Source organism: Chryseolinea serpens, from assembly GCF_900129725.1.
Lineage (GTDB): Bacteria > Bacteroidota > Bacteroidia > Cytophagales > Cyclobacteriaceae > Chryseolinea > Chryseolinea serpens.
In genome coordinates this window covers 1,614,801-2,076,173 of sequence record NZ_FQWQ01000001.1, presented here as the reverse complement: position 1 = coordinate 2,076,173, position 461,373 = coordinate 1,614,801, and the positions used below count along the sequence as shown (strand labels likewise).

Below are 461,373 nucleotides of genomic sequence, written 5' to 3'. Positions count from 1 at the left end.
CACCGCGATCAAGCTGTGGGTGATTTGTGCTGGCGTTGTTGTGCGTGAACCCTTCAGTAAGCGGTGGCATAGCCCTGCGTGATGCTAGCTTCTGGTTACAAGTCACCTGATATAAAAACCCTCAAAACCCTCGTCCATGATCAAGAACTTTTTATTGATCACCGTCCGCGCGTTCCGGCGCAACGTGATCTTCTCCCTCATCAACGTTATTGGTTTGGCCATCGGCATCGCCACATCGTCACTCATCTTTATGTATGTTTTCGATGAGCTCACCTACGACACCATTCACCCCCGTCACAACGCCCTGTATTCTCTGGGCGGCTCCATCACCGACAAGAATGGGAACCGGGAATCTTTTGGTGCTGTGCCCGGTGGATATCCCCGCGAACTCAAGGCAAAATTTGGGAGCATCGAAAGCTATACGCGGCTGCTCATCACCGGCTTCCCGCACTCGCTCCACGATAAACAGACCGACAAGATCATCCTAAACCAGGACGGCGAACTGTATTGGGTAGAGCAATCGCTCGGCGACGTCCTCTATGTGAAAATGATCGATGGTGCCAATCCTTCCAAGGCGCTGGAACACATCAATAGCATGATCATTTCGCGGTCGGCCGCCAAGGCGTTGTTCGGCGACCAGCCGGCCGTGGATAAGCTGCTCACCATCAAACATCCCTTTACAACGTTCGGCAAAGACGTGGAGTACCAGGTTACGGGCGTGTTCGAGGATTATCCGGCCAACACGTTTTTCAGACCCAAATTTCTGTTGAATATGAACGGTCTGAAAACGACCTACGAAAGCAGCGGCGCAAATTTTGCCGATGCCATGGAGAGCAACGGCCTGGCCGGCAATTTTTTCTTTACCTTCCTCTATATGCCCAACGGCGCTCCCATGGACGCGATGAGCGAGGAATTGAAACGCCTGGCGCTCATCACCCAGGAGTCGGATTCCGCGTTTCGCGCGGAGGGAAATAAGATCGGGTCGGTGATCCGTCCCTTCGACGATATGCATTTCGATTCGCAGATCAACTGGGCGGTGTTCGAAGCACCGGGCAACCTGCAAACCGTCTACACGCTGTCGGTGATCGGCGTGCTCATCCTGGTGATTGCCTCCATCAACTACATGAACCTGGCCACCGCCCGTGCCGGCACGCGCGGCAAGGAAGTGGGCCTGCGCAAAACGCTGGGAAGCCGTCGCCGCGACATCGCCTTCCAGTTTATCCTTGAATCCGGGCTCAACACGGGACTGTCTTTGTTGCTGGCCCTGATCTTCATCGTCATCGCCCTGCCGTACTTCAACCAGATTGCCGACAAGCACTTCGAAGTGCTCAGTCTTTTCAATCTCCATTTTATACTCGGGCTGCTGGGCATCGTGCTGGTGGTGACCGTGCTCGGGGGGAGCTACCCGGCATTTTACCTTTCGGGATTTAGGCCCACCGAAGTGCTCAAGGGCAAAGGCGTGGGCAAGGGATCGGAACTGCTGCGAAGGGCATTGGTCACCTTTCAGTTTGCCGCTGCCGTTATTCTTTCGGTATCGTCCATTGTCATCCTGGGCCAGATGGATTTTATACAGCAATCGAAGTTGAATGAGAATGGGCAACACATTCTTTCCGTGCGCTTTGGGACGGTGGCCCCGAACGAAAAGTATCCGGCCCTGAAGAACGAGCTCTTGCAAGACAAGGACCTGGCCTACGTTACCATGAGCAACCACTTGCCGCGCCACGATTATTTCGGTGGCATGGACAATACGTTTCGTTTCACAGAAATAGACGACAAAGAATACCAGTGGGCCAGGATGAGCACCGACTTCGATTTCTGCAAAGCCTTCAACCTGCAGATCGTGGCAGGCCGCGATTTTGATAACAGTATCCCGTCCGATTCAAACACGGTGTTGCTCAACGAAAAGGCCGTTAAAGTGCTCAACAAAACCAACGAAAACATTTTGGGCATGCAGGTAGACAACGTGTTTATGAAAACCCGCAGCACAGTGATTGGCGTCGTGAAGGATTTTCCATTTCAGTCGGCCTACCATGCTATCAATCCCCTGGTGATCTCGCCACGCTTGCGCGAGCAGGACCGCATTTTATACGTACGCCTGCCGGAGAAGGGTATGGCCGGCAAAGTGCGCGCCATCGAGGAAACCTGGAAAAAAGTGATGCCCGGCGTTGGCTTCGACTACTGGTTCATCGACGACGAGTTCCGGAAATTGTATAAAAAAGAAAACCAGGTATCGGGTCTTGCAAAATGGTTTTCGCTGCTGTCGCTCTGCATCACGATCCTGGGATTATACGGCTTCTCCTCGTTCATGGCCGAACAGAAGACGCGCGAGATCGGTATCCGCAAGTCGTTGGGAGCATCGTCGCGGCAGATCGTCGTGTTGCTGATCACCACCTTTTTGAAGATGTTCGCGGTCGCCATGCTGATCGCTTTGCCGGTGACCTGGTACTTCAACCAACAATGGCTCAACACCTTTACGTTCCGCATCGGCCTTACGGCGACGCCATTCATTGCTGGAGCCGGCCTGGTATTTTTGTTGATGATCTTTACGGTAGGCTACGAGTTGCTCAAGGCGTCGAAGGCGAACCCGATAAAGGCATTGAAACATGAGTGAGTGTTTGGAAGCGGATGTTGGAATTTTCTGATGTGTGCTGTTCAACGTGGTTTACTCGCGAACACTTTCGTCCTGAAACGGACACCCACGCGTATTTTGCTTTTTGAAATCTTCCATTTCACGAGAATTGGTAGTATGCTTTGTTGGCAGGTTATTTGAGTGCCGTTATCTTCATGCAAACCACCAAATCAACCTCTTAAGCATAACCCTATGATCAAAACTACATCCCTTACCGCGTGCCTGTTATTGGCTGTGGTGACTGCCTTTGCACAGATTACATTTCCGTCGGGCGGACCGAACAGGAAAGCCTCTGTGTCACAATACATCGGAAACACAGAAGTGCGGATCGACTATAATCGGCCGATCGTCAATGGTCGTGAAGGAAAGATCTGGGGTGGCCTCGTGCACTACGGTTTTGCCGATCTGCATTATGGTACCAGCAAAGCGGCCCCGTGGCGTGCCGGAGCCAATGAGAACACCACCTTTACTTTTAGTACGGATGTCTCGATTGAAGGTCAGCCACTGAAAGCTGGTAAGTATGGATTTTTCATTGCGATGGGACCGGAAAAGGCAACGATCATTTTTTCAAATGTCAGTACGGCCTGGGGAAGTTTTTATTATGATAGCAAAGACGATGCCCTCCGCGTGGAAGTGCCGGTGGCCAAGCTCAACGAAAGTGTAGAGCGACTCCAATACGTCTTCAGCGACGAGACCGACGACGCAGCCATTGTCTCTTTGCAGTGGGAGAAAGTGAAGGTCCCCTTTAAAATTTCTGTGGACCTCGAAAAGGAGCAGATCGCTGCGTTCAGAAGAGAATTCAATTCCGGTATTTTTTATCGCTACTGGCAAAACATGCAGATGGCTGCTAACTATTGCCTGATGCACAACATCAATATCGATGAAGCGATTGGCTGGGCCGAGCGATCCATCAATACCTATTTTGGTGAAAAGAACTTTGTCACGCTTTCCACTTATGCCGGTCTGCTGGAGAAAAAGGGTATGAAGCAAAAAGCTGATTCCGTCATGAAGAAGGCCTATCCCTTGGCGACCACACTGCAACTCTATTCGTACGGCAGAACCCTTGAAAATCAGAAGCGCACTGCGGAAGCGATCGCTATCTATAAAATGAATTACGAAAAGACTCCAGACGATCTTTATGCCTGCATGGGCATAACGCGCGGTTATGCGTTGCAAGGCAATACTAAAGAAGCATTGAAATATGCCAACAAGACATTGCCGCTCGCGAAGGATACGTATTATAAAGGTTATTCCGAGGAAATAGTGGCGAAGCTTCAGGCGGGGAAACCGCTTTGAGAAATCAAAGTCCCTGAGACGGGAGACTTTGATTTGGACAGTGACAGGCCTTAAGGATACGAAAGTAGCCGCAACACCTTCTCCCATGGCTCGTCACGCCATAGCAAAGTCTCCCGCCTCGGGGACTTTGCTATTTCGAATATGCCTTAGTCGCTAATAATCCCGACTTTGAATATGCCTAGACGCTAATAATCCCCACTCACGACAAATCTGACTTCACCCGCAGCGTACTCTCGTTTCGCAGTCCATTCACCTTCAGCAACCGGTTCACAGTTTCCAGCAGTTCAAGCGATGCGTCGACTTCTTCCTTACGAACCGCGACACTTTCGATGTTAAATCCAAACGGGATCGATCGCTCCTGGCAATAGTGGATAAGGTCTTTTGCAATTTCGGTGGCGATCTCTACGGAACGTCCCGCCGGGTTGCTGCATACTTTCAATTCTTGTTTGATATCCTCGGGAACGTGTATGCCTAACCACTCCATAAAATCAAGCGTCTTCAGCGAGCCGCAAATCGTTAGTGTAAAAATGATGGTGGGCAGCTCCTGTTTCCGGGCCTGGCATGTGTTCACCAGGGCATCGAGCGTCTGCTTGGCGTATTGGACGTTAAAGATGCATTGGGAAATGAAATAAGAGACACCACAGTTTACTTTGTCCATCATCCTTACGTCTTCGTCCTTGAGAATCGCATGACGTTCGGGAATGGTGACGGCGCCAATCACGGAGTGCGCTTCATGATTGTGTCGCCAGATCTCGTAAGCTTCCGCGAGCGTGGTCTTGGGTACAAAGTCTGGCGAAGGCAAGCCGACAAATACGGGATAGAAACCATTACTTTTCAGTCGATCCAGCCAATCGGCCAACTCCTCTTTGCTGAACATACTCGCCGGCCGGTAGATGATTTTGGGAATGGTGAGCGCATGTAGATACTGGCTTGTGTAGGTAAAGGGGTCTAGTGCGCTGGAGAACGGGAACGGTCGTTCTTCATTTGTGCGTGTCGACTCGTCCTGTACGTCATAAACGATGAGCGCATCAATATCGAGGCCGCTGAGGGTATGCAAACTTTTCTCGGCGATCGACGGTAATTTTTCAACGGGTGTTTGCGCTTTGGGGGGTGTTATTCCGTAGAGTAAAATTCCTGATTTTCGCTTTTTGATCTTGTCTAAGAACATGGGAGGTTAGGGTAAAAATCAAAAATAAGAAATAGTTGAATTCAATCTCAATGATGATGCTCAAGTTGAGCCTAATGGTTGTTAGGTTTTGATTGATTCCGGCTCGGTCGTTAAGAAGGAATCCCAACAAAAAGAAAATGCTTGCGGGAAATTCCACAAGCATTTCGTGATGGATCATTGGAGGCGACTATGCTATGATCGACATAGACTTTGCCGGCCGTCCATAGACCGGCTATTTCTCTTTCTTTACCAGGCGTCTCACCACGGTAAATTCCGCGCATTTTATTTCGATCATCAGGACTTTAGCATCGGCGTCTGCGAGCGAAAAGCTGAGTTGGTTCGAGCCACCATCCAGGTAGTCGTCGAACACGACTTTGCGTTCGTTGGTGTAGAGGTCAGACAGGGCAACTTGTACTTTTTGACCTTCCTTCAGAGTGACGTGCACGCTGTAGTTGCCGGTTGTCGGGTTAGGATAAACCGACACTTGTTCGGCGGCGTTGTTAAGGGCTTCCGTAGCTTCTCTCAGCAGCGTTGCCGAGTCCAGCGTGTACTGGCTGTATAACTGTGCAATGGAATCATACTGAGCCTGAATTTCTGTCGCCAATCCATTCAATACCTTCTCCTTAACTTCAGCCGGGCTTTGTTTTTCTTCATTGCGCACAACCTCCCGCAGTGTTCCGCCGGATAGGCTGGTATTGCAGGCGGTGTTTTGAGTAATGTAAATCCTTGCTTTTGCACCTGATTCAACCTTGAATCCGGGCTTGAGCGAGATAGTTTTGTTGGCAGAAATTTCAACCGGCGTCACGGCAGTGTTAGCGTTGTTTGCGATGATGCCCGATGTTTCGAGGGTTTCGTAGCTCCAATATTTTCCGGGTGATGTTATATTGACGCTGCTAACGGTATTTAAAGCGTTCTTGTAGGATGTGTCGCCACCCCCACGGGTTAGCATGTAAAGGTTATACATAAGGAGATAATCCAGGCCGTTGAATTTTCCCCCCGTTTCGGCGTTGTTGTCGATGTCCACCAGTCCATCAGCGCTCAACGGCCGTTCCCATCGGCTGTCGCCCCGCCAGCCATTAACGCCCAGTGCGTTAATGTTGTTGGAGGGCTTGTGCTGGGGACCTTCGCAGGGAGCGCCCTGGATGATGGTTGTAAAATAAGCGTTCGACAACTCGGTTCCATCGCCGTTCAAATATTCATGCAACAACGGATAGATTTGCTGGTTAAGGTCGTTGCCATAGAGCGTAAGGAATTTACTCGTTACATTCATGGTAATCGATGGTGGCGCGGGATCCCAAGGGTGTAACACAATGGTCGGCAAGCTCATTTGCAGTCCGGGTATAGAAATGTGATAGTGATACTCAATGGCAACGGTAACCCCCAAAACATCCACATCATGTTCTTCCGGTGCAATAGCGTACTCCCACGAATGCCCGATGGCGGCATACGTCATTTGCAATGCTGTGGTATAGTCTTTTTGACTATTCCAATACGTTTGGTCCATAATCTCGGGCCCAACCAAGGGGTCACAAAGCGTTTCCCACCGGTCCCTGGAAAAGGCATCCAGGTTTTGCGTGTAGTCTTGGCCTGTAATCCATTGGGCTGCTTTTGCAATGCCATAGGCGTTTAACTCCGTGATGAAATTGCCATCCTTGTACGTTAACCCGTTTGGTAATTTCCCCATCCAGAAATTTACATTAAGCCGATTGGCAATCAGGTCGGTATAGTTGACTGCATGTTGTCCAAAATTGTAGCCCTGGTAAGTAACATTTCCAACGCACTTGTTAACCAGCGCAAACCCCATAAAAAGATCGGAGATCTGATCTTGCGTCGGGTATATGTTGCTATTGATGTCATTTACTTCCGTAAACGCCTCATAAAACTTATGGTAGTCCGAATGCATTCTAAAATTGCCGTCGCCAGAAAACCGGGTAACCAGGTCGGGACGATTCTGAAGTATCAATTGCTCACTTACGTCGTCCCTCACAAACAGTCCATTGAGGTTCGTTGGGGCACAATCTGCCGAGGTGTGTGGGTAGAACATATGTTCAGCCTTTGTGTCCAGCCGCTCATAGGCCTTCATCGCATAGTATAGTTCCCGTTTTGTGGCCTCGGTCGACTGATTGTTGTCGGTCAAAAGCTTGTACTCTGTTGCTAACACTCCGATATACCATCCCAAATACGATGTGGCATCACCCCAGTCCATATCGATGTTCTGGCCGTTTACCTGGTTGGTTGTCCATGTCTTTCCCGCCGGCAGACTATAGCCGCTGGCGACGTCGCAGTTCAATGGACTTTCTTCTCCACGGATTAGAAATTCATCCACCAGGCGGTAGCGGTAATACCAATACCGGTTCTGATCGTCCCAGGAGGTTTGCCCAAAACAATGGGCGGCAAAAAGCAAGGCAAAAGTTGCGAGTAGTAATCGTGTTTTCATATAAACGGGTTTGATAAAAAATTCGAACGGAGAGCGTAGGATGAAACCTGGTATCTAACAGTGTGGGGGAGCACTGGCTGGTAAGCACGTAACAAAATGTAGCACCAATCATGATAACGATTCGACAACCAACGGTCAAATATAGAAATTCAAAGACGAATAGCGATACCGTGGTAATTTTTTTCTTTTCAACCCCTTTGCGACGACTTGCCGCTGGAAATGGGTGACTATATTATTTTTTGCGAATGATGGGCATGGACACATCAAAGAATGGTATATGCGGATGGCGGGATATGAAGTTTTGGAAATATTGCCTTAACATGAGATCTGTCATCTGGGATAACCTTTCAAAAATAGAATCGACCGTTGATTTAGGGTGAAGTCAGGCCTCAGGGAGGCCGTGTCTCAAAAATGTGACATTATTCAATAAAAAAAGTAGTACATCAGGATTGCTGTACCTGTAGGGATTGATTCTTATATTCGATTTAGATTTTTTATGGGGCTGTCTTTTGAAGGCAGGTGGAACCCTTTTAGGATTTTAGCATTTCCTTGTCCCAAAAAAGAACTTTTTAAACCTTGTCTACCACCCTCCGCCGGCGGTAATGCGTGTTTTTGAATCCCCTAGGGCGTTTCACGGGTTGACTTTTCTTTTGGTACAAGCCTTGAATCTACGCACCTAACCTATTAACACCCTCTATGAGTACGGTAAGGTTTGCACGGCCGCTCCATACGCGCGTGCGAAAGTTTGCAAGACGCCGATTTCCCCTTCACAAGATTGGCTTTTATTTCGCACTGCTGGTGTTATTCTACTTGCTTGCCACGGGCGACGCTGATGCGCAAAGGGTACCGAGCTACACGCACAAAAGCAAGATCACTCTAAACGGTTTCGCAGATCTGCGGCCCGGATTACTTCCGTAAAAAATCCATCAGCCCCTTCTGTACTTGCGCCGTTTGTTCCTGAACCATCCAGTGGCCCGAACCTGCTATTCTTACTTCCTCGACATTTTCGGCGACGAGTCGTGCGTGATCGGCCAGGAATGGGGCGCAGGAAAATTCCCCGCCCATGGCCAGCACGGGCATTTTTAATTTTTTCTTCGTGAGTTCCTGGTTGTCCTTAACGTCCTGGCGAAAAGATCCAAACCAGTGGAAGCTTCCGGTGGTCGATCCGTGGGTTGCATAGGCTCTGACAAACTCGTCCTTTTCGGCCTGCGTGAAGGGCTCTTTGTTAACACCGTATTGGTCGGGCCAAAAGTCGTACAGGAATTCTTTCTCTTTTCCCGCAACAAGATCACCAGCGATCGGCCGGGAGAAAAATCCAAAGTGCCAGATCGTTGTCGACATCCTGCTCCACACCGGCTCAACGCCCGGGATGAAGGCGTCAAGCAAAGCCAGCTTCTCTACTTCGTCACTATACTGTGCTGCATACGCGTATGAAACCATAAGACCGATATCGTGTCCAACAAGCTTAATGCGTTTGAGTCCAAGGGAAACTACGAGTTGATGAATATCGCTGGCCATTGTTTTCTTATCATAACCACCGGCCGGTTTGTCAGACTCACCGAGTCCTCTGAGCTCCGGGGCAATGACGGTGAAGTGCTTGGAAAACTCCGGTAACAATCTGTTCCACATAAACCAATTTTGCCCGAACCCATGGACCAATACAAGCGGGGGACCCTCTCCACCGATGACATAATGCATGGTAATGCCGTTGACCGACGCGGTTTGGTGCCTAAAGTTTTCCGGCGGAGAAGCGGGCCCGGCAGGTGATGATGTTGATGCGTTATGCATGGTATGGTGTTTTATGGGATGAGTGTTGAGTCAAAATTGAGTCTCGGATTAGTTATCGATGCGTTTCTCAAACACAACCCTGTGTTTATTTGCCCCTGAATAATCTCTCACAACATTTACGCCTTCTTCGTTTGGCTGTCCGAGCAAGGTCATCCCAACCCGATTTTTATGGAAAGCTATTGATTTTGCATTGGTTGCCGTGGTAATGGCCTTGATTTTGGTCATCCCTTTTGATTTGGCGATGTCTATAAAATTCTGATAGAGTAATAAACCTAATCCATGTCTTTGGTATTTTTCTCGCACGCCCAGCAAATGGACATACGCCAAACTATCGGTTTGCGAATAGAATCCAAATAAATAAGCAATCACTTGTCCTTGCTCCTTTATGACAAAAGCGGTATCCCCAAACTCATAGATCAAATAGGGATGATGTGAATGAAGGGTTCTATCGCTGCCCCAAAAATCAACGATATCTTTGACGATCTCGTCATATTCACGCATGGTACATTTTTCAATTTTCATCCTTCAAATCAGTTGCTGATGACCTTAGCCAATTTTTATTTTAAACGAAAAAACAGATCACTCCGCTTTGCCCGGTCTTTCTTCAAAAAAATCACTTTTCTCACCAATAGCCGTTCTAAGACACTTCATCATCTCCGCGTGGATATCGGTGCCCACAGCATGCAGGGGATCGATAGCCTTCACCAATACTTCACGCAGTTCAAACAATTGCTCCCGGTTATATTTCTTTGAAGCCTTCACCAATTCCAACTTCATCAGTTCTTCTTGCTGATTTTGTTTGGGATTGAAAATCTCATTTAAGTGACTGCATTGGTGACAGACGCCATTCTTGTTGATCAACGCACACCGGTGCTCGAAAACATCGGTCAGCGTATTCCGGGCATCGTTCAGCAGGTGCTTGATCACGCCTTCCGTCTTTTCAAGGATAAGACAAATTTCAGTTACCTGGAAATCATAGATGTTCTTTAAGATCAGCGCTACCTGGTTTTCGATGGGCAACGTCTTTGAAATACAGGTGAAGCAATAGTCGATGTGCTCTTTCATTTCGTAGGCCCCGGCCGGCGACGCGCCGTGAACCATCCAAAACACCTGCCGGATCTCCTCCGAACTGATCGCCAGGTCTGCAGCCCGGTCCTGGGCGTCCGTCTGCCATCTTTTTCGTTTTCTTAAATGATCGTAGGCAAGGTTGGTGGCGATCCTGAATACCCAGGTTTTTAGCGAGGCATCCTGGTGGAAGGTCGATATATTGGCGAAGGCCTTGATAAAGGTATCGTGCGTCACATCATCTACATCATCCCGATCGGTAAGCAAGCGGTACAGGTAGGACTTCAGTTGGTTTTGAAAACCGGCAAACAGCTTTTGGAATGCCTGGATGTCGCCGGACATCGCTGATTGGAGTGTGTTTTCTTGTTCCATTCAATTCATTAAAATGAGGTTGCAGCCTCCGCCAGGAAGGCCGCAACCGCTAATGTACTATAAAAGAAATGTTGGAGGCACTACAAAACATTCATCTTGCCACAATCCACATCGACAATATGACTGTTGAAAGCCACTCCTGTTTCGGAGGCGAGGAAGGCTGCCGTTTCACCAAGCTGTTTTAACGTCGGGCTCGTCTTCATGATGTCGAAGGCCTTGTACTGTGCAACCACCTGTTCCCTGGGCACTCCGTATTGTTGAGCAGTATCATCGATGCCCCCGGAAATCCGCTTCGTTTCCATCAGGGCGTTGGCACAAATACACATCACCTTTATTCCTTCTCCTCCCCATTCGGCGGCCATCACGCGCGTCAATCCTTCTGTGGCTGCGCTGGCGGCCGTGATGCCCGCCAGGTTGGGGATCTTGGACCGGGACAGCGAAGCGGTGAGCAGCAGGATGGTTCCCTCAGATTGGGTCTGCATCATATACCTCGCCGCCGCCCTCGAGGTAAGGAATTGCGATCCGCAGATCTTTTCCATCGGAGCCATAAAATGTTGGAAGGTTGCCAATGTGGTGGGAGGCCGCCCACCCATCTCGGCATACGTAAGCCCGATGCCGTTGAAGACGACATCCAGCTTGCCATCGGCGGCAATGACCTTTTTCAAAAAGTTGTCGATTTCGGTTTCATTCAACGCGTCCACTTTGGCGGCCTCCGCGCGGCCACCCGTGGCGTTGATCTCCTTGGCTAATGCTTTGACGGCGTCGTGGTTCCGGGCGGTGACGTACACCTTGGCCCCGTGTTGGGAAAACGCTCGCGCCACGGCTCCGGCAATCTCACCGGATGCGGCAAATACGACGGCTACTTTGTCTTTCAGATTTTTCATTTTGTTTGAATTTATCTTTGGACGGTTGAGCGTTGCAAAACGGTCGGGATTTTCAAAAAAATAGCAATAATCTCATAACATGCTGTATGTCAGTACTTGCTGGTCCGCCCGATACCCTCGAATGAAGGGATTTCATTTTCCACTCCGATAATTTTCAATAAACCATTTAAGCGCCGCATTCTTATTGCTTTGCTTATATGCCAACACAACCTCCGTGCTCACCGGTATGTTTTTCAATTCAATAAACGATACTTTTAAAGAGCCATATTGTTGCTTAAGCGAATACGGCAAAATAGAAACTCCGAGCCCCGCCTCGACCAACTGTAAAATGGAATGCGCATTGTTTGCTTCATGAACGATGTCCGGCTTGAAGCCCATCCGGGCGCATATTTCGATGAGCTTGTCATGATAATGTGGCGCGATGTCTTTGCTGAAAAATATAAACGGACTGGTTTTAAGATAGGTCGCGAGTTTTTCCGGCTGTTTATATTTCCCTTTCGTGGCGGGAACCACCACCACAAACGGGTCAAAGAAAAGTGTCTGCACCTTGAGTTGGTCAGACTGCACCGGCCCGCGAAGAATCCCCACATCGAGGGTGCCCTGCTCCAGCGACTTGATCTGCGTCAAGGTCGGGATCTCGAACAGATTGGTTTTCATGTAGGGGAACACATCGCGCATCGCGATTAGAACATCTGCGAGGTGTGACTGGTAGACGGAGCTGATGTAGCCGATCTTTAGCTCGCCGCTTTCGCTCTTATGGATCTGTCGCACGATCGCTTTACTTTCTTCCAGACGCGCAAAGATTTCGTCGACCTCAGCTTTGAAATATTTCCCGGCGTCGGTCAGGTTTACCCGCTTATCTTTTCTTGTGAACAAGAGTACGCCGAGTTCATTTTCCAGTTCCTTTATTTGTCGGCTTACGGGCGGCTGAGAAATAAAGAGCTTTGACGCGGCCTTTCGAAAATGCAATTGCTCGGCAACCGTTTTGAAGTATAAGAGGTGTCTGAGTTCCATACCTGTAAGGTATCAATACTTGATAAAATTGATACTTTCAAATATAAAGCTAAACCGGGTAATTGCAGCCATCAAAAAGCTTCCCTATGAAAACAGACTATTCAAACAAGGCCACCAACCAACAGATCCGGGAAAGATTCGACAAGGACACCGAACGCTTCTCCAACCTCGAAACCGGCCAGCAATCCACCATCGACGCGCCGCTCACCATGGAGCTGTGCACGGAAGCGGCTAAGTATGCCACCCCGCAGGCAACGGAACTGCTGGACATCGGCTGTGGCGCGGGCAACTACACCCTGAAGATGTTGGGTAAGATCCCCAACCTGAACTGCACGCTGAATGATTTGAGCATGCCGATGTTGGAAAAAGCAAAGGAGAGGGTCTCGCCCCAAACGAAGGGTACCGTTACCATAATCCAGGATGACATGCGAAACCTGGACTTACCGGCCAACCATTTTGATATTATTCTCGCGGCCGCCACGCTGCATCATTTGCGCGATGACGATGACTGGGAGTTGATGTTTACCAAACTCTACAAAGCACTCAAACCCGGTGGCAGCTTTTGGGTGTCTGATTTGATTGCACATCACTCCGAAGTTATCACCAGGCTGTTCGAGGATCAGTACAGCCACTATTTGGAAAAACTGGGCGGTCCCGAATACCGTCAGAAAGTATTGGACTATGTAAATTATGAGGACACGCCGCGTTCGCTGAATTTTCAGTTGGCTTTGCTTACCAAAGTCGGATTTAGCAAAATTGATATTTTACATAAGAACTCGTGCTTCGCCGCTTTTGGTGCGATAAAATAACGATATTAAAAGGGGAGTGGGTGGGGTCGACCTTTTTACCCGCGGCCATCTCCGGTGACCATAGCTTTCGCGAAGGCGACCTTGATCACCACATCCCAACCCTGAATGCATTTGGAATAACACTCCTTTTCCGGAACAAGGCCTTCGTGCGTAAAGGTGAGCTCCGTCATATCGCCTTTCGTAACAATCTCAAAAATCATTTTGGTGTTGGTCCATTCATGCTGATCCCTCTCGAGCCACGTCAACCTGCTTTCGGTAACAAGCCACACGATCTTCCGGTCAGGGATAACGTCCACTAATTTCTGTTTTGAATAGTGGACGTCTCCATGCCGGATGGTAAACTCATCGCCTGGGTTCGCGCTCCTTCCTTCAAAGCCTTCGCCGCTCCACCAGGTTGAAACCTTTTTGAGACGATCGAAAACATCTTTCGGGGAATGGGCTATCGCTATCGTGGCGGTGTAACTTTGGTCTTTCATTTTTTGGCATAGGGTCGGTTAAAATCACCTTTTCCTGTAGTAAAATAGGAAAACAAACTTGTTTTGATCCAATGGGTCCAGCCGGGTTCACAATCCTTGTAACACTCCACTTCCGGCGTGAGGCCTTCGTGCTTGAAAGTCAGCTGCGTGATGCCGTTGTTTTCGGTGAGGTCAAAGATCAAACGGGTGTTGGCCCATTCCTTCTTATCCGAATACCAGGGCATATGACAGTCGGTGACCAACCAGACCACTCTTTTGCCGGGAATTAATTCTGCCACGGTAAAGTCAAAGAAAGAATCTCCGCCCATCTTTACGATGAACTTGTCATTTTGTTTTTCAGCACTTCCCGTAAAGGAGACGTCCCACCACGCCGGAACATCGCTGATCCTTTTGATGGCCTCCTCCGCGCTGATCTTTGCGGCGATGCTGGTTTTAAAATCATTCGACAGAACTTTGCCCTCCGACAAATACGCATACAGGTTTTGCTTGATGAACGTATCCCAGCCCTTGGCACACTCGGCATAGCATTCTTTCTCCGGCACAAGGCCTTCGTGCGTAAACTTGAGTTCGGTCCGGTCGCCTTTCGGGGTTAACTCGAAAATCATTTTTGTGTTGGTCCATTCGTTCTTGTCTTTTTCAATCCAGTTGATCTTACTCTCCGTGACCAGCGACACGATCTTCCGGTCGGGAATAACTTCGATCAACTTATGTTTTGAATAGTGAATGTCTCCCTGGACATCGCCATACCGGAGCACAAATTCATCATTCAGTTTAGCGGTCTCGCCTTCAATGTGACGTGTCCACCATTTTTCAAAGTCGTTCATACGGGTGAAGACATCTTTTTGCGGTAGTGCTACTTCAATGGTAGCCGAATAGCTTTGGTTCTTCATAGTATTTTTATTTTGTAATGAATGGAACCGTGTGAGCGTACGCCTTCACACGATCTTTCCGTAAAGATGCTACGACGATGGCCTGAAAGTATTGTACAAATCGGAAGTCAGGCCCGGTAGGCCTTGGTGCCCAGCTCATTTAAGCTGTTTTGAAGTTCGGTGGGAGTGGTGCCCGTGAACCGTTTGAAGGCCCTGAGAAAATGGGACTGGTCGTGATAGTGATGGTAAATTTGTTCCTTCAGGTATTGAAGTTTGCTGCCGGCTGCAAAGGCCTGGTAAAACTGCCTGAACCGGACGATCTCGGAAAGGTTTTTGGGACCTGTACCCAGGTGCTCTGAGAATTTCGTATGAAGCCAACGGGAGCTATAACCGGTTTCCTTTTCAAGCTGCGCTACGGTGACGAGCCCCTTGGAGTTCTCTATCCGGTGGATACAATAGTCATAGATAGGATCCGCTGCATTTTTTTCCAATTGTTTGATCAGGAAATTTTGCAAGACCTGTAATTTCAGCGCCACCGTTTTTGCTTCGGCGAGTTGCCACTGCAAATTTTCTGCGCGGCTGCCGATGAGGTCGGCCAGCTTTACAATTTGATTCTTGAAGTCGGCGTACGATAAATGAAAAAAACGATACGCCCCCAGTGGGTTGAATTCGATGCCGATCGTGCCGGTCGGTGCATCGTCCTGACAATCCAGAATGACGGGAGAATCGATGATCCCCGATAACCGGATCTCATTCTCCCCCAACGTGAACGTCTGATCACCAATGTGGCTCACGATGCCCTTGCGATAACCAAACGCCAACTTAAAATTGGCATTGGGGACGATCAATTTTTTATCCAACTCCGGCATTCGCCCCTCGCTCTCAAAGACCCACATTTTTGCAATGAAGGGCTGAAGCAAAGGGTGAGGCGTGACCGGAATGAATTGAAAATTTGTCATTTGTCTCTCGCTGCGCAGGATTGCGGACAGTTAAAAATGATAATCTGAAATTAAGCGATTGACCAGGTTTTCGCAATACACAGAGAACATCTCGAAACGAAATTCCCCTGAAGAGCCGCAACCGCCCGCAAGTTTGCATTTTCTGGCTACTGACTACTGGATACTAGCTACTGACTACTGGATACTGGCTACTGACTCATGGATACTAGCTACTGACGATTTGTGATGTCCGGATCGTGAGTTCACTACAACGCCCCGTCCCTCAAGGATTGAAGCTTACTGGAAGGGTGACCTCAGATAGAGTTCAAGAGTAAATACAAACCCGGAGTTTCTAACGGAAGTGACTTCACCGGGCAGATGTGTACTGATATTCCGGCGATACCCTCCAAATACTTCGGCCCCGATCAGCTTTGTGATTTGTTTGTTGTAGGCAATCCCCATATCGGCCTCGGTTCTTCTGAATGCATAAGGCTGTGTGCCACTGTTGATCCAATACGCGCGCGTAACGGCTTCGACCCTGACATAGAGAAGGTCCGTAGGAGAAAGATTCCGGCGCAAGGCGATCTTGTAGGGCAGATTTATTTCAATACCACCTTTTGATGAATAATTGTAGTTAAACATGAAAGCCGGGAGGACGGTGAAGCGGTTGAAACTCTTATTCACCATAAAACCAAAACCGATCTCCCGGTTCGGAGCCGTGCGTTTGATAAAGATGGATGAGAACGTATAGTTGATGGGAACGTTGGCGTGCGGTTGGTCACGAAGATTTCCGCTTTGATTGATGTTGGCGTTGAAGGCAAGCCAGGAGGTGCTATCCAGGGTAATGCACGAGCGTATATCAAGCCCCATAGAACGAAGGTTCCAGCCTCCCAGGGGGCGGAGCGGGTTCTCGCCGTCGCTTTGAAATTCAAGTTGCTCGGTACGGTATTGTGGGCCCAGCAGCAGCGCGAACTTTGACAGGTTCACCACCGGTATCCACATCTTGAAGTAGAAATCCTCCTGCGTATAGGCCTTTGTGGGTGAACCGTCGACCCGGTATAATTTTCCCGGCGCCTGTGTATGTCGGAGCGTGATCCATTTGGAAGGACTCATCCCCGGAAGCCCCGGTCTTCGTTTTTGATTTTGGCAACGCGCCATTTGACCCGAACACAGGAATAAGCTCACCAACAAAGTGCACTGCGTAAATTGGCGGATGGTTCGGTTCATATTCTTTTGGCCCTTCAAAGAAAACCTCAAGTTACATTCGTGTCGATCGAGAGACGGAGCGAAGACATCACGAATAGCAATCGAGTAATATTTGGGGAATTAATTGCAATATACGACAACCTGTCGGATGTTTTTTCGTAGTCGGGTGGATAAAATCATGCTTCACAACAAAGCTTCACAAACAAGCTTCACAACAAAGTCCCTCTGACTAGTCACGAGTGTCAAGGCAAATTCCGAACCGTTTTTTGTCATGCGTTCCCAGCCTTGCATCGGGTCTGGCCGAATGCCGCTCCGGTTGTATGGCCGGGTCACAATGGATAACTTCTGATCGTTTTTTGTCGGCGCGAAAAGCCTGCAAATTCAACTAAAAAGCCCATATTTAAGGACAACAGTAAGTACATGAACAAAAGTCTACCCTCGAAAACGCTTTTACTCCTGTTGTTCCTGGCCTCCTGCGCATCCTATAAGCGACAATATTCAAAGGACGCACGGCAATGGAAAAACGCGACCCCAGCTCCCGATCTGGAACTCAAACACACCATGTACTTGCTTGGCGATGCCGGAAACGCAACGGAACCCGGCAGTGGGGGAGTGATCAAATACCTGAAAACCAAACTCGGGTCGGCCCCAAAAAACAGCTCTGTTTTGTTCCTGGGCGACAACATTTATGAATACGGGATGCCGCCCAAGGAAGAACAGGTAAAACGCGCCGATGCGGAACAACGCATCCTTGCCCAGTTGCAGATGCTCGACGATTTTAAAGGACGCCCCGTCTTCGTCCCGGGAAATCACGACTGGCGTGGCTGGGGACAGCGCGGGTTACATAGCCAGGAGAATTTTGTCGAATCCTATCTCAACACCCATCGCGGTGTGAGCGACAAAGACGATTGGGAAAACTACTTCCTGCCCGACGATGGCTGTGCCGGCCCTGAAGCGATCGAACTGAACGACAACGTTGTGATACTGGTCGTAGATTCGCAATGGTGGCTGGGAGACTCTGACGAGGAACCAAAAATGAATGACGGATGCGGTGTGCGCAACAAAGCGAGCTTCCGTTTTATTTTTGAAACCATGGTGCGCAAATACCGCAACCAGAATTTGATCATCGCCCTGCACCACCCACCCTATACCTATGGCCCGCATGGTGGTGGGTTTACGGTGAAGCAGCACTTGTTTCCACTCACGGACGTGAACCCTAAGTGGTGGGTACCCCTTCCGGGTATCGGAAGTTTAGCTGCATTTTTCAGAGCCAGTATTGGATCGAAACAAGATCTTGCCCACCAGGACTACAAAGAACTCCGCGCGGCCCTATTAGCCGCTACCAATAAAAATGGAAGCTTCATCTTCGCCAGCGGTCATGAACACGCCCTGCAATATATCGACCGCGACGGTCAGCAGTTTATTGTGAGCGGAAGTGCATCCAAGACCAGCCCGGTCGATCTGGGCCGGGGGTCGGAATTTGCATCCGGTGCGTTGGGCTATAGTACGCTTTCGTTTTACGAAGGAGGAGAGACATGGGTACAGTTCTATGAGGTGAATGCGGAAGGGACAAGCGAGACCCTGGTGTTCCGGAAAAAAATAAAAGATAAGCTGCCGCTTGCCGGCGAAGTGCTTCAGACGTCCTTTCCGGAATACGATCAGCACCTGGACTCTACTACGCAGGCCGTCACGAGCAATCTTGTGAAGCCGATTGGGAAGTTCCATAAATTCTTCCTGGGCGCCCACCATCGCGATCTTTACCTGGAGCAATATAAATTTCCCGTGCTGGACATGAACGTGTTTAAAGGTGGCGTTACCGCAGTCAAGCAGGGGGGAGGCAATCAGACCAACTCCCTTCGGGTGCAAGATGCCAATGGACGCGACTATGCATTCCGTGGGATGACAAAGGACGCGACGCGTTTTATGCCTTATCCATTCAACAAAATGGTGGCTGCCAAATACCTGGTGGAGGATAACTTCCTGGCGACACATCCCTTTGCGCCATTGGCTGTTCCCTATCTCGCGGAAGCTATCAACGTATATCATGCCAACCCGCGATTGTACTACATCCCCGCACAGCCGCAACTGGGAATTTACAATAGGCTCTTTGGCGGAGGCATGCACCTGGTCGAAGAGCGTGCGTCCGGAAAGCATTGGAAGGGAGCGCCCTTCTTCGGTTCGCCCGATAAGATCGTGGGCACGCTGGACATGGTCGACAATCTTCTCAAGGACAGCAAATACCAGGTGGATGAAGAATGGGCGGTACGCACCCGACTCCTCGACTTTCTCATTGGCGACTGGGACCGTCACGACGATCAATGGACCTGGGCGTGTCTCGACCAGGCGGATGGGTCAAAACTATACCGCCCCATTCCCCGCGACCGCGATCAGGCGTTTTCGGCATACGACGGATTGGTTTCGGGTATGGCCCGGCAAACGCTTCCCTTCCTGCGTCAACTTCAATCGTATGGTCCGGAGATCAATAGCATGAAATGGACGACGTGGAGCGCACGGCTTTTTGACCGGACATTTCTGAACGAGCTCAGTTGGGCACAGTGGGAAGCCCAGGTAAAATTTATACAGGAACATCTCACCGATGAAGTCATCGAAGGAGCGTTCCGCGACTGGCCGAAAAAAGCGCGTGAACTTTCGGCGCAAAGTATTATCACCAGTCTGAAGACACGTCGCAACGACCTCATGAAAATCGCCCGTACACACTATGAGTTCCTGGGGCAAAAAGTTGACGTCATCGGCACGGAAGAACGCGAACGCTTTGAAGTGGAGCGCGTCGACAATGACCACACCAAGGTCACGGTCTATGACATAAACAAGAAGGGGGAGATCAAACACCAGATCTATCAGCGAACCTTCGAGAACGATGTCACGCCCGAGATCGATCTTTATGGTAACGGCGACGACGATGACTTCGTCGTGAAAGGCGATGTGTCGAAGGGAATCCGCGTGCGACTCATTGGTGGTTTGGGGAACGATGAATTTACGGATGAATCGCGCGTGGCCCGGGGCAGCAAGAAGACCTTTGTGTATGACGACCTCCGGAAGAACACGCTCCATGCCGGACCGGAGACCCGGGACAAACGGACGGATGTCGCCCGTTTTAATATTTATGACCGGCGCGGCTACGACAGCGAGTACGACATCGCCATACCGTTTCCCATCATTGGGTTTAACCCCGACGATCAGCTCTTGGTGGGAGGGACTATGAATTTGGTGAAGCACGGCTTTAAGAAGGTTCCCTATGCATCGCTTCAGCGCATAGGGGCGTCGTTTGCTACGGGAACGCAGGCCTTCAAGGCCAATTATGAGGGCGATTTCCTCAACGTGGTGAAGAACTGGGATTTCTATCTCGACGCGCAGTATCACGGGCCCAGTTTTGCTTTCAACTTTGCTGGCCTGGGCAATGAAACGAAGCGCCCGGTAGACAATCCGAACTTTTATCGCGTGCGGCAGGGATTGATTCGACTGTACCCCGCCATCAAGAAACGTTTTGCAGGGGTGGGCGGCTACTTCACCCTCGGCCCGACCTTTACCGTCTCGCATATCGAGAACACCGCCGGTCGATTTATCCGGATATACGGTCAGGGAGAAAATGCAGAAATATTTGACCGGAAATATTTCGCCGGCGCCGAGCTGGGTTTTCACTACAACAACGTCGACAATTTATTTGCCCCACACGCCGGTGTCCGGTTCAACACCACCTTGAGTTGGATGGACAATATCAAGGAAGCCCGTAGTTTTACCTCGCTACGCTCACAGCTCGCGGTCTTCAAGGCTGTGGATCGGAAGGAAAACCTGATCATCGGAACACAGATCGGCTATGGACAAAATTTCGGCAAGGGCTACGAATTCTTTCAGATGCCAACGCTTGGCGGATCGCTGGGTCTGCGGGGCTATCGCACGGAACGTTTCTATGGCGACATCGCCTACTGGCAAAGCACCGACGTTCGCTGGCGGATCAGCAGCAGCGCCAACCGGATCCTTCCGTTTACATTGGGCCTGTTTGGCGGCTTCGACTATGGCCGGGTATGGCTGATTGGCGAGTCGTCCGAAGCCTGGCATAACAGCTATGGCGGTGGGCTTTGGGTTGCGCCGGTGGATGCGTTGGTGTTTTCCCTGGGAGTGTTTGTGCCGAAAGAGGACTACGAAGAATCTCCACGGGGGGTGTTTCGGGTTGGGTTTAGCTTTTAATGGATGTGTATGACAATGATACTTCGGGGTAAAGTGATACCGATCAGGAAATTGTCGATGATAATGAAGGCTATCGAATAAAAGAATGCATGGAAAACAAATACAATACAATTCTCCATTGGGTGAGGAAATTCCAAATCCAAGTTTAGAATTTCTTAAAAAAGTAATTTTTGAACACACGGCAGATTATTGGTCCAGCGAATCAACCGGAGATTCTGCGCTTGTCATTAAAAAGGATAAAGGAGAATTATGGTTCATTTTCTTTTTCGACGAACCACACGGTTTTTTTATTTACTACGATATGGAATTTGTCCCGCTCAAAAAAGGTATCCCTTTAAAGGATGACAGATATGTTGAGCATGTTGTTGGAACAGAACCCATGCGCATACCTACGATATGCTATCGTACGCGTGAAGAGGCTTGGACAATAGTGTTGGATTTCATCAATGATCAAAGAATGTCCGATAGGTTTAATTGGGTTAGACTTGGGGAAATTGATTAATCCGGCCTCCGCGGGCATGACCTATTTGACGGTGAGCCCCCTGAGTCAAAAATCAGATTGACTTGATAGATTTATACGGATTCACCCATAACCACAATATACTTCCCACAAACAATACTCCCGCCAACACAAACAGTGGCGCATTAAAGCTGTGCGTAACGTCGACGATCTTTCCAAAAAGGATGACCAGGAAAAACGCTCCCGTCTGTCCGAAGAAATTCATCATGCCCACCACGGTGCCCACGCGATCGCCCCCAATGTCGACACACGTTGCAAAAGAAGCGATGACGTTGAAGGGATAAAAGAGTAGTCCGCTATATAGGCAGATCACTACCAACACATTGTTCGGTGTTAGGGCGGCCGCTAAAAAAGAAGCCGCCATCAAACTCAACGCCAGCACCCCAATGACCCTCCGGCCCCAGAGCAAACCCTTGCGTTTCACCCACCAGTCGCTGAGAAAGCCAGCGGACAATGAACCGGCGATTCCGAAAATGAAGGTATAGAACGTGATCATTTTCATTTCACTTTCCAAAAAGTGACGGCCTTCCTGCAAGTACACCGGCATCCAGGCAATAAAAAAATAAAGACCCCACTGCGAACAGAAGTACGCGCCAATCAACGCCACCAGGCTGCGGTTGGTGAGGGCCTTGCGCCAGGGGAATACGGGTCGCTCGGTCACAAAACGCCGGTTGTCTTCAATAAGCTTTTGCTCTGCTGCGGAAATGCCTTTCATCTCCGACGGATTGTTCCGGAACCACGCGAAGCACACCAACACCCAAAGCAAGCCGATGACACCACTGATCATAAAACTCGCGCGCCATCCAAACGCCGCGGCCACAGGAACGACGATGAGCGGGGCCAGGGCCGCGCCCGTATTTTGTCCCACAAACATGGCGGACAAACTTCGCCCCGTTTCACTCACGGGAAACCACCGCGACACCACCCCCGAACTGGTTGGAAAGGCTCCGGCCTCACCGGCACCAAACAGAAACCGAACGGCAATCAACGAGACCAACCCCGAAGTCGCGCCGGTGAGCACGGTGAATATTGACCACCAGATGACAATACGCATCAGCACAGCACGCTGTCCGATGCGGTCACCCAGGATGCCGGAGGGAATTTCGAACAACGCATAGGCCAGTGAAAACGCAGCCAGCACCCATCCGAATTCTTCATTGTTTAACTTGAACTCCGATTTTATGCGTAAACCCACCAGCGAAATGCACACGCGATCGAGATAGGTGATGAGGATCAGAAAGAAAAGTAAGATCAGGACGCGATACCGGTAGGGGAATGTTTTAAGCATGGTGGAGCTTTGGTTCAGGTCGCGCAACGGCAGGCAGTGATTTACCTTGACCACACGTTCCGGTTAAATCAAATTTAGGTATTCGCAGGGAGTTTTCGCAGTGCTGATCATCCAAGACGACGGGTGTTGGAATTTGGTTTTTGATAAAAAAAGGCCTTTATTTCATATCCTAATTCCCATTGGCCCAATTATGAAATTCATAACCTGCTGCTTGCTTTGCCTTGCTGTGATCACCTGCAAGGCTCAATTGCTCACCGATTTTGATGTTCCTTTTGGCGAACCCCCGACCTATACGCAAGTGTGCGAGTCGGTCGACGGCAAATACTTTGTTTATGGAGATATCGATAAGTATGGCGACGAATCCGTGGGCAGCTTGCTAAAAGTTGATGCCACGGGTACCCGGGTGCCTGGGTTTAAGACCGTTCAGACCGACGATCGTATCAGTCAAGTCATTCCGTTGGCTTCGGGCAAGATTTTAGTGCATGGATATTTCAGATATATAAACGGCGTTCGCTGCAACTACCTGGCCCGGTTAAACGCCGATGGGTCAGTAGACGAGTCGTTTGTATTGCAGAATAACCCATCGGTAGGGAGGCTACTGTTGCAGTCGGATGGTAAGATGGTGACGGCAATCGACGATTCGGATGAGACCAGACTTGTGCGCTACAACGCCGATGGCAGTATTGATCCCTCGTTTGCCTTTAGCGTGCCGGAGCCAACATGGGTCGACCGGATATACCTCGATCGTGACGATCATGTATTTGTGAGTACCGGCTCATGGATCGCCCCAAGCGCCCTGATAAAACTAAAAGCAAACGGTGATGTGGACGACTCGTTCCATTATACCTATAATTTCTATGGCCTGCCCATAGGTACGATCATCTTTCAGGATGATGGGCGCCTCGTTTTTTCGGCGACCCACGTCGAACTAGGGGCCTCAACCTACCATTTGATGCGTTTGAATCCGGATGGTTCAAAAGACAATACCTTTTACACAGCGCTCGCCAATGGTATTGTCCTGGAGGTGTTTGGCCGGCAGAATGGCAATATAATTTTTTCAACGGGGTATTATTTAATTGATGACCAACTTGCCGGCATCGCTGAATTGGACAAGGATGGGCATTTTGTGCGGCCCGTGGCCTCCAGTACCCTGCGTGATGTGCGTACGATCAACGAAGATTCCGGAGGCAATCTGTTGCTGACGGGCCGTTTTGAAAAGATCGACGGTACCGACATCAGTCATACGGCGAAGATAAAGCCTGATAATACCGTGGACCTTTCGTTTAAAGTACCTATAGCGAACATCAATGGCGTTCCCACGGGCAATAAGCAAATGGCGGTGCAATCCACTGGAAAAGTTCTGCTCACCGCGAACACTGCGCTTCTACGGCTCCATCCCGACGGCACAATCGACAATACCTTTGCGCCTGCGTTGCCGGTGAGTGATCAATACTACGTGGGCCCCGTGGCCGTACAAGATGATGATAAGATCATCGTAGGAGGAAGCTCTAAGCTCTCGGAGCCGACGTTCGTCGGGAGATTAAATGCGGACGGATCGCTCGATGCAACATTTCAAACGGGCACAGGACCTCAAAGCGATGGCTATCCCGGATCAGTCACCCGGGTGATTGTTAAATCGGGAAAGATCTATGTGGCCGGCTACTTCAATTCGTTCAACGACAATCCATCACCGGGATTTGCCATACTGGATATGAATGGAAAATGGATCGGGCCCGAAAAAAATGGACTCGGCGACAGCAGGCAAGTGAATGACATGGATGTTCAGTCCGACGGCAAAATAATTCTAATCACATTAGCGAAGGATGCCGTGCGACTCAATGCAGACGGATCCAAAGACGATTCGTTTACGCCGGCAGCGACCGGGTTCGGCTTTCGTGTCGACGCCCAGGACAGAATTTATATGCGCGGATGGTTCTACAGTGACCAGGGCCGTACAGCTCTTGTAAGACTTGATAAAAATGGGGCGGTGGACAATAGCTTTAAAACAACGCTTGTCGACATGAGTTTTGGACAATTCTATTTTGTGCAACCCCTGTACGACAACATGATCGCCGTGGGCGGAGGTTTCAGTGGCTTTAGCGATACGTCCAGCCCGGCCGTGATGATCCTCGATGATGAAGGCTCGCCGGTAGCCATGAACAACCCGCTGGATTCCATGCTGTCGAACACCTTCGTCGCAACGTACCGCGACAAGACCCTATACATGTTCGGGCGATTTTCCAGGGAGCACGGCATGAAGGTCGCAGCCGGCGCCAAGATCGTTTTTTCCGATACCACCCTGGGCCGATTTGTCGTGAAGGCCCAAAAGGACGAAGCCGCCAAACTTACCTGGCGCAACAACGTGAAGGACGCCACCGGTATTCGCATCGAACGCTCCACGCCCGACGATGCACACTTTGAAGTGATCGACGAGCTTGCTCCTAATGTGACCAGCTATATCGCCAAGGACCTGCAGGAGCTTACGCCGTACTATTTCCGCATCACGGGCTACAATGATTCCTATTCATCATCTTTTGTCGGCCACGACTCCACCCTCATCGCCCCGCAGCCCGCCTTGCCGGCCACGAAAGTCACGGACGATTCGTTTACGGCAAACTGGAAGGCTATACCGCTTACCGACTCCGTGATGTTGCAGGTTTCGTCCGATAACTTTGTAACCTTCTTGCCCGGCTATGAGAAACTTATCCTGAAGGGGACGAATTCAGCCACCCTCACCGGCCTGGAAGTAGGCCAGCAAATCGGGTATCGTGTGAAGCGGTTCCGGAACGGAAAGTCGTCCGACTTCTCCGAGGTGGTCACAACAAGCATCGTGTTGGCGGCTGAAGAGAACGTGCTATCACACCTGCAAGTCTACCCCAACCCAACGCGCACCCAACTCACGGTAACGCTACCCGAAAACACCCGCCAGGCATCGGCCAGCGTGCATTCCCTGCAAGGCACGCGCATGGCCAGCTACGCCCTGAACAGCGGGACCTCCCAACTCGACGTACAAACGCTTCCCGCCGGGGTTTACATCCTGGGGATCGCGGTGGATGGCGTGAGTAAAAACGTAAAATTCGTGAAGCTGCAATAGCAACTCAACCAGCGAAGACCCATTAATTAAAAACCCATCAGACCTTGCAGGCTGATGGGTTTTATTTTGTTGAACGGTTTAAAGCTCCGAAGGTATCAGTGGCGTTTCTTCAAACTAGGATTTAGCTTTCCCTGTTGCTGCACGGGTCTTGGTTACTTCGTCCACTTTGACTTCATCCGCTTTGTTGCCAAACGATTTCCGGATGTAGCTCAGCACATCCGCGATCTGTTGGTCGGTCAGCCAATTGTGGGGTGGCATAACATTCTGATAGGTCTCGCCATTGATCTTGTCCTTCTTGTCATATCCTTTCAGGATGATATTGATCAACTCCGTTTTGTTGCCCGTCACAAGGTTGACGCCCGCTAAAGGCGGATTCATGCCGGGAGCTCCTTTGCCGTCGCGTTGGTGGCAAGGTGCGCAGTAGGTGTTATAGACGGTTTGTCCTGCCACCATTTCATCGGCAACAGGTTCTTCCTCCTTCGCCACTTCAGGCTTGTACAGTGTGCGGTCTGCCGTTTTTGCTATGCCGTCCTTGTAATACACAATGCGCCAGATGCGTCCGTGTTGAGAATCGGAAATGTACAGCGATCCGTCAGGACCTTCGGCCAAACCACAGGGTCTGAAGAATGCGTTGCCGGGATTGGTGATGGGCTGGGGGCCAATGAATCCATCGGCAAAGACTTCGTGGGGGCCTGAGGGTTTTCCGTCCTTCATGGGAACGAAAACTACTTTAAAGCCTTGCTGCTCATGGCCCAGCCGATTCCAGCTTCCATGAAAAGCGATGAAGGCGCCTTGCTTATATTTTTCGGGGAAGAGATCACCCTTATAGAACAACACATCGTTGGGAGCCCAGTGTCCGGGGAAGCCCAGCAACGGAGTTTTGGCTTTGTCGCAACGGTCGCTCTTCGCGCCATCGCCGCCATACTCGGGGTTCGTGAACTTTTTGCCCTGGAGGTGATCGTAGTAGCAGTAAGGCCAACCCATGTCGTCGCCCTGTTCGAGGTCGAAGAATATTTCGGAGGGGAGTTCCAGGTTTTGATCTTCGGTGTAAAATTCCGGCCAGTAGCGATGAAGATCATCTCTTCCATGCTGAAGGGCAAACAGCCGGCCGACGCCAGCATTCCAGGTGAGGGCAACAGCGTTTCGGATGCCGGTAGCATAGCGGAACTTAAGGTCTTGCTTTTGGCCCAGGGTATTGTCATCGAACTTCCAGATGCCGGCGCGGGTTTCCAGTTCTTTACACGGATCGTCGCCCGCGGTGTGGGGCATGCGCAAATTTATCTCGCAACAATTGCTGGTGGAGCCGATGTTCACATACATGCCGCCTTTGTCATCAAACGTGAACGTTTTGGCCATGTGTCCTACGCCATCCACCATGGTCACCAGGGTGTCGAGCGCGTCAGCCGGTAACAATTCTCCTTCGGTCATTTTGCTTCGGAAGACGTGCGTTTCGTCGGCGTAATACAGGTAGCCGTTGTGGAGTTCAATGCCGGTGCCGGTAACGTTGGAATAGCCCTTCACGATATCGGCGCGTCCATCGCCGGATGTATCGCGCAAGGCAATAATGCCCTTTCCGTCCAGCGCAAGCTTGCTAAGATGAAGATAGATGTCTCCGTTGGGGGCAATGGCCATGTGTCGTCCGCGTCCCAGCGTATCGACCACCACCACCGCTCCGAACTTCTCGGGGAGCGTGATGCCCCCATTGTCTTTGTCGGGTACTAAATCTTTAATTTTTGATTGGGTGCACGCCGCGGAAAGAACGGCAAGCGCCAACCAGGCGAATCTTGATAATGATTTCATAATCTTCGTTTGAGTTTATAGGCTACAGTTGATCAGGCGAATATAAAAGTAATTTATTTATGCCTGAAGGGATCGGCAGCCGTCAGGAATCAGCGACTTTGTCTGGAATTTTTACATGCACGGGTAGGGCAGGTAATGACCGGAGAGAAATTTATGTCAGTCTGCTCGATTTCGGATGCGCAGTAATGCAAGGCCTTCCGCTGAAACCCTCATTCCCGGATCGTTGAAACCCTGCCATACCAAAAGGAATGGGGCCGCTGAATCCCCGTTCCGGCTGCACGAACCGGGCACTCAAAAAAATATTTGGATATGTTTCCCGTTTTATATTATCTTTATCATTAAGATAATTAACAATAAAGATAAAAAATGGACGCCGACCTGATCAGACGAATACGGAAACTGAACCAACTCCATGCCTTCAGCTCCCTGCAGATGCACGAGGCCATTGCCCGAAAAGCAGGGCTTCCCGGAACGGACCATAAGTACCTCGGATTTCTAATGCAAAAAGGCCACATGACGGCCGGCGAGCTCTCCCATTTAACCGGTCTGACCACCGGCGCCGTGACCGCTTTAGTAGACCGCCTGGAAAAGAAAAAACTGCTGAAGCGACAATTTTCCGAAGACGACAGGCGCAAGGTCATCATCGTGCCCAACACGAAAAATATAATGACGTTGATGGTGCCGCTCTATAAGGAATTTCGGAGCAAGTCGGAAAAACTGATTGCTTCATTTTCAAGTAAGGACATCAAAGTGATTGAAACCTATTTTTTAGGGGCCATTGAGATCATGAATGAAACCACGGATAAGGTCAACAACAAACGTAAAAAGGAAAGCAAATAAAAACTATGAGTGTCTGCATACTTCGTTTTCAGGAGATCGACCGGTCAATGGTGATGACGGTGGGGGGCAAGGGCGCTAATCTGGGCGAGTTGTCCAGGATCGAGGGCATACCGGTGCCGGAGGGTTTTTGTGTCACTACCGAGGCGTATAAAAAAGTGATCGGAAATAGTCAGGAGCTGAACCGGTTGCTTGAGGAATTAAACCGACTTAAAGTTGACGAGAGGAGAAACATCAGCGAGGTTAGCTCAAAGATCCGGACGGTCATTGAAGGAATCCCCATTCCTAAGGAGATGACAGAGGAGATAGCGGGTTGTCTCGCCATGTTTGGCGAAAAAGATGCCTATGCCGTACGATCCAGTGCCACCGCAGAGGATTTGCCAACGGCATCTTTTGCAGGGCAGCAGGACACCTATCTGAACATTATCGGGAAGGCGGCCATCCTAAAGCACATCAGCAAATGCTGGGCATCGCTCTTCACCGAGAGGGCGGTGATCTATCGTCTTCAAAACGGTTTCGATCATCGCAAAGTCCTCCTGTCAGTAGTCGTTCAGAAGATGGTCTTCCCAAAAGCGGCGGGGATTTTGTTTACGGCCGATCCCGTCACCTCGAATCGGAAAGTATTATCCATCGATGCGAGCTTTGGACTGGGTGAGGCTTTGGTTGCGGGGTTGGTGAGTGCGGACAACTACAAAGTGAGCAACGGCAACGTGATCGATAAGCGGATATCCACAAAGAAACTGGCCATTCATGCTTTGGAAGATGGCGGCACAAAAGAAGAGGAGATCGAGCCCGGGCGGCAGAACGAGCAAGTCCTGTCGGATGCGCAGATCCTGCAGCTTGAGCGCATGGGCAGAACGATCGAAGTACATTTCGGCCAGCCCCAGGACATCGAGTGGTGTTTGGTGGAGGATGGCCATCTGGCGGATGGGCAGATCTTTTATATTGTACAGAGCCGGCCGATTACTACTCTATTTCCGATCCCCGAGGCGAATGACCAGGAAAATCACGTCTATGTATCCGTCGGTCACCAGCAAATGATGACCGATGCCATGAAACCGTTGGGGTTGTCTTTTTTCCTTTTAACGACGCGTGCACTCATGCGTACGGCGGGAGGAAGGCTGTTTGTTGATATCACCCCGATGCTGGCTTCACGCGCCAGCAGAGAAGCGGTGATCACCACCCTGGGACAATCCGATCCACTGATCAAGGACGCGCTATTGACCATCGTTGCGCGGGAAAATTTTGTCAAATCGTCACCCGGTGAAGATGAAAAACAACCTGGATCAAACCATAAACCGATTTCGCTTGCGGGTGCCCGAACAAAGATCGAAAACGATCCGGCAATCGTGTTGGATCTGATCCGAAGTAGTCAGACATCGATCGCAGCGTTGAAGAAGGACATTCAAACGAAATCAGGAACCGATCTGATTGATTTTATTCAAGAAGATATCCCGCGATTAAAAAAACTGATGGCTGATCCACGAAACCTGGGTGTGATCATGGCGGCGATGGATGCTTCGTTCTGGATCAATGAGAAGATGATGGAGTGGTTGGGTGAAAAAAACGTAGCGGACATACTTTCCCAATCTGTCGATAACAACATTACTTCGGAAATGGGCCTGGCGCTCCTGGATGTCGCCGATGTGATTCGGCCTCATCCCGAATTAATGGACTACCTACACCAGGTAAAGGATGATGATTTTTTGGATGAACTGGTGAAGTTCCCAGGTGGAAAGGAAGTGCAAGACGCTATCCATACATTTCTGGACAAATACGGAATGCGGTGTGCCGGAGAGATCGATATCACCAGAACCCGTTGGGCCGAAAAACCGGCGACACTGGTTCCTGTCATTCTCAGCAATATCAAAAACCAGGAGTCCAACGCCAGCCATCGGAAATTCGAGCAAGGGCGACGCGAAGCTTTGGAAAAGGAGCAGGCATTGGTAGACCGGTTGAAGTCATTGCCGGAGGGCGAGCAAAAAGCCAAGGAATTAAAGCAAATGATCGACCTCGTCCGGAATTTCATTGGCTATCGTGAATATCCAAAATACAACTTGGTCGGACACTACTTTGTTTACAAGCAGGCGTTAATGAAAGAAGCAGAAAAACTCGTGCAAGCCAAGGTCATTCATGAGAAAGAAGATATTTACTATCTCACGCTGGAAGAGCTTCGGCAGGTCATCGCCGCAACTGCATCCGATGGCGATCGGATGGATTACCAGGTCATCAACAAACGAAAGGACGACTACAAGTTATATCAAAAGTTAACGCCGCCACGCGTGATCACGTCGGATGGTGAAATCATGACTGGTGCGTACAAACGGGAAAATCTTCCAGCCGGAGCCATCGTGGGGCTGGCGGTTTCGTCCGGAGTTATCGAGGGCCGGGCGCGTGTCATCTTAAACATGGAGGATGCCGACCTGGACGAAGGAGATATATTGGTCACTGCCTTCACCGATCCCAGTTGGACACCCTTGTTTGTATCCATCAAAGGCCTGATCACCGAAGTTGGGGGACTGATGACGCATGGAGCGGTTGTCGCGCGTGAGTATGGTTTGCCGGCAGTGGTCGGAGTGGAGAATGCTACGAAGCTGATCAAAGACGGACAACGCATCCGGGTTAATGGGACGGATGGCTATGTGGAATACTTATAACGTGCTGTTTGATAGTTTCAACTTACTGATTGCCCAAAAGAATGCAACTGTCGCAATGATAAATGCGGAACACCAAAGGACAAAATGCCCATCAACACCCGTAACGGAAATCGTCTTCCAATCAAATTTGCCCAAGAGTTTTGTCCACCATAGCGAGTAATCAAATACATCCAGGAGGGAGTGACCGACGATCCCGGGGATGAGTGACTGTGCCCGGTAGGCAAGGATCCCCAACAATACACTGGCAAAAAAAATGATGGGAAAGACCGTGCTCGCCCATGACCGATCCAGGTGAACGAGGGAAAATACAATAGAGGTAACGACAATGGCCACGCCCGGCCCATACCGATGCTCAAGCGGTACCTGCATGTATCCTCTAAAACCGACTTCCTCACAAACGCCCGCCACGAGTGAGCTCATGAATATGGCAAGCCATGCCACCGACGCGGGCAAGCTCTCCACGATCTCATACTGTGAAGAAAATGAATCGGGCAACGGTATGATGCGAAACGTGATTACAAAACAGGACTGAACAATGAGGACAAAAAGCAGTCCGGCCACCAGCGCCCATTTCCATCCATGAGCGGATAATTGAACACTTCTAAAAAACCGGCGCCGGGTCTCGGAAGTGCGCTTGGGCCAACTGTTCCCGGAAAGGAATTTCCAATAGAGCCAAAGGGGCACGAGCATGAGTATGATCGACCAGGTTGATAATTTGAAGAGATAGATATCAGCAGACCAAATGGCAATGCCAATTGTACTGACCAAGAACCCCAGAAGGATGGCTCTAAAAAAAACAGGAATCCGAGACCAGATGCCTGACATGTCTATGCCTGATGGTTGAGCGGACTCCATTTAACCAAATGTTTGTTGGGTATGGAGTGAAGATAAGAAATTGGAAGAGAATGGATGGTCGTTCGTCAAGGGATGCCCGGGTTGCCCACACCGCTAGTAAAAAATAAATGGATTTATTTGCGAAAAATGGTATACTTAGCCTACGAGTCTTAAAACCACCAAAACCATTATATATCAAAAAATAAGTCTTTATGGGAAACGATACATCCAGATCAAGAAGAAAATTCCTCCAGCAAATCGGCGCAACCGGATTGGCATTAGGCGCCTCCCCACTGTCGTCGCTGGCGGCGAAAGCAAAAACAGAAGAACGCATCCTGAGATATGAACGAAAAATTACGGCCAACGACAAAGTCAGAGTAGGTGTCATTGGCTATGGTGTTCAAGGGCATTTTGATTTGAACTCGGCGCTGAAAGTGCCTGGCGTGGAGCTGGCAGGGATTTGTGATCTCTATACCGGCCGCCTGGAGAATGCAAAGGAACTACACGGCAAAGACCTGTTCACCACCGTCAACTATAAAGACCTGCTCGACAGAAAAGACATCGACGCCGTATTGATCTGCACCACCGATGTTTGGCATGCGCGCATTGCTTTAGACGCCCTGGCGAAAGGCAAACATGTGTATTGCGAGAAACCCATGGTGTATAAGATCAGCGAAGGACAACCTGTAGTAGATGCGGCAAAAAAGTCGGGCAAGGTATTTCAAGTGGGCAGTCAAAGAGTGAGCAGCATCGGCTATGCAAAAGCCAAGGAATTGCTGGCAGCCGGCGAGATCGGCAAACTCAATATGGTGAATGCCGTATACGATAGACAAAGTTCGATCGGCGCGTGGGAATATACCATTCCCAAAGATGCCAGTGCACTGACCACCTTTTTGTATAAATTTATCGAAGCCACCGAGAAAATGGCGTTCGATGCCAAGAAGTTCTTTTGGTGGAGAGCCTTCAAGGAAGTGGGCACCGGCGTGGCAGGCGACTTATTTATCCATTTGTTAAGCGGAACCCATTTCATCACCAACTCCAAAGGCCCGGAAACTATTTTCAGCACCGGCCAATTCAGCTATTGGAAAGACGGCCGCAATTTGCCGGATGTCATGTCGGGCGTTATGCAGTACCCCGACAGCAAAGAACACAATGCCTTCCAACTCACGCTGCAGGTCAACTTCATCAGCGGCACCGGCGGACATGAGGTCATTCGCCTGGTGGGCTCCGAAGGCGTGATCGAAGTGAATGGAAACAACATTACCGTAAAACACAGCCTCATGCCCGAAGCGCCGGGATTTGGTGGCTACGATTCACTGTTCACGTTCTCAAAAAGCATGCAGGACGAAATGCAAAAAGAGTTCGATGCCAAATGGACGCCCGAACAGAAAAAGAGAAAAACAAAAGAGGACATCATTTTCAAAGTTCCCGAAGGGTATAGCGATCATGTAGACCACTTCACCAATTTCTTCGACGCGATCAGAACAGGCAAAGCTGTAGTGGAAGACGCCGAATTTGGATTCAGGGCGGCTGCCCCTGCACTGGCTTGCAACGAAAGCTATCTTTCCAAGAAAATAATGACTTGGGATCCGATCGCTATGAAAATGAAATAGCCAGCTACAGCCGAATGAAATTATATAGGAGAGCAGCACATGCTGTAATTTTTCTTGCCCTGATCTTTGCCGGCTACAACGCCCGATCTCAGGATTCGGTGAGGCTTCAATTGTCTTCGGGGGATGGGGAATTGTGGTGGAGTGGCGTGATCAATCATGGCAACCTGATGCCACTTTCGGATGGATACCGCGCCAGTCTTTTCAACAATCTCTACGGCAACCAGGCACAACCGCTACTGCTTTCGAATAAAGGAAATGTAGTGTGGTCTGAAGAGCCGTTCACGATCGATTGCCAAAACAAGACGATCGTATTGAAAAAGCCGGCCGGCGAATTCAAGACCTTTCATGCGGGCACGACGTTGAAGGAAGCTTACCGGTATGCCAGCAAAACCTTCTTTCCGCCCTCGGGTCTTGCGCCGGCAAAATTCTTGTTTTCAAATCCCCAATACAACACCTGGATCGAACTGCTCTATGATCAGAACCAGGAAGATGTATTGAAATATGCCCGGGCCATCAAAGACAATGGCTTTCCCCCCGGCGTGATCATGATCGACGACAACTGGCAGGAAGACTACGGAACGTGGCGATTCCACCCCGCGCGATTTCCAAATCCAACGGCGATGGTCGATTCGCTCCATGCCTGGGGCTTTAAAGTAATGGTCTGGGTGTGCCCGTTTGTAAGTCCCGACTCGGAAACATTCCGAAAGCTGCAGCAGGCAAACGCCTTGCTTACCGACGCAGAAGGTTATCCAAAACTTGTAAAATGGTGGAACGGTGCCAGCGCCGTGCTCGACCTCACCGATCCCAACGCCGTGAAATGGTTTCATGAGCAACTCGGATGGCTGATGAAGACAAACAAGATCGACGGATTTAAATTCGATGCCGGCGACCCCGAGTTCTACATCGACACCCATGGCGACCGCGCCGTTTCTCCCAACGAGCATGCGACACTGTTTGCAAAAATTGGGCTCGACTATCCCTTCAACGAATACAGGGCCACCTGGAAGATGGGAGGTCAGCCGTTGGCGCAGCGCCTGAGAGATAAAAATCACAGCTGGAACGACCTGAAGGTCCTGATCCCCGATATATTATTACAGGGCATCATGGGCTATCCGTTCACGTGTCCGGACATGATTGGTGGTGGTGAGATGGGATCGTTCGTAAACCTGAAGTCCATCAATCAGGACCTCATCGTACGGTCTGCGCAAATCCACGCCCTGATGCCGATGATGCAGTTCTCCGTCGCGCCCTGGAGAATACTCGACCCCGCACACCTCGACGCCGTAAAGAAAGCCATCGCCCTTCGTTCAAAGTATACACCGACGATTTTAAAATTGTCGGACGAAGCGACAAAAACCGGCGAGCCCATCGTCCGGATGATGGCCTACGAATTTCCCGGCCAGGGATTGGACCAGGTGACCGACCAATTTATGCTGGGAAGCGAAATACTGGTGGCACCGATCCTGAATAGTGAAAACACGAGAACGATCCTGTTGCCCAAGGGAAAATGGCGCAACATGATCGATAATAAAGTGATTACGGGTCCCAAGACCATCACGCTGAACGTGCAGCTGTCTGAGTTGCCCTATTTTGTAAAGATGTAAGCACAAACAAGATTGGCGAATGTCGCCGGGCTTCTGTCAGAATGGGATGACAACAAAATAAAGGGACTGCGATAATCGCAGTCCCTTTGTGTTTGTTGTAGGGATCGCCAACGAATCACCACGTCACCATGTAGGTGCAACTATCGTCTCCCTTTATTCTGCTCTTTGCTGAAAGGTCAGTCACCACATCGTATTTGAATGAATCCTTTGGCTTGAAACGACGCAACATCGTGCTGATGATGCCGCGATCGAACTCGCTAGGGTAGGGGTTGTTGCAGACCATGATGGCTTCACGTTTCTTTTCATCAAAATGCGTGAGCGTATATTTACCGATCTCGCCATGGCGATGGTTCATCTGGTAGGCGACGTCGATGGCCGACAAGGCTTTCTGAAGATTGTCGATCTGTGGCGGAAATACCGCGTGTTCCGGAATGGCCTTGCCGATAGCGAAAAGCGTTCTGTCGCCGATCTCGGTGGCCATCTCTTTGAAAGCGTCAAGCCAGGATTGTTGCTTATACCACACACCTTCCTGGGGTACGATCTTGTGTCGCTTCAGGATCGCCATCCGTGTTTCTTGTCCCGTAGGCAGGGCGTTCACCACCGAGATGATCGTCTGACCCATCACTTCAACGTTTGCATCAAATGCTACATACTGTGCCATTGCAATGTATTTTTTAAAGTTAGCTTACCAGGGTTTAGCAAGGCAAATGTAGAGATGATGACCCTGCGCGGAGGTTGAACCGCAGGGTTCATACATCATGTGTAAGGTTTGTGGGTTGATTTCACTACGAATGTGATCCCAGTCCGAGCTTGGGTCTGACCCAGTCCACAAACCGGGCGATGGAATCGTCCGCTTCGGGCGCGCGTCCGGCGGCCATTTGAAAAGAATGTTGCATGCCCGGGAACACATCGAGGCCCACCTCCACGCCAAAGGCTCGTGCGCGTTCTGCAAATCTTGTGCTATCATCCAACAGCATCTCATCGCCACCGACATGCAGATAGACCGGTGGAAGTCCGCTCAGGTCGGCGTGGAGCGGATTTGCATAGGGGTCTTTTCGATCGCCGTTCGCTCCGAGCAACATGCCTGCCATTTCTTTTATCCCTTCCGCTGTAAACAGAAGGTCTTTTTCTGCATTGGTCTCCATCGACTTCCCTGTTACCTCCATATCAAACCACGCCGAAAAGGGCATCGTTGCCGCGGGCAGGGGCAGGCCTTTGTCACGAGCCAGCAATAAGGTCGTGATGGCAAGTCCGCCACCGGCCGAGTCTCCGACGAAAGCAATATGGTTTGCCTGGATCCGCTGGTTGAGCAACCATTCGTAGGCGGCCAATGAATCATTGACCTGCGCCGGGTGGTTATGTTCGGGCGAGCGACGGTAGTGCAAGATCAAGGCCCGGCAACCGATCGCTTTGGCGAAATGGGCGTAAAGCTTTCGATGCGTATACATGGAGCCAGAGAAAAATCCACCACCATGAAAGCATAAGATCACCCGGTTCTCTGTGCATCCTTTCGGGATCGCCCACATAGCGGGCACACCCCCTGCATCTACTTCAATATAATCTACACCACCAGGCTCGGCGGTGAGGCTGGCCCAGTTTTCGTTAAAGTCACGTGCTTCATCAAGGGATGTATGTTCGCGCGACGCGGCCGCGGCCTTAATCCACCACTTGCCTACTTCCTCGACTTCCTTGCTAGGTTTTAGAATCGCCTGTTGCTCTTTTTTTGTTGTCATAAACTGTGAATTTTTATTTGACTGTTTTTTTTAAGGGCAAAAGTGCCGGGAGAGTAACAAGAATAAAACCGGCATTTGCGACTTTTTAGGGGGGCATTAATGACATGAAACCTTGATAGATTTGCGATATCAAAATCACAAAATGCCATGATAAAAGTTTCCTTGTTAATTCATGAAAATGTTTACTCGTCGTCCGTTGCCGGTGTGATCGATCTGTTCACCGGGGCCAACTGGTATTTTGAGCAAGCGGGAAAACCGCCCGCTTTTAAACTGGAGTTGGTCAGCGAAAAAGTAAAGAATATACAGTTGGATGTTCCCGCGCAGTTTATCTGCTACGTTACCATGGAAGAAGTGACCCAAACCGATTTGATCATCGTCCCCGGATTTAGGGGAGAGAACCGGTCTATTCTAAAAAAGAATAAAGCCATCACCAGCTGGATAAAAAAAATGCATCAGTCAGGAACGGAGGTCGCGAGCCTCTGTGTGGGAAGCTTCTTCCTGGCGGAAGCCGGTCTGCTGGATGACAAGATAGCCACCTCCCATTGGGCAGCTGCGGATGAAATGCAACAGCTATATCCTTTTGTTAAAGTAAAATCAGACATGGTCATTACCGACCAGGGAGGGATCTATACCAGTGGCGGAGCTTTTTCGTCCATAAAGCTGGTCCTTTACCTGATCGAAAAATTTTGCGGAAGAGCGGCTGCCCTTTGGATCAGCAAACGTTTTTCGGTGGACATCGACCAGATAAGCCAGGCACACTTTGCGGTATTTACAGGTCAGCATCAACATAAGGATAATGAAATTCTAAAGTCCCAGCTTTATATAGAACAGCATTATTCAGCCGACATCGGCATCGGGGAAGTGTCTGCCCAATGCAATACCGGGAAGCGAAATTTTGTCCGGCGGTTTAAAGCTGCTACCAACAACACACCGATAGAATATCTTCAACGTGTGCGCGTAGAAGCGGCTAAAAAGGCACTGGAAGACAAAGACTGGCCCTTGGATGAAGTGATGGGCGCGGCGGGCTATAAAGACATGAAAACATTCAGAATGATCTTTAAGCGGATCACCGGGCTTTCACCGCGTGATTATCGAAAAAAATATTCAAGAGTCGTTAATTCAATAGAGGAAAGCGGAAAGTGTTTCGATTGAGGGTTGAACGATTCAGGAAAGTCGCCAATAAAAATGAGGTATTCTCTCTCTCTTCCCTCGCAGGTACATGGCGGGAACAGTATATGACTAAATCTTCGTTTGAAGGTTCCGAAAGAATTTGAACGGGGAATTTGCCAGACACATGAGTATTTTTATTCAAGTCGAAACTCACGGAATAGTTTGTGGTAAGAATGCATTTTGGAAGGAATGGCTCAAATGACCTCAAGGCCTTCGTTCTGAACATTTTCACTGGAAGGAAGCTCTTGTGAAAAACGGCCAGATTCCGGCTACATCTTTGTATATTGAGGCAGCGGCAGCGTGTTTCGTTGCCACTGAGTTTACGTACAAGTTTACCCACCATTGAAAAAGACAAAATCTCACGCGATAAAAGAAAAACCGGTAAAAAGAACATCTAAGCCCACGCCGCCACCAAAACCCTTCCCCATTGTTGGGTTTGGCGCCTCCGCCGGTGGACTTGAAGCATTTATCAGCGTTTTACAACACCTCGACCCGGCGTTGGGCATGGCCTATGTCCTGGTGATGCACCTCTCGCCCAATCATAAAAGCGCCCTGGCCGAGATCCTGCAGACAAAGACAAAAATGAAGGTGCATACGGTAAAAAACGGCATGGAAGTCGTGGCCAACCATGTGTACGTCATTCCCCCCAATACCTTTATGAGCCTGGTGGATGGTCACCTCAAGCTTGCTCCCCGCTCATTAACAGCCATCGGAAACTTTGCCATCGACTATTTTCTAACAGCGTTGGCGTCTATCTATAAGAATAATAGCGTCGGTGTGATCCTGTCCGGAACGGCAACAGACGGAACGCTGGGCATGAAGGCCATCAAGGCAGAGGGAGGCATTACCTTCGCTCAGGATCAGTCGGCAAAATTCCCGGACATGCCAAAAAATGCATACGACTCAGGATATGCTGATTTTATGCTGTCGCCGGAGGAGATCGCCGAAGAACTGGCGCGTTTCGTGAAGCTTCCGCATACCAAACTCCAGGCAAACGGTAAAGGAAATGGCGCCGATAAAGCTATTCATGACGACCAGGCAACCCTGAAAAAGATTCTCCACCTGGTGCTCATCAAGACCGGTGTCGATTTCTTTCAGCATTATAAACAGGCGAGTGTCCATCGGCGCATTGTTCGCAGGATGACCTTAAAGAAAGTACTCGTGCTCGACGACTACCTCAACATACTGCAGACGGATGAAGCGGAAATAGCGGCGCTCTACAACGACTTTCTAATCAACGTAACGCATTTCTTTCGCGATCCCGATTTCTTCCGGGTGTTGGTTTCAAAAGTGTTTCGTTCAATGTTGGCCGACCGGAAAACATCAGACCCCGTTCGCATTTGGGTGCCGGGCTGCGCCACAGGAGAAGAGGCTTATTCCATCGCCATTACCTTGATGGAATACCTCGAAGAAAAAGAAATCAGCATACCCTTCCAGATCTTTGCCTCCGACCTCGATGGCAAAGCCATTGAAAAAGCGCGCATAGGCATCTATCCATTGAGTGCTTTGCAAAACGTGAAGCCCCAGCAGTTGAAGCGCTATTTTAAAAAGGTGGATAATCACTTTCAAATTGCCAAACACGTGCGCGAGGCATGTGTATTCTCCAGACAAAACCTGCTGAACGATCCGCCGTTTTCGCGCATGGATATCATTAGCTGCCAGAATGTGTTGATCTACCTGGAAAGCGAGCCGCAACGGAAGATATTGCAAGTCTTCCACTATGCGCTTAAACCCTCGGGATATCTCTTCCTGGGCAAATCCGAAACCATTGGCTCGGCGAGTGAACTTTTTGATCCCTTGGATAGAAAGATCAGGATCTATTCGCGAAAAGACACGGGTGGTTCGCGTGTCGATTTTTCCATGCGCCCCACGGAGGCGCTTCAGCGGAATGAAGCTTTGCAAACGGACCGGTCGCCCCAATCCGACATTGAGCGTGAAGTGAGCAAACTCTTGATCGCCCGCTTTGTGAGTCCATGCATTGTGCTGAACCAAAGCCTTAATATTATTCAATTCTACGGCGTCACGGCTCCCTATTTGGCGCCGGGTGTTGGCAAAGCGAGTCTCAACGTACTGAAGATGATTCGCGAGGACCTGCTGGTCGACCTGCGTACATTGTTGCAGCTGGCCAAGAAAACACAACGGCCGGTGGCGAAGGAGAAAATATCGCTGCGCAATCAAAAGGTGAAATCCGAAATAGGCATTGAAGTCATTCCCAGGAAGATGGAACAGGAAATATTCTTCCTGGTCGTTTTCAAGGAAACCCAGGCACCCGCCCAAAAAGAAAAGGAGGGGAAGAAGTCGCCTCTGTCGGGGGACAAGAAACAAAAAGTGATCCTGCGACTGGAGGAAGAACTCCTGGAGTCGCGTGAGTTGATACGCACGACCAACGAGGAGTATGAAACCACATACGAAGAGTTACAGGCCAACAACGAAGAGATCCTGTCTTCCAACGAGGAGTTGCAAAGTGTGAACGAAGAACTGGAAACCTCCAAGGAGGAATTGCAGTCGGCAAACGAGGAGCTCACTACGATAAATGAAGAACTACAGAAACGCAATGTCGAGCTAAAGGAATCTCAAAATTATGCGCAAGCCATCGTCGACACGGTGAACAGCCCGTTTTTAGTACTCACCGCCAATTTGCAGGTGCGTCTTGCCAACAAATCGTTTTATGACACCTTCAAACAGACGGCGGAAAAAACGGAGGGAAAATTTATTTATGAATTGGGCGAAGACGCCTGGGACATACCCGAACTGCGCAATCATTTGAACGCCCTGTTGGGCCGGAAGACCAGCTACCTCGAATTTGAATTCAGACACTTCTTTCCACGCGCCGGAGAACTTTTCTTCAACGTCAACGCCTATCGGCTCACAAAGATTGACCGCGACGAAACACTCCTTTTGCTTGCCTTCAATAATGTGAGCGACCTTCAATTGGCCAACCGGGAATTGAAATCGCTCAACGAGCAGCTCGAACAATTTGTTTTTATCTCCAGTCATGATCTGCGCGAACCGTTGCGGAAAATTGAAACGTTTGCCAACTACCTGGCCGATCATAAAAACCTGGATGCCTACGAGCAAAAATATGTTGAGAAGATCAACGCCACGACCGTGCGCATGTCGACGCTTCTGAAAGATCTTCTTCGCTACTTCGTTGTGCTGAAGGGCGTGGGAGGGCAACTGGAGCCGGTGGATATTAATCTGACGATTAAAAATGTTTTGAAAGATCTCGAGCTCCTTGTTTCCGAGAAAAGCGCTGACGTCAGGACAGATGCGCTTCCCGTCGTGAAAGCCAATCCCCCTCAAATGGATCAGTTGTTTTATAATTTGATCAGCAATGCGCTAAAGTTCAGCAACGGCAAATCGAAGATTGACGTCACCGGAGAAGAAGTGACGCCCGGGCACCACACACAGTATGGATTGAGACGCGAAAAGCAATATGCGTGCATTCGCGTGAGGGACAATGGCATTGGCTTCGACCAAAAGTACGTGGCAAAAATATTCAACGTCTTCCAACGCCTCAACGACAAACCCGAGGCGAGCGGCTCGGGCATGGGGCTGGCGATCTGTAAAAAAATTGTGTCTGATCACGGTGGCGTCATTGCCGCAGAGGGACAGGAGGGCCTGGGCGCCACCTTCAGGATCTTTCTGCCGGAGGACTAGGAACGAGAATCAACGCTTTGATACTTTCGACCAATTCGTTAAACCGGCTCGATTTCGCAACGAACGTGACATTCTTTTCTTCGGGATGCTGAAGATGGGGATTAAAAGCCGTGCTGAACATCACGATGGGCACATGCTGCAGGTGGTCAATAGATCGAATAGCATAAACGCATTCGTATCCATTCATTTTAGGCATGTTGATGTCAACAAAAATGAAGTCGGGTGTCTCCGGATGAGAACGAAGAAATTCCAACGCCTTTTGGCCGCTGTCGTGTTGGACACACGAAATCAATTCATCGATGGCACGCAGTGCTTCACAAAACATTTCCCGGTCGTCCGCATCGTCGTCAACGTTTATGATGAGCATAAGGAGAGGAATTTGATGAAAATAGCCTACATGGCCGTACCCAAGCTACGATAGTTGGAGGTCCAATGCTAACGGTTTTGAATAAATCAAGAGATTCCTCCTCCCAGCTATGGAAGGTGAGGAAATATTTCCCCGTTACGACGGAGCTACAGCAACGGGTTGAATTCAAAAAGAGACACGACCGCCCCTGCACAGGTTCGTGCGTATCGGCATCATAAATGCGACATGTTATGCCAGCCTGACTTAGTGATGTGCGCGCCAAGTGCGATTGTAATTCATCGTCAGTGCGTGCGTAGCGCTGGTTTTGAAAGTTGCGTTTAACCCCAGGCTTTAGCCTGGGGTTAATGATTTTTTGGATGGTCGACTATTTAGCCTCTTTTACGATAAGCTTCCCGAGCTCTTTGCCGGATTTGGCATAAGCTTCCGTCAGGCGTGCGCCGGTTTCCCAGTCCATACCCATGGCTTGGTAACCCAATGCTTTGAGGATGGTGATCTTGGCCACTACTTTGGAAGGGTTGGCGGTTTCAACCACTGTTGCTTCAGCATCGATGTAGGCAGGCTTGCTGGCTACACCTACGTTGAATCCTACTTCGGTGCGGGTGGTGTGGAAGATGATGGTGTATTGCGCCTTTTCGTCTACCGATGACATCTCCGAGTACTTGGCAAACAATTCGCGGAATTGTGGTTCAAAACGCTCTTTGCGGTCATTGACCCAGGCTTCCGTAAACTTGTCGCCGCGGCCGGGTTCTTTTTCATTAAGTTCATTTTTTCGTTTATCAAGGTATTCCTTCTCGGGGATGCTTTTCCCGCCAATCAGCATGTCATTGTACGTGAACTGCGTGTTGACAGACTTTTGACCTTTTAAAGGAGCCAGGCTTCCTTCAACGATTTTGATCTTCTGGGCATACCCCGCCAGTGACAGGGCCAGCAATGCGGCCGTGATAATTTTCTTCATAAGAGGATTTTTGGAGTTTGAAATATGAAGAAAGCAAACTTCTGTGCTTATCGCAAAAAATACCGTATCAAATTATGGTCATCGTATCGCTTGGTCGCGCAGCATAGGCCAAGGAGCCGGTTGCCACAGCTTCCGCGAAGGCAATCCTGGCCTTAGCGAAGGAGACTTATTTTCTTTAAATTTAAGTAGACCAACGCCCACCCTGATCCATGATCGTCGACTGCGCCGAATACCACGAAGGCTGCAGGGTCACCAAAGTGGCCATCGCAGACATCAACGAAGTTTTAAAAAAGCCCAATCGTTTTGTGTGGATCGGCCTGCAGGAGCCCGATGAAGCCATGCTCAAAACCATACAGAAAGAGTTTGGCTTGCATGAGCTCGCCATCGAAGATGCACTCCGTGCCCATCAGCGGCCAAAGATCGAAGCCTATGGCGACACGCTTTTTATTGTGCTCCGCACCGTGCAAATGAAGGGCAAGCGGGTTGAATTGGGAGAAACGCATTTTTTCGTGGGACACAATTTCATCGTCACCGTCCGGCATGGTTCCACCATCAGTTATGCGGAAGTGCGCGCCCGCTGCGAAAGTACGCCGCAACTTTTACGTCGAGGGCCCGCGTTTGCACTCTATGCCCTCATGGACGCTATCGTGGACCAATACTTTCCGGTCATCGACACGCTCGAAGATGACCTTACCTCTATCGAAGAAAAGATCTTTCATGAAAAGTTCAGGCGTGATACGACCGTAAAAATTTACAAGCTCCGACGCCAGCTCCTGGATGTGAAACGATCGGTGTCGCCCCTGATCGACATCTGCAATCGCCTGATGCGCTTCGATTTGAAAATCATCGATGACGACACCCGGCCGTACTTCAGGGATGTATATGACCACACGATCCGCATCAACGAAATGGTCGATAACTCGCGTGAGTTGCTTTCGGCTGCCCTGGAAGCCAACCTCTCTATGATCACCATATCGCAAAGCGAAATCTCCAAAAAATTTGCCGGATGGGCGGCGTTGATCGCTGTGCCCACCATGATTGCCGGAATCTATGGAATGAATTTTAAGTCCATGCCCGAACTGCAGTGGACGTGGGGCTACCCGTTTTTCCTGGTGTCGACCGTTGCTATTTGCATGGTACTCTACTATCGGTTTAAGCGATCGGGATGGTTGTAGCTATTCAATTTTATGGATTGGTGATTCAAAACTAAAAGTAATTCGCCACAACGAGGATACCATAGGTTGGCTTACGGAGGATAATCACATCCAAAAGTTGATCGGCATGCAATGGATAGCGGCGTTCAATTTCGCTATCGATAGAGCCCAAGGGTTGCCGACAGGAGGATGACGTTGCTGCGTTGCCAGGAATTGAATCCATCATTAAAGTCCGTTAGACTTTTGTTATAATGCAACATGAAGGTCAGGTCTTTCTTTTTGGAGAGCGGGATCACGTATCCCGAATAACCCGATACTCCAAAATCCCGTTGACTGGTGAGCCGGCGTGTGTTGCCTTGGGTCCGGTCGTAGTGCGTTGTGACGCCGGTGGTTTCGTTGGTCTGGTCTTCATATATTTTTATACGGGTCATCACGCTGTAAAACCCGCCAGCACCGATCAGCAGACGTTTGTTTTTTAGCAAATGAAACGTGGGCATTAAAGCGGCCGTAACATAGTGGAGATTTGTTGAAATAAGACTAGTTACTTCTGTGGTCACGCCATCTCTCCAGTATCCGGCCCCAAATTGAGTCTTGCTGCCTTTCAATTCATACAAGGCCCTTATTTTTAGCTCAAAGGTTTTGGAAAACACGTGCGATATACCGCCTCCAAAAGAGTAGCCTATTTTGTTCTTATTGACCTCGTAATAGGTATCACTTTTTAACAAGCCAACACCCGCGGTCAATTCATACTTCGAGATGATTTTTTTATTCCGAACATCCGGCAGCGACTGTGCCAACGCCGTTGTCGTGAGGCAAAGGCAAACGAAAAGGGAGCAAAATTGTTGCATGAGAAAAACGGTTTTGTTTCTGATAACTTTTCTCTTTGCTTTTTGGGGGGTGAAGCAAATAATGATGGATGAAGGTACGCCATAATAGCGAGACCGTTGTGAACGCCGTTTGATTTTTTTAAAATACCCCAGGGTCAGGGCCTTTATTTCTGCTAACGGTCAATTTTAGTTATGATGGTAATCAAGGAGGCTCGGGGTCGGGGTCTTGTGGTCTGGATTGCCCCCGACTGTCTCATGGACGGCCACCTTCTTCAACCGCTGAGTTGTCCTTGACGAAAGCTGAAAGCGTCGAAAATTTGCCTCGATGAGATAACCCCTCAGGATTTTTTGCAAAGGCTGAGACATACGAAGAACGTGGTTAAATTGCATGTTCACTTACGCGTACTAAAATGGCTTCTGCTTTACCCGAAGTGTGGCTTCGGGGCCCACTTCCAAATGTGCCGCCCCTGTCGCAACCCATTGCTCATGCACTCTTACAGGCCTCTGAAGAGATCAGTGCAATGATGAACGACTTTCCGGAGGAGTTGCTTTGGCAACGCCCCGCGGGGGTAGCTTCGGTTGGTTTTCACTTGCAACACCTTACCGGGGTACTGGACCGGTTGTTCACTTACGCTGTAGGAAAGCCTCTGGATGAAAATCAATTGCGTTATTTAAAAATGGAAGGGGTGGAGTCGGATCAACTGACCACTGGCTTCCTGGTGAATGCGTTTAGGGAACAGGTGCAACGTTCCGTCCAGCGGTTGATAGAGATCGGAGACAAGGGGCTGACGGATCACAGGGGCGTAGGTCGTGCGGGTTTGCCTTCGACCGTGATCGGTCTGCTCACGCACGCGGCAGAACACACGATGCGCCACACGGGCCAACTGCTGGTGACGGTTAAAGTCCTTCGAAATCGCTAGGGGATCAAAGCGATGGATGCACCTGCAAAACCGGAAAAAAATGTTAACGGAGCAATTTCGTCGCCCCCACATCAAAGCAGGACAGCGAGGCTATTTCGCCAAGCCGGATGACGATTTTTCTTTGTGAAGGTTCCGGTTCCATTGGGGTGCAGAGGATGTCTCCATTTTCAATGGAATTGAGGAAGAAGAGCGATGAGGGACCATGGGGATTTTTTTTGAAGCGGATTTCGAGGAGCATTCCTTGTTCGAGATTTTCGGCGATAAAAGCCACCATCTTGCGGGGGTCGGTTGTTGTTTTCTTCACAACAGCTTTAACAGAAAGGGTAGGGGAATGTTTTTAGAAATTTACATCACTGTGATCCCCGAATCTTTAAATGACTCTTCGGCAAGTTCTTTCCCCTTATCATCTGTGATAATCACGTCGACCGACAGCGCCGGGCAAATGAAAAATGCTTCTGCGGTGTTGATTCGCTCGTTTGGGGTTAAGGCAACGACTTTTTTTGAAACTTCAACAATCGCTTTTTTAACCTCGCTCTCCTCGTAGTGGATGGTGGTTACCCCGATCGTTGGGTGAATGCTGCAGATCCCCATAAAATAGATATCGGCCCGGACGTTCCTCATAAAATTAATGGTGTCGTGCCCGATCGCAGCAAACGCGGTTTTATTTAAACGCCCCCCGGCAAACAACACTTCGATATTGGGATGGGATTCCAGTACGTTCACAATGGGAAAGCTATTGGTCACCACGGTGATCTGCAGGTCCCGGGGAAGAATGCTTGAAATGGCCATCGCCGTTGTGCCGCCGTCGAGCACGACCACCTGGCCGTTCTGTAACAACCCCAAAGCCTTCTCGGCAATCGCGCGCTTCACTTCGTTTTGATAATTTAGGCGATCCGCAAAATGATGGGGCGTTGGAGAGTGCGGAATGGCACCACCCCGGACCGCTTTTAACAAGCCCTGGTCGGTAAGCTCTTTCAGATCGCGCCGCACCGTATACTCCGAAACCTTTAGCTGTTCGCTCAAGGTCTTCAGCGTCACTTTCTGATCTTCCGAGAGCCTGTTAAGGATCAGCTGGAACCGCTCTTCTTTTAGCATGGTTGCAATATTATGCATTTTTTAGGCCTTTTATTGCCCTAAAATACAAAATTGTGCGATTAACTCACTTTATTGTTGCAATAATGTGCAATTATTATCATAATTGTTGCATAATATCGCACAACATGACAGCAGAAAGCAGAGAAATCAAATCCATCGACGGCGCATTGGCGCCTACGGTAAGTGTTACTGACCAAGAGCGCAACGGCATTCCGGCAAGTGAGGAATTGCAGCCCAGTCTGTCCCGATTGCGCATGCATCGCATTTGTGTAGGGGCCATCTTTTTTATGCACGGCCTCTGCTTTGCCAGTTGGGCATCGCGGATCCCCAGCATTCAGGAAAAATTGAGTCTCACCGCGGCCACGTTGGGGACCGTTCTTTTTGCATTGCCCGTCGGCTTTTTCATTTCCCTTCCGTTTGCCGGGTGGTTTGTGGGCAAAGTGGGGAGCAAAAAAGTCGTCGTGCTGTCGGCGGTTCTTTATGCTTTGTCACTGGTCAGCATCGGGACAGCATCGCAGGCGTTGGAATTATTTTTCTGCTTGTTCTCTTTCGGGTTCTTTGCCAACCTCCTCAACATTTCGATCAACACGCAGGCCATTGCCGTTGAGCGCCTGTACAAAAAGAAATTAATGGCATCGTTTCATGGCTTGTGGAGCCTGGCGGGGTTCACGGGTGCGGCGGTGGGTACGTGGATGATTGGAAACGGGTTTGCTCCCTTTCCGCACTACGTTGTCATCTGCATGGTGTTTCTCCTCGCCAATGTCGTCTGCTCGTTTTATCTGGTCACAACCGATGAGGGCCAGGACGAAAAGCGTCCTCTTTTCGCGATGCCCGACAAGTCGCTGATCGGTCTCGGCATCATTGCGTTCTGCTCGATGATGGCGGAGGGCGCCATGTTCGATTGGAGCGGTGTGTATTTTATCAAAGTTGTAAAAGTAAAACAGGAATTTACCGGTCTCGGCTACACCACTTTTATGATCGCCATGGCCGGCATGCGCTTCATGGCCGATGGACTTTCCCATCGGTTCGGGCTAAAGAAAATCCTTCAGGCCAGCGGTATGCTGACCACCGCGGGATTGCTGGTGGCCGTGCTCATGCCGCAGATGTTGACCTCCCTGGTCGGTTTCTTTTTGATCGGCATGGGCGTTTCATCGGTCGTTCCGCTGGTGTATAGTGCAGCCGGAAAATCAAAAACGCTGTCGCCGGGAACGGCGTTGACGGCCGTCTCCTCGCTTGGATTTATGGGACTTCTGATTGGGCCTCCCATCATTGGATTTATTGCAGAGGCAACGAGTTTGAGAATTTCATTTCTGGCCATCACGATCATGGCACTTGCTGTGGTGGCATTTTCTTCGCGGATGCGCGAAGAACCTAAACCATAACCGCGGCGCGACAGATGGGGGCGATGTGACGGAAGATCAAAGTTCGCGGATGCGCACATTCTTGAACATGACCAGCATGTCCTGGCCGCCGTGCAACTGCAAAGCGATGTTGCCACTGGCATTGCCGGGATCATTTTTCAATTCGGCCGAAACAATGCCGTTGACGGTGACGGTGATGTCGCGTCCTTTGGCGGTGATGCGCATGGTGTTCCACGCGTTGGGTTTGTAATAGCGGCTCACCTGGTCGGCCGTCGGCTTCACCACCCAGGCCCGGCCGTTGGTTTCATAGAGTCCGCCGATATCGTCCGTGGGATGGACCTCGGCCTGGAATCCGCGCACGCCCTCAATACCTCCCACGACATCGGTACGGAAATAGATGCCACTGTTTCCACGAATGGACTTGAAGGTAACGTCCAGCACAAAGTCCTTGTAGGTTCTATCCGAAACCAGCAAGCCATGACGCTGTTCGGTGACCGGACTTCTTCCAACGATGGTGCCTTCCTCCACCGTCCATGTCCCACCCGGGAGTGCATGCCACCCTTTGAGCGTTTTTCCATCGAACAATTCCGTCCATTTATCCTGGACACCGGCGGTCATTAGGTCGCGATGTGGCGCATCGATAAAAGACGAGAAGGTGCCTGCTACCAGGACCATCAAAAAAACGCGTATGATATTTTTCATGGTGATCGTCATTAGATCCTCAAATTAACAATACTTTTTGCGAAGCGACAGAGGTAATATCTTTTACACGGTGAGTTGTGTATTTTATCGGTCCCTGGTCATTTCATATGACGCCACCGTCACTTAACCAGTCTCTGACCAATAGTGTTAAAAAGAGCGCACGGATATTGGAGGCGACTTTCACCAAATTCCGTGTAGTCAAAATCTAAAACCTTCGTACCCTGCATCAAGTACAGAAGTACCGTGTTGTCCGGCAGGAGAAACCAAACAGAGCTATTTTTGTTACCGTCAATGATCTCAAAGAAGATCGCTTTTTTGATAAAATTTTCAGCAAACCTATAATTACAACCACAGTCATTTTGCCTCGAAACTCTAATGGCCTCTTCAACGTCAAAGGATAATGGAATATTTCGTTCTTTAGACCATTCAAGACTCTTCACATACTTGTCATGTCTGGCCCACGTTTCAGGGGTCTTATTAACATTTTCAATATTATAATCGTTGATTGCTCGGTTGTTGAAATAATATATGTCTAGCACGGCTTTCGGATGGTCCTTAAGGAATTTGAGGATAAAGTCAATGCCCTGTACCCTTGTGACTATTTCTTTATAGTCTTTTTTAACCGAATCTCGCGAGTATAGTGAGTGCGTTTGTTTTATGGCCATAAAGTTGAGACGAACGTTGTCGTACATTAAATCGTTTTTCAAAACAACTTTGATTGTGGTAGGCTCATTCCCGATATAGCGTCCCCGCCCATAGACCTCCTCGAAAGACTCAATCTTAAAGTCGGATTCCAACTCTCGAATTTCAGCTTCATACGTATAAGCCGATAGTTGATATAGCGTCGGCATGTAATAATCGATAGTCTTTTTTGCTAAATATTTTAAAAGCTGCTTGTTGCGCAACGGCTTTGTAACGGTTTTGATTGGAATAATATCAGCTAGATTTTCCTCAATACTGAAATCCGCGAGCGTATCTCCCGTCATGGTGATCCAGGGCATGTAAAAACCAGAATTGCGTTTCCTGGAAATTATTTCACTAGAGCGAATGCCAGACTTATATAGTTGCACGCGATATTCATCCCTGTAGTTGCGATGTATCCCGTAGCAGCACCCGGCTTCAACGAGACTGCGGAAAAACTTCTTATAGTTTGCTATCCGGGCCAATTCTTTTTTCATAAACGCCTTCTGCTGAGGGTTCCATATGATCTGTCGTTTGTTTGAATATCGTTCAAGAATTTCCGCTGGATGGAGTTTAATCCAAGTCGTGTCGATGCCATAGTCAGCTATTGAAAAACCTCGAGGGGTCGCTTGTTCAATACCACGCACTAACCTTTTTACGGTTGACAACGATAGATCCTTGCCGTTAACCTCGTAGGTATCATTCTTTCTAATAAGTCTATAATAATTCGTTTGATAAAGACAGTCAATTGGGGCGAGCGACGTCTCCGACGGCCAGTTGACATAATACGTATTGTGTTGGACAACAATGCTATCGGGATTACTCTGTGCACGCAAACCAAATACAGGGGGAGCAATTAACAGTATGATGAGTAAGAGTTTTGCCGGGTTCAGGTTCATAGTTTCCAAAAATTCAAGTTGATCATCCGCGAATTAGTCGATAGCCGTGGTAAAAGGATGACTTATAGATTCGCGGCCCCTCCATATTCCATAAAACGCAAAAAAAATTACAGGCTCCCAAAGAAAAACGGAAAGATTTTGTGTCAAAGGGTAGGCGTCTACCGATGCGCCCTTTGGTGCGCGATTTTGAATTTTACATTTATCGCCTCTGATCATTTTATTTCACTAACGTGCGCCTTATAAATGCATCTTTTTGATTAAATTTTAAAGTATTATATCGAAATATCATGAAAGCACCCTTCACGATCGCCTTGTTCTTTCTCGCCTGGAACGTCAACGCCGCCATCGACTCGCTCGTCCACAAACGGGTGGTCTACAAGGTGGCCGACACCAGTTCGCTGCACCTCGACATCTTTTATGCGCCGGAGGCCCTGAAACAAAAGAACAATACGGCGCTGGTCTTCATTCATGGTGGTGGCTGGGCCTATGGCAGTCCCTCGGAGTTTTTTGGAGCGTGCCGGCGTTATGCAAAAGCCGGTGTCATTACCTTTTCAATTCAGTACAGGCTCTCCAAAGATGCGAAAGGCAACGTGCCGGTGGCCGGTATCACACCCGTTGAGTGCGTGAAGGATGCGCGGTCTGCGATGCGTTGGGTGCGGGAACATGCCAGCGAATTTTCCATCGACCCGCAAAAGATCGTGGTCGGCGGACAGTCTGCCGGTGGACACCTTTCCTATGCCACGGCCTATATCGATCAACACAATGAAGCGACCGACAACCTGAAGGTGAGTCCCATGCCCAACGCGATCATCTCGTTTTCCGGGACAACAAATTGCATGGAAGCCTGGTGCGACATGCTGCTCGGCGAAAAGCGCAGCCAGATCTGGAGCATCTCGCCCGCCCACAACCTGAAGAAGGGCATGCCACCAACGATCGCCTTTCACGGACAAGAAGACAACGTGGTGCCGCTCTGGACGATCCAGTTCTTCAAGCGCGACACCGAGAAACTCGGCAACCATTTCGAACTCATCACCTACGAAGGCCGCAAGCACTACCTGGGCGCTGGCAACAAAACCTATTCGAATCTGTTCGATGAGGAAATCCTGGAGAAGACCGATGATTTTTTGCGGCGATATGGTTTTTTAAAGTAGCGGTCTGCAGTGGCGTATGACGCCTTCATCACCTGAGGGAAACTAATCTTCGGTAAAGCATTGCAAAATTGTAGATGAATCTCTACATTAATTTCGGATTAAGAGAGCCCATCGATCCACCATACCTGCTTGAATGAGTGGGTATGGTGAATGGATGGGTTTTTCTTTTTTGTTGTGCGTCAAGTGGAATCTACAAGTTCAAAAAAACGAATAATGTATGGCGCCCGACCCTCAACCTCCGCTTACGAATTGTCACACACACATTTTCACTGGCAGACATGTGCCTCCCTATCTCGGTAAAACGTACTTGCCGCTGGGACTGGCCTATGTCCTCACCATCCCCTTTATTGTCGGCATATTTCGTTTCTGGTTTATCGATCGTTTCAAATGGATCCCCGTTCCGGTTTACAATGCACTGGTCAGAAGATGCCAGTTGATCAAGATCTTCATAGCCCGTAATCGGATTGTCCACACCCTGGTCCTCATCGTGGGCACGTTCATTAGCGTCAACGTGTTCCTTATTTTATTTCAGTGGCTCGGCTTTTTATTTCCGGTTGACCCTTCTGGGGAGACCTCGTTTATTGATAAGGTCAGACTTTGGATGGGCAGCCACCATATTCTTCTCGCGGATAAAAGTACCGGCGTGCAGATCCTCCTGATCCTCATCGTTGTGATCTTTTTCCAAACGGGGAGAAACCTGATATTTTTTGTGCTGAAGCATTTCTTTAAAATTTTTGGCCTGCTTCCCGGCAAGCAAACGTTTGCCTATTTGTCGAGGTATTTAAATATTGGACGCTTTGCTTTTTATAAAGACCAAAGCGACATTTTTAGTAAGCTGGTACACCAATACCCCATGGACACGCGCTTTGTCATCCTTCCGATGGATATGGAATTCATCGATGCGGGCAAGCCGAAAGAACCCTATCGCCAGCAAATGGAAGCCCTGGGCAAGATCAAGGCCAATCATCCGTCGACCGTGTTGCCGTTTATCTTTATCGACCCCAGGCGAATCGAAAAGCAGCCTGACTTTTTTGTCTACAGCCTGGACAACAAAGGCGACGTGGTGCTGGAAGATTGTGACGTGAAAAGATACCTCGACCAGGGTTTTTGCGGGTTCAAGATCTATCCGGCGCTGGGATATTATCCTTTTGAAGAACAGCTCCTTCCGGTTTGGAAATATGCCGTGCAGAAGGATTTGCCGATCATGACGCATTGTATTCGCGGCACCATTTTTTATCGCGGAGCAAAAAAGCGCGCGTGGGACTTTCATCCCTTTTTCGAGGATGGCAGGGGAGAGCCGCTTCTCCTGCCACAGAAGAAAAATGTGGATTTCACCCCCAACTTCACCCACCCCCTGAACTACCTTGTGCTGCTAAAGGAATTCTTGTTGAGGAGGGCCGTGAGCAGGGCAACGGACAAGAGAATTAAGATGATGTTTGGTTTTACCAATGAAGCGTCGCCACTTCAAAAGGACTTAGAGGCACTTAAACTTTGTTTCGGCCATTTTGGTGGGGACGACGAATGGGAAAAATATTTTGAGGCCGACCGTGATCAATACTCGCCGGCCATTCTTCACCAGCCGTTCGGTATCGATTTTCTGAAAAACGCGGACGGCATTTTTTCGCATGCAAAAATTGCCGATATCTGGCAACACACCGACTGGTATTCGATCGTCTGTAGCATCATGCTTCAACACCCCCGCGTATACAGCGACATCAGTTATATACTTCATCAAGCCTTTGTCTTTCCTTTGTTGAACGACACGCTGAACCGGCTGCCGATTCCGCCCTGCACTACCAAATTGGCGGACAGAGTTTTGTATGGAACCGATTTTTACGTGGTACGAAATCACAATTCCGAAAAACAACTCTTTGCCCAACTGAGGAATAACTTGTCGGTAGACGAAGTAGACCAGATCACCCGGATCAATCCCGCGTTATATGTTTGAGAACGATGCTCATCCAATCGCGAGAAACTTCTGTTGCTAATTTTCAAAATTGGCCCGGATGGGACCTTGCGCCGATGACTTCACTTTCTTGAGGCGGATCTTCAACACAGTGCCTCTGGGCGTAAGGGTGGAGTGGTAGGTTTCATCGCCGTTCCAGAGACGTTCGCGAACCCACTTATCGCCTTCGTAATAGCCTTCTTCCACCAGCACGTATTCTGCTTTGGAAAAACCCGAGCCATATTTGGGTCTGAACCTGAATTTTGCGTCGAACCCTGCGATCAGAAATTCATTGGGGCTGAGTTGTCCGATGAGGGCGCGGCCGCTTCGGATGGCCCTGTCTTTATAGGTGGGATACCCGAAGTCGAACAACACATCGAACTCGTCGAACCGGACGAGCTGTTCATAAAGACCATCTTCTTCGCCGACAGCTTTTAGTTTGTTTTGTTCCTGGAGGGATAATACTGTGCTGGAGACTTTCGAAAGCAGCTTATAGTTGTTGGCGATGTCCGAGAATCGTTCATCCAGTTTATCCAGGCTGCGTTTGTCGTTCGGGTCGGCGTGAAAGGGATCGATCCCATAGACCGCCAGGCCCTTCGCATGGTAGTTGCCGATGGCATAAAAATGAAATCGTGCGTAGGCGACGCGGTTGGCGGTCTCTGGAATGAAGAGCATGTTGTCGTCGCGGTCGTATTTTTCGCACAGATCGATAAAGACGTTCGGGTTGGAGATGTAGATATCGGGCGATAGAAAATCAAGGGCAGGGGCTGCGATCTTCCACACACCGATCATGTTGGTGGTGGGCCCACCGCTGGGATACTCGCCGGGGGTGTGGAACAAATGTTCCCGTCCCCAGGCGTTGGCATACATGGGGAGGTTGTAGATGGCTTTTCCGGCTTCGGCGATCTCATTGATATAGGATGAGATATACCAGGCGTTGAATGTTTCGGCGGCGGCGATCCCAAAGAGGTCGCTCCATTTTCCCGTTTGTTTTTTGAGACCGGTCGCGAGTTTGTCGGGCACCTTGCCGTCGAACAGTTTATTGGCGGCCTCCGAGTAGTCGCGATCGGTGTTCAGTGAACCCGACTCATTCTCCACCTGCACCATGATCACCGTTTGACTTTCGCTGTCCGTTTCTTTGACGTGTTTCATCAGGGCCGTAAAAGCCCGCTTGTCAGCTTCCAGGTTGACGCGCGACACCGGCGAAAGGACCTGGATCTCCTCGCCATAACCATTTTTCATCAACGGGTATTTCTCCGAATGCTCGAGCACCCAGGGCGGCGCGTAGGTGGAGCTTCCGTTTTTGTAAGATGCAAACCAAAGGAGAACAAGCTTGAGTTTTTCCTTCCGGGCATTCAGGAGGAGGTTGTCGAGTTCTTTAAAATTGTACACGCCCGGTTCGGGTTCTATGTTCTGCCAGTAGACCGGAGCCTCGAGTGTGTTGCAGTTGAGTTCTCTCAGCTGGGTCCAGAATTTGTCCGTCACCGAAGGCCAGGCGCTGCTGTTCCACAGTTGGGCGCCCAGCACCAAAAAGGGTTTGCCATCCACCAGCAATTGATAGCGCCCGTTTTGCTTCACCACCTTGGGAAGTTCCCGGGCGAGGGAAAATGTCAGCGTGCACGCCAGCGCAACGGTCAGGGTTATGAGCTTCTTCATCAGGGGAGATTTTCTTCGCTATGTCGATGTACCTGGCCACCGATGTGGTCAGAACATGTTAATGGATGCGGCCTATGACGCCATCGCCCCGGACCATCCTTCACTTGTCTTTTTTGAACGCAACCGCTTCAATTTCCACTAAATAATCAGGATTTGCTAAACCGGCCACAACAATTCCGGAGATGACGGGCGGATTCTTCAATTTTTTTAAAAACCCCTGGGCCCCTTCAAAACCTTTCCGCACGTCCTGACCTTGCACAATATAAATGGTCAGTTTAAACAAGTCATCCAAACCGGCGTGAACCGATTTTAGAGCGACCTCAATGTTCTTCAAAATATATTCGGTCTGCAACGCGATGTTACCCTTCCCGATGATTTCCAGATCTTTTGTAATGGCGTTTTGCCCACCAATATAAATGGTACTGCCATTTCCTTTTGTAACGGCCACCTGGCTGAAAGCAGGATTTTTCAACATTTCTTCCGGGTTTAAAAATTCTATGCTTGCGTTCATAGTTTAATTGTTTTAGTGAGTTTGTTTACATCATAACTGATAACTACCAACAAACCGCCCCCGCTTATGTTTGATGAACATCCTGCAAAAAGATCAATTTCACACGGTCTGTGGGATGACAAACGACAAGCGGCGCGTCAGACCCGCAAACCTAACATAACTGTATGCCGCGAAGATTGTTTAAGAGAGAGATACAAATTCTAGGAGAGCCTTAATCTCTGCCGGTGATTCAATCCCCATTGCACCAGCACTTCATTCACCGGCAAAACACTCAGACCATATTCGGTAATGGAATAACTCACACTCACCGGCCGGGTATCCAATACCGTCCGGGTGACGAGCAGGTTTATTTCCAGGTCGCGCAACTCCTTCGCCAGCATCTTGGACGAGATCCCTTCCACCTCGCGCTGGATCTTTTTAAAGGTATTCGTTTCGGAGGCGTGGTTATTCAGGTGGCGCATGATTCTCAGTTTCCACTTTCCGCCCAATATTTCGAGGCTGTCGATGATCGCCGCCAGTTCCTGTTCACACGTTGCTTCTTGTATTTTTCCGTTATTGTTTATGGTGGCCATAGGCATGATGGTTACGTCGGGGTAACCGGTTACTTCAAGTTAACCCATAAAGATAATAAATGATTGTTCTTTAATTTTGGTGTAGTATTGGCGTCATGGAACGGCATAAAACCACGGATATGAAAAAATTAGATTATTATGTTTTGGATGTATTTGCCGATCAGAAATATAAAGGCAATCAACTTTCAGTAGTATACAGCGATGAAGACCTAACGCTCAGCCAATACCACGACATCGCCAGGGAATTTGGGTATTCCGAAACATCGTTCATACGCCATTCATTAAAAGAGAATGCCCTGGTGGTTCGCTCTTTTACACCGGCAGAATTTGAGGTGATCGGTGCCGGGCATAATCTTTTGGGGGCCGTGTGTCTGGCTTTATTAAAGGGTTGGGATATTTTTAAGAACCAGCAGGGAAGTCCGTACGTCATGATCAAGGACACCCGGATCCCGGTCAGGATTACCGAGGAGGCCGGTCTTCCCTACGTTGCCATGAAACAGGCACCAGCCCAAGTCATCCGCACGGTGCCCGCCGACGTGATGGCTAGAGCTGTTGGGTTAACCCCTGATGATCTGGATTTGAACGGCTGGCAGATCAACGTTGTACAAACAGAGGTCGCCCACCTGATGGTCCCGGTAAAGGACCAGGATGTTTTGCAAAAGGCAGTTTCCAACAAATCGCTTTTAAAAGAGACCTCCCAAAAATATGGTTTCGAAGGTTGTTACCTCTTCACTACAAACCAACCCAATCCAGAGTTTCTCGCCGAAGCAAGATTCTTCAATCCCGGCATCGGGATCGATGAAGACCCTGCAACGGGCACAGCCGCCGGCCCATTGGCAGGCTACCTGGAAGAACTCGGCCACATAAAAAAAGATAAGGACTACCGGATTCTCCAGGGAACAGCCGTAAAGCATCCTTCCTCCATTCGTGTGAACGTTTCAAGTGATGGCATTTGGGTGAGTGGGTCTTCGGTCATTGTTATGGAGGGAACACTGTATTTATAGTCCTGAGTCGTTCGTCCTTAGCCCTGAGTACCAACGACGCAGGACTAAGGACGCCGGACTCAGTTCTTCACCGCTTTAATGATGGTCAAAGGCTGGTAGGTATTTAGATAGAATGTTCCGACTTTTTCCGTGGTCATTCCCAGTTCCTGGAATGCCGCTTTGTATTCGCCATGGTGTACGATGTCTGAGATAATGGCAACGCCTCCTTTTTTTAGAATGCGATGAATTTCCCTGCAGGCTGTTTTTCGATTTTCTTTGTCGCCCACATTGTGTAAGCACAAATTGCTGAGGACCACGTCGAAGTGATTATTTTGAAAACTGGTCTGGAGGATGTTCTCCTCTTTCAGTTCAATTTTGTTGGCTACATTTTCCAGCACGGCATTTTTACTCGCCTTCGTGAAAGAGTTTTCGGACAGATCGTCCTTATTCCAGATATCGATGCCGATGGAATTGCCGCTGGTCAATCGTTTGGCGGCTCCGATCATGAGAAGCCCAAGACCGGTTCCTACGTCCAGTACGGTTTCATGGCCTTTCCAATGGACCAGGTTTAATATCCTGTCGCGGTGCGCAAACTTTCCTTTCCAGGCATACAAAAGCATCAGCACCCCTTCGGCCAAACAGAGGGAGCCCAGGCAAAAGGTCAAAGCGAAAGTGTTGACCGTCACTTGGCCAATTTGGAATCTTGGAAAGGCCAGGGCCGTCGCATAAAAAATAACAACAAACAGAAATAAATTCCGGACAAACTTCGGTCCGTCGATTCCATAATTTATTTGCTTCATCATAGTCTTGTTTTCTTTTTTTTGATTTGCGTCAAAACTATGGAGGAGGGGGAAAGAAAACATTGACAAATGATAAAAAACGCTTAGCCGAATTATTTCCGGGCTTTCAAACGGCTCAACGATTCCTGGGTGATGCCCAGGAAGGAAGCGACTTGTTTATTGGACAATCGCAAAACGATTTGTGGCATTCGCTCCAGCAGATCTCTATAGCGTTCCTTCGCCGTCATACTCAGCATGGTCTCGAGCCGCCAGGTGCTAATGACCTGGGCTTGCTCCAGAGAATGTAAATAGAGCTTTGAAAACGTTGCATGGTGGTTGACAAGACTAAAGAAGTCGCTCTGTTTTATTTTTAGCAGTTTCGAATTCTCCAGGGTTTGCACATTTTCGAGGGACGGTGTCTGTGTAATGAAACTGGAGAATGCACTGACAAAATTGTTTTCGAAGGCGATGTAGCGGGTGTTTTCTTCGCCTTTCCGGTTTGTGAAAAAAGTCCTGACGCAACCTTGACAAATAAAATAGGCGTACTCGCAGATTTGATTCTGTTGGTGAAGGGTGGTGTTCTTTTTTACATCCACAAACTGAAATTTGTTAAAGACATGGCGGCTGTCGCGGTCGGGGAAGGAGTAGTGGTTGACTAGAAATTGATGCAAGATCTGAAAATTCTCGTCCAGCAAGGGGTCGCCATTTTTTGTCATTTTCAAAGGTAAGAAGAAAGGATGGGTAGCGTCAAAATGAGTTACAGTTGGGGAAGGTTTTCTCGTGCACAGAAAAATACATTGAACCGCCTCTCCTTGCTCGCCGAAGCTTCAGGGAAGGTGAGGCGGTTCAAACGGTATTTAACGGCGCATATACATAAACCAGTTCCATTCCCAAGTCTTCCCATCCTCCGACGTGGCCTGGCTCCAAACGGGGTTGCTGGCATCGCGGGCGTCCCAGCGATAGACGGTGAAAGAGGTTTTGCCATCGTAGTTATCTTTCGAGAAGAAGTGACCGACCTTGTTCTCAAAGGAACCCACCACAGGCGGCAAGCCCAGGACACCAAAATTGGAATCTGCCCAATAGATGCTCCACAACCGGGTTTGTGGATTGAACAACCTCAAGGTCATGCCTTCGAAAGGTTTGCCGTTGCGCTCAGCGATAAAGTTGTCAACATTGCCGATGCCCCGGAGAATAATGTGCATCTCTTGCGTGGACTCGAATTCCGTCCATTCGGTCGTGTTGTCGGGTTTCTTTTTCAACAGCCGGTTGTGGATTTTCCAATTCCCCGCAAAAAAATCGAAGTCATTTTTCGACGACGTTGCAGAAGGGGAGAGGAGCAACTCTCCTTTGGGGTCGAAGGCCAAAGGGGGCACGGGCAAATCGGCATTTTTGGGTTGGGCTTTTCCCGCATAGCCGAGCAGTAGCAGGAGTGCGAGGGGAATGAATTTCATAGGGGTTGAGTTTTGGTGGTTCGGAATAACTTTACCGTTATTACGTATTTTGACCGTAAAAGTATTACCGCCAAATGGGTCAAAGTTTGCCGCTTATGTTGATAAAATACTTTTATCAACAATTTCTTGGTATTTCCGAAACGATATCATTTCTTTGTCTATCGATTATATAGACAATCAATTCCCACCAGATTGATTTTATACCGAAGAAGGGAGAGAATGGGCTCGACGATCTTCTAGCAACCTGTCGCCACCAGGATAAGGTGCTAACTCCTACCAATGATCAATTGGAGCTATAAAATTTTTAAGCAACATGAAAATGAAAATGTTTTCCAAGGACCCCCTTGGCCCCGGCGCAATCGTGAAAAAAATGACGGATAGGCTCCGTTGTTGTTGTTGCTAAATCCGCTCTACTACCGTCTCCATTCGCTTTAATGCATTTCCCCGGATGAGGCTTGTCTCTGCATAGCCTGAGCGTGGCATCGCTTTGCCTTTAGTTTTCCGGGAATAGTGAGTCTCCTACACCTGATCTAAAATAAACGAACATCAACATGAACATGAAGAATATCGCTGCGACGGGTTTTGCCATCGTCATCACCGGTTTGGCAGCGTGGGCACAGCACGATCCGCTTCAGCCCTTCCAGGGAAAGATTGGACGGACTTTGGATGAATCCGAACAATGGTATCCCCCCCGCGTGAAGGCTGCAGCAGGTGCACCCAACGTGGTATGGATCCTGCTGGACGATGTGGGATTTGGGGCCACGTCGACCTTTGGCGGTCTCATTGAAACACCTACGTTCGATAAACTCGCGGGCAACGGGCTTCGCTACACAAATTTTCATACTGCCGGAATTTGCAGTCCCACCCGCGCCGCGTTGCTCACCGGGCGAAATGCACACAGCGTTGCCATGGGGCATCATGCGGAATTGGGGATCGGTGCGCCGGGATACTATGGCGACATTCCATTCGAAGCCGGAACGGTGGCCGAGATCTTCCGGGAGAATGGATACAACACCTATGCCCTGGGCAAATGGCACGGCAATCGCCCCATCGACCTCACCGCTGCCGGGCCTTTCAACCGTTACCCTACCGGCCGCGGCTTTGATCACTTCTATGGATTTTTAGGTGGCGCCACAGACCAATGGCATCCCGTGTTGGTGGAAGAGAACAACGCCATCGACATCGAGCCAAACACGAAGCACCTGAACGAACTGCTGGTGGACAAAGCCATTTCCTATGTGGCCAATCAAAAATCGGCGAATGCCGAAAAACCTTTCTTCTTGTACCTGGCCACGGGAGCCACGCACGCCCCACACCAGGTGGCCCCGGAGTGGAGTGATACATATAAAGGGAAGTTCGATGGCGGTTGGGACAAGTATCGCGAAGACGTTTTTAAACGTCAGCAAGCCTTGGGGATCCTTCCCAAGGGAACAAAGCTCCCGCCGCGCCAGCAAAACCTGAAGGCCTGGGACACGCTGAGTCCCGACGAAAAGAAAGTGTTTGCCCGCTTCTTCGAGGTCTATGCCGGATTTTTATCCTACACCGATCATGAGATCGGCCGCTTTGTGAATTATCTCGAGCAGATCGGCGAGTTGGACAACACGTTGATCTTCGTGGTCATTGGTGACAACGGTGGAAGCAAGGAGGGATCGTATACGGGCACCACGGGTGCATCCGTGACATCGAAAGGACATGACATTCCTTTTTTGGTGAGTCAATACGACAAACTGGGAACGGAATTTACAAACGAGAATTATCCGCTGGGCTGGTCGCAAGCCGCCAACACCCCTTTCCGGTATTGGAAGAGCGATGTGAATGCCGAGGGTGCTACACATAATCCGCTGATCATTCATTATCCGAAAGGCATTCGCGAGAAAGGTGGCATCCGCACACAGTACGGCCATGTCGTCGACATTTTGCCGACAACGACCGACCTTGCCGGTCTAAAGATCCCAACCGAAATCAACGGCTACCCGCAGATGCCCCTCCACGGCACCAGCCTGGCGTATACGCTCACCGATGCCGCCGCGCCAAGCCGGCACACGCTACAATACTACGAGCTCCACGGCGGCCGGGCCATCTACAAGGACGGCTGGAAAGCGTCGGTCTATCACCCGCGCAATGTGTTTGGCGAAGCGCCGACCGACGACATTCACTTCAACCCTGCGCCGTTCGACAAAGACAAATGGGAGCTTTACAACCTGAACGAAGACTGGAACGAGACCAATGACCTTGCCGCCAGGAATCCGCAGAAGCTGGAAGCGTTGAAAGCGCTCTTCGACCAGGAGGCAAAAAAATACAACGTCTACCCTTTAAAAAATTTCCGCGCGGGAATGGCTGCGCCTGAAATAAAATCCAAATCGATCATCCTGGAAGGCACGACGGTGAAGACCCGGATCAACATCGGCAAAGGCCCGGTCACGATCACGGCGAACATCGAATTGACGCGCGATAAAAATGAAGGGGTGGTATTTGCCAGTGGTGGATTGACGGGTGGCACAAGCTTATTCTTCCAGGGCAACACCTTGTATTATCTACTCAACGACGGCGTCGCCGAAACCGTCATCACTGCTTCCAAGGTGCTCTCCAAAGGCAAGCACACGGTTACCGTGGAGTATCTCGCAGGCAACGTCGTATCGCTTTCGGTAGATGGTCAACCCGTGGGCAAACAAACCGTGGAGGGCGGCGTGAAGTACATCGCGTCGTTTGGATCCGATGGCGTTAGCGTAGGCAAAGACCTGAACTCGCCGGTGACGAAGCGCTATGCGGGCCCCCATCCGTTCACGGGTGTTGTGAAAAGTGTCGTCGTGGAGCAGGCGGCGGAGAAAACGCTTTGAGATCATCCTAAACCAACCTTACAAAATTTGAATACGCTATGATAAAAATAGATAATCGTTTGCGCGGCGTGCTGATGAAGCCCGTACGTTTTTTAGTCGTCACATTCGTGTTGGGTGCCTGCCACTCGGGCAACGTCACCGATCCCGCGGCGAAGACTCCGTCCACGGACGAATTCAAAGGAAAAATTGCCAAGACCTTTGCCGAGTCTACGGAGTGGTGGCCGGAGAAAAAACAGGCGCCGAAGGACGCACCCAACGTTGTCTACTTCCTCATCGACGATGCCGGGTATGGAACGTCCAGCGCTTTTGGCGGCCTGATGGAAACGCCGACGTTGGACAGCCTCGCCAACCACGGTCTGCGCTACACCAACTTTCACAGCACGGCCATTTGCTCGCCGACGCGCGCAGCCTTGCTGACGGGACGCAATTCACACTCGGTACACATGGGCCTGTTCCCCGTAACGGCCACGGGCTTCCCAGGCTATGATGGCATTCTGCCCGCCGACAAAGCCGCCATTCCCCAGATCCTGCGTGAAAACAACTACAACACCTACGCCGTAGGAAAATATCATCTTACGCCCATCAACGAGATCACGCCGGTGGGACCGTTCGATCGCTGGCCACTGGGCATCGGGTTCGATCATTTCTACGGATGGCATCTGGGCCACACCGACCAATTCCATCCGAATCTATACGAGGACAACAACGTGATCGATGTGGAGCCCAACCACAAACACGTCACCACCTTGCTGGCCGACAAAGCCATCAAGTACATTGCCAATCAACGGTCGCTGGCTCCGGAGAAACCGTTCTTCCTCTACTTTGCCACGGGCGCCACGCACTCGCCGCACCAGGTGGAGAAGTCGTGGAGCGATCCCTACAAGGGCAAGTTCGACAAGGGTTGGGATTGGTATCGTGAGGAAGTTTTACAACGCCAGAAGAAGCTGGGGGTAGTGCCCGCGAATGCCGAGCTCCCCGAACGCAACCCGAAAGTGCCGGCATGGGATAGCCTTTCGGCCGACGAGAAAAAAGTATATGCCCGCTACATGGAAGTTTATGCGGGCTTCATGACCCATGCCGATCACGAACTGGGTCGCGTGGTGAACTACCTGAAAGAAATTGGCGAACTCGACAACACTGTCATCATTGCCATTGTGGGCGACAACGGGTCGAGTCCCAGCACCCAACACGGCAGCCTAAACCCGTACATCAGCGGGCTGGAGTCCGACAAGCAGGTAGCGGAAGCGTTGAAGAACATCGACAAGTTTGGCACCGAGCAATCCTTTTCCGATGCGCCCTATGGCTGGACGCAAGCCACCAACACACCGTTCCGCCAATGGAAGGCCGATGCCAACTCCGAAGGTGGAACGCACAACGGGCTGATCCTTTTCTATCCCAGGAAGATCAAGACCCCGGGCATCCGGAATCAGTACGGTCACGTGAACGACATCGCGCCGACCACGGTAGAGCTGGTGGGTGCCGTTGTGCCGGAGACCATCAAGGGTGTGAAACAAAAACCGTTTGAAGGAACCAGCCTGGTGTATTCCATCGACGACGCCAACGCACCGTCGCGTCACACGGTCCAGTACTATGAGATCAAAGGTAAACGTGCCATCTATAAAGACGGCTGGAAGGCTTCCGTCTATCACGTGCCGGGAACGGACTTCGCGCAGGATGTATGGGAACTGCACAACCTCACGGAAGACTTCAACGAGCGCCATGACCTGGCCGCAAAAAATCCGGAGAAGTTGAAAGAGCTCCAGGACGCATTCGACACCGAAGCCTATAAATACAACGTCTATCCGTTGAACGACGGGGCGAAGAGCGGCACGCGGGCGCGTAGTGCGTTCGGGAAAAAAGATAAGATCGTTCTCTACAATGGCGTGGATCAACTGCTCAATTTCAGCGGCCCTCAATTTCTCGAGCAGTCATTTGCGATCACGGCCGATGTGGACCTGTCGACAGCCAAGGATCAAGGTGTCCTGTTTGCAACTGGTGGAGCCTTCGATGGATTGAGCCTGTTTGTGAAGGACGGCAAATTCCAGGTGGCCCATAATACGGGGTCAAAGATCGCGCACCTCGAATCAAAGCAGACATTACCTGCAGGCAAGGTGAAACTGAGATTTGAGTTGACCTATGTTGCCCCGCCGGAAAAAAGCGCGAACACCGCTCCCGCAGGATCGGAAGCCATCTTCGTCAACGACACCAAAGTGGCCGAACGGGAAATCACGGTCGCCGATATCAAATACATCGCGTCCTACAAAGACGGCATCGATGTGGGGGCGGACCTGAACTCGCCCGTGTCGGATCGCTACAAGGTGCCGTTCCGTTTCACCGGCAAGCTGAAGAGCGTTACCATTGAATATAAATAAAACACGTGGGAGGGGATCCATGCCGCATGGCATTGGATCCTTTCTTTTCTAAGACTATGAAGAAAATAACTTCCATCCTTTTTATCGCGTCCATGATTTGGGAGGTGGGTGCCGTCGCTCAGGACATCTCCTTCGAGCGCTTTCCTGTCAATCCCATCATCCACGAAGGCTTGTTGCCCAAGCTGGAAGGCGACAACATCAATGGCCCCTCGCTGATCAAAGTTCCGGACTGGGTCACGAACAAGTTGGGCAAATACTATTTGTATTTTGCGCATCACAAAGGAAAGTACATTCGCCTGGCCTATGCGGATGATTTGAAAGGCCCCTGGAAAATTTATCAACCGGGCACGTTGCAGTTGGAGGATTGCATCTGCAAAAACGCCCCTGTAGGAACCGGCGAAAGCGTTCGTCACCAGGGTGCGGAAAATTCGGACGACAATGTTCAACATGTGGCTTCACCCGATGTGCTCATCGATTCCCTCGGCAAACAGATCGTTCTGTACTATCATTGCCCGCAGGTGATGAACGGCGTGAAGGGACAGTACACCCTGCGGGCGGTGTCGTCGGATGGTCTTCGATTCAAATCAGACGACGTGTTGTTGGGCGAATCCTACTTTCGCGTGTTCCAATGGAACGGTTCGTATTATGCCATCGGTAGATCCAGCCATATATACCGGTCGAAAGACGGCCGCACGCCCTTTGAAAAAGGTCCGAATCCTTTTTTGAAAGTCCAGAATCCATCCACCCTCCGTCATGCTGCTGTGAAGGTCGTGGGCAACACGTTGTGGGTGTTCTATTCGCGCGTGGGGGATGAGCCGGAAAGAATTTTGCTGTCGAAAATCCCTTTACAAGCGGATTGGAATGGATGGACGCCTACGTCACCCATCACGGTAGCGGAATCAAAAGAAGCCTACGAGGGTGGCGACTTGCCCATTGAAAAATCGAAAGCGGGATTGTACTATGGCAAAGCGCACCAGCTTCGCGATCCTTACCTGTTTGAGGAGAACGACAAATGGTACTTGCTCTACTCCGTTGCCGGTGAGCACGGTCTGGCTATCGGCGAACTAAAGTTGAAGAAATAAACAAAACGAATTCTTTATGAAACGCATTTTTCTTTTTATGGGATTATGGGCCACTGCTTCGGCATTCGCTCAACCTAATCCCGCGGCATCCGCTTTCGAGGGCAGCAAACTTTTCGGCACGGTGACCCGCTATGTTTCGCTCGGCGAACACCGCACCGGCACGCCCACCGACTTCGCCACCTCCGAGTGGTTGGGCAAGGAACTGGCGGCATCGGGCTACACGGTGAAGTACTACGAGTTTTCATTGAAGCAATTTTTTCCCGAGGTCGTGCGGGTGACCGATTCAAAAAAACGTGCGCTCGAAGCTTTTCCGTTTTGGTATGTCAGCGACAGCATCAAGCTCGACGTGGAAGGAGCGTTGACGGCGCAAGCCACCAGCGTGAAAGATAAGATCGTGGTGGTGAACTTCACCTCCGATCAACCGGGACAAAGCGGTCAGCAACTCCTGGAGAAATTGAGCGGGTTAATTGCGGCCGGAGCGAAGGCTATTATCGGCTACACAGAAAGTGAAGCAGGAGAAATTGCGGCCCTCAATGCGCCCAAAGCAGCCCGACCCTGGAAGGCACCGATCGTCCTGGTGTCGCCGGGCGATGCCAGGCAGTTGTTAGCGCAGGAGGGACAGACCGTCAAGGTCACCCTCAAGGGAACGTTCAAGCAGGTGACCGCGCGCAATGTTTATGGCACCATTGGAAATGGAGATCAATACGTTGTGGTCTCGACGCCGATCAGCGGATGGTTTGGTTGTGGTGGTGAACGCGGACCGGGTGTTGCTACCTGGCTGGCCCTGGCGCAGTGGGCAGCGGCAAAGAAATTGCCCTACACATTTGTATTCACCGGCAACTCGGGCCACGAGCTCGGCGGTTGGGGAGCGAAGGCATTTCTCGACGGTGGCGCCCCGCCGGTGGACAAAACAAAATTGTGGGTCCATCTCGGCGCCGGCATTGCAACGCTGGCATGGAAGGCCACGCCATCGGGATTGGTCAAAGAAGACAAAGTGGACGCCAACCGGAATTTTTTCTACAGTAGCGCTGTCGCGACGTCTTTCCAGGATGCCTTTAAAGATGTATCGGGCAATAAATGGCCGACGACACAACGCGCGGGCGGCGAATTGATCTACGTGATCGACAAAGGCTATCCGAACGTGGCCGGAGCAGCCTATAGCCATCCCTACTTTCACATGAAGCGTGATGACGCTTCGAAAACATCGCCGGCCATTTTGGAAGAAGTGGCGGTTGCGTTTCGGAATTTTATTGAGAACCAGGTCCGGCCTCAATAGGAAACCGGCCTGTCATCACACGGGTCTGCGAGCAGCTTGCGCCGCAGTCGGCAGCAATGTATATTTAGTGGTCTAACCTAAACCACCCATGCGCTCGCCGTTGTGGAGCTTGCTGCTCGTAATTTTTCTTACCCACGGCGCTTCAGCCCAATCCCTCTCTGGAAAAGTGGTGGATTCCAGATCACAGGCACCCATCGCCTTCGTCAGCGTTTTTCTGAACAACACGACCCTGGGCACGGTCACCGACAGTGCGGGAAACTTCCAGCTGAGGGCCATCAAACAACCGGGTAGTTATGAGCTCATTTTTTCCTTTGTGGGCTACCAGACCTACAAGACGAAGATCACCGTTGCCGGCGAAGACATCGCTCTCAGGCAAACCGCGCTGGTGCCTTCGGAACAGATGCTGGCCGAGGTGCAAGTGTCGGCAGGGCATGACAAGGCCTGGGAAAAAGATCTTAAGAAATTCAAAAAAATATTTTTGGGTGAAGACAAACTGGCGGCCTCGTGTTCCATTTTGAATCCCTGGGTGATCGATTTTCCGGAAGACAAATCGGGGAAGAAATTTTTGGCAACGGCCTCGGCGCCGATCGAACTCGACAACCAGGGCATGGGCTACAAACTGAAATTTTACCTGACCAGCTTTTGGTCCGAGGGCGGAGCCTATGCCATTGTGGGCAACGTCCAGTTTATCGTCTTACAGAGTGGCGACGAGAAGGTGAACAAGAAATGGCAACTTAATCGCGCACGAGCCTACGATCACTCCGACCACCATCTTTTTAAATCCATGATCGATCACCGCATTGCCGGCGAGGGTTTTGAGTTGTATGAAGAACGCGAGGGCTACCGCGGCACGACGACGCGTTCGGCCGACTTTAAAACCGAACTGGGAAAATCCGTTGCCTACTATGACACCACCAAGCTGGTGTCTGCCGACAAGCCCGGGTTTTATCGCATCGCATTGAATGGAAGAACGGAGATCCACTACACGAAAGACAAAGCAACGACACGCACCTACCAGGACGTGGCCGGAAAGGTGAGTTGGATGACCCTGAAAAAGAAGTACGTCGTGGTGAACCGGGAAGGCTACCCGCTGGTGCCCACCGACGTGATCGTGAGCGGCGAGATGAGCTATAACCGGGTGGCCGACATGTTGCCCATCGACTTCAGACCGGATGCTGCCGCGCCGAAGGCAGGGACAGTAGAAGAGGATGACCTTCCCGCACCGGAACAGATCTATGTACAAACGGACAAACCCTATTACTATCCGGGCGAGACGGTCTGGTTTAAAGGTTATGTGAATTATCCAGCGTCGGTCGTACAGGATAGTGCGAGTCGCACGGTGTATGTCGAGTTGATCGACAAGACAACCAAGTCGGTTGTCTGCGGCAAAATTTGTGAAATTGTTGATCGCGGGTTTCAAAACAACATTCATCTTCAGGACACCCTGGACTCGCAAGTGTATCATCTCCGGGCCTATACAAACTACAACCGGAATTTTGGCGACGACAATCTTTATGAAAGAACCCTGCCGGTGCTGAATAGCCTGGAGCGCGCAGTTTCGCAGCACCAGGAAGAGGCGGTCATGAAGCATCAGATGCTTATCGTGGAGGCGGACAAGTCTTTCTACAAACCCCGTGAGAAAATCAGTCTGAAGATCGTGGCGACCGATGAAGACGAGACGCCATGGCTTGCCAATCTTTCTGTGTCGGTGGTGGATTCCGCACAGGTTGCTGATGTAAAACTGAACGATAACATTGTCGAGACCTTTTCAGCCCGTGAGAACAAAAAAGGGCTGCGGTTCCAAAAAAGATTTGTCACCGAACGTGGCATCACCTTTTCGGGACTCTTTTTAAACGACCAGGGGCGTGCCGAAGAGGCCGATCTGAATATTTTTCAGTTGAGACCAAAAGGTTTTGCCGCGGCGCATGCCGACGCCAAGGGTTTCTTTTCGGTCGCCGATCTATATTTTTATGACACAGCGATATTCACGGTCAACAGTCAGCGGCCCGGCGGAAAATTATTTGGGAAGGCCATCCTGATCCAGCGGGAGCCGGCGAAGATCACTTCCACAAATAATACAAAACACCTGTCGACCACAGCATCAAACACCCCACAACGAATTTTTCCGGAATATGAAGCGCCACAGCCCAAACTCTTGACGACCATCGAAGTGAAAGGTGACAAAACAAACCCTGCGCAATTTGACCGGAGCCGGCGTCCGTATGGCAAGCCTGACCATGTCTTGTTGGCGAAAGATATCAATGCCAGCTATGGTAATCTATTGCAAACCCTCCCTGGAAAATTTCCCGGGTTGGTGGTGCGCGAAATGGCCAGTGAGGGGGAGGGGCTGCGTTGGGTTGTGTATATACAGCGCCAAATATCGCTCAAGATGCCCGCCGAAGTGTTGGTGACCGTAGACGATGCGATCATGAGCGGCCGGCCGGCGAATATCATCTCCGCGATCGATCCTGCCACCATCGAGTCGATCGAGTTGAAAGAAGGTGCCGCCAACTTGTTTGGTTCCGTGGGCGGCAGCGGTATACTGGCTTTTTACACCAAGCACGGCACCGTCCAGGAACAGCTCAAGAAAAATGTTCCCGTTCTAAAAGTCCCCGGATACTCCTATGCCGACATTTTCGCGTCGCCCGACTACGAGCGCGATCAGCCCGCTGAAAAGAAAACCGATCGGCGGTCTACACTATATTGGAACCCCACCGTGGAAACCGATGCCACGACAGGCGAAGCGACCGTTTCTTTTTTCGCTGCCGATCAACCGGGTATGTACGTCATTACCATCGAAGGCATTACGCAAAAGGGTGTGCCGGTTCGTTGTGTTTCGACCGTCAGGGTGAAAAATTAGGAGCGCCTCCGGAATCGCGTGCAACCTTTTAGATCTGCTGAAAGTCTTTAGACCAACATCTCCAACCTAATCCAACGACACTGTCCGGATTCGCTCATTGGACTTTGAAAATGGACATTGGAAGAACGTCACCATCCCCACAGCGCCGTTGAGGGCTGTTTTGAGCGTGGCATATGGATTGGATTGGGATGGACGGACCGGATCAACTAAACACCTTATTTTATAACCATGAAAAAAATGCTCACCCTTTTTGTCGCGCTAACCGTTTGGACGGCCAGCCTGGCGCAAGATAGCCCCTACATGACGAAATCTTTGTCGAATGATGCGGTGAACGATGTTTATGCCCGGACGTCCGGCGGCGGCATTGCCGTTTCGGGAGTTAGTGTCAGTGAAACACGCATTGAAGTATACATCACGGGAAACAACAACCGGAACACGCTTTCCAAAGAGGAGATCAAAAAAAGATTGGAAGACTACAACCTCGATGTGTCGGTTTCAGGCCATAAAGTTACGGCCGTTGCCGAACCGAAACACAACAACATGAATTGGAAACAAGGGCTGAATATTTCTTTCAAGATCTACGTTCCTCAAAATGTTTCCACCGACCTCAACACCAGCGGCGGTGGTATTGACCTCACCAATTTGTCGGGCACGCATAATTTTTCAACCAGTGGTGGCGGGCTTGAACTCAAAAAACTCACGGGAACTGTCCGCGGCAAAACATCGGGCGGCGGCATCAACCTGACCGACTCGGGTGGCGACATCGTGCTGTCTACCAGTGGCGGCGGCATCGACGTAGATGATTGCAGCGGTCAGATCCGGTTGAATACTTCAGGAGGAGGAATCGATCTGAACCGGTTGGATGGCACTATCGAAGCCGAAACCAGCGGCGGGCCTGTGCGCGGCGACAACATCAAAGGCCAACTCACGGCCCACACGTCCGGCGGGGGCGTAACGTTGCGTGCCCTGGCTTGCAGTGTCGATGCTTCTACCAGCGGCGGCAACATGGAAGTGGAGATCAGCCAACTGGGCAAGTTTGTTACGGTTTCGAACTCAGGGGGAAATGTTAACCTGTCGCTACCGGGCAACCAAGGTCTCAACCTGAAGCTGCGGGGCAATAAGATCAAGACCAACAACCTCAGCAACTTCACCGGAGAAATGGACGAAGACAACATCAATGGAAAGATCAATGGCGGCGGCGTTCCGGTGAATGTTCAGACCAGTGGGAACGTTACGTTGGCTATTCGATAACCATCACGAATTATTGCGGGCCCCGGCCTGAAAGGCGAGGGCTAAAGCCCTGCTGAAACGGGAGTCGATAACCCCGGCCTAAAGGCCGGGGTTATTCATTAATATACATTCAACTTGACCCGCCCTCTACTTTTTCAAAGGAGCCACAGTATAGCCGGTTTCGGCTGCTTGTTGGGCGCGGCCGATATAAAAGTCCCGGTCTTGTGGGGCCCACGTATCCAATCCATCGACGTAACGGTTGAACATGCAGAAGGCTGCGGCAATCAACACGGTGTCGTGCACTTCGCGTTCGGTTGCCCCGGCATGATAAGCCTCTTGTACCGAGGCAGGTGTCACACTTTTGCCGCTTTGTTGAACCTGGGAAGCAATCGCCAGCAACGCCTTCATCTTTTCCGATAGGTTTGACGATTGAAAATTTTCTTTCAAGTCGTCCATCGCCTTTGTGTCGCATTGCAGATAATGTTGTGCCACGGCGCCGTGCGCTTGCTCACAAAAGAAACAATTGTTCCGGGCCGAGACAACCGTGGCGATAAGCTCGCGTTCTCCTCGGGTAAGCGAGTTTTCGCCACGCATCAAAAGTTCCGTGAATTCACTCAACGGTTTGGCCACATCCGGCCGGAGCGACAGGGGACCGCGTATGCCGGGTATTCCTTCGGGTATGGTTATATGAGGCATGGGTGTTAATTAATGTTCACCATTAAATATAGGGGATTGTGAACAGAATAGAAGTATGATTGCGATGGGTAGGTCAGGGGAAACCGTAAAACTCACTTCCGGTGAAGAAGTTCCTGATCATTATACTCTATGATCTTTTTGAGGATTTCGGTAGCCTTATCAAAATCGGCCGCTTTGAACATGCCGCGGTACTCTTCCGTAAGACTGCAAATACTCAACCGTACCTTGATCACCAGCCGCTTGCCGCGGTCGGTCAGGGTGATCGTGGTGCTCCGCTTGTCGCGTGGATCTGCCTTTGCCTTAATGTACCCCAGCTTTTGCAGCTCTTGTGCCACTTTGCTCATCGCCTGCTTCGTCACCCGCGCATGGGATGCCAGTTCTGTGTTATTCGACCCTTCCGGCGAGATGTTCATTAAAACGGGCATATAGACCATCTTAAAGTCGTCAAACCCTTCTTTTGCCAGCGCTGCTGTCGCCCATTCGTTAAACTGATGCTTCAAAATGGAAATCAGTTTAACCCAATTGCCGGTCTTAACGTGCTCAGTTTCAATCAATTGTTTGTCCAGTGCGTTCATGTTGAAGTTTTCTGATACAAAAATACTAAAAAAACAATAGTCAACAAGGTTGACTTTAATGGTCAACTTGGTTTACCTTTAGGCCCACAATTGATACCCTATGGAAAACACATCTGCACCCGCAAAGAAAAAATTTGCTCCTTTTATCATCGCCTTCATCGTTTTGGTTTTGGCATTCTTTGGTGTCCGGACCTTGCTCCACAGTTGGAAGTACGAGAGTACGGACAACGCCCAGGTTGAGTCACGCTCCATCCCCGTCATTGCGCGGGTGGCCGGGTACATCGATTCATTGCGTGTGGATGACTATGGCAAGGTCGCTGCAGGCGAGGCGCTGATCACCATCGACCCGGAGGAACTGAGGCTTTCCCTGGTGCAGGCGCAGGCCGAGTTGCAGAACGCGCAGGCCGACATGGCCAATGCAAACGCGGCCTTGTTGAATGCTGCTGCCAATAAAAGAGTAGCCAGTGCCAATGCCGACGTTCAGCGTACACGCAAAGACAAAGCAACGACCGATCTCGCCCGCGATGAAGCGCTTTTCAAAGAAGGTGCCATCACACAAAAACAACTTGATGATAGTCGTTCTAACTACGAATCGACCAGCAAGCAATACACTGCGAATGCAGAGCAAGTGAACTATGCGGCTACGCAAGTGTCGATCGCTCAGGCACAGATCCAGAAAATAAATGCGCTGATCGAAACCCGCAAAGCGGCTGTCGATCAGGCAAAGCTGAAGTTGTCGTATTGCAACATCAAAGCCCCGGCCACCGGCCGCATTGGCAAGCTGAGCCTGGAAGTCGGACAATACGTTCAGCCCGGACAAACCCTGTTTACGATCGTGAACGACGAAAAGTATTGGATCGTCGCGAACTTCAAGGAGACACAAATCGAAAAAATGAAAGAAGGCCAGGAAGTGGAGATCACACTCGATGGCTACCGCGACACGCCGATCAAGGGAAAAGTTTTGTCCTTCAGTCTGGCTACCGGCGCAAAGTTCTCGTTGTTGCCCCCCGATAACTCAACGGGAAACTTTGTCAAAGTAACCCAACGCGTTCCGGTCAAGATCGAAATTGATAAAGCGGAGGACTATAAGAATATTCTGAAAGCAGGGCTGAGTGTGGATGTTGAAGTGAAGGTTGACTAGTACCCGATGTTGAACTTGGATTAGAACGGACATTTCAGATAAAACAGATACAAACCATGTCGAATCAGGTTACCGGTTTTGCGAGGACTATTATTGTCATCACGACGATCTCGGCTGCGATCATGGAACTGATCGATACGTCGATTGTCAATGTGGCGTTGGCGGACATCAGCGGAAACCTTGGCGCTACCATTGAGGACACCGCCTGGGTGATCACCGCCTATGCCATCGCGAACGTGATCATTATTCCACTGACGGGATTTTTTGCCAAGCTCTTTGGAAGAAAGCGATATTATTTAGGGTCAATTATTTTGTTCACAATAGCGTCGTGGTTGTGCGGGCAGGCCGGAAGTCTGGAGATGCTGGTGATCTGGCGTTTTGTCCAGGGCATCGGTGGCGGTGCATTGCTCTCCACATCGCAGGGAATTTTATTTGACGCATTTCCACCGGAGAAACGGGCGATTGCAGGCGGTATGTTTGGCATGGGGATCGTGCTGGGTCCAACGATCGGTCCGATCCTGGGAGGGATCATCGTTGAAAATTATCATTGGTCACTGATCTTTAACATTAACATCCCTTTCGGGATTGCAGCATCGTTGCTGACCATGCGCTTCGTCACCGAAACGGATGAAGAAAAAGATCCAAACCGGGTGAAACCAAAAATTGATTTCGCTGGAATTGCCATGCTGGCCGTCGGCATCGGCAGCCTGCAATATGTTTTGGAACGCGGACAATCCGACGACTGGTTTACCGACAACACCATTGTCATCATGACCGCACTGGCCGCCGGCGGATTGATCGCTTTTATCTGGCGACAGCTCACGATTGCAAATCCCATGATCCAGTTGAGTTTGTTAAAGAACCGGAACCTCGCCGCCAGCAACATTCTGACCTTCGCGGTGGGGTTTGGTTTGTTTGGGTCCGTATTTATTTTCCCGGTGCTGGTGCAGCGTGTCCTGGGGTATACACCTACCGACGCAGGACTGGGACTGGTGCCGAGTGCGATGGTGGCTATTTTCATCATGCCGATCATTGGCAAGACACTTTCGTCAGGCACACCGCCGCTGGTGTATGTGATCATTGGGTTTACCTGTTTTATCCTTCACGGCTACACGTCGGCGATGGCGAGTCCCGATGCAGGGCTGGCATTCTTTTTCTGGCCGCAGATCTTCCGCGGTTTTGGAACGGCGTGTTTGATGGTGCCCCTGATCAATCAGGCGGTCGTTGGTTTAACGCCTCAGCAAATGCCTTCGGGTATTGCGCTCACCAACATGATCCGTCAGCTTGGCGGCGCGTTTGGAATTGCCGTGATGAACACCCACATCACCAACCGGTTCGCCTTGCACCGGAACGACCTCGTGAGCAACCTGCAGCCCAACGACCCCATCATGATCCAGCGGCTGGCGCAGACAAAAGCCGGACTGATCCAGGGTGGCGTTGATCCCGTCACCGCGGTCGAGGGAAGTTACAAGATCCTCGACCTCGCGATCGTGAAACAGAGTTACCTGATGGCGTACCTCGACGGATTCATTTTGATCTCGTTGTTTTTTGTTTGCGCGATCCCGTTTTTATTCATGCTGAGAACCCAGAAGATGGACAAGTCCACGCTTCAGAAAGTACAAGAAGAAAGTCATTAAGCTTTTTTATACCACACCTTATGAGAAAAGTAATTATTGCTGTTTTTATTTTTGCTTCCGGCGCCACTTTCGGACAAGCCAATTCCGAATTAAGCGGAATGATCCGGCATTCGCTGAATTATTTTCCGAGTGTCCAGGAATTGAATGCCTCTGAAAGCATCACATCGATGCGCGTGGACGTTGCCAAAAGTAATTATTTGCCCAACATCAATGGCAACGCGGTGTACAGCTATGTTAATCCCGTGGGGCAGGTGCAAATTCCGATCAGCGCGACAGAGAACAAGCTTTTACAATTCCAGCCACACGACAACTATAATTTCAATGTCGGGCTGAATCAGACCCTCTGGGATTTTGGCCGCACAAAAGCGCAGATCGAGAAAGCAAAGGCAGATGTGCTGGTGGCACATCAAAATACCGAAGCCGCAAGGTTTCAGGTGGCTTCCCAGGTGGCGACGATATATTATGCGATGATCTACCTGCGGAAGTCCATTGAAGTTCAGGATTCGGCCATTGCCTATTACCAAAACAACAAGAAAATGATCGAAGGCCGGATCCGGTCAGGCGACGCGCTTCAGATCGACCTTTCAACGATGGAAAATAATATTGACCAGGAAGAAAACCGGAAGGTAGAATTTCAACGTCAGTATGATCGTCAGGTCTCGTTGATGCGGTATACCACGGGTGAACCGGCGTCGCCTGCCGGGAAGGATTTTGATTTCACGTACGAGCCGGAAGGCGCCGACTTTAGCAACAATCCGAATGTCATTGCCGCTACCCAACGAATCGCAGCGGCCGAAGCAGATTTGAAATTATCTTCCAGCAACAGGCTTCCCAACCTCAGCCTCCAGGCAAACGCCGGATACAAAAACGCTTATCAGCCAAACATCGAAGAACTTCGTTTCAACGTGCTGGCCGGCGCTACCCTGGTGTTTCCCATCTTCCAGGGCGGGCGCGTGCGTCAGAACATTTCGATCGCCCGCAAGAGTGCTCAACTCAGCGAGATCTCAAGGAACAATACGATCTCGACGCTGCAAAAGGATCTGGAGTCCGTGCAAGCCGATATCAAGGCGTACGACCAACAGATAAAAAATTCCGAGGGCCAGATCACCGTGGCAAAGGAAACATCGCGTCTCACGCAGGTGCGCTACAAACAGGGAGTGGCGACTTACCTCGATTTGATCAACGCCAGCACGAATCTTCAGCGCGCCTTTTTGAGCCAGATCCAATATGAATACCAAAAGACGCTGGCCTTGGTTGAGCGTTGTCGGTTGATGGGGGTGAAGTTCTGGCAGGAATAGACCCTGTTTGGAGTGGAATGAAGTTGCCGGTCATTCATCGTTCATCGGCACATTGTCGCCAGATGTCGATTAGTCCGGCGTCGCGCACAATTACCCTGTACTTTAGGCGTATAGAGGTAAAACAAACAGAGATTTATGAACCTGATAAAAATGTTCTTATGGTGCGTCGCCATATTCTTGCTGGCCGCGGGATGCAGTACGGATGGCCTCAACAGTGACAGCAACAACGACACCAGCCTGGACCAGACCGTCGTTGACCTCGCGCAAACGTCGGGACAGTTGGCCAGCGGCACCAGTTTTGAAATTGTGGGGAGCAGCAGCGACAGCGCGGCCGCGATCAATTGCCGGCCCGGCCCCAACGGTCGCAGAGGCAACGGCCGGCACAATGGGATCCTGGATGGACTAAGTTTGCTTGCGCCAACGGATGAACTCCTGGCCATTGTCGATGCCGAAAGTGCCAGTGATTTCCGCGGCTTGCGGATTTCGAAGAGTGGGGGCGCAACCATTACCAACTACAACGCTGCCGGTGAAACCGTGAGCCTGCCCATTTCGGCGACCGATGGCCCGCAGGGATGCAGCTTCAGTGGACACCAATTTCCCGTCTACGATTCGCTGCTGGCCACCATTGCGAAAACTGTCATTGATTTTGGGAGTGGAGTGACCTTCAGACGCGATACGGTGAAAATTACCCGCTCCGGAAAAATAGTGATCACCCGCAGTGTGTCGGGCGCAACAAAAACGGAAGTGACCACCTTTGACAATTATAAAGTCAACGGCATTGGGATCGCGGGAACAAAGACGCGTGTCTCCACCTTTGATTCGTCCACGGGTTCCGGAACGTCAACTACCTCCGTAGCCGACGGCAAAATTACTCTGGCCGATGGAACGGTGGCCACGTGGACCTCGGAGAAATCAAGGGTCTCCGACATAACACTGGATGAAACCACGCTAAAACCCACCAGCGGAACAATCACCACCACGGTGGACGCAAAGGTCGTTACCACCGATGGCACCGTGATCTATTCGCACAAAACCAATGCACCACTGGTTGAAAATGTGGCTTGTGGAAATCGCCGCAGGGGTCCCGTGAGCGGAAAACTGGAGACGGTATACCGCACCGACACCGTGCAAGTGGATTTCGGCGACGGAACGTGTACCAATAAGACGATCACCATAACCTTTAATGGTGTGACATCAACAAAAACGATCGGTGAATAGGTTAGAGACATAGTGGGAACGGGTCTCACCGATCGGAGCCTTTGCTTGCAAGTTTGCAGCAAAGGCTTTTTCTATTTAATGACCATCGATTTTTTTGCCTTTTTTATTTACAAATATGAAACAAATATATTACTTTCACGTTTGTAAATAATATGATCAAGGTTTCTCCTCCTAAATGGGCCGACCGCTTCCTGGAGTGGTATTGCAATCCTTCTTTGCTGGAAGAGATCCAGGGAGATGCGTATGAGCTGTATGGTCGCGCGTTGAAGAATAGGGGCCGGAGGATCGCCGACATTCAATATATGTGGAATGTCCTACGATTTTTCAAATGGTCAAACATCAAGCGATCGTCGTCTCAACCCCATGCAGGCCTTATGATGTACCGGAATTATTTCACCGTATTCAAGCGCGGCTTTCTCAAGGAGAAAGGCTATTCATTTCTCAATGTGTTCGGGCTTGCCATCGGCATCGCCTGTTTTCTTTTGATCAGCCTCTATATAAAGAATGAATACAGTTTCGATCGCATGCACAGCAAGGCCGACCGAATTTATCGCATTCACGAGATATTGCAGTCGGACGGCGTGGGCGAGCGCTCGGCGAGCCAGCCTTTCCCGGTGGCCGAGGCGCTGGTGAACGACCACGGGGCACAGATCGAGAAGGCCGTGAGGTTCTTCAATTTTCAGGCGCCTACGCTGGCGATGGCCACGATCGATAACAAAAAGGAATTTAACGAGTCGCGCGTATTCAGCACCGACTCCACCGTCTTTGATGTGTTTGATTTTCCGTTGATCGAGGGTGATCCAAAGACGGCCCTGAACAAACCGGAAACCATCGTGCTCACCGAAAGCATGGCGAAGAAATATTTCGATGGCGAAAACGCCATGGGAAAGTATCTAAAATTCCAGGGCAACACCAACCTGCTGGTAACGGGCGTGATGCGGGACATTCCGCTCAACACCCACTTCCAATTTGATTGCCTGATCTCGCTCCGGACCTTCGACGAGGTTTACGATCCCCGTGTTCCCCAACGTTGGCATTGGTATTGGAACCCGTGCTGGACCTACTTGCTCTTGCGCGATAAACGCGACGCCCCCGCATTGCAGGCGGCCATGCCCGCATTTGTCAAAAAATATTTCCCCGAGTTTGTCCGCAACGACGTCACGATGGAGTTGTTCCCGATGACGGATATCCATTTGAAGTCCCACATGGACTATGAGATCCAACCCAACAGCAGTCTGACGACGCTCTATGTCTTTGGTTCCATTGCCATCTTTGTGTTGCTCATCGCCTGTATAAATTTTGTCAACCTCAGCACCGCCCGTGCAGCAAACCGCGCGAAAGAGGTCGGCATGCGCAAGACCCTGGGTGGGCAACGGATGCAATTGATTGGACAGTTTCTGTTCGAATCGATCTTGCTTTGTTTATTGTCGGTTGTGATTGCGATCGCGATCGTCGTGCTTTTGCTCCCGGTATTCAACGTCTTTGCCGAGATGAGCGTGAAGACGATCGTGCTCCTCGAGCCTTTTTATATTGGCGTGCTCACGTTGCTTCCCCTGGTGGTGGGCATCATTTCAGGAATATACCCTGCCTTTGTGCTGTCGTCGTTCAAACCCATCACGGCGTTGAAGGCGAGCCCCAACCGCGAGAGCGGCGGCATGTTCCGGAGGGCGTTGGTGGTGGTGCAGTTCACGTTGTCGATCGTTCTGCTGGTGGGCACCGGTGTGGCGATGGATCAATTGAATATGCTTCGTAAAAGTGACACGGGTTTTACACGCGAAAATGTGGTGATGATCCCGGTGACGCGTTCGCCCGTGGCGCAGAATTATGAAGCCTTGAAGAACGAATTTTTGAGGAACCGGAATACGGTCAGCGTCACCGCCCTGGAAGAAGTGCTGGGTGCCAAACACCAGGTGGGGAATTATATTTTTGAAGGCCAGGAAGACTCCAGACCTTTCCCGCGTCTGACCGTGCGTCATGATTTCACAAAGACATTCGATATCCCCATGGTGGCCGGCCGTGATTTTTCGGAAGACGTGCGCACGGACGACTCGCTGGCGCTGGTCGTGAACGAAACCTTTGTGAAGCAAATGGGGTGGGGGTCGAATGAAGATGCGATCGGTAAGAAGTTTGATAATATTCCTACACACAAGATCATCGGTGTGGTGAAGGATTTCAATTTCACCTCCCGTCACCAGCCGATCCGTCCGCTGGTGCTGCAATTGAACACGACGCTGCGGGCCTTTGATGTCCGGATCAAGTATATGGCGGTGCGCATCACCGGCGAGGATGTTCCGGGCACCATCGCCTGGCTCTCACAACAATGGAAAGCGCAAATCCCCGGCTGGCCCTTTGAATATTTCTTCCTGGACAGTGATCTCGAAAAACTCTACAAGGCCGAGACCAAGATGAGCAAGATCGCGGTGGTCTTCTCGGGGCTCTCCATCCTGGTGGCGTGCCTCGGTCTGTTTGGGTTGTCGACCTACACGGCGGAGCAGCGCAAGAAGGAAATGAGCATCCGCAAAGTATTGGGCGGCTCCAATGCCCACATCTTTGTGTTGTTCTCCAAACATTTCTTTGGCATGATCCTGATCGCCAACGTGGTCGCGCTCCCGCTGGCCTACTTTGTGATGAAGCGGTGGCTGGAAAGTTTTGCCTACCAGGTGAACATCAACTTTGGATTGTTTGCCTTGTCGGCCTTGGTGGCCGTGGGGATTGCTTTGTTTACGATCAGCTATCAGGCCATCCGCTCGGCCAACAGCAACCCCGCGGAAGTATTGAAACGAGAATAGTTCAGAATAATTTTTATGAATCGATTATGAAAGGAACGTACCTGGGAGAATTGGAAGAGATCGTGTTGCTCATCGTAGGCATTTTGTATCAGGATGCGTATGGTGTCGCCGTGATGGATGAGATCAAGAACCAGACCGGCCGCGACCTTAACATCAGCGCAGTGCACACGGTATTGAGCCGCCTGGAAGAAAAAGGGTTCTTGAAGTCTAAAATGAGCGACCCGACCGGCGAACGCGGCGGTCGCAGAAAGCGCGTATTTCTTCTGACGGCTGCGGGCAAGCGGGCGCTGGAGAATGCGAACGAGATGAGGAATCAGTTATTTAATAAGATACCCAAGGTCGCCCTGCAATTCGGTGCGGCTTTGTGAGTCGGTTTTAGTAAATCAAAATAACCCTAAGAAATCATGAAAGTATTATTCTATCCCATACTATTGGCTACCTCGATATCGTTCACACTTTGTAATGGACAATCCAAACCGCAGTCTTCGCTGGAGGAAGCTAAGAGAGCGATCGCTGAAAGCAACGCAAAATATTTTGTCTTGTACGCAAAAAATGACGGATCACTGGTCAACCTGTATACCGAGGATGCCTGCCTCTTGGTGCCGGGGGCAGCGCCAACTGCATTTTGTGGTCGCGCGGCCATTGGGAAGTTTTTTAAGGAAGGGTATGAAGTGGTGGGACTAAAGAGTGGAAAGTTCACCACGACCAATGTTTACGGAGATGGCGTTGAATACGTGACCGAGGAAGGTCTTTCCCAAATGTTCGACGCCAATGGAAAATTATACGACGAAGGGAAGTACCTCGTGTTGTGGAAGAAGACTAAGGAGGGATGGAAAATGTACAAGGATATATTTAATAGCAACCAGGCGCCAAAGTAGGAGTGAGGTTTTAAATAAAAAAACAGGCTGTCTCAAAAGGGCAGTCTTTTTTTTGTAACCCCAGGGCTTTAGACTTGTCTATCACATATTTTTCGAAGTAAAGCACAAATGAATGAATGAATAACCCCGGCCTTTAGGCCGGGGACTCCCAACGAAGATATCAGCGGGCTTTAGCCCTGACTTTCCGACTAACGAGTAACGGACACATACATATATCTTCATCCACCATCCTCCACCTTTCCCCCGGCATGGTCAGTCCGCCAGCCGGCGGACGGGATGTGTATTGCCTTAACCCTGGCCTAAAGGCCAGGGTTATTCATTTACTTGCGCCAGTCTTCAAAAGATGTGTGCATAGACTAGGGATACTAATCGATAAGGCAGACGGAATATGCGCGTGACTTCTTAACTTACAGAACGAAGACTTATTCAACAAAGATTTCTCCCCCGAGGAGGGCTCACGGTATTAACTAGATTTGTATGAAACAAGATTACACCATACCCGCCCAAACCCGCATTGGCCACGTCCATTTGAAGGTCTCCAGCATTGAACGGGCCCTGGCGTTTTACTGCGATCTCCTTGGGTTTGAATTGACCACGACGTATGGCGATCAGGCGGCATTTATTTCCGCCGGTGGATACCATCATCACATTGGCTTGAACACCTGGTTCAGCAAGAACGCCCCACCTTCAAAAAGAGACGGCGTCGGTCTTTTTCACACGGCGATTGTTTACCCGACCAGAAGGGACCTGGCGATGATCTACGACCGGCTGAGAAAGGCCAACTACCCGCTGACGGGCGCCAGCGACCATGGTGTGTCGGAAGCGCTCTATCTAAATGACCCGGACAACAATGGCGTGGAACTCTATTGGGACCGGCCCAAGGAACGCTGGACCTACCATGCCGATGGAACGATCGTCATGTTCACCAATCCCCTTGACCTCACGGATTTGCTGACAGCACTCGATTAACCGCCAGATTGCGTTGTGTAAACGGGGTAACGGCTTGATTTTGGATGGCCCGCCCGGCTAAGGAACAATGACCAGCGGCACCTTCATGTGTTCCATCAGATCATCAAAGGTATCCTTGCTCTTGGAACACATGTTTTTGTCCATGACCAGGAAACTGATTTCGCTTTTTTGCGTGTGGTCTTCGATCCGGTCGGCTACGAAGCCAACCTCGATTTTGAAATCGTATTTTATGCCGGCCGTCTTCAGCCAATCATTTTCAAAGGCTGCGAATTTTTGTAGCGCCTCTTCCTCCATTTTTTTCTTCCAGACCACCGCTTCGCCGGTCATATTTTTGGTGAGCCGGTAAGTATACAGGATGGTCAGGTCGCTGCCTTGCGTTTTCGAAAATTGGACCGCCCATTTGAGCGCCTGCCGGGAGGCTTCCGAGAAGTCGATGGTGCAAAGTATGCCCTTGGTCATAGCATGTTAAAATGAAAATTCTCCCTGCAACCTACGGTGTTCCGGGGCAGAATTTTTGGATGAAAGTCAAGGAAAAAACTGATTTTTGTCATACATCATAGTCTCTACGACCTTAAATTGCGCTTATGGGTACACCACAGACCGGCCTTATCACCAACGAAGCGTTTCGCGAGATTTTTCAGAGCATGTCGGAAGGCATTATCATGGTCGACACCCGAGGCAAGATCGTGGTGGCCAACCCAGTAGCGGAACAGTTATTCGGCTATGCCACCGACGAGCTCACCGGGTTGGCCATGGAGGAATTGTTGCCTGCTCGCTACCGGAGTGGGCACGTAAATTTCAGAAGTGCCTTCAATTCCAATCCTTTCCCCAGGCGAATGGGTGCAGGCCGCGACCTGACGGCTTTGCGACGGGATGGGTCCGAGTTCCCGGTGGAGATTTCGCTGAGCTTTACCAAAGTGAAATCCGAGTTGCTGGTCATGGCCTTCATCAGCGATATTTCCATGCGTAAAAAAACGGAAGACGCACTAAAGCGAAGTGAGGAGCAACTGATCGTCTACGCCGTCGAATTGGAAAAGAAAGTGGAGATGAGAACAGAAGCCCTGAACAATTCCATTTTGAAATTGGAGGAAGAAGTAATCGAAAGAAAGAAGGCGGAAGAAGAAGTGCGGAAGTCGCTGGAGAAAGAGCGGGAATTGAATGAACTGAAGACCAAATTCGTTTCCATCGCCTCCCACGAATTTCGCACGCCATTGAGCACCGTGCTGAGTTCGGCTTCCCTCATCGATCAATATAACACACGGGGCGAGTCGGACAAGATCAACAAGCACGTGCAGCGCATCAAGTCGTCGGTGAACCAGTTGACGGGAATTTTGAATGATTTTCTGTCGCTGGGAAAATTGGAAGAAGGCAAGGTGGACGTGGTGAACGAGACGATCCATCCGCGGGAATTTTTGGACGAGATCAAGGAGGAGATGAACGGGGTGCTGAAAGAAGGGCAGCAAATTGTCCTGGATTGTACGATGGAAGCCTCCGAAATAGTGTGCGACGCCCGGATCCTGCGAAACATTTTGTTCAATCTGATCACCAATGCCAGCAAGTATTCCGACGTGAACAAGTCCATCTACATCACTTGCCGCGACCAAAAGAGGTCCGTGCTCTTTGAAGTGCAGGACGAGGGGATCGGCATACCGGAGGAAGACCAGAAACACATGTTCGAACGATTTTTCCGGGCCAGCAATTCCGGCAATGTGCAAGGCACCGGGTTGGGGTTGAACATTGTGAAGCGATACATAGACTTGCTGCAGGGCACGATTTCCTTCTCCAGCGAATACAATAAAGGAACGCTCTTTAAAGTGACCATCCCAACCTCGACGAACCCCCTACCGAAATGAAAAAGATCCTCTTGATTGAAGACAACCCCGACGTCCGGGAAAACACATCCGAGATCCTGGTGCTTGCCGGCTACGACGTGAAGACCGCACCCAATGGCAAGGTGGGTGTTGAGCTGGCACAAAAAGAGAAACCGGACCTGATCGTCTGCGATATCATGATGCCGGAATTGGATGGCTATGGTGTATTGCACATTCTCAATAAAAAAGAAGACACGGCCAGCATCCCGTTTATTTTCCTGACGGCAAAGACCGAAAAGATCGACATCCGAAAGGGCATGAACCTTGGCGCCGACGACTACCTGACAAAACCTTTTGACGACACCGACCTGTTGAACGCCATCGAAGCCCGGCTTCGGAAAAGCGCCATGCAACGGGCGCTATACGAATCGAATGCCGAAGGGCTGGACCAGTTTATGAAGGATGCCCGCCAGGTCCTGAACATGAAAGACCTGGGCAAGGACAAGAAGACCAAATCATTCAAAAAGAAAAGCGAGATCTTTGCCGAGGGCGACACGCCTTTGAACGTGTATTATGTCAAGTCGGGCAATGTTAAAATATTCAAAGGACATCCGGATGGCAAAGAACTCATCACCGCGCTGGTCAATGCTAACGATTTTTTCGGTTTTGAACCGATCCTGGAGGGCACCCTCTACCAGGAGTCGGCCATTGCCATGCAGGACACGGAGCTGACAGTGATTCCCAAGCCCGACTTCCTGGCCCTGCTACAGAGCCCTGATGTTTCGGCCAGCTTCATTTCGTTGCTCTGCAAAAAGGTGGCGGACAAAGAAAAGCAACTCGTGAACCTGGCCTACAATTCTGTGCGGCAGCGTACGGCCGATGCGTTGCTCACCGCCCTTCAACTCAAAGACAGCAAGGAGAACATTCAGATCTCCCGCGATGACCTGGCCAAGATGGTGGGCACGGCGGCAGAGTCCGTCATTCGGGTGTTGTCGGATTTTAAGGATGAAGGATTGATCGAGATCGAGGGAGGGAAGATCAAGATCAAGTCGCAGTCAAAACTCGAGAAGGTGGTGCGTTGGAACGTTGCCCGCTAGCGGCACAACACGATGTCGATCATTTCGCCATTGTGGTGACTGGCCTCGATGCCGGCGTGGATAAAGATCCTGGCGATCAGGATCACCCCGGAAAGGATCATGAGGCTTGTCGTGGCCGTTTGGACGCTGAGTTTAAATTTCTTTATTCCCAGCAAAATCACAGGGGCAAGCCCGATCATGACGGGCAGGGTGCCGGCCCCAAACAACAACATAAAATTAAATCCCTCCACAGGACCGTTCAGCATCATGCAGTAGCCGAGCGCCAGCAAGGTCATGCCGCAGGGAAGAAAGCCGTTCAACATTCCCATCAGAAAGATCGCGGGGGAACTCTTCCGGGCTAAGAAGAAAGCAAATTTTGATTTGATCCAGGCCGTGATAATGTTGGCGCCCTTCATCAGAACAGGGATGTTGAAGCGCTCTATCCGGAGAACGGCCGCCAGGATGAGGATGATCCCAAACGCGATGGACAATATATTCTGATACCGGGCCACCGGGAAAAATGAACCGGCGCTGCTGGCCGCCGCTCCCAGCAAACCATAGGTGAGGATCCGGCCACCGTTATACAGTGCCCTGTTCAGGGCCACCGCCGGGGTTAGGTTGGTCACGGCCATGAGCAACGGACTGCACATGCCGGCGCAGTGCAGGCTCCCCGTTAGTCCGATCAAGAGTGCCGTATACCACATATCAAAGGTAGAGTGTGGTTTCGTAATAAAATTCCTTATCGTGCATGGTCCAGGTCATGCGGGCGATGTATTTTCCTTTCTTCAAGTTCCCGATGGAAAGAATTTGATCGGATGCCGTTGTGGGCTGCAGGGCGAAGGTTTTGTCCTGCGTGGCGTCGCTGGGGGAGTAGAGGTTGAGACGACCTTTTTCAAGCTGGGAAAATCCGGCGAAGGTGATCTTCAGGGACTGTCCTTCGCCAAGTCGAATGTCAGGTCGATCGACCAATGCCTCCGTGTTCCGCTTACGATCCATTTGAGCCTGGAAGTCCAGTTCCTCCTGGTAATAGGTTTTGGATACTAAACTTACTTCCTGCCGCACGCAGACCGTCACCAGCACGCCAATGAAGGCAGCAAACAGGACGAACGCTAAGACGATGGATTTACCCCAGTTCATACGATTTGGTTTTTTTGTTAATCACGTTGTTCATCTTTCAACCGGCTGTTCATATCCGATGATTTTGTGACCGGGCCGATAAATTTTACTTTGATGGTCTCGATGCGTTTTCCGTTCTCATAAATGCCCAACCGCACGACGGTGCGGGCGCTCACGACATCTTTTTCCGGGATCTTGATAAAGAATATGTCTTTGACCATCCCCTCGGCCTTGATGACAATCTCTTTGCCGTCGGCTTTCACCAGCACGGCCGTGGCGGGCGATTCGACGCGGGTCTCCAGGTGGATGTCGTCGAAGGTCTTGTTCAGGAATTCAACGTTGTAGAGGTTGGTGATGAAGCCGTCGGGAGTTTTTTGATAGAGCGTGCCCGGTACTTTCAGGACGGTGGTTTTTACGTCGGAGCGCGTGGCCAGGGTAAAGCTCAGGATCCCGACCAGGATCAGGAGTACAAACGAATAGCCGATCACGCGGGGTGTAAAAAGTTTTTGTACACCTTCCTTGATGGAGGTATACGACGCATAGCGGATCAATCCTTTTGGTTTCCCGATCTTCACCATCACATCGTCGCAGGCGTCGATGCAGGCGGTGCAGTTGACACACTCGAGCTGCGTGCCATTGCGGATATCGATGCCGGTGGGGCACACGTGGACGCACAATTTACAATCGATGCAATCGCCTTTGGGTGCGGATGGCGCCGTGGTTTTCTTGATGTGTCCACGAGGTTCACCCCGGATCCAGTCGTAGGCGACCACGATGGAGTCTTTCACTAACAACACACCTTGCAGCCGGCCGTAAGGGCAAACCGCAATGCAAGCCTGCTCGCGGAACTTTGCATACACGCCATAAAAGATGGCGGTGAAAACAACGAGCGCGGTAAAGCCGGAAAGATTTTCGAGCGGCGAGTGCGTGATGATCTTATACGTTTCCGGAACACCGATCATATACGCCATCACGGTATGCGCGATGAGGAGCGAGATGATGATAAAGATCGCGTGTTTGGAAATTTTCTTGAATGCCTTGTTCATGTTCCAGGGCTGCTGGTCCAGACGTCGCTGTGCAGGGGCGTCGCCTTCGATCCAGTACTCTATTTTGCGGAACACCATTTCCATGAAGAGCGTTTGCGGGCAAAGCCATCCGCACCAGATGCGGCCAAAGACCACGGTGAACAAAATAATGAAAACAAAAAATGTGATCAGCGTGATGGCCAGCAACACAAAATCCTGGGGCCAGAACGGTTGGCCAAAGATCACAAACCGTCGCTCAAAGAAATTCAGCAGGAGCAGGGGCCTGCCGTTGAGGGTGATGAAGGGGCCGCCAAATAAAAGTCCCAGCAGCACCACCGTGACCACGATGCGCCAGGTGTGCAATGGACCCGATGGCTTTTTGGGATAGATCCAAATGCGTTTTCCTTTTTCGTCTACCGTGGCAATGTTGTCGCGGAACTCTTCTTCATACTGATAAAGGTCGAGGCCTTCGGTTTTCATTTTATTTTTTGTTTATCGGGCTGCACTCACGTTCAGACTGTCGGTTTTGGGTGATGCATCGGGCTTTGCCAACTCTCCCTGTGGCGCCTTGGCGTCGGGAGGGTTGGTGCCGTGCAGGCTGAGGACAAAGAAGGTGACGTCACGCACTTCGGAAGGACTGAGGGCTTTTCCCCAGGCAGGCATGCCTTTCTCAACGAAGCCTCCGTTCACGGTGGTGTAAACATTTTTGATGCCGTTGCCGTGCAGCCAATAGTCGTCTGTCAGGTTCGGACCGATGGTGTTTCCCCCGCCGTCTTTCCGGTGACAGGAGACGCAATTGTCCTGAAACACCTTTTGTCCTTTCCCGATGATGGCCGCGTCGGCGGTGTATTCTAATTTATCGACGTCAATGACGGCCTGGGGTTGTGAAGCCAGCAATCTCTGCTTTTCCTGTTCGGCCACAGCCACTTCATTCTGGTATTCGTCGTGCGACAAGGGGAGACTCGACGAGATGTGAAACACGACGAGGTATACCACAGACCAGGCAATGGTGCTATAGAAAAGCCATTTCCACCAAGGGGGCAAGTGATTGTCCAATTCGCGGATGCCATCAAAGCTGTGTCCCATGTCGATGTCCTGTTCGCGTTCAACGGGTACCGAGTTGTTTAGCTTCTGGGTTAGGGTGGACCACCACGACGGCCGGGGGGTGTAGGCCACGCCCATCGCTTTGGCTTTGGCCTTTTCCGTTTGCTCGATCAGCGTATTAAAGGCCCGCAGCATCATGATGGAAACGATGAGCACTAACAAGAATACGATAAAGACAAGGGCTGCCGTCACATAGATCGGTGTTGCCGGATTGTTCACGGGGTCGTCCCAAAACGTTTTCGAAGTAGGCTCTTGTGCGTGTGCCGCCATGCATGCCAGGAGGCCAGCGAGAAGAAATGCGATCTTTTTCATGATACCGGGGTTTCGGATGGTGTAGGGTCGGTGGATTCGAGCGGCATCTCGCTCATTTTTCGGATCATCTTTTTGTCGGCCGTAAACACCCACCACAACAGGCAGAGGAAGAACACAAAGAAGATGACAAACGATATGACCGGCCAGATGGCGATGTTATCGATGTTTTGAAGAACGTTCTTATACATAGGAAATCAGTTTTTAGGGGTTTCGTTAACCAACGTCGGAGTTGCCGTCTCCACTTTGATGTCCTTACCCAGCCGTTGCAGGTAGGCGATGACGGCGATGATCTCGGCGTCTTCGGCCACTTCGATGCCATCGGTTTTCAGTGTGCCGGCGATGGCGCTGGCTTGTTGTTCCAAATCATCGTTGGCTTTTTCTTCATAACCCGCTTCATAGGGCACACCCAGGGTTCGCATGGCGGAAATTTTGCCCGGGGTCAATTCCTTTTGAATGGACTGCTCGAACAGCCAGGGGTAGGCCGGCATGATCGATCCGGTTGACACGGCGTCGGGTGCCAGCAAGTGGTTGTAGTGCCACGTGTTGGAATACTTGCCGTTGAGACGGGCCAGGTCCGGTCCCGTGCGCTTCGAGCCCCAGAGGAACGGGTGGTCATAGACAAACTCTCCCGATTTTGAATACTCACCATAACGCTCCGTCTCCGAACGGAAGGGTCGCACCATTTGGGTATGACAATTCACGCACCCCTCGCGGATATAAATATCACGCCCGTGAAGTTCCAGTGGCGTGTAGGGTTTAACGCTGGTGATGGTAGGCACATTGGATTTTATGAGGAACGTGGGGATCATTTCAATTGCCCCGCCAATGAGAATGGCGACCAGGGTGAGCACCGTAAAAATGACGGGCTTGTGCTCCAGCAACCGGTGATGCCATCCGCCGCTGGTGGCCACATACGCTTTCTCGAGCGGAGCGGCTTCGGCGTCTTCGTTGGCGATGAAGCTTCCGGCATTGGCGGTCTTGATCAGGTTGTAGGTCATGATGATCGCGCCCGTCAGGTACAACGCACCACCGGTGGCGCGCAAGGCATGCAGTGGCAAGATGGCCATCGTCGTTTCCAGGAAATTTTTATAGACGAGGAAACCTTCGGGGTTGAACTCTTTCCACATCAGGCTTTGAACCACGCCCGATACATACATGGGAAGTGCATAGAAAATGATGCCGAGGGTTCCCAGCCAGAAGTGTGTGTTGGCCAGCCGCGTGGAATACAGCTTGGTGTTCCACATGCGCGGGGTGATCCAATACAAGATGGAAAAGATCATAAAGCCGTTCCATCCTAAACCACCCACGTGCACGTGGGCAACGATCCAGTCGGTGAAGTGGGCGATGGCGTTCACATTCTTTAACGACAACAGCGGACCTTCCAAGGTGGCCATACCATAGGCGGTGACGGCCACCACCATGAACTTCAAAACGGGATCTTCGCGCACGCGGTCCCAGGCTCCTCTCAGCGTGAGCAATCCGTTCAACATGCCACCCCACGACGGAGCGATGAGCATGATGGAAAAGACAACGCCCAGTGATTGCGCCCAATCTGGCAGGGAGGTATACAGCAAATGGTGAGGGCCCGCCCAGATGTAAATAAAGATGAGTGACCAGAAGTGAATGATCGAAAGACGATACGAGTACACGGGCCGGTTAGCGGCTTTGGGCAGGAAGTAATACATCATGCCCAGGTAGGGAGTGGTGAGAAAGAAAGCCACGGCATTGTGACCATACCACCATTGCACCAGGGCGTCCTGTACACCGGCATACCATGAATAGCTCTTGAAAAACGTGACGGGGATCTCGAAAGAATTCACCACGTGCAACACGGCCACCGTGATGAACGTGGCGATGTAGAACCAGATGGCCACATACATGTGACGCTCCCGGCGTTTGATGATGGTGCCGATCATGTTCCACCCAAACGCCACCCAAATGAGCGTGATGGCGATGTCGATCGGCCACTCCAGTTCGGCGTATTCTTTTGAGGTGGTGTAGCCCAGCGGCAGGGTGATGGCCGCGGCCAGGATGATGAGTTGCCATCCCCAAAAATGGATCCAGCTAAGCTTGTCGCTGAACATCCGGGTCTTGAGCAGGCGCTGCATGGAGTAGTAAACCCCGGCAAACATCGCATTGCCGACAAAGGCAAAGATGATGGCGTTGGTGTGCAACGGCCGGATGCGGCCAAACGTGGTGTACTGCAGGTCAAAGTTGAAGACCGGGTACACCAGTTGTATCGCGGCCGTTAGCCCAACGAGCATGCCCACGAGTCCGAACACAACGGTGGCGATCATGAATGCCTTCACGATCTTGTTGTCGTAGCTGAATCTTTCTATTTGCATAAGCATTTATCGGTTTTACCCTGATTATTTTCCGTTATAAAAGTATTGGCCGGTATATCCTTCAGAGGTGACGATTGCCATGAGAAAACCTGATTTTTGTCAGGTAACGATCGGGAGTCTTGCCCGTATCTTTGGTGAAACCAGTTTGGGTAGCTATGGACACCTTTATCAGCGATCTTTCCCGCAAGGAATTTCCAGTAAGTGAGAAAATCTCCGCAAAGACCATTCAATCGCCCATCCTGTCGGTGATGCAGGCGCAGTATCCCCAATTCAAGGCGGGCGATCATTGCGCGTTGACGGAGCTGAACATGTACCGCCAGAAGTATATTGCCGGATACCTGGCAAAAGAAGTGGGCGAATTGTCGGTGTTGGAGGCCACGGTGCTGGAGGCGTTAAAGAACAAAGACACCCTCACCGACAAATTGAATGAGGATGAGCCTTTAACGACAGGTCAGAAAATGGCTGACCGGATCGCGGCTTTCGGGGGCAGTTGGAAGTTTATCATCACCTTCTTTGTGTTCCTGGGCGGCTGGATTGTTTTGAATGCTCTTTGGTTTCAAAATCGGTCGTTCGATCCCTATCCCTTTATTTTATTGAACCTGATCCTGTCGTGCATTGCCGCCTTGCAGGCGCCGCTGATCATGATGAGCCAGAACCGGCAGGAGGAAAAGGACCGGGAGCGCTCCAAGAAAGATTATATGATCAACCTGAAATCGGAACTCGAGATCAGGGTCTTGCACGAGAAGATCGACCACCTCATGATCCATCAGCAACACGAGCTCATCCAAATCCAGAAGGTCCAGATGGAAATGATGCAGGATATTATGGAGCGCGTAGGGGGTAATGGCGCGGTGAAGGCTTAGCTACGGACCAGCACTTCCTGCACCAGCATCGACACACCGGTCAGAAAGATCAACACCAGCACGATGCGTTGAAACAGATCTTGATTGATCCGGTTCAGCATCAATTTTCCCAGATACGAACCCACCCACGCCGCGAGCATGAGCAGGGGGATATAGATGAGGTATTGGGCCTGGAGAAAATCGTGGTCGAGGTAGATCAACGTCCGGCTGAGGTCGACACCAAAATCGATGGCGGCGGATGTGCCCACGAAGAAGTTTTTCTCCATGTTGAACGATGTCAGCGCCAGGCCTCTCACCGCCCCGCCGGTGCCGACGAAACCGGCGAGAAAACCGGCCAGGCTGCCGCTGAGAATGGAATTTGTTTTTGTAGGCGGGATAAAGAAATCAGGTGAAAAATAAAGCAAGGTGCTGAGCCCGGTCAGGAACAATCCCAGGATGATCTTCGCGTAGCTGAAACTGAAGACGCTGGTCAGGTAGGCGCCGGCGATGGCCAGCAGCACACTGCTCACCCCAAGCCAGAGAAAGACTTTGTAGTCGATGGTCTTCCGGAAGAGGATCAGTTTGGAGATGTTGCTGAAAATGTGAAGCGTCCCGGTGAGGACGAGCACGGTCTTAAAATCATAGAGAAACTGCGCAAACGAGACAAAGAAGATGGAAGACCCGAACCCGCCGAGGGTGCCGAGGATTTCTGCGATGAGCGTAATGATAAAGAACAGGAGCAGGTCGAGACGGTAACTATTCATGGTGGTGTAGCGTTGTGGTGCATGCTGACAAAGGCATCCAACCATTAGCGCAAGGCGAAAGTAAAATAAGCCTCCCCGGTATTCCCTGATGAAAGTCATGATCCCTCGCTGATACGTCTCATGACTTTCCACCGGGAGAATGACTAAGTTCGTATAAATTCTTCTGCCGATGATCCGCCTGATATTTGCCGTCCCGCTCATGCTCCATGGACTGATCCACTTGATGGGGTTTTCCAAGGAATGGAACCTGGGACCTCCCAGCATGCTGAAACACAAAACAACGATCCCCCTCACCACCCTGGCCGCAAAGACCGCCGGCTTGCTCTGGTTGTTCGCGTGCTGCTTGCTGATGAGCACGGCGGCCCTGTACCTGGCGCAAAAAGATTGGTATTGGATGGTCGGTATTGGTGGCGTTGGGCTATCCCAGGGGTTGATCATCGTGTATTGGCACGACGCGAAATACGCCACGATCCTTAACCTGATCATCCTGGTGATCTTGATCGTCGCAGGAGCGCAATCCAATTTTGACAAAGCCGTAGAAGACGAGGTTTCGACGATGCTTCATACCTCAGCATTGGTCTCACCTGCAGTCGCCTCTTCACGCAGGGCAGAACTTCCCGCCGTTGTCCAGAAATGGCTAACGGCATCGGGAGCATTTGACAGACCGGTGCGCGCGATCAGGATTTCACAGTCGGGGGCGATGCGCACAACACCGGGGGGAAAATGGATGGACTTTCAAGCTACTCAGTTCTGCACGATCGACCCACCGGCCTTTAACTGGAAGGCGAAGATCAGTGCCGCGCCCATGATCTTCATCGCCGGCAGGGATAAATATGCAAACGGAAAAGGACAAATGCTGATCAAACCCATGGCGGTCTATACCTTGGCAAACGCGACTGGAAATGAAATCGACCAGGGAACGATGCTTCGTTTTCTGAGTGAAATGATCTGGTATCCTGAGGCAGCCACCATGGATTACATCCGCTGGGAAGAAGTCGCACCGGACCAGGCGTTGGCCACGATGACCTACAAGGGCGTGACGGCCACCGGAACCTTTACGTTCCATCCAAACGGGTTGGTGCAGCGTTTCTCCGCCGAACGCTATGGCGATTTTCAAGGGGAGTTCCGAAAGGAAACGTGGCAAGTGGATGTTACCGGCTATCAGAAAATGAGCAACCGTGAAATACCCTATGCGTGTGAAGTCACCTGGAAATTGAAATCGGGTGATTTCATGTGGCTAAAACAGGAGATCACCCAGATCGAATACATCGCGACAAGCAAGTGAATTAATCCACCGACAACGAAGTGTTCTTGAGAGCCGTTGATTCAGATCGCTTTGCTGAAGATGTTTTTCTGTTCTTCGATTCGTTCCATTCGCTTATCGAAAACCCGGCAGATGTTCCGGATAAAGGGCTGGCCTGCCGTGGTCACTTTCAGACTGCCGTCGAACAAATAGAGGATGCCTTCTTTTTCCATTTCGATCAACGCATCGAGTATGGGCCGGTCGACCACTTGTTCGAGCAGTTCGCGATCCAGTTCACCCTGGCAACTGATCTGAAGAATGCACTGCTTGATCAGCAGATCTTCGTTTGTCATCACGTGACCTTTCAGGAGCGCGGAACCTTCCTTCCGGATGGCGTCGGTGTATTCTTCGACCTTCTTCTTATTTTGCGCGTACCCATAATGTGAGTCGCTGATGGCCGATGCGCCCAGGCCGATCAGCAGGTCGGTCTCGTTGGTGGTGTAGCCCATGAAATTGCGGTGAAGCTTTTTTTGGATATGGGCTTTGAACAATGCGTCGGTGGGCAAAGCAAAATGATCCATGCCGATGTCGGCATAACCGGCTTTCCGTAGTTTGTGCCGGCCCACTTCATACAGATGTCTTTTCAGATATTGGGAGGGGAGGTCGGCTTCGTCATAGCCGCGCTGGCCGGGCCGGAGCCAGGGAACGTGTGCATAGCTGTAGAACGACAAGCGATCGGGCCGCAAGGCAAGCACCTTGTCGATCGTGTCCGAAACAGTGAAAGGCGTTTGGAAGGGGAGTCCGTAGATCAGGTCGAAGCTCACCGATGTGTAGCCGATCGCGCGGGCCTGCGCGGTGACGCGTTCCAGGTTTTCAAAGGGCTGGATGCGGTGGATGGTGTGCTGCACTTTTTCGTCGAGGTCCTGAACACCAAAGCTCACGCGCGTGAAACCCAGTTCATAGAGCATGCGCAGGTGTCCTTCTGTGGTGTTGTTGGGATGGCCTTCAAAGCTGAATTCAAAATCGTCGTGTAGCGAAACGCCCTCCAGCAGGTAGGTGATGAGCCATTGCAGGTCTGGGATGCTGAAGAACGTGGGCGTGCCACCGCCGAGGTGCAGCTCGCGGATGACGGGCTTGCGTCCGAATATTTTTTTATAATGCTCCCACTCTTTTAGCAGCGTTTGTATGTAAGGTATCTCCACCGTGTGGTTGCGTGTGATCCGCGTATTGCAGGCGCAATACGTGCACAGGCTTTCACAAAACGGCAGGTGAAGATAGAGGCTTATTCCTTTTTCGTCGTTGGACTCGTCGAACGCGCGGCGCACGGACGCGATCCATTTTTCTTCCGTGAAATGCGCGTCGTCCCAGGCCGGCACCGTGGGGTAGCTGGTGTAGCGGGGTGTGGGCAGATCATATTTCTTGAGGAGAGCCGATGCGTGCTGATCTTTCATTTTTTTTCGTCGTTAGCAGATTCGGGTTGAGATTCAGGTTCGGGTTGATGTTCAGGTTCAGGTTTGTCTTCAAACAGCATGCGCACCGAAGGCGAATAGGTGTCGTCGAACTGGCCGCTTTTCATGCTCCACAAAAAGGAGAGGAGAAAGCCCACGGCGATCACCAGGCTGATCGAGATCAGGAGAATAATGATTCCCATAGGCGTCAGGTTAAAGCGCGTACAAGTTTTCGCCGGGCAACAAAGTTGACGGCGAGGGTTGAAAAACCCACCACACTGATGCTGCTCACCGGCATGAGGATCGCCGCGACCAGCGGCGTGAGGTGACCGGTGACGGCAAAGCTCAGGGCGATGGCGTTGTAAAAGAACGAGATGCTGAATGCTATTTTCAGGATGATAGACGAGTAGCGGGCCAGGTCGAGGAACTTGTCCAGGTTGTTCAGTTGGGTGCCATCCAGGATGCCGTCGCAAGCGGGGGTGAAGATCCCACTGTCGTCGGAGATGGCCAGACCGACGTTGCTTTGTTTCAGGGCACCGGAGTCGTTGAGGCCGTCGCCTACCATCATCACTTTTTTGCCGTCCTGTTGCAGGTTTTGGATGAACGCCAGCTTGTCGTGCGGGTCTTGGTTGAAGAGCAACGTCACAAACGGCTGAAATACCTTTTGCATGCTGGCCTTGTCTGCATTGTTGTCGCCGGACAGCAACGCCACACATTTCTTCCCCAATCGCGCCAGCATATTTTTGAGCTGTGGCCGGATCTTCACCGTGATTGTAAAATATCCCCTGACTTCCTCGTCGACGGAAACAAACACGACCGACGCCTGCGGGTCGAGCTTTTCATAAAACCCAACAAATTCCGCAGACCCGACTTTTATAAATTTTCCCGCAATCACTCCCTGCACGCCTTTTCCTGGACGTTCTTTAAAATTTGAAAGATCATGGGTATGGGCCGCGTGAATGGACCTGGAAATGATCATGCTCAGCGGATGGGTGGACGCCGCCGTAAGAATCTTTATCGCTTCCCGTTCCAGCCCGGTCAGATCGCCTGTAAACTCCACTACCGGCTCGCGGCCATAGGTCACCGTCCCGGTCTTGTCAAAAACAACGGCATCGATGGCGGCAAGGCGCTCAATGACATCGGCATTCTTTAAGTAGAGGCCGTGCTTGCCAAATACACGCAGCATGCTGCCAAAGGTGAATGGAGCAGCCAAGGCCAGCGCACAGGGGCATGCCACCATGAGCACAGAGGTGAGCACGAGCCACATTTGGTGGGGAGCCAAAACGTACCACACGCCGGCGGTAACATTGGCCAGCGCGATCACAATCCATGTAAACTTTCGCGCCGAGCGGTCGATGATCTTTTGATACTGCCGCTCTTCCGTCTTCCGGAATGTCTCGTTGTTCCACAGGCTGGTCAGGTGACTTTGCGAAGTGATCTTTTCAACCGTAAGCGTTGCCGGCTGACCAATGAGCCGGCCACCAGCATACACCCGCTCGCCTTTTTTTATTTTTATGGGCTTGGCTTCCCCGGTAACAAAACTATAATCGAACAAGGCATCGTGATCCTTCAAGATCGAGTCTGCCGGAACGATCTCCATGTTCCTGATCTTTAGGATGTCGCCTTTTTTCAGATCGTAGATGATCGCCGGCTTCCACACGTGGTCAACAAGCCGGTTTACGGCCAGGGGGAAGTAGGATTTAAAGTCGCGGTCGAAGGCCAGGCTTTCATAGGTTTTTCCCTGGAACCATCGCCCGATCAGCAGGAAAAATACGAGGCCCGTGAAGGAGTCCAGGTAGCCTGGTCCCGTTCCGGAAAGGATGTCAAACGTGCTGCGCAGGAACAGCGCCACAAGCCCGGCGGCAATGGGCACATCGATGTTGATTTGTTTCTGGCGGAAACTCCGGAAAGCGGAAACGAAATATTCGGAAGCGCTGTAGAAGAACACCGGCACCGACAGCGCCAGGTTCAACCACGAGAAAATGGATTTTAAAGAACCGTCGTGCTGGTCCAGCCCCAGGTATTCGGGAAAACTGAAGAGCATGATGTTGCCAAAGCAAAATCCGGCGATCGCCAGTTTGTAAACAAGCGTGCGTCCCGATGCAGATTTTGTGACGGTATCCTGCCCATCGTCCAGCGCGATCACGGGCGCGTAGCCCACCGCAGCCAGCAAGCTCGCCAGCTCGGAAAGTTTCACTTGTCGGGGATCGAAAGCGATGGCCACGGTTTTGAGGCCAAAGCTTACTTCCGCTTTAATAACGCCGGGGTTCAGTTTCCGGAGATTCTCCAACAGCCAGATACAGGAAATACAATGCACCGCGGGAACATGGAACATGATCCTCGAAAGATCTGGCGAGTCGAACGACAGCAACTTCTGGCGCACTTCCGGCGCGTCGAGATAGGCATAGGACCCGGTGCGCGCATTTTTCAAGGATGTGCCTGCCTGTCCATCCAATTGATAGTAGGTGCAAAGGTTGTTCGCGCTCAGGATCTCAAACACGGTTTTGCAACCTTCGCAGCAAAAGGGTTTATCGCTCAGCCAGGTGATGTCCTCGCAAGGCTCGCCACAATGAAAACAGACTACAGATTCCGCTACGCTGGTGGTCATCGTTCAATTTTTGGTGCTTCAGGCTTCAACCGGCTCGTTCTTCAGGGCGTAAGTCCACACCAATCCCTTGGTATGATTGACCACATCTTCGGCAAGACTGCCATAGATGAGGTGGGACACTCCCTTGCGGGCATGGGTGGCCATGGCAATGAGGTCGCCTTCAATGCGGTTGGCGAATTGAAGGATGCCTTGTTCGGTGTTGGTGTCGTTAACAATATTGAGCGTGTAGTTCTTCAACATGAAGCGTTTGGCAAAGGCCTCCAACCGTTTCAGGGTAATGTCGTCGGAGGTGAAGTTCAACGGCGTGTTGATCCATACGATGTGCAGGTGCGCTCCAAAAAAATTCTGGAGGGCTTTGACCTTCAAGGTGAGGTCTTCCTGGTTTTCGGTGTCAAGCGTATTGGGGAAGACGATATTTTTGACCGGTCCTTTGTAATAATCTTTCAGCACCAGCACGGGTGCAGTAGAGTTGCGGACGATCCGCTCGGCATTTGACCCGATAAAAAATTCGCGCGCACCGCTGGCGCCATGAGAGCCCATCACCACCAGGTCGATGCCGTTGTCAACAATATAATTTTGAATTTTTGCATGCACCGATCCGAATTCAACCACGGTCTTCACAGGGACCTCGTTGGTTTTATACTTGTCCGTTATTTTTGCAAATGATTTTTCGGCGTTTTCCCTCAAATCGTCGAGAAGTTCTTGTTCGAAATTCAGGACCGGCATGATCACCGTGTCGTGCAGCACGGGGAGCTCGACGATATTCACAAGGTGAACGGTGCCGCCGGACTGAAAAGCAAGATCCAGCGCAAACCGGAAGGCATTGATCGCCGGCTTTGAAAAATCGCAGGGGACGAGTATTTTTTTCATGGCTTTGTGAGGTTTTAAATGATGATCTAAAAATAGCCCGGGCGTGTGCAGCATGGCGTGAGGCCCGTCAGCCCATAAACTGATTTTTGTCAGTTTTTAGGATGTGACGCGCCGGTTGATTCTGGTTGGACACCGGGGATGCCCGCCATGCAGCGGATGAACTGCTGGCAGAGGGCCAAGTCTTTGCGCACAAGTTATGGCGACGGTATATAACCCAGGCCCTAGTCCTGCCGGATATAAGTCGGATTCAGCAACCTATTATATGGAATTTGAATGAGCCCTGGCCTAAGGGCTAGTCTATGCACACGTTATCGTGATTTAACTTCTTTGGAAAAAGGGGTGAGTTCAAGACGTTAAACCGAATAAGCCCGTAGGGCTTCCCCATCATAACGCCCGGTGCAACCGGGCGAAGCGAGTCCATGTATTTCAACCCGCCTAGGCGGGTTACCCTTCGTGCGGGACTCTATTCGTAGTCCCAAATCTATATTAGTATGAATGTCATAGGGTGCCAAATTGTGTGGGTTCCATCGAAGGTTCGGAATGTAGTATGCTGAGGACGAGTAAATGGAGATTCTGAAGGGTAATGATGTGAATCGAATCTGCAAGGAGAACCCACCCGAAAGGAGAACGCACCCGAAAGGTAACCCCGCTGGGGTTGTTATATATATTCGCTGTTCGCCCGGTTGCACCGGGCGTTATGATGGAAAAGCGCTACGGGCTTGAGGACATTTTTTTTTTACCAAGCATCAAGAGCGGACTTCTTTAGAATAGAAACTAAATAATTGAAAGTTATCTTGGAAAGGATGCACCTGTGGTTTCTTTCCAGGCAGCAATTTGTTTGCGCAAGGCTTCGCAGGTGTTGACGACGGCTTCTTCGAAGGAGGCCGCTGTTTTGGAAGCAAACAGATCGTAGCCGGGAACAACGATCCTCGCCTCGCAGACTTTGTTTTTGTTCTCGTCCGATTTCTCGAGGCTCAGCACGACTTGACCTTCCATGAGCCGGTCGCTCAGGTGATGCAGTTTTTGGATATGCTCTTCTGTGAATTTTAAAAGGTCGGGCCGGCCAGTAAAGCCGGGTGTCTGAATGGTGACTTTCATGATGAGGGTTATGTTGAAGTTTATTTTGATTCCGTATTTTCAAATCGTCCCGTCATCTCTTCCACGGCGATCCTGAAGAGTACAGGTTTCTTTTCTTTGAGCGGCTCCTGGTCGGTGGTGTGGAAAACCGGTTTGACGGATTCGCTGGTGTTGTAGACCCTGAATCGATCGGCGAGCAATTTCACGGTCTTGTCCTGGGCCGCGGGGGTTGTGATTTCTTCAAACTTTCCCCGGATCACAACACTTCGCCAATGTGCCATGTCATCGATCTCGTCGACCTGAAAACATACGTTCGGATTTTTGCGCATCATCGTGATCTTTAAACCTTCTTTGGCGTGCGCATAGACGTAGCCCTTTTCGAATACGTAGGAGAGGGGAACGATGTACATCTTTCCGGACGCAGAGCACGCTATCCTTCCGATCAATTCGGAAAGCAACACCCGCTCGCATTGATTTTTTGTCAGTGAACCCAGCATATTCTTGCGATCTCAATAGTAGGTGCGCTCGAATTCATAGTTGTGGAACCGCTGGAAGGCAGCTTGCTCGAGCGCTTCACGATGGTTCGGGTGCGCAATGTTGATCAGCGCCTTTGCCCGCTGCCGCATATTCTTGCCATAGAGATAGGCCGTGCCATACTCCGTGACAATATAATGGGCATGTGCCCGCGTGGTCACCACACCTGCGCCCGGTTTGAGAAAGGCCGCGATCTTGGACTCGCCTTTGCGCGTCGTGGACGGTAAAGCGATGATCGGTTTTCCGCCTTCCGAGAGCGCTGCACCACGCACAAAATCCATCTGTCCACCCACACCCGAGAAATGATACGTGCCAATGGAATCGGAACACACCTGCCCGGTGATGTCCACTTCGATCGCGCTGTTGATGGCGGTCACTTTTGGGTTGGTGCGGATCACCGAAGTATCGTTCACATAGTCGATGTTGAGAACGGCCACGGCGGGATTGTCATCCACATAGTCGTATAGCTTGCGGCTGCCCAGCAAGAACGAGGTGACGGTCTTGTTGCGATATTTCTTTTTGTGTTGATTGGTGATTACCCCTTTTTCGATCAGTGGAATGATGCCATCAGAAAACATTTCGGTGTGAACGCCCAGTTCTTTGTGGTCGGTGAGACATGCCAGCACAGCATCCGGGATCGCGCCGATGCCCATCTGGAGAGTCGCGCCGTTTTCTACCAATTCCGCGCAATGCATGCCGATACGATGGGAGATCTCATCGTCGGGGTTGCCGCTGACGACTTCGGGAAGTTCCTGCTCCATCAATACCATCGTATCGAACTTGTCCTGGTGAATGATCCCATCGCCCAATGTCCGCGGCATGCGCGGGTTGACCTGGGCAATGACGTGCCGCGCCGTTTGAACGGCCGCCCCGGCAATATCGACCGAGACGCCTAGCGAGCAATAGCCATGTTTGTCGGGCGGCGACACCTGGACCATGGCAACGTCGAGGGGAAGAATATTTCTTTTGAACAGGATGGGGATCTCGCTGAGAAAGATGGGAACGTAATCGGCGCGGCCGTCATTCACAGCTCCCCGCACACATTCTGACACGAACAGGGAATTCATGCGAAAACTATTCTGGTATTGCGGATCGGTCACGATGGACTGTCCTTGCAGGCTAATGCTCACCAACTCCACGTTCCAAAGTTCGGTCGAACGTTCAGCGAGCTTCTTCAACAGGTAATGCGGTGTAGCTGCGCCACCATGTATATAAACACGGTCGCCGGGTTTGATCACCTTGACAGCGTCTTCTCCACTAAGATATTTCATATGGCTGGTGTTTAAGTGTTATGTTAATTTCCGACAATGATGATTAAATTCCTACAGATAAGACTACGCGGCCTTCGATCGCGCCGTTTCGCATGGCGTTGAAGGCGGAATTGATTTCTTCCAGCTTCATCGGGTGCACGGTGGCCTTCACTTTCCCATCCAACGCAAAATCAATCGACTCCTGCAGGTCTTTGCGGGTGCCGACGATGGAACCGCGGATAGTATAGCGATTGAGCACGGTCTCAAAAATGGGCAAGTCAAAACTTCCCGGGGGCAAGCCGGTCAGGGCGATGGTGCCCTTGCGGCGAAGGGTGAAGAGGGCCTGGCGGAAGGCCACCGGCGAAACGGCGGTGACCAGCGACCCATGCACACCACCGTGCGTCGCTTTTTTGATCACTTCCCCGGGATCTTGTCGCGAGGCGTTCACCACCAATTCGGCACCCAAGGATTTTGCGAGGGCAAGTTTGTCGTCCGAAACATCGATGGCGGCCACGTGCATGCCCATGGCCTTTGCATATTGCACCGCCACGTGACCCAGTCCGCCGATGCCAGAGATGGACACCCACTCGCCGGGTTTCACTTCCGTTTCTTTCAGGCCTTTATACACCGTCACACCGGCGCAAAGGATCGGGGCCATCTGCACAAAATCGATCTTGTCCGGAAAGCGGCCAACGTAGCGCGCATCGGCGATCACATATTCTGCATAGCTGCCGTTCACACTATAGCCCGTGTTCTGTTGACGTTCGCACAAGGTTTCCCAGCCGGTGATGCAATGCTCGCAATGTCCGCAGGCCGAATACAGCCACGGCACACCCACAATATCGCCTTCTTTCAGGTAGTCTACATTTTCGCCCAAAGCCGCCACGTAGCCAATACCCTCATGACCGGGAATGAACGGCAGCGTTGGCTTCACCGGCCAGTCGCCACTAATGGCATGGAGATCGGTATGACACACGCCGCAGGCCATCACCTTCACCAGGATCTCGTTTTTGCCGGGTCGTCTCACGGGCATTTCTTCAATGGACAACGCCGCTCCAAAGCGGGTGGCTACGGCGGCTTTCATTTTTTGTGGATACATAACGCTGAACGTTGTCGTTTGGATTTGATCATAAAACTAAAGCTACGCCGGACGTGCGGGCATGACAAAAATCAGGCCCCGTGATAATCTTCATCAGCCCTCTCGCAACGACACAAAAGGAGTGACCAAAATCATAGTGTGGCAAAACAAACATCATGGCATGGCCGGGTCCCTGATGCTACCTTTCGGAAAATAAAAAGACTATGATCAGCGTAACAGGAGTGACCAACAACTATGTGTTGCAGCCGGCTTTGCTGGACAAACACACCAAGACCCTTGCCTGGCTCTCGGCTACCGCCCTCTGGAAAAGCGAGCTGGCCTTTTTTCAAAAGCAACTCGACGGGCTCTCGGTATTGAGCCTGATGCGGGAGGAACGAAGTGAAGTAACCCATTTTCAAAACCTGGTCCTTTTCTACACCGTCGAGGTCATCGAGGATATGCGAAAAAAACTGCGCAACCACGAGAGCAAGCTGGCCAGGATGCTGGAAACAAAAAGCGAATGGGAAACCCAATATTACAAGGAACACGGTGAACTCATGGAGGATGCCGAGGCGCTGTCAAGGCGTTTCGAAAAACTCAAAGTAGACCTGAGGACGGCCATTGGCAAGCTCAGCACCGAAAATGCCGAAGAGTATTGAAATAAAAGAAGCGTATTGAAATAAAAAAACACCTCTATGAAATACAACATCAATTCACTGGAAGAAGCGTTGGTAGTGGAGCTGGGAACGCTGTACCAAGCCGAGGCAAAACTAAAAGAAGGCTTGTCAAAAATGACCGCCATCATTCACTCTGCCAGGCTCCGCGATATTCTGAAGCGTTACCTGGAAAGCTGCGATCCGAAAAGAACGAAGATCGATCGCGTATTTTCTTATTTGAACCGCGAACCCCGGTCGTGTCATACCCATGTGGTGGACGAACTCATCAACGAGTTATACAACCGGGTCCAGTATGCGCACGACCCCGCGGTGCTGGACCACGTGTTCGTCGGCGAACTGTTGCGGATCAGCCAGTATAAAGCCAGCGCCTATGAAGCGTCCCTGAACTATGTGGAGACACTCGGGTTGGAGACTCCGGCCGCCCTGCTGGAAACGATCGTGCATTGGGAAAAGAACAACGAGCGCGAATTGCTGGAGCTTTTCTTTCATGAATGGACCGAAGAAAGAGTATTGTTATAGAATAGACCATGCGGAAATCAGGATCAGAGATTGAATTTCTTTCGGGGCCGCAATCGCGGTGGGGGGAATTCCGATTTATCATAAAAGTGTTTGTCGAATTCATAAAGGGATTCCGGGCCCTGCATTTTGTGGGACCCTGCGTCACCTTTTTTGGATCGGCCCGGTTTGATGAAAAGCATCCGTTCTATTCCGAAGCCCGGCACCTGGCGGCGCGCGTTGCCAAGATGGGATTCACCATCATGACCGGCGGCGGACCCGGCCTCATGGAAGCGGCGAACCGGGGTGCCAAAGAGGTTGGCGGCAGGTCTGTGGGCTGCAACATCATGCTGCCCTCGGAACAAGCCCCCAACGCCTATCTCGACAAGTGGGTAAGCATCCGTTACTTTTTTGTCCGGAAAACACTGCTCATCAAATATTCCTTTGCCTTTATTGTCCTGCCCGGCGGCTTTGGCACGATGGACGAATTCTTCGAGGCCGTCACCCTCACCCAAACCAAAAAGATCTTGCCCTTCCCGATCATTATCTTCGACCGCGATTTCTACAAAGACCTGGTCGATCAACTCGAATGGATGAAAAAGAAACACACCATCTCCGACGAAGACCTTCAACTCATCCTGGTGACCGACTCGATCGACGAAGCGTTGGAATTTATAAAAGAAAAAAGCATCAACCGCTACGGGCTGGTGCCGGAGAAAAGACAGTCGCCGATGCGATGGCTTTTGGAAAAAGGATGATGCAGGCTTGCCGTCCTCACCGGTCGTGTAGAACGATCACTTTTTGTAATGCAATATTTTCATGATCGTTTGTGCGGATGAAATACATGCCTTCCGGCAGATGTCTTACCTGCATGTACTGGCCATCGCTCCGGGGTGTCACCACAATCGGCACTTCATGGCCCAATGCCGTGTATAGGTTTATACACAGGTTGCTGTTGTCGATCCGTATGAATTCATCGGCGGGATTGGGATAGATAACGGGTTTCATTTCGTCGTGTCTGTTGCAATAAGGGTTATCGGTTTTGTCGGGATGCTATGTACTTCTCAGCGCCTGAACCGGATTCATATTTGCTCCCGCCCAGATGGTGAGGCTCGTGGAAAAGATCCCGGCCAGGAACACGAACATCCCGCTGCTCAATATCGTAAGTATATCCACATTGATGTGTTGTGCGAAAAGACTCGCCAGTAGCCCATCCGTAAGACGAAAGCCACCATACCCACCCAAAAGCACGGCGATCAAAAGGATCACGGCAAACTCCCTGTTCACGAGTTTCAAAATGCTGGCCACAGAAGCGCCCAACACTTTGCGCACACCGATCTCCTTTGTTCGACGGGTCATGTTGAGGTTGGCCATGGCATAAAGACCCGAAACAGATAACAGGCATCCCAAAACCGTCATGAAAAAAAAGATCTTGCTGAGGTTCCGGTTGTAGATATTCGCTTCCTGATATACGATCTCGGATTGCAGGTCTGTCTGCAGCGGTTTGTCGGGATAGAGCTTTTTCCATTGCTGGTCAATGTACTGTCGGGTCTCCGATAAAGTCGCGGCCTCTGCTCTTACCACCAGGATCTGGTACTGGCTGGGTTTGGCAAGCCGGTAGATGTAGTTTTCGGTGTTGTTGCTCTCCAGGTCCGTCAGGTGATTGCTCACCACACCCACGATGGTCAACGTTTCGCCTTCCACTTCAACCTTCGCCTCCAAAGGATCGGCCAGGTGATTTTGTTTTATAAAATTTTCGTCCACCACGACAGACCGGCGGTCGACCGTGTCGGTCTCGGGAAATAATTTGCCGGAGATGAGTTTCAACCCTACGGTCGAAAAATAATCGCGGCCGACTTCATAGACGGTGGCATTAAATTTTTCTCCCGCGAGCACGGCTGGTCTTTCGGGTGCGTTTATAAAAGCGAAATGATGTAAGGAAGGCGACGTTCCGATGATCCTGTGATCCTCCTGTATCGCTTCGCGGAGTGCCTCGGCCTCATGCGGGCCTTGTATGAGCGCCGTGATGAGCATGTCTTTGTCGTAGCCAAAACGGATGTTGTCCTGGTAAGTAGCGTTGCGCGTGAAAATAATTCCGGCGATCAGCACCATCGTGCAAAGGGCGAATTGCATCACGAGCAGGCTCCGGGTGAAGAGGTTTGTGCCGCCAGGATTTTTGCCACCCCTGAATAGACGCAACGGGCTTTGCCGGCTCCCGAACACGGCGGGGTAGAGGCCTGCCAACACGGCGCTGGCAAAAAGAAGAATGGCCAACGCGATCACCATGTTCATGCTGCTCAGTTCCCGGAGTCCATAAGGGAGTTCCCACATCGCGGCAAATTCCGGGATAATATAGAGCGATAACACAAAGGCAGCACCCGCCGATAACGTCACCGTCAACAGGATCTCGCTGAAGAATTGGAGACCGATCTGGAAACCGTTCGAGCCGGCGACCTTGCGAATGCCGATCTCTTTCAAACGTTTCACCGAAAGGGCCAGGGTCGTATTGGTAAGATTGAAACAGGCGATCAGCAGGATGATCCCCCCAAGCGTCGTGAAGATCGACAAGGCAATAGAAGGAATGCGAAGATGAAGATCAGACCGCCGGACATCGTTTGGAGAAACAGGTTGATTGAATGGGATCAACTCATAACCAACCGACCCCGCCTCCTCCACCGCAGCATTCTGAAGGGCAGCATATTTTTTTAGCTGATCGCCGATCGCCCCGGCGCGTGTTATATCCGTTAGCTCAAACAAGACCGAAGCCGTGTGAGCAGAGGCCCAATCCTGGTCTTGGATCTGGTAAAGATCAAGATAGTTCTCGATCCGCATCAGGATGTTCTCCGTGAACGTTGAATTAAAGGGAGCATCTTTGAGCACGCCCCCGACAACAACATTTAATTTCTTGTTATTGAATGAAACGATCATCTCTTTCCCCAGGGGATCTTCGGCACCAAAATATTTCAAGGCAAACTTTTCACTGATAAAAATAGAACTCTTGTCATCAAAGCTTTTGCAAGTGCCCCGGGCCAGCCCGGGGGTGAACATGTTCAGAAAGCTGGAATCGGCAAAGAAGATGGTTTCGTGAAAACCTTTTTCGCCATGGCTCAGATAGCCCCCGTCGCTGCAATAGCGGGTGAAGCGGGTGATGCCGGCGATGTCGTGGAGGGCAGCAGGTCCCAGGGGCAGCGGCGCCACCAGCTCTTTGAAGGCATCGCCACTGTTGGCTTTCCGGTGATGTACCACCTTCACCACATGCTCCACCCTGGTTTTGTCTACGGTGTTGTCAAATTCAATATTGTAGGCGATCAGCAAATAGACGGTCATGGCGCAGGCGATCGCGATCCCCATACCGAGGGTGTTGATCAAAACATAGAGCTTGTTTTTCAGCAGGTGCCGGACGGCGACTTTGAGGTAATTGGCTATCATGTCGGTAAGGTTTGGATCCAGCGCGTTGGACGCCGAAAGCGGCGTTAAGGTTACAAAGGGTAGAAAGCCCTATCCGTCCGTGAACCCGCGAAAAGCTTGAGATTCCAAACCTCCTTACCGAATGGACTAACCATCCCCAAAAAACTTTCGGGTAGCCAACGGGGTTATTAATAAAGAAAGCTTCAGAAGCAGGATAACCCATGGAGGCGTATTCACGGAAACAAGAGATCGTCAACGGCCTGATCCACGGCATGGGAGCGCTTTTTGGCATCAGCGGCCTGCCCGTATTGACGGGATTGGCTACCGCGCACGACAACACGGCCGGTATTGTGGGATCGGGCATCTATGGTTTTTGTTTTTTACTGCTCTTCATCTCTTCTACCATATTTCACCTGGCGCAAGACCGGGAAGTAAAAAGGATCTTCAAAATATTTGATCACATCGGTATCTTCTTTATGATCGCCGGAACCTACACGCCATTCCTCCTGATCTATATGAACGACTCCTTTGGCATCTCTTTGCTGTCCATCCTCTGGGGATTGACGGCCGTCGGTATCGTCTTTAAGCTGCGGTATACGGGCCGGTTTGAAATGGTTTCCATCATCATCTACTTTTTGATGGGATGGATCATGGTGGTGGGCGGACGAACATTTTTTGAGCACCTGCCCCTGGCTGTAATCATCTTGCTTTTTGTCGGTGCTGGTCTATATTCTGTAGGGATTTTTTTTTATGTGTGGGACAAATACCTGTACACCCACGCCGTATGGCACCTGTTTGCACTGACGGCGGCGGTCTGTCACTATGTGGCCGTGATGCTGGCGATGTAGGCCATGTCTCCGGATAAGCCTGGGGATGTCGTTTGTAGCGAATGCGTCATCAGCGCCTCGTGTGCCGCTTTTTCAGCCGAGATAATTTTATTTTTTTGAGGATTTGGAACTTGAATAAAAATTTATCTACCTTGGTGTACTAATCAAGTAGTACACTAATACACACGATATGATCGCGATTCAGGATTTGCATTTCCATTATGGAAAAAATCATGTGTTCAAAGGGGTTTCCACAACCCTTGAGCCAGGCCATGTTTGCGGGATCCTGGGTAAGAACGGGACTGGGAAATCTACACTATTGTATGCCATTGCCGGTCTCTTGTATCCGAAGGGTGGGAACATTCAGGTGAATGGGTTCGTCCCCTCGCGACGGGAACCGGGTTTTTTGGAGGACATCTTTATGGTGCCGGAAGAATTTCACCTGCCGAACATCTCCATTTCGGATTTTGTGAAATACCACAGTCCATTTTATCCCAATTTCGACAAGTCGGCCTTTTATGACTTCGTCGAATCTTTTGACATTCCTCCCGACAGTTTGCTGCAAGGCATGAGCTACGGCCAGAAGAAGAAGGTATTCATAAGTTTTGGAGTGGCCAGCAACGTGTCGGTGCTTTTGATGGATGAACCTTCCAACGGACTGGACATCATCAGCAAAGGGCAACTCCGCAAAGTGATTGCCGGTGCGGCAACGGACTCCCGGACCATTTTGATCAGCTCGCACCAGGTCCAGGATCTTGAAAACCTGATCGATGAGGTCCTTATTCTCAACGACACGGAGATCCTGTTAAAACAAAGTCTTGACGCCGTGTCGCGCAAACTGCTTTTCAAAATTTCCTTTGATCCCGACGACCTGAAAGATGCGTTGTTTTCGGAGTCGATCTTGCGCGGCAATACGATCGTCGCGCTCAATACGGATGCGACGGAAAGCAACGTCGATTTGGAATTGCTTTATAAAGCCGCCATGGCCAACCCCAAAAAAATGAAGTCCATACTCAATAGCCATCAGGAAATATGACATCTCAGACGATTCCTTTTAACCGTACATTTCTTTTCTTCAAGAAATATGCCTTTGAGAACCGTAAGATCTACGGTCTTCTTTACCTCGCGATCAGCGCTTTTTTAATTTTGTGGCTGGGCGTATACCTCACCTTTACCAATCCTTCTCTCTTTCAAGAAAGGAACCAGGTGGCTTACTATTTTGCGACATTATTTTTAGCGGGTTGTCTTTCGTCGGGAATGTTGTTTTCCGAGCTGGGTGTCAAACCGAAAGCCATCAACTATTTGTTGACGCCGGTGTCGGCAGGTGAGAAATTTCTGTGCAACATTTTTTTCGGGGTGTTCGTGTTCTTTGTCGTATACTCCGCTATTTTTTATGTGATCGACGCGACGGTGGTAAACATTGCCAATTGGAAATTTGACACGCATTGGCGAGTGATCAATATTCTCCATTTGAATGACTATGAAAACCCCTTCTCTGAAGGGCCATTAACCGATTTGTTCTACCTGTACTTTCCGATCCAGGCCGGATTTATACTCGCCTCCATTTATTTCAACAAACATGGTCTCTTCAAAGCGATGGTAGGTCTTGGTTTGCTTTGGGTCTGCTTTATCCTGCTCTATTTACTGGTTCACATGTTACTTCCACAAGGACGGTTTTTAGAGGGAATTGGTTCCTACGAAATTGTGGAACCCAGTGGAGATAACAAGGTGATCGTCATACCGTACGTATTGGTTGGCAGTGTCATTATTTTTTTCAAGTTTTTGGTGACTCCGCTCTTGTGGCTGGCCTCCTATTTCCGGTTGAAGGAAAAGGAATTATAACCGGATAATCGAATGGAATTCAAAGAAACCCAGCCCATTTATTTACAGATCGCCGACTTCGTTTGCGAGAAGATCATATCAAAAACGTGGAGTGTCGGGCAACGCATACCCGCCGTCAGGGAGCTGGCAGTGTTGTTGGAGGTCAACCCCAACACAGTGATGCGGACGTATGAATTTCTTCAGCAGAAAGATATTCTCTACAACCAACGTGGCGTCGGCTTGTTTGTGTCTCCCGACGGGCCAAAAAATGCGCTGGAGTACCGGCGGTCAGAGTTTATGCAGAAGGAGATGCCTTCGTTTTTTAAAGGCCTCCAACTTTTGCAAATGGACCTCGATGACCTGGAACCCCTTTATAAGAAGTATAAAAAACAAAATGCATAATTCCAATGAAACAACAAGGCGAGATAAAATTCAAAAAACGTGTGAAGGCCAGCAATGTAGTTTTGTTGGTGCTGGTGTTGATAAGTTTTGTTTTAATTGGCTTAACCACGGCGACCATCAATCTCAAGTTCAAGAACAGTGATTATCACTATAGCTCTCATGATAAGTTGAAGTATGAGCGGGTTCCTCTGAAGGAGGCAAAAGTCATTTCCTTGTCGAACCTGTCCAATTGCCGTATCATCGCCTCAGACTCCTTGCGATTGGAGGTGGCGCGCGAATATGCATCAGCCCTTGGTGTTGTTCCATCGAACGATACGTTGCACCTGCGTTTTCCCGCATGTTGTCCGGGCAATAAGAAAGCCAATCAGCTGATTCTGTACTTGCCCAGCGGCGCGGTGGTGGTTTCGGATTCCAGCAACATCGACTTGAACGGCGGCTATGATTTTTTGAAGCGCCCTTCTTTTTCATTCTTTCTCCATAAAAGTCATCTCGCCTCGACGGCCGCGGGGTATCACACTTTTTTTGAGACCCTGTTTGTTGAGGGCTCGGGCAATTCGTCGTTGGTCATTTCAGAGCGGGTACATGTTATAAACCTCGATCTCTCCAATGTGTATGATGCTACGTTGCAAGAGGGGTTCGGCGCGCAGACGTTTAAAACGTCCTTCACTACCGCCGCAGAAGTGACGCTGGCGAAAAAGAATGATGTGGTCACCATCGGTTCGCCAAAATGATGCCATCCCTGGTGCAGGGTCATGGGGAACGGAAAGTATCTTGAAATAAACTCAGCAATAATGTTTATATTGGCTGTTCAGGTAGACTTTCAAAACCCATCGCCATTGGCGGTAATTGCCATGAAGTTCTTTTTGCAGTTCGTCTTTATTTTTGGTGTCACGCGAATACTCGCCCAAGAGGTCATCCAAGTGAAAAGCGATAGCCTGATCGTTCGCGATGACAATCTCATCACCGATCTCTTCGGTTTTGGAACAGATCCAATGAAGCACCTCTCATCATCCATACCGGGTCCTCAGATCCAAAAACAACCAGTGCGGAGTAAATATGAGAACAACGCCATCGACACTGCGTTCCGCTATGCCTTCGGGAGCGACATTTTTATTGTCCTCAAAACAAGCCAGGGCGATGCCTCGGTGATCCATGCCGATGTGGAAACTTCAAAATTTAAGACCAAACAAGGCATCGGCATCGGGATGACCGTGGCCGAGGTCATCAAAGCACTCGAGGCCTATAAGATAACGTCGATCTCAAGATACCTCGTGCTGAGGGGGAGCGATGCAAAGCATTACATGATCGTATACGTCAAAGCGGGCAAGGTGGTGTTTATGGAATATTTTACGCCACCATAACGATCCCCTTAGCGCCATTCTTTCCTCGCCGAAGCTTTAACAAAGATGAGGCAGTTCAAAATGATTTTAAAAAAGCCGGGCATACCCCGGCTTTTTATTTGATCACGATGTTTTGATAAGACCAAGTTGCGTCAAGGCCGTAACCCCATCGTCAAGCCCGATCTCTTCCACGATCTTGCCATTCTCCAGTTTCAGAACCGTTGTCCCTGTGAAGTGCATCTTACGACCGGTAGCGGCCGGCAACGACCCGGCGAGAAAGTCGCCGAACGCAGGACCGGTGTGCGTGCCACCGCCTTCCCAACGACCCACCACATAATCACCTTCGGCGATAAGATCCGCAGCACCCCAGAATTTTAAATCCGGAAAGGCTGCTCTGAAGTCCGTCATGAAAGCTTTGATGTCTTGTCGCCCGCGGCGGGGATCGTGCAGCGAATATTGAAGCAACATATTCGGCGATGCCAATTCATCCACGATGCTGAGGTTACACGTTTCACCCCAGAAGTCTGTAAACCAACGTCCCACAATGGCTTTGTTGATTTCTTCTTTTGATAATCCTTTTTGATTTTCCATAGTGTTAAATATTTAATTCAAAACTATGGTGCAGGATAAAAGAGTCGAACCCGATTCTTGCGGACTTTTCAGAACGTCAATTCTCCTCGATATAATTCATGTCTTTCTTAAAGGTCTCCTCCAGGTACAGCAGCGCCACCATGCCGAGGGCATAGGTGATCAAACCGGTGATCAGGGCGGCCCGAAGTGTTCCGGTGTTGATATCTGCGTTCATGTTGTCGACCAGGTAACCTTTCAAAAAGATGAAAAGAGATGACAGCGGAATGATCGTGGCCCGCACAAAATTCGGGACGGTGGTGGCTACGGTAGCGCGCAGGTTGGAGCCGAAGAGTTCGGCGGCCACCGTGATGAAGAGTGTCCAGTAGCCGGAACAGAATCCCAGGCATAAACACAAGATGTAATATTCCGTCGCGTGCTCGATCGGCCCCAGCAAAAGCGTTAAGGCAAACAGCAGCGATCCTGCCATAAAAATGAAAATTACTTTTTTGCGGCTTTGTAAGTACTGGCTAAAAAAACCGCTCACGAGATTGCCCGCCACCTGGGCGGCAAAAACAAACAACACGGCCTTCCCGGCATCGACCGGTTCACCGAGTTGCATGGCTTTGCCCAGTTCGGGCGCGAGGGTGATGAGGATGCCCACGACAAACCATATGGGCGCGCCCATGACGATGCAGGTGACGTATTTCAATATCCGTGTTTTGTTGCTGACCAACAGGCCCAGGTCGCCGCGACGGGTATTGGCTTCTTTCAGCTTGATAAAGATCCCGGACTCAAATACGCGCAAGCGTAAGACCATCAGCATCAGCCCAAGTCCTCCGCCAATGAAATACGATACGCGCCATTCGAAAAAATGGACGATCGAAAAAGCCAGCAGCGCACCGAATACACCCATGGTGGCCACGAGCGTGGTGCCATAGCCCCGGATGGATTTGGGAAGAATCTCTACCACCAGCGTGACGCCAACACCCAATTCACCGGCCAACCCAAACCCAGCGAGGAACCGCAGGATGGCGTAACCTTGCACGGAAGTGACCAACCCGTTGCAGATGTTGGCCAGCGAATAGATGAGGATGGAACCGAACAACACCGAAAGCCGTCCCTTCTTATCGCCCAGGATCCCCCAAAATATTCCGCCGATCAGCATGCCGGCCATTTGCAGGTTCAGCAGCAACCCAATGCCGATCTTCACCAATTGATCGTCGGCAAGTCCCAGCGACTTCAGGCTGGGCACCCGTACGATGTTGTACAGGAACAGGTCGTACATGTCGACTAAATAACCCAGCGAAGCCACTAGAACTGGGATGGACGTTAGATGCTGAAACGTGCTTTTGTCGGATAGATCTTTCATTAAAATATTTTGTTTATTCGGTTGCTTACAATCGGGGTATGGTCATGCCGCCATCCACCATCACGACTTGCCCGGTGGAGTAGGGGAAGTCGCCCGTGGCCAATGCGGCCACGGCTTTTCCGACATCTTCCGATTCGCCCCACCGTTTTTGCACGCACAATCCTTCGGCGATGAGCTTGTCGTATTTTTCGGTCACGCCCGCCGTCATGTCGGTGTGGATCACCCCGGGCCGTACTTCGAACACGGGAATATCGAACTCGCCAAGCCGCACAGCAAACAACTGTGTGGCCATGCTCAGACCGGCTTTCGCGATGCAATATTCACCACGGTTGACCGACACCACCGTGGCGGAGATGGAGGAAATGTTAATGATGCTTGCGCGGAATTGCGGGTCGCTTTTCTTTTGTGTGATCATCCATTGCGCCGCCTTTTGCGAGAGAAAATACGTGCCCTTCAAATTGGTGGAGAGCACTTCGTCGAAACTCTCTTCGGTGGCTTCGAGGATGTCGCGGCGTTCCCGCGGTGCGATGCCGGCATTGTTGACCAGCACATGCAGTCTCCCGAAATGATGGCGAACATCGGCCAGGATATTTTCCCGATCGGCCGGTGATGAAATGTTGCCACGGCAATAGACCACATCGCTGCCCAATGCCTTTAAGGTATCGATGGCGCCCTCGGCATCCGCTGCGGCGCGCACGCCGTTGATGGCGAGGTCGAATCCGTTTTTGGCCAGTTGTTCGGCAATGCCAAAGCCGATGCCGCGGCTGCCTCCGGTGATCAGTGCTACGCGTTTCATGGAGTCGTGGTTTAAATTTCAGGAACGTCAACCCAGCAGCGCTTGCTCCAGCTCTCCAGACCTTTCTCGGCCAGTTGCACACCTTTCACGCCTTGCAGCAGATCCCATTGAAACGGATCATCCTGCGCCACGTGTTTCAGGAACAATTCCCACTGCGCTTTGAAGGCGTTGTCGAAGACTTCCTGCTCCGGCACTTTTGCCCAGCCTTCAAAAAAGTTGATGGGTTGAGCAATGTCCGGGTTCCAGACGGGCTTGGGTGTGTTTCCATAATGTTGAATATAGCATTCACGCAAGCCGGCCACGGCCGAGCCCTTGGTACCGTCCACTTGCAAGGTCAGCAGGTCGTCGCGGCGCACGCGCACCGTCCAGGAAGAATTGAAGTGTGCGATCACGCCGCCTTCGAGTTCAAAGGTGGCGTAGGCCGCATCGTCGGCGGTGCATTTGTAGCGTTTGTTGTTTTCGTCGACCCGCTCGGGAATGTGGGTGGCACCGAGGCAGGAAACGGCTTTCACTTTTCCAAAGACATTGTCGAGTACATAGCGCCAGTGGCAAAGCATGTCTACGATGATGCCGCCGTCGTCTTCCTTGCGGTAATTCCACGAAGGCCGCTGGGCTGGGATGGAGTCGCCTTCAAACACCCAGTAGCCGAACTCGCCGCGCACCGAAAGGATCTTGCCAAAAAATCCTTGCTGGATGAGCCGCTTCAATTTTAATATGCCCGGAAGCCAAAGCTTGTCCTGGACGACGCCGTGTTTCACTCCCGCATTTTTACAAAGCTGGTAAAGCTCCATCGCCTCTTTGGTGTCGACGGCCACGGGTTTTTCACAATAGATGTGCTTGCCGGCCTTCACGGCCTTTCGCACGCCCTCGGCACGCCGGCCGGTGGTCTGCGAGTCGAAGTAGATCTTGTTCTGCGGATCGGCCAGCGCCTCGTCTACGTTGGTGGTTATTTTTTTTATGCCCGACAGCGTGGCCAGCCGTTGCAGCTTATCTTCATCGCGGCCCACGAGGACCGGGTCTGGGATGAGCCGGTCGCCCGACCGCAGCTTGATGCCGCCTTGTTTTATGATCTCGACAATGGATCGCATCAGGTGCTGGTTGGTGCCCATGCGCCCGGTGACACCATTCATGATGATGCCGATTTTTTGTTCTTTCATGGTTGAGTGATTATCACGTTTTACGCTTAAGAATTTTCGCGGTATGCTTTTATAATTTTTTTCAGGAACACGCTCTGATCTTCCTGCCAATAGGCCGTTGAAAAAATTTCGACCTCGTTAAACCCGGTAAACCCCGTGGCTTCCACCCAGGCGCGGATCTGGCGAATGGGGATGCAGCCTTCGCCCATCAATCCGCGATCCAGTAGCAGGTCCGTGGTGGGAGATTTCCAATCGCAGATGTGAAAGGCCATCAGGTTTCCCTGTTCTCCACAGCGCTGGATCTCTCGTTGCAGGGAAGGATCCCACCAAAGATGATACACATCCACGGCCACGCCCACATAGGGTGAGTTCAACGCTTCGGCCATGTCGTTTGCCTGCGCCAGGGTGTTGATCGCCGAGCGCGTGTCGGCATACATGGGATGCAGCGGTTCGATGGCCAGCCGCACACCGGCGGCCGTTGCCTCGGGGAGCACCGCCGCGATGCCATCCTGGATCTGCTTTCGCGATTCCTCCAGGGGTTGCCCGGGATCGGCGCCACACACCAGCACGATCAGGGAAGTTCCCAACGCGGCAGCTTCTTCGATGGCCTTGCGGTTGTCGTCGAGGGCAGCTTTTCTTTTGTTTGGATCTTTGCTCGGAAAGAATCCGCCGCGGCAGAGCGACACCACGGTGAGGTCATGGTCGCGCAGCAAGTTGCCCGTTTGCCGGATGTTCCTTCCCTCGAGTGCGTCGCGCCAGACCGTGATGCCCTTCACACCGGCAGCGGCATAATTTTTTGCAGCTTCTTCGATGGCCCACGGCTTGGTGGTGATGGTGTGGATGCAAAGTTTTGAAAGGTCTTGGTGTGGGGTGGAGGGGGTCATATGTTGAAGAAGGTGTGATAGGTTTCGTTGTTGATGATCCGTTGCAAATAGAGCGCGGCCTCACGGACATGATAGTCGCCCCACATGCTGGACTCGCCATGGGGTATCTTGCTACCTTCGGGTACATAGTCCCACCCATTGGGCCGGTGATAAACGGAATGTAAGAGCAGCCCCTGATGCTTTGGATTGACGCTGAGATAGGGCTCATCGAGCAGCGTGTTCATCACCGTGAGGCCGGCCTGCCAGTAGCGGTCGCCGTCCGCGTCTCCTTTGCGTTTCAAAAACTGACCGAGCCTCAGCAACCCTTGCGCGGCGATGGCGGCGGCAGAGCCGTCTACAGGTTCGAAGTCGTTGTAGGGATCGGAGGGCTGGTCAAGGTAGTCGCCGAGCTGGTGTAGGTTGGGCGCACCGGTGTCCCAGTACGGCACGCCATCGGTCGGTGTGTGAGCGATGTAGAAATCGCAGGTGGCCTTGGCGGCCTTGAGCATAACGGACATGATCTTTTCTTTGCCGGAGAAGGCTTTGAGTTCGTCTTCGCTCACGGTGTCGAACCATTCGAGCTCTTCGGCGAAACCGCACATGGCCCAGGCCAGGCCCCGCGTCCAGGTGCTGAAGCCGGTGTAGCCTTGTTGTGAGTTCGGGCAGCGGTAGTTGCCATCTTTCACGTTAAAGATAATTTCATGCGCCGTCCGGCCCCGCACATCATAGGTGTCGCGGCCTTCGCCATAATATACAGAGTAGTCGGCCGTGGCCTGCAGGTGTTGGATGACGCGGTCCAGCAGCGCGATGCGTACATCTCCCTCGGCTTGCAGGATGTGCCCCAGGCTGTGGCTTAAAACCAGCGAACGCAACGAACGGATGGTATCCACAAAAAGAGAATGTGCACCGTTGAACGAATGGATATACCCACCGGTCTTGATGGTTGTCCAACGACTGGCCTGCACGGCACCGGACACTTTCAGGGCCATCACATAGAAATTTCGTTCCCACTCATTATACGCGATCTTGCCCTCCTTCATCAGGCGCAACAAGTTGCCATAGGTGCTCACGTTGTTAAAGCCATGATCGTGCACGCCGGTGTGGCTCACGTGCGGGGCCATCACCTCGACGGTCTTTCGTTTGCCCAGTTCGAGGAACCGGTCTTCGCCGGTCGCGTCATATTGCAGGATGGCGGCGCCATATTGAAAGCCTTGGGTCCACTCGGTCCATCCCCGTGTAGTGTACCGGCCTTGCACCGTAAAGACAGGCGAGCCTTGCGAAGCATGGTAGTGTTTTTCGATGAGGTCGATTTTTTTTCCAGAGAGTTCCCAGAAGGATTTGAGTTTGGGGTTTAGGTCGGAGGGTTTCAGGTGCTGGCCGATTTGGATCATTGTCGTTTTTTGTAATCAGGTTTGACGTAGTAGCTTGTTTAGAGCAAGAGTTGCTTGCAGGTCCATGAGATCGTATCGTTCTATTTTTGGCCATAAAATTTAGCGATTACTGGCTTAATATCCATCGTTCTTTCCATGTGTGGCTCGTTTTATTTTTGTGAATGGACATGATGGTGCCGTCTGTGAGCCTCCAAAGGGTATCTATTCATCGAGGCGATCGATCTATTTAGATTCTTCGATCAATTTGTGATGAGAATGAGCCGGCGGGTGACTCTTTATCGCATGTTTTAAATTATCTTCGTTCTGAGTGGCTTGTGTTGGAGGGACTGGGGGTTCAAAGGCTATATCGAACGCCTATAAAAGTGATCAGACAAAATTTCAAAAAGATGTTTTCAATTCGAGAGATGGACTATGAAACGAACGAAGAAAGTGAACGGGCTTTCTCGAGGATACCGTGGGCCGTTGAGAAAGTAGAGGATCTCAACCGGCAGTTGATATCGAACCGCAGCGTTTCAACAACCCGTCCTTGGATCGGTGAGTATGATAAAGAAAAAATGGAGTTCAGGCTTATCGAACCCAGGGGGTTTTTCGAACCAAGTTTTCTCCAAGTCGTAGTGCGCGGGAGAATAGCCTTTCGGAATGACAGAACGACGATAAACATAAAACTCAGGTTGGGGCTACAGGCATTTCTCGTGTTTTTGATGATCTACTTGTTGACGGCGGTCATGATGGTAGAGGCGATATCTTCCGTGATGTCTTCCGTGGACAAAGCGAATATCGCAGGTTATGCGCTCTGGATTTTAGTGTTCCCCGTCCTGGGTACGTTTTTATTGAACAGAAAACTAAATGCCGTCGAAAAAAAAATAGAGAACTTATTTGACCTTCGGTGAAGGCAAGTTCGGACACAAACATAGCCATTGGCTTCAGGAATAGAGGCTAAATCCGCAACACAATAAAAAAGCGGAGACGATTCGGTCCGATGCTGCATATCTTGGTCGCCCGACCCCTTGATTAAATCAATCCCTAAAAATTCTGCTCTTGCCACGTTTCTCCCTAAAAGCTGTTTGAGTTAGGATGAGCCGTTATGCCCCCGCGACGCGCTTTCGACGGGAATACCGCTGCGAGCCACTTTCAAACTACCCTGTTGGTGTGTAAGGCCTTTCATGAGCCTTCGGACCCGATGTGGATAAATTTGTATTACATGAGGATAATTTCTGGAAAAACACGTGTCGGGTGTTTGTCTACTTTCATCCTGTCAAATATTCAAAATCACAATCCCCCTTATACATGAGAAAAATTTTAACAAAACGCTTGATGATAACATTGGCCTTGTGCCTCGCGATGTTATCCGGTCAGCATGCTTTTGCGCAAATTTCGGTTTCCGGGAAAGTTACCTCCAACGACAAGGAAGCTTTGCCGGGAGTGAACGTGCTGGTGAAAGGAACCAGCCAGGGCACCACCACTGACGCCAACGGCGACTACAAACTGATCGTGCCCAGTGCCGAATCGGTGTTGATGTTCAGCTTTGTGGGCTACCTCACCGAAGAAGTGACGGTGGGCACCCAGACGAATGTCGAGGTGATGATGATGCCCGACCTGGTGTCGCTCCAGGAGGTCGTGGTGATCGGTTATGGAACACAAAAGAAAGGAGAGGTCACCAGCGCTGTGGCCAGTGTGAAGGAGAGAGAATTTACCGCGGGCGCCATGCGCGACGCCTCGGAACTGATCAAAGGAAAAGTAGCGGGCCTCACCATCACCAATGGCTCGGGCGATCCGTCCGCCGCCCCGAATATTTCACTGCGAGGGGTGGCTACGCTGCAGGGTTCGGCTGCTCCTTTAATATTGATCAACGGCGTGCCCGGCGATTTTAATACCGTGTCGCCCTCCGACATCGTGTCCATCGATGTGTTGAAAGACGCTTCGGCGGCGGCCATTTATGGAACACGGGGGGCCAACGGCGTGATCCTCATCACCACCCGGAGCGGCGACAAGGCAAAGGCGCCTACGCTCACCTATTCGCACTACTCCGCCGTATCCTCCATGGCCCGCAAAGCCGATTTCCTGACGGCCAGCGACTATCAAAAATATTCCCAGGAGTTCACCTTCCGGAATGATTTTGTCGGCGAAGCCAATGCCAACGGCGGAGTGACCGACACGGATTGGTTGGGTGAAATTACCCGGAAAGCCTATATGCAAAGTCACAACCTGGCGTTGCAGGGCGGCGGCGCCAATTCCAACTATGCCGCCAGTGTGAACTACATCGGCCAGGACGGTGTGTTCGAGGGATCGTACAATAAGGAGTTGAGAATATCACTGGATCTGAGTCAATATCTATTCAACGACAAACTGAAGCTGAGCGCCAATCTTTTGAGAGGAGCGCAGGATATCGGCGCGCTGGGCGACGGAAGTTCGGGTTCGTTCAACCCACTGATCTACAGAAATGCGTTGATCCGAAATCCCCTGCTGAAAATACAGGACGACGATGGCAAATGGATCGAAACCGATCGCTTGCAGTACATCAACCCCGTGGGCATGGTGCGCGAAACGTCGGGCGTGATCACCAACAACTGGACGCGGTTAACCTCCAACACCACGCTGGAACTGGTGGACGGCTGGCAAACCAATTTGATGTTGGCCACCGAAATACGGAACAACTACCGCGGCTATGCCGAAACCAAGGAGCACTACAACTCCGTGAAAGGGCCACGAAGAAATGGTTTTGCCTCCCGCGGCGACGACCAGATCAAGACTAATTACCTGGAGTTGACATCCAAATATTCGAAGACCTTCGACCAGCACTCCTTTACGTTGCTGGCAGGCTACAGCTACCAATACAATGTTAACCAGGGCGGGTTCGCCAACAATTTTGATTTCCCCACCAACGCTTATTCCTACAACAACCTGTCGGCCGGAAACGCGATGCGGCTGGGGACCGCCCGCATGGACAGCTATAAAAATGACAACACGCTCATCGGGTTCTTCGGTCGTGTGAACTACGGTTTTGGCGATCGCTTTAACGTGCTGGCCAGCGTGCGTCGTGAAGGATCGTCCAAGTTTGGTCAGAACAATAAATGGGGAACCTTCCCAGCGGTTTCTGCGGGCTGGACCCTCAGCAACGAAGATTTTCTGAAAGCGTCTTCGGTGGTGAGCTTTTTGAAGATCCGCGCCGGCTATGGGGTGACGGGCGTGATCCCGAGAGATTCGTATTTGTCAAAACCCTTGCTGACCTATGAAGGCGTTAGCGTATTGGATGATGGCAAGTGGATCAACGGCCTGGTGGCGTCGAGCAACGCCAACCCGGATCTTCGCTGGGAGAAGTCGGGCGAGGTGAACATCGGTTTGGACTTTGCCATCCTGAAAGACAAGATCTCGGGTAGCATCGATGTCTATTCCAAGCGCACCAAGGACATGCTTTGGAATTATTCCGTGCCGCAGCCTCCCAATTTGTATAGCACCACACTGGCCAACGTGGGCGAAATGGTGAACAAGGGTATTGAAGTGCTTGTGAAAACAACGCCGGTGAAAGGCGCCGCATTTGAATGGAATTCGAATGTGACATTTTCCCATAACAAAAATGAACTCGTCAGCCTGTCGAACGATCTCTACAAGATCGAGGGCGATTACATCAACGAGTACGGCATCAGCGAACCCATCTCCATGGCATCACACCGCCTGGAGCCGGGCAAACCCCTGGGCAACTTCTGGGGTCTGAAATCGGTGGACATCACCGACGATGGCATGTGGGTGATCGAACTACCGGACGGAACACGGCAAACCATGACCAGCAACTCCATGGCTACCGACAAGAACAGCCAGGTGTTGGGCAATGGTATTCCCAAGTATCGCGCCGGCTGGATCAACACGATGCGCTATAAGAATTTTGATTTGAGCGTGGTGCTGAGCGGCGCCTTTGGCTACCAGATCATGAACCAGCAACGGATGTTCTATGAAAACCCGAACATCAACTACAACGTGCTCAGCTCCGCCATGGACAATGTGTATGGAAAGCGAAGACTGGGCTATCTCAACCAGGCGTTTGTGAGCTATTATATCGAGAACGGCGACTACGTGAAGGTGGAAAATGCAACGCTGGGCTACAACGTGGATGTTTCGAAAGTGAAGTTCATGCGCGGGTTGAGGGTCTATGTTTCTGGCTCCAACCTCGCGACGATCACCGGCTACAAAGGAATTGATCCCGAGATCCCCCGGAACGACATCCGGATGCAGGGCATCGACAATCGCGACAAATTCCCGACTGTAAGAACCTATACCATTGGCGTGAATGTAAATTTTTAAAGAACGGATTATGAAACTAACAAATATGAAACGGTTGCTGGCAGGCGTATTGTTTTCGGTAGGCATGTTCTCCTGTACCAACCTCGATGAAAATATGTATGACGTCATTTCTTCGGACGAGACAAAACTGACCGCCGATGACCTGACCACGATCATCGCGCCGGCCTTCGCGCAATTCCGCGAAGTATACTGGGGCTGGAACGGTCTGTTTGATATCTATGAAGAGTCCTCCGACCTGATCGTTACACCTTTCCGCGTGGGCATCGGCTGGGGCGACTTGTACCTGGACATGCACAAGCACACCTGGGGACCGGCCATTGAACACGGCAACAACTTGTGGGTGCGCGCCTATGCCGGGATCAATGCCTGTAACAAAGCAGCCTTCCAGATCGAAGCCCTGGGCGCGATCGAGAACAAAGAAAATACGCTGGCCGAATTGAGAGCGTTGCGTGCAATTTACTACTACTTGTTGCTGGACAATTTCCGGAACGTTCCCATTGTCACCAAATTTGATGTACCGAAAGGATTTTTGCCCGAGCAGAACACGGGGCAGGAAGTGTATAACTTCATTGAAGATGAACTCACCCAAACCATGCCCTACCTGAGCGAGGAGAACAGCCAGAAAACGTATGGACGCGTCAACAAATGGACGGCCAAGATGACGCTCGCAAAATTGTACCTGAATTCTGAGGTATACGTGGGCACAGCACGCTGGGATGATGCGCTGGCCCAGGTGAACGACATCATTGGCAGCGGCCAGTTCACACTATTGTCGAGCTACTCGGCCAATTTCGCGGTGAACAACACCAACACACCAGAAGAGATCTTCTCCATTCCCTACAGCAAGGAATATACGGCAAACATCAACACCTACTATCCTTTCAAAACCCTTCACCCGCTGAGCGCAGCCACCTACAACATGCCCGAACCCTGGGGCGGAAGTTGTGGTATTCCCCAATTTTTGGATACATACGATGCCGACGACAGCCGGAAAAAAGAATGCTGGCAAGGTGGCCTGCAGTATAAAGCCTCTGGAGAACCGATCATGGATGGGGACAAACAATTCGAATACATCAACTACATGACCAGTGTCGATGCTGCGGAATACAATGAAGGCTATCGTTTTGTCAAATACGAAATTCCGATCGGCTTCACTGTAAATCCCGATAACGATGTTCCGATCTATCGCTACGCCGATGCGCTGATGATCAAAGCGGAATGTCTCTTGCGAAAAGGCCAGAAGGATGAAGCTGCACAAATTGTGACGGAGGTGAGACAACGGGCCTTCAAAAGTGCCCCCGCAAAAGCTACCGTCACCGGCGCACAACTGGCCGGCGGCAGCACCTACGAATACGGTTACTATGAGAACGGAGCCATCACTGACTATGAAGGCGGCGCCGACATCGTAAACGGAAGATTTTTGGATGAACTGGCCTGGGAGTTTGTCGGCGAACACCACCGGAGACAAGACCTGATCCGCTTTGGCGTCTACACCACCAAGCAATGGCTCACCCACAAACCCAACGGTGATTACCGCGTCATTTTCCCCATCCCCCAACCACAGCGCGAAACCAACACCAACCTCGGCCAGAACCCGGGTTACTGATAGTAATGAAAGATAAGCGGGCTCACAGAAATGTGAGCCCGCTTATTTATTTTAATCCTGGGAGTTGTAAGATCAAGTACAAAACAACCTTTGCTTGCCCGCCGAAGCTTCAGCGAAGGAGGGCCCGCCGAAGCTTTCGTGAAGGCGAGGCGGCGAGTCCTCTCAAATGAACCGAACGCCGTTAGTTTCTAGACTCTTGTATTTTATCGAATCGAACACATAATAGAACGCCCCACGACGCGAATTTTTCTTCTCCTTCTCATCGAGCTTATTCAGCACCCCAAGCGCCAGAATCCGCTTAGAAAAATTCCGAGTATCCAGCGACGTCTCATAGATGGCTTCATATAGCGATTGGAGTTGTGGCAGCGTGAACTTGCTCGGCAACAATTCAAACCCAATCGGCTGCCGGGCAACTTTCTCCCGCAACGATTCCTGCGCTTTCAACACCATTGCCGTATGATCAAAGACCAGATCCGGCAATTGACTCAGCTCAAACCATCTTGCCTCATGCTCGGCCTGAAGTTGCTCGCTATAATCGGCGATGTTGATCAGGGCAAAGTAGGCAATAGAGATCACTCGTCCCGCCGAGTCACGATCCACTTGCGAGAACGTGTGTAACTGTTCCATGTAAATATTGTCCATCCCCGTGAGCTTGTTCAGCACCCGCACCGCGGCCCGATCGGCATCTTCGTCGTCGTGAATGAAGCCTCCCATGAGCGACCACCGTCCTTTGTGCGGCTCGAAGCCTCGCTTGATGAGGAGGGCCTTCAGCTGGTTCCCATCAAAACCAAAAATGATGCAATCGACAGCAGCGAGCACTTTTCGATGACTTTTATAACTGTTGATATCCATAGTCCAACATTTTCTTCAACACCGGAAGATGGTCATTAAGTAAAAAGGGAGATGGTACGTTTTTATTTTATTGTGGTATTATCTTACCTGATGTGCATGCCCGAACAGTGAAACGCACGTGAACAAAAAAAATGAGTGAACAAAATTTGAATAGGGGATAATAAAATTTGTTTATTGCACCGGGCGAAATTAAACCCTAGCTTCGTTTTCAATAGCCTCAACGATGAACCCAACTTTTTTCGGACATCCCCGCGGACTCGCCACGCTGTTCTTCACCGAGATGTGGGAACGGTTTAGCTACTACGGCATGCGTGCCTTGCTTATGCTGTTCATGATCACCAGCGCCGCGAAAGGCGGACTGGGGTTGAGCGAAGAAACCGGCGGTGCGATCTATGGGATCTACACCATGATGGTCTACATGCTGGCCTTGCCCGGCGGCTGGATCGCCGACAACGTTTGGGGGTTGCGCAGGAGCGTCTTTTATGGCGCATGCATCATTTGCTCGGGCCACGTGCTCATGGCTTTTCCCTACATGGAAACGTTTTTCGTGGGCTTGTTGCTCATTGCTGTTGGCACGGGGTTGCTGAAGCCCAACGTCAGCAGTTTGGTAGGCGAGCTTTACGCCAAGGAGGAGAATGCGAAACGGGATTCGGGTTTTTCCATTTTTTTCATGGGCATCAACATCGGCGCCTTTGTTGCGCCTTTTATTACGGGCTACTTCGGCGAAAAAGTGAACTGGCACTATGGCTTTGCCCTGGCCGGAGCGGGCATGCTCATCGGGTTGGTGCAATATAGAATGACTGAAAAATATCTTCCCCCGGAGCAAATCGAACCGGAAGCGCGCGAGCAACGAAAAAAGAACGCACGCAGGCTTGGCGTGGCAGCCTGGGTTGTGGGATTGCTGGTGGTCGCGTTGGTGACAAGAGTTCTGGTGATCGATCCGGTGTGGCTCGCCAAGGCGTTTGTGTATATCATCGTGGCTTGCACGATCGTATATTTTGGTTATCTCCTGTTCGGAGCCCGTCTCACAAAAGACGAACGCAACGGTGTTTTGGCGATCCTGAGTTTTTTCGCGACGTCGGTCATTTTCTACATGGGCTATGAGCAACAGGGCTCGTCGCTGAATTTGTTCGCGTTGCGCTACACCGACTTGCACATTGGGAATTTCGAGATGCCGGCATCCTGGCTCCAGGCGGTTCCGGCGGTGGGGGTGCTGATCTTTGCGCCTTTTTTTGCGTGGCTTTGGTTGTGGCTGTCGAAACGGAATATTGATCCGGCGATACCCGTAAAACTTTCGTTTGGATTGTTATTTATCTCAGCCAGCTTTTTCGTGATGACCGGCGCAGCGCTCGTGGTGGCACACGGACAAAAAGCGCTTCCATGGTGGCTCATCATCACCTATGTGCTGAACACGTTTGGAGAGATCTGTTTGTATCCTGTGGGCCTTAGCGCCGTGAAGAAATTAGCACCTCGCAAATTTGCCGCTCAACTCATGGGCGTGTGGTTCCTCTCGCTGGCGCTGGGAAATTTGCTGGCCGGCTTGCTGACCAGCAACATGAGTAACGAACGCGTCCAGCAAGATCCCGGGGTGATGGTCAACCTGTTCCTGTTCCTGGCCATCGGGGTCGGCTTCGCAGGGATCACCGTTTTTGTGCTAAGTAAGAAATTGAGATTTGCTTCGAGCCGGGTTGTGGCGGAGACCTAAGAGAAAGCCACTGGATGCGTTCAATCTGAAGTTAATCACTCCCTTAAAGCTTCTATTTCACTTATCGTTTTTGCTAGAGGCTTCCCGAGCAAGTGGGAACCATCCGCCGTCACCAGGAGATTGTCTTCTATCCGGATTCCTCCAAAAGTTTTGTAAGCTTCAGCCGCGCCGTAGTTGATGAAGGACTCAAATTTCTTTTCCTTCTTCCACATATCGATCAGTTCAGGAATAAAGTAAAGACCCGGCTCAACCGTCAGCGTGAAGCCTTCCTGCAACCTTCTCGCCAATCGCAGACTCTTGATGCCAAAAGCAGGATTCCGGGTCACCTCCTGACCATAGCCCACTAGGTCTTCGCCAAGGTTCTCCATGTCGTGCACATCTAAACCGATAAGATGTCCCAAACCGCATTGAAAAAACAACGCATGCGCACCTGCGTTCACCGACTCGTCGAGGTCACCCTGCATCAATCCAAGTTGTTGAAGTCCCTTGGTCAGCTCCCGGCAGGCGGCGAGGTGAATGTCTTTAAACAGCACGCCGGGTTTTAACAGACTCTCCGCCACCGTCAAGGCATTGAGCACGATCTGGTAGACCTCTTTTTGTTTTTGACTAAAACTTTTGCCGATCGGAAAAGTGCGCGTCAGGTCGCCGCAGTAGCCCGAGGGTAGTTCGGCACCGCTATCGCACAGCACCATTTTGCCATCCTGGAGTTTGTTGCCATAAAAATGGTTGTGCAGCGTTTGCCCGTTGGTTGTAACGATGGAAGGATAAGACGTCCGGCAGTTGTTCGCAGTAGCAACGGCCTCGATACGGCTCAACAATTCGTATTCAAACATGCCGGCCTGAACGGAGCGTATCGCCATCAGGTGCATCTCGGCGCTCACGCTCACGGCTTTCTCTAATTCCGCGACTTCGGCTTTGCTCTTTTGAATTCTTTGTTCAAGGATAGCGTTCACCAGCGTTTTTGAGGGAGCGTTTTGAATGGTCTGCACAGGAAGCGCCAACCCTTCGGAAAGCCTGATCGCAACGTCGGCGCGATAAGGCGCTAGCCAATGGATCGTTCTTTTGTCTGCGGTGGCTTTTGAGAGGAGGGACCTCAGGGAGGTGAGAGGACGCGAAACCTCTATCCCAACCTGCACCGCCAATTCTTGTAGGGTAGGTTTCGGCCCCGTCCACACGAGGTCGTCCACCGTGGCGTCGTTTCCAAAAAGAATCACCTGGTCGTTGTCCACATCGATCACGCCCACCAGCGCATCGAGCTCCAGGCCAAAGTAATACAGAAACGTGCTGTCTTGACGGAAAGCATAAGCGTTGTCCGTATAATTGATCGGTGACTGAAGATTGGCCGGCAACAGGATGATGCCGGACGCGACCTTATTTTTTAGCGTGGCGCGTCTGCTTTTATAAACATCGGGGGAGAAGGTTGGAGTGTTCATGGGATAAGAAGTTAGAGGATGGCTTCCCGGCAAGGATAAGCCGGCCTAAACCTAAATCTTTATTCCAGAAATTCAAACGTTTCCATCGGACCGCATATTGGCGCATTTTGCCAAGTGGTGAAAATCGTATCAGGTAAGGCTAATTTTTACATGGGAACAGACGGGTTTGAGCCGTATCTTTAATTCTACAACCATTCTAAACCCGGATCTATAAACCTATGGCAGAGGTGCAACGCGAATTCAAACGAAATGTGGGATTGCTGGATGCCACCATGGTCGTGGCAGGGTCGATGATCGGGTCGGGGATCTTTATTGTGAGCGCCGAGATTGCGCGGAATGTCGGTGGCGCCGGTTTGTTGCTGGGCATGTGGGTGCTGGCAGGCGTGGTCACCATCATTGCTGCTGTGAGCTACGGCGAACTGTCGGCCATGTTTCCCAAAGCGGGGGGCATGTATGTGTACCTGCGCGAGGCCTATAGTCCACTGGTTGGTTTTCTGTATGGCTGGACATTTTTCACCATTATCCAAACCGGCACCATCGCCGCGGTGGGTGTTGCCTTTGCCAAATTTACGTCCTACCTGATCCCCGGTGTGGGCGAGGACAACATCCTTTTCACGGTGGGAGGATTTCACCTGGCCGCGTCGCAGTTGCTGGCGATCGGTGTGATCCTCTTGCTCACGTTTGTCAACACCCGCGGCGTGCGCAACGGTGTGGTTGTGCAGACTTCGCTCACCATTATCAAGATCCTTTCGCTGGTGGCGCTCATTGGTTTTGGATTTTGGTGGGGCGCCGATGCGGCCATTTGGGACGCGAATTGGCGCGACGCCTGGAATCTGTCGTCGCTGGTCAAGGCCGGCGACACCGTCAGTCATCTCCCGCTCGCAGGCCTCGCTGCCTTTGGAGCGGTAGCCATCGCCATGAAAGGGTCATTGTTTTCCTGCGACTCGTGGCACAACATTTCTTTTATCGCCGGCGAAGTGAAGAATCCTCAACGCAACATCGGGCTCAGTCTCGTGCTGGGCACGGTGATCGTAACGGTCGTGTATGTGCTGGCCAATGTGATGTACCTGGCCGTGGTGCCCCTGCAAGAGATTGCTTTTGCCAAGAGCGACCGCATCGGCGTGGTGGCCGCGGAGCGCATCTTTGGTGCTTCGGGAACGATCCTCATCGCCGTAATGATCATGATCTCCACGTTTGGATGTAACAACGGACTGATCATGTCGGGAGCCCGCGTATACTACACCATGGCAAAGGACAATTTATTCTTTGCCCATGCCAAAGAGCTGAACGAACAAGGCGTGCCCGCCAATAGCCTGTGGATGCAGGCCGTGTGGGCTTCTGTGCTGTGTTTGACCGGTAAATACAATGAATTGCTGGCGCTGATCATCTTTGGCGTATTGATCTTTTACGCGCTCACCATTTTTGGAATTTTCCGGCTGCGCAAAAGTCGCCCCAACCTCGAACGTCCCTACAAAGCCTTTGGCTATCCCATCCTCCCGGCAGTCTATATCGCCATCGCCATCGCCCTGGCCCTGTTGCTCCTGATCTTTGAAACAAACTTCACCCTTCCCGGTCTGGCCATCATCCTGCTGGGCATCCCGGTGTATTACCTGATGCTGCGCCGTCACGACCAGCGCATGAAAATGGCAAGCCAGGCAAAGCCCTAAAGCAATACCCAATATTCAGTGGAAGGGCCTAAAGCATTCAACATGTGAATAAATCGTATTAGTAGAAGGTAATTCGCGTACAGGTGACACTACCGGCGGACCATAAATTTGTATCAACATTAAACAGATTTCATCATGATTACATGGAAGGGAGTTTTTCCTGCGGTAACCACAAAATTTACGGCAGATGACCAGTTGGACTTCAAAACATTTGAGAAAAACCTGGATGCACAGTTGGCTGCGGGGGTACACGGGATAATCATCGGTGGAACGCTGGGAGAATCAAGTGTCTTGTCGCCGGCAGAGAAAGTGGAGCTTTTGAATTTCACGCTTCAGAAAGTAGAAGGCCGCGTACCCGTGGTGCTCAACATCGCCGAAGGGGCCACACGCGAGTCGATCAAGATCGCCGAATCGGCACAGCGCAGTGGTATCAGCGGCCTCATGCTGTTGCCGCCGATGCGTTATAAATCCGATCACAAGGAAACCGTTACCTACTTTAAATCGGTGGCGCAGGCAACCGATCTCCAGATCATGATCTACAACAACCCCGTGGACTATAAAGTGGATGTCACGCTCGACATGTTCGAAGAACTGGTCGACACCAAAAACATCGACGCCGTGAAAGAGTCGACCCGCGACATCGTGAACGTGACACGGATGATCAATAAATTCGGCGACCGGTTCAGCATCATGAGCGGTGTGGACACGCTGGCCCTCGATAGCCTGGTCGTTGGCGCGAAGGGTTGGGTAGCGGGATTGGTTTGTGCTTTCCCCGAAGAAACGGTGGCCATCTACAACCTGGTGATGGAAGGCCGGATCAAGGAAGCGGTGGAGATCAATCGCTGGTTTATGCCGCTGTTGGAACTGGACACCTTCAGCAAACTGGTGCAATACATCAAACTGGCAGAAGCCGAAGTAGGTCTGGGCACGGAAATCGTTCGCCCGCCCCGCCTGATCCTTTCGGGGAATGAACGCACGGAGGTGCTGGGCATTATCCGCGAGGCCATCAAAAAACGCCCGGTGTTGAATCGCAGCAACGGACAGAGATCAACATCCACGGTGACCGCATGAAGATGAACGGGGAGCATGTTGATCAGATAATGCTTCAAGCCGCACAGGCGTTCGATCAGTATAGCATTATTGATGGAAAAAGAAGGGCCGTATTTTTACACGCCATCGCCGACGGCATTCAAGCCGGGACAGAGACCATCGCGAAGCTCGCGCAGGAAGAAAGCAACTTGCCCGAGGCGCGCATAAAGGGCGAGGTAGGCCGCACAACGGGCCAGCTCCGCGCCTTTGCCGATCTGATTGCTGCAGGCCATTGGGTGCAAGCCACCATCGATTTGGGGGACGCTTCCCGCAAGCCACTGCCCAAGCCAGACCTGCGCAAAATGGTGGTGCCCGTAGGACCCATCGTGGTGTTTGGGGCCAGCAATTTTCCCTTGGCATTTTCCACGGCGGGAGGAGACACCGCCTCGGCACTTGCCGCGGGATGTTCCGTCGTCGTGAAAAGTCACCCGGCCCATCCACGCACGTCGGCAAAAGTTGCAGAGGTGATAAAAATGGCCATCACCGAAAGTGGCATGCCGCCGTTTGTTTTTCAACACATCGAAGATTCCAGCATAGAAGTCGGCCAACACCTGGTGCGCCACCCGCTCACTAAAGGCGTGGCCTTCACGGGTTCACGGCAGGGTGGAATGGCCTTGTCTGAGTTGGCCGCACAGCGACCAGAGCCTATTCCCGTGTTTGCCGAAATGAGCAGCGTGAACCCCATCGTGCTGTTGCCAGAAAGCATCCGAACCAACCACGAACTGCCAAAGCTCCTGGCGGCTTCCGTGCTGCAAGGAGTTGGTCAATTCTGCACCAACCCAGGCCTGATCCTCGCCTTGAAAGGGGAGGGGCTCGACAAACTCCTCGATGAACTTGCCGTCGAGATCCGAAATAGCGTGCCGGGCAAGATGCTTCATCGCGGAATAGCGAAGATCTATTCAACGCTGAAAATGATGGCCATAGAACAACCCGGCGTTTCCGTTCTTGCCGCCGCTGCGGAAGCGGACGATGACGCGTTTGGGTCTGCCACGATAGCGATCGTGAGCGCGTCGGATTTTATAGCCAACATCCACTTATCGGAGGAAGTCTTCGGACCCTTCTCGCTGGTGGTGACGTGCGAAAATGTCAACGAACTGTTCGACGTAGTGAAGGTTTTACCGGGCCAGCTGACAGGTTCTTTTTTCGGAACCTCAGACGAAATAACGGAGTACGATGCCTTAGCGAGGGAACTCCAAAAGCGTTGTGGACGAATGATCTTCAATGGCGTTCCCACGGGCGTGGAAGTGTGCAAAGCCATGCATCATGGAGGACCTTTCCCCGCCACGACCGATGCCCGGTTTACCTCGGTGGGAACAGACGCTATATACCGGTTCGCACGTCCCTTCAGTTTTCAAAACGCACCCGAATCGTGGTTGCCCCCGGAACTGCAAAACGAAAACCCGCTCCAGATCTTGCGCTGTGTCGACAACGAATGGACCTTCTCGGAGGTCATGGTCGTAAATTGATTTTTATAGGAAATGAAGAAAACTTTTTTTTGCATCGATGCCCACACTTGTGGCAATCCCGTTCGGCTGGTGGCTGGGGGTGGACCTTCATTGGAGGGTAAGAACATGAGTGAGAAACGCCAGCACTTCCTCCGCGAATACGACTGGATCCGCAAGGGCCTCATGTTCGAACCCCGCGGCCACGACATGATGAGTGGAAGCATTTTATACCCACCCTGCGATCCGCAAAACGACGTGGCCGTGTTGTTCATAGAAACCAGCGGATGTTTGCCCATGTGCGGCCACGGCACGATCGGCACGGTGACCATTGCCATTGAAGAAGGGTTGGTAGTGCCGAAGCAACCGGGCGTGTTGAATGTAGAAGTCCCCGCCGGTCTGATCCGGATTGAATACACGCAGAAGGATCAAAAAGTGACCTCCGTAAAAATCCGTAACATCAAGTCATTCCTGGCGGCAGAGAACCTGACGGCCACCTGCCCCGACCTGGGCGAACTTACGGTGGATGTATCCTATGGAGGAAATTTCTATGCCATTGTCGATGTTCAGAAAAACTTTCCCGGCCTGGAACACTTCCGCGCCGAGCAACTGATTGGCTGGAGCCGTGAGTTGAGAAAAAATATCAATGCAAAATATTCCTTTGTGCATCCCGAAAATCCAACGATCAACGGGTGCAGCCATATTCTTTGGGCCGGTGCGGTGATGGACCCATCCTCTACGGGGCGCAACGCTGTCTTTTATGGCGACAAAGCTATCGATCGCTCTCCTTGCGGAACCGGGACCTCGGCACGGCTGGCGCAGTGGCATGCTAAAGGGAAACTGAAGAAGGGTGAGCCGTTTGTTCACGAGAGCATCATCGGTTCAAAATTTATCGGCCGGGTGGAAGAGGAGACGACACTCGACAGCAAGCCAGCCATCGTGCCCAGCATCGAGGGTTGGGCGGTGGTGATGGGTTACAACACCATTATCATGGACGACAACGATCCGTATGCGCACGGCTTCCAGGTGATCTAACATACAAGGATGCTTTCCGTTGCTGCAGGAGAAAGTCGCTCGTTTCCGCAGCACGGTTTGCATCCGCTATCGAATTTAACGACATGAAAAATATTGCAATCATTGGTGGTGGCATAATTGGGTTGAGTGCTGCATATTATCTTCGACGCGCAGGTCACCGCGTGACGGTTTTCGACAAAGGGACGCTCGACGATACGTGCTCCATTGGAAATGCGGGCATGGTGGTACCGAGTCACATCGTTCCGCTGGCCGCGCCGGGAATGATTTCCAAGGGCATTCGCTGGATGTTCAATGCCAAGAGTCCGTTTTATGTGCGGCCGCGGTTGAACGGCGATCTTGTGAAATGGGGATTGAAGTTTTATGCCCATGCCAACGAACGTCACGTGCAGCGGTCGGCACCGTTGCTCAAGGAGATCAGCTCCCTGAGTAAACTGCTGTTTCGGGACATGGCCATGGCAAAGGATTTTGAATTTGGCTACCAGGAGAAGGGATTGCTCATGCTTTTCCAAACAGCCGAAACCGAACGCGAAGAAATTGAAGCGGCGCACATGGCCAACCAGAATGGCGTAGAAGCCCACGTTCTCAGCGCGACCGAGGCACAGCAGATGGAACCGGACGTGAAAGTGACTGCACGCGGCGGCGTGTATTTTCCAGGCGATGCCCATTTGATCCCCCAACAGTTGGTGTCAAACCTGGTGGCATACCTGAAGAAAAATGGCGTGATCATTCTGGCCAATCACAACGTGGAGGATTTCGTGACCGGCCCATCCGGAGTAGAACAGATTTTCGTGAATGACGAGTCGTGGCATTTTGACGAATACGTTATCGCCACCGGCGCGTGGTCGGGGCTGTTCTGCTCGAAGCTGGGCATCGATCTTCCCATGCAATCGGGCAAAGGATACAGCTTCAATGTGAAGGCGGTTAAAAAAAATATTCAGATCCCGACACTTTTGTTGGAAGGCCGCGTGGCGGTGACCCCGATGGGGGGGGATCTTCGCTTTGGCGGCACCATGGAAATCAATGGTACGGACCGGAGTGTGAACATGAACCGCGTCAGGGGAATTGTGGAGACCATACCAAAATATTATCCGGAAATGAAAATCCAGGTGCCGGATGTGAAAGAAGTTTGGAACGGTCTGCGGCCATGTTCTCCGGATGGACTACCTTACATCGGCCGCTCCACCCGTTTTAAAAACCTGGTGGTGGCCACCGGGCACTCCATGATGGGAGTGAGCTTAGGCCCCGCTACAGGGAAATTGGTGACGGAACTTATCGACGAAAGACCGACCAGTATGGACCTCTCAGCGTTCCATCCGGAGCGGTTCAACTAAAGATCCATGAAACATTTTTTTATTTGGGCACCCTTCTTTCTCCTTTGCTTTTCGCTGCGGGGACAGGGTACGGTGCAGGATTACCGGAGAGCCGATTCCTGCAAAATTCTTTATAAGGGAAAAGTCTTCAACGCGCCCGACAACTTTGCCTGGATAAAAAGCGATCATGGTTTTTGGTACAAAAACGAGAGCAAAGGCGGCAAGGAGTTTATGCTCGTCGACGTCGAAAGAAAAGTGCAGCAAAAAGCTTTTGATCACCTCCGCATGGCCAGGGCGCTTTCCGCAAGTCTGAAAAAGTCCGTGCCGGCACAAGACCTCCCGCTTCAGGACGTCGAATTTTCAAAAGATCACAAGTCTGTAAAGTTCACGATCGATAGTGCGCGCGTGAAATGCCTCTTGCCATCCTGCCAATGTTCGGTAGAAAATGTCATTCGAAACAAGACCGGCGAAGGCTATTGGGGAAATGCCTTCAACGAAGGCGCAAGTCAACCCGTAAAATCTGCCGACAGCCTCTGGGTTGCGTTCATAAAGGATCACAATGTTTTTATGCAATCCCGGAAAACGAAAGAAACCTTCCAGCTGAGCTACGACGGCAGTGGCGGAAATTTTTATTCATCCTTCATCACCTGGGCTCCCGACAGCAAGAAGCTGGTGGCCTATAAAGTAAAGCCTGGGCAAACCCGCACCCTATACCTGATCGAATCCTCGCCCACCGACCAACTACAACCCAAGCTTCAACAACGAGAATATCTGAAACCCGGCGACGAACTACCCCACCGGCAGCCACAACTGTTTTTGGTTGACGAGAAAAAGCACGTACCAATTTCCGACAGCTTGTTCTCGCATCAATACGCCCTGGAGGATGTGCGCTGGAACAAGGATAGCCGCTTCTTCACATTTGAATACAACGAACGCGGACATCAAACCTACAGGGTCCTGAAAGTTGACGCGCCCACCGGCAATGTGAGCGTGGTCATTGAAGAGAAAAGCAGAACCTTTATCGACTACAGCTCAAAGCGCTTCCGGTATGATCTCGCGGATGGATCGCAAACCTTCTGGGCTTCCGAGCGGAGCGGGTGGAATCATTTGTACCGGTATGATGTAGCGTCCGGCAAGGTGATCAACCCCATCACCACCGGTGAATGGGTGGTCCGTGAAGTGGTACACGTCGACGAAGCTACACACCAGGTGATCTTTAAAGCCTCCGGTCTTGACAAAGATCAGGATCCTTACTTCACTCACTACTGTGTTGTCAATTTTGATGGCACCGGTTTCAGACGCTTGACGACCTCGAACGCCAACCATATCGGCTTCTTCTCCGATGACTATACCTATTTTGTCGATCACTATTCACGGGTCGATTTGCCCCCGGCAAGCCAGGTCATCATCACGGCAACGGGCAAACCGCTGATGGAGATCCAAAAGGCGGACATCCAGCCCTTGCTCAACACCGGGTGGCGCATGCCCGAGGTCTTCTCGGCCAAAGCGCGCGATGGCCAGACCGACGTTTGGGGGATCATCATCCGCCCTTCGCAGTTTGATGAAAATAAAAAGTATCCTGTCATTGAAATGGTCTACGCCGGACCGCATAGCTTTTATGTTCCAAAATCTTTTACGGAACGATACACGGGGCTATATGCACTGGCAGAGCTGGGTTTCATCGTGGTGCAGGTAGACGGCATGGGCACGTCGTGGCGCTCCAAGGCCTTTCACGATGTGTGCTGGAAGAATCTTAAAGACGCAGGCTTTGCCGATCGCATCGGTTGGATCAAAGCGCTAGGGCAGAAGTATCGCTATGTGGACACGGAGCGTGTTGGCATCTTCGGAACATCGGCGGGTGGCCAGACGGCCGCCGGGGCGGTCATTTTTCATCCGGAGTTCTACAAGGCAGCAGTGGCCTCGTGCGGATGTCACGATAACCGGCTCGATAAGATGTGGTGGAACGAGCAGTGGATGGGCTATCCCATCGGCCCGCAGTATGCGGAATGCTCCAACATCGTGAACGCACCCAAGCTGGGCGGCAAGCTCCTGCTGATCGTGGGCGAGTTGGACGACAATGTGGATCCTGCGTCAACCTACCAATTCGCCAATGCCCTGATCAAAGCGGGAAAGGATTTTGAATTGATTACCGTGCCCGGCATGGGACATTCTTCCGGGGGCGAATTTGGCGAACGCAAGCGCCGCGACTTTTTTGTGCGGGCGCTGTTGAATCGCGAGCCACCGTCGTGGGAGATGGCTTATCCGGCAAAGTGATTTTGCGTCTCAGAGAGTTAAAATTCTACCGGTTGTTGTTAATATAAATCAAAACGGAAAGGCATATTAGGCTTAGTTTTGATATCGTGACCGGATCGCCAGCAAGGCATCCATAAAACGTATAAAAATAGCCATGAAAATAACGACGAAAAGCGCCGCCTTTTTTTTCTGCTGCTGGACCAGTGTGTTTGCCGTGAAAGCACAAACCGGAAAACTGCAGGCGGGCGACTACCCCATACAACCCGTCCTCTTTAACGCCGTGAACCTGAAAGACAATTTCTGGGCACCGCGAATAAAAACAAATCACGAAGTCACCATTCCCTTTACGCTTGGAAAATGTGAATCCACCGGAAGGGTAAAGAATTTTGAGATCGCCGCCGGTCTGAAGACGGGAACGTTCTGCACGGAATTCACTTTCGACGACACCGATGTCTATAAGATCATCGAGGGCGCCAGCTATTCCCTTCAAATCTTCAAAGACCCGGCGCTGGAAGCAAAAGTCGATTCGCTCATCGATATCATCGGCAAAGCGCAGGAACCCGACGGATACATTTATACCAACCGCACCATCATGGGTGCCAATGCCCACGAATGGGCGGGCACCAAGCGCTGGGAAAAAGAAGAAATTCTCAGCCACGAACTCTACAACATCGGCCACCTCATCGAAGCCGGTGTTGCGCACTATCATGCCACGGGCAAACGCACACTGCTCAACATCGCCATCAAGGCGGCCGACCGCGTGTGTGCTGATTTTGGCCCCGATAAATTGCACACCTATTCGGGTCACCAGATCATTGAACTGGCGATGGCCAAATTGTATAAAGTGACCGGCGACAAAAAATACCTGGAGACCGGCAAGTTCATCCTCGATGTGCGCGGTCCCGGCGGCGATGAATACAACCAGGCCCACAAGAAAGTGGTCGACCAGCACGAGGCGGTGGGACACGCCGTGAGGGCCGCCTACATGTATGCCGGCATGGCCGACATCGCTGCCCTGACTTCGGATGCGCAGTATATCAAGGCCATCGACGACATCTGGGAAAATGCCGTGACAAAGAAAATTTATGTAACGGGGGGCATCGGCTCCACCGGCAACGGCGAGGCCTTTGGCGGTGACTTTGATCTTCCTAACATGTCGGCCTACAACGAGACCTGTGCATCGATTGCCAACGTGTATTGGAACTACCGCCTGTTCCTGCTCCATGGCGATGCAAAATATTATGATGTGTTGGAGCGGACGCTGTACAACGCATTCCTGTCGGGCGTGTCATTGACGGGCGATCGTTTCTTTTATCCCAACCCGTTGGAATCACACGGTCAGCATCAGCGGAGCCCGTGGTTTGCTTGTGCGTGCTGCCCGAGCAACGTCACGCGGTTTGTGCCTTCGGTGGGCGGATATTTTTATGCTCAAAAAGGAACGTCGATCTATGTGAACCTGTATGGTCAAAGCACGGTCAACTTTACAGTGGATAAGAATCTGGTGACGCTCGAGCAAAAAACAAAATATCCCTGGGAAGGCGACATACAAATTTCAGTCACCCCAGCCAAGCCCGCGACGTTTGACGTCCGCGTCCGCATTCCCGGTTGGTCCATCGACAAACCTATCCCCGGCGACTTGTATGCCTTTCACGACAAGGCGAAGGACCAGCCCACCGTCTCCCTCAATGGCAAGCCGGTTGAATTCAAACTGGACAAAGGTTATGTGGTCCTGAATAAAAAGTGGAAGAAAGGCGACGTCATCCGGGTGAACTTGCCCATGCCCGTCCGCAAAATTCAGGGTTATGAAAAGATCGAGGCCGACAAAGACCGGTATGCTTACCAACGCGGACCGCTGGTCTATTGCGCAGAGTGGCCCGACAATGCCGACAAGAAAGTGCTGAACCTCGTGATTCCCGACAATGCTACCGTGAATGCAGTGTACGATTCAAGTTTTTTCAAAGGCATGTATGTGCTAAAGGCAAAAGGCTCCTCGGCCGCACGCGTTTCCTCTACCGAAACCAAAGTCAAAGACGTGGACGTGGAACTCATTCCCTATTTCACCTGGGCCCACCGTGGCGCCGGCGAAATGGTGGTGTGGATCCCTGATCAACCCGGAGCCGCCCAACCTACACCAGCGCCAACCGTCGCTTCTGGAAGCACGATTTCCGCATCGTACAACTCCCGGATGCTGTCGGCCTTGAACGATCAGATGGAACCCAAGAACTCCAACGATCACAGCATCATCTACTACCACTGGTGGCCCATGAAAGACACCGTGCAATGGGTGCAGTATGACTTTGAAAAACCTTCTTCCGTGACGAGCGCTAAAGTATATTGGTTTGACGACAGCCCCTTTGGCGATTGCCGGATCCCTGCCGGGTGGAAGTTGCTTTATAAAAGCGGCGATCAATGGCTGCCCGTGAAAAACACGAAGACCTACGACGTGTTGAAAGATCAGTATTCCGAAGTTTCCTTCGAACCCGTGACCACAAAAGCGTTGCGATTGGAAGTGACCCTTCCCAAAGAACATTCTGCCGGGATTTTGGAATGGTCAGTGAATTGAATTGAAAATTTTTTTTGAGACTTGTAAGCTTTATCAACAAATGGCTATGCCTGCATATAACACTCGATATAACACGGTTGCCGTGATCACACTTTCGTTGCTTTTTTATGCCGCGTCGCTGCACATCGCCTGCGGACAATCTTATCTGCCGGAGGAGAACAATACAAAGGTCAAAGTGAAGCCGCAGGTCACCATGGCGGCTTATCCCTTTTCCCTGGCAGAGGTGAGCCTACTGCCGAGCGAGTTCACCGCGGCGCGCGATGCCGATATCAAATACCTGCTGATGATCGAGCCTGATCGTTTGTTGTCGCAATTCAGAACGCACTCTGGGTTGAAACCAAAAGCCGAACGCTATGGTGGGTGGGAAAGCGAAGGCTTGGCAGGACACACCCTGGGACATTACCTGTCGGCCTGCGCGATGGAGTATGCCGTTTCGGGAAACCCGGAATTCCTCAAGCGCGTGAGTTATATCGTTGACGAATTGCAGGAATGCCAGGTAGCGCGCAAGACCGGCTATGTCGGCGCCATACCGCGCGAGGATTCCGTTTTCATGGAGGTGTCGCAAGGACAAATCCGCTCACGCGGTTTTGACCTGAACGGTTCGTGGTCGCCCTGGTATACCATTCACAAAGTGATGGCCGGCCTGCTGGATGCCTATTTGTATTGCGACAATCAAAAAGCCCTGGCCATCGAACAACGCATGGCCGACTGGACGGAGAACACACTAAAGAACCTCAACGACGAACAGATCCAGAAAATGTTGCTCTGCGAATACGGCGGCATGAACGAAGTGCTGGTGAATACCTATGCCTTCACCAACAACAAAAAATACCTGGAACTCTCCTACAAATTTCACGACCGGGTAGTGCTCGACTCGCTGGCCCACCGCGTGGACATTTTGCCGGGCCGCCACTCCAACACGCAAATACCAAAAGTGATCGGCACCGTCCGCCGCTATGAGCTCACGGGCGCAAAAAGCGATTATGTCATTGGCGACTTCTTTTGGAAGACGGTGGTGAACCACCATTCCTACGCCCCCGGCGGAAACAGCAACTATGAGTACCTGAGCGAAGCCGACAAACTCAACGACAAGCTGACGGACAACACCATGGAGACCTGCAACACCTACAACATGCTGAAGCTGACGCGACACCTCTTTGCTTTGCAACCTTCCGCAGCGTTGATGGAATACTATGAACGTGGATTGTACAACCACATCCTCGCTTCTCAAAATCACAAGACCGGCATGATGTGCTACTTTGTTCCCTTGCGCATGGGGACACGAAAAGAGTTCAGCGACGAGTTCAACACGTTCACCTGTTGTGTGGGGTCTGGCATAGAGAACCACGTCAAATACGGCGAAAGCATTTATTTCAAGGGCAAGGATGGCAGTGTATACGTTAACCTTTTCATTCCCTCGGTTTTGAATTGGAAAGAAAAAGATTTCCATCTGACCCTAAATAGCAAAATTCCCCAGCAGAAAACGATCAAGCTTACCGTGCAGACCCCCCGTGCACAGGTAAGAACCATCCACATCCGGAAGCCACAGTGGGCACCGAAGGAGATAGCGGTTCGGGTGAACGGCAAGATCATGCCGGCAACCGTTCAGCCGGATGGATACATCGCCCTATCACAAAAATGGAAAAACAACGACGTGATCGAAGTAGATCTCGAATCGTCGCTGCATGCCGTGGCCATGCCCGACAATGCGGACCGCCGGGCATTCTTCTATGGCCCCGTGCTCTTGGCCGGAAACCTTGGCACGACGGAACCCGATCCCACCACCGGCATCCCGGTCTTGGTTTCGAACGAAACGGATGCGAGCAAATTCTTTGTGACCCAATCCAAGGACAACTTGATTTTTGCGACCAACAAAATCGGTTCTCCCACAGACGTCTCCCTCCAACCTTTCTATAGCATCGACGACGCATACTACTCCGTGTACTGGGATGTGTTTTCCCCGCAAGCATGGAAAGATGAACAACATCGCTACGAGGAGAAAAAGCGGTCGGCATACGAGCTGGAGAAAAGTACGGTGGATGAACTGCGCGTAGGCGAAATGCAGCCGGAGCGCGACCACAACTTCACCGGTCAAAATCTCGAAACAGGCGAGTCGCATACGCGTAAATTCAGGGTCGCCAACGACGGGGGGTCTTTCAGTTTCAGCATGAAAGTGGTTCCCGGGTTCTCCTACAACCTGATCGCTACCTACTGGGGCATGGACAACCGCGGCCGCAACTTCGACATCCTCGTGGACGGCGAGAAGATCGCCAGCGTGGACCTCAACAAATTTAAGGAAAGCAAGTTCTACGACATTTCGTACAAGATCCCGACAAACCTGGTCGAGGGAAAATTCAATATCAAAATCACCTTCCAGGCCAAAGCCAAGAATCAGGCCGGCCCTGTGTTTGGTGTGCAACTCGTTAAGGAATCCCGTTGAGATGACGATGGCACAGGACAGGACTTCGCGTCCTTAGTCTTTAAGGAATGTTATTTTGATGGGCAGCAGGAGGGCAACAGCGCTTTCACCAATGCGTTGCATGAAAAACCTGCGGTGATCCGTTCGGTGGCCAGCACCCCTCCGATGGGGAGACCAAAGCCGTGGTGCGCAAAGGGCTTCCCTGCCATAGCGCCCGGTGCAATCCGGGCGTAGTGAAATTATATTTCTATAAGCCCGTAGGGCTTCCCCATCATAACGCCCGGTGCAACCGGGCGAAGCGAGGCCATGTATCTCAATCCGCCTAGGCGGGTTTACCCTTTAGGTGCGGGAGTCTAATGTTATAGGTGCCAAATTGTGTAGGCTCCATCGAAGGTTTAGGGAGGGATATGCTGAATACGAGTAAATCAAGATTCTGAAGCCTAATGGTGTGAATCGTTATCTGCAAGGAGTACCCACTCGAAAGGTAACCCGCCTAGGCGGGTTGTTATGGATATTCGCTGTTCGCCCGGTTGCACCGGGCGTTATGATGGAGAAGCCCTACGGGCTTGAGTGCATTTTTTTACAGTTCATGTGGAGCTTTGCCCAAGGGTAACCCGCCTAGGCGGGTTCACTTTAACGTCTTGAACTCGCCCCTTTTTCTCAAGGAAAGTTAAATCATGATAATGTGTCATAGCCTAGAGCTGAGCCGGGGGCTATGATGGGGAAGCCCTTCGGCTTTATTGGGATAGACGATCGTCAACTCCAGTCGCCAATTTATCAATGAGATTGAAATAGGCAGTAATGCCTGAATGAAACAAAGCGGCAAGTTTAGTGCGAAGAGGCGTGCCAGAATTTTTTCTCTACGCCTTTGCGCTTATGCGTGCACCAGGATGTCCTTTTTGTTTTCGTGGAGTTTTTTAAATTCTGTTGGCGTAATAGAACAAACCGATCTGAACTTGCGATTGAAATTCGAGAGGTTATTGAATCCCACCTCAATGGAAATTTGAGAGATGCTGAGATCGTTTTGTTGTAAAAGTTTGCGGGCATGACCGATGCGGATCTCGGTCAGGAAATCGACATAAGATTTGCGCGTGCGCTTTTTGAAATAACGGCAAAATGAGTTGGTGGTCATGTGCGCGAGGTCGGCCACTTCATCCAATGAAATTTTGCGATGGAATTCATTCATGGTGAACCGGTAGATGTCGGCCAGCTTGCGCCCATCGAGTTCATCAAATTCGTTGTACACGCCGGAGGAGGCGAGGGGCTCCATGTTCTTGTGAGCCGACAGGATGTTCAGAAGCTTGAGCAACACGATGAGACGGTCCATTCCCGTTTTCCGGAACATGCATTTCATCAATTGGGCAATCCGGCTCTTGATGGGTTCCTGAATAAACAAACCGCGTTCGCTTTGCCGGGAGAAGTCGCTCAGGTGCGAAAGCTCCGGCATCGATAGAAACGTGTCGCCGAAGGATTTCCATTCGAAGAACACGGTGAGCGAGTGCGCCTGTCCTTCCTGCGGATTTTCATAATATTTTTGATCGTTCCGGAACACGTGTGGCAGATTCGGGCCGATCAGAAAAATGTCGCCGGGTTTAAACGCCCCAATGAAATCGCCCACGATCACTTTTCCTTCGCTATTCAGAATGAGGGTGAGTTGTATTTCCGGGTGCTGATGAAGATTGTCGTAAAAGTGGATTTCCCGATCCTCTTGTAACCGGAAAGACTCCTGTGAAGTCTTCGGGATCTTAAAGGGTAAAATCTTCATAATGGTGAGGGGTGTTAATTATGTAGATAAATATTCGTAAAAAATTAATAATTGTCAAATGTACAGTTAATAAAGTATTAGGGTAGGATAATATCAGATCACTCCACGACGGACTTTTTCTATTGTACTACCCTATCCTAAGGTATGCCGCAATCATTTGAATACGGGTAAAATCGTATCGATGGCGGACAAAATACGTAAAACGCGCACAGCATACGAGGGCTACCTTTAATACAATTGTGGCCCGAAGCGCTTTCAAATAAAAAGGCAGCGGGAACTTTAGATATCCAGGATATGAAGCGAATGCTAAGTTCTTTACTGCTCGTTCTCCTTTGGGGTTTGTGCCCGGCCCAATCGCCCACCATTGTCGTGGAGGCCGACCAGCCTGGAGCAAAGGTGTCGCCGGATTTGCATGGTATTTTTTTCGAGGAGATCAGCCATGGTGGCGAGGGTGGGTTGTATGCCGAGCTCATCCAAAACCGGGGATTTGAAGAAAGCCGGGTCCCGGAAGGCTGCACGCTGGATTCGGGTTTCATCATCCCACCCCAAACCCCACACTATGGCGCCGGACGCGTGGTGGATTGGAAGATGCCCTTCGAACCAAAGACCGACTATCCTGCATGGTCCCTCCAGGCGCAAGGTGCAGAAGCAACGATGGCACTCGATCTCACCCATCCACTCCACAAAGAAACGCCCCGATCGTTGCGGGTAGAGATTGCCCGCATCGGGGAAGCTGGCAAGGTGGCGGTTATCAACGAAGGTTTTTGGGGCATTAAAGTCGAAGAAGGTGCGACGTATGAACTGACGCTTTATAACCGCACACGGAATTACAAAGGGAACATCACGGCCAGGCTCGTGGGACGCGACGGAAAAATATTAAGCGAAAAGGTCTTTGAAAAAATAAACGCACTCAACTGGACAAAATTTACCACCACGCTGAGCGCAAAAGCCTCCGACGAGAAGGCTACGTTTCAGTTGTCCTTCTCCGCGACCGGCACGGTGTGGCTGGAGTTTGTATCGCTCTTCCCAACAAAGACTTTTAAAAACAGGAAGAACGGGTTGCGACCTGACCTCGCCCAATACCTGGCCGATCTTAAACCCGCTTTTGTCCGGTGGCCCGGGGGTTGTTTTGTGGAAGGCATCAGCACGCAGAGCGCCCCAAACTGGCGCCGGTCGCTCGGTCCGGTCGAACAGCGCTCAGGGACCTACAGCCCCTGGGGATATTGGTCGAGCGATGGGTTGGGCTATCACGAGTTTCTCCAGTTTTGCGAGGACATCGATGCCAAAGCCATGTATGTTTTTAACTGCGGCATTGCTTGTGAAATGAGAAGCGGTGTGTACGTGGACGACAAAGATGTCGGTCCCATCTTGACGGATGTTCTCAACGCGATAGAATATGCGATCGGTCCCAAAGAATCGACATGGGGATCGTTGCGCGCCAGGAATGGACACCCCGAACCTTTTCCTTTGCACTATGTGGAAGTAGGGAATGAGCAAGTAGGAGAGCCGTACGGCAAACGCTTCAATATTTTTTACGAAGCCATAAACGCCAAGTATCCTGAACTGGAGATCGTCGCCGCCATGGGCATCGCGCATCTCAGCAAGCCCACCATAGCATCTATCCGGAAAATGGACCTGGCAGACGAGCACGCTTACAAGGCCGCCGGCTGGGCCATGGCCTACCCGGATTGGTACGACCAATACGAGCGAAAAGATTGGAAGCTCTACGTCGGCGAATACGCCTGCAACGGTGGTGTCGGTTCCGGGAACATGACCGCCGCCCTCAACGACGCCACGTTCATCCTGGGCCTGGAACGAAATTCGGACCTGATCACGATGAGCAGCTATGCTCCACTGTTGGAGAACATCAACGACACAGACTGGCCCGTAAACCTGATCCGGTTTGACCAGGCCCGAAGCTTTGCCCGCATTTCTTATTACGCCATCCAGATGCTGAACGAAAACAAGGCGTCGTTCAATCTCACCACAAAAGTAGATGCCCCTGTCGACAACGATACGCCGTCGTTCCGGGGAAACATTGGCTTGAGCACGTGGGACACCCAAGCCGAATATAAAGACATCGAAGTGATCAAAGACGGCAAAACAATTTACAAAGGCGCTCCCGGTATGGACCAGGTGTGGAATTTTGAAGGAGGCCAATGGTCAGCACGCGACAACGTTCTGGCGCAGACCCAGGATGGAGCCTGGCCGCTGGCCACGCTCAAAGACCAATCGTTCGATCGCTATATTCTGAAAGTGAAAGCAAAGAAAACCGGCGGCACCAATGCGTTCATGATCCCCTTTGCCCTGCGTGACAATCAAAATTATCTCCGCGCGCACATTGGCGCCTGGGTGAACAAGATCGCAGCCTTTGAAAGCGTAACGAAAGGCGCCGATGCGATCGTTACCCAACCCGTGCGCCTTGAAAACGCCATCGAATTGAACCGCTGGTATACCATTGAACTTCACGTGAACAACAACACGGTGGAGTGTTTCCTGGATGGAAAACTGCTGATGACCTACACCAAACCCAAAGACTTTTTCAGCATTGCCGGCCGCGATGAGAAAACAAACGAGATCGTGGTCAAGGTGGTGAATGCAACAGGGGGGAAGCGCAACGTTCTTTTAAAGATTAACAAGGCACAGTTGGAGAACACAGGAAAAGCCATCACCCTTTCTTCCGGCTCACCCGAGGATGAAAACTCTTTTGCTCAACCGCGACAATTCATTCCCCAGGAAACGATGGTAAACGGTGTCGCTTCGAATTTTGAATATGAATTCCAGCCGTGGTCGATTACCGTTCTGAGGCTGAAAGAGAAACGATAGGTGTTTCGATATAAACGAGGCCGGCCGGTGCCGTTAGCCCCAATACTTGCTAATATTTCATTGGCTTTAGGTAATATCTGGAAATGTTGCCGGGCCAAAACGTGCTATTTTTGATTTGCCGAAGTTTTAGTTTGGGTAAATTTCTTACTTTTGGTAAGGGCGATCGCAAGCACGATTGCCCTTTTTTTTGATGGATGATTTGCGTGATCCCTTTCCTGTGAAGTCCATAGGGATGCTCTCGGTACCCTTTAGTTACATCAGCCAGTAAAGAATAGGATGGAAATATCAACAGAAGATTTTACTGTAAAATTTGACCCCGACGCTTCCGACGACTTGGTGGACGCCTGGACTTGGCTTGTGGGTAGGGACAAGACCGTCATAATGGTTTCTGCTATTGGAGACCTGTTCCTGCGCGACGAAAACGGTAAGATCTTTTGGCTAAACGTGGGGGAAGGTAAATTCACTTCGGCTGCCCGCGGGATTCAGGAATTTGACAATCGACTCAAAGATGCCGATCAGGTAAATGAGTGGTTCATGATCGACCTGGTAACAGCACTAAGGGAATCGGGAAAGGAATTAAAAGAGAACCAGGTATATTCTTACAGGAAACTACCCGTGCTAGGCGGAGACTATACTGTGGACAATTTTGAGCCAACGGACATGGAGGTTCATTTTTATTTCGCAGGACAAATTTGCGAACAAATCAAAGACCTGCCTGACGGGACTCGTGTAAATATAACATTTAAGCCGAATGGCAAATAAGACGCCACTCCAAGAAAGATGACAATCATCAAGAACTTGCTTTCTGTATTTCTGCTGCTGGGATGTGTGACCGGTGTTCACGGTCAAACGCTTATGACCGGGGTCCGTGTCCAACCCCAAAGGGTTTCTGTAAATTACTGTGGGATGGGAAGCGAGAAAGCTATGAAACTCATAGCGAGTCGGCAATTTTATTTTCCAAGATCAATGAAGTCGTCGTTGACGTTGAGAAAATTGCTTGAGACAGAGTATGAAATAACAGACAAGGGGTATAATGACGATACGTGCCTCCGATATGTGGGCGACGAGGAATGTTTCTACGAGACCATGCGGATTGAAATAGAAAAGAAATGGGGAAGAGGCTTTTTGGCGACTCAACAGCGCCTGGCGGATCAACTGGATAAAGAGGGCAAGGGGTATTATGAACCACGTGAAAATGGTATGCAGGAGTTGCTCGATCGTTATCTGGCAGAAAATGCTCCCGGTCGCCTGGGAGAAAATGGCTACTCGGTCCGCGTGAAAATATCACCCGAAAAAAGGATAATCGATTTAGAAGTTCTTAGCGGAGGATTGTTCGCTGAGGAGCCCATCCCGCGAAATTCCTGGGTCTACACATTCCTGAAGGGAGCCCTCGATAACATTCCGATCAGTTGTGAGCCCGCCCGATTGAGAGGAAAACCGATAGAATCCTTGATTTATCTTCACGCTTGGTTTTAAAACATGAAAGCATGGCGACTGACAATCTTATTTCTGCTTCTGACGGGCATTTTGCAAGGGCAGCAAAATGATTTTGATCTTGGGAACATAAAGTTTAGGGGTGTAGACTTTGTTGCGACGAAGGATAAGATCATAAAATCATTTGGGCAACCTAAACGGGTTGACACGAACTATGGATGCGGTTTTTTTTCGAACGATCAACCTGGCGGCCCGTTTTATCAATTAGTATACACAAGCTTTAATTACATTGGAAGCGATAGCGGGAAATTTTTCCTTGAAAACGTAACCTTTGATTTAAAAGGTCAGACCAAAATAAAGTATGGGGAAAGTGAATTAAGCGGACAAACTAGTGAAGCTGACTTTATTAAAATATTTGGAAGCAAGGCCAAGGAACTTTTGGAGGAGAGTCCGAATAAAGACACGGTACTACTTTACTCAAAGGACAGTGACGACGGCGCGATATTTACTTTTAAAAATGGCAAACTCTTTAAGTTTGAGTATTGGACGCCCTGTTGACTACTACTATGTAACTTTTGGTGCGGAATAAGTTTAAGAAAATGAAGTTTAGAAAAGCCACACGACAAGACGTTCTCTCTATCATCCAACTACTAGCCAACGATGCGTTGGGACAAGCACGCGAAAGGTATGCAGACCCACTGCCGGAAACTTACTATAACGCCTTTGAAAGAATACATGCCGACCCCAACCAGGAACTAATCGTAGTAGAAGACAGTAGCAATGAAATAATAGGAACGCTACAACTAAGCTTCATCCCCTATTTGACCTATCAAGGCGGCATCAGAGCCCAAATCGAAGCGGTCCGCATCAGGGAAGGCAGGAGAGGTGACGGGCTTGGTCAAAAGATGTTTGAATGGGCCATTGAAAGAGCACGAGAACGAAATGCGCATTTGCTCCAACTAACCACTGACAAACAACGCCCCGATGCCATACGGTTTTATGAGAAGCTGGGCTTCAAAGCTTCTCATGAGGGAATGAAGCTAAATCTGGCAATTGTCGACAGCTATACAACAGGAAAATAGATGAGAACCCTACCATTAATCATTGGAGTATTCTTAGCCTGGAACAGTGTCGGACAGCCGATGCAGGATAAGCATAGACCCCAATTCTATGACTCAACCCTAAACGGCCTACGCCTGAGAGATCGTGCATCAATCGAAAGAATTATGGGGATCACCGACAACATCGTCGACCATGAAACCGAGCAAACCGAGATTGTAAATGAATCAGGAAATCAACTGTTGACCATGATATTTCATCCGGGCGATGTTATCAACGAATTTTCGGAATTCAAGATTGAATACAATAAAGAGAGAAAGCTTCCCAAATTCAGGATCTACGAAAAGGAATTTATTACGGGCAAAGGCATCCGGCTGGGGATAACAAAGGAACAATTATTAAAGACTTTAGGCGAGCCAAAGGAGAAGAAGCAAGATGCCTGGTTGTACTATTACAAACAGAAAAATGGATTATTGTACTTTGGTAATTACTATTTTAAAGACGAAATGCTTGACGGGTTTTGGTTTGGGGAAGAATATCCTTGAGCCAGCGGCCCGGAGAAAAGTTTGATGCGTTGTCTCCGGGCCATTGTCATTCATTTTTCAATCTAACCGCCGGACTTTCCTGCGCCGTCCTCCATCCGTGATAGAGCACGATGACAATCGAGATCACCAGGATCATAACCCCACCCGACGCAAACATCCACCAACTTAAGGGAACGGCATAACTGACGTTGGAAAGCGCCCATTGCGCGATGAAGAACGACGCCGGGATGACCATCAGCAGCGCAATCAGCACCGGTCTGAGAAAATCTTGCGACAACGAAACAAGAACACGAAGCATGCTCGCACCAAATACCTTCCGGATGCTCATCTCTTTGCTTCTTCTTTCGGCCACGAAGCCCGACAACCCGAACAGACCAAGACAGGAAATGAAAATGGTCATGCCTCCGAAAATGGAGATCATCAGGCTGGTGTCTGAAATTTCATGGAAGTGATGTTCGTATTCTTCTTTTGTAAACGAGAAGCTGAACGGAAAATCGGGACTCACCTGCTTGGCGATTTTTTCAATGCGATCGAGGGTGTGACGCCATTGGTTGTTGTTTTGTATGCGCAGATAGAGGTGGGTCATACGTGTAGGATTCAAGTAGACCGCCATCGGTGCGATTTTTCCAAAGGGGTTGTTGTAAACAAAATTTCGCGCGACGCCGATCACGGGGTGGCCGCCCACCATACTTCCGATAGGATTTTGTAGTCCCATCTGGGCAACCGCCGATTCGTTGAGGATGCACCCCGTGACATCACTGGCAAAGGCAGGATCGAAATCCCGTCCCTGGACAATGGAGATACCCATCGTTTTGCTCCAGTCGTATTCCACATCGGCAACCACAACGGAGAGTTCTTCTCCCGGTCGCTTCCCCGGCCAATCCATGCCGGTGACCGCACCACCAGAATAGAGTACGTTATTCGATGCACCGGTGGCTGACCGAACGTTGGGAATTTTCAAGACCTCCGTCTTCAAGTAGCTAAATTTCGCCGCGAGCGTTGAATCCAGGTGAATGGCAACCAGGTTTGATTGCTCGTACCCCATAGGGCGATTTCTGACATGGTCAAATTGAGCATACATAACGATGGTGCCGATGAGAAAGAACACGGAAATGACAAACTGAAAAGTCACCAACGCCCGGCGCAGCCCGCCCCCCTTGCCATTGACCATCCTACCTTTCAAAACCCGGGCGGGCACAAAGCGACTCAGGAACAGCGAGGGATAGCTTCCGGCCAGCAGCGCGGTGACGATCCCAATGCCGAGCGTCCACAACCCGATGGGTAAGCTGGTGAAATCAAAATGAATATTCGAATGCGTCAGCGTGTTGAATGAAGGAATGATCAGCACCGTCAGTGCCAGCGCCGTGAACAACGACAGGAAGGTCATCATAAACGATTCGTTCAGGAACTGGTAAATGATCCACTTCCGGGAAGCGCCCAGTACTTTTCTCACACCCACTTCTCTGGCGCGATGCTCGGATTGTGCCGTGGCCATGTTCATAAAATTGATGCACGCCACCAGCAGCATAAACACACCAAACCCGATCAACATCCGGACCGCCGTGATCCGGCCGCCATCGGGATGGCCGTTAGAGAAACTGCCGTACAAGTATAATCTTTCGAGGGGATAGGCGAACTGCGACACCGTTTTGTCATTCGACCGGGTTTGAAGCAACTCCGTTATTTTATGGTTGAACGAGGGAACATCAGCCGATGGCTGTAGCTGCATCCAGGTCATGATCCGGTTGTCGTCCCATTTTTTGAGCCAGTCGTTTTCGTTTTCGAAGAGCGCGAAGGGGATCACCATTCCAAATTTCACGGTGCTATGATCAGGGATGTTCTCGATCACCGCGCCCACGGTGAGGGAGTGATGCCGGTTGAACACGATGGTTTTTCCGATGGGATCCTCACCGGCGAAAAGTTTCTTCGCCATCTCCCGGGTGATCGCGATGGCAGAATGGCTTTCCAAAACGCTGACCACGTCGCCGGTGAGCGAGGGGAACGTCATGATCTTGAAGAGATCGGGATCGGCGTAGATTCCCGACTCGTACGAGATCTTGTTGTTGACCACTACTTGCTGTTCATCGAACTGGGCCACTCGCGCGGCATATTTTACCTCCGGAAATTCTGTCCGCAACGCCTCCGCCATGGGTCCCGCGGTGGACCATCCCGTGGAAATACCTTCGTTTGTTTTTTGATGTTTCATCAACAAGTGGATGGCCGGCAGGTTGTTGTGAAACTGGTCATACTTGAATTCATTCAGGACGACCAGCAGGATGAGGATGCTGGTGGTAAGCCCCAGGGTGAGCCCCGAAATATTGATGAGCGAGGAGACTTTATTTTTTAACAAAGTTCTCCAGCTCATTTTAAAATAACTTCTCAACATAAAATAGGTAGCTGTTTTTGATGAATGATCATGACGTTTTCTTTTTCCAAACGGACGGAGCAAAGTGAATACCGTCCACACATATCTCCGGCGAGCCTTTCGGATGCCGTATGTTGCTTTCCATTGAATAAAGAATTCCAGTAAGTCGCCCTCAACTTCCTCGAGGCTATCGGTGGATGCGAATTTTCGAAGAAGCGTTTGTGCCCAGCGTGGAGGCTTGTTGTGTTCGGGTGCCATGCGTTTGATTTAATTTCCGGATAGACCTATTACTTTTGCGGGCAAAACTTTCCAGATTTTTTCCCGGAGCTCTTTCAGTTCGCGCAGGGTTCGGCTGCCCAGTGCCGTTATCCTGAAATATCTTTTTCGCCGGCCACCCCGTTCGGCGGTGGCGCCACCCATCTTTGAAGCGATCAGTCCTTTTTCTTCCAGGCGTTGCAGCGTGGTGTGCACGGTATTGAAACCGACTATTCGCCCGGTCTGCTTTTCAATTTCTTGGGTGATCGTCACACCATAAGCATCCTCTTCCAGGAGCGCCGTTATAAGCAGGACGATCTCTTCAAATTCGCCTATCGATGTTCTTTTCATATAGCGTCTTCGATTATATCTGATTTTGTCGATCAAATATAGTGCCATGGCATCAAACCGCCTTCACAACTTGATAAATCGACGATGAGCACCACGCCGGCGTTCAACAATGAACAGTTTGTCGTTTAATCCGAACAGTGACTTGAGGAACGACATCGGATAGATGATTCTCTTTTTGCGTGTCTTGCGTGTGTCTTCTTAGTGTATTCTCCACACTTGACCACTCATGTATAGAATTCGCCGACCTGCGTGTGTGCTTTGTCGCACACGCTAAAATTTCGAGACGATCGTATGATAATTAAAGCAATGTTATTATCATTATCGCTCAATTTAAAATCCCCTATGACCAGGTTCTTCTCTATCTCCCAAACACTGTTCTTCATTCTGCTGGTGGCCGTCACCGCATCCTGTAAACGAGCCAAGGATGCATCACCCGAAGCCATCGCCCAGTTTCAAAATGTCATTCCGATGCCCGACTCGGTTGTCCTCGAAGGAAAAGCATTTGAGTTGACAAAGGAAACGACCATCACGATCTCCGGGTCCGACATCCAACCCATTGGACAATACCTGGCCGACATGTTGAACAAAGGCACGGGATTCAATCTGTCATTGAAAACCAGCGAGAAAGCACCTGAAAGCGGAATATTCCTAACCACATCCGCCGACAGCACGTTGGGCAAAGAAGGATACACGCTCACCATCACGAGCGACCTGGTGACCATTGCCGGAAAACCTGCCGGGATTTTTTACGGACTCCAAACACTTCGCCAGTTGTTCCCCGCGGCCATCGAAAAAGCACCTGCCGCTTCCGCGCAGCCCGCATGGGAAATCGCCACGGGCACCATTCGCGACGTGCCGATGTATAGCTGGAGAGGATCGATGCTGGATGTGGCGCGCCACTTCTTTGGCATGGACGATGTGAAACGCTATATCGATCTGATCAGCTACTATAAAATGAACATCCTCCACTTGCACCTCAGCGACGACCAGGGATGGCGCATTGAGATCAAATCATGGCCCAACCTGACCAAACACGGGGGCAGCACACAAGTGGGCGGCGGCAAGGGCGGCTTCTTCACACAAGAGCAATATGGTGAACTGGTAAACTATGCCAGCAGCCGCTTCATCACCGTCGTGCCGGAGATCGACATGCCCGGCCACATCAACTCGGCGCTGGCGTCGTATGGAGAACTCAATGGGGGCATCCAGGTTCCCAAAGAAGGACGGATAGAACTGGACCTGTCGTCACCCGACATCCTGGGTGCAAAGACCAAACCGACTCAATTGTACACCGGCCGCGAGGTGGGCTTCAGCACGCTGCGGTATAACAAGGAAGAGACGTTCAAATTTATCAACGATGTCGTGCGCGAACTCTCGGCCATCACACCCGGTCCCTACTTCCACGTAGGTGGAGATGAAGCACACGTCACCAAGAAAGATGAGTATATCCAGTTTGTGAACCGCTTCACGGAGATCGTAAAATCCAACGGCAAGAAGATGGTGGGCTGGGAAGAAGTTTCCCAGGGCAACGTGGACGACAACGTGATCGTGCAACACTGGAGCAAAGAAAAATATGCCCTGGAGGCGGTTCAAAAAGGAAGCCTGCTCATCATGTCGCCGGCAAACAAGGCTTACCTCGACATGCAATACGACTCGACTTCCCGCATCGGCTTGCACTGGGCGGCCTACATCGAAGTGGACTCGGCCTATAACTGGGACCCGCTCACCTACTCGCACGGCATCAACCGCGAAAACGTTTTGGGCGTGGAAGCCCCGCTGTGGACGGAAACCGTCGAGAACATGAACGACATCGAGTATCTCGTGTTCCCCCGCCTGCCCGGCTACGCCGAACTGGGATGGTCCACGGGCACAAAGAGCTGGGAAGAATATAAAGTGCGCCTGGGTAAACATGCGCCGCGCTTCAAGGCCTGGGACATTGACTATTACAAGTCTGCCAAAGTGCCTTGGGTGGAGTAGGGGTTAGAATTGATCAAAAAATTGAATATCTTCACCAACGCCTGCCGCCACCGCGGTGGGCGTTGAAACTTTTAACCCTTCCCGGATATGAAAGCCTGCCTTTTTGTTTCGTTCCTTTTCGCCGGTCTGACGGCCGCCGCACAAATTCCTTCCCCTGAAGTGCAAATCAAACTTGCCACCCTGGCGGCGCCGGCCGAAATGCGCGACAAAGCCCTGGTGTATGGCTATAATCAAAAAGGCGAGTTGGTGGTGCTGCGCAAAGGTGAAAACGAAATGATCTGCCTGGGCGACGACCCGAACCAGGCCGGGCTGAGCGTGTCGTGCTATCACAAAGACCTCGAGCCCTTCATGGCCCGCGGACGCGAACTGAAAAAGGAAGGAAAAAAGAACGACGAGGTGTTCACCATCCGCGAGCAGGAAGTGAAGGCCGGAAAACTAGTCATGCCCAAATCGCCCTCAACCTTGTATGTCTACTCGGCCAAAGACGACCAATACGATAAAACCACCGGCGAAGTAAAAGACGGCTACCTCCGCTATGTCATCTACATTCCCTATGCCACCGCCGAATCGACGGGGCTCCCCCTGCAACCCTCCACACCGGGAATGCCATGGATCATGGACCCCGGCACACACCGCGCACATATCATGATCAACCCGGCCCAGAAAAATTAAGAAAAATACGAGCGTAGGAGAGATGCAGTCGTCACGCCATCATCCCAACCCAACGTGAAGGACTGACGCGTTGTGCGCCATGCGTTCTGGAAGATTCGTTATGAAAAAAATATTATTTACACTGTTGACGTTGCTGGCCATCGATGGGTTCGGGCAAACGTGGATCGACTACATGATGGACGACAACCTGACCATCAGCGTCCCGGAGGATTTCGTGCTCATGGACACGCTGGGGCAACGCATCGTACAGGCGCGCATAGACAATGCGTTGATCATGATCCAAAGAATTAAAAATAACGGGGAAACCGTTGTTTATTTCGCAGAGAACCTGACCAAAGCGTATGAAGAATTCCAAGAAGGGATGATCCGGTCGCATAAGGGCGTACTTAAAAGCCAGCAATGGATCGAAGAGAGCCGGGTGCTGTTCAATGAATTTTCATACTACGCGTACTTAGGAGAAGAGAAACAGCTCCGGCATTGCAGGGCGTTATTTATAAACGATAATTGGTATGCCATCCAATTCTGGGAGGTCGAATCCATGACGGACGAGCTGGCACCGGTGCGCGAAAAGCTCTTCACTTCCATAAAACTTCCGGAGGGCGTGAGCCGCGAGAATCAAACCAGCAATGGCGGCGGAGGGAAAACCGTCGTCGAGCGGAAATCAACGGCGTATGAGCTGGGGTATTACGGAGCGATCATCGTGATGATTAATTTGGCGCTGGGATTTGTGGTGGGGGTAGTCCTCGTGATCGTAAAAATCACCCGTAGAAAAAAATCGATCACCAGCACCAACCTGGAAAAGGTCAGGCGTGTAGCGGAGGAGGAGATCACCCTCCCGCAGGAGAATGATCCTTCTAATCTCAACAGTTAAGGACGCGTGTTTTTATTGGAGAGACAGCGTATGAAGTCATTTGAACCGCAGAGGCGCAAAGGACGCAAAGGCAATCTTAGCATCGTCTTTGCGCCCTTTGCGCCTCTGCGGTTCAAAATGATTTAAGAGCCACCTCAATAATTCCGGGCGATCTCCTCAATCCAACCCCTGCACCCAAGCCGAAATGGCCAACCCAATCTCATCGGGCGAATCTTCCTGTAGATTATGAGAACCGGGAACTACGATGTGGGTTTGGTTGGGCCATGCTTTACAAAAAGTCTTATCGATCTCCGATAACGTTCCGGGAGTTGCTTCGATGAACAATTTGGGGATGTTGCTGTGTGTCATAAATTCACCATACCGATTGACGACATCCATCATGTGCGGAGGTTCGTTCTCAATGGGCAGTTGTCGCGGCCAGCTCAGCATGGCCCGTCTTCCTTCACCGGGTTCTAGAAAGGGGCGTCGATAGTTGTCCATTTCCTCCTGCGACAAGGGACGAAGAACAGTCCTTGGAAGATTGACCTCGATAAAGGAATTGTTTTGCAATATCATTTCCTCCCCTTTTTTGGATCGGATGTTCTGGAATATTTCCTGCGCAAAGGGTGGCACTTCCTTCCAGAGGCGCGGTCGGAGGATGGCTTCCATATAGACAATGCCTTTCACCGCATCGGGATGCGAGCGCGTCCAATCAAACGCCAGCGCAGAGCCCCAGTCGTGAACCACAAAGATGATGTTCTTCTTTACGTTCAGCGCCTTCAGAAAACCATCGAGATATTTTTTATTGTTGTCGAACGTGTAGGCCGCGGGATCGGTGAGTTTCTGAGAATCGCCCATGCCGACAAGATCCGGCGCAATGCAGCGGCCCAGGTCTTGTACGTGGGGAATGATGTTGCGCCAGATGTAGGACGAAGTAGGATTCCCGTGCAGGAAAACAATAGGATCCCCGGTGCCCGTCTCGACATAGGCCAACCGCACCCCATCCACCACCTGAAATTTTTTCGCATAAGGAAAAGCCGCCCTCCCGGACGCTTCTTGTGTTTTTGTTGCTTCCATTTTTACTGCTTTTTGAGTTTGACCTGAATTTTGAGCGGGTTTTGTCTGCCCCCACAAAGGCACGGTTATCGACAGCAATCCGCACAGGACCCATGCCGGTTTGACGTTTGCGTTCATTGATTTTTTTTATACAAAAATCAACAAGAGCGAAGCCGGGCCATTGTAAAAAATCATTGATTTTCGATACCGTGGAATTTAGTATCTTTAGTCAAAGCCATCCCATGCCCCTTTCTGGGAGACATTCACCTCTTAAATTCTTTCTCTATGTCGAAATCTGTCGTCCGGTTTTTTAACGTCGTTCTTGCCGGGATCATGGCAGGAATGGTCTTCGGGGTATGGTTGGGCTGCGATCCCAAAAACATGTCTTTTCCAGGCTACGTGGAATACCAGCAAGGCCTCATCGCCGCCTTTAATGTGTTGATGCCGGTCCTGGGCTTGATCGTCATTTTACTCACCGCGCTCTCGGCAGTGCTACAACGGGAAGACAAGGGCACATTCATCGTCCTTCTCCTGGCCATAGCCCTGCTGATATTGAGTGGCCTGATCACGCGGTTCGTAAACCAACCCATCAACGCCATCGTCATGACCTGGAAACCCGAGAGCCCACCCGGCGATTGGATGGCGCTAAGAGACCGATGGTGGTCGTTTCACATCGTGAGGACCCTGGCTATAGGCATGTCATTCTGCCTGGTCACCGCATCAGGCTTGCGACGGTAAAACGCACATCGCGAATGCGGATTTTGATATTTTGAATTATTTCGATAAACTCGTTCAGCAATCTCCGGCAGCCTTGAAAAGATTTTTCTCCATTCTCCTGCTTTCGGTATTCCTCTTCAACGTAATGGGATACTACCCCGTTTTCTGGGGCCTGAAATACCGCGCGAGCATGGAAATGAACCAACGGCTCGACGACGACAACTACAACGCCGACGAAACCGTGACCATCAAGATCCCCCTCACGGTCCCTTATAACACATTCGGCCAGGACTATGAACGCATGACCGGTTCCTTTGAACACCACGGTGAATTCTTCAAACTCATAAAGCAAAAGCTGGAAAAAGACACCCTATACATTGTCTGCATCAAGGACCACAAAGAAAAACAACTCCACGCCGCGTTGACAGATTTCATAAAACTGTCCGCCGACCTCCCCACCTCTTCCCAACAAACCCTGAAATTACTGAGCGGCCTGATCAAAGACTACATCCCCGCCACCCAAACCGTACTCAACCAAAACCGCAAAGCCCTTTACCTCACCTTTGGCACAACACCCGATTTTAGTTTGTTGACAAACAACCTCCCCGTCCCAACACCACCCCCAGACCTTCTCGCCTAAAAAAAACACGGCGCACCCCTGTCATTGACTTCAACAATCGTTGATCTCAATCCGCCTTTGGCAACGAAATAACTCCAAGATTTTTCACACCCATTTCATTGCCCCGAGCCCCGCTCCGTGTCCCCACACCCGACTCCAAACACAACCTACTGGCTACTGAATACTAGCTACTGAATTCCAACTCCCGAATTCTGGCTCCTGGCTTCTGGTTACTGAATACTGGATACTGGATACTGGATACTGGATACTGGATACTTAATACTTAATACTCACGACTAAATACTATTCCCATGGCCCACATCCAACTCCTCAACGACCAACTCCCCGGTATCGTCGGCCTGCTCGACTACCGCCGCGAAACCGCCCAACCCCTCAGCGCCCTCGCCGAAATCCTTCTGCGCGGCGACTCCACGCTCAGCAGTGGCGAACGCGAAATGATCGCTTCGTATGTCTCTTTCAAAAACGAATGCCACTTCTGCCATTCCTCACACGGCGCGGCAGCAGCCGCACACCTGAACAAAGACGCTAACTTTCTTGACGACATCAAATTGGGATTCGTTAAGACACCTGTTTCCGCCAAGCTGCGCACACTGCTGAACATTGCCGCCCACGTACAACAGGGAGGCAAAAAAGTGACGGAAGCCGACATTGCGGCGGCACGAAAAGAAGGCGCTACCGACCGCGAGATCCACGACACCGTTTTGATTGCCGCTGCCTTCTGCATGTACAATCGTTACGTGGATGGACTCGGCACGTGGGCACCTCCTGGAAACGATGCGTATATGCCGATGGGCGAGAAGCTTGCCAAAGAAGGCTATATGGTGTACTGATATTTTTATAAAAAAAACGACAGCATTTAAAAAACGACATTCATGAAAATACCAACCGAACCCATTGGAAGCGTTCCACGGCCTGCCTACCTGGTGCAAGCCCTGGGCGCTTTTTCAAAAGGAGAGATCAAAGCAGACGAATTAACCAGACTCACGGAAAAAGCATTGGCGGAAACCATTCACTTGTTTGAGCAAACCGGTTCGCCGGTCATCAGCGATGGCGAACAATCGAAGCCGAGCTTTGCAACCTATCCCATTGCCGGCATGAAGCAGCTGGCACCCGATGGCGTGGTCATCCCCTTCGCGGATGGTCACACGCGCCAACTTCCCAAACTGACGGGCGGCGCATTTCGCTATCAGACGTACGCCAACAGCTATCTGGACAAGGCCAGGAAACTCACGAAGCTGCCGGTGAAGCAAGCAGTGATCTCGGCATCCGCAATCAGCCTGCTCTATCCGCAAGATGGCATCGCCGGCTATTCGCGCGATCAATTTATACAGGACCTTATCCGCGAAGCGGAAGCCGACATCCGGAAGTGCCTCGACAACGGCGCGTATAACGTGCAGATCGATTTCACCGAAGCGCGGTTGGCCATCAAGCTCGATCCTTCAAAAGGATTGTTGAAGATGTTCATCGATCTGAACAACCAGGTGCTCGACCGGTTCACCGACGCAGAACGCAAACGGATCGGCGTGCACACCTGCCCGGGCGGCGACCACGATTCGACCCATAGCGCAGACGTTCCCTACGAAGAATTGCTTCCCTACCTGTTCGACCTGCACGCCACCAACTTCTATCTCGAATATGCCGGAGAAAAGAATAAACGCGCTGTGCTGGAGGCCATCAAAAAATCGCTCAAGCCCGGTCAACGTGTTTTTCTCGGCGTCACCAACGTGCTCGACCCGCGGGTGGAAACCCCGGAAGAAGTGTGCGACCTGATCGTGGAGGCAGCCAAAGTGATCCCGGCCGATCAACTCGGCACGTGCGACGACTGCGGGTTTTCTCCGTTTGCCGACGATGTATCTACGGCGCGCGAGACGGCTTTCGCAAAGATCAAGGCGCGCATCCAGGGAACGGCACTGGCAGAAAAGAAACTCGGGAAATAGGACGACACATTAAAATAAAAATTTCCATGCCTCATATACCTTTGGATGTGAACCTGCCGGGCATCACCGGCATCCTCAACTACCGGACCGAGACGGCCTTACCCATCCGTCAACTCACCCAGATCTTGCTGCGCGGCGATTCGACGCTCACAGAAGGTGAAAGAGAATTGATTGCCACCGTCGTATCCTATGGCAATGAGTGCCAGTTCTGCACCGCCGCCCACACCGCGGCAGCCGACATATTGTTGGGCGAAAAAGGGACGGCCGAAAAAGTAAAAAAAGATCCGTTACATGCGCCGGTCAGCGAAAAGATGAAAGGCCTGCTCGACATTGCCCGAGCCGTCCAGGTGAGTGGCAAAAATGTGACGACCACCCTGATCGACAAAGCCAAAGCCGCCGGTGCCACCGACCGGGAGATCCACGACACGGTGTTGATCGCCGCCTTGTTCTCGCTCTACAACCGGTTGGTCGATGGATTTGCCAGTGTCACGCCACCGGAGCCTGCCTTTTATGAACGATTGGCCGTGATCCTGAGAGACAAAGGTTATCTGCCATCGGAAAACAGATATGCCGGATTGAAGGCGTAGCGAAAGGTGTCAAGACCGAATGTAAACCTCAGGATCGTAATGGTTCTGAGGTTTTTTATGGCCCATCGGTCACCAACAACACCCGCAACAAGTACGCGACGGTTCCTTATTTTGCGGTAAAGGAAAATAAGTACAAATTAGCAAACACGTTAGGGCAACAGCAATGACGCGAATACCCGCTCATCCGGAGGACACAAAGACATGAAGAAAGTATGGATCGGAATAGTCATAGGATTTCTTTTCTCCTTAGTGGGGTATTATTCTTTAACGCTTTTTTCATCACGGGAGTGGTTGTCAAATGATTTTGCCCAGGTCATCATTAAGAACGAATCGGGAAGGACCTTAAAGAAAATAATGCTTCAACACCGTGAAGGGACATTAGAAGCGCGTGAAGTGAGAGATCATGCGGAGCTGCGTTTCATCTTCGAGAACCAGGGTGAGAATTCATACGAACTGTTGGCAACGTTTGATAACGATTCGACATTGACTGCTGATGGGCCTTATTTTGAACTTGGATACAGGAGCGTCGTAACCGTATCCGATTCAGCTATCGCGATAAAGGACAATTGGGGAAACAAATGACAGATCGGCGCATGCCCATCTTGCTAAGGTAAGATCACCCATTCAACCTTCTTGATACATACGCTGAGCTGCGTGTCATCAATGTATTCATGGACACATCAACGGGAAACCTGCGATCGCTTCGCTCTCAAAGACAGACGCGGGTAGGAGTGAGCCGCCAAAAAGATCTTACCATGAAAGTACACAAGTCCGCAGAATTGCATATATTCCTACTGCTGCACGCCGTTGTCCTTGCAGATTCCCCGGGTCAGTATGTTGCCATGCCGTGACGAGGTGATTTACGGGACCGTGATCGGAACGTCAATAGGACGAAAATCCTGGTTTCTCTTTCTTGGTCTAAGCGGATAATGATTCAACAGTTCTTTAGAAAAAGTTACGGTAAATGGTGTCACAACGATCAACGTATAAAGTCTCAACATTTGCCACCAGGCTTGCCGGCTTCGGCTGGATGTTGGCGCTTAGTCTCGCGGCTATACTTCCTTTGCGTGCGCAGACCGTCACGTTCGAGTCCATCAACTTGCCTCCGGGGCTGGAACTGGGACATACCTTCGACATAAATCAGGACCAGCGGGGATACTTGTGGGTGACCTCTGTGAAGGGGCTGCTGCGGTATGATGGCTATGAGTGGGTGACTTATGCTCATGACGCTACCAACGCAAACACGCTTGCAGCCGATGCGCTGGTAGCGGTGTGCCCTACGCGCGACGGCAAGGTTTGGGTAGGCACCTGGGGGATGGGCCTGGATTGTCTGGACCCGGAGACCGGAAACGTTACACACCATTTGCTGGCCAATCGCAAGACCTTTAACTGGGAAGAGAACTTCATCAACGTGTTGTTGGAAGATCACCTGGGCAATCTATGGATCGGCACCAGCGCCGGACTCTATCGCCGCGATGTGAAGTCGGGCAAGTTCACGGACTATCAACCGGATCCTGAAGATTCTACCAGCCTTAGTAACGGCCAGGTACAGGCAATCTATGAAGACCGTCAGGGCACATTGTGGATTGGAACAGGGAATCCGAATTCAAGTACACCGCTAGCGGGTGGATTGAATAGGATGGATCAACAAACGGGCCGCTTCACCCGCTATGTAAGTGACCCGGGCGACGCCCATAGCCTGACCGATAACCGCGTGCAATCTATTTTTGAAGACAGCCGTGGCACCTTTTGGGTGGGAACGGCCGGTGATGGTCTGCACACGTTGGATCGCAAAACGGGCAGGTTTACGCACTATGCCTACAACCCCGAACATCCTGAACGACTGAGCCGGCCCTTTGTAAAAAATCAGTGGCGGGGAGTACCGCTTGGTGTTCGCGTCATTGACGAGGACCCGGAGGGACGCATCTGGATTGGAGCGTATGCGGGTGGGCTTAACTGCTATGATCCGGCCACCGATCGTGTCACGCATTTTGAAGCCGGGGAACCCGGCGGGTTACCCGACAATTTTCCGATCTGTGTCTTTCGATCGCGCGAAGGCGTTCTCTGGATCGGCACCGATCTGGGCAAGGTAGTAAAAGTAACGTCGCTAATCGGCCCCATCAACCATTGGGATACACGCGCAGGGGTTCATGGTTTCCATAGAGATCCGGACGGCACCCTGTGGCTGGGCACCGTGGCGGGCATCGAGGCGATCGCACCGATCGGCCCCGCTGCCCAAACATTGCTCCAGCAAGCGGCCCACCAAACCACATTGCTCAAAGACCACGTCACGCACATTAACCAGGATCGGGAAGGCGATTGGTGGATGAGCGCATGGGACAACGGACTTTATCATTACCAACCGGCTACCGGCCGCTTCACGCACTACCAACACGATTCGCTCCGGACCAACAGCCTTTGCCGGGAAAATGTGGTGACCACCTATGAGGACCGCAACGGAACGCTATGGGTGATGACCGAGGGAGGCGTTGAACGGCTGGATGACCGGTCAGGCGTGTTCACGCATTTCCGTCACGACGACAAGGATACAACCTCTATCATTGGAAATGCATGCATGGGGCCAACGGAGGATCGAACCGGCGCCTTTTGGATCCCGACCCTCGACGGCGGACTCAATTTAATGGATCGCCGCACGGGAAAGTTCACCCATTTCCTGAAGGGAATGACGATCGTCCAACTGCTGGAAGATGCCCATGGCGAGCTTTGGGTGGCAGCCCATCTCCGTGGAGTGTATCGGTTCGATCGGCCCAACAACAAGTTCGTTCCGTTTCTTGATAGCTACACCGGCAAGCCCTTGCCGATGGCCATTGGCCTGGTGGAAGACAACGCGGGTCACCTGTGGGTTTCCTCGGCCAACGGAGTGGCCGCGATCAGCCCCGCGCGGGATTCGGTAACTTGGTTTGGGATGAACTATGGCATACGGGGAGCGGAGGACCTTTACTTCTGCTCCATTTATAAAAATGAAAAGGGAAATTTGTTTTTCGGTGGAGAAAACGGCTACTACTCTTTTCAGCCCGACCAGCTTTTAAGGCGTAGCGTGGTACATCCCCGGATGGCCATCGTTGCGCTGCGCATCAACAATCAAGCGGTCAATCCCGGCGTGCAAGGACCTTTGCAGGAAGGGCTGTCAACGCTGAACGCCCTGAACCTCACCCACGACCAGGACGCCTTTTCCTTTGATTTCGCGGTTCTCGACTACCGTCATCCCGAATTGCACCTGTACACGTACCGGTTGGAAAACTATGACAATGACTGGCGGCCGACGGGAATGGCACGCACAGCCGACTACTACAACGTACCCCCTGGAGCATACGTGTTTCGCGTGAGAGGGGCCAATAGCGATGGCGTTTGGGTCGAACGGGCCATAACGATCCTCATCGCTCCGCCGTGGTGGCGCACGCCCTGGGCCTACGCGCTGTTCGGCGTGGCCGTGGTATGTTCGTTCTATGGTGGATGGCGCTACCTGTTGGGCCGTGAGCGTATAAAAAACGAACAGCAACTCAAACAGATGAAAGCCGACCAGTCGCTGGAGATCGAGCGGCTCAAGTCGCGGTTCTTTGCCAACATCTCGCACGAACTCCGCACCCCGTTGACCCTCATCCTCGGGCCGCTGGAGAAGAAATTGAGTACCGTCAACCCCGATGATCCGGAGAAACAAGATTTGCAGTTGATGCAGCGCAACGCCCGCCGCTTGCTTCACCTGGTCAACCAACTGTTGGACCTGTCGAAACTCGAAGACGGAAAAATGAAACTGCAAACCCAGCCGGGCGAGTTGATCGAGTTCTTTCACCGGATCACAGCTTCCTTCGCGCCCCTGGCGGAGAGCCGTAAGATCGGATTACAGATTCATTTCCCGGTCGAAAGTCTTTGGGTATGTTTTGACCCGGATAAATTAGAGAAGGTGTTCAATAACTTGCTCTCCAATGCATTCAAGTTCACGCCCGATCACGGCGAGGTTTCTGTTTCGCTGAGCCTGGAACCTGTTGGCCAAAATGGGTCGCCACAGAAAACTTTTGTTAAGGTCGAGTTGTCCGTCAGCGACACGGGCATTGGCATTCCGGCCGATCAACTCGGGCAGATCTTCGATCGCTTTCACCAGGTAGACAACTCCCTCACCCGCGAGCAGGAAGGCACAGGCATCGGCTTGTCGCTAACGCGCGAGATGGTGGAACTCCATCAAGGTACGATCGTTGTGATGAGTGAACCCGGAAGAGGAAGCCGGTTCACCGTTTCCTTACTGCTGGAACGAGTGTCTCCTCAGCAAATGGGAGAGGATCTGCTTTCCGGGGAAACGCCATTCGCTTTTCAGGAAATGACAGTAGCCGAAACCGGCGAACCGGCTTCTGCATCAACGGAAGAAAACGCCGAGCTTCAGGCGCCGTTGATATTGATCGTGGAAGATCATGCAGACCTGCGTGGATTCCTTCGAAACGAACTCTCCGCGAATGCCTATCGCGTCGTCGAAGCAAAAGACGGTCAGGCAGGCTACGAGGAAGCGCTGCATTACATTCCCGACCTCATCATCAGTGACGTCATGATGCCCAAAATGGATGGCATCCAACTGTGCAGCTTGCTAAAGACCGACGAAAAGACCAGCCACATCCCCATCATCCTGCTGACGGCGAAAGCGTCGCGCGACAGCAAAGTGGAGGGTCTGGAAACCGGGGCCGATGACTACCTGACCAAACCCTTTGAAGCGCGCGAACTCTTCAGCCGGATCAGCAACCTCATTGAAGGACGGCGAAAGCTGAAGGCGCGCTATAGCCGCGAAGTGGTGTTGCAGCCCAAGGCCATTGCCATCACCTCGGCCGACGAACGGTTTCTGCTCCGCGCCATGGCCGTGATTGAACGCTATCTCGGTGAGCCTGATTTCAGCGTGGAACGGATGGGCAAAGAAGTCGGCATGAGCCGCATGCAACTCTATCGCAAACTCCAGGCCCTGACCGGACAGGCTCCCAATGATTTTATCAAGACCATGCGATTGCAACGCGCTGCACAGCTGCTGGCAAAGGGCAGTGGCACGGTGTCTGAAGTTTCCTTCCAGGTGGGCTTCAGTTCGCATTCCTATTTTTCCAAGTGTTTTATCGAACAATACGGCAAAACCCCTTCCGACTACATGGCCGAGCAGGCCGGCGTGTCTTAATCACCCAATAAGCAACGATGTTACCGGATTGACAGTGCTTGGGAGATTTTTTACAGCGCTGGTTTGAGTGCTGAATCGAGTTCTTTTCGCATGTTACAGGATTGCCAGCATGAGGGCGATGGCTGTTAGGTATGCCTTTGACGGGCTTTCTACTTTTGGTTATCATTTTTTTACAGATCAACCAGAAGAATTATCGCCATGAAAACCCTCTCCATCGCCCCGGTAGTTCCCGCCTTCAGCCTGAAATGGCGGATACCGATCATGCCCTTCATTTCCATTCGCAAAGTACCGACCCACTCGGTCACAATCCCTTTTGCCTCCAGGCAAGACAGGCGCAAAGTCTCCCGGCCTTCGTCAAAACCTTTGAACTATTTCTTGTTGGCCCTGACCTTTCTCTATTTGGTCATTTTGCTGGCCGGTTGCTGGGCAATGGTCCAGGTTTTCTGGCGGTGGACGACGGAAAGCAGTTTGGCGGGCTTCCCGATATCCTGATCCCCCGTTCACGAGCTGTCCTGCATCAACATCCGCACAGGAGCAAACCAACGAAAAACAAATCCTAAAACTTAAAAACATACTTTATGATAGCACAAATGTTCGTGGCAACCACATCGTCGTATCGCTCGGCAGGCCGGGCGGCGATGATCAGTGGCATTCTCGGCCTGATGGCATACGGATTTCTGCTCGCCGCGGTGCTCACGCGCGAGGCGTGGGTAGTGTCCAATTTTGGTTATATCATGTTCAGGGCCCATGACGTGGCCGTTATCCTTCAATTTATTTTTATGATCCCGGTGCTGTACGGGATCCAAAAACTCTCACAAAAACAAGGTGCCGGAATACGTCGCGCAAGCCTCAACGTGGGCATCGGGGCGCTTTTATTTACCGCGCTTTTTCTGCTGCTCGGCATCGTCAAGATCTTTTCCGATGGACATTACCTGCTGCCGGTCATGGTGCTCGGTGTGTGGTTGATGATCGCCAATGGACGCCTGGTCGATGCGCTCCCGCGCCCGCTTTGCTGGTTTGGGATGATCATCGGTTTGGGCCTGGTAGCGTTCGGTTCATTTTTTCCAGCCTACGCCATTTTTGTGGATATCGTCATTCTGCGGGTACCGCCCGTAGACATGGCTACGTATCCCGAGCCCCCGATGAATTTTGCAAACATGTTTATTCACAAGATCATCTGGATAGGCTCGATCGCGGGCGTGGCCCCGCTTCCGGTTTGGACCATGCTGGTGGGACGTTATCTGCTTCGGGAAGACCGTAGTGTGTTGCAAGTTGAAGAAGTTCAATCAAACTATAACACCACGATATTATGATCATCCTCAGCGCTAAAATGGCGCGTGTGAAAAACATCACGTTGCTTTTTGTCTGCTCGCTCATAGCGTCCGTGTCCCTTGCCCAAAACGACAAAGACCCTGCCGACGGCCTGTTCCATGATGATCTCCTGGATCATTTCGTTGGGCAATGGACTGTTTCGGGGACGGCGCATGGAAAGTTTTTTGATCACATGAAATTGGACGCAGAATGGATCGTGAACCATCAATACTTTCGCATTCATATGCAGGGCACCGAGATCGTTCCCTGGTTGGGCATCCCCATGGAAGTATGGACGTATACCGGCTACAACCACAAAGCGAAACACTACGTGGTGCACGAAATCAGCGTGTTCGGTGCCGACGATCCGAACGAGGGTTTTTGTCATGCCTATCGAACCGGCAACGAATTGAAGGTGATCCACAAATTTGTGACGACGGCCGATACGGTGATTGTTCAACGACTCATCTGGGAACCCGCGCCGGGATCCTGGCACATGGAGAGCCGGATGGAGATTTCGGGAAAAGAAGGAGAGCCCTTTCTGGACCTGAGGGCCGTTCCCATGGTGACGACATCACCCACTGCCAAAAAGAAACAACCCATTAAAAGCGGAAAACAACCTTGACCGTTCAACGGAACAGAGATCAGTTTTTCTCGGACACTGTTCTCGCAACCGTGGCAATCAATGATGTCGTCCCACTTCCATCCGGACGAAGCTGACGGCACTCCCTTACTTCGAGCTGAAATGATTCAAAAAAATGTAAAACAATCCCATTATGATCAGCCTAAAATCTAAAATCGACAGCGTGAAAGAAATCATCCCCAGAAAATATACCGCACGGGATTCAAGAGCGGTAGTACCGTTCCTGTCAATTCTTTTCTGTTCGTTCATAGCATCCGCGTCCCTTGCTCAAAATGTCAAAGACACTACCGAGGGGCTTTTCCACGATGACCTCCTCGAACATTTTGTTGGCAAATGGAATGTTTCATCCATCGCGCACGGAAAAATTTTTGAACAGACGGACATTGAAGCGACATGGGTGATGAACCATCGATACCTGCGCATTCACTTGCAAGGAACGGAAGTCGTTCCCCGGCTGGGCAGCCCCATGGAAGCGTTGTATTTTATTGGCTATAACCACCACGCTAAGCGCTACATCATTCATGACCTGAACGTATTTGGTGGCGACCAGCCAAACGGAGGGTTTTGCCATGGCCAACGCGACGGTAACGAGTTAAAAATGGTTTACAAGTTTGCCGCGACCGCCGATAGTGCCATTGTCCAACGGTTCACCTGGCAGCCGGCCTCCGGGTCATGGCGCATGGTGAGTCGCCTGGAGATTTTAGGAAAAGAGCAAGCGCCCTTCCTCGAGTTGGAGGCTACTCCGGCTGCATTGCCCACGACAAAGAAGAACCCATCGGACAAAAGCGGACAATAGCCTTCCGGGAGTCGCCGCATCAACATCGCTTCAGATGACTTTTAAAAAATTAAACTCATGACGGACAAGACCACCATGCTCAATATTTCCTCCGATACGCTCGGGGATCAGGTGTCACTGACCACATCAAAGTCGCGCTATGTCCGCTATTTCTTTGTAGGCATGGCGTGTCTTTTTCCGGTGTTGACCGTGCTCGGCTTTATGCCCAGTTATCAGGCGGTGTCCGACGGTTCGTTCAAACCGCATTGGTTTGTCCATGTTCATGGCGCCTTGATGGCGGGATGGCTTTTTATTTTCCTGACGCAAACCTTTCTGGCTGCCCGGGGCAATCTGAAATTCCACCGTCAATTGGGAATGTTTTTTGCCTTCTACGGGGCGATGATCTGCCTGTTGATGCCAACAACAAGCATCCGCGCACGGATTGCTTTTCCTCCGCCCGTTGAAGATTTTGTATGGAGTGTTCTGGCGGTGGAGCTAATGGCCTTCGCCATGTTCAGCCTATTCTTTATTTGGGGGATCCTGGTCCGGAAAAATGCACCCGCGCACAAACGCCTGCTGCTCCTGGCCACCATTATTTTGATGGGGGCCTCCATAGACCGTATGTCTTGGTTGCCGCGATTGGAGAATGGATTGTTTTCAAATTTTGCGTACCTGGATGCACTGCTGATCCCTCTGTTTATATATGACTTCGTTAGCGTCGGAAGGATTCATAAAATAACACTGCTGGGAAGCGCATGCCTCGTTGCCGCCCAATTGTTAGTGGGGACCGTCTGGGAGTCGCAGGCCTGGCGCACGTTCTGGTTCAACCGGTTTGCGCCCTTCGTGGAGCAGGCGGTGGAAATAAAACTCAGCGACGCTCAGATCGATCCTTTGCTGGGCGACTATGGCGACAAGAATTGGCACATGACGCTCGGTCGCGAAGAAGATAAGCTCTATCTAAAACTACCGGACATTCCAAGACTTGAGGCCGGGGCGGTTTCCGAAAATGAGTTGTTCCTGAGAACAACAACCTGGAATCTTTTTTTTGAAAGAGATGCCCATGGCCAGGTGACAAAGGTGATCAACAAACAAGGCGCGAGGACGTGGGAAGCCGCGCGAATACGATAGCGGCAATGCGTGCGAAGCCAGCGACCCCGTTGAAGGGGAGTGCTTACCCTGTTGGCGTGTTCATCGTCTGACGCGAATCCAGAAAATGTACAGAATTGCTAGGGTGCTTTGCCCGCATGATAACATCGCTTTGGCTCCTTTTTGTTTGTGCCTTCCTGGCTTTTTCCCTGAGTGCGGTCTGTGGCGGTGGCGCCGGCCTGTTGTTGATGCCCGTGCTGGGCTTGTTCTTGCCGGCGACACAGCTGCCGGCGGCGCTGTCCATCGGTACCGTGGCATCGTCGATTTCGCGCATAGCGGTTTTCTTTTCCCGGATTCGGTGGGACGTTGTTCGCTGGTTTGTTCCAGCGGCCTTGCCCGCCGTGTTTCTCGGGGCCTGGCTTCTGCATTTTGTGAACCCGCTTTACCTGGAGATCGCGATGGGGGTCTTCCTGATCAGCAACCTTCCCGCACTTTTTAAAAAAACAAGCAAAGCCCCGGCCCCCGGACATTCTTCGCACAAACTCTTGCTCGTCATTGGCTTCCTGGCAGGCTTTCTTTCGGGACTCACGGGCGCTGTAGGACTGTTGTTCAATCGTTTCTATCTGCGCTATGGACTCTCCAAGGAAGAAATCGTGGCCACCCGCGCAGCAAACGAATTGATTCTTCACGTGATCAAACTGGGATTGTATGCTTCCTTTGGTTTGATCTCCGGCAAAGTGATTGGACTGGGAGCTTCGGTTGCCATTGCCGGTTTGTTGTCGTCGTGGTTTATGAAATGGGGGTTGAAAAAGATCAGCGAATCCTTTTTCCGAAGCGTGGGTTATGCCACGATGGTCCTTTCCGGGATCGTGATGCTCACGCAATCGGGTGGCCGGTTGATGTCCGAGAACAACGCCTACTTGTCGTTCTCGCCCATTGCCAAAGGCGTTGAATCAAAGTTGCAATGGCAAAATGCAAAACTGGCTTTTGAATTTGAATACGATGAAGGGTTTGAATACGAACAAGAGGTCCCGTTGTCCGATTTGTCAACCGCGCAACGGAAGTATATCCTGACCGAAAAGGGAGATGCAGAAACGATACGCATCGAGGAAGTATTCGGCATCGATTCGCATTCGTTTGAAGCGTATTATTTCAAGGGCGGGATACTTGTTAAGAAGATAGACTTCGGCGTGTAGTGCCGAAGAAACGACACAGACCGTACCAAGCAAAAATAAAAGACGGACCCCCGCGAGGGGTCCGTCCTGGAATGGATGGGGCTTTAGTCTTTTTCTGCTCCTTCCTTCTCTTCTTTCTTCGACAGCACCTTTCCTTCCGGTGAAATTTGAATTTCGTATGTTGTCTTTCCTTTTTCAACCTCTACCTCGTAGAATACACCGGTTGAGGTTTCCGCTTTTTCGGCCTCTTCGATCTTGTAGCCTGCAAACTCCTTGCTCAGCGTAGCTTGCACGGCCGAAGGAAGATCCCCTTTCTTGATCTCTGTCTCGGTGGCCAACCACGTGCCTGCCGCGTCGAAGTTGGCGGACTGCTCCAGGTGATTGACCGCAAACTCCGCTTCAAACGCTGTAGCATTTTCTTTCGACCACGTGGCTTGCTTCACCGCGGGAAAGCGTTTTGCAAAAGCGCTCTTCACCGCCGCCGGAACTTCGCTTTCCTTTAACTTCTGTGCTTGTGCATAACCCGAACTCAGGGCCAGCACAAAAAATAGCATCGTGAATTTCATACGTTTTGATTTTTTGTTTGATCTAAAGGACGAAAGCGATTTTGTATATTTTCTGTACAACCCGAAATGGCGAGAAAATGAGATTAGAAATTAATCTCTGCCGTACTCCAGGAGCATAAAGGTTCCGGGCACAACGCTGGGCCGGGGATTCGGATTGTCAGCTGTCGCGGCAGGTGTCTCACCGTATTGTGCGGTTGAGAGAAAGATGTGATGCGTCACAGGATCCATCGTCAACGTCCTTGCCCCCGGAGCCGTGGCAACGGTTTCAACGACGGTGAATTCGGTCGGCGAAACTTCTTTCACCACCGTCATCGTTCCTTCACCATTGGAACTGACGGCAAATTTTGATGTGGCATCAAAGACCACGCCGTCCACGCGTTTGCCAATGGGCACTTTCGAAACGACCTTACCGGTATTGGCATCCACGATGATCATGAGTTCATTGTGACAAACACTGAACAAACGATGCGTGGAAGGGTCGATGGCCAGGCCCGTGGGCTCTTCGCCCGGAGCAACGCTCCACCGGTTTTTAATCGCCAACGATTTGGCATCAAACGAGACGATCTCATGAGTGTCTTCCAGGTTCACAAAAATGGTTCCCTTTCCATCCGACACGCCGGCCTCCACGCCATCGCCACCCAAATCCAATGTTCCCAATACTTTTCCTTTGGCGATATCGATCGCTGTCGCGCTGGCGCCGCTGTGGTTGAATACAAAGACACGGTCGGAATAAGGATCATAGAGCAAGGCGTCAGGATTTTTCCCCGTGGGCAATTCAACAATAGGAGCAAGGGTCTTCAAATCGAAAATGGTAGCGGTATTCGTTCTCCCGTTGGTGGTCAGGCCCCTGTTGATTTTCGGCACGGCCACGATGCCATGCACGCCGCTGGTAGGTTTTATCACGCCCAGGGATTTATGGGTTTTCAAATCCAGGACCTCCACCTGGCTTCCATGCGAGAGAAAAATTTTGTTGTTGTCATGATCCACCGTCAGGTAGTCCCAACCTCCTTCTCCACCGATGACGGTTTTCTTCACGAGGTGATAGCCCGGGGTTTGGGCATGCAGGGTGGCGCTTAGCAGTAGCAGGACAAGTCCAAATATTCCAACGAACGAATGGCGATAGTTTTTCATGATTCTGAATGATTTATGAGGTGGAGAAATGCTGGTGGCTAAGGGAAATAGAATTGTCCATCCTAACCTGACCGCGTTGAAGGTAAAACGGGATTCTGTAGACTTTTTGGATTTAGCGCGCCTGTTCTTGGAAGAGTGGCCAGTTTAGGAAAGGCCGGGTTCAAACTTAAAGCCTCCGTGATAATAAAATTGAGCTAAATTTTTTGTAATGTAACAGAAGAGAAACAGGGCCGACGCACGACGGGCGCCTTCACGGTTCAAATCGTTAGGGCTCGGGTTGGACCATGGATACGATGTTCAGACGAATAAGCTTTACTTAAATCCTGTTGGATGCTAAAATTCTATAAGTACGCCATCGCGCTCCTGGTCACGTTGGGGATTGTCGCGGTATACCATTTCGTGAACATCCGGCTGTTCAGTCTGGACATCACAAAAATGACCCGCGAAAAATTGTTTTACATCCGAACCCAACCACCGGCACAAAGAGAGATGCTGATGTTGAACATCGGGCGATTGGAGGCCGATGAATTAAAACCCAAACTCGACTCTCTGTTACTTTGCGAGCCTGCGGTTGTGGGTGTAAACCTGTGCCACTACACAGAAGACGTGGGTGCCCTCGTGACGCAGTATGCCTCTGTGCCGAATATCTTTTTTGTAGATTGCCAGCGGAAGGGCAGGGGGGGTTGAGCGAAATCATAGACGACGGCAACGTAGTCACACACTTTGATTGTTCCAGGAGGGATTACTTCGAATTCCTGTTGACCGGTTTCAGGCAAAGAGGAAACGACCGGGAGATGATCAACTATGCACCAGAACAGCAGACCCTATTTATGAGGGCTGAATTGAAGGATACACCTTTTTGGTACGGAGCGTTGGAGGGTAAAACTATCTTAGTAGGTTACCTGGGCGATTACCTGACGGATAGTCTGTATTACTATAAACAATGCCGCATCACTCCCCTGAATGAGTACTACGGACAAGAAAACCTTCTGCCAGATCTCTACGACACAGAAGTAAGCGCAAACATTATCCGCACCATCCGTGATCAGGATTATATTGATGAGATCGGAGAAGTATTCAGGATATTTATCCTATTGGCTTTTACCCTGCTGAACGTGATCATCATAACTTTTATCCGCACCAGATGGCTGGCGGTAAACTTGATCATTGCAGCGTTGATTTTTGTTCTCTTTACGATCGCAGGTTCACTCATGCTGGTCTTACTTTTTGACAAGGGATATTTCCTGGCCTTGGATGAACTGCCGGTCATCCTGGTGATCACCACCGTCTTTACGATGGCGGTGAGTATGCCCGGGAAACCAAGCGATACGACGGCAAAACCAGTATAGAGCCGAAGCGCAGACCGTACAAACACCTGTTCACATTTGCACACTTCCCGGGTATCGCTGCCGGCATCAGGCCCCGGCAACCGCTTTTTTCAACATGGCACTTTTATTGAACGGGCGACAGCAATATCCGCAACACACGCACCGTTACTATGTACATGAAAAAGGTCACGACGTTTTTTCTGATTTGCTCGGGAGCGGATCGGCATATACTTGAGAAATGTCCATCCGAAACCAGCAAATACGCCGGCATTGGCGCTACCATTTTCTTTACGGGCTTGTTTGCCGCCTTATCGGGTGGATATGCTTTGAACACCGTTTTCGACAACCTCTGGATCGCCACCGCCTTTGGACTGTTGTGGGGACTCATGATCTTTAACCTGGACCGCTACATCGTGTCCAGCATGCGCAAAGAAGGAAAACCAGCGCGCGAATGGTTGATGGCCACGCCCCGCATCGTGCTGGCCGTGTTCATCTCCATCGTCATCGCCAAGCCGCTGGAGCTCAAAATATTTGAAAAAGAGATCGCGCCGGAATTGGCGGCGATGGAACAAAAAGCCTACAAAGAAGAGGAAATCTTGACGCGAAGCCGGTTTGCGTTCGTGGGCGACAGCCTGGAGACCGTTGTAAATGCATTGAAAGCCGAAGTAACCCAAAAGGCCCTCCAACGCGACGCACTGGTCAGTGCCGCCCAGGCGGAAGCCGATGGAACCGGGGGTAGCCGGAAAAAGAATCTGGGTCCCATCTATAAAGTAAAAAAAGCGGACGCCGATAAAGCCGAGACAGAATTGAAAGCCTTGACCGCCTACAACTATGAGCGGATCGCCGCACTGGAAAAAAGTGTCGCCGAAAACAACACACAGATGAACGGCGCCCTGGGCGACCTGGAGCAAAACAAGATCGACGGCCCCGCCGCCCGCATCGAAGCGCTGAGTCACCTGACGGCCAAGAGCAGTGCGATCCTTTGGGCACACCTGTTCATCATGCTTTTGTTCATCGCGATCGAGACCGCGCCCGTGCTGGTCAAACTCATCGCCGGCAAAGGGCCTTACGACAATCTCCTGAAGGTGGAAGAATATCAGTTCACCGTACACGAGATCGAGGAGAAAGCGCGGATGAACACCCTGGCCAAAGAGAAAACGGCCACCTACCCGCAACACGAACGCACTTTCATCGCTACCCGGCTCGACAACGAGTTGCAATAGCTGTCGCGAGGGTTGCTCACCAAACCTGGTAGATCTCCCGCGATCCGGTGAGATACATCTCGTGGTAGCCTTCCATGGCCGCGGCCATCTTTTTCATGGCCTCTGAATTTTCTTTATACTTCTCCCAGCTTTGCTCATACGCCGTGAGGCTATCATAGCGCGTCACCATGATCACGCGGTTGAACTGACCGGTCATGTCGGTAAGAATGTTGACCAGTTCGGTGTTTCCTTGCATGCCTTCTTTGAATTTCTTGGCCAGCTTCGAGGCGTTGCCGGGTTTGCAGACAAAAATGTCGTGAACAATGATCATAAGAGGTTGTGTTTTTTTTATAAAAACAAGATAGGAAATAGGCTGCCGGAGAGGAAATAAGAATCGACTTCCGGTCATCAGAAGTATAGTCCGGCGGGAGGCCTTATTTTGGCTTTTTGACCCCGTCCCCGTCCATTTATTCAAACTCAGAATTTCTACAGAATGGGGCCCTTATTTGCTTTTCGCGGCATCGATTTACACGGCCTCCCCGTGCCCCCCGATAGGATCGTAATTTTCGCGGACCCGACACTATGAAGATCCTGATTATTGAAGACGAAAAGGAAATGGTGAAGAGCATGTCGCAGTTTCTCCGGCAAGAAAGCTACGTTTGCGAAATTGCCTACTCGGCACACGACGCCCTCGAGAAAATTCTGCTCTTCGACTACGATTGCATTTTGCTCGACATCAACCTTCCCGATGGAAATGGGCTGAAGATCCTTGAAAAACTGAAGGAAAGCCGCAAGGCAGACGGCGTGATCATCATCACGGCAAACAATTCGCTGGAAGACCGCATACAAGGCCTCAACCTGGGCGCGGACGATTACCTGGCCAAGCCGTTTTATCTGCCCGAGCTCAGCGCCCGCGTGTCGGCCATCATTCGAAGGAAGCAATTTGGCGGCAGCAACAAGATCTTGTTCCGGGAAATATCCGTCGACTTACATGGCAAGATCGTCATGGTGAACGACGACGTCATCGAATTGACCCGCAAAGAATACGACCTCCTGGTATTTCTACTCGCCAACAAAAACCGGGTCGTCTCCAAGAACGCCATCGCCGAACACCTGTCGGGCGACAATGCCGAACTTCTGGATAAATTTGACTTCTTATATTCCCACATCAAAAACCTGAAGCGAAAACTGGCGGATGCCGGCTGTGAAGACTATCTTAAAACCGTGTATGGGTTGGGGTATAAATTTTCGGTATGAGGCCCATGGTCCAGAATTGAATAGCGTCATGCAAAATCTAAATCCCTACGGCTCCGAACTTCTCACGCAGGTTGAAACCTATGTCAGGGATCTCTTGGGAAGCCAGCTTCCGGCCACGCGCACCTTCCACACCCTGAATCACACCGTTGGCGTGGTCCGCGCGTGCTGGACGTTGGCGTCGCATTACGATGTTCAGGAGCCATCGGTGGAGGTGTTGCTGACCGCCGCCTGGTTTCACGACACCGGCTATATCAGGGGAGGCGCCAACCATGAACAGGAGAGTGTGAAGATAGCCGTCCGGTTTTTGCGTGATTTTAATTTGCCCCCGGAATTCTATTTTAAGATCGAAGGCCTCATCAACGCCACGCGGATCACAGCACGTCCCGTGGGACTCCTGGAAGAAATCCTGTGCGACGCGGATTTGAGTCACCTGGGTTCGGCCGAGTATGAGACGTGGTCCTTGTTGCTTAAAAAAGAATTTGAGTTGCTGACCGGGAAGCCCATGACATTGAGGGCCTGGAATAAGCAGAATATTTTCTTCTTTAAAAATCATGTGTATTATACAGGCTATGCACGTGAGCATTGGGAGCCGGTAAAGCAGAGGAACTTGGCGCGGTTGGAGGAGTAGCAGGGCGTCTTCTTTGCTCGCCCCCCGAAGCTTCAGCGAAGGAGGGTCAGTCGCCGCCAAACTAGCCCTTTTCAAACCGGGAGACCGTTAGCGTAATGCCGGCTAATATTCCAGTCGCCGACCAGCCCATAGCACTCACCATACCTTTTTGCGCGGCGGATGCTTCCAGGCCCGGGTTTGGGAAATAGATCAACATCGGATGCAGGTAAGGGTATAAGTAAATGTATTCCCATTGCCGTATCATAAATCCTGCTGTGAATAGTCCCAGGCCAATGCCAATGGGGATCATGAAGTTGCTAAAATGCAAACACAAGCAATATTGTACGATCATAACGGATACTATGGATACATACATTTTCAAGGATAAGGTGAACATCAGGTTTATAGGAATGGCGTGGAAGGAGAAATTGTATCGGTTCTGAAAGACGTTGATGATAAAAGCACTGAGGAGGGTGAAAATGTTAAAGAGAATAAAGCAACACACCATCAGCAAATGAAGGGTCACCAGTTTTGAGAAGAAGATGTCGGCATACGACCGCGGGGAGGCAAAGACCTGCTTCCAGGCATGGTTTCTGAATTCTATCTGAACCACCAGGCTGGTGAGGAGAACAACATACATGATCAACAAAAAGCCCGCGGCAATCTGCCAATTGAAGTCCAGGTATACACCCCACGGATCGGACTGGACTTTGGGGATAAAATAGTCCGGACGAGCCAGGCATTTAATCGTATTGACAAGGGGTATAAATCCGGCCCCCAGCAGGGTGAGCCATACGGCCGCCGTGTTCCTGCATTTCAGGATTTCGGCCTTTGTGTTTAGCAGGAATGAACGGGTCATGATGGAATGATGTCTAGAAATAGATCCTCGAGTGAACAAGTACCGAAAGCAGCTCTGTAGATTCGCAGATCTTGTTTGACAAGCCGGGCGAGTAAGACGGGCACCTGTTCCTTTGTCATGCCGGTAATGGACAGGGTTGTCTCGCTGATCTTTCTCACGTTAAATGAATTCTCCAGGTGAGGCATGGCCTTTTCAGGAGCATCTAACTCCAATTCAAAAGCGGTGTTTTCGGATTTCATCTCCATTAACGACCGGCTTGACCCCTGAAACAACAAACATCCTTTATGAAGGATGCCAACGTGCGTTGCAATCTTTTCGACTTCGCTTAACAAATGACTTGAAACAAGAATGGTTTTGTGAAATTCTTCTTTGAGTTGTTTGATCAATCCCCGGATTTCAATAATGCCTTGTGGATCAAGTCCATTGGTGGGCTCATCCAGGATGAGAAGTTCAGGATCGTGCAGCAACGCCAAGGCAATAGCCAGCCGTTGTTTCATGCCGAGCGAATAGGTTTTTACCAGTTGGTGGCGCGCCTCAGATAAGCCCGTTATGCTTAATACTTCCGGAATTCTTTTTTGGTCACACCGAAAGGTGAGCCGGTAAAGCTCCAGATTTTGATGGCCCGTTAAGTGATGATACAAGGAAGGTTGTTCGATAAGGGAGCCAATGCGTTTCAGTATAGCGAGACGGTTGGAATTTAAATGCTGTCCGAAAATAGATATGCGTTGATGATCTGCTTTTAACAATCCAAGCAGGATCCGTAACGTGGTGGTCTTCCCCGCACCATTTGGTCCCAGAAAACAGTAGATGCTCTCGCTTTCAATTTGCAGGTTCAGATGGTGAAGCGTCCTGACAGACGGACTGAATCCGAAATTGAGATCTTTGGTCTCAATGATGTTCGTCATGATCCCAAGACGCTCCGCTATGCTATTTGTTACAAGACCAGCTGCAATTGTGTTCGCATTTCCGCATTTATGAATGGGAACTTAATTGGTCATCAGCGATGCTGGTGCCTTATATTCTTTATCAAAAGGCGATCGCTCGTTTTGAGCATTTTTGTAAAACCGTTATTTCCAGATCAAGACGATCATACCGGCAAAAATGAGAAAGCCACCCAACAGAATTTTTGGTGTAACGGGTTCTTTCAAAAGCACAAATGAAAAGAGCAACGTGATCAAGATGCTGGCCTTGTCGATGGCGGCCACATACGACACTAGGCCATCCTTCATGGCGCGGTAGTAAAAGATCCAACTCACCGTGGTGGTGATGCCCGAGGCAACTAAAAGTCCTGCCTGGAGCCAAGTCAGATTGGAAAGCTCTTTGAATCGAGCGCCGGCCAGATTGACGGCAGCGACAAGAATAAATATGATCGACGTGCGGATGCCCAGGGCAAGGTCGGGATGGATGTTTTGAAGTCCATATTTGGCGAGCACGGACGTGAGGCCGGCAAAGATCATCGAGATGATGGCGTAGAGGATCCAGGGCTGCATAGCAAAGGTATTTGAGTTTTGAAGCGACCACAAAGCACGCGAGCTATTCTGTAGACATTCTGGATAACCCGCGGGCTTTCTGATCCATCAAAGATACCCCTTTCGCACAAGCGCAAACGTGGGAACCGGCCCATGTTTGAACGCACGGACGACCCGGAGAAAATCAATAGGTTTGGTTGCTCCGGGGACACCCGACAGAAAAACCGGCGCAGCGTAAGCGCTCTTGTTGCTTACCAGAAAAAAAATGCCGAAACTTTGACGGGAATGGGATGTCAGACACGGAACGATCCTGAATCTGGCACTTCTTACTCACAACTAACGACTAAAGACTAACGACTCACGAAATGGACAGGCTTGAATTTCTCCAACATCTCGGTGCCATCGGAACCGGCGCCATACTCGCGCCAGAGGCATGGAACCATAAGACCACCACAGCAGAATTTCCCGTAGTACGAAAGGCAAAAGAGCAACGGAATTTTTCAAGTCCAGCCATCGAAAAGGCCATTGCCGATTTTAAATCACGCGTCAAAGATCCGGAACTGGGTTGGTTGTTCGAGAACTGTTTCCCAAACACGCTTGACACCACCGTGTTCCTGAAATCAAAGGGCAAAGAACCCGACACCTATATCATCACCGGCGACATCGATGCCATGTGGCTGCGCGACAGCACCGCCCAGATCTGGCCCTACCTTCCCTTTATGAAGACCGATCCGACGCTGCAAAACCTGGTGGCCGGCGTGATCCACCGTCAGACCCGCTGCATTCTCAAAGATCCCTATGCCAATGCATTCTACGATGATGAATCCAAAATAAGCGAATGGAAAGACGACCTCACAGAAATGAAGCCCGGCATCCACGAGCGCAAATGGGAGATCGACTCGTTGTGCTATCCCATCCGCCTGGCCTACCACTATTGGAAAATTTCCGGCGACAGCACGCCCTTCAATGAACCCTGGAAACAAGGCCTCCAAAATACCCTGCGCGTTTTCAAAGAACAGCAACGAAAAAATGGAAACGGCCCCTACACGTTTCAGCGCAACACGTTCTGGGCCACAGACGGCGTGCCACTGAGTGGCTATGGCTATCCTGTGAAGCCCGTCGGATTGATCTGCTCCGTGTTCCGCCCCAGCGACGATGCCACGATCTTCCCTTTCCTCATACCATCCAATTTCTTTGCCGTGGTCAGCCTCAAGCAAGCCTCGGAAATGATCCGCACCATCAGCCACGACACCCCGTTAGCAGACGACTTGATGTCATTAGCAAAAGAAGTAGAGACCGCCCTCAACCTCTACGCTACGGTGGAACATGCCGAGTTCGGAAAAGTGTTTGCCTATGAAGTGAATGGCATGGGCAGTTTCAATCTCATGGACGACGCCAACATTCCCAGCCTGCTCTCACTTCCCTACCTTGGCGCCGTGGAAGCCGACAACAAGATCTATCAAAACACCCGGAGGCTTTTGCTTTCCGATAGCAATCCCTTCTACTTCAAAGGAAAAGCCGGAGAAGGCATCGGCGGCCCCCATGCCGGCATGGAGATGATCTGGCCCCTCAGCGTGATCATCCGCGGCCTCACCAGCAAGAATGATGAAGAGATCAGAAAATGTATCCAAACCCTCAAGTCTTGCCACGGCGGAACAGGATTCATGCACGAATCTTTCCACAAAGACGACGCGACGAAGTTCACACGGAAGTGGTTTGCATGGGCGAATACGATCTTTGGCGAATTTTTGTGGAATACGTATTTGAATAAGCCACATCTGTTGTCGTAGCGGGGGATAAAAAAAGAAGGCTAAGCGTTTAACAAAAACGAGAAGGGCACAGTGTCGCTAACGGTCAATAGATTTCTCAGCTCTGGAAAATCGGGGTTTATCAAAAGGTTGAACTCGGCAGGGAAAAATTGAAGGTGCAATCTTGCTGAGGGCACTTTCAGAAAAGGAGAGTCAGAAGAAGCAAGCCATTGTTTTCCAATTTCCTGTGTGATCAAACGGTGTGGCAGTGCGTTCCAATCGCCAGGCAAACGCGCGGGATTGATCTCGCCGATTGAGGTTTCGTCCCTGATCTCATAAATGACCATCCGCCAGGCTTGCGTGCCAACAACATGCCCCCGGATACACAGATATTCCAATTGAGCCAGGGCGGCGGAACTTGCGGCATAAAACATGTTTGACCCTCTTGGATTCCAACGTTTAGCAGTTCCTGAAAAACTATACGGAGCAGTGGCGTATCGCTCCTGCATGATCCTGTAACAGTGCATAGACTTGATATATCATAAAACGTCGCCGTAGATGAGGGCATCCAAACTCGCATCGACCCGGTCAACGCCGATGGGAGATGTAATTAAAGATATTGGGGTCACATTACCTAGCGCCATGTTGGGGCTGTTCAGCCAACGTTTAAAGTCCGTAAGATTTCCGAAGACATCCACACCCTTTTTTACAACTTCGTCTATTTTAAAAAATTGGGCGGCCCCGGATTTTCCAATACGCGAATTTGATTTCCAACGCGAAACCGTACTGGTAGAAACGTCGGCGGCTTTTGCAATTTCGGGCACGTTCAGATCGAGATAGTCAACCAGGAATTCAATCTCACTGGAAGGGATCCCGTTTTCATTTTCCACCAAAGTAGAGATATCCACCAAGCTTACTGCTTTTGTAAAGGAGGGGACCATATAGCCATATCCCGTCTTCACCGAAACAACAGACTTCTTTCCGTTCCGGATAACCTCCATTTCAATTCGCTGCTCACGCGGTATCAATCGTTCGATCTCTGCAATAGAGCGCGACGATTTTCTCCCCGCCAGAAAATCTTCCTGAGGAGCGTGCGTTTTTTTAGGACTGCTCTTTCGACCCGGTGTCTTCCCGAACCGTGTCACCCCGCTTTTTCTTCTGCTACTTTCGCTCATCGTCATGTCATTTGATATATCAATATACGTCAAATGCACAGAAAAGTAAATCATTTGACATTACAGTATGTATCAAATGCATGAAATATTTTTATAAGTAATTGATAAAGAATTAATTAAAAAATAACAATTTATTGCCCCCAACTTACCTGTGGCAGCACTTCTCCAGAGGATTCCAAGGCCCCAGGCGGTTTTTTTGTTGTGAAAAGCGTAGAAAAAAATCACCGACATTCATGTAACCATATGAAGTATCGGGGGTAACTTTTGTATTCCCTAACTTAAAAAACTGCCTCTGTCATGATCCGGAACTACCTCAAATCCGCTGTTCGCAGCACCCTCAAAAACAAGGTCTTTACAGTGATCAACGTATTGGGTTTGGCCGTTGGGTTGGCCGGATCGATGCTCATCACCCGTTACGTAATGCACGAACTCAGCTACGACCAGGACCAACTCCGGAAAGACAGGATCTTCCGCGTACAGTTGGACCGCTACAGCAAGGGCGAGGTCACCACGCGATGGGCCGCGGGCGCCGCGGGGATAGGCCCCGAGCTTAAAAATAATTTTCCGGAAGTTGAGTACTATGTCCGCATGTGCGAGGACAAGCAGACGTTTGGTCACGACGACGTCGCGTTCAAGGAGGAGCATATCTACTACGCCAGCGAAGATTTTTTCAAGGTCTTTTCCTTCCCGTTGTTGAAAGGCGTCGACTCGACGGTGCTCCGCGAGCCGCACACGATGGCGGTCTCAAAGACGTTTGCAAAAAAGTATTTTGGCGACGAAGACCCGATCGGGAAAATGCTCCGCAAGAATGGCGTGGAAGAATGGATCGTCACCGGCGTGTTTGAAGATGTGCCGGAGACCAACCACATGCGGTTTGATGCCCTGCTTTCTTTTTCAACCTACCTCACCTATTTCAAGGATCCCGACGCGTTGAACACCTTTGGGTGGGACGGATTTATGACCTACGTGCAGCTTTATCCGAATGCAAAAGCGAGCACCCTACAAGCGAAGCTTCCCGCGTTTGTCGAAAAACGGGAAGGCGAAGAATTTAAAAAATATAACTCCGGCATGGTGTTCAACCTGGAGCCCATCACCCGGATCCATCTTTTTGCCAACAACCTCATGATGGACTATGGTCCGAATGGGAATGGCAAGTCGGTGTATTTCCTCGCGATCATTGCGGCATTCATCCTGGTCATCGCCTGGATCAATTACGTGAACCTCGCTACGGCGCGGTCCATGGAGCGTGCGCGCGAGGTCGGCGTACGGAAAGTGCTGGGAGGTCTCCGGTCACAATTGATCCGGCAGTTTCTGTTGGAATCGTTTATCATCAACCTCATGGCCTTTGTTCTTTCGCTGGTGCTGGTCAGGTTGCTATTGCCAAACTTTGCAGCGCTCGCCGGAAGAAATTTGGACACGTCGCTCTTTAGCAATAACATTTTCCTGCTGGGCACGGTCGCTGTCTTTGTGCTGGGCGTGTTGTCGTCGGGATTGTATCCTGCATTTGTCCTGTCTGGATTTAAGCCTGCCGCCGTGCTGAAGGGCAAACTACAAGGTTCTCCGCGTGGAAAATTCTTGCGCAAGGGGCTGGTTGTTTTTCAATTTGCGGCATCGATCACCCTCATCGTTGGAACCTTCACCGTGTACCGGCAACTTAGCTTTATGCGGAATAGCGACAAGGGCGTGAACATCGATCAAACCATCATCGTGAGGGGCCCGGACATCAGCGACTCCACGTATGTGAATCGCTTTTACGCGTTTCATGATGATCTGACCAATTACCCGGAGATCGTCGGCGTCACGGCGTCGACCAGTATTCCGGGCCGGCAGCCCGATTGGAACGCCGGGGGGATTCGTCGCATTGCGGAGACCGACGAGGCAGCAAACGAATATCGCGTGCTGGGTATTGATCAGTCCTTTGTTCCCACGTTTGGGCTGGAGCTTGTTGCCGGTAGAAATTTTTCAAAAGAAATAAAGACCGATCGCGCCGGCGTGCTCTTCAACGAATCGGCCGTGCGGCAAATGGGTTTTAAAACACCCAAGGAAGCGCTGGACGAGCAGATCTATTTCTGGGGCGACACCTTCAAGATCGTGGGTGTGCTAAGGGACTACCGCCAGGAATCCATGAAACGAAACTTCGAACCGCTGATCTTCAGAAATATTCCGGACGCGCACAACTTTTACTCCATCCACATCAAAACCGGCAATGTCCAGTCTGTCGTTGCGTTGGCAGAAGAAAAATTCAAATCCTATTTTCCGGGCAACCCGTTCCAGTTCTTTTTCATGGATGACTACTACAACCAGCAATACCAGGCCGACATACAATTCGGAAAAGTATTTGGTGTGTTTGCCACGCTGGCGATCTTTATTGCCTGTATGGGATTGTTCGGTCTCTCGTCCTACATGGTGGTGCAACGGACAAAGGAGATCGGCGTGCGAAAAGTACTGGGGGCCACCGTGTCGCAGGTGATTGCCCTGTTGTGCAAAGAGTTCGCCTTGCTGGTAGCCGCCGCGATCGTGATCGCCGTGCCCGTTTCGTGGCTGGTCATGAACAATTGGCTCAACGAATTCGCCACCCGGATCTCGCTCTCGTGGTGGATCTTTGCCGTGCCGGGTGTTGTTGTTATGGCCATTGCGTGGGCCACGATCTCGCTGCACACGTTCAAGGCAGCATCGGCAAATCCCGTGGATGCGCTGCGCTACGAATAGCTAAGAGAAGGATAATGGAGATGTAAAGGTTGGACAGGATCATTAATTCTACAGAAAATCAGAGGAGTCTTTGGATTTTTAGTAGTTTTGACTCATTCAAGAGCACCCAGTTAAAATGCAATGGTTTAGCTCATGTTGTCATATCGTGATCCTGTCTGTTTTAAACTATGTCTACTCGCTTTTTCTCTCTAATCTGCAAGCACAAAGCCTTGCGCCGCGTTGCTGTTTGGTCTATTTGTCTTTCGGTACTGACATCCTGTGGCAAGGATGACGATATTGTTGATCCGGTAGAACCAAAGAAAATATTTTCACTTTCTGTTGATGCTTCGTATCCGGCCACAACAAGAGATAATTGGGTGTTGCTTCACGATCAGAATGGATCTTTGATTGATTTTAAAAAATACAAGGCGGGCGATGTGCTGACGTTTGAAACCGAAAAAGAAATCAAGGATAACAAAATGACGGTAACGATTTTTGCCAACCGCGAGAACGCCATCAACTACCGTATCAAAAGCTTTGCAAATATTCCCACTGGAGAAGTTTGGACCCTCAAGGGGCCGACGCCGGAATATCCTTTTGTTTTTCCAACCGGAATTGGGCAGTTCGATATTATTGTGAACGACATACCTGCTGATAAGAAGGTTCGCGTTGCTGAAAATAGTTGCACAGCTTCCTTTATGTTGGGTAGCTCTGCAGATAAGACAGTAATAAAGTCTCCGTTATTGTCGACCACCCCTTACTATACTCCCTATTACATGACAACGGTAGAATCTGAAAGGGATGAGCATCCAAAGTATAAGGTGATCGCAAATCCTAAAGACAAGGATACCTATGAATTTTCGTATGCGGAAATGAGTGAGTTCGAAAGAATATTACCGGTAAGCTTTTCAGATGCAGGTTCGTTTTATGCCAGGATATGCGGATTCGGCGAAGATCAGTCTTATATTCCTGGGAATGTATCGGGATGTTGCCATTCGTACGATAATAGTGCACTTCCGAAAGAAACATCTATGCATTTAGCTTTCACCAGCGCGTTTCCAAAATATCAGACGAGCGTATATATGAACACAGGAAACTACCTGTTTATCTATGATCAACAGGGGCCTATGCCGGAATCGATACGGGTACCCCAAAATGCAAAGTATGGTTCTGTCAACAAGTCCGTGCATCATTATACCTATACCTACGATCAGCCATTCGACCGTTTGGATTATGCTGCCGTATATCATGACCCGAACAGGGCGGACGTAAACATTTCGTGGACTATCTACACAGGCAAGGAATGTCCGGTGATCCAGGAGTTGCCCGAAGGATTGATCGTGGAGTATCCTTCTATCAACTTTTCTTATTTTAGCGACGTATCACCAGAATTCATTAGCGGCGAATCCCATGAAGATATGGTAGCATTGAATTTCAAAGCCGGAACGAAGGAAAAGGACGCGTTTGCGAAATCAAGCTACATCCCAAAACCCTGATGCATTGCCATAGTGATCCTGAATAGGAGGATGACCTGTCCGTTTCAATCGGTTTCTTTTTCAAACGCGCTCTCATACGCCTCCCGAAGTCGTTTCAAGCTCTCGTGGGTCTTTGCCAACTGAATGAAAACTTCTTCCAGCCGCTTGAACGCATTGTGGGCGGCATCTTTTTGGTCGGGGGTGAATTCGCTCACATAGCCATTTTGAATGAGCGTCTGAACTTCGCTAAACCGTTCGTTGGCGTGGGCATCCACGGCGTTGAGTTGAACGGCTACTTTGGATAGATCAAAGACTACCATGTTGTGTTGCTTTTAGATTTATAGAATTGCCCCGGGGCTCAGTTTTTCGGGGACGGGAAGTCAATTTAGCGAAATAATCAGGCTTCTGTTTTTAAGCAGCAGGGATTTTCCGGCCGATCGACGGCCGGTAATTCGGAGTAGCAATTTTAATGAATGAAAAGCGCCGGTAAACAGGAATCATCCTCGTCTACCGGCGGGGGGTAACATCCCTCGAGATCTATTTAAAGATCCCGGCGATTTTTTCGGGTGATATCGCCAGTGAAGGGCGGCTGGATTTTTGATGCAAGTAGTTTTTTAAACTCAACAACAGCTGACGTGCCTCCGGCCGTTGTTCCTGATCGGTCAGCAAATCAATTCCCGACACGATCAATGTACCCTTTCCAACGCTGCATTCGAAAAGCAATCCGATCGATCGCGAGGTCACCCAATCGTCGACAACCCGCACGATGGGATGAAGACCTGGATCAACGGCATCGAGCAGGATGGCGTTGGAGTGACTCATGGCATCCCACCACTGCCAATTGCTGTGATACTGCGTAGGAAACAAGGCAAAGGCCGGGTGTTGGGGATTACAAAGAATGCCCAGCGTGTGTGGCGGCTGACCATTGGTCCACGCCGTATTCCAGAAAATGCTGGAAAAGCCAACCGCGATGTCACCGCCAAATTCGGGTTTCACCGATCCTTTCCGTGGAGTGAGTATGACCTTGCCACCTTGATTCAAGGCATCAACAGCGCGCTTGTCAAGATGGTCGGTCACCAGAATTTCATCGGTGCCTTCCGAATGCTTTGCCGGGTAGACAAAGAAATCCCAGGAATTTTGAACCGCGCCAACCGATACCGTTAAGATCAGGAAGGACGGAGCGGCGATCTGGGTCAGCGTTTGTTTAATGTGACCCAGCTCATTTCCATTTCCAACGGGGATGATGGCTTTAGGAAAATCGCCTTTGAAAATTACTTTCCCCGACCGGTCGGCAATCTCCCAGGTCGCGGCGCCAGCATTCAGCGCACCGTTGCTGAAATTGGCAACTTCCACCGGGACGTCGAGCGCTTCATCATTCCAATAGATCATCTTCGAAAAACGGGCGAGGGGCACGATGGCGTTGCAAAACCGGCTGTACTCTTTCGCGGTGATGTAGCCCTTCTCTTTCCAGAAAGGATTGAGCACACCCACCAATGCCGTTCCCTGGCCAGGAAAATCATGAAGGTCCAGGAGTTGAAAGCCGGCGAAATTTTTTGTCCGGAGCGCGGCTTCAATATCCGCCTTGTAACAGAGCGCCTGAAGTTTGCCCGAAGCGAGCAGGAAACTATCCGCGAGATGGCGAAGGTTATTTTTCTTCAGGGTGGCTTCAAAGATCTCGAAGTTCTTTGCTTTCAACACACCATCGTACTGCGCGATCTCTTTCAGATCCGGGAAGACACACCATTGACCAATCTCGTGACTGACCGTGGGGATAGGCCATTGGTTAATGATCCCAGACCAATCATAATTCGTTGCGGGGGCCTTGCCGTTGATGATGCTTTTCAATCCTGCTCCCCAATGTTGAATGCGGGGATCGGGCGTGCTGTTGTAGTTATTTTCAGGAACCAGGGGCCAGCCGGCACCGGTCGTGTACTGGCGGCGATTGTCGTGTTGTTTCCAATAGTTCACAAAGTCGGTGAGATACTTCACCTGGTGATCTCCGGCGGGCTCATTGCCATAGGCCATCAGGCAGAAGGAGGGATGGTTGCCATAAGCATTCACGATGCGTTCACTTTCCTGTAGTATGTAGCGATCAACCGGTTTGCCATCGCCGACCGCCGAACCTTGATTGGCCCACGAAGAACACTCGATCTGCACATAAATACCCAGGCTGTCGGCGACATCGAACGCCGATTCGGGAGGGCACCAGGAATGGAAGCGGACGTGATTCAATCCAAAAGCTTTGCAGGTAACAAAGACATTTGTCCAGGCGGCTTTATCAGTAGGAGGAAATCCTGTCTTTGGAAAGATCGCACACTCGAGTGTTCCGCGAAGAAAGACAGGGCGGCCATTGATGGTGAATTGGGTTCCCGAAGATGAAAATTCGCGCATCCCGAAATCAACATCTTTCACATCTGCTTTTCCTTTTTCATGCGAAAGGTTCACCGTCAAGACATAGCGATTGGGATTGAATTCGTCCCACAGGAGGGGCGCGTTTCCCATATGGTATTCTATTTCTACCACACTGGAATCGGGTTGGACCTCCAGGGCCTTGCTTATCTTTTTTAGGTTGCTGGTTTGGGATGCGGTCGGCCGGGCCTGTAGTTCCAGGGTTGCCTTTGCTTTTTGATGGGTGGTGTTGATCAATTGAACCCGCACCAGGAGTTTCTGGTCTTTTAGATTTGGAAAAATTTTTACGTTGTGGACATAGATCAACGGTTTAGCCTGGAGCTGCAACTTTCCGATCATCCCATTCCAATTGGTTTGCGTGTGGTCGCTGATGCTGTGTGAGTTCTGTCCCACATCGATCTGCTTCACCCGGTTGTCGACGCGGATGGAGATCCGGTGCACGCCCGGGCGTATTTTCGCAGGCAGTACGTAGACATGCGACACGGCTAAACTGTTTTGCTGCCCCAGGGGCACATCGTCGATCCATACCGTGGTCTCCCAATGCGCACGCTCGATAAACAGCTCCACAAATTTGTCGCCCCAAGATGGAGGGAGGGTGATGGTTTTCTGATACCAGGCTACCCCTTTGAAATATTTTACGGGCTGCAGCCAAAAGGGCACTTTTATATTTCCGGGTTGGCGATAGGGCGCAAACTCCGGTGATTTAAAGAAAGCAGAATCAAAGATCGACCCGGTCCAGGGTGTGTTCACGGCAATGTCGTCGCCCTTGCCGTTAGAGGCCATCGATCCGGGTAACATGATGTGGTCGTTCAAGGGTTTGGTAAACCACTTTCCTTCTACGCCTTCATCTTTCCGGTCGATTTGAAAAGACCATTGGCCCGAGAGGTCGAGAGTGGCTGGATTGGGCTGGCCAAAAGTGCGGGCGGAAAGGGCCAGCAGGATCACCAGGAGAAGAGAAGCATGCCGCGTAATCTGGCGGGTTGGATTTTTTTCTGATTTTTCCATTCCGTGAAGCGACAGGACGGGTTCCTCCTTTCGCATCGTTACAGTCTTGTTGTTTTTCATCTAAACCGATTGTTTGTTGTAAAATTATCGCACAGGACAAAATTGCACATGGATTAAACTTTGGTTTTAATGGATAATCTTATGGCGCCGGAAGCATGCAACGCTTTTGATCACCAGGCTTCAGGGTGGATTTACTGCTTTTTTTCTAGTATATATAACTTTCTTATATAATACGTCGTTTACCTACCTGACTATACCTCCATGACCTCAAAAGAACTGATCAAAGGAACCCTGCGGGTGATTGTACTGAAGCTGCTTTCAGAACATAAACAAATGTATGGCTACGAGATCACCCAGCTGGTCAAGGAGCGGACGGACAGTGAGATCGAGCTCACGTTTGGTGCGCTTTATCCCACCCTCCATAAACTCGAAGCCGAAGGCTTGCTGGTAACCAAAACGGTCGTGGTCGACAACCGCGCCAGGAAGTACTACTCCCTGACCAGCGCCGGCAACAAGACGGCTACGGGAGAAGTGCAAAGCTATTTTGATTTTGTGAAGGCGATGAATTTGGTGCTTAAGTATTGAGACATGCCCTTATCCAGGAGCGAAATCGATTATATCCGTTATGATCTGCGAACGAAGGGGTTGGCCGGCGGCGATCTTTTTGAAGAGCTCGTCGATCATGTGTGTTGTGAAGTGGAGCTGCGGGTGGGAGAGGGCATTGCCTTCAAGAAAGCCTATGAAGCGGTGATCCGGAACATCGACCCGGCACACTGGCCTGATTTGCAAAACAAGGTTCTCCAATCCGAAAATTATAACGCAGCCACTATGCTCCGAAACATATTGAAAATGATGCTTCGCAACATGAACAAGCATCGCTTCCATGCCACCATAAACGTTGTGGGGTTGTCGCTGGGACTGACCTGTTTTATGGTGATCGCACTGTATCTCCGGCACGAGCAGGGCTATGACAAAATGTTTACGCAATCGGCTTCGATCTATCGCATCACCGCGTCGTCCACGGTGGGTGGGACCACCAACCATATTCCCACTACCTTTCCGGCGTTTGGTCCCGAGATCAAAGCACGTTTCAACGAAGACGTTGGACACTACACCCGGATCATCAATTATAAATATTCGCGGATGGTTCCGACGTTCCGTTACAACGAAAATATTTTCTACGAAGAGAAAGTGATCTTTGCAGACTCCTCATTCTTTGATCTTTTCGACTTTCCGTTTTTGACCGGCAATCCTGAAAACGCGCTGGGCCATCCCAATGCCGTGGTGATCACAAAAAAAATGGAAGAGAAATATTTTGGATCCGAAAGTGCCCTGGGCAAAACACTCCGCTTCAACAACCAGACCGACCTGGAAGTGACCGGTGTGGTGCGCGATCTGCCATCCAACACACACATCCAGTTCGACTTTGTTATTCCCCTTTCCAACATCGCGAGCTCGGGTGTGTTCAAGGACACAAAATTCCTGGAGGAGTATAACAACGACTGGTTCTGGACCTACTTCACGGTCAAAGATCCCTTGAAGGTGCCCATCATCGAGGCCGGCATCAACAAAATTGCTACCGACAAGCTTCCGGATTTTCAAAAAGACTTCAACGCTAAATTTTATGTTCAGGCGCTCCACGATGTGCACTTGCACTCGGAGTTTGACTACAATACGGATCTCGCACAGAATGGCAACATCCGGAATCTCTACATTTTTATATCGGTAGGCATCCTGGTGCTCGTTATCTCGGCGATCAATTTTATAAACCTGACCATGGCCACGGCCTCGCGCCGGTTCAAGGAGATCGGCATCAGCAAGGTGCTGGGGGCCTTGAAGTGGCACCTGAGGCTGCAGTTTATCCTCGAGTCGGTGGTGGTCTGTATGATTGCGCTGTGTTTCGCGTTTTTGATCCTTCCCTTGATGCTGCCGTTGTTCAGCAGCCTGCTGGACGTTTCGCTGTCGTTGGATGTGCGGGCGAACGCATCTCTCCTGGGAGGCATTTTTTTGTTTACCATTCTTGTCGGGATTTTGTCGGGCGCGTATCCGGCGTTTTTCATTTCTTCCTTCGAGCCGCAGCGGGTTTTAAAAGGTGTCTGGAAATCCGGCAAGGGTGGGAATGGAGATTTCCGGAAACTCCTGGTGGGGGCACAGATCGCGATCTCTATTTTCCTAATCATCGGCACCATTGTCATTGCCCGACAGCTTCGTTTTATCCAGGACAAATCACTGGGCTACGACAAAGACCAGATCATCATGGTGACCATCCGGGGAACGAGTGTGCCGGGATCCTATTTTGCTTTCAAGAACAACTTGTTGTCGGAGAGCTCCATCGTCAGTGTGTCGTCCGTGTCGGAACCGATCGGTAGGGAAGTGCAGTTTATGAGCTTCACCGTGGAAGGAAAGGAGAAGACACAGTTTGTAAAGATCCTCAATGTCACCCACGACTTTGTGAAGACCATGGGCCTGGAGATCGTACAGGGCCGCGATTTTTCGCGCGACCATGCCACGGATTCCACGTCCGGATTTATCATCAACGAGGCCGCTGCACGCGCTTTCCAATGGGACGAACCGGTAGGGAAAGCGCTTGACCACGCCGGCCGGCCGGTGAAGTTGGGTAGCGTGATCGGCGTTGTGAAAGATTTCAACTTTGAGCCGCTTCAGAAAAAAATCGACCCCATCATCATCTGGTTTGGCTGGCCGCGGTGGTATGCGGCCGTCAGAGTCGAGAAAGGCAAGACCGCCGAAGCCCTGGCCGCGATTGAACGGGAATGGAAAAGATTTGAACCCGAGAAGCCCCTTTCATTTCACTTCCTGGATCAATCCATCGACCAGGTATACAGCAGCGAACGGCGACTCAGTAAAGTATTCATGATCTTCTCGGTGCTCTCTATTTTCACGGCGGTGCTGGGCTTATATGGCCTGGTCTCCTTTATCGCCGAACAACGCCTGGCGGAAATAGGAATCCGGAAAGTTTTGGGCGCATCGGTGAGCAGCATCCTTTACCTGATCTCCAAAGAATATGTGTTGCTGGTGGTGGCCGCATTCCTGTTGGCCGCCCCGATCACCTACCTGATCGTGGACCAATGGCTCCAGAACTTTGCGTTTCGCATTGCTTGGAGTCCGCTTTATTTTCTTTCCGGTCTGTTGATCAGCGGCACGATTGTGGTGATCACCGTAGCGCTGAAGGCTGTAAAGGCAGCGCGTTCAAATCCTGTGGATACCTTAAAATATGAATAGCTAAGGGCAGGGCAAACGGGTGAGAATCATCCGTAACACCTTGCTGCATAGCCTATCAGCGCGACTCACTGGTTTCTTTGCGCTGCCTGCCCGCTTGCCGACCGTAGCTTTAGCGAAGGATGGCGGCTCAATTTTTTACTCACCCGCGACCTTCCCATTTTTACAGTGGCTCCATCGGCCACATTCCAGCATTTTTAATTTATTTCCAAATCCCAAAATCCAAACCGTTTGCTTTCATCGTAGGTGGATCAGGATAAATAAACAACCCTCTTATGAAAGCAAAAACAACAGACCTTCGAAAAGGCCTCGCTGTGCTCCTGGCTATCGGTGTCATCTCCTCGGCGACGTATCTCATCGCGGCAGATCACATCGACGCGCCGGCCGTGACCGGCAAGGCTTCCGACATCACGGACTTCTATGCATTCGAAAGCCCTTCGAACAGCAGTAACCTTGTGTTTGTCGTGAACACCCAGGGACTTCTCGCCCCCACGGCTACAGCCGCCGCGGCCTTTGACTCCGATGTGATGCTGGAAGTGAACATCGACAACTCTTCCAACAAAGACAACATGGAAGACCTCGTGCTCCAGGTGACATTCGAGAACGGCAAAGTGCAAGTGTATGGTCCCGTGGCCCCCATTGAAAAAGGACTGAACAGCACGCTCGTCACCACCGGCTACAAAGTGGAAAGCGACATCAGCACCTATGCTGGTTCCCCGATGACGGGTGAGGCCAACGGCATCAAGGTTTTCGCCGGCCCGCGCGATGATCCGTTCTTCTTCGACCTGGACCAGTACAAGAAAGTGATCGCCGGAACCGCCACCGGGTTCAACAACCCCGGGACGGACACGTTTGCCGGCACCAATGTGATGTCGGTTGTCATCGAATTGCCCAAGTCATTGCTGGGCAGTGGCCCCATCAACGCGTGGGCGACCACCAACCGTAAAAATTAATTCCCTCCACTCAACCCTTTTTTGAAAATGAAACTGAAATATGTAAACCTGTTGGCCGTGGGCGCGTTGATTGCGCTCGGTGCCTGTAACAACGACGATGATGCCACACCCATGCCGGTCACTTACGTGCAGGAAGACCAGATGGCACGTCCCGCCATCAACACCGTCTTTGTGAGTGCCGGCGACAAGGACACTTTCAACGGCACCATCCCTTCCGCACAAAACGCTGCTTTTGGAACCAAGTTCAAGGATAGATTGCTGGCCCTCAACCCCGGCTATACCACCAACCTGCTGGGCCTCGATGCCGCCACGTTCACCGGCGTGCTCTCCACCGACGTGTTGAGCGTAGCCCTGAGCGGCGCCACAACATTCTACGACGGCACCCATGTGCTGACGGGCCGGAAACTGAACGACGATGTGATCACTGTCGAGTTGATCCTGCTTTTCGGCGGACCGGATGCGACAGCCAACCCCATGCTGACCGACGATCACGTGGACGCCAACGACAAAGGATTCCTCGACACGTTCCCCTACCTGGCCACACCGCATTGATGCAAACACAGCCCGGGGCGCGCTTGCCCCGGGTTTAGTTTTTTCATTCAAAAACTTCCAACCCATGAAAAAGAAGACCCTCCTCTTCCTGTCACTGGCATTTTCGGTTTTGCTCATCCTGGGCTGCGCTGAAAAACAGGAACACGACATCACCCACCCGGCCGACTATGCCGCCTACCTCGCACCACGCACCGACGCAGCACTTCAGAAATGCAACGAAGAAATTGCCTTCTGGAAAAACAAACAATCGCGCACGCCCGACAGCGAAACGTGCAAACTCCGCATCGCCGGACTGTTGTCGTCACGGTTTATGTTGACGGGCCGCATCGAGGATATTTTTGCGTCCGATAGTGTATACCGCTCCGTGCTTGCTGCTTCGGGAAATGAAAATGCTTCCGTACATCGTGCGCTGGCGGCCAATGCCATCACGCAACACCAGTTTGGGGAAGCGTATCAACAAATCCAAAAAGCGCTCGCCATCGGGGAGGGGAAAGCCTCCTCGTTGTTTATGCTGACGGATGTGGATCTTGAACTCGGCGATTATGCCGGCGCCAACCGGGCACTCAATAAGATTGCCACGCGCAATTTCTTTCCCTATATCATCCGCAAAGCAAAGATCAAAGACCATGAAGGCGATCTTGATTCCGCCATTGTCCTTATGGAAACGGCACTCGCAAAGGCGAAAGACAATGCTTCTCTTTCCCTTTGGACAAAATCAAATCTGGCCGACATGTATGGTCACGGCGGACGCGTCGAAGAAGCCTATCACCTCTACCTCGACATTCTCAAAACCAACCCAGACTATGATTATGCGCTAAAGGGAATTGCCTGGATCGCCTTTTCGCATGACCACCGCTATGCAGAGGCCCGGCACATCGCGCAATACATCAATCAAAAAAGAGCCACACCCGACATGCATTTGCTGCTGGCAAAAATTGCCGGCGCTGAAAACAACATGACGGAAAAAATAAAAGAACTACGTGTGTTCGATTCACTGGCCAACAGTCCACGCTACGGCGACATGTATAACAAATATCTGGCGTTGATGCAGGTCGAGGATTTTTCAAACCCTGCGAAAACAATAGCGCTTGCCAAACGCGAGATCCAAAACCGCCCCACGCCACAATCGTATGACCTGCTGGCCTGGGGATATTTCCACGAAGGCAAATATGCCGAGGCATTGGAAGTGGCCGAAGATTTTCTCGTAGACAAGACCTTCGAACCCGATGTGCTCTTTCACCTGGGCATGATCTACAAGGCCAACGGTCAAACCGGCAAAGCCCGGACCTACTTCCGTAGCGCAGAAAAGAGTGCGTTTGAACTCGGTCCTGCGGTGACGCAAAAAATAAAGGAAGCCCTGGGCAATAGTTGAACGCACCGGTCAGTTTCATCCGGAAGCCGTGCTGTGAGAACTCCTTTCTATTCCTAAATTTGAAGCTATGAAATTCTTTGTGCTGCAACTGACGCTGTTGTTGGTTGCCCGATTTGCCCTTGCTCAAGGCATTGTGCAAGGGTCTGTATCGGATGAGAAAAATGAGCCATTGATTGGGGCCTCGGTATACATCCCGGAGACAGGAACCGGCGCCATCACCGATCGGCAGGGACGTTACCGCATCACGACCGCAAAGGCCGGTAGCTATTCCGTTCGCATTTCCTACATCGGCTTTGAAGCGCAAACCATACCGGTAACCGTCGTCGATGGCACTGCGACATCGCTCTCCGTCCAACTCAAGACCGGTGGGGTTCAGTTGGCTGATGTCACCGTGACGGGAGGTCTGGATCGCCCCATGAACACCTTGTCACAAGTCGACATTCGCTTGCGACCCGTGAACACCGCCCAGGATATTCTTCGCATGGTGCCCGGCCTCTTCATTGCCCAACATGCCGGTGGCGGCAAAGCCGAACAGATCTTTCTCCGCGGCTTTGATGCCGACCATGGCACCGACATCAATGTGGAAGTGGATGGCATGCCCGTGAACATGGTCTCGCACGCCCACGGCCAGGGCTACGCCGATCTTCACTTTGTTATTCCCGAGCTGGTAGACTACGTCGACTTCGACAAAGGACCCTACTTTGCCGACAAAGGCGACTTCACCACCGCGTGCTTTGTAGGCTTCCAGACCCGCAATAAACTGGATCGCAATTTTGCACGTCTCGAAGGCGGCTCGTTCGGCATGGGCCGCGCCGTGGCGGGTGTCAACGTGTTGAACCGGACGCGTTCCAGTGCCTACATCGCCTCGGAGTTCACGCGCACCAACGGCTATTTCGAAAACAGCCAGCACTTCAAACGCTTCAACGTCCAGGGAAAATTTAATACGCAGTGGGGCGAACGCACACGCCTCTCGGCGGCCTTCTCCGTGTTCGACAGCCAGTGGGATGCCAGCGGACAAATTCCGGATCGTGCGGTGGACAGCAGGCTGGTCACGCGGTTCGGCTCGCTCGATCCGACGGAAGGCGGCGGCACAGGACGGATCAACCTGAACCTTCGTGCCAGTCATTCGCTGCGCAACGGCGCCACCTGGGAAAACCAAGCCTACGCCGTACGCTACAACTTCAGCCTGTATTCCAACTTCACCTTCTATCTCAACAACCCCGTAGACGGCGATCAGATCCACCAGCAGGAACACCGTTGGGTCTATGGCTACAAAACCCGCTACAGTCACGGCACAACGCTAGGAGGTATGCGCCTGCAAACGGAAGCCGGAGCGGGCTTTCGCTATGATGCTATCGACAACATTGCGCTGAGCAACACCGTGAAACGAACCTTCATCCGGGATTTCAAACGCGGCGACATCCGCGAAGGCAATGCGAACGCCTATTGGAGCGAAACCCTGTGGCTGACGCCGAAGTTTTCCATCAACGCCGCCCTGCGCTTCGACTATTTTCATTTCGATTATACCGATCGTTTGAATGTTACTCAACCCGGCAGCAAGGGGAGGGGCCCGGGGAGGGGTATCGCGAGCCCAAAACTAAATCTCAACTACCAGCCCACCGAAACCGTCAACCTCTTTGTCCGCGCCGGCACCGGCTTTCACTCCAACGATGCCCGCGTGGTGGTGGAACAATCTGCGAAGGAAACATTGCCCCGTGCCTATGGCATAGACGTGGGTGCCGACATCAAAGTGACACCCGCGCTCATCGTCCACACCGCGCTCTGGCGCCTCGACCTGGACCAGGAATTTGTCTATGTCGGCGACGAAGCCGTGGTGGAGCCCAGCGGCAAGACGACACGCGAGGGCATCGACCTTTCGATGCGCTACCAGCTCACGCCCTGGCTATTTGCCGACGCGGACCTGAATGTGACCCGGCCCCGCGCTAAAGGCGCGCCCGAAGGCGAAGATCGCATTCCGTTGGCGCCCACCATCACGAGCATCGGTGGCCTGAGCGTGCGGCGGCAGCAAGGCATCAATGGCAGTCTTCGCTACCGATACATGGGCGATCGCGCCGCCAACGAGACCAACACCGTAGTGGCTACCGGCTATTTCATCGCCGACGCCATCGTCAACTATTCCCGCCCAGGCTATGAGTTTGGCGTATCGGTCGAAAACATTTTCAATACCGCCTGGAAAGAAGCCCAGTTCGACACGGAGTCGCGTCTCAAAAATGAAACCGACCCCGTGTCCGAAATCCACTTCACGCCGGGAACGCCCTTTGCATTAAAGGTTCGGTTTACAAAATATTTTTAGTTGCCAGGATCTTGCGGTGTACATTTTTCAAAATGTAAGTTTAAAATAAGGAACCGGGAAGAACGATTGCTGATACACCGTCACAATGGAGTTTGTCCGCGGATTGTAGTTCTGGGTGAAGATGTTTTTGTTGTTGGTCAGGTTCTGCAGATCCAAGGCGACTTCCATGGTGCTGTGTTTATATTCTTTGCGATAAGAGAACCGCAGGTCCGTTCGGAAGTAAGGTGTTTGCCGGTCACTAAAGGCTTCGCTGTCCTTGTAGACCGTCTTGCCATAGCGTTGTGATGTTTCAAAATCGATCGGCGTCAGCGGCTTCCCGCCCACCGTCGTTACTTTTAAGTTGACGGAAAAGAAATCGTTCCTTTTGCCCACGCGCCATTCCTTGCCTGCCAAAGCATTGAAAACGTATTTCGTGTTGTAGGCCGTATTCCTCCAAACACCGTCGCTGCCTTTGTACTGGGAATCGAACAGGGAAGTGGTGAACAAGAAATAATAACCATCCCTAAAGAATCGTTCCAACGTAAACTCCAGCCCGTAGTTTCTCCCTGTCCCTTGATTCACCAAACTGTCGGCACTGGAAATGCCAAAGGACATCCCGGTGTTGATCGCCGAAAATGACGACGGCATCTGCTCCACGGGAACATTTGAAAGCGTTTGATAATAGCTTTCCACTTTGAACCTCACCTTCGACGAAATATTCCAATCATAGCTCAACACCAGGTGCCGGCTCGTCGTGAAGTCAAGATCTTTGTTGGTGAGCAGCATCTCGCCGCTGGCCGTTTTTGTTTGGATGAAATTGGTGGTGATGCTTTGGATTTGGTTGTGAATGCCATAGCCGACGCTGAGCGAATGGCTTCCATTGATAATGTACTGCAAGCTCGTCCTCGGCTCCAAGGCCCATTGCCCATTCAGCGAATAGTATTGCGCATGGAGCCCGGCATTCAGCACCAGGTGCGGATTGAAACGATGCTTCCAGGTGCTGTAAAATTGATAAAGGGTTGTGCGGTCTTTCACATCCAACCGCACCGTGTCGCGTTGTACATTGGCGTAGACGTCGTGGCTATAGAGATCGAAATGCGTGTTGTCGATATAGAAACCGGACGTGAGACTGTTTTTGGCGTTGAATTTTGTCCGCGTCAAAAAGTTTAACGAATATTTTTGCGTGTTCAGGTGGTTCTCCACCCGCAGGTAGCGATCGATCACTTCGTTTTCACTGTTGCGGACCAGCGAATCGGACGACACGTTTTCGCCCGTGCCACTCACGCCGGCGGTGATCCGCATATACGTATTGGCGATGGTTTTTTCATAGTTAGCGCCCACCACACCGGTTTGATATTTTGTAAAGGAATCGTTGTTCTCGCTTCCATACAGGTTGTTGGAGCCTTTGTCCAGGTCGGCCTCGCTTCCCAACAGGTCGATCTTGCTGGAGCCGCCAATGCCGAACAAGGTCCATTTCCCGCCATTGGCCGTGGGCACGCTCACCTTGAAATTGAGATCCTGGTAGTCCGGCGTGTTGGAACCGGTTCCAAATTGAATGCCGAGTGCCTGAAAAACACCCAACGTAGAATACCGGTAGTTGGCCACGTAGGACGCTTCCGATTTTTTTGAGAACGGTCCCTCCGCGCCAAGTTCAAACCCATTAAATCCCACCTGGGCGAGGAGTTCCCGTTTCTCGTTGTTGCCGTCGCGAAGGCGCAGATCGAATACCCCGGCCGTTGCATTGCCATATTGGGCCGGGAAGGCGCTGGTCATAAAATCGGACTTGTCGAGGTTGTTGTTGTTCAGGATGCTCACCGGCCCGCCCGTGCTCCCCACCGAGCCGAAATGGTTGGGGTTAGGTATGTTGAGCCCTTCCATCTGCCACAACATGCCGGTGGGCGAATTGCCCCGCACCACGATGTCGTTGCGACTGTCGTTGCCACCGGACACGCCCGCAAAGTTGGCGGCCATGCGCGAGGGATCGCCGATGGCGCCGGCATAGCGCTTGGTGTCGTCCACGTTAAATGACCTGGCGCTCACCGCGGTGTTCTCGTTGTTGGTGGCGGTCTTGTCGTCGCGGCTGTCGCCCGTCACCACCACTTCTTCCAGTTGACTGATGCTTTCGGTCAGGCTCAGGTTCAGCACCACCTCCTTGCCGGCCGTTACCACAATGTTGGGGATCGTTTGTTCTTCGTAGCCGACGTAGGTCACGCGGAGGGTTTGTCTTCCTGTCGGCACGCCGTCGATCCGGAAGTGTCCGTCGGCATTGGTCGTGCTACCCAAAAGCGTATTGCCGGGACTCACAACGATCACCGTAACACCAACCAGGGGAGTGTTGCTCACCCCGTCCACCACGGTTCCCCTCAGGGTTTGGGTGGACTGTGCATAAAGTCTCGCCGGCGCAAGGCCTGCCAGCAGCATAAAAAACAATAAAGCGCTAAAGGATAATTTGGGGGAGATATGGGGATTCATGCGTAAGAAGTTGTTTTTAACTTCTAGCGCAAAACAGAAAGTCGCGGCTAAAAAAAATGGACGTTTGTAACGAGCGGGGATGAATTAGTGACCAACGACAAAAGTCTGGTGCGAATGACTGCCCCTTGTGACGAATGACTAATTGAGCTCAAACACGTTCCGGAGCTGTTCGATCCGCTCCATCACCTCTTTCCCCTTCGATCGCGACACTGGAATGGTGACTCCCGTGCCCTTGATGGCCAGCTTATACCCATTGGCATTCCCCGTCACGTGCGCGATGGCGTTGATGTTGACCAGGAACGACCGGTGGCAACGGATCGTAAAATGATTGTCCAACTGGCTCTCCACATTCTTCAGGTTGATCCGCAGCATCCGGTTCTCGATGGCCGGCCCGTTCTTCCAATACAGCGTGGAGTAGTTTTCGCTGGCTTCCACATACAGGAGATTCGAAAAAAGAAACTGCAGCGATTCCCGGGTATCCGAATAAATGGTCACCCGGTTGGGATGGACCTGTTCCACATCTTCCCGGATCACCCGGATCTTCTCCAACTCCTGGTTGGCCTTCATGGCATGACGCAAATTTTCCTGCAGGACATTGTTCCGGAGCAGGAGGGTGCCGATCGCCAGGGGGATGACGGCCTGGCTCAATACGTTGGGATAGATGTGCAAGAGTTTTTGTACAAAGGGCATCGTGGGGTGAATGTTTAGCAATTCGAGCGCCACGGCGATAAAAAAACCATCCATCAACAGTTGCCACAATGAGAACACAATGTATTTGCCCACGGTCCAGCTTGCAGGGTCGAAGGTGGCGGGGAATACCTTGGGGAGAAGCACCACACTGCTCCACATCACGACAAAGACGATGGCGCTCACCAGGAAGATCTTTGCCGAATAGGGTGTAAAGACCATCATAAAAACGAGCACAAACAGTGCGATGCCCGCGATGAGAAAGGTATTTTTCCGGTCGTCGTTCAGATAGTAGGGGAACGGCGCTCTTAAGAACTTGCCGATACGTCTTCCTGGTCGGAAAGAGGGGTGTGAGGGCATTTCTGCGACAGAGTCTTTCATGGTTCCGCTGTTTGGGGTTTATGTCGTCAAACAAAAGCAACAAGGCAAAGCGGAAACGTGTTCTATCCCGTCCATCCCAAACCGACCCATCCCATGTGTTTCCCGCTCACTGCTTAGTTCCTGAAACGGATTATACGATTTTCTATTTTGGATGATCGATTAAAAAAGCGTGAATTTTTAAATCGTGTTCATTGCCTATCCACGGGTCTTGATTGTTGCAACAAGCTTTCAGCGATCTGATTTCCTTGTTTCTTTTTCACCTGGACAAGATCATTTGATGATGGATGATAATATTAAATGATTGTTCAATTTAAACCCCGACCAATGGCTTTGGGTTTCGGGGTATTCCCGGAATCAAATAGGAATTGTCATGAAATAACACCATCTTGGTGTTTCGTCATTAGCAAGACGATTCGATCGTGTTCCTCTCCCCATGATCACTTTCTCACGAAATGTAAGCGCCGCCTTAAAAAGCGTCATGGAGCAGCGCCGTCATCACACCGTCAACTTGCGTTGAGCCAATCCTGGATAGAAAGAACACAGAGCCATCTCGTCCACCATTCCCTCACCGTACTTCATAAGACTGGCTAATAGCCTTTGCATGCCGCTGCATGAGAAAGGCTATGGATCGATAATTTTTTTTTAGAACTATAACCTAACACCTAAATGATCAATCGCATAATTCGCATGCTCAAGGGCTATGCATGGTTCAAGCGCCTGAATGCGCGCATCACCTATGAGGCACTCGCCAAGTATATTCCCGCTTCCGACTGGCATTTCATGAACTACGGCTACGTTCCCAAGGACGGCGAGCATGGCATCGATGTTCACGCGACCACCCGCCAACGCTATTCCATGCAGATGTATCATTACCTGGCGTCGAAAACGAATATAGAAGGCAAACAATTGTTGGAAGTCGGCAGCGGCCGGGGAGGTGGAGCCGAATACATCGTGCGTTCGCTGAAGCCCGCTTTCTACACCGGCATGGACATCGCCGGCAGCGCCGTGACCCTTGCCAACAAAATCCACGTCGCGCCCAATCTGAAATTCATCCAGGGCAGCGCCGAAGCCATTCCTCTCGTCGACAATTCGATCGACGTGGTCATTAACGTAGAGTCCTGCCACGGCTATGGTTGTGTTCCGACGTTTTTGTCTGAAGTAAAGCGCGTGTTAAAGCCCGGTGGCTATTTGTTGCTGGTCGATTTTAGAAACTCTGTCGAAAACATGAGGATTTTCAAGGATCAACTCCAGACCGCTGGGATGGAGTGTGTCGAGGAAGAAAATATCAGCGCGAATGTGATCAGTGCCATCGAGGCGGAAGACGAAACGAAAAAGGAGATGATCCGCAAGTTGATCCCCGCGAAGTGGCAAAAGCTCTTCGGTGAATTTGCAGGCATTGTAGGGTCCCCCTTTCATACCACGCTTAAAGATGGCGTGCGTCAATATTACCGGTTCGTGCTGCGGAAAGCGGTTGCCTGAAATACATTTGAACCGCAGAGGCGCAAAGGACGCAAAGAAGAGCTTTGCCTTTCCTCTGCGTCCTTTGCGCCTCTGCGGTTCAAAATGATTTTCCGACCAGGATTACAAAAAAAATAGACCACCCTTTCGAGTGGTCTACCAATACTATATAAAACTCTGAATTAGTTCAATAAAGTAACGTTCACGGCATTCATCCCTTTTCTACCTCTTTCTTCTTCGTATTGAACCTGATCGTTTTCACGGATCTCATCAACAAGTCCCGAAACGTGTACAAAAATGTCTTCGCTAGAGTCTGACGGGGTAATAAATCCAAAACCTTTGGTTTCATTAAAAAATTTTACTGTTCCTTGCATTATTGTTTATTGTATTAAATTGTTTTCAAATAGTGTTCACACCGGTATTAACCCAGGTATGACTTCAATGTTTTGCTTCTCGCCGCATTTTTCAATCGACGAGTGGCTTTCTCCTTGATCTGACGCACGCGTTCACGTGTCAGATTGAACTTCTCGCCAATTTCCTCGAGCGTCATCGCTTCGGTGCTGTTCAACCCAAAGTACATTCCCAGCACTTCCGATTCGCGGGCGGGCAACGTTGAAAGTGCGCGCTGAACTTCTTCAATAAGCGAATCCGACAGCAACCGGGCATCCGGCCGCGCTTCATTGGAATCGCTCAACACATCGAGCAGGCTGTTGTTGTCTTCTCCTTGCGCAAACGGTGCGTCCATCGACACATGGCGGCCTGCGACTTTCAAATTATCCTGCACGTCCTGCGTAGAAACCCCGATCACCTCGGCCATTTCCTCCGGCAAAGGTTCGCGTTGAAATTTCTGCTCCAGGTCCGAAAAGGTCTTCGATATTTTATTCAGCGAGCTCACACGGTTCAAAGGGAGGCGCACAATGCGCGACTGCTCCGCCAAGGCCTGCATGATCGACTGACGGATCCACCAAACGGCATAGGAAATGAATTTGAAACCACGCGTCTCATCAAACCGTTGCGCGGCTTTGATCAAGCCCAAATTACCTTCATTGATCAAGTCACCCAGCGTGAGGCCAGAGTTCTGATACTGTTTGGCAACCGAAACCACAAAGCGGAGATTGGCTTTCGTCAATTTCTCCATCGCCATCTGGTCACCCTCGCGGATGCGCTTGGCTAGTTCAACTTCAACCTCAGCACTGATCAATTCAACCTTTCCAATTTCTTGTAAATACTTGTCCAGGGACTGACTTTCCCGGTTGGTAATCTGCTTGCTGATCTTTAGTTGTCTCATGTGTATGGATTAGTGAATAATAAATACTAGTTGCCCCAAGTCAACGGGTGACTCCCAAAAGGCCATAAATGCAAATGGATTATCTAAAATGGAAGGGGGAGAGAAGATAACGCAGTCGTAATTTCGTGCAAGGTAGTCATTTAAAATGGACATACCTGCATCGCCGGTTTCTTTGTGGGTTTTGTCTCAAATACCGCGATTCCATCGTTTTTAGGCCCTGCCCAGTCGCCACAAGTATTGCAAATGCGAGCCCAGGGCCTTCCAAAGCGAAGTGTGTTCATTGTAGACGATACCGGCCTCCCTGCACGCATCGCGCACCAGGCGGCTGATGGCCGGATAGTGAATATGACTGATCCTCGGGAACAAATGATGCTCGATCTGAAAATTCAATCCCCCCAGCAACCAGTGCAGCGACTTGCTGGACGTGCCGAAGTTTGCTGTCGACTCCACCTGGTGAATGGCCCATTCCTGCACACCGTCCGTTTGAACTCCCCTTATGGAGTGAAAATGCGTTCCCTCCACCACGTGCGCCAATTGGAACACCACGCTGATCACCAAACCGCAAGTGATCGTGATCGTCAGAAATCCCAACAGCCACCACAACCAACCTACCATCAAAATCGGGATAAACCCGTAGACGCCCAGGTAAATGACCTTCGTGGCCCAGAAAACAACATGTTCTCTCGCTGCCAAAGCTTTCTGCTCACCCGTCACAGACACTTTGCCACTGAAATACTTGACAAAGTCTTCATAAAAGATCCACGCCAGGTACGAAACACCATACAACACCACCCAATAGAGGTGTTGGAAACGATGATATCCATGAAGCGGCTGATCGGCATGAAGCCGCATGAAAGGCTTCACATCGATATCGGAGTCCATGCCGTCTACATTGGTGTAGGTATGATGGTTGATATTGTGCTTGATCTTCCAGTAATACGAGATCCCTCCCAACACATTCAGGAAATATGCCGAAATGCTGTTCATTCGCGCATTCGAAGAAAATGCCTGGTGCCCGCCTTCATGCATCACATTGAATCCGATCAACGCCAGGTTCACACCCAACGCGACACAAAGCAACAAAGCGATGGGGGCGATCGGAGTAAAGAAAACCAGAACGACGTACAGAATCATCGAAGAGAGCACCTGCAAGGCACTTTTCACATACAACTTCCCATTGCCGGCAGGATGAAGTTTTGACACCGTAAAGTAATCATCGACCTTTTCCTTCAGTAATTTATAAAACGTGCCATTCCCTCCCTTAAAGGAGTATTTCAAATTGAGCGATCCCATTACAAGGAAAACGACGCAAATGCGAACTATGTTCACGTTTTACGATATATACTTTCATGCCTCACGCTGAGTGATCTCTTCATGCCGACGCCATCCAAGTCCAACCATAGACGCGCACCCACCGCTTTGCCCTCCATTCCAAGACACAGATCACCCATTTGTTGGTGTCCCACCAACAAATCCCTTTCAGCATCCCCACACACCCAAGCGTCACGACCCGCAAAGACATTCCCAACGATAGACACAATACACCCGTTCCGCAATCGTTGCAACCCCTATGCTACACGCCGTTTGCCGCTTCACCAAACTGCCCACCCAAACCATTCTCCGTGATAACCCTGATGTTACACTTTTTAATTTCTCAACACCTCATAAATCCACGCTCCGAAGCCGCTCAACCCGCATCCCCTGAAAACAGGATTTTCATTCACCGGCATCGTTTTTTTTGGTGATTAAACCCCGGACCCCTTGAACTTCTCGCAAAAAATTTCAGATTGCCAGTTGTTTACAGCAATCCCTAAAACCCTCTATGATGCGCTTTATACCTTTCTTCCTTTTCATGGTCGTGGCCACCAGCCTGCAAGCCCAGGTGGACAAGGCTCCAGCCTACCCGTTAGTGACCCACAATCCCTACTTCAGCCTCTGGTCTTTCACCGACCGCGTCAACGAAGGCCCTACCCGGCATTGGACGGGCAAGCCGCAGGCGTTGCTGGGGTTGATCAAGGTGGATGGAAAAATATACAACTTCCTGGGCCAACCCGAGTACCCGCTGCTGGACGTTCTGCCCACGGGCGAAACCAAGCCCTACGATTGCCGCTACACAGAACAAAAACCCGGTGATGGTTGGATGGATCCCAAGTTCGACGATGCCACCTGGACCGCCGGCAAAGCGCCGTTCGGCACACCCGAAGCCAACCCGGCCACCGTCTGGTCATCGCCGGAGATCTGGGTGCGACGCACATTCGATTTTAAAGAAAGCACATCCTTCGAAAAACTACTCCTCCAACTCCGCCACGACGACGATGTGGAGGTTTACCTGAACGGCGAGAAAGTATACAGCTGCGAAAATTGCTGGACCGGCGACTACACAACCTATCCGGTTTCCGACGCCGTGAAGAGCAAGCTCGTGAAAGGCCGGAACGTGTTGGCCATGCATTGCATCAACCCGAGAGGCAACGCCTGGATCGACGCCGGTTTCGCGAGACAAGAGTCCCCCAAGGAACTGACACCCGCCGTGCAGACCGCGGTGCGGGTCACGGCCACCCAAACCAAGTACACGTTCCAATGCGGCCCGGTGGCCCTGGACCTCACCTTCCTAAGCCCGCTCTTAATGAGCGACCTCGACCTGCTGTCGCGCCCCGTGTCCTACGTCAACGTGAGCGTTCGCTCCACCGACAACAAGCAACACGCGGTGCAACTGAACCTCAGTGCGTCTTCCAACCTGGCGGTGAACTCGGCGAAGCAACCCGTGGTGGCCGAGCGCAAAGCGGAGGGAGGCTTTCAATGGTTGAAGGCCGGCACCGTGGAGCAACCGGTCCTGAAACGAAAAGGCGACGATGTGCGCATCGATTGGGGCTATGCCTATGCGGTGGCCGCCGACAATGAAAAACCGTGGCAAACCATTTCCTCGATCGACGAGCTGCTAAAAGGATTCGCTGCTACCAAGCCTTCTGCCGGCAAGCCATCCGTTACGGGCACGTCGCTCTGGCTGAACACATTCTTTGATGTGGGCACGATCAGTAGCACAGCCGTTGACAAGACCCTTATGCTGGCCTACGACGACGGCGATGCCATCCAATACTTCAACCAAAATCTGAAAGCCTGGTGGAGCAAAGACGGGGCAACGCTCCCGCAAGTGGTGAGCAAGGCCTGGAAAGATTTCCGGTCCATCCAATCGGCTTGTAAAACGTTTGACGAAAAACTTTTTGCCGACGCCCTGCGCGCCGGAGGCGAAGAATATGCCAAGCTGTGCGTGATGGCCTATCGGCAGGCGATTGCCGCCCATCAGTTGGTGAAGAGCCCGCAAGGAGATATTCTTTTTCTGTCGAAGGAGAACTTTAGCAACGGGTCTATCAATACCGTGGACGTTACCTATCCCTCGGCGCCGTTGTTCCTGGTCTACAATCCCGATTTGTTGAAGGGAATGCTCAATGGCATTTTCTATTACAGCGAGTCCGGGAAATGGGCGAAGCCCTTCGCGGCCCACGACCTGGGCACCTACCCGCTGGCCAACGGCCAGACCTATGGCGAGGACATGCCCGTGGAAGAGTCGGGCAACATGATCATTCTCACGGCCGCCATCGCCAAAGCGGAAGGCAACCCGGCCTATGCGCGCAAGCATTGGGCTACCCTCACGCAATGGGTACAGTTCCTGGAGAAAGATGGTTTCGACCCCGGCAACCAATTGTGCACCGACGACTTTGCGGGCCACCTGGCGCGCAACGCCAACCTGTCGGTGAAAGCCATCGTGGGCATCGGCGCCTATGCGCAAATGGCCGCGGCCCTTGGCGAGACCGCGACCGCCACGAAATACAAGGCCCTGGCAAAAGACCTGGCACTGAAATGGATGCCGCTCGCCGCCGATGGCAACCACTATACCCTGGCCTTTGGCCAACCGGGAACGTGGAGTCAGAAATATAATCTCGTGTGGGACAAACTGCTGGGCCTGGAGCTATTCCCGAAAGAAGTCTACGCTACGGAAGTGAAATATTATCTCACCAAACAAAATGCCTTCGGCCTGCCCCTCGACAGCCGCAAGACCTACACCAAGTCGGATTGGATCCTGTGGACCGCCACCCTGGCGGATAACCGGAAAGATTTTGAGGCGCTGGTAAAACCGGTGTATCACTACGCCACCGAAACGCCCACCCGCGTGCCGTTGAGCGACTGGCACGAGACCTTGGATGGACGACAAGTCGGGTTCCAGGCCCGCAGCGTGGTGGGTGGATATTTTATAAAGTTGTTGGATAAGTAAGCAGGAAGCGCTGCGAAAGCCCTGGGGTACATAACAGGCGAAATGCCTGGAATAATTATCTTAGGGAAAACCAGAACGCTTATGCTTATGAAAAAAATTACCAGCCTGATGGCGCTGTCTTTCCTGGCAGCGTCCGTCATGGCGCAGTCCTCCAATTTCAACGGGCTCGAGATGAACCTGGGCAATCTCTCTCGCTTGTCCAATGCGAAGACCCGTTCCATCTGCGCCGAAAATCCCACGGGTGAGCCCGGCAAAGGCGGCGCCGCCACACTGGAGCAGGGCAGTGCCCGCAACGCAGCGCGCGACCTTGGCCAGGGATGGAAGGTGAATCCTTTCGTGGTGATCGAACCGGGGCAGACCTACACCATGGCCGAGATCACAGGCTCCGGCGCCGTGCAACACATCTGGATCACGCCCACGGGCAACTGGCGCTACTCCATTCTTCGCTTTTATTGGGACGATGAAAAAGAGCCTTCCATCGAAGTGCCCGTCGGCGATTTCTTTGGCATGGGATGGGGTGAATATGCCCACTTGAATTCAATGGCCGTCACCGTCAACCCGGGCAGTGCATTCAATTGTTATTGGTCGATGCCCTTCCGCAAAAAATGCAAGATCACGATGGAGAACATCGCCGCCGAAAAGATGACGTTGTACTACCAGGTGGACTACACGCTCACGGATGTCCCTGCCGATGCCGCCTATCTTCACGCCCAATTCCGCCGCAGCAATCCCACCAAGGGCTCCCTCTTCACGCTCATCGACGGTGTGAAAGGCAAAGGACAATATGTGGGCACCTACCTGGCCTGGGGTGTGAACAACAACGGCTGGTGGGGCGAAGGCGAGATCAAATTTTTTATGGATGGCGACACCAAGTTTCCCACGATCGCCGGCACGGGCACGGAAGATTATTTCTGCGGCTCCTATAATTTCGAGAACCGGAAGACCCACCAATACCAGGAATTTTCCACCGCCTACACAGGCCTTCACCAGGTGATCCGCCCCGACGGTGTCTACACCTCACAGCAGCGTTTCGGTTTGTATCGCTGGCACATCATGGACCCCATCCGTTTTGAAAAAGATCTGAAAGTGACCATCCAGGACCTGGGCTGGCGCAGCGAGGGACGCTACTTGCCGCAACAGTCCGACATCAGCGCGGTGGTATATTGGTATCAAACCGAGCCCCATGCTCCTTTTCCAAAGTTGCCGGCGAAGAATGACCTGGAAGTGAATTGAACGGATGCCGCGCATCCTAAATCAGTAGACGAGTATCTTGAATCAACTTATATTGCAGAGTATCAATCTCGTATTTTATCAACGAATCATTTAACATGAAGCATACTTTTAAAACCATTCCCTTCCTCTCATTTTGTATAGCACTTGCCCTGCTGTCGTGCTCGAAAAAAGAAAAACCGGCCGACGCGATAGCAGCCGACACGGTGAAGACCGTGCGCGAGGTATGGACAAAAGAACAAGCCAACGCCTGGTATGCCCAATGGGGCTGGCTGCGCGGCAGCGACTTTATTCCCAGCACGGCCATCAACCAATTGGAAATGTGGCAGGCCGAATCGTTCGACACGGCCACCATCAACCGCGAGTTGGGTTGGGCGGAGTCCATCGGCATGAACTCCATGCGCGTGTACCTGCACCACCTGGCGTGGGAAGTGGATCCGGCGGGTTTCAAAGACCGCATGAACACCTACCTCACCATCGCCGACAAACACCACGTCTCCACACTGTTTGTGTTCCTGGATGATTGCTGGAACCCCGAATACCAATCCGGCAAACAACCCGAACCCAAAACCGGCATTCACAACTCCGGCTGGGTCCGCGACCCCGGCCCGCGCATCTTCGCCGACACCACCCATACCTCATTCGACTCCACTCAGTTGGCCACGCTCGAAAAATACACCAAGGACGTGCTCACGCATTTCAAAGACGACAAGCGCATTGTGCTTTGGGATTTGTATAATGAACCAGGCAACAGCAACAATAAAAACAAATCGCTGCCGCTGTTAGAAAAGATGTTCCAATGGGGACGTGAAGTAAATCCTTCGCAGCCTTTGTCGTCTGGTGTGTGGGCAGGAGATTTGGTGGATTTGAATAAATACCAACTGGCCAACTCCGACGTGATCACGTATCATAACTATGACGTGCCCGAGGAGCATCAAAAATTGATCGATAGCTTGAAAGCGTATGGACGCCCTTTGATTTGCACGGAATACATGGCGCGCACACGGGGCAGTTTGTTTAGCAACGTCATGCCTATGTTGAAGAAAGAGAATATCGGTGCGTATAACTGGGGATTTGTTTCCGGGAAGACCAATACGATTTATGCGTGGAACAACCCGATGCCGAAAGGTGGGGAACCTAAATTGTGGTTTCATGATATTTTCAGGAAGGATGGAAAGCCTTATAAGAAAGAAGAAGTGGATTTGATAAAGTCTTTGACGGGGAAGAAGTGATCAATTCCAGAAGCGTCGCCCGAAAGTCAGGGCTAAAGCCCTTCGTGCATTATCTCAATAACCCTGGCCTAAAGGCCAGGGTTATTCGATTTGTGGTTTGGCGCTTTGACTGAGGAGCCAGGATCGTTCGATAAGAGTAAGGCTGACGTTTATGTTGAGCTTCAGCGGATGGTTCGGAACTGAATAACCCTGGTCTTTAGGCCAGGGTTTAGGCCATACATCCGTGAGAGGCTTTAGCCCTGACGATTGATGTCGAGGCTGATCTTGATCTCCGATGAGCTGCAAAGGTATTTATGTTGACCCCAGCCCTTAGGCTGGGGTTAACAGCGAAAATCCATAGAGGGCTTTAGCCCTGAACAATTCGGGCCACTGCGCTTTATCGCTGAACACCTTCAAAAAAAAGAAGCTGCCCTTTCGAGGCAGCTTCTTTTTTTATGACTTGAAAGGTTCTTTTATTTTGTCGAGAACTTGAAGACGGTTTGAGAGGTGTAGGTCTCACCCGGGTTCAACACCGTTGTGGGGAACTGAGGTTGGTTGGGTGAATCGGGGTAGTGTTCTGTTTCCAGGCAGAGGCCGTAGCGCTTGGCATAAGTGGTGTTGTGTTTGCCGGTGATGGAACCATCCAGGAAATTGCCAGTATAGAATTGAACTGCCGGTTCGGTGGTGAACCCTTCCAGGAAGCGGCCGCTGGCCGAGTCGTAGAGGGTGGCGAAGGGCGTGAGGCCGGGGCCGGTTTTATCGAGCACCCAGCAGTGGTCGTAGCCGCCACCCATCTTGATTTGGGGATCTTTGTCGTCGTTGATGCGCTCGCCTACTCTGTGGGGTGTCAGGAAATCGAAAGGCGTGCCTTTCACGTCTTGCAATTTTCCAGTGGGGATGAGGCCTTTGTCTACGGGAACAAATTTGGAGGCAGCCAGCGTGAGCGTGTGGCCGAGGATGTCGGTCTTGGTGTTGCCCGACAAATTGAAATAGGTATGTTGGGTCAGGTTCAACACCGTTTTCTTGTCGGTGGTGGCCTTATAGTCGAGCTTTAATTCGTTGGCGTTGGTGAGCGTGTAGTTCACTTCCACCTGCAGGTTGCCGGGATAGCCTTCTTCCATGTCTTTGCTCAGGTAGGTGAGCTTGAGGGAAGCACCATCGGCCGAGGTGGAGGGGGTAGCGGTCCATACCACCTTGTCGAACCCTTTCACTCCGCCGTGCAAGGCATTGGGGCCGTTGTTAACGGCCAGGCTATAAGTTTTGCCGTCGAGGGTAAATTTGCCTTTGGCGATGCGGTTGCCATAGCGGCCCACCAGCGCGCCAAAAAAGGGAGAGGCTTTCAGATAGCCCTGCAGGGAATCATAACCGAGGACGATGTCTTCGAAGGTGCCGTTCTTGTCGGCCGTTTTCAGGGTGGTGATCAAGCCGCCGTAGTTGGTCACGGTCATTTCCGTGCCTTGGGTGTTTTTCAGCGTATACAACGTCACCGCGGTGCCGTCGGGCAGCGTGCCGTAGGGAGCCTCACTAACGGAGGGACCATGGGCTGCCGAGTCAACGGCTTGGGTTTCGGCGGGTTGGTCCGTTTTGGGTTTGCACGAATTCGTCATAAGCATTACGGCAAGGCCTACAGGCAAATAAAGCAGGTATTTTCTCATAGCAAAGGGCTGGGGTTAGTATTTTCCTTTTTTATAGTGAACCTCCGACAGCGAACGCAGCCGTTCGGCGCTGGATTCCGGCGTAATATCGCGCTGCGGATTGGCCAACATCTCATACCCCACCATAAATTTCTTCACCGTAGCCGACCGCAACAACGGCGGATAAAACACCATATGCCAATGCCACTCCGGGTGTGCTTTCCCGTCGGTTGGTGCCTGGTGAATGCCCGCCGAATAGGGGAAAGATACGGAGAAAAGATTATCGTAGCGCGTGGTCAGGCGCTTATAGGCGTCGGCAAACGCGTTGGTTTCGGCGGGTGTCATCTCCGTGATGGCGGCCATGGCGCGTTTGGGGACGATCATGGTCTCGAACGGCCACGTGGCCCAGAACGGGACCAACGCTGCGAAATGATCATTTTCAAAAACGATCCGCTGCGCCGCCCGGTGTTCCTGCTGCAGGTAGTCGCTCAACAAGGTTTTGCCGTGCTGCTCAAAATAAGCCAACTGGTGTTCCTGCTTTTTCAACGGCTCCACAGGCACCGACGCCTGGCTCCAGATCTGTCCATGCGGGTGTGGGTTGGAGCATCCCATGACCGTTCCTTTGTTTTCGAAGATCTGTACATGGTTCACAAAAGGCTTGCTGCCCAGCGTGGCATATTCGTCCTGCCACAACCGCACCACGGCTGCGATGTGGTCTACCTCCATTTCGGGAATGGTGAGGTCGTGCCGCGGCGAAAAACAGATCACGCGGCAAATTCCTTTTTCTGTTTTTGCCTGCAACAAGCCGTCGTCGATCGTGCCGTCCGGAACGTGTTCCACGATGGCGCTAAAATCGTTGGTGAATGCGAACGGGCCGGTATAGGTTGGGTTGTATTCGCCGTTGGAGCGCTTGTTGCCGGGGCAGAGATAACACGTGGGGTCATAGGCCGGGATGCTTTCGCCTTCGGTTTTTTCCTGCTGTCCTTGCCAGGGGCGTTTGGAGCGATGGGGCGACACCTGCACCCACTCACCCGTCAACGGATTGTATCTGCGGTGAGAATGTTCTGAAACATCAAAAGCCATACGGGAAATTAAAGTAAGGAAGGTTTGGCAATGGTGGGAATAACGCTGGTGCCGTCTTTCAGGGCCACGACGTAGGCATGCATATCGCGGTGAATGTTTTTGCGATAGGCGCTGCTCAGCGTCTCGATAAAGGCATTGACGCGGCCCTTTTGTACGAGGTTGATCGTGCAGCCACCAAAGCCTCCGCCCATCATGCGGGCGCCGATGACACCGCCAAATTTTTTGGCCTCATCCACCAGGAAATCCAGTTCGAGACAGCTCACTTCATAAAGGCGCGATAGTCCGTCGTGCGTTTCGTACATGCGCTGACCAAAGGAGGCCAGGTTGCCCTTGGCCAGGTCGTCGGCCGCGAGCAGCACGCGTTGGTTCTCGGCGACTACATAGGTGCAGCGGTCATATTCTTTGGGAGAAAACTCCGCGCGGTGCGCCTCGATCATGTCGGGGGTGACATCGCGCAGGCTTTGGATGGACGGGTAGTGGGCCTTGAGGATCGATACGCCTTTTTCGCACTCGGCGCGTCGCGTGTTGTAGGCCGTGTTGGCAAGGGAGTGTTTCACCATCGAATCACAAAGCACGATGGCATAGTCTTTCAGATCGAGGGAAAAATATTCATAGGCCAGCGAACGGCAGTCCAGCACAAAGGCTTTCCCGGCGGCACCCATCATGCTCGAAAACTGGTCCATGATGCCGCATTTCACCCCGACATAGTTATGTTCCGACCATTGGGCGATGTGAATAAGTTCGAGTTTGGGGATCCCAAACCCATGCAGGTGATCCAAAGCAAAGGCAAACCCACACTCCAGCGCCGCCGACGACGACAGTCCCGCACCCGTAGGCACATTGCCATCGATGATGGCGTGAATGGGTTTCACGTCATAGCCCTTATCCACAAACTGGCGCACCACGCCCAGCAGGTAGTTGGCCCAGGATGGAAACGTTACTTTTTCGGGATGCTTCACATCAAACTCGAGGGTCTCGTCGTGCTTCACCGAATACAGCGTGGACCGGGGGTCTTCCGAGGCGCCGATGGCCACCAGGATGTCGCGGTCGATGGCGGCCGGCATCACAAAGCCTTCGTTGTAGTCGGTGTGTTCGCCAATGAAGTTGATCCGACCCGGCGAGCGCACCAGGAGCGGTTCTGTTTTATAGCGTTCTAAAAACTTGTTCCGGATTTCGGAAGGTTGGAATTCGGGTCCTTTTGGCGTCAACACGTTTGGCTGATTCATGATCGGTTAGCGATTAAAAAATGGTTTAGGGAGATAGAGGCGTGGCTGGGGAAAAGGGCCCGCAGCCAGCGGCCTTCTATCAGTGCCAAATTAAAATTTAACCCAAACTATTAACTTAGCGATGCTAAATACGGTCACTTCCGCGAGATAAACAGCCCGATGGACAATGCTTTCTTGAAAAAACGATTCCGGCAACGTTATCATTTGTATACCTTTGAGAACGGCCGCCGGCGATCTCCCCGCTTCGATCAAAACGCCCGCGACATACCCCGCACAGGCAGATGAAAAATACCCAAGCCACCATCCGTGACATTGCCATTAAACTGAACATTTCCATCTCCACGGTGTCGAGGGCCTTGCGGGGTGCGCCCGACGTGAACCCGGAGACAAAAAAGGCCGTGCTGGAGATGGCCGAAAAACTTCACTACGAACCCAACCGCGTGGCGCAAAGCTTGCGCATCAAGCGCACCAACACCTTGGGCATCATCGTACCGGAGATCGCGCTGCATTTCTTCTCCTCGGCCATCAGCGGCATGCAGGAAGAGGCGTCGCACCATGGCTACAGCATCATGATCTGCCAGTCGCTGGAATCCTATGAAACCGAAAAGCAGAACGTCCACATGCTGGCGGCCAATCGGGTGGATGGCATGTTCATATCCATGTCCAGCGAAACCAAGGACTATGCGCACATCCAGCAACTGCTAAACAAAAACATCCCCGTGGTCCTGTTCGACCGCGTGACCGATAGCCTGCAGGTGGCCAAAGTGGTGGTCGACGATCACGACGGTGCCTTCAAGGCCGTGGAACACCTCATCAAGACCGGCTGCCGTCGCATCGCCTACATTGGCGGCCCGCTCACCTTCTACATCAGCAACCAACGCAAACGGGGCTACCTCGATGCCCTGAAACAATACAACATCGCACCCGACGAGGAGCTGATCGTACATTGCCAGGAGCTGCACCACGAACCCGTGGAGCGCGTCAAACGTTTGCTCCAGTTGCCACCCGACAAGCGTCCCGATGCACTGTTTTGTCTGAACGATCCCATCGCCCTGCCCGTCCTGCAAATGTTGAAAGAGCAGTCGATCCGCGTGCCGGAGGACATCTCCGTGGTGGGCTTCACCAACGAACCGGTGTCAGGATTTATCGAACCCTCGCTGACCACCGTGTCGCAGCCCTCCCACGAGATGGGGAAGAAGGCTATCGAACTTTTTATACAACAAAACCAGGATCTGGATAATTTTATACCGGCCACCGAGGTGATGAAGACGACCCTGGTGGTGAGGAATTCTACACGGAAAATTTGAGATCAGGATCCGGAATCCAGGGGGCAGAATATGGGAAATCTGACGTTGAACATTCTATTTATTTTATTTGTTGAACCATCATGAACTGGAAAGAAGTATTAACCCTTGCTAAGAACGGGAACCTCACCCCCGACAGAAGAGTAGAGCGAACCGACGAAGAGTGGCGCGAGCTCCTCGGCCCCGAAGAATTTCAGATCCTGCGCAAAAAAGGAACAGAACGCGCCTTCACGGGCGAGTACTGCGAGATCCACGAGCCTGGCCTCTATGCCTGCCGCGCGTGTGGCACCCCGCTGTTCGACTCGCGCCAGAAATTTGAATCCGGCACGGGCTGGCCCAGCTTCAATGTGCCCGTGAAAGAAAATGCGATCCAATACAAAAGCGATACCAGCTATGGCATGGTCCGCGTGGAGGTGATGTGCAACGTTTGCGATGGACATCTCGGACACGTTTTCCCGGATGGACCGGCGCCTTCGGGGTTGCGATATTGTATTAACTCGGCGTCTATACGGTTGGTGGAGGAGAAGGAGAAAGTTTGAATTCAGTAGTTAGTAGTTAGTAGTCGGTGGGTGTTGGTTGGTTGGGGTAGGGTCGAGGGATTTGATACAGGCGTTTAGCATTTTGCTGACTTCTTTGGCGAGGGGTTCGAGTGAGGGGTTGCTGCCGTAGGATAAGTCTTTTGATAGGATGATGTAGTATTTACATTCCTCGCGCGAACCATGGGCGATATTGAGCATCCTGATCTTTTCCCGCGAGGAGCGCCTTGTAAATCCTTCAGCAATATTGGCCGCAACGGAAACGCCCGCACGGCGGAATTGCAATGTCAAGCCGTATTGTTCCTCCTTTGAAAAATTTTGGGTTAACCGATAGACCGCCAACACAAATGCGTGCGCCTTCTGCCAAACAAGCAGGTCCTTAAAACTCCTCAATGCTTCCATACCGGACTATTAAAATTACACACAACAAGACTATAGCAAGTTAGTAACTGCACTCCATCAAATCAAATTCCCTCCAGAAATGAACTGTCCCCTTACCACCTTCAATCCAGATTCTGACCACCCAGCTACTGGCCACTGACTACTGGCTACTGACTACTTATTTCCATAAGTATGACGCCTTCCCAAACTTTTCATCCCCCCATGACGTTGGGCTTTATTCAATTCTTTTGATTTTTACCAACCCTTACAACCCTTCATTTTGAAAAACTCAAATCGCTTTGTCCTCATTCTGATTTTAGGATTACTTTCGGCCATCGGTCCATTCTCGATCGATATGTATCTGCCAGGATTCCCTGCCATTGCCAACAGCCTGCACACCAGTGTGGATGCTGTGTCTTATTCATTATCTAGCTTCTTTGTCGGAATTTGTTTGGGGCAGATATTGATCGGCCCGCTACTGGATCGCTTTGGCAGAAAAAGACCGCTCGTCATTGGATTGATAGTATACTTGTTTGCATCCATAGGGTGCGCACTCTCCACGTCCATTGAAATGCTGATTGTCTTCAGACTGTTTCAGGCCTTGGGCGGCTGCGTGAGTATGGTGGCACCCCGTGCCATTGTCCGCGATTTGTTTCCCGTGGAGGAAAATGCAAAAGTATTGTCCTTGCTCATCCTGGTGCTGGGGGTTTCCCCGATTTTGGCGCCGACGGTGGGCAGCCTTGTCATTGCACACTGGGGTTGGAGTTGGGTGTTTGTTTTGCTGGCCGTAGTAACCTTAGCCATCCTGATTGCGCTTATACTGTGGCTTCCGGAAAGTAAGCAACCTGATCCTACATTTTCACTACGCCCCAAACCGATCCTGGCAAGCTTCACAACGGTGATAAAGGACAAACAATTTTTTACCTATGCCTTCTCGGGAGGTATCGGGTCGGCCGGGTTGTTTGCCTATCTGGCCGGGTCGCCGTTTGTGTTTATGAAATACTATACCGTAACAGAACAACAGTACGGATGGATCTTCGCATTGATCGCGGCAGGACTGATCAGTAGCAGTCAACTCAATAATTTGCTGCTTCGCTATTACAGCAGCGAACAGTTGATGAAATGGTCTTTGGTAGTACAAGTCACTGTTGGAATATTGCTGTTTGCCGGTGCCGCCGCCGGATTATTAGGACTGGTGTCGACCATCTTTCTGATGTTTCTTTTTCTGAGTTGTCAGGGACTCATCTTTCCCAACTCTGCGGCCTTGTCCATGGCACCGTTCACGAAAGAAGCCGGAAGCGCCTCTGCCTTGATGGGCGCCATTCAGATGGGCCTTGGTTCACTGGCCTCGGCTGTTATAGGACTTCTGAATGCGCAGACACCCACCCCGTTGGCAGGTGTCATGGCGGTCTGTGCCACGATTGGGCTAGTGGTGTTACTGTTCGGCAGAAGGAAAATGGACAGTGCTGCTACGACCACGGACATTAAGGAGCAGACGTTGGATATGATTGAGAAGTATTGATGGATTTTTCAGGAGTCGAAAATTCCGGAGCTGGAAATCCGGAATTTTGGATTCACATTCCTCGGATTCCAACATAATTAAAAGGTGTAATCCTTTCGACCTATCCTCTGCTCTAAGTTTGGTTGCTTGGTCAAAAGTGGTGGAGATGGCCCTTTCAACATCGCAGATTACGAATTCTCAACAGATCAATCGGTCGTTCATGTGATGAATTTGTATAATGACATTCTTTGGAATTTCTAAATCGTTGATATTTAATTGTCTTCTTGTTAAATTGGACAAAACATTTTTTGCGTTATGGAAGCTTCAATTAGTAAAAATCCGACTGCCTTGAAAGTTGTATTACTGAAGGCTATTTATGAGCTATCCAGCATTATTACTGCCCCATGCTTGGACAAAGATGAATTGCTCATTTTTTTAAAGAAAAAATACAACATTCCGTTTTTTAAATCGGAGGAAGCGTTGGGTGAATTGCTTGGCATTGGTTTGATGGTACAATCAAAAGACGGATTAAAAGTTGGGATCAATGAAAAGTGGCAACAAACTGACTTTGCCCGATCTGTATTGATCTGATGCTTAATCCCGGCAGAGTTGCCACCCGTTTTGGAAATTCAAATCTTCGGTATATGTATGTCTTTTGGGCTGCACTGTTTACGGCAATCTTATACTACTTTGACTACAGGAAAAATCGCGATATTTCATATTTCACAAACCATTCGTTTTGGCCTGGAGAAGCTCCCCTGGGACTTTTTGTCCTTATTTATAGCGATAGGGCTTCTGATCGGAGGCGGGTATTATTTCGGAATAGATGTTGGCCTCGACAAGCCTCTACCTGAAGGCGATTCCCGGATACGACGGTACAATTGACATGGCTGTCGAATCCCTTCTCAAAGACGAACACGACGAAAAAAATATGGAGGACATACGATATGAAGGGAAGAAAAATCATATCCAGAGACTTCTCAGGCAGTATAGAAAGAATAACCATCAGGCAATGGATGTATGCATTCTTACAGATCGATTACGAACTTATTTGACGCAGATGGGAACTTACAATTCACCCGAGAATGTCATTCTGCTTGAAGGGCTGGAAAAAGAGACGAATGTTGAAACGGCCTTTTTTACGCTTGCTACTGCCGGATTCCCCAAGAGACGGCTGCAACTCCTGATAAAATAAATTTTGGTTCTCGCGTGCCGTTCGACCGGGTCTTAAATTCCCACATAGTTAAACGGAGTAATCCCCTTTAACCGCTCCTTCACCGCATCCTTCACATTCAACCCATCAATAAACACCGCCAGACTCTCCTTCGTGATCTTCTCATTCTTCCGCGTCAGGGCTTTCAACGCCTCATAAGGATTGGGATACCCTTCCTTCCGCAACACCGTCTGAATGGCTTCCGCCACCACAGCCCAGTTATTATCCAGATCGGCGTGTATAGCCGCCTCGTTAAGTTCGAGTTTGCTCAGACCTTTTAGCAGCGACTGCAGCGCAATGTACGTATGGGCCAGCGGCACCCCGATGTTTCTCAACACCGTCGAGTCGGTGAGGTCGCGTTGCAGGCGCGAGACCGGCAGCTTGGCCGAGAGGTATTCGAAGATCGCATTGGCAAAGCCGAGGTTGCCCTCAGCGTTTTCGAAGTCGATGGGGTTCACTTTGTGGGGCATGGCCGAGGAGCCCACTTCGCCTTCTTTTATTTTTTGTTTGAAGTATTCCATCGAAATGTATTGCCACATGTCGCGGCTGAAGTCGATGAGGATGGTGTTGATGCGTTTCAGGTTGTCGAACAGGGCGGCCATGTTGTCGTAGTGTTCGATCTGCGTGGTAGGGTAGCTGCGCACCAGGTTGAGGTGGTGGCAGAATTCGTCGGCAAACTTGTTCCAGTCAATCGTCGGGTAGGCGATGTGGTGGGCGTTCAGGTTGCCGGTGGCACCCCCGAACTTGGCAGCATGGGGAACGGTTTTGAGCTGCGTGAGCTGTTTCTCCAGTCGCGCGCCAAACACCATGATCTCTTTGCCCAGGCGTGTGGGCGATGCCGGTTGCCCGTGGGTGTGGGCCAGCATGGGGATGTCTTTCCATTCGATGGCCATCGTGTTCAGGCGTGTCACCAGCACGTCGACCATGGAGAAATATTCGCGTTCCAGGAATTCTTTCAGGAGCAGGGGGATGGCCGTGTTGTTGATGTCCTGCGAGGTGAGGCCAAAGTGGACAAACTCTTTGAAACTGTCCAGCTTCAGCTTTTCAAACTCTTTCTTGATGAAGTATTCCACCGCCTTCACGTCGTGGTTGGTGATCTTTTCGATCTCCTTGATCTCGGTGGCATGCGCTTCCGTGAAATTCTTATAGATCTTGCGGATGTCGTTGATCTTGTGGACGGGGAAGTCCTCCAGCTCCGTGATGGCGCCGGACAGGGAAATGAGGTACTCGATCTCCACCTGCACACGATAGCGCATGAGGCCAAACTCGGAAAAATAGGGGGAGAGGGGTTTGACGGCTTCGAAGTATCGCCCGTCGACGGGGGATATGGCGGTAAGTGGATTTAATTGCACGGTCTATCGTATTAAGCCCCAAAAGTAAGGGGCCGGGCTGAACCTGCCAAACCCGTCATACCTTCCCGGGTGCTACCGGCCAGGGACCGCTTTTTTGATAGCTCAAGCGCCTTCTTACACGGTTTTTCAGCGCGACAAGCCCCGATCCACGCTCCGGAGACGAGAAAATGCATGCGTTGATCTTCCGTGCTCAGGGTCTTAAAGAAAAGGTAACTTTTACGGATAACGTATTCCTCATTACTTTTGTACCGGCAAGGGTTTTGCCCGGCGCTTTAAAACTGGTCTCCTGATTATTTTGTTGTATCTACGGATACTGTGGAAACGGGGAGGGATGGCGAGATGACCGACAAAAATACTAATGTTACATTATGGCTTTTAGCTTCTTTAAAAAATCGGATAAAACACCACCCAAGGAAAAGGAAGAGAACCACAGCGGGCCGCGCTATTATGACCTGACCGTGAAAAACGTCATCCAGGAAACGAACGACGCCATCTCCGTGGCCTTCGTACAGCCGGAACCCAAGATCAGCTACAAAGCCGGACAATTCCTCACACTCATCGTGCCCATGCAGGGCAAAGACGTACGCCGTGCCTATTCCCTTTGTTCGTCACCGTTCACCGACCCCGACCTGGTCGTCACCGTAAAGCGTGTAGAGAAAGGGTTGATGTCCAACTGGCTGCCTGACAATTTGAAACCTGGTGCCAAGGTGCGGATCATGGAACCGATGGGGCAATTCACCACCGAGTTCGTAAAGACCAACAAGCGTCACATCATCATGTTCGCCGGGGGTTCGGGCATCACGCCCATGATGTCGCTCATCAAAAGCATCCTCACGCAAGAACCCGACAGCATCTGCTCGCTCATTTATTGCAACCGCGATGTCGATAGCATCATTTTCAAAAACACCCTCGACCGCATGCAGACCGAGGACGAAGGCCGCCTGCACGTGATCCATATCCTCGACAATGCCCCCATGAACTGGCAAGGCTACTCGGGTCTTTTGAACCACGACATGCTCACCAAACTCTTCGAGCGCATCCCCGACTGGGGCATCGACAAGACCACCTACCTCATGTGCGGTCCCGAGGGCATGATGAAGAACGTGGACACGCTGCTGGAAGCGCGTCACATCCCCAAAGAAAAGATCTTTAAGGAAAGCTTTGTGCAGGGCACCATCGATAAAAAAGAAACGCCCGCTGCCACCGAAGGAGGCGCCGCTAAAGACCACGAAGTAACCATCCGCTACGATGGCCAGGAATACAAAGTGTTGGTCCCCGCCGGCAAAGCCATTTTGGAAACCGCGTTGGATCAGGGCATCGACTTGCCATACTCTTGCCAGAGTGGTTTGTGCACCGCCTGTCGTGGTAAGTGCCTGTCGGGCAAAGTGAAACTCGACGAAGAGGAGGGACTCTCCAAATCGGAACGCGACGAAGGCTATGTCCTCACTTGCGTCGGCCACCCGCTCACCGACGATGTGGTGATCGAGATCGGATGATCCAATGGTTAAAAAAATAAAAAAGGCCTTGACTCACATCAAGGCCTTTTTTTTGCGAACAACGCGCAGCCTATTTCTTTCTCGAGGTCTCGATAAAAGCATCGATCATATCTTCCAGGATGGGAAGCGTTACCGTTCCCTGGCTGAGCACGGTGTCGTGAAAAGCGCGCACGTCAAATTTTTCGCCGAGCGCCTGCTCTGCTTTTTTGCGCAGTTCCTTGATTTTCAGTTCGCCGATCTTGTAGGCCAGGGCCTGACCCGGCCAGGAGATGTAGCGGTCGGTTTCGGTTGTGCATTCGTGCAGGGAAAGGGCGGTGTTGGCGGCGAGATAGTCGATCACCTGTTGGCGGGTCCAGCCTTTCACGTGGATGCCGGTGTCCACCACCAGGCGGCAGGCGCGCCACATTTCATAGGTAAGGCGTCCGAAGTTCGAATAGGGATCCTGGTAAAAGCCGGCTTCGATGCCCAGCCATTCGGAATACAGTCCCCAGCCTTCGCCAAAGGTATTGATATACATTTGCTGTCTGAATTTGGGCAGGTTCTCCAACTCCTGGGTAAGCGCGCCCTGCAAGTGGTGACCCGGCACCGCTTCGTGCAGCGTGAGGGCTTCCAGCGTGTACAGCGTGCGGCTCGGCAGGTTGTAGGTGTTCACCCAGTAGTGACCGGCTTCGCTGCTTTTTATGGGCGCGCCCGAATAACGGCCCGCCGTGTACTTGGGGGCCAGGTGGTCGGGCACAGGCGCAACGCCGTAGGGTTGGCGTGGCAGCTTGCCGAAGAGGGAAGGCAACTTGCCATCCATTTTCTTGGCGATGAAGGAAGCGTCTTTCAACAGCTCTTCCGCAGTTTTGGGATAGAAGCGTGGATCGGTGCGCAGGAATTTTATAAACGCCGCCAGGTCGCCTTTGAAGCCCACTTGCTTGATCACGTCCAGCATTTCGCCTTTGATGCGTTCCACTTCTTTGAGACCGAGGGCATGCACCTCGTCGGCGGTCATGTTGGTGGTGGTGTAGTAGTGAATGCGGTTCTGATAATATTTTTCACCACCCGGCAAAGCCGATGTGCCAAGGGTCTCTCGGCAGCCGGGAATGTATTCTTTGGTCATAAAATCCAGGAAGGTTTGGTAGCCGGGCACGACACTTTTCAGGATGGCTTCCTTGCCGGCGGCGATCAGCTTTTCTTTCGTTGCGGCCGGGAAGGTTGCGGGCATGTTCTGGAAGGGTTTGAAGAACAGGCTCTGGTCGGCGTCGGTCACAATGTGGGAGGTGATGGTCACTTCATAGCCGTTCAGCACCACCTTTGGCATGGTGAAGCCATCTTTCAGACCTTGTTTCATCCAATGGATATTCTGATCGACATAGGTGGGATAGGCCTTCAACCGTTCGATGTAGTTGCGATAATCTTTTTCGGTGAAGAAAGGCAACGACGAAGGCATGTGTGCAAAAGAGATGTGAAAGCCATCATCGGCGAGGATGGGGATGCGGTATTCTTTGTTGAGGTAATAATCCAGTTCTTCCTGTGCATAGAAGGTGAACAAATCATAGTTCACCAGGTCTTCACGCGCAAGCGACTTGCGGTCGACCTGATGGAGGTTGCTTAAAAGCGTGGTATAGAATTTTTCACGGCGTGCCAGGTCTTCCGGGGCAAACGAACCGAGCTTGTCGTTTTGTGTGGTGTCGTCGTTGTAGGTGGCGAAGAGCGGGAATTCTTTCAGGCGGAAGGACCATTCTTCATCGATGATGGTATACAGCGAACGGTCGGGTTGGGGCGGTGGTGCCGTGCACGCGACGACCATCACAGCCAGCAAGAGAGGTAAACATCTTTTCATAGGTGTATCATAAAGGGTTAAGGTAGTCTCCGGTTTATGTGAACTCCTGGCGTCGCCTGGATTATACAAGCTGCCCGTGTTGTGAATTAACACGGGGTTAAAATAAGCAATTCTCCTTCTTTCCCGAAACGCTGGTTGTCTCACTTTCCGCTACGAACCACCACCGGGTCATCGACCGTTTCGATGGAATGCTTTTTATTGATCGACACATTTTCTACGGTCCACTGCACACGCCGCTCGAAGGGGTGTTTCCGTACCGGGCAATCCGACTTACTGCAAATGCGACAGGAAAACTCCAGGCAGCCATCGGAGTGGACAAAGAGCTCCAACGACTCGCCAAACGCCTTGCGCACGGGTTCGGCCAGCGCGTCGATCTCTGCATGGGCTTCGTTCACGTTGAGATACCAGGGAACCGTTTGATGGCAATCGAGGTGGAGGATGCTGCCGTATTTGATGATGCGCAGGTTGTGCAGGTCGATCCAGTTTTCGCGTCGGTTGTCGTTCAGCGTGGCTACCAGTTCGGCCAGTAGTTCGGTGTCACTCTCGTCCATGATGCCGGCGATGGACGTGCGGATGATCTTATAGCTGGTGTACAAGATCACCCCGCTAAAAAGCATCGCCACCACGCTGTCGAGCCAGTAGAGATGGGTAAGGAAAATGGCGACCAGCCCGACCAATATGCCAAGCGTGGAATACGTATCGGACTGCAGATGCTTGCCGCTCGCCACGAGCGCTACGGAATGACTTTTCTTACCTTCACGGATACAAATGCTTCCTGCAAAATAATTCACCAACGCCGTCGCCATGATGAGCACAATGCCGACATCGAGTTGATGGATCGCCTCGGGATGGATGAGGTTGGTGATGGACTTATAGAAAATGAGCACCCCGGCAATGGCGATCATGCTCCCTTCCAGCGCCGCTGAAAGGTATTCCACTTTGCCGTGGCCATAGGGATGATCGGCATCCCGCGGTTTGGCGCTTACGATTAGGCTATACAGCCCCACAAAACCGGCAACAACATTCACGATGCTTTCCAGTGCGTCGGTGAGCACCGCCACGGAGTGCGTGAGGTAATAGGCCACCAGCTTGATCAGCAGCAAGGCCACCGAAAGGATGGCCACTCCTCGTTGTATGCGTATGTTTTTTCGCTGCTGGTCCATAGTTTGGAAATGGGGACGCAAATAACACCCCGGAGGGCTGCACCACAAGGGGGTGTAGTATTTATTTTAAACTCGTCACTTTTGTTCGCAGCGATCGGCTCACTTCGTTGTGCGCCAATACCGGAGAATGGCAGGAATGGCGATGAGCACCCAGATCACATTGATAAACGTGTTGGCATACGCTCCCTTCTCCAAGGAATAGATCACCAGGAAAACGCCCCCGACAATATTCATCCCATAAAACGCCAGTGAGTCGGCCGTGATTTTCTTATAGGTATTCAACCCATACGCCGCCACCACCAGCACGGACCCAATCCAACCTAAGATATCGATCAACAATGTCATCCTGTAATTCCTTTGCGCCTATCACACGGTCCTATTTCCGCAGCTTGATCAGCGCCACATACATATCGCACGTCATATACAACGTCTTCTCATCCGGCGACAACGCACAATTCGATATGGCCTCCGATAGTTTTATCTTTCCGAGCACCTTGCCGTCCTTGTTCATGATCCATAACCCACCGGGTCCTGATGCAAAAACATTTCCCTGGCTATCGACCTTGAATCCATCGGGCGAGCCTCTTTCTTTTTTTGCTTCCGCCGTGGCGTCGTGGAAGATGCGGGCATTGGCAACCGAATCATTCTCCAGGATGTCGTAAGCATACCAAATGGCCTTGTTCGGATCGGAGTTGGCCACGATAAGCGTTTTATATCCGGGGAGGAACGCAATGCCGTTTGGCCGTGTGATCGAGTCGGTGATGAGCGTCACCTTTCCCTGCGACGCTTTGTAGACACCCTGGAACGGGATTTCGCGCGTGCTGTCATTCTCTTGCTTCGGCAGGCCATAGGGTGGGTCCGTAAAGAACACATCGCCCTTATCGTTGAACACGAGGTCGTTGGGACTGTTGAACTTCTTGCCATCATAGTTATCGCCCAACGACACAAAGTTGGGTGCGGGCGCATCGAGCGGTGCATTCATGAAGGCCACGCGGCGGTCGCCGTGCTGGGCCAAGGCCAGTTTGCCTTCGTTGTTCAGCGTGAGGCCGTTGGAGCCCATCTCACCACCGCGAGGGATGTTGCCCGTGTAGCCCGACGGGATGAGGTAGATCTCCTTGCCCTTCTCGGGTGTCCATTTGTAGATGGTGTTGGTGGGCACGTCCGAGAAGATGAGCATGTTGGCCGAGGGCAACCACAGCGGGCCTTCGCTCCACTCGAATCCTTCGGCAATCACTTCCACTTTCGCATCGCTGTCCACGAGGGCATCAAAGGCGGGGTCGATGCGTTCGATCGTGCCGGTTAGTTTTTCCTTCTTGCCGCAGGCAAACAAGGCAACGGCAAGCATAGAGGCGATCAGGTATTTCATAGGGTGTAGTTAGTAGAGCCAAAAATTAACTCAAAAAATCAATATACACCCATATAAATCCACAAAGGGCAGAAGTTCGGCGGAAATCAACCCCGCGCTCACCTCACCTGTGTACTAACACCTTAAACACCCACGGTGGCTTCGCGTTTCTTGCCCACCAGCACCTGCCGCAGCGAAAGAAATTGAAGTCCATAGGCCATCGGCACCAGCAGTGCGGGAAGCCACACCACGGGGAAACGGGTGACGATGACACTGCCCGGCTCATTCATAAAAACCCGAAGGGGGGTGGGCATTGAAAGCAGGGCAGTGGCTACAATGTTGATGAGCAACCCCAGGCAGGCCAGGTTCCAGACGACCAGCCAAAAGTGTGAAAGTTGTTTGCGGGAAGCCAGCCATGCCACGGGTAAGGCCGTAAGGCCCGAAAGCACATCGAGGTTCCTTCCCTCAAAGGTCATCTGCACCGGCGCCAGGTTTTGGACGAACAACAACCACAGAAGAACCTCGACCGCGATGCGAAAAGATTGCAAGACAATGATCGCGGCCGGATCGGTGTGCTGAAGAAGGATCTTCACCGTTTCGGTCCGCACCACGAGGATGACGGTGACCAGAGGCACCACCAGCACGATCGTGAATCGGGGTGGCAATGCAGAGAAGTCGCTCAACACTCCGCTCAACGAAAGACCGCTCACTACCACGGTCCACCCCACAAGAGCCAGCAGCGTGTTGCGGAACAGGCGCTTCTTGCGCTCTTCGGGGAAGGGCGTAGCGTGGAGGCTTTGGCGAAAGATCTTAAAGAAGAAATACCAGGTGGCAAGCGTGACGGCCGCAAAGCCGAGTTGGGTAAAAAGATAAGAGGTTTTCATAGCGCAAAAGTCAATTTACGCTAATCAACGCGAAGCTGCCCGAAAGCGGGATGACAATTGTTGCTAATTTCTTGAAGAACAGCCCATATGCCCACCCATCTGCTTTGCAGTGGCACGGCAGCCTGTGGTCGTAACGATCCGGCTCTGAGAAGGAGGGAGGAATTGTCACAACAAAAAAAAAGGTTTACAGGTCGGAAGACCCGTAAACCTCTCTTTGATTTTTACAAACTGTAAGCTAGAACGATGCGCCTGCCTTGGGTTCTTTCAAAAGCACTTCACGCAGCATTTCAATGGGAGGCATGCCGTTGTCCAGCAGTTGATCGTGGAATTTTTGCAGCGAGAAGTTCGCGCCTTCCTGTGCCTTATATTCCTCGCGTAATTTCAGGATCTGGAGTTTGCCAAGTGTATACGACAGATAGCCCGGGTCGAATGTACCGCGCAAGGCTTCCTGGTATGCAGGCTTGTAGGAGTAATAGGCATTGTCCTGGATAAATTTTGTGGCGTCGGCCAGGCTCATGCCTTCGGTGTGGGTTTTGAGCGACACACAGAGACGACACAGGCGCAGCAGCGACTCGTCCAATTGCGCCAGGTGATATTTGGCCTGGGTCACGGGGTCTTTGGCGCCAAAGCCTTCTTCGATCATCATCTTTTCTGTGTAGTGCGCCCATCCTTCCACGAAGGCATAGCTGCCAAAGGTCTTCTGGATCTTTGAAGTCGGCGAGGCATTGAGGTGGAGGAACTGCACATAGTGGCCGGGATAAGCCTCATGCACGGAAATGATGTCGGTCACATAATAGCTGAACTGTGAAAGCCACTCTTCTTTTTGTTTGGCCGACCAGGTTTTCTCCGTGGGCGTGATATAATAAAAGGCCTGGGTAGCTTTTTCAAAGGGGCCGGGCGTATCCATGGAAGCCGTGCTGGTGGAGCGCGCAAACTGCGGTGTCTCTTTTACTTCGACCCGTACTTCCGAAGGCACGGTGATGATCTTTTTGTCGAGGAGGAACTGGCGGATGGTCTCCAGATTTTTGCGGGCATCGGGGATCAGGTTTTCCGCTTTGGGATGGTCTTTCTTGAGGTCTTCGAAAACGTCGATGGCTTTTTTATTGGGGTTGATCTTTTTGGCCACCTGCGCGAAAAGCTCCTGCTCTTTTTTCAACTCGGCCAGGCCTTGCGTGAGGATGTCTTCAGGGTTCACGTCCAGCATTTCGTTGTACAACAACATCTTCTTGTAGTTCGCTTTGCCGATGGCATAGCGGTTGTGCACCTTGGAGAGTTTTTCTTTCTCCAGCCACGTGGCAAATCCACGCAATTCTCCGATGGCCTTTTTATTGGCGGCGTTGAAAACGGTTCGCAGCGTGTCGTCCACACCCTGCGCCAAGGCTTCGACCAATTCCTTTTCCAGAAAGTCGGCGCCACCACGGGCAATGAGGATGGCGGTTTCCACATAAGGCTTGGCCAGCGAGTCGGCCAGGTTCTCACGGGCTGCGGCGAAGATGGCCGGGGTTTGATCTTCAATGGCGATAACGGATTTGACCCGTTCTTTCAGCGGCGCGAAGTCGCGTTGGGCAAAGATGTTGAGGCTGATGGAGCCTGCATAGGTCATCGGGTTTTTTGTATAGATCCCCAGGTCTTCCATGGCAAAGATCTCCTGGTGGATGGCGGCCAACAATAGTTTGTGATCAAAGCGTGCTTTCGGACTCAGGGAGTCACCCAGGGGTGCCAGCTTCTGTTCGAACGCTTTCAGGCGGTCAAGTTCGGCCGCCAGACCGGCTTTGCTATAGTCTCTTTTGGCCCGGTCGTATTGATGCAGGCCCACATAGGTGGCCACGCCGGGGCGGAAGGTGAAGTACCCGTCCAGGAACTCATCGGCCATCTTGGCGAAGGTGGAGTCGGGCGAGGGGCCGGAGGCCGTTTCTTTTTTGGGTTTACAGCCGCTGAACAAGAGCAGCAATCCCAGCACGGGAATGAAAAGGCGGATACATTTCATATCAATTCGGATAGTTTAGGTTTGGGGTTCGACAGGGAGAAGCGGCACGCGGTAAAATGACGATGACCGTTTCATAGGCAGACCGGATTCGGGTTGACGGTCTCAAGATAAAAATATACGGCAACAACGGAAAGCAGGGACCCGAAAAATACCGCCCGTGCCAGAAGCCGTTTTGTCCCTTTCGTGTCCTGGAACCTTCCGGCATAGTTTGAAGTCGCCCTAAAATTCCTAACTTCGACCAAGAGCCCATCCCAGCCCTGCAACATGAAGGCCATGGCGGTGGGCTTTGCCTTTGGATCACGTTGGTTGAAGCGACAGGTCTTGCAAAAAAAATAAGCGACGTTACCCGAATTCAGGTAAGTGTCCCTGGGTTACCGGATCCGGTTATCGTCATGAATAAAAATACCTGAAGGTGTTTGTCGATTAATTTTTGCGTACCATGAAATTTCCTAGCCTCTCACGAAAATTCTGGGTAGCCATCACCACGCTCCTGGTTATCGGCGGACTCTTTGCCTACTACCTGTTGGTATACGTTCACGGTCGCGAAGAGAAACTTCGGGAAGAAAAATACAGGGCCCTGGCACGGTATGGAGAGAACATGGTCGCGATGCGGTCGGACTATGCGAAGACCATCGTGCGATCGTGGTCACGCGCAAAAGAATACCTGGAGGGAAAGAAAAAAATCCCCGTCGATAGCGTTACCAAAATTGTCCGGAGAGACCTCGACAAGGTTACGTATGAGGGATACCTGAACGACGCCGAGATCGACGTTCGCATGCACAATCATTTTGAGCGGATCTATTTCGTCTACCCCAACGCGCATCCCAACCAACACGGCGTCTTCAGTCTCCCGATGGCCAACTTCGCCTACCGCCCCGACCAGTTCGACGAGTTCTTTATCATCAAGCGATACGATCATGCCCTGCACCAGGACGAAAAGGCTGGCCCTCCAATCGCCAACGAAGCCTTTCAAACCCTGGAGAATCGCATCGACCTCCGGAATGTAGACTCGCTGATGGTGACGCGCAAAGGAATTTTCACCAGCCGGTTTGGCAACATTGAACTGGCCGACACCAAATACAAGCTGTTCGTTCATACCATCGAGTTCCAGGAGGGCGAAAACTGGATGCTGTGTGGCCTGATAAAAGCCGACACCTTCAACGAACAAACGCGCGAGGTGGACCCGCTCATCATTACCAGTGCCATCCTGATCATGCTGTTCCTGCTCATGTCCATGCCCATTTTAAAATTGCTGGTCATGAACGCCATCGAGCGTCTCAACATTCTGAATGTTTGGTTTGCCGGGTTCAGCATCGTGTTTGGCAGCGCCGTACTCTTCCTGATGATCTGGACGGGAAGCGACAACCTGCAATCCAACGAAGCGGTGGACCGCGACCTGACGAGTCTTTCGAACACCATCAAGCTGCGCTTTCAGAACGAGTTGGATTCCATCTACGGCGTGCTCAATTCCGTGAAAGACAACTTGTCGGGCAAGTTGTCGCGCGATTATATGGAGGCCGATTCCGCCGAGAAGAATCGCTTTGTGTTTGGCGATGTGCTCCATGAACAGAAACGCAAAGGCGTCCGGGACCTTGGCGTGGGACAGGCCTTCCTGAAAAAGACGGTGGGCAATTACCCCTATTTCAACTACATCCTCTACATCAACGCCGCGGGCAAGCCCATAATCACACTGACCACCCAAGACCAGGATAGCAACTATCCCATGCCGAACCTGCGCTCGCGCAAATATTTCAGCCGCGTGCTGGAAGACAGTCTCTGGTATTTGCCGGGCACTGGAAAAATTGAAAAAGGTGTCGAGCCGAAATTATTTACGCTGCAGTCGATCCAATCCTGGACCGACCATTCGCCCGAGGCGGGGATTGGCATCGCCCACAACACCCTGGCATCGACCAGCGTGCTGGCCATGTCCACGCGGCTCCATTCCGTGATGGACCCCATACTTCCCCCGGGTTATGGTTTCTGTATCGTCGATGAAACGGGTGAAGTGTGGTTCCACGCCAACACGCTCAAAAATCACCAGGAAAATCTCTTGCTGGAAGTAGACCGCCGCGACAAGCTGACCGCCGCCATACAAGGCCGGACAACGATCCACTTCTCGACCGACTACGAAGGTCATCAGCAGCGCATGTACACCCAACCCATCGACGACGTTCCGCTGCACCTCGTGGTGTTTCACAACAAAGACGATCAGCGTTCGCCGGTGGTGCTCACCATCTTTTTTGCGTTCTCATTTTTGTGCGTGCTCTTCTTTTCGCTGGGCCTGCAGTTGCTGGTGTTGTTCCTTTGCGACTACACAACGTCTCGACTGAATAAGCGACGCTTCTTCCTGCGGTGGCTGCTCCCGGTGCGCGAACGGTCCGAAAAATACAAACGCGTCATCGTCGTCCAAGTCGTGGTCATGATCGTCTCGTTGATCCTGCTCTGGTGGGCGGGCGACCTGGCGGTGGGAGTCACCTTCGTTTCCCTGCCCATGATGCTGCTCGTGTTCTACTGGTTGGTGTTTCACGAGCGAAAGGGTTGGAAAGGCTTTGTTTTCCCAGGCTGCAGCATCCTCCTCATCCTGCTACTGGACTGGAGTTCGTTTTCGTATTGGGACAACTCCTGGGAAACCTTCTTGTTACAGGTGGTCTTCGCCGGGATTTTGGCCGTTTCCTATTTTGTATCGGAGTTCATCGTGCAACGGTGGTTCTATGACGATGTGCGCGAAACGTATGAAGGCGGACGGCGACCTCATTTCATGCGCGATATGCTCACGTATCCCGGCAACTACAGCACCCAACTGATGTTGTGGGTGGTGCTGGTCAGCATCATTCCCGTGACCTACTTCTACCGAACGGCACACTTCGAAGAAGCCGTGATCTGGACACGCTATCAACAACTGATGGCCGCCGAAGCAAACTTCAATCGGACAAAAAACTTCGATGTCATCTTGGTTCCCTTCAACGATCCCGAAATGCGTCAGAAGATCGACTCGCTGGGCAACTATCTGCCGTATTCGTCCAAGCCCGTGAGCGACGAACACGACTCGAATTCGGCGTTTCAGAAATTGCTCTTCCAATATTGGCCACGGCTCACGAGCGCCCTGGGCATGTCGAGCACCGGCGCGTTCAAACAGGCCAACGACGGAAAGTGGCAGTGGAGCATGTCCGACAAACAAGACGTGGGCATCGAATTCCGGAACGATCCGCGCAAAGGGCAATATGAAGAGCAACATCTGTCAACCACCATCAAGGGTTTTAATCCCGTGTGTGGCGAATACGGACTTTTTATTTTCCTGCTGGTCGTGCTGTCGTTTTTCCTGGTGGGAAGAATTATCAGTTTTTCGGTGAAATATATTTTTGGATTGGGATGGATCCCGCGCAAACAACGGCTGGGCGAATTGCCCTTCAAGATCCGCAACGTGCCGCGCTTGTTTGTGGTGGGATTGCCGCAATCGTCCAAGCACGAGTTCATCAGCCGCGTCATTGCCAACGCCGACGTCTTCGATTGTCAGCAAGGTCCCGATTCCTGGGTGCCCTCGGATAGTAAACCCGTGAAAGTGATCCGCCATTTTGAATTTGCCGTCAACGACCATGCGTTCAACCAGAAAAAACTCGACCTGGTGCAGAAGCTTTTGTCCGCGAAATCGGGCCAGATCATCATCACCTCCACCATCCAGCCCACGGTGATCCTGGAAGTGTACCGCCATAAGATCAAGGACTATCAAAAAATCCCCGCCGACAAGCAGGACGACAGCCGGAAATCCGAATACAAAGCCGCTCTGCGGAACTGGAAAAATATGTTGAGCGAGTTTGAGGTATGCTATAAATCCATTCGCCCGTCGCAAAAATCAATTCCCGCGCCAAGCCTGGTCGACCGCGAATTGAAAGCCTGCTATTACCTGCGCACCCTGGAAAAAAGAAAATACATCACCCACGGTGGTCACGACGAAGAGGATTTCATTTTGCGTGTGGAGGAAACAGCAGAGCCCTATTATCATGCCGTGTGGAACTCGCTCTCCAAAATTGAAAAGTATTTTCTGTTCGACCTGGCCAAAGACGGTTTTGTAAACCTGAAAAATCAAAAACTGATCCGGTCGCTGATGCAGAAGGGGCTCATCGAAATGAAAGACTCCCTGCGAATGATGAACCAAAGCTTCAATAATTTTATCCTCAACGTGTTCAAAGAGGACGAAGAACTCGACATGGAAAAAGAGGTTTCGCGAAACGGCACCTGGCACAGCATCCGCCTGGTGCTGGTCATGGTGCTGCTGGGCATCGTGGTGTTTGTGGCCCTGGCCCAAAAGGAACTGTTCGACAACCTGAACACCTTCCTGCTGGCCCTGAGCGGTGCACTGGCGCTGCTTTCCAAATTCGGCGGGTTGTTTGGCCCGGGCGCCAAGGCCAAAGAATAACATTGATCATACGGCTCAAGCGATGAGGTTTTAGGACCGGGTGACTCCATAAGGAAAGAATAAAGTATTCACGCTTTCCCATTTCTTTTATCTTTGACAGTCACCGCAAACCTCATGTTCATGAAAATAAGAATCGGACTCGCGCTCCTGCTGTTCGCGATCATCACGGCGCAAGCCCAGCAAACCCCACAAAGCTTCACCCCCGCAAAATCCGCCGAAGACGCCGGCTTTTCCAGCGAACGCCTGCAACGCCTCGACGCCATCATGCAAAGCTTCATCACCGAAGGCCTGGCGCCTAACGCCACCGTGTTCGTGGCCCGCAATGGCAAAGTGGTTTCTTACAAGGCCTATGGCTACAGCAACGTGGAAACCAAGACCCCGCTAAAAAAGGATGACCTCTTCCGCATTGCCTCCCAATCCAAGGCCATCGCCACGGTGGCGTTGATGACCCTCTTCGAACAAGGTAAATTTCTGCTCGACGATCCCATCAGCCAATACATACCCGAATTTAAATCACCCCGCGTCCTGGAAAGCTTCGACGCGGCCACCTTGAAATACGAAACGCGTCCCGCCAAAAGCGAGATCACCATCCGGCACCTGCTCACCCACACGGCAGGCATCCCTTATCAACACCCCCTTGAAAAATTGCCCGAATTCCAAGTGCCCTACTTCAACTCCACCCAACCCGACGTGCTGGCCGACGTGGTGAAGAAGATCGCAGCCCGACCCCTGACGGCCGACCCCGGCGAAAAATTTGTCTATGGTCTCAACACCGACGTCATCGGCTACCTCATTGAACTGTTGAGCGGCAAAAAACTGGATGTGTATCTGAGAGAGTCCGTCACTGGCCCGCTCGGCATGAACGACACCTATTTCTATCTGCCGGCCGAGAAAGCGTCGCGCCTGGTAGAATTGTATTCCAAACCTTCCACCGACAAACCCCTGCAATTAAACCCAAACCAAGACTATCGTTCTTTCGCCACCACGGGCGCCAAGACCTATTTCTCTGCGGGTGCGGGCCTCATCAGCTCCACCGAAGACTACGCCCGCTTCTGCCAGATGTTGCTCAACTACGGCCGCTTCAACAACCACCAGATCCTCGGCCGCAAAACCATCGAGCTGATGTTCCGCAACCAGATCGGCGCCCTCGAAGTTTGGGACCGCCGAGATAAATTTGGCCTGGGCCTCATGGTCGTCACCGAGAACACCCACTATGGCGACAACGCCAGCGTCGGCTCGCTCACCTGGGGTGGCATGTACTGCTCCGAATATATGATCGACCCAAAAGAAAACCTCATCCTCCTGGTGTTCACCAACGTCGAACCCTACGCGCACTCCGACGACTTCATACACAAATTCAGAATTGGAGTATACCAGGCGCTGCGCTGAACAAGCAGAAGCACAGGAGAGAACAAAAACATTGAATAACCCTGGCCTTTGGCCAGGGTTGCCAGAACTTCCTCGCCCCCGTGCTTTAGCCCTGACCACACGCGAGCACTCGCCACTCCGGACCTACTCTGCAGCGATGTCAACCGGATCACTGGGGACAGCTATGGATCGACTCCTCAATCATTCTTATGATCCTTACCATACACCGCCGCGATCGCCGCATATGCAATCCGCTCATCCTCCGCCTCCGACAACCCGCTCACGCCAATGCCACCCACTACCACACCTTTGCTGCGGACCGTGACACCACCGCCAAATCCGGTAACACCATCATCTCCCCAGAAGGCCGGAGGACGATCGTTATCGTTCATGAACTCACCCATGAGCTTTGTGTCTTTGCGATCGATCGCCGCCGTATAGGCTTTATTCCGGGCAATGCGCGAGGCCGCGGGACTGGCGCCATCCATGCGTAGAAAGGCCAGCGGTTCACCCTCCGGACCGCTCACGGCCACGGCGATCTCTTTCTTTATCTGGTGTGCCTCGTGAATGACATGCTGGATCATTTTCAGGGCTTCTTCGGAACTGATGCGTTGTTGGGTATACATGGGATTTGAATCATGGTGAACCGACAAGATATAGGGTGGGGGGTAATTTAGCAATGTGAAGTTTTTAACAGGCAAAGACCGCGGGAACCAACGTTAGCGTAAAACAGAAAGAACCCGTTGGTTGAAATTGTTGATGGTTTGTGAGCCAGGTTTTTTATTTTTCGATTTATTCCACCCGGAGGGTAATAATTTGATCTATGATACAGGTTTCCAACCTTGCGTTTCGCTATTCGCCCTCGGTCGCCATCCGGTTCCCGGATTTTTCGGTGGCACGGGGCCAGCATTTTTTGTTGCTGGGCGATTCCGGCAGCGGCAAAACAACGTTGCTCCACCTGGTGGGCGGCCTGCTCCGGAATTATGAAGGGTCGGTCTCGGTAGATAGCACGGAGCTGGCCACGCTTTCGGAAACCGCATTGGATCGCTTTCGCGGTCAGAAGATCGGCTTTATCTTTCAACGCAATCATTTGCTTTCGGCCCTGTCCGTAGAACAAAACCTGATGATGTCGCCCTACCTCGCCGGGCTTCCCATCGATAATGGGCGCATCGCCGATGTGTTGGCTACGTTGGGGCTGGCCGAGAAACGCAAGAGCCGCGTCAACACCCTCAGCCAGGGCCAGGCGCAGCGCGTGGCCATCGCCCGCGCCGTGCTCAACAAACCGGCCATCATCTTTGCCGACGAACCCACGTCGGCCCTGGACGACAAGAACTGCGACCGGGTGATCGCCCTGTTGCTGGAAGCCGCCAGTCAGCACGAGTCCACCCTCATCATCGCCACCCACGACCAACGCCTGAAGTCACACCTCACCCAACAAATCCAACTCACCGCCTCATGAGAACGCTGCGCCAACCTTGTGCCTCAGCGCCGCTGCGGTCTAACATTACAACCCACACCGCATGACACTCTTCACGCTCGTCTGGAATTATCTCAAAGCGCGTCCGCTCAACACGGCCATCAACATCATCCTGCTTTCGCTCGGCATCGCCGTGGTCACCATACTGCTGCTCTTCAACACACAACTCGAACAAAAGATCACCGACAACGCTCGCGGCATCGACCTGGTGGTGGGCGCCAAAGGCAGTCCGCTGCAACTCATTCTCTGCAACATCTTCCACGTCGATTTTCCCACGGGCAACATCAAACTAAAAGAAGCCGAAAAAATTGCCCGCAACCGCCTGGTGAAACGCGCCATCCCCATGGCCCTGGGCGATAGCTACCAGACCTATCGCATCGTGGGCACCAGCCGCGACTATGCCGATCTCTACAAGGGCGAATTGGCACAAGGCGATTGGTGGGAGCATCCCCTGGACGTGACCCTCGGTGCCAACGTGAAAAGCCTCACCCAACTCAAGATCGGCGACACCTTCGCCAGCAGTCACGGCCTCACCACCACCGGCGACGACCACAAGGACCATCTCTACAAAGTGAAGGGAGTGCTCAAAAAAAATAACACGGTGCTGGATAACATCATCCTCACCGCCGTGGAAAGCATCTGGGAAGTGCACGAACATGCCGACACCACCGCCCACGTACACGAAACCCGCGACACCCTCGCCATGCCCTCTCGCCTCGTGCCTTCGGTGGCGGCCAATGACTCGGTGAAAGAAGTTACGTCGCTGCTCCTGCAATACCGCTCGCCCATGGGGGCTATTCAATTGCCGCGAATCGTCAACGCACAAAGCAGTCTGCAGGCCGCGTCGCCGGCGTTTGAAACGGCACGCTTGTTTTCCATCCTCGGCGTAGGTGCCGATATCATCATGGCGTTTGCCTATGTACTCATCGCGATCTCGGGTCTCAGCATTTTTATTGCCCTCTACAATTCCCTGAAAGAAAGACGCTACGACATGGCCATCATGCGCTCCATGGGGGCCACGCGCACCAAGTTGTTTGTGTCCGTGCTCCTGGAGGGCGGGCTGCTCACCCTGATGGGCAGCGTCATTGGCTTGCTGATGGGCCACGGCGTTTTAATGCTTTTGAACACGCTGGTGGAAGAAACCCAAAAGGCAGGCATCGGGGGCATGGTGTTCTATTCGCAGGAATGGATAATTTTGGGCGGAAGTTTGTTGCTGGGTTTAGTGTGCGCCCTGATCCCGGCCCTACAGGCTTACCGCACCGATATTTCGAAGGTGCTGGCGTCTAACTAAGGTTGGACACGGCACGGGCCGACGATAAAAGGATCAATCGTAAAAAACATTAGTCAAAGCATAAAGGACACAGCAATGAAAAAGTGGATGATCGTATGGGCCTGCGTGGCCGCTTGCAGCGTTTCGTTTGCGCAGACAAAAAAGGATTTCTGGACCGAGTTTGCCAAGACCAAGTTCGAGCCGAAGTACTACGAGAAACTGGGAGAATACCTGTTCTATCCCACCTTTCCCGCCGAGCTGAAAGCCTTGGAGGGTAAAGAGATCACGATGGAGGGATTTTATGTGCCCTTTAGTCCGGAAGGCGAAACGTATATCATCATCTCGAAATACCCCATGAGCCAATGCTTCTTCTGTGGTGGCGCGGGTCCGGAGTCTATCGCCGAAGTGAATTTTGCAAAACCGCCCTCCAAATTCCAGGTCGACGACCTCATCACCATCAAAGGGAAACTCCGCTTGAACACCGACAACATGGATCATGTCAATTTCATCCTGGACCAGGCGCTCCTGGTCAGCAAGTAAAATATTTTCCAAAACCCGAAATCCGGTTCCTCCGTCCGCTTCGTAAGTACAGGAAAGCAACCCTGGCTGAAGGGTAAGGTTAAATTTGGTTTTATGGTTTTAGCTTAAGGCCGCCTTCAAAAAGGCGGCTTTTTGTTTTGAATAGGGTCGGGCTTGAGGGCACGAAACCCGTTGGAATGAAAATTTAGGCGAGTCTAAAATTTCATAATCAAGACTTCGATTTTTGACAAAACTTCCAGGGACGGCGAACAGAAGCTCCGCAAAGGCGCTGCAATCTTGATCCGGCAGGAATGCCGGTTGAATTAAATATCGGCCGTGGCTCACGAAAAGCCGGAACTAAGCGTTTAAACGAGTAGATTTTGAGGATCAAGCGGTTACAAATCCGCCGATTTTAAACAGAGTTGTGTCTAAAATCCCTATTTTTGTTTGATTTACCTATTTCATGGCGAGGCATTTTTTCGTTTTATTAAGTCTTAGCCTGGTTCTGGGCGCCTGCACGCAACGACTGATATGCCCTGCCTACCAAAGCGCGTTCATTTACGACAAGAATGAGCTGCGCAAGAAGTTTAGCTATTTCCAGGAAGACTCCACCCCCAAGGTCTACACGGCCAGCAAGAACCGCTATTTGATAGCCGAACCCGTTTCCTATCGCAAAAAAGTGCGCAGCCTGCAAACCGTGGCCATGAAGCCGGTGAAAGTATACGTTCCCGACTCCCTCACGATCACCGATGAAGAAGGTGTGCTGGGCGAAAATGGCATTGTCCCGGGCGCTGAACTTGACCTCGCGGCACGTTCCGTGATCGACAGCACCTACATCGTCGACATCCCGAAAGACACTGCCGAAGCAGCAACCGACAGCGTCTACATGATCACCAAAGACAAAGAAGTGCGCATGCTGCGGTTCAGCACACAAGACAGCCTCATCTATGACGAGACCTCCGGCAAGTACGTCGCCAAGGTGCCCAAATACTATATCACCGAAGTTCGCTACAACGTAGAGCAGGACAACTACATGTGGTACCTGCGCCACAACCTCATTCTCCCCGACGTGCGCCTGGCCCAACAGACACAACAAGAGTCTAAAGCAGAAGCCAAGAGCGGCGGCAAAAAAGCCAAGAAAAAAGGAGGCTTCTTTAAAAACCTCTTCAAGAAAAAGAACAAAGAGGCCGTCGACTCCACCGCCATCAGCGCCCCGCCCAAAGAATCGGACGGCGATTTCGACTACGTAGACGAGGACGAGCAACAAGCCCAGGCGGCACAAGCACAGGGACAACCAGCAGAGGCACCCAAAAAGAAGAAAGGACTCTTCAAGAAAAAAGACAAGACCGAAGCCACTGGTCAACCGGCAGAGGAAAAGCCTAAGAAGAAAAAGAAAGACAAGAAGGCGAAGAAGCAGGAAGAGGCGAAGCCGGAAGCGGATAAGGAGGAAGAGGATAAGGATGATGGGTTCTGAGGTCAGGAGCCAGAATCCAGAATCCAGGAGCCAGTCTTTGTCGTCGGTAATTCAGTAGCCAGTATTCAGCAGTGGGAGCTACGGTCCCACGGGGCCGATCCTGTTGAAGCTAAGAGTTAATCGATGCAATTTGTTTTATAGAGGATCATAAGCCAAAAGGTCAGGAATTAGAAATTCAGGACCTGGAAAATTTCGAATGGTCACCACGGATTTATAACCGCCGTTGTTGGTGTCCCACCAACAACATCATTCAGGATCGTCACAGCAATTTGTCCCTACACCTGGAAGGGCATCCATTCAGCATCCATCACCCTCAAATGCCGACCGCCATTATTTGAGTTACAACCGCAGTTGTTCGTGTCCCACCAACAACATCATTCAGCATCGTCAAGCACGATGCACCTCCATCATCCTCAATCAAACAACGTCAAATTTCCAAATTGATCCGATGGGGGCGTGGGTAAGATCAGCGACGGCACATTGGTGTTGATATCATTGATTCGCGGTGACACGGGGTAATAATTTGTTTTATCCGCAGGGTAGGGCACGAGCACGGCGAGAAGTTCTTCCTCGGTGCTTTCGGGATTGAGCCATATTTTTTCTGCAGCCACCGTGAGCAGGGCGGGCATGCGATCTTGTACGGTGGCCACCATTTCGTTGGCGGTGGTGGTGATCATGGAGAAGGTGTGGAACTCGTGGCCGTCGGTGTCTTCAAATTCTTCCCAGACGCCGGCAAAGGCAAACAGTTCCTGGTCGAGGGTGGTGAAGCGGTAGGGGATGGCGGTTTTCTTGCCCACTTTTTTCCAGGCATAAAAACTGTCGGCCGGGATGAGGCAACGGGTCTTCATCATCGCCTTTTTTTGCGCGGGTTTTTCGGTGATGGTTTCGGCGCGGAGGTTGATGATCTTTTCGCCGGGGGTTTTGTTCTTGGCCCATTCGGGCGATGTTCCCCAATAGAAGGTCGAAATGCCCTGTGGCGCAGCGTGGGTGATGACGGGCAGCAGTTGCGTGGGCGCGGCGTTGTAGCGTGGATCGATCGCGGCCAATGCTTCTGCCAGAAAGCGTTCTTTGATCTGTTCGGCAGATGCGGTAAGGCTATAACGTTCGATCATGGGGAGAGGGTTGTGGTTGTTTGGTGCGAAGTACTGTGATTTATTCCGGAAACAAAAAAGATAACGCACGCTCTTCAGACCAATATAATCCATTTTTGCGGAATTGCGCGAAGCCCACATGGCCCCCGAACTGCGGGCTTTCAAATTTCACTACCGGGTGATCTTTTAATGCTGCTGCCGGATAACACGCCGTGCTTAAGAAGGGATCGTTCTGTGCGTTCACGATGAGCGTGGGGATCTGTATGGTGTGCAGAAAATTTAATGCGCTGCACCGCGTGTAATAGTCCAACGCGCTGGCAAATCCGTGTAGCGGCGCCGTGTACCGGTCGTCGAACGCCATCAGGGTTTTGATGTTTCCAATGCCGGTCACATCCAGTCCGGGCATTTGTGTCGCCTTGCGGATCACCTTTTCTTTCAGGTTGTTCAAAAAGCGCTGGTTATAAATCCAATTGGAAGGTTCCGAGATCTTCAGGCAGCTGCTGTGCAGGTGCAGCGGTACCGAGAACGCTACGGCGCGTTTGATCTGGGGATAGGTTGGACGTTCTCCCAAATATTTCAACGTCAGGTTTCCCCCCAGGCTAAAACCCACGAGGTAGAGTTGTTTATAGCCCTTGGCAAGGGCATGCTGAACGATGATCTCCAGGTCGTCGGAAGCGCCGCTGTGATAGAAGCGCAGCTGGCGGTTCATCTCCTCACTGCAGCCGCGAAAATTCCAGGCCAGCACATCGATGCCCTGCCCATAGGCGGCACGTGCCATGCCCTTCACATAGGCGCGCGTGGAGTTCCCTTCCAGACCGTGCGAGATGATCACCAGACTGCTGCTGCCGTGTTGGAGCCAGTCCAGGTCCAGGAAATCATCGTCGGGTGTGGTGATCCGTTCGCGCGTGTAGGCCACCCCGTGCACTTGGCGGAGCGTGGCCGGGTATATCGTTTCCAGGTGTGGGGTAAAAAGAAAGAATGGTCGTTGATAGTCCACAGCCCGCAAAATCTTTTTTTTGATATCAGGGCCGGAGGCCAGCCACAATCTTCAGGTGCCCCAGGTGGTGGTTTCCGTGCCAGGCATAGAGGGCGGTGAGCCGGTCCAGCGGCACGTTCTTTTTCGTGTCCGGGTGAATGAACGATCGCTTCAGGTCCGTCACGGGGATCAGTCTGATCAGCGCGGTCCATTTGGTGTGCAGCGCTTTCAACAAGACCACGGAGATAACAGGGTCCAGGGTTGTTTCGGGAGTTAAAGCCCATTGCTTTTCCTCGTACGCTTTGATCAGCGGTGTTTCCTCGGTCAACGTCCACTTGAAGCGGATGTAGGCGTTCATGTGGCTGTCAGCGATGTGATGCACCACCTGGCGGGCGGTCCATCCGCCTTCGCGGTAAGGCATGTCCAGTTGATCGGCGGTGAGGCTGTTCACGATCTTCTCCACTTCGGCAGGAAGCTTTTCGATCTGTGCCAGATTGGCCAGCATGTCGTGCGTGGTGTAGGATTCTTGTGGCGTGAATTTGCCGATGGGGTAACGCAGGTGGTCGTCGTTATTCGTCATGGAATTCTTCTTTGGCTTTCTTTCGTCGGTTTCGCACGCGGATGTTCACCATCTCGATGATCATGGAAAAGACAATGGCGAAATAAATGTATCCTTTCGGCACTTCCTTGTGCAGTCCTTCCAGGAACAGCATGAAGCCAATGAGGATCAAAAAGCCAAGGGCCAGCACTTCCATCGACGGATGCCGGTGAATGAAATCGCTGATCGCTCCCGAGAAGATGATCATGATGCCGATGGAAAGCACCACGGCAATGATCATGATGATCACCTGGTTGGTGAGCCCCACGGCCGTAAGGATCGAGTCGAATGAAAAGATAATATCCAGTAAGATGATCTGTACGATAATACCCACCACGTTGACTTTGCCACTGCCGCCGGCTTCCAGGGTTTCTTCTTCGCCCTCCATCTCATGGTTGATCTCACGCGTACTTTTGGCGATAAGGAACAACCCGCCCAGGATGAGGATGAGGTCGCGTCCGCTGATGGCGAGGTCTTCCTGTTGAAAGATGAAATTGCCGGGTATGGTGAACAGGGGTTCTTTGAACCGCATCACCCACGTGATGGTGAGCAATAACAAGATGCGCACAAACATGGCCAGCACCAACCCCAGGTTACGGGTCTTCGCGCGGATCTCTACAGGAAGGCGGTTCGAGACGATGGAAATGAATATGATGTTATCAATGCCCAGCACGACCTCAAAAAATGTTAGCGTTAATAAAGCGAGCCAGGTTTCCGCTTTCAGGAAAATTTCCATGTACGGGGGTTATGAAGTTTACGCGTTAAAAATAGGACAACTAACCATCTCCTCCAAAGGGGTTATAAATTATAAAAAGCCCATTTTCAAACCCTTAAAACGTCTTTATGGCCACGAAATGGCCATAAAGACGAAAGGGAGAAAAAGGGTATGTGCTTAACGGTGGGTGATCACTACTTTCTTGCGTACCTGCACCCCCGGTGAAGGCTCGAATTGGATCAGGTAAACACCCGCCGCGAAGGTTGTTGTATTCACCAAAACCTGTTGTTCCCCTGTCACGATCGTGCGTTGCAACACTTCATGACCAAACGTGTCGAACACCGACAACGGTATGTCCTTCCGCGCGGCTTGGGGCATGTGGATGACCAGTTGATGATCGGCGGGATTGGGATAGAGCGACGTCTGCTGGCTGAACGAAGGCTCTGTTCCGGTGACGATCGCCGTGGGCAGATCGGCCGGGTGCTCAAGCATGGCGGCCTGCAGCACTTCTTTTGTGTTCTCGTTCTGCACAAAAACGACCACGGCGAGGTTGGCAGGATCCACATGCGTGTTGTCTACTTGCCAGGTCAATGTCGGGAGCGTGATCGGTACCCCCGTGGTCAGGGGCAGGGGCAGCACACTGCCCGATGCGTTGGGCAACATTTTGCGTAAAACAAATTCGTTGCCGTCTACGGGGTTCTCAACAATGGCGACGTGCGCCACGAACTTGCCCTCGGTGAGGGTTTGATTCGGGGTGATCTGGGCCACTACCGACAACTGGCTGGCGCTGGCCGGTACCGTGGAAATGCTGATGTCCAGGGGCGATGTCACCAGCGAGCGAAGCGATTTACTTTGGTCAAACCAATCATCGGGGCCGGTAAGCTTGCCGCCGCTCGTGCCGTCGATATAGACACGGGGCACAACCTGGCTGGTATTGGCGATGCCATAAAAGGCTCCGCGGGCGCCGGGGTCTGTGGGATTTTGCAGGTTGATCTCATCTTCGCCGGGGAAGCTCACGTTGTATTGGATCTTTACCACGTCGTTTTGAGGCGTGTTAAAACGGGCGTTGTTCACCGGTGCTCCATCAGCGCCCACGTTGGTGAAGTTCTCCACCAGCATGATGCGGTTGCGGTCCTCGATGTGCACGTTGTTGAAGGCAAAACCTTCGGCCTGGGTGTCGCCGTTGCTGGCGAATGCAATCCGGAAGCGCACTTTGTTCTTTTTGGCGGAGGGCAAAATATTTTCCGGCAGGTTTAGCGAATGCTTGGCTTGCAACCAGATCGGTTCGGTTTCGCCAGGGTCGGTGGTCCACAAGTCGCCCGACCAGGCGAGGAGGCTTTGTTCGCCGGGAGCACTTCCCGAGATCCCGAGGATGTTGTACCAATTCAACCCCGAGTTTTGCGCGCCGATGACTTTCCAGTTCAGACCGCCGTCGGTAGACACCTGCAATACGGCTCCATCCGATCTCTCCCCGCTGTTGCTGATCATGTTCATGGCAAACACCGGCCGTTCAAATCCAGTGATGTCAAAGCAAGGGCTGTTCACCGCGGAGTGGTCGTTTGCTTTATAGTCACCAAAACTCACGTTCTTGTCACCGTTGGTCACCCAAGCCTTTTGAATGCTGTGGATCACGGTGTCGTTAGGCGCCGTGAACTGCCAGGTGGAGTTAACGCTGCTGCTGTCGACCGCCCAGAATCCATCGCCACCGTTGATCTCTTCCATGTGATAGGGATTGAGCGAATTGTATTGCGTGAGCAGCGGCAGGATGCGCAGGGTTTTCTTTAACGTATCGCTGCAATGCAGGTTGGTGTATACGCGAAGCTCCACGGTGTACTCGCCGTCTCCGTTTGTGAATTTGTGGTGAGGCGCCTGATACGTACCCGTGGTATGTCCGCTGGGATCGTTGATGACGGTGGCTTTCGAGTTTTGAGGCAACACATCGCCATCGCCGAAATCCCAATAGACCTCATCGATAGTAAGGTTCGACGAAGCCTGGAAGTTGGTGTTGTCGCCGTTGCAAAGCTGATCAAAGGAAACGGCCGCTTTCGGATTTTGTCCCACTACGATCGTCTGTGTGGCGGAGGTAGAACACTCCTGGCCATTGCTGGTTGATTTTACGACCAGCGAGATGCTGGCGGGGCCGGCGTTTGAAAAAGTGTGTTCGACATCCTTGGTGTAGTAGCTCTGCGAGTCACCCGAAAAGCTCCAGCTATACGAAGGGCTCGAACCCGGCGGCACGGGACCGACATAGGTGAACGGTCGGTTCTCGCAAGGGGAGTCAAAATTCAGGTTGATCACGGGAGCAGGCGTGATTGAAATGTTTACCGGTGTATCATAACTTTCGCAACCGCGGAAGTTCTGGGTCACATAATAGGTTTTGGTGACCGGGTTTTGGGTGCTGATCTGTGTATCAAAAACCGAACCGGTGCCAGGCTCGAGATCCGACAGGGAAGAAGAGGTATACCATTTGTAGGTGACATTGTCATACGGCGAGCTGGCGGTCAACACTCTCGTCCCATCAAAGAATTGGCAATACTGTTGGTCAGTCGCAATCGGGCCACCCACTTTCTTGATGACGATAACCGTCCTTTGCGATTGGCCGACGCAGCCGTTAGCATCTTTGTAGTTATACTTGATCAGAACATTTTTGAAGTCCGCAGCGCCGAAGTTTACAAGATCCGGCTTGAACGTATAGGGGCCGGTTCCCGATCCCGTAACGGAGTTGCTAACGGTCTCCTGATAATTCAGTGTGGTATATCCAAAGATGGGCGAGTCCAGCGTATTGGACAGTGTCACCTGCGGATCTTTTTCGCAAACGATCACCATTTCTTTCACGGGCAGAATATCCGGCACCACGCCTGGCGCTACGAGGTAAGTTGAACCATACGTATACCAGATGGCATCTTCAATGTTGGTGACTGCATCTTTCAGGTAGATCAATATGAACAAAGTAGTCTGACCGACCATGTTGTAAGCCTTGGTGGGGTTGAAGGTATAGGTCGTGGGCGTATTCTGCGTCAGCGGATAATTTGGATCCGACGTGGGATAGGTGAGGTATACACCGTTGATGTAATCATACCCCTGGTAAACCTTAAAGGAACTAAAGGCCTTTCCTGCCGGCATGGGATATAGGGACGTGTTGAACTTCAGGCCGCTGGTAGGGATCTCGTTAGAACAGTACAAGGTCTTCAGGTTGGTGATCGCCGTGCCGGGTATGTTTACCGTTACGGTAAAGCCGTTGGAATTGGAGCACCCGTTGGCCGACGTGTGCGTATAGGTAATGGGTACGCTGGGAGCCTGCGTGGTAAAGGCCTGGGGATTGAAGTAGTACTTGCCGTCGGAGTTCAAGCTCACGCCCTGTCCGCTGAATACGCCAGACCCGTCATTGGGCGTGACGATGGTCTTGTTGCTGAGCTGATACTTTCCTTCATTATAGTTGAACTGGGTGCGAAGCGTGTCGGCAAAAGCAATCGTAGGTTTTGTGAGCCCCGTCACGATCACATCGTCGGTGTCTGTAGCGCCTGTGTTGTCTTTTACCGTAACGGTATAGGTACCGGCCACGGTCACGGTAGGATTCGCGCTGACGCTGGTGAAGCCACTGGGACCGCTCCACGAGATGCTCAGATAGCCGGTGCCCCCGGAACCAGTCGGGTTGCCGCCGATGGTGACATCGTCGCCTATGCAAAGATTTTTATCACCGCCTGCATCGGCCGTTACCGCCGAGACGTTTACCGTAGCCTGATTGGTAAGATCGACCGACGTACAGCCGGCAGAAGTTGCCCGGATCTTATAGGTGTAACTGGTGGGACCGGGAGCGGGGTAAACCGCACCGTTCGGCGACGCATCCGTGGCGAACGAAAGCTGCCCGCCGTTGCCCGTCTGCGTGTTGCCAATGTTTGTGCTGGCCAGCAGGACCAACCGATAGTCGACGGTCGACTGCGTGGCATCCACTTTAATGGACGACGCTCCGCCCACGGCCGCGCTGGCCGGACTGGCAAACACGTTGAGATTGGTGAGGATGGCAGGTTTGAAATTGATGGTAGTCGGTGCGCTCGATAAGCCGTTGTTTGTGTTCTTGACCACCACATCAAAGGAGCCAATGATGGAGGCAGGAACCTTGAACTTGATCGTGGTTGATGTCGGGGCCCCAACATAATCGGATGCCTGAAGCGGTGTGCCGTTGACCAGAACATCCGGGGCAGAGCCGAAGTCGCCACCCACCAGGGTCACGGTTTCTCCCACGCAAGTACTGCTGGCCGTGCTGCTCGCCGGCGATTGAAAGGTGAATACCGGCACATCCTCCGTTGTAAAATCCCAATCATTGTCATTTGTGGTTCCCGCGAAGTTCGCGCCATCGAGGTCATCAAAAACCGAATTGCCGATCTTCACGGCATAGTGAGTGCCGGGAGAGAGGGCCACGGTCATATGAATATCGGCCGTCAGACCGCCACCCGATAACACTACTTTCCCCGCTGCGGTGGGGTCTATCGTTTCGAGTGTGTTGTTGTTGGTCAGGTCCTTGATGATGATCCGGTTGTTGTTGTTCGAGTTATCGCCAACGTTCGTCACAGCTTCCGTGAAGGTGATGGTCACTACGTTGAGGCTGGCAGACACGCCGGTGGCGTTGTCGGCAGGAGTCTCTGTCTGCACATCGGGCGGGGGATTGACCGTTGTGAAATCCCAATCGCCTTTTGTGGTGAGTCCCGCAAAATCGTTGGTCGCATTGTCGTGGACCGCTCCGGCCGGGACGATGACATAGTATTGGGTGTTGACGGCGAGGTTGGAAGTAGGATTGATGACGAGCGTGTTGCCGCCGGAGATCGATGCGCGCGCAGATCCCGGTAAGGTGTAGCTTTCTACGACGGCATCGTCTGAATATTGGCGCAATTCAACGGTGCCGGTACCCATGTTTATGTTGCTGGTGAACAGGATTTGAAGATTGGAGTTCACCGCGACGCCCGTTTGGCCATCGCTGGGGGTGAGGGTGCTTACCAACGGCGGAGAAATATCATAGCGTACGGTGTTGTCCGTGCTGGTACTGGCCGCCGTATTTGTTGTTCCATCCGAAACCAACTTGGCTGCGCCGGCGGGTATCGAGGCGATCACGTTGCCCGTTCCGGTCATGCCGGTCACGCTCACCTCATAGGTGGTTCCGTCATTCGGCGCAATTTCGGTTACCGTGGCAGCCAATGTCCCGCTCGTGGTGGACGAGCTTAGATCCACATCGGCGTTGGTGAAGCCGCTCACGGCCTCGTTGAAGGTCACCACAAAGAGGATCGGCCCGACATTCACAGGATCGGCCTGGCTGCCGCCTTTGTTGATGGTAACGGAATTGTTGGCCCACGCGGCTCCCGTTAAAAAGAAAAGCAAGAAAAGGATGAACAGACGTCTCCGGTGTAAAAAAGGGTCCATAGACAAGTATCGTTAATTCGTATGCTAAAAATTAATTCTTCAATTCTCCCTGGCTGTCGGTGCGGATCAAAAAGATCGAGGATAGGCCGCCCGTTTCTTCCGCGGCGTCGCGGATGGTCCCGCAGATCACGAGGCTGCCATCGGCTGCTTCGCGGATAGACGACACAATTTCATTCGTGGGTCCGCCAATGATCTTATCCCAGATCGGTGCACCATAGGCATCGACCTTGATCAGCCAAATATCTTTACCACCGTTGCCCCGGGTGGGGGTGGTCTCTAAAGTGCCCGCCAAAACATATCCGCCGTCGCGCGTTGCCGTCAACGACTCACCGGTGTCTTCACTCGAGGATGAAGTGGGATCGGATACGGCAATGCCTTCTGTGGCACCGTCATAGTAATGGGCCGATTCCTTTTGGAAATTGCCCAGCTTGTCGGTACGGATAAAAAAGATATTGCCCTTCTTGCCATCGGTGCCGGTATACGTGCCCACGGCGCCATAGCCGATGGGGGCCGACTTCAGATCGTTGATCACCAGCGATTGCTCGGTCAGCTGTCCGAAATAGTCGCAATTCACAAACACGGAGTTGTTCTCCACCACCGGCAGGGCCACATACGATGTGGTGAAGTTGCTGGCGGTACCCGACACTGTTGCGCCCCACATGACGCGGCCGCTATTGTAGTAGACCGACTTGGTGTTGATGTAGTCGCGTTCCAGGTAGTTATACTCCTTTTTCCAAACCGTATCCAACGACGTGGGATTCAGCGTGGCGATATAAGCGAATTCGTTGGCGCCGGGGAATTTATAGGTGCCCAGGGTCACCAGGTTACCCTGGTCGTCTTGCGTGAGGGCGTCGGCGTGAAAATCCACGTGCATATCGTCCTGGCCGGCAGTTTTCACTTTCCTGGCAAAGGATACGTCCGACACGATAGATCCGTTGTTATCCATACGAATGAGGCGTGACCAGTAGTTTTCCAGGTCTGGGATGCTCCCTGAATTAGGGTTCAATTGAATACTGTCACCCACCACGATGTAACCATTGGCCGATACGGTAATTCCGTTGGCCGACCCGCCGTCGATGATCTTTTGCCACACGGGTTTGCCCAGGGCGTCGGTTTTGATCACGATGATCTTGGAGGTAGGCTGATCGCCGGGAATGCTGATGGTGCCGGTGATCACATAGCCGTCGTCGGTAATTTCGGCGCTGGTGGCCACGTAGCTGTTGGCGCCTTCGTAAAAATGCATGAACGTATTGCGTTCGGTAACGCTGGCGTCCTCCAGGTTCTTACAGCCCGACAACATCAACAGGGAAAGCGAAATAAACGAGAGCTTCTTCATTGGAGGAGGGACTTACTTGTTCAGTTTTTTAGGATTGAATCGGTTGTATACGTATCCCAAGGTTACGCTGAGTGTGTTCATTTTGAAAATGCCATCAACGTAACCGCCGGTCGGGAGGGTTTTTGCATAGAGGGCGTAAATATCGGCCGTGTCGTTCAGTTTGGTGAGGCCATAGGAGCCCCGCACCTCGAGAAAGGCAAACCCGCCGGTCACTTTCATTTTCGCGCCCAGGGCTACGATGGCGCTGGCGTTGACACGGTTCCGGTAGTCATTCAAGGACAGGGATTGCTCATCCAGCGATGCGGCTTGTTCCTTGGTGCGCGAAAATTTATTGTTCGCGCTCAACAAGTAATCCAGGGAAGCACCAATGCCCACGTAGGGGTTGAACTTGCTTTCCAGGAAGCGATACTGCAGGATCACGGGAAGCGTGACCCACGTTTGGTTTTCCTGGCCGATGATGGTGAAGTCGCGCGGGTCGCCGGTCGCAATCTCGTTGTAGGTTACTTTGTTTTCATATTTGAAGGTCTTCAATATGAAATTCAATTCTGTGTCGAGGGTAAGCTTCTTGTTCAGCGGCACTTCCACGGCCACGCCACCTTGGAAGCTAATGCCCGGCGAATATTTGCTGGTGCCCTCATTGGCGGCCACATAGCTCACCACGTTGGGCTGGCTGGCATTCGCGCCCAGCTTCACACCGAGCCGATAGATCGGATGCGTGCGGAATGTGCGATACAAGGCAATGAATTCAGCGGGGTCGGTGGTTTGGTTGATCTCGAAGTAATGATCGGTGCGCAGCAGGTTCAGCATCGCCTCGTCGGCTTTAGCGGGTTCCTCCAGGTAAATGTAGGCGAGACAAAGCAGTTTATAGGCTTCTACTTTTTCCTGTTGGGAAAAGCCATCCTCAAGGCATCGCGTCAGCAACTCGGGTATCTCGTGCAACCGGCCCTGCTCATACGTGGACCGGGCCAGGCGCAGGGTTTGCGCACAGGAGGTCAGTTGGGCGTGGGCGGTAAAGGCAAAAAAGGCAAAGGGAAGAACGTATAGAACTCTTTTCATGCAATCAATTATTGTTATCCGGTAAATCAGCACACGTCTTTTCGTACTTGAGGTCGTCGCCAACGAAAATTTCCCATTCGTCTTTGTTGATGTTGCGTTTCACGTTGCCACAAAGGATGTTGGCCATGGTCGGAATTTTTGTAGGCCAGGCGTGGATAGTGTGTTCCACTCCCTTCACGGTCTCGATCGAGCTATGCACGCAGGCGAGCAACTGCTCATCGTCCGGTGTGAAGGCCGCACCCCATACCCAGTCTTTGTGATCACTGAACACGATGGGTTGTTCTTTTAAGCGATCCACATTCCAGAGGCGCACGGTCTTGTCCTTGCTGGCCGTGGCCATGAACTTGCCGGCGTGGTTAAACTGGATCTGCTCGATCACCGATGTGTGTCCTGACAACACGCGCAGCACGAGGTTGCTCTGGTTGTCGAAGAGGGTCACCACCCCGGTGTTGTCACCCACCACGATGCGTCGTCCCTCGGGGGCAAAGCAAACGGCGGTGAGGTGTTGTCCCAGGTTTTTGTGTTCGGCTACGGTGTAGTTGTTCCGGATGTCCCACACGTACAGGCTTCCGTTCTCGCCGGCACCCGCTAAGAAGTTTCCGTCGGGGCTCAGGTCAATGGCATTGATCTTCACCGGCGGAACAATCACCTCGCGGCTCGTGGTCAGGTCCGAATACTTGATGCTCTTACCGGAATTGTCGCGGGCATAAAAGCCTTTGCCGTCCGGTGTGAAGTTCAGGTTCTCGATGGCATACGTAAAGCCCGTGATCTTCTTGGGTGCGTCCGACATGTTGTCGAGATTGTAAACCTCCACATAGTTCTTGGTCTCACTGAGGGAGTTCAATCCTGCCGCGATCAGTAATTTGCCATCAGCACTCACGTCGATGGTGTAGTATTGATAGTCGGGACGGCTCACAAGCATTTCCGATTTCCAGTTGTTGTTCACTTCTGTCCAGCGGAAAACCTTGCCGTCGCTGCCACCGGAATAGATTTCATTGCCGGTAGGGCGGGTCACCAACGTGCGGGCAGCGCCGCGATCGTGGGCTTGCAGGCTTTGTGTTAAGGGATGATCAAATTTCTTCAACGCCGAATACAGACCGTTGTAAATGTCATTGTCGTACTCGTATCCACGGTGGTCGGTGTTGAACTTGTAAGCATGTTGCGCGATGAGGGCTTCCTGCTCCGGATCGTTCAGTTCCTTCGACTTCACCGCCATAGCTTTCGCCTGGGCGATGTAGCGTTGACGCAAGGCTTCGGCCGCGTTGTCTTTGGCGATCTGTTCTTGTTGCTTGGCAAAGGCCTCGTTCTTTTGGGCACGTTCGGCATTGAGCCTTGCTTCCTCAGCGTTCTTTTGGGCCTGAATGGCGTTATTTTTTGCAAGCTCGGCATTTTGAACAGCGCGCTTCTCAGCTTCCTGGGCCAAAAGTTTTTGTGCAGCCTCCGCCTTTTGCGCGGCTTCAGCTTCTTCTTTGGCTTTTACGGCTGCAATCCGGTCGTTGTCGGAGACTACGCGAAGGCTATCTGCGCGTTTCGCTTCCGCTACTGCCCGCACGCGTTGAATTTCCGCTTCAGCACGGGCATTATCAGCCTTCGTTTTTTGGATGAGGGCGAAGATCAGGAAGAACAGGCAGATAACCGTGGCCACACCCATGATGATACCAAACACCCGGGCCCGTCTCAGCTTGGCCTTCTGCTCCATCTCCTTGATGCGCTGCTCGGTTTCCCATTCTTTCCTGGAATATTCCAGGAAGATCAGCGTGCGTTCAAAGGCAGGGTTATAACGTTGACCCCACACGAGCGTGGGCTTGTGCTTGGCTTGCCAGTTCAAAGCAAGTTGCAAATCCGGTGGTCGCCACAAGCCGGCTTTGCCCACCTGGTACATGGTGGCAGCATCCGCAAGGCGCGTATACATTTGCACGGCCTCCGCTTCATCGTCCACCCAATTTTTCAGACGCACCCAAATCCGCATGAGACTTTCGTGCGAAATGTCGACCATGGATTTGGATGTGACCGTTGCTCCGTACGCGGGCGTTAGCAACGACCTTCCGGGTTCCCGGAATTTATCGATCACCTCGATCACGGCATCTTCCTGCACATCGGCAATGGCCGCAATTTCCGTGAGGCGCGTCGGGCGGCGTATGCCAAAGTTCTCGCCGCGTTTTTCGGTGACGGCTTTGAACAGTACTTCGCAAATATGTTTTTGTTCTTCCGAAAGTTCGTCGTAGGCCTCGTTGGCGTGTTGCGACAACGCCTCCGACATGGTGCCGATGGCTTCGTAGTGCTTCAGGTCAACATGTTCTTCCTCGAAGTCGCGATAGGACGACCAGTAGCTCCAGGTGCGCATCAGGGCGTGCTGCAAAATGGGAAGCTGGTCGGGGTTGTCGCCCAGGTCGTTGAGCAACTGCTGCACCAGGCGGGGCGCTATGCGGGCGCCGCCCACGGCTACGGGGCCTTCGATGGCCACCCGTTTCTGTTCGCGGGTGAGCTGCGGGATCAGGTAGTGACTGTCGTTGATCTTGCGGGTGAGATCAGGAAACTGCGCACAGTCGCCGATAAAATCCGACCGCATGGTGATGGCGACATAGATCGGGGCGTCGGGATAGTCCACGGCCTCCATGAGCAGGTTCACAAAGGCCAGCGTTTCGTTCACCGAGTTCACATCGTGACCTTCCTTGAAACGGAAAAGCTCTTCGAACTGATCGACCAGCACCAGGTAGTTCACGTCCACATCCTTGCGGGTCTGCTCGATAGCTTCCACCAACCCCAGCGAACTGCTTCGCAGCAAGGTGGAGAAGATGGTGCGCTTGATCTTTTTCTCTTCGGCGTCGGACGCCAGGTATTCGGGATTGTTTTTTAACAGCGATTCGGCCAGGTTGTCGATGGGACCTGCGCCGGGGCGTGTCACCACCACTTCCCAGTTGGGGCTGGCGTCGGTGAGGAACCCGCCATACAAAATGGGCATCACCCCACAATAAATGAACGACGACTTACCGCTTCCGGAAGGACCGATCACACCTACGAATCGGTTTTTCGAAAGCTTGAGCAGCACTTCGTCGCTCTGCCCTTCGCGACCGAAGAAAAGGTGACTTTCGTCGATCTTGAAGGGCCGCAACCCGGGGAACGGGTTGGCGGTTTCTAATTTTTCGTCAATGGCTTGCATGACTATGCTTTAAATTCTTGCAAAAATGATTTCAGCGATTCCAGGGATTGTTGATTGTCGCCATCGATCACCCGGAGGTTTTGACTCTTGAACGCATCGGCGTTCACGTGCGAGCCTTTGGCGGTGTAGATGGCCTTGCCCATGATGGGTTTTTTTCGGCCGAAGCCGGGTGCCTTCAACAGGTCCAGCGCTTTCATGCGCACCCATTGATCGTTCACCCTTCCCTTGTAGATGATGGCGGCGTCCAGGTTGCGCAGGTTCTCGATGTGCTTCTGGCGCAGCTCCAACAACTCGCCTTCAAACGAGGGCATGAGCACGTTGAAACCCGAGCGCTCGATGAGCTCAACAAAAGGTTTTATATCGAGGTGATCTACTTTGTCGTGCATGAGATACACCGCGCGGCCGCCGGTTTCGTCCAGGGCTTTTTTCTCCCCGGCGTCGGCCAGTTCTTCGCGCATGATGTTCTTGAAATCTTCCAGCGGTGTCTGCAGGATCTCTGCGCCTTCCTGGGCTTCGACGTCGCGTTTCAGGTTTTCGATGAATCCTTTTTGGCGCTCCGTGATGTGGTTCAGGTTGGGAGAGATCCAGATGAGGCGGGAAAATTCTTCCTTGTTCTCGCGGCCGCGGTTGCTGCGCTCGGCGGCGATGCGGTTTTGGATGTCCACCACGGAACGGTCGGTTCCTTCGGGGATGTCGCCATACACGGCGCCGATGAGGTGGATGGACATGCTGCACTCCGCGAGGTCGCGGCGCGCCACACGCTCCAGGTCGGCCACATTGCCGGGCAGGGTTTGGTTGGGCAACACGGTATAGCCGTGGCGTTGCAATTCGCGGGTGATGATGTTGCGCTGTACCGACAGATCGTGACCGGTCTCGGCCAGGTAGATGGTCTTGCGCTTGAAAACATTCTTCACTTCCTTCGCCAGCGATTTATCCTTCAACGACGACAACGTATCAGAGATGTCGTAGCTCAGGTCCACCATCTCCATCCAATACTGGCGCTCGGCCTCCGTGCTGAAATAGTCGGTGTACTCGCGGATCTCGCCCGAATCCGGATCGAGTTGATACATTTCATAACCCAACAGCTCGCGCACGCGGGCAGGTTGTTCTTGCACGGACACGGGTGTTTTGAAAACTTTGAACACCCTATTTTGTCCCTTGGCGCTCGCGGCCTGTGTAAATTTTTCCAGGTGATCCAGGCACGGCCCCGATTGCGTGAAATCTTTGGACAGGATGGACACCAACACGGCGGAGTTGTCGAGCCGGGGCGAGGTCATGGTGTCAAACTCGGATTTCAGCAACACGTTGGGTTTCTCGCCCAAGATCTGCGTGAGCATGGATTCCAGGAATTTTTTGAATTGAGTGACCCATCCCGGTTCGTTTCCAGTCGCCTCGTTGTCGCGGTCGGAAAAAATAATCAAAACATCAATTTCAAAGGCCATGATTTCAGGTTAAGGTTGTTGCAAATGCGGTTCGGTTTCTTCTGTAATATTTTTGATGAGGCTTTGCGCCAGCTCGTGGTGGTTGGCCATCACATAATAAAAATCCATGAGGTTGATTCTGAACACAACACAGCGCTCGGTGGCTTCCAGTGACGTGATCTTCGGCGCTACGCCATCCTGGAACAAGTCGCCAAACACGCTGCCGCGTTTTAATGAAGCGGCCAGTATGCCATCGCTTTTCAATTGTGCGCTGCCGTGGGCGAGCACAAAGATGGGGGTGTTGAAATCGTCGGGGGTAAATTTCACCCGGGTGGCAAAGGCGAGATCCAGCGGTGTGATCTTGTCGGCCAGGTCGCACAGCATGGCACCGTGAATATTTTTGAAGGTTGGCAGCTGTTTCAGGAACATAACTTTCTCCACCCACAAAAAGAATCCGTCGTTCAAGCCATCCAACAGCTGATTGTTTTCGATCGACGAGTCGAGGAATTTTTTATCCTTGACCGGGAGCCGTTCGGAGATGACTTCAAACTCCTTTTTGTTTTTGTTATAGATCACCCACGCCGCGGTTTCCTGCAACAGCTTGTCGGTGTTGAACATCTGCGCCACCAGGCCGCGGCTGATCCGGAAATCGGAGATATAGGCCGATGCATAGATGGCGCATGCCTTTGTCCACCGGTTGTTGAGGTTGAAATCGCGGTTCAGGATGTAGTTGATCACCTGGATGGGGTTGTAGCTTTCGCGGGGAAAGAAGATCTGCAATTGCTTCAGCTTCTCCGGAACAGCAATGTCATCCAGCAAGGGCACCAACTTGGGTTTCACGCCCGGGTCGATGAACAAATCCAGCAACTCCATGGCAAACGCGATGTTGTCGGGATCGCCCGACTCGATATTCTCGCGCACCAGTTGCACGGAGCGCGGTTCATACAGGATCGAAAGCAGGATATAGATCTGGTCGTAATTGTCGCGGGTCTCTTCTTCGAGTGCCTCGCGTAAGAACAAAAATTCTTTCACATCGGGGAGCTCGTCCAATGCGGCGAGGTTCCAGATGGTCTTGCTCATCTCGCTTTCCAGCAAGTTGATCACTTCGCGCGCCTCGCGTCCCTCGGCGTGATAGTTTATAAAGCGCAGCGAATTGAGGATCTGTCTCACGATGCGTTTATCGGGATAGTCGGCTTTTTTCCACAGCAGTTGCAGCGCGTACTTGCCGCCAATGCTGCCCATGATCTGGACGATGCGCAACATCACCAGGTCGCTTTGTCCCGACTTGTGAAAGGCGGCTTCCAGGGTGGGCAAGGCTGTTTCGCCTGCTTCCTTCAGGGCTGCCGCGGCATGATGACTGTAGGCAGCGGAGTTCAACAATTCGATCAGCACGGGCCACGTTTCACTCAGCTTCACCTTGCGTGCCGTGTAGAGCGCTTCATAACGCACTTTCGGATCGACATCGCGAAGCAATTCCAGCAACACGAAGATGGTGCGCGGCCCCACCAACTTGCGCAAGAGTTTGGCCGCGAGGATCCGGTCCGATTGTCTTACCGACTTACTGAGTTTTAATAATTTTTCGGGCGAGATCGAGAGGAGGTCGCTGTCTTCCAATTCGCCATAGGCTTTCTCCGCCAGCGAACGCAACTCGGTTTTGCCGATGTCGTTGCGCAGACCAAGGGCCTGGATCTTTTCTTCGGCAAATGCCCGGACTTTGCGCGAGGTGCTTTCAATCAATCGCACCAATGCGTTTTCGAACAAGGCGGGCTCCAGTTTCTCCATGAGCTTCAACCCGTAGATGACCTTTTGCTCGACGGAGCTGTTCACTTCTCTTTCCAACACCGTGTTCAGCGTATACTCCCGCTCGACACGTGCCGACATGGAAGATTTGTTGCGCAACAAGGTGTCTTGCAACGTGTGCCGATAGCTGTTGTTCATCCGGTTGGAAACGAAATACCAGAAGAGCAGCAGCGGTATGGTGAACAAGGTAATATAGATCAGCGTAAAGAATTCCGCTTTGGTGATCAGGATGATGAGCGCACCGGCAAGCAGGCTGGCGAAGGCGGTAACCAATCCCTCGATCTTGGTCTGCACGTCGATGCGGATGCTGCTCTCGATCGGCAACAGGTAGAGCTTGAACGTAGGGTTATCCAGCGATTCGCGCAGCGACCGTACAAACAGCTTACTGATGGCGATCACCATGAAGAAGCCCAGCGAGTATCCGAAGATCGTTCCCAGGATCAGCGCGACGACCGTGAAAAGACAGATCAGGAACGGGTTGATGAGCAGCGGGATGCGGAGGCCATATTCTTTTATGATCCGATCCGTAGCCAAGGTCTGGAAGAGGAACCCGAAAATAACAATGGTCATTTCAAAGTAAGAGATGAACCGTGGCAAGTCTTCGCGGCTGAGGAAAATGGTGGTCGCGTTAAAGAACGAGTAGTCCACAAAGTTCACGGCCATCATGGAAACCACCACGAAGAGCGACATGTAGAGGATGTAGCGGTTTTGAAGGAAATCTCTGAGTACCAGCTTTTTGTACATCTTTTTTTCCTGGGCGAATGTGCGGGTCTTGTACTTCAGCGACAGGAAAATAAACAGCCCGGTAAAGCACATAATGCTGATCAGCGAAACGGTGTATAACATTTCCGTTTTGACGCCCTTCAGACCGAGGAACTGGGGAATGGAAAAGAAGGCGATGAACGACGCGATCATGGCGCCCATATCCACTGTGCCCACGAGGCGCTTCGACTGGCGAAGGTTGAACAAGCGGCCAAAGGCGCCCCAGAAAATGAGGTATATAATAAAAGAGAAGGGAATGATCTGAGCAAAACCCAGGAAGTAGATGGTGCGCGGGTCCGCGAAATAGCCTTCACCAAATTCAATAAAGGCGGTCAACACCAGGACCACCATCAAGCTGAGCACGGCCAGCAATTGGAAGGGGATCCGGTTTTGGAGGAAGTTATAAACAATGGTGGCAAACAATCCGAAGGCACCCGACACCAACAGGGCGATGGGCAACTGGGTTTTTTCGTCGAAATGTTCCAGGAAAAGGGATTGCGAAGCCACGGTAATGGTGGCGATGAACACCCCCATAAAAAAGCTCATGATGAATAACAGGCCCACGCGTCCGGTCTCGCCCGGCTCGGTATCAAGAAAACGGATTATTTGTGCCTTCATAGATTTCCCCCATTACCCCTAAAATTGCTTATATTCCAACAAAAATCCTATAAACTACCATTTTTTTGGCTGCCTCAGCGTATAGGACGGGGGTATGCATGGCGGGGTTCAATTGCTAAACGCGGGTACAAAATGCTGGGACCAAATTCGGGATAACGTCACCGCTTGTAAGGTTCTGTCTAAAAATCCCTGTTGGCTCGTGTTTATTCTTTGTAGTATTGAGGTTAAATTTTAATCTGTATGACAAGAAAGGTCAATCTGCTTTACTGGTTATTATTCTTTTCAGTGATCGCCCTCCAGGCCCAGGACAGCAAATCGCTGGCGGATGCCGAGCACTATTTCAGTGTCCGGAGCTATGACGTAGCCCTTCCCAAGTTCCTGGCGGCCATACAGGCCGGCGAAAAAAGCCCCCTCGTCTATTACAAGACGGGCGTGTGCTACCAGAAATCGCCTGAAACCGACGAACAGATCAAATCCATTCCCTATTTCGAATATGCGCTGAAAAATGGCAAGGACATGCCGGCCTCGTTGTATTACGATTTGGGCACGATGTATCTAAAAGACGAGAGCCTGCAAAATGCCGTACAGAGCTTTACCAAGTTCCGGGAAGTAAGCAGCAAAGCCGACAAGAAGGTCATGGCGCAAGCCGATGAAGCGATCCAAACCTGCCACAACGCCATCGCCCTGATGTCGGTGCCCCGCAATTTTAAGGTTACCCACTTCAATTCCATCATCAACACAAAATACACGGAATACAATCCGGTGGTTTCGGCCGACGAGAGTGTGATGGCCTTCACCGCCCTCCGTCCCAACACGGGCAAGACCCGCACGGGCGATAAGTTCATTGAAGAAATATACATCACCTACAACATCAATGGGGCCTGGTCAGAACCCAAAGTAGTGCCCATCGCCCACGACTACAACGTAGGCACTGCGGGTATTTCGGCCGATGGCCAGAAGATGCTCATCTTCATGGGCGGCGCCACCGATCCCGGCGGGCTGTACCAGATCTCGAGGGCCGGCGACGCGTGGTCGAAGCCAAGCCTCATCACGCCTTCGCTGAACACCCCCAAATACCTGGAGTCGACCGCCAGCATCACCCCCGACGGCAAAACGATCTACTTCGCCAGCGATCGGCTGGGCGGTCAGGGTGGGTTGGACATTTATAAAACCACCTTGCAGGCCAATGGTTCATGGAGCAACCCGGTTAATTTGGGCCCCGAAGTGAACAGCAAGGCCAACGAAGACGCCCCGTTCATCCACCCCGATCAAAAGACCCTGTTCTTTACCTCGGATGGCCACAACTCCATGGGCGGACGCGATATTTTTGTGACCCGCATGGTGGGCACCAAATGGACATCGCCGGAAAATATGGGCTACCCCGTAAACACCACAGTGAACGACAACTACTTCACGCTCATTGCCGACGGAACACGCGCTTACTTTTCTTCCGACCGCAAAGGCGGCATGGGAGGCCAGGACATTTACTACATCGACCTGCCGGCAGAATCGGCCAACATCCCGCTGACGATGATCAAGGGAAAGATCCTGAATGCAGAAACCGGCAAGCCCATGCCGACAAAGATCTACCTTATCGACAATGAAACGGACAAAAAACTCGACTTCGTATACGACCCCGATCCCGAGACCGGTAACTACCTCGTGATCCTGCCGCCCTCGAAAAACTACGACATGGTGATCGAGTCCGAAGGCTTCCTGCCCTACACGCTGAACATCAACATTCCGAACCAGACCTATTTCTACGAGCTGTATCAAATGGTGAGCCTCAAGACCATCAAGCAATTCGACGTGGTCGTGGGCCAGGAAGTGCAGGTGAAGAACGCCTTCTACGATACCGACAGCGATGTGAAAGCCGACCTCCGCAAAACGCACGAGGCCAAACTGGTGCAAGGCGGCAACGTGGATGTTTACGACATGATGCTCGACCTCATGGCCGCGCAGGATAAGGATGGTATCAACTACCTGACCGACCTCATCCAGATGAAAGACCCCATCGAAGAAGTGAACTTCAACGAAAAAGAGAACTCACGCATCGAGATGGCTACACGCACCTACTACTATGACGAAAGCGACGAAAGCAAGTTCGAGCAAAAGCAGGTAGACGGCAAGACCATCTTTTCGTTGCCTACCTTCATGGTGAATGAGGAGATCATGAAACAAAAGGGACAGACGGCTAAAAAGACGTCGGTGATCGACAAGGCCGTGTTGGCCAAGAGTGCAAAAATATATTTCGACGCCGGCAAGAGCGACCTGAAAGCGCAGTACAACGCGCAGTTGGATGTGATCCTGGCCGAGTTGAACAAGAACCCCGACCTGGGGATAGAGATCCTTGGTTTCGCTTCCGCGGAAGGTACCGAAGAAATGAACCGCGACTTGTCCAACAAGCGGGCGATCTCCGTGCTTGACTATATCAATCACAAAGGCGTCGTTCGGCGCAGGATCGTTGCTAAAGGTTATGGTGCCACCAAAGACCAGAGCGCTTCAAAAGAAGAAGGCCGCCGCGTAGAAGTCCACATCGTCGATCTTAATGCTCTCTCCGAGATAAAATAACGGCTGTTCCTTTGCGTTCTTTGCGCCTTTGCGGTAGAAGTTTTTAACCGCAAAGGCGCAAAGAACGCAAAGCTTAGCTTCTCGTACGCGGGATCAATAAAGAACTATCACCGTAACTGAGGAATCGATAACCGTTGGCGAGCGATTCGTTATAGACTTTGCGCCAGTCTTCGCCGATGAAGGCGGCTACCAGCAGGATCAGGGTTGAACCGGGTTGATGAAAATTGGTGATCAACGCTTCGCATACGCGGAACGTATAGCCCGGCATGATGTAGATTGACGTTTCCCCTGTCAGTAATTCCAACTGATTCCGATCCATATAGTCAACCACAGCCCGTAGCGCTTCATCGCGAGTAGGCCGGTGGTCTGCGGCCGTATAGGCTTCGTGTTGTGAGATCGCAAACACAGCCTGCGGGTCCTTCAATAATTTCACGCCATACCAATACAAGCTTTCCAACGTCCGCATCGAAGTGGTGCCCACAGGAACAATATATCTTCCCGACAAAAGATGATCCAGGTTGTCCCGGGTCACCACCACCTGTTCGTTGTGCATGACATGCTCCACGGCATTTTCCACTTTCACAGGCTGAAAGGTTCCTGCGCTCACATGGAGTGTGACAAAGTCGTGCGCAATGCCCTTGGCTTTGAGTTGGTCGAAGATGGCCGGTGTGAAATGCAGTCCTGCCGTTGGGGCGGCCACGGCGCCTTCGTGGTGGGAGTAGATCGTTTGATAGCGCTCGCGGTCGGCTTGCTCGGCTTTGCGGTGGAGGTAGGGGGGCAGGGGGGTCTCTCCAGCGAGGTTCACGACCTCAGCAAAAGAATGGTCGGTAGCCCACTCAAATTCCACCAACCCTGCCTCGCGATCGCGCAGCGTGGCCTTTAAGGTGATGCCGTGAAACGTTTTGAACAACGGCTCGTCTTTCCAGCGCTTCAGGTTTCCCAGTGTGCATTGCCACGTACAGTGATGGTGGGCCTGCATGGCTTCCATGACCAGCGTTGAAGGGAGCACCGGGTGCAGCAAAAAGATCTCGATGACAGCGCCCGTATCTTTCTGGAAGTGAAGCCGCGCGGGGATCACTTTGGTATCGTTGAAAAACAGGAGTGTATCGGCCGGTAAAAGATCGGGAAGCGATGAAAAGACTTGGTGATGTATGGTGCCCTGGTCGTAGAACAGCAGCTTCGACTGGTCGCGGTTGGCCAGCGGATAGACCGCGATGCGTTCCGGGGGAAGCGTGTAGGTATAGTTGCTGATGGAAATGTCCATGCCTGATAAAGGGTTCAAAGTTAATTCTAAAACCTTATTTTTAGCAGATCATTGTTGCCTATGGCGCTACAGACATCCTATTCGCAGGAAACTTTTCGTTTCAGCTTCAATGCCCGTACCTCGCGGGGATTGATGAAAGATAAACTCTCATGGTTTGTAAAACTTTGGGACGATGCCCAACCCGGCGTCGCCGGCCTTGGCGAATGTGGCCCGCTTCCGGGGCTCAGCACCGACGATCGCCCGGACTTTGAGACCGTGCTCGCCGACGTGCTGGCCCAACTCCCGCACCACATTTCCACCCAGGACCTGCAAGGATCGCCATCCCTGGCCAACCCCGTGCTGCAAAAAGCGCTGACCTTGGTGCCGGCGGGCTATCCATCCATTCGTTTTGCGATCGAAACGGCATGGCTCGACCTGATGAACGGAGGCAAGAAGATCATTTTCCGAAACGGTTTACTCGAGGGCCAGCGCATTCCCATCAACGGTCTCATCTGGATGGGCGGCCTGGACTTTATGATGAGCCAGATCAACGACAAGGTGGCGCAGGGATTTCGCTGCATCAAACTGAAAGTGGGTGGGCTTGACTTCGACCGCGAGTGCGAGGTGATCGACTACCTGCGCAAGCGCTATTTCCGGGAGAACATCACCATACGGCTGGATGCCAACGGCGCTTTCAAAGTAGACGAAGCCTTGTCGCGCTTGCATGAATTGGCGCGGTTGAAGATCCAGTCCATCGAGCAGCCGATCAAACCGGGCCTTCCGGAAATGGAGAAGTTGTGCCGGGAGTCGCCCATTCCCATTGCGTTGGATGAGGAACTTATCGGTGTGGAGGTCAAAGAAGAGAAGATAGGACTGTTGACGCGCCTCCGTCCGCAGTTCATCATTTTGAAGCCGACGCTTCATGGGGGAATGACCGGCTGCCAGGAATGGATCGCTATTGCGGAAAGCCTTGGCATCGGATGGTGGATCACCTCTGCGTTGGAATCCAACGTCGGCCTGAATGCTATTTGCCAGTTCACAGCAAACTATCCCATAACCCTTCCGCAAGGGCTAGGCACGGGGATGATTTACGAGAATAATGTTCCTTCCAATCTTACGGTGAAAGATGGATATATCTATTTGAGTGAATAGGTGTGAAATCATTTGCGCCTTTCTTTACTCGCCGAAGCTTTAGCGAAGGCGAGGCGGTTCAAAATGACTTTCCGTATCGCCTTCTAAACAACCAATACAACGGTATACCTGTCGCCGTCAAAAACAACCCCAGTAAAGAGTTGATCAGATGCGTTTTCCCAATCGCATAGTTATAGATATCCATCCACAACGTAGCCACCACAAAAAAGGTCGAGAACAAAACAAACACCGCCGGCACGATGGGATATCCCCACACTTTATAAGGTCGCTCCACATGAGCCATTTTCCTCCGCAGCACAAAGATGCCAAAGGCACTCAACCCATAGAAAGCCCAGCTCACAAAGATCAGCATGTCGGTGAGCATGTCGAACGAACCGCTGAGAATGAGCACGACCGTCCAAAGGGCCTGGATCACCAAGGCATTGCCGGGTGTGCCATACTTGGGATGTACTTTCCCTACCCACCCAAAAAATTGTTTCTGTTGCCCCATGGCAAAGAACACCCGGGCTACGGGCAGGATGTTGCCGTTGGTGGCGCCGATGACTGAGATGATCACCATGAAAGCAATGATGCCGCCGCCCAAGGTGCCCATCACCACCCGTGCTGCATCCGACGCCACCATACCTGACTGCGCCATGGCATCGATCGGTAAAACATACAGAAAGCTCAGCGTGATGACCGTATAGGTGATGATGCAAATGAGCAATCCAATAAAAAGGCTGCGGGGAATGTTGCGCTGGGGTTCCCGGATCTCGCCGGCGATGAACGTAATGTTGTTCCAACCATCGTATCCCCAAAACGCTCCCGACATGGCCGCCACCAGGGCGCCCACGAAAGCCCAGCCCTCGGGATGGATGCTGGCGGAAGGCGTAATAAGATTGGTGATGTTTCCTTCCGACGAAAAAAATAATCCAAAAACCAACAATGTCAGCAAGGCGATCTTCATGATGGTGAACACCACCTGCAGGTTGCCACCCGATCGCGTGCTCCGGTAGCTTACCCACGTGAGCACCAACACCACCAGGATGGTGACCGACTTCACCCCGATGTTTTCCAGCGGATACATCGATCCGATGAACGGGATGTAGACCTCCACTGCTTTTTCTATGTCCGGGCTGAAGCGCGGCAGGGGGATGAAGTATTCCAGGTAGATGCCAAAGCCATAGGCCACCGAAGCCACACCCGCGGTGTTGAATACGATGAAGGCGGACCATCCATACAAAAAGGCCACAAAGCTGCCGTACATTCTCTCAAAGAAAATGTATTGGCCACCCGTTTCCGGGATCATGGCGGCCACTTCGGCGTTGCTCAGGGCGCCAAAGAGCGTGATCACGCCGGCGAAGATCCAAACGGCCACCAGCCACAGGGGCGAGCCCAGTTGCGAAGCCATAAAGGCGGGCTTCATAAATATGCCCGAGCCGATCACCCCGCCCGCAACGATGGCGATACTGGTCCACAAGCCCAGGGTGGGTTTTAATTTTTGGGGTGACGACATCCGGTCTTCAATTTAAAAATTCAGCCAACAGGCGATGAAAATGGTGTGTGCCCTTTTCCATCTTCACCGAATAGCGTCCGTGTTTATAGAATCTTGAGCGAATTCCTTTTTGCACATGTTGCACCACGTCTTCATCTTCCATTTCCACTTGATGCAGGTCGGCTCCCGCACCCTGGCGAAGCTTGTTCTCGTCCCACACATACGACAGGAACGAAACCGTACACCGCGACACCCCCAACGGGCGCACAATGTTGATGGAGAGTCCCCAGGGATAGAAGTTGAACATCATGTTGGGGAAAACCCAGAAGTAATAGCCTGCGATTTTTTTTCCAAAGTCAGGGGAGGAGGGAGGCAGGTCGAAGGTTGCGTCGTCGCCTTTTGCATAGCCGATTTGCAGATTGGAGTATGGAAAGATTTCGGTAGTGTAGTTTCCATAGTCGATCACGGCGTTGAGCCCGGCGTGCACAAAGGGGATGTGGAAGCCCTCGAGGTAATTCTCACAATACAGCGCCCAATGTGCATCCACCTTGTAGTCTTGCGATAGCTCCGGGCGGAATTGAAAATCCTGGAACGGCATCCAGCCTACGCGCTCCAGCATCGGACCTAAAAATGTATCGGCTTCGAATTTGGGGTGAAGGGAAGTGAACAGCCATTTTCCAAACTGATAAAGCGGAAGCCTGGTCAGGTCATCCTCCTCCGAGGGAAAGTTGGCCACTTCCTTGAACTCGGGCATGGAGAGGAATTTGCCGTCCAGGTGGAAGCGGCGGCCGTGGTATTTGCAGCGGATGTCGTTGATCTTGCAGGGGCGTTCTACCAAAAGGTTGCCCCGGTGGGTGCAGACGTTGCTCAGGCAATGGAGATCGCCCTTTTTGTCGCGCGAAAGGAGCAGCGGTTCGTCCAGGAATTTTTCCAGCAGGTTCACCGGCGTGGCCCATCCCGGATCCTTCACCTGGTCGGTGTCGCCGATGAGCTGCCAGGTGTTGGCGAAGATCTTTTCTTTGGAAAGCTCCAGGTAAGTCGGTTCGAGATAAAAATCTGTGGAAATGGTTTTTGCCTGCGCAATATCCGGGTGGACGTGGAAGGGAGTCATGAGTGGAGGTTTGGCTTGCAAGCAAAATACTAAATCCTTGTCGCTTATCTGACAGTCCACTTTCAATTATTCGGTTACATTTATCCCGTCAACAAACCCCTTTCGCTATGAAAATTGCCACGGTCGTGTACTGGATCGCGCGCCTTTTGGCGGCGGTCATCATGCTGCAAACCTTGTTTTTTAAGTTTACCGCTTCCGCGGAATCGGTCTACATTTTCACCACCGTGGGCATGGAACCGTGGGGCAGGATTGGGGTGGGCGTCATGGAATTGATTGCCGCCATACTCATCGTGGTGCCGGCCACTGCGTGGCTGGGAGCCGGACTGGCGTTGGGATTGATGGTGGGAGCGCTCGGCATGCACCTGACCCTGCTCGGCATCGCGGTGCAGGGCGATCATGGTTACCTGTTCGGCCTGGCATTGGCCGTCACGCTGTGCAGCCTCTACGTGCTGATACACGACAAAGACAAGATCTTGTCGCGCATCCGCTCGTTGCAGAAGGCTAGTTGAGTTCTTTCAGTGCGTCTTCCAGCGGTTGCTTGAAGGTGTCTTGGGTGAGCGAACTCTTCAACCCTTCCAGGACGAAATTGGGGATCTTTTCGGCCCGCGAGATCCGGCCCTTGATGTCCTGGATCATCTCCAGTGCATTGGCCTTGCCCTCAAAATCGGCTTCGCCTTTCACTTTTTCTTCCAGCACATCCCAGGCGGAAAGTTTCTTCTCGGCAACCGCCCGCTGGGCGATGATCTTGCCGTGATCGACCGTTTTGGACTGAATACAAGCGTTGTATTCGTCGACGATCTGATAGAGGTCTCTCTTGTTCAGCTCGTCATGGTCGATCCGGTCGGCCACGGTTGGGCAGTCTTCCAGGAAATTCTTCATCGCCTTTTTAAAGGTCAGGTTCGGGACCTCGGTGCTCTTGCCATCCTTTTTCAAAAGAAATTGTCCATCGTAGGTCACTTGATTGGGCAGCTGATAGGCAAATAAGCTTAGATAGCCCGACTTGATCACTTTCATGAACGCATAGCCGTCGGGACCCTTCACGGGTTGATAGAAGTCATTTTTCCATTTATAGGTGCGCACCTGGAACATGGGGTAGGTTGTCTTCTTTTTATCGGCGCCAACGACCTGCACTTTTTTGTCCATCCCGAACGTAAGGGGTTTGAGCTCCCCCCGGATGGTATCGCCCGTCACCGTCACTAAATAATCCTGGGCGATGGACGGAGCGCAGACGGTCAGAAAGAAACAAGCAAAAAGGTATAAGCCAGAACGTTTCATGTTCATAAATGCAGTTTTATAGTCGGAAAGATAAGCGATAAAATAATTTCTCGTCGCGCTATCCGGAATTTCTTCCGATTAAAAAGTGGGATTTGGATGGGCGCGATCGCCGGCGACGGTGTTGGAAAATTTTCCTTGAATAGGCTTATTGCAGGAAAGTTCGATCCCATGGTCATGTACAACCCCCGAAATTGGATTTCTATCATCTTTCACGCCTACAGCCGGCGCGTCATGAGGACCCTGTTGCCCGTCATCCTCTTCATGCTCGTCTATTCCGCCGTGTTGTGCTACATCATGCTGGACCGTCTCAAACTCCACGAAGCTGATTTTCAGCCCACCATCGCCATGCATTCCCTCCTGGGGATCGTGTTGGGTTTGTTCCTCGTGTTTCGCACCAACACCGCCTATGACCGGTGGTGGGAGGGACGCCGGATGTGGGGCGGCATGGTCAACAGCACCCGGAACTTCGCCATGAAACTCAACGCTTGCCTCAGTCCCGAGAACCACGAAGACCGCGACTGGTTTGCCAAGATGATCCCCAATTTCATATTTGCCGTAAAAGAGAGCCTGCGAAACGGCGTGCAACTGGCCGAACTGGACCCGCCCTCCGATACGTTTCTCAACGACCTCAAGAAATACAAACACAAGCCCAACCGCATCGCCGGCCTGATGTACAAACGCATAAACGAATTGTACCGCGACAACAAAATCACCGGCGACCAGCTCATCAACCTCGACAAAGAACTAAAAGATTTTATCGACCTCATGGGCGCCTGCGAGCGCATCAAGTACACGCCCATTCCCTATAGCTATATGATGTATGTAAAGAAGTTCGTCTTCATCTACATCATCACCCTGCCCTTTGGGTTCGTCACGCAAACCGGCTACATGACTGTGCCCATCGTGGGACTGATCTCCTATGTTCTGTTGAGCGTAGAGTTGATTGCGGAAGAAATCGAAGACCCGTTCGGACGCGACATCAACGACTTGCCATTGGACGAGTTGGCCGGAAAGATCCGGGAGAATGTCAAAGAGGTGTTGTTATAGAAATTATTCCGTCAGGAAATCGATATCCACATTCAGCGGATAGCGCATCAGGTATTCCAACGCGCGGGTCACCGTCATGTCCTCGAACAACACCTGGTATAGGGTGGTCGTGATCGGTGCGCGCACTTTGTAATAGTCGGCACACTTCTTCGCCACTTTCACGGTGTTGATACCTTCGGCGATCTCGTCGGTGCTGGCCAATATTTCGGAGAGTGTTTCACCTTTGGCCAACCGGTAGCCTACAGCAAAATTGCGGCTCAGTGAACTGTTGCAGGTCGTGACCAGGTCGCCCACACCGGCGACGCCCAGGAAAGCTTTCGTGTTTCCACCCAGTGCGCGTCCCAGGTAGACCATTTCCACCATACCGCGGCTGATCAAAAGGCCTTTGGCATTTTCACCATAGCCCAACCCACTCAGCGCACCTGCAGCGATCGCAATAACGTTTTTCAAAACCCCGGCCAGTTCAACACCCACCACATCGTTGTTGCCATACACCTGGAAGTGATTGGTGCGCAGCAAACGCTTGCCCAACTGGATCACTTCGTTGAAATGGCTGGCGATGACCGTCGCCGCGGGATGTCCATCGGCCAGTTCTTTGCTGAGGTTGGGTCCGGCCAGACAGCCCACACGAACCACCACGCTCTCTTCGGTGATCACCTCGCTCATGGTCTTCACCATGCTGCGGTCCAGCGTGGTCATGGTGTCGAGGGTTTTGCCCTCCGGGAGCGAGACATCAAAGCCTTTGGTCCCGTGAATGAGAATGTGATAGGGGTGCAGATAGGGCGACAGCCCTTTCATCATGGTGCGGAAGTGCAGCGATGGTACAATGGGAAAGATCACGTCGCACTGATCGGCCAGGTAGCCGAGGTCATTGGTGGGCATGACGTTTGCGTGCATCTGGTGTCCCCGGTTTTCGCGGGTTTTCAGGATGCGCTCAATGGCCGCATCGTCGCGCACGTGCAGTAACACCTGCCGCCGTTGGGCCAGCAAGTTGGCTACCACACTGCCGAAGTTCCCGGCGCCGATCACACCGACCGGTTTATCGTTTTCAGATAAACTTTTCGAGGTCATAGCCGACAAGCCGGTTGTGATAATAATAAAGTGTACTGAAATCCTTGGTGATGATGTTGCCTTCCTTGTTCATAAGCAGCGGGCGCTTCAAATGGAAGATGCCCACGTTGTCGAGTCCATGGCGGATCACCAGGTTGATATTTCCTTTCAGATGGGTAGCGTGATAGACTTTCCCCTCTTCTTTCAATTTGTAGATCTGTTTGCGCACCCGCTTGCAGGCGGCGCGAAATTCCTCGAACTGCAACACCTGGTCTTCTTCCGGTAACTTCAGCAAGCCAAACAAATCCAGCTTGGGATGTTTCTTTTGCCACATCTCGAACGCCACGAAGGCTACCAGGTGACTGGCAAACACGCGGTTGATGCGGTGATACTCCGACACGATCTTGTGACTGAGCATGCGCGTATATTCGTCTTCGCGTTGCTTGTCGACCGTGATGTCGCCATGCGAAATAAAATAGTCGCGGGTCTCGATCACCCGGCCCTGCGCATCCAGGCTGTTGCCTTGGTCGTCGACATAATTTCCCATCACGTCCAGCCCGCGCCCGATCGACACAGAGATGTTGGACCCTTTGGTGAAAAACTTGAACAGGAACTGCAGCAATTGCCAGCTTCCGTATTTGTCCTGCTCCGGCAGATAACGGTCTTGGCCCTTCGACGACAAATATTCATCGATCAGGTCCGGGGCCTCCAGCACGAAGTGATAGTTGAGTGTTACGGGTACGATAAAGATCTTGCGCACGGGCTCCGTGGTGGGCGATTCCAGGTAGAGATTGCGTTGGGCTTCGATGGTGGAGCTGAGCAGCCCCAACTTGAGTTGTTTTTCCAGCATACCCGAGCGCGAGCGCGTTCCTCCGGGAAAGAAAATGCTGTGCGCCCCTTTCTGAATGGCACACATGGAATAGAACTTCAGCGTCTCCAGGTAGGGGACATTCTTCTTCCGGCGGTCTACTTTATAGGCGCCGAGACTGTTCATGAAATAGGCGAAGATCTTGATGTTGAAAAGATTCAACCCCGCGCCATAGATAAAGGCGGGCAGGCCCAGCGAGTGGATGATCCACCCGATAAGGATCGAGTCGAGGTTGCTGAAGTGCGTGGGCACCATCACCACCGTGCCTTCTTTGGCCAGTGTGCGCAGTTGCTTCACTTTGCCCACGATGTGGATCTTGTCGCGAAGGGTATAGCGGCTGCGGAAGAAGGCCCCGAATTTCTTTACGCGGGCGCCGTTCAGCAGGCGGGAGAACCAGAACTTTACGATCTCGCGCGTGAGGCGGTAGCTGTTGGGCTTAAAATTCCCGGCGATCTCGTTGGCATAGCGCAACACGATGCGGTAGAGCATGTCCTCGGCAATGGGCTGGGCTTCTTCGGGGGTCTTGCCCGTCAGGGCCACGAGTTCTTCTTTGATGCCGGCCCAGAAACGGGGTTCGTCCGCCGCGTCGGCGCGCCAGCGGTTGCGCTTCATGCGCTGCTGCTCGCGGTAAACAGTGGCTTCCAGTTCGTCGATGAGCTGTTTGGTGGTCGGGCGGTTCTTCCTGATTTGGGCAAAGGTCTTTTGCGCCACTTCCTCGATAAACTCCTTGCGGTTTTTACTGAGTTGGTAAACCGGCCAATCGGGTATGCCCTCCAGGATGGGTTTATATCGCTTGTTCTTATTTTTCTTCTCTACAACTTCCATGAGCGGTGCAAAATAAAACAATTTCCTCTACTGCTGCACAAATGCGTTGATTTTAAGCACGTTGCATGGCTTGGCGCAAGCTTTCACCCATGCCGGCAAAGCGCTGCATAGCCTCCTCCAGGAAAGCCTTGTCCACGATCCGGTAAAGCTCGGCTTCGCTGGTCACATCGTACTCATTTACCTTGAAGGTCTGCTCCAGCAAGCCTTGCTCCAGCTTAATGAGGTACCGGTTGTTCCAGGCAAAGATGGTGATCTTGCACTCTGGGTGCGGAATTTCTCCTACAACACGCATGTATTGACGGTTTAGCCAACAAATGTAGTGAAGGGAAAATGAAAAAACGTTTTACTTTTTGGAAGATGCGTCCTGGTGCTGTACCAACTCCTGTTGGATGGTCTGCAGTTCGCGGGAAAGATTTTTGTACACCGGGCTGTTGTGGAGGCGATCAAACTCCATTTGTCTGACAAGTCGTTTGATTTCCATTTCGCGCTTTACGAGCGAAGCTTTGGCGTTTGAATCAAATTTCATTCTAGCTGAAAAAGTAGGGTTAGGTTTGGTAAACGCTAAGATATCAGATAAAGTCTAACGTCGGATAAGCATCTGACAGAATTTTTTTTGGCTCCACTTCAAGCCATCTGTCAAGTATCGTAGCGTAAACACTCCGGAAATCAAGCTGATGGATAAGATCACCGTTGTCGAGCTTTAATAGATCAGGTGTGTTGTTGAGAAAACCTTTTTGCTTCAAATGCTTCGTCACCACAAAAAGATTGTTAGCCGTACCGTGGTCTGTGCCACCACTGGCATTTTGCGCCACGCGCCTTCCAAACTCCGAGAACGTCATGATCAACACGTCTTTCATCCGGTCGCGCTTGTCCAGGTCCTCCACGAAAGCAGTGATCCCTTCGGAATAGAGTTGTAACAACCGTTGATGCTGCGCCTGCTGATTCACATGCGTATCGAAGCCGGCCATCGACACATAGTACACCCGTGTGGGTACACGGGCATGTATGAGTTGTGCCACCGTTTTTAGCTTTTTACTGAAATCACTTTGCGGATAATCCGGCCCCGACGAAGGCGCACCCGCTTTCTGATACAGGAAGTCGGCCGATGAAACCGTCTCGGCGAGGGTCTTGTAGAGATAATGCAGCGTTGGATCGTTCACCGTCGCTGCGGTGTTGTTCTGCGCCACCTCGTGAATGAACGAATGATGAACCGCGTTGTAAAGCTTGCGCGGATCTTTCATCGCCAGCCCCTTGATGTTGTCGCCCTTCAACGCCAGGCTCAGCGTGTCGTCCAACTCAATGGCCTGGTCGGCTACGGAGCAGCCGGGACAGTTGGCGTCGAGGTAACGACCGATCCAACCGGTTTGCAAATAGCGCTCCGGGCTGGCTGTCTGCCAGATGTCCATGGATCGAAAGTGCGAACGGTCGGGGTTGGGATAACCGACATTGTTGAACACACCCAGATAGCCGCGGTCGTACAATCCCTGCAGCGGGGCCAACGCCGGATGAAACCCCAACTCATCCGAAACCTTCAGGACCTTGTCGGCCGCGACGGCCAGCGAGGGGCGATGTTGGTAATACAGGTCATTGCGGTAGGGGACGATCGTGTTCAAGCCATCATTGCCGCCGGAAAGTTGCACGACCACCAGGATCTTGTCGTGGGTTTCCGCGAAGGCGTTGGGATTTTCAAAGGCTTTCAGGAACGTCGGCACCAGCAGCGAGCCGGTTGCGCCGAGCAGCGATTGTTTGAGGAAATTTCTTCTGGAAGTCATGATCAGCTGAGTTGATATTCGGGCAAGGACATGAACGCCGTGAAGGCTTGCTTCATCCATTCATCGTCGCGCGTGCTGCGCGCGGCTTGTGTGGCTACCAGTTTGCGGTTCGCCGCCGTCGTGGGTGTTGCCAACAAAAAATCTTCCACGACCGCTAGCGTCTCGCCGGTCGAGGCCTTGGTGAACTGTTGCGCCAGCGAAGCCCAATCCACCGCACAGTTCAGGTTTCGGGTGGCTGCTTTGTTGGTGGCGTTGTTGGCATCGCCATCGTCTTTGGGTACATATTCAGTGATGAGATTCTTGAAGATCAGCGCCGGCATCGTCATGCGGAACGCGAGGCTGGAGCTATCGATCCACGCCGTGCCCGTGGGCCACCCGCCGACATTGGGCGGTTGAAAAAGAATTTGACTCAACGCCCGCTGAAAGAACAAGGCCGCACGCGGGTCTTCGAACCGGCCACCGGTCTGCGTCAACATCCCCGCCAGCAACTCCACGGGCGACTTGATGCGATGGCCAACAAAACGCGGTTCATAAAACCAGGACGAGGAAAACACGGCCGCCATCAGTTTGTGAAGGTTATAGTCCGAATGAAAGAAGTCCTTCGCCAGCGATGCGACGATGTCTTCGTCGGGTGGGCCTTCGTGAACAAAGTAGCGCCAGATCTTTTCGGTGATGAACTGCGCTGTCTGGCGGTCGTCCAGAATGATGTGGAGAATGTCGTCGCCCGAAAAATTGCCGGTCTTTCCCTTAAAGGTCTTGGGTCCTTCGTCGTGCGCCCGGGGCCGGAATACAAACGCCGCCGTCTTAGGGTTGAACGCCCACCCCGTGAAGGCACGTGCGCCATTCCGGATATCCGCTTCGGTGTAGTGGCCTCTTCCTAACGTGAAGAGTTCCAGCACCTCCCGTGCAAAATTTTCGTTGGGGCTGTTCTTTTTATTTTGCTGGTTGTTGAGAAACTGCAGCATGGCCGGATCTTTTGAGACCGCCTTCAGCAAGTCGCCAAATGAACCCAGGGCTTCGCGGCGCACCACATTGTTCAATTGTTGCGACAGGAAGGCCGACCGCACCCGGCAAGCAAAGTGATCGTGCCAGAACAAGGTCATTTTTTCGCGCCAGAGGGTCTCGGGCAACACCATTTGCGAGATCCAGGTTGTGTTCAGTTCCGTGAGTTCATCCAGAAACCTGGCCCGGCGGGCCTTTGCATCTTTCGGCTGGCGTTGATCCGGCAGCATGACCGTACCGTCAACCTTCCGAATAACGTCGATCGGGCGGTGGTGGGAGGCGCTTTTGATCCAGGTTGGAGTGTTAACGGGGGTTTTTAAACCCGGGGCCGGTCCAAACGCCGCGCGGTTTAAAAAATGCCTGGTTTTCGGATCATTATTCATGTGCGTTTAGATGTCCCGATGGGGGAGAAGTTTAACCCACCAAAAAAAGAATTTACCCGTTTAAGGACTAATTCAGGTGCTTATGCGTTACCTTATATGTTAATTTTATAGATCAAGAACAACGTCATATATTGTAACCCTGATCGACACCGGGGTGTTTTGATTACCAAAAAGATCGTTTGATACAGGCATGAACTTTACCGCTTTAGTACGAAAATGTAGCAGGGTTGGCGCCATCTCGGCGATACTGATGATGGTATGCTTTGCCAAAAGCCACGCCACCCACCTTCGCGCCGGCGAAATCACGGCCGTTCGCGAGAACTGTAACAGCTTAACATTTGTCATCACTGTCACCGTATACACCAACACCAAGAACACTACGGTCCTTTTCGGTGGCGACCAGGATGTCCTCAACTTTGGCGATGGCAATACCACCCTGGTGCCCGAAACGCCAAACACCATCCGGTTGGACCTGGATTCGGATGGCAGCGTGGCCACAGCGTCCTACACCATAAGGCACACCTATTCCGGCGTGGGTAAATACACGATCAGCTACCGCGAGCCCAACCGTAACGAAGGCGTGTTGAACATGGACGCCTCCGTGAACACCACATTCTATCTCGAAACCGTCGTCAACATCGATCCCTTCCTGGGCTGTAATAATACCCCCAGGCTGTTGATCCCGCCCATCGACCACGCCTGTCCCGGCGTGACCTGGACGCACAACCCCGGAGCCTACGATCCGGATGGCGACAGTCTCTCCTTTACCATGAAGATCCCTTATAGCGACCGGAACACGCAGGTCATCAACTATAAGGATCCAAACGACCCGAAATTCTATACCAACTTCGGCCAGGCTAACGAGGCCGGTACCGGTCCCCCGACGTTTTCGATCGACCCCGTGAGCGGCACCATCACCTGGGACGCACCCGGCGCGATTGGCGAATACAACATTGCCTTCCACATCGTCGAATGGCGGAAGCGGAACGGCCAGTGGTTCGAGATGGGCTACGTGCGACGCGACATGCAAATATTGGTCGACGATTGCAAGAACCAACGCCCCGACGTCATCGTGCCGAAAGACACCTGTGTTGTTGCGGGCACGGAATTAAAAGCCACCATCTTTGGCACGGACCCCGACAAGGACCCGGTTAAGATCGAAGCCTTCTCTGAAATTTTTAACTATCCGGCCGCGCAATCACCCGCCACCTATACGCCGGTCCCGGGCGTGAACGACTTCGTTCCTTCCGATCCCCCGGCCGAAACAAAGTTCGATTGGCAAACACAATGTCTGCACGTGAAAGATCAGCCCTATCAGGTGGTCTTCAAAATAACCGACAAACCCAAGAACGGACCGCGCCTTGTGACGTTCAAAACATGGCTCATCAAAGTAGTGGGACCGGCACCCGAATGGGTGAGCGCCAGTCTCGTCGACCGGCGAACCAGCCTGGAGTGGGATCCTTATTTCTGTCTCAATGCCCAATCCATGCAGATCTGGAGAAAGGTCGACGGTTCGCCCTTTGAGCCCGACAACTGCGAGACGGGCATGCCCGCCTACCTGGGCTATGAACTCATCGACGTCGTGAACATTAAGGATGGCGCGGGCAACCCCGTCACCAAATACACCGATTCAAACAAAGGAAATGGGTTGGCGCCCGGGGCGAAATACTGCTATCGCCTGGTGGCGGTGTTCCCGTTGCCGCGTGGTGGAGAGAGCTATGTCTCTAAAGATATTTGTGTAGGCCCCGTTCCTTCCGACGTGCCGACCATAACGCACGTGTCCGTGCAGAAAACAGACATCACCGCCGGCCAGATCCGTGTGAGCTGGAAAAAACCGCTTGAACCGAAGGTTCAATTTGTGCAGCCCTTCCATTATGACATTTGGCGCGCGGTAGGTTTTGCCCGTGGTCAGGATTCAACAAAAATAACGCCGACAGCAAACTTTGCGGACACGACTTTCCTGGATCAGGGTGTCAACTCCGAGGAGAATGTCTACAACTACAGCATTGCCTGCTATGATGCCACCGGCGCCTTCGTGGGCAACTCGGCAACGGCTTCTTCCGTGCGCCTCGACGCTAAATCACAAGTGAAAAAGATCGAGTTGAACTGGAGCGCGTTTGTGCCCTGGTCGAATCAAATACAATCCGTGCCCAACAAACACCTGGTTTATCGGGGACCGGAAGGCGCCACCGAAGCCGACCTTGTCCTCATCGACAGCGTCGACGTGAGCAGCTCCGGATTTATCTACCTGGATGAAGGGCAATGGAATGGAACACCCCTGGACGATAACACCACCTATTGTTATCGCATCATGACCCGCGGCGGCTATGGCAACCCGAAGATCCCCCAGCCGCTAAACAACTTCTCGCAGATCATGTGCGCCCAACCCGGCGACACCATACCCCCTTGCAAACTGGAGCCGCCCATCCGCAGCACTGTCGACTTTAAAGACTGCGAAGATTACTTCAACAAATTCTGCGACCGCGATACCTATAGCAACGTGCTGTACTGGAACCGCGCCAAAGACCCGGCGTGCCGCAACGACGTGCGTTCGTATAATATCTATTACACAAACAAAAAAGGTGGAGAATACGCCCTGCTGGCCAACACGACCGACACCACCTACACGGATGCCAATCTTCGATCGTTCGCCCGATGTTATCGGATTGCTGCCGTCGACCGATCGGGCAATGAGGGCGAGAAGAGTGAGGAGATGTGTATCGACAATTGCCCGCACTATGAATTGCCCAACGTGTTCACACCGAATGGCGACAAATTCAACGAGCTTTTCAGCGCCTACAGCCTCCGTGGATATGAATGCGGCGAGGAAGGCAATTGCCCTATTCCCATCGAGATCATGTTGAAGTGCGCGCGCTTTGTGGAGCAGGTGGAATTCAAAGTCTTCAACCGCTGGGGAGAAGAAGTGTATCACTACGACACCACCGTCGGCGATCAGAAAGGATCGATCTATATCGACTGGAATGGAAGGGATAACAGTGGCAGTGAACTTTCTACGGGCGTGTATTACTTCGTGGCCAAAGTGAAATTCATCACCGTCGACCCCGTCGATCAAGTCCAAAACTTTAAAGGATGGGTGCACCTGATCCGGTAAGCACGCTCCCTGATTTCCTCGTACTCTTCGATGGCGTCTGCAACCTGTGCAACGGCGCCGTGTTGTTCATTATCAAGCGGGATAAAGCGGGGAAGATCATGTTCGCCTCCTTACAATCCGAACTTGGAAGAGAGCAGTTGGTTCGAAACGGCCTGGATCCCGACGCACTGCATAGCATCATCGTTATTGAAAATGGAAAACTGTTCCAGAAGAGCGATGCCGTGCTTCATATGGTGGCCCGGATGGATGGCGCATGGCCGTGGCTCCGGATCTTCCGGATCATACCGCGCTTTCTTCGTGATGCACTCTACGACCTCGTGGCCCGTTTTCGGTACAAGATCTTTGGAAAAAAGGATGCCTGCATGATCCCCACCCCGGAATTGAAAAAACGGTTTGTGGCCTGGTGAAAGGCCGGGTAGCCCCGGCACGATCAGGAGGAAAACCGAACATTTCAACTTTTTGCTACTTTTGCCCCCGTAATCAGACGTAGACCACCATGAAAGCATATGTATTTCCCGGGCAAGGCGCCCAATTCACCGGCATGGGCAAAGACCTCTATGAGGCCAGTCCAAAAGCGAAAGCGCTCTTCGACGAAGCCAACGACATCCTTGGGTTCAAACTCACCGATGTTATGTTCAACGGCACCGCCGATGAACAAAAGCAAACCAAGGTGACACAACCCGCCATCTTCCTGCACTCCGTGGCCGTGGCGTTGGTGAACGACACCTTCGCCCCCGACATGGTGGCGGGTCATTCATTGGGCGAGTTCTCCGCTTTGGTGGCCAACAAAACCCTTTCGTTTGCCGACGGCGTGAAGCTGGTCTCCAAACGCGCCCTGGCCATGCAACATGCCTGCGAAATAAATCCCTCCACCATGGCCGCCATCATAGGCCTGGACGATAAAATTGTGGAAGACATCTGCGCATCCATCGACGAGATCGTGGTGGCGGCCAACTACAATTGCCCCGGTCAACTCGTTATATCGGGAACGATCAACGGCATCAACATCGCTTGCGAAAAATTGAAAGCCGCCGGTGCCAAGCGGGCGTTGCCCCTGCAGGTAGGCGGTGCGTTTCACTCACCCCTCATGGAGCCGGCCCGCGCCGAATTGGCCGCCGCCATCGAAAGCACACCTTTTGGAAAACCCATTTGCCCCGTATACCAAAATGTGAATGCACTACCCTCCACGGATGTGAACGTCATCAAACAAAACCTCATTGCTCAACTCACCAGCCCCGTGCGGTGGACACAATCGGTACAAAACATGGTGAAGGATGGGGCAAAAACATTCATCGAATGTGGCCCGGGCAAAGTGCTGCAGGGACTGGTAAAGAAAATTGCTCCCGAAGCCGAAGTGATGAGCCTCTGAGCGAAGTCAAGCCCATCAAAAGAATATCATTCGTCAACTTTATGGACAGCGAGCTGATCGGGACATTGTTCCAACAGCTCGCTGTTTGTTTTGAGCAGCACCGGGTGAACAAACTCCGGCGCAATTTCGCAAAGCGGAACCAGCGTGAAGCGTCGGTTTTGTAAATGCGGGTGGGGGATGATCAGTCCCGGCGATTGGACGACACGATGGCCATAATATAAGATGTCGATATCGATCAGCCGTTCACCCCATTTCTCCTTGCGCTCGCGGCCCAGCAACGCCTCGATGGCCAGCACCAGGGCCAGCACTTCTTCCGGGCTGGAAAACGTTTCCACTTCGAGCACCTGGTTGCAGAACTCCGGTTGATCCGTCTTCCCCCAGGCCGCGGTGCGATAGTGCGACGATGCACGCACGATCTTTCCCACGCGCTCTCCAATGTGGTGACTGGCCGCGGCCAGGTTGTCACCCAGGTTGCCCAGGTTGGTGCCCAACAAAAGAAAAACAGCGTTGTTCATGCTCGTAAACATACTTTTTTATTCGAAGCAGTATTATGTACTTTTGAAAACTTAAATCGTCCCGTATGAATTTCTTTAAGACCTTTATATCCTCGTGTCTGGGAGCCCTCGTGGCAATGATACTTTTTGTTGTGTTGCTGGTCATTTTTATCAGCGCACTGTCGTCGGTCGAGGAAACGCCGCTGGAGTTTAGCGATAACTCCGTGTTGAAGCTGGACTTGGATGCGCCCATCGTGGAAACAGAAAAGGAAGAACCGTTTTCGGGAATCCCGTTCTTGGGTGGATCCGCGCCGCGCCCGATGGGGCTGGCCCAACTGCGGCAGGCCATCGAACACGCCAAAGACGACGCGAAGATCAAAGGCATCTACATCACCATCACCCAACCCATGGCGGGCTACACGGAGATCGAAGAAATTCGTGAAGCATTGCTGGATTTCAGAAAGGACGGAAAATGGGTGATCGTGTTTAGCGAAGGACTGTCCGAGTCGGCCTACTACCTGGCTTCCGCAGCCGACAAGATCTATCTCCATCCCGAAGGCGAGGTGGAGTTCAACGGTCTTGCTGTGGACATCACGTTCTTCAAACGGCTTTTCGACAAACTGGAAGTGAAGCCCGAAGTTTTCCGCGTCGGCGAATTCAAGAGTGCTGTGGAGCCGTTCATCCTGGAAAAAATGAGCGACGCCAATCGCTTGCAACTCACCGAGATGATCAACTCCATCTATGACCAGGTGGTCACCCGCGTGTCGGAAGCGCGCAACATCCCCAAAGCCAACCTGAAAGAGATCTCCGATAAAATGTTGGTGCGCAACGCACAACAGGCCGTTGAATACAAGCTCATCGATTCGCTGGCTTATGACGACCAGGTGCAACATACCATCCGGCAGCGCCTCAACCTGGGCAACGAAGACAAGATATCCTTTGTTAAATACAGCAAGTACAAAAAGACGTACTCCACCTACAGCGAATCCAAGAACGAGATCGCCGTCATCGTCGCCGAGGGCACGATCCTTCCGGGCAAAGCCAGCCCCGGACAAGATGTGATCGGCTCCGAGTCCTTCAACGAAGAGATGCGCAAGGCCCGCGAGAACGATAAAATAAAGGCCGTGGTGCTGCGGATCAACTCACCCGGTGGTAGTTCGCTGGCGTCGGACGCCATGTGGCGCGAGATCACGCTCACCACCAAAGTGAAACCCGTCATCGCCTCCATGTCCGACTACGCCGCTTCGGGTGGCTACTACATGGCCATGGGATGCGACACCATCGTTGCGCAGCCGCACACGATCACCGGATCCATCGGGGTATTCAGCGTGCTGTATGACGCCAGTGGTTTGCTCAACAATAAGCTTGGCATCACCTCAGAGGAAATAAAGACGGGTGAAATAGGACAACTGATCACGATCGATCGCCCCCTCACGGAGACCGAGAAAAGCATCTGGCAAAAACGCACGGAAGAAGTGTATGAGACCTTCACCACCAAAGCTGCAGAAGGCAGAAAGATGTCGGTGGAAAACATCAAGAAGGTGGCCTCCGGGCGCGTTTGGACCGGCACGCAGGCAAAGGAACGCGGTCTGGTCGACATCATTGGAAATTTCCAGGACGCCGTCAAGATCGCCGCTGCCGCCGCTCATGTGGCCGACGACTACAAGGTGCGCTTCTATCCCCAATACAAACCCTCTTTCCTGGAACAAATGATCGCTCAATATGAGGACGATGCCGAAACCGGTGCCCTCAAAGAACAGTTGGGCGCGCAATACTATTTGTATCAGCAATGGCTTCACATCAAATCATACCAGGGCACACAAGCCCGGATGCCCTTTGAAATGAGAATTCAATAATCGATAAGGATACGAACAGAACATCAACGAAATATTAACCAGAACAGACCTCGATAAAAACATGACAACGATTCGCAATAACTGGACGCGGGAAGAGATCGCCGATATTTACAACAAACCTGTACTGAGTCTTATTTATGAAGCAGCCACCGTGCACCGTCAATATCACGACGCTGGCGAAGTGCAGGTCTGCACCTTGCTCTCGGTGAAAACCGGCGGCTGCCCCGAGGACTGCGCCTATTGCCCGCAAGCGGCGCGCTACCACACGCAAGTGAAGGTGGAAAAACTGATGGAAGTGAGCGAAGTGCTCCAAAAGGCCGTCGAGGCCAAGGAAGCCGGCAGCACCCGGTTTTGCATGGGCGCCGCCTGGCGCGAGGTGCGCGACAACCGCGACTTCGACAAAGTGCTGGAGATGGTGAAAGGCGTCAGCACCATGGGCATGGAAGTGTGCTGCACCCTGGGCATGCTCAGCCCCGAACAGGCCCAGAAACTGAAAGACGCTGGCCTGTACGCCTACAATCACAACCTTGACACCAGCGAAGAGTTCTACAGCGACATCATTACCACCCGCACCTACGACGATCGCCTGGATACGCTGGAGAGCGTGCGGAAGGCCAAGATCTCCGTTTGCTCTGGCGGCATCATCGGCATGGGCGAGTTGGAAGAAGACCGCATCGGTATGCTGCACGTATTGGCAACCCTTCCGGAACATCCCGAATCTGTTCCGGTAAATGCATTGGTGCCCGTGGAAGGCACCCCGTTGGAAGATCAACCCAAAGTATCGGTATGGGAAATGCTGCGGATGATTGCCACAGCGCGCATCATCATGCCCAAAGCCATGGTGCGTCTGTCGGCCGGCCGGGTTCGCATGAACCTCGAAGAGCAGGCCCTCTGCTTTTTGGCCGGAGCCAACAGCATCTTTGCCGGCGATAAACTATTGACCACGCCCAATCCCGGCTATATAAAAGACCAGGAAATGTTCCAGCAATTACAGCTCAAACCCCGCCAGGCGTTTAAGAAAGAAGCCCAAACATTAAACATTTTGTGATGTAAGGTTTTCAGGGATTTTCCCGAAAACCGACCTTAAAGTATTACTTTATGTGGAATGCATTACACAGCTAAGCCATTGAAAGATCAGTGGCAGGGGAAATCTTTTGGCGTTTTAACGGGTCCAACCTACCATTAACCGGCTAAAAGGCAACCCAAGGGGTACCTGGGGGGTGAGTGGGGTGGGGGTTTCGGGTGAAACTGTCCCATTGCTACTCAGATAAGGTTAACGATCAACTTGAACTAAATGCCGGGGTTACCAAGGAAACGAAGCTTTCTACTTTGACCTTTCATTTCGTTTTTGGCCTGGAAACAGGGATTTGAAAAATATCCCTGGGTAAAGGGACACCTCGCAGGGCTATTTCCGTCGCAGTCCTCAGAGCGGTCCGGCAACTTCTCGGACTGTCGTTTAGGGCCCGGGTTAGAAAACAACAGGCACCCCCACCGTGGTGGTGAAGATGCCTGTCACTTTTCGGAGACTAGAATTTGTCTTCCGAAACCAATCCGCCAGTAGGCTCATTGTGAGACACTTTGGACGAATTGTTCGTGGATACTGCTTTCACCGTGCGGGTGTTGGTAACGAACGTAAAAGAAAGTGTTACAACAGCGGCTCCGGCGATCAGGAATATAACTTTTGATTTCATAATTTTTAGTGGTTAAGGGTTCTTATCTGCTTTAGGGTCTATAGGGCAATTAAGCTTGTTTAGGGTCAGAGGGAACGCCGCCAGATTCCTGCTTGGGCTTCACTTCTTCTTCAGTGCAAGAGGTGATGGCCATAGAAGTAACGAAGGCAAAAAGCAGGGTGTAGATAATTTTTTTCATGGTTTTAAGATTTTAATGGTTTAGATAAATGCTGTTAAAGGATTGGTTAATTTTTTGGTTTTTGTCAACCAACTTGTTGACAATCACGCCGGATGAATAACGACCCAGGCCGCCCCTACATCACTTCGGGTCAGAGAACAGGCCGCCTCCCACCGTGATGTCCCTGGTGGGTTTGACCTCTTCTTTGGCACATGCTGTGAACAGTCCTGCAGAAACAATGCAAAGCATTACGATGTATATGAGCTTTTTCATGGCTGGGGTGTTAAAGTTTTTTTTTCTAAATAAGTTTTTAGCGCTAAATTGATGACTCAAAGTTGGCATACAGAAAAGATCTATTTCACGCAATAAAATTTTGGACAGCACTCGTGTATTATAACTTTTTCAATGAAGTAAAACTCACGCTCATAATATTCTTTGGAAGTGCTTTCATATTTATCGCGCAGGCCCAAGATAGACGAGTGGTAGATTCTCTTCTAAGCGAGCTGCAAACCGCTCCCGACGAACAGCGGATACTGAAGATAAAGGCACAGCTCGCCGATGAACTCTTCGACATCGACAACCAGATGTGTTTGCGATATGCCGACGAAGCGTATCAAATGGCTACCAAGTTAGGTGACAGCACGCGGCTTGTACGGATGGCCCGCATGAAGGGCCAGATGCTAAGAGGACTCGACAGACTGCAGGAGTCGATCGACATCCTCACCGAAGTGCTCCCCATCGCACGCCGCAACAACCTCCGGGAGGACTACAAAAAAATACTCAACGCCCTGGCGATAGTACATACCTTCCAAGCCGACTATGACAAAGCCTTGGAGTATCACTTCCAATCGCTCGTGGTGCGGCAAGAGGAAGGCAATAAGGCCGAGATCAGTATCACGCTAAACAACATCGGCCTGGTGTATTTTAAACTGAGGAACTACGAGGCGGCGTTGAAGTACTACGACGAATGTCTGGCGCTGAAGAAAGAGAATGGGATCACCTATGACCTCGATGCCCTTTACATCAACATGGGGCTTTGCTACGGGAAGCTGCACCGCTACATCGAAGCCCGCGAAAGCATGGAGCAGGCGTTCATCACGTGCGATGGCAAATGTTCCGACGCCATCCGCATCTCCGGGGAATACGGCCTTGGCATTTCCTATTTCTGGCTCCAAAATCTGCCCGAAGCCGACAAACACCTCAACATCTCCCTGGCCATTGCGCGGCGTGTTGGCGACAAGTTATACCAGGGCGAAAACCTGACGGTGATGGCGGAGATCGCCGCCGACCTGAACGACAATGTCACCGCCGAAAAATTGCTCACGGAGGCCGAGGGCATCATCACCGAGTTGGGATACAACGAACTGCTGATGAACATCTACCTGCAGTTCTCGCACCTCTACACCAAAACCGAAAGCTTTGAGCAGGCCTCAAAATATCAGTCTCGCTACATCCACCTCAAAGACAGTCTCGTCAGCGAAGAGCTGGTGAAAAGTATCGCCAAGATCCAAACCAATTTTGCCGAGCGCGAGAACATTGCCACCATTGCCTCCAAAGAGGAAGCCATCAAACAGCAACGGGACCTCAATGCGGCGGTGGTGGTCATTGCCGTGCTGGCCGGGTTGCTCATCCTCGTGCTCCAATTCGGTAACCGGAACATTAAACGTGTAAACGCCAAATTGTCGGAAGCCAAGGAGGTCATCCAAAAACAAAATGCCGAGCTCGAGATCAAGAACCGGCAACTGGACAACGAGGTCGACAAAAAGACGCTCGACCTGGCGCGCGTGAACCAGTCGCTGAAACAAGTAAACGACGAACTGGATAACTTCATCTACAAGACCTCGCATGATATCCGCGGCCCGCTGGCGAGCCTCAAGGGCATGTGCAACGTGGCCCTGATGGACGTGAAGGATCCGGTGGCTCTCGACTACCTGAAGAAGCTCGACGCCACCGCCGAACGCCTCAACTCCATCCTCACACGCCTGGTCATCATCAACCAGATCAACAACTCCAAGATCACCACCGAGAAGATCGACTTCAACGTCATCGTAAACGACGTGCTGATGCTGGAAAAGAAAAAGGGCCTGCCGCAGGAATTGCAGATCAACACCTTCATCGATCCCGATCTCCAGATCGAGTCGGACAAGGAGTTGGTGCGGATCGTCCTGGAGAACCTCATCGACAACGCCATCAAGTTCTACAACGATTCGGAGCGCATCCAGTCCTTCATCCACATTCATATCGGAAAGGGCGAGAACGGCTCGGTGCGGGCCAGGGTGATCGACAACGGCATCGGCATCAGCGAATCCAGCCCCGGTAAACTGTTCCAGATGTTCTCACGGGCCTCCGAGCGCTCGGAGACCGGCGGCATCGGGCTTTATATCACCAAGACGGCCACCGAGAAGATCGGCGGCAAGGTTGGGTTGCTCACTACCCCGGAGGGGTACACGGAGTTCTACGTCATTTTCCCGCCCGTTCCTTCCTCGGCGTGGGACCGCGCCGTGCCCCATATGGCCTGACAACGGAATTTTTTTTGGTCCATTTCTCTTATCATCTTTGCAGGCTGCCAGGAGCAGCCTATTCAGTTTTATGAAAGCATTTAAACGCACCACCGTTACCGCGGCTTTACCGTATGCCAACGGCCCCAAACACATCGGCCACCTTGCCGGCGCCTACATCCCGGCGGATGTCTATGTTCGTTATCTCCGGTCGCAGGGTAGAGACGTCGTTTTCGTTTGCGGCAGCGACGAGCACGGCACCGCCATTCCCAACCAGGCCGTAAAAGAGAATACCACACCCCGGGCCATCATCGACAAATATCACGTCCAGATGCGCGACTGCTTCCAAAAGCTGGGCATCGCCTTCGATATCTATCACCGGACCAGCGAAGCCCTGCACCACCAGACCTCCCAGGAGATCTTCCTTGCGCTGTTCAACAAAGGACTGCTGAACGAGGAGGTATCGGAACAATACTACGACGACGAGGCCAAGCTCTTCCTCGCCGATCGCTACATCGTTGGCACCTGCCCCAAGTGCGGCAATCCCAATGCCTACGGCGATCAGTGCGAGAAGTGTGGCTCATCGCTGAGCCCGCGCGACCTCATCAACCCGAGGTCTACCATCACCGGCAACGTGCCCGTGCTGCGCGAGACTAAACACTGGTATCTGCCCCTGGAACAATACGAAGGCTGGCTGAAGGAATGGATCCTGAAAGGCCACGCCGACGATTGGAAGACCAATGTCTACGGCCAGTGCAAATCCTGGATCGACGCCGGCCTCCAACCCCGCGCCATGACGCGCGACCTCAACTGGGGCATCAAGGTGCCGCTGCCGGATGCCGAGGGAAAAGTGCTCTACGTTTGGTTCGACGCCCCCATCGGCTACATCTCGGCCACCCGCGCATTCTTTGAGGAAATGAGCTCGGGCAAATTGGTCTACGCCCAACCCCAACGCAAATTCGGACCCGTAGCGGCCGACGACTGGAAAAAATACTGGCAAGACGACGAGACCAAGCTGGTGCACTTCATCGGCAAGGACAATATCGTTTTCCATTGCATCATCTTCCCCATCATGTTGCATGCCCACGGTGAGTTTATCGTGCCCGACAACGTGCCGGCCAACGAGTTCATGAACCTGGAAGGCGACAAGATGTCGACCAGCCGCGGATGGTCTATCGAAATGCACGAGTACCTGGAGGACTTTCCGGACAAACCCGATGTGCTGCGCTATAGCCTGCTCACGAATTTGCCGGAAACCAAAGACAGTGAATTTACCTGGAAGGATTTCCAGACGCGCAACAACAGCGAGCTCGTGAACATTTTTGGGAACTTTGTGAATCGCGCTTTGGTGTTGACACAAAAGAATTTCAACAACCAGGTGCCTGTAAAAGGTGCGTTGCAACCCATCGACGAGGCGGTGATCGCAGCGTTACGCGAGCAACCGGGACGCATAGCCGAGGCGTTGGAACAATACCGTTTCCGCGAAGCCACGGCCGCCCTGATGGACCTGGCCCGTTTGGGAAACAAATACCTGGCCGACACTGAACCGTGGAAGTTGGTGAAGAACGAAGGCAACCTGGAACGTGTAGGCACGATTTTGCACATCGCGTTGCAGATTGTGGCCAACCTGGCCATCGCGGCCGAGCCGTTCCTGCCCTTCAGTGCGGCGCGCATCAACGAGATGCTGAACCTGAAGACCAGCCACTGGACCGATGCAGGCTCCGACACCCTGTTGGCGGAAGGCCATGAACTGGGGGTGTCGTCGTTGCTGTTCGAAAAAATAGAAGACGAGGTGATCGCACGTCAACTGGAAAAACTGCATGCCAAGAAGGCGAGCATGAACCCGGTGGCCCACACGGTGACCCCGCTGAAGAACGAGGTCACCTTCGACGACTTCGCCAAGCTCGATATCCGTGTCGGCCGCGTGCTGACCGCCGAGAAAATGCCGAAGTCCGACAAGCTGCTAAAACTCACGGTCGACACCGGCGTGGACAAGCGGACCGTGCTGAGCGGAATAGCCAAACACTACACACCCGAAGAAATGGTAGGCAAACAAGTAACACTCATTGCCAACCTGGCACCCCGCAAGATGATGGGCATCGAATCGCAAGGCATGATCCTCATGGCCGAAGACGGCGACGGAAAACTGCGCTTACTACAACCGAACGAAGTGGTGATGCCCGGCGCCGTAGTAAGTTAAAGAATCCATGCAACGCCGGCCGAAACCCGGCAGATGGCTACTGACTACTGGCTACTTTTGGACGCTAAAGTTATTTCACGAGAGGGGTTAAATGCCCCTCTTCGTATTTTTCAAGCTTCTCTTCCCACGTGATGTCCCCGCGTTTGCGCGCATGCACCTTCAGGGCCACTACCACCTCATCGGCTCCCGCTTCAAAGCAGGCCTCCTGCGCCCGGCGCACAACGTCCATGATGGTGTTATAATCGCCTTGCATAACCGTTTCCATGGCCCCTACACGATAGTTGACGCCCGAGGCATCAATAACCTCGATCGCTTTGTCGATGATGGGGTAGTGGGGGATTTGCGCGATGGGGACGACCTGGATCGCCACGTGTACCTGGTGTTTCATGATGTTGTTTTTTGAAATGATCAATCGTTATACTGGCTCATCGTCCGTTCCACGCCCTGCGTGCAGAACGACAATACCATCTCATTGGCCTTGATCATCAGATCAGGCAATTGTTTGAATTCGTCTTTTGAGAAATTGCTGAGCACATAGTCGGCTTGCTGCCCCTTGCCAAAGGCGTTGCCGACGCCAAAGCGCAGGCGCGCATACTCTTGTCCGTTCAGCAGCAGTTCGATGTTCTTCAGTCCGTTGTGACCGGCCGAGCTTCCCTTGGGGCGCAGGCGAAGGCTGCCGAAGGGCAACGCGATGTCGTCCATGATCACCAGGAGGTTTTCTTTGGGGATCTTCAGCTCCTGCAACCAGTAGGCTACCGCTTTTCCGCTCAGGTTCATATAGGTGGTGGGTTTGATCAGGTGGATCGTTTTCCCCTTGAACCGAAAGTCGGTTGTCTCGGCGTGGCGCTGCAACGTGAATTCGACCTTGTGTTGGTCGGCCAGTTGGTCCAGCACCAGGAAGCCGATGTTGTGGCGGGTAAGCTCATATTCCGCACCGATGTTCCCCAATCCGGCAACGAGGTATTTCATACGTTAAAAAAGAAAAAATTATGGTCATGGCAATAAACAAAAAATCCCCCGGTGTTGGCCGGGGGATTTTCAATTTTATAAGCGCTTGGCGATTACTTCTTGCCTTCTTCTTTCTTAGGGGCTTCAGCTTTCTTCGCAGCGGGAGCGGCGGCAGCAGCAGCCGGAGCAGCGGCACCTTCCGCAGGAGCGGCAGCAGCTTCTTCAGCAGCCATTTTAGCAGCGCGGGGCACTTCTACTACGGCAACAGAGGCTTGCTTGGGGTCCATGAACTCCAGGCCGGCGGATTTGATATCACCAACTTTGATAGCGTGGTGGAAATCCAGGGCCGTAACATCTACGTCGATGTGATCGGGCATGTCTTTCGGGAAAGCGTAAACCTTCAGGGAAGATCTCTTTTGCACCAGCGTACCACCTTTGGATACACCAGGAGCCTGACCCACCAGACGGGCGGGGATGTTCATCTTGATCTTTCTGTCTTCGCTGATGCGAAGGAAATCGGCGTGGAGGATGATCTCGCTCACCGGGTGGAATTGAACTTCCTGCAGGATGGCTTGCGCCTCCAGGCCTTCGATGTTGATGTGCACAAAGTGCGCTTCGTTCGTGTACACGAGGTCGCGGAAGAGGATCATGGGAGAGTAGAAGTGAATCTGCTCGTTGCCTCCGTACAATACGCAGGGAACAAGACCTTCGTCTCTCAATTTTTGTGAACCAGCCTTACCGAGATTTGCTCGTCGATACCCTATAATCTCAATGGTTTTCATAAGTGTTTATTTATTTAATTGATAATTGAAAATTCGAATGTTAAAGTTTGATAAAGAGTGAACTGATCGACTCGTTATCGTGGATCTTGCGGATGGCCTTGGCATAGAGCGTGGACACCGAAAGTACTTTGATCTTGCTGGCCTGCTGTTTCAGCGGGATCGTGTCGCTCACGGCCAATTCTTCCAACACCGAGTTCTCGATGTTTTCATAGGCCTTTCCCGACAATACGGGGTGGGTACACACCGCGCGGACAGATTTGGCACCCTTTTCCTTCAGGAGCACAGCGGCCTTGCAGATGGTGCCGGCGGTGTCGATCAGGTCGTCTACCAGGACCACGTCTTTGCCTTCCACTTCGCCGATGAGACGCATGGACTCGATCTTGTTGGCTTCCTTGCGGTATTTGTCGCACACAGCCAGCTCGGCGTCAAAGAACTTGGCAAAGCTGCGGGCGCGTTTGATACCTCCAACGTCGGGTGAAGCAAACATGATGTCGCTCAAGCCCAGCGATTTGAGGTAGGGCACAAAAATATAAGAGCCATCCAGGTGATCCACCGGGATGTCGAAGAAGCCTTGGATTTGGTCGGCGTGCAAGTCGCAGGCCATGATGCGGTTGGCGCCGGCAGCCGAAATGAGGTTGGCGATCAGCTTGGCGGCGATAGCCACCCGGGGTTTGTCCTTGCGATCCTGGCGGGCATATCCGAAATAAGGGATCACCACGTTGATGCTGGAGGCGCTGGCACGCTTGGCGGCGTCGACCATCAGCAACAGTTCCATCAAATGATCGGAGGGGGGAAAAGTAGATTGGATGATAAAGACCTCGTGGCCGCGAACTGACTCGGTGATGAAGGGCGACATTTCACCGTCGCTGAACTGCTGATAGTTCACTTCACCCAAAGGCTCGCCGTACGCATTGGCAATTTTTTCTGCCAGGTAGGTTGTAGCTCTTCCGCTGAAAATCTTTACCGCCATGGGATATTATCCATTTTCGTTCGTTCGGCTTGCACCCCGGGCCCGTAGACTCCAAAAAGCTCCGGTTTGCAAACAAATAAAATCCCGGCCTCAATGACCGGGATTTTACTTTCGTTGTCCGACCAGGGCTCGAACCTGGACTTTCCTGAATCAAAATCAGGCGTGTTGCCAGTTACACCATCGGACAAAACCGCCAAAAAGGGCACTGGCACCCTTATTTTGGGATTGCAAATGTAGAATTATTTTTTGGAAATAGTAATCCCGGCCTAAAATTTTAGAGGTCTTTTTCCTCGGCCGTGGCGGTGGCGCCTTCCATGAATCCTTCGGCCCAGAAGCGGTATTTATCCAGGATGGAAATAACAGCATTGCGCAGGTGGCGACTGTTATTGAAATCGATGGAACCGTATTGGGTGGTGGCATAGCCTTGCCAGATGGAGCGGTTTTGGCGCCGGTCGTAGAACTGGATGAGCAAGGTGCCCGTGCTCATGGCAAATTTCTGTGGATCGTAGTCAACATTCTCGTTTTGCGTCTTCACCCATTCTTCAATTTCGGGCTGATTGTAGCCGTTGAAACGGAGGCTGTCATCGAACATTTTGAAACCGATGATCAGGTGAGGCTTATTGGAATTCTGTCGGTAACCGAGAAACTTCATCCGCTGGATGATCGATTTTTCAATCACTTCGTTGGTCATGCTCGAATCGGCAGGACCTGCGGGCTTCATGATGTCGAACGTTTTGTATTTTTTGAAATTGCCTTTGTAGCTGTAGTCGTACTCCACCGGTAGCTCTTTGTAGCCAAGGCAACTAGCCATAAAAACCAGGCAGATAAAGGAGAGAGAGGGTAATAGCTTCTTCATAGGGTCACCTGTTATTCTGATTTGAATATAAGGCTATTCAAACACCAGAACAACAGATGACCAGAACCTTTGTTGAGAAAATCAAGAATGTTTTTTCACCCACTCCCTGGCGTTGACAAACGGCTCAATCCAGGGAGAGATCTTATCCGTTTTCCGTTCGGAAGGATAAAAGCCCCAATTCCAAGGGAAAAGCGATCTTTCGATGTGTGGCATGATGGCCAAATGCCGTCCGTCTTTCGAGTAGAGGGCCGCCGTAGCAAAATCTGAGTCGTTCGGATTGCCCGGATATTCCTTCTGTGTGTAGGCGGCGGCAACATTAAATTTTGAGCGATCGTCGGGCAGGCGGAACTGTCCTTCGCCGTGTGCGAGCCACACACCGAGGGTGGAGCCCTTCATACTGCCGAGCATCACCGAATTATTTTCAGGGATGGTGACAGCGATAAACGTGGATTCGAATTTGCCCGAGCCGTTGTGATGCATTTTGGGGTGATCTTTCCACTCGGGATACAACAAGCCGAGCTCCATCATCAATTGGCAACCGTTGCACACCCCGAGACTCAACGTGTCGGGACGCGCATAGAAATTATCCAGCGCCTGTTTCGCTTTGGGATTGTAGAGGAAAGCACCGGCCCAGCCTTTGGCGGAGCCCAGCACGTCGGAGTTGGAGAAGCCTCCCACGAACACGATCATCTTCACATCCGAAAGATCTTCGCGGCCCGACACCAGGTCGGTCATGTGCACATCCTTCACATCGAATCCCGCCAGGTAGAGCGCATAGGCCATCTCGCGATCGCCGTTCACCCCCTTTTCGCGTATGATCGCCGCTTTGAGACCAGAGGCCTTTCTGCGCGTGGGATCAATGCCATAGGTACTGAATTGCCCGTCGAACTTCGGCTGAAGTTTGTATTGTAGGATATGCTTCTTGTAGTTCTCAAAACGTTTCGTGGCGTGCGCAACGGGACGCTGACGGCTGTCGAGCAGGAAGGAAGTTTTGAACCAGGTGTCGCGCAGCGCGTCGATGTCCAGCGACAACGTGTTCGTCGGATGCTGGAGGGATAGTTTGCGCTCGGACGAAACCGTGCCCAGGGCGAAAGCGGAAATGCCGGCCTGGTTTAGTATGGACGTCACCGTTGTGGCGTCGTTCACCTGGATGACAACCCCCGGATTTTCGTTGAAGAGGATCTTCACCAGGTCGTCGCCCAGCCCACCCACATTCAGCGAGAGACCAACGTTGGGAACGGGGAAGCACATTTCCAGCAACGCCGTGATCAAACCACCTTCGGAAATGTCGTGGCCGGCCAGCACCAGTCCTTTGCGGATGAGTTGTTGTAGGGCTTCAAATCCCTTGGCAAAATACGCAGCGTCCTTCACGGTGGGCGTTTCATTGCCGAGCAGGTTCAACACCTGCGCCAGGCTGCTGCCCCCGAGTTTGAATGTGTCTTGGGAGAGATTGATGTATAACAGTTTCGATCCGCTCACCGGCTGCAGCGCAGGAGAGACGGTCTTGGTAATATCTTCCACTTCTCCCACCGCGCTGATGATGACCGTGCCTGGGGCAAACACCACATCGCCGTTGGGATATTTCTGTGTCATGGAAAGCGAATCCTTTCCGGTCGGGATGTTGATGCCCAGTGCGATGCTGAAATCACTCACGGCCTGCACGGCGCTGTACAACCGCGCGTCTTCGCCTTTATTTTTGGAAGGCCACATCCAGTTTGCGCTAAGGGAAACGCCCTTCAGACCGTGCGTGAGCGGGGCCCACACGAGGTTGGTCAGCGATTCGGCGATCGCCATCAGGCTGCCTGCCGCCGGGTCGATGAGGGCCGCGCCGGGTGCATGGCCGATGCCGGTCGCTACCCCTTTGTTCCCCAGGTAATCAAGTGCCATAACGGCCACGTTGTTCAACGGCAGTTGTATGGGGCCGCAGGTTTGCTGCGTGGCCACTTTGCCGGTAACGGAGCGGTCGACCTTGTTGGTCAACCAATCTTTGCAGGCCACTGCTTCCAGCTGCAGGACGTGATGGAGGTATTCCGTGATTTTTGCCGCCACGTATTCCACGGGCCTGTACGTGGTGGGTTGGGTGGCATCGCGAAGGATGGTTTTGGGGGATGAACCGAAAAGATGGTTCACCTTCAGATCAAACGGTGTTGCCGCTTGTCCTTTTTTGTCGAAGATGAGTTCATGGGCACCGGTGGCTTCGCCGACTTCATAGAAGGGGGCGCGCTCGCGGGCGGAAACCGTGCGGAGCATCTCGGCGTCCTTGGCTTTGATGGCCAGGCCCATGCGCTCCTGCGATTCGTTGCTGATGATCTCTTTGTCGGACAGGGTCGGATCGCCGACAGGCAATTTATCCAGGTGTACGGCACCGCCGGTTTCCTCCAGCAATTCAGAGAGACAGTTCAAGTGGCCGCCCGCACCGTGGTCGTGAATGGATACAATGGGATTGATGTCCGACTCCACCATGGCGCGGATCGCGTTCATCACGCGCTTTTGCATTTCCGGGTTGGAGCGTTGAATGGCGTTCAACTCGATCGAGTTCCCATATTCGCCGGTGGCCACGGACGATACGGCGCCGCCGCCCATGCCAATGCGGTAGTTATCTCCACCGAGCAACACGATCTTGTCGCCGGCCTGGAGGTGTTCTTTCTTGCTGTCCTTCTCTTTGCCGTAGCCCACGCCGCCGGCCAGCATGATCACTTTGTCGAAACCGAATTTTTTTTCGCCTTCAAAATGCTCGAACGTGAGCACGCTTCCGCCGATGAGGGGTTGACCGAATTTGTTACCAAAATCGGAAGCGCCATCCGATGCTTTGATGAGGATCTCTTCCGGGGTTTGATAAAGCCACGGACGGGCTTCGAATTTTTTCTCCCAGGGACGATCGCCTTCCAACCGGGGATAGGAAGTAATGTAAACCGCCGTTCCCGCCAGGGGCAGAGAACCTTTTCCACCGGCGAGCCGGTCGCGGATCTCGCCGCCCGAGCCGGTAGCCGCCCCGTTGAAGGGCTCTACTGTGGTGGGGAAATTATGGGTTTCCGCTTTGACCGAGATCACGGAGTCGATGTCTTCGATCTTGAAGTAATCGGCGATATCCTGGCGTGCAGGAGCAAATTGTTCGATGCGGGGACCTTTGATAAAGGCCACGTTGTCCTTATAGGCCGAGACGATGAAATTGGGGTGTTCTTTCGAGGTCTTCTTGATGAGCTGAAACAGCGTGGACGTTTTCTCTTCGCCGTCGATGATGAACGTGCCGTTGAAGATCTTGTGACGGCAGTGTTCGGAGTTCACTTGCGAGAAGCCAAAGACCTCGCTGTCGGTGAGTTTGCGGCCGAGTTCGCGGCTCACGTTTTCCAGGTAATCGATTTCCTCTTGGTTCAGGGCCAGACCTTCCTTGGCGCTATAGGCCCCGATGTCGTCGATCGCCAGGATGGGTTCGGGGGAGTGGTGGATGGTGAAGAGGTCCTGGTCCAGCGCAGTGTAGAGCACCTGGAGCATGCGGTCGTGCTTGGCGTCGGCGCCTTTCACCACGAAAAATTCTTCAATCCGCTGGATACCAGCGATGCCCATGGTTTGGGTGATCTCCACGGCATTGGTGCTCCAGGGGGTGATCATTTCCTTGCGGGGTCCCACGAAGTAGCCGGCCACCTGCGTTTCGGGCAGGGGTTGGGCCTCGCCGAAGAGCCAGGTAAGTTTCTCAATATCAGAATTTTGCAAAGGCTGCGCCACACCAACCGCGTACAGAGTGTTGGCCTTCGAACGGAAGAATAAAATCATGGAGATTGATCAGGATTTTGAGCCGCAAAAATACGAATCATTTTGCTGGATTGGGAGGGAATATTTCAAATTCTTCCCCGGCTGGGCGAGTTGAAAAAGTATGGGTATGTTTGCGCACCGATCATGAAGATATTCACGACACCCCGCCGCATCATCGTCACCTGCAACAAACGATTGTCTCCCTACCTGGAACGCGAAGTGGTAGACCTGGGCTTTGTGCCCGTGCGCACGTTTCCCACCGGCGTTGAATTGGAGGGCACCGTGAAGGATTGCATCCGTCTCAACCTAAACCTGCGTTGTGCCAGCCAGGTGCACTATGCCTTGAAGGAATTCAAGGTGAACCACCCCGACGTGTTGTACCGCGTGCTGAACGGCATGCCCTGGGAGACGATCCTGGCGAAGGATGGCTATTTCTCCGTGACCAGCAACGTGGACCATCCGACCGTGAACAACAACATGTTTGTCAACGTGAAGGTGAAAGACGCCATCGTCGATCGCATGCGCAGTGAAACGGGACAGCGTCCTGATTCCGGGAACGAGCTGACCGGGGCCGTGATCCATTTGTATTGGAAAGACGATCGCGCCGAGGTTTTTATCGATACCTCGGGTGAAACGCTGGCCAAACACGGTTATCGTAAAATTCCAGGTAAGGCGCCGATGTTGGAAGCGCTCGCGGCCGCCACGGTGATGGCCACGAAATGGGATCGCGTGTCGCCGTTCATCAACCCCATGTGTGGTTCAGGTACGGTAGCGATAGAGGCCGCCCTGCTGGCGACGAAACGTGTGCCCGGCCTGTACCGGAGCGACTATTCGTTCATGCATGTGCTGGGCTATACCGACGACCTGTACCAAAAGGAATTGGAGACCATTCGAAACCAGGTCATCGAAGTGCCGGGGCTCACCATCGTGGCATCCGACATTAGTCTGGATGCAGCGACAATTTCCAAAGTGAACGCCGAGAATGCCGGCGTGGATTCGCTCATACAATTTCAACAATGTGATTTCGAAGAGACTGCACTGCCCGAAAAACCTGGCTTGGTTTATTTCAACCCGGAATATGGTGAACGTCTTGGCGAGATCTCTGAATTGGAGGGGACTTACTCGCGCGTGGGTGATTTTATGAAAAAGAAATGCCAGGGTTATCTCGGTTATATTTTCACGGGCAACCTGGACTTAGCCAAGAAAATAGGATTGAAAGCCTCGCGACGTATTGAATTTTTTACCGCGAAGATCGACTGTCGCCTGCTGGAATATGAACTTTACGGCGGCACGCGCAGACAAAACCTACCGAAGACCGAAGCCAGTTCTCAGGCGGAGGAATAATCGTCAGGGCCGTACGATTTTCAACTTCGTAGTTGTGAAGGATACACACCCACTTGCCGGAAAAACATTCGGCTAAAGGCGCTTGCATTTTCATACCCCAACGTCCTGGCAATGTCTTGTACTTCAAGCCGGGTGTGTTGCATCATGTTTTTCGCCCTGCGAATGCGCTCGGCGTTGATGAACTGATAGGGTGTAGCCTGGAAAGCCACTTTGAACAGACGCAAGAAATGAAACTTGGAAAGACAGGCAATGCGCGACAGCTGCTCCAGAGAAAGGTCTTTGTCAAGGTGGGTATGAATGTAGTCGGTGACCTTGAGAAGGCGACGCAAGATCTCGGTGCGGGTGGAGGACTTGAGCACGGGCAGGCCGGCACGAAGGGAGAGGAGTTTCTTTTCTTCGTTCAATAAAAGACAAATCACGTCTGCTAATTTTTCTTCCAACCATAAGGAGGGGAGTTCAGACGCCTGACTGATCTCCGTAACGACGCGATTCAGCGCGTCGCTGCGGTGATGAAGGCGGTTGTGGAATTCCAGTCGCTCGTGCGGGCATTCAAAAGGATGGTCGAGGAGGTGGCCTTCCGGGGGCGAGAAGGCGTGGAGCACCTGGTCGGCAAAATAGTCACCAAAGTGGATGTTGAATGTTTTGGCGGTGTGACGGCGTTCGATCTCCAGCGTATAGTATTGATCCGGATTGGTAATGAAAAAGAAATCCTCCGGAACAACCACCCGTCGTTTGCCAGTGGTCACTACGCTTTCGCCGGACAGGTTCATAAAAAGTGAAAGCGGTCCCCGGATATTGTCCCGGCAGGTCTCCCCAGCCGAAACCTGGAGGACGACATTGGGCCATCCTTCGTGCGGTAGCTCCCGGCCACCCCAGCCCTGCCGGTCGGCAAAGTTTTTTTCGGCCTGTAGTTTCAGCCAGGCCAGATCCGGAAACTGATGGAGGAGCATATCCAGGACAAACGAGCAGGCTAAAAGAAAAGTTATCCCCTTCCCATTTTGGAACCAATGTACCTTTTGTGGGACTTCGTGTCTCTTTGGAGCGAGTGAGTGGGACTCAAAAAACCGCTAAAACATGCATTTGGGGCCTGTTTTTGGAGTTTCCCAAAAGTGATCGGGTTTGGAATGATTTTTCATTACATGTCAGGAAACAACCGAAAATCAACAAACACCATGACCAGCTTTTTTGAACATCAGCGCTCCAGCTTCAAACGCAACTACCTGAGAAACCTTATCGTGCTTGCTTCGGCCGATGGTTCGCTGGAAGCGGAAGAGAAGGCCCTGATCACCCGCATTGGGCTGCGTCGCGGGTTGAAAGCGTGGCAGATCGACGAGCTTTTGCAGGATACGACCAAACACGACCTGTTCTTGCCCGAATCGGTGGCCAACCGCATGAATATGCTGTTCGACCTCATGGAGTTGGTGTATGCCAACCGCCAGGTGAACGAGAACGAGATCATCTACATCAAAGGGATACTGGTGGCCTTCCAATTGCCCCTCTCGGTCATGGACGACCTGACCAAGCTGTTCGAGAACGGCACGCCCACCTCCATACAATGGCGCGACTTTGTTGACGAGATCTGTACGTCGACCGTGCAATCCAAGTAAGCATTACGTTTCCACTTTTGGGTTTTCTATAAAGTCTCCTTTTCCACGGGAGACTTTTTTTGTTTTGCCGCGCTTGGTTTCGGATGCGTGACCGGTTATTCGCAAGTGTTGGAGTCTTTTACTATTTTCGAACCTTTCGCTTTAAAATCAGTGTTGCATTGTGCAACATCACTATAACCTACTTATCAAGTATATGGCAGACGTGCTCGAGATCCCCCAACGCCCCACCCGAAAATTTGTGACCGAAGATTTTAAAGTGACCACATGGGAAGCTTTGAAACCGCTTTTCGACAACCTGCTGGAACGCAAACTGAATTCGGTTCAGGACCTGAAGAAGTGGTTTTCAGACCGCAGCGAGATCGAATCGGTGCTGGCCGAAGACATGGCCTGGCGCTACATCCGCATGACCTGCTACACCGACAACGAAGAATACCGCAAGAGCTACCAGGATTTTATCGAGAACATCCAGCCCCAAATGGCGCCCGTGGCCGATCAACTGAACAAGCAGGCCGCGGCTTCTCCCTATCTGAACGACCTGGCGGGCAAAGAAGGGTACGACATCATGATCCGCAGCCTGAAAAAGGAAATCGAAATATTTCGTGAAGCCAACGTGCCGCTGTATACCGAGATCAACACCGAAACACAAAAATACGCGCAACTCAACGGCGCCATGACCATTGAAGTGGATGGTAAGGAGTTGACCTTGCAACAGGCGTCGGTCTACCTGATGTCAACGGACCGGGCAAAACGGGAGGAGGTCTATCACAAGATCAGTGCGCGGCGTTTGCAAGACAAGGATGTGTTGAATGATCTTTTCTCTACGCTCATCAAACTCCGTCACCAGGTGGCGGTCAATGCCGATTTTACCAATTTCAGAGACTATATGTTCAAGGCGCTGGGACGGTTCGACTACACGCCGCAGGATTGTTTCGACTTCCATGAAGCCATCCAGCACGAAGTAGTTCCCATCCTCGATAAATTTTCCAAAGAGCGCAAGGAAGCGCTTGGGGTAAGCCAGCTGCGACCCTGGGATAAAGCCGTGGACCCCGAGGGACGCGAAGCCTTGAAGCCCTTCACCAGCGGCAAGGAGCTCACCGACAAGACCATTGAAGTGTTTCACCGTCTCGATCCCTTCCTGGGCCAATGCCTGGCCATCATGAAGGCCATGGGGCATTTGGATTTGGAGTCGAGAAAAGGAAAAGCCCCTGGTGGCTATAACTATCCCTTGGCGGAGATCGGTGTTCCTTTCATTTTTATGAACGCCACGTCCACGTTGCGCGACATGGTGACGATCATGCACGAGGGCGGTCATGCCATTCACAATTTTCTCACCCGCGACCTGGAATTAAACGAATTCAAATCAACACCTTCCGAAGTAGCCGAGTTGGCCTCCATGTCCATGGAGTTGATCTCGCTGGATCATTGGGATGTGTTCTTCACCGATGAAGCGGAATTGAAACGCGCCAAGCGCGAACACCTCGAAGACATTATCGAGACCCTGCCCTGGGTCGCCACCATCGATCGCTTTCAGCATTGGTTGTATACTCATCCCCAACACACGCTGGAGCAACGCACACAGCAGTGGAATGCAATTTTTGATCAGTTCGCCGACACCGTCACGGACTGGTCGTCGTTGCAAGCAGCGAAGGATTATCTCTGGCAGAAACAATTGCACTTATATGAAGTGCCGTTCTATTATATCGAATACGGCATGGCGCAACTGGGGGCCATTGCCGTGTGGCGCAACTTCCGGAAGAATCCGGCGAAGGGTTTGGCGGGGTATCAGAACGCGTTGAAGCTGGGTTATATCCGCTCCATTCCGGAGATCTATAAAGCCGCGGGCATCGAATTCAATTTCAGCCGCGCCTACATAAAGGAATTGATGGATTTTGTAAGGGAGGAACTGGCGAAGATCTGATCTTTAGCCTCTGCTCTTGTCCAACAGATCACTGAGCTGGTAAGCCTCTTCTTCCGAAAGGTTGAGGATGTTGTCCAGCTCACTTTGTTTTTTGTCGAGGGTTCGGAGCAACTCCAGCCCGGCGTCGGTCAGGTTCACATCGAAAGCGCGCTTGTCGGTGGGGCACGCTTTTTTGACGATCACATTTTTGGCGACGAGGCGGTCCAGTAAGCGTGAAACGTCGGAATTCTTGTCCAGCATGCGGGCCTTGATCTCGGTGGCCGAGGTGCTGTTGGGGTGTTGTCCTTTGAGGATGCGCAGGATATTGAATTGCTGCGCGGTGATGTTAAAAGACTTGAACACCTGCTGGTGCTTGCCTTGCATCCAGTTCACGGTATACACCAGGTTGATGACCGCCTTCTGGTGTGCATTGATGAATTTTTTCTGTTTGATCTCGTCTTCGATTTTCATACCGTAAAAAAGAACGACCCCTGTCGGAATTGAACAGGGGTCGTTTTTTATAATTAGGCTGCTGCTTTGTTCAATTCGATTTTGCAGACGATTTCAACCTGGTCGCCGACAACCATTTCGCCGTTCGCCAGCTTGTTGCTCCACTTCAGGCCGTACTCCAGGCGGTTGATCTTGCCGTTCAATTTGAAACCGGCTTTCACACCATTACCGGTGTCAACGGTGCCACCATACGTAACGTCGAAGGTCACGGGCTTTGTCACGTCGCGAAGCGTGAGGTTACCTTTCAACAGATATTTGCCATTTTCTTTCACGAGCGTGCCTTTGAATTTTACTTCAGGGAATTTTTCGGCGTTGAAGAAGTCATCCGACTTCAAGTGGCCATCTCTTTTCTCGTTGTTGGTGCTGATGGAAGCCACCTTGGCGGTGAACTCTACATCGGCGCCGTTAAAATCGTCGGATTTGCTTTTCACCGCACCGGTAAAATCCGTGAAGCTTCCATTCACTTCCGATACCACCATGTGGGATACGTTGAATTGGATATTCGTGTGGTTCTTGTCGACGTTCCACATCGTCTGGGCAAACACCCCGGCTGATACGAACAGGAGGGCGAAGAGTGTGTTCATTTTTTTCATAATGTAGTTTCTTGTTTTTTGGTTAAATAAAGGTAGAAGAAGTTTGATGTACTTGTTTAAACAAGTACTTTTTAATTTGTAACGATCTGATAATCAATAAAAATCATTTCAAAAAGGATCAATTGTAGTGATCATGATAGCAACAACCTAGCCAGGATTTAAGGGCCCTGTCGCCAATTAGGAGGCAGTTTCCGTTGGTGTTTTCCAGTGCGCCAGGCTTTCGCGGATGATCGTGTTGTGACCGCTGTCCAGCACTTCGAACCGATATTGGTTCAGATGCTTTAACAACCGGTCCATATTTTCGGGGCGGATCACTTTGTCATATTTTCCAACAAACAAGGTGAGAGGAATGTTGTGGGCATTGACGAGCGAGGCAATGGTTTTCATATCAAAGTGCAGGTGCCGGAAAACGACCCAGGAATAATAGACTTGTTCGCGCTTCTCCCGGGTGTTCATCTGGCGTTCGGCAAACCGGATCAATCCCTTGTCCATCACGCCCAGCGTATAGAGCACCCGCGAGAGGGCCATGAACGTGCCGGGATGGAGGATCATGCTTTTGAACAGCCACCGGAAAAACAGGGGGTAGGTGGCAAGACTATACCAGAAGCTGGTCTTGATGCCGTCGGGTGCCATGAGCACGATGCCTTTTGTTCGTTCGGGGAATGTCTCCAGGGTGGCCAGGGCAAATTTGCCGCCCAGGCTGAAGGCGGCCAACGTGAACGTCTTCACCGGCAGGGTCTCAAAAAATGCCTGCATGATTTTTTTCCAATAGCTTTTCAGCAGCGGTGATTCGCCTATGCCCCATGTGCTTTGGCCGTGAAAGTAGAGATCAAAAGCGTAGAGCGTGTAGCGGGGTGACAGTATTTTATCAAAGGCCTCGAAGGCGGTGTGGTCCTGGCCAAAGCCATGGAAGAGCAGCAACACCTCCGGCCCCGTTCCGGCGACGGCATAGTGCAGGGTTGTATTTTCGTAGGTGAATAACTTTTGGGTCATGGGGTTTGTAAAGGTAGGATGTGGCGTTCAAATAAAAGCATTCTTCCCGTCGCGGGTGAAACCAAAAAGTTTATTTTGTAATTTCAAGGTGTGAATACACTTCAGGATCAGTTATTAAATGGAGCGCTTGGGTCGGAGTTTTTAGCAACAATTTTTGAGATCACCTCGGAAGCCATTTGGATCAAGGACATGGAGACCGGCAAGGGAGCCTGGCTGGCGTCGACGGAGAACCGGAGAAAGTACGATATCACCGACAACCAACCCGACGACTTCTGGATGCACGGCGTTCACCCCGACGATCGCGAGCGTGCCGTTTCAGGTTTCCAAAATGCGTTGGCCGATAAGACGGTGACGACCTTCCGGCATTTTTATCGCTACCGCGGCAAAGACGCCTACTACTATATCGATGACAACATGAAATTTCTCCGTCGTCCAAACGGGGAAGCCTACCGTGTGGTGGGATCATGGAAAGACATCAGCGATCAGCAAAGGGAGAAAAACATCCTCGAAGAAACGCTGTCCAAGCTGGAGGCCGAGCGCGAGCGTTTCAAGCTTATCTCGGAAATATCCAACGCTGCGATGTGGGATCTCGACATGAGCACCCACACGTTGTCGTGGTACAGCGGCAGCAAGGCGTTGGACGAATTCGGGTTGAATAAAGTGGACTATTCCCTGGATGATTGGGCCGCATCGATCCACGAAGAGGATCGCGATCGCGTGGTAAAATATTTCAACGACATGCTGTTGTCGAATGCCACGCGCTACATCGATGTATACCGTGTCCGGAAAAAGGATGGCACCTACGCCTCGATGCTGGACCAGGCCACCATTATCCGCGACGCTTCGGGAAAAGCGCAGCGCGCGTTGGGTGGTTGGGTGGACATCACGCGCGAGCGCCAGCGCGAAAAGGTATTGGAAGAAGCCCTGCAATATCAACGTGGCCTGAACGAAGAGCTGGCCTTGCGTGAAGAAGAACTAACGAGTACAGAAGAGGAGCTTCGCCAGATCAACGAACAGCTTTCCGAAAATGTGAGGATCCTTTCGGAGCGCGAGTTCATTCTCACCCAGTCGCAACGCCTGGCCAAGATCGGCAGTTGGGAATATGACCTGGCAGCGAAGACCATGTTTTGGTCAAACGAGATGTACAGCATCTATGGCGTGGATCACAGCTTCAATGTGAGCGACCTTTCAGAGATCCACCAGTTGTTCGACGAGCACAGCGGTCACCTCGTAAAGGAGGCTTTCCAGAACATGACCCGCAGCCAGAACCTGCCCTTCGACATCACGGCCCATACCGTGACGCCATTAGGATATAAAAAATGGGTGCGCATCACCGCCTACCCGGTGCAGGAGGGCGACACCTTTGGAAGGATACTGGGGCTTACCTATGACATCACCTATTTTAAAGAAGCCGAAGAACGACTAAAGGCCAGCGAAGAAAAGTTTGCCAAAGCCTTCCGCAACAATCCTGATCTGATGACGATCACCCGGGAAGACGACATGGTGACCATAGACGCCAATGAAAAGTTATTTCAGGTGCTGGGCTATACGCGCCAGGAAGTGATTGGAAAGTCGGCGCTCACCTTTGGCTTTTTTGCGGACAGTGGCGAGCGACAGGCTTACTATTCACAATACTTCACGGAGGGCCGGGCTTCGATTGAGTGTACCTGGCGGCGGAAAGAGGGACGCACCATTCAGATCGCGTTGAGCAGCAGTCGCATCGAGATCGAGGGAAAGAATTTTATCATCTCCGTCATTCAAGACATCTCGCAGCGCAAAGCAGCCGAGGAAAAATTCCAGAAAGCCTTCGACCTGAATCCCGACCTGACCCTCATCTTCCGCGAGCGCGACATGGTGCTGGTGGAGGCCAACAGCAAGTTGGAGGAAGTCTCGCGCTATAAACGCGAGGAAGTGATTGGCCACTCCAGCAACGACTTCAACCTATGGCTGAAGATGGAAGACCGGCAGCTTTATTTTGAGCAGCTTTTCAAAGAGGGCGAAGCGTATTACGAGGCCACCTTTATAAAAAAAGACGGCGAGACGTTTTTCGGCACCATTGCCTCCAGCCGTTTCCAGTTGGGGGGTGAACGCCACATCATCACCATAGTGCGCGACATCACGGAGAAGAAAGAAGCGGAGGCGCGACTCATTTCGAGTGAAGCCAACCTGAATGCCACCATCAACAACAATGAATTTTTTATCTGGTCCCTGAACCGGCAATACCAATTGACCTCCCTGAACCAGCCGTGGAAGAAGTATATGAAAAAAACCTACGGCGTAGACCTGGAGGTGGGGCAGAGCATCCTGGGCTTTTTTGAGCGGGCCTTTCAGCAGGATCAGTTGGAGGAATGGATGGGCTGGTATGAGCGCGTGCTCTCGGGTGAGACGCTGAAAGTGGAGAAGCGTTTTCGCGACCGCGAATTTCAATATTCGCTGAGCCCCATCGTGCGCAACGATTTTATATCGGGCATCACCGTGTTTGCGGAGGACATCACCGAGCGGCGATTGGCCGAGCAAAAGATCCGGCAGAACGAGCTGAACATGAACGCCATCATCAACAACTCCGACATGAGCATCTGGTCGGTGGACAAAGAGTTCCGGTTGATGGCGTTGAACAACAATTTTGTCAACTACATGCGCGAGTGGTATGGGTTGAGCTATGAAGTGGGGCAGCAGATCATTGAAGAGTCGCGTGGCAAGGTGCCCCCGGAGATGCTGGAATATTGGACCTCGCTTTTCAAGCGGGCGCTGGCCGGCGAGATCGTGTTAACGGAAGGAGAGCTGAACAACGCGCACCTGCAATACTCTGTGAACCCGATCATCGAAGGACACAGTGTGGTGGGCGCCGCCATTTATTCACGAAACGTCACCGACCGCGTCGTGCGCGAACGCGAGTTGATGGAGGCCAATAAAAAGATCGGCGAACTGAAACTGATGGCGTTGCGGTCGGTGATGAACCCGCACTTTATCTTCAATGCGCTTAATTCCATCCAGTTTTTTATTGCCAAGAACGACCGCCTGAATGCCATCAACTACCTGTCGACATTTTCGAAACTGATTCGCGGCATTCTCACCAATTCCGTGAAAAATAAGATCAAGCTGGCCGACGAGATCGAGTTGCTGCGGCATTACGTGAACCTGGAGCTGGTTCGCTTTGAAGACAAATTTGTGTGCGTTTTCGATGTCAGTCCCGACCTGGACCTGGACAACATCGAAATACCGTCCCTCCTTATCCAGCCTTACGTAGAAAATGCTATTTTGCATGGGCTGTACAACAAACGAGACAAGGGTAGGTTGTGCATTCGCGTGCAGGAGGACCAGGACCGGGTCCTGTTCGAGATCGAGGACGACGGCATTGGGCGCGAGGCAGCCCGAAAGCTGCGGCAACAGAACTTCCCTCAGCACAAGTCCATGGGCACGGTGCTCACGGAAGAACGATTGAAATTAGTAAACGAAGAAGACGAAGCCTCCTACGAGGTAATAGACCTTTTTGAAGACGGCAACGCTACCGGAACCCAGGTAAAGATTTGGATCAGGATGTAAGAAAATGTCAATTTCTTAATATCTTGGGTAGAAGCCTTTTACTAGGTTTGTTCCCGTTGTTAGGAGATAGTCATGACGATTTTAACATACGCTTACCCCCCTCTATACCAGTATGCTTAAAGCCATAATTGTAGACGATGAATCGAAGAGTCGGGAAAGTCTTCAGATTCTCTTGCATGATTTTGTGGAGGGTGTGGAGGTGAGGTCCCTCTGCCAGGATGTAGCGGAAGCTATCCAGGCCATTGAACGCGACAAACCGGACATCGTCTTTCTGGATATCCAGCTGCAACGCGAGACCGGTTTTGACTTGCTCACCAAACTCAAGGACATCACCTTTGAAGTGATCTTTACGACGGCCTATTCCGAATATGCCATCAAAGCCTTCCGGTTTTCGGCCATCGACTACCTGTTGAAGCCGATCGACATCGAGGAATTGAAGAAAGCGGTGGGGAAGGTGGAGAAACGCATGAACGGGAACATCGCCAGCCGCCTCACGGAGCTGGTGCAAAACCTGAAAGTGGGGACGAGCTCGTCTGAGAACTATAAGCTGGCTTTGCCGACGTTGGAAGGGCTCATTTTTATAAAAACCAACGACATTCTTTACTGCGAAGCCTCCAGCAACTACACGCAGATCTATACCGCCGACGGCAAGAAGTACCTCGTCAGCAAAACCCTCAAAGATTATGAGGACCTGCTTTCGGAACACAATTTTTTCCGCATCCACAATTCGTACCTCATCAATCTCAATTCCATCAAGAAATATGTGAAAGGAGAGGGGGGCTACGTTATTCTGAACAATGATATTTCGTTGGACGTCTCAAAACGAAAGAAAGAAGCCTTTTTAAATAAGATCGGTGTAAGAAATGCCTGAGTAAATACAGTTTTGCCTACCGAACAAAACGGGAGGTGATTTAATGCGTTTTTAAGGCGTCCGCCACTTGCTCACCCGCTGTTCCCACCTGCTCATTTTGCCTTCACAATGGCCTTTGGCTACCGTAGAATTGTATATCAATTTAACACGGCAGCGAAAGGAATTTTATGAAAAGTCTTCGGTACAAACTGGTAAAACGCAAGACATTAGAGAAGATCAAAAATGTGCTTCAGGTGAAAGAAGCGCAAATCACAGCTGCAACCGTATTTGTAAACGAAATTGAGCGTGGCAACCTGGATGCCGCCTACGCGCAAAACGAGACCTTGGGTGACGAAGCCGATGCCCTGGGCACCTCGCTGCTGAGCATGCGCGACCAGATGAAAAAGTTTTCGGAGGAAGAACGCGAGCGCAACTGGGCTACAGAAGGCCTGGCTAAATTCGTAGAGATCCTCCGTTCGAAAAATGAAGACCTGAGCGAGCTGTCGGACAACATTATCCGCCACCTCGTGAAATATCTCGGCGCCAACCAGGGCGCACTTTACCTTGTGAACGACGACGACCCGGCCGACACGTTTGTGGAGATGGCCGCGTGCTATGCCTACGATCGCAAGAAACACATGGACCATCGCATCGCGTTGGGTGAGGGTTTGGTTGGCCAGGTAGTGCTGGAAAAGGCTACCCTCTACATGACCGAGATCCCCAAAAACTTTGTACGCATCACTTCGGGTTTGGGCGATGCCCTTCCCCGCAACCTCATAATCGTCCCGCTTAAGATCGAAGAAAATATTTTCGGTGTTGTCGAAATGGCTTCCTTTCAACCCATTAAGCCTTACCAACGCGCCTTCATCGAAAAGCTGGGCGAAAGCATTGCCGCCACCATCTCGGCCGCCAAAGTGAGCGACCGCACCACCAAGCTGCTGCACGAAACGCAAGTGCAGGCCGAACAAATGAAATCGCAGGAGGAAGAGATGCGCCAGAACATGGAAGAGCTCTCGGCCACCCAGGAAGAAATGCACCGCGTGCTGAAGGAAGTGCAGGGCAAGGAGCGGTACATGAACGAGCTGATCGACTCCACCAAGGATGCGATCGCCACGGTAGACAAACAATATCGCATACAAAACTTTAACAAGGCTTTCCGCGCAGCCGCAGGCACGTCGTTGGAAAAGGGGCTTGACATGTTGAGCTTCTTTACCGGTGAAGAAAAACGGAAGAACAAAGCCTACTATGATCGCGCGTTTGCCGGAGAGACCTTCGATGTGACAGACCGCTATGAGACCCAAGGTCACGAAGCCTATTATGTGACATCGTATAGCCCGCTTCGCGACGACAAGGGCGAGATCATCGCGGTAGCCATCTTTGCCAAGGACGCCACGTCGCTCATCAAAGCGCAGAAGGAAACCGAAAGGCTTTTGGCGGAATCGAAAAACCAGTTTGCCTATTTCAACGACGCCCTGAACGGTTTGTCCGATAGCATTCTGACGGTGGACAAGAACTACACCATTGTGCTGTCCAACAACCGGATCACGGAAGTGTTTGGGAAAAATGGCATGCACCTCACACCGGGCACCAGCGTGTTGAGTGTAGCTCCCGCCGGCCACGAGGAGGCTTTCAAGGCTCCCTATGACAAGGCATTTAAAGGAGAATACACCACGGTTCAAAAAAATTATTTCGGGCGCGAATATGCCGTCACCTACGGACCCCTGACCAATGCGGCGGGTGAAGTGATCGGCGCGAGTCTCGTAGCGCACGACATCACGGAATCCGTACGTCTCCAAAAACAAACGGATACGTTGTTGAAGGAAGCACAGCAACAGGCCGAGGAGCTGAAATCACAGGAAGAAGAGATTCGCCAGAACATGGAGGAACTTTCGGCCACGCAGGATGAGATGCAACGCGTGCTTGGCCTGGTGCAGGAAAAAGAAATGTATCTCAGCAATTTGCTGAACGCCTATAACGACGCCATCGTCACCATCGATAAGCATCACAACATTGTAATGTTCAACGACTACCTCGCGAAGACGTTCCAGGCGCAGGGCCTGACGGTGGAAATCGGGATGAGCGTGTTTGCCTTGTCGCACCCTGACCAGGTAGAACACTCGAAAGAAAATTATCAACGCGTTTTCAGAGGGGAGAAGGTGGTTGAGACGCAGGAATATTTCGGGAAGCATTACGAGATCTCCACCTTGCCTTTGTATGATCACAACGGCAACGTATCGGGCGCTTGTGTGTTCACGAAGGACATCACCGCTATCCAGGATGCCCTGGCCCGCAAAAACGAAGAGGTGGAAAATGTTCGCCAGGCAGAAAAGCTGCGGGCCGACGTAGAGATCACGGCGCAGAAGAAAAGCGTGGAGGAGATGGAAGAACAATTTCGCAAAAAAGAAGCACAGTATAAGGCCCGTATCGCCGAACTGGAGGGCCGTGTTGGCCGCCAGAGCGCATAGCCTTAGAAAGGATAAAGCATTAGTAAAGATCTAAATAGTAAAAACGCAATTCTCATGGACAAGAAAAAAGTGACGAACTCGGCCATCCAGGTATATGTGAACGGCACGGTTGGTTCTGTGGCAGTAGAGTGGGTGACCATCCCCACGTCGATCGAAACGTTGAGAGCAATGTCCACGGCGCGCGCGCCGCAGCAGAGCCAGTTTGCCCAGTGGATCCTGACCTGGAATTGGGGTGTGAAACAAAATTAAGATTTAAGATTAGGGTTAGGTTGATTAGAGATGTGCCCGGTCTTCCAACAGGCGGACCGGGACTTCTTTTTTGTTAAGCACTATGAACATCAGTGAACCGGACATTTCGTCAAGATTGATTTCCTCGGAGTCGCTCCGTCAGAAATTGCCTACTATATTTTTGGATTCGATGGTGGTTGATCTGCAGTTCAACATCAACGTGATCAGTCAGAACGTGCTTGATTTTCTGGAGTTCACCAATGAAGAATTGGCGGGAAAGTCCATCAACTACTTGTCGCGGGAAGAGGACATCGCCCAATTGCTACAGAAGGCCTTATCGGCCGGGTATTTTGAAGAGCGGCAGATCGGGTTCTATACGAAGAGCAATCGCCTGATCACCATCGGCATTTCCGGTTTTTACCTGGGGTTGATCAGCGACATCAATGGCCGTATTATTTTGAAGATCCGGAACATCGACGAGGTTCAATTGATCAATCAACAGCTGCAGCAGAAGAAAGCCGAGCTGGATAAATTCATCTACCGTGCCGCCCACGACCTGCGGGGCCCGCTTGCCACTATGCAAGGGTTGTTGAACTTGCTGCGGATCCGCGAGGACAACTCCGAACTTGACCGGATCCTGCAATTACTGGACGCCCATGCCCAGAAGCTGGACGAGCGCTTGTATCACATGGTATACCTGGCGCAATCGGATGATGAGGACAACGCTCCCGAAAACAGTATCAACTTCAATGTTTTCGAAACCTTGCTGCGGAAGGTGATCGAGCAGAACGCCTTTGTGGATTTCCTGGAGTTCCATTATTCGGCGCCGCGCGAAAACCTGAAAGGGGTGAACGAGGTGTTGTTAAAATCGCTGCTCACCAATTTGCTGCTCTATTTATTGTCGCTCCCCAAGAGCAAGCTGAATAACCAGATCTTTTTCCGCCTTTTGGTGGAGCAGGGGGAGTTGAGCATCACCATTGGCGCACACGGCTTTTCTGTGGAAGACGCCATGCGGAAAGCCATGCGACAGGAAGAATTCATCTATACGGACATGATCCACTACCCGCGGTTGCTCAACTTCTTTGCCGCCCAAAAGATCGCCTGGAAGCTGAACGCCCGTATGAATGTGCATTTCCTTTCCCCTGAGAAGCAACGGATCAGCATTTCCATCCCCGTGATGGATGTCCAGCAGATGGGGTTGCTCTGAGAAACGCCGCCGGATAATAAGTTCTTTTCCCACTTACTCATCCAAACCCACCACCTGCGCACTGCGGGTTTCGGAGCCGGCAAATCGGATGCACCTTTGTACAACAACAGTAATTTTTCCTGCGCATAGGTTAGGGTTTAGGTTGCAGGATTTCAAAAGGCCTTTGTGATAGACGATCACGAGGCCTTTTTCTTTTTTAGGGCCATTTCACAGCGAAGCCATCCCTAACGTTTGCAGCAACGAAAGAATTTGAAGGATGATAACGTTCGTTCGGCCCACTTGCTAACACAAACTTCCCGGCTAATCATTTTCAATTCCTTACGTTCTGGATAAAGGAGACTTTTGATTCATAAACTTGTAAACCAACATGAGAAGGACTTTCCTCATGACGCCCTTCCTCGGAGTCGCCATTCTCAGCTATGGGCAAACGGAAAAAGCCGAGCTGATAACGGATCGTCCTGACCAAACGGAATCCGCCATGCTTGTTCCCAAGGGTGGCCTCCAGGTAGAGACTGGCTTTGCATATGAGAAGGATCACCAGGATGGGTTAGAGCGGACCAACGTCACCTACGACAAGTTGTTGATCAAATACGGCGTAAACGATCATTTTGAATTGCGTTTTGTGACCGGGTTCGTCGGCAAACGAGCAAAGATCGCCGAGCATCCCATTTCCCGCGTCCAAGGTTTTAGTCCAATGGCCCTGGGCGTGAAGGTCAAGTTAGCCGACGAGAAAGGCTTTTGGCCCCAGGCCGCATTCATTGGCCATATCAATTTAAGAACCGGTTCGAAGGATTTCAATCCCAGCTATACAGCAGCCGATTTCCGCTTCACGTTTGCCCATACGGTGAGCGAGAAATTCGCGCTGAGCTATAACCTCGGCGCCGAATGGAACGGCGAAACACCCGATGCCGCCTTCCTGTACACGTTGGCGCTACGCTACGCGGCGACGAACCGCGTGGGCATATTCGTGGAGAGCTATGCCTTCTTTCCTGAAAAAGACAAAGCCGACAATCGCTTCGATTGCGGATTGACCTATATGATCACCTCCATGGTGCAGTGGGATATTTCGGGTGGGCTTGGGTTGAGCCGTAGCGCGCCGGATTACTTCCTCAGTACCGGTGTTTCGTTCAGACTTTTACGATAAGCCACTTGCTAAGTTCTGCGGCCCATCTGCTCATTGTAGCGAGAAGCCAGGAACTTTTTAGAATATATTCGAATCATAAATCGATAAAAAGGCCCAATGAAAAAAACGATTTTAGTGGTGGACGATTTTGCCAGCATCCGCGATTTTGTCTGTGAGATCCTCCAGGGAAAAGGATATGAGACCGTGGGCGCAGCCAATGGCAATCATGCCTACCAACTGCTGACCGGCAAACCAGAAGTGAACCTGGTGCTGACGGACTACAATATGACCGACTGCACAGGCTTCGAACTCCTCAAAAAAATCAAAGCCAATCCATCCACGGCCAATGTGCCGGTGGTGTTTCTCACGACCGAAAACAATCCCGATAAGATCCAGGCCGCGAAAGAAGCCGGCTTGTCGGCATGGATCAAAAAGCCATACCGCGCCGAGATGTTCTTCTCGCAGATCGAAAATGCCTTGAATACAAAATAAGTCCTCAATCTTTTCGGGCCATCTTTTGCGATCAAAAGGACCCGAATCAAAAACCCTCTAACCCACCACCCGTTTCATGGACACTCCTGCCGATGGATCTTTCCGTATGGATGAAGAAAGTTTTGCCCGCCTGAGCCAATACGTCACGCAAGCGTATGGCATCCAGTTGCCGGCTACAAAAAGATCCCTGTTGGAAAGTCACCTGGATGAAAAGGTGAAGGGCTTGGGTATGCGATCCTACAAAGAGTTTGTGGATTTTATTTTTAGCAACGAAAGCAGCGAAGCCGAGCTCGTTCACGTGATCGACCTCGTTACCACTCACAAGACCGAATTTTTTCGCGAAGCTTCTCACTTTCATTTTTTAACACAGCAATTCCTCCCCCGATTCCTGGAAGAAAACAATCGAAGCAACCTGAAAATATGGTCCGCCGGATGCTCGACAGGGGAGGAGCCGTACACGTTGCTGATGACGCTGGAAGAATACAAGAAGGGCAACCCACATCTTGCCTATAGCCTGCTGGCCAGCGACATTTCCGTGCGCGTGATCCAGACCGCGTGTCACGGCGAGTATGACATTGAAAAAATGGAGACCGTGCCTCGTGAGATGGTTCATACCTATCTTCAACGAGACAAGTGCGATCCCAAGCGCATGCGGATAAAACCCCAATACCGGACGAAGATCCAATACAAACACATCAACCTCATGCACAACAGCTACGGCTTGATGAAGAACGACCTCGACATCATTTTCTGCCGCAATGTGCTCATCTACTTTGAGAAGAATATCCAGGAACAAGTGATCCTGAAATTTTGCAACCTGCTGCGGCCCGGGGGACTGCTGTTCCTGGGACACAGCGAGTCGATCCTGGGAATGGACTTGCCGCTGCGCCAGGTGGAGCCTACGGTGTATCAATTGCAGGGCTAATCAAGATCTGGAACCTGGGGCTGCCGGCCAGACGTTATCCTCAAAAATGGGTTCCTGCGCGATCGTTTTTCTGACAAGGGCTGGGCATTCCCACGCGGGTGTAGGCCGGGCAGTATGCGAAACTTTGTTTATCTTGTATACGTAAGCCTAACCTTGTGTCGACCATTAAAATCCTGGCCGTTGAGGACGATCCCATTTATGCGGAGTCCCTGGACTTTGTTGTCCAGGAATTGGGGTATGAACTGACCGGCATTGCCGACAATGCGACCGATGCGTTGCGGTTGCTGGAGGAGAACCCGCCCGACCTCATCCTCATGGACATCGAGATCCACGACACGCTCACCGGCATCGAACTGGCGGCCCGCATCAACCGAAACCAGCGCATTCCCATCATTTACGTAACGGCATTCAAGGACAAGGACATTTTCCAGCAAGCCAAGCTCACCGGCCCCGTGGCCTACATCATAAAGCCCTATGATCCCGTGAGCCTGCAATCGGCCATCGAACTGGCCCTTTTCAGCGCGTCTGACCAACCTAAGCCCGCGCAGGAAGTGTTGACAGTCGACGCGTTTTTTATCCGTGACAACACCCGTCTCGTCAAAGTAAAGCTCGACGAGATCCTCATGGTGGAAGTGGACGAGAAATACTGTTTCATTGTGACCGGCCGCAAACGCCACATCATCAACATGCGGCTAAAGGATCTGCAGGAGAAACTGCCCCGCGACGAATTCGTACAGGTGCATCGTTCCTTCCTGGTCCGCAAAAGCGCCATCGACGAGATCAATACCGGCGACCAGACCTTGCGGGTGGCGGAAAAAACCATTCCCATCGGAAAGACGTATAAGGATCATCTTTTGGCTACGCTAAATTATTTGTCATAACGTATGGTGCCCCCTTCACACGTTGCGTTTTTGAAATTGCCCCTGTCATTTTGGTTGGCCACGTCGAGCCTGGACAATATCCCCGAGCCCATCAAATGTACCGGCATCAAATTCGATCCGGATAGGGAGGTCTTTACCTGTTTTATTCCCTTGCGGTTTATGAATGTCGGTTTTCAGCACCTTCGTGAAAACCCGGTGATTGCCTTGGTCGTGACCGAGCTCCATTCCTTTGAGAGCTATCAGTACAAAGGCAATTTTCTTTCCTATCGCCCGTGCACCGAAGCGGAGGTAGATTTTCAGCTGAAGTACATGGAAGAATTTTCGGACATCCTGGGTTCGTTTGGGCATTCAAAGATGGGATTGTACAACGCCTATTTCAAGTATCGCCCCATTATCGCTTTGGATTTCCAGGTGACACAGGTCTTTGATCAATCGCCCCGGGCGGGAACCGGTGAAAAAGTTTTCGCATGACCGTCGAACAAAATGTACACCTCGAGGACATCATGCCCGCCCTGCAAGGGGTGATCCCCACCATTGTGGCCACCGCGTCGCTGGATCATACTCCCAATGTGACCTATATCTCGCAAGTGTATTTTGTAGACGAGCACCACGTCGCCTTGTCGTACCAATTCTTTAACAAGACCATCCGCAACGTTCGCGAAAACCCCGTGCTCACGGCCATCATTACCTGCCCGGTGCATTACGATTTGTATAAGCTCCTGTTGCGTTATGAGGAATCGCAAACGGAAGGCGAGATCTTCGATGCCATGGAGATCCAACTGGAGGCCCTAGCTTCGGCGCAGAAGAAGGAGGGGATCTTCAAGCTGAAAGCTGCCGATATTTACCGGGTGATCTCCATCGAAAAAATGTAAGCCGGCGCTATGGAAATTACAGACCTCGAAAAGCTTTCGGCCAAACTGGAGACCTCGCAGCGGAAGATGGACATCATCAGCAAGGTGTCCTTCGAGCTAAATAAACTGGTAAGCCTCCCGGAAAAACTCAACACGATCCTCGACATTCTCGACGACCAGTTCAACCTGTCCAACAGCATGATCCTGGTGCCCAACCCAGACCAACAGCGCCTCACCGTGGTGGCGTGTCATGGTTACGCCGAAGATCAAACCGGGAAGACCGTACCTTTTGGCCAGGGCATTGTGGGGCTGGCCGCAGCACGGCGCAAGCACATTAACCTGACGGGTATACGCCGCAAACAACATTACATGGCCACCGTAAGCCACGAAGGCGAACTCAACTTCGTGCGCCCCCTGGGCCTTGCCGACGCCGAGAGCCAGGTGGCGATCCCCCTCGTTGCCAACGCCGAACTGGTGGCCCTGCTCATGGCGGAAAGCCGCGAATTTTGTGTCTTCAGCAAGGAGGATGAAAACTTCCTCATCACCCTGGCACAACCCCTTGCCGTGTCGATCCAGAATTCCATGTTGTACGACAGCATGGAAGAAAAGATCCGCGAACGCACGGCCGAACTCCAGCGCCTGAACGAAACAAAAAATAAATTCTTCTCCATCATCAGCCACGATCTGCGTGGACCGGTCACTTCGTTCCAGAGTCTCACGCGCCTTTTCAGCCACTATCATAAACTCGGCCAAACCGATAAGATCGACAACCTTTGTGGCAAAGTGGATCAGTCGGCCGACAATCTGAACCACTTGTTGGAGAACCTGCTCGATTGGTCGTTGAGCCAAACCAATGGCATCCAGTGTGTCTTTGAAAACATTCCACTGCACGCTTTTTTTCAACAGATCGTTTCGCTGTATAAGGAGAGTCTTGCGGCAAAAGAAATCACCCTTTCGCTTTCTGTAGACGAATCTATTTCGCTGCATGCCGATCAACACACGCTGGCCACCGCCTTCCGCAACCTGCTCAGCAACGCCATCAAGTTCACACCCCGTGGCGGTGCCATCGCCATCGACGCCGTCCGAGACGACAAAGCGGTGATCGTGCGCCTCAGCGACACCGGCGTAGGCATCGACAAGGAAAAACTTTGCGCCCTGTTCACACTCCACGGTCAGCGCTCCACCTGCGGCACAGAAAAAGAAAAAGGCACCGGCCTTGGCCTGATCCTCGTCAAAGAATTCACCGAACTCAACCACGGCACCCTCACCCTCGACAGCGGCCCCGGCCAAGGCACCCGCTTCATGCTCACCTTTCCCAGGTAGCAAAAGGCGAAGCCCTTTGCGCTGACGTTGCGGTTTAAGGTATTTGAGGATACTGGCGCCCCTGCGTTTATTCCCCCTGTCACTCCCTTCATTCCAAATACCCCGACGTTCGTTCCATTCTCTGGTTTAGGATGCATCATTCAAACCCCAACCCCGTTCTGAGGATCATAAAATGTTTTAATAAAACCCATTATGAAAAAATCCCTGATCGCTTCCCTTCTCACCGCCAGTGTTTTGATGGGATGTCAGCCCGAAAAGAAACAAACGGCGGCCGCAAGTGACGAGTATGAAATCGCCGACACCTACAAACCGATTCCGGTGCCGACGAAAGACGAACTGATCCAACGCGGCAAGTACCTCGTCACCGTGGGCGGTTGCAATGACTGCCACTCCCCGAAAGTGATGACCGACCACGGACCCGCACCCGACCCAAGCCTGCTGCTCTCGGGCCACCAACAAAAAGAAAAGCTTCCTCCCATGGGCCAGAATGCCGGGAGAAATGGATGGGTGTTGTTCAATATGAACACCACGGCATTTGTTGGCCCCTGGGGACTCTCATACGCCGCCAACCTGACTCCCGACGACACCGGCATCGGTGCATGGTCGTTCGAAAACTTTCTCACCGCCATCCGCAAAGGAAAGAGCAAAGGGCAGGAAGGGAACCGCGACTTGCTGCCCCCCATGCCCTGGCCTATGTACGCCAACATGACCGACGACGACTTGCTCGCTGTCTTCACCTACCTGAAGTCGATCCCTCCCGTGGAAAACCTGGTGCCCACACCGGTGCCGCCTACAGAGTTGTAAGACTTAGCCTTGTCTTAACTCACTATTGATCACAAGAACAAAACCCTCTTTCAAAAAATAGAACCCAAAATGAAAACAACTGTCATCACCTTCGCTGCCTTGTCCCTCTCACTCACCGCATTTGTATCAAACCCTATGGTAACTGAAAAAACAATCACCACCGCCACCTCCGAACAAATGGCCGAGCGCGTGGTCTCCGCCCTCCGCGAGTCGTCAGCCGAACACTACGCGAGTTTGTTTCCCACCGTGTCCGATTTCCACGCCGTCATGGAAGAAAGCGCCGAGATCTACGGCAGCTCGCTGCAAGACGCGCAATCCGAATTCGAACGCACCTACCATGCCAACCTCTTGCCCGCCGTAAAAGCTTCCTTTGAATCCCTGCTCGAACGCGGCAAAGAAAAAGGCATCGACTGGAAATCCATCCGCTACGTCGGCATAGAATTGACAGAGAACACGTCCGAACGATTCGGAGCCGTGCCCGTAACGATCGTGTTTGCTTCGGGAGCAAAAGAATATCGTATTAAGATGGATAGAGCGATGGTGTTGGATGGTCAGTGGAAAGTGAGTCAGTTTTTAAAGCTGGTGTGAGTTGGAAAGGAGGAGTCAGTAGCCAGTAGTCAGTAGCCAGTAGTAAGTAGCAGGAATCCGGTAGCCAGTCCGTAGCTTAGGAGCCGGGAACCGGGAGAAAAAATGCAAGAGAAATCTGCATTAAAAACTCCTGGTCCCTGGCTCCAAACTTTTTAGCACTGACAACTGACTACTAATTTCTCTTTACTGGCTACTAGACCCTGACTACTGGATTCTGAATACTGACGGCTGACTATTGGCTACTGACTACTGACTACTGGCTACTGACTACTGACTACTGACTACTGGCTACTGACTACTGGCTACTGACTACTGACTACTAAATTAACAGTCTCCCGACTACAGCGTCCACCCCTCCCGATACTCCCGCTTCACAAACTGATTCGCTTCATCAAAGTTTGTGATCTTCATGTTCTTTGCATCCCACAACAGCGTCTTCCTGCCCGGCGTGGTGCCATTGGGTCCTTGCATCGCGTAGCTTCGTAGTGCGAGATTGCCCATTAAGACCGCTTCGGTGAATGGGCCGGCGTATTCGAAGGGGGAACTCAGTTGCATTTTGCCGTAGCCTTGCAGGCAGGCCTCTACCCATTGTGTGTAGTGGCCTTCTTCGCCGCCGGGAATGCGGGGGATGGTTTGTTTGGGTAGGGTCACGGTTTTCATGAGGGAGGTCGGCAGGAGGGTGGGTGCGGTGTTGTAGCATCCGGCCAGCTTGCCTTTGGTGCCTTCGAAAATGTAGCCGTTTCCGTCGTCGCCCAGTTGTTCGTTGGGCAGTAATTCTTCGGGGCGTTTTGGCAAGAGGCCGCCGTCGGTCCAGGAGAATTGGATGTCGCCTTTGCCGTCTTTGCGGGGAAATTTCATGTAGATGATGGAGGAGGCGGGACAGCTTTCGTTGTAGTGGGCTTCTTCAAAGAATCCCGACCATGCGGTGGTGGTGCTGCATTCTACTTCGGTGGGGAAGTCGATGGGCAGGATGCGGAAGGCGGCGTCCATGATGTGGCAGGCCATGTCGCCGAGGGCGCCGGTGCCGAAGTTCCACCAGCCTCTCCAGTTGAAAGGAAGATAGGCCGGGTTGTAGTCGATGAGCTTGGATGGACCAAGCCACAAATTCCAATCGAGTTCGGCGGGCACATTGAATTTTCCGGTTGGCGTCGGGATGCCTTGGGGCCACACGGGGCGGTTGGTCCAGGTTTGTACTTTGGTGACTTCACCAATAAGACCGGCATCGATCATTTCCTTGGCGGTGCGCACATGGTCTGCGGAGGCATACTGGTTGCCCATTTGTGTTACCACTTTATATTTCTTAGCGGCCGCAGCCAACTCGCGTGCTTCAAAGATGGAGTAGGTGAGGGGCTTCTGCACATACACGTGCTTACCGCGTTGGATGGCAGCCATGGCGGCCACGGCATGGGTGTGGTCCGGTGTGGAAACCGAAACGGCGTCGATGTTTTTGGCTTCTTTGTCGAGCATCACGCGAAAGTCTTTGTAGTATTTCGCTTGCGGGAAATTGGTCTTTGATTTTACGGCCATACGATCATCGACATCGCATAGAAAAGCGATCCTGGCTTTTGGATTTTTTGCAAATCCTGTAAGATCACTCTCCCCTTTACCACCCACACCAATGCCGGCGATGTAGAGTGTGTCGCTGGGCGGAACATAGCCTTTGCCTCCTAACACAAACCGGGGCAAGATGGTGAAGGCTGCGGCAGTAACCCCTGCATTACGAATGAAGTCTCTTCGGGAAATTGAATGCGGGGATGGGATTTCTTTTTTCTTCAGAGGCATGATCGGGTTGTTTTGCGTGAATGATTTTTTTTGACACTAAAAAATTACACAAAATCCACAAGAAAAGAAACGCGCCTGTCTTGGTTGGTCGGCGAAAAACGAGAAAGGAGTAATATCTTATAATTTCAGGGCAACAGCTGATAATTTTTTTTCGACAAAAGGCACTTGTCGAATGAGTCGTGAGTACTTAGTCCTAAGTAGTTAATCCTCGTCACTCAACTCAAGACTAAGAACTAGTGATTAATAACTGTTTACAACGTTATGGCTACTGTGAATTGTTCTATGAAACATGAATGCTATGAAAACAAAGAGGCTGCCCAAATGAGCAGCCTCTCTTCGAAGTAATTTATCTTCAGTCTATGAAAGCTTCCACCCGTTGCGGTATTCGCGTTTCACAAATTGGTTGGCGTCGTCGAAGTTGGTCACCTTCATGTTCGCGCCATCCCAGAGCAGCTTGATGTTGCGGCCGGGGTAGTCGAACTGATCGGGTTTGTCTTTCTTCGGATAGCGCACGTCGTGGCTGCGGATCGCGAGGTTGCCCATCAACACCGTTTCGGTCAGTGGACCGGCGATCTCGAAGGGTGAGCTCACTTCCATCTTGCCGTAGCCGGCGAGACACGCTTCCACCCATTGTGCATAGTGACCCTCTGCGCCATTGGGAACGCGCTTGATGGTTTGTGCTATCTTCACTTCGTTGTTCTTGGACGTGGGCAGCAGGCCGGGATACATGCCATAGGTGCCGCACATCATCTTACCTTTCGTGCCGATGAAGATCACGCCGTTTCCGCCGTCGCCCATCGTTTCGTTGGGGCCCAGTTCTTCGGGTCTGGGGGGCTGAATGCCGCCATCCATCCAGTGCATCTTGATATCCGATTTGCCATTCTGGCCGGGGAAGGTCAGGATCACATAGGAAGAAGGAGGGCAGCTGTCGGGGAAGTAGCCGCGTTTGAATTCGTCAACGTAAACGCTGCCGACGCTGGCGGTAACGTCCGTGGGATATTTCAAGCCCAGCACGCGGAACGGTGGTTCCACAATGTGGCAACCCATGTCGCCCAGGGCGCCGGTGCCATAGTCCCACCAGCCGCGCCAGTTAAAAGGAACGAGCTTGTCCACAAAATCTTTGTAGGGGGCGGTGCCCAGCCACAGATCCCAATCCAATTCTTTGGGGACCTGCGCTTTGTTTTCGGACCACGCTATGCCTTGCGGCCATACGGGTCGGTTAGTCCAGCAATAGACAGTGTGCACGTCGCCGATGGTGCCGGCGTTATACCACTCCATCAACTGGCGCACGCCGTCGCCGGACGAGCCCTGGTTGCCCATTTGGGTAACGACCTTGTATTTCTTGGCAGCTTCCGTCAATGCGCGGGCTTCAAAGATGTCATGCGTCAAAGGTTTTTGAACGTAGACGTGTTTGCCCAATTGCATGGCGGCCATGGCCTGTACGGCGTGGTTGTGATCCGGTGTGGAAACCGAGACGGCATCGATGCTTTTGTGTTCTTTTTCAAGCATGATGCGATAATCCTTGTAGTACTTGGCTTTCGGGAAGGCAGCAACGGATTTCGCCGCGCGGCGATCGTCCACATCACAAAGGAATGCGATCTCTGCCTTGCCGCTTTTCGCGAACTGGGCAATGTCGCCTTCGCCTTTTCCGCCCGCACCAATGCCGGCTACATAAATTTTATCGCTGGGGGCCTTATATCCCACACCGCCCAGCACGTGACGGGGCACAATGGTAAAGGCCGCTGCAGCAAGCCCGGCTTGCTTCATGAAATTCCTGCGGCTTACCGAAGGAATGGTCGTTTTCTTTAAAGGCATACGTCTTATTTGGGGTTTCTGATTGTTCCTTTTCTACGTATCGAAGGTCGTGCTTACGCGTCGAACTTCACGCTGATCTCCAGCGTGCGCTCATCGTACTTCATGCCATACTGATCCAGCACATCTTGCGGCACGCCGTTCCATTGGTTAGGTTGGTTGCCCACGTAACCCAGATCGGTGATGCCCATCTTGCTGGTGAAAAATCCGGTGGCGGTCAGATCGCGCATCGTGTTGAAGAAAGCAACACCTTGCTGGTGTTCGGGTTTTGCTTTTTCGGGATAGGCGATGAGGTCCACCAACTCAATCTGCTGTGCCGGTGTGCAGGAGGCAAAGTCTGCATTGAAGCGGTTCATGCACTGCAGGTCCAGCCATTTCAGACCACCGCGCAACGGTGTTTGATAGCGCGGCATATCTTTTACGATGAAGGCGATAAAATCCGGTACACCCGCCTCGCTGGCGCTGCCCGAGGTGGCATCCTTGGGGATGATGATGTCGGCCAGCACGGTGATGGTTTTCATTTCGTGCGCATCGAAGAAGGTCTCGGCCTGAAGTTTGGCCTCGCGTATAACTTCGGCTGCGTTGCGATCGTACTTCAACTCTGTTGCCGCGGGAGCTGCGGTAGCTTCAGGCTTCTTGTCTGTGTTGCAGGCTTCGAGCAACACACCGGCGCCAACGGATCCTACGGCAAGGGTTTTTAAATATTTTCTTCTGTCCATAATGGTAGATTATAGATTTTGTTTTTTCAGTTCGTCGATAATGTATTCGGATGCGCGCATGGAGAGGGCCAGGATGGTCCAGGTCGGGTTCTTGTCGGCTTGCGACACAAACGGTCCGCCGTCCACCACAAACAGGTTCTTGCATTCGTGCGCCTGGTTGTATTTGTTCAGGGCCGATTGTTTCGGATCGTTGCCCATGCGGGTGGTACCTACCTCGTGGATGATGCGACCGGGTGCTTCGAGGCCATATTGATTTTCCTTTGTGCCATCGTTACCCCACGTCACTACGCCACCGGAGTTGTGGATGATCTCCGCGAAGGTTTCCTTCATGTGCTTGGCTTGGTTGATCTCGTGGTCGCTCCACTTGTAGTGGAAGCGCAATACGGGGATACCGTATTTATCGACGGTGTTCGGATCGATCTCGCAATAGTTGTCGCGCAACGCAATGGCCTCGCCACGTCCCGACATGCCGAAGCCGGCGCCGTAGAAGTAGCGGTAGTCATCTTTCAGCGACGCGCCATAGCCACCGGCGTCTTTTACCTTGCCGTCACGGCCGGGGTATTTGCCGTTCGTGCCTTGCATGCCAAATCCAAATCCATAGCCAGGCATGCCCATGCCGCCGTAATATTCGATGTGATAGCCTCGGGCGAAATTCAGTTTCTTGTTGTCCAGCCACCACGGTGTGTATACGTGCATACCGCCTACGCCATCTTCGTTGTAACGCTTCCGGCCGATCAGTTTGGGGATAATACCCCCCATGTCGGCGCCGGTGGAATCGTGCAGGTAACGACCAACAACGTCGCTGGAATTGGAGAGGCCATTGGGGTGGCGCGACGACTTGGAGTTCAGCATCAAACGAGCCGATTCGCAAGCGCTGGCCGCCAGGATCACGACCTTTGCGGTCACGGAATATTCCTGCTTGTCGTCTTTGTTCACAAACGAAACACCGGTTGCCTTACCCTCATCGTTGGTGAGCACTTCGCGCACCATGGCGTTGGGGATGATATCGACATTGCCTGTAGCAATGGCCGGTTTCACCAACACGGAAGAGGAAGAAAAGTCGGCGTGCACCGTACAGCCGCGGCTACACTGGCTGCAATAGAAACACTGTCCTCTGTCTTTGTTGATGGGCTTGGTGAGTATGGAGAGCCGTGAAGGGATCACGGGGATATTCATTTTCTTCGCGCCTTCTTTTATGAAGAGCTCGTGGAGGCGTGGTTTGGGCGGGGGCAGGAAGATGCCGTCGGGTTCGTTGGGCAGATTTTCTATCGAGCCGAACACGCCCACCAGTTTGTCTACTTTGTCGTAGAAAGGGGCCACATCTTCGTAGCCGATCGGCCAGTCGTCGCCGAGTCCATCATGGCTGCGGTGTTTGAAATCTTTGGGGCCGAAACGCAATGAAATTCTGCCCCAGTGGTTGGTGCGACCGCCGACCATGCGCGAACGGAACCAGTCGAACTCGGTGCCATTCTTGTGGGTGTAGGGCTCGCCTTCCAGTTCCCATCCACCATAGGCCGCATCGAAGTCACCGAAATTGCGCAGGGGAGTGCTCGCACCGCGGCGGGGCGACTCCCAGGGCCATTTTAGCTGGGTGACATTTTTTGCAGGATCATACAGGGGGCCGGCTTCCAGCAACACCACTTTAATTCCGGCATTGGCCAATACATAAGCAGCCATTCCGCCGCCGGCGCCGGAACCCACGATACACACGTCGTAGGCCTTCTGAGTTTTCTTGATTTGAAATTCGGGCATAGATATTTATTGAGCTTACATTAAAGGTACTTCTTTTCCAAAGAGCTGAATGTGGTTTTATATGAACGTCACCATTAAATGATGTGATGATCAAATCAATAGGGACAGTCCCGGGGAAAGCTAAGAAAAAAATCCCTGCCCCGAAAACATTCCGCGAGCAGGGATCAACCAAACTAGGATTATTTCAAGACCGTCTGTCTTGTTCTACCAACCCGGATTATCGGGCCGCAGATTCGGATTGTTGCGGAAATCGCCTGCAGGCAACGGCAGCAGCAAATGTTTCTGTTGCAGCACCACGGCGGTGCTCAGGGTGCCCCCCACAAAATCTTCGAAAGTGCTGGTATCGTCCTTGTAAATTTTGCGCAAACGCACCATGTCAAACCAGGTGATGCCCTCGTAGCACAGCTCGTGCCATCGTTCGCGCCACACCGCCTCGCGGAATTGCGATTGCGACAGACCGGAAAGATCGGCCAGGTTCGCCCGGCTGCGAATGCGGTTCACGGCCGCATAAGCCTCTACCGAAGGACCCCCGGATTCATTTTGCGCTTCTGCATACGTCAGCAGCACTTCCGCAAACCGGATCAAAGGGTAATTCAAGCCGGCATTGCCGGTACCTGAGTTCCCCGGCGAGCCATTGGCGATCACGTCGAAATGCTTGAAGATATAGGGCTTGTTCAACGGGAACACGGCACCATCGCCACCGGCATAATACGACGAGAAGAAAAATTGTTTCTCTTCCACGCGCTTATCGCCGGCTTCAAACGAATCCAGGAAGGAAGCTGTGGGAACCGTGGTGCCCACTTCGCCCGAGGCCGTGATGTTCGTGTTGTTGGGAAGGAAATACGACTGGTAGTTGCTGTTGGCGATACCCGCCGCATACTGGATCTGGAAGATGTGTTCGATCCGGTTCTCCGTCGCATTGTTGTGCAGATCGTCGTAGGAGCCGAACAAGTTCACCTGGCCAGGATTGGCAATCGAATAGTCGATCACTTCCTTCGCCTTGGCGGCGGCCTTTTGATAATACTCGCCGCCTTTGCTCAGCGGGTAACCCGCCTCGGTCAGATACACATTCGCCAGCAGCGATTTCACGGCCGACAGCGAAGCTCTTCCCGCCAGATCGGTCCAGGGCAACCCTGCATTTTCGGCGTCCAACAGATCGGCTTCGATCAGGGCATACACCTCGGCCACAGTGGCACGGCCCGGTGTTACTTCCGGGGCGGTGTAGCTATAGATCGGCTTGGTCAGCAGCGGCACATCACCCCACAGGCGCACCAGCCAGAAGTAGTGGAAAGCGCGGAGAAACTTGGCTTGTCCCACCCACTTTTTGGAATCGGCTTCTTTGATGGCAGGAATGGTCGGGATCTTCTCGATGGCGAGGTTGGCATTGCCAATGCCTTCATACAACTGGCGCCACCACTGACTCAGGTGCAGGTTGTCGCCCGTGTGCTGAAAGCTGTACAGGTTGTTGAGGTCAGAGTTCTGGCCGGTTTCGGTTTCGGCCGTGCCACTGAACGCGTCGAGCATCTGGAAGTTGGCCGAAAAGATACCGGCGCCGTCACCGTGAAAACGCAGGTTCTCGTAGGTGCCGTCCACTGCGGCTTGGGCATGTTCGGGCACCGTGAAAAACGTGGCCGGTGCGATGTTCGAAGGATCTTTTTCGTTTAGAAAATCCGAACATCCTGCCGCCAACCACAAGCTGCCCGCAAGCAACAGGTGGGTCGTATGTTTATAATTGAATCGCTTCATCTTTCTGTTGTTTAGGGTTGATTATAAACCGAGGCTCAGGCCCAGCATATACGTGGTCGGTTTAGGATAGTCGAAGAAGGTCTGCCCTTGTGCAAACGGGTTGGTGTAGGTCGACACTTCCGGATCGTTGCCCGTGAAGTTGGTCTTCAGGAAAAAGTTTTGCGTCGACGCATAGATGCGCAGGCGGCTGATGTGCAACCGCTCGGTCATGTTCGAGTTGAACGAATAGCCGATGAGCAAATTCCGTCCGCGCAAAAACGATCCGTCTTCCAGCCAATGCGTGTCCACGTTCGATACATAGCCGGCCTTGGAGTCGCGCACGGCGGCAATGTCTGAATTCTGATTTTCAGGTGTCCAGGCTCCCAACACCGAGTTGAAGCTGTTGGCCAGACCCGTGCGGTCCTCGCCGGAGTGATGCGTCATGTTCAACACATCGTTTCCATACGAATATTGCAGGTCGAGGGTCAGGTCCCAGTTCTTGTACTTCAAGGTGTTGATGAACGATCCATACGACTTCGGATTGCCATTGCCAATGATCATGCGGTCGGCGTCGTTGATCTGGTGGTCGCCGTTCACATCGAGGTATTTCACATCGCCCGGCAAGATGGGCTTGCCTGTGCCGCGATAGCTGTTCACACCGTATTTGGCGGCCTCGGCTGCTTCGGCTGTGCTCCATGTGCCCAGGCGCACCAGTCCCCAGAACGAACCCACCGGCTCGCCTTCCTTGATCACACCGGTCTGGTTGGTGAAGTTGGGATTGCCCACACCAAAAATAGGAGCAGGGGTCGCCAGCTTCAGCACTTTATTCCGGTTGACGGAAATATTGAAGATGGTGTTCCAGGTGAAATTGTCGGTCTGAATGTTCACCGTGTTCAAAGCCAATTCAATACCCTTGTTCTCCATGCTCCCCACGTTGCGCACGATCGACGCATAGCCCGACGAGGTCGGCAACGGTGCATCTAACAGCATGTCGGTGGTCTTGCGATAATAGACGTCAGCTTCGATGTTGACGCGGTTCTGGAACAAGCCCAACTCCACACCGATATCGGTTTGTGCCGTTTTCTCCCATTGCAAATCCGTATTGCCGAGGCGGTTCAATGCCACCCCGATGGTCTTGGCATTGCTAGCCACGCCGGTCACCGTGCGCAGGGAGGGAAGGGCGGAATAGGAATTGATTTCCGAGTTGCCCGTGAAGCCGTAGCTGGTGCGCACTTTCAAATTCGAGATCACCGGGTTGTCTTGCAGGAAAGGCTCCTTGGTGACACGCCAGGCCAACGCGGCCGAAGGGAAGAACGCATACTTGTTGGACTCACCAAATTTGGATGAACCATCCATACGACCGGTCACGGTCAGCAAATATTTTTCCTTCAGGGCGTAGTTGACCCGTCCGAAATAGGAGTTGAAAGCAAACCGGCTGCGGTTGGATTCTACCGGGGGCGAGGGCAGGAAGTTCGCCGCGCTTCCCAGGTTGTTGGTATCGAGGAAGTCGGTGATGAAGGTCTGCGAGCGGGCCTGGAACCAGTAGATGTTGGTTTCTTGCCAGGAGATACCGGCCAGTGCCGTCAGGCTGTGAATGTCGCCAAACTGCTTGTTGTAGGTCAGGTAGTTCTCGAACGACCAGAAGGTCTCGCGGTTGTTCTGCACGCGGGCCGATCCTTTCTGGTTGTCGGGATATACATACGAAGGCGTTTCCGGTGCAGGGCGTCCGTCGTATTGATTTTGTTCCCGCTCCAGGATGTTCGTGCCCACGGTAGAGCGCAGTTCCAGTCCTTCGGCGATCTTGATGTTCGCGTAAACGTTGCCAAGCACGGTCCGGCTTAACAGGATATATTTTCTACTCGTCATCAGGTCAACCGGGTTCTGACCGCCTTCCATAGACGACGAATAATTCTTGTTATGCGAGAACGTGCCATCGGGATAGCGCACCGGCAAAATCGGCAACGCTTCTGTGATCATCCGCACCGAGTTCAGACCACCCGTGCCAAAGTCCACAATGTTTTCCTCCTGGTTGTTATAGCCCAGGCTTCCGCCGACTTTCAACCAGGGTTTCAACTGGCTGTCGAACACAAATCTTCCCGAATAACGCTTCAGGTAAGAATTCAACAACAACCCGTTGTCGTTGCGATAGCCGAGGAACACGCCATACGAATTGTCTTTGTTGCCACCGGTGAACGACAGCTGATGGTTTTGTGACATTTTATTTTGCGTCGATTCCTTGAACCAGTCGGTATCATAAAGCGGGTTTCCGTTGGCATCGAAGAGTGCAGGGTTCGTGCGGTCCAATGCGGGATTGCGTCGTCCCGAAGAGTGTGTTTGTGTGGCAGGATTCCAGCCGGCGGGATCATAGGTTTTGATGTTGTCCCAACCCAATTGTTCCGTGGCCAGGAACTCTTTTGCATTCAGCATGTGCACACGGTTCGGGCCGATGGTGGGCACACTCATTTGCATGTCGTACGATACCTTGCCACCCGTCGTGCTGCCGCGCTTGGTGGTGATGAGGATCACACCGTTGGCACCGCGTGCGCCATAGATCGCCGTAGCCGAAGCATCTTTCAATACTTCCATGGACGCGATGTCGCTGGGGTTGATGTTGTCGATGGCGTTGTTCAAAGGATACGAACCGTTGGTTTGCGTACCCACCGGCATGATCACACCGTCGATCACATACAAAGGGTTGTTGGATGTGCTGATGGAGCTGAATCCGCGAATGCGCACATTGGTTTGTCCACCCGGACGACCCGAGTTGATGTTCACCGCCACGCCCGTAACTTTACCCGCAAGCGCCTGCGACACGGAAGGCAACTGGCGCTCCTGGATATCTTCCGCCTTCACGGTTCCCACCGATCCGGTCAAGTCCGATTTCTTCTGCGTGCCATAGCCAATCACCACCACTTCCTCCAACGTTTTCGTGTCGGGAGCAAGCGAAACGGCGATGCTGCTCTGTGCGTTCACAGCAACTTCTTTCGTCTCGTAGCCGATAAAGCTGAACACGAGAACGGCATTCTCGTCGGGCACATTGATGGAAAAGTTTCCACCCGAATCGGTCACGGTGCCGACGGTGGTTCCTTTCACCAACACGTTCACGCCCGGGAGGGGACTGCCACCTTCGTCGGTGAGGGTCCCTTTCACAGCGAAATCAGGTACGGCCATGCCGGGGAACTGATCGCCCGTGTTGAACTGAAGATTGAGGCCGGAAAATCCCCCGCCAGAATCGGCCAGAGGAATGAGTTGCATGCGATCATCCTTCGGGGGGATGAGGGTGATCTGCTTTTTCCGGATCTGATAGGTGATGTTAGTGCCGTTCAACAACGTGTCGAGGACCTCCTCGATGTTGTTGGCTTTCATGACCAGCGTGACACGGCGGGTCGCATATTTGAATTTGCTTTCGTTGAGCACAAAACTGTAGGAGGTCTGGCGCTCGATTTCGCGCAATGCTTCTTTCAGCGTGGCGTCTTTCAAATGAAGTTCAATGGAAAAGAAAGCTTGCCGGTGCGTGGTCGCCAGGACATGCACAGGGCTCAGGCCCAGGAGCACGATCACCAACAGGAGAGAACGATTAAACAACTTCGTGCGCCCCGGAGGCATAGGCCGCGGGTGCAAACATTGATAGAAGTACTTCATAGCGATTAGGGTTAAGTTGGAGTTTGACGAGTGTTTTTAGTTATTCATAAATGACGATTTGACTCTTTTCCTTTTTGTATTTGATCTGCGACGAGAGCCGGATCAGCTCCATCACTTCATCGATGGTCTCGTGTTCGATGGTCATCGTGAGCCGCTCGCGCTGCGCCAGGGCCGTGTCGATGACGATGTTCACCTTGTAGCGATTTTCCAGCTTGAGCACGATCTCGGAAAGCGGCACGTTGTCGAAGACGAGGCGCTCCTCTTTCCATGCGCTGTAGTCGGAAGGATCCACTTTGTCTTTCACCACTTTTTTCAGCTCGGTGTTCACCGTGATCTGGTCGCCGGGCCGCATCGCGTAAAGCTCCTGGCCGCCTTTCACTTTCAATTCTACTTTCCCTTCCTCCAGCGTGGTCCTCACGTCGGAGTCGTCGTAGGCCTGCACATTGAACCGCGTGCCCTTCACATAGATGGAAATGGTTTTTGTGCTGACGATAAAATCCTGTTGACTTTTCTCCACATCGAAGAACGCTTCCCCCGTGAGCACCACCTTGCGATGCACAATGCCAAAGCCGTTGTCATATTCCAGCGAGCTGTTGGTGTTCAACCATACCTTGCTGCCATCGGGAAGGTCCACGCGGGTGCTGAGGTTTTTGGAATGATAGACCACCGCACCTCTTGAAAGCGTTTTTTGGGTCCAATAGGTATGGAAGACGTAGCTGACAAGGGCAATGAGGGATATGGTCGCCGCGACCTTAAGAAAGGTGCGACGCAGGATGGGGGATAGGAAGCGTTGATTTGATTTTTTGTCTTCGCGGATGCGTTGGTCAAGCGATTTCCAAGCGGCGTCGATCTTTTCAGGGTTAAATCTCCCCAGGGTGACAGTGGTTTGATAGGTGACATTGATCTCATCAAAATACTGGCGATGGACATCATCTTCGCGGATCCACGCCTGCAACACGGCGATCTCCGCCTCCGTGGTCTCACGCTGTAAGAACCGAATGATCAATGCTTTTATTTCCTGTGGCGTCTGATCCATATCTACGATTTATCAACTGCTATACCTTTAACTACAGGCAGATTGAATTTGCCCCTGACAACGATTGCAGACTTTTTTTGAAATGATGAAAAAAAGATCAAACCGAAGTTGTCACACGTAATTCAGTACGTGTACACCATACACTAAAGTGATCGTGACACGCACAGCATAAAGAATGAATGGCAACGGGGAGGATGAAGCGCTGACTGTATATACAAGTATTGTTATGTACAGATATGTAATAACGGGCTGTATAAACGACGCTTCACATGAAACGTATTATAAAAGACACAAAAAGAGCCAGGCCGGTCGCACAAGCAACCCGCGGTCTACGCTCTTATTATTGAGCGGTGTCGTCTAATTTTGATTGAGCAGGGTGATGATGAGCAGGGTGAGATAGTCCTTCAGGTCGAGCCGGATCTTGGACAAGGCGCGCACCATTTGTGTCTCCACCGTCTTTATAGAGATGTTCAGCCGTTCGGCGATCTCCTGGTATTTCAATCCCTCAAAGCGACTCATCTCAAAGATCTTGCGGCATTCGGGTGGCAGATGCTCCAGCGCACGCTGAAAATCTTTTTCGAGTTCTTCGGCCACAAAAGACTCGTGCGCACTAAAGTCAACGCCCGACGGTTTATACACCGTCTGCAAGAGTGCCGCATATTGATCCTGCACTTTCTGATGTTCCATCGTATTGAAGCAAGTATTCTTCACCGCCGTAAACAAGTACCCATTCACCGACTGCTTCTCATCCAGTTGTTCGCGATTTTTCCAAATCCGGTAGAACACTTCTTGAACAATCTCTTCCGACTCGTCCATATTATTGAGGAACTTGTTAGCATACGCACACAGCCGCGGGTATAGCCGCCGGAACAAAAGCTCCAGGCTATGCGAGTCTCCTTTCTTGAGACCCTTGATCAGGTTTGTATGGTCTAACTCGTTCTTCAGAAATCAATCTAACGGCATTCGTTACCGCAAACGGTGAAAAGATAGGGAAAGACTTCATGAAAACGAAACAGCAAGAGTCGTTTATGCGATAAAGTGCGATTTAAGGGTGGTCGGAGATTTTTTTGGTGTGGTGGGTTGAGGAGAGCAGCAGCGCAAGTCTATATTATAAACATAGCGCAATGGATCAACGAAACAAATAGTCTGTGTGACCATTACAAGTGTTTGGTTTGACACTGAGTCAGCGTAATGGGAAATTACTCAAACCAATTTTTCAAACCCAGTGTTTTGCCGAAAGGCGGTAGTCCTCCGTCATGTCGCAGGCGCAAGTTTTTTAAAAATCTACAACGCTGTCCAAGACATCTCGAATTTCGAGAGCACTGACCCTGGATATGCTAAACACGAACTGAAACGAAACCCAGGAAAGGATCATGCATGAACGAGAGCCCACTGATGAGTGAGCGCCACTCCACCGTAATCTCCTAAGACCAAATCCCCGAATTTTGGTATTGACTCAGTTTTTTCTGTTTGGTATATTCGGTTACTGAACTCCTCATATATCTGTTGGGTATGAGGTGATTATACGATGTGAGACACTGTCGTCCTCGTTAAAGGGTAAATACCGAGCAACTGTGTTGTACGCTTGTGTTGGCGCCACTTTTTCTTTCTGCTCTAATTCATGGCCCGGTTGCCGATGTCGGTGACGTTCATTTGTATAGAAAGTGCTTTTTAAAACTGACGTTGAATCAAGATCTAAGATCATTCTGAGCGGGGTCCCCACGCCATGGCGGCAACTCGGTTGATCCAAAGCGTCTTGTCGTGGTTAGATAATTTCATAATTCTTTTTAAGACGACATATGGGAAAGCAGGAAAAGGAATCGGACGATTCTTTGACGCCCGAACTCAAGCTCGCGGTGCAGGAGCTTGTAGAAAAGCGGATTGATAAATTTGTTGGAGGCATTCAAAAAGTGACGATTGCCTTGAGCATTATCTTAGGGTTCATCGGGTGGCGGTCGTGCACGGATATGCGAACGGCCATTAAAGAAGAAGTTAAAAAGGATTTGGTCAAAGATGCTCTATTCACGGCAATCAAGACTGATGTTGCCGAGACAGAATTGGAGAGTGTTCTGGGTAACCTAAGATCAAAAATTATCGAGGGTGAGTTGGAGGACGACGACCTGCAAAATTTATATCTCGATTTGTTTTCGGAATTTTTCGAAAGTGATGAGGTAAAATCAATTAACATCATTAAAACTTTGAGTACCGCGGAAGTGCCGGACAAATCGGCGGCACAGATCACAAAATTGGTGGAAAGCATTAAGAAATTGGTAAAGCATACTTCCAACAATGAACTTCGGCATGAATGCCTGATGTTTTTAATTAGTTTCAGCTCACCTGAGTACAAAACTGAATTGATCGCCGAGATTGAAAAAATTCAGGCGGACCCGAATTCACCCTTGCGTCAATATCTTGATGAATACTTGTTAAAACTTGGATCCACTATATCGATTGATAACCAGGACGGAATGTATGAGGGACAAATACACAAAACTCAAATCGCCCGATTGATTAGCTTGTCCAAAATGTTAGTTTCTCAAAAGGAAGCTGATCCTATTTCAGCCTTAGGCGGTTTCATCACCATTATTGAAAATGAGCAAGACGCCCAGAATAGACATTTGGCGATTGCCGACCTGCAGAAATTCTTAAAAAGTGATCAAACAGGATCGCATTTGGGAGAATTGATTTCAATTCTTTTACGAAAGGGCGTTTTGGATAGGGATGGATGGACAGCTAGTGTTGATGGAGATGAAGGCATCGCTAGCGCTGACGACACCAGCCTTGCGTTCAACCTCATTGAAGCTATGCGAGATGCCGTGTTTGCCGAGATCAAGAGCAGCCGGGATGCATATATCGAGGGAAGTGTTCGCGGTATTTTAAGGACCAACGAAGAATTTTATAAGGGACTATTTTACTCCCTGTACAAGAACAACGGAAAAAGCGAAGAGGATAAGATCGAAATAATCAAATTTTTCATTTCCAATAGTAGGAGGCGAGGTTCTCGTTATCTGACAACGGTTGATTGTAGAGTAAAGATAAAATCTGAAGATTTGGTTACAAGTGTTTACCTGGACGACGGAAGCAGAAGACTAATGTACGTGGACGAGGCTGGGAAGAAGAAAGTACTCGATGTAAATGACATTGAAATAGTGGAGCTCGTTGGGCCGCGTCTTGAAGGCCAGGGGATGGTGTCCCGCAAAGGATGATGTTACCGACTGGTGCAAGTGTTCCCACTTGTACCCACCATCCCGACAGTCCCAGTCGCAGGCTGCCTCATCTTAGCCACCCTCAACCCACACCACGCCACCCGTACAAAACCGACCCTCCCCCGCAAATCGCAACACATCATAAAGCATCGCCAACCCGGCATGAAGCCTTTTATTGTTCAATGACATTTGTCGGCTGGCTGTGGGTGGCTTCCGTCATTTATTTCTTACTCCAAACCCTCCGGGCATCCTCCGGCAACGTCCGAACAGCATGGTTAAGTTTCTCCAAGCTGGTGTCCCTCCGCACGTTATCGCTGAGGTTGTAGGCATAATTGCTAAAGAGATATGCGGTCAGCAAGCGGTTATAGGGATCGAGTGATGCGTTGCAGATCATGTCGGTGAGCTGTGTCTCCAGCGCGTCTTTGTCTTCCGCATCCGACAGTGCCCGGCCGGCGCGGCCGATGGAACTCTGGTAGTGATTGTCGCTCACGTTCTGTACGCGCAAGGTGGTGCCCAGCAAGAGATCCACGGCGGGGATATCCAGTTTCTCCAACTCCCGGAGATACGTTTTGCGTTGGCCCCACGCATAGCTGCCATCGCTCATTCTTTCAAACCGGTCGTTCATGATGTCGAGGTGCGAGCGGAGAAAGATATCCCACTGCGCCGTTTCGGCGGCGAGGGAACAAATGTTCATCGCGTGATCCCTCGGGCGCTGGTCCATGCTGCATCTACCCACCACGATACGGCTCCTCTTCAGTTGCAAAGCGTCTTTGGGGGGTCCATATCGTGATACGTAGAATTCAAATTCCTCGTCCGTATTCCCGGTGGTGAGCGCTTCTTGTGTGGCATCGGCCAGGAGGGTGGACCAATAGGTTTTCTTTGCCATGTGCTGGTCAACGTGGATAAGTCTTAAACTGTCCCACTTGTGATACTTGTCGTCGAAGATGCTCATGGCCGAATCGCGCGCATCCCCTTTGAGTTTATCATAATCTGGGTACGTCGGAGCACCGGGAAATTTCCGGGCCCACTGGACATATTGGTCTGCTTTCGAACCTGTCTCCACCATTTGATAGAATTCGGACTTGGCTTTTGGTAAGAAAATCTCGGCGGTGGTGTCGATCATGCAATCCACATACTGGACAAGCCGCGCGTAAGGTTGAGGCAGTTCATAGTGGGTAAGTTTTTCTATAAAGAGGGCCCGGCTTCCGAGCTTGCTCAAGACCCAACCGCTGTTCACGTCGCTCGCTTTGCTATAGACTACGGTAACCGATGGGCTGCCGTGTCTTCCAGAAGGAAGACCTATATATTGTATCATTTTCTCGTCGTTGTAGTTGGTGAAGGGGATCTTCACAATCCAGATATTGGTGCTGTCCGTTTCTTTATCAAACTTCTCGACATAATCATCCAGGCCTATTCCTTCTTTAATTAGATTTCGCGCCTCTTTCGAAGGAACGTTCACAAAGTGTCCAGGGCCCTGGTAAAGCGAATAATACGGACGGGAGAGATCACACGACTTGAACTTGAGATTAAGCGAATCGACAATGGTGCCTAGTCGTTGCATCGTACTTTCGCTATAGATAAGACCGTTGGCATAGGTCTTGAATTCAGTCATCTGACCGTAGCCCAGGCGGGATACCATCAGCATCAACAGAAAATACTTTTTCATAAGCTCAGCATTTTACTCAGAATGTGGAATCATAAAAGAAGTCACGAATAGAAGATGCAAATGGTATGCGGCCTCCATAAAGAGATGACCCAATGCAAAAAAAAGTTGTGAGGAGCTTAAAAATGAAGCCAGGTAGCCCTAAACAACACTGTGTTATGTAAATAAATGGCTGGGCTCCTAAGAACACGGTTACCGGAAATCGCTACATTTGAAGTTTGGCGGCATGCCGGCTCCAGTTATGAGAATTTGGTTGTTTGCGTTTATCGGTCTCTCCATCAAGCATGTCCAGGCCGCGCCTCGCTACATGGCGGGTGATTCGCTGTATGTATGGACCCTGAAAAAATTGCAAGTGAGGGACAAAGACGGCAAGGTGATCGGTGCACTGAGCTATGGCGACCGGGTGATGATGCTCCATGACGACGAGAATATAAGGGTTCCTATCCAAGCCTTGCCCTCGTCGACTACCGACGGCCGGGAGAATCCAGCCGTGATGGTATGGGGTTCGTATGTTGAGGTGGGGTATCGAAACCTGAGCGGGTATGTATTTGACGCCTACCTGTTGAAATTTCCACCGTTGAAAACGTTGAGCAATGGCCAGCGCGAATTCCTTCCGGATTATTTTGCCAGAGCGTTTGGCTTGCTGAAAACCGTGAAGGACCAACGACAAGACGAGCCCTTCCAATTGCAGAAGGTATACAACAATGGTATCACCTATGCAAGGAGTTACGTTGTATGCTGTTGGAACACGGTCGTGATGATACCTGATTTTTCGATGACGGAGGCAATTGTTTTTTTGAACTATGTGGGCGGCATCGAAAGCTATTTTAAGGATGAGTATATAGAAACAGAGAAACCTGTCATTGGCTTGGAGGGCGAGCAAGGCCGTGAACCGACCTATGTATCATTTACTTTTGAGCTCCAACTCTATAGCCTCCGTAAAGTGAATGATTATCTCATTATTACCGACGAGGGCGGAGATTGACAAACGCAAAAGAGGAATCTCCCGAACAAAACCCCCGCCCATTCCGTTGACTATCTCATGACCAACAACCCCAAAATCCCAACCCTCTTTCAATGGGCCGGAGGACAAAGTGCCTTCGAAAATCTCTTCGACGCCTTCTATAAAAAAGTGCTGAAAGACGAGCTGCTCGGTCCCGTCTTTGCCAACATGTCGCCCGAACATTCCAAACACGTGGCTCACTTTGTTGCCGAAGTTTTTGGCGGACCCAAAGCCTACACGGAGGGCGACCACGGAAGCCACTCCAACATGGTAGCCCACCACATCGGAAAACAACTCGACGATAAAAAAAGAAAACGCTGGATCGCCCTGCTCCTCGAAACAGCCGACGAGGTTGGCTTGCCCGACGATCCCGAATTCCGCTCCTCACTCGTGGGCTACCTGGAATGGGGCAGTCGCCTGGCGGTCCTCAATTCGAACACAAACGAAAACCCGATACAGGAACACGAGCCCATGCCCAAGTGGGGGTGGGGGGAAACGGGTGGACCGTATATACCAAAATAAGAATGTAATAGAGCCGCGCTGTCGTTGGACGGTCAATCATTACCCGCCTTGGCGCCCGGCAGCCGACTCTTGAGCCATTTGATCTGGCCGTTGTGATTGGATTCATGCTCACAAACGTGAAACCACTTGCAGTAGTTATTGGTGGGTCCCCAAAACCACTCCTTGTCGACACTCATCAGCCACGCGTCGTCGCGTTTCTTGAACTCCGACAGCGTGTTGCTCCTGACTTCTTCCAGCGTGCTGAGATAATATTTCAGAGGATTTCCCTTGATGTTCTTGCGGCCCTCATCGCCCAGTTCGCTGGCCGCTGAAAACCGTTTCACATCGGCTTCCGGCCATTCGCCCCACTTCTTGTTCTCAAAAGTGTGCAGCTGATAAAAGCGTTCCGTCGCTGCGAGGTGCAGGAGCATCGCGCCGATCGAGTTAGCTTTTGCATCGTGCACATAATCCAGCTGTTCTACCGTGAGCCCTGCGACAGGGAAAAGTATCACATTGCGCATCCAAGTCATCATGGACACCAGTGTGCCTACCTGCGGCGCATAGCCGGCCATGGGGCCGATGATGTTGGACATGTCTTCAGCGGATGTCTTGGGCCCTGCGACAATGGATGCCGGCACGACGGTTAGCCCGAATGCTCCGGAAGTGAGCAGCGCCGTTGACTGGAGAAATTTTCGACGATCGACAGATTGGTTAATGGAAATCATATTTGGTGGGTTTTATTGGTAGTACAATATACCAAATTGCTGGTGCAAGTGTTCTCACTTATACCCACCATGCCTACAGCCTTCGGGCTATCACTAAATCAAGCGTCCACCGTAACCTTCTCCCCAATCTGCTGCCGCCACATCGCATAATAAAGTCCCTTCTCGCTCAGTAGCTCTTCGTGTTTACCGGACTCAATAATATGTCCGCGCTCCAACACAAATATCTCATCCGCATGCATAATGGTCGACAGCCGGTGTGCGATCAAAATCGTGATCTGATCCTTGATCTCAGAAACCTCGCGGATGGTTTCCGTGATCTCCTCTTCCGTCAGTGAATCCAACGAAGAAGTAGCCTCATCAAAAACCAAAATATCCGGTTGACGCAACAACGCACGTGCAATAGAAAGCCGCTGCTTCTCACCACCAGAAACTTTCACACCGCCTTCACCGATCACGGTGTCCAAACCCTTATCAGCCCGGGCCAACAGTGATTGACAAGCAGCCTTTTGTAACACCTCCAAACATTCTTCATCGGTAGCCTCGGGGCGGACGAAGAGTAAGTTTTCACGGATCGTTCCCGAGAACAGCTGGGTGTCCTGCGTCACGAACCCGATTTTTTCACGAAGTTCGTTCAGATCGATATGGGTGCTGGGAATGTCGTTATAAAGAATGGTCCCTTCTTTGGGAGGATACAAGCCTACCAACAATTTTACCAGTGTAGTCTTGCCGGACCCGGACGGTCCCACGAAGGCAATGGTCTGACCGCTCCGAACGGAGAAGGAAACATTAGTCAACGCATGCGTGCTCGCCGACTGATGTTTGAAACCCACATCGTTAAAGCTTAGCGTCGTCACCTGACCAACGGTCTCGGGATTCTTGGGTTTTGCTTCCTTCGGCAGGTTGAGGATGCGGTCAAAATTCAAGAGCGAGACTTCCGCCTCGCGATAAGCGATGATCACGTTGCCCAATTCCTGCAAAGGCCCAAAGAGAAAGAAGGAATAGAAAAGGAACGTAAAGTATTTGCCGGCCGAGATGTCGTTGTCAAAGATGAGCAGCAACAGGATGACCACCATCACGCTGCGGATAAAGTTCACGGTAGTTCCCTGGAGAAAACTCATGCCCCGCACATATTTTACTTTCTTCAACTCCAGCCCAAGGATTTTATAGGTCGTGTTATTGAGTCGCTCGATCTCCTGGTTGGCCAGTCCAAGGCTTTTCACCAACTCGATGTTGCGCAGCGACTCCGTAGTGGATCCCGCCAACGCTGTGGTTTCCTTAACAATGCTTTTCTGAACGACTTTGATCTTGCGACTCAGCAGCCAACTGGTGAGGGCGATGATGGGCACCGAAGCAAAGTAGACCAGCGTCACTTTAAAGCTCACGCTCAGCGAGTAGATCGTAACAAAGATCAACCCCACGATGCTGGCAAAGAGCACGCTGATGAACTGCGTGATAAACTTCTCCGAATCGGTTCTCACTTTCTGAAGGATCCCCAGTGTTTCACCGCTGCGTTGATCTTCAAAAGTCTGGTAAGGGAGTTCCAGCGAATGCTTCAGCCCGTCGGCATACATTTTGGCGCCCAGTTTCTGGACCACGATGCTGGTAAAATAATCCTGCAGGTTCTTGGCAATCCGCGACACCATGGCCGCCCCAATGCCGAGGCCCACCAGGTAGAGAATGCCTTTTATGAAATCGGCCCTTGACAGGACGCTCTTCTTTTCGATAAAGTTGTCGACGATTTTTCCCGTAATATGCGGGTCCAGCAGGGAGAAAACCTGGCTGGTGGCGGCCAGAAACAAGGCCAGGGCAATAAGCCACTTATAATTCTTTAGATAGCGTAACAGTATCTTCATGGGGATGCGAAAAGTATAGGGAAATGTTCAGTACCAATACGGTTGCTAACAACGGAAAGTTTGCGCAAGTTCGGCGATTAAAGAATTTTCTGGGTCATTAAAACCCCAAAAATAGGAAGTTAGGGGGGTTTTTTGCATAATCGGCCTGTTAATCCCTGCAGATATTAACGCCGCCGTATGGGCGTCTCCAGTAGGAGCCCTGCTAATGAAAAGGACATGCTGGAGTATGAAGAACTTGAAAGAATGGAGACGGTTATTGATTTTATAAAAGAATTCCGGATTTCCAACTACGGATGGGATGGCAAGGACGTGTTGGTTATAATCGGAATGATTCTGGCTGGCTTCATCCTGGCCAACGGGTTGATTTCCTTCTTACCCGCAGCGACCGCTGGCCGATTAAGGAAAATCCTGCTGGTTGTAGTCTCCTCCATTTCATATGGCGTCATCATTTTTTTTATGTTAAACGCTTTCCTAACAAAAGACTACGGGAAACTGGCGGGCATTATTTTTTTCGCAGGTGTAACCTACCTTAGACGAGGGGTTGAACTATTCTACGAGACCTACGATAAACTCGTGGACAAAGTAGCCAGAAGATGGAGAAAGGAAAACTAAGGATTGGGTTGAGGCGACTCTGGCGCGATAGCTAATCCATTTTCTACACCCGCCACACCCGGAGTGTTCTGTGCTATTCTACCGGCCTGTTCTTTTTCATACAAAGTGCTTACGATTCCACCTAGTGACACAATGTTGCCGGTGACCGTGACGTGAATTTCCCGGTCATCGATCGCTGAAGAGAGCACAAGCGCTTTTTCGATTTCCAGTTTTTCAATCTTATCAATCGTCACGTTGCGAATGGTGATGGCGTTCGTGAGGCCCGTCACGCCTTTGATTTGCCGTGTCGCCGCCTGGGCTGCATCCCTCTGATAGCTCCACTCTAAATCGCCTTTCAGGGTGATCCATCCTTTTTCAACCGATACGGTTATTTTGTCGGCGGAGATATCCCAGTTGGCCCGGAACGCCTTTTGAAGATCAGCGGCAATTTCGTGGTCTTGTTTTGTTGTCTGGTTGTTAAGTTGTATTTCAATGTCATTCACGACGGCCACAACGCCCCTTGCTTTCTTTGCGGTTTCTTCCGCTTCCGTCTTTTTCATAAAGCTTTCAACCTTTCCGGTTAACGTGATCACACCTTTCCTGGCCGTTACGCCTATCTTTTCCATTCGCAACAAAGGCTCCCACGTCATTGCCCTGAGGATGTCGCTTTCCAGTTTTATGTCGGCTTTCATTTTGATTTCATTGTTCATCTCGGTTGGCATGGTCATTTCATTTTAGGGGAGGCTCGAAACGAAGTCAATTGTTATTACATCGTTCACGATCACGGCCGGCGATGTGCCGGTTAAAGCAAAAAGAGAACGGTAGGGGAGTTCCGTTCTCTTCTGCCGGTAGTAGGCTTTCTTATCGTGCGTTTACAACACGTGCGGTTTTACCAGTTGTGCGGCGTTAAGAAGTTGGATAACTTCATCTCTCTTCTTGTGCAACCGGGTTTCTATGCGTTTGATCAGATCTTCCTCTTTGCCGATTTCAAATTTCAAATCGGACTCCGTTAGTTGAGCGAATTTTGCGTGCAAACGTTTCGATAGTGTTTTCCAATTCCCGATAACCGTAAAGGTCTCGGCAGCTGTTTTACTTTGTTCGTTGGTTGTCTTATTTTGTTTTGCGTCCATGATGTTATTTTAAACAGTTTACAATGTATTGAATCTAAAAAAAGTGCAGCAATCAAAGTCGGTATGTTGTAGTCTTTGCCCTCACACGGGCGTAGATCACGGATGGATTTTTGTGGCCGTGGCGGTGTTCTCTTCTTTCTCCGCGACCAGATCCCTTTCCATATAAACGAGAGCTTTTCGGCGTAAGCCACTGGGTGGCCTGCAATAATAGAGGCCGTTATCGCGGCGAACGATGATCAATTTGTCTTTCGGGCGTATTCTTTCAAAAACAATCTCACCCTCTTTAAATTTGGCCGCCATAAACGAATGACTTTAAGGTATCCCAGGCATATGTTTCCCGGATATAAAAACTAAAGGGCGGGATTTTGTTCTCCCACCCTGTTCGTAATCTATATACGCTTATTAACGGGATTATGCCTTGTGCTAGACAAAGGTGACCAGATTCTATCCGGATGCGCTTATACATCGACAGGAAGTTCTTGTATAAATCGCTGATTACGGGTGCAAGTGTTCCCACCATGCGACTGAATTCCCCGTGCCAAATTTTAATCGCGAAAATCCGTATATTGAGATATGATGAAAACACTGATCCGCGGTTTCAAAACCGCCCTCAAAGGCGAGCTCCTGGTATGGGCCATTTTGCTGGGTTTTTCCGCTGTCGTTTATATGCTCCAGCAAATTTTCTGAGCTGGGGCGAGGGTCATCCGAACTCAGGCCCAAGGATGGCATATTGATTTCCAGGAACACCGGGCCAATTGTTCTTGCCTTTATACATCCTTACAAAAGGCCTCAACTCCGAGAAGCCAAGCAAGCTGATCCAAGTATTCCAAGCTTCGTCATGATAGGGCACATCAAGGATCATCGGTTTATTCCCACAGTGCATCAGCGCGGCAGACACTAGTTCCTTGGCGACATCGACATCCATGGCAACCACTGGGCCGATCTGTGTAAACCGGTATCCTGGTCTTCCAAAACAATATCCCTTGAGTTGCTTGCCTTTGCCAACCTTGAACGCCAGATCAGGCGCGCCCTCCATCATCCAGCGAAGGAGTGGCAGGCGGTCGGCACCAAACACTTTTTGATCGAGCAATTTCACGCTGTCAAGATCGTTCTGTTCCAGTGGCGTGGCCGTTGAGGCGACCAGGTGTTGCGTGTTCAGGGAAGCAGTCGACATCCGGCTGAGACTGTATTCGTCTTTGAAACCAAGTTTGACATAGACTTGCCGGCCTGCCGGGGTGGCATCGAGCTTCACGCTGTCTTCATTCTTCAGTATCTCGAGGGCTTGTTCGAGGAGTTTGAGTCCGATGCCTTTTCGTTGGTGAGCAGGATCAACCAAAACCATCCCGATCCACGAAAAATGATTGCTATAGCGGAGGGTAGTGACCGTGCCAATTACATTTTCGTCGTCATCGACGCACACGCGGCTGCCTTCCGGGTCTAGCGTGAGAAAGATTTCCCAGTCGCGCGACAGTTGATTCCAGGTAGCGCTTCGGCACAAGGAGAGTCCCGACGGCACATCTTTGCGTTCCATTTTTCTAAACCTCATGCCGTCTTCGTTGTTAGTTGCCGAGTTTTTTCAAAGCCATGTAGGCCATCAGCCCGGTGCTCATGCCCAGCGCACGCTCGTCGATGTTGAACGTCGGCGTGTGCAGTGAGGACGTGATCCCTTTTTCAACATTGCCCACGCCGCAGAGGTAGAAACACGAATCCGCCACTTGCCCATAATACGCAAAATCTTCGGCGGCCATCCAGATGTCTTCATCGATCACGTTCTCTTCGCCAAGGTAGTCGACGGCATAGTCTCGGAGATGACCGGCAAGTTTTTCTTCATTGACGAGAACGGGATATCCGTGGTCGATGCGCAGTTCGCAGGTGCCACCCATCGCCGATGTAACTTTCTCGGCCATGTTAGCAATGAGGCCCAGTGCTTTTTCGCGCCAGGTTTCGTTCATGGCGCGGAAGGTGCCTTCCATATAAACCTCATCGGGAATGACGTTGACGGCACCGTTGGCGATCACCTTCCCAAAGGAAAGCACCGACGGTTCCCTGGGGTTTGCCGAGCGGCTGATAATTTGCTGAAGGGAAATGATCACATGCGCTGCAATAACCACGGGATCGATGACCGTGTGTGGCTCGGCGCCATGACCGCCTTTGCCGATGATGCGAACATAGAGGGAGTCCATTGACGCCATGTGTTTGCCTTTCCGGATGCCGATCTTGCCGGCGGGAATGCGGGGCATAGCATGCTGACCAATGACAGCGCTGGGAGAGGGGTTGAGCAAGGCACCCTCCTTGATCATCCGTGTTGCACCTCCTGGCAATACTTCTTCTGCAGGTTGAAAAAGAAGTTTTACCGTCCCTTTGAATTCATGCCTGCAACGCTGGAGGATCGTCGCCGTCCCCAGCAGTGATGATGTGTGAAAGTCGTGACCACAGGCGTGCATGACGCCAGGATTCTGTGAAGCATAGTCAACGGCATTCAATTCCTGGATAGGGAGGGCATCCATATCGGCGCGAAGTGCCACGACATTAGATGCGGGAAGATTTCCTTCAATGGTTGCCAGAACACCGGTGTCGGCAATGGACCGCCAGGGGATACCGATCTCGTCTAGTCGTGACTTGATATAGGCTGAAGTAGCCTGCTCCTGGAAGGAGAGTTCAGGATGCTGATGCAAATGCCGGCGGATCCGGATGGTGTCCGGGAGTATTTCGGCCGACAATGCTTGGATCTTGTCACGCAGCATGCAGTAAATTTAATGGGGATGCGAGAACGCTTTTTCAAGAAAATGTTTTACCTGCTCGTCGTCGGTTAGCCCGGGGTAAGCCTGACACACGCGATCGATCTCTTCCAATTGCCCGGCCGATAGTTTTTCTTCCGGGTTCAGACACCACGTGCCTTCCAGGAGCCCTTGCCTGCGCAGCACTTCATGGATGCCCGGGATGCAGCCGTGAAAAGCATTGGCGGAATCGAAGATCGCGGCGTTCATGTCGGTTACTTTTATGCCGACACTCAGCAACTCGCTGACCACGCCGTTGTCGCTTCCGGAGTGTTTAATATAGTTCAGCAATTTCACGGCGGCGCCGGTCCAGACGGCCCAGTGTCCAAGGAGTCCGCCGACGAATTTTTTTTCAATCTGTTTTCCGCCGACGTCAAAGCGATAGGTGGTGAGCAAGTCAGCGACGATGTTATCGTCATTTCCGGTATACAACGCAATGTCGTCGTACCGCGGCGACGCGCACACGGCCCTCACCACATCCAGTGTTTGATAGCGATTGAAGGCTGCGACCTTGATTGCGTACAGATTGGGGATCGATGCAGCATCTTTCCAGAAATCGTACGAGAGCAATCGGCCGCCGACCGCAGGTTGCAAATAGAATCCAAAGACCGGAATGATTTCTGCGACGGCTTCGAGTCGTTTGATGAGATCGGATTCACGTTGATCATTCAGTCCCCCCATGCTGACCAGCCCGAGATGGTAGCCATGCTTCACAGCCAGTTCCGCTTCGCGAAGGGCTTGTGACGTTGGGCCAACGATGCCCGCGACTTTAATAAAAGGTCTGCCGGGATCCGAGTCGCGGATCTGTTCGGATGCCAGGCGCAGGACGGGCTCCAGCAGGTTGATCTCGGGTTTTCGAATTTCGAATTGCGTGGTGTGCACACCCACGGCCACGCCTCCCGCTCCGGAAGCCATGTAGTATTGGGTGAGCAGCTTTTGTCTTTTTTCATCCAGTCTTCGCTCTTTCGTTAGGGCAAGCGGGTGGGCCGGTATAACAGTTCCTTCCCGGAGCAATTGGCTGATGGAAGGAGGGAGGGTAGGGAGGGTCATGATTTTAAAATTTTCCTTCCCGTTCCTGGAAGTGTGTTGGTTTGTTCAAAAGTTTGCCGCCTTCCGCGATCCAGCCGGCAATCACTTCAATCATTTGTTGAAGGGAGACCGATGGTTCCCCGAAGAGCCGGCGCATTTCAGAGGCATCGCTGAGCAGTGCAGTTTCCTGTTCCTGGTTTGTAAAGACGGGCTCCAGGTCAAACACCTTCCCAAATTCAACGGCCAGTTGGCGGACGGAAAGTTTCTCCGGCCCTGCCACATTGAGGATCTTTGCCGGTACACTGCAGTGGTGCAGTGAACGCAAGGCGATCTCGTTTGCTTCCTGTTGCCAGATAATATTGACATACCCCATGCGCAGATCGATGGGTTGCTGGTTTCTGACCTTCAGCGCAATGTCTGCGAGCACGCCGTAGGTTACATCATTGGCATAATTCAACCGGTAGATGAGGATGGGCGTTTGATGTTTTTGAGAGAAATACTGGAACACCCGTTCCCTGCCCAGGCACGACTGCGCATATTCGCCCACCGGCTGCGTAGGGTGACTTTCGTTGGGGCCATTCGATTGAACCGACACCAGGGGATAGACATTGCCCGTCGAGAAAACAACGATGCGCGACTTTTGATATTTCTCTGCCACGCGTCCCGGGAGGTAACTGTTCATCGCCCAGGTGAAGGACTCCTTGCCGGTGGTCCCGAATTTTGTTCCGGCCAGGTACAGAACATTTGGCACGTTGGGCAGCCGTTGCAGCGCCTGATCGTCGAGCAGGTCGGCCTGGTGGGTGATGATGCCGTGATGTTGGAGTTCGGCTTCCAGACCGGGTTCTGAAAAGCGCGCCACGCCGATCACCCGCTTGTTCATGCCGGCCAGGTCAATCGCCCGTTTCGCGAGCTTTGCCAGGGAAGGCCCCATTTTTCCACCTACGCCGAGGATGATAATATCCCCTTCCAGGGTGGCGATACTTTCAATAAGCGGCTGCGAGGGTTCGAGCAACTTCTCATACAATGAACGGATACTCATGTTTTTGCAGGATCAAAAGTTTAATGATTTCGAAGATCAGGTTTCCAACCCGTAAGAGACCGGCTTGGACAATATCTCATCTTGGTTGATCATCAGGTAGTCAATTTAATGTTTTTTCGTACTCCCGGCCCAACCCTTTATAGAAGGAGACCTCTTTTCTCCAAGGCCGGCTTTCACAAGGCTACTTCCACGGCGACCTGGAAGGCACACCGGAGGTCAATGATTGAAAGCGAGACAGGCTTGTTCAATACCGAACAAGAAGTGATCATCAGCCTCGGATAACGTGGTTTCTCCTGTCATTTTTTTCCGGCATGCTTTTGGGGAGCCCGAGTCAAATAACGTTTATGCTATATGAAGAAGATAATATGGAGCGTCATTACCATGCTAACCGCGTTTGTAATTTACGAGTGGCTTTTTACCAGCGGAAGACCTAAAATACAATGCTTTTTAGGAGCCGGACGCCTCCTCGCCGTTTCAGCGGTAGATTCCGGCATGTTTACGGAATTTATTCCACAAACCGGAGTCGTATCACAAGACACAGTCACAAATATTGCGAGTGTAAAAGTCCCAATCGATGAGCTCTACTTTTCCCGAATTGTCGCGGGATTGACTGCCACCACGACGATGAACAACACCGACTACACCTTGGAAATCACCAACGTTTACGCTACGGTAACGAATGGTCGCTTTGATGTGGATATGGTTTTTAAAAGTCAAACGCCACCCGAGCTTGCCGATGGAAAGTCGCTGCGATTAAGGATTGTGCTTGGAGATTCCATTAAGGCCCTGCTCGTGCCGGTAGGAGGGTTCTATAAGGACACGGGCGGCGAGTGGATGTATGTTGTCGAAGGAGAAGATCGCGCAGTGAAACGCCGTGTTAAACTTGGTCGAAAAAACACCGAAAATTTCGAGGTCTTGGATGGACTAAAAGCGGGCGAACAAGTGATCACCTCATCCTATGAAAATTTCGGTGACCAGGACTCATTTAATCTGAGCGATATGAAAGAGAAGCTACGCTCGTAAAATAAAAATGTAATCATTTAAGAGTGACGCTTTATAAAAAATGACATCTTTGGCCAGAGGAATAAAACCAATACAAAGTGATGGAAGAGCTGCGAGAGGTCCCGATATTGATCTTTGAAGGCGGCTTCACGGAAAGAGACGAATTTGAAACGCCTAGCAAAGGCTATCGCCCCGATGGTATTGTGATTTTGCCTGATAAAAGAAGATTTTCAGTTTACTTTTATGATCCCGTGCGTTTGCAACAGGATTTGTTTGTTGAAAAGATAATCGCAGAGGTTGGCCTGATCGTTATTGAAGAGGTAACGAGGGAAAAAATGGAGGAGGCTGTTCAAAAGCTTTATGAGATTAAATACTTCGATAGTTTGGTGCCAATAGCGTAATTTCTTCAATTTATCAAAGTGTAGAATTCTGAAAATTTGCTAACATTGATGTAGGCGTTGCCGGTCAACATCCGGTTTTAATTTATCTGTTTTTAGCAATATATGACGATCCGCACTTTTCCAGGTGTCTTTATCCTGGTTTTTCTTAGCCCGCTCTTTTCTAGAGGCCAGCAAATTTTGTACACCCATCACACCACGGGCACGCTGAAGGATTTCAGTGCCGTCCGTCTTGGCGATAGCCTGCTGTTTTCGTTTAAAGATATCCCCAACGATTCACGACGTGCCCGCCACGCCGTGTGGCTTGCCGATTCTACAGTACGTTCGGTCGATCCGTTGGACGCCGATGTATTCGCGGCTGCGCGATTCGGCCATGCCGATTATCTGTATTTCATTGAAGAAAAGTCGCGCTCGCGCCGATTGAAGGCATGGATTTACAACGACTCCACAAAAGCCCGGACGGAGGCTGCCGACACCCTTTTCCTGCACGGAAAAATAATCGGGAGCTATGTGGACAAAAATCTTTTTGTGGTGGCGTTCAGGGAAATGGGCAGTGAAATTTCCCTGGTGGAGATCAACCGGATGCGCGTGGTGAGTGAAAAACGCTTCCACCTGCCACAACCCATTGCCCCTGAGATCGCCGTTGGGTCGGTAGATTTTTATACCGATGCATCGGAAATAAACACATTCCAGGGAAGAAGCCAGGTGAAAGTGTTCAAGTATGACAAACTCTATGTTATTTATGATCTGGGAAGCCGCACGTATGTGATGACACTGGATCCACAGACCGGCACTACTGACCTCAAACCGTTTCTCGCGTCCAGCGAAGCCGCCGATTTCAGATCGTTCCTGATCGATGGAAAGCTATTCCGCATTTTGCACTCCAAGAAAAAATTCCAACTCGATATCTTCGACCTGGCCACCCGTGCCCAGCTCGCGAAAAGCGAATTGACAGCACAACCCGATTTCAATGCCTACTTCCGTTATGGTCGCAAGAACGTGATTCATCACAAACATAAATTTTCCAACATGTTAAAAGCGGCCAACGTCTCCACGCCCCAGCTTGCGGTGTTGAAGCGTGATGGCCAATACATCGTTCATTGGGGTGACTACTATGATGAGAACGGTATGGGCGGCGCCGGTGGCGGTATCATCGGCTTGATGGTGACGACGGCCATTCTGCAGATGATGGAAGGCCCTGGCCTCAATCACTACTTCTATTATGCCTGGAACGAACAGCAAAATTCCTTTCAACGTCTGGACCCTCCGCTAGCCCTGGTCCGCGACGCCATTGACTGTTATGAAATGGACCACGTCGTTCGTTTTGAAGACAAGCGCTATGTTGCCTATCGCGACGGCGTAGCCGCGATCTATTATGACTCGTCTGCCAGAACGGTTTCGGTTGTGTACTTTGATTGAGGATGGGCTGAGATCAGCGAGCACGCAAAGCCTTACTAAGATTTTTTGATCGACGGATTTGCTTGCCAACCCAGCGAGATACGCGAGCACATTCCCCACGCTAATTTTGTAACCCATATAAAACAGAAAAGGCCGTGCACCAAGGTGCACGACCGTTCCAGTTTTAGCAGATCAACGGTACTCAACCCTCTCCTGCGAGAGGATCGACCACAATTACTTGCCAAACAATTTGTAGCCTACCGAAAATTGGAGGGCGTAGTTCTTTGCCTTTACGTCGTTCGTGTTGTCATCGTTGCTGGCAACGTTGCTAAGACCTTTTACAAAACGGAAAGAGAAATTCAATTTCATGGGCAGATCGATGCCAATACCGGCGGCAACGCCCATGTCAGTGCTCTTAAGGTCGTCCTTGATGTCGGTCGAGGTGGACGAAACTTTTTCTTTGGCAGACATCAGGAAACCTACTTGAGGACCAGCGTGGAAGCTCAACAGGCTGTTCACATTGTAGCGCACCAACACCGGAACGGTGATGTAGTTCAGTGCGTACTTTTGGTCGCCTGCTTTGTAGCCTTGTCCGGAGAAGAGCACTTCAGGTTGGAGGCCGAGGTGTTCAGAGAACATCGCTGTGAGGTAAACGCCACCGTGCAGCGCAGGCGAAAAGCTGGGGCTTGTGGTATAGCCGCTGCTGGAGAACGTCATGTTGGACAGGTTAAGACCTGCTTTGATACCACCACTAACGCCTTGAGCAAAAGCACCAACGCTTGCAAAAAACATGATGCAAAGGACAGTTGTAAACTTCTTCATAAGATTTGTTTTGTTTTAACAGTACAAATAGAATAGATCGAAAACCCAGAATTTGAGGAGATTAGGGAAAATACCTACACGGGTAAGCACAAAATGACACAATGGAAAGGCCTATAACCGCTCAAAAATGACGCCTGCCCCATTATTAAGGCCATTTTGGAGACAATACATGCCTGGCGGACGAACGCCAAACGCTACCCTTTGGGCTACAGAAGTTCCAAAAAGGCATGCTATCCCGTCAACTTTTATGTTTACACCATCAAATGTCTTCCTAACCTTACTTGCGGTGATGACCGCTTCGCACGGGTAGCTCGTAGTCAAGGGGAATTAAAGAGCCGTTTGTGTCGTCAGGTTTGCAAGATCGGCATCGGGAAGGCGAGGGTTTGTTCGCCTCGTGTGTACATATATATAGAATCAAACTGTGCATCCGTGAATATGACGGATAGCATAGATGACAACAACACGGCGCATGATCCCTCAGCCATAAACCCTAAGGTTAAGCTTTATCATAAAAGATAAACCAGGGTTACTTTTTTAGATAGTCATCAATTAAAGAAGCAATTTGCGAGCGTGGATAACAAATGATCGCGTGGGTTGATTTGTTAAATGGCTCAAGGTCGTGATAAAGTTGCTGAACGATGAGGTGTTGATAAGTCGTGTATGAAATAATTCAAAACAGCGCTTCCAGCAATTTTATTCTTTTTAGTTTTGTCTAGCTTTCAGCGTCAATGAAGTGGAATAGGCTTAGGATTTCCGGGATACGGAATATTTTTTTTATACTAGTTTTAGTAACGACGGCTGCCATAAACCGTTCGCAGGCCCAGGGCCAATCATATCCTTACTATTATGTAGTTGTCGGAGGATTTGCCATCAAGTCAAACGCCGAACATTTCACGACCCATGTTCACGAACTCAACTATCCGGCGCGCTATGCCTTCAATGCGAATCGTAAGTTGTACTACGTCTATGTAAGGGTAACAAAAGACAAACAGCAAGCCCGCGAAACCACCTACCGGCTCAGACTCGAAACAGAATTTAAGAAAGCCTGGATCTACAATGGACCGCTGGAAGGCAGTGGGGTAGCCGAATCCACCGCGGAAGCAGAAAGAGAAGAAGCCCATGCGACCGGTAACAACGTAGTCGCCGAACCCCCTGCAGCAGACACCGCCGCCATTGCCCATACTCCCGCCACGGACACGCTGTCCTCGAGCGCATCATCGCGCCTGGCAAAAACTTTTATGTTCCAGTTGACCAGCGGTACGGCCAACACGCCGGTGGCTGGATCTGTACACCTGCTGGACAAAGAACCAGACGACCTGGTGGAGCAGTACCCGGCCAACCAAAAGGTTTCCGTTCCCGCACCCACCACGGGCAAGCTCGTTGTGGTGTGCAACCTCATCGGCTATAAGCTGGCAAAAAGGACCATCAATTTTGCCGATCCTTTAAAAAGTATAAAGGGTGCATCCGTAGGAGAGGAGCAAGAGGTGATCATCCCCATAAAACTTGTGCCGGTCAACCGCGGCGACTACATCGAGCTCGAGCACATAAAATTCTTTGAGCACTCCGCCATTCTCACACCCGCCTCGGAAGCCGAACTTTTGGAGCTGGTAAATTTCATGGGCAACCCGCGCTGCAGGATCAGGCTCTTTGGTCACACGCAAAGCGATGCATCCGGTGAGATCATCACCAAGGGCACCAGCGCCGATTTCTTTGCACTCGACCCCGCGAACAATCACTCCAAGCACGGCTCTGCCACAGAACTATCGCGGCAACAGGCCGAGATCGTAAAGGCCTACCTGGTCAGCAAGGGCATCGCCCCCGGTCGCATCGCCACCAAAGGCTACGGCGCCATGCTCGCCATCTACGAAAACGCCGCCGCCAACGACCGGATCGAAGTAGAGATCATCAGAAACTGACAACCGCCTTTGTTGGTGTTCTTCACCAACAAATACAGCTTCCAGCCATTACGTACCAGACTTGCAATGTTGGCAGCTCCGCCTTTGTTGGTGTTCTTCACCAACAAATACAGCTTCGAGCCATTACTTCCCAGGCCCCAATGTTGGCAGCAGCAGTGCCTACAGCTTACAGCCATTACGTGCCAGACTTGCAATGTGGGCAGCAGTGCCTCTTGCTAGCTAACTTTGTTGGTGAAGAACACCAACAAAGGCGGGCAATAATTTTTTCTTTCCGCTGTGATTTTTTTCCCCCACCTTCAACTAATCCATTGTAATTTCTTCCGATGCCAAACGAAAGTGAGTTTATCCGGGTCATAAAGGAGAGCGAGGGGATCATTTTCAAGATCGCCATCCTGTATGCCGCGGATAAGGATGATCAGAAAGATCTTTACCAGGAGATTGTTTATCAACTCTGGCGGTCGTTCGATTCGTTTCGCAGCGAGTCGAAGATCAGCACATGGATCTACCGCATCGCCCTGAACACATCCATCACACATTTGCGAAAGGAGAAAAAGAGAGGCCCCCAGGTGGGCATCGACGAAGCCGTGATAAACCGGTTCGACTCCGACGACAGCTTCCTGGAAGAACGCCTGACACAACTGTACGACCAGGTAAAGAAACTGAACACCATCGAAAAGGGGATCGTGTTGCTACACCTGGAAGGAAAGAACTATGAAGAAATAGCCGCCATCACCGGCTTCACCGCCACCAACGTGGGTACGCGCCTGAGCAGGATCAAAGACAAATTGAGGTCGCAGTTAAAAGACTAGGAACCATGGAACTGGATGAAATGAAAACCCTCTGGAACGAGATGTCCGCAAAGCTGGAAGGACAAAAAAAATTGACCGATAAAATGATCATCATGATGACCCAGGAACGATATCAAAGAAGGCTAAGCAAAATCAGGACACCCGAATTGATCAGTGCGTTCCTGTGTTTTGTCATGGTCCTGCTGATCCTGTTTAGCCTAAACAAATTCGACACCTCTTATCTGCTGGCCTGCGCCATCACCTCCGCGACCATTCTCTCAGTGCTGCCGGTTCTTTCGCTCTGGGCTATACGGCAGGTGAGTCGCGTAGACATCAAAGGAAGCAATTACAAGGAAGCCCTGCTCCAATACGCCCTCGCCAAACGCAGATTTCTCTCTGTACAGAAACTCAGCTTCTATCTTAGCTTCGTCTTACTGATCGTGGCATTACCCGTAGCGGTCAAGATGATGGGAGGCAAAACCACCCACATTGAAACCACGACATGGCTTTGGTATTTGCCGTTAGGATTTTTGTTTTTTGTCGTCTTCGCACGGTGGGTCTATCGGTGCTACGTAAACGTCACAGTCCAACTCGAAAACCTTTTGCGGGAAATCGAAGACCAATAGCCCACCATTACCACCCAACGCTATGGGTACCCACCACCCATTTGTTGGTGTCCCCACCAACAAATTTTTCGCGGCACGCCCATCTTTTTTTGTAGGACACCAACAAACTTAGTTGCCGGTCGCCCCGCCTTTGTTGGTGTTCTTCACCAACAAATTTCGCTACCTGCCGTTTATCGCTACGTCCATCTACCCTTCAGCTTCAGCCCTCGTTCTCTTCTTCGGATCCAAACTATAAGCCACCCCAAACAACACCGCCAACAATCCAAAGAGACCGGCGTCCCCCAGCCCCAGCCAAACGGATAGCAGCACACTCACCATCAGCGAAACAAACCCTGCGATGCGGAAGAACCTGGTCTGCCACAACTTTGTGGTATATCCATCCTCGAGATAGTTCCGGTGAAAGGTAAACGGCGCGACGGGTATGAACCATGCAAAAAAGAAAAGTAACTTCGCTCCCAAGGAAAGGGGGACAAGGGCATTTTGTTCGCGGATGATATTGCTGACTTTCTTTTCGACCGTGAAGGTCTCCAATTCGTCCACACCAATGTTCCGGGTGTTGATCTCTGCTTGCACCGCCTCAAGGGCTTCAGACGTATAATCTTCTTTGTGATAGAGAATGTCCAGTAATCGGTCGTTCGAGAAAGCAGCGTAGCGTTTTGCCAGGTCGTTTTTGTCAGGTAGCATACAACGAAGTTAAAAAAATTATCACATCGTAGATTTCAGCCTTTCGGCCGCTTCGGCACGGGATCATAGCCGTGTGTTCCCCACGGATGACACCGCGCAATCCGCTTCGTTCCCAGCCAGATGCCCTTGATCACGCCCCATTCCTGAATGGCCTCCACGGCATATTGCGAACAACTCGGCGTGTGCCGGCAATGGGTGCCCAGCAACGGCGACAAGGCCAGCTGGTAGAACCGTATGGGCAGTATGAATATTTTCTTCAGCATCCGCGTAGTCAAACCCTTTTATTCAAACAGACGCATCCGGAAGGTAGTTCAGTCGATGGTATAACTCATCTCGCCTTCTTTGCCGTCCATGAGTTGCACGCCCATCTTTTTCAGGTCGTCGCGGATCTTGTCCGACAAGGGGAAGTTGCGGTCTTGCCGCGCTTTTTTGCGCAGGTCGATCAGCACGCCGATCACGTTGTTGAGCAGGTCGTGGTTGTGTTCTTCTTCTTCCTTGAGGCCGAGCACATCCTCCATAAAGCCGATATAGGACAGCTTGAATTGTTCGAAGGTGTCTGCATCCACCGAACTCAGCGACACGTTGCCGGATTTGAAATCGTTGATGCGCGAGGCCATCTCGAAGAGCACGGCCAGTGTGCGCGCCGAATTGAAGTCGTCGCTCATGCTGGCGTAGAGGTCCTCGGTGTAGTGTGTCAGCGTTTCGGTCAGGAGTTTGTCGGGCGAAGCTGTGCCGGGGTGTTGCAATTTTTTCAGGATCACCATCGCGTTCGACAGCTTCTTGAACCCCTTCTCGGCGGCGCCCAGGGCTTCGTTGGAGAAGTCGAGCGTGCTGGAGTAGTGTGATTGCAGCATGAAGAAACGCACGGTCATGGGGCCATAGCCTCTTTCGAGCAGGGCATGGCTTCCTTCAAACAGCTCGCGGGGCAAAAACGAGTTGCCCAGCGACTTGCTCATCTTCTGTCCGTTCACGGTGAGCATATTGGCGTGGATCCAGTAGTTCACGGGATTTTTGCCGGTGGCGGCCACGGCCTGGGCGATCTCGCATTCGTGGTGGGGAAACTTCAGGTCGATGCCGCCGCCGTGGATGTCGAAGGTCTCGCCGAGGTATTTTGTGCTCATCACGGTGCACTCGATGTGCCAGCCGGGAAAGCCTTCGCCCCACGGGGAAGGCCACCGCATGATATGGTAGGCGGAAGCGCGCTTCCAGAGCGCAAAGTCCACTTTATTGCGTTTTTCGTCCTGGGCGTCCAGTTTACGGCCGCTTTCCATGAGGTCTTCCAGCACGCGGCCGGAAAGAATGCCGTAGTTGTGGTCCTTATTATATTTGGTCACGTCGAAATAGACGGAGCCGTTCACTTCGTAAGCGAAACCGTTTTCTAAAAGTTTTTTCACGATTTCGATCTGCTCTACTATATGACCGGTTGCCGAGGGTTCGATGCTGGGGGGCAGGATGTTGAACTGGCGCATCACGTGGTGGAAGCCTTCGGTGTAGTGTTTCACCACTTCCATGGGCTCCAATTGCTCAGCACGGGCCTTTTTGGCGATTTTATCCTCGCCTTCGTCCGCATCGTTCACGAGGTGTCCGACATCGGTGATGTTTCGCACATAGCGGACACGGTATTGCAGGAACCGCAAATAGCGTGTAATCAGGTCGAACATCATGAAGGTGCGCACGTTTCCCAGGTGCACGTCGCCGTAGACCGTGGGGCCGCAGACATAGATGCCGAGGTGGCCCGGGACGATCGTTTCCAGGCGTTCTTTCCTGCCAGTCAGGGAGTTAGTAAGGTGTACGGGGTATTTTTCGAAAAGCATCATACTCAAAATCGGCTCAAAATAACACTTATAACGGACTTGCGGCGTGATAGGCGGTAAGGATTTGAAGAACGGCAGACATCCCCTGGAAAGTGTGGTTTTGACACATTCAGCCAATTTGTGTCCGCCAACAATTGCATCTAAACCGAAACCGTAATCGATTGTGTAAACGTTTGCGGAAAAAAATAATCGTTGTTTTCAATCGATACCAGCCCAAAATATCTACATTCGAAGAATGCATGGACGAAATAATCTTAGGATTATCAGGAAACTGCAGAATTTCTATCAACCAATTAATTTTTAACCCAAACTATGATTATGAAAAAACTCTACAAGAGGGTGAGTTTGTCATTGGCAGTCATGCTAATGCTGGCCTCAGTCGCCCTGGCACAAGAAAGGGTTGTGACAGGAACTGTAGCCGATGAAAGCGGGAATTTTATGCCCGGCGTAAACATTATCCTGAAAGGGACTGCAAAAGGAACGGTTTCAGACGCGGAAGGAAAATTCAGCTTGTCTGTTCCCGGCAACGATGCCGTTCTTTTGATCACGTTCGTGGGCTACGGAACTACAGAAGTTCAAGTGGGCACACAAACAAACGTTGAAGTGAATCTCCAACCTGACCTCACTTCACTGGACGAAGTGGTTGTGACAGGTTACTCTTTTGACAAACGCCGCGAATTGACCGGTTCGGTCTCTACGGTGAAGACGAAAGATTTGACCGTTACCCCTACAGGTAACGTTGAACAGCTGTTGCAAGGTCGTGTGGCCGGTGTAACGGTTATTTCCAACGGTCAACCTGGTACTACCAGCCAGGTGCGCGTTCGCGGTTTTGGCGGTTTTGGTGCTAACCAACCCCTTTACATTGTAGACGGTGTGCCGACTCAGGACATCTCCTTCCTGAACCCTGACGACATCGAAACGACTACCGTATTGAAAGACGCCGGTTCCGCATCCATCTACGGTGCGCGTGCTGCTGCCGGTGTGATCGTGTATACGACTAAGAAAGGTAAGAAAGGCCAAAAGCTGAACGTTACCTTTGATAACATGTTTGGTTTTGCCACAGCCGGCAAAGGCCTGAGCATGATGAATCCTCAGGATTTCGCAGACTGGACCTGGAATGCCATCAAGAATACAGAAACGGCTAATGCCGCTGCTGATGGCAGAGCCGTAGATTATGCTGCTGCAATCGCAAAATTTAAACACCCTCAGTTTGGAACAGGAGCAACTCCTGTGATTCCGGACTATATTAACGTTGGCGGTACTGCCGGCGTAGTGGGCACTGTTGATTTGGCTGCTGAAAAATTGAAATACAACGTAGATCCCCGCAACGGTTCGATCTATCAGGTAGTAAAAGCAAATAAGGAAGGTACAGACTGGTATAAAGCCATCATGCGTACCGCTCCTGTGATGAGACAAACCATCGGCGTAAGCGGCGGTGGAGAAACACACCGTTTCTACATCGGCTTGAGCCAACAAAACCAAAAAGGTATTTTGAAGAACAACGACTTCAAGCGTTATGCCCTCCGTGCTAACTCTGAATTCGATGTGCTTCCCAACCTGCGTTTTGGTGAAAACATGCAGTTTACCTACCTCTCTAAACTGGGTCTCTCCGGTGCAGGTGGTGGACAAGGTATCTCTGCAGATGAAAACGACATCTTGTCGGCCTTCCGTATGCCTTCGATCATCCCGATCTATGATGAATTCGGAGGTTATGCCGGAACCGCTGCAAAAGGCTTCAACAACCCGAGAAACCCTGTGGCTAACCGCGATGGTCAAGCCAACAACACAGGTTTCCAGGTACAAGGCTTTGGTAATACTTATTTGGAATGGGACATCATCCCCGGCCTGACCGCTCGCACGAGCATCGGTGGTGCTTACAACAGCTACAGCTACCACAACTACAGCCGCTGGCAGTATGAGAACTCCGAAAACAACTCCTCGTACCAATTCAGCCAAGGACAAGGCTACAGCTTGAGCTGGACCTTCACCAACACCATCAACTACAAGAAAACTTTTGGCGATCATGCTTTGGATGTCCTCGTAGGTCAGGAAGCCTTGAACACCGGTTCAGGATGGGATGACACGCAATCCGGTTTGAACCCCTTCTCGTGGGATCCCGCGTTCATCAACATGACGAACACCAATTCCCGCCAGGCCAACGGTGGCAAGTATCCCGGTGCGAACTTCTCTTCGTACTTCGGACAAGTGAAATATGCTTTCAAGGAAAAATACATCATCACCGGTGTTATCCGTCGTGACGGTTCGTCTGTATTCGGTCCTAACAACCGCTACGGTACGTTCCCCGCTGTTTCCGCAGCATGGCGTATCTCTTCCGAAGGCTTTATGCAATCGGTTCCTTTCGTCAGCGACTTGAAGATCCGCGGTGGTTACGGTGCTATGGGTAACTCCAACTCCATCGTACAATCCAACATCTACAACCAATCGTACCTGTACGGTGGAAGCGTAGGACAATCCTCGTATGACATTGCCGGTTCCAACGGATCGACCACCGGTTACTACCGTACCAACATCGGTAACGCCGACACGAAATGGGAAACGGTGTTGACTAGCAACATCGGTATCGACGGTCAATTGTTCGGTGGCAAACTGGACGTGATCATCGACTTCTGGAAAAAAGATACCAAAGACCTGCTGTATCAATTGCCCCTGCCCGCAACAGTGGGTTACCAGGCAGCCGTTCCGTTTGTTAACGTAGCAAAAATGACAAACAAGGGTATCGATATCTTCTTGGGCAACAAAGGAAATATCACCTCGGGATTGGCCTATGAAATCGCTTTGAACGGTAGCTTCCTGCACAACGAGATCACGGAGATCGGTAACGGACAAACCTACATGACGACGGTTAACCCCGGCTTCAGAGGTATCAACCCGATCCGTAACCAACTCGGTCAGTCGATCTCTGCTTTCTTTGGCTACCAAGTACAAGGTTTGTTCCACAATGCAGAAGAAGTTAGCTCGGCTGCCACCCAAGACGGTGCTGCTCCTGGCCGCTTCCGCTACAAGGACATCAACAACGATGGCAAGATCGACGCTGCCGACAGAACGTTCATCGGTAGCCCTGTGCCTAAGTTCACCGGTGGTTTCAACTTTACTTTGCGCTACAAAAACTTTGACCTCGTTGCATACTTGTATACCTCCCTGGGCAACAAGATCTTCAACCAGTCGAAGTGGTTCACCGATTTCTATCCTTCCTTCCAAGGTGCTGCCATCAGCAACCGTGTGAAAGATTCTTGGACGCCCACCAACACCGGTGGTAAAATCCCTGTATTTGAATCGGCTTCAAACTTCAGCACGAACACCCAGTCTAGCTCATTCTACGTAGAAAACGGTTCTTTCCTCCGTCTGCAAAACATAACCCTCGGTTACAACCTGCCGACCGCTGTATTGGAAAGACTGAAGATGACGAAACTGCGTCTGTTTATTTCTGGTAACAACCTGTTCACGATCACCGGCTACAAAGGCTTAGACCCTGCCGTAGGTGGTGCTGCTGATACCAACTTCGGTATCGATGTAGGAAACTATCCTGTAACCAGAGGTTATACAGCCGGCTTGAACCTGGCGTTCTAAGTAAAATAAACAAGAAAAACAGCTATGAAAAATACACTTAAAACAAGAGCGTTAGCATCGGTACTTTTAGCAGTGCTCTTGCTATATGCTTGCAAGGATAGCTTCCTGGAAGTGAAACCCACGGGGACGTTGAACGAGGACCTGCTCGCTACGCCTCAAGGTATCGAAGCCTCTTTAATTGCAGTTTATTCGCAAGTCAACGGCCGGGGAAACCGGATGGCCAGCCCTTCCAACTGGGTGTGGGGTAGCATTAGAGGTGGTGAGAACAACAAGGGTACTGACCCTGGTGACTACTCTGACATCAACCCGATCCAGCGTTTTGAAGCGCAGGCAACACAAGGTGTCATCAGCGATAAATACAACGGTTTGTATGAAGGTGTGGCTCGTGCCAATGCCACCATGCGGATCCTCGCGAAAACAGACGCCAACGGTTCTGCCGCAATCGAAGCAAAGAAAGTTCTGGTAGAAGCACAAGTTCGCTTCTTAAGAGCACACTTCTATTTCGAATTGAAGAGAGGCTTCAACAACACGCCTTATGTAGACGAAACGGTTGACTATCAGAAGGGCATTGAATTGGTTGGCAACGACAAAGATCTCTATCCGATGATCGAAGCCGACATGCAATTTGCCATCGACAACCTGCCTGAAACCTGGACCGAACTTGGTCGCGTGAACGTATGGGCTGCTAAAGCCTACATGGCCAAGATCCTCTTGTATGAGAAGAAGTTTGACGCTGCGAAGGCATTGTTCGACGATGTGATTGCCAATGGCAAGACCACAAAAGGCGATGCATATAAATTGCAAGCTAAATTCAGCGATGTGTTCAGAGCTGCCAATGATAACAATTCGGAGTCTGTTTGGGCGTATCAATCGGCCGCCAACACCGGTAGCGTGAACAACGCCAACCCTGAATTCGACTTGAACTGGCCCTATAACACAGGTGCTGACGGTCCTGGTAACTGCTGCTCGTTCTTCCAGCCTACGTTCGAAATGGGTAACTCCTTCCGTACGGAAAATGGTCTTCCTTTGAAGGCTCATGCCTATAACACCGGTGCAAACCAGTTGATCACCGACATGGGATTGGAATCTAAGGATGCCTTCACAACCGATCCCGGCCCTGTAGATCCCCGTTTGGATCACACCCTTGGTCGTCGCTATGTGCAATACCTGGATTGGAAGCCTTTCCCCGGCAAAGCCTGGATCCGCAACCAACCTAACGCTGGCCCTTATCAAACCAAGAAGTATGTGTACTACAAGACCGATAAAGGTAGCTTGCAAGACAACAGCTCGTGGACTCCCGGCTACACCGCCATCAACGTAAACATCATCCGCTTTGCCGATGTGTTGCTGATGGCCGCGGAAGCTGAAGTAGAAGCCGCTGGCGGTTCGTTGACCAAGGCCATGGACTATGTAAACATGATTCGTGCCCGTGCGCAAAACCCTTCTGACTTTGTGAAAGGTGTTGTCACCGGATTCACTCCGTTGGCAGCGGGTGGTAACGACTACGAAAAGCCCATCATGGACTACACCCAAGATGCTACGCTGTATGAAGTCGACCTGTATACTGCCGCTGATTTCGGTACCGCAGCCGATGCTCGCGAAGCCATCCGCTTCGAGCGCAAACTGGAGCTGTCGGGTGAAGGTCACCGCTTCTTCGACCTCGTGCGTTGGAGCACTGGCACGACGCCTAACTACGCTGCCGATGAGATCAATGCGTACCTCACTTATGAGTCGCCGAAGATCCCTTCCGGAGCCTTCTCGGGTGCCAAGTACACTGCTGGCCAGGATGAGTTTTTGCCCATCCCTCAGGCACAGATCGATATCCAAACTCCGGATGTCCTGAAGCAGAACCCTGGATATTAATTGATTTAATTATCTGATTTTAAGTAAGGCCAATGTAAATTGGCCTTACTTTTTTATGTATACCCTATGAGAAAAAACCTTTTGCAGGGCACGATCCTCCTCTCGGTTGCCTGTTTGCTGCTGACACAGTGTACGAAAACCGGTTCTAATCCCAACGCACTCTTTCAATTGAGATCTCCCGAAGACACAGGGATCGAGTTTGTCAATACGGTAGCGGAGTCCGACAGTTTTAACATTTTCACCTACGAATACATCTACAACGGTGGGGGCGTAGGCGTCGCGGATTTCAATAACGACGGCCTGCAGGATGTTTTTTTTAGCGGAAACCAGGTGCCCAACCGGCTCTACCTGAACCAGGGCGGGTTTAAATTCAAGGACATCACGGAAAATGCCAATGTGAACGGAAAGAAAGGCCGCTGGAACCAGGGTGTGGCCGTGGTGGACATCAACAACGACGGATGGATGGATGTCTACGTTTGCGCCACGGCAAATCCCGACCCGGAAATGCGGAAGAATATGCTCCTGGTAAATCAAGGGGCGAGCAAGAATGGAGAGCCCACGTTCAAGGAAATGGCCGCTGACTACAAGATCGATTACAGCGGTCACAGCGTGATGGCCGCCTTTTTCGATTATGACCGCGACGGAGACCTGGATCTCTACGTGCTGGTGAACGAAAAGATCAACAACATGCCCACCAACTACCGGCCAAAGATCACCGATGGCTCGTCACCCAACAACGACAAGCTTTACCGGAACGAAGGCAACGGCACCTTCACAGACGTGACGCTGGAAGCGGGCATTCTGTGGGAAGGATTTGGCCTGGGCCTGGCCATCAGCGACGTGAACAAAGACGGATGGCCCGACATTTATGTGTCCAATGATTATTTGTCGAACGACATCTTGTATATCAATCAACAAAACGGAAAATTCACAAACGCCACCGCCGACTACATCGGCCACAGCAGCCAGTTTTCCATGGGCAACGATGCGGCCGACATCAACAACGACGGCTTGCCCGAGATCATCACGCTCGACATGTTGCCGGAAACCAGCGACCGGAAAAAAACAACCATCGGCAACAAAAGCTATCAGAACTATTTGAACAACGAAAAGTTTAAATACGAATACCAGTACGTTCGGAATATGTTGCAGTTGAACAACGGTGCCGATAAGCACATCAAGTTCAGCGAGGTGGGCGAGCTCTCGGGTGTCTATCAGACCGAGTGGAGCTGGTCGCCATTGTTTGCCGATTTCGACAACGACGGCAACAAGGACCTCATCATCACCAACGGTTTTCCCAAAGACATTACCGACAAGGACTTTGCCAACTATCGTGCCGACGTGGGCAACATTGCCAGCAACCGCAGCCTGATCGATTCCATACCCATCGTGCGCATTCCCAACTATGCCTTTAAGAACAATGGTGACCTCACCTTTAGCGACGTAAGCAAAACGTGGGGCCTCGACAAACCATCGTTCTCCAACGGCGCCGCATTTGCGGATCTTGACAACGACGGTGACCTGGACTACATCGTGAACAGCATCAACGATAAAGCGTTGTTGTATGAAAACACCCTGTACGCCGGAAAGGAAAAGAAAAGCAAGATGAACTTCCTTCGCGTCAAGTTAAAGGGAACGGAAAAGAACCCTGCCGGCATCGGCGCGAAAGTGACGCTTCACTATGGTGGTGGTAAATTACAATACAGTGAGGAGTCGGTCTATCGCGGCTTCCTGTCGTCGGTGGAGGAGACCCTGCACTTTGGGCTCGACTCGACGGCTTCGGTTGATTCTGTGGTCGTGGAATGGCCCGACGGAGGTACGCAACGCGTGCGCGATGTGAAGACCAACCAGGTGATCACGATTGCTTATGCACCGGATAAAAAGGAGGGAGTGAAGACGGCAGCACCCGCCATGGCGGAAACGTTGTTCCAAAAGAGCGGGAAGAAGCTTAATATTTTATTTAAACATCCTGAGGAAGATTTTATCGACTTCAATCTTCAGCGCACGATTCCCCATAAGTTTTCGCAAGCGGGCCCCGGTTTGTCCGTGGGCGATGTGAATGGCGACGGACGGGAGGATTTTATCATTGGAGGATCGACGCACCAAAACGCGCAGGTATATCTTCAGAAACCCGATGGCACCTTTTCGCCGACGATGAAAAACGAAAAAGACGAACGCAAGCCCGAAGAGGATGAAGGTCTATTATTGTTCGATGCCGACAACGACCACGATCTGGACCTCTACATTGTGAGCGGTAGCTGGGAAGGTGAGGCCGATGCCACAGCTTATCAGGATCGATTGTATCTCAACAACGGAAAAGGCGGCTTTACACAAAGCAAAGATGCCCTTCCGGAAACGAAAGCCAGTGGCTCCTGCGTACGCGCCGCCGATTTTGACGGTGACGGCGACCTCGATCTTTTCGTAGGTGGCCGGGTAGTTCCCTCGCAATATCCGACACCACCCCAAAGCTACCTGTTGCGAAACGACAAGGGCAAGTTCACCGACGTGACCAAAGAGGTGAGTGAGACCTTGCAGTTGGCCGGCATGATCACCGACGCCTTGTGGACCGACTACGACAAAGACGGAAAAGAAGATTTGCTGGTGGTCGGCGAATTCATGGCGCCAACCTTTTTCAAAAATGATGGCAAAAAACTGGCGAAAGTAGAGGCCTCCGGTGTTGAACAACACAAAGGCTGGTGGAACAGCATCGCCGCCGCCGACTTCGACAACGATGGGGACACAGACTATGTGTTGGGTAACCTGGGCAACAACAACGCCTTCGATGTGACCGCCGAAACGCCGCTAAAACTTTTTGCCAAAGACTTCGATGGCAACGGCAGCGTGGATCCTGTGCTCGCGTGCTACATGCGCGTGTCGATGGGTAGCGAAGAGAAAAAATTATATCCCGTGCACTTCTGGGACGAATTGAACTCGCAGAGCCCGAAGTTCCGTAACAAATATTCCCGCTACAAACAATATAGCAAGGCCACGGCCGATCAGGTGCTCACCGCGGACGACCTGAAAGACGCGATGATCCTGGATGCAAACGATATGGCCTCCAGCTACATCGAAAACAAAGGCAACGGCACCTTCTCCGCGCATGCCTTGCCCACGATCGTGCAGGTAGCCCCGGTTAACGGCATCGTGGCCGACGATGTGAACGGCGACGGAAACGTGGATGTGGTCATGGTGGGCAACGACTATGGCAACGAGGTGTTCATCGGCCGCTACGATGCGTTTACGGGGCTTGTGCTGTTGGGCGATGGCAAGGGTGGATTCCGCGCGTTACCTTCCGCACAAAGCGGCTTCTACACGCCCCACGACACGAAGGCACTGGTGAAATTGTATGGTGCAAAAAACAACGAGATCTTCCTGGCCTCGCAAAACCGCGACAGCCTGGCGGTGTTCACACAAAAACGGGTCGTGCCCATGCGGGTGATATCGGTCGAGCCGGCCGATCGTTGGGCCGAGCTGACCTTGGAGGATGGCCGGAAGCAACGCGTCGAATTTTATTATGGTGCGGGATACTTGTCGCAATCTTCGCGCAAGCTGTCGGTGTCGCCTAAAGTAAAAGAGGTAATGATCTACGATGCTTCGGGGAAATCCCGAAAGGTGTCGCTGGCCGCGATCTAGTTTTAAGAAATAAAAGATGAAACGCCTTTCCGTGTGAAGCCATGCGGGAAGGCGTTTTCATTTTGAACAAGGAGGAGTCATGATTTCGGGGCTGCCTTTTTTGTGGGAGCCTTCTTTGCCGGCGTTTCCTTCCTGGCCGCCGGTTTCTTTGTGGGCGGCGCATCGCCAAACAGATCCTTTGCGGGCCCGATATCTTCTACAAAAATGGGTTCGGGGATTTTCGTGCCGCAATGTTTATTGAGTTGCTGGATGAGGTATTTGCTAAGCTCGGGCGAGTGCAGTTCATCGTGCTGGTGCATAAAAAAATAGACCCTGTCGATGCCCTGCTCCATCCAAACCTTGATGCGTTGCACCCAATCGTCGATGCGCGTATAGTCAGTGGGGTGGAGGCCGTTGCCGACGAAGCGGATGAAGGCTTCGGGGGTAGAAAGATGCATGTGCACGCAATCCCTTCTGCCAGAAGCATCCGTGATGATGGAGCCCGCACGGTTTCGTTCCAGCATGTTGAATACGGCCGCGTTGGCTTCCGGCTCGCTGAACCATTGTGGGTGGCGCAGTTCCACGAACAGTTGGAGGTCTTTAGGCAGCGATTGGATAAAGGCTTCCAGGGTGTCCAGCGTTTTGGGAGGCATGCTGGGGTGTGGCATGAGAAAAAGCGGGCCCAGTTTTTTACCGAAACCGCTAACGCCTTCCAGGAACCGGTCGGTTTGTTCCTTCACATCCTTCAATCTTTTGATGTGCGTGATTTGGTCGGTGAATTTAGGACAGAACCTGAAGTCGTCGCCCACCTTGGCGGCCCAGCCTTGTGTTTGGGAAAATGTGGGCATGCGGTAGAAGGTGGCGTTCAGCTCGATGCAGTTGAAATGTTTTGCGTAGTGGTTCAGAAAATCTGCCTCTTTGGTTTTGAGGGGATAGATCTTTCCCACCCAATCTTTGCGGCCCCACTTGGCGCAGCCCACAAAGATCTGGGGTGTGTGACCCAATGCTTTATTTTTTTTCAGGGTCGTGCCAGTGCCTTCCGCATCGGGAGGCAGGCGGAAGTCCACCTGGCTGATGTCTTCGTTCTCTACTTTTCCAAAGTCCATGGGAATAAAGGTACAAAATGAACGGAGAAGGAGAATGGTCGCCGCGGTGTTCGCGTGTGAAGGATCTATTAAAAAACCTTCGCGGTAAAAATCAACGGGAGGCCATCGCTATTTTCTTCTTCCACCAATTTTTTAGCCACATGCCTTTCCACATCCATAAGCCCGTGAGCACCACGGCCGGGAAGAGAATGAAGCGGACCACGATGACGGCTTCGGGCCGCTCGGCCACAGGGCCATAGATGTAGCCGACAATGGGAACGCTGGCGATGATGTGGACCCAGCGTAATATTTTTCGTTCGGTTGCATTGGTCATAGCCATGATCTTGAAAATGACGATAATTTGATTTTGGATTGGTGTTGAATCCGGGGTACGCCGGTCAACGGTTGTGAATGTATTGCTTCAGCGTGTTCACGTAGTCTTCGAAAGCCTTGATCCCTTTTTTGGTAATGCTGCAGGTGGTCAGCGGCTTCTTCCCTTTAAAAGATTTCTCTACGGCAATGTAGCCCGCCGCCGAAAGCTTGTCGAGCTGCACGCTGAGGTTGCCGGCCGTGCAGTTGGTCTTTTCCTTGATGTCGGTGAATTCCGCGGACGTCACCTGCATGAGCAGCGACATCACGGCCAGCCGGAGTTGGGCATGCAAAAGCGGATCGAGTTCTTTGAACATGGATCAGGCCTCTTTTTTGATGCGCAACAAAATGCCGGGAATGATATAGCCCACCGTCACGGCCAACGCTCCCAGCAGGGGCTGCCACGGGCTTCCCAACACAAACGACAGCGCCCCACAAATCCAGAAGCAGATGCCCCCGACGATGAGCGGTCTGAATTTGATGATCACCCCCGACAGCAACGTGGGCAGGGCGCTGACGAGCAGGATGATGGGGTTGAGCTGATAGTTCACCGCTTTGCCAAAAGCCACCAGCGTGAAAATGACCACCCCAAAGCAAAGCCACATCCACATGTTGATCCGGTCGAGGTGAGTGGCCATGCGATGTTTCCGGCGATGTCTGTACGCTAAATAAAGCGTCAGGAGCCACGCCGGGATCACGATGATCCAGACAATGTAGGGACGGGGATAGTGCGCCATAAGCAAAGCAAACATGCTCAGATTGGCCAGAGCGATCACGCTGCCCCAGAGCAGGAAGTATACGCTGTTGTTCCGGATGTTGCCTTTGGTGAGGTTGATCATCTCCGTGATGATGGCCAGGCTTTGCTTCGTGGTGAGGGCTTCGTCGTCGGGTTTCATAACCGTTGCTTCTTTTGGTGAACCAGGCGTTCCTAAACCCTGGGTTATAAGCCCCGGTTTGGAATGCATTGCTTCGATGTTTGTTGGATGGTATACGGTTATAGCGTAAACTAGTTTATATTATAAACCAAAATATTTCACTTTTGATCTTAAAACAGCCTTTCTGTCTTGAACCATCCTGAAAAGGCCCTGGTTTTCACCATTACGCGCTTCTTTCTACTTTTGGCGCATTAACAACCATCTATGTTCACAGGAATTATCGAGACCCTGGGCCAAGTGTCCGCCCGGGAGCAGGAAAGTGCCAATACCCATTTTAAGATCGCCAGCCCCTTGAGCCATGAGTTGAAGGTGGACCAAAGTGTTTCCCACAACGGCGTTTGCCTCACGGTGGTGAAAATAGAAGACGGCGCCTATTGGGTCACGGCCATCCACGAAACCCTCCAAAAGTCCAACCTGGGCCGTCTGAAAACCGGCGACAAGGTGAACATCGAACGCTGCATGCTCAACAACGGCCGCTTCGATGGTCATATCGTGCAGGGGCATGTGGACCAGGTGGGCACTGTAAAGGCCATCGCCGAAGACAGCGGGAGCTGGCTTTTTGATTTCGAGTATGACGCTGCACAAGGGAACGTCACGGTCGAGAAGGGGTCCATCGCGGTGAACGGCGTGAGCCTGACCTGCTATAACAACGAAGAGGGCCGGTTTAGGGTGGCCATCATTCCCTATACCCATGAACACACCAACTTTCATCAGCTCAAAGTGGGCGACACGGTGAACCTGGAATTCGACATCATCGGGAAGTATGTCAAGCGTTTGTTAAAGAATTGATTTTGGTGCCGGCAATCGGCAGGTTTCTCTACCTTCATAGAAAATAAACCCTCAACGTTATGATCGATCAACTCATCAAACTCGTGGAGCAACACGCCGGGGAAGCCATTGTGCAGAACAAGGCGGTGCCCGACCAGTTCAACAGCTCAGCCATCCAGGAGGTGGCGCAGCAGATCTTTGGCGGCCTTCAAAACCAGGTGGGCCAGGGCAACCTTCAGGACGTGACCGCGATGTTCAATGGCGCGTCAGGTTCGGTGGCCGGCAACCCGATGGTCGCGCAGATGATCACCAACATCGCCGGCAGCTTTGCCTCCAAATTCGGTGTATCGCCACAGGCGGCCCAAAGCATTGCGGGAAGTTTGATCCCGCAGGTGATGAACCAGTTCATCAACAAAACCAACGACCCGAATGATTCGGACTTCGACCTGCAAAACATGATGCGCTCGTTTAGCGGCAACAGTGGTCTGGACATCGGCGACCTGCTCGGTAAGGTCACGGGTGGTTCATCCTCGCAGGGTTCGGGTGACCTGGGGGGCATGCTGGGAAAAATATTCAATTGAGCGGATGGCCGGTGCTTCGGCAAGGCTTACTTCAGAAAGGACTCCTCACAACAGTGGCGGAGTTCTTTTCTTTTCTACCCGTACCATGACGTTGCTTTGAAGGGTGTAGCCTACCCATCCGCTGGCAATGCCGATCACACCTCCCACTAAAATATCGCCGGGATAATGAACGCCGAGATAGAGGCGCGTATAGGTCATGGCAAAGGCCCAGAGGTATAGCCAGGTGATCCAGGGTTTGGAGGGACGAAACAGCAGTGAAAAGAAGGTGGCTGTTCCCAGGGTGTTGGCGGCGTGGCTGGAAGCGAACCCATATATGCCGCCTTTGTAGCCGTTCACCAAATGGATCAATCCGACAAGCGAAGGTTCCTGCGACGGACGAAGACGCGCAAAGAAGGGTTTCATGAGGCCGGACGTGATTTGGTCGCACAACAAGATGGTGACGGTGATGCCCAGCAACGGTACCCAGCAATCTTTTTTATAGTCGCGGATCACGAGAAAGAGCAGGAAAAGATAGAGGGGGAGCCACACAAAGGTCTCCGTGAAAAATAACATGACGGGGTCGAGCCACGGCGTGTGCAAACCATTGAAGAATAAGAAGAGCTCCTTATCCCATTCGAGTAAACGATCAAGCATAGCTACGAATATAAGGTAGCTTTTTCATTTTCCTGCATCATCCACTCAAATGCTTCTTCCATAGTGGGGAAAGGCTGAAAGGAAATGTTGAATTGCTCGACCTGAGTTTGTATGTTTTGAATGTAGGTGATCACACGCTCGTCGCGGGCGTCGGGGCGGATGAAGGCGATGCGGCGGAGGCCGTTGCGGGAGGCTTCGGGGATGATGTTCTGGAACATCCAGACCTGGTCTTCGGGGGCGATCGGTCCCTGGTGGACCACGTCCGACATCCAGTTGGGTGTGTTGTATACCTGCAGGAATTCCAGCGCCTTGGAAAATACCGCCCGGTATTGTTCGCTGCTGATGGGCCCGCGCCAGATCACGCCGGTGGAATTGACGGTGGCGTCGAAAAAGATTTTAGCATAGGGTTCGTCGAGCAGCATTTGCCGTTTCACATTCTCTGGTTTGCGCAGACGGACGGTGAACTCGGTGAACTTGTTCAATTCGCTTTGCACGTCGATGGTCCCGCCCAGTGCTTCGCATTGCAACTTCACCAGGTAAAGACCTAGACCTTTGCCCTCGGTGTGGTGGTGGAAGCGGCGATAAAGCTTGAACATGTTTTCGCGATGCGCATTCAGGTCAATACCCAGACCGTTGTCTCGGACGCGGATCACAAAATAGCGGGGCTCTTCCGAACAGCTCAACTCCACCATCGGCGTGCGGTCCGGCGAACGATACTTGATGGCGTTGCTGATGAGGTTATACAGAATGCTGTGCACCATGGGCTTCACCGAATACAACACCGGGCACGGCTCCACATCGATCTTGAGTTGGACGCCATGGGCCGTGATCTCTTTCTCCAGGGTTTTGTAGATGTGATTTAATTCGGCCGACAGGTTGATCTTTTGACGGATCTGAAAAATGTCCTGGCGGATGTCGATGATCTTGCTGAGTTCCCGGATGATCTCGTCCAGGCGCAGCGTGGAGGATTTGATGTGGGCGAAGACCTCGGCCACGTCGCTGGGAATGTTGTCGGGTTTGATGAATTTCAGCAGGCCCAACAGGCTGGCCACGGGACCGCGAAGGTTATGCGAGACGGTATAGGAAAACTGGCGCAGCTCATTGTTGTGCTTCACCAGCTCGGTGTTGGTTTCCATCAGGTCTTTATTCTTCCGGATCAGTTCCGACTCCAGTTCCTGGTTCTTATTGAACAGCCGGCCCCGTTGCTCCTCAATGAGCCGGTTGGCGTCGATGAGTCTTTCCTGGTTCACTTGCAGGCTTTCGCTTTGCGCGTGGATCTCCGCATTTTGTGCTTCGATCTCAACGTTGCGTTCCAGCAATTGGAGGTTGACCTGGTTGAGGTCTACGATGAGTTCTTCGTTCTTCTCCTCGTTCTTTTCCGAAAGCCATTTGAGAAATCCCAGGCTGGCGGTCATGATAAAATAGGTGATGACGATCACAACGTTGGTGAAGTGATAGTTCATCAGTTTTAACCGATCCTGCGCATAGGGCACACCAAACAAACTGTGCAGCGGGTCGTGGGCCATGAGCACGGCAAACCCGCCGAGCGCGGCAATGGTGAGTAAGGTCTTTTCCCGGAACGAGAACAGCATCCATGGAATGACACAACATCCCAACACCACGATGCGGAAGGTAAAGTAGTCCAACTCCTCCTGCTCTTCGTAGTAGACCCACTTCGAATAGATGGACAAGGCCATCACGACGACAGGGCTGAGGAGGCTGATCCAGAGCCGGCTGAAATTGATATAGCCTCCCCGGTTTAGGATGATCACGACGAGGGCCAGGGCGCCGATCACCGGAATCAGGTAGGTGATGATGTTGCCACCATACCAAATGAAATAAAAGAATGTGGCGACAAGGCTTAAGGAAAAGAGAATAAGGGCAATCGCATTCGAAAGTAGAACGCCGCGTTTGTCGGGCGGTGTCCTGGCAAAACCGGCTCCGGAATAAATGAGGGCACGCAAAAAACTCATTGAGGGTCAACGTTCTTGTGATGGTCAAAGTTACGGAATTATGGAACAAGTTCGGGGAATTTGAGTGTAGCCGGTTTGTTGACGATTGTGGGGTCATGCTTCCTGTCAAAATCCGGGATGGCCATCCCTTTCCTGCGTCCGATTTTATTGTACATTGTAGTAATATTTATTGCAGTCAGGCTTTATGGAGAAATTTGATCTGGTGGTCATCGGGGCGGGTCCTTCCGGATACGCAGCAGCCATGCGTTCCCTCGATTTCAAGAAAAAGACATTGCTTATTGAAAAGAACAAGGTGGGTGGCGCGGGCGTCACCAACGGTGCGCTCTCATCCAAAACCTGGTGGGAGTTGTCGCGCGAGACCGCGTCGTTCAGGAAGAATCTGAAACGCTTCAACCTGAAGGTGCCCAGCATCAACTACAAGGAGATCCAGGACGAGGTGGCCAGCGCCATTGAAGAGCGCATGGGCATGCTGGAGGAGCACCTGCACATGATGAAGGATTCGCGCTACACGGATTTGCTGAGCTTTCGCAAAGGCAACGCCCGCCTCATCAGCGCGCACGAGATCGAGATCGACACCGGTGCCTATGAAAAAGAGATCGTTTGGGCGGAGCACATCATCCTGGCTACCGGCAGTCGCCCGCGTTATTTACCCGAACTCCCCATCGACGAAAAGATCGTGATGACCAGCGAAGGCATCGAGAACATGGAGGACTTTCCGGAGAGCATGGTGATCGTGGGAGCGGGGGTGATCGGCTGTGAATATGCTACCATCTTTTCAGGTTTTGGCAAAACAAAAGTTCACCTCATCGACAAAGGCGCCCGGATCTTGCCGTTTGAAGACGAAGACATCGTGCGGGTGATCGAACGCAACATGGAGAACAACGGCGTGCTCATCCACCGTAACTCACGCCTCATCAACATGGAGATCAAACATGGCCGCGTAGAATACACACTGGAATATGACGACGGCACGAAAGGCACGTTCAACGTAGCCAAAGCGTTGGTGGCCGTGGGCCGCACGCCCAACTACGAAGAGCTTTGGGACGACGCCGTGAACATCAGCATCTCCAAACGCGGCATTGAGGACAATGATACCCAAACCAACATCACCAACATCTACGCCGTGGGCGACATCACCGCCGACATTTCATTGGTGAACGTGGGCGAACTCGAGGGCCGGTATGCCGTGGAGAAAATATTTGGCGACCCCAAGCGCAAACTCATCTACGAGAACATCAGCACCATCATGTTCCTGAACCCGGAGGTGGCCAGTGTCGGGGTGAATGAAACCCAGGCGCGCGAACGGGGCCTCGACTATAAAGTGGCTACGCTCGACTACAGTTGTATTCCCCGCGCCATTGCCAAACGCAACACCCAGGGCTTTATCAAAATGCTGGTCACGAACGACGAGCAAATGAAAATTCTGGGATTGAAGATCATCGGCAATCACGCGTCCAGCGCGATCCAGGCCGTGGCGTTGCTGATCAGCATGGATAAAGGGATCGAAGAGCTGGCGGAGTGCGTCCATCCTCATCCTTCCATTACGGAAGGCATCCAGGAATGTGTGCGCATGCTGTTGGGGAAATCACTCTTCAAACCGGATGCATTGAAAGGAAAGATTTCTTGCCGCACCAGTACTGGTGGAGTGTATCAGGATATTCATTTCTAATACTCAATCTCGCTTTCGACTCACGATTTACTTTTGTCGTTTCTTTAGAACGGCCAGCACATCCGCGAGCGAGTGATTTTTTGCTGCCAGTAAAACCAGGTAGTGATACATCAGGTCTGCGGCTTCGTTCAGGAAGAGGTCCGTATTGTTATCCTTCGCCTCGATGATGAGTTCAACGGCTTCTTCGCCTACTTTCTGTGCTACTTTGTTGATGCCTTTTTGGATGAGGGATGTCGTGTAGGATGCCTGGGTCGGGTTGTTCTTTCGGTCTTGAATGATCTGTTCCAACGCAGCAAGATCCCACCGCTCATTTTTTTCATTAAAGCACGTGTCGGCTCCCGTGTGGCAAACCGGGCCTTCGGGAATTACTTTGATCAGCAGCGTATCGTTGTCACAGTCGACCGCGATGTCGACCAGGTTGAGGAAGTTGCCGGAGGTCTCGCCCTTGGTCCAGAGGCGTTGTTTGCTGCGGCTGAAGAAGGTCACTCTCTTTTCCTGAAGTGTTTTTTTATAGGCATCTTCGTTCATGAACCCCAGCATGAGCACGCGTAAGGTTTTTACATCTTGTATGACACAAGGCACGAGGCCGTCTTGTTTGCTGAAGTTTATGGTGAGATCATTCATGGCATTCAATTTTTTTGGTACGCTTTACTTGTTCAGGGACGAATCACGATGTTCTTTTCATCGAGGAACGATTTCAGTTCAGGTATTTTCACCTCCCCAAAGTGGAAGATGCTGGCGGCCAATGCCGCGTCGGCTTTGCCCAGGACAAAGGCGTCGATAAAATGCTCTTTGTTGCCGGCGCCGCCGGAAGCGATGACGGGAATTTGCAAGAGGGCGTTGAGTTTGCTCAGCGGGTCAATGGCAAACCCGTGTTTCGTGCCGTCGTGGTCCATGCTGGTGAAAAGGATCTCGCCCGCGCCGCGTTCTTGTCCTTCCTTGGCCCAGGAGAAAAGTTTTTTGTCGGTGGGCTTCTTGCCGCCGTGCGTGTGCACCGTCCACTGGTTGTCGATCTTGCGGGCGTCGATGGCCAGCACGATGCATTGTGCACCAAAGGCTCGCGACAATTCGTCGATCAGCTGCGGGTTTCGCACCGCAGCAGAGTTGATGCTCACTTTGTCGGCACCCGCTTCCAGCAACGGAGCCACATCTGCCACCGAACTGATGCCGCCGCCTACGGTGAACGGAATGTTGATGTGACGGGCAATGTCTTTTACCAGCGAAGCAAAGGTCTTGCGTTCTTCGTTGGTCGCGGAGATGTCGAGGAACACCAACTCGTCCGCGCCCTGACGCGCATACGTGGCGCCCAGCTCCACCGGGTCGCCGGCATCGCGGATGTTGACGAAGTTCACACCCTTCACGGTGCGACCGTCTTTGATATCCAGACAAGGAATAATGCGTTTGGTCAGCATGCCAGGGGTTATATAGTAGTTAGTTCTTCCAATGTCACTTTGCCTTCGTAGATGGCTTTGCCCACGATGACGCCGTCGGCGCCGATGCGTTTCAATTCTCTCAGGTCGTCGAGATTGCTTACGCCGCCGCTGGCCACGAGATGCAGTTGGGGGAAGCTCATGAGAATGTTTTTGTACAATTCGATGTTCGGTCCCTTCAGCATGCCGTCCGTGCTGATGTCGGTGCAGGTAACATACTCGATGCCGTTGCGCGTGTAGTCCTTCAGCAGGGATGCGAGGGTGAGGGGGGAGCTTTCCTGCCACCCGCTGATGGCCACATAGTCGCCTTTGACGTCGGCACTGAGAATGATCTTGTCTTTGCCGAACTTCGTGATCCAGGAGATCACTTTCAGCGGCTCTTTCACGGCGACACTGCCCAGGTTCACTTGCTTCACACCGAGGTTGAGCAATCGCTGCACTTCGTCTTCTGTTTTTATGCCGCCACCAAAATCGACCGTGAGCGATGTGGCTTTGCAGATGGCTTCCACCACGCTCCAGTTGACGACCTTGCCGGCTTTGGCACCGTCGAGGTCCACCACGTGGAGGTCGGTCAGGCCGGCTTCTTCAAAGGAGCGCGCCACGGAAACGGGATCTTCGTGGTATATTTTTTTCTGGGCGTAGTCGCCCTGGGTGAGGCGTACACATTTTCCGTCGATAATGTCGATAGCAGGAATGATTCTCATGGTGTCAAAGGGCTAAGAAACTTTTTAATACACGTTCGCCGGTCTCGGCCGATTTTTCCGGGTGAAATTGTACGGCGTAGAAATTGTCTTTGTGCATGGCGGCACTGAACGGAGCGATGTATTCCGTGGTAGCCGACGTGTGTGCATTTACAGGGACGTAAAAACTGTGTACGAAATAGGCGTACTGATGATCCACGCTGCGATCGATCCAACTGTCGCTCAGGGTTAGGTTGTTCCATCCCATATGGGGGACCTTCAGGTCGCCTTGCGGAATAAATCGTTTTACCGTCTCGCCAAAGATGCCCAGGCATTCGGTGTTGTTTTCTTCCGAGAACGTGCACATCAGCTGCATGCCCAGGCAAATGCCGAGCACGGGTTGCTTCAACGCCGTGATCACCTGGTCCAATTTGTGGTCGCGGAGATAGTGCATGGTAGTACTCGCTTCGCCCACACCGGGAAAGATCACTTTGTCGGCCTTCCGGATCTCCTCTGCATTGTCGGTGATGGCAAAGTCCACGCCCAGCCGTTCCAGTGCGAAGGACACGGACTGGATGTTGCCGGCGTTATATTTTATGATGACAAGCTTCATGCTGTGTTGGTCTTGCGGTTAAAGGACTCCCTTGGTCGTGGGCAGTTGGTTGCCTTCGCGCTTCACTGCCATCTTGATGGCTTTGGCAAACGCTTTGAAAATGGCCTCGATCTTGTGATGTTCGTTGTCGCCTTCGGCCTTGATGTTGAGGTTGCTCTTGGAGGTGTCGGAAAGCGATTTGAAGAAATGGAAAAACATTTCCGTGGGCATCTCGCCGATCTTTTCACGCTTGAACGCCGCATCCCAAACCAACCAGGGCCGCCCTCCAAAGTCGATGGCCACTTGCGCCAGGCAGTCGTCCATGGGCAGACAGAAGCCATAGCGTTCGATGCCGCGTTTGTTGCCGAGGGCCTGGAGGAAGGCTTCTCCCAGGGCCAGGGCCGTGTCTTCGATGGTGTGGTGCTCGTCGATGTGCAGATCGCCCTTCACCGCGATGTCGAGGTCCATGTTGCCGTGACGGGCCAGTTGGTCGAGCATGTGATCGAAAAATCCAAGACCGGTGCTGATGCGCGATTTACCCTGACCGTCCAGGTTTAGGGTGATGCGAATGTCGGTCTCTTTCGTCGTGCGGGTCACGGTGCCGATGCGGTCGGGCGTGGCGACATGTTTGTAGATGTCGTTCCATGACGTGGTGACGAGCGAGCAAAAATCCGCGAGGCCTTTTTCGGAAAGGGTTTCCCTGAGGTTGCCATTGTTGATGAGAATTCCTTTTGCCCCGAGGTTCTTGGCGAGTTCCACGTCGGTGATACGATCGCCGATGACATAGGAGTTGGCCAGATCGTACTGTCCGTTGAAAAATTCCGTGAGCATGCCCGTGCCCGGTTTCCGGGTGGGTTTGTTTTCTTTTGAAAAAGAACGGTCTACAAAAATTTTGGAGAAGACGATGCCCTCGTTTTCAAAGGCCTTCAGCATTTTATTTTGCGCGGGCCAAAACGTTTCTTCCGGGAAGCTTGATGTGCCCAATCCATCCTGGTTGGTGACGATCACCAATTCATAGTCAGTGTCGCGGGCAATTTTGGCAAGCCCGTTGAACACGCCGGGGTAATATTCCAGTTTTTCGAGGCTGTCGATCTGCTCGTCGGCGGGTTCGAGGATGAGGGTGCCGTCGCGGTCGATGAAGAGTACTTTTTTCATGCTGTATATTTTTTCAGGGCCGCGAGCAGCCGTTGGTTTTCTTCGGGTGTGCCGATGGTGATGCGCAGACAGTTATAGCACAATGCCACCCGCGAACGATCCCTGACAATGATGCCTTGGTTCATCAAGTACTCGTAGGTGCCGTGTGCGTCCTTCACTTTTGCCAAGAGGAAGTTGGCATCGGAGGGATAAACATGTTCCACGAGCGAAAGTTGTCGTAATGCCTTGCCCATGACGTCGCGTTGCTTCACGACTTCCTTCACCCAGGCTTCTTTTTGCTGCACGTTCTCCAGCGCATCCAAGGCCAACTCCTGGGTTCGGATGTTCACATTATACGGGTATTTGATTTTATTGAGCACGCGGATGATCGCTTCCGAGGCGAAGCACATCCCCAATCGCAATCCGGCCAAGCCCCAGGCTTTGGAAAACGTCTGGAGCACCACGAGGTTGGGATGGTGTGCGAGTTCCTGCACAAAGCTCTTGCCCGTGGCAAAATCAATATAAGCCTCGTCGATGACCACAATGCCGTAGAAGCGCTTCAACACTTCCTCGATCTTGGCGGTGCTCAGCAAGTTGCCCGTGGGGTTATTGGGACTGCAAAGGAAGAGTACTTTGGTAGTGGCGTCGAATGTTTTGGGGAACGCATCCAGGTCGAGGTCGAAGTCGGGGGTGAGCAATACTTGTTGCACGTTCACGGCGTTCACTTCGGCGCAGACGGAATACATGCCGTAGGTGGGGTCGGTGATGAGGATCGAGTCCTGGTTCGGTTCGCAGAATGCACGAATGATGAGATCGATGCCTTCGTCGCTGCCGTTGCCGAGAAAGATCTGTTCCGGTTTCACGCCTTTGAGCGCGGCCAGCTTTTCTTTGACGCGCCACTGCAGCGGATCGGGGTAGCGATTGTAAGGCGAAGGATAAGGATTTTCGTTGGCGTCGAGAAAGATCTCCGCGGTGCCCTTGAACTCGTCGCGGGCCGACGAGTAGGGCTTCATGTTGAGAATGTTCTTGCGCACCAGGGCTTGGATGTCCATGGAATATTTTCTTTTTGAACGTGGTTTATTTCAGTTTCTCAAGACGAACCCGGATCGCCATTTTGTGGCCGTCCAGTTGTTCGGCTTCTGCCATTTTTTCTACGACCGGGCCCAAATTACGGAGCCCCTCGGGGGTGAGCTGTTGATAGGTAATGTATTTCACAAAGCTTTCCAGCGCCACACCGGCAAAGGCCTTGGCGTGGCCGTTGGTGGGCAGGGTATGGTTGGTGCCTGAAGCGTAGTCGCCGATGGCTTCGGGTGAATAGTTCCCCAGGAACACCGAGCCGGCGTTGACGATCTCGGCGGCGATGCCCTCGGGGTCGTTCATGTTGATGATGAGGTGTTCGGGTGCATAGGCATTCACAAAATCGATGGCCTCTTTTTTGGGCAGGATCACCACACGGCTGTTCAGCAATGCCTTCTCGGCAATGGCCTTGCGGGGAAGGGTGCTGAGTTGTTGTTGGATCGCTTCCTGAATGGCCGCTACATTTTTGTCGTTGTTGAGCACCAGGATCACCTGGCTGTCTTCGCCGTGTTCGGCTTGCGACAACAAATCGGCTGCAACAAACGACGCCACGGCCGACTCATCCGCCATCACCAACACCTCCGAGGGACCCGCCGGCATGTCGATGGCCACGCCGTCTTCCATGATGAGCTGCTTGGCTTTGGTCACGTATTGATTGCCGGGTCCGAAGATCTTGTACACATTCGGAATGCTTTCCGTCCCATAGGCCATGGCCGCAATGGCCTGCGCGCCACCCACCTTGAATATCTTTTTGACACCCACCAATTGTGCTGCAAACAAAATGGCGGCATTGATCTTTCCCGACTTGTCGGGGGGCGAACACAACACCACTTCGCGACAGCCCGCGAGCTTTGCCGGTATGCCCAGCATCAACACCGTGGAAAACAACGGGGCCGATCCCCCGGGAATATAAATCCCTACTTTATCTATTGCCACCGCCTTGCGCCAGCACGTAACCCCCGGCGTGGTCTCGACCTTCACCGGTTCACGTTTCTGCGCCGCATGAAATTTCTCGATGTTGGCCGCTGCCGTTTGGATAGCCTTTTTCAAATCATCGGGTAGCGAAGCCGTTGCCTCCGCTAGCTCTGCATCCGTAACCTGCAGCGCTTCCACCGAAACTTTATCAAATTGAAGCGTTAGTTCTCTGACCGCACTATCGCCCGACTTCTTCACACGATTCAAAACATTGCGAACAGCACCTTCCAAAAACTCCAACTCCAATTGCGGCCGTTGCAACAGCCCAGACCAGCTATCTCTGGCAGGATTATCAAATATTTTCATAAGTATTCAATTTAAGTCTTTCTGTGCTCGCCGAAGCTTTAGCGAAGGCGAGGCGGTTAAAGGTGACTACACAATCATCTTCTCAATTGGAATGACCAATATCCCCTCCGCCCCACACTCCCGAAGCAAATCGATCTTCTCCCAAAAATCATTCTCATCCACCACCGAATGCAACGAACTCCACCCTGGCCGGCCCAACGGAATGATGGTCGGGCTCTTCATCCCCGGAATAACCGTCGTGATCTTCTCGATCGACTCGTTCGGGCAATTCATGAGGATATACTTATTATTCTTCGCCTTCTTCACCGCCTCGATGCGGAATAAAAGTTTGTCGAGTATTTTTTGCTTCTCCGGCCCCAGCTCGGGATTGGCAATGATCACCGCTTCCGATTGCATGACCGTTTCCACTTCTTTTAGACCATTGCCCAGCAAGGTGCTTCCCGTGCTCACAATATCGCAGATGGCGTCAGCCAACCCAATGCCGGGAGCAATTTCAACGGAGCCGCTGATCTCGTGTATGCCGGCCGTGATGTTGTGTTTCTGCAGAAAATCCTTGACGATGTTGGGGTAGGAGGTAGCGATGTTTTTTCCCTGGAGGGAAGCGATACCGCCATAGGTTTCGGAGCGGGGAATGGCGATGGAGAGACGGCACTTGGCGAAGTCGAGACGTTTCACGATCTGGTTCTTCTTTTTCTTTTCAGCGAAAACATTTTCACCCACCAGCCCCACATCGGCCACTTTGTCTTCGACGTATTGGGGGATGTCGTCGTCGCGGAGGAACAATACTTCCACGGGGAAATTGCGGGCCTGGGTTTTGAGTTGGTCTTTGCCATTGCTAAAAGAAAGGCCGCTTTCTTTGAGGAGTTCGAGCGAACCTTCCTGGAGGCGTCCGGATTTTTGAATGGCGATGCGAAGTAAGGTGTTCATTTTTTTTATTCAGCATTAACTAGTAAAACAAAAAAGGCTTGCCACACGCGGTGACAAGCCTTTTGAAAATCTTTTATGATCGATCAAGATACAGCCGTGCCACGCATCGTGTGCTTCACATGATGATGGTGGTGGTTGCTGTTGTTGATGGCGTTTCTCATTTGCGGGTGCTAAGAAATCAAATAGTTCTTTAATCTCAAAATTTTGACTGGGATAAAAACCAAAAAGACCATTTTTCATTCTGTTGAGTTTAGTTTTGGAACCGTACGGTAGTTAGCTTGCGGGTGTTTTTGCAACGGGGGAGTGTAAGGATTGGGGGAAGGCTTGAGGTGAGGAGGGGGAAAGGGAGGGTGATTTGTTGGTGGGACACCAACAAACGTGATTGGGTTTTGGGAATGGAGGGAGTAAGGATGGGGGACGGGGATGGATGTGCCTGCCCGAACGCGTGGTGGATTAATTCAGGAGAGAGCCCCTTGGCTTGGATACGAACGAACGTTAAGGGGTGTGGGTTTAGGTTGGAGTGAGTTTTAAAAATGGATGTATAGTTTTTATAGCGTATGAAGAGAGGGATGGTTATGATGTTGGGGTTGGTGTTGCTGGCCTGTAGCGACAGCAAGGAGACCCGGTTGCAACGGTTTTTGTTGCAGAGTAATGATATGATCAAAAATCAGAAGCCGGATGAGGCGGAGCATTATTTGCGTGAAGCGTTGAAACTCGATTCGTGTTTTGCCGATGCCTGGAACAACCTGGGGACCTTGCACTTTAATAAATCGAAATACCAGGAGGCGCTGGAAGATTATGATCATGCCGTCGCCTGTTACCCTGACTACCTGGATGCCTATTTCAATCGCGCGAACACGGCCTATGAGTTGAAGGAGTATTACCGGGCCATGAAGGATATCGACTATGTGATCATGCATAAACCCGATACAGCGGTGGCCTGGTTTTCAAAGGGGTTGATCCATACCCGGCTGCGGGAATTCGATCGTGCCCGCGACGCGTTCAAATTCGCCGGCGTGTTGGACAGCAAGAACGCCGAGATCTGGGTGAACCTGGGCACCGTGCATTACTATAAAAAACAATACGACAGCGCGCGTCTGAACTTTGAACACGCGTTGCGCCTGGATCCCCAAGAAGCCAATGCCTACAATGCGTTGGCGATGGTGGACATTGAATTGCAAAAATATGACGATGCCCGGAAACAACTGGCAGAAGCCCTGACACTCCACCCCAGAGACCCCTTCTTCCTGAACAACCGCGGCTACATTGCGCTGCTGACCGGCGATGTGGAGAACGGGCGCAAAGACATCGACCTGAGCATTGGGCTGGATCCTTACAACGGTTGGGCTTACCGGAACAAAGGCATTTATTACCTGATGACCCACCAGGAAAAAGAAGCGCTCCGTTTGTTCAAGCAAGCGGAAGAGATGGATCCCTTCATCGACCGCATCTATGTTTACCTGGGCGACGCCCTCCGGTTGTCGGGGGATGCGAAGGGTGCATGTCCCTATTATGCCAAGGCGGTGACCCGGGGTGAAATGCCGGCCGACAAATTGCCGTCTGCCTGTCGGTGACCTCGTCTATGCATACACATCTTTTGAAGTGAAAGGGTATAGGTGAGTGAGCAACCCTTGCTTTTAGCCTACTGCCGGACGCAATGTGCGATGTAATATCTTGAATAACCCCGGACTTTAGTCCGGGGTACCGACACCCACCCATGACGGGCTTTAGCCCTGACTCTCCCTCTGTATGTATCGTCGGCCAGTCATCGGCGTGGTCAGGGCTGAAGCCCATGATGAGACATCGCTTGTGTCCCCGGACTAAAGTCCGGGGTTATTCATATTTCTCTTCGAATGTGTGCATGGAAGGTCTTAAAGTTTGGGCTATCGGGTCACCGCGTATTTTCCATTCCCAAGATGTGTGCATAGACTAGAGCGTTGACCTGGGTTGGCTTCCAGGGTCCGTGTTATAAAAAATCAAACTCCTGAAATATTCCCGCAATGGATTGAGATGCTTTTTTGTGCAGAAGCCGGCGTTTAGAGCGCCTCCCAAACCGGCTTTTGTCTTGTGCGCTGTTTCCTTTTTCGTTAAGTTTAGATTACCTTAATGTTGCGCAAAGCACGGGAAGCATGCAACCTAAACTGAAAAACCTTGTTGATCTCGTAGCCGCGGGTGATCCGCTTGCCTTTCGCGAGCTGTTCGACCGGTTCGCGGGCAAGGTGCATGCCTTCGCCCTGAAGCTTACCCACAATGACACGACGGCCGAGGAAATTGTGCAAGAAGTTTTTCTGAAGATCTGGTTGCATCGCGAAGGCCTGTCGGCGATTGATTATTTTCCTTCCTACCTCTACGCCATCACCCGAAACCACACCTTTAATGTGTTGAAACACCTGGCGCATGAGGCGCACGCCAAACAAGTCCTGGAAAAAGTGCTGGTGAAAACGCATGAAGAAACGGAAGAGGCCGTGATCTACGAAGACTATCAACGGTTGCTCGATCGCGTGATCGACCGGCTTCCCCCCAAGCAACGGCAGGTATATAGCCTTTGCCATCAACAAGGTCTCAAATATGAAGAAGTGGCGCATCGCCTCAACATTTCGCGCCTCACCGTGAAGACCCACATGCAGCAAGCGCTGCGCACCATCAAGACGCATTTCAGCAGCACCATGGGACTTTGGCTGGTCAGCCTGGTGTCCTGGTTCGATTGAGATCAGGCTTAGGATAGTCAATAGGTGCAGGTTTTCGCGCCCGGAAATAATGCCATCAATTTTTTTGCTGTCTCACTACTCCTCTCCGCGTCGCCGGTTGTCTTAATGGTATATCCTAAACCCGGAAGCCATGGATCAAGCGCGGTTGTTGTATCTTTTTCAGCGGTATGTTGACGATACGTGTTCAGACGCTGAAAAAAACGAGTTGATGCAAACCCTGGCCCAGCCCGCCAGCGACGAGGCCTTGCAAGCCTTGATGGACAAATTGTGGGAGGAGCTTCCGGAGAATGGAAAACTGTCGCAGGAGAAAACGGAGCGTATACTGGAACGCATCCTGCCGGCTTCCCACCCCCGCTTCGCGCAGCCCCTCCAAAAACAACGTTCTCTTTTCAGCACCTGGATAAAAGTGGCTGCGGCCGTTACGTTGGCCTTGCTGGCCGGTGCCATTTGGTATGGCCGTTCCCTGAAGAATGAAGCATCATACATTGCCCAGGCTTCGCAGCCCTCCGCCTCCGATCATCAGTTTTTGAAACTTCCCGATGGCAGCTCGGTGGTGTTGAACGCCGGAAGCCATTTGGAATATCCCGCATCCTTCGATGGGATGGGGCGCCGCGAAGTGCTGTTGAGAGGAGAGGGGTATTTTGATATTCAACACGATGCGTCCAAACCCTTCATCGTGCGGACCGGGAACCTGACCACCACCGTGTTGGGCACAGCCTTTAACATCAAAGCCTACGACAACGAGAAGAATATTACCGTGACCGTGACCCGCGGCAAAGTGCAAGTGAGCGACGAAGGCCGCACCCTGGGTGTGATCACCCCAAACCAAGAGATCACCTTCGATAAATCAGACCGCCAGAGCCAGCAGCGCTCCGTGGACAGCAACGAAGCCATTGCCTGGAAGTCCCATGACATTTTCTTCGACGACATTACCCTGGAGGAAGCTGCCGCACAATTGGAAGCGCGTTTTCACACCAGCATCCATTTCGAAAACGAGAAGACCGGGCGTTGCCGCTTCACGGCGACCTTCCTGAATGGCGAAGACCTGGACCAGATCCTGCAGATCATCTGTGAGTTCAACGGTGCGCGCTATGTGCGCGATGCGGCGGGGAATATGTTGATAAAAGGAGACGGGTGTTAAACAACGCTTGATACGATACCAACCTAACCTAAGCGATATGAAAGAAATACTTAACCTAAGCTCGTAGTTGTTTGGCGCCTCTCTGCCCAGGGCAGGGAGGCCCAAAAATGTGCCTGCCACTCGACTGGCATCGGTGGCAGGCTGTTTTAAATAATTCAGCATCACTTAAAACATATCAAAAGTATGAATTTTTCTGTATCAAAAGCAGAAGGAGGACGGCCGTGCGGGCGTGCGCGAATCCTGGCACGGTGGTTCCGGAACCCTTACCTACGACAGCTTATGCGCATCAGTGTGTTCTTATTGGCGATCTCCCTGACCAGCATCGACGTTTTGCTGGCCACACCCGGTCATGGGCAAAATGCCGAGAACGCCACCACCATCACCCTGGAATTGAAAGACGAATCGCTGGAAACGGCATTGAAACGGATCGAGAATCTCACCCCATTCCGTTTTGTGTATCGCAATGAAGAAATAAGAAATATCAACCACCTCACGCTGGCCAGTGCCCGGCGCACCGTTCCCGAAACGCTGTCGCTGCTGCTGGAAAATACGGCGTTCACCTACCGGCAGATCCGCAAGAATATTCTCATCGTTCGCAAGGAGCAGGGAAGCGTGACCGAAGAGCGCCCTGCAGTCATTGACCAAACCATCTCCGGCAAGGTGTCGGATGGCGAGGGTGGGATGTTGGCGGGTGTGAGCATTGTGTTGCAAGGCACCACCACAGGCACGACCACCGACGCAGACGGAGCATACAAACTGACCGTGCCGGATGGCGGCGGCGTGTTGCTATTTTCTTTTATTGGTTTCAAAACGGAAGAAGTGTCCATCGACAACCGCTCGGTGATCGATGTGGCGCTGATACAGGATATTAAAGCCTTGACGGAAGTGGTGGTCACCGCCCTCGGCATTACCCGCGAAGAGAAGTCGTTGGGCTATGCTACACAGGAAGTGAAAGGTCAGAACCTTACCTACACCAAAGAACAAAATGTGCTTGGCTCCTTGTCGGGCAAGGTTGCCGGTGTGCAGGTAACCGGCTCGCCCGGTTCCAGCATGGGGGGCACACAAAAGATCAAGATCCGCGGCGTGAACTTGTTGGATGGTACCAACGAACCGTTGATCGTGCTGGACGGCACACCGATGTCGAACCAGAATTTCTCAGAACGCAACGGCCAGGACTATGGCAATATCATCCAGGACATCAACCCGGACGATGTGGAGTCCATCAACGTATTGAAAGGTCCTGCCGCCTCCGCGCTCTATGGTTTACGGGGACAGAACGGTGTGATCATGATCGTGACCAAAAAAGGATCGCGCGGCGCCCGCAAAGTGAACGTGGACTATAGCGGCGCATTCTCCGTGGAGAAGGCCGGCAACTTCATGCCCAACCAAAACCTGTACGGTGGCGGCAGCACGCAGACGTTTAGCAAACTGGGCGACGGCACACCCTACGCCAACACCAGCGTGGACGAAAGCTGGGGCCCAAAAATGGACGGTACCCCCGTGCGCCAGTTCTACAGCTTCTATCCCGACGATCCTGACTATGGCAAGACCACACCGTACGTGCCACACCCCGACAACATCAAAGATTTCTATGAACTGGGTCACACGCAGAACAACAACATCTCTGTGAGCGGCGGCGGCGCCAACTCTTCGTTCCGCATCAGCTACAACCGCACGACCACGTCGGGTGTGCAGCCCAATACGTGGCTAAAGCGAAACAACCTGGGATTGAATGCATCGCTCGACATCACCAGCAAGCTGACGGTGTCGACCAGCCTCAACTACGCCAACAACCGCGGTCAACGTCCAGCCCAGGGCTATGATTACGGCACGACCTATTTCAACCAGTGGTTTCAGCGGAGCATCGACATGAAGAAGCTGAAGAACTATAAATATCCCGACGGCTCTTTCCTGCATTGGAACTTGAGCAGCCCCAGCAGCGATGGCACCATCGACACCGAGGCGCTCTACTGGAACAATCCCTACTTCGACGCCTATGAGAATTTTTCGCAGGACAGCCGCGACCGTTATTTTGGCAACGTGGCCCTGAGCTACCAGTTGCTCCCGTCGTTGAAAGTGGGCGGTACGATCCGCTCGGATATGTTCACCCAGAACATCGACAACCGCACGGCTGCTGGTGGACGGTATTTGTCGGAATACTCCATCGGAAAATATCAGAACCAGGAAATGAACTATGAGTTCCTGGCACAATACTCCAAAACCTGGGGCAGCTTTTCGCTGAATGCCAACGCCGGTGCCAACCTGATGCACCAGAAATATACCTACCTCTTTCAGCGCACGGCAGGTGGATTGTCAACACCAGGTTTTTATAACATCGCTGCCTCCGTCGACCGGCCGTTTGTAGAATCGTATCTGCGCGAGAAAGAGATCCGCAGTTTGTTTGCCATGGTGTCGCTGGGGTATAAGGACACGTGGTTCCTGGATGCCTCGCTGCGCAACGATAATTCGTCAACGCTGCCCACGACCAACAATTCGTATTGGTATCCCTCGGTGTCGGGAAGCGCGGTGTTTAGTGAATTGCTAAACTGGCAGCCGCTCAGTCTCGGTAAGTTCAGGGCGAGCTATGCCATGGCAGGCGGTGATCTGAAGCCGTATCAGACCACTTATTTTTATGAAGTGGGCAACGTCTACACGAATCCAGACCGCACGGTGAACTCCTTGTATGTGCCGGATGAATTGAACAACCCTACCCTGAAGCCATCGTTCAGCAACTCGTATGAGACCGGGCTTGATCTGAAGTTCTTCAACAACCGCGTGGGCATGTCGTTCACGTTGTATCTGCAACGCAACAAAAACCAGATCCTCACCTTGCCGGTGTCGGGTGCGAGCGGCTACACCACCACCATCATCAACGCCGGTCTGATCGAGAACAAGGGTTTTGAGCTTGCGCTGATGGCTACACCCATTCGCAGCGGCAAGTTCAACTGGGACATGACGTTCAACATCAGTCGCAACCGCAGCATGGTGAAAGAGTTGTACAACGACGGCACCATCGACATCAACAACTTCCTCATCGCCAGCAACACCTATGCCGGCCGCACGGTGTCGGTGAACGCGCACGTGGGGGAGGCCTATGGCAACCTGATCGGCCAAGCCTATGCACGCGACCCGGCTACCGGGAAGATATTGCTGGGCGACAACAACCTGCCGCTCTATCAGACCAACCACAATTTTGGCAGCGTGTTGCCTGACTACACAGGCGGTTTTCAAAACACGTTCACGTATGGACCGGTAAGCCTCAACGCGATGATCGACTTCCAGGCCGGCGGTCAGTTCTTTAGCTGGACCAAAATGCTTTCCGTGAAATCGGGACAAGCCGTGGAAACAGCAGCCCTCAATCAAAATGGAAAAAATGTCAGAGACCCCGTTGCCGAAGGTGGTGGCGTGCAGGTGAACGGCATTTCAAAAACCACGGGTCAGGAAGTGACTGCGTTTGTGGATGCCAAAGCCTACTACCGGAACACCCTCGGTCGCGACATTTATGAAGAGTGGTTGTATGACGCCTCGTTCATTCGCTTGCGCGAATTGAAAGTGGCCTACACGTTCTCGCGCGATGTGCTGGGCAAACTTCCGGTGCGTTCGGTGAGCGTGGGCTTTATTGCCCGCAATCCGCTGATGATCTGGCAAAAGGCGCCCAAGGGGTTGAACCCCGCGGAGCTGGCCAACGGCAGCGAGCCCATCAGTTGGCTGGAGACCGGTCAATTGATCACCGTGCGTTCCTATGGTGTGAGTTTAAATGTTTCCTTCTAATGCAGATCCACATGAAAAGAATATACATCATCATTCTTGTGCTCACGGTCGTGTCGGGTTGCAACAACTTCGACGACGACATCAACAAGAATCCCAACAAGCCGAGCACGGCGTCGAACACGCAGTTGCTGGCGGAAGCCATGCGCCACTTGCCCGAGACGGCTTCCGGCGCTTCGGCCAACCTGTATGTGCAACACTGGTCGGAGGCGGAGTACATCACGCTTTCGCGTTATGACAATGTGTTCTACAATTTTTACGATTGGTACACCGAGCCGCTGGCCAACATCGAGGCGGTAATCACGTCCACCACGCTCAACGCCAACGAGGGCCCCATCCCAAACCAACTGGCGGTGGCCAAAGTGATGAAAGCCTACTTCTTCTGGTACATCACCGACCGCTGGGGCGACCTGCCCTACACCGAAGCGTTGAAAGGCCGGGATAATTTCACACCGGCCTACGACACGCAGGAAGCCATCTACAATTCCCTCTTCGCCCTGCTGGACGAGGCCGATGCCCAATTCGTCGACGGCGACATCAGCAACGACATCGTTTATGACGGCGATGTGAACCAATGGAAGAAATTGGGCAACACCATCCACATGCTGATGGCCCTGCGGTTGTCCAAGATCGCCGCAGACAAAGGCAAAGCCGAATTCAACAAAGCCCTGGACCGCGGCATCCTGGAATCCAACGACGACAACCTGGTGTATCGCCATTTGTCGGACGCCAACAACTGGAACGCGTGGTATGACGTGTTCGATCAGCAAAACCGCTATTGGTATGCCGTCAGCGAAGCGTTGGTGAACTACATGCAGCCCGTGGGCGATCCCCGGTTGCCCACCTTTGCCAACACCAACGACAACGGCGATTATGTGGGCCTGAAGTATGGTCTCACCGGCGAAGAAGTAAACACCGGCGTCTACGAGAAAGGCAACATCTCCATGCTGGGCGACGCCATGCGGCAGCCGACGACGGCGGTCTACATCGTCACGTTTGCCGAAGCCCTGTTTGCCCAGGCCGAAGCGGCTAAACTGGGATGGATCGGCGGCGGCGATGGAGCCGCCGAACAATTCTATAACGACGCCATCCTAAACTCGGTGAAACAATGGAACAACGACGACGATACGGGTGTGAGCGACATGATGACGCAGTCCGGCATACCTTATGATCCGGCCGACGCCATAAAACAGATCAGCTACCAGCGCTGGGTACACTTGTTCATGAACGGCTACGAAGCCTGGGCCGAATGGCGCCGCACCGGCTTCCCCGAACTGGTGGCCCCCACCGACAACAACGGACGCGAGATCCCGCGGCGCGAAGGATACCCTACGCAAGAGCAACAAAACAACACACAACATTATAACGAGGCCGTTCAACGCCTCGGCGGTAACAACGATTTGAATGGACATGTTTGGTGGGACAAGAAGTAGTTTAGTTTGGATAGTTAGGAAAAAAGACGGCTGCCCCGAAAGAGGCAGCCTCTTTTTTTGCCAACTTGGGCACGCATGGAATGGGTTGAGAAATTGAAAGCGCGGCTGCAGCTCCCGTTGCCCGGCCCCGCGGCACACGAATCACTAAGGGCAACACCAGTAGGGCAACCCATGCCCGACTTTGGTCACCGGCTCCCTCCTAAACCAGGAGGCGTACTCATTTTGCTATACGAAGAAGATGGCGTGGTGAAGTTTCCCCTCACCAAGCGCCAGGAATATCCGGGCGCGCACAGCGGGCAGATCAGTTTCCCCGGGGGAAAAGCTGAGCCCGGTGAATCGGGTATTCAGACGGCATTGCGGGAAGCGCATGAGGAGATCGGAGTGGGCTTAGCGGGAATAGAAGTGCTCGGTACGCTGACGAATTTTTTTGTGATCCCCAGCAATTTTATGGTGACGCCGGTGGTGGCCTATAGCCCGGTGGTGCCGGCGTTTGTGCGGAGTGAGTATGAGGTGGCGAGAATCTTGACGTGCAGGGTTAGTGATCTTTTGAAGGAAGATGCGGTAACGGAGTCGGAGATCCTGGCGGCGGGAAAGATCAGGATGCTGGCGCCGCATTTTGAATTGGAAGGAGAGATGGTGTGGGGGGCTACGGCGATGATGTTGAATGAGTTTAGATTGGTGTGGAGGGATGTTGTAGGGTAGAAAAAATTTTTCACCGCAGAGGCGCAAAGAGCGCAAAGGTTAATACAAGAATCGCGCTTGTTGGTGAGGAACACCAACAAGCGCGATTTGCATTTCTTTGCGTCCTTTGCGCCTTTGCGGTGAAAAACCACTACGAATGCACTAGCCTCTATCCGTCCCAATCTTCCCCGACACCCGGGCGGCATACGCCTCCAGCTTTCCTACTTCCTGATCGATCATAAACAAACCAACACCTTCCTCCCCGATGATGTCGAAGATCTCGACGGCGCGGCGGGCGAGGGTTTCTTCTTCGCGTTGTTCGTTCACATACCACTGCAGGAAGTTGAAGGTGGCGAAGTCTTTGATCTGGAGACACTGGTCAACAATGTTGTTGATCGACTTGGTGACTTCGATCTCATGGAACAACACCTGCTCGAAAACTTCGCGCAGGCTTTTGAATTCGTGCTTTATGCCCGTGACCTCGGGTTGCAGGGCGTGGCCGCCAGCGGCATTCACATAGCGGAACAGTTTGAGCATGTGGCGGCGCTCTTCTTCGGAGTGCTTGTAGAGAAATTCGGCCGAGATCTCATAGCCCTGGGTGTCGCACCAGGAGGCCATGGAGAGGTAGGCGGCCGACGATTTGCCTTCCATAACGATCTGTTTATTCAACAGCGTTTCGATCTCCGGTGTGATGGACCGGGCGGGGGTATAGGTCTGTTTTTTCATATCCTTTGGTCTTTCAGGTAAGGTAGCAAAAGTCCGTTTTACACGCATATTTTTGCTTCCGTGTATTTGGATTAAATCTAAATAAGAAATAGTATTGCAGCTCTATTTATGGCGTATGAAAAGACAGTTACTGCTTATCTTCCTCATTGTTAGTTCATTACACGGGGTGATGGCCCAGGTCTTAACGCGGGAAGACTCGCTTTCAGCAGGTCTTATCCGGTCCAACAATACCACTGTTCTTTCCGGCTACGGCCAGATCAAAGCCGAGTACGACTTTCGCCTGAAGACGGCCACAGCCAACCTGACCCGCAACGTTTTGTTTGTGGGACACAAATTCAGCAACCGCATTTATTTCTTCTCGGAGTTGGAGCTTGAGAACGCTAAGGTAGTTGGCGGCCAACCCAGCGGCGAGATTTCCATGGAGCAGCTCTTCCTAAAGTTCAGCGTGAACCGCGACATGTACATACAGGCCGGCTTGTTCATTCCCCGCATCGGCATCACCAACGAAAACCATTTGCCCACTACCTTCAACGGTAACGACCGTCCCTTCGTGGAGACGTTCATCATCCCGGCCACGTGGCGCGAGATTGGGGTGGGCCTTTATGGCCGGGTTCGTTCCATTTCCGGCTTCAACTATTCGGTGGCCATCATGAACGGGCTTAGCTCCAAAAGCTTTGTGAACGGCTCGGGCATCCGGGAAGGGCGCCAGGAGGGGAGCAACGCCACGGCAGCCAACCTGGCGGTAACGGCATCGGCACTGTACTATGTGAAGAGCTGGCGTCTCCAGATGTCGGGGTATTATGGGGGCAGCGCTGGTCTGACGCCGCGTGTGGCCGATAGTCTTCAACTGCAATCCGGTGTTTTTGGGACACCCGTAGCGTTGGGTGAGGTGGATGCACAGTATCATAAAAATGGTATGGCCTTCAAAGCGCTGGCTACTGCGGTGGGCATACCGGATGCTTACGAGATCAACCGTGCCTTTGCCAACAACACGCCCAGCATGATGGTGGGCTATTACGCGGAGTTGGGCTATAACTTCTATCAACTGATCAATCCCGAAGTGCACAAGAACCTCACGGTGTTTGTGCGCCAGGAATTTATGGACTTGAACTATCGCGTGCCTTCCAACGGCATCAAGAACGGGATCAATCATAAGAACTATACGGTGATGGGTCTTACCTATCAGCCGGTGAACGGTGTCATCATCAAGATGGATTATGTGTTGCGCAAGACACAGCCGCGCAACGAGGATCTTATCGTGACCCCCTTTCCGCAACAACTTCCTTACTACACGTCGAACGGATTTTTCAACATTGGCTTAGGCTATAGCTTCTAGTACCATGAAAAAGACACGCAGAGAGTTTCTGAAAGATACCTGCACCACCTGCCTGGGCACGGTGGCGCTGGGGTTTACGTTTTCACAACTCAGCTCGTGCTCGTCGCTGCCGGTCTATAAGACCAACCTAAGCCAGAAAACGGTGGAGGTGCCCCTCACGTCGTTTGCCGAATCCAACGTGGTGATCGTGCGCGACATGCAGGTGCAGTACGATATTTTGCTGGTGAAGAAGAGCGCGGAGGAATACAACGCGCTGTACATGAAGTGCACCCACCGCGAAAACCCGGTGTCGGCCACCAAGACGGGTTTGTATTGTCCGGAACATGGCAGCACGTTCGACCTTGACGGCAACGTGACCAAGGAACCGGCGCCATTGCCGTTGAAACGGTTCAAGACGGTCTTATCCGATCAATCGCTCACTATCGATCTTAATTCCTAATTCCTATACGTTATGAAAAAGTCATATCTACAGTATCTGCTCGCCGGCGCCGCGCTCGTGAGCTTGTCCAATTGTTCTGACAACGACAATGCTTCGCCTGTAAATGAAGAATTGAACACACAGGTATTGCTGGATTTTTCTGCCAACCTTCCCCAAGCGGTTTACAGTGACTTGTCGGCGAAGACCAGCACCCTTTACGACCAGGTCGTGGCCCTTGGAGCCAATGGCGCTACGGACGACGAGTTAGCGGCCACCCGCGCCACCTGGAAACAAGCGCGTCAAGCGTGGGAACAATCGGAAGCCTTCTTGTTTGGCCCCGTTTCCACCAAAGACATCGATCCACACATCGACACGTGGCCGGTAAACTTTAACGACCTGAACGCGCAGTTGACCAGTGGCAACGCGTTCACTGAAGACTACATCAACAATCTCGACGACGCCCTGAAAGGTTTTCACCCTATCGAATACCTGATCTTCGGCGAAAACGGCGCGAAGAAAGCCGCCGACCTTTCCGAGAGAGACATGGAATACCTCACAGCCCTTGCGCTCAACCTGAAGACCCTCACGGCCGATGCGAACAACTCCTGGAAGCCTTCCGTTTCCGGAAACTATCACACGATCTTCACGACGGCCGGCAAAGGCAGCGCCACCTACGCCACACAACTGGCAGCCTACCAGGAATTGGTGAACGCCATGGCGGGCATCTGCGATGAAGTAGCCAACGGTAAACTGGATGAACCTTTCACCGCGCAAGATCCTTCGCTGGAGGAATCGCCTTTCGCACAAAACTCCATCATCGATTTCACGAACAACATCAAGGGCGTACAGGATGTATACCTCGGAAAATACAGCACCGATGGCAAAGGTCTCGAGGACATCGTGCGTCAATACAACCTGCAATTGGACAGCGACATCAAGGCGAAGATCGACAATGCCATCAACGCCCTTGGAAAGATCACCGATCCCTTTGGAAAAGCGATCACCACCCAGGCGATGCAAATTGAGACGGCCATGAGCTCGATCAACGATTTGAAAGACATCCTGGAGACCGAGCTGTTGCCTTTTGTTCAACAGCATACAAAATAAGAAACAAGCATTTCACGGGAACGTCGTCAAGCGATGAGCAAGGATAAAATTGTCATACGGGTTTTGATGGTTGTGGGGATCGTGATCTCCATCTACTCCTGCGTGGATCCGGAGGCGCTGAACGACACGGACTACAGCGAATGGCTCTCGGGAGGATCGCAAACTGTTTTTGATAATGGCGCCGGAGGATTCAGCAGTGCTTTTCCGCACCTTGCTGCCGAACGCGAAAAAGTACATTCCATTGGCGACGGTGCGTTCGGACAAACTTTTGTCACAGCGCCTGCGCCACAGAATCCCGGTCTTGGCCCGATCTTCAACAACGTGTCGTGCACGTCGTGTCACATCAACGATGGGAGGGGTAAACCGCCCCTTCCCGGCGAACAACTTTCATCCTTACTCATCCGCATCAGCATTCCGGGAACAGACGTACACGGTGGTCCCAATCCCGTGCCGGGCTTTGGCGGACAGCTTCAGCAACGCGGTGTTTTTGGTGCGCAGCCCGAAGCTTCTGTGCGGATCGACTACACGGAAAAATCCTATACGTTTGCCGATGGCACGCCGTATTCACTGCGGTTTCCTACGTACACGTTGGAAAACCCGTACACAACATTGCCTGCCGGCGTGATGCTTTCTCCCCGTGTGGCCCCGCCGGTGTTTGGTCTGGGCTTGCTGGAGGCTGTAGACGAAGCCGACATTCTTGCCCTGGCCGATCCGGACGATCGGAACGATGACGGCATCTCCGGGAAACCCAACTATGCCTGGAACGTCGTCGAAGGTAAAATGACCTTGGGAAGATTTGGGTGGAAGGCGGCAAACCCTTCGCTTTTGCAACAATCGGCCGGCGCTTATAACGAAGACATGGGCATTACCAATTTTGTTTTCCCGCACGAGTCGGCTACCGGCCAGCCTCAATACGATGGACGTGACGATGAGTATGAAGTTTCCGATAGCTTGTTGCATTCCGTAGCCTTTTATATCCGCACCCTCGGTGTGCCGGCACGTCGCGCGGCCGATGATGCTGCGGTGTTGCAAGGCAAAAAATTATTCGTCGATGGGAAATGTTCACAGTGTCACGTGCCGCGTTTGCGCACCAAGACCGATGTGGCCTTCCCGGAGATATCAAACCAGGTGATCTTTCCCTATACCGACATGCTGGTGCACGACATGGGTCCCAACCTGGCCGACAATCGCCCCGACTTCGACGCCACCGGCGTGGAGTGGCGCACGTCGCCATTGTGGGGCATCGGCATGACGCGCATCGTGAACGGCCATCAAAACTTTTTGCACGATGGTCGCGCCCGTACGCTATTGGAAGCCATCATGTGGCATGGCGGTGAAGCCGAAGCGTCGAAAGAATTTGTACGGACGCTCTCGCAGGATGATCGCGACAAGTTGATCAAATTCTTAGAATCCCTATAAGGTGAGGCATGCCCCCTACAAGATCCTGTTGGCCGATAACCAGGCGCTCACCTCGGCGGGGATGATCCATTTGTTGTCCGACCGCGAGGAGTTGGAGATCGTGGGACAGGTGGCCCACCGCGAAGAACTGCTGACGCTGGTGGAGACCCATCAACCGAATTTGCTGATCACCGACTATAACCTGCCGGGTTATGTCACCATCGAAGACCTGCAGGATGTGGCGCGCTCAGCGAGCAACCCCCACATTCTCGTGGTGTCGTCCGACGATTCGAAGAGTTCGATTTTGGAAGTGTTGCAGTTGGGGGTGACCGGCTATCTCACCAAGGAATGCACGCGCGAGGAAGTGATGATGGCCGTGCAGTCGACCTCAAAGGGAGAGAAATTTTTTTGCCACAAGATCCTGGACATCATCATGGAGAAACATTTTTCTCCCGAGGCGCCCACGGCCGACCCATCGCTGCTGACCACGCGCGAGACGGAGATCCTTTCCCTGCTGGCCTCGGGTCAATCCACACAACAAATTGCCGATACGCTGCACCTGAGCCCCCACACGGTCCATACACATCGCAAGAGCATCATCCGCAAGCTCAACATCAAATCGCCCACCGAGTTCGTCATTTATGCGATGGACTTCGGGCTGATCAGACCCAAATAACCTTGGTTTTTTCCCGATTGCAAACCGTGGAATTGCTTCACGGTGAACGCCTTTGTTTTTATTTTTTCTTTTGCGACGGGGTACTACCTCGCAAAGGGTATATGAAATCCACTCCTCCAGGCGATTGATTCCGGTTAGGTGTTGAATCTACATTTGTGGCAGATTTTACGTCCTAATAAAACATCGTCAAATGAAATATTTTACCCCCCGTCACAGTATCCTTCACGTTGTGCTTTTTGTTCTCGCCATCGCCAGCGCGTGGGCCCAGACCGGCACCATCCGCGGCAGCGTGAAAACCGCCGACGGACAGCCCGCTGAATATATCAACATCGCCGTGAAAGGTGTCAGCAAAGGCGCCACCTCCAATGCCAAAGGCGAATTTGAGATCCGGAAAGTGCAGGCCGGCCAGCACGTGCTGCTCATCTCCTTTGTGGGCTTGGAGCCTCAGCAAGTCGATATCGAAGTGAAGGCGAATGAAACGACGCAGGTGCCCGAGATCATCCTTCACGAAAGTGAAAAAGAACTGAACGAAGTGGTGGTAACCTCCACCCGGGGTTACAAGGAAGATGCTGTGTCGCCCTCGCTCCGTTTGAAGACGCCCATCCTGGAAGCGCCGCAGAATATCCAGGTGATCAGCAAACAACTTTTGAACGACCAGCAGGTATTCGACATGCTGGAGGGCGTGACCCGCAACGTGAGCGGTGTCACCAAACTGGAGCATTGGGACAACTATGCCTATATCAACATGCGAGGCTCGCAGGTAACGGCTTTCCGCAACGGCATGAACGTACAGATGCCGTGGGGTCCTTTGGCAGAGGACATGAGCATGGTAGAGCGCATCGAATTTGTGAAAGGTCCTGCAGGTTTTATGCTGGCTTCGGGCGAGCCCAGTGGTTTCTACAACGTGGTGACCAAGAAGCCTACGGGCGTGAACAAAGGAAGCGTACAACTCACCCTGGGAAGCTTCGACACCTATCGCACCGCGCTGGACGTCGACGGCAAGCTGACGAAAGATGGCAAGCTCTTGTATCGCGTCAACGTGATGGGCCAATTGAAGGGTTCTCACCGCGACTTTGAAACCAACAACCGCTATTCCATTGTGCCGGTCATCAAGTACCTGTTCAACGACAACACCTCGCTCACGGTAGAATACACGCACCAGTTCTCGCAAATGAGTGCGATCGGTTCCAACTACGCCTTTTCGGCAAACGGTTATGGCGACCTTCCCCGGAATTTTACGACGGCCGAGCCCAACCTGGATCCCACCAACATCAACGACCGGAGTGTACTGGCCATCTTTCAGCATAAGCTGAACGAACGTTGGAATTTCACCGGCCAGTTGGCCTACTACAACTACAAGCAGGTAGGTCAATCGTTGTGGCCCAGTTCGGTCACGCCCGAAGGCAATATGCAACGCGGTGTTTCCATCTGGGATGCCCTGGGGCTTTCGAAGATCGGCCAGTTCTTTGTGAATGGCGAAGAGCGCACGGGCAACATTACGCACCGCATCCTGGCCGGCATCGACCTGAGCAATAAAGATTATTACGCCGACTGGAGCCAGGGCGGCCCGCTCGGAGGCGATACCTTCAACATCTACAAACCGGTATACGGCCTGGTCCCTGCTTCGGCCTTGCCCACCTACGACCGGTCCAGGTCGATCCGCGAACGCGGCGTGCGCTATAATCAGAGCACCACCGGCATCTACGTACAGGATGAAATGGCCTTCCTGGAAAATAAAGTACGCCTGACCTTGGCTGGACGCTACACGAATGCCAAGAACGCCGACCCCTATTCCGGCAGCACGGACGACAACAAGTTCACCCCGCGCGTGGGCGTGAGCGTATCGCTGACCCCCAACACCACGCTGTATGGTGTTTATGACCAGGCCTTCCTGCCCAACCCCGGTCGCGATTATGCCGGCAAAAAGTTTGATCCCATCACCGGCAGCAACCTGGAAGCGGGTGTGAAACGCGATTGGATGAATGGCAAATGGAATGCGGGCCTCACGGCTTACCAGATCACCAAAAACAACGTGCTGGTGTTGGATACTGACCATCCTGATCCAACGACCGGCCAACTGGTCTACTCGAAACAAATCGGCCAGACCCAAACCAAAGGCATCGAATTCGATGTGCGCGGCGAAGTGGTCAGGAATCTCGAGCTCGTGTTGAACTATGCCCTCACCGACTCGAAGGTGACCAAAGACACCCAAGAACAAAACATCGGCACGAAAGTGCCCGGCACCTCCAAACACCTGACCAACGCATGGCTGAACTATCGTTTCAGCAACGGTGCTCTGAAGGGTCTCGGTTTTTCCGCCGGGTACCAATGGCAGGTGGAGCGTTCGTCGTGGTATGTGTTTGACGGCACCAACCAGTCGCTGCCCAACTACTTCCGGCTGGACGGCGCCGTGTCGTGGCAGAACGAAAGCTTTAGTGTGGGCGTGAACGTGAACAACATCCTGAACGCTTATCTTTTTAGCGGCTCGCCCTATGATTTGAATTTTGACGGCAAGAAAGAATTCTATTGGCAAACGGAAGCGCCCATCAACTTCCGGATGAACGTAGCCTATCGCTTTTAACGCTTACGCGGATGGCAGAAAAGAAAAAAAGTTGGTTTCGTAAAATTATCGGTTGGCTGCACCTCTGGCTCGGACTCACGTCCGGGCTGGTGGTTTTTATAATCGCCGTCACCGGCTGTCTGTATGCGTTCCAGGACGAGATCCAGAATGCGATACAACCTTACCGGTTCACGGTGGCGCAGGATAAACCCGTGCTGCCACCGTCGCAGTTAAAGGCGATCGCAGAAAAAGAATTACCCGGCAAGAAGATCCATGCCGTGCTGTACCCCGTGGCAGGGCGTTCGGTGCAGGTGATCTTCTACAGTTTTGATCCGGAATATTATTACTTCGTATACCTCGATCCCTACACCGGCAAAGTGTTGGAGGTGCGCGATGAGAACGCCGGCTTTTTTCGTTTTGTGCTCGATGGTCATTATTACCTGTGGCTCCCCCCGACCATCGGTCAGCCGATAGTGGCCGTTTCTACATTGGTGTTTTTGGCCATGCTCATCACGGGCATGGTCCTGTGGTGGCCAAAGAATCGCAAGGCGGCAAAGCAACGCTTCTCCATCCAGTGGAGGGCCCGTTGGCGGCGAAAGAACTATGATCTTCACAATGTGTTGGGATTTTATGCATCGTGGATAGCGATCATTTTGGCGTTAACGGGTTTAGTGTGGGGCTTCCAATGGTTTGCAAAGGGCGCGCATGCCCTGGCGGGAGGAACGAAATCCCTCCTGTATGCCGAACCCCTGGCCGACACCACCGTCATGGCCCAGGCCGGCCTGCCTGCGCTGGACCGGATCTGGATAAAACTAAAGACCGAAAACCCGAACGCACAGATCATAGAAGTGCACGTGCCCGAAACCAAGGCATCGCCCATCGTCGTGAATGTCAATCCCGACAACCAAACCTATTGGAAGACCGACTACCGTTACTTCGATCCGTACACGCTCAAGGAACTGGAAGTGGGCCACGTCTATGGAAGGTTGACCGACGCCAACGCGGCAGACAAACTGTTGCGCATGAACTATGACATTCACACGGGCGCCGTCATCGGGCTCCCCGGCAAGATCCTTGCCTTTTGTGCCAGCCTGCTTTGCGCGTCGCTGCCCATCACGGGCTTTTACATCTGGTGGGGAAGAAGAAAAAAGGATCGCCGGGAGGCAAAACAACCCCCGCATCAAGCCGCTTCCCGCCGCATAAAAACGGCCAATCGCAGCGCCCTCCCGAAAATACCGGCGGAATAGACTTCTGACCCTCGTGGGGACGTTGCGCCTTTGCGGTTAAAATCTTTACTTACGGCAAATTCATTCCGAATGGCCGTTAGAAAAACTGCAAAGATCAAGGAGCTGCTTCAACGCCGCAGCCCCTGGTTTCGCCGCGCTGTGAAAGCGATCTGGATCTTCTTTTTCGTGATCACGATAGGTTGCCCCCTTTACATCGTTTCCGTTAAGTACAATTTCCTGGGGCTATACGGTGAGATGCCAAGCCTGAAGTCCATTGAAAACCCCGAGAACGATTTGTCGTCGGATGTGATCTCGGCCGATGGTGTTTCGTTGGGTAGATACTTCAGCTACAACCGGAGCCAGGTCCCGTTCAATAAGCTGTCGCCGGTGTTGGTCAAGACGCTGATCACCTCGGAAGACATTCGGTTCAAAGAACATTCCGGCCTCGATGCGAAGGCGCTGATACGCGCGGTTATTGGAGCCGTCACGTTCCGGTCCTCCCAGATCGGAGGGGGGAGCACCCTGACACAACAGTTGGCCAAGAATCTTTTCACGCTGAACCCAGAACTCGACGGCAGCTTGGCGAAGTTGGGGAGAGTTCCGCAGCGGCTCATCCGGAAGTCAAAAGAATGGATCATCTCCGTTTATCTGGAGCGGCACTTTACAAAGGATGAGATTTTGGTGATGTATCTCAATACTTGTGATTTTGATAACAACGCGTTAGGTATTAAGGTAGCCGCCGAGACGTATTTCAATAAGCAACCGGACAAACTCAACGTACAGGAATCTGCGGTTTTGGTAGGGATGCTGCAGTCGCCCGCGCGCTTCAATCCGAAAGCTCACCCCGAAGCATCCTTCAGGAAACGCAACGAGGTGTTGTACAAATTATTTAAGGATGGCTACCTGTCACGGGCGAAATACGATTCCACGAAAGTGCTCCCGATAGACATGAAGTTCTCGGTACAAAATCAAAACAAGGGATTGGCAACCTACTTCAGGACCGTGATCACCCCCGAGCTCTCCAAGTGGTGTAAGGAAAATGGATATAATTTATGGGAATCCGGGTTGAAGATCTACACCACCATCGACAGTCGCATGCAACGCTATGCCGAAGAGGCCGTAGCGGAGCAAATGAAGATCCAGCAAAAGAAATTCAACGAACATTGGAAAGGACAAAACCCCTGGATCGACGACAACAAACGCGAGATCCCCGGCTTTCTTGAATCGCGGATCAAGCAAACGGATTACTATCGGGAACTCGTTCGCAAATACGGTGAGCGCGGCGATTCGGTGAAGATCATGCTGAACCTCAAAAAACGAATGACCGTCTTCACCTGGAATGGTGAGCGCGACACCGTGTTCAGTTCCATGGATTCGCTGCGCTATTATAAACACTTTTTAAATACAGGGTTCATGTCGATGGACCCGAACACGGGAGCGGTGAAGGCATGGGTGGGTGGCATCAACCACAAGTATTTTAAATACGATCACGTGAAGCAGGGCACTCGTCAACCGGGATCGACCTTCAAGCCTTTTGTATATGGAACCGCCATGGACCAAGGCTACAACCCCAACCAAACGTTTCTGGATATTTCTCCAACGTTCACCCTGGTGGGTGGCGGAACGTGGCGTCCTGCGAACTCTGATGGTAAATATGGAACGGGCGAAAAGCTTACGCTACGGCAAGCGTTGGCCCAATCGAAGAACACCATTACAGCGCAGTTGTTACAGCGTGTAGGCATCGACAACGTCGTGAATTTCGCGAAGGCCGCCGGCATCACCAGTCCCCTGGACCCGGTGCCCACGCTCTGTCTGGGGGTGAGCGATGTTTCGCTTTATGAACTCGTGGGCGGATACAGCACGTTTGTGAACTTGGGCATTCACACCGAACCCTTTTACATTACTCGGATAGAAGATAAAAATGGCAACGTCGTTGCCAGCTTTTCGCCCAAGATCCATGGTGAAGCTATGAATGAACATACGGCCTATAAGATGGTCTACATGTTAAGAGGAGGGGTAGAGGAAGAAGGGGGTAGCTCACAAGCGCTTAGCAAGGCTGTTAAAGAAGACAACGAAGTGGGAGGCAAGACCGGTACCACCAGCAACGCCAGCGACGGTTGGTATATGGGCATCACCCACGACCTGGTCTCTGGTGCCTGGGTCGGTGGCGACGAACGCAGCATACACTACAGAAGCTGGAGCTTGGGTCAAGGCGGCTCAACGGCCCGTCCCATTTGGGATAGGTATATGCAAAAAGTCTATGCCGACCGTTCCCTGGAATATAAGAAGGGCCAGTTCAGACGTCCCTCCACACCGCTTGATATGACACTCGATGTCAGCCAGTATCCTGCCGATTCGACGTACGATGACAAGGATTACAACGATCCCAATAAGTAGCTTTCCACACGTGCATTGGATTGAGTATTAAAAAAGGCGCTGAAAATTATTTTCAGCGCCTTTTTTTTATGCCTTATGGAATACTATTCATGGCCGTGATGCTCACGCGGCCGGCAACGCGCCCATTCATATTCAAATTTGAATATGCGTGTTTGTGTGGGATCGCCCAGGTAGGTGGCATTCCATACGATCTTTTTTACAAGGTTGCCATCATACGTGTAGTTGAGAACATGGCTGGTCGCTGTGATGGGGGCACCTTCAATTTGATAGACACCTTTAAGCGGATTGTTTTCCGAATAGATGTTGATCAAAGGAATGTTGTATGAGCCCACCGGGAAATTGGCGGACCCGATCGGAAAAAACGCGGGGTTATTCACAGCGTTTGCCAGCAGCATAAAGGGATTTGATTTGTGATCATAGGCCGAAGCGGTGAACTCCGTAAAGGTAGGTACGGTGTAGACCCGCGCGATGTTGTTGCCGTTGTAGACGAACCTACGATCGAGCTCGAAGCCAACGGTGCCATCCACGTTGAGTTCTTGTTCGACGACCCCCGACAGTTTGGTGGGTGTGAGGTAGTGGATCGTGACATGACCATGTGGCTGATCAATTCCGTAGTAATCCGTATTCGCGGTGCTGACCTCCGTAATTCCGAGAGGGCCTTGCACGAAAGTGAAGCGAATGTTTGGTGCAGGCTGACCATCGAGCTTGATATCGATCTGATAAAGCTTTTGGTTTTCATCATATGAAAAGATAATGTCACGGTCGGTGCCGTTCAGTTTGGTCAACGTACCGTACGCGTCATATTCCGCGTGGTAAAGAATGTTTTCCCATTCAAACGTTTTGATGCGAAGCTTTTGTGGCAAAGGACCGGGACCGAAACAAGACGATAGACATACGAAGCATGCCAGGACCAGCACACTCGTGAGGGCGTTTAGATTTTTCATAGGAGAGGGGGTTTTTATTTATGAATTAAGACAAACTTGAAAGACTGATCATCTGATTTATTCTCAGGATGGAAGGCCAGGGAAGGAGCATAACGAGAAACTTGATGAGGCATGCCAGGGCAGCATGCTTATTACGGCGTTGGGGGGTTTCATAACAGAGGGGGTTAACTTTACCTAAGATAACTATTCATGTCTTTAGAAATCCCTTGTGTGTTTGAATTATTTTTTTGTTATGCCAGGTGCATAGGGGAATTCAGGTATGCTTTACGCGGTTAGAAGGAGGCCGCTTGCAAAATAAATTCGACCGCTTCTGTGTTTGTTTTTGCCATCGGTGGGGCGGGAAATTTATTTTTGATCATCCAAGAAACTGCGGATACTGTCATTTGACAACCTTGAACCGGAGATGGGTTACCCCGTCGGAGGCGATCACCCGCGTTTTCGTAAGTTCCGGGGGAACTGCCAGCGTGTCGAACAAGCGGGTGCCGCCGCCCAGCAATATATGGGTGATGTGAATTTGCATTTCGTCTACCAGTCCTGCGCTGAGATATTGTTGAATGATATCAGCACCTCCCATCAGCCAGACCGCTTTTTCACCCGCAGCGGTTTTTGCCTGCGCCAGGGCGCTTTCAATGCCGTCGTGCACAAAGGTGAAACCCTTCACGGGGATTTGGGGTGAGCGGTGTGTTAATACAAAGGCGGGCACGACGAATGGGGTTCGGCCACCCCACGCGTCATCGATGGCCGTAAAATAAGTTCTTCCCCCCACCAGCACCGCGCCGGCGGTGTCTACCATCTCTGCCACTACAGCGTTATCGATTTCGGTCTTCTCTTCAAACATCCAGCGGTGCAGTCGTGGACCATCCTCACCCAGCGGATGCGTGGCGCTGATGTTGGGACCGGCCATGTAGCCGTCCAGCGACATCGCAATGTCCAGGATCAGTTTGCCGGGTTGAGGTGTTACTTTTTGTTCCATGATTTTTTATTGATTAGCGTATGCCGTACATTCATACTACAAACATAGCGGGAGCATTCGCGACGTGAATGACCGTATTGCGACATTTGACGGGCTGATCCCGACAAAAGAATCTTTCTGTTGCAAAATCACCCGAACGGGTGGTGAAGAAAAAAACCAATAGCCCACTGGGGTTGTTTTATAGGCTGGGAAAAATGATACTTCCCTGAAAACGAATGTTCACCAAAACAAAACAACCATGCTAAAGATCAAAAAAGCCTTCAGCAGTTTCTCCACCGACGATTTGGGGAAAGCAAAGAATTTTTATGGCAATGTTCTCCACCTGGACGTGGACGATAAAAAAGAATACCTACAGGTGCACTTGGGAAAAGACAACAATGTATTGATCTATCCCAAGCCCAATCACGAGGCCGCTACGTTTACGGTATTGAATTTTCCGGTCGATGACATTGAGAAGGCTGTCAAGGAATTGAAGCAGGCGGGCATCCACTTTGAGCATTACGATGAGCCCGACTTAAAAACGGACCCGGATGATATTTCGCGCGATGATCGTGGCCCGAAGGTGGCGTGGTTCAAGGACCCGGCGGGAAACATTCTTTCGGTGATGCAGGAACGATGAGGAACGCATAAATCCCCCAAAGCGTTTCCCCTTCAGGATGAGATGATCCGTACGCAAAAGCTCGAGGATCGATCGGCAGCATCTACCGTGAAAGGCATGAATATTGACAACAAGATTAATCTAACCACACGAATATGAAGAAGCAAGCAAAACCGACGAAGAAGGGAAAAGCGGGGGATGAGAAATTTCCGGGCTACCCGAAATATCCGGCTCAGGAAGATATTATGAATCGCGCCAACCGCGTGGAGATGGGCATGGATGGTGAAGCCGCGGAAGGACCGCTTGATCCATCCAAGGTCAAGACCGTGCGCAAGACCACGGGCAAGCACAACGAGTCGGACGTGACGAAAGATGACCTTCAGGCGCTAGGCGATACCGAACTGGAGTCCGACGAAGGGGATGATGAACTGCTGAAAAATCGCATATACCCCGTCGACTTCTCCGGCGAAGATCTCGACATCCCCGGCGTGAACGATGACGATGCCGCCGAACGCATCGGAAGCGAAGATGAAGAAAACAATTCCTACAGCCTCGGTGGCGATGACCACGACGACCTCGAAGAAGATCATACCTAAACGGAGATTGTTAATAAAGAGCAAAGGCATCGTTCAGAAATGACCGATGCCTTTTTATATAAACCAGAGAGAATGCTACTCCGTGCGTTGAACCGTCGACCGGATCAATGTTCAAAATGGCGTTCTTCCACCAAGACACTTTCCGATTGCATCCAGGCTTCCTGAAGATGCTTCGGACCTTGCAGCGCTTTTTTCGAAAGCAGCGTCGCGATGAGACCCATCATTTCGCCCCAGGTTTTGTCCCACGATTGTCCGGCCAGGTAGTGGTCCACTTTATACATCAGGGTGCTCTTCGTTTCCTCATCGGCCGCGAGCAATTCTTCGGCGACCTTGATAAACTCATTTGCTGTGCCCGCGATGGAGACTAACCCTGAAATGCCATAGGGACGAATCACATCGGTGATCGGGGAGGAGATGACGGGCTTGCCGGCAGCGAGATATTCTGCTGTTTTTGTCGGGTTGATAAAGCGCGTGTACTCATTGTGGGCAAAGGGGATCATGGCAATGTTCCAGCCGCCGATGTATTGCGGAAGTTCTTCATAGCGTTTGGCGCCGAGATAATGGAAATTCCGGTAGTTCGGCAGTTGCGAGGAGCTCACGTTGACCACGGCACCCACCAGGATGAAGTGCCAATGCGGGCGTTTTTTTGATACGGTCACCAACAGATCAAAATCGATGCGTTGATCGATCTCGCCAAAATAGCCAAAGCGAGGACGGCCGATGGAAGCTTGATCCGGGGGATCGTACTTAAAGGTGCGCGCCGAAGCGAAATGATCCTTGTCGATGCTGTTGGGGAATAGGTAGGTGTTTTCGTGAAGTTTGCGCGTGGCTTCAAACACGCGCTGGCCGCTGGTGAAGACGACATCGGCAAATTCCAATAGCTCATGCTCGCTTTCGCGCATTTCTTCGGTTTCGGATGGACGGTCCATGCAATCATAGATCACCAGGTCCGGGGTGAAATGCGTGCTCACTTTCAGGGCTTGCACCGAATAGTACCAGAAGATATACGAGTCGATCCGTTCCTCATTGAAGAGACGAATGAGCAATTCGCGCCAACGGGTGGTGGCATCGTTTTGTGCGGGCTCGCCTTGCAGATTCGGGGTGACGACAATGACGTGATCTTCCGTGAGCGTGATGTCATACCGGTCGGCGTCGGCGTGGAATACGGGCAATTCGATGTAGAATACCCGGAATCCCTTAGCGAAGCGTTTCAACAAATGTTGGGGCCTGTCGGAGGTGAAGTTCCATCCGTGTTCGGCGAAGCAAACGATATCCGTGTGGATATGGCTGTCTGTGGGGAAAGTGAAGTTATCCATGTGGCCTAGTGGTTTCTGCGTTGAATGGGCAATCCGCGTTGCTGATGCTGCGGAAAACCTGTAAAAATGTGTGCCAGAGTTTGGATGGCGTATAAATGGGGGGATTTCCAGCCGTTCTGGCCACACTAGGGTGTTTGGGTCGCCTGGCGGGGAAAAAATCCCTTGATCCTGGGTGAAATTTCCACACTGGGCGTTCCACAACTAGAACGGCGGGGCGTTGAAAAACTTATCCGGAGGTTAATAATTTTTGGCCCATCATTTTCAGGATGAAAGCGATCAAGGTCATTAAAACCGCCAACGCTATGGATACCCTATCATCGAAGCCGGCGAGTGCCGGACAACAAAAGGTTCAGGATTTATACCGCCAACTTCTTCAACAGTGGAACGCGAAAAGTGCAAAAGGATTTTCCAATCTCTTTCACGAACAAGGCTGGGCGGTGGGCTTTGACGGTAGTGAGCTGAAAGGCCGTGAAGGAATTTTTGAAGAGCTTTCGCGCGTTTTCAACGATCATCGCACCGGCACCTACGTGGGCATGGTGAAGGAGGTCCGTTTCCCGAATGCCGATACGGCACTGCTGCATGCCGTGGCGGGAATGATCCCTGCCGGAGAAAACTATATTAACCCCAGCCTCAATGCGATCCAGACCTTGGTGGCTTCCAATATAAAAAATGAATGGCGCATCGAACTGTTTCAAAACACGCCCGCTCAATTTCATGGGAGGCCTGAATTGGCGATTGCACTCACCGCAGAACTGGCCGCGCTGATCTAGTACATTAAAATTAGTTTGCTAAATGCCGGACTTACCGTTTTTTGAATTCGAGGTAGTCGTAGTTCATCTGGCCGGCCGCGACGGTGTGCAAGGTGAGAACATGCGTACCTTTTGACAAGGTCACTTCCCCCAACGCTTCCGCTTTATTCCAATGATGCCATTGACGCCAGGCAATGGTGTCGCCCGCGGCGTAGGTGGATTTTACGAGGAGATCTTTCGAGATGCGTTTCCCATCCAAATCCAGCGCAATGGTGCCGTCGTCGTGCGACGTATACATGAGGCCCACCGTGTAGGTGCCTGCTTCTTTTATTTGGAGGGTATAGTGAATCCATTCTCCTGGCTGCGTCCACCCCACATACAGTTGATCCATTTCCGGGGCCACGGTGTTGTAGGGATTGTTGTCGATGTCTTTTCCTTTTGTGTAAGAAATGTCCACGCCTTCGTTCATACGGAATTCGTTGAGGTAGGTGCCGTTGGCGGGGTTGAGCTTTCCGCTGCCATTGTTCACGGCGTCGGCATCGTGATAAGCAACCCCTTCGCCGCCCTCGTCATAGAATTCGCATTGCACGCGGCCTGGGATAGATTGACTTTTGGTTTGCCAGGGTTTTCCAGTGGACACAAAACGAAATGCGGAGACACCGATAAAAAGGGCACTGAGCATTAAAAGGGAAGTAAGTTTCATAGCGGCACTGGAGTCATGGAGTGGTCTTTAAAAGTAAGCAACGTCTCTTCGCCAAGCAAGGCTTTGGAGGACGATCAGAAATTCAAAATGAAGTCCTGAAGATTTTTATTGCGGTCGAGCTGGATCTTTTTCCGCAGGCGGTAACGGCTTATTTCCACGCCCCGTACCGAGATGTTGAGCAACTGGGCGATCTCTTTCGAGGAAAGGTTCATGCGCAAATAGGCACTCAGTTTCAGCTCCTGGGGACTTAGCGAAGGAAAAGAAGTTTTGAAACGGTTTGAGAAATCGCCGTGCACACGGTCGAAGTGAAACTGAAAATGTTCCCAATCGTCGTCGGCGGAAATGTTTTGTTCGATGTTGCGGTTGATTTGGGTGAGTTCTTTCCGCACTTCTTCGTTGGTGTTCTTTTTGAGGATGTGCGCAAGCTGGTTCTTGATGCTGGTAATGAATTCGTTTTTATTCAAGAGATGCATCGTCGACGTGGCAAGCTCGTTGTTCATGTGCTGAAGCTCCGACTCCAGCTTTTCATTTTGCAACCGCGTGATCTCTTCCTGCGAGCGCTGCGACAAGTGTTCCAGCGCGGTATCTTTTTGGCTGAGCTCTTCCTGTTGTTTCTGTTCCATCAGCCGTTGCTCCCGCTGGTATTTGCGATCGACAAAATTGAAAGCCGCAAACAGGATCGCGATCACGGAAAGCCCGTAACAAAAATACGCCCATCCCGACCGGTACCACGGTGCAAGAATGGTGAAGGCGTAGGTCGTCACGGGACTGATCTCGCCGCTGACATTACGGGCGCGCACGTGAAAAACATAATCGCCTTCCTTCAGGTTCGTATATTCCTTTTGCGTCTTGGCGCCCCAATCCGACCATTCTTTTTCAAAGTTCTCCAGGTAATATTGATACGTAGGGTCGGCATTGCCTTCGAAGGAGGTGGCGGCAAAGGTGAAGTTGACCGAATTGTTGCGATAGCGCAGTTCGGGAAGCATTTCACCTTGCTGGTCACTAATGGAGTCATGGTTCGTATAGTGTCCGAAGAACAGCACGGAGTCACGATTCACGGAGGTGGTGACCACCCTTCGAATGAGGGTTTTGAAGTTGGACTTTTGTTCGGCGGGATGGTAGGGATTGTAATGAATGAATCCATCTTTTGCCCCAAACAACACTTCGTTGTTTTGCAAAATGACCATGCTGATCAGATCGTCATTCAGATGCTTTCGTATTTTTCCAAAGGCATTTTCTTCGAGGGTATAATCGCCGAGGGAATTTTTTTTGAATACGCCGATATGGTCGCGGCTGATGAAATAAATGTTGCCCAGTGCGTCTTCGCGAATGAACCAGACCTGGTCATTTTTCCCAAGACGGGGCGTGAAGAAGGTGTCGGGCACAAAGCGGTCGGTAGCCCGGTCGTAGGTATAGACGCCGTTGGTGCTGGTGAAGAGCAGTTCATTGCGCACTTTAAAGACATTGATGAGCAGGTTGGAGGGAAAACCTTTGTCGGTCCCGTAAAACGAGACCTTCGCGATGCTGTCCAGGTTAGGATGGAGTGTTATGCGGAATGCGCCCTTGTAGCCATGGGTCACCCAGATGTCGCCCGAAGGATCTTCCGCCATCACGCGCGACGACTCGTCAAATCCGCTCAGCTTCTTTTTGAATTTCCAATGGCCATTCACCAGCGCGTATAGCTGCAACCCCGTATAGGTTCCTTCCAACAACCGGTCGGGGTGATCTTTCAGGGTCAGGTACACCCACGAACCGAATTCCGTCGATAGCACTTCGCCGGTGCTGCCTTCAATGTGCGTGGCGCCGTGGTGGCGGCCGGCGAGGAGGTCGTTTCCATAGTGGCCCAGGTGATAGGCCTGCCCGCGCGTGTTGTCAACGAGTTTGAAGTCCGATGCACTGTCTTTTTCGCGGAAGTAAATCCCGGTGCTGGTGCCCAGGTACAGGGTATGATCCTGCAGGTAGGCGGCATAGCCCGAGCCTGGGATGCTCATTTGCTTGTTGATGAAGGTGAAAGGCGATCCCAACTCCACGTAGGCGAGGCCGTTGTTTTGTCCCACCCATAAATTGTTCAGATCGTCTTCATAGAGGCAGAGCACGGTGGCGTTGTCGATGCCGCGGCCGCTGGTGAGTTGTGTGCGCAGATCGCCCTCCGGACTCAGCACCAGCAGCCCGCTGTTCTGCGTGCCCACAGCAAAGTTGCCGTTGCGCAAGCGGAGCATGCAATTGACGATGGAGGTCTTCAGCAATTGTTGCAAGGCAGCGTTCCACGGTTTGGCTATCCCGTCCTTCAGCGTATAAATGCCATCCTGGAAGGTGGCCACCAGGAGTTGGTCATCGTGCAGGGGCAGCACGGCGGCAAGGCTTTGGTCCTTGAACTGTGTCCCGCCTTTGATGGTGCGGATCTCCTGGTCTTGCAGAATGCCCAATCCTTGATGGTGCACGTTCACGTAGAGTTGACGGTTCACGAGGTACGAATGGTCTATCCCGTCTTTGGGCCGAACGGTGCGGAAGGTCTGCTGGTCGTACACATATATATTAGAGAACGTGCAGAAATAGACTTTCTCGTTGTCGATGTAGATGTTCCACGCCTCGTCGAAATCGCGGTACTGTTTTTCGAGGCGGTCGGCCAGCGAGGTGTAGGCCAGCCTGCCCCGGGCATCAGGAAAGAAAAATCCGAAGTCGCCCTGGCCGCCCACATAGATGCGGCCCCGGGCGTCGCGAGCCACGCTGCGCACTTTGGTGCCGTTGCGCATGCCATAGGTTTGCCATTGGTCGCCGTCAAATTCCAGCAGGCCGAAGTTGTTGGCGATGTAGACCAATCCTTGCCGGGTTTGGGTGATGGACCAGTTTTGGATGCCGGCCTTATAGTCGAGGGGTTGGAAGTTGCGGGTGAAGGGGAGACCGGAAAGGCTGGACTGGGCTGCCAGATGTGCGCAGGGCACATACATGAGCAACCAAAACCAACGGGAAGCCAGGCCGCGGCGAAGCGAAGGGGTGTAAAAGAAGGGCATGATGAGGTCAAGGTATTGAAATGTTGAGGTTAAGTCAACTCTGCAAAACGTTTGAAATCCGTCAGAATCACTGTTTTTCATGGATTGATGTAGTTTTGATGTAGTCGCCATTACCCCCTTGATGTAGTATTGTTGGGGCGCGTTTATTGAAATCCGGTGCCATCCTGGCCAAGTTTGTTGAAGTCGTTCAAACGTTTTCGGGCCTCGTGCCTCCCAAACCAGCGAACCGTTCAACCAAAATCAACAACGCATGAAAACAAAACTACTGGCGCTCTTCTTCTTGACGCTGTCGCTTGCCGCCCACGGGCAAACCCTGATCAAAGGGCAGGTGACGGACGAAAATGGCCAGGCCTTGCCTGGCGTCAATGTCCTCATTAAAGGAACTTCGCGCGGAGCGGTGACCGACGTAAAGGGGGAGTACACCCTGAGCGACGCTCCTGCAGACGCCGTGCTCATCGTTAGCTTTATCGGCTATGTTTCTCAGGAAATCTCCGTGGCGGGCAAATCGGTCGTGGATGCCAAACTGGTGCCCGATGTGAAAGCATTGGAGGAAGTGGTCGTCATCGGCTACGGCACCACCACCGTAAAGGAACTGACCGGCTCGGTCTCGAGCGTGAGCGGCAGCAAGCTCTCCTCCCTGAACACCGTGCGGGTGGACCAGGCGTTGCAGGGGCAGGCGGCCGGAGTGCAGATCTCCACGGCGTCGGGCTCTCCCGGCGGGGCACTGAACATCCGAATCCGGGGCCTGTCCACCAACGGCGACAACAATCCGCTGGTGCTGGTGGATGGTGTTCCCTATTCCACCGACGGTCTGAACGCGCTGAATCCTTCCGACATCGAGTCCATCAACGTGTTGAAGGACGGCACGGCCGGGATCTACGGTGTGCGGGCGGCAAACGGGGTGATCATCATCACCACCAAACAAGGCAAGCGCAACAGCAAGCCTTCCATTGAATTCAGTGGCTACTATGGTTCACAGCAAACCACCAAAAAGCTTGACCTGCTCAACGCGCATCAATATGCCGTGTTGAAGAACGAAGCGTATGCGGCCGGCGGACAAGCGCCGCCATTTGCCAATGTCGACCTGGGCAAAGGTACAGACTGGCAGAAGGAAGTATTTCAGAAGGCGCCCATCATGAACTATAACCTGAACATGAACGGCGGCTCCGACAAGAGCACCTACTCCATCGGGGGCTCCTACATGAACCAGGAAGGAATCGTCGGCGGTGACAAGGCTTCCTATCGCCGTTATAATGCGCGCATCAATTTCACCACCGACATTGCTCCCCGACTGACGTTGCAAAATGTTTTGCTCTACACCAACGAGCGCCGCAGGACGCTTCCGGAGAATGGTATCGCCTCGGTGCTCTACAACACGACCAATGCTTCCCCGGCCACGACCGTTCGAAATCCGGATGGCACGTACACCTACCTGGAAGAATTCAGCGACATCATCAATCCGCTGGCGCAAATGGCAAACACGTTCAATCAAACCAACGTCAACAAATTGGTGGGCAAAGAGGAGCTTACCTACAAGATCAACGAAAACTTCGAATTGTCGGCGCGTCTGGGCTACAACTATGCCAACGTCTCATCCAAAACGTTTTCGCCTTTGGTGTATTATGGATCTGGCAAAGCCCAGAACACAGCGACCAACCCCGCCCTGGTTCCCGACTCCATCACACTGTACAGCAAAGAGGTGGACTCCGTGCGCTCCAATGGCCAATGGACCAAGGTTAACGCGAGCTACAAAATCCCCCGCCTCAACAGCGTGACCGAAACGGAACAGACCTTCTTCAACTACAATGCGGAGGCGTTTCTGAATTACAACAAAACGTTCAGCGACATTCACCACGTGAAAGCCACGCTGGGGATCTCTTATTTTGGAGATCAGGGAAAAAGCCTGAGTGGCACGGCGTATAACATTCCTTACAATTCCAACGACTTTGCCGACATCTCCGCGGCCGATGGTACAAACCTGCTGAACAACACGACGTCCTACCAATACCGCAGCCGGCTGCAGTCATATTTCCTCCGCGGTGAATATGGCTACAAAGGAAAATACATGCTCTCCGCCCTCGTGCGACGCGACGCTTCGTCCAACTTTGGTAAGAACAATCGCTTTGGTTATTTCCCCGCCGTGTCGGGTGCGTGGGTGCTTTCGGAAGAGCCGTTCTTCCAATCCGATTTGTTTCAATTCGTGAAGGTGCGTGCCAGCTATGGTGTAGCCGGCAACGATAAGATCGGCAACTTCCGCTACCGCGCGTTGTTGGGAGGAGAGGGGGTTTACCCGTTCAATAATCAACTTGTTAACGGCGTGGCGATCGGCACCCTGGGCAACCAGGATTTGAAATGGGAGACCACGCACCAAACCAATGTCGGTATCGACTTCAGTTTGTTCAATGGTAAACTCGACATCACGACCGACTACTACATCAAGAAAACAAAAGACCTGTTGTTCCAGCCCGACATCTCGGCAATTGCGGGTGCGTATGGTGCGGGAGGCAGCCCTCCCTGGATCAACGCCGGCGACGTGAAGAACAACGGCTTTGAATTGCTCATCAACTACAACGACAAGATCGGGGAAGATTTCCGGTTCAACATCGGCTACAACCTCACCACTATTCACAATGAGGTGACGGCCTTGCCCGATGGCGTTCAGTTCATTGAAGGCGGGGCGTTTGGTGTTGGCGGCACGCGCCCCACGCGGATGCAGGTCGGTTACCCGATCGGTTATTTCTACGGATACAAAACAGACGGCGTGTATCAGACCACGCAAGAAGTGACCGAGCGTGGCGTGACGCAAGAGAATGCACAGCCCGGCGATTTGCGCTTTGTTGACCAGGACAAGAGCGGCGACATCAACTTCAGCAACAACTCCGATAAGACCAAGATCGGTTCGCCGATACCGGATATGATCATGGGCTTGAACCTGGGTTTAAATTTCAAAGGGTTTGATGTTTCGGGAACACTCTATGTGTCGCTGGGCAATGACATCTTGCGGAACTATGAGCGCGATCAACCTTTGGCCAATTTGCTGGCCTATCGCCTGAACCGTTGGACGGGTCCCGGGTCCACCAATACGGACCCCCGCTTGTTCACCTCCTCAACCCAAACCAATCGCAACAACGTGATCTCGGACTATTTCGTGGAGGACGGATCGTTTGCCCGGATCAAAAATGTGCAATTGGGCTATACGCTGCCCGCCGCCATCAGCAAAAAGATCGGCGCCACCAAGCTGCGCATTTATGTAGCGGCTAACAACCTGGCGACGTTCACGAAGTACCGCGGCTACGACCCGGATCTCTCCGCCCAGTTCGATCCGAACAATGCTTCGGGCAGCACACTTTCGTCGGGTATCGACTATGGTTTCTATCCCCAGGCGAAAACATTTATGGCAGGTTTAAATCTTAATTTCTAAGAGCATGAAGAAATTCATCAGAATATCATTAGGCGTTGTCGTGGCCTCGTTCATGGCCATCAGCTGTGACGACTATGTGGACATCGATCCGCAGTATGCACAAGACGCCGACAACTATTTTCTAAGTCCCTCCGATTACGACAAAGCCTTGACCGGTGCCTACGACCTCATGCAGACATCGTATCTCGACATGTGGATCGGCGAGATCGCTTCCGACAACTCCATCGCGGGTGGCGAAAGCGTGACCGACAGCGAAGGTCTCCACCAGATCGACAACATGTCGCACGGTGGCGTGAACAACGAGCTGCGCAGTTTATTTCGCTGGATGTATGCCGGCATCACCCGCGTGAACTACATCTTTGAGAACAAAGATAAATTGGAGTTTGATGGCAAGACCCGCATCCTGGCAGAGGCTTCGTTCTTGCGGGGGTATTATTACTTCGAATTGGTGAAATTCTTTGGCGACGTTCCGCTGGTGTTGGACAAACGCTTGTCGGCCTCGGAGATCTCGGCCCAACCCAGAACGCCGGCGTCGGACGTGTATGCACAAATCGTGAAAGACCTTCAATTCGCCGCCGATAACCTGGGATGGACCACGTCTACCAAAGGGAGAATCACAAAAGGTGCTGCCCTGTCGTTGATGGGAAAAGCCTATCTCTATCAAAATAAGTTTGCCGAAGCAGCACAAACCCTCGACAAGGTAATCGACGAAGGACCCTACACGCTGTCGACGGATTTCAGCACACTTTTCCGAGTGGCCAGTGAAGGAAACAGCGAAACCGTGTTCGACATCGAATATGTGGGCATTGAAGGCGGCGGCTATGGATGCTTTGTTTGCCTGGAAGGGTTTGCCGCGGTGGGCTTTCACAGCATCCGTGGATACAAGGGACCGATCTACGCCGATGGCAACAGCTACAACCTGCCCACGCAGGACCTGGTAGACGAATTCGAACCCAACGATCCGCGACTGGCAACTTCCATTCTCGATATTGAGGCCTTCAAGGCGGCGCAGCTTCCCGTGAAGGTGGAGTATACCGTCGGTGGCGGAGGCCATACCGGATTCTACAACAACAAATACCTGAAACGCGCCGATGAACTGGGTGCAAACGACAACGACTTGACCAGCCCGGTGAATCACCGCGTGATCCGTTTCGCCGACGTGTTGCTCATGGCCGCAGAAGCGCACAACCGGAAAGCAACTCCCGATGATACGAAAGCATTGGCCTACCTGAACCAAGTCAGAACACGCGTCAGCGTGAACATGCCGCCTGTGAACGCCACCGGCGGTGCATTGACACAAGCGATCTATCACGAACGCCGCGTGGAGCTGGCAGGAGAGGGCATTCACTTCTTCGACCTGGTGCGTACCGGCAGGGCTGCCGATCAGATCGCCGGTTTCAAAGTGGGCAAGAACGAAGTGTTTCCCATTCCGCAAGCGGAGATCGACTTGGCCGGTGCTGGATGGTTGCAGAACACGGGGTATTAATATCGACAACTGAAAAAAATGAAATTATGAAAAAGATAATCTATAGTCTTTTTTGGGTCATTGCCCTGCCCGTGGTCTTCACCGCGTGTAAAGAAGATGTGAGTGAACTGGGGCCCGTGCCCGCGGCATCGGATGTGGATTTCACTTTTGCGCCCTCCGCAGAGAACGACAACATATTGAATTTCTCCAGTGCGTCAGGCTTCCTGAAAATTTGGGACTTTGGCAACGGCAAGTCTGCGCAAGGCGACAATGTGAAAGGAACGTTCCCGGTGAAAGGAACGTACACGGTAACGCTCACCGTCTATACGTCGGGGGGAAGTGCGTCCGCGAAGAAAACGGTGGAGATCGCAGAGACCGACCCAACCCTGCTCGACATTCCGGTCTACAACAAGCTGACCGGTGGCAACAGCAAACCGGAAGGAAAGACCTGGGTGATCGATGCTAAATATGCAGGCCATTTCGGATTAGGCCCCAAGGCCAGCACCGGTCCCGAATGGTACCAGGCCGGTGCCAACGAAAAGAACGGCAGCGGTTTGTATAATGACAAATACACATTCAAGCTCAGCGAGTTCAGCTACATCTTTGATACCGGTGGCGACATCTACATGAACGGAGGCCAGGCGCCCAACTTTCCCGGCTCTGCGCCCAGCCCGGTGGGTGACTATTCGGCGCCTTACACGGCACCGGCGAATTTGAAATGGTCTGTCTCGGATGATAACAAATTCATCACGATTTCATCGGGAGGATTTATTGGCTATTTCACGGGCGTGTCCACCTATGAAATCATGACGTTGACGGACGACGAAATGTTCCTGAAATATTATGACAACGTGAACACCGACTTTGCCTGGTATATTCGTCTGATCCGGGAAGGCTATGAACGTCCGGTCGAACCGGTGAAGCCAAAGGAATACAAGATCGAAGACATTCACCAGGACTTCGACGGCAACGGCAATTTCGATTTCACCAACGACTCACAAGGCTCGATCGTGAAATACGATAACCCCGCGCCGGTGCCCATCAACACCTCGTCCAAGGTGGGTAAGTACACGAAAGCAAACGGCCAGGGGGGCGAATATGCAAACATTCAGCTGCCCCTCAGCTATAAGATGGATATACGCACACGCCACGTATTCAAGTTGAAAGTGTTTATTCCCAGCTACAACGACTACACCACGACCGGTGCGGAGGATTGGCAATCGTATAAAACGTTGCAAAAACAAGTGTCGGTGAAGTTGCAAAACTCCGATCTCGGAGGCAATGCCTACACCACGCAAGCCGAGGTGAAACAAACCGGGTTGGAAACCGACAAATGGCTCGAGCTCACCTTCGACTTCAGCGGCTATTCCACGCGCGACGACTTTGATAAAGTGGTGATTCAAATTGGAGGAGAGGCCATCTTCACCGGTGGCATCTTCTTCCTGGACGATGTGGAGTTATTGCCTTAACAAAAGACAAAGCTGTTCCAGGGTGCTGGTTACAATACGGGTTTCTGGTTACCTTGGGCAGCCTTTGTTTTTTTAAATAGAAAAAAGAGCATGGATATGAAAAGCAAACGCGGGGCAACGATATTTTTGACAGCCTTTCTCTTCACGGTCTTGGGCTGTGGCGACGATGATGCGGACCAACCGCTAACGCTTCCTACGAATCTACAAATGGAGACCACGGTGAACACCGCAGGCACCGGGCTGGTCTCGGTTGTGGCCACGGCCGATAACGAGAATTTTTTTCTCTTCTATTTTGGCGAAGATGCTTCGGAGACGCCCGTGAAGAGCACGGATGGCAAAGCCACGCACACCTATAAAACTTCCGGCACCTACACGATCAAAGTACAGGCCCACACCACGGCCGAAGCCTTTGTGTCACTGAACAAGGATGTTCAGGTCACCGTGGGAAGCGGAGAGCTCGTTATTCCGACGACGGGCTACACCACACCCACCAGCTACTCGGGCATGACGCTGGTGTGGCAAGATGAATTCGACGGCGCTGCACTAAACACAGCCGACTGGACTTTCGAGACCGGAACGTCGACCAACGGTTGGGGAAACCATGAACTGGAATACTACCGGCAGGAGAATACCACGGTGAAAGACGGCTACCTTGTCATCACGGCGAAGAAGGAAAATTTCCAATCCAGCGCATATACCTCATCCCGGATCAAAACCCAGGGCAAAAAAGCATTCCAGTATGGTCGCATCGACATGCGTGCCGTGCTGCCGAAGGGCAAAGGCATTTGGCCCGCACTGTGGATGCTGGGTTCGAACATCACCACGGTGAATTGGCCTGCCTGTGGCGAGATCGACATGATGGAAATGGTCGGCGGTGGCGCTGGCGACAAGACGGTCTATGGCACCGCCCACTGGGATAACGCAGGCCAGCATGCCAGCTATGGCGGCAGCAAACAATTGAGTAACGGCATCTTCAACGACGAGTTCCATGTGTTCTCCATCGTATGGACCGCTTCGTCTATCAAATGGTATGTCGACGACGTGCAATATCAAGTCATCGACACAACGCCTGCAGGATTGGCGGCGTTTCAGAAGGAGTTCTTTCTCATCTTTAATCTCGCCGTAGGTGGCGATTGGCCGGGAAGCCCGGACGACACCACGTTGTTCCCACAGCGGATGATCGTGGACTACGTTCGCGTATTTCAATAGAACAACCTGCCCATAGTTTTGTAATTTGCATGGACCAAATCAATCTTAAACTGAACGCCCTAATCTAACCATGAATATCACCCTGTCAAGGATTTTTGTCGTCGCCCTGTTCCTGGTGGCGGCCTGTACGGAGAAAAAAAAGCAACTGGTATGGTCCGACGAATTCGATCAACCCGGCGCGCCCGACTCAACCAAATGGGGCTATGACCTTGGCGCCAGCAATGGCTGGGGCAATAACGAGTTGGAGTATTATACAAGCGATCAAAAAAATGTGCGCATAGAAGATGGCAAACTCGTAATCGAGGCCCACAAAGATTCACTCGAAGGAAAACCGTTTACCTCCTGTCGCATCGTGACGAAAGGAAAAGGCGACTGGCTTTATGGCCGTGTGGAAGTGAAAGCAAAACTGCCGCGTACCAAGGGAACATGGCCCGCCATCTGGATGTTGTCGTCGGATCCTTCCTATGGCGACTGGCCCGCCAGTGGAGAAATAGACATCATGGAACACGTGGGCTATGATCCTGGCGTTATCCATGGCACTATCCATACGGAAGCCTACAATCACGTAAAGAAAACGCAAAAGGAGGGCAAAGTGACCGTGCCCGATGCAAGAGACCAATTCCATGTCTACGCTATTGAATGGACCAAAGACAAAATGGATTTCATCGTCGACGATAAAGTCTACCACTCCGTTCAACGCGACCCGAAAGATGACTTCAAGGGCTGGCCTTTCGACAAACCCTTTCACCTCATCATGAACCTGGCGGTGGGAGGCAATTGGGGCGGAAAAGAAGGCGTGGATGAAATGGGATGGCCGCAACGCATGGAAGTGGATTACGTGCGTATCTATCAATAAAAAGAACGAAAGAAGGTTAGGTTTACGAACGGCGTTGATCCAACACCATGCGTGGAAGATCAACGCTTATTTTTTTACTGCGCTACGAAGTAAAGCGATTATTTCTTTTTCGCTTCGCCCAGCCAGAGGATGGTGTTGATGATGAACTTGTCCTGCAGCTCATTACCGAACGTGTGCGACAACGTCTCGTTCGTATGATGCTCGTAGTCGATGTCGTTGTGCCCCATGTTCATGTAGACCATTTTGTATTTTTTGTTGGTCCAGGCGATCGGGTAGTAGCCACTATGCCAGATCTCGTGTGGCTTGGGTCCGGTGCCCAGGGGAAAGCTGGTGGAGTCGACGGATAAAAGAATGGTGATGTCGGGATTGGTGCGCAGGTCGTTACTCCAGCGATACCATTCGCTGGGCGAAGATTTGAACGTGGCCGGCAATCCTTTGGTGACCGGATGTTTCGGAGCTTCCACACGCAAGATGGCCGAGACCGGCCGCCATGTATTGCTGACATAAGACCCGGCGCCCAGGAACACGTTGTGATACCAATCCCAGTTTTGCGGATAAGCAGAAGGCGTCAACGCAAACCCCGCGAAGTGACAACCCAACCAAGCCCCGCCGTTCTCCATGTATTTTTGAAAAGCCTCGCGTTGTTCGGGCGCTTCGGGTCGTGTGTCGAGGAAGATCACGACCTGGTACCTGGAAAGGAAGGCGGTATTCAGATTACTCCAATTCGTTGTCGTGTCATAGGTGAAATTATATTTAGCGCCCATCTTTTGAAACCACGGATGGGCCTCCTGAATATAGCTGATGTGTGCCTGATCCTGTTTGCCCGTAAAGAATGCAATGACATGGAACTTTGCTTTTTGTGCTTGCACGGGCATCGCTCCCAGGGTGAGCAAAATAAACACGAGAAGATTGGAGAGTTTTTTAAAACGAAAGGAGATCATGATGATGAAAATTTTTGTAATGCAGGTATCGAATTCATTTCAAGATAAAGCAAAAATTGTTGATGCGATTTACTTCACGAAGAAATCCAAAAACAAAATGATGTGTGCGATGTGCGTTTTTAAAAATCAACCGTTGCTAACATAAAAGCACGTCAGTCCGGCAACGCGAAGGCCATGATCCTGCCGCCGGGCTCATCTTTTTCGCCGGTGACGGAGATCACCACAAATTGTTTTCCACCGCTGGTATAGGTTGAGGGTGTTGCAAAGCCATTTCCAGGCAACGTCGTTTCCCACAGTACGGCGCCCGTTGCTTTGTCGAAGGCGCGGAATTTCTTGTCGCGGGTGCCGGCGATAAAGACCAGGCCACCGCCCGTCACCATAGGACCGCCCCAGCTGTCCGTGCCCGTGAGTGAACCATCGGAGGTTTGCGCCTCCGGGAAGTTTCCAAGTGTGATCTTCCAGGCATATTCGCCCGTGTTCAGGTTGATCGCGTTCAATGTTCCCCAAGGTGGTTTGATGGCCGGGTAGCCATCGGGTCCTTCAAAGTCACTGTAGGCCGTAAGGTTCAGGTAGACCGACGTCGTATCCTGGGGAAGCGCCGATTGTTTGGGAAATTCGTTTTTCTTGATCTCGAACAGAAACGCGATGATCTCCTCTTCATGCCCTTTCACCACCGAAGCAAACGCGGGCATCCGTCCACCACCGGTCTTGATCTTGTTCAACACGGCCTCCTGCGAAAGACGCTCACTAATATTCCGCAGCGATGGAAAGTTAGGTTCGCGCCCCTTTCGGTCAGCCCCATGACACGTGCTGCAATAGTTCATATACAACGTCTTCCCCAAACCAAAGAACGACCCGCTGGGCGACGATTCGCTTTTCTTTATTTTTTTGATCTGCGCGATTTCCGGCGACTCATTTGAATTCACGTATAGCCATCCCGTGGAGGGATCATAGGCGGCCCCGCCCCACTCGGAGCCACCGCGGCTGCCGGGGAACATGAACGTGCCCCGCAAGTCCGGCGGCGTGAACATGCCTTCGTAGCGCAGGCTTCTGAAAAGGGCGAGCGCCGAGTCGCGGGCCTGGGGTGAGCGGTCGGTGAGATCGGCTTCCGTCAGGACCTGACGCGCATAGGGTGCAGGTTTGGTGGGGAAGGGTTGCGTGGGCCACGTCTCTTCGCCGGGTATGGTGGAGACCGGCACGTTGCGTTCCTCGATGGGAAAGATGGGTTCACCGGTCTCGCGGTTCAGGACATACACAAAACCGGTCTTGGACGTTTGGGCAATGGCGTCGATGGATTTTCCATCTTTCTCGATCGTCACCAGGTTAGGCGGGGCGGGGAGGTCATAGTCCCACAGGTCGTGGTGCACGGTCTGAAAGTGCCAAAGGCGTTTGCCGGTTTTGGCGTCGAGAGCGACGATGCAATTGCCAAAGAGGTTTTGCCCCTTGCGGTCGGCGCCATAGTAATCATACGTGGGCGATCCCAGGGGAAGAAAGACGATGCCACGCTTTTCGTCGAGGCTCATCCCACCCCAGTTGTTTGCGCCGCCCACATATTTCCAGGCATCGGGAGGCCACGTTTCATAGCCCTCCTCGCCGGGATGCGGAATGGTGTGAAAGGTCCACACCAGCGCGCCGGTGCGAATGTTGAAGGCCCGCACATAACCTGGCGCGGCGCCGTACAATTCAGAAACCTCCGAGCCCAGGATGAGCAGATCGCCAAACACAATGCCCGGCGATGTGGGCACGACCCAACCCTCGGGCTGATCGTCGGGCATTAAGTTTAAACTTACTTTGCCGTTCTCTCCAAACGAAGGGATGGGCTTGCCTGTGACAGCATCCAAGGCCAGCAGGAATTTCCCGGCGGTGAGGAGAATGCGTTTGTCGTCGCCGTCTTCCCAATAGGTCACACCGCGGTACATGCCGCCGCCGCGCGCGCCGTCAAAAGGGTCGAACGACCACAGCTTCTTTCCGGTGCCCGCCTCCAATGCATAGACCCAGTGCCGCACGGAGGTGGCATAGAGCACGTCGTTTACAATAATGGGGTTGCATTCCGCTTTCCCAAAGTGCGCGCCCTCGGGGGCATCGTTGGGCATAAACGTCCAAGCGGATTTAAGATCTTTTACGTTGTCGCGGTTGATCTGTGTCAACGCCGAATAGCTGCTGCTGCCGGCGTCGGCTTTGTAGACCGACCATGTGGTGTGTTGCTCTTCCCGGGAGCATGCCCCGAGCGTTGCTATCGCGGCCATCGCCAGCCATCGCGTGGTGAACAAGGTGAGAAGGCGAGGGGGGCCGGGGGGGTGATGTCTTTTCATGCTTTGGACAATTTGGGGTAGGTGTGTCCAAATTAAAAGAATCCTGCATAGGGTCAAACCGTTTTTACCGGCAATGGTCGCGCTTTTCTTTTAGCATCGAATTAAAATGCTGATATTGGTAAAGCCTAATCCCGCCTTTTATGGGTGACTCCCGTGCCATTGAGTACTTTTTCCTGAGAACCTTGCTGCGAATTTCGCTGGCGGGGGCGTCTCTTATTTTGCTCAGCGATATCATTTTTTATATGCAAGACACCTTGTCGATCATCATCGATGTGATCATCGTCGGCGCGTGTGGCTTGTCCTATTTACTGATGCACAGAAGTTATACGACCTCGGTGCTCATCACGACGGGGTTCACCTTGTCGTCGATGATCTGGCAATGTATGGCGGTGCCGATGAACACCACCACATCGATGGCCATCATCCTGATCGTGGGGTTTATCTTTTCGGTGCTGCTGCGCGGTGTGCTCATGTGGGCGATGCATGGGCTGGCGTGCGCGTCTATTGCGGGGATCTTTATCCTCCAAATGCAAAAACCAGAACTGCGCGTGGCAAAAGAGCCGTCGGAAGTGCTCACCATGGGCATTACATATCTCGTCTTATATTTTATACTCACGTATATCACCTGGATGTTGAAGTCACGCTACGACACCGTCAACCGGGCGCTGCACAGCGCGAACCAGGAGTTGGTGGAGAAAGCCAACGAGATTGAAGCGCAGAATGAAGAGTTGTTGCAGGGGCAGGAGAATCTCAATGAGATGAATCGCAACCTGGAGCAACTGGTGATGGACCGCACCGCCAAAGTGCACGCGCAAAACGAGATGTTGCTAAAGTATACCTACACGAATGCCCATCACCTGCGCGGTCCGGTAGCGCGCCTGCTGGGCCTGGTGAACCTCTATCGCATGGACCAGGACAATGCGTCATTCTTTTTTGAGAAAGTGGAAGACCAGGCAAAAGAGATCGACGACGTAGTGCGGCAGATCAACCAGGAATTGGGGTCGGTTTAGGATGCTCTATGTGTGCGGGAAACGCTCAGGGACGAAACGCCGCATCGGTCACGGGCGCATCGACCACCACCCGGTCGACAACAACCGTCAGGATCGTTTGCCCCCCGGTTTCGCTTTCCGACCGGAAAGGAACTTTGATACCGTTCACATCGCGATAGTCGCTGAACCGGGTATTCAACAGCGCGCCCCCCAACTCAACGTTTTTGGAGACAGCCGTTTTCTGGATCAGCAGGAACGAAGTAACATCAAAGTAAAAGGTTTCCTTCGCCCCCGACTTGAGTGTGAGGGCGACTTTGTAGCAAAGGACATGTCCCACGCTATCTTTTCCCTCCAATTGCACCTGGTGCCCTTTGGTTTTATAAAGGATCAGGTTGCCGGTCAGTTCCACATCGGCTTCGTTGGCCATGGCTTTGGCGGCGTCGCCTTGCAGTAGGGTTGGGGTGGTCTCGTCTTTGAAGACGTCGATCTTCCATCCGCCTTTTCCATCGAAACCCTGGGCGTAGTATTTGCCGTTGGAGGTTACTTTGAAAGCATAGTGATCCGGGGCTTTGGCATACGACGTAAAAGGAAATTGCAAGCCGCCATAATCATATAGCCCGGAGGTGGTAAGGGTTTTGATTTTTTCCCAGCGTTTCGTGCCGCCAATGGCTTTTGTGTAGCGTTGAATGACCTCGTCGGCCGTTTGGGCCTGGAGGGAAGGGATGGTCAGGATAGCTAAAAAAAAGCAGAAGGTGGCGGCGCGCATAAGTAGAGAGATGTGGTTAGGATAAAGGTGGAGCGATTCAATTCAGGAGTTTTTTTACTTTTTTGATCAGGTCCTTGGCGTTGACAGGCTTCACGATAAATTCGTTGATGCCTTGTTTCAGCGCCAGCTTGATCACCTCTTCTTCGCCATCGGACGACAGCATGATGATGGGGGTTTTGCGCTGCTGGTCTTCGCGTACCCATTTCAGGATCTCGTCGCCATTGCGGTAGGGCATATGGATGTCGGTGATGATCAGGTCGAAGTCGTTGGCAGACTGGAGTTGCACAAAGGCCTGCTTCCCATCCTTGGCCAGCACCACTTCGAATTTTTCCTGCTCCAATGCGAGTTGGACTACTTTCAAAACAACGGCATCATCTTCACAGACCAGAATTTTCATAGTACCAGCGGTTAATTTTTTCCGGCGTCAAGATAGCAGGATTCGGGTGGAGTTACAATCGGTTTTGCATCCGCCAATTTGTTGGAAAATAGAATAGAAAAGCACATTCAATCGATTACTTGTCAGGCGCGTGTCCGTGAGTGTGTTCAAGGCACACACCCGAAGTGATGACGCGGTTTCAGCGCCGGTGCGACCGCTGATTTCACGTTCACCCAAAACAGGTTCTTGATTTGTGTGTAAACTTTTTGTTACCTTTTCGTTGCCGAGCAGGTTTTTTTTGAGACCTGCAGAACCTGATGAACCACCTTTCAAACGATACGACGCCCGAAAATCTACTGGGTTCCGATGCCGGAAATGTGAACATCGCGTCCATTCTTTTTAAAACAGGAACAAGCCAGGCGGAGATCGATGCGGTGGTGTGGACCTTGTTGAAGCAAGGCCATCGCAGTGCGTTGGATTATATTTTTGAGAAGTACGTTCGGCTCTTGTATGCTTATGGTGCCACGCTCTGCAAAGACGGCGCGCTGGTGGAAGACAGCATCCAGGATGTTTTTGTCGAACTCTGGAACCGGCGCGAACAACTCTCCCAAACCGACAACATTAAATTCTACCTGTTGAAATGTCTCCGACGCCGCATCGTGCGGGTGCTTTCTGCGGTCCATCGCGAGCAAACCCACCAGACGCTCGCCTCCGTGGAGGACGACGGCCTCTACACGTCCATCGAAACCGACATCATTCAACTCCAGACCGCATCGGAACAACAACAACAGCTTACGGAAGCGTTGGGCAAGCTCAGCAAACGGCAACGCGAGGCGGTTTACCTGAAATTTTATGAGCGCATGACCTACGAACAACTGTCGGAAGTGCTGGAAATCGATCTGAAATCCGCCTACAAGCTCATCGGCAAAGCCATCGACGCCCTTCGCAAAGAGGTTCGTTTTATTTCCTGAAAATATTTTTTAAAAAAGAAGGGGTACTCGCCAGGGGTTGTGCTTTTATAGGTAACACAGCGCCTGAACCTCCATGAACTACAGCACCTACTCGGCCGACGATTTTATAAAGGACGAATACTTCCAACGTTGGGTCTTCAGCCCCGACGCGGAGACCGAAGCGTTCTGGCAATCCTTTCAGGCGCAACATCCTGACCAGCAGCAACCCCTGACCGAAGCCCGCCGGTTTCTCCTGGTCTTCCATGTAAAAGAAAAAGATGTGCTGGAGTCGCGCATCGGTCACCTCAAACGCAGAATTGACCTGGCGCTGGATCAACCCGAACGGCAGGAGCCGCGACCAGCCGAAACCAGAACGGCGCCGCGAAGAACGGGCCACTGGAAAGTCTACGCCATCGCCGCCAGCCTCAGTGCCCTGGTCGCTTGTGCTTTCCTTTTTTTGTGGGTCCGCAGCGACAAGAACACGCCCGACACCTACACCACCAACGCCGTGACGCAAAAAGGTCAGCGTTCACTCATCACGCTGAAAGACGGAACCAAAGTATGGCTGAACACCGACAGCCGCCTCACCTATCCCTCGAGCTTTGAAGGCCAACGCGTCCGCGAAGTGACGCTCGAGGGTGAAGCGTTCTTCGACGTGGCCGAAAACAAGGCCCAACCCTTCATTGTGCACGCCGCCGAAATCAACGTGAAAGTGCTCGGCACCGCCTTCAATGTGCGCTCCTATCAGAAAGATCAGAAAGTGGAAACGACCCTGGTGCGGGGCAAGGTGAACATCGAGTCCACCGGCAAACAAGCCAAGGCGGTGACGTTGTTGCCCAACCAGCGCGTGGTGTTTGAGAAGACCTCGCGGCAGCTGCTGTTGGAAAACCGGGTGAACACCGAAAAATATACGGCCTGGCGCGAGGGCAAACTCATTTTTGAAGACCAGCCCCTGTCGGAGATCGTGCAGGCGTTGGAGCGCTGGTATAACGTGACCATTCACGTGGAAGACACCGGCTCACTGGGCTGCCGCTTTTCGGCCAACGTAGACAACAAGTCTTTGGAAGAAGTGCTGGAGCTGTTCAAGGCTTCGGAAAATATTGACTATCGCCGTGAAGGCGACCAGGTATCGATCCTGGGAAAACTCTGCGCTGAATGAACCTCCTAAACCGAAAAATCAGATGAGCACATAACCTCCCAAAAATAAAAGAGTCGGAAAGTGTTGGAGCACTTCCCGACCTTATGTCACGCGCCTCCAGGAGACGCATGGCCGGATAATAAAATGGAACACTTTATTAAACCTAATGTCAAAGTTATGAAAAAAACTTTACGCCATTACTTTGGGCGATCCAGAGAGCAGCGTACGCACACCCTAACGAAAAGCGCCATGCTAGCATTGATTTTCGCATCCCTCAGTATGTTGCCGCTGCAGGCCCGCGACACCGCCCGGGTGGGGGATAAGATCAGCGTCTCTTTCCAGGAAACTTCGCTGAAGGAAGCCTTCTCGATCCTGGAATCGAAGACACCCTACCGATTCTTTTACAACCACAAAGTGGTGGACACGTCGCGCAAAGTGACGCTGGCCTTCAGCAACTCCACCATCCACACCGTGCTGGCGGAGCTTTTCAAGAACAGCAACATCACCTACAAGATCAAAGGCGACCAGATCGTCCTGAAAAAGAAACGGGAAGTCGCCTCCGCCGGCACCACCTCCTTCTCCACCTTGGATGAGGATGACGCGGGCGACGGAACCCTCCCGGTGGCGGATGACGCCATCGCGATGATCAGCACCGTGACCTTTGCCGTCGCCGGCAGCGTCATCGACGAGAACGGCCAGCCCATGCCTGGCGTGAACGTGATCGAAAAAGGCACGACAAACGGAACGTCAACCGACAAGGATGGCGCCTATAAAATTTCCGTTCAAGACGAGAACTCCACGCTGGTGATCTCTTTCATCGGCTATGCCGCCCAGGAAATTCCCATCAACGGCCGCGCCTTGATCAACGTCAACATGGCACCCGACCTGCACGCGTTGCAAGAGGTGGTCGTCGTGGGCTACGGTACCCAACGCAAGAGCGACCTCACCGGTGCAGTCTCCAGCGTGAAAGCTGACGACATCAAGAAGATGCCCATCGCCACCGTGGACCAAGCCTTGCAAGGCCGGGCCTCCGGCGTGACGGTGACATCAAATTCCGGCTCCCCGGGAACACCCGTGCAAATCCGGGTGCGCGGTGTGGGCACGATCAACAACTCGTCGCCGCTCTTTGTGGTAGACGGCTACCCGGTGGATAACATCAGCTTCCTCAACGCCTCCGACATCGCGTCCATGGAAGTGTTGAAGGATGCTTCGGCCACGGCCATCTATGGTTCGCGGGGTGCAAACGGAGTGATCCTCATCACCACCCGCAGCGGAAAGAAAAGCGATAACACGGTCATTGCGTTCGATTCGTATATCGGCTTCTCAAAAATGTGGCGCAAGCCTGGGTTGCTCAATGCCTCGCAGTGGGGCATGCTCAACACCGAAGCGCAGACCAATGCCGGCAACCCCATCATCTATCCCGAGCTGGCAAACTACCAGACCCTCGGAAAAGGAACGGACTGGATCGACGAGGTGACCCGCACGGCCGTCACCCGTAATAACAACCTATCCATATCCGGCGGCACCGAGAAGGTCACGTATTTTATCAGCGCCAACAACTACAAACAGGAAGGTATTGTCAACAAGACGGATTTTGAGCGCACGTCGGTACGCCTCAATACGTCAGTGAAAGCAAAACCCTGGTTCACCGTGGGTGAAAACCTGACGTTGGAATCATCGACGCAACGCAAAGTGAACGAAGACGACGAGTGGTCGTCGGCATTGATCGAAGCCAGCAACATCGACCCCGTCACCAAGGTGCACAATCCGGACGGCTCTTTTGCAGCCACGAAATACATGGACACCAGCAATCCCGTCGCGGCGATCAATTACACAAACGCTTACGCCAAGCAATTCAATGTCGTGGGCAACGTGTTTGGGGAAGTTAATTTTTCCAAGTCGCTGCAATTCCGTTCTAACCTGGGCGTCACGTATCTGTTTGGCAAGGATCAGAATTTTGTGCCCGTCTATACGGTTTCCACTTCGCAGCGGAACGAGATCAGCACGCTACAGAACTCGTCCACCAATGGCACCACATGGACCTGGTCCAACTATTTTACCTACAACAAATCCTTTGGGCAACACGATCTTTCTGTACTGGCCGGTACGGAGGCTTATAACACGCACGTCGAATATTTCGATACCCGCGTCACCAACCTCATCGACGACAACGGCCAGTTCCGCTACATCGACAACGCCTTGAACATCTATGCCACGTCCACCGGCAAGCCCACCGATATGAAGCGCATCGCGTCCTTGTTCGGCCGGGTCAATTATAGCTTCGCCGACAAGTATTTGTTCACCGCCAACATCCGCCGCGATGGGTCGTCCAACTTTGTGAACAAACGTTATGGTGTGTTCCCTTCGTTCTCGGCCGGCTGGCAGATCGGCAAAGAAAATTTCATGACCAACATCGCTTTTCTCAGCAGCCTGAAGCTGCGCGCCGGATGGGGTAGCATTGGCAACGAAAAAATTCCCGCATTTGGTTATTTGAACCCGGGCAAACTGGGACAATCGTACCCGTTCAACAACACGATCACGAACGGGATCACGTTCCCCAACGTGGCCAACCCAGACCTGCATTGGGAGACGACCAACACGACCAACATCGGTATCGACGGCGCGTTGTTTAACGACAACCTGACGTTCACGGCCGAGTACTACATCAAGCGTACGAAAGATATGCTCGTGGCCATTCCGCCGCCCAGCCATACCGGTATCCAGGATTTCCCGTATCAGAACGTGGGGGTTATGGAGAACAAAGGTCTTGAGTTGGACCTGAACTACACCAGCAACGCCATCGGCAAGTTCAGCTACAAAGTGGGGGGCAACTTCTCGATGTTCCGCAACAAGGTGGTGAACCTCGGCGGCCTGGATCAGATCGAAGATGCTCCTTTGCGCAACCAGGGCAATGTGTCGGTCACCAAAGTGGGAAGTCCCGTAGCGCAGTTCCAAGGCTATAAGACCGATGGCCTCTTTCAGAATGAAGCGGAAGTATTGGCCCACGTAGACAACGACGGTAACCTGCTTCAACCCGATGCCGCCCCCGGCGACATTCGTTATGCGAAAGGCGCCGACGGACAACTCTTCTTCGGGACCATTGGCAATCCTTTGCCGAAATTCACCTACGGCTTCAACGCGCAACTGAACTATGGCGCTTTTGATCTCAGCATTTTCATCCAGGGCGTCTATGGCAACGACGTTTTCAACGGCACAAAAGTTTACACCGAACGTCCCGATGCTGCTTACAACCTGAGCACACGCATGCTGAATCGTTGGACAGGAGAGGGCAGCACGAACGATGCGCATTTCCCGCGCCTGAACGCCGCCGATGCCAACAACAACTGGTTCTCCGACCGCTATGTGGAAAAGGGATCGTACATGCGCGTGAAGAACGTGCAGTTGGGCTACAATTTGCCGAAGGCTTTGCTGGAGAAGATGAAGATCCAGACGCTGCGTTTTTATGTGGGTGCCACCAATTTATTTACGGTGACCAACTACACGGGCTTCGATCCTGAGATCGGAACGGGCTACTACGGATCGCTCGACCTGGGCATCGACCGGGCCACGTATCCGCAACCGCGCATCTTTACCGGCGGCTTAAACCTGACCTTCTAACCGATGAACATGAGAACCATGAAAAAGATATTCAGAATATTTCTCGCCTATGCTGCCTGCATCGCGGTGACGTCATGCTCGGACAGCTTCCTCGACATCAACGCACCCAGCGTTTCGGAACAAAGTTTCTTCACGACCGAAAACCAGGCCAACCTGGCGCTCACCGGATGCTACGACATCCTGGGTTGGGATGATACCAATTACTTTCCCTTCTGGCTGGGCGACATCCTTGGCCACGATGCCTACAAAGGCGGCGAAGGTCCCGGCGATCAACCGTGGATCGAGCCGTTGCTGAACTTCCAATACAACGCCGGCAACCCGGGCTTGCCCGTTCCCTTTCAACATTACTACTTTGGCGTGAACCGTTGCAACCGCGTGATCGACAAAGTGGGAGCAATGACCAAGGAAATGATCGGCGACGACAAGAAGGCACAAGTGATCGCCGAAGCGCGATTCCTGCGGGGCTACTATTATTTCGAGCTGGTGAAGATCTTTGGTGAAGTGCCGTTGGTCGATCACCTGATGAAAGCCGGCAATTATAACCTACCCAAGTCCAGCCTGGCAGAACTGTGGACCTTTATCGAAAACGACTTCAAAGCGGCTGCCGATGTGCTGTTGGAGAAAGGCGAACAAGATGTGGGTCGCGCCACCAAAGGTGCGGCACAAGCTTTCCTCTGCAAGGCCTACATCTTCGAAAAGAAATGGCCTGAAGCGTTGGCGATGGCAGAAGAAGTCATCCAATCTGGCACGTATGACCTGGAAGCCAACTATGAGGACAACTGGAAACTCGACCATGAGAACGGCATCGAGTCCGTGTTCGAGATCCAGTTCACCCCATCGGGCACCGACGCCTGGGGCGACGACAACGAGGGCAATGAGTTTGTGATCTTCACCCGCAGCCGCAACAACGGCGACGGCTGGGGCTTCAACTGTCCCAAGCAATCTTTTGTTGACCGCTTCGAAGCCGGCGATCTCCGTCGCGATGCCACCATCATCGACGACGGCGAAGTGCTCTGGCCCGGAACCGACGACGAAACGGTTGCCGACAACCAATTCTCCTCTTGCCTCGACCTCTACATGGGCCAAAAATACCAGATCCCCCCAAGTGAATGGGGTCTGCAAAGTGACGACCCCAACAACTGGATCGTCATCCGCTATGCCGAAGTATTGCTCTGGGCCGCTGAAGCCGCGGCACACACCGGCGGCGATTGGCAAAGCTATCTCCAGCAAGTGCGCGACCGCGTAAACATGGGGCCGACGCCGATCGCGGATGCACTGCAAGCCGTTTACCACGAACGCGAAGTAGAGTTGGGCATGGAAGGCCAACGCCTCTGGGATATTATCCGTCAGGGCCGTGGCGAAGAGGTGCTGGGTGGAGAAGGTTATGTAGAAGGCGTGAATAACTATTTGCCGATCCCACAATCGCAGTTGAACTTTATCGACAACTGATCGCAGAAATTTAACAATAGAGAAAGAGGCCGCCGGAAACGACGGCCTCTTTTGTTATTCTGCCGGGCGACCGCGCAGGGTCTTGGTTTTCGTAAAGAAAGTTTTGTATCTTCAAATGAATGAATACTTGAACGAACAACAGGAAGACCTTTGTCCATTGAATGTTCGACGACCGATTTTAATATTTAACCGGATGCCGATGAAAAGAACCCTCACCTACCTTGCGGTAACATTACTTTCCGCCATGATCATTTCCGCCTGCAAAAAAGATGACGACGAGACCTACAACTGTCCGATAAGCCTTTCCACCAAAGCTCCCGCAGACGGTCTGGTCGTATACAGTGTCACCCTGGAATCCGGCGCAGGCGTAGCCAATCTCATCACCTATCAAGGCACCTCGGGCAAAGTAACCCTGAACAACCCAGACCTACCGTTCCACGTCACCATCGACGTGAAAACAGACGACATCATCAGCATCGCCACCAACGTCACGGCCATGCATGGCAAGATCGCAGTAGGCTATGCGTTCTCGGACCCCGGGGGAGTGGTTCCGGAGGTGGATACGCAGTATTGTGAGAATTGAGAATCAGGAGCCAGAAGCTTGGTCGCGGCATTCAGTAGCCAGTAGTAAGTAGCCAGTAGTCGGTTACACGGTGCTCGGCATTCGGGATGCAGTAGGTAAGGCTAAGTATTCAGTAGTTCGCGAAATAGTTAAGACAAGGGCCATAGTTCAGTTTGATGCTGTACTATGGCCCTTGTGCATTGAAATAATTGAACTTGACCCAACGGCTGTAAGGTGGTCAGAGACGTTGCCTCGTTTCTGAGTCATGGCCATTGAACAAGATAGATAGACCCTGACTACTGAATGTCGAAGACCGATCTCAAATCAACTACTGGCTACTTACTACTTACTACTTACTACTTACTACTTACTACTGACTACTGAATGCCGCGACCAAGCTCCTGGCTCCTGGCTCCTGATCCCTACTTCTTCAAACTCTTCAAATAAGCAATCGTCTGCGGCACCTGCTCATTCACCCGGTTGCTTTCGTCTTCGATGAAGAAGTGTTTGATTCCTATTTTATTGGCCTCTCTCAGGATTCCGGGAATGTCAATTTCGCCTGTGCCCAGTGCAACGTCGTTGTCCGTGGAGGTTCCGCCGGTGAGGTCTTTCGGGGTGCCTTTGCGGAGGTCTTTCAGGTGCATGAGTTTCCAGCGGTTGCCGTATTTCTTTAGCAGGGCCACGGGGTCGCCGCCACCGAAATGTGTCCAGAGTACGTCCATTTCGAAGGAGACGTATTGGGGGTTGGTGTTGGCAATGATGTAGTCGAGGAGGGTGCCTTTTTCATAGGGCTGAAATTCGTAACCGTGCGTGTGATAGCAGAAGGTGATGCCATTCTCTTTCAGGACCTTGCCGGCAGCGTTGAAATCGGCTACGGCTTTTTTTGCATTCTCCAGGGTGAAGTTTCCTTTTTCGTGGGGAATCCAGGCGCACATGAGGTAAGTAGCGCCAAGAGCCTTCGTTCTCGCGGCCACACCTGCAGGATCCTTTACCAACTCTTCGTAGCCCGCGCCCGTCGACGGAATGGAAATGCCGCGTTCATTGCAAAGCTTCTTGAATTCTTCCGGAGCCATCTTGCCACCGCTACCCTCTATTTCTGTAAACCCAAAACGCTTAATGGAATCCAAAGTAGCCTCAACCCCATTGGGAAAGCTCCGGCGGAACGTATACGCCTGCACCCCAAACGGCGCAGTATATAAAGCATTCTTATTTGCCTGCGCCAACACCGCGTCACTCGCGCAGAAAAGGCCCAGAACAAAAAGACACAAGACAAAGTTTTTTTTCATAATCGATTTATGTTTTGGTTTAGTGTTGCACTCGTAATTTAACTCAACTTAAAACTAATTTCCCTCAATCCCCACAAAACCAATAGTGACAATCCCCAGCTCGAACTCCCGGCTACTGAATACTCGCTCCTGAATGCCGATTCCCAATTACTGGCTACTGACTACTCACTACTGGCTCCTGAATGCCGATTCCCAACTACTGGCTACTGACTACTCACTACTGGTTACTGAATGCCAATTCCTAACTACTGGCTTCTGGCTCCTGGCTCCTGACTCCTGACTACAAATTCCTCCGCCTCATCTCCTCCACCGCATAATTCGCCGCCCGCGCCGCAAACGTCATATACGTCAGCGTTGGATTTTGCGTACTGGTAGACGTCATACAAGCGCCGTCCGTAACAAATACATTCTTGCAATGATGAAGCTGATTCCAACTGTTCAGCATCGACGTCTTAGCGTCTCTGCCCATCCGAACCCCGCCCATCTCATGGATGTCGGCGCCGGGAGGCGTTTGCGTGTCCACCGCGCTGATGTTGGTGAAGCCGGCGCGTTCGAACATTTCTTTGGATTGGGCAATGTAGTCTTGCACCATCTTATCGTCGTTCTCACTCCATTCGCAGGAGATGATCAATTGAGGGATGCCATATTTATCTTTTTGATCGGTAGAGAGGCGCACGTGATTTTTTTCCAGGGGCACGCACTCGCCCATCATCCAGCTGCTGATGTGCCAGTTGCCGAGTTTGGGTTTGAGCAGGTTCTCGCGGAGTTCATCGCCGATCATGCTGGTGTCGGAGCCCGCGCCGCGACCACCGCCGATGCCGATGGCATAGCCGCGAAGAAAATCCATTTCGTGTTTGCGCACGTTTCGGAATCGCGGTATGTAGGCGTTGCTGGGGTTGCGGCCGTCGGTCTTTTTGTCTTTGAAACCTTCGTACTCGGCGTTGGCTTTTCCACGGTAGTTGTGCCACGAAACGTATTTGCCCAACACACCGCTGTCGTTGCCCAAGCCATTGGGGAAACGGTTTGAAGTGGAGTTGAGCAGAATGGCGTTGCTGTTGAGTGCCGAGGCGTTCACGAAGATGATGTTGGCAAAGAACTCCATCGTCTCCATCGTTGTGCCGTCGACGATGCGCACGCCCGTGGCGCGTCCCTTGGTGTCGTCGTAAATGATAGAGTGCACGACGGCGTGAGGTCGTATGGTGAGGTTGCCGGTTTTTTGTGCCCAGGGAATGGTGGAAGCGTTGCTGCTGAAGTATCCACCAAATTGACAGCCGCGGTTACACATCGTCTGGCTTTGGCAGGCGCCGCGGCCTTGCTGGCGGTGTATTTCCTGCGGGTCGGTGAGGTGTGCGCAGCGGGCCTGGATCAGGTGGCGGTCGCCATAATTTTTTTGAAGACTTTCTTTAAAGTACTGTTCGATACAGCTCATCTCGAAGCCGCGCATCACTTCGCTGTCGGGCAATTCGGCCAGGCCGTCTTTGTTGCCGGCGATGCCGGCAAATTTCTCAACGTGGGCATACCAGGGTTCGAGGTCTTTGTAGCGAATGGGCCAGTCCACCGCAAAGCCATCGCGTTGGGGGCCTTCAAAATCGAAGTCGCTCCACCGCTGCGTTTGCCGCGCCCACAGCAGCGACTTGCCGCCGACGTGGTAGCCTCGGAACCAACGGAAAGGTTTTTCCTGGATGAAGGGTTGCTCGTCGTCGCGGATCGCCCAATGAAACGTTTCTTCGCGCATGCCGCGGGCCAGTTGAAAGTCCTTCCGTTTTTCGAGGGGAACGCTGCCGCGGTATTCAAATTCATAGAGGCCTTTGCCGGCCGTGGGATAATCTTTTACGTGCTTCACGTCGCGCCCTCTTTCCAGCACGAGCGTTTTCAGCCCCTTATCGCAAAGCTCCTTGGCGGCCCAGCCACCACTGGCGCCCGAACCGATGACGATGGCGTCGTAGGTTCTTTTTTCGGTGGAGTCGATGTTGAAGTTTGCCATGCGTTATGCGTTTACGCAGCCGTAGTAATGACCGGGTGCGGTTTTATATTCCAGGATGTTCACCATCACCTGGCGCGATGTGCTGAAGCCGCGGATGGTCTCGGTTTTGAGCAGGGTGAAGAAATCCTTTTCGTTTTTGTCGGCCGAGGTGGAGCGCTTCAGCAGCAGCGTCTCGCGTTGCTTCTGGGTGCACAACGGAAAGGGTTGGCCATAGGTGGCGTGGGCGTCGGCATCGAGTTTTTTGAGTTGTTCTTTTATGTTTTGCTGAACTTCGGGTTCGTAGCAATCGTCGAACAGTTTTTGGAGGAACTTGTCAACGCCCACGACCAGGGCACCCAGCACGGCGCCTTGGGGAATGATGGTGTCGGCGGTGGAGGCCAGCAGCGCTTGTTCGTCGGTTGAAAATGTGGACGGATGGGTGGCTACGTCGCCCTTCTGCCACTGGTCGGCCCAGGCGGGTAGGGCAATCAGACCACCGGAGGCGGCCATCAATACTTTTAAACTTTCACGCCGGTTCATAATCGATAAGCATAAAGGTTGGAGCTACACTTGAAGGTACGACAAGCCACGATGGGTAAAAGGTAAATTATATGAATGGAGGGCAATTAAATCGAGTGCAGTGGCCTGTGCAGGTTTTGGATGGAATTCGTCAAAAGATTATCTTCCTGCTTCTTTAACTATTTCTAAGTATGGCAGGGCTAGATTTTATCAGGAAGAATGCGCTCACTTTTTCCGCTATTCTCGTGTTGGCATTGATCACCGTAAACACCGGTATTATTTACTACAACGACTGGGTGCTGAAAGACACCACCCAGGTGAAAGCCGAAACCGAAAGGGCAACCTATTTGGTGGGCCAGGTATGGAACCAGGTGGTGCGCAACATGGACGTGGGTATGCGCGGCTATGCCATCACCAAAAATGAATCCCTGCTGGGACCCCTCCGCGACGGCATGCGCGACAACCCCATCATCTTTGGAGAACTACGCACGCTCACCAAAAAACAAGGTTTTCAACATCCCGCAGCCATCGACAGCATGGCCACCGGTGTAGAGGCGTTTATCAACAGCACCAAAAAGATGGTCGACCTGATCAAGATCGACAGCATGAATGAATTTCGCGCAGCCCTTGCCGCCGACCCCGGGCGCGATGCCTGGTTTATCTATGACCGCAACGCCCGCACGATCAATGGATTCGAAAATACCCGCAGCGAAGCAGCCCAGACAGCTTACGAAGATGCCAACAACCGGACCCTGGTGGTACAGACCATTCTCAACATCATTGCATTCCCTTCCTTGCTGTTTCTTATCGTAAACATCCGCAGAGAGCGAAAAGAGCGGAAAAACCTGTTCTCTAAACTCGAAGAAAATAACCGCGCCTTCCTGTTCGACCCCGGCACCATCACGGAGGAAATAAAAGAGAACGACGTGATCGATGACTCCATCCGGAATTTCAAAACGGCCACCCACTTCATCAACCAGGTATCGAATGGAAATTTTTCCGTGACCTGGGATGGCTTCACACCGGAGAATGAAAAACTCAACACGACAAACCTGGCGGGCGAATTGGTGCTGATGCGCGACAAACTGAAACAAATCAAAGCGCAGGACGAGATCCGAAACTGGACCACCGAAGGTCTTGCCCGTTTCTCGGAAGTGCTGCGCAAAAATCAGGACAATCTCGAAGCCCTCAGCCTCGACATCCTCACGTTCCTCACCAAATATTTACAAGCACAACAGGGTTGCCTCTTCATCCTGCAGGAAGACCTCGAAGACGAATCGCATATGTTTCTCGACATGTCTGCCTGTTATGCGTTCGACAAACGAAAATATGTGGCCAAGAAACTGGAGATCGGCCAGGGACTCGTAGGCCAGGCCTTCCTGGAAGGGACACCCGTAGTGCTGACGGATGTGCCGGGAGGCTACACCGAAATCACCTCGGGACTGGGACACAAAACCCCCACCTGTCTGCTCATCGTGCCCATGAAGGCAAACGAAAAAGTAGAAGCCGTGATCGAACTGGCCGGCTTTCAGAAGTTTGAGAAATACCAGGTGGAGTTCCTCGAAAAAGTGGGCGAGCTCACCGCATCGACGCTGGGGTCGGTGAAGAACAACGAGAAAATGAAAGCGGTGCTGGAACGCTTCAAAGTGCAAACCGAACAGCTCAAGTCGCAGGAAGAGGAACTGCGTCAAAACCTGGAAGAAATGGAAGCCACCCAGGAAGCCCTTCAGCGCGCCGAAAAAGAAAAACAAGCTTAAGCCTTCCCATCAAAAACATGTCAGGCCGTTGCTATGTGGGTATCGAAATCGGGGGCACCAAGCTACAGATCGTAGCCGGCGACGACGACCTGCAGATCAGTCACCGCGCCCGAACCGCCATAAAAAAAGAGGAGGGCGCCGCCGGCATCCTGAAACAGATGGAAACCCTGCTCGATGACCTCACCCGGTCAGTCGACCCCACGGCGATCGGCGTTGGTTTCGGAGGGCCGGTCGATCACGTGTCGGGACGCATCCTCACCTCGCACCAGGTCAACGGCTGGTCTGGGTTTGAACTGGCCAAGAAACTGAAACAACGCTATGGTGTGCCGGTCGTACTGGACAACGACGCCAACGCCGCCGCACTGGCCGAAGCTTTGATCGGCGCAGGAAAGGATAAAGAACGCGTCTTCTACATCACGCTGGGCAGCGGCATCGGCGGAGGCATGGTGATCGATCAAAAATTGTATTATGGTGCCTTGCCCGGTGAAGTGGAAGTAGGCCACCTGCGCCTCGACCGCGAAGGCACCACCCTGGAAGCTTGTTGCTCCGGGTGGGCGATCGATAAAAAAATACGCGAAGCCATCCAACGTCAGCCCACCGGCAAGCTTTACGAGTTGGCCAGGGGTGGGGATGAGGCAGGGGGAGAAGCCCGCCACCTCTCACAGGCCCTAGCCCACGGCGACACCACAGCAAAAAACATCCTCCACGAAACCGCCGCGACATTAGCCTTCGCGCTCTCGCACGTAGTGCATTTATTTCATCCGGACATCCTCGTCGTCGGCGGAGGACTTTCCCTCATCGGCCCGGCGCTCACCGACGCCATTGCCGCCGAACTCGATCAACACCTTTTGAAAGCATTTTTGCCTGGCCCTCCCGTTGTCGTTGCGCAATGTGGAGAGGATGTGGTGCCCCTCGGGGCACTGGCCCTCGCCCGCGAGGCTACTGTAGATATTTTTAACCTAAAACAGAAGAGCGATTTTTTATGAAACCTTATTTCACGTCCTACATCCAAAACCTGCAAGCCGCCCTGGGCGCACTTCCCGCCGACCGCCTCGAACACATCCTTGAAAAATTCCGCGAAGCCGCCAGCCGCGAGCAACAAGTTTTCACCTTTGGCAACGGCGGCAGCGCCATGAGCGCCACCCACTTCGTGACCGACCTGGGCAAAGGCGCCTCCGACAAAATGAAAAAACGCTTCCGCTGCATCTCGCTCAGCGACAACATCGGCTGGCTCACGGCCCTGGGCAACGACTATTCATACGACGAGATCTTTGTTCGCCAGCTCATGAACCTGGCGCGCCCCGGCGACCTCGCCTTCACGATGAGCGTGAGCGGAAATTCGCCTAACCTGGTGAAGGCCGTGGAGTGGTGCAAGGCCAACGGCGTTTATACCATTGCTTTGTTGGGCGGTCAACGCGGGGCCATTACCAACCTTGTGGATTATGCGGTGGTGGTGGATGATAAACATTATGCGCGGGTGGAGGATGTACATATGAGCATTTGTCATATGATCAGCTTTGCGTTTATTGAAAATGAGCTGGCGTAGCGATCAGTCCTAACCGCGGAGGCGCAAAGGACGCAAAGTTGGCTTTGCGTCTTTTCTTTGCGTCTCTGCGCCTCAGCGGTTAAAAAACTTCAGACCAGCCAAACTACTTTTCCCGCCACGCTGTTCTATCCCGAACAAGAATCCCTCACTCCAAAAGATGAAGTTGAAATTAAGTGTGCTGGACCAAACCCCCATCCGCCGGGGAACCACGGCCGCAGAAGCCCTCCAGGAATCCATCGCCCTCGCCCGTTTTGTGGACAAGCTGGGCTATACGCGCTACTGGCTTTCTGAACATCACAACATCAATACGTTGGCTGGCGCCGCGCCGGAAGTGTTTATCGCCCGGCTTGCGGCGGAAACAAAACATCTCCGGTTTGGGTCGGGCGGCATCATGCTACCCAACCACAGCGCCTTAAAAGTGGCGGAGAACTTTCGCTTGCTGGAGGCCCTGTACCCCGGTCGCATCGACCTTGGTGTAGGTCGCGCCCCCGGTGGCGATAGGCTCACGGCCTCGTTGCTCAATCCGTCCAACACCTTCAGTCCCAAAGATTATGTGCAGCAACTGGTGGATCTCAAAGGTTTTCTGAATCTCGACACACAAGCTGGCGCCGTGCACGATCGCGTGCGCGCCATCCCCAATATTGAAACGGCTCCCGCCTTGTGGATGCTCACGTCCAGTGGCGAGAGTGCCTACATCGCTGCGCATTTTGGCATGGCCTTGTCGTTTGCTCAATTCATCAATCCCAACGGAGGCCCTGAAGCGTTGCAGGCGTATCGACAGAACTTCAAGCCGTCGGCCGAATTGCCGGAGCCCCAGACCAGCGTGGGCGTTTTTGTTTTTTGTGGCGACACAGACGAGAAGGTCGCCCGCGTACAGGCTGTGATGGACTATCGACTGCTCAGCATTGAGAAAGGGAAGGTCGACGAGTCGCCGTCATTTGAATCGGTGCGCGGCTATGAATATTCCCACGACGAATGGGAGCGCGTACTCTACAACCGCCACCGCACCATCGTGGGCACTCCCGACGTGGTGAAACGAAAAATCGAAAAAATGGCAAAGGATTTTAACACCGACGAAATTGTGATGTCTACTTTCGCCGACGACTTCGAGGACCGGCTGAGATCTTATGAAATTCTGGCCGAGAGTTTCGCCTTGCGAGTTTCCGAAAGTGTTGTGTCGGAATCCTGATTTTTCGCTTTTTTTCTGATCAGATGTTGTGGTAGGAGAGGAAGTTTTGCATCTTCCTGTCTGACTGGCGAGCATGCACAAAAACGCGATTTGGATTTTTTTAGTGGCCATCGTGGCAGGCCTGTTGTGGTGGGGAAAGAACCTTTTTCATTCCCGCGTAGCCAAACCAAGACAACAAAGTGGTTGCCTGTCGATGAGAAAAGATACCCTTGACGTGGCCGTTTTAAGAGCGCTTCTTCCTGGAAAAAGTTGGAAATATCAATATACAATGGACAGGCATAGTTGCTTTGCCAAAAGGAAGGAAGGCCGTTCCCTTATCAGCGAGTATGTTTTTGAGCTTTGTACATGGGATACACTGCAACTCCCGCCCCTTGACGGCTTTAAAAAAACGTTCAGAAAAAGTTTTTCAGGTATTTGTTATCGCTGGTATGCAGACTCCGCTGGTGTGCGGATTCCTCTTGAACACAGGAGTAGGAATCCATATTTCGTCCTGTTTGCCGATTCTCTGAGACGTTCACCCCATAGCCATCTAAGTGTGTACGGCAAAGATGGCCATGCTTATTTATTAATTACAAAGCTGAGTGCAGATACGTTGGTAATAAACTATGGAGAAGTCTTTAAGAACAAACAGGGCGAAGACGATTGGGGTTTCGAGGACTTATTCGTCGCCTCTGAATAACAACTGCCCTCGCCCATGTTGATGCTTCTTCACCACTAACCTCCAGCCTCATTCCGCTTTGGCGGCCCCCTCGGAAACCTCGGGCCGGGCTATCCATTCCAAGTCCGGCCAGCCCTTACACCCGCAGCATTCCAAACCACTATCAAAATACTTGTTAGTGTCCCCTAACAAATGGCACCCCCATTCCCCACCGCACTTCGGGCTTTCCATTTCTATCCCTGGCCGATCGCCCCGATAGAAATCCTGGCTGAAAGGTTCGCTCTGCGAGCAGCCGAAAGCGTTTGCGTCGCCATCCTGATTTTTTTGCTTTTTTACTAACCCGGTGTTGTAGTATGAGAGGAAGTTTTGCATCTTCCTAGCCGATAGCCAACATGTATAAAAAAGCGATCTGGATTTTGTTAGTAGCCGTTGTGGCAGGCCTGTTGTGGTGGAAAAAGATTCTTTTTCATGCCCGCGTTACCATACCAACACAACAAAGTAGCTGTCTGTCGATGAGAAAGGACACGCTAGACGTGGCCGTTTTAAGAGCGCTTCTTCCTGGGAAAAGATGGAAATATCAGTATACACTTGACAAACACAGTTGCTTTGCCAAAAAAAAGAAGGAAGGCCGTTCCGTTATCAGTGAGTATGTTTTTGAGCTTTGTGCATGGGATACGCTACAACTGCCGCCGCTCGACGGCTTTAGAAAATCGTTCAGGAAAAATTTTTCAGGTATTTGCTATCGCTGGTATGCAGATTCCGCTGGTATACGGATTCCTGTTGGATACCACAGTAGGAATCCATATTTCGTCCTGTTTGCCTTCACTTTAAAACGCGCGCCCGAGAGCTCCCTGATGATCTATGGCAAGGACGCCAAGGGTGATTTATTTATTACGAAGTTGAGTGCAGACACGTTGGTAATAAACTATGGAGAAATCCTGAAGAACAAACAAGGCGAGGACGACTGGGGTTTCGAGGACTTATTCGTCGCCACAAAATAAGCAACCGCCTCCGCCCTTGTGTTGGCATTGCTTCACCAACAAATGCCCTCAATATACACCCACTGCATTAAAGAATTGCCCGCCCTCTTGTTGGTGTCTCACCAACAAGCCTATTCAGCTTCCAGCGCGCTTCAATCTCACCAACCCCCAAACCTTACATCATCAAACCTAAAATCAACTCCCCCAACACCCTCCATTCCTCCGATCCCTCTAAAGAAACAATCTCCATTTTCATATCACTTCCGTCAAAAAATCACAAGCTTCAAACTGCAATCCAGTTTCAGTAGGCGACCATAACTTTGCCACTGTCTAATAGTAAAATTTAATCTCGTATGCTTAAAATGATGAAGTATGTGTTTTTGATGTTGATGGCCAGCGGTTGCTGTCACATCGTAAAAGCTGGCGCGCCTGCCGTCGACACCGTGATGTTGCCCGAGGCCGCCACCGGTGCGCGCGTTTTCCGCGCGAAGGATTCTCTGCATGTGAAAAAGGTTAAGATCACGGAGTACAAAAAGAAGGTGGATCACGCCTCGGTAGTTTATCCGGAGTATGATAAACAATGTGCCGGGTGGAGGTTGACAGAGAAGCAACTTGAAAAGATCCTGGTAAAGAGCTACACCATTACCGAACACGAGGTGCGCTTTTTCTTTACCACTGTCCCTTGTCATTATGAAGGTGTGGCGATCGTGAACGACGGTCAGTCGATGCGGTTCGAGGTGAACGCAGGATCGTATTCGGTTTTTTATGAGGATCTCACGGCCTATTATCTTGGCTATTTTGGCGCGGGTGTCGATTTTGTGGAGCCGCCCGGGATTGCCGTGGACGTGCCCTAAAGCATAGGCTATTCAAGGAGGAAGGCGCAAAGTTTGGTGTAAACAAACTTTGCGCCTTCGTTTTTTTGTCATCACAGGTTAGATCATCGCCACAACCTTTCGCATCTTTTCGACTCCGGTCTTGGCCACGGTGAGGGCATCGTTCTTCCAGTAGTCGAGATTGAAGAGCTCCAGCGACAGCACTTTTGTGCCGCCCATGTTCGACAGATCGGTCAGAATCTGTTTGAGGGGTGCCACACCATCGCCCGGGTAGACGCGGTTCGAATCTTTTTGTTGTTCGCGCGGAACGTCTGATGGGTAGTCGTTCATGTGGATGACGTCGATCAGTTTTCCGTTCACCATCTTGAGGCAATCGAAGCCCGAGCCACCGCGGAACAGGTGGTAGACATCCGGGAGAATGCGTGCATCCGGATCGTTGGCCACCGCCGCCGCCATCAATGCCTGGCCGAAATGATAGAACACGGGCGACGATCCCCAGAATTCCAGCAAAGGCATCACGCCAGTCTTGCGCCCCAGGTCCAGCAATTGTTTATAGCGTTCGCCCACCTTAAAAAGGTCCAGGGGCACATCCGTCTTGACACCCGACGAGGGCGCGGCAATGCGCGTGCATCCCAGTTCGGCCATCATTTCCATTTCTTCTTTCATTTGCGCAAACCCCGCGGCACGTTGCGTGTCGTCTTCCACCATCCACGGCGCAAAGCCGATGGCGTCTTCGACGGTGACGTGGCTGTCGTCGAGGAGCTTCTTTAGGGTCTTCAGCGAGTTGCCACCTTCCTTGAAGGCTTTTATTTCGGGCACCCACAGCTCCACACTATCGTAGCCGGCCCGCGCCGCGATCTCGATTGACTTTTGAACGCCCGGCTTTTGGCCGCTGATGGTGCTGGTATTGAGACAGAATTTGAATTTGCCGGTAGGCTTCTTTTGTTCTTTTCCGAAACTGGTCTGAGGGGCCAGCGCGGCGCCGGTAACGAGTCCCAGTGTTTTCAGGGCGTCTCTTCTGTTGGTCATAGGAGATATGGGTTTAGGATGTTGATCGATAGTATAGCAAGCTACGAATTTTCCGAGGGTGCGCGACAGGGCACTGGATGGACGGTAACAATGGCGGCTGAAGTGCGAGGGTGGCGAAGGGATGTCTGGTTGACAGCGGAGGGGACCGCTCCATTCGATCCGGGCGGCGTTAAAGACCTGATAAAAAAGCGGTTGATGCATTCTGATCATGCTCACCCAGTAACGTGGCGAAGATATCAAACAACGAACCCGATTGGAGCCTTTGGTGATAGCATTGCCTGAACGATCAACCGCCCATGTTTTTGACCCGCTGAAACGGATCGTTTATAAAGTGTGCCGCCGGCTATGGCTTCACTTGCGGCCCTGCGATAGGTCAACTTTCTTACGGCAGGGGAGGGGCATTTTTTGTCGCAGTATGATCAACGTACTCCGTAGCCTGTCCCTACCGTTGTATGGAATAAGAAATTACCAATCAAAGATAGCAGAAGCCCCATTGCAGGGGGTGGTAAAAAAACGACAATGTTAGGTTGGTCAGTGTTGTTTGGCAACGACCACGTCGCCCGGGTAGTCGTAGCCGCGGAAGGTGGTGATGTTGGAGCGTCCCAAGGCCGCGAAATCTTTGGCCAGGTGGTGGAGGTCGTAGTAGCCGCAGGCAAAGGCGATGGCTTCCCAGCTTTTTTGGGGCTGTTTGTGTTTCATCACGTTGGCGTGGATGAACCGGTTGAGGGTGTTGAACCGCTGGGCGCTGATGCCCACGTGTTCCTTAAAGTTGCGTTCGAATTGGCGCGTGCTCTTGTGGCACCGTTGTGCCATGGCGCGGATGTCGAACGGGAAGGGGCGCGAGAAGATGTCGGTGGCCACCCCGGCGATTTCGGGTTGGTGATGGATCTTTTTGCGGGCTTGGATGAGGTCCAGGAAGAATGCGTCGAGAAGTGTGGCTTGCCGGCGCAGGTCGGTATTTGCCATGAGTTGTTCGACCAGGGTGTTCACCGCCGGACCCCACACCTCGCGGGCGTCCACGAGCGAATTGGTGAAGGATGGGGCGGGAATGCCGGTGAGGTGGAACAACCCCGTGGGCGTGAACGAGATCTGCAGACGACGGCACTTGCGGGGCATGTGACTGTTGAGAAAGCTGCGATCGGCCATGCCGAAGATGTTGCAGCGGGCCACGCTGAATTCGCGTTGCGTGCTGAAGAGGTTGGGCACCTCGTCGGGGAAGATCTGTATGGTGTGTTCGCGCAGGGCGGGGAGGGGGAGGATGTAGTCTTTTGTCCACCCATCGATTTCGTGGGTGAAGAAGCCGTAGTAACCAATGTAGGGCTTCACCGCGTCGTGGGGCAAGAAGATTTGAACGGATTGCACAGGGTCGGGGGATATCGCGTGTTGAAGGTAAGAATTTTTTGTTTTCGATGTTTAAACCCGGGCTTCAAAACATTCGGTGTGCACGGCTGCGTGAGGGATGGCAGCGGCACCCCGCAGCAGCGCGGGCCGGTGAGGGGGCGCGAGGAGTATAGCGGACAGCCCGACCCAAGGTACGAGGGGCACGCCCCTCATCCTAAACCATCGCCCGCCGCTGTTTACTTTCGCGACGCCTTACAACTTTCTCCTGGTCCCTTCCATCACAATACAACAACCTCATAAAATCGTTTTACGTAGCCAACCTGTTAGCCCCTTGACAAGCGGCGTTAAACCTAACGTGTTCCGGGGTACTTTGCGTTCGTCTTTAGTCCAGAGTCATTGGTAGTTAGTAAATTGCCTGGGACTAAGCGCTAAAGACTAAAGACTCAGGACTAAATACTAAACTATGCTGAAGAACTTTTTCAAAACCGCCTTTCGCAACATTGTGAAGTACAAGGCCTACTCGCTCATCAACTTCGTGGGCCTTACCTGCGGATTGACGCTGGCGCTGCTCATCATCACCTATGTGCGAAGCGAGGTCGGCTACGATCGTTTTCATGAGAAAGCTGCCCGCCTGTATCGCTTCCGCTACACGGCGCCCAATGGCCTGGAGATCGCCAGCTCGCCCCCGCCGATTGCCCCCGTGTTGAAAGATTACTTTCCCGAGGTGGAGGAGACGGCGCGGCTGTATTTGCGCAACGTCAGCATCACGCGTCCGAACAACCCGGAGGCCTTTGAAGAGTCGAGCATCCTGTTTGCCGACTCGGCCATCACCAAAATGTTTACGTTCGATTTTGTGAAGGGCAACCCCAAGCGCGCGTTGTGTGACAAGTTCACGGTGCTCATCAACGAGGAAATGGCAAAGAAATATTTCGGCGATGCCAACCCGATTGGAGAGTCGCTTATTTTTAGCGGACGCAATAGCTTTAAAGTGATAGGCGTGGTGAAAGACTTTCCGGAACAGTCGCACCTGCGCTTCAACATGCTGGTGCCCTATGACAACATGTTCGACCTGGAAACACCCGAAACGGCAAAGGTGCTGAGGGACAACCTGGCGATCAACTTCATCATCAGTCACTCCTACACGTATGTGTTGCTGAAACCCGGCACCACCCCCAACCAAATCAACCAGGAGATGGGCGCGTTCCTGAAAAAATATGCACAGCCGCGGTTCCTGGTGGGGCAGGTCTTTCAACTCATGCCGATGGTGGACATTCATTTAAAAAGCACGCTGCTGGCCGAACCGTCGTCGACCAACTCCCTGGCCAACCTTTATATTTTTATGGGCATCGGTGTGCTCACGTTGATCATCGCGTGCATCAACTACATCAACCTCAGCACGGCGCAGTCGTTCACGCGCATCAAGGAGATCGGCATCCGGAAGATCCTGGGGTCGATGAAATATCAACTCATCCTGCAGTTCCTGGCGGAAAGCTTTTTGTTTTCGCTGGTGTCGATGGGCATTGCCTATGTCGCGTTTCATTTTATGTTGCCCTTGCTGAACCTGCTGACCGGGAAGCACCTGGTGTTTGGTGAAGTGGTGGATGGCAAGCTGCTGATCGCTTCGGCGTTGCTCCTCGCCTTTATTACGGCGCTGGCCGGTGGGTATCCCGCGTATTTTGTGACGCAATTCGAGTCGGTGAATGCCTTGAAGGGGCGTGGCGGTTCGGAGGGAGGGAATCAATTTTTGCGCAAGGCCCTGGTGGTTTTCCAGTTGGCCATTGCGTGCATGCTGCTGTCGGCGTCGTTGCTCATTGTGAAGCAGCTCCGTTACCTGGAGGACCGGCCGCTGGGTTTTCAGCGGTCGCAGGTGATCAACATTCCATTGGCCAGCCAAAACCTGAATGGCATCTTCAGTCAACGCGACTCCGCCTTTAGCCTGCGGCTGCAAACTTTCCGCGACCGGGCCGAAGGGTTGAGTGGTGTGAAGCAGACCACGCTGTCGTCGGGTGCGCCCGGGCTGGGCGTTGTGTACCGGGGCATCGTTCCCGAGGGATTTACGACGGAAGACAACCTGTTCATCGCGAACATGTCGGTGGACTATGACTTTTTGAAATCGTATGATATGGAAGTTGTTGCCGGTCGCGGCTTTAGCCGGAACTATGGAACCGACGCGGCCGAAGCCTATGTGGTGAACGAAACGGCCGTACGCGAATTCAAATGGGAGACACCGGAGAAAGCCATCGGCAAAACGGTGAACAAAGAAGGCAAAAAAGGTAAAGTGGTTGGCGTGGTAAAGGATTTCAATTTCGCTTCGCTCACCGTACCCATGTCGGCGCTGGTGATGGACCTGAGTCCGGATCAGTTCAACACGCTCTCCATCACGTTCGCCAACGCCGACGGCCACAGCATCATTCAAAAACTCGAAGGCGATTGGAACAAGCTTTTTCCCGAGAAGGCATTTGAGTACAGTTTCCTGGATGAAAGCCTGCAGAGCCAATATTCGAATTATGAAAATTTTGGTACGATCATCCAGTCTTTTACCGGTATTGCGATTTTGATCTCGTGCCTGGGTGTATATGGCCTCGTGCTGTTCACGGTGCAGCGAAAGGTGAAGGAGATCGGTGTGCGCAAGGTGTTGGGTGCGAACGTGCGCAGCATCCTGTTGCTGATCTATCGCGACTTTGCGCTATTGATCGCGATCGGTTTTTGTGTGGCCGTGCCGCTGTCGTATTACTTTATGAATCAGTGGCTGTCGAATTTTATATACCACACGGAGATCACCTCGTTGACGTTTGTGATCAGTTTGGTTTCGGTGCTGGCCATTGTGACGCTCACGGTGAGTTATCAGGCCATCCGTGCCGCGTTGGCCAACCCGGTGAATTCATTGCGCAGCGAATAATTTTGTCAGGCGCGGCCGTAGATTTTTAACACCGTTTCGCGCCAGTCGTTGGTTTTGGCTGAGCAAATGTGGGCGATGGCATCGGCGATGGCGTCGGGCGCTACCCAGGCGGTGAAGTCGGCGTTGGGCATGGCTTCGCGGTTTGTGGGCGTGTCGATGGTGCTGGGCACCACCACGGAGGCTGTCACGTTCGAGGCGTTGCCCGTGGCGTTCAGCAGCTCGGCCAACTTGAAGATCAGCGATTTGGAGAGGGCATAGGCCAGCGATTTTTTTCCGTCGCTTGCTTTCAGCGCTGTTCTTGCACCGACAAAGACGATGCGACCGCCGCCTTGTTTTTGCATGTGTTGAAAGACGGGCCGCGCCACGTTGTAGGCCGTCTCAAAATTCAGGGCGATCATTTTCTTTACGGTCTTGCCATCGGCTTCGGCCAGGCCACCACCGGCGTAGCCACCCACCAACAGCAGCGCCGCGTCGAGGGTGCCGTGCGTGGCGATCGCTTTGGCGACAACGGTTTCCACAGCCTGTTCATCGGTGAGGTCGGCCTCATAGGTCAACACCTTTCCCGAAGTTTCAAAACCCAGTGTCTTTCCCGGGGTTACCGTGGCCAACACGGTGTAGCCATCCGCCAAAAAGCGTTCAACGGAAGCCTTTCCCAAATTACCCGATGCGCCTGTGATCAATACTGTTTTCATATGCCGTAGGATTTAGTTTCGAACATAAAGAAAGATGGGATATGGTGAAATATGTGGGGGCATAAAGTTTTACGTGTTTTTGCATTGTGTCACCTTTTGTTTGTGTATTAGCTCTTCAACAAACCCGTGAAGATGGGAACAAGCTTGATCGAACTGTTTCCCGAATAGCCATGGCCTTTAGGCCTGTCTATGCACACGTCTTTTTTGAACGGAAGAGCTGATGAATAACCCCGGACTTTAGTCCGGGGACACATGCGCCCTACCTAACCGGGCTTTAGCCCTGACTACTCCGATAGGAGAGCGGCAGGCTGCACATACAGAGGGAAAGTCAGGGTTAAAGCCCGGCAATATATTCGTTGGACATTCCCCGGATTAAAGTCCGGGGTTATTCAGTTCCGCACCGTCCTGCTAACGCACGTCTTGCATTCGACTTTTTCTTCAAGCTATGCATGCGTCCGCCTTAGACGATGCTTTGCTATAAGGTGTCACCTCCCAGTTGAGTTTGCGATCGCAAAAAAAACTTGTCATAATGACCCCATCCCCTCAAACCTATCTTACTTAATACAGATTACCTACTACTGGCTACTTACTACTTACTACTGAATGCCGCATCCAAAACTCCTGACTCCTCCACGAAACAGGTGACCCCCATCCCCCTTCCTCAACCCTTGTAGCAACGATAGTAGTTTAACCACGAACCACATTTTCTGTTTCGTTCGATCGCGCAAAAAGAAAATGAGTGTGCATTGTAGGGTGTGCTATGGTCTTTTGACGTCACGAGAGTAACTGATTAAAACCCTAAGCCTATGAAATTTTTGTTACCGTATGGTTCTCTATTGCTTTTCGGTGTCTTGCTCTGCGTGGGCCCGGGAAGTGTTTACGCGCACACGATGGAATCCTCTCTGATTGTTCAAACCAACACCGTCACCGGCATCGTGTCGGATGAAGGCGGTATGGGCATGCCGGGTGTGAATGTGATTGTGAAAGGCACCAGCAACGGCACGACCACCGACGCGAACGGTGCATACTCGCTGGTCTTGCCAGGAGACGAGGCTTCCACGGTATTGGTCTTCACCTTTATCGGCTACATCTCGCAGGAGCAACCGTTGAATGGCCGCACGGCAGTGAACGTGACGTTGGCCGCCGATGTCCAGCAACTCACCGAAGTGGTGGTGGTGGGCTATGGCACCCAACGTAAGAAAGATATTACCGGATCGGTGAGTTCCATTTCCACCAAGGAAGTGACCGAGTTGCCCGTCACCAACGCGCAGCAGGCCTTGCAGGGACGTATCCCCGGTGTGGATGTGGTCTCCACAGGAACACAACCCGGAGCCGGCGTGAGCGTTCGCATTCGCGGAAGACGTTCTTTTAATGCGGGCAATGACCCGTTGTATGTGCTGGACGGCATCCCGCTGGCCGGCGGCATCAGCGACATCAACACGCAGGACATCCAATCGATGGATGTGCTGAAAGACGCATCGGCCACGGCCATCTATGGTTCACGCGGTGCCAACGGCGTGGTGCTCATCACCACGAAACGCGGCACGACCGATGGCAAAACAAAGGTCTCCTACGACGGCTACTATGGTGTGACCAGCAGCCTGGGAAAGATCGACATGATGAACGGCGCCCAGTTTGCCGAGTACAAACGTGAATCGCGTCGCGCCACCGGCACCTACAATGACGCCGATCCCGTCGCGGCCGACAACAAACTGTTCGAGCCGGTTGAACTGGAAGGCATTGCCTCGGGCAGAACCACGGACTACCAGGACCTGATGCTCCGAAACGGCCACCAGCAAAATCACCAGATCGGCATCCTGGGAGGAAATGAGAAAACTTCTTTTGCCATTTCGGCCAACTATTTCAACGATGTAGGCATTGTTCCCAACCAGAATTTTTCGCGCTATACCTTCCGCATCAACATCGATCACAAGATCGGCAAGTATGTGAAGATCGGAACGTCTACGCTGGCATCGTTCAACATCACCAACGGCGACGGCTTCAACCCCATGCCCGAAGCCTTGTTGAATAACCCGCTGGGTAACCCTTACAATGCCGACGGTTCTTTAAATTTCCTCCCCACCACAGACGGCCTGCGCTCCAACCCGTTGAACGAAATTGTGCCCGGTGCCATTGTGCGGGAAGACAAACGCGCGCGCATCTTCAGCTCGGTGTACGCGGAAGCGAAACTGGCGGAAGGCTTGACATATCGCGTGAACTTCGGTCCCGATTACCAGACCCGCAGAAGGGGAGAGTTCACGGGCAGCCTCACCAACGCCCGCCGCAAAGGCGATCCCACAGCGCGGTCGGACAACTACAATACACTAGCCTACACGTTAGAGAATGTGGTGAACTACACCAAGACCATTGGCCAAAGTTCATTCAACATCACCGGTCTCTACAGCATCCAGCGCCAGACCGACGAATACTACAACACGATGGTTCGGGGTGTGCCCGCGGAATATATGCAGTTCAGCAACCTCGGTGCGGCTCCGATCATTGAAGGTGTTGGCAGCAGCTATAGCCAGTGGACCATCCAGTCGTATATGGGCCGGCTCAACTATACATTCAAAGACAAATATCTCCTCACCGTTACCGGCCGTTCCGATGGTTCGTCGCGGTTTGCCGATGGCAAGAAGTATGGATTCTTCCCTTCCGCCGCTGTGGGTTGGAATGTGATCGAAGAAGATTTCATGAAGAATATCCGCGTCTTTTCAAATTTGAAACTGCGGGCCAGCTATGGCAAAACGGGTAACACCGGCATTGATCCTTACAAGACCCTCGGTGAACTGGAACGAACCAAATATGCTTTTGGAAGCTCGAGTGCCTATGGCTACCATCCCCTCAGCCTGGTGAGCCCGAATTTGAAATGGGAGACCACCGTGTCGGGCAACGTGGGCTTGGATTTCGGAGTATTCAATGGACGCCTTCAAGGTTCGGTGGATGTGTACATCCAAAACACGTCCGACCTCCTCATGGAGCAGCAACTGCCGCCGACCTCGGGAACGTCCAACCTCTACCTCAACAACGTGGGCAAGACCCGCAACAAGGGGATAGAGATCGCCCTCAACTCCGTGAACATCGACCACAGCAGCGGCTTTAAGTGGACTACCGAATTGAATTTCTATGCCAACCGTGAAGCCATCGTGAACCTCTATGGCGCTACGAAAGATGATATCGGCAACGGCTGGTTTATCGGTAAGCCGATGACCGTGTTCTATGACTATGAAAAGGTCGGTATCTGGCAAACCGCCGAGTTGGATCAGGCTACGCAATACCAGCGCAAACCCGGCGAGATCAAGGTGGCCGACCTGGCCGGCCGCGATGCCAACGGCAACCTGGTGAGCGGCGCCGATGGCAAGATCAACGCGGACGATCGCAAGATCCTCGGCTCCGACGTGCCCGACTGGACAGGAGGGATGACGAACCGCTTTTACTACAAAGGCTTCGACTTCTCTTTCTTTCTGTATACACGCCAGGGCGGCATGATCCGCAGCTTGTTCCACAGCAACTACAACAACCTGTTCGGACGCTACAACAACCTGGACGTAGACTACTGGACCCCCAACAATCCCACGAACGCCTATCCACGTCCCAACCAAAACCAGGAGTTCCCCGTGTATGGATCGTCGCTCACGTACTTCGACGGTTCGTTTGTGAAAGTGCGCAACATCACGTTTGGCTACACACTGCCAAAGAGCATTGTAGAACGGCTGAAACTGGAGTCGGTGCGCATCTATGCCAGCGCGCAGAACCCTTTCATCTTTGCTTCCTATCGCTCCAAGTACAAGGGCATCGATCCCGAGTTTGCCCGCACGCCGTCGGCCGGACGTGAACGCACGGCCGAGTTGGATGCGGCTACGCCCAGCAGCAAGCTTATCCTGGTCGGTCTGAACATTAAACTTTAATCTGCCTCATCATGAAGAAAATTATATTCCTTTGTTTTGCCGCCCTCGTGTTTCAGTCGTGTGCTGATATGCTGGAGGAAAAAAATAGAACCAAAGCGGTGCCGAGTTATTTCGATACGGCACCCGGTTTTGAAGATGCTGTGAAGGGAACGTACTCGTATATGCGTTCTTTTTATGCCACGGAAAGAGGCATGAGCCTGTCGGTGTTTGGCACCGACGAGTACACCAACGGATCCGATGGAAGTTTCAAATTTGTGAACCAATACACGTCGCAATTCGACTCGCGCACGACGATCCTTTCGGAGTTGTGGACCGATTTTTATCGCGGCATCAATACGGCCAACACGGCCGTCGACCGATCGGAAAACATTGTGGGGCTCGATGCCACGCTGAAAACACAACGCGTAGCCGAAGTGAAATTCCTGCGGGCACAATTCTATTTCATCCTCGTGCAATTGTTTGGCCCGCTTCCCCTGACGCTGCACGAGACCACCGCGGCCAGCACCGAAGCGCACCGCGCCAGTGTGACGGATATTTATACCGCCATTGTCGAGGACCTGGAATTCGCCGTAGCCAACTTGCCCGCCACCCAACCCAACTGGGGACGTGCCACCAAGCCCGCCGCACAACACCTACTGGCCCGCGTGCACCTGACCCGCGCCACCATGGACCCCTCGGCCACGCCACCGGATGAATACCAGAAAGCCGCAGATCTTTCGAACGAAGTGCTCACCAAATACTCGTTCAAGTTGCTGACGGATTATGCGAAAGTGTTCGAACAGGGCTCGGGGGAGATCAACGACGAGGTGATCTGGTCAGTACAATACACCAGCGACCCGCTGACAAACGGAGGCGGCAACAACGCCCACGTGTTTTTCCTGATGGAGTATGACGTACAACCCGGCATGATGCGCGACATCGCCAATGGCCGCCCCTTCAAACGCTTCAAACCCACCAACTACACGCTGGGCTTGTATGATCGCAGCAAAGACAGCCGCTACGACAAGAACTTCAAGCAGGTATATTATTGCAACAAACCTGGTACCTACACCATCAACGGCAAGTCCGTCACGCTGGCTACCGGCGACACCACCATGTGGCTCCCCGGCGTGGAGCTGGCCGCCGACGTGATCGCACAGAAAAACTTCCAGGTGATCACCCCCTCGAAGTACACCGAGAAGCTGTTCCCCGCGCTGCGCAAATACCTCGACCCGCTGCGCCCTGATGTGACCACCTTTGAAGGGTCGCGCGACTTCCTGGCCTTCCGCCTGGCCGAGACCTACCTGATCCGCGCCGAAGCGCTGCTGCAACTGGGCCAGCCCGGCGCCGCCGACATGATCAACAAAGTGAGACGCCGCGCCGCCGTCCCCGGAAAAGAAGCCGACATGGAAATCACCGACGGCGACGTCACCCTGGATTTCATCCTCGACGAACGCTCCCGCGAGTTGTTGGGCGAACAACACCGTTGGTTTGACCTGGTGCGCACCAAGAAGCTCGTAGAACGCGTGAAGCTCTACAACACGCAGGCGAAAGACAACATCAAAGACACCAACGTCCTTCGCCCGATCCCCCAAGATCAAATCGATCGCACGACAAACTCCGACGGTTCTGCATTCCTGCAAAACCCCGGCTATTAGAAGAAGATTAGATAACCCCCCCGTTAAACCAAATAGGCTGCCCCTCCAGGCAGCCTATTTATTTTTCAATCGGAGAAACGAAGCAACTTCTTTAAATTGATTTAATTTGAGATGATATCGACGAGCGTTTACGTTGACCAGGAAAGAGAACAAGTTTTAAGCTATCTACCGATGAACCACGAACAAGAATGGGACTTTTATTTCAGTAACGTTGACGGCAAACCGGGTTCCTTTTACCTGGACATGGGGCTTAAAGATGTGGCCCCCGTCAATAGCATGCCGCATTTCTTTTGTGTGTCGTTGAAAATGAATGACCCGAGAGAAGACGGGCTTTCATCCGACCGGGAATATGATACGTTGATTGAAATTGAAAATCACCTGGAGGATGGCATCAAAGACAAGCGCGACATCGTCTATGCCGGGCGGTTGACGTTCAACGGCATGCGTGAGTTTTACTTCTACACCGCCGACCCCCTGCTGGTCGAGAAAACGATCTCGGAATCATTGGTAAGATTTCCGAACTATGCCTGCGACTTTGAAGTAAAGGACGACAAGGAGTGGCTTTATTATTTAGATTTCATGTACCCTGACCCCAGACAGGTACAGAGCATCCTCAATAGACGTGTAATTGACAGTCTGGAAAAGAACGGTGACAAGCTCACGAAGCCGAGGGAAGTAAACCATTGGATTTACTTTCGGTCGATCGAGGCAAGAGAAAAGTTCATCGAACAAGTAAAGGAGAAGGGTTTCAATATCGACGGAGTCGAAACCCTGAACGATAGAGAATTTAAATACCAACTGCGAATTTCACGTGTTGATGGCGTTCGGCATAGGGACGTGAACCAGTACGTACTCTATCTCTGGGAGCTTGCCGGCGAACTGGACGGTGAATACGATGGGTGGGAAACTTCGATTGAAGCAGAGTAAGTCTCTAACGTCACGTTTATCGCAATCAAAATTCTAAAACAGGAGTCGATCCGCAAAGCGCATGCCGCGCCAGGTAGCAGCGCTCTTATTCACCTCCGTGATTAAAGAACCAACCTCGCCCCCGAAGACTCCCGCACCACCAATCGACTCTTAATGATGCGACTCTCCGGCTTCAAATCCGGATGCCGCATCTGGTTGATGAGTATTTCCGCCGCTGCCGCCCCCATATCATGCGCCGGATGATCGATGCTGCTCAAAGGAGGCTCTACAAACCGGCACATATCCTCATTGTTAAACCCAAGAAACGCCACATCCTCCGGGATCTTCAATCCATTCTTTTTCATAATGTGCATCATCTCGATGGCCGCATAATCATTGATGGCAAACACAGCATCGGGTCGCTGCGGCAGTTGCATGAGATAGCGTGTATATTCTTCCACTTTGCCGCTGCCATAATGCGAGTGAATAATATAAGATTCCTTGACCGGCAGGTTGTGTTTTTTCAATGCATCGAGATAGCCGAGGAGTCGGTTGCGGCTGTTGAATAAATGCTGGGGGCCGGCCACGAAGGCGATGCGCCGGTAGCCGCGGGTGATGAGGTGCTCGGTGCCTTCGAAAGCGATCTCGTAGTTGTCGGTATACACCTGCGAGGCGTGCACGTCTTCGCAGATGCGGTCGAAGAACACAATGGGGATGCCGCGTTCGAAGATGGGCTTGAAGTGGTCGGTGCGGTCGGTCTCGCTCGAGATGGAAACAATGAGCCCGTCCACCCGGCTGGAGACGAGCGAGTGCAGGTTGTTCTTTTCAGAAATATAGGACTCGTTCGATTGGCAGATCATGACGTTGACCCCCGCCATGTCGGATACTTTCTGAATGCCCCCCACCGCCCGCGCAAAGAAGCGGTTCACCGTTTCGGGGACGATGACGCCGATGGTGTTGGTCTTTTGCTGTTTGAGGTTTATGGCCAGCGCGTTGGGCTCGTAGTGAAGATCGTTGGCCAGGGCCATGATCTTTTGCTTGGTCTCCGGGTGGATGTCGGACCGGCCGCTGAGGGCGCGCGATACGGTGGATTTTGAAATGCCCAGCATGCGGGCGATGTCTTTGATGGTGACCGTCTTTTTGTCCATGGAAAACTAGGGATGAAGCCTTAACAAATATAGAATTTTTCGAGACCGTTCCCGGGAACGGTCTCGAAAAAATATCTATAAAAAATCAGTCCGAAGCCTCTTGATTCATAGAAAAAATGCCAAAATTGGTGGTATCAAACGATTCCGCTATGATTCAACCTTTACCCCCCGCTAGTCTGGTCGCTTTGAAATCCCACGGGAAGCACACCGAATTCCCGGGAATTTCTATAGTTGCCAAAGACCAGGAAATGGAAATCTTGATGGACCGAATCGTGCAACACAACGATTACCCCGCTTTCCAACTCCTGTTCAAAAAGATGTATGCTCCGCTCTGCCAATTCTGTATGAAGTTTGTGAAAGCACGCGAAGTGGCCGAAGAGCTGGTGAGCGATGTGTTTTATAACATTTGGAAAAACCGGAGCCGCCTCATCATTGCCTCGCCCAAAGCGTATCTTTTTGCCTCGGTGCGCAACAGAGGCTATGACCACTTACGTAAAATCAGGAATACCACCTGGTGTGACCTGGAAGAAGCCACCAACGTACCCGCCGGCATGGCCGACAGCCAGGATATGTTGGTATATGAAGAGCTGAACACCACCCTGGAGCAATCCATGGCAAGGCTCCCCAAGCAATGCCGCCTTATTTTTGCCCTCAGCCGGGAGGAAGGGTTGAAGTACAGGGAAATTGCCGCGCTCCTCAACCTCAGCGTGAAAACGGTGGAAACACAGATGGGACGGGCGTTGAAACACTTGCGCAGCGCCTTGCCGCCCCTGTAAAAATCATATCACCCCCCATTGTAATTCAGGGTAAGCTCTCGCAAATTCGTCTTTTCATTGGAGTAGTATCACCATGGAAGGACTCACCACGAGAGATTGGTCTTTGATCGCCCGCTGCCTGAAGGAAGAGGCCAGTGAAAGCGATTTGGAAGAACTTCGTCACCTGGTGAAACGATATCCCGAATTGAAAACCGAAATGAAGAAAATGAAGCCCGACCTGCATCGTCGGACCCCCTCCGGAGAACCGTTCGATGCCGACAGGGCCCTGGAAAAATTAACCGATCGTTTCCGGAATGAGAATTTGCTATGAAGCCCTGGCAGCTTTTCCGGAAATTTAGCCAACAGTGTAACACCCGCGTTTGTGAGCAGTATACTTGTATACCTTTACAGGGAAAGGACCCCCGACAAACGTCTTATATCTGATATCTGAACAAAACATATGACAGGACTTTTTGATTTGAAAGGAAAAACCGCGGTCGTCACAGGTGGCACCGGTGTGTTAGGCGCCGCCATGGCCAAAGGACTTGCCGACGCAGGCACCCGCACCGTGGTGCTCGGCCGCCGCAAACAAGCCGGCGACGACGTAGTGAAAGCCATCCGCGACAAAGGACACGAAGCCATCTTCGTGGAAGCCGACGTGCTGAACGCCGACCAACTGCGCGCGGCAAAAGAAACCATCCTTTCCACCTATGGCACCATCGACATCCTGGTGAACTCGGCCGGCGGAAATATGGCCGGCGCCGTGATCGCACCCGACCAGACATTCTTCGATCTGAAAATGGAAGCCTTCCAACAGGTCGTGGCCCTGAACCTGGACGGCACCGTGCTGCCCACCCAGATCTTTGCCGACGTGATGGCCAAGCGCAAACAAGGCGTCATCATCAACATTGCCTCCATGGCATCCCTGAAACCCATTACGCGGGTGGTGGGCTACTCTGCTGCCAAGGCGGCGGTCGATAACTTTACACACTGGCTGGCCATCGAAATGGCCAAGAAATTTGGGGAAGGCATCCGGGTGAATGCCATTGCCCCTGGCTTTTTTCTGACCGAACAAAACCGGAACCTGCTCACCAACCCCGACGGCTCCTATACTGCCCGGGGCGAGGCTGCCATAAAGCAAACACCGTTTGCGCGCTTTGGCCAACCCGAAGAGCTTGTCGGCACACTCATCTGGCTGTGTTCCGATGCGTCCAAATTCGTGACCGGCGTAACGGTGGCGGTAGACGGCGGCTTCAGTGTTTTCTGTGGCGTATAATTTTTTTTAACGTCCTAAACGTAGCAATCCATTGAAAGCAGGAACCCATACGCGCTCCCTCGAACAGACCTGGCGATGGTTTGGCCCGAACGACCCCGTGAGCCTCAGCGACATCCGCCAAGCGGGCGCCACCGGCATCGTGACGGCCCTCCACCACATTCCCAACGGAGAAGCGTGGCCCATTGAAGAAATTTATAAGCGCAAGCTGGAGATCGAAGCGGCAGGCCTGGTGTGGTCGGTCGTGGAAAGCGTCCCCGTGCACGAGGATATCAAGAAACAGAAAGCCGGCTACCAGCGCTTTGTCGAATGCTACAAGCAAAGCATCCGCAACCTGGCCACCTGCAACGTGCGCACCGTGTGCTATAACTTTATGCCCGTGCTGGACTGGACCCGCACCGACCTCGGCTATGAATTACCCGACGGCTCCAAAGCCCTTCGCTTTGACGCCACGGCCTTTGCCGCGTTCGATATGTTTGTATTGAAGCGCGCCGGGGCGCAAGAGGGCTACACCACAGACAAAATAAAAAAGGCCGAGGCATACATGGAGAGCGCCTGGCAAACCGAATTGGTGGCGCTTCAAAAAAATATACTCGCCGGTTTGCCCGGCGCCGAAGAAGGCTACACGCTCGATGAATTCCAGGCAGCCCTCGATGAATATGCTACCATCGACGATGCGGTGCTGCGCAAACATTTATATGAATTCATTGCCGCCGTCGCGCCCGTGGCAGAGCAGCAAAATGTGAAGCTGGCCATCCACCCCGATGATCCGCCGTTCCCGATCTTCGGGTTGCCGCGCGTGGTGAGCACCGAGAAAGATGCGCGCCAATTGTTGGACGCCTATCAATCGCCCAACAACGGTCTTTGTTTTTGTACGGGCTCCTTTGGAGTTAGGCCGGACAATGATCTGCCGGGCATGGTGCAACGGTTGGGCGACCGGATCAACTTTGTGCACCTGCGCAACACCACCCGCGACGCCGAAGGCAATTTCTATGAGGCCAATCACCTGGAGGGCGACGCCGACATGTATGCCGTGATGAAAGCACTCGTGCACCTGCAAAGCCAGCGCGAAACGCCCATCCCATTCCGACCCGATCACGGCCACCAGATGCTCGACGATCTGAAGAAAAAAACAAACCCCGGCTATTCCGCCATCGGGCGCTTGCGCGGTCTGGCCGAACTGCGGGGACTGGAGGCGGGAATTCAACGCATGCTGAACGAAAGACCATGATAAAGACCTCGAAGACTTTTTTAGGAGATGATTTTCTGCTGGGAACCGACGCCGCGCGGCACCTCTATGAACAGTATGCTGCCACCCAGCCCATCATCGACTACCACAATCACCTTTCGCCCAAGGACATCGCCGAAAACCGGCGCTTCAGCAACCTGACGGAGATCTGGCTGGAAGGCGATCACTATAAATGGCGGGGCATGCGCGCCAACGGCATCGCCGAACGCTACTGCACCGGCAATGCCTCGCCGCAGGAGAAATTTGTGAAGTGGGCCGAAACTGTTCCCTACACCCTGCGCAACCCGCTCTTTCATTGGACACACCTGGAATTGAAGAACTACTTTGGCATCACCACCCTGTTGGATGCTTCTTCGGCCCTGGAGATCTATGAGACCTGCAACGCCCAACTGCAACAAGAGGATTTCTCCGTGCAGGGACTGCTGGCGAAGATGAACGTGGAGGTGTTGTGCACCACTGATGACCCCATCGACACGTTGGAGTATCACCGGAAATTTGCCGCGCAGCAATCCAGCCTCCGCATGTTCCCAACCTTCCGGCCCGACAAATCGTTTGCCGTGGAGAATGTCCCAACCTATCTCAGCTATATTGAACAACTGGGAGCCGCCGCCGGGACAACGATCCGTTCGTTCGATGAATTGTTGCAAGCCCTGCAAAACCGCCTGGAGTTTTTCCACCAACACGGATGCCGTGTTTCCGATCACGGCCTGGACCAACTTTTCTTTGACGAACACGCAGAGCGTGAAGCACCGGGACTTTTCAAAAAATTACAACAGGGAAAAACTTTGGAAGCCCGGGAGCGCATTCAGTTTAAAAGCGCCGTGTTGTTAAACCTGGGCCGTCTCTATCACAAAAAGGGATGGGTGCAACAATTCCACCTGGGCGCTATGCGCAACAATAACACACGCCTGCTGCGCGAACTGGGACCGGACACCGGCTTTGACTCTATGGGCGAATACCCACAAGGCCACATGATGAGTCGCTTTTTCGACGGTCTCGACAACACCAATCAGTTGGCCAAGACCATCGTCTACAACCTCAACCCCGCCGACAACGAACTCTTTGCCACGATGGTCGGCAACTTCAACGACGGAACCGTCGCCGGCAAGATGCAATACGGCTCGGGCTGGTGGTTCCTCGATCAGAAGGATGGCATGGAACGTCAGATGAACACGCTCTCGAACATGGGACTGCTGTCGCGCTTCGTGGGCATGGTGACCGACTCAAGAAGTTTCCTCTCGTTCCCCCGCCATGAATATTTCCGACGCATCCTGTGTAATCTCGTGGGCAATGATATGGAGAAAGGCGAGTTGCCGGACGACTATCAGCTTGTTGGACGCATGGTGAAGGATATCAGCTATAGCAACGCGAAGACGTATTTTGGTTTCTGATCTTTGGTCAGACATCCTTGTCGGGCATCTTTGCCTCGACCGCGTTTTTCGGTTCTTGTGTTTTATTTTTCTGGATATTCTCCAGGTTTTTCACCAGGAAAAATAAGAT

At 51.9% G+C, this 461,373-nt stretch carries 375 protein-coding genes, 1 tRNA gene and 1 riboswitch (1 of these 377 cut by a window edge); of the genes, 197 read left to right on the top strand and 179 right to left on the bottom strand.

The genetic code is table 11. From position 1 onward, the window contains the following. Positions 1-136: 136 nt before the first annotated feature. Together BUB30_RS08115 and BUB30_RS08110 are read left to right on the top strand one after the other, a co-directional pair. Positions 137-2,611: an ABC transporter permease gene (locus BUB30_RS08115; protein ID WP_073132617.1), complete on the top strand. Its 2,475-nt coding sequence runs from the start codon at positions 137-139 to the stop codon at positions 2,609-2,611. Positions 2,612-2,821: 210 nt separating this feature from the next. Then, complete coding sequence (locus BUB30_RS08110; protein ID WP_073132615.1) at positions 2,822-3,925, top strand: DUF2911 domain-containing protein; 1,104 nt, start codon at positions 2,822-2,824, stop codon at positions 3,923-3,925. Between the two features lie 199 nt (positions 3,926-4,124). On the opposite strand, the gene BUB30_RS08105 is transcribed toward BUB30_RS08110, so the two are convergent. From BUB30_RS08105 to BUB30_RS08075, 7 genes are all read right to left on the bottom strand, one after another. After that, positions 4,125-5,093: a methylenetetrahydrofolate reductase gene (locus BUB30_RS08105; RefSeq protein WP_073132613.1), complete on the bottom strand. Its 969-nt coding sequence runs from the start codon at positions 5,091-5,093 to the stop codon at positions 4,125-4,127. A gap of 232 nt (positions 5,094-5,325) precedes the next feature. Further along, positions 5,326-7,530, bottom strand: a complete 2,205-nt coding sequence (locus BUB30_RS08100; RefSeq protein WP_143164812.1) for a hypothetical protein — start codon at positions 7,528-7,530, stop codon at positions 5,326-5,328. A gap of 906 nt (positions 7,531-8,436) precedes the next feature. Further along, positions 8,437-9,228, bottom strand: a complete 792-nt coding sequence (locus BUB30_RS08095; protein ID WP_262485799.1) for an alpha/beta fold hydrolase — start codon at positions 9,226-9,228, stop codon at positions 8,437-8,439. A 138-nt stretch (positions 9,229-9,366) separates the two neighbouring features. Next, positions 9,367-9,840 (bottom strand): GNAT family N-acetyltransferase, encoded by a 474-nt coding sequence (locus tag BUB30_RS08090; protein WP_073132607.1) that lies wholly within the window; start codon positions 9,838-9,840, stop codon positions 9,367-9,369. Positions 9,841-9,897: 57 nt separating this feature from the next. Continuing rightward, complete coding sequence (locus BUB30_RS08085; RefSeq protein WP_073132605.1) at positions 9,898-10,755, bottom strand: RNA polymerase sigma factor; 858 nt, start codon at positions 10,753-10,755, stop codon at positions 9,898-9,900. An 80-nt stretch (positions 10,756-10,835) separates the two neighbouring features. Beyond that, the gene (locus BUB30_RS08080; RefSeq protein WP_073132603.1) at positions 10,836-11,639 is read right to left on the bottom strand and encodes an SDR family NAD(P)-dependent oxidoreductase; all 804 of its coding nucleotides are present in this window, start codon (positions 11,637-11,639) and stop codon (positions 10,836-10,838) included. A gap of 132 nt (positions 11,640-11,771) precedes the next feature. Further along, positions 11,772-12,653: a LysR family transcriptional regulator gene (locus BUB30_RS08075; RefSeq protein WP_073132601.1), complete on the bottom strand. Its 882-nt coding sequence runs from the start codon at positions 12,651-12,653 to the stop codon at positions 11,772-11,774. Between the two features lie 86 nt (positions 12,654-12,739). Between BUB30_RS08075 and BUB30_RS08070 the strand changes: the two genes are divergently transcribed. Next, a complete protein-coding gene (locus BUB30_RS08070) occupies positions 12,740-13,462 on the top strand; it encodes a class I SAM-dependent methyltransferase (RefSeq protein ID WP_073132599.1) in 723 nt (240 codons plus the stop codon). Positions 13,463-13,497: 35 nt separating this feature from the next. Here BUB30_RS08070 and BUB30_RS08065 read toward each other — a convergent pair whose 3' ends face one another. From BUB30_RS08065 to BUB30_RS08045, 4 genes are all read right to left on the bottom strand, one after another. Next, positions 13,498-13,938 carry an SRPBCC family protein gene (locus tag BUB30_RS08065; protein ID WP_073132597.1) on the bottom strand — a complete coding sequence of 147 codons (441 nt, stop codon included), beginning with the start codon at positions 13,936-13,938 and terminating at the stop codon, positions 13,498-13,500. Next, positions 13,935-14,828 carry an SRPBCC family protein gene (locus BUB30_RS35425; protein ID WP_221408671.1) on the bottom strand — a complete coding sequence of 298 codons (894 nt, stop codon included), beginning with the start codon at positions 14,826-14,828 and terminating at the stop codon, positions 13,935-13,937. The genes BUB30_RS08065 and BUB30_RS35425 overlap by 4 nt, the downstream gene beginning before the upstream one ends. Before the next feature lie 107 nt (positions 14,829-14,935). Then, positions 14,936-15,766, bottom strand: a complete 831-nt coding sequence (locus tag BUB30_RS08050) for a helix-turn-helix domain-containing protein (protein WP_073132596.1) — start codon at positions 15,764-15,766, stop codon at positions 14,936-14,938. A gap of 276 nt (positions 15,767-16,042) precedes the next feature. After that, positions 16,043-16,972: a DUF6268 family outer membrane beta-barrel protein gene (locus BUB30_RS08045; protein ID WP_245804048.1), complete on the bottom strand. Its 930-nt coding sequence runs from the start codon at positions 16,970-16,972 to the stop codon at positions 16,043-16,045. A 399-nt stretch (positions 16,973-17,371) separates the two neighbouring features. On the opposite strand from BUB30_RS08045, the gene BUB30_RS08040 reads away from it, so the two are divergent. Together BUB30_RS08040 and BUB30_RS08035 are read left to right on the top strand one after the other, a co-directional pair. After that, the gene (locus tag BUB30_RS08040) at positions 17,372-21,157 is read left to right on the top strand and encodes a metallophosphoesterase (RefSeq protein WP_073132594.1); all 3,786 of its coding nucleotides are present in this window, start codon (positions 17,372-17,374) and stop codon (positions 21,155-21,157) included. A gap of 85 nt (positions 21,158-21,242) precedes the next feature. Further along, positions 21,243-21,659, top strand: coding sequence for a hypothetical protein (locus BUB30_RS08035; RefSeq protein WP_073132592.1), 417 nt, complete (start codon positions 21,243-21,245; stop codon positions 21,657-21,659). A 52-nt stretch (positions 21,660-21,711) separates the two neighbouring features. Here the strand turns inward: BUB30_RS08035 and BUB30_RS08030 are convergent, their stop codons facing one another. Then, a complete protein-coding gene (locus BUB30_RS08030; protein ID WP_245804047.1) occupies positions 21,712-23,019 on the bottom strand; it encodes an MFS transporter in 1,308 nt (435 codons plus the stop codon). Positions 23,020-23,155: 136 nt separating this feature from the next. Between BUB30_RS08030 and BUB30_RS08025 the strand changes: the two genes are divergently transcribed. Further along, positions 23,156-26,059 (top strand): T9SS type A sorting domain-containing protein, encoded by a 2,904-nt coding sequence (locus BUB30_RS08025; protein WP_073132590.1) that lies wholly within the window; start codon positions 23,156-23,158, stop codon positions 26,057-26,059. Between the two features lie 114 nt (positions 26,060-26,173). Here BUB30_RS08025 and BUB30_RS08020 read toward each other — a convergent pair whose 3' ends face one another. Continuing rightward, positions 26,174-27,859, bottom strand: coding sequence for a PQQ-dependent sugar dehydrogenase (locus BUB30_RS08020; protein WP_073132588.1), 1,686 nt, complete (start codon positions 27,857-27,859; stop codon positions 26,174-26,176). 366 nt (positions 27,860-28,225) lie between these two features. Between BUB30_RS08020 and BUB30_RS08010 the strand changes: the two genes are divergently transcribed. Further along, a complete protein-coding gene (locus tag BUB30_RS08010; protein WP_073132584.1) occupies positions 28,226-28,699 on the top strand; it encodes a MarR family winged helix-turn-helix transcriptional regulator in 474 nt (157 codons plus the stop codon). A gap of 5 nt (positions 28,700-28,704) precedes the next feature. Next, a complete protein-coding gene (ppsA, locus tag BUB30_RS08005) occupies positions 28,705-31,353 on the top strand; it encodes a phosphoenolpyruvate synthase (protein WP_073132583.1) in 2,649 nt (882 codons plus the stop codon). Here ppsA and BUB30_RS08000 read toward each other — a convergent pair. Then, positions 31,348-32,121 (bottom strand): type II CAAX endopeptidase family protein, encoded by a 774-nt coding sequence (locus BUB30_RS08000; protein WP_178377049.1) that lies wholly within the window; start codon positions 32,119-32,121, stop codon positions 31,348-31,350. The genes ppsA and BUB30_RS08000 overlap by 6 nt on opposite strands. A 278-nt stretch (positions 32,122-32,399) precedes the next feature. Here BUB30_RS08000 and BUB30_RS07995 point away from each other — a divergent pair, with 278 nt between their 5' ends. Beyond that, positions 32,400-33,800, top strand: a complete 1,401-nt coding sequence (locus BUB30_RS07995; RefSeq protein WP_073132579.1) for a Gfo/Idh/MocA family protein — start codon at positions 32,400-32,402, stop codon at positions 33,798-33,800. A gap of 14 nt (positions 33,801-33,814) precedes the next feature. Beyond that, positions 33,815-35,404 (top strand): glycoside hydrolase family 31 protein, encoded by a 1,590-nt coding sequence (locus tag BUB30_RS07990; RefSeq protein WP_073134966.1) that lies wholly within the window; start codon positions 33,815-33,817, stop codon positions 35,402-35,404. Between the two features lie 115 nt (positions 35,405-35,519). On the opposite strand, the gene BUB30_RS07985 is transcribed toward BUB30_RS07990, so the two are convergent. Together BUB30_RS07985 and BUB30_RS07980 are read right to left on the bottom strand one after the other, a co-directional pair. Beyond that, positions 35,520-36,065 carry a hypothetical protein gene (locus BUB30_RS07985; protein ID WP_073132577.1) on the bottom strand — a complete coding sequence of 182 codons (546 nt, stop codon included), beginning with the start codon at positions 36,063-36,065 and terminating at the stop codon, positions 35,520-35,522. A 124-nt stretch (positions 36,066-36,189) separates the two neighbouring features. Then, a complete protein-coding gene (locus tag BUB30_RS07980; protein ID WP_073132575.1) occupies positions 36,190-37,137 on the bottom strand; it encodes an alpha/beta hydrolase in 948 nt (315 codons plus the stop codon). 147 nt (positions 37,138-37,284) lie between these two features. On the opposite strand from BUB30_RS07980, the gene BUB30_RS07975 reads away from it, so the two are divergent. Together BUB30_RS07975 and BUB30_RS07970 are read left to right on the top strand one after the other, a co-directional pair. Further along, entirely contained in the window at positions 37,285-38,289 is a 1,005-nt protein-coding gene (locus BUB30_RS07975) for a GlxA family transcriptional regulator (RefSeq protein WP_073132573.1), read from the top strand. 360 nt (positions 38,290-38,649) lie between these two features. Continuing rightward, positions 38,650-41,967: a CheR family methyltransferase gene (locus BUB30_RS07970; protein ID WP_073132571.1), complete on the top strand. Its 3,318-nt coding sequence runs from the start codon at positions 38,650-38,652 to the stop codon at positions 41,965-41,967. On the opposite strand, the gene BUB30_RS07965 is transcribed toward BUB30_RS07970, so the two are convergent. Further along, a complete protein-coding gene (locus tag BUB30_RS07965) occupies positions 41,942-42,334 on the bottom strand; it encodes a response regulator (RefSeq protein ID WP_073132569.1) in 393 nt (130 codons plus the stop codon). The genes BUB30_RS07970 and BUB30_RS07965 overlap by 26 nt on opposite strands. Positions 42,335-42,698: 364 nt before the next feature. Continuing rightward, complete coding sequence (locus tag BUB30_RS07960) at positions 42,699-43,289, bottom strand: hypothetical protein (protein WP_073132568.1); 591 nt, start codon at positions 43,287-43,289, stop codon at positions 42,699-42,701. Between the two features lie 209 nt (positions 43,290-43,498). Here BUB30_RS07960 and corA point away from each other — a divergent pair, with 209 nt between their 5' ends. Further along, positions 43,499-44,464, top strand: a complete 966-nt coding sequence (gene corA, locus BUB30_RS07955) for a magnesium/cobalt transporter CorA (protein WP_073132566.1) — start codon at positions 43,499-43,501, stop codon at positions 44,462-44,464. A 134-nt stretch (positions 44,465-44,598) separates the two neighbouring features. On the opposite strand, the gene BUB30_RS07950 is transcribed toward corA, so the two are convergent. Then, the gene (locus BUB30_RS07950) at positions 44,599-45,291 is read right to left on the bottom strand and encodes an outer membrane beta-barrel protein (protein ID WP_073132564.1); all 693 of its coding nucleotides are present in this window, start codon (positions 45,289-45,291) and stop codon (positions 44,599-44,601) included. 389 nt (positions 45,292-45,680) lie between these two features. Here BUB30_RS07950 and BUB30_RS07945 point away from each other — a divergent pair, with 389 nt between their 5' ends. Next, positions 45,681-46,190 carry a DinB family protein gene (locus BUB30_RS07945; RefSeq protein WP_073132562.1) on the top strand — a complete coding sequence of 170 codons (510 nt, stop codon included), beginning with the start codon at positions 45,681-45,683 and terminating at the stop codon, positions 46,188-46,190. A gap of 43 nt (positions 46,191-46,233) precedes the next feature. Here the strand turns inward: BUB30_RS07945 and BUB30_RS07940 are convergent, their stop codons facing one another. Together BUB30_RS07940 and BUB30_RS07935 are read right to left on the bottom strand one after the other, a co-directional pair. After that, on the bottom strand, positions 46,234-46,494 hold the full coding sequence (locus BUB30_RS07940; protein ID WP_073132560.1) for a hypothetical protein: 261 nt from the start codon (positions 46,492-46,494) through the stop codon (positions 46,234-46,236). 41 nt (positions 46,495-46,535) lie between these two features. Next, positions 46,536-47,303: a DeoR/GlpR family DNA-binding transcription regulator gene (locus BUB30_RS07935; RefSeq protein ID WP_245804046.1), complete on the bottom strand. Its 768-nt coding sequence runs from the start codon at positions 47,301-47,303 to the stop codon at positions 46,536-46,538. A 107-nt stretch (positions 47,304-47,410) separates the two neighbouring features. Between BUB30_RS07935 and BUB30_RS07930 the strand changes: the two genes are divergently transcribed. Beyond that, a complete protein-coding gene (locus tag BUB30_RS07930) occupies positions 47,411-48,667 on the top strand; it encodes an MFS transporter (RefSeq protein WP_245804045.1) in 1,257 nt (418 codons plus the stop codon). A 36-nt stretch (positions 48,668-48,703) separates the two neighbouring features. On the opposite strand, the gene BUB30_RS07925 is transcribed toward BUB30_RS07930, so the two are convergent. Beyond that, complete coding sequence (locus tag BUB30_RS07925; protein ID WP_178377048.1) at positions 48,704-49,348, bottom strand: 3-keto-disaccharide hydrolase; 645 nt, start codon at positions 49,346-49,348, stop codon at positions 48,704-48,706. A gap of 119 nt (positions 49,349-49,467) precedes the next feature. Further along, on the bottom strand, positions 49,468-50,928 hold the full coding sequence (locus tag BUB30_RS07920; RefSeq protein ID WP_073132554.1) for a hypothetical protein: 1,461 nt from the start codon (positions 50,926-50,928) through the stop codon (positions 49,468-49,470). Between the two features lie 287 nt (positions 50,929-51,215). Between BUB30_RS07920 and BUB30_RS07915 the strand changes: the two genes are divergently transcribed. Both BUB30_RS07915 and BUB30_RS07910 read left to right on the top strand, forming a co-directional pair. After that, positions 51,216-52,079 carry an alpha/beta hydrolase gene (locus tag BUB30_RS07915; protein WP_073132552.1) on the top strand — a complete coding sequence of 288 codons (864 nt, stop codon included), beginning with the start codon at positions 51,216-51,218 and terminating at the stop codon, positions 52,077-52,079. A gap of 217 nt (positions 52,080-52,296) precedes the next feature. After that, positions 52,297-54,027: an amidohydrolase family protein gene (locus BUB30_RS07910; protein ID WP_143164811.1), complete on the top strand. Its 1,731-nt coding sequence runs from the start codon at positions 52,297-52,299 to the stop codon at positions 54,025-54,027. Positions 54,028-54,063: 36 nt separating this feature from the next. Here BUB30_RS07910 and BUB30_RS07905 read toward each other — a convergent pair whose 3' ends face one another. From BUB30_RS07905 to BUB30_RS07895, 3 genes are all read right to left on the bottom strand, one after another. After that, entirely contained in the window at positions 54,064-55,680 is a 1,617-nt protein-coding gene (locus BUB30_RS07905) for a DUF5597 domain-containing protein (RefSeq protein WP_073132548.1), read from the bottom strand. 100 nt (positions 55,681-55,780) lie between these two features. Further along, entirely contained in the window at positions 55,781-56,128 is a 348-nt protein-coding gene (locus BUB30_RS07900) for a RidA family protein (RefSeq protein ID WP_245804044.1), read from the bottom strand. A 263-nt stretch (positions 56,129-56,391) separates the two neighbouring features. Beyond that, positions 56,392-56,763: a winged helix-turn-helix transcriptional regulator gene (locus BUB30_RS07895; RefSeq protein WP_073134959.1), complete on the bottom strand. Its 372-nt coding sequence runs from the start codon at positions 56,761-56,763 to the stop codon at positions 56,392-56,394. A 119-nt stretch (positions 56,764-56,882) separates the two neighbouring features. Between BUB30_RS07895 and BUB30_RS07890 the strand changes: the two genes are divergently transcribed. Beyond that, entirely contained in the window at positions 56,883-57,767 is an 885-nt protein-coding gene (locus BUB30_RS07890; protein WP_143164810.1) for a PhzF family phenazine biosynthesis protein, read from the top strand. A 59-nt stretch (positions 57,768-57,826) separates the two neighbouring features. Here the strand turns inward: BUB30_RS07890 and BUB30_RS07885 are convergent, their stop codons facing one another. The 3 genes from BUB30_RS07885 to BUB30_RS07875 form a co-directional block, all read right to left on the bottom strand. Beyond that, positions 57,827-58,549, bottom strand: a complete 723-nt coding sequence (locus BUB30_RS07885; protein ID WP_178377047.1) for a class I SAM-dependent methyltransferase — start codon at positions 58,547-58,549, stop codon at positions 57,827-57,829. Positions 58,550-58,638: 89 nt separating this feature from the next. Continuing rightward, positions 58,639-59,241 (bottom strand): Crp/Fnr family transcriptional regulator, encoded by a 603-nt coding sequence (locus tag BUB30_RS07880; protein WP_073132542.1) that lies wholly within the window; start codon positions 59,239-59,241, stop codon positions 58,639-58,641. A gap of 141 nt (positions 59,242-59,382) precedes the next feature. Next, positions 59,383-59,976 (bottom strand): hypothetical protein, encoded by a 594-nt coding sequence (locus BUB30_RS07875; RefSeq protein WP_221408670.1) that lies wholly within the window; start codon positions 59,974-59,976, stop codon positions 59,383-59,385. 195 nt (positions 59,977-60,171) lie between these two features. Then, positions 60,172-60,278, top strand: a riboswitch (SAM riboswitch). 249 nt (positions 60,279-60,527) lie between these two features. On the opposite strand from BUB30_RS07875, the gene BUB30_RS07870 reads away from it, so the two are divergent. The 6 genes from BUB30_RS07870 to BUB30_RS07845 all read left to right on the top strand — a co-directional run bounded on the left by BUB30_RS07870 (position 60,528) and on the right by BUB30_RS07845 (position 71,654). Then, positions 60,528-62,813, top strand: coding sequence for a sulfatase-like hydrolase/transferase (locus tag BUB30_RS07870; RefSeq protein ID WP_143164809.1), 2,286 nt, complete (start codon positions 60,528-60,530; stop codon positions 62,811-62,813). Between the two features lie 38 nt (positions 62,814-62,851). Further along, positions 62,852-65,185 carry an arylsulfatase gene (locus BUB30_RS07865; protein ID WP_143164808.1) on the top strand — a complete coding sequence of 778 codons (2,334 nt, stop codon included), beginning with the start codon at positions 62,852-62,854 and terminating at the stop codon, positions 65,183-65,185. Positions 65,186-65,241: 56 nt separating this feature from the next. Further along, entirely contained in the window at positions 65,242-66,267 is a 1,026-nt protein-coding gene (locus tag BUB30_RS07860) for a glycoside hydrolase family protein (RefSeq protein ID WP_221408669.1), read from the top strand. Between the two features lie 16 nt (positions 66,268-66,283). Further along, a complete protein-coding gene (locus tag BUB30_RS07855) occupies positions 66,284-67,543 on the top strand; it encodes a hypothetical protein (protein WP_073132540.1) in 1,260 nt (419 codons plus the stop codon). Positions 67,544-67,631: 88 nt separating this feature from the next. After that, positions 67,632-70,403 (top strand): carboxypeptidase-like regulatory domain-containing protein, encoded by a 2,772-nt coding sequence (locus BUB30_RS07850; RefSeq protein ID WP_073132538.1) that lies wholly within the window; start codon positions 67,632-67,634, stop codon positions 70,401-70,403. 228 nt (positions 70,404-70,631) lie between these two features. Further along, positions 70,632-71,654, top strand: coding sequence for a DUF4097 family beta strand repeat-containing protein (locus tag BUB30_RS07845; protein WP_073132536.1), 1,023 nt, complete (start codon positions 70,632-70,634; stop codon positions 71,652-71,654). 126 nt (positions 71,655-71,780) lie between these two features. Here BUB30_RS07845 and BUB30_RS07840 read toward each other — a convergent pair whose 3' ends face one another. Further along, positions 71,781-72,329 carry a carboxymuconolactone decarboxylase family protein gene (locus BUB30_RS07840; protein WP_073132534.1) on the bottom strand — a complete coding sequence of 183 codons (549 nt, stop codon included), beginning with the start codon at positions 72,327-72,329 and terminating at the stop codon, positions 71,781-71,783. Positions 72,330-72,421: 92 nt separating this feature from the next. Next, complete coding sequence (locus BUB30_RS07835; protein WP_073132532.1) at positions 72,422-72,904, bottom strand: MarR family winged helix-turn-helix transcriptional regulator; 483 nt, start codon at positions 72,902-72,904, stop codon at positions 72,422-72,424. Positions 72,905-73,004: 100 nt separating this feature from the next. Between BUB30_RS07835 and BUB30_RS07830 the strand changes: the two genes are divergently transcribed. The 8 genes from BUB30_RS07830 to BUB30_RS07795 all read left to right on the top strand — a co-directional run bounded on the left by BUB30_RS07830 (position 73,005) and on the right by BUB30_RS07795 (position 82,834). Next, entirely contained in the window at positions 73,005-74,045 is a 1,041-nt protein-coding gene (locus BUB30_RS07830) for an HlyD family secretion protein (RefSeq protein WP_073132530.1), read from the top strand. A gap of 56 nt (positions 74,046-74,101) precedes the next feature. Next, on the top strand, positions 74,102-75,682 hold the full coding sequence (locus BUB30_RS07825) for a DHA2 family efflux MFS transporter permease subunit (RefSeq protein ID WP_073132528.1): 1,581 nt from the start codon (positions 74,102-74,104) through the stop codon (positions 75,680-75,682). A 20-nt stretch (positions 75,683-75,702) separates the two neighbouring features. After that, positions 75,703-76,980, top strand: a complete 1,278-nt coding sequence (locus BUB30_RS07820; protein WP_073132526.1) for a TolC family protein — start codon at positions 75,703-75,705, stop codon at positions 76,978-76,980. A 135-nt stretch (positions 76,981-77,115) separates the two neighbouring features. Continuing rightward, a complete protein-coding gene (locus BUB30_RS07815; protein WP_073132524.1) occupies positions 77,116-78,198 on the top strand; it encodes a hypothetical protein in 1,083 nt (360 codons plus the stop codon). A 152-nt stretch (positions 78,199-78,350) separates the two neighbouring features. Continuing rightward, entirely contained in the window at positions 78,351-80,987 is a 2,637-nt protein-coding gene (locus tag BUB30_RS07810) for an ABC transporter permease (protein ID WP_084137959.1), read from the top strand. 26 nt (positions 80,988-81,013) lie between these two features. Beyond that, positions 81,014-81,355, top strand: coding sequence for a PadR family transcriptional regulator (locus tag BUB30_RS07805; RefSeq protein ID WP_073132522.1), 342 nt, complete (start codon positions 81,014-81,016; stop codon positions 81,353-81,355). Positions 81,356-81,391: 36 nt separating this feature from the next. Further along, entirely contained in the window at positions 81,392-81,865 is a 474-nt protein-coding gene (locus tag BUB30_RS07800; protein WP_084137958.1) for a YybH family protein, read from the top strand. A 477-nt stretch (positions 81,866-82,342) separates the two neighbouring features. Then, complete coding sequence (locus BUB30_RS07795; protein ID WP_073132520.1) at positions 82,343-82,834, top strand: VOC family protein; 492 nt, start codon at positions 82,343-82,345, stop codon at positions 82,832-82,834. Positions 82,835-82,891: 57 nt separating this feature from the next. Here BUB30_RS07795 and BUB30_RS07790 read toward each other — a convergent pair whose 3' ends face one another. Then, the gene (locus tag BUB30_RS07790; protein ID WP_073132518.1) at positions 82,892-83,293 is read right to left on the bottom strand and encodes a universal stress protein; all 402 of its coding nucleotides are present in this window, start codon (positions 83,291-83,293) and stop codon (positions 82,892-82,894) included. A 125-nt stretch (positions 83,294-83,418) separates the two neighbouring features. Between BUB30_RS07790 and BUB30_RS07785 the strand changes: the two genes are divergently transcribed. Beyond that, on the top strand, positions 83,419-84,687 hold the full coding sequence (locus tag BUB30_RS07785; protein ID WP_073132516.1) for a PAS domain-containing sensor histidine kinase: 1,269 nt from the start codon (positions 83,419-83,421) through the stop codon (positions 84,685-84,687). After that, a complete protein-coding gene (locus BUB30_RS07780) occupies positions 84,684-85,742 on the top strand; it encodes a response regulator (protein ID WP_073132515.1) in 1,059 nt (352 codons plus the stop codon). The genes BUB30_RS07785 and BUB30_RS07780 overlap by 4 nt, the downstream gene beginning before the upstream one ends. Here BUB30_RS07780 and BUB30_RS07775 read toward each other — a convergent pair. Genes BUB30_RS07775 through ccoN form a run of 6 tightly spaced genes read right to left on the bottom strand, consistent with a single transcriptional unit; the run spans position 85,739 to position 91,623 of the window. After that, complete coding sequence (locus BUB30_RS07775) at positions 85,739-86,425, bottom strand: sulfite exporter TauE/SafE family protein (protein ID WP_073132514.1); 687 nt, start codon at positions 86,423-86,425, stop codon at positions 85,739-85,741. The genes BUB30_RS07780 and BUB30_RS07775 overlap by 4 nt on opposite strands. A 1-nt stretch (position 86,426) precedes the next feature. Then, entirely contained in the window at positions 86,427-86,858 is a 432-nt protein-coding gene (locus tag BUB30_RS07770) for a FixH family protein (protein WP_073132512.1), read from the bottom strand. Between the two features lie 17 nt (positions 86,859-86,875). Beyond that, positions 86,876-88,342 (bottom strand): cytochrome c oxidase accessory protein CcoG, encoded by a 1,467-nt coding sequence (gene ccoG / locus BUB30_RS07765; RefSeq protein WP_073132511.1) that lies wholly within the window; start codon positions 88,340-88,342, stop codon positions 86,876-86,878. A gap of 12 nt (positions 88,343-88,354) precedes the next feature. Next, complete coding sequence (locus BUB30_RS07760; protein ID WP_084137957.1) at positions 88,355-89,278, bottom strand: cbb3-type cytochrome c oxidase N-terminal domain-containing protein; 924 nt, start codon at positions 89,276-89,278, stop codon at positions 88,355-88,357. Continuing rightward, positions 89,275-89,466 (bottom strand): cytochrome C oxidase subunit IV, encoded by a 192-nt coding sequence (locus tag BUB30_RS07755; RefSeq protein ID WP_073132507.1) that lies wholly within the window; start codon positions 89,464-89,466, stop codon positions 89,275-89,277. The genes BUB30_RS07760 and BUB30_RS07755 overlap by 4 nt, the downstream gene beginning before the upstream one ends. A gap of 6 nt (positions 89,467-89,472) precedes the next feature. After that, positions 89,473-91,623 carry a cytochrome-c oxidase, cbb3-type subunit I gene (gene ccoN, locus BUB30_RS07750; RefSeq protein ID WP_073134943.1) on the bottom strand — a complete coding sequence of 717 codons (2,151 nt, stop codon included), beginning with the start codon at positions 91,621-91,623 and terminating at the stop codon, positions 89,473-89,475. A 155-nt stretch (positions 91,624-91,778) separates the two neighbouring features. Between ccoN and BUB30_RS07745 the strand changes: the two genes are divergently transcribed. Then, entirely contained in the window at positions 91,779-92,486 is a 708-nt protein-coding gene (locus BUB30_RS07745; RefSeq protein WP_073132505.1) for a DUF1003 domain-containing protein, read from the top strand. On the opposite strand, the gene BUB30_RS35090 is transcribed toward BUB30_RS07745, so the two are convergent. Further along, positions 92,483-93,229 carry a sulfite exporter TauE/SafE family protein gene (locus BUB30_RS35090; RefSeq protein WP_073132503.1) on the bottom strand — a complete coding sequence of 249 codons (747 nt, stop codon included), beginning with the start codon at positions 93,227-93,229 and terminating at the stop codon, positions 92,483-92,485. The two genes, BUB30_RS07745 and BUB30_RS35090, sit on opposite strands and share 4 nt — an antisense overlap. Positions 93,230-93,398: 169 nt before the next feature. Here BUB30_RS35090 and BUB30_RS07735 point away from each other — a divergent pair, with 169 nt between their 5' ends. Then, the gene (locus tag BUB30_RS07735) at positions 93,399-94,514 is read left to right on the top strand and encodes a DUF6544 family protein (protein WP_178377045.1); all 1,116 of its coding nucleotides are present in this window, start codon (positions 93,399-93,401) and stop codon (positions 94,512-94,514) included. 41 nt (positions 94,515-94,555) lie between these two features. On the opposite strand, the gene hemN is transcribed toward BUB30_RS07735, so the two are convergent. From hemN to adhP, 8 genes are all read right to left on the bottom strand, one after another. Further along, entirely contained in the window at positions 94,556-95,923 is a 1,368-nt protein-coding gene (gene hemN / locus BUB30_RS07730) for an oxygen-independent coproporphyrinogen III oxidase (RefSeq protein ID WP_073132501.1), read from the bottom strand. Beyond that, on the bottom strand, positions 95,920-96,123 hold the full coding sequence (gene ccoS, locus BUB30_RS07725; protein WP_073132499.1) for a cbb3-type cytochrome oxidase assembly protein CcoS: 204 nt from the start codon (positions 96,121-96,123) through the stop codon (positions 95,920-95,922). Before ccoS ends, hemN begins: the two co-directional genes overlap by 4 nt. 5 nt (positions 96,124-96,128) lie before the next feature. Next, positions 96,129-98,528 (bottom strand): heavy metal translocating P-type ATPase, encoded by a 2,400-nt coding sequence (locus tag BUB30_RS07720; RefSeq protein WP_073132497.1) that lies wholly within the window; start codon positions 98,526-98,528, stop codon positions 96,129-96,131. Between the two features lie 18 nt (positions 98,529-98,546). Continuing rightward, the gene (locus tag BUB30_RS07715; protein ID WP_073132495.1) at positions 98,547-99,398 is read right to left on the bottom strand and encodes a universal stress protein; all 852 of its coding nucleotides are present in this window, start codon (positions 99,396-99,398) and stop codon (positions 98,547-98,549) included. Positions 99,399-100,187: 789 nt separating this feature from the next. Further along, on the bottom strand, positions 100,188-100,496 hold the full coding sequence (locus BUB30_RS07710; protein WP_073132493.1) for an HPF/RaiA family ribosome-associated protein: 309 nt from the start codon (positions 100,494-100,496) through the stop codon (positions 100,188-100,190). Between the two features lie 20 nt (positions 100,497-100,516). Further along, positions 100,517-100,972 (bottom strand): pyridoxamine 5'-phosphate oxidase family protein, encoded by a 456-nt coding sequence (locus BUB30_RS07705; RefSeq protein WP_073132491.1) that lies wholly within the window; start codon positions 100,970-100,972, stop codon positions 100,517-100,519. A gap of 12 nt (positions 100,973-100,984) precedes the next feature. Next, entirely contained in the window at positions 100,985-102,280 is a 1,296-nt protein-coding gene (locus BUB30_RS07700; protein WP_073132489.1) for an acetyl-CoA hydrolase/transferase family protein, read from the bottom strand. A gap of 43 nt (positions 102,281-102,323) precedes the next feature. After that, positions 102,324-103,343, bottom strand: coding sequence for an alcohol dehydrogenase AdhP (gene adhP / locus BUB30_RS07695; protein ID WP_245804043.1), 1,020 nt, complete (start codon positions 103,341-103,343; stop codon positions 102,324-102,326). Between the two features lie 218 nt (positions 103,344-103,561). On the opposite strand from adhP, the gene BUB30_RS07690 reads away from it, so the two are divergent. Genes BUB30_RS07690 through BUB30_RS07680 form a run of 3 tightly spaced genes read left to right on the top strand, consistent with a single transcriptional unit; the run spans position 103,562 to position 105,267 of the window. Further along, positions 103,562-103,996 (top strand): hypothetical protein, encoded by a 435-nt coding sequence (locus BUB30_RS07690; RefSeq protein WP_073132485.1) that lies wholly within the window; start codon positions 103,562-103,564, stop codon positions 103,994-103,996. 36 nt (positions 103,997-104,032) lie between these two features. Continuing rightward, positions 104,033-104,533 carry a YciE/YciF ferroxidase family protein gene (locus tag BUB30_RS07685; RefSeq protein WP_073132484.1) on the top strand — a complete coding sequence of 167 codons (501 nt, stop codon included), beginning with the start codon at positions 104,033-104,035 and terminating at the stop codon, positions 104,531-104,533. An 8-nt stretch (positions 104,534-104,541) separates the two neighbouring features. Beyond that, positions 104,542-105,267 (top strand): LOG family protein, encoded by a 726-nt coding sequence (locus tag BUB30_RS07680; RefSeq protein WP_073132482.1) that lies wholly within the window; start codon positions 104,542-104,544, stop codon positions 105,265-105,267. Between the two features lie 16 nt (positions 105,268-105,283). On the opposite strand, the gene BUB30_RS07675 is transcribed toward BUB30_RS07680, so the two are convergent. Together BUB30_RS07675 and BUB30_RS07670 are read right to left on the bottom strand one after the other, a co-directional pair. Next, entirely contained in the window at positions 105,284-105,517 is a 234-nt protein-coding gene (locus BUB30_RS07675) for a T9SS type A sorting domain-containing protein (protein ID WP_073132480.1), read from the bottom strand. A 45-nt stretch (positions 105,518-105,562) separates the two neighbouring features. Continuing rightward, the gene (locus tag BUB30_RS07670; protein WP_073132478.1) at positions 105,563-107,938 is read right to left on the bottom strand and encodes an ABC transporter permease; all 2,376 of its coding nucleotides are present in this window, start codon (positions 107,936-107,938) and stop codon (positions 105,563-105,565) included. Between the two features lie 200 nt (positions 107,939-108,138). On the opposite strand from BUB30_RS07670, the gene trhA reads away from it, so the two are divergent. The 6 genes from trhA (at position 108,139) to BUB30_RS34800 (ending at position 112,328) form a co-directional block, all read left to right on the top strand. Beyond that, positions 108,139-108,765: a PAQR family membrane homeostasis protein TrhA gene (trhA, locus tag BUB30_RS07665; protein ID WP_073132476.1), complete on the top strand. Its 627-nt coding sequence runs from the start codon at positions 108,139-108,141 to the stop codon at positions 108,763-108,765. 169 nt (positions 108,766-108,934) lie between these two features. Further along, positions 108,935-109,780: an ABC transporter ATP-binding protein gene (locus tag BUB30_RS07660; RefSeq protein ID WP_073132474.1), complete on the top strand. Its 846-nt coding sequence runs from the start codon at positions 108,935-108,937 to the stop codon at positions 109,778-109,780. Beyond that, the gene (locus BUB30_RS07655) at positions 109,777-110,586 is read left to right on the top strand and encodes a hypothetical protein (RefSeq protein WP_073132472.1); all 810 of its coding nucleotides are present in this window, start codon (positions 109,777-109,779) and stop codon (positions 110,584-110,586) included. Before BUB30_RS07660 ends, BUB30_RS07655 begins: the two co-directional genes overlap by 4 nt. A gap of 12 nt (positions 110,587-110,598) precedes the next feature. Continuing rightward, on the top strand, positions 110,599-110,967 hold the full coding sequence (locus BUB30_RS07650) for a GntR family transcriptional regulator (RefSeq protein ID WP_073132470.1): 369 nt from the start codon (positions 110,599-110,601) through the stop codon (positions 110,965-110,967). Positions 110,968-110,972: 5 nt separating this feature from the next. Next, entirely contained in the window at positions 110,973-111,698 is a 726-nt protein-coding gene (locus tag BUB30_RS07645; protein ID WP_073132469.1) for a hypothetical protein, read from the top strand. A gap of 60 nt (positions 111,699-111,758) precedes the next feature. After that, a complete protein-coding gene (locus BUB30_RS34800; protein ID WP_143164807.1) occupies positions 111,759-112,328 on the top strand; it encodes a hypothetical protein in 570 nt (189 codons plus the stop codon). 102 nt (positions 112,329-112,430) lie between these two features. On the opposite strand, the gene BUB30_RS07630 is transcribed toward BUB30_RS34800, so the two are convergent. The 6 genes from BUB30_RS07630 to BUB30_RS07605 all read right to left on the bottom strand — a co-directional run bounded on the left by BUB30_RS07630 (position 112,431) and on the right by BUB30_RS07605 (position 118,432). Beyond that, a complete protein-coding gene (locus BUB30_RS07630; RefSeq protein ID WP_073132463.1) occupies positions 112,431-112,898 on the bottom strand; it encodes an ester cyclase in 468 nt (155 codons plus the stop codon). A gap of 76 nt (positions 112,899-112,974) precedes the next feature. Next, positions 112,975-114,246: an MFS transporter gene (locus BUB30_RS07625; RefSeq protein ID WP_073132461.1), complete on the bottom strand. Its 1,272-nt coding sequence runs from the start codon at positions 114,244-114,246 to the stop codon at positions 112,975-112,977. Between the two features lie 25 nt (positions 114,247-114,271). After that, on the bottom strand, positions 114,272-115,042 hold the full coding sequence (locus BUB30_RS07620; protein WP_073132459.1) for a 3-ketoacyl-ACP reductase: 771 nt from the start codon (positions 115,040-115,042) through the stop codon (positions 114,272-114,274). A gap of 11 nt (positions 115,043-115,053) precedes the next feature. Next, positions 115,054-116,199 (bottom strand): Gfo/Idh/MocA family protein, encoded by a 1,146-nt coding sequence (locus BUB30_RS07615; protein WP_073132457.1) that lies wholly within the window; start codon positions 116,197-116,199, stop codon positions 115,054-115,056. 26 nt (positions 116,200-116,225) lie between these two features. Continuing rightward, positions 116,226-117,062 carry a sugar phosphate isomerase/epimerase family protein gene (locus BUB30_RS07610; protein WP_073132455.1) on the bottom strand — a complete coding sequence of 279 codons (837 nt, stop codon included), beginning with the start codon at positions 117,060-117,062 and terminating at the stop codon, positions 116,226-116,228. Next, positions 117,059-118,432, bottom strand: coding sequence for a glycoside hydrolase family 88 protein (locus BUB30_RS07605; protein WP_073132453.1), 1,374 nt, complete (start codon positions 118,430-118,432; stop codon positions 117,059-117,061). Before BUB30_RS07605 ends, BUB30_RS07610 begins: the two co-directional genes overlap by 4 nt. A gap of 386 nt (positions 118,433-118,818) precedes the next feature. Between BUB30_RS07605 and BUB30_RS07600 the strand changes: the two genes are divergently transcribed. From BUB30_RS07600 to BUB30_RS07590, 3 genes are all read left to right on the top strand, one after another. Next, positions 118,819-119,322 carry a hypothetical protein gene (locus BUB30_RS07600; RefSeq protein WP_143164806.1) on the top strand — a complete coding sequence of 168 codons (504 nt, stop codon included), beginning with the start codon at positions 118,819-118,821 and terminating at the stop codon, positions 119,320-119,322. Between the two features lie 397 nt (positions 119,323-119,719). Further along, positions 119,720-122,728, top strand: coding sequence for a SusC/RagA family TonB-linked outer membrane protein (locus BUB30_RS07595; protein WP_084137953.1), 3,009 nt, complete (start codon positions 119,720-119,722; stop codon positions 122,726-122,728). Between the two features lie 10 nt (positions 122,729-122,738). Further along, the gene (locus tag BUB30_RS07590; protein ID WP_073132447.1) at positions 122,739-124,334 is read left to right on the top strand and encodes a RagB/SusD family nutrient uptake outer membrane protein; all 1,596 of its coding nucleotides are present in this window, start codon (positions 122,739-122,741) and stop codon (positions 124,332-124,334) included. A 162-nt stretch (positions 124,335-124,496) separates the two neighbouring features. On the opposite strand, the gene BUB30_RS07585 is transcribed toward BUB30_RS07590, so the two are convergent. Beyond that, positions 124,497-125,186 carry an NUDIX hydrolase gene (locus BUB30_RS07585; protein ID WP_073132445.1) on the bottom strand — a complete coding sequence of 230 codons (690 nt, stop codon included), beginning with the start codon at positions 125,184-125,186 and terminating at the stop codon, positions 124,497-124,499. A gap of 223 nt (positions 125,187-125,409) precedes the next feature. Here BUB30_RS07585 and BUB30_RS07580 point away from each other — a divergent pair, with 223 nt between their 5' ends. Further along, positions 125,410-126,891 (top strand): peptide MFS transporter, encoded by a 1,482-nt coding sequence (locus tag BUB30_RS07580; RefSeq protein WP_073132443.1) that lies wholly within the window; start codon positions 125,410-125,412, stop codon positions 126,889-126,891. Between the two features lie 35 nt (positions 126,892-126,926). Here the strand turns inward: BUB30_RS07580 and BUB30_RS07575 are convergent, their stop codons facing one another. Beyond that, the gene (locus tag BUB30_RS07575; RefSeq protein WP_073132441.1) at positions 126,927-128,324 is read right to left on the bottom strand and encodes an aminopeptidase P family protein; all 1,398 of its coding nucleotides are present in this window, start codon (positions 128,322-128,324) and stop codon (positions 126,927-126,929) included. 218 nt (positions 128,325-128,542) lie between these two features. On the opposite strand from BUB30_RS07575, the gene BUB30_RS07570 reads away from it, so the two are divergent. The 8 genes from BUB30_RS07570 (at position 128,543) to BUB30_RS07535 (ending at position 142,123) form a co-directional block, all read left to right on the top strand. Beyond that, positions 128,543-129,991, top strand: a complete 1,449-nt coding sequence (locus BUB30_RS07570; protein ID WP_073132440.1) for an APC family permease — start codon at positions 128,543-128,545, stop codon at positions 129,989-129,991. A 138-nt stretch (positions 129,992-130,129) separates the two neighbouring features. Further along, positions 130,130-131,062: a dihydrodipicolinate synthase family protein gene (locus BUB30_RS07565; protein WP_073134936.1), complete on the top strand. Its 933-nt coding sequence runs from the start codon at positions 130,130-130,132 to the stop codon at positions 131,060-131,062. Then, positions 131,059-132,546 (top strand): aldehyde dehydrogenase (NADP(+)), encoded by a 1,488-nt coding sequence (locus BUB30_RS07560; protein WP_073132438.1) that lies wholly within the window; start codon positions 131,059-131,061, stop codon positions 132,544-132,546. Before BUB30_RS07565 ends, BUB30_RS07560 begins: the two co-directional genes overlap by 4 nt. A gap of 12 nt (positions 132,547-132,558) precedes the next feature. After that, on the top strand, positions 132,559-133,557 hold the full coding sequence (locus BUB30_RS07555; RefSeq protein ID WP_073132436.1) for a 4-hydroxyproline epimerase: 999 nt from the start codon (positions 132,559-132,561) through the stop codon (positions 133,555-133,557). An 83-nt stretch (positions 133,558-133,640) separates the two neighbouring features. After that, the gene (locus BUB30_RS07550) at positions 133,641-134,888 is read left to right on the top strand and encodes an NAD(P)/FAD-dependent oxidoreductase (protein WP_073132435.1); all 1,248 of its coding nucleotides are present in this window, start codon (positions 133,641-133,643) and stop codon (positions 134,886-134,888) included. Between the two features lie 6 nt (positions 134,889-134,894). Next, positions 134,895-137,141: a S9 family peptidase gene (locus tag BUB30_RS07545; RefSeq protein WP_073132433.1), complete on the top strand. Its 2,247-nt coding sequence runs from the start codon at positions 134,895-134,897 to the stop codon at positions 137,139-137,141. A 133-nt stretch (positions 137,142-137,274) separates the two neighbouring features. Next, a complete protein-coding gene (locus BUB30_RS07540; RefSeq protein ID WP_073132431.1) occupies positions 137,275-139,683 on the top strand; it encodes a glycoside hydrolase family 127 protein in 2,409 nt (802 codons plus the stop codon). Positions 139,684-139,729: 46 nt separating this feature from the next. Continuing rightward, entirely contained in the window at positions 139,730-142,123 is a 2,394-nt protein-coding gene (locus tag BUB30_RS07535) for a glycoside hydrolase family 127 protein (RefSeq protein ID WP_084137952.1), read from the top strand. Positions 142,124-142,173: 50 nt separating this feature from the next. Here the strand turns inward: BUB30_RS07535 and BUB30_RS35085 are convergent, their stop codons facing one another. After that, positions 142,174-142,311 carry a hypothetical protein gene (locus BUB30_RS35085; protein ID WP_178377043.1) on the bottom strand — a complete coding sequence of 46 codons (138 nt, stop codon included), beginning with the start codon at positions 142,309-142,311 and terminating at the stop codon, positions 142,174-142,176. 665 nt (positions 142,312-142,976) lie between these two features. Next, the gene (locus tag BUB30_RS07530) at positions 142,977-143,867 is read right to left on the bottom strand and encodes an AraC family transcriptional regulator (protein WP_073132429.1); all 891 of its coding nucleotides are present in this window, start codon (positions 143,865-143,867) and stop codon (positions 142,977-142,979) included. A gap of 294 nt (positions 143,868-144,161) precedes the next feature. On the opposite strand from BUB30_RS07530, the gene BUB30_RS07525 reads away from it, so the two are divergent. The 6 genes from BUB30_RS07525 (at position 144,162) to BUB30_RS07500 (ending at position 149,731) form a co-directional block, all read left to right on the top strand. Continuing rightward, positions 144,162-146,693, top strand: a complete 2,532-nt coding sequence (locus BUB30_RS07525) for an alpha-L-arabinofuranosidase C-terminal domain-containing protein (RefSeq protein ID WP_073132427.1) — start codon at positions 144,162-144,164, stop codon at positions 146,691-146,693. Positions 146,694-146,969: 276 nt separating this feature from the next. Further along, positions 146,970-147,455: a T6SS immunity protein Tdi1 domain-containing protein gene (locus BUB30_RS07520; RefSeq protein WP_073132425.1), complete on the top strand. Its 486-nt coding sequence runs from the start codon at positions 146,970-146,972 to the stop codon at positions 147,453-147,455. 18 nt (positions 147,456-147,473) lie between these two features. Further along, positions 147,474-148,169, top strand: coding sequence for a hypothetical protein (locus BUB30_RS07515; protein WP_143164805.1), 696 nt, complete (start codon positions 147,474-147,476; stop codon positions 148,167-148,169). 3 nt (positions 148,170-148,172) lie between these two features. Beyond that, positions 148,173-148,685, top strand: coding sequence for a hypothetical protein (locus tag BUB30_RS07510; protein ID WP_073132421.1), 513 nt, complete (start codon positions 148,173-148,175; stop codon positions 148,683-148,685). Positions 148,686-148,726: 41 nt separating this feature from the next. Beyond that, the gene (locus tag BUB30_RS07505) at positions 148,727-149,209 is read left to right on the top strand and encodes a GNAT family N-acetyltransferase (RefSeq protein WP_073132419.1); all 483 of its coding nucleotides are present in this window, start codon (positions 148,727-148,729) and stop codon (positions 149,207-149,209) included. Continuing rightward, the gene (locus tag BUB30_RS07500; protein WP_143164804.1) at positions 149,210-149,731 is read left to right on the top strand and encodes a hypothetical protein; all 522 of its coding nucleotides are present in this window, start codon (positions 149,210-149,212) and stop codon (positions 149,729-149,731) included. Positions 149,732-149,777: 46 nt separating this feature from the next. Here the strand turns inward: BUB30_RS07500 and BUB30_RS07495 are convergent, their stop codons facing one another. Together BUB30_RS07495 and BUB30_RS07490 are read right to left on the bottom strand one after the other, a co-directional pair. Next, on the bottom strand, positions 149,778-152,354 hold the full coding sequence (locus BUB30_RS07495) for an ABC transporter permease (RefSeq protein ID WP_073132416.1): 2,577 nt from the start codon (positions 152,352-152,354) through the stop codon (positions 149,778-149,780). 9 nt (positions 152,355-152,363) lie between these two features. Beyond that, entirely contained in the window at positions 152,364-152,702 is a 339-nt protein-coding gene (locus BUB30_RS07490; RefSeq protein WP_073132414.1) for a PadR family transcriptional regulator, read from the bottom strand. Positions 152,703-153,044: 342 nt separating this feature from the next. On the opposite strand from BUB30_RS07490, the gene BUB30_RS07485 reads away from it, so the two are divergent. The 3 genes from BUB30_RS07485 (at position 153,045) to BUB30_RS07475 (ending at position 156,222) form a co-directional block, all read left to right on the top strand. Further along, positions 153,045-154,679, top strand: a complete 1,635-nt coding sequence (locus tag BUB30_RS07485; protein WP_073132412.1) for a beta-N-acetylhexosaminidase — start codon at positions 153,045-153,047, stop codon at positions 154,677-154,679. Positions 154,680-154,766: 87 nt separating this feature from the next. Next, on the top strand, positions 154,767-155,351 hold the full coding sequence (locus tag BUB30_RS07480; protein WP_073132410.1) for a hypothetical protein: 585 nt from the start codon (positions 154,767-154,769) through the stop codon (positions 155,349-155,351). A 100-nt stretch (positions 155,352-155,451) separates the two neighbouring features. Continuing rightward, a complete protein-coding gene (locus tag BUB30_RS07475; protein ID WP_073132409.1) occupies positions 155,452-156,222 on the top strand; it encodes a hypothetical protein in 771 nt (256 codons plus the stop codon). A 156-nt stretch (positions 156,223-156,378) separates the two neighbouring features. Here the strand turns inward: BUB30_RS07475 and BUB30_RS07470 are convergent, their stop codons facing one another. Continuing rightward, the gene (locus BUB30_RS07470) at positions 156,379-157,278 is read right to left on the bottom strand and encodes a haloalkane dehalogenase (RefSeq protein ID WP_073134930.1); all 900 of its coding nucleotides are present in this window, start codon (positions 157,276-157,278) and stop codon (positions 156,379-156,381) included. A gap of 264 nt (positions 157,279-157,542) precedes the next feature. Here BUB30_RS07470 and BUB30_RS07465 point away from each other — a divergent pair, with 264 nt between their 5' ends. The 13 genes from BUB30_RS07465 to BUB30_RS07405 all read left to right on the top strand — a co-directional run bounded on the left by BUB30_RS07465 (position 157,543) and on the right by BUB30_RS07405 (position 171,313). After that, positions 157,543-157,995 carry an anthrone oxygenase family protein gene (locus BUB30_RS07465; protein WP_073132407.1) on the top strand — a complete coding sequence of 151 codons (453 nt, stop codon included), beginning with the start codon at positions 157,543-157,545 and terminating at the stop codon, positions 157,993-157,995. A gap of 73 nt (positions 157,996-158,068) precedes the next feature. After that, on the top strand, positions 158,069-158,614 hold the full coding sequence (locus BUB30_RS07460) for a hypothetical protein (protein ID WP_143164803.1): 546 nt from the start codon (positions 158,069-158,071) through the stop codon (positions 158,612-158,614). 290 nt (positions 158,615-158,904) lie between these two features. Next, the gene (locus BUB30_RS07455) at positions 158,905-159,444 is read left to right on the top strand and encodes a carboxymuconolactone decarboxylase family protein (RefSeq protein WP_073132404.1); all 540 of its coding nucleotides are present in this window, start codon (positions 158,905-158,907) and stop codon (positions 159,442-159,444) included. A 42-nt stretch (positions 159,445-159,486) separates the two neighbouring features. Continuing rightward, positions 159,487-160,551 carry a cobalamin-independent methionine synthase II family protein gene (locus BUB30_RS07450; RefSeq protein ID WP_073132402.1) on the top strand — a complete coding sequence of 355 codons (1,065 nt, stop codon included), beginning with the start codon at positions 159,487-159,489 and terminating at the stop codon, positions 160,549-160,551. A gap of 26 nt (positions 160,552-160,577) precedes the next feature. Continuing rightward, positions 160,578-161,138: a carboxymuconolactone decarboxylase family protein gene (locus BUB30_RS07445; protein WP_073132399.1), complete on the top strand. Its 561-nt coding sequence runs from the start codon at positions 160,578-160,580 to the stop codon at positions 161,136-161,138. 201 nt (positions 161,139-161,339) lie between these two features. Beyond that, positions 161,340-161,720: a hypothetical protein gene (locus BUB30_RS07440; protein WP_143164802.1), complete on the top strand. Its 381-nt coding sequence runs from the start codon at positions 161,340-161,342 to the stop codon at positions 161,718-161,720. 382 nt (positions 161,721-162,102) lie between these two features. Then, positions 162,103-166,302, top strand: coding sequence for a hybrid sensor histidine kinase/response regulator transcription factor (locus BUB30_RS07435; protein ID WP_084137951.1), 4,200 nt, complete (start codon positions 162,103-162,105; stop codon positions 166,300-166,302). A gap of 137 nt (positions 166,303-166,439) precedes the next feature. Then, positions 166,440-166,862 (top strand): hypothetical protein, encoded by a 423-nt coding sequence (locus BUB30_RS07430; RefSeq protein ID WP_178377042.1) that lies wholly within the window; start codon positions 166,440-166,442, stop codon positions 166,860-166,862. An 18-nt stretch (positions 166,863-166,880) separates the two neighbouring features. Continuing rightward, positions 166,881-167,615 (top strand): hypothetical protein, encoded by a 735-nt coding sequence (locus BUB30_RS07425; RefSeq protein WP_143164800.1) that lies wholly within the window; start codon positions 166,881-166,883, stop codon positions 167,613-167,615. After that, on the top strand, positions 167,612-168,238 hold the full coding sequence (locus tag BUB30_RS07420; protein ID WP_073132390.1) for a hypothetical protein: 627 nt from the start codon (positions 167,612-167,614) through the stop codon (positions 168,236-168,238). The genes BUB30_RS07425 and BUB30_RS07420 overlap by 4 nt, the downstream gene beginning before the upstream one ends. Positions 168,239-168,389: 151 nt before the next feature. Next, positions 168,390-169,052, top strand: coding sequence for a hypothetical protein (locus BUB30_RS07415; RefSeq protein ID WP_073132389.1), 663 nt, complete (start codon positions 168,390-168,392; stop codon positions 169,050-169,052). 57 nt (positions 169,053-169,109) lie between these two features. Beyond that, positions 169,110-170,159, top strand: coding sequence for a hypothetical protein (locus tag BUB30_RS07410; RefSeq protein WP_073132387.1), 1,050 nt, complete (start codon positions 169,110-169,112; stop codon positions 170,157-170,159). Positions 170,160-170,275: 116 nt separating this feature from the next. Continuing rightward, positions 170,276-171,313 carry a sulfite exporter TauE/SafE family protein gene (locus tag BUB30_RS07405; protein ID WP_073132385.1) on the top strand — a complete coding sequence of 346 codons (1,038 nt, stop codon included), beginning with the start codon at positions 170,276-170,278 and terminating at the stop codon, positions 171,311-171,313. Positions 171,314-171,396: 83 nt separating this feature from the next. On the opposite strand, the gene BUB30_RS07400 is transcribed toward BUB30_RS07405, so the two are convergent. Continuing rightward, positions 171,397-171,858, bottom strand: coding sequence for a PepSY-like domain-containing protein (locus tag BUB30_RS07400; protein WP_073132383.1), 462 nt, complete (start codon positions 171,856-171,858; stop codon positions 171,397-171,399). 90 nt (positions 171,859-171,948) lie between these two features. Beyond that, positions 171,949-172,989, bottom strand: a complete 1,041-nt coding sequence (locus BUB30_RS07395; protein WP_073132381.1) for a YncE family protein — start codon at positions 172,987-172,989, stop codon at positions 171,949-171,951. Between the two features lie 330 nt (positions 172,990-173,319). Here BUB30_RS07395 and BUB30_RS07390 point away from each other — a divergent pair, with 330 nt between their 5' ends. The 3 genes from BUB30_RS07390 to BUB30_RS07380 all read left to right on the top strand — a co-directional run bounded on the left by BUB30_RS07390 (position 173,320) and on the right by BUB30_RS07380 (position 175,540). Continuing rightward, positions 173,320-173,676: a hypothetical protein gene (locus tag BUB30_RS07390; RefSeq protein WP_073132379.1), complete on the top strand. Its 357-nt coding sequence runs from the start codon at positions 173,320-173,322 to the stop codon at positions 173,674-173,676. A 107-nt stretch (positions 173,677-173,783) separates the two neighbouring features. Further along, entirely contained in the window at positions 173,784-174,338 is a 555-nt protein-coding gene (locus tag BUB30_RS07385; RefSeq protein ID WP_143164799.1) for a hypothetical protein, read from the top strand. Between the two features lie 149 nt (positions 174,339-174,487). After that, a complete protein-coding gene (locus tag BUB30_RS07380) occupies positions 174,488-175,540 on the top strand; it encodes a DUF4407 domain-containing protein (protein ID WP_245804042.1) in 1,053 nt (350 codons plus the stop codon). Positions 175,541-175,556: 16 nt separating this feature from the next. Here the strand turns inward: BUB30_RS07380 and BUB30_RS07375 are convergent, their stop codons facing one another. After that, positions 175,557-175,850, bottom strand: a complete 294-nt coding sequence (locus BUB30_RS07375) for an NIPSNAP family protein (RefSeq protein ID WP_073132375.1) — start codon at positions 175,848-175,850, stop codon at positions 175,557-175,559. Positions 175,851-176,101: 251 nt separating this feature from the next. On the opposite strand from BUB30_RS07375, the gene BUB30_RS07370 reads away from it, so the two are divergent. Both BUB30_RS07370 and BUB30_RS07365 read left to right on the top strand, forming a co-directional pair. Next, positions 176,102-176,776, top strand: coding sequence for a response regulator transcription factor (locus BUB30_RS07370; RefSeq protein ID WP_073132373.1), 675 nt, complete (start codon positions 176,102-176,104; stop codon positions 176,774-176,776). Positions 176,777-176,804: 28 nt separating this feature from the next. Continuing rightward, positions 176,805-177,404 carry an HD domain-containing protein gene (locus tag BUB30_RS07365; protein ID WP_178377041.1) on the top strand — a complete coding sequence of 200 codons (600 nt, stop codon included), beginning with the start codon at positions 176,805-176,807 and terminating at the stop codon, positions 177,402-177,404. A gap of 61 nt (positions 177,405-177,465) precedes the next feature. Here BUB30_RS07365 and BUB30_RS07360 read toward each other — a convergent pair whose 3' ends face one another. The 3 genes from BUB30_RS07360 to BUB30_RS07350 form a co-directional block, all read right to left on the bottom strand. Continuing rightward, positions 177,466-178,242, bottom strand: coding sequence for an ABC transporter permease (locus tag BUB30_RS07360; protein WP_073132369.1), 777 nt, complete (start codon positions 178,240-178,242; stop codon positions 177,466-177,468). Continuing rightward, positions 178,239-179,147, bottom strand: a complete 909-nt coding sequence (locus tag BUB30_RS07355) for an ABC transporter ATP-binding protein (RefSeq protein WP_073132367.1) — start codon at positions 179,145-179,147, stop codon at positions 178,239-178,241. The genes BUB30_RS07360 and BUB30_RS07355 overlap by 4 nt, the downstream gene beginning before the upstream one ends. 162 nt (positions 179,148-179,309) lie before the next feature. Beyond that, positions 179,310-179,732 (bottom strand): EamA family transporter, encoded by a 423-nt coding sequence (locus BUB30_RS07350; RefSeq protein WP_073132365.1) that lies wholly within the window; start codon positions 179,730-179,732, stop codon positions 179,310-179,312. Positions 179,733-180,076: 344 nt separating this feature from the next. Here BUB30_RS07350 and BUB30_RS07345 point away from each other — a divergent pair, with 344 nt between their 5' ends. After that, a complete protein-coding gene (locus BUB30_RS07345) occupies positions 180,077-181,501 on the top strand; it encodes a glycoside hydrolase family 125 protein (RefSeq protein WP_073132363.1) in 1,425 nt (474 codons plus the stop codon). A 20-nt stretch (positions 181,502-181,521) separates the two neighbouring features. Here the strand turns inward: BUB30_RS07345 and BUB30_RS07340 are convergent, their stop codons facing one another. Both BUB30_RS07340 and BUB30_RS07335 read right to left on the bottom strand, forming a co-directional pair. Next, the gene (locus BUB30_RS07340; protein WP_073134925.1) at positions 181,522-181,968 is read right to left on the bottom strand and encodes an RES family NAD+ phosphorylase; all 447 of its coding nucleotides are present in this window, start codon (positions 181,966-181,968) and stop codon (positions 181,522-181,524) included. A 30-nt stretch (positions 181,969-181,998) separates the two neighbouring features. Continuing rightward, positions 181,999-182,634, bottom strand: a complete 636-nt coding sequence (locus tag BUB30_RS07335; protein ID WP_178377040.1) for an antitoxin Xre/MbcA/ParS toxin-binding domain-containing protein — start codon at positions 182,632-182,634, stop codon at positions 181,999-182,001. Between the two features lie 297 nt (positions 182,635-182,931). On the opposite strand from BUB30_RS07335, the gene BUB30_RS07330 reads away from it, so the two are divergent. Then, the gene (locus BUB30_RS07330; RefSeq protein WP_073132359.1) at positions 182,932-185,343 is read left to right on the top strand and encodes an ABC transporter permease; all 2,412 of its coding nucleotides are present in this window, start codon (positions 182,932-182,934) and stop codon (positions 185,341-185,343) included. 167 nt (positions 185,344-185,510) lie between these two features. After that, positions 185,511-186,818 (top strand): hypothetical protein, encoded by a 1,308-nt coding sequence (locus BUB30_RS07325; RefSeq protein ID WP_143164798.1) that lies wholly within the window; start codon positions 185,511-185,513, stop codon positions 186,816-186,818. A gap of 44 nt (positions 186,819-186,862) precedes the next feature. Here BUB30_RS07325 and BUB30_RS07320 read toward each other — a convergent pair whose 3' ends face one another. Beyond that, the gene (locus BUB30_RS07320) at positions 186,863-187,117 is read right to left on the bottom strand and encodes a hypothetical protein (protein ID WP_073132356.1); all 255 of its coding nucleotides are present in this window, start codon (positions 187,115-187,117) and stop codon (positions 186,863-186,865) included. Positions 187,118-187,334: 217 nt separating this feature from the next. Further along, positions 187,335-190,271, bottom strand: a complete 2,937-nt coding sequence (locus tag BUB30_RS07315; protein WP_221408668.1) for a glycoside hydrolase family 2 TIM barrel-domain containing protein — start codon at positions 190,269-190,271, stop codon at positions 187,335-187,337. Between the two features lie 201 nt (positions 190,272-190,472). On the opposite strand from BUB30_RS07315, the gene BUB30_RS07310 reads away from it, so the two are divergent. The 6 genes from BUB30_RS07310 to BUB30_RS07285 all read left to right on the top strand — a co-directional run bounded on the left by BUB30_RS07310 (position 190,473) and on the right by BUB30_RS07285 (position 198,639). After that, a complete protein-coding gene (locus tag BUB30_RS07310; RefSeq protein WP_073132353.1) occupies positions 190,473-190,796 on the top strand; it encodes a PadR family transcriptional regulator in 324 nt (107 codons plus the stop codon). A gap of 3 nt (positions 190,797-190,799) precedes the next feature. Then, a complete protein-coding gene (locus BUB30_RS07305; protein WP_073132351.1) occupies positions 190,800-193,451 on the top strand; it encodes an ABC transporter permease in 2,652 nt (883 codons plus the stop codon). A gap of 272 nt (positions 193,452-193,723) precedes the next feature. Continuing rightward, complete coding sequence (locus BUB30_RS07300) at positions 193,724-194,401, top strand: DUF4331 family protein (RefSeq protein ID WP_073132349.1); 678 nt, start codon at positions 193,724-193,726, stop codon at positions 194,399-194,401. A gap of 27 nt (positions 194,402-194,428) precedes the next feature. Continuing rightward, positions 194,429-194,953 (top strand): DUF4331 family protein, encoded by a 525-nt coding sequence (locus tag BUB30_RS07295; protein ID WP_073132347.1) that lies wholly within the window; start codon positions 194,429-194,431, stop codon positions 194,951-194,953. A 64-nt stretch (positions 194,954-195,017) separates the two neighbouring features. Continuing rightward, positions 195,018-196,325 carry a tetratricopeptide repeat protein gene (locus tag BUB30_RS07290; protein ID WP_073132344.1) on the top strand — a complete coding sequence of 436 codons (1,308 nt, stop codon included), beginning with the start codon at positions 195,018-195,020 and terminating at the stop codon, positions 196,323-196,325. A gap of 67 nt (positions 196,326-196,392) precedes the next feature. Further along, positions 196,393-198,639, top strand: a complete 2,247-nt coding sequence (locus BUB30_RS07285; protein ID WP_073132341.1) for a TonB-dependent receptor — start codon at positions 196,393-196,395, stop codon at positions 198,637-198,639. Positions 198,640-198,666: 27 nt separating this feature from the next. Here BUB30_RS07285 and BUB30_RS07280 read toward each other — a convergent pair whose 3' ends face one another. Further along, positions 198,667-201,090, bottom strand: coding sequence for a TonB-dependent receptor (locus BUB30_RS07280; protein WP_245804041.1), 2,424 nt, complete (start codon positions 201,088-201,090; stop codon positions 198,667-198,669). 138 nt (positions 201,091-201,228) lie between these two features. Beyond that, a complete protein-coding gene (locus BUB30_RS07275; RefSeq protein WP_073132337.1) occupies positions 201,229-202,158 on the bottom strand; it encodes a LytR/AlgR family response regulator transcription factor in 930 nt (309 codons plus the stop codon). A gap of 666 nt (positions 202,159-202,824) precedes the next feature. Between BUB30_RS07275 and BUB30_RS07270 the strand changes: the two genes are divergently transcribed. After that, positions 202,825-203,637, top strand: a complete 813-nt coding sequence (locus BUB30_RS07270; RefSeq protein WP_073132335.1) for a class I SAM-dependent methyltransferase — start codon at positions 202,825-202,827, stop codon at positions 203,635-203,637. A 161-nt stretch (positions 203,638-203,798) separates the two neighbouring features. Here BUB30_RS07270 and BUB30_RS07265 read toward each other — a convergent pair whose 3' ends face one another. From BUB30_RS07265 to BUB30_RS07255, 3 genes are all read right to left on the bottom strand, one after another. Further along, entirely contained in the window at positions 203,799-203,993 is a 195-nt protein-coding gene (locus BUB30_RS07265) for a cold-shock protein (RefSeq protein ID WP_143164797.1), read from the bottom strand. A 44-nt stretch (positions 203,994-204,037) separates the two neighbouring features. After that, the gene (locus BUB30_RS07260; protein WP_073132330.1) at positions 204,038-204,904 is read right to left on the bottom strand and encodes a sigma-70 family RNA polymerase sigma factor; all 867 of its coding nucleotides are present in this window, start codon (positions 204,902-204,904) and stop codon (positions 204,038-204,040) included. Between the two features lie 210 nt (positions 204,905-205,114). After that, entirely contained in the window at positions 205,115-206,233 is a 1,119-nt protein-coding gene (locus BUB30_RS07255; RefSeq protein ID WP_245804040.1) for a fatty acid desaturase family protein, read from the bottom strand. Between the two features lie 493 nt (positions 206,234-206,726). Here BUB30_RS07255 and BUB30_RS07250 point away from each other — a divergent pair, with 493 nt between their 5' ends. The 3 genes from BUB30_RS07250 to BUB30_RS07240 all read left to right on the top strand — a co-directional run bounded on the left by BUB30_RS07250 (position 206,727) and on the right by BUB30_RS07240 (position 211,633). Beyond that, positions 206,727-209,171: a glutaminase family protein gene (locus BUB30_RS07250; RefSeq protein ID WP_143164796.1), complete on the top strand. Its 2,445-nt coding sequence runs from the start codon at positions 206,727-206,729 to the stop codon at positions 209,169-209,171. Positions 209,172-209,258: 87 nt separating this feature from the next. After that, complete coding sequence (locus BUB30_RS07245; RefSeq protein WP_073132326.1) at positions 209,259-210,404, top strand: glycoside hydrolase family 172 protein; 1,146 nt, start codon at positions 209,259-209,261, stop codon at positions 210,402-210,404. 95 nt (positions 210,405-210,499) lie between these two features. Then, positions 210,500-211,633: a glycoside hydrolase family 2 TIM barrel-domain containing protein gene (locus BUB30_RS07240; RefSeq protein WP_073132324.1), complete on the top strand. Its 1,134-nt coding sequence runs from the start codon at positions 210,500-210,502 to the stop codon at positions 211,631-211,633. A gap of 452 nt (positions 211,634-212,085) precedes the next feature. On the opposite strand, the gene BUB30_RS07235 is transcribed toward BUB30_RS07240, so the two are convergent. From BUB30_RS07235 to galK, 3 genes are read right to left on the bottom strand one after another with little or no spacing between them, the layout of a single operon-like run. Then, positions 212,086-213,267 (bottom strand): aldose epimerase family protein, encoded by a 1,182-nt coding sequence (locus BUB30_RS07235; protein WP_073132323.1) that lies wholly within the window; start codon positions 213,265-213,267, stop codon positions 212,086-212,088. A 15-nt stretch (positions 213,268-213,282) separates the two neighbouring features. Next, complete coding sequence (locus BUB30_RS07230) at positions 213,283-214,329, bottom strand: UDP-glucose--hexose-1-phosphate uridylyltransferase (protein ID WP_073132320.1); 1,047 nt, start codon at positions 214,327-214,329, stop codon at positions 213,283-213,285. 8 nt (positions 214,330-214,337) lie between these two features. Further along, complete coding sequence (galK, locus tag BUB30_RS07225; protein WP_073132318.1) at positions 214,338-215,555, bottom strand: galactokinase; 1,218 nt, start codon at positions 215,553-215,555, stop codon at positions 214,338-214,340. A gap of 281 nt (positions 215,556-215,836) precedes the next feature. Between galK and BUB30_RS07220 the strand changes: the two genes are divergently transcribed. Further along, positions 215,837-216,862, top strand: coding sequence for a LacI family DNA-binding transcriptional regulator (locus tag BUB30_RS07220; RefSeq protein WP_073132315.1), 1,026 nt, complete (start codon positions 215,837-215,839; stop codon positions 216,860-216,862). 80 nt (positions 216,863-216,942) lie between these two features. Beyond that, entirely contained in the window at positions 216,943-217,398 is a 456-nt protein-coding gene (msrB, locus tag BUB30_RS07215; protein ID WP_143164795.1) for a peptide-methionine (R)-S-oxide reductase MsrB, read from the top strand. Positions 217,399-217,407: 9 nt separating this feature from the next. Here the strand turns inward: msrB and BUB30_RS07210 are convergent, their stop codons facing one another. Beyond that, entirely contained in the window at positions 217,408-217,797 is a 390-nt protein-coding gene (locus BUB30_RS07210; RefSeq protein WP_073132311.1) for a four helix bundle protein, read from the bottom strand. A 259-nt stretch (positions 217,798-218,056) separates the two neighbouring features. On the opposite strand from BUB30_RS07210, the gene BUB30_RS07205 reads away from it, so the two are divergent. From BUB30_RS07205 to BUB30_RS07195, 3 genes are all read left to right on the top strand, one after another. Then, positions 218,057-219,298, top strand: coding sequence for a multidrug effflux MFS transporter (locus tag BUB30_RS07205; protein WP_073132309.1), 1,242 nt, complete (start codon positions 218,057-218,059; stop codon positions 219,296-219,298). Positions 219,299-219,592: 294 nt separating this feature from the next. Continuing rightward, positions 219,593-219,868, top strand: coding sequence for a hypothetical protein (locus BUB30_RS07200; protein ID WP_073132306.1), 276 nt, complete (start codon positions 219,593-219,595; stop codon positions 219,866-219,868). Positions 219,869-220,103: 235 nt separating this feature from the next. Next, positions 220,104-220,472, top strand: coding sequence for a hypothetical protein (locus tag BUB30_RS07195; protein WP_073132302.1), 369 nt, complete (start codon positions 220,104-220,106; stop codon positions 220,470-220,472). Between the two features lie 32 nt (positions 220,473-220,504). Here the strand turns inward: BUB30_RS07195 and purB are convergent, their stop codons facing one another. Continuing rightward, positions 220,505-221,842, bottom strand: a complete 1,338-nt coding sequence (gene purB / locus BUB30_RS07190; RefSeq protein WP_073132300.1) for an adenylosuccinate lyase — start codon at positions 221,840-221,842, stop codon at positions 220,505-220,507. A 368-nt stretch (positions 221,843-222,210) separates the two neighbouring features. Between purB and BUB30_RS07185 the strand changes: the two genes are divergently transcribed. Next, the gene (locus BUB30_RS07185; RefSeq protein ID WP_073132299.1) at positions 222,211-223,338 is read left to right on the top strand and encodes a ferredoxin--NADP reductase; all 1,128 of its coding nucleotides are present in this window, start codon (positions 222,211-222,213) and stop codon (positions 223,336-223,338) included. Positions 223,339-223,408: 70 nt separating this feature from the next. On the opposite strand, the gene BUB30_RS07180 is transcribed toward BUB30_RS07185, so the two are convergent. From BUB30_RS07180 to BUB30_RS07155, 6 genes are all read right to left on the bottom strand, one after another. Further along, entirely contained in the window at positions 223,409-225,163 is a 1,755-nt protein-coding gene (locus BUB30_RS07180) for a DUF885 domain-containing protein (protein WP_073132297.1), read from the bottom strand. 140 nt (positions 225,164-225,303) lie between these two features. Continuing rightward, entirely contained in the window at positions 225,304-226,326 is a 1,023-nt protein-coding gene (locus tag BUB30_RS07175) for a cation diffusion facilitator family transporter (RefSeq protein ID WP_073132295.1), read from the bottom strand. 99 nt (positions 226,327-226,425) lie between these two features. Continuing rightward, on the bottom strand, positions 226,426-226,671 hold the full coding sequence (locus tag BUB30_RS07170; RefSeq protein WP_073132293.1) for a CBU_0592 family membrane protein: 246 nt from the start codon (positions 226,669-226,671) through the stop codon (positions 226,426-226,428). A 31-nt stretch (positions 226,672-226,702) separates the two neighbouring features. After that, complete coding sequence (locus BUB30_RS07165; RefSeq protein ID WP_073132291.1) at positions 226,703-227,692, bottom strand: SMP-30/gluconolactonase/LRE family protein; 990 nt, start codon at positions 227,690-227,692, stop codon at positions 226,703-226,705. Between the two features lie 122 nt (positions 227,693-227,814). Next, complete coding sequence (locus BUB30_RS07160; protein WP_073132289.1) at positions 227,815-228,555, bottom strand: hypothetical protein; 741 nt, start codon at positions 228,553-228,555, stop codon at positions 227,815-227,817. A 235-nt stretch (positions 228,556-228,790) separates the two neighbouring features. Then, complete coding sequence (locus BUB30_RS07155; protein WP_073132287.1) at positions 228,791-230,542, bottom strand: DUF885 domain-containing protein; 1,752 nt, start codon at positions 230,540-230,542, stop codon at positions 228,791-228,793. Positions 230,543-230,981: 439 nt separating this feature from the next. Between BUB30_RS07155 and BUB30_RS07145 the strand changes: the two genes are divergently transcribed. Continuing rightward, positions 230,982-234,956 (top strand): cache domain-containing protein, encoded by a 3,975-nt coding sequence (locus BUB30_RS07145; protein WP_073132283.1) that lies wholly within the window; start codon positions 230,982-230,984, stop codon positions 234,954-234,956. A gap of 120 nt (positions 234,957-235,076) precedes the next feature. Further along, positions 235,077-236,345, top strand: coding sequence for a serine hydrolase domain-containing protein (locus tag BUB30_RS07140; protein WP_073134913.1), 1,269 nt, complete (start codon positions 235,077-235,079; stop codon positions 236,343-236,345). A gap of 176 nt (positions 236,346-236,521) precedes the next feature. On the opposite strand, the gene BUB30_RS07135 is transcribed toward BUB30_RS07140, so the two are convergent. Then, complete coding sequence (locus BUB30_RS07135) at positions 236,522-236,950, bottom strand: GlcG/HbpS family heme-binding protein (protein ID WP_073132282.1); 429 nt, start codon at positions 236,948-236,950, stop codon at positions 236,522-236,524. 197 nt (positions 236,951-237,147) lie between these two features. Between BUB30_RS07135 and BUB30_RS07130 the strand changes: the two genes are divergently transcribed. The 4 genes from BUB30_RS07130 (at position 237,148) to BUB30_RS07115 (ending at position 241,064) form a co-directional block, all read left to right on the top strand. Continuing rightward, on the top strand, positions 237,148-237,783 hold the full coding sequence (locus BUB30_RS07130) for an ABC transporter ATP-binding protein (protein ID WP_073132280.1): 636 nt from the start codon (positions 237,148-237,150) through the stop codon (positions 237,781-237,783). A gap of 61 nt (positions 237,784-237,844) precedes the next feature. Next, on the top strand, positions 237,845-239,092 hold the full coding sequence (locus BUB30_RS07125; RefSeq protein WP_073132279.1) for an ABC transporter permease: 1,248 nt from the start codon (positions 237,845-237,847) through the stop codon (positions 239,090-239,092). Between the two features lie 75 nt (positions 239,093-239,167). After that, the gene (locus BUB30_RS07120; protein ID WP_073132277.1) at positions 239,168-239,611 is read left to right on the top strand and encodes a hypothetical protein; all 444 of its coding nucleotides are present in this window, start codon (positions 239,168-239,170) and stop codon (positions 239,609-239,611) included. 442 nt (positions 239,612-240,053) lie between these two features. Next, positions 240,054-241,064, top strand: coding sequence for a hypothetical protein (locus tag BUB30_RS07115; RefSeq protein ID WP_073132275.1), 1,011 nt, complete (start codon positions 240,054-240,056; stop codon positions 241,062-241,064). Positions 241,065-241,477: 413 nt separating this feature from the next. Here the strand turns inward: BUB30_RS07115 and BUB30_RS07110 are convergent, their stop codons facing one another. From BUB30_RS07110 to BUB30_RS07065, 10 genes are all read right to left on the bottom strand, one after another. Then, positions 241,478-242,176 (bottom strand): SOS response-associated peptidase, encoded by a 699-nt coding sequence (locus BUB30_RS07110; RefSeq protein ID WP_073132274.1) that lies wholly within the window; start codon positions 242,174-242,176, stop codon positions 241,478-241,480. Positions 242,177-242,216: 40 nt separating this feature from the next. Further along, a complete protein-coding gene (locus tag BUB30_RS07105) occupies positions 242,217-243,152 on the bottom strand; it encodes a YheT family hydrolase (RefSeq protein ID WP_084138096.1) in 936 nt (311 codons plus the stop codon). Positions 243,153-243,177: 25 nt separating this feature from the next. Continuing rightward, on the bottom strand, positions 243,178-243,711 hold the full coding sequence (locus BUB30_RS07100; protein ID WP_073132272.1) for a YfiT family bacillithiol transferase: 534 nt from the start codon (positions 243,709-243,711) through the stop codon (positions 243,178-243,180). Further along, positions 243,701-244,465 carry a TerC family protein gene (locus BUB30_RS07095; RefSeq protein ID WP_073132271.1) on the bottom strand — a complete coding sequence of 255 codons (765 nt, stop codon included), beginning with the start codon at positions 244,463-244,465 and terminating at the stop codon, positions 243,701-243,703. The genes BUB30_RS07100 and BUB30_RS07095 overlap by 11 nt, the downstream gene beginning before the upstream one ends. 156 nt (positions 244,466-244,621) lie before the next feature. After that, positions 244,622-249,856 (bottom strand): Ig-like domain-containing protein, encoded by a 5,235-nt coding sequence (locus tag BUB30_RS07090; RefSeq protein ID WP_073132268.1) that lies wholly within the window; start codon positions 249,854-249,856, stop codon positions 244,622-244,624. A gap of 31 nt (positions 249,857-249,887) precedes the next feature. Next, the gene (locus BUB30_RS07085) at positions 249,888-251,192 is read right to left on the bottom strand and encodes a hypothetical protein (RefSeq protein ID WP_073132266.1); all 1,305 of its coding nucleotides are present in this window, start codon (positions 251,190-251,192) and stop codon (positions 249,888-249,890) included. A gap of 12 nt (positions 251,193-251,204) precedes the next feature. Beyond that, positions 251,205-252,248, bottom strand: a complete 1,044-nt coding sequence (locus BUB30_RS07080; RefSeq protein WP_073132264.1) for a porin family protein — start codon at positions 252,246-252,248, stop codon at positions 251,205-251,207. A 4-nt stretch (positions 252,249-252,252) separates the two neighbouring features. Beyond that, on the bottom strand, positions 252,253-255,408 hold the full coding sequence (locus BUB30_RS07075; protein ID WP_073132262.1) for a WD40 repeat domain-containing protein: 3,156 nt from the start codon (positions 255,406-255,408) through the stop codon (positions 252,253-252,255). A 2-nt stretch (positions 255,409-255,410) separates the two neighbouring features. Then, the gene (locus BUB30_RS07070) at positions 255,411-256,850 is read right to left on the bottom strand and encodes a hypothetical protein (protein ID WP_073132260.1); all 1,440 of its coding nucleotides are present in this window, start codon (positions 256,848-256,850) and stop codon (positions 255,411-255,413) included. A gap of 9 nt (positions 256,851-256,859) precedes the next feature. Then, positions 256,860-260,009, bottom strand: a complete 3,150-nt coding sequence (locus BUB30_RS07065; protein ID WP_073132258.1) for an MFS transporter — start codon at positions 260,007-260,009, stop codon at positions 256,860-256,862. Between the two features lie 240 nt (positions 260,010-260,249). On the opposite strand from BUB30_RS07065, the gene BUB30_RS07060 reads away from it, so the two are divergent. Next, on the top strand, positions 260,250-262,580 hold the full coding sequence (locus BUB30_RS07060; RefSeq protein WP_073132256.1) for an OmpA family protein: 2,331 nt from the start codon (positions 260,250-260,252) through the stop codon (positions 262,578-262,580). A gap of 73 nt (positions 262,581-262,653) precedes the next feature. On the opposite strand, the gene BUB30_RS07055 is transcribed toward BUB30_RS07060, so the two are convergent. Beyond that, positions 262,654-263,844: an S-adenosylmethionine:tRNA ribosyltransferase-isomerase gene (locus BUB30_RS07055; protein WP_073132255.1), complete on the bottom strand. Its 1,191-nt coding sequence runs from the start codon at positions 263,842-263,844 to the stop codon at positions 262,654-262,656. A gap of 60 nt (positions 263,845-263,904) precedes the next feature. Here BUB30_RS07055 and BUB30_RS07050 point away from each other — a divergent pair, with 60 nt between their 5' ends. Next, complete coding sequence (locus BUB30_RS07050; RefSeq protein ID WP_073132254.1) at positions 263,905-264,975, top strand: o-succinylbenzoate synthase; 1,071 nt, start codon at positions 263,905-263,907, stop codon at positions 264,973-264,975. 58 nt (positions 264,976-265,033) lie between these two features. Here BUB30_RS07050 and BUB30_RS07045 read toward each other — a convergent pair whose 3' ends face one another. Next, complete coding sequence (locus tag BUB30_RS07045) at positions 265,034-266,470, bottom strand: APC family permease (RefSeq protein ID WP_073132252.1); 1,437 nt, start codon at positions 266,468-266,470, stop codon at positions 265,034-265,036. 7 nt (positions 266,471-266,477) lie between these two features. Continuing rightward, a complete protein-coding gene (locus BUB30_RS07040; protein ID WP_073132250.1) occupies positions 266,478-267,560 on the bottom strand; it encodes an aromatic ring-hydroxylating oxygenase subunit alpha in 1,083 nt (360 codons plus the stop codon). Positions 267,561-267,667: 107 nt separating this feature from the next. Between BUB30_RS07040 and BUB30_RS07035 the strand changes: the two genes are divergently transcribed. Further along, positions 267,668-268,069, top strand: coding sequence for a DoxX family protein (locus tag BUB30_RS07035; RefSeq protein ID WP_073132248.1), 402 nt, complete (start codon positions 267,668-267,670; stop codon positions 268,067-268,069). Here the strand turns inward: BUB30_RS07035 and BUB30_RS07030 are convergent. Next, positions 268,062-268,835 (bottom strand): hypothetical protein, encoded by a 774-nt coding sequence (locus tag BUB30_RS07030; protein WP_143164794.1) that lies wholly within the window; start codon positions 268,833-268,835, stop codon positions 268,062-268,064. The genes BUB30_RS07035 and BUB30_RS07030 overlap by 8 nt on opposite strands. 96 nt (positions 268,836-268,931) lie before the next feature. Here BUB30_RS07030 and BUB30_RS07025 point away from each other — a divergent pair, with 96 nt between their 5' ends. Next, positions 268,932-269,882, top strand: a complete 951-nt coding sequence (locus tag BUB30_RS07025) for a bestrophin family protein (RefSeq protein ID WP_245804039.1) — start codon at positions 268,932-268,934, stop codon at positions 269,880-269,882. Positions 269,883-269,885: 3 nt separating this feature from the next. Here the strand turns inward: BUB30_RS07025 and BUB30_RS07020 are convergent, their stop codons facing one another. Genes BUB30_RS07020 through BUB30_RS06995 form a run of 6 tightly spaced genes read right to left on the bottom strand, consistent with a single transcriptional unit; the run spans position 269,886 to position 275,782 of the window. Continuing rightward, positions 269,886-270,953, bottom strand: a complete 1,068-nt coding sequence (locus BUB30_RS07020; protein WP_073132244.1) for an NAD(P)H-dependent glycerol-3-phosphate dehydrogenase — start codon at positions 270,951-270,953, stop codon at positions 269,886-269,888. Then, on the bottom strand, positions 270,931-272,625 hold the full coding sequence (locus BUB30_RS07015) for a 1-acyl-sn-glycerol-3-phosphate acyltransferase (protein WP_073132243.1): 1,695 nt from the start codon (positions 272,623-272,625) through the stop codon (positions 270,931-270,933). The genes BUB30_RS07020 and BUB30_RS07015 overlap by 23 nt, the downstream gene beginning before the upstream one ends. A gap of 52 nt (positions 272,626-272,677) precedes the next feature. Further along, a complete protein-coding gene (locus BUB30_RS07010) occupies positions 272,678-272,917 on the bottom strand; it encodes a hypothetical protein (RefSeq protein WP_073132241.1) in 240 nt (79 codons plus the stop codon). A 51-nt stretch (positions 272,918-272,968) separates the two neighbouring features. After that, the gene (locus tag BUB30_RS07005; RefSeq protein WP_073132239.1) at positions 272,969-273,151 is read right to left on the bottom strand and encodes a hypothetical protein; all 183 of its coding nucleotides are present in this window, start codon (positions 273,149-273,151) and stop codon (positions 272,969-272,971) included. A gap of 43 nt (positions 273,152-273,194) precedes the next feature. Continuing rightward, a complete protein-coding gene (locus tag BUB30_RS07000) occupies positions 273,195-274,397 on the bottom strand; it encodes a DUF1501 domain-containing protein (RefSeq protein ID WP_084137949.1) in 1,203 nt (400 codons plus the stop codon). A 2-nt stretch (positions 274,398-274,399) separates the two neighbouring features. Further along, positions 274,400-275,782 carry a DUF1800 domain-containing protein gene (locus BUB30_RS06995; protein ID WP_073132235.1) on the bottom strand — a complete coding sequence of 461 codons (1,383 nt, stop codon included), beginning with the start codon at positions 275,780-275,782 and terminating at the stop codon, positions 274,400-274,402. Positions 275,783-275,972: 190 nt separating this feature from the next. Here BUB30_RS06995 and BUB30_RS06990 point away from each other — a divergent pair, with 190 nt between their 5' ends. From BUB30_RS06990 to fabD, 3 genes are all read left to right on the top strand, one after another. Continuing rightward, positions 275,973-278,894, top strand: coding sequence for a T9SS type B sorting domain-containing protein (locus BUB30_RS06990; RefSeq protein ID WP_084137948.1), 2,922 nt, complete (start codon positions 275,973-275,975; stop codon positions 278,892-278,894). Further along, entirely contained in the window at positions 278,873-279,301 is a 429-nt protein-coding gene (locus tag BUB30_RS06985) for a thiol-disulfide oxidoreductase DCC family protein (RefSeq protein WP_073132233.1), read from the top strand. Before BUB30_RS06990 ends, BUB30_RS06985 begins: the two co-directional genes overlap by 22 nt. A gap of 89 nt (positions 279,302-279,390) precedes the next feature. Beyond that, positions 279,391-280,263, top strand: coding sequence for an ACP S-malonyltransferase (gene fabD / locus BUB30_RS06980; protein WP_073132232.1), 873 nt, complete (start codon positions 279,391-279,393; stop codon positions 280,261-280,263). Positions 280,264-280,289: 26 nt separating this feature from the next. On the opposite strand, the gene folK is transcribed toward fabD, so the two are convergent. Beyond that, positions 280,290-280,778, bottom strand: a complete 489-nt coding sequence (folK, locus tag BUB30_RS06975) for a 2-amino-4-hydroxy-6-hydroxymethyldihydropteridine diphosphokinase (protein WP_073134899.1) — start codon at positions 280,776-280,778, stop codon at positions 280,290-280,292. Between the two features lie 65 nt (positions 280,779-280,843). On the opposite strand from folK, the gene sppA reads away from it, so the two are divergent. Beyond that, positions 280,844-282,613 carry a signal peptide peptidase SppA gene (sppA, locus tag BUB30_RS06970; protein WP_073132230.1) on the top strand — a complete coding sequence of 590 codons (1,770 nt, stop codon included), beginning with the start codon at positions 280,844-280,846 and terminating at the stop codon, positions 282,611-282,613. 61 nt (positions 282,614-282,674) lie between these two features. Next, positions 282,675-283,661: a biotin synthase BioB gene (gene bioB, locus BUB30_RS06965; protein WP_073132229.1), complete on the top strand. Its 987-nt coding sequence runs from the start codon at positions 282,675-282,677 to the stop codon at positions 283,659-283,661. A gap of 478 nt (positions 283,662-284,139) precedes the next feature. On the opposite strand, the gene BUB30_RS35080 is transcribed toward bioB, so the two are convergent. The 3 genes from BUB30_RS35080 to BUB30_RS35765 form a co-directional block, all read right to left on the bottom strand. After that, on the bottom strand, positions 284,140-284,304 hold the full coding sequence (locus BUB30_RS35080) for a hypothetical protein (RefSeq protein WP_178377039.1): 165 nt from the start codon (positions 284,302-284,304) through the stop codon (positions 284,140-284,142). Between the two features lie 49 nt (positions 284,305-284,353). Beyond that, complete coding sequence (locus BUB30_RS35770; RefSeq protein ID WP_262485786.1) at positions 284,354-284,482, bottom strand: hypothetical protein; 129 nt, start codon at positions 284,480-284,482, stop codon at positions 284,354-284,356. Between the two features lie 120 nt (positions 284,483-284,602). Next, positions 284,603-284,734 carry a hypothetical protein gene (locus tag BUB30_RS35765; protein WP_262485785.1) on the bottom strand — a complete coding sequence of 44 codons (132 nt, stop codon included), beginning with the start codon at positions 284,732-284,734 and terminating at the stop codon, positions 284,603-284,605. Positions 284,735-284,940: 206 nt separating this feature from the next. Here BUB30_RS35765 and BUB30_RS06955 point away from each other — a divergent pair, with 206 nt between their 5' ends. Together BUB30_RS06955 and metG are read left to right on the top strand one after the other, a co-directional pair. Further along, positions 284,941-286,980: a tetratricopeptide repeat-containing sensor histidine kinase gene (locus BUB30_RS06955; RefSeq protein WP_143164793.1), complete on the top strand. Its 2,040-nt coding sequence runs from the start codon at positions 284,941-284,943 to the stop codon at positions 286,978-286,980. A gap of 70 nt (positions 286,981-287,050) precedes the next feature. After that, positions 287,051-289,159, top strand: a complete 2,109-nt coding sequence (gene metG / locus BUB30_RS06950; RefSeq protein WP_073132223.1) for a methionine--tRNA ligase — start codon at positions 287,051-287,053, stop codon at positions 289,157-289,159. A gap of 70 nt (positions 289,160-289,229) precedes the next feature. Here the strand turns inward: metG and BUB30_RS06945 are convergent, their stop codons facing one another. The 7 genes from BUB30_RS06945 to purL form a co-directional block, all read right to left on the bottom strand. Continuing rightward, a complete protein-coding gene (locus BUB30_RS06945) occupies positions 289,230-289,547 on the bottom strand; it encodes a thiamine-binding protein (RefSeq protein ID WP_073132221.1) in 318 nt (105 codons plus the stop codon). Positions 289,548-289,567: 20 nt separating this feature from the next. Beyond that, a complete protein-coding gene (gene pth / locus BUB30_RS06940) occupies positions 289,568-290,128 on the bottom strand; it encodes an aminoacyl-tRNA hydrolase (RefSeq protein ID WP_073132219.1) in 561 nt (186 codons plus the stop codon). Positions 290,129-290,220: 92 nt separating this feature from the next. Further along, complete coding sequence (locus BUB30_RS06935; protein WP_073132217.1) at positions 290,221-290,889, bottom strand: 50S ribosomal protein L25/general stress protein Ctc; 669 nt, start codon at positions 290,887-290,889, stop codon at positions 290,221-290,223. Positions 290,890-290,929: 40 nt separating this feature from the next. After that, positions 290,930-291,859, bottom strand: coding sequence for a ribose-phosphate pyrophosphokinase (locus BUB30_RS06930; protein ID WP_073132215.1), 930 nt, complete (start codon positions 291,857-291,859; stop codon positions 290,930-290,932). Between the two features lie 114 nt (positions 291,860-291,973). Further along, a tRNA-Gln gene (locus BUB30_RS06925) sits at positions 291,974-292,046 on the bottom strand. An 87-nt stretch (positions 292,047-292,133) separates the two neighbouring features. Further along, entirely contained in the window at positions 292,134-292,715 is a 582-nt protein-coding gene (locus BUB30_RS06920) for a DUF4136 domain-containing protein (RefSeq protein WP_084137947.1), read from the bottom strand. An 81-nt stretch (positions 292,716-292,796) separates the two neighbouring features. After that, positions 292,797-296,486, bottom strand: coding sequence for a phosphoribosylformylglycinamidine synthase (purL, locus tag BUB30_RS06915; RefSeq protein ID WP_073132211.1), 3,690 nt, complete (start codon positions 296,484-296,486; stop codon positions 292,797-292,799). 123 nt (positions 296,487-296,609) lie between these two features. Here purL and BUB30_RS06910 point away from each other — a divergent pair, with 123 nt between their 5' ends. After that, a complete protein-coding gene (locus BUB30_RS06910; RefSeq protein ID WP_073134897.1) occupies positions 296,610-297,809 on the top strand; it encodes a THUMP domain-containing class I SAM-dependent RNA methyltransferase in 1,200 nt (399 codons plus the stop codon). Between the two features lie 20 nt (positions 297,810-297,829). Here BUB30_RS06910 and BUB30_RS06905 read toward each other — a convergent pair whose 3' ends face one another. Further along, a complete protein-coding gene (locus BUB30_RS06905; RefSeq protein ID WP_073132209.1) occupies positions 297,830-298,759 on the bottom strand; it encodes an AraC family transcriptional regulator in 930 nt (309 codons plus the stop codon). A 222-nt stretch (positions 298,760-298,981) separates the two neighbouring features. On the opposite strand from BUB30_RS06905, the gene BUB30_RS06900 reads away from it, so the two are divergent. After that, positions 298,982-299,416, top strand: coding sequence for a tellurite resistance TerB family protein (locus tag BUB30_RS06900; protein ID WP_143164792.1), 435 nt, complete (start codon positions 298,982-298,984; stop codon positions 299,414-299,416). Between the two features lie 193 nt (positions 299,417-299,609). Then, positions 299,610-301,334: a M3 family oligoendopeptidase gene (locus tag BUB30_RS06895; RefSeq protein ID WP_073132205.1), complete on the top strand. Its 1,725-nt coding sequence runs from the start codon at positions 299,610-299,612 to the stop codon at positions 301,332-301,334. A gap of 3 nt (positions 301,335-301,337) precedes the next feature. On the opposite strand, the gene BUB30_RS06890 is transcribed toward BUB30_RS06895, so the two are convergent. The 3 genes from BUB30_RS06890 to BUB30_RS06880 all read right to left on the bottom strand — a co-directional run bounded on the left by BUB30_RS06890 (position 301,338) and on the right by BUB30_RS06880 (position 303,409). Next, entirely contained in the window at positions 301,338-301,784 is a 447-nt protein-coding gene (locus tag BUB30_RS06890; protein ID WP_073132203.1) for a MarR family winged helix-turn-helix transcriptional regulator, read from the bottom strand. Between the two features lie 53 nt (positions 301,785-301,837). Next, positions 301,838-302,416: a YceI family protein gene (locus tag BUB30_RS06885; protein ID WP_084137946.1), complete on the bottom strand. Its 579-nt coding sequence runs from the start codon at positions 302,414-302,416 to the stop codon at positions 301,838-301,840. Positions 302,417-302,593: 177 nt separating this feature from the next. Beyond that, positions 302,594-303,409 carry an alpha/beta fold hydrolase gene (locus tag BUB30_RS06880; protein WP_073132201.1) on the bottom strand — a complete coding sequence of 272 codons (816 nt, stop codon included), beginning with the start codon at positions 303,407-303,409 and terminating at the stop codon, positions 302,594-302,596. Positions 303,410-303,499: 90 nt separating this feature from the next. On the opposite strand from BUB30_RS06880, the gene BUB30_RS06875 reads away from it, so the two are divergent. From BUB30_RS06875 to BUB30_RS06810, 14 genes are all read left to right on the top strand, one after another. Further along, complete coding sequence (locus tag BUB30_RS06875; protein WP_073132199.1) at positions 303,500-306,952, top strand: PAS domain S-box protein; 3,453 nt, start codon at positions 303,500-303,502, stop codon at positions 306,950-306,952. A 112-nt stretch (positions 306,953-307,064) separates the two neighbouring features. After that, the gene (locus tag BUB30_RS06870; RefSeq protein WP_073132197.1) at positions 307,065-307,823 is read left to right on the top strand and encodes a LytR/AlgR family response regulator transcription factor; all 759 of its coding nucleotides are present in this window, start codon (positions 307,065-307,067) and stop codon (positions 307,821-307,823) included. Between the two features lie 167 nt (positions 307,824-307,990). Next, the gene (locus BUB30_RS06865) at positions 307,991-310,267 is read left to right on the top strand and encodes a PAS domain-containing protein (protein WP_073132195.1); all 2,277 of its coding nucleotides are present in this window, start codon (positions 307,991-307,993) and stop codon (positions 310,265-310,267) included. 54 nt (positions 310,268-310,321) lie between these two features. Then, positions 310,322-310,516, top strand: a complete 195-nt coding sequence (locus BUB30_RS06860) for a hypothetical protein (protein WP_073132194.1) — start codon at positions 310,322-310,324, stop codon at positions 310,514-310,516. A gap of 82 nt (positions 310,517-310,598) precedes the next feature. Continuing rightward, positions 310,599-311,702 (top strand): histidine kinase dimerization/phospho-acceptor domain-containing protein, encoded by a 1,104-nt coding sequence (locus tag BUB30_RS06855; protein ID WP_073132192.1) that lies wholly within the window; start codon positions 310,599-310,601, stop codon positions 311,700-311,702. A 367-nt stretch (positions 311,703-312,069) separates the two neighbouring features. After that, positions 312,070-312,846: a transporter gene (locus BUB30_RS06850; RefSeq protein ID WP_073132190.1), complete on the top strand. Its 777-nt coding sequence runs from the start codon at positions 312,070-312,072 to the stop codon at positions 312,844-312,846. Between the two features lie 96 nt (positions 312,847-312,942). Continuing rightward, positions 312,943-313,317, top strand: coding sequence for a response regulator (locus tag BUB30_RS06845; RefSeq protein WP_073132188.1), 375 nt, complete (start codon positions 312,943-312,945; stop codon positions 313,315-313,317). Between the two features lie 76 nt (positions 313,318-313,393). Then, a complete protein-coding gene (locus tag BUB30_RS06840) occupies positions 313,394-314,242 on the top strand; it encodes a CheR family methyltransferase (RefSeq protein ID WP_073132187.1) in 849 nt (282 codons plus the stop codon). 155 nt (positions 314,243-314,397) lie between these two features. Continuing rightward, positions 314,398-315,123 carry a LytR/AlgR family response regulator transcription factor gene (locus BUB30_RS06835; RefSeq protein ID WP_073132185.1) on the top strand — a complete coding sequence of 242 codons (726 nt, stop codon included), beginning with the start codon at positions 314,398-314,400 and terminating at the stop codon, positions 315,121-315,123. A gap of 3 nt (positions 315,124-315,126) precedes the next feature. Further along, the gene (locus BUB30_RS06830) at positions 315,127-315,594 is read left to right on the top strand and encodes a pyridoxamine 5'-phosphate oxidase family protein (protein WP_073132183.1); all 468 of its coding nucleotides are present in this window, start codon (positions 315,127-315,129) and stop codon (positions 315,592-315,594) included. Continuing rightward, entirely contained in the window at positions 315,591-315,995 is a 405-nt protein-coding gene (locus tag BUB30_RS06825) for a pyridoxamine 5'-phosphate oxidase family protein (protein ID WP_073132181.1), read from the top strand. Before BUB30_RS06830 ends, BUB30_RS06825 begins: the two co-directional genes overlap by 4 nt. Before the next feature lie 9 nt (positions 315,996-316,004). Beyond that, entirely contained in the window at positions 316,005-317,297 is a 1,293-nt protein-coding gene (locus tag BUB30_RS06820; protein ID WP_073132179.1) for a GAF domain-containing sensor histidine kinase, read from the top strand. Positions 317,298-317,489: 192 nt separating this feature from the next. Beyond that, complete coding sequence (locus BUB30_RS06815) at positions 317,490-318,101, top strand: c-type cytochrome (protein ID WP_073132177.1); 612 nt, start codon at positions 317,490-317,492, stop codon at positions 318,099-318,101. Positions 318,102-318,170: 69 nt separating this feature from the next. Further along, the gene (locus tag BUB30_RS06810; protein WP_073132176.1) at positions 318,171-318,689 is read left to right on the top strand and encodes a hypothetical protein; all 519 of its coding nucleotides are present in this window, start codon (positions 318,171-318,173) and stop codon (positions 318,687-318,689) included. 339 nt (positions 318,690-319,028) lie between these two features. Here BUB30_RS06810 and BUB30_RS06805 read toward each other — a convergent pair whose 3' ends face one another. The 8 genes from BUB30_RS06805 to BUB30_RS06770 form a co-directional block, all read right to left on the bottom strand. Beyond that, positions 319,029-320,471 carry a Gfo/Idh/MocA family protein gene (locus tag BUB30_RS06805; RefSeq protein WP_073132174.1) on the bottom strand — a complete coding sequence of 481 codons (1,443 nt, stop codon included), beginning with the start codon at positions 320,469-320,471 and terminating at the stop codon, positions 319,029-319,031. A gap of 357 nt (positions 320,472-320,828) precedes the next feature. After that, complete coding sequence (locus BUB30_RS06800) at positions 320,829-322,286, bottom strand: Gfo/Idh/MocA family protein (protein WP_073132172.1); 1,458 nt, start codon at positions 322,284-322,286, stop codon at positions 320,829-320,831. A gap of 53 nt (positions 322,287-322,339) precedes the next feature. Further along, the gene (locus BUB30_RS06795; RefSeq protein ID WP_073132171.1) at positions 322,340-323,002 is read right to left on the bottom strand and encodes a gluconate 2-dehydrogenase subunit 3 family protein; all 663 of its coding nucleotides are present in this window, start codon (positions 323,000-323,002) and stop codon (positions 322,340-322,342) included. 9 nt (positions 323,003-323,011) lie between these two features. After that, complete coding sequence (locus BUB30_RS06790) at positions 323,012-324,754, bottom strand: GMC family oxidoreductase (protein ID WP_073132169.1); 1,743 nt, start codon at positions 324,752-324,754, stop codon at positions 323,012-323,014. A gap of 204 nt (positions 324,755-324,958) precedes the next feature. Further along, positions 324,959-326,500, bottom strand: coding sequence for a RagB/SusD family nutrient uptake outer membrane protein (locus tag BUB30_RS06785; RefSeq protein ID WP_073132167.1), 1,542 nt, complete (start codon positions 326,498-326,500; stop codon positions 324,959-324,961). 21 nt (positions 326,501-326,521) lie between these two features. After that, positions 326,522-330,121, bottom strand: a complete 3,600-nt coding sequence (locus BUB30_RS06780; protein ID WP_221408667.1) for a SusC/RagA family TonB-linked outer membrane protein — start codon at positions 330,119-330,121, stop codon at positions 326,522-326,524. 40 nt (positions 330,122-330,161) lie between these two features. After that, positions 330,162-331,157, bottom strand: a complete 996-nt coding sequence (locus BUB30_RS06775; RefSeq protein WP_073132163.1) for a FecR family protein — start codon at positions 331,155-331,157, stop codon at positions 330,162-330,164. 357 nt (positions 331,158-331,514) lie between these two features. After that, complete coding sequence (locus BUB30_RS06770; RefSeq protein ID WP_262485798.1) at positions 331,515-332,072, bottom strand: RNA polymerase sigma-70 factor; 558 nt, start codon at positions 332,070-332,072, stop codon at positions 331,515-331,517. Between the two features lie 884 nt (positions 332,073-332,956). Here BUB30_RS06770 and BUB30_RS06765 point away from each other — a divergent pair. Continuing rightward, positions 332,957-334,363, top strand: a complete 1,407-nt coding sequence (locus BUB30_RS06765) for a hypothetical protein (protein ID WP_073132160.1) — start codon at positions 332,957-332,959, stop codon at positions 334,361-334,363. 220 nt (positions 334,364-334,583) lie between these two features. Here BUB30_RS06765 and BUB30_RS06760 read toward each other — a convergent pair whose 3' ends face one another. Then, the gene (locus BUB30_RS06760; protein ID WP_073132158.1) at positions 334,584-336,029 is read right to left on the bottom strand and encodes a hypothetical protein; all 1,446 of its coding nucleotides are present in this window, start codon (positions 336,027-336,029) and stop codon (positions 334,584-334,586) included. Positions 336,030-336,267: 238 nt separating this feature from the next. Here BUB30_RS06760 and BUB30_RS06755 point away from each other — a divergent pair, with 238 nt between their 5' ends. Beyond that, positions 336,268-337,011, top strand: a complete 744-nt coding sequence (locus tag BUB30_RS06755) for a hypothetical protein (protein ID WP_073132156.1) — start codon at positions 336,268-336,270, stop codon at positions 337,009-337,011. Between the two features lie 57 nt (positions 337,012-337,068). Next, positions 337,069-337,551: a group II truncated hemoglobin gene (locus BUB30_RS06750; protein WP_073132155.1), complete on the top strand. Its 483-nt coding sequence runs from the start codon at positions 337,069-337,071 to the stop codon at positions 337,549-337,551. Positions 337,552-337,583: 32 nt separating this feature from the next. Here BUB30_RS06750 and BUB30_RS06745 read toward each other — a convergent pair whose 3' ends face one another. Continuing rightward, positions 337,584-338,255, bottom strand: a complete 672-nt coding sequence (locus BUB30_RS06745; protein WP_084137944.1) for a DinB family protein — start codon at positions 338,253-338,255, stop codon at positions 337,584-337,586. A 98-nt stretch (positions 338,256-338,353) separates the two neighbouring features. After that, the gene (locus BUB30_RS06740; RefSeq protein WP_073132151.1) at positions 338,354-340,108 is read right to left on the bottom strand and encodes an ABC transporter ATP-binding protein; all 1,755 of its coding nucleotides are present in this window, start codon (positions 340,106-340,108) and stop codon (positions 338,354-338,356) included. Positions 340,109-340,285: 177 nt separating this feature from the next. Here BUB30_RS06740 and BUB30_RS06735 point away from each other — a divergent pair, with 177 nt between their 5' ends. After that, on the top strand, positions 340,286-340,720 hold the full coding sequence (locus BUB30_RS06735; RefSeq protein WP_073132149.1) for a hypothetical protein: 435 nt from the start codon (positions 340,286-340,288) through the stop codon (positions 340,718-340,720). Here BUB30_RS06735 and BUB30_RS06730 read toward each other — a convergent pair. The 7 genes from BUB30_RS06730 to BUB30_RS06700 all read right to left on the bottom strand — a co-directional run bounded on the left by BUB30_RS06730 (position 340,717) and on the right by BUB30_RS06700 (position 346,674). Further along, complete coding sequence (locus BUB30_RS06730; RefSeq protein ID WP_178377038.1) at positions 340,717-341,421, bottom strand: BON domain-containing protein; 705 nt, start codon at positions 341,419-341,421, stop codon at positions 340,717-340,719. The two genes, BUB30_RS06735 and BUB30_RS06730, sit on opposite strands and share 4 nt — an antisense overlap. 150 nt (positions 341,422-341,571) lie before the next feature. Next, the gene (locus BUB30_RS06725; RefSeq protein WP_084137942.1) at positions 341,572-341,829 is read right to left on the bottom strand and encodes a hypothetical protein; all 258 of its coding nucleotides are present in this window, start codon (positions 341,827-341,829) and stop codon (positions 341,572-341,574) included. Between the two features lie 96 nt (positions 341,830-341,925). Continuing rightward, positions 341,926-342,129, bottom strand: a complete 204-nt coding sequence (locus tag BUB30_RS06720) for a hypothetical protein (RefSeq protein ID WP_073132147.1) — start codon at positions 342,127-342,129, stop codon at positions 341,926-341,928. 400 nt (positions 342,130-342,529) lie between these two features. Continuing rightward, positions 342,530-343,375, bottom strand: a complete 846-nt coding sequence (locus tag BUB30_RS06715) for a GNAT family N-acetyltransferase (RefSeq protein ID WP_084137941.1) — start codon at positions 343,373-343,375, stop codon at positions 342,530-342,532. Between the two features lie 13 nt (positions 343,376-343,388). Beyond that, on the bottom strand, positions 343,389-344,573 hold the full coding sequence (locus tag BUB30_RS06710) for a M20 metallopeptidase family protein (RefSeq protein ID WP_073132143.1): 1,185 nt from the start codon (positions 344,571-344,573) through the stop codon (positions 343,389-343,391). 9 nt (positions 344,574-344,582) lie between these two features. After that, entirely contained in the window at positions 344,583-345,656 is a 1,074-nt protein-coding gene (locus BUB30_RS06705; RefSeq protein WP_073132141.1) for a dihydrodipicolinate synthase family protein, read from the bottom strand. A 4-nt stretch (positions 345,657-345,660) separates the two neighbouring features. Beyond that, entirely contained in the window at positions 345,661-346,674 is a 1,014-nt protein-coding gene (locus BUB30_RS06700; RefSeq protein ID WP_073132139.1) for an NAD-dependent epimerase/dehydratase family protein, read from the bottom strand. A 351-nt stretch (positions 346,675-347,025) separates the two neighbouring features. On the opposite strand from BUB30_RS06700, the gene BUB30_RS06695 reads away from it, so the two are divergent. From BUB30_RS06695 to BUB30_RS06685, 3 genes are all read left to right on the top strand, one after another. Then, positions 347,026-347,697 carry an efflux RND transporter periplasmic adaptor subunit gene (locus tag BUB30_RS06695; protein WP_073132137.1) on the top strand — a complete coding sequence of 224 codons (672 nt, stop codon included), beginning with the start codon at positions 347,026-347,028 and terminating at the stop codon, positions 347,695-347,697. 80 nt (positions 347,698-347,777) lie between these two features. After that, entirely contained in the window at positions 347,778-348,077 is a 300-nt protein-coding gene (locus tag BUB30_RS06690; RefSeq protein WP_073132135.1) for a hypothetical protein, read from the top strand. Positions 348,078-348,179: 102 nt separating this feature from the next. Then, positions 348,180-349,493, top strand: coding sequence for a hypothetical protein (locus BUB30_RS06685; protein WP_073132133.1), 1,314 nt, complete (start codon positions 348,180-348,182; stop codon positions 349,491-349,493). A gap of 213 nt (positions 349,494-349,706) precedes the next feature. Here BUB30_RS06685 and BUB30_RS06680 read toward each other — a convergent pair whose 3' ends face one another. Then, entirely contained in the window at positions 349,707-350,294 is a 588-nt protein-coding gene (locus BUB30_RS06680) for a porin family protein (RefSeq protein ID WP_073132131.1), read from the bottom strand. Positions 350,295-351,022: 728 nt separating this feature from the next. Between BUB30_RS06680 and BUB30_RS06675 the strand changes: the two genes are divergently transcribed. The 3 genes from BUB30_RS06675 (at position 351,023) to BUB30_RS06665 (ending at position 353,624) form a co-directional block, all read left to right on the top strand. Continuing rightward, positions 351,023-352,210 carry an OmpA family protein gene (locus BUB30_RS06675; protein WP_073132129.1) on the top strand — a complete coding sequence of 396 codons (1,188 nt, stop codon included), beginning with the start codon at positions 351,023-351,025 and terminating at the stop codon, positions 352,208-352,210. A 323-nt stretch (positions 352,211-352,533) separates the two neighbouring features. Further along, complete coding sequence (locus BUB30_RS06670; RefSeq protein WP_073132128.1) at positions 352,534-353,019, top strand: RNA polymerase sigma factor; 486 nt, start codon at positions 352,534-352,536, stop codon at positions 353,017-353,019. 5 nt (positions 353,020-353,024) lie between these two features. Continuing rightward, positions 353,025-353,624, top strand: coding sequence for a hypothetical protein (locus tag BUB30_RS06665; protein WP_073132126.1), 600 nt, complete (start codon positions 353,025-353,027; stop codon positions 353,622-353,624). A 186-nt stretch (positions 353,625-353,810) separates the two neighbouring features. Here BUB30_RS06665 and BUB30_RS06660 read toward each other — a convergent pair whose 3' ends face one another. Genes BUB30_RS06660 through cysS form a run of 3 tightly spaced genes read right to left on the bottom strand, consistent with a single transcriptional unit; the run spans position 353,811 to position 356,125 of the window. Then, entirely contained in the window at positions 353,811-354,308 is a 498-nt protein-coding gene (locus BUB30_RS06660) for a hypothetical protein (protein ID WP_073132124.1), read from the bottom strand. A 35-nt stretch (positions 354,309-354,343) separates the two neighbouring features. Next, the gene (yidD, locus tag BUB30_RS06655) at positions 354,344-354,571 is read right to left on the bottom strand and encodes a membrane protein insertion efficiency factor YidD (protein ID WP_073132123.1); all 228 of its coding nucleotides are present in this window, start codon (positions 354,569-354,571) and stop codon (positions 354,344-354,346) included. A 48-nt stretch (positions 354,572-354,619) separates the two neighbouring features. After that, a complete protein-coding gene (gene cysS, locus BUB30_RS06650) occupies positions 354,620-356,125 on the bottom strand; it encodes a cysteine--tRNA ligase (protein WP_073132121.1) in 1,506 nt (501 codons plus the stop codon). A gap of 309 nt (positions 356,126-356,434) precedes the next feature. Between cysS and BUB30_RS06645 the strand changes: the two genes are divergently transcribed. The 3 genes from BUB30_RS06645 (at position 356,435) to BUB30_RS06635 (ending at position 365,206) form a co-directional block, all read left to right on the top strand. After that, positions 356,435-359,710, top strand: a complete 3,276-nt coding sequence (locus BUB30_RS06645; protein ID WP_394333994.1) for a SusC/RagA family TonB-linked outer membrane protein — start codon at positions 356,435-356,437, stop codon at positions 359,708-359,710. 24 nt (positions 359,711-359,734) lie between these two features. Further along, on the top strand, positions 359,735-361,573 hold the full coding sequence (locus BUB30_RS06640) for a RagB/SusD family nutrient uptake outer membrane protein (RefSeq protein ID WP_073132117.1): 1,839 nt from the start codon (positions 359,735-359,737) through the stop codon (positions 361,571-361,573). A 66-nt stretch (positions 361,574-361,639) separates the two neighbouring features. After that, positions 361,640-365,206 (top strand): VCBS repeat-containing protein, encoded by a 3,567-nt coding sequence (locus tag BUB30_RS06635; RefSeq protein ID WP_073132116.1) that lies wholly within the window; start codon positions 361,640-361,642, stop codon positions 365,204-365,206. A 77-nt stretch (positions 365,207-365,283) separates the two neighbouring features. On the opposite strand, the gene BUB30_RS06630 is transcribed toward BUB30_RS06635, so the two are convergent. From BUB30_RS06630 to BUB30_RS06615, 4 genes are all read right to left on the bottom strand, one after another. After that, the gene (locus tag BUB30_RS06630) at positions 365,284-366,291 is read right to left on the bottom strand and encodes a DUF72 domain-containing protein (RefSeq protein ID WP_073132114.1); all 1,008 of its coding nucleotides are present in this window, start codon (positions 366,289-366,291) and stop codon (positions 365,284-365,286) included. Between the two features lie 91 nt (positions 366,292-366,382). Then, a complete protein-coding gene (locus tag BUB30_RS06625; protein WP_073132113.1) occupies positions 366,383-366,604 on the bottom strand; it encodes a hypothetical protein in 222 nt (73 codons plus the stop codon). A gap of 64 nt (positions 366,605-366,668) precedes the next feature. Further along, positions 366,669-366,956: a winged helix-turn-helix domain-containing protein gene (locus BUB30_RS06620; RefSeq protein WP_073132112.1), complete on the bottom strand. Its 288-nt coding sequence runs from the start codon at positions 366,954-366,956 to the stop codon at positions 366,669-366,671. Positions 366,957-366,959: 3 nt separating this feature from the next. After that, positions 366,960-367,535 carry a hypothetical protein gene (locus BUB30_RS06615; protein WP_073132110.1) on the bottom strand — a complete coding sequence of 192 codons (576 nt, stop codon included), beginning with the start codon at positions 367,533-367,535 and terminating at the stop codon, positions 366,960-366,962. A gap of 243 nt (positions 367,536-367,778) precedes the next feature. On the opposite strand from BUB30_RS06615, the gene BUB30_RS06610 reads away from it, so the two are divergent. Together BUB30_RS06610 and BUB30_RS06605 are read left to right on the top strand one after the other, a co-directional pair. After that, positions 367,779-368,363: a riboflavin synthase gene (locus BUB30_RS06610; RefSeq protein WP_073132109.1), complete on the top strand. Its 585-nt coding sequence runs from the start codon at positions 367,779-367,781 to the stop codon at positions 368,361-368,363. A 59-nt stretch (positions 368,364-368,422) separates the two neighbouring features. Next, entirely contained in the window at positions 368,423-368,923 is a 501-nt protein-coding gene (locus BUB30_RS06605; protein ID WP_073132107.1) for a DUF937 domain-containing protein, read from the top strand. 45 nt (positions 368,924-368,968) lie between these two features. On the opposite strand, the gene BUB30_RS06600 is transcribed toward BUB30_RS06605, so the two are convergent. Next, positions 368,969-369,556, bottom strand: coding sequence for a phosphatase PAP2 family protein (locus BUB30_RS06600; protein WP_073132105.1), 588 nt, complete (start codon positions 369,554-369,556; stop codon positions 368,969-368,971). A gap of 2 nt (positions 369,557-369,558) precedes the next feature. Continuing rightward, positions 369,559-371,529 (bottom strand): sensor histidine kinase, encoded by a 1,971-nt coding sequence (locus BUB30_RS06595; protein ID WP_073132104.1) that lies wholly within the window; start codon positions 371,527-371,529, stop codon positions 369,559-369,561. 184 nt (positions 371,530-371,713) lie between these two features. Between BUB30_RS06595 and BUB30_RS06590 the strand changes: the two genes are divergently transcribed. Then, a complete protein-coding gene (locus tag BUB30_RS06590; RefSeq protein ID WP_073132103.1) occupies positions 371,714-373,198 on the top strand; it encodes a dihydrolipoyl dehydrogenase family protein in 1,485 nt (494 codons plus the stop codon). A gap of 27 nt (positions 373,199-373,225) precedes the next feature. Here the strand turns inward: BUB30_RS06590 and hisIE are convergent, their stop codons facing one another. The 9 genes from hisIE to BUB30_RS34795 all read right to left on the bottom strand — a co-directional run bounded on the left by hisIE (position 373,226) and on the right by BUB30_RS34795 (position 380,559). Next, positions 373,226-373,822, bottom strand: coding sequence for a bifunctional phosphoribosyl-AMP cyclohydrolase/phosphoribosyl-ATP diphosphatase HisIE (gene hisIE, locus BUB30_RS06585; RefSeq protein ID WP_073132101.1), 597 nt, complete (start codon positions 373,820-373,822; stop codon positions 373,226-373,228). A 32-nt stretch (positions 373,823-373,854) separates the two neighbouring features. Further along, positions 373,855-374,610: an imidazole glycerol phosphate synthase subunit HisF gene (hisF, locus tag BUB30_RS06580; protein ID WP_073132099.1), complete on the bottom strand. Its 756-nt coding sequence runs from the start codon at positions 374,608-374,610 to the stop codon at positions 373,855-373,857. Between the two features lie 8 nt (positions 374,611-374,618). After that, complete coding sequence (gene hisA, locus BUB30_RS06575) at positions 374,619-375,332, bottom strand: 1-(5-phosphoribosyl)-5-[(5-phosphoribosylamino)methylideneamino]imidazole-4-carboxamide isomerase (RefSeq protein ID WP_073132098.1); 714 nt, start codon at positions 375,330-375,332, stop codon at positions 374,619-374,621. A gap of 4 nt (positions 375,333-375,336) precedes the next feature. Continuing rightward, positions 375,337-375,921, bottom strand: a complete 585-nt coding sequence (gene hisH, locus BUB30_RS06570; protein ID WP_073132096.1) for an imidazole glycerol phosphate synthase subunit HisH — start codon at positions 375,919-375,921, stop codon at positions 375,337-375,339. A gap of 18 nt (positions 375,922-375,939) precedes the next feature. Next, positions 375,940-377,055 carry a bifunctional histidinol-phosphatase/imidazoleglycerol-phosphate dehydratase HisB gene (gene hisB, locus BUB30_RS06565; protein ID WP_073132095.1) on the bottom strand — a complete coding sequence of 372 codons (1,116 nt, stop codon included), beginning with the start codon at positions 377,053-377,055 and terminating at the stop codon, positions 375,940-375,942. After that, positions 377,052-378,086 carry a histidinol-phosphate transaminase gene (gene hisC / locus BUB30_RS06560; protein ID WP_073132093.1) on the bottom strand — a complete coding sequence of 345 codons (1,035 nt, stop codon included), beginning with the start codon at positions 378,084-378,086 and terminating at the stop codon, positions 377,052-377,054. Before hisC ends, hisB begins: the two co-directional genes overlap by 4 nt. A gap of 25 nt (positions 378,087-378,111) precedes the next feature. Then, positions 378,112-379,392 carry a histidinol dehydrogenase gene (hisD, locus tag BUB30_RS06555; protein ID WP_073132092.1) on the bottom strand — a complete coding sequence of 427 codons (1,281 nt, stop codon included), beginning with the start codon at positions 379,390-379,392 and terminating at the stop codon, positions 378,112-378,114. A 66-nt stretch (positions 379,393-379,458) separates the two neighbouring features. Further along, positions 379,459-380,319, bottom strand: a complete 861-nt coding sequence (hisG, locus tag BUB30_RS06550) for an ATP phosphoribosyltransferase (protein ID WP_073132090.1) — start codon at positions 380,317-380,319, stop codon at positions 379,459-379,461. A 15-nt stretch (positions 380,320-380,334) separates the two neighbouring features. Then, the gene (locus BUB30_RS34795) at positions 380,335-380,559 is read right to left on the bottom strand and encodes a hypothetical protein (RefSeq protein WP_143164790.1); all 225 of its coding nucleotides are present in this window, start codon (positions 380,557-380,559) and stop codon (positions 380,335-380,337) included. A 317-nt stretch (positions 380,560-380,876) separates the two neighbouring features. Here BUB30_RS34795 and BUB30_RS06545 point away from each other — a divergent pair, with 317 nt between their 5' ends. The 6 genes from BUB30_RS06545 (at position 380,877) to BUB30_RS06520 (ending at position 390,071) form a co-directional block, all read left to right on the top strand. Next, a complete protein-coding gene (locus BUB30_RS06545; RefSeq protein ID WP_084137940.1) occupies positions 380,877-381,893 on the top strand; it encodes a tetratricopeptide repeat protein in 1,017 nt (338 codons plus the stop codon). A 555-nt stretch (positions 381,894-382,448) separates the two neighbouring features. Then, positions 382,449-383,027 carry an RNA polymerase sigma factor gene (locus BUB30_RS06540; protein ID WP_073132087.1) on the top strand — a complete coding sequence of 193 codons (579 nt, stop codon included), beginning with the start codon at positions 382,449-382,451 and terminating at the stop codon, positions 383,025-383,027. A gap of 130 nt (positions 383,028-383,157) precedes the next feature. Beyond that, positions 383,158-384,168, top strand: coding sequence for a FecR family protein (locus BUB30_RS06535; protein ID WP_073132085.1), 1,011 nt, complete (start codon positions 383,158-383,160; stop codon positions 384,166-384,168). Positions 384,169-384,351: 183 nt separating this feature from the next. Next, the gene (locus tag BUB30_RS06530) at positions 384,352-387,939 is read left to right on the top strand and encodes a SusC/RagA family TonB-linked outer membrane protein (RefSeq protein WP_245804037.1); all 3,588 of its coding nucleotides are present in this window, start codon (positions 384,352-384,354) and stop codon (positions 387,937-387,939) included. An 11-nt stretch (positions 387,940-387,950) separates the two neighbouring features. Further along, a complete protein-coding gene (locus BUB30_RS06525) occupies positions 387,951-389,369 on the top strand; it encodes a SusD/RagB family nutrient-binding outer membrane lipoprotein (protein ID WP_073134879.1) in 1,419 nt (472 codons plus the stop codon). Between the two features lie 75 nt (positions 389,370-389,444). Beyond that, complete coding sequence (locus tag BUB30_RS06520; protein ID WP_073132084.1) at positions 389,445-390,071, top strand: NUDIX hydrolase; 627 nt, start codon at positions 389,445-389,447, stop codon at positions 390,069-390,071. A gap of 141 nt (positions 390,072-390,212) precedes the next feature. Here BUB30_RS06520 and BUB30_RS06515 read toward each other — a convergent pair whose 3' ends face one another. Further along, positions 390,213-390,776 carry a ferritin gene (locus tag BUB30_RS06515; protein ID WP_073132082.1) on the bottom strand — a complete coding sequence of 188 codons (564 nt, stop codon included), beginning with the start codon at positions 390,774-390,776 and terminating at the stop codon, positions 390,213-390,215. 115 nt (positions 390,777-390,891) lie between these two features. Here BUB30_RS06515 and BUB30_RS06510 point away from each other — a divergent pair, with 115 nt between their 5' ends. The 8 genes from BUB30_RS06510 (at position 390,892) to BUB30_RS06475 (ending at position 401,894) form a co-directional block, all read left to right on the top strand. After that, on the top strand, positions 390,892-392,112 hold the full coding sequence (locus tag BUB30_RS06510; RefSeq protein WP_143164789.1) for a hypothetical protein: 1,221 nt from the start codon (positions 390,892-390,894) through the stop codon (positions 392,110-392,112). Positions 392,113-392,116: 4 nt separating this feature from the next. After that, complete coding sequence (locus BUB30_RS06505; RefSeq protein ID WP_073132080.1) at positions 392,117-392,551, top strand: QcrA and Rieske domain-containing protein; 435 nt, start codon at positions 392,117-392,119, stop codon at positions 392,549-392,551. 12 nt (positions 392,552-392,563) lie between these two features. Beyond that, positions 392,564-393,637 (top strand): imelysin family protein, encoded by a 1,074-nt coding sequence (locus BUB30_RS06500; RefSeq protein WP_073132078.1) that lies wholly within the window; start codon positions 392,564-392,566, stop codon positions 393,635-393,637. Positions 393,638-393,670: 33 nt separating this feature from the next. Continuing rightward, the gene (locus tag BUB30_RS06495; protein ID WP_084137938.1) at positions 393,671-395,056 is read left to right on the top strand and encodes a di-heme oxidoreductase family protein; all 1,386 of its coding nucleotides are present in this window, start codon (positions 393,671-393,673) and stop codon (positions 395,054-395,056) included. Between the two features lies 1 nt (position 395,057). Next, positions 395,058-395,711 (top strand): response regulator transcription factor, encoded by a 654-nt coding sequence (locus BUB30_RS06490; protein WP_073132076.1) that lies wholly within the window; start codon positions 395,058-395,060, stop codon positions 395,709-395,711. A gap of 190 nt (positions 395,712-395,901) precedes the next feature. After that, positions 395,902-398,292: a TonB-dependent siderophore receptor gene (locus BUB30_RS06485; RefSeq protein WP_073132074.1), complete on the top strand. Its 2,391-nt coding sequence runs from the start codon at positions 395,902-395,904 to the stop codon at positions 398,290-398,292. An 11-nt stretch (positions 398,293-398,303) separates the two neighbouring features. Beyond that, positions 398,304-399,518, top strand: a complete 1,215-nt coding sequence (locus tag BUB30_RS06480) for a PepSY-associated TM helix domain-containing protein (protein WP_073132072.1) — start codon at positions 398,304-398,306, stop codon at positions 399,516-399,518. A 69-nt stretch (positions 399,519-399,587) separates the two neighbouring features. Then, complete coding sequence (locus BUB30_RS06475; RefSeq protein ID WP_084137937.1) at positions 399,588-401,894, top strand: transglycosylase domain-containing protein; 2,307 nt, start codon at positions 399,588-399,590, stop codon at positions 401,892-401,894. Between the two features lie 83 nt (positions 401,895-401,977). Here the strand turns inward: BUB30_RS06475 and BUB30_RS06470 are convergent, their stop codons facing one another. Continuing rightward, a complete protein-coding gene (locus tag BUB30_RS06470; protein WP_073132071.1) occupies positions 401,978-402,838 on the bottom strand; it encodes a hypothetical protein in 861 nt (286 codons plus the stop codon). Positions 402,839-403,217: 379 nt separating this feature from the next. After that, the gene (locus tag BUB30_RS06465) at positions 403,218-403,811 is read right to left on the bottom strand and encodes a dihydrofolate reductase family protein (RefSeq protein WP_073132069.1); all 594 of its coding nucleotides are present in this window, start codon (positions 403,809-403,811) and stop codon (positions 403,218-403,220) included. A 238-nt stretch (positions 403,812-404,049) separates the two neighbouring features. On the opposite strand from BUB30_RS06465, the gene BUB30_RS06460 reads away from it, so the two are divergent. Both BUB30_RS06460 and BUB30_RS35420 read left to right on the top strand, forming a co-directional pair. After that, complete coding sequence (locus tag BUB30_RS06460) at positions 404,050-404,430, top strand: VOC family protein (protein WP_073132067.1); 381 nt, start codon at positions 404,050-404,052, stop codon at positions 404,428-404,430. A gap of 134 nt (positions 404,431-404,564) precedes the next feature. Beyond that, a complete protein-coding gene (locus BUB30_RS35420) occupies positions 404,565-405,005 on the top strand; it encodes a hypothetical protein (protein ID WP_221408720.1) in 441 nt (146 codons plus the stop codon). 104 nt (positions 405,006-405,109) lie between these two features. Here the strand turns inward: BUB30_RS35420 and BUB30_RS06450 are convergent, their stop codons facing one another. Further along, positions 405,110-406,321 carry a glycosyltransferase gene (locus tag BUB30_RS06450; RefSeq protein ID WP_073132065.1) on the bottom strand — a complete coding sequence of 404 codons (1,212 nt, stop codon included), beginning with the start codon at positions 406,319-406,321 and terminating at the stop codon, positions 405,110-405,112. A 302-nt stretch (positions 406,322-406,623) separates the two neighbouring features. On the opposite strand from BUB30_RS06450, the gene BUB30_RS06445 reads away from it, so the two are divergent. Then, positions 406,624-407,091, top strand: coding sequence for an SgcJ/EcaC family oxidoreductase (locus BUB30_RS06445; RefSeq protein WP_073134862.1), 468 nt, complete (start codon positions 406,624-406,626; stop codon positions 407,089-407,091). Between the two features lie 31 nt (positions 407,092-407,122). On the opposite strand, the gene BUB30_RS06440 is transcribed toward BUB30_RS06445, so the two are convergent. Together BUB30_RS06440 and BUB30_RS06435 are read right to left on the bottom strand one after the other, a co-directional pair. Further along, complete coding sequence (locus BUB30_RS06440; RefSeq protein ID WP_221408666.1) at positions 407,123-407,773, bottom strand: carbohydrate-binding protein; 651 nt, start codon at positions 407,771-407,773, stop codon at positions 407,123-407,125. Positions 407,774-407,847: 74 nt separating this feature from the next. Next, the gene (locus BUB30_RS06435; RefSeq protein ID WP_178377037.1) at positions 407,848-410,865 is read right to left on the bottom strand and encodes a triple tyrosine motif-containing protein; all 3,018 of its coding nucleotides are present in this window, start codon (positions 410,863-410,865) and stop codon (positions 407,848-407,850) included. Positions 410,866-411,034: 169 nt separating this feature from the next. On the opposite strand from BUB30_RS06435, the gene BUB30_RS06430 reads away from it, so the two are divergent. The 5 genes from BUB30_RS06430 to BUB30_RS06410 all read left to right on the top strand — a co-directional run bounded on the left by BUB30_RS06430 (position 411,035) and on the right by BUB30_RS06410 (position 419,204). Beyond that, positions 411,035-414,205, top strand: a complete 3,171-nt coding sequence (locus tag BUB30_RS06430) for a SusC/RagA family TonB-linked outer membrane protein (RefSeq protein WP_073132064.1) — start codon at positions 411,035-411,037, stop codon at positions 414,203-414,205. A gap of 4 nt (positions 414,206-414,209) precedes the next feature. After that, positions 414,210-415,691 (top strand): RagB/SusD family nutrient uptake outer membrane protein, encoded by a 1,482-nt coding sequence (locus tag BUB30_RS06425; protein ID WP_073132062.1) that lies wholly within the window; start codon positions 414,210-414,212, stop codon positions 415,689-415,691. Between the two features lie 26 nt (positions 415,692-415,717). Continuing rightward, the gene (locus BUB30_RS06420; RefSeq protein WP_073132060.1) at positions 415,718-417,139 is read left to right on the top strand and encodes a PKD domain-containing protein; all 1,422 of its coding nucleotides are present in this window, start codon (positions 415,718-415,720) and stop codon (positions 417,137-417,139) included. Positions 417,140-417,235: 96 nt separating this feature from the next. Beyond that, entirely contained in the window at positions 417,236-418,348 is a 1,113-nt protein-coding gene (locus BUB30_RS06415; RefSeq protein ID WP_073134851.1) for a glycoside hydrolase family 16 protein, read from the top strand. A 70-nt stretch (positions 418,349-418,418) separates the two neighbouring features. Beyond that, entirely contained in the window at positions 418,419-419,204 is a 786-nt protein-coding gene (locus BUB30_RS06410) for a glycoside hydrolase family 16 protein (protein WP_073132058.1), read from the top strand. 98 nt (positions 419,205-419,302) lie between these two features. On the opposite strand, the gene BUB30_RS06405 is transcribed toward BUB30_RS06410, so the two are convergent. Both BUB30_RS06405 and BUB30_RS06400 read right to left on the bottom strand, forming a co-directional pair. Further along, a complete protein-coding gene (locus tag BUB30_RS06405) occupies positions 419,303-420,145 on the bottom strand; it encodes a ThuA domain-containing protein (RefSeq protein ID WP_073132056.1) in 843 nt (280 codons plus the stop codon). Between the two features lie 152 nt (positions 420,146-420,297). After that, a complete protein-coding gene (locus BUB30_RS06400; protein ID WP_073132054.1) occupies positions 420,298-422,457 on the bottom strand; it encodes a pyrroloquinoline quinone-dependent dehydrogenase in 2,160 nt (719 codons plus the stop codon). Between the two features lie 140 nt (positions 422,458-422,597). Here BUB30_RS06400 and BUB30_RS06395 point away from each other — a divergent pair, with 140 nt between their 5' ends. Further along, positions 422,598-423,467, top strand: coding sequence for an ATP synthase subunit B family protein (locus tag BUB30_RS06395; protein WP_073132053.1), 870 nt, complete (start codon positions 422,598-422,600; stop codon positions 423,465-423,467). Between the two features lie 25 nt (positions 423,468-423,492). Here BUB30_RS06395 and BUB30_RS06390 read toward each other — a convergent pair whose 3' ends face one another. Beyond that, positions 423,493-424,212 carry a hypothetical protein gene (locus BUB30_RS06390; RefSeq protein WP_073132051.1) on the bottom strand — a complete coding sequence of 240 codons (720 nt, stop codon included), beginning with the start codon at positions 424,210-424,212 and terminating at the stop codon, positions 423,493-423,495. 37 nt (positions 424,213-424,249) lie between these two features. Continuing rightward, positions 424,250-424,609 (bottom strand): response regulator, encoded by a 360-nt coding sequence (locus tag BUB30_RS06385; RefSeq protein ID WP_073132049.1) that lies wholly within the window; start codon positions 424,607-424,609, stop codon positions 424,250-424,252. 296 nt (positions 424,610-424,905) lie between these two features. Here BUB30_RS06385 and BUB30_RS06380 point away from each other — a divergent pair, with 296 nt between their 5' ends. From BUB30_RS06380 to BUB30_RS06355, 5 genes are all read left to right on the top strand, one after another. Beyond that, positions 424,906-425,559, top strand: coding sequence for an RNA polymerase sigma factor (locus tag BUB30_RS06380; protein ID WP_084137934.1), 654 nt, complete (start codon positions 424,906-424,908; stop codon positions 425,557-425,559). Between the two features lie 73 nt (positions 425,560-425,632). Beyond that, positions 425,633-426,697 (top strand): FecR family protein, encoded by a 1,065-nt coding sequence (locus BUB30_RS06375; RefSeq protein ID WP_073132047.1) that lies wholly within the window; start codon positions 425,633-425,635, stop codon positions 426,695-426,697. Positions 426,698-426,925: 228 nt separating this feature from the next. Next, the gene (locus BUB30_RS06365; protein ID WP_178377036.1) at positions 426,926-430,294 is read left to right on the top strand and encodes a TonB-dependent receptor; all 3,369 of its coding nucleotides are present in this window, start codon (positions 426,926-426,928) and stop codon (positions 430,292-430,294) included. 18 nt (positions 430,295-430,312) lie between these two features. Next, entirely contained in the window at positions 430,313-431,743 is a 1,431-nt protein-coding gene (locus BUB30_RS06360) for a RagB/SusD family nutrient uptake outer membrane protein (RefSeq protein WP_073134845.1), read from the top strand. 199 nt (positions 431,744-431,942) lie between these two features. Further along, positions 431,943-432,326, top strand: a complete 384-nt coding sequence (locus tag BUB30_RS06355) for a hypothetical protein (protein WP_143164788.1) — start codon at positions 431,943-431,945, stop codon at positions 432,324-432,326. Between the two features lie 401 nt (positions 432,327-432,727). On the opposite strand, the gene BUB30_RS06350 is transcribed toward BUB30_RS06355, so the two are convergent. The 3 genes from BUB30_RS06350 to BUB30_RS06340 all read right to left on the bottom strand — a co-directional run bounded on the left by BUB30_RS06350 (position 432,728) and on the right by BUB30_RS06340 (position 436,094). Further along, complete coding sequence (locus BUB30_RS06350) at positions 432,728-433,591, bottom strand: sugar phosphate isomerase/epimerase family protein (RefSeq protein WP_073132044.1); 864 nt, start codon at positions 433,589-433,591, stop codon at positions 432,728-432,730. A gap of 280 nt (positions 433,592-433,871) precedes the next feature. Next, complete coding sequence (locus tag BUB30_RS06345) at positions 433,872-435,575, bottom strand: GMC oxidoreductase (RefSeq protein ID WP_073132042.1); 1,704 nt, start codon at positions 435,573-435,575, stop codon at positions 433,872-433,874. Between the two features lie 3 nt (positions 435,576-435,578). Beyond that, positions 435,579-436,094: a gluconate 2-dehydrogenase subunit 3 family protein gene (locus tag BUB30_RS06340; protein WP_073132040.1), complete on the bottom strand. Its 516-nt coding sequence runs from the start codon at positions 436,092-436,094 to the stop codon at positions 435,579-435,581. Between the two features lie 170 nt (positions 436,095-436,264). Here BUB30_RS06340 and BUB30_RS06335 point away from each other — a divergent pair, with 170 nt between their 5' ends. The 7 genes from BUB30_RS06335 to BUB30_RS06300 all read left to right on the top strand — a co-directional run bounded on the left by BUB30_RS06335 (position 436,265) and on the right by BUB30_RS06300 (position 443,057). Further along, complete coding sequence (locus BUB30_RS06335; RefSeq protein WP_073132039.1) at positions 436,265-437,830, top strand: GAF domain-containing protein; 1,566 nt, start codon at positions 436,265-436,267, stop codon at positions 437,828-437,830. Positions 437,831-437,847: 17 nt separating this feature from the next. Beyond that, positions 437,848-438,816, top strand: a complete 969-nt coding sequence (locus tag BUB30_RS06330) for an ROK family protein (RefSeq protein ID WP_073132037.1) — start codon at positions 437,848-437,850, stop codon at positions 438,814-438,816. After that, positions 438,813-439,376: a D-sedoheptulose-7-phosphate isomerase gene (locus BUB30_RS06325; protein ID WP_073132035.1), complete on the top strand. Its 564-nt coding sequence runs from the start codon at positions 438,813-438,815 to the stop codon at positions 439,374-439,376. Before BUB30_RS06330 ends, BUB30_RS06325 begins: the two co-directional genes overlap by 4 nt. 157 nt (positions 439,377-439,533) lie before the next feature. Next, complete coding sequence (locus BUB30_RS06320) at positions 439,534-440,565, top strand: LLM class flavin-dependent oxidoreductase (RefSeq protein WP_073132034.1); 1,032 nt, start codon at positions 439,534-439,536, stop codon at positions 440,563-440,565. A 73-nt stretch (positions 440,566-440,638) separates the two neighbouring features. Then, a complete protein-coding gene (locus BUB30_RS06315; protein WP_073132032.1) occupies positions 440,639-441,244 on the top strand; it encodes a hypothetical protein in 606 nt (201 codons plus the stop codon). Between the two features lie 371 nt (positions 441,245-441,615). Next, on the top strand, positions 441,616-442,224 hold the full coding sequence (locus tag BUB30_RS06305; RefSeq protein ID WP_073132030.1) for a hypothetical protein: 609 nt from the start codon (positions 441,616-441,618) through the stop codon (positions 442,222-442,224). A 332-nt stretch (positions 442,225-442,556) separates the two neighbouring features. Further along, on the top strand, positions 442,557-443,057 hold the full coding sequence (locus BUB30_RS06300) for a hypothetical protein (RefSeq protein ID WP_073132029.1): 501 nt from the start codon (positions 442,557-442,559) through the stop codon (positions 443,055-443,057). 78 nt (positions 443,058-443,135) lie between these two features. Here the strand turns inward: BUB30_RS06300 and BUB30_RS06295 are convergent, their stop codons facing one another. Together BUB30_RS06295 and BUB30_RS06285 are read right to left on the bottom strand one after the other, a co-directional pair. Beyond that, positions 443,136-444,065 carry a sugar phosphate isomerase/epimerase family protein gene (locus BUB30_RS06295; protein WP_073132028.1) on the bottom strand — a complete coding sequence of 310 codons (930 nt, stop codon included), beginning with the start codon at positions 444,063-444,065 and terminating at the stop codon, positions 443,136-443,138. 531 nt (positions 444,066-444,596) lie between these two features. Next, positions 444,597-445,427 (bottom strand): helix-turn-helix domain-containing protein, encoded by an 831-nt coding sequence (locus BUB30_RS06285; RefSeq protein WP_073132025.1) that lies wholly within the window; start codon positions 445,425-445,427, stop codon positions 444,597-444,599. 442 nt (positions 445,428-445,869) lie between these two features. On the opposite strand from BUB30_RS06285, the gene BUB30_RS06280 reads away from it, so the two are divergent. Further along, the gene (locus BUB30_RS06280; protein ID WP_073132023.1) at positions 445,870-448,305 is read left to right on the top strand and encodes an ABC transporter permease; all 2,436 of its coding nucleotides are present in this window, start codon (positions 445,870-445,872) and stop codon (positions 448,303-448,305) included. A gap of 5 nt (positions 448,306-448,310) precedes the next feature. Here the strand turns inward: BUB30_RS06280 and BUB30_RS06275 are convergent, their stop codons facing one another. After that, positions 448,311-448,997, bottom strand: a complete 687-nt coding sequence (locus BUB30_RS06275; protein ID WP_073132022.1) for an SDR family NAD(P)-dependent oxidoreductase — start codon at positions 448,995-448,997, stop codon at positions 448,311-448,313. 806 nt (positions 448,998-449,803) lie between these two features. Between BUB30_RS06275 and BUB30_RS06270 the strand changes: the two genes are divergently transcribed. From BUB30_RS06270 to BUB30_RS06260, 3 genes are all read left to right on the top strand, one after another. After that, positions 449,804-452,905 carry a SusC/RagA family TonB-linked outer membrane protein gene (locus BUB30_RS06270; protein WP_084137931.1) on the top strand — a complete coding sequence of 1,034 codons (3,102 nt, stop codon included), beginning with the start codon at positions 449,804-449,806 and terminating at the stop codon, positions 452,903-452,905. Positions 452,906-452,916: 11 nt separating this feature from the next. Continuing rightward, positions 452,917-454,542, top strand: a complete 1,626-nt coding sequence (locus BUB30_RS06265; RefSeq protein WP_073132020.1) for a RagB/SusD family nutrient uptake outer membrane protein — start codon at positions 452,917-452,919, stop codon at positions 454,540-454,542. Between the two features lie 171 nt (positions 454,543-454,713). Next, on the top strand, positions 454,714-455,469 hold the full coding sequence (locus BUB30_RS06260) for a DUF695 domain-containing protein (RefSeq protein WP_073132018.1): 756 nt from the start codon (positions 454,714-454,716) through the stop codon (positions 455,467-455,469). 101 nt (positions 455,470-455,570) lie between these two features. Here BUB30_RS06260 and BUB30_RS06255 read toward each other — a convergent pair whose 3' ends face one another. Further along, a complete protein-coding gene (locus BUB30_RS06255; RefSeq protein ID WP_073132017.1) occupies positions 455,571-456,596 on the bottom strand; it encodes a LacI family DNA-binding transcriptional regulator in 1,026 nt (341 codons plus the stop codon). A gap of 248 nt (positions 456,597-456,844) precedes the next feature. Between BUB30_RS06255 and BUB30_RS06250 the strand changes: the two genes are divergently transcribed. From BUB30_RS06250 to uxaC, 5 genes are all read left to right on the top strand, one after another. After that, positions 456,845-457,372 carry an RNA polymerase sigma-70 factor gene (locus BUB30_RS06250; protein ID WP_178377035.1) on the top strand — a complete coding sequence of 176 codons (528 nt, stop codon included), beginning with the start codon at positions 456,845-456,847 and terminating at the stop codon, positions 457,370-457,372. A gap of 73 nt (positions 457,373-457,445) precedes the next feature. Further along, a complete protein-coding gene (locus tag BUB30_RS06245; protein WP_073132014.1) occupies positions 457,446-457,682 on the top strand; it encodes a hypothetical protein in 237 nt (78 codons plus the stop codon). A gap of 129 nt (positions 457,683-457,811) precedes the next feature. Beyond that, positions 457,812-458,627: an SDR family oxidoreductase gene (locus tag BUB30_RS06240; protein WP_073132012.1), complete on the top strand. Its 816-nt coding sequence runs from the start codon at positions 457,812-457,814 to the stop codon at positions 458,625-458,627. A gap of 31 nt (positions 458,628-458,658) precedes the next feature. Beyond that, positions 458,659-459,855 carry a mannonate dehydratase gene (gene uxuA, locus BUB30_RS06235; RefSeq protein ID WP_073132010.1) on the top strand — a complete coding sequence of 399 codons (1,197 nt, stop codon included), beginning with the start codon at positions 458,659-458,661 and terminating at the stop codon, positions 459,853-459,855. After that, on the top strand, positions 459,852-461,264 hold the full coding sequence (uxaC, locus tag BUB30_RS06230; protein WP_073132008.1) for a glucuronate isomerase: 1,413 nt from the start codon (positions 459,852-459,854) through the stop codon (positions 461,262-461,264). Before uxuA ends, uxaC begins: the two co-directional genes overlap by 4 nt. Positions 461,265-461,271: 7 nt before the next feature. Here uxaC and BUB30_RS06225 read toward each other — a convergent pair whose 3' ends face one another. After that, on the bottom strand, positions 461,272-461,373 hold the 3' portion of the coding sequence (locus BUB30_RS06225; protein ID WP_143164787.1) for a hypothetical protein. 90 nt of this gene lie beyond the right edge of the window; the window shows 102 of its 192 coding nt (coding positions 91-192); the start codon falls outside the window, past its right edge — the gene reads right to left on this strand; its stop codon occupies positions 461,272-461,274.

What these genes read in the sequence shown, in the direction of transcription:
- BUB30_RS06475 (WP_084137937.1), top strand. Translation starts at nt 399,588, where the DNA reads ATGGCCGTTAGAAAAACTGCAAAGATCAAGGAGCTGCTTCAACGCCGC.
- BUB30_RS07935 (WP_245804046.1), bottom strand. Translation starts at nt 47,303, where the DNA reads ATGCATAATATTGCAACCATGCTAAAAGAAGAGCGGTTCCAGCTGATC.
- BUB30_RS07210 (WP_073132311.1), bottom strand. Translation starts at nt 217,797, where the DNA reads ATGGAAGCATTGAGGAGTTTTAAGGACCTGCTTGTTTGGCAGAAGGCG.
- BUB30_RS06795 (WP_073132171.1), bottom strand. Translation starts at nt 323,002, where the DNA reads ATGGACAGAAGAAAATATTTAAAAACCCTTGCCGTAGGATCCGTTGGC.
- BUB30_RS08045 (WP_245804048.1), bottom strand. Translation starts at nt 16,972, where the DNA reads ATGAACCGAACCATCCGCCAATTTACGCAGTGCACTTTGTTGGTGAGC.
- BUB30_RS07300 (WP_073132349.1), top strand. Translation starts at nt 193,724, where the DNA reads ATGAAAGCAAAAACAACAGACCTTCGAAAAGGCCTCGCTGTGCTCCTG.
- BUB30_RS07360 (WP_073132369.1), bottom strand. Translation starts at nt 178,242, where the DNA reads ATGACCCGTTCATTCCTGCTAAACACAAAGGCCGAAATCCTGAAATGC.
- BUB30_RS07020 (WP_073132244.1), bottom strand. Translation starts at nt 270,953, where the DNA reads ATGACCTCGAAAAGTTTATCTGAAAACGATAAACCGGTCGGTGTGATC.
- BUB30_RS07530 (WP_073132429.1), bottom strand. Translation starts at nt 143,867, where the DNA reads ATGAAGATTTTACCCTTTAAGATCCCGAAGACTTCACAGGAGTCTTTC.
- BUB30_RS08035 (WP_073132592.1), top strand. Translation starts at nt 21,243, where the DNA reads ATGCATGGAAAACAAATACAATACAATTCTCCATTGGGTGAGGAAATT.
- BUB30_RS07050 (WP_073132254.1), top strand. Translation starts at nt 263,905, where the DNA reads ATGGCGCTACAGACATCCTATTCGCAGGAAACTTTTCGTTTCAGCTTC.
- BUB30_RS07875 (WP_221408670.1), bottom strand. Translation starts at nt 59,976, where the DNA reads ATGAAATTCATTCCCCTCGCACTCCTGCTACTGCTCGGCTATGCGGGA.
- BUB30_RS07945 (WP_073132562.1), top strand. Translation starts at nt 45,681, where the DNA reads ATGGCTTCTGCTTTACCCGAAGTGTGGCTTCGGGGCCCACTTCCAAAT.
- BUB30_RS07825 (WP_073132528.1), top strand. Translation starts at nt 74,102, where the DNA reads ATGTCGAATCAGGTTACCGGTTTTGCGAGGACTATTATTGTCATCACG.
- BUB30_RS07165 (WP_073132291.1), bottom strand. Translation starts at nt 227,692, where the DNA reads ATGAAATACCTGATCGCCTCTATGCTTGCCGTTGCCTTGTTTGCCTGC.
- BUB30_RS07085 (WP_073132266.1), bottom strand. Translation starts at nt 251,192, where the DNA reads ATGAAGAAGCTCTCGTTTATTTCGCTTTCCCTGTTGATGTTGTCGGGC.
- BUB30_RS07615 (WP_073132457.1), bottom strand. Translation starts at nt 116,199, where the DNA reads ATGAAAGAACAAAAAATCGGCATCATCATGAATGGTGTCACCGGGCGC.
- BUB30_RS06625 (WP_073132113.1), bottom strand. Translation starts at nt 366,604, where the DNA reads ATGACCAATGCAACCGAACGAAAAATATTACGCTGGGTCCACATCATC.
- BUB30_RS07325 (WP_143164798.1), top strand. Translation starts at nt 185,511, where the DNA reads ATGTCTACTCGCTTTTTCTCTCTAATCTGCAAGCACAAAGCCTTGCGC.
- BUB30_RS07815 (WP_073132524.1), top strand. Translation starts at nt 77,116, where the DNA reads ATGAACCTGATAAAAATGTTCTTATGGTGCGTCGCCATATTCTTGCTG.
- BUB30_RS07810 (WP_084137959.1), top strand. Translation starts at nt 78,351, where the DNA reads ATGATCAAGGTTTCTCCTCCTAAATGGGCCGACCGCTTCCTGGAGTGG.
- BUB30_RS07545 (WP_073132433.1), top strand. Translation starts at nt 134,895, where the DNA reads ATGAAACATTTTTTTATTTGGGCACCCTTCTTTCTCCTTTGCTTTTCG.
- BUB30_RS06250 (WP_178377035.1), top strand. Translation starts at nt 456,845, where the DNA reads ATGGAAATCTTGATGGACCGAATCGTGCAACACAACGATTACCCCGCT.
- BUB30_RS07040 (WP_073132250.1), bottom strand. Translation starts at nt 267,560, where the DNA reads ATGACTCCCTTCCACGTCCACCCGGATATTGCGCAGGCAAAAACCATT.
- BUB30_RS07720 (WP_073132497.1), bottom strand. Translation starts at nt 98,528, where the DNA reads ATGACCACCAGCGTAGCGGAATCTGTAGTCTGTTTTCATTGTGGCGAG.
- BUB30_RS07270 (WP_073132335.1), top strand. Translation starts at nt 202,825, where the DNA reads ATGATCAATCGCATAATTCGCATGCTCAAGGGCTATGCATGGTTCAAG.
- BUB30_RS35765 (WP_262485785.1), bottom strand. Translation starts at nt 284,734, where the DNA reads ATGAAAAAGCTCATATACATCGTAATGCTTTGCATTGTTTCTGCAGGA.
- BUB30_RS07655 (WP_073132472.1), top strand. Translation starts at nt 109,777, where the DNA reads ATGACATCTCAGACGATTCCTTTTAACCGTACATTTCTTTTCTTCAAG.
- BUB30_RS07600 (WP_143164806.1), top strand. Translation starts at nt 118,819, where the DNA reads ATGTTTTCAATTCGAGAGATGGACTATGAAACGAACGAAGAAAGTGAA.
- BUB30_RS06385 (WP_073132049.1), bottom strand. Translation starts at nt 424,609, where the DNA reads ATGAAAATTCTGGTCTGTGAAGATGATGCCGTTGTTTTGAAAGTAGTC.
- BUB30_RS07645 (WP_073132469.1), top strand. Translation starts at nt 110,973, where the DNA reads ATGAAACAACAAGGCGAGATAAAATTCAAAAAACGTGTGAAGGCCAGC.
- BUB30_RS07490 (WP_073132414.1), bottom strand. Translation starts at nt 152,702, where the DNA reads ATGAAAAGAACATCGATAGGCGAATTTGAAGAGATCGTCCTGCTTATA.
- BUB30_RS06535 (WP_073132085.1), top strand. Translation starts at nt 383,158, where the DNA reads ATGGATCAAGCGCGGTTGTTGTATCTTTTTCAGCGGTATGTTGACGAT.
- BUB30_RS06615 (WP_073132110.1), bottom strand. Translation starts at nt 367,535, where the DNA reads ATGAAACCCGACGACGAAGCCCTCACCACGAAGCAAAGCCTGGCCATC.
- BUB30_RS07175 (WP_073132295.1), bottom strand. Translation starts at nt 226,326, where the DNA reads ATGGACCAGCAGCGAAAAAACATACGCATACAACGAGGAGTGGCCATC.
- BUB30_RS06735 (WP_073132149.1), top strand. Translation starts at nt 340,286, where the DNA reads ATGGGCGTCTCCAGTAGGAGCCCTGCTAATGAAAAGGACATGCTGGAG.
- BUB30_RS06775 (WP_073132163.1), bottom strand. Translation starts at nt 331,157, where the DNA reads ATGGATCAGACGCCACAGGAAATAAAAGCATTGATCATTCGGTTCTTA.
- BUB30_RS07715 (WP_073132495.1), bottom strand. Translation starts at nt 99,398, where the DNA reads ATGAAAAAAATACTCGTCCCCTGCGATTTTTCAAAGCCGGCGATCAAT.
- BUB30_RS07010 (WP_073132241.1), bottom strand. Translation starts at nt 272,917, where the DNA reads ATGCGTGTTGTAGGAGAAATTCCGCACCCAGAGTGCAAGATCACCATC.
- BUB30_RS07620 (WP_073132459.1), bottom strand. Translation starts at nt 115,042, where the DNA reads ATGAAACGCGTAGCACTGATCACCGGAGGCAGCCGCGGCATCGGCTTT.
- BUB30_RS07260 (WP_073132330.1), bottom strand. Translation starts at nt 204,904, where the DNA reads ATGAGACAACTAAAGATCAGCAAGCAGATTACCAACCGGGAAAGTCAG.
- BUB30_RS06640 (WP_073132117.1), top strand. Translation starts at nt 359,735, where the DNA reads ATGAAAAATACACTTAAAACAAGAGCGTTAGCATCGGTACTTTTAGCA.
- BUB30_RS06520 (WP_073132084.1), top strand. Translation starts at nt 389,445, where the DNA reads ATGGAATGGGTTGAGAAATTGAAAGCGCGGCTGCAGCTCCCGTTGCCC.
- sppA (WP_073132230.1), top strand. Translation starts at nt 280,844, where the DNA reads ATGAATTTCTTTAAGACCTTTATATCCTCGTGTCTGGGAGCCCTCGTG.
- BUB30_RS07445 (WP_073132399.1), top strand. Translation starts at nt 160,578, where the DNA reads ATGCCTCATATACCTTTGGATGTGAACCTGCCGGGCATCACCGGCATC.
- BUB30_RS07330 (WP_073132359.1), top strand. Translation starts at nt 182,932, where the DNA reads ATGATCCGGAACTACCTCAAATCCGCTGTTCGCAGCACCCTCAAAAAC.
- BUB30_RS08075 (WP_073132601.1), bottom strand. Translation starts at nt 12,653, where the DNA reads ATGGAACTCAGACACCTCTTATACTTCAAAACGGTTGCCGAGCAATTG.
- BUB30_RS08080 (WP_073132603.1), bottom strand. Translation starts at nt 11,639, where the DNA reads ATGAAAAATCTGAAAGACAAAGTAGCCGTCGTATTTGCCGCATCCGGT.
- BUB30_RS07285 (WP_073132341.1), top strand. Translation starts at nt 196,393, where the DNA reads ATGAAATTCTTTGTGCTGCAACTGACGCTGTTGTTGGTTGCCCGATTT.
- uxaC (WP_073132008.1), top strand. Translation starts at nt 459,852, where the DNA reads ATGATAAAGACCTCGAAGACTTTTTTAGGAGATGATTTTCTGCTGGGA.
- BUB30_RS06270 (WP_084137931.1), top strand. Translation starts at nt 449,804, where the DNA reads ATGAAATTTTTGTTACCGTATGGTTCTCTATTGCTTTTCGGTGTCTTG.
- BUB30_RS06820 (WP_073132179.1), top strand. Translation starts at nt 316,005, where the DNA reads ATGGAAATTACAGACCTCGAAAAGCTTTCGGCCAAACTGGAGACCTCG.
- BUB30_RS06930 (WP_073132215.1), bottom strand. Translation starts at nt 291,859, where the DNA reads ATGGCGGTAAAGATTTTCAGCGGAAGAGCTACAACCTACCTGGCAGAA.
- BUB30_RS08050 (WP_073132596.1), bottom strand. Translation starts at nt 15,766, where the DNA reads ATGACAAATTTTCAATTCATTCCGGTCACGCCTCACCCTTTGCTTCAG.
- BUB30_RS06730 (WP_178377038.1), bottom strand. Translation starts at nt 341,421, where the DNA reads ATGCCAACCGAGATGAACAATGAAATCAAAATGAAAGCCGACATAAAA.
- BUB30_RS06890 (WP_073132203.1), bottom strand. Translation starts at nt 301,784, where the DNA reads ATGAAAATCGAAGACGAGATCAAACAGAAAAAATTCATCAATGCACAC.
- BUB30_RS07870 (WP_143164809.1), top strand. Translation starts at nt 60,528, where the DNA reads ATGAACATGAAGAATATCGCTGCGACGGGTTTTGCCATCGTCATCACC.
- BUB30_RS06530 (WP_245804037.1), top strand. Translation starts at nt 384,352, where the DNA reads ATGAATTTTTCTGTATCAAAAGCAGAAGGAGGACGGCCGTGCGGGCGT.
- hisG (WP_073132090.1), bottom strand. Translation starts at nt 380,319, where the DNA reads ATGAACACCTTACTTCGCATCGCCATTCAAAAATCCGGACGCCTCCAG.
- BUB30_RS06495 (WP_084137938.1), top strand. Translation starts at nt 393,671, where the DNA reads ATGAGCAAGGATAAAATTGTCATACGGGTTTTGATGGTTGTGGGGATC.
- purL (WP_073132211.1), bottom strand. Translation starts at nt 296,486, where the DNA reads ATGATTTTATTCTTCCGTTCGAAGGCCAACACTCTGTACGCGGTTGGT.
- BUB30_RS35085 (WP_178377043.1), bottom strand. Translation starts at nt 142,311, where the DNA reads ATGGCAGGGAAGCCCTTTGCGCACCACGGCTTTGGTCTCCCCATCGGA.
- BUB30_RS06905 (WP_073132209.1), bottom strand. Translation starts at nt 298,759, where the DNA reads ATGCTCCTCCATCAGTTTCCGGATCTGGCCTGGCTGAAACTACAGGCC.
- galK (WP_073132318.1), bottom strand. Translation starts at nt 215,555, where the DNA reads ATGAATCAGCCAAACGTGTTGACGCCAAAAGGACCCGAATTCCAACCT.
- BUB30_RS07860 (WP_221408669.1), top strand. Translation starts at nt 65,242, where the DNA reads ATGAAGAAAATAACTTCCATCCTTTTTATCGCGTCCATGATTTGGGAG.
- BUB30_RS07275 (WP_073132337.1), bottom strand. Translation starts at nt 202,158, where the DNA reads ATGAAAGACTCTGTCGCAGAAATGCCCTCACACCCCTCTTTCCGACCA.
- BUB30_RS07350 (WP_073132365.1), bottom strand. Translation starts at nt 179,732, where the DNA reads ATGCAGCCCTGGATCCTCTACGCCATCATCTCGATGATCTTTGCCGGC.
- BUB30_RS06715 (WP_084137941.1), bottom strand. Translation starts at nt 343,375, where the DNA reads ATGAGGTTTAGAAAAATGGAACGCAAAGATGTGCCGTCGGGACTCTCC.
- BUB30_RS07435 (WP_084137951.1), top strand. Translation starts at nt 162,103, where the DNA reads ATGGTGTCACAACGATCAACGTATAAAGTCTCAACATTTGCCACCAGG.
- BUB30_RS07135 (WP_073132282.1), bottom strand. Translation starts at nt 236,950, where the DNA reads ATGTATACCCAACAACGCATCAGTTCCGAAGAAGCCCTGAAAATGATC.
- BUB30_RS06500 (WP_073132078.1), top strand. Translation starts at nt 392,564, where the DNA reads ATGAAAAAGTCATATCTACAGTATCTGCTCGCCGGCGCCGCGCTCGTG.
- BUB30_RS07580 (WP_073132443.1), top strand. Translation starts at nt 125,410, where the DNA reads ATGAACCCAACTTTTTTCGGACATCCCCGCGGACTCGCCACGCTGTTC.
- BUB30_RS06830 (WP_073132183.1), top strand. Translation starts at nt 315,127, where the DNA reads ATGGTGCCCCCTTCACACGTTGCGTTTTTGAAATTGCCCCTGTCATTT.
- hisIE (WP_073132101.1), bottom strand. Translation starts at nt 373,822, where the DNA reads ATGAATGATCTCACCATAAACTTCAGCAAACAAGACGGCCTCGTGCCT.
- BUB30_RS07295 (WP_073132347.1), top strand. Translation starts at nt 194,429, where the DNA reads ATGAAACTGAAATATGTAAACCTGTTGGCCGTGGGCGCGTTGATTGCG.
- BUB30_RS06785 (WP_073132167.1), bottom strand. Translation starts at nt 326,500, where the DNA reads ATGAAGCGATTCAATTATAAACATACGACCCACCTGTTGCTTGCGGGC.
- BUB30_RS07100 (WP_073132272.1), bottom strand. Translation starts at nt 243,711, where the DNA reads ATGACGAATAACGACGACCACCTGCGTTACCCCATCGGCAAATTCACG.
- BUB30_RS06840 (WP_073132187.1), top strand. Translation starts at nt 313,394, where the DNA reads ATGGACACTCCTGCCGATGGATCTTTCCGTATGGATGAAGAAAGTTTT.
- BUB30_RS07505 (WP_073132419.1), top strand. Translation starts at nt 148,727, where the DNA reads ATGAAGTTTAGAAAAGCCACACGACAAGACGTTCTCTCTATCATCCAA.
- hisC (WP_073132093.1), bottom strand. Translation starts at nt 378,086, where the DNA reads ATGGACATCCAAGCCCTGGTGCGCAAGAACATTCTCAACATGAAGCCC.
- BUB30_RS07080 (WP_073132264.1), bottom strand. Translation starts at nt 252,248, where the DNA reads ATGAAAAGAGTTCTATACGTTCTTCCCTTTGCCTTTTTTGCCTTTACC.
- BUB30_RS06340 (WP_073132040.1), bottom strand. Translation starts at nt 436,094, where the DNA reads ATGAACCGGCGTGAAAGTTTAAAAGTATTGATGGCCGCCTCCGGTGGT.
- BUB30_RS07500 (WP_143164804.1), top strand. Translation starts at nt 149,210, where the DNA reads ATGAGAACCCTACCATTAATCATTGGAGTATTCTTAGCCTGGAACAGT.
- BUB30_RS07030 (WP_143164794.1), bottom strand. Translation starts at nt 268,835, where the DNA reads ATGAAACGTTCTGGCTTATACCTTTTTGCTTGTTTCTTTCTGACCGTC.
- BUB30_RS07675 (WP_073132480.1), bottom strand. Translation starts at nt 105,517, where the DNA reads ATGAAACCCGTTATCTATCCCAATCCCGCCGATGAATTCATACGGATC.
- fabD (WP_073132232.1), top strand. Translation starts at nt 279,391, where the DNA reads ATGAAAGCATATGTATTTCCCGGGCAAGGCGCCCAATTCACCGGCATG.
- BUB30_RS06880 (WP_073132201.1), bottom strand. Translation starts at nt 303,409, where the DNA reads ATGACCCAAAAGTTATTCACCTACGAAAATACAACCCTGCACTATGCC.
- BUB30_RS06330 (WP_073132037.1), top strand. Translation starts at nt 437,848, where the DNA reads ATGTCAGGCCGTTGCTATGTGGGTATCGAAATCGGGGGCACCAAGCTA.
- BUB30_RS07380 (WP_245804042.1), top strand. Translation starts at nt 174,488, where the DNA reads ATGTACATGAAAAAGGTCACGACGTTTTTTCTGATTTGCTCGGGAGCG.
- BUB30_RS34800 (WP_143164807.1), top strand. Translation starts at nt 111,759, where the DNA reads ATGTTTATATTGGCTGTTCAGGTAGACTTTCAAAACCCATCGCCATTG.
- BUB30_RS07290 (WP_073132344.1), top strand. Translation starts at nt 195,018, where the DNA reads ATGAAAAAGAAGACCCTCCTCTTCCTGTCACTGGCATTTTCGGTTTTG.
- BUB30_RS06315 (WP_073132032.1), top strand. Translation starts at nt 440,639, where the DNA reads ATGCACAAAAACGCGATTTGGATTTTTTTAGTGGCCATCGTGGCAGGC.
- BUB30_RS06365 (WP_178377036.1), top strand. Translation starts at nt 426,926, where the DNA reads ATGCTAGCATTGATTTTCGCATCCCTCAGTATGTTGCCGCTGCAGGCC.
- BUB30_RS35420 (WP_221408720.1), top strand. Translation starts at nt 404,565, where the DNA reads ATGAAGAAGCAAGCAAAACCGACGAAGAAGGGAAAAGCGGGGGATGAG.
- BUB30_RS07230 (WP_073132320.1), bottom strand. Translation starts at nt 214,329, where the DNA reads ATGGCTTTTGATGTTTCAGAACATTCTCACCGCAGATACAATCCGTTG.
- BUB30_RS07240 (WP_073132324.1), top strand. Translation starts at nt 210,500, where the DNA reads ATGAAGCATACTTTTAAAACCATTCCCTTCCTCTCATTTTGTATAGCA.
- BUB30_RS07475 (WP_073132409.1), top strand. Translation starts at nt 155,452, where the DNA reads ATGAAAAAAATATTATTTACACTGTTGACGTTGCTGGCCATCGATGGG.
- BUB30_RS07575 (WP_073132441.1), bottom strand. Translation starts at nt 128,324, where the DNA reads ATGAACACTCCAACCTTCTCCCCCGATGTTTATAAAAGCAGACGCGCC.
- BUB30_RS07495 (WP_073132416.1), bottom strand. Translation starts at nt 152,354, where the DNA reads ATGGCACCCGAACACAACAAGCCTCCACGCTGGGCACAAACGCTTCTT.
- BUB30_RS08010 (WP_073132584.1), top strand. Translation starts at nt 28,226, where the DNA reads ATGGACGCCGACCTGATCAGACGAATACGGAAACTGAACCAACTCCAT.
- BUB30_RS08090 (WP_073132607.1), bottom strand. Translation starts at nt 9,840, where the DNA reads ATGAAAATTGAAAAATGTACCATGCGTGAATATGACGAGATCGTCAAA.
- metG (WP_073132223.1), top strand. Translation starts at nt 287,051, where the DNA reads ATGAAAGCATTTAAACGCACCACCGTTACCGCGGCTTTACCGTATGCC.
- BUB30_RS06325 (WP_073132035.1), top strand. Translation starts at nt 438,813, where the DNA reads ATGAAACCTTATTTCACGTCCTACATCCAAAACCTGCAAGCCGCCCTG.
- BUB30_RS06815 (WP_073132177.1), top strand. Translation starts at nt 317,490, where the DNA reads ATGAAAAAATCCCTGATCGCTTCCCTTCTCACCGCCAGTGTTTTGATG.
- BUB30_RS06765 (WP_073132160.1), top strand. Translation starts at nt 332,957, where the DNA reads ATGGGAAAGCAGGAAAAGGAATCGGACGATTCTTTGACGCCCGAACTC.
- BUB30_RS07450 (WP_073132402.1), top strand. Translation starts at nt 159,487, where the DNA reads ATGAAAATACCAACCGAACCCATTGGAAGCGTTCCACGGCCTGCCTAC.
- BUB30_RS07690 (WP_073132485.1), top strand. Translation starts at nt 103,562, where the DNA reads ATGATCAGCGTAACAGGAGTGACCAACAACTATGTGTTGCAGCCGGCT.
- BUB30_RS06745 (WP_084137944.1), bottom strand. Translation starts at nt 338,255, where the DNA reads ATGATTTCCATTAACCAATCTGTCGATCGTCGAAAATTTCTCCAGTCA.
- BUB30_RS07560 (WP_073132438.1), top strand. Translation starts at nt 131,059, where the DNA reads ATGAAGATGAACGGGGAGCATGTTGATCAGATAATGCTTCAAGCCGCA.
- BUB30_RS07060 (WP_073132256.1), top strand. Translation starts at nt 260,250, where the DNA reads ATGACAAGAAAGGTCAATCTGCTTTACTGGTTATTATTCTTTTCAGTG.
- BUB30_RS07700 (WP_073132489.1), bottom strand. Translation starts at nt 102,280, where the DNA reads ATGAAATATCTTAGTGGAGAAGACGCTGTCAAGGTGATCAAACCCGGC.
- BUB30_RS06680 (WP_073132131.1), bottom strand. Translation starts at nt 350,294, where the DNA reads ATGAAGAAGTTTACAACTGTCCTTTGCATCATGTTTTTTGCAAGCGTT.
- BUB30_RS07365 (WP_178377041.1), top strand. Translation starts at nt 176,805, where the DNA reads ATGCAAAATCTAAATCCCTACGGCTCCGAACTTCTCACGCAGGTTGAA.
- BUB30_RS07095 (WP_073132271.1), bottom strand. Translation starts at nt 244,465, where the DNA reads ATGGAAATTTTCCTGAAAGCGGAAACCTGGCTCGCTTTATTAACGCTA.
- BUB30_RS06645 (WP_394333994.1), top strand. Translation starts at nt 356,435, where the DNA reads ATGATTATGAAAAAACTCTACAAGAGGGTGAGTTTGTCATTGGCAGTC.
- BUB30_RS06620 (WP_073132112.1), bottom strand. Translation starts at nt 366,956, where the DNA reads ATGTTCAAAGAACTCGATCCGCTTTTGCATGCCCAACTCCGGCTGGCC.
- BUB30_RS07375 (WP_073132375.1), bottom strand. Translation starts at nt 175,850, where the DNA reads ATGATCATTGTTCACGACATTTTTGTCTGCAAACCCGGCAACGCCTCG.
- BUB30_RS06700 (WP_073132139.1), bottom strand. Translation starts at nt 346,674, where the DNA reads ATGAGTATCCGTTCATTGTATGAGAAGTTGCTCGAACCCTCGCAGCCG.
- BUB30_RS06525 (WP_073134879.1), top strand. Translation starts at nt 387,951, where the DNA reads ATGAAAAGAATATACATCATCATTCTTGTGCTCACGGTCGTGTCGGGT.
- msrB (WP_143164795.1), top strand. Translation starts at nt 216,943, where the DNA reads ATGAACTGGAAAGAAGTATTAACCCTTGCTAAGAACGGGAACCTCACC.
- BUB30_RS06865 (WP_073132195.1), top strand. Translation starts at nt 307,991, where the DNA reads ATGAAAAGTCTTCGGTACAAACTGGTAAAACGCAAGACATTAGAGAAG.
- BUB30_RS06900 (WP_143164792.1), top strand. Translation starts at nt 298,982, where the DNA reads ATGACCAGCTTTTTTGAACATCAGCGCTCCAGCTTCAAACGCAACTAC.
- BUB30_RS07705 (WP_073132491.1), bottom strand. Translation starts at nt 100,972, where the DNA reads ATGCTGGGTTCACTGACAAAAAATCAATGCGAGCGGGTGTTGCTTTCC.
- BUB30_RS07670 (WP_073132478.1), bottom strand. Translation starts at nt 107,938, where the DNA reads ATGATAGCCAATTACCTCAAAGTCGCCGTCCGGCACCTGCTGAAAAAC.
- BUB30_RS06810 (WP_073132176.1), top strand. Translation starts at nt 318,171, where the DNA reads ATGAAAACAACTGTCATCACCTTCGCTGCCTTGTCCCTCTCACTCACC.
- BUB30_RS07540 (WP_073132431.1), top strand. Translation starts at nt 137,275, where the DNA reads ATGAAAATAACGACGAAAAGCGCCGCCTTTTTTTTCTGCTGCTGGACC.
- BUB30_RS07995 (WP_073132579.1), top strand. Translation starts at nt 32,400, where the DNA reads ATGGGAAACGATACATCCAGATCAAGAAGAAAATTCCTCCAGCAAATC.
- BUB30_RS06760 (WP_073132158.1), bottom strand. Translation starts at nt 336,029, where the DNA reads ATGAAAAAGTATTTTCTGTTGATGCTGATGGTATCCCGCCTGGGCTAC.
- BUB30_RS07305 (WP_073132351.1), top strand. Translation starts at nt 190,800, where the DNA reads ATGCCCTTATCCAGGAGCGAAATCGATTATATCCGTTATGATCTGCGA.
- adhP (WP_245804043.1), bottom strand. Translation starts at nt 103,343, where the DNA reads ATGAAAGCCGCCGTAGCCACCCGCTTTGGAGCGGCGTTGTCCATTGAA.
- BUB30_RS07120 (WP_073132277.1), top strand. Translation starts at nt 239,168, where the DNA reads ATGAAAAAGTGGATGATCGTATGGGCCTGCGTGGCCGCTTGCAGCGTT.
- BUB30_RS06265 (WP_073132020.1), top strand. Translation starts at nt 452,917, where the DNA reads ATGAAGAAAATTATATTCCTTTGTTTTGCCGCCCTCGTGTTTCAGTCG.
- BUB30_RS07335 (WP_178377040.1), bottom strand. Translation starts at nt 182,634, where the DNA reads ATGAGCGAAAGTAGCAGAAGAAAAAGCGGGGTGACACGGTTCGGGAAG.
- BUB30_RS07220 (WP_073132315.1), top strand. Translation starts at nt 215,837, where the DNA reads ATGAAAAATACCCAAGCCACCATCCGTGACATTGCCATTAAACTGAAC.
- BUB30_RS06460 (WP_073132067.1), top strand. Translation starts at nt 404,050, where the DNA reads ATGCTAAAGATCAAAAAAGCCTTCAGCAGTTTCTCCACCGACGATTTG.
- BUB30_RS06260 (WP_073132018.1), top strand. Translation starts at nt 454,714, where the DNA reads ATGAACCACGAACAAGAATGGGACTTTTATTTCAGTAACGTTGACGGC.
- BUB30_RS06800 (WP_073132172.1), bottom strand. Translation starts at nt 322,286, where the DNA reads ATGCCTTTAAAGAAAACGACCATTCCTTCGGTAAGCCGCAGGAATTTC.
- BUB30_RS06740 (WP_073132151.1), bottom strand. Translation starts at nt 340,108, where the DNA reads ATGAAGATACTGTTACGCTATCTAAAGAATTATAAGTGGCTTATTGCC.
- trhA (WP_073132476.1), top strand. Translation starts at nt 108,139, where the DNA reads ATGGAGGCGTATTCACGGAAACAAGAGATCGTCAACGGCCTGATCCAC.
- BUB30_RS07470 (WP_073134930.1), bottom strand. Translation starts at nt 157,278, where the DNA reads ATGGAAGCAACAAAAACACAAGAAGCGTCCGGGAGGGCGGCTTTTCCT.
- ccoS (WP_073132499.1), bottom strand. Translation starts at nt 96,123, where the DNA reads ATGGGAATCATTATTCTCCTGATCTCGATCAGCCTGGTGATCGCCGTG.
- BUB30_RS06360 (WP_073134845.1), top strand. Translation starts at nt 430,313, where the DNA reads ATGAAAAAGATATTCAGAATATTTCTCGCCTATGCTGCCTGCATCGCG.
- BUB30_RS07980 (WP_073132575.1), bottom strand. Translation starts at nt 37,137, where the DNA reads ATGACAACAAAAAAAGAGCAACAGGCGATTCTAAAACCTAGCAAGGAA.
- BUB30_RS07415 (WP_073132389.1), top strand. Translation starts at nt 168,390, where the DNA reads ATGATCAGCCTAAAATCTAAAATCGACAGCGTGAAAGAAATCATCCCC.
- BUB30_RS07820 (WP_073132526.1), top strand. Translation starts at nt 75,703, where the DNA reads ATGAGAAAAGTAATTATTGCTGTTTTTATTTTTGCTTCCGGCGCCACT.
- BUB30_RS07905 (WP_073132548.1), bottom strand. Translation starts at nt 55,680, where the DNA reads ATGAAGAAGCTCATAACCCTGACCGTTGCGCTGGCGTGCACGCTGACA.
- BUB30_RS07440 (WP_143164802.1), top strand. Translation starts at nt 161,340, where the DNA reads ATGAAGAAAGTATGGATCGGAATAGTCATAGGATTTCTTTTCTCCTTA.
- BUB30_RS06755 (WP_073132156.1), top strand. Translation starts at nt 336,268, where the DNA reads ATGAGAATTTGGTTGTTTGCGTTTATCGGTCTCTCCATCAAGCATGTC.
- BUB30_RS07605 (WP_073132453.1), bottom strand. Translation starts at nt 118,432, where the DNA reads ATGATCCAAATCGGCCAGCACCTGAAACCCTCCGACCTAAACCCCAAA.
- BUB30_RS07250 (WP_143164796.1), top strand. Translation starts at nt 206,727, where the DNA reads ATGATGCGCTTTATACCTTTCTTCCTTTTCATGGTCGTGGCCACCAGC.
- BUB30_RS07320 (WP_073132356.1), bottom strand. Translation starts at nt 187,117, where the DNA reads ATGGTAGTCTTTGATCTATCCAAAGTAGCCGTTCAACTCAACGCCGTG.
- BUB30_RS06505 (WP_073132080.1), top strand. Translation starts at nt 392,117, where the DNA reads ATGAAAAAGACACGCAGAGAGTTTCTGAAAGATACCTGCACCACCTGC.
- BUB30_RS35080 (WP_178377039.1), bottom strand. Translation starts at nt 284,304, where the DNA reads ATGAAATCAAAAGTTATATTCCTGATCGCCGGAGCCGCTGTTGTAACA.
- BUB30_RS07830 (WP_073132530.1), top strand. Translation starts at nt 73,005, where the DNA reads ATGGAAAACACATCTGCACCCGCAAAGAAAAAATTTGCTCCTTTTATC.
- BUB30_RS07455 (WP_073132404.1), top strand. Translation starts at nt 158,905, where the DNA reads ATGGCCCACATCCAACTCCTCAACGACCAACTCCCCGGTATCGTCGGC.
- BUB30_RS07140 (WP_073134913.1), top strand. Translation starts at nt 235,077, where the DNA reads ATGAAAATAAGAATCGGACTCGCGCTCCTGCTGTTCGCGATCATCACG.
- BUB30_RS06540 (WP_073132087.1), top strand. Translation starts at nt 382,449, where the DNA reads ATGCAACCTAAACTGAAAAACCTTGTTGATCTCGTAGCCGCGGGTGAT.
- BUB30_RS07840 (WP_073132534.1), bottom strand. Translation starts at nt 72,329, where the DNA reads ATGCCTCATATAACCATACCCGAAGGAATACCCGGCATACGCGGTCCC.
- BUB30_RS07525 (WP_073132427.1), top strand. Translation starts at nt 144,162, where the DNA reads ATGAAGCGAATGCTAAGTTCTTTACTGCTCGTTCTCCTTTGGGGTTTG.
- BUB30_RS07035 (WP_073132248.1), top strand. Translation starts at nt 267,668, where the DNA reads ATGAAAATTGCCACGGTCGTGTACTGGATCGCGCGCCTTTTGGCGGCG.
- BUB30_RS06860 (WP_073132194.1), top strand. Translation starts at nt 310,322, where the DNA reads ATGGACAAGAAAAAAGTGACGAACTCGGCCATCCAGGTATATGTGAAC.
- BUB30_RS07370 (WP_073132373.1), top strand. Translation starts at nt 176,102, where the DNA reads ATGAAGATCCTGATTATTGAAGACGAAAAGGAAATGGTGAAGAGCATG.
- BUB30_RS07185 (WP_073132299.1), top strand. Translation starts at nt 222,211, where the DNA reads ATGGCTTTTAGCTTCTTTAAAAAATCGGATAAAACACCACCCAAGGAA.
- BUB30_RS08070 (WP_073132599.1), top strand. Translation starts at nt 12,740, where the DNA reads ATGAAAACAGACTATTCAAACAAGGCCACCAACCAACAGATCCGGGAA.
- BUB30_RS07235 (WP_073132323.1), bottom strand. Translation starts at nt 213,267, where the DNA reads ATGAGAAAATACCTGCTTTATTTGCCTGTAGGCCTTGCCGTAATGCTT.
- BUB30_RS07845 (WP_073132536.1), top strand. Translation starts at nt 70,632, where the DNA reads ATGAAAAAAATGCTCACCCTTTTTGTCGCGCTAACCGTTTGGACGGCC.
- BUB30_RS07420 (WP_073132390.1), top strand. Translation starts at nt 167,612, where the DNA reads ATGATCATCCTCAGCGCTAAAATGGCGCGTGTGAAAAACATCACGTTG.
- BUB30_RS06945 (WP_073132221.1), bottom strand. Translation starts at nt 289,547, where the DNA reads ATGAAACACCAGGTACACGTGGCGATCCAGGTCGTCCCCATCGCGCAA.
- BUB30_RS07045 (WP_073132252.1), bottom strand. Translation starts at nt 266,470, where the DNA reads ATGTCGTCACCCCAAAAATTAAAACCCACCCTGGGCTTGTGGACCAGT.
- BUB30_RS35090 (WP_073132503.1), bottom strand. Translation starts at nt 93,229, where the DNA reads ATGAATAGTTACCGTCTCGACCTGCTCCTGTTCTTTATCATTACGCTC.
- BUB30_RS07650 (WP_073132470.1), top strand. Translation starts at nt 110,599, where the DNA reads ATGGAATTCAAAGAAACCCAGCCCATTTATTTACAGATCGCCGACTTC.
- BUB30_RS06920 (WP_084137947.1), bottom strand. Translation starts at nt 292,715, where the DNA reads ATGAAGAAGCTATTACCCTCTCTCTCCTTTATCTGCCTGGTTTTTATG.
- BUB30_RS07960 (WP_073132568.1), bottom strand. Translation starts at nt 43,289, where the DNA reads ATGAAGAAAATTATCACGGCCGCATTGCTGGCCCTGTCACTGGCGGGG.
- BUB30_RS07745 (WP_073132505.1), top strand. Translation starts at nt 91,779, where the DNA reads ATGGACACCTTTATCAGCGATCTTTCCCGCAAGGAATTTCCAGTAAGT.
- BUB30_RS07160 (WP_073132289.1), bottom strand. Translation starts at nt 228,555, where the DNA reads ATGAAAACCTCTTATCTTTTTACCCAACTCGGCTTTGCGGCCGTCACG.
- BUB30_RS06280 (WP_073132023.1), top strand. Translation starts at nt 445,870, where the DNA reads ATGCTGAAGAACTTTTTCAAAACCGCCTTTCGCAACATTGTGAAGTAC.
- BUB30_RS07000 (WP_084137949.1), bottom strand. Translation starts at nt 274,397, where the DNA reads ATGACTTCCAGAAGAAATTTCCTCAAACAATCGCTGCTCGGCGCAACC.
- ppsA (WP_073132583.1), top strand. Translation starts at nt 28,705, where the DNA reads ATGAGTGTCTGCATACTTCGTTTTCAGGAGATCGACCGGTCAATGGTG.
- BUB30_RS34795 (WP_143164790.1), bottom strand. Translation starts at nt 380,559, where the DNA reads ATGAAAAATGGTCTTTTTGGTTTTTATCCCAGTCAAAATTTTGAGATT.
- BUB30_RS08095 (WP_262485799.1), bottom strand. Translation starts at nt 9,228, where the DNA reads ATGCATTATGTCATCGGTGGAGAGGGTCCCCCGCTTGTATTGGTCCAT.
- BUB30_RS06350 (WP_073132044.1), bottom strand. Translation starts at nt 433,591, where the DNA reads ATGAAAAAAAACTTTGTCTTGTGTCTTTTTGTTCTGGGCCTTTTCTGC.
- BUB30_RS06845 (WP_073132188.1), top strand. Translation starts at nt 312,943, where the DNA reads ATGAAAAAAACGATTTTAGTGGTGGACGATTTTGCCAGCATCCGCGAT.
- BUB30_RS06510 (WP_143164789.1), top strand. Translation starts at nt 390,892, where the DNA reads ATGAAAAGACAGTTACTGCTTATCTTCCTCATTGTTAGTTCATTACAC.
- BUB30_RS07890 (WP_143164810.1), top strand. Translation starts at nt 56,883, where the DNA reads ATGAAAAAATTAGATTATTATGTTTTGGATGTATTTGCCGATCAGAAA.
- BUB30_RS35770 (WP_262485786.1), bottom strand. Translation starts at nt 284,482, where the DNA reads ATGAAAAAAATTATCTACACCCTGCTTTTTGCCTTCGTTACTTCTATG.
- BUB30_RS07570 (WP_073132440.1), top strand. Translation starts at nt 128,543, where the DNA reads ATGGCAGAGGTGCAACGCGAATTCAAACGAAATGTGGGATTGCTGGAT.
- BUB30_RS07950 (WP_073132564.1), bottom strand. Translation starts at nt 45,291, where the DNA reads ATGCAACAATTTTGCTCCCTTTTCGTTTGCCTTTGCCTCACGACAACG.
- BUB30_RS07015 (WP_073132243.1), bottom strand. Translation starts at nt 272,625, where the DNA reads ATGGAAGTTGTAGAGAAGAAAAATAAGAACAAGCGATATAAACCCATC.
- BUB30_RS06870 (WP_073132197.1), top strand. Translation starts at nt 307,065, where the DNA reads ATGCTTAAAGCCATAATTGTAGACGATGAATCGAAGAGTCGGGAAAGT.
- BUB30_RS06255 (WP_073132017.1), bottom strand. Translation starts at nt 456,596, where the DNA reads ATGGACAAAAAGACGGTCACCATCAAAGACATCGCCCGCATGCTGGGC.
- BUB30_RS06855 (WP_073132192.1), top strand. Translation starts at nt 310,599, where the DNA reads ATGAACATCAGTGAACCGGACATTTCGTCAAGATTGATTTCCTCGGAG.
- BUB30_RS06465 (WP_073132069.1), bottom strand. Translation starts at nt 403,811, where the DNA reads ATGGAACAAAAAGTAACACCTCAACCCGGCAAACTGATCCTGGACATT.
- BUB30_RS06335 (WP_073132039.1), top strand. Translation starts at nt 436,265, where the DNA reads ATGGCAGGGCTAGATTTTATCAGGAAGAATGCGCTCACTTTTTCCGCT.
- BUB30_RS06380 (WP_084137934.1), top strand. Translation starts at nt 424,906, where the DNA reads ATGAACCACCTTTCAAACGATACGACGCCCGAAAATCTACTGGGTTCC.
- BUB30_RS06850 (WP_073132190.1), top strand. Translation starts at nt 312,070, where the DNA reads ATGAGAAGGACTTTCCTCATGACGCCCTTCCTCGGAGTCGCCATTCTC.
- pth (WP_073132219.1), bottom strand. Translation starts at nt 290,128, where the DNA reads ATGAAATACCTCGTTGCCGGATTGGGGAACATCGGTGCGGAATATGAG.
- BUB30_RS07550 (WP_073132435.1), top strand. Translation starts at nt 133,641, where the DNA reads ATGAAAAATATTGCAATCATTGGTGGTGGCATAATTGGGTTGAGTGCT.
- BUB30_RS07245 (WP_073132326.1), top strand. Translation starts at nt 209,259, where the DNA reads ATGAAAAAAATTACCAGCCTGATGGCGCTGTCTTTCCTGGCAGCGTCC.
- BUB30_RS07110 (WP_073132274.1), bottom strand. Translation starts at nt 242,176, where the DNA reads ATGATCGAACGTTATAGCCTTACCGCATCTGCCGAACAGATCAAAGAA.
- ccoN (WP_073134943.1), bottom strand. Translation starts at nt 91,623, where the DNA reads ATGCAAATAGAAAGATTCAGCTACGACAACAAGATCGTGAAGGCATTC.
- BUB30_RS07485 (WP_073132412.1), top strand. Translation starts at nt 153,045, where the DNA reads ATGACCAGGTTCTTCTCTATCTCCCAAACACTGTTCTTCATTCTGCTG.
- BUB30_RS07805 (WP_073132522.1), top strand. Translation starts at nt 81,014, where the DNA reads ATGAAAGGAACGTACCTGGGAGAATTGGAAGAGATCGTGTTGCTCATC.
- BUB30_RS07865 (WP_143164808.1), top strand. Translation starts at nt 62,852, where the DNA reads ATGATAAAAATAGATAATCGTTTGCGCGGCGTGCTGATGAAGCCCGTA.
- BUB30_RS07125 (WP_073132279.1), top strand. Translation starts at nt 237,845, where the DNA reads ATGACACTCTTCACGCTCGTCTGGAATTATCTCAAAGCGCGTCCGCTC.
- BUB30_RS06805 (WP_073132174.1), bottom strand. Translation starts at nt 320,471, where the DNA reads ATGCCTCTGAAGAAAAAAGAAATCCCATCCCCGCATTCAATTTCCCGA.
- BUB30_RS07465 (WP_073132407.1), top strand. Translation starts at nt 157,543, where the DNA reads ATGTCGAAATCTGTCGTCCGGTTTTTTAACGTCGTTCTTGCCGGGATC.
- BUB30_RS06910 (WP_073134897.1), top strand. Translation starts at nt 296,610, where the DNA reads ATGAAGATATTCACGACACCCCGCCGCATCATCGTCACCTGCAACAAA.
- BUB30_RS06440 (WP_221408666.1), bottom strand. Translation starts at nt 407,773, where the DNA reads ATGAAACTTACTTCCCTTTTAATGCTCAGTGCCCTTTTTATCGGTGTC.
- BUB30_RS06355 (WP_143164788.1), top strand. Translation starts at nt 431,943, where the DNA reads ATGAAAAGAACCCTCACCTACCTTGCGGTAACATTACTTTCCGCCATG.
- BUB30_RS07885 (WP_178377047.1), bottom strand. Translation starts at nt 58,549, where the DNA reads ATGATGAAGCAAATAAATTATGGAATCGACGGACCGAAGTTTGTCCGG.
- BUB30_RS07075 (WP_073132262.1), bottom strand. Translation starts at nt 255,408, where the DNA reads ATGCAAGCCATTGACGAAAAATTAGAAACCGCCAACCCGTTCCCCGGG.
- BUB30_RS07005 (WP_073132239.1), bottom strand. Translation starts at nt 273,151, where the DNA reads ATGAAATTTGATTCAAACGCCAAAGCTTCGCTCGTAAAGCGCGAAATG.
- BUB30_RS06780 (WP_221408667.1), bottom strand. Translation starts at nt 330,121, where the DNA reads ATGAAGTACTTCTATCAATGTTTGCACCCGCGGCCTATGCCTCCGGGG.
- BUB30_RS06515 (WP_073132082.1), bottom strand. Translation starts at nt 390,776, where the DNA reads ATGAAAAAACAGACCTATACCCCCGCCCGGTCCATCACACCGGAGATC.
- BUB30_RS06635 (WP_073132116.1), top strand. Translation starts at nt 361,640, where the DNA reads ATGAGAAAAAACCTTTTGCAGGGCACGATCCTCCTCTCGGTTGCCTGT.
- BUB30_RS07515 (WP_143164805.1), top strand. Translation starts at nt 147,474, where the DNA reads ATGACAATCATCAAGAACTTGCTTTCTGTATTTCTGCTGCTGGGATGT.
- BUB30_RS06445 (WP_073134862.1), top strand. Translation starts at nt 406,624, where the DNA reads ATGGATACCCTATCATCGAAGCCGGCGAGTGCCGGACAACAAAAGGTT.
- BUB30_RS06990 (WP_084137948.1), top strand. Translation starts at nt 275,973, where the DNA reads ATGAACTTTACCGCTTTAGTACGAAAATGTAGCAGGGTTGGCGCCATC.
- BUB30_RS07630 (WP_073132463.1), bottom strand. Translation starts at nt 112,898, where the DNA reads ATGGAAAATCAAAAAGGATTATCAAAAGAAGAAATCAACAAAGCCATT.
- BUB30_RS06605 (WP_073132107.1), top strand. Translation starts at nt 368,423, where the DNA reads ATGATCGATCAACTCATCAAACTCGTGGAGCAACACGCCGGGGAAGCC.
- BUB30_RS07590 (WP_073132447.1), top strand. Translation starts at nt 122,739, where the DNA reads ATGAAACTAACAAATATGAAACGGTTGCTGGCAGGCGTATTGTTTTCG.
- BUB30_RS06725 (WP_084137942.1), bottom strand. Translation starts at nt 341,829, where the DNA reads ATGGACGCAAAACAAAATAAGACAACCAACGAACAAAGTAAAACAGCT.
- BUB30_RS06425 (WP_073132062.1), top strand. Translation starts at nt 414,210, where the DNA reads ATGAAGAAATTCATCAGAATATCATTAGGCGTTGTCGTGGCCTCGTTC.
- BUB30_RS06750 (WP_073132155.1), top strand. Translation starts at nt 337,069, where the DNA reads ATGACCAACAACCCCAAAATCCCAACCCTCTTTCAATGGGCCGGAGGA.
- hisH (WP_073132096.1), bottom strand. Translation starts at nt 375,921, where the DNA reads ATGAAGCTTGTCATCATAAAATATAACGCCGGCAACATCCAGTCCGTG.
- BUB30_RS07090 (WP_073132268.1), bottom strand. Translation starts at nt 249,856, where the DNA reads ATGGACCCTTTTTTACACCGGAGACGTCTGTTCATCCTTTTCTTGCTT.
- BUB30_RS07535 (WP_084137952.1), top strand. Translation starts at nt 139,730, where the DNA reads ATGCCTGCATATAACACTCGATATAACACGGTTGCCGTGATCACACTT.
- BUB30_RS08100 (WP_143164812.1), bottom strand. Translation starts at nt 7,530, where the DNA reads ATGAAAACACGATTACTACTCGCAACTTTTGCCTTGCTTTTTGCCGCC.
- BUB30_RS07685 (WP_073132484.1), top strand. Translation starts at nt 104,033, where the DNA reads ATGAAATACAACATCAATTCACTGGAAGAAGCGTTGGTAGTGGAGCTG.
- BUB30_RS07855 (WP_073132540.1), top strand. Translation starts at nt 66,284, where the DNA reads ATGAAACGCATTTTTCTTTTTATGGGATTATGGGCCACTGCTTCGGCA.
- BUB30_RS06790 (WP_073132169.1), bottom strand. Translation starts at nt 324,754, where the DNA reads ATGCCCGAATTTCAAATCAAGAAAACTCAGAAGGCCTACGACGTGTGT.
- BUB30_RS07625 (WP_073132461.1), bottom strand. Translation starts at nt 114,246, where the DNA reads ATGAAAGATCTATCCGACAAAAGCACGTTTCAGCATCTAACGTCCATC.
- BUB30_RS06670 (WP_073132128.1), top strand. Translation starts at nt 352,534, where the DNA reads ATGCCAAACGAAAGTGAGTTTATCCGGGTCATAAAGGAGAGCGAGGGG.
- BUB30_RS07340 (WP_073134925.1), bottom strand. Translation starts at nt 181,968, where the DNA reads ATGCAGGAGCGATACGCCACTGCTCCGTATAGTTTTTCAGGAACTGCT.
- BUB30_RS07065 (WP_073132258.1), bottom strand. Translation starts at nt 260,009, where the DNA reads ATGAAGGCACAAATAATCCGTTTTCTTGATACCGAGCCGGGCGAGACC.
- BUB30_RS06995 (WP_073132235.1), bottom strand. Translation starts at nt 275,782, where the DNA reads ATGAATAATGATCCGAAAACCAGGCATTTTTTAAACCGCGCGGCGTTT.
- BUB30_RS08020 (WP_073132588.1), bottom strand. Translation starts at nt 27,859, where the DNA reads ATGAAATCATTATCAAGATTCGCCTGGTTGGCGCTTGCCGTTCTTTCC.
- BUB30_RS06600 (WP_073132105.1), bottom strand. Translation starts at nt 369,556, where the DNA reads ATGCTTGATCGTTTACTCGAATGGGATAAGGAGCTCTTCTTATTCTTC.
- BUB30_RS08040 (WP_073132594.1), top strand. Translation starts at nt 17,372, where the DNA reads ATGAACAAAAGTCTACCCTCGAAAACGCTTTTACTCCTGTTGTTCCTG.
- BUB30_RS08110 (WP_073132615.1), top strand. Translation starts at nt 2,822, where the DNA reads ATGATCAAAACTACATCCCTTACCGCGTGCCTGTTATTGGCTGTGGTG.
- BUB30_RS08105 (WP_073132613.1), bottom strand. Translation starts at nt 5,093, where the DNA reads ATGTTCTTAGACAAGATCAAAAAGCGAAAATCAGGAATTTTACTCTAC.
- BUB30_RS07555 (WP_073132436.1), top strand. Translation starts at nt 132,559, where the DNA reads ATGAAGAAAACTTTTTTTTGCATCGATGCCCACACTTGTGGCAATCCC.
- BUB30_RS06985 (WP_073132233.1), top strand. Translation starts at nt 278,873, where the DNA reads ATGGGTGCACCTGATCCGGTAAGCACGCTCCCTGATTTCCTCGTACTC.
- BUB30_RS07835 (WP_073132532.1), bottom strand. Translation starts at nt 72,904, where the DNA reads ATGAACGCACTGGACAAACAATTGATTGAAACTGAGCACGTTAAGACC.
- BUB30_RS07200 (WP_073132306.1), top strand. Translation starts at nt 219,593, where the DNA reads ATGGAAGCTTCAATTAGTAAAAATCCGACTGCCTTGAAAGTTGTATTA.
- ccoG (WP_073132511.1), bottom strand. Translation starts at nt 88,342, where the DNA reads ATGAAAACCGAAGGCCTCGACCTTTATCAGTATGAAGAAGAGTTCCGC.
- BUB30_RS07920 (WP_073132554.1), bottom strand. Translation starts at nt 50,928, where the DNA reads ATGAACCTGAACCCGGCAAAACTCTTACTCATCATACTGTTAATTGCT.
- BUB30_RS07895 (WP_073134959.1), bottom strand. Translation starts at nt 56,763, where the DNA reads ATGGCCACCATAAACAATAACGGAAAAATACAAGAAGCAACGTGTGAA.
- BUB30_RS07405 (WP_073132385.1), top strand. Translation starts at nt 170,276, where the DNA reads ATGATAACATCGCTTTGGCTCCTTTTTGTTTGTGCCTTCCTGGCTTTT.
- BUB30_RS07425 (WP_143164800.1), top strand. Translation starts at nt 166,881, where the DNA reads ATGATAGCACAAATGTTCGTGGCAACCACATCGTCGTATCGCTCGGCA.
- BUB30_RS06415 (WP_073134851.1), top strand. Translation starts at nt 417,236, where the DNA reads ATGAAAAGCAAACGCGGGGCAACGATATTTTTGACAGCCTTTCTCTTC.
- BUB30_RS07915 (WP_073132552.1), top strand. Translation starts at nt 51,216, where the DNA reads ATGAAAGCACCCTTCACGATCGCCTTGTTCTTTCTCGCCTGGAACGTC.
- BUB30_RS08085 (WP_073132605.1), bottom strand. Translation starts at nt 10,755, where the DNA reads ATGGAACAAGAAAACACACTCCAATCAGCGATGTCCGGCGACATCCAG.
- BUB30_RS06885 (WP_084137946.1), bottom strand. Translation starts at nt 302,416, where the DNA reads ATGAAAAAAATGAACACACTCTTCGCCCTCCTGTTCGTATCAGCCGGG.
- BUB30_RS06275 (WP_073132022.1), bottom strand. Translation starts at nt 448,997, where the DNA reads ATGAAAACAGTATTGATCACAGGCGCATCGGGTAATTTGGGAAAGGCT.
- BUB30_RS07355 (WP_073132367.1), bottom strand. Translation starts at nt 179,147, where the DNA reads ATGACGAACATCATTGAGACCAAAGATCTCAATTTCGGATTCAGTCCG.
- BUB30_RS06935 (WP_073132217.1), bottom strand. Translation starts at nt 290,889, where the DNA reads ATGAAAACCATTGAGATTATAGGGTATCGACGAGCAAATCTCGGTAAG.
- BUB30_RS07345 (WP_073132363.1), top strand. Translation starts at nt 180,077, where the DNA reads ATGGACAGGCTTGAATTTCTCCAACATCTCGGTGCCATCGGAACCGGC.
- BUB30_RS07795 (WP_073132520.1), top strand. Translation starts at nt 82,343, where the DNA reads ATGAAACAAGATTACACCATACCCGCCCAAACCCGCATTGGCCACGTC.
- BUB30_RS06590 (WP_073132103.1), top strand. Translation starts at nt 371,714, where the DNA reads ATGGAGAAATTTGATCTGGTGGTCATCGGGGCGGGTCCTTCCGGATAC.
- BUB30_RS07930 (WP_245804045.1), top strand. Translation starts at nt 47,411, where the DNA reads ATGACAGCAGAAAGCAGAGAAATCAAATCCATCGACGGCGCATTGGCG.
- BUB30_RS06690 (WP_073132135.1), top strand. Translation starts at nt 347,778, where the DNA reads ATGGAAGAGCTGCGAGAGGTCCCGATATTGATCTTTGAAGGCGGCTTC.
- BUB30_RS07280 (WP_245804041.1), bottom strand. Translation starts at nt 201,090, where the DNA reads ATGAATCCCCATATCTCCCCCAAATTATCCTTTAGCGCTTTATTGTTT.
- BUB30_RS06610 (WP_073132109.1), top strand. Translation starts at nt 367,779, where the DNA reads ATGTTCACAGGAATTATCGAGACCCTGGGCCAAGTGTCCGCCCGGGAG.
- BUB30_RS07155 (WP_073132287.1), bottom strand. Translation starts at nt 230,542, where the DNA reads ATGAAATGTATCCGCCTTTTCATTCCCGTGCTGGGATTGCTGCTCTTG.
- BUB30_RS06685 (WP_073132133.1), top strand. Translation starts at nt 348,180, where the DNA reads ATGACGATCCGCACTTTTCCAGGTGTCTTTATCCTGGTTTTTCTTAGC.
- BUB30_RS06695 (WP_073132137.1), top strand. Translation starts at nt 347,026, where the DNA reads ATGAAGAAGATAATATGGAGCGTCATTACCATGCTAACCGCGTTTGTA.
- BUB30_RS06295 (WP_073132028.1), bottom strand. Translation starts at nt 444,065, where the DNA reads ATGACCAACAGAAGAGACGCCCTGAAAACACTGGGACTCGTTACCGGC.
- BUB30_RS35425 (WP_221408671.1), bottom strand. Translation starts at nt 14,828, where the DNA reads ATGAAGAACCAAAGCTATTCGGCTACCATTGAAGTAGCACTACCGCAA.
- BUB30_RS07755 (WP_073132507.1), bottom strand. Translation starts at nt 89,466, where the DNA reads ATGTATAAGAACGTTCTTCAAAACATCGATAACATCGCCATCTGGCCG.
- BUB30_RS06660 (WP_073132124.1), bottom strand. Translation starts at nt 354,308, where the DNA reads ATGCTACCTGACAAAAACGACCTGGCAAAACGCTACGCTGCTTTCTCG.
- BUB30_RS07595 (WP_084137953.1), top strand. Translation starts at nt 119,720, where the DNA reads ATGAGAAAAATTTTAACAAAACGCTTGATGATAACATTGGCCTTGTGC.
- BUB30_RS06435 (WP_178377037.1), bottom strand. Translation starts at nt 410,865, where the DNA reads ATGAAAAACAGTGATTCTGACGGATTTCAAACGTTTTGCAGAGTTGAC.
- BUB30_RS07310 (WP_073132353.1), top strand. Translation starts at nt 190,473, where the DNA reads ATGACCTCAAAAGAACTGATCAAAGGAACCCTGCGGGTGATTGTACTG.
- BUB30_RS07910 (WP_143164811.1), top strand. Translation starts at nt 52,297, where the DNA reads ATGGCGCCCGACCCTCAACCTCCGCTTACGAATTGTCACACACACATT.
- hisF (WP_073132099.1), bottom strand. Translation starts at nt 374,610, where the DNA reads ATGCTGACCAAACGCATTATTCCTTGTCTGGATATCAAAGACGGTCGC.
- BUB30_RS06705 (WP_073132141.1), bottom strand. Translation starts at nt 345,656, where the DNA reads ATGACCCTCCCTACCCTCCCTCCTTCCATCAGCCAATTGCTCCGGGAA.
- BUB30_RS07785 (WP_073132516.1), top strand. Translation starts at nt 83,419, where the DNA reads ATGGGTACACCACAGACCGGCCTTATCACCAACGAAGCGTTTCGCGAG.
- BUB30_RS07180 (WP_073132297.1), bottom strand. Translation starts at nt 225,163, where the DNA reads ATGAAAAGATGTTTACCTCTCTTGCTGGCTGTGATGGTCGTCGCGTGC.
- BUB30_RS06245 (WP_073132014.1), top strand. Translation starts at nt 457,446, where the DNA reads ATGGAAGGACTCACCACGAGAGATTGGTCTTTGATCGCCCGCTGCCTG.
- BUB30_RS07790 (WP_073132518.1), bottom strand. Translation starts at nt 83,293, where the DNA reads ATGACCAAGGGCATACTTTGCACCATCGACTTCTCGGAAGCCTCCCGG.
- BUB30_RS07965 (WP_073132569.1), bottom strand. Translation starts at nt 42,334, where the DNA reads ATGCTCATCATAAACGTTGACGACGATGCGGACGACCGGGAAATGTTT.
- BUB30_RS06675 (WP_073132129.1), top strand. Translation starts at nt 351,023, where the DNA reads ATGAAGTGGAATAGGCTTAGGATTTCCGGGATACGGAATATTTTTTTT.
- corA (WP_073132566.1), top strand. Translation starts at nt 43,499, where the DNA reads ATGATCGTCGACTGCGCCGAATACCACGAAGGCTGCAGGGTCACCAAA.
- bioB (WP_073132229.1), top strand. Translation starts at nt 282,675, where the DNA reads ATGACAACGATTCGCAATAACTGGACGCGGGAAGAGATCGCCGATATT.
- BUB30_RS06595 (WP_073132104.1), bottom strand. Translation starts at nt 371,529, where the DNA reads ATGAGTTTTTTGCGTGCCCTCATTTATTCCGGAGCCGGTTTTGCCAGG.
- BUB30_RS06240 (WP_073132012.1), top strand. Translation starts at nt 457,812, where the DNA reads ATGACAGGACTTTTTGATTTGAAAGGAAAAACCGCGGTCGTCACAGGT.
- BUB30_RS07025 (WP_245804039.1), top strand. Translation starts at nt 268,932, where the DNA reads ATGGGCGCGATCGCCGGCGACGGTGTTGGAAAATTTTCCTTGAATAGG.
- BUB30_RS08025 (WP_073132590.1), top strand. Translation starts at nt 23,156, where the DNA reads ATGAAATTCATAACCTGCTGCTTGCTTTGCCTTGCTGTGATCACCTGC.
- BUB30_RS06420 (WP_073132060.1), top strand. Translation starts at nt 415,718, where the DNA reads ATGAAAAAGATAATCTATAGTCTTTTTTGGGTCATTGCCCTGCCCGTG.
- BUB30_RS07520 (WP_073132425.1), top strand. Translation starts at nt 146,970, where the DNA reads ATGGAAATATCAACAGAAGATTTTACTGTAAAATTTGACCCCGACGCT.
- BUB30_RS07760 (WP_084137957.1), bottom strand. Translation starts at nt 89,278, where the DNA reads ATGAAAAAGATCGCATTTCTTCTCGCTGGCCTCCTGGCATGCATGGCG.
- BUB30_RS06410 (WP_073132058.1), top strand. Translation starts at nt 418,419, where the DNA reads ATGAATATCACCCTGTCAAGGATTTTTGTCGTCGCCCTGTTCCTGGTG.
- BUB30_RS06450 (WP_073132065.1), bottom strand. Translation starts at nt 406,321, where the DNA reads ATGGATAACTTCACTTTCCCCACAGACAGCCATATCCACACGGATATC.
- BUB30_RS07510 (WP_073132421.1), top strand. Translation starts at nt 148,173, where the DNA reads ATGAAAGCATGGCGACTGACAATCTTATTTCTGCTTCTGACGGGCATT.
- BUB30_RS06400 (WP_073132054.1), bottom strand. Translation starts at nt 422,457, where the DNA reads ATGAAAAGACATCACCCCCCCGGCCCCCCTCGCCTTCTCACCTTGTTC.
- hisD (WP_073132092.1), bottom strand. Translation starts at nt 379,392, where the DNA reads ATGAAAATATTTGATAATCCTGCCAGAGATAGCTGGTCTGGGCTGTTG.
- BUB30_RS07410 (WP_073132387.1), top strand. Translation starts at nt 169,110, where the DNA reads ATGACGGACAAGACCACCATGCTCAATATTTCCTCCGATACGCTCGGG.
- BUB30_RS06345 (WP_073132042.1), bottom strand. Translation starts at nt 435,575, where the DNA reads ATGGCAAACTTCAACATCGACTCCACCGAAAAAAGAACCTACGACGCC.
- BUB30_RS06430 (WP_073132064.1), top strand. Translation starts at nt 411,035, where the DNA reads ATGAAAACAAAACTACTGGCGCTCTTCTTCTTGACGCTGTCGCTTGCC.
- BUB30_RS08065 (WP_073132597.1), bottom strand. Translation starts at nt 13,938, where the DNA reads ATGAAAGACCAAAGTTACACCGCCACGATAGCGATAGCCCATTCCCCG.
- BUB30_RS06305 (WP_073132030.1), top strand. Translation starts at nt 441,616, where the DNA reads ATGTATAAAAAAGCGATCTGGATTTTGTTAGTAGCCGTTGTGGCAGGC.
- BUB30_RS06390 (WP_073132051.1), bottom strand. Translation starts at nt 424,212, where the DNA reads ATGCGCGCCGCCACCTTCTGCTTTTTTTTAGCTATCCTGACCATCCCT.
- BUB30_RS06395 (WP_073132053.1), top strand. Translation starts at nt 422,598, where the DNA reads ATGGGTGACTCCCGTGCCATTGAGTACTTTTTCCTGAGAACCTTGCTG.
- cysS (WP_073132121.1), bottom strand. Translation starts at nt 356,125, where the DNA reads ATGATGCTTTTCGAAAAATACCCCGTACACCTTACTAACTCCCTGACT.
- BUB30_RS07390 (WP_073132379.1), top strand. Translation starts at nt 173,320, where the DNA reads ATGCTAAAATTCTATAAGTACGCCATCGCGCTCCTGGTCACGTTGGGG.
- BUB30_RS06480 (WP_073132072.1), top strand. Translation starts at nt 398,304, where the DNA reads ATGGCAGAAAAGAAAAAAAGTTGGTTTCGTAAAATTATCGGTTGGCTG.
- BUB30_RS08115 (WP_073132617.1), top strand. Translation starts at nt 137, where the DNA reads ATGATCAAGAACTTTTTATTGATCACCGTCCGCGCGTTCCGGCGCAAC.
- BUB30_RS07660 (WP_073132474.1), top strand. Translation starts at nt 108,935, where the DNA reads ATGATCGCGATTCAGGATTTGCATTTCCATTATGGAAAAAATCATGTG.
- folK (WP_073134899.1), bottom strand. Translation starts at nt 280,778, where the DNA reads ATGAACAACGCTGTTTTTCTTTTGTTGGGCACCAACCTGGGCAACCTG.
- BUB30_RS07585 (WP_073132445.1), bottom strand. Translation starts at nt 125,186, where the DNA reads ATGGATATCAACAGTTATAAAAGTCATCGAAAAGTGCTCGCTGCTGTC.
- BUB30_RS07385 (WP_143164799.1), top strand. Translation starts at nt 173,784, where the DNA reads ATGATCAACTATGCACCAGAACAGCAGACCCTATTTATGAGGGCTGAA.
- BUB30_RS07315 (WP_221408668.1), bottom strand. Translation starts at nt 190,271, where the DNA reads ATGAAAAACAACAAGACTGTAACGATGCGAAAGGAGGAACCCGTCCTG.
- BUB30_RS06630 (WP_073132114.1), bottom strand. Translation starts at nt 366,291, where the DNA reads ATGGACTTTGGAAAAGTAGAGAACGAAGACATCAGCCAGGTGGACTTC.
- BUB30_RS06895 (WP_073132205.1), top strand. Translation starts at nt 299,610, where the DNA reads ATGGCAGACGTGCTCGAGATCCCCCAACGCCCCACCCGAAAATTTGTG.
- yidD (WP_073132123.1), bottom strand. Translation starts at nt 354,571, where the DNA reads ATGCTGAAGAAAATATTCATACTGCCCATACGGTTCTACCAGCTGGCC.
- BUB30_RS07780 (WP_073132515.1), top strand. Translation starts at nt 84,684, where the DNA reads ATGAAAAAGATCCTCTTGATTGAAGACAACCCCGACGTCCGGGAAAAC.
- BUB30_RS07925 (WP_178377048.1), bottom strand. Translation starts at nt 49,348, where the DNA reads ATGAAAAATATCATACGCGTTTTTTTGATGGTCCTGGTAGCAGGCACC.
- BUB30_RS06710 (WP_073132143.1), bottom strand. Translation starts at nt 344,573, where the DNA reads ATGCTGCGTGACAAGATCCAAGCATTGTCGGCCGAAATACTCCCGGAC.
- BUB30_RS07400 (WP_073132383.1), bottom strand. Translation starts at nt 171,858, where the DNA reads ATGAAATTCACGATGCTATTTTTTGTGCTGGCCCTGAGTTCGGGTTAT.
- BUB30_RS07770 (WP_073132512.1), bottom strand. Translation starts at nt 86,858, where the DNA reads ATGAACTGGGGTAAATCCATCGTCTTAGCGTTCGTCCTGTTTGCTGCC.
- BUB30_RS06470 (WP_073132071.1), bottom strand. Translation starts at nt 402,838, where the DNA reads ATGAAAAATCTAAACGCCCTCACGAGTGTGCTGGTCCTGGCATGCTTC.
- BUB30_RS07130 (WP_073132280.1), top strand. Translation starts at nt 237,148, where the DNA reads ATGATACAGGTTTCCAACCTTGCGTTTCGCTATTCGCCCTCGGTCGCC.
- BUB30_RS06300 (WP_073132029.1), top strand. Translation starts at nt 442,557, where the DNA reads ATGCTTAAAATGATGAAGTATGTGTTTTTGATGTTGATGGCCAGCGGT.
- BUB30_RS06485 (WP_073132074.1), top strand. Translation starts at nt 395,902, where the DNA reads ATGAAATATTTTACCCCCCGTCACAGTATCCTTCACGTTGTGCTTTTT.
- BUB30_RS07070 (WP_073132260.1), bottom strand. Translation starts at nt 256,850, where the DNA reads ATGGCCTTTGAAATTGATGTTTTGATTATTTTTTCCGACCGCGACAAC.
- BUB30_RS07170 (WP_073132293.1), bottom strand. Translation starts at nt 226,671, where the DNA reads ATGACATTGTTGATCGATATCTTAGGTTGGATTGGGTCCGTGCTGGTG.
- BUB30_RS07775 (WP_073132514.1), bottom strand. Translation starts at nt 86,425, where the DNA reads ATGTGGTATACGGCACTCTTGATCGGACTAACGGGGAGCCTGCACTGC.
- BUB30_RS07195 (WP_073132302.1), top strand. Translation starts at nt 220,104, where the DNA reads ATGTTGGCCTCGACAAGCCTCTACCTGAAGGCGATTCCCGGATACGAC.
- BUB30_RS07145 (WP_073132283.1), top strand. Translation starts at nt 230,982, where the DNA reads ATGAAATTTCCTAGCCTCTCACGAAAATTCTGGGTAGCCATCACCACG.
- hisA (WP_073132098.1), bottom strand. Translation starts at nt 375,332, where the DNA reads ATGAGAATCATTCCTGCTATCGACATTATCGACGGAAAATGTGTACGC.
- BUB30_RS06720 (WP_073132147.1), bottom strand. Translation starts at nt 342,129, where the DNA reads ATGGCGGCCAAATTTAAAGAGGGTGAGATTGTTTTTGAAAGAATACGC.
- BUB30_RS07610 (WP_073132455.1), bottom strand. Translation starts at nt 117,062, where the DNA reads ATGACCCCCTCCACCCCACACCAAGACCTTTCAAAACTTTGCATCCAC.
- BUB30_RS07735 (WP_178377045.1), top strand. Translation starts at nt 93,399, where the DNA reads ATGATCCGCCTGATATTTGCCGTCCCGCTCATGCTCCATGGACTGATC.
- BUB30_RS07850 (WP_073132538.1), top strand. Translation starts at nt 67,632, where the DNA reads ATGCGCTCGCCGTTGTGGAGCTTGCTGCTCGTAATTTTTCTTACCCAC.
- BUB30_RS06405 (WP_073132056.1), bottom strand. Translation starts at nt 420,145, where the DNA reads ATGATCTCCTTTCGTTTTAAAAAACTCTCCAATCTTCTCGTGTTTATT.
- BUB30_RS07115 (WP_073132275.1), top strand. Translation starts at nt 240,054, where the DNA reads ATGGCGAGGCATTTTTTCGTTTTATTAAGTCTTAGCCTGGTTCTGGGC.
- BUB30_RS07710 (WP_073132493.1), bottom strand. Translation starts at nt 100,496, where the DNA reads ATGAAAGTCACCATTCAGACACCCGGCTTTACTGGCCGGCCCGACCTT.
- BUB30_RS07395 (WP_073132381.1), bottom strand. Translation starts at nt 172,989, where the DNA reads ATGAAAAACTATCGCCATTCGTTCGTTGGAATATTTGGACTTGTCCTG.
- hisB (WP_073132095.1), bottom strand. Translation starts at nt 377,055, where the DNA reads ATGAAAAAAGTACTCTTCATCGACCGCGACGGCACCCTCATCCTCGAA.
- BUB30_RS06665 (WP_073132126.1), top strand. Translation starts at nt 353,025, where the DNA reads ATGGAACTGGATGAAATGAAAACCCTCTGGAACGAGATGTCCGCAAAG.
- BUB30_RS07985 (WP_073132577.1), bottom strand. Translation starts at nt 36,065, where the DNA reads ATGGCACAGTATGTAGCATTTGATGCAAACGTTGAAGTGATGGGTCAG.
- BUB30_RS06825 (WP_073132181.1), top strand. Translation starts at nt 315,591, where the DNA reads ATGACCGTCGAACAAAATGTACACCTCGAGGACATCATGCCCGCCCTG.
- BUB30_RS06320 (WP_073132034.1), top strand. Translation starts at nt 439,534, where the DNA reads ATGAAGTTGAAATTAAGTGTGCTGGACCAAACCCCCATCCGCCGGGGA.
- BUB30_RS07680 (WP_073132482.1), top strand. Translation starts at nt 104,542, where the DNA reads ATGCGGAAATCAGGATCAGAGATTGAATTTCTTTCGGGGCCGCAATCG.
- BUB30_RS07990 (WP_073134966.1), top strand. Translation starts at nt 33,815, where the DNA reads ATGAAATTATATAGGAGAGCAGCACATGCTGTAATTTTTCTTGCCCTG.
- BUB30_RS07480 (WP_073132410.1), top strand. Translation starts at nt 154,767, where the DNA reads ATGAAAGCCTGCCTTTTTGTTTCGTTCCTTTTCGCCGGTCTGACGGCC.
- BUB30_RS07975 (WP_073132573.1), top strand. Translation starts at nt 37,285, where the DNA reads ATGATAAAAGTTTCCTTGTTAATTCATGAAAATGTTTACTCGTCGTCC.
- BUB30_RS07055 (WP_073132255.1), bottom strand. Translation starts at nt 263,844, where the DNA reads ATGGACATTTCCATCAGCAACTATACCTACACGCTTCCCCCGGAACGC.
- BUB30_RS06375 (WP_073132047.1), top strand. Translation starts at nt 425,633, where the DNA reads ATGAACTACAGCACCTACTCGGCCGACGATTTTATAAAGGACGAATAC.
- BUB30_RS07800 (WP_084137958.1), top strand. Translation starts at nt 81,392, where the DNA reads ATGAAAGTATTATTCTATCCCATACTATTGGCTACCTCGATATCGTTC.
- BUB30_RS07880 (WP_073132542.1), bottom strand. Translation starts at nt 59,241, where the DNA reads ATGACAAAAAATGGCGACCCCTTGCTGGACGAGAATTTTCAGATCTTG.
- BUB30_RS06545 (WP_084137940.1), top strand. Translation starts at nt 380,877, where the DNA reads ATGAAGAGAGGGATGGTTATGATGTTGGGGTTGGTGTTGCTGGCCTGT.
- hemN (WP_073132501.1), bottom strand. Translation starts at nt 95,923, where the DNA reads ATGAAAGATCAGCACGCATCGGCTCTCCTCAAGAAATATGATCTGCCC.